At 67.3% G+C, this 441,964-nt stretch carries 422 protein-coding genes, 2 other RNA genes, 6 pseudogenes and 1 riboswitch; of the genes and pseudogenes, 199 read left to right on the forward strand and 231 right to left on the reverse strand.

Annotated elements, in window-relative coordinates; all coding sequences use genetic code 11:
- Window positions 1-7: 7 nt before the first annotated feature.
- From recN to ACO07Z_RS15795, 5 genes are all read left to right on the forward strand, one after another.
- Window positions 8-1,681, forward strand: a complete 1,674-nt coding sequence (gene recN / locus ACO07Z_RS15775; protein ID WP_421699573.1) for a DNA repair protein RecN — start codon at window positions 8-10, stop codon at window positions 1,679-1,681.
- A 104-nt stretch (window positions 1,682-1,785) separates the two neighbouring features.
- Window positions 1,786-2,946: a glycosyltransferase gene (locus ACO07Z_RS15780; protein WP_421699574.1), complete on the forward strand. Its 1,161-nt coding sequence runs from the start codon at window positions 1,786-1,788 to the stop codon at window positions 2,944-2,946.
- Complete coding sequence (locus tag ACO07Z_RS15785; protein WP_421699575.1) at window positions 2,943-4,469, forward strand: glycosyltransferase family 39 protein; 1,527 nt, start codon at window positions 2,943-2,945, stop codon at window positions 4,467-4,469. Before ACO07Z_RS15780 ends, ACO07Z_RS15785 begins: the two co-directional genes overlap by 4 nt.
- Before the next feature lie 82 nt (window positions 4,470-4,551).
- Window positions 4,552-6,759 (forward strand): NAD-dependent DNA ligase LigA, encoded by a 2,208-nt coding sequence (gene ligA / locus ACO07Z_RS15790; RefSeq protein ID WP_421699576.1) that lies wholly within the window; start codon window positions 4,552-4,554, stop codon window positions 6,757-6,759.
- A gap of 57 nt (window positions 6,760-6,816) precedes the next feature.
- Window positions 6,817-7,374: a cysteine hydrolase family protein gene (locus ACO07Z_RS15795; RefSeq protein WP_421699577.1), complete on the forward strand. Its 558-nt coding sequence runs from the start codon at window positions 6,817-6,819 to the stop codon at window positions 7,372-7,374.
- 91 nt (window positions 7,375-7,465) lie between these two features.
- Here the strand turns inward: ACO07Z_RS15795 and ACO07Z_RS15800 are convergent, their stop codons facing one another.
- The 3 genes from ACO07Z_RS15800 to ACO07Z_RS15810 form a co-directional block, all read right to left on the reverse strand.
- Window positions 7,466-7,618, reverse strand: coding sequence for a DUF3309 domain-containing protein (locus ACO07Z_RS15800; RefSeq protein WP_244450564.1), 153 nt, complete (start codon window positions 7,616-7,618; stop codon window positions 7,466-7,468).
- Window positions 7,619-7,744: 126 nt separating this feature from the next.
- Window positions 7,745-9,577 (reverse strand): aminopeptidase P family protein, encoded by a 1,833-nt coding sequence (locus tag ACO07Z_RS15805; protein WP_421699578.1) that lies wholly within the window; start codon window positions 9,575-9,577, stop codon window positions 7,745-7,747.
- Between the two features lie 120 nt (window positions 9,578-9,697).
- Window positions 9,698-11,002 (reverse strand): aspartate aminotransferase family protein, encoded by a 1,305-nt coding sequence (locus ACO07Z_RS15810; RefSeq protein WP_421699579.1) that lies wholly within the window; start codon window positions 11,000-11,002, stop codon window positions 9,698-9,700.
- Between the two features lie 99 nt (window positions 11,003-11,101).
- On the opposite strand from ACO07Z_RS15810, the gene ACO07Z_RS15815 reads away from it, so the two are divergent.
- The 3 genes from ACO07Z_RS15815 (at window position 11,102) to ACO07Z_RS15825 (ending at window position 15,556) form a co-directional block, all read left to right on the forward strand.
- Complete coding sequence (locus tag ACO07Z_RS15815) at window positions 11,102-11,974, forward strand: LysR substrate-binding domain-containing protein (protein WP_421699580.1); 873 nt, start codon at window positions 11,102-11,104, stop codon at window positions 11,972-11,974.
- A 93-nt stretch (window positions 11,975-12,067) separates the two neighbouring features.
- Complete coding sequence (locus ACO07Z_RS15820; protein WP_421699581.1) at window positions 12,068-14,530, forward strand: ATP-dependent helicase; 2,463 nt, start codon at window positions 12,068-12,070, stop codon at window positions 14,528-14,530.
- A gap of 87 nt (window positions 14,531-14,617) precedes the next feature.
- The gene (locus tag ACO07Z_RS15825) at window positions 14,618-15,556 is read left to right on the forward strand and encodes a 50S ribosomal protein L11 methyltransferase (protein WP_421699582.1); all 939 of its coding nucleotides are present in this window, start codon (window positions 14,618-14,620) and stop codon (window positions 15,554-15,556) included.
- Between the two features lie 34 nt (window positions 15,557-15,590).
- Here the strand turns inward: ACO07Z_RS15825 and ACO07Z_RS15830 are convergent, their stop codons facing one another.
- Complete coding sequence (locus tag ACO07Z_RS15830) at window positions 15,591-16,103, reverse strand: thioesterase family protein (protein ID WP_421699583.1); 513 nt, start codon at window positions 16,101-16,103, stop codon at window positions 15,591-15,593.
- Between the two features lie 257 nt (window positions 16,104-16,360).
- Between ACO07Z_RS15830 and ACO07Z_RS15835 the strand changes: the two genes are divergently transcribed.
- Both ACO07Z_RS15835 and ACO07Z_RS15840 read left to right on the forward strand, forming a co-directional pair.
- Complete coding sequence (locus ACO07Z_RS15835) at window positions 16,361-17,776, forward strand: FAD-binding oxidoreductase (protein ID WP_421699584.1); 1,416 nt, start codon at window positions 16,361-16,363, stop codon at window positions 17,774-17,776.
- Window positions 17,777-17,938: 162 nt separating this feature from the next.
- On the forward strand, window positions 17,939-21,547 hold the full coding sequence (locus ACO07Z_RS15840) for an AsmA family protein (RefSeq protein WP_421699585.1): 3,609 nt from the start codon (window positions 17,939-17,941) through the stop codon (window positions 21,545-21,547).
- 6 nt (window positions 21,548-21,553) lie between these two features.
- On the opposite strand, the gene serB is transcribed toward ACO07Z_RS15840, so the two are convergent.
- Window positions 21,554-22,447, reverse strand: coding sequence for a phosphoserine phosphatase SerB (gene serB, locus ACO07Z_RS15845; protein WP_421699586.1), 894 nt, complete (start codon window positions 22,445-22,447; stop codon window positions 21,554-21,556).
- 50 nt (window positions 22,448-22,497) lie between these two features.
- Between serB and miaA the strand changes: the two genes are divergently transcribed.
- Window positions 22,498-23,448 carry a tRNA (adenosine(37)-N6)-dimethylallyltransferase MiaA gene (miaA, locus tag ACO07Z_RS15850; protein WP_421699587.1) on the forward strand — a complete coding sequence of 317 codons (951 nt, stop codon included), beginning with the start codon at window positions 22,498-22,500 and terminating at the stop codon, window positions 23,446-23,448.
- Between the two features lie 4 nt (window positions 23,449-23,452).
- Here miaA and ACO07Z_RS15855 read toward each other — a convergent pair whose 3' ends face one another.
- The 3 genes from ACO07Z_RS15855 to purE form a co-directional block, all read right to left on the reverse strand.
- Window positions 23,453-24,394, reverse strand: coding sequence for a sulfite oxidase heme-binding subunit YedZ (locus ACO07Z_RS15855; protein ID WP_421699588.1), 942 nt, complete (start codon window positions 24,392-24,394; stop codon window positions 23,453-23,455).
- Window positions 24,395-24,547: 153 nt separating this feature from the next.
- Entirely contained in the window at window positions 24,548-25,642 is a 1,095-nt protein-coding gene (locus ACO07Z_RS15860) for a 5-(carboxyamino)imidazole ribonucleotide synthase (protein ID WP_421699589.1), read from the reverse strand.
- Complete coding sequence (gene purE, locus ACO07Z_RS15865) at window positions 25,639-26,148, reverse strand: 5-(carboxyamino)imidazole ribonucleotide mutase (RefSeq protein WP_421699590.1); 510 nt, start codon at window positions 26,146-26,148, stop codon at window positions 25,639-25,641. Before purE ends, ACO07Z_RS15860 begins: the two co-directional genes overlap by 4 nt.
- A 321-nt stretch (window positions 26,149-26,469) precedes the next feature.
- Between purE and ACO07Z_RS15870 the strand changes: the two genes are divergently transcribed.
- Window positions 26,470-28,539, forward strand: coding sequence for a L,D-transpeptidase family protein (locus ACO07Z_RS15870; RefSeq protein WP_421699591.1), 2,070 nt, complete (start codon window positions 26,470-26,472; stop codon window positions 28,537-28,539).
- A gap of 257 nt (window positions 28,540-28,796) precedes the next feature.
- Window positions 28,797-30,455 (forward strand): DUF882 domain-containing protein, encoded by a 1,659-nt coding sequence (locus ACO07Z_RS15875; RefSeq protein ID WP_421699592.1) that lies wholly within the window; start codon window positions 28,797-28,799, stop codon window positions 30,453-30,455.
- A 62-nt stretch (window positions 30,456-30,517) separates the two neighbouring features.
- Here ACO07Z_RS15875 and ACO07Z_RS15880 read toward each other — a convergent pair whose 3' ends face one another.
- From ACO07Z_RS15880 to ACO07Z_RS15890, 3 genes are all read right to left on the reverse strand, one after another.
- Window positions 30,518-30,802 (reverse strand): DUF2312 domain-containing protein, encoded by a 285-nt coding sequence (locus ACO07Z_RS15880; protein WP_018387757.1) that lies wholly within the window; start codon window positions 30,800-30,802, stop codon window positions 30,518-30,520.
- A 170-nt stretch (window positions 30,803-30,972) separates the two neighbouring features.
- The gene (locus ACO07Z_RS15885) at window positions 30,973-31,275 is read right to left on the reverse strand and encodes a DUF1244 domain-containing protein (protein WP_421699593.1); all 303 of its coding nucleotides are present in this window, start codon (window positions 31,273-31,275) and stop codon (window positions 30,973-30,975) included.
- 27 nt (window positions 31,276-31,302) lie between these two features.
- A complete protein-coding gene (locus tag ACO07Z_RS15890) occupies window positions 31,303-32,151 on the reverse strand; it encodes an N-formylglutamate amidohydrolase (RefSeq protein WP_421699594.1) in 849 nt (282 codons plus the stop codon).
- A 173-nt stretch (window positions 32,152-32,324) separates the two neighbouring features.
- On the opposite strand from ACO07Z_RS15890, the gene ACO07Z_RS15895 reads away from it, so the two are divergent.
- Complete coding sequence (locus tag ACO07Z_RS15895) at window positions 32,325-33,617, forward strand: glycerate kinase type-2 family protein (protein WP_421699595.1); 1,293 nt, start codon at window positions 32,325-32,327, stop codon at window positions 33,615-33,617.
- 82 nt (window positions 33,618-33,699) lie between these two features.
- On the forward strand, window positions 33,700-34,155 hold the full coding sequence (locus ACO07Z_RS15900) for a DUF1036 domain-containing protein (protein ID WP_421699596.1): 456 nt from the start codon (window positions 33,700-33,702) through the stop codon (window positions 34,153-34,155).
- A gap of 108 nt (window positions 34,156-34,263) precedes the next feature.
- Here ACO07Z_RS15900 and ACO07Z_RS15905 read toward each other — a convergent pair whose 3' ends face one another.
- From ACO07Z_RS15905 to ACO07Z_RS15930, 6 genes are all read right to left on the reverse strand, one after another.
- The gene (locus ACO07Z_RS15905) at window positions 34,264-35,814 is read right to left on the reverse strand and encodes a DegQ family serine endoprotease (protein WP_421699597.1); all 1,551 of its coding nucleotides are present in this window, start codon (window positions 35,812-35,814) and stop codon (window positions 34,264-34,266) included.
- A gap of 134 nt (window positions 35,815-35,948) precedes the next feature.
- Window positions 35,949-36,134, reverse strand: coding sequence for a DUF2065 domain-containing protein (locus ACO07Z_RS15910; RefSeq protein WP_244450584.1), 186 nt, complete (start codon window positions 36,132-36,134; stop codon window positions 35,949-35,951).
- A 12-nt stretch (window positions 36,135-36,146) separates the two neighbouring features.
- Entirely contained in the window at window positions 36,147-37,094 is a 948-nt protein-coding gene (gene hflC, locus ACO07Z_RS15915) for a protease modulator HflC (protein WP_421699598.1), read from the reverse strand.
- Window positions 37,091-38,233: an FtsH protease activity modulator HflK gene (gene hflK, locus ACO07Z_RS15920; protein ID WP_421699599.1), complete on the reverse strand. Its 1,143-nt coding sequence runs from the start codon at window positions 38,231-38,233 to the stop codon at window positions 37,091-37,093. The genes hflC and hflK overlap by 4 nt, the downstream gene beginning before the upstream one ends.
- A 181-nt stretch (window positions 38,234-38,414) precedes the next feature.
- Window positions 38,415-38,693, reverse strand: a complete 279-nt coding sequence (locus ACO07Z_RS15925; protein ID WP_421699600.1) for a ribbon-helix-helix domain-containing protein — start codon at window positions 38,691-38,693, stop codon at window positions 38,415-38,417.
- Window positions 38,690-38,878, reverse strand: coding sequence for a DUF4169 family protein (locus ACO07Z_RS15930; protein WP_244450588.1), 189 nt, complete (start codon window positions 38,876-38,878; stop codon window positions 38,690-38,692). Before ACO07Z_RS15930 ends, ACO07Z_RS15925 begins: the two co-directional genes overlap by 4 nt.
- Before the next feature lie 397 nt (window positions 38,879-39,275).
- Between ACO07Z_RS15930 and fumC the strand changes: the two genes are divergently transcribed.
- Both fumC and ACO07Z_RS15940 read left to right on the forward strand, forming a co-directional pair.
- On the forward strand, window positions 39,276-40,667 hold the full coding sequence (fumC, locus tag ACO07Z_RS15935) for a class II fumarate hydratase (protein WP_421699601.1): 1,392 nt from the start codon (window positions 39,276-39,278) through the stop codon (window positions 40,665-40,667).
- A gap of 133 nt (window positions 40,668-40,800) precedes the next feature.
- Complete coding sequence (locus ACO07Z_RS15940; protein ID WP_421699602.1) at window positions 40,801-41,430, forward strand: Spy/CpxP family protein refolding chaperone; 630 nt, start codon at window positions 40,801-40,803, stop codon at window positions 41,428-41,430.
- 73 nt (window positions 41,431-41,503) lie between these two features.
- On the opposite strand, the gene ACO07Z_RS15945 is transcribed toward ACO07Z_RS15940, so the two are convergent.
- On the reverse strand, window positions 41,504-41,983 hold the full coding sequence (locus ACO07Z_RS15945) for a GNAT family N-acetyltransferase (protein ID WP_421699603.1): 480 nt from the start codon (window positions 41,981-41,983) through the stop codon (window positions 41,504-41,506).
- Window positions 41,984-41,987: 4 nt separating this feature from the next.
- Window positions 41,988-42,782, reverse strand: a complete 795-nt coding sequence (locus tag ACO07Z_RS15950) for a thymidylate synthase (RefSeq protein WP_421699604.1) — start codon at window positions 42,780-42,782, stop codon at window positions 41,988-41,990.
- Between the two features lie 179 nt (window positions 42,783-42,961).
- On the opposite strand from ACO07Z_RS15950, the gene ACO07Z_RS15955 reads away from it, so the two are divergent.
- The 5 genes from ACO07Z_RS15955 (at window position 42,962) to ACO07Z_RS15975 (ending at window position 46,368) form a co-directional block, all read left to right on the forward strand.
- Entirely contained in the window at window positions 42,962-43,279 is a 318-nt protein-coding gene (locus ACO07Z_RS15955) for a hypothetical protein (RefSeq protein WP_421699605.1), read from the forward strand.
- A gap of 38 nt (window positions 43,280-43,317) precedes the next feature.
- Window positions 43,318-43,671: a transfer-messenger RNA gene (gene ssrA, locus ACO07Z_RS15960) on the forward strand.
- A 52-nt stretch (window positions 43,672-43,723) separates the two neighbouring features.
- Window positions 43,724-44,503 carry a ClpXP protease specificity-enhancing factor SspB gene (locus ACO07Z_RS15965; protein WP_421699606.1) on the forward strand — a complete coding sequence of 260 codons (780 nt, stop codon included), beginning with the start codon at window positions 43,724-43,726 and terminating at the stop codon, window positions 44,501-44,503.
- Window positions 44,504-44,563: 60 nt separating this feature from the next.
- Complete coding sequence (locus ACO07Z_RS15970) at window positions 44,564-45,862, forward strand: flavin monoamine oxidase family protein (RefSeq protein ID WP_421699607.1); 1,299 nt, start codon at window positions 44,564-44,566, stop codon at window positions 45,860-45,862.
- Window positions 45,859-46,368, forward strand: a complete 510-nt coding sequence (locus tag ACO07Z_RS15975; RefSeq protein WP_421699608.1) for a dihydrofolate reductase — start codon at window positions 45,859-45,861, stop codon at window positions 46,366-46,368. Before ACO07Z_RS15970 ends, ACO07Z_RS15975 begins: the two co-directional genes overlap by 4 nt.
- A 15-nt stretch (window positions 46,369-46,383) precedes the next feature.
- Here the strand turns inward: ACO07Z_RS15975 and ACO07Z_RS15980 are convergent, their stop codons facing one another.
- The 7 genes from ACO07Z_RS15980 to ACO07Z_RS16010 form a co-directional block, all read right to left on the reverse strand.
- Window positions 46,384-47,010: a hypothetical protein gene (locus ACO07Z_RS15980; protein WP_421699609.1), complete on the reverse strand. Its 627-nt coding sequence runs from the start codon at window positions 47,008-47,010 to the stop codon at window positions 46,384-46,386.
- A gap of 97 nt (window positions 47,011-47,107) precedes the next feature.
- Window positions 47,108-47,233: a type B 50S ribosomal protein L36 gene (ykgO, locus tag ACO07Z_RS15985; protein ID WP_013167868.1), complete on the reverse strand. Its 126-nt coding sequence runs from the start codon at window positions 47,231-47,233 to the stop codon at window positions 47,108-47,110.
- A 147-nt stretch (window positions 47,234-47,380) separates the two neighbouring features.
- Window positions 47,381-47,779, reverse strand: a complete 399-nt coding sequence (locus ACO07Z_RS15990) for a DUF4260 domain-containing protein (protein ID WP_421699610.1) — start codon at window positions 47,777-47,779, stop codon at window positions 47,381-47,383.
- Between the two features lie 15 nt (window positions 47,780-47,794).
- Window positions 47,795-48,319, reverse strand: coding sequence for a ribonuclease HI (gene rnhA, locus ACO07Z_RS15995; protein WP_421699611.1), 525 nt, complete (start codon window positions 48,317-48,319; stop codon window positions 47,795-47,797).
- On the reverse strand, window positions 48,316-49,296 hold the full coding sequence (locus ACO07Z_RS16000; protein ID WP_421699612.1) for a homoserine kinase: 981 nt from the start codon (window positions 49,294-49,296) through the stop codon (window positions 48,316-48,318). Before ACO07Z_RS16000 ends, rnhA begins: the two co-directional genes overlap by 4 nt.
- 14 nt (window positions 49,297-49,310) lie before the next feature.
- Entirely contained in the window at window positions 49,311-50,279 is a 969-nt protein-coding gene (ispH, locus tag ACO07Z_RS16005; protein ID WP_421699613.1) for a 4-hydroxy-3-methylbut-2-enyl diphosphate reductase, read from the reverse strand.
- Between the two features lie 67 nt (window positions 50,280-50,346).
- Window positions 50,347-50,973, reverse strand: a complete 627-nt coding sequence (locus ACO07Z_RS16010) for a YceI family protein (protein ID WP_421699614.1) — start codon at window positions 50,971-50,973, stop codon at window positions 50,347-50,349.
- A gap of 262 nt (window positions 50,974-51,235) precedes the next feature.
- Between ACO07Z_RS16010 and ACO07Z_RS16015 the strand changes: the two genes are divergently transcribed.
- On the forward strand, window positions 51,236-51,943 hold the full coding sequence (locus ACO07Z_RS16015) for a DUF1013 domain-containing protein (RefSeq protein WP_421699615.1): 708 nt from the start codon (window positions 51,236-51,238) through the stop codon (window positions 51,941-51,943).
- Window positions 51,944-52,025: 82 nt separating this feature from the next.
- Here the strand turns inward: ACO07Z_RS16015 and ACO07Z_RS16020 are convergent, their stop codons facing one another.
- Together ACO07Z_RS16020 and ACO07Z_RS16025 are read right to left on the reverse strand one after the other, a co-directional pair.
- Window positions 52,026-53,954 carry a propionyl-CoA synthetase gene (locus ACO07Z_RS16020; RefSeq protein WP_421699616.1) on the reverse strand — a complete coding sequence of 643 codons (1,929 nt, stop codon included), beginning with the start codon at window positions 53,952-53,954 and terminating at the stop codon, window positions 52,026-52,028.
- Window positions 53,955-54,302: 348 nt separating this feature from the next.
- The gene (locus ACO07Z_RS16025; protein WP_244450604.1) at window positions 54,303-54,479 is read right to left on the reverse strand and encodes a YdcH family protein; all 177 of its coding nucleotides are present in this window, start codon (window positions 54,477-54,479) and stop codon (window positions 54,303-54,305) included.
- Between the two features lie 208 nt (window positions 54,480-54,687).
- Between ACO07Z_RS16025 and ACO07Z_RS16030 the strand changes: the two genes are divergently transcribed.
- Entirely contained in the window at window positions 54,688-54,894 is a 207-nt protein-coding gene (locus tag ACO07Z_RS16030; protein WP_244450605.1) for a YdcH family protein, read from the forward strand.
- A gap of 72 nt (window positions 54,895-54,966) precedes the next feature.
- On the opposite strand, the gene ACO07Z_RS16035 is transcribed toward ACO07Z_RS16030, so the two are convergent.
- Both ACO07Z_RS16035 and ACO07Z_RS16040 read right to left on the reverse strand, forming a co-directional pair.
- Window positions 54,967-55,452 carry a peroxiredoxin gene (locus tag ACO07Z_RS16035; protein ID WP_421699617.1) on the reverse strand — a complete coding sequence of 162 codons (486 nt, stop codon included), beginning with the start codon at window positions 55,450-55,452 and terminating at the stop codon, window positions 54,967-54,969.
- Between the two features lie 126 nt (window positions 55,453-55,578).
- Entirely contained in the window at window positions 55,579-56,418 is an 840-nt protein-coding gene (locus ACO07Z_RS16040) for a protein-disulfide reductase DsbD domain-containing protein (RefSeq protein WP_421699618.1), read from the reverse strand.
- 135 nt (window positions 56,419-56,553) lie between these two features.
- Here ACO07Z_RS16040 and ACO07Z_RS16045 point away from each other — a divergent pair, with 135 nt between their 5' ends.
- A complete protein-coding gene (locus ACO07Z_RS16045) occupies window positions 56,554-57,180 on the forward strand; it encodes a YqgE/AlgH family protein (protein WP_421699619.1) in 627 nt (208 codons plus the stop codon).
- Between the two features lie 44 nt (window positions 57,181-57,224).
- On the opposite strand, the gene ACO07Z_RS16050 is transcribed toward ACO07Z_RS16045, so the two are convergent.
- The 3 genes from ACO07Z_RS16050 to ACO07Z_RS16060 all read right to left on the reverse strand — a co-directional run bounded on the left by ACO07Z_RS16050 (window position 57,225) and on the right by ACO07Z_RS16060 (window position 62,257).
- Window positions 57,225-60,383 (reverse strand): EAL domain-containing protein, encoded by a 3,159-nt coding sequence (locus ACO07Z_RS16050; RefSeq protein ID WP_421699620.1) that lies wholly within the window; start codon window positions 60,381-60,383, stop codon window positions 57,225-57,227.
- Window positions 60,384-60,554: 171 nt separating this feature from the next.
- On the reverse strand, window positions 60,555-61,556 hold the full coding sequence (locus ACO07Z_RS16055) for a tetratricopeptide repeat protein (RefSeq protein WP_421699621.1): 1,002 nt from the start codon (window positions 61,554-61,556) through the stop codon (window positions 60,555-60,557).
- A gap of 44 nt (window positions 61,557-61,600) precedes the next feature.
- A complete protein-coding gene (locus ACO07Z_RS16060) occupies window positions 61,601-62,257 on the reverse strand; it encodes a thiamine phosphate synthase (protein WP_421699622.1) in 657 nt (218 codons plus the stop codon).
- A 292-nt stretch (window positions 62,258-62,549) separates the two neighbouring features.
- Here ACO07Z_RS16060 and ACO07Z_RS16065 point away from each other — a divergent pair, with 292 nt between their 5' ends.
- Complete coding sequence (locus ACO07Z_RS16065; RefSeq protein WP_421699623.1) at window positions 62,550-65,084, forward strand: carbohydrate-binding family V/XII; 2,535 nt, start codon at window positions 62,550-62,552, stop codon at window positions 65,082-65,084.
- 162 nt (window positions 65,085-65,246) lie between these two features.
- Here ACO07Z_RS16065 and ACO07Z_RS16070 read toward each other — a convergent pair whose 3' ends face one another.
- From ACO07Z_RS16070 to tkt, 4 genes are all read right to left on the reverse strand, one after another.
- Window positions 65,247-66,269, reverse strand: coding sequence for a class I fructose-bisphosphate aldolase (locus ACO07Z_RS16070; RefSeq protein WP_421699624.1), 1,023 nt, complete (start codon window positions 66,267-66,269; stop codon window positions 65,247-65,249).
- Between the two features lie 126 nt (window positions 66,270-66,395).
- On the reverse strand, window positions 66,396-67,595 hold the full coding sequence (locus tag ACO07Z_RS16075) for a phosphoglycerate kinase (protein ID WP_421699625.1): 1,200 nt from the start codon (window positions 67,593-67,595) through the stop codon (window positions 66,396-66,398).
- Between the two features lie 79 nt (window positions 67,596-67,674).
- Entirely contained in the window at window positions 67,675-68,682 is a 1,008-nt protein-coding gene (gene gap / locus ACO07Z_RS16080; protein ID WP_421699626.1) for a type I glyceraldehyde-3-phosphate dehydrogenase, read from the reverse strand.
- A 155-nt stretch (window positions 68,683-68,837) separates the two neighbouring features.
- A complete protein-coding gene (gene tkt, locus ACO07Z_RS16085; RefSeq protein WP_421699627.1) occupies window positions 68,838-70,829 on the reverse strand; it encodes a transketolase in 1,992 nt (663 codons plus the stop codon).
- 398 nt (window positions 70,830-71,227) lie between these two features.
- On the opposite strand from tkt, the gene ACO07Z_RS16090 reads away from it, so the two are divergent.
- The 6 genes from ACO07Z_RS16090 to ACO07Z_RS16115 all read left to right on the forward strand — a co-directional run bounded on the left by ACO07Z_RS16090 (window position 71,228) and on the right by ACO07Z_RS16115 (window position 75,596).
- Window positions 71,228-71,527 (forward strand): DUF4164 domain-containing protein, encoded by a 300-nt coding sequence (locus ACO07Z_RS16090; RefSeq protein WP_244450615.1) that lies wholly within the window; start codon window positions 71,228-71,230, stop codon window positions 71,525-71,527.
- Between the two features lie 9 nt (window positions 71,528-71,536).
- A complete protein-coding gene (locus ACO07Z_RS16095) occupies window positions 71,537-71,920 on the forward strand; it encodes a cell division protein ZapA (RefSeq protein ID WP_421699628.1) in 384 nt (127 codons plus the stop codon).
- Between the two features lie 157 nt (window positions 71,921-72,077).
- Entirely contained in the window at window positions 72,078-72,866 is a 789-nt protein-coding gene (locus ACO07Z_RS16100) for an inositol monophosphatase family protein (protein WP_244450617.1), read from the forward strand.
- Window positions 72,867-73,004: 138 nt separating this feature from the next.
- Window positions 73,005-74,072 carry a flagellar motor protein MotA gene (locus tag ACO07Z_RS16105; RefSeq protein ID WP_421699629.1) on the forward strand — a complete coding sequence of 356 codons (1,068 nt, stop codon included), beginning with the start codon at window positions 73,005-73,007 and terminating at the stop codon, window positions 74,070-74,072.
- Window positions 74,072-75,106 carry a peptidoglycan -binding protein gene (locus ACO07Z_RS16110; RefSeq protein WP_421699630.1) on the forward strand — a complete coding sequence of 345 codons (1,035 nt, stop codon included), beginning with the start codon at window positions 74,072-74,074 and terminating at the stop codon, window positions 75,104-75,106. Before ACO07Z_RS16105 ends, ACO07Z_RS16110 begins: the two co-directional genes overlap by 1 nt.
- A 10-nt stretch (window positions 75,107-75,116) precedes the next feature.
- A complete protein-coding gene (locus ACO07Z_RS16115; RefSeq protein ID WP_421699631.1) occupies window positions 75,117-75,596 on the forward strand; it encodes a GNAT family N-acetyltransferase in 480 nt (159 codons plus the stop codon).
- Between the two features lie 29 nt (window positions 75,597-75,625).
- Here ACO07Z_RS16115 and ACO07Z_RS16120 read toward each other — a convergent pair whose 3' ends face one another.
- The 3 genes from ACO07Z_RS16120 to ACO07Z_RS16130 form a co-directional block, all read right to left on the reverse strand.
- A complete protein-coding gene (locus ACO07Z_RS16120) occupies window positions 75,626-76,978 on the reverse strand; it encodes a PQQ-dependent sugar dehydrogenase (RefSeq protein ID WP_421699632.1) in 1,353 nt (450 codons plus the stop codon).
- On the reverse strand, window positions 76,975-77,424 hold the full coding sequence (locus ACO07Z_RS16125) for a DUF2231 domain-containing protein (RefSeq protein WP_421699633.1): 450 nt from the start codon (window positions 77,422-77,424) through the stop codon (window positions 76,975-76,977). Before ACO07Z_RS16125 ends, ACO07Z_RS16120 begins: the two co-directional genes overlap by 4 nt.
- Before the next feature lie 184 nt (window positions 77,425-77,608).
- Entirely contained in the window at window positions 77,609-79,453 is a 1,845-nt protein-coding gene (locus ACO07Z_RS16130; RefSeq protein WP_421699634.1) for an ABC transporter transmembrane domain-containing protein, read from the reverse strand.
- Between the two features lie 101 nt (window positions 79,454-79,554).
- Here ACO07Z_RS16130 and rpmE point away from each other — a divergent pair, with 101 nt between their 5' ends.
- Window positions 79,555-79,779: a 50S ribosomal protein L31 gene (rpmE, locus tag ACO07Z_RS16135; protein WP_244450624.1), complete on the forward strand. Its 225-nt coding sequence runs from the start codon at window positions 79,555-79,557 to the stop codon at window positions 79,777-79,779.
- 132 nt (window positions 79,780-79,911) lie between these two features.
- Here the strand turns inward: rpmE and ACO07Z_RS16140 are convergent, their stop codons facing one another.
- Window positions 79,912-80,484: a DUF1465 family protein gene (locus ACO07Z_RS16140; protein WP_421699635.1), complete on the reverse strand. Its 573-nt coding sequence runs from the start codon at window positions 80,482-80,484 to the stop codon at window positions 79,912-79,914.
- A gap of 263 nt (window positions 80,485-80,747) precedes the next feature.
- Window positions 80,748-80,954 (reverse strand): DUF1192 domain-containing protein, encoded by a 207-nt coding sequence (locus ACO07Z_RS16145; RefSeq protein WP_421699636.1) that lies wholly within the window; start codon window positions 80,952-80,954, stop codon window positions 80,748-80,750.
- A 122-nt stretch (window positions 80,955-81,076) separates the two neighbouring features.
- Here ACO07Z_RS16145 and ACO07Z_RS16150 point away from each other — a divergent pair, with 122 nt between their 5' ends.
- The 6 genes from ACO07Z_RS16150 (at window position 81,077) to ACO07Z_RS16175 (ending at window position 85,584) form a co-directional block, all read left to right on the forward strand.
- On the forward strand, window positions 81,077-82,078 hold the full coding sequence (locus ACO07Z_RS16150) for an NAD(P)H-quinone oxidoreductase (protein WP_421699637.1): 1,002 nt from the start codon (window positions 81,077-81,079) through the stop codon (window positions 82,076-82,078).
- Between the two features lie 177 nt (window positions 82,079-82,255).
- Window positions 82,256-82,411, forward strand: a non-coding RNA gene (gene ssrS / locus ACO07Z_RS16155) — 6S RNA.
- Window positions 82,412-82,422: 11 nt separating this feature from the next.
- Window positions 82,423-83,028 carry a 5-formyltetrahydrofolate cyclo-ligase gene (locus tag ACO07Z_RS16160; protein WP_421699638.1) on the forward strand — a complete coding sequence of 202 codons (606 nt, stop codon included), beginning with the start codon at window positions 82,423-82,425 and terminating at the stop codon, window positions 83,026-83,028.
- Window positions 83,029-83,031: 3 nt separating this feature from the next.
- A complete protein-coding gene (locus tag ACO07Z_RS16165; RefSeq protein ID WP_421699639.1) occupies window positions 83,032-83,847 on the forward strand; it encodes a TIGR00282 family metallophosphoesterase in 816 nt (271 codons plus the stop codon).
- Between the two features lie 55 nt (window positions 83,848-83,902).
- Window positions 83,903-84,718: an FkbM family methyltransferase gene (locus tag ACO07Z_RS16170; protein WP_421699640.1), complete on the forward strand. Its 816-nt coding sequence runs from the start codon at window positions 83,903-83,905 to the stop codon at window positions 84,716-84,718.
- A 119-nt stretch (window positions 84,719-84,837) separates the two neighbouring features.
- Window positions 84,838-85,584, forward strand: coding sequence for a YebC/PmpR family DNA-binding transcriptional regulator (locus tag ACO07Z_RS16175; RefSeq protein ID WP_421699641.1), 747 nt, complete (start codon window positions 84,838-84,840; stop codon window positions 85,582-85,584).
- A 15-nt stretch (window positions 85,585-85,599) separates the two neighbouring features.
- On the opposite strand, the gene ACO07Z_RS16180 is transcribed toward ACO07Z_RS16175, so the two are convergent.
- Window positions 85,600-86,346 (reverse strand): TSUP family transporter, encoded by a 747-nt coding sequence (locus ACO07Z_RS16180; RefSeq protein WP_421699642.1) that lies wholly within the window; start codon window positions 86,344-86,346, stop codon window positions 85,600-85,602.
- Window positions 86,347-86,582: 236 nt separating this feature from the next.
- Between ACO07Z_RS16180 and ACO07Z_RS16185 the strand changes: the two genes are divergently transcribed.
- The 6 genes from ACO07Z_RS16185 (at window position 86,583) to ACO07Z_RS16210 (ending at window position 90,947) form a co-directional block, all read left to right on the forward strand.
- Window positions 86,583-87,512: a DMT family transporter gene (locus tag ACO07Z_RS16185; protein ID WP_421699643.1), complete on the forward strand. Its 930-nt coding sequence runs from the start codon at window positions 86,583-86,585 to the stop codon at window positions 87,510-87,512.
- Window positions 87,513-87,603: 91 nt separating this feature from the next.
- Window positions 87,604-88,155, forward strand: coding sequence for a crossover junction endodeoxyribonuclease RuvC (gene ruvC, locus ACO07Z_RS16190; protein ID WP_421699644.1), 552 nt, complete (start codon window positions 87,604-87,606; stop codon window positions 88,153-88,155).
- Entirely contained in the window at window positions 88,152-88,769 is a 618-nt protein-coding gene (gene ruvA / locus ACO07Z_RS16195; RefSeq protein WP_244450634.1) for a Holliday junction branch migration protein RuvA, read from the forward strand. Before ruvC ends, ruvA begins: the two co-directional genes overlap by 4 nt.
- On the forward strand, window positions 88,766-89,206 hold the full coding sequence (locus ACO07Z_RS16200) for a hypothetical protein (RefSeq protein WP_421699645.1): 441 nt from the start codon (window positions 88,766-88,768) through the stop codon (window positions 89,204-89,206). The genes ruvA and ACO07Z_RS16200 overlap by 4 nt, the downstream gene beginning before the upstream one ends.
- The gene (gene ruvB / locus ACO07Z_RS16205; protein ID WP_421699646.1) at window positions 89,203-90,240 is read left to right on the forward strand and encodes a Holliday junction branch migration DNA helicase RuvB; all 1,038 of its coding nucleotides are present in this window, start codon (window positions 89,203-89,205) and stop codon (window positions 90,238-90,240) included. Before ACO07Z_RS16200 ends, ruvB begins: the two co-directional genes overlap by 4 nt.
- Before the next feature lie 74 nt (window positions 90,241-90,314).
- Window positions 90,315-90,947, forward strand: coding sequence for a TetR/AcrR family transcriptional regulator (locus ACO07Z_RS16210; protein WP_421699647.1), 633 nt, complete (start codon window positions 90,315-90,317; stop codon window positions 90,945-90,947).
- Between the two features lie 26 nt (window positions 90,948-90,973).
- On the opposite strand, the gene ACO07Z_RS16215 is transcribed toward ACO07Z_RS16210, so the two are convergent.
- Window positions 90,974-91,279, reverse strand: coding sequence for an immunity 53 family protein (locus tag ACO07Z_RS16215; protein ID WP_421699648.1), 306 nt, complete (start codon window positions 91,277-91,279; stop codon window positions 90,974-90,976).
- A gap of 90 nt (window positions 91,280-91,369) precedes the next feature.
- Window positions 91,370-91,849: a hypothetical protein gene (locus ACO07Z_RS16220; RefSeq protein WP_421699649.1), complete on the reverse strand. Its 480-nt coding sequence runs from the start codon at window positions 91,847-91,849 to the stop codon at window positions 91,370-91,372.
- Between the two features lie 141 nt (window positions 91,850-91,990).
- Between ACO07Z_RS16220 and ACO07Z_RS16225 the strand changes: the two genes are divergently transcribed.
- The 11 genes from ACO07Z_RS16225 (at window position 91,991) to glmM (ending at window position 103,395) form a co-directional block, all read left to right on the forward strand.
- On the forward strand, window positions 91,991-92,407 hold the full coding sequence (locus tag ACO07Z_RS16225) for a DUF2852 domain-containing protein (protein WP_421699650.1): 417 nt from the start codon (window positions 91,991-91,993) through the stop codon (window positions 92,405-92,407).
- An 83-nt stretch (window positions 92,408-92,490) separates the two neighbouring features.
- Window positions 92,491-93,000: a tol-pal system-associated acyl-CoA thioesterase gene (gene ybgC / locus ACO07Z_RS16230; RefSeq protein ID WP_421699651.1), complete on the forward strand. Its 510-nt coding sequence runs from the start codon at window positions 92,491-92,493 to the stop codon at window positions 92,998-93,000.
- Between the two features lie 395 nt (window positions 93,001-93,395).
- Window positions 93,396-94,097: a protein TolQ gene (tolQ, locus tag ACO07Z_RS16235; RefSeq protein ID WP_244450837.1), complete on the forward strand. Its 702-nt coding sequence runs from the start codon at window positions 93,396-93,398 to the stop codon at window positions 94,095-94,097.
- 4 nt (window positions 94,098-94,101) lie between these two features.
- Entirely contained in the window at window positions 94,102-94,557 is a 456-nt protein-coding gene (gene tolR / locus ACO07Z_RS16240; RefSeq protein WP_244450641.1) for a protein TolR, read from the forward strand.
- A gap of 3 nt (window positions 94,558-94,560) precedes the next feature.
- A complete protein-coding gene (locus ACO07Z_RS16245; RefSeq protein ID WP_421699652.1) occupies window positions 94,561-95,544 on the forward strand; it encodes a cell envelope biogenesis protein TolA in 984 nt (327 codons plus the stop codon).
- 89 nt (window positions 95,545-95,633) lie between these two features.
- Window positions 95,634-96,956, forward strand: a complete 1,323-nt coding sequence (gene tolB, locus ACO07Z_RS16250; RefSeq protein ID WP_421700831.1) for a Tol-Pal system beta propeller repeat protein TolB — start codon at window positions 95,634-95,636, stop codon at window positions 96,954-96,956.
- Window positions 96,957-97,111: 155 nt separating this feature from the next.
- Window positions 97,112-97,606 carry a peptidoglycan-associated lipoprotein Pal gene (gene pal, locus ACO07Z_RS16255; RefSeq protein ID WP_244450643.1) on the forward strand — a complete coding sequence of 165 codons (495 nt, stop codon included), beginning with the start codon at window positions 97,112-97,114 and terminating at the stop codon, window positions 97,604-97,606.
- A gap of 179 nt (window positions 97,607-97,785) precedes the next feature.
- Complete coding sequence (gene ybgF / locus ACO07Z_RS16260) at window positions 97,786-98,670, forward strand: tol-pal system protein YbgF (protein ID WP_421699653.1); 885 nt, start codon at window positions 97,786-97,788, stop codon at window positions 98,668-98,670.
- Complete coding sequence (tilS, locus tag ACO07Z_RS16265; protein WP_421699654.1) at window positions 98,645-99,697, forward strand: tRNA lysidine(34) synthetase TilS; 1,053 nt, start codon at window positions 98,645-98,647, stop codon at window positions 99,695-99,697. Before ybgF ends, tilS begins: the two co-directional genes overlap by 26 nt.
- 148 nt (window positions 99,698-99,845) lie before the next feature.
- Window positions 99,846-101,768 (forward strand): ATP-dependent zinc metalloprotease FtsH, encoded by a 1,923-nt coding sequence (gene ftsH / locus ACO07Z_RS16270; protein WP_421700832.1) that lies wholly within the window; start codon window positions 99,846-99,848, stop codon window positions 101,766-101,768.
- Window positions 101,769-102,051: 283 nt separating this feature from the next.
- Window positions 102,052-103,395 (forward strand): phosphoglucosamine mutase, encoded by a 1,344-nt coding sequence (gene glmM / locus ACO07Z_RS16275; protein WP_421699655.1) that lies wholly within the window; start codon window positions 102,052-102,054, stop codon window positions 103,393-103,395.
- 85 nt (window positions 103,396-103,480) lie between these two features.
- On the opposite strand, the gene choV is transcribed toward glmM, so the two are convergent.
- From choV to ACO07Z_RS16290, 3 genes are all read right to left on the reverse strand, one after another.
- The gene (choV, locus tag ACO07Z_RS16280) at window positions 103,481-104,677 is read right to left on the reverse strand and encodes a choline ABC transporter ATP-binding protein (protein WP_244450647.1); all 1,197 of its coding nucleotides are present in this window, start codon (window positions 104,675-104,677) and stop codon (window positions 103,481-103,483) included.
- A gap of 3 nt (window positions 104,678-104,680) precedes the next feature.
- Window positions 104,681-105,532 (reverse strand): choline ABC transporter permease subunit, encoded by an 852-nt coding sequence (gene choW, locus ACO07Z_RS16285; protein WP_244450648.1) that lies wholly within the window; start codon window positions 105,530-105,532, stop codon window positions 104,681-104,683.
- A gap of 171 nt (window positions 105,533-105,703) precedes the next feature.
- Window positions 105,704-106,657: a choline ABC transporter substrate-binding protein gene (locus ACO07Z_RS16290; protein WP_421700833.1), complete on the reverse strand. Its 954-nt coding sequence runs from the start codon at window positions 106,655-106,657 to the stop codon at window positions 105,704-105,706.
- A 400-nt stretch (window positions 106,658-107,057) separates the two neighbouring features.
- Here ACO07Z_RS16290 and betB point away from each other — a divergent pair, with 400 nt between their 5' ends.
- A complete protein-coding gene (gene betB / locus ACO07Z_RS16295) occupies window positions 107,058-109,256 on the forward strand; it encodes a betaine-aldehyde dehydrogenase (RefSeq protein ID WP_421699656.1) in 2,199 nt (732 codons plus the stop codon).
- Window positions 109,256-110,926 (forward strand): choline dehydrogenase, encoded by a 1,671-nt coding sequence (gene betA, locus ACO07Z_RS16300; RefSeq protein WP_421699657.1) that lies wholly within the window; start codon window positions 109,256-109,258, stop codon window positions 110,924-110,926. The genes betB and betA overlap by 1 nt, the downstream gene beginning before the upstream one ends.
- 6 nt (window positions 110,927-110,932) lie before the next feature.
- On the opposite strand, the gene ACO07Z_RS16305 is transcribed toward betA, so the two are convergent.
- From ACO07Z_RS16305 to ACO07Z_RS16335, 7 genes are all read right to left on the reverse strand, one after another.
- Window positions 110,933-111,871: a phosphatase PAP2 family protein gene (locus ACO07Z_RS16305; RefSeq protein WP_421699658.1), complete on the reverse strand. Its 939-nt coding sequence runs from the start codon at window positions 111,869-111,871 to the stop codon at window positions 110,933-110,935.
- Between the two features lie 295 nt (window positions 111,872-112,166).
- The gene (locus ACO07Z_RS16310; protein ID WP_421699659.1) at window positions 112,167-112,943 is read right to left on the reverse strand and encodes an electron transfer flavoprotein subunit beta; all 777 of its coding nucleotides are present in this window, start codon (window positions 112,941-112,943) and stop codon (window positions 112,167-112,169) included.
- Complete coding sequence (locus ACO07Z_RS16315; protein ID WP_421699660.1) at window positions 112,940-114,133, reverse strand: electron transfer flavoprotein subunit alpha/FixB family protein; 1,194 nt, start codon at window positions 114,131-114,133, stop codon at window positions 112,940-112,942. The genes ACO07Z_RS16310 and ACO07Z_RS16315 overlap by 4 nt, the downstream gene beginning before the upstream one ends.
- Entirely contained in the window at window positions 114,130-116,076 is a 1,947-nt protein-coding gene (locus ACO07Z_RS16320; protein WP_421699661.1) for a DUF3483 domain-containing protein, read from the reverse strand. The genes ACO07Z_RS16315 and ACO07Z_RS16320 overlap by 4 nt, the downstream gene beginning before the upstream one ends.
- 435 nt (window positions 116,077-116,511) lie before the next feature.
- Window positions 116,512-118,551 (reverse strand): FAD-dependent oxidoreductase, encoded by a 2,040-nt coding sequence (locus ACO07Z_RS16325; protein ID WP_421699662.1) that lies wholly within the window; start codon window positions 118,549-118,551, stop codon window positions 116,512-116,514.
- Window positions 118,552-118,672: 121 nt separating this feature from the next.
- Complete coding sequence (locus tag ACO07Z_RS16330; protein WP_421699663.1) at window positions 118,673-119,455, reverse strand: YoaK family protein; 783 nt, start codon at window positions 119,453-119,455, stop codon at window positions 118,673-118,675.
- Window positions 119,456-119,563: 108 nt separating this feature from the next.
- Window positions 119,564-120,535, reverse strand: a complete 972-nt coding sequence (locus tag ACO07Z_RS16335; protein WP_421699664.1) for a GlxA family transcriptional regulator — start codon at window positions 120,533-120,535, stop codon at window positions 119,564-119,566.
- A gap of 160 nt (window positions 120,536-120,695) precedes the next feature.
- Here ACO07Z_RS16335 and ACO07Z_RS16340 point away from each other — a divergent pair, with 160 nt between their 5' ends.
- On the forward strand, window positions 120,696-121,448 hold the full coding sequence (locus ACO07Z_RS16340) for a hypothetical protein (RefSeq protein WP_421699665.1): 753 nt from the start codon (window positions 120,696-120,698) through the stop codon (window positions 121,446-121,448).
- Window positions 121,449-121,602: 154 nt separating this feature from the next.
- On the opposite strand, the gene ACO07Z_RS16345 is transcribed toward ACO07Z_RS16340, so the two are convergent.
- The 3 genes from ACO07Z_RS16345 to ACO07Z_RS16355 all read right to left on the reverse strand — a co-directional run bounded on the left by ACO07Z_RS16345 (window position 121,603) and on the right by ACO07Z_RS16355 (window position 125,189).
- Window positions 121,603-122,769 (reverse strand): FAD-binding oxidoreductase, encoded by a 1,167-nt coding sequence (locus ACO07Z_RS16345; RefSeq protein WP_421699666.1) that lies wholly within the window; start codon window positions 122,767-122,769, stop codon window positions 121,603-121,605.
- Window positions 122,770-122,954: 185 nt separating this feature from the next.
- The gene (locus ACO07Z_RS16350; RefSeq protein WP_421699667.1) at window positions 122,955-124,214 is read right to left on the reverse strand and encodes an aromatic ring-hydroxylating oxygenase subunit alpha; all 1,260 of its coding nucleotides are present in this window, start codon (window positions 124,212-124,214) and stop codon (window positions 122,955-122,957) included.
- Between the two features lie 186 nt (window positions 124,215-124,400).
- Complete coding sequence (locus tag ACO07Z_RS16355; RefSeq protein WP_421699668.1) at window positions 124,401-125,189, reverse strand: DUF4394 domain-containing protein; 789 nt, start codon at window positions 125,187-125,189, stop codon at window positions 124,401-124,403.
- Window positions 125,190-125,355: 166 nt separating this feature from the next.
- Between ACO07Z_RS16355 and ACO07Z_RS16360 the strand changes: the two genes are divergently transcribed.
- Both ACO07Z_RS16360 and ACO07Z_RS16365 read left to right on the forward strand, forming a co-directional pair.
- Complete coding sequence (locus ACO07Z_RS16360) at window positions 125,356-125,925, forward strand: sigma-70 family RNA polymerase sigma factor (RefSeq protein ID WP_421699669.1); 570 nt, start codon at window positions 125,356-125,358, stop codon at window positions 125,923-125,925.
- Window positions 125,922-126,647 (forward strand): anti-sigma factor, encoded by a 726-nt coding sequence (locus ACO07Z_RS16365; RefSeq protein WP_421699670.1) that lies wholly within the window; start codon window positions 125,922-125,924, stop codon window positions 126,645-126,647. Before ACO07Z_RS16360 ends, ACO07Z_RS16365 begins: the two co-directional genes overlap by 4 nt.
- A gap of 134 nt (window positions 126,648-126,781) precedes the next feature.
- Here ACO07Z_RS16365 and ACO07Z_RS16370 read toward each other — a convergent pair whose 3' ends face one another.
- Window positions 126,782-127,858 (reverse strand): helix-turn-helix domain-containing protein, encoded by a 1,077-nt coding sequence (locus tag ACO07Z_RS16370; protein WP_421699671.1) that lies wholly within the window; start codon window positions 127,856-127,858, stop codon window positions 126,782-126,784.
- A gap of 146 nt (window positions 127,859-128,004) precedes the next feature.
- Here ACO07Z_RS16370 and ACO07Z_RS16375 point away from each other — a divergent pair, with 146 nt between their 5' ends.
- The gene (locus ACO07Z_RS16375; protein ID WP_421699672.1) at window positions 128,005-128,697 is read left to right on the forward strand and encodes a hypothetical protein; all 693 of its coding nucleotides are present in this window, start codon (window positions 128,005-128,007) and stop codon (window positions 128,695-128,697) included.
- Between the two features lie 8 nt (window positions 128,698-128,705).
- On the opposite strand, the gene ACO07Z_RS16380 is transcribed toward ACO07Z_RS16375, so the two are convergent.
- The 6 genes from ACO07Z_RS16380 to ACO07Z_RS16405 all read right to left on the reverse strand — a co-directional run bounded on the left by ACO07Z_RS16380 (window position 128,706) and on the right by ACO07Z_RS16405 (window position 136,676).
- A complete protein-coding gene (locus ACO07Z_RS16380) occupies window positions 128,706-129,758 on the reverse strand; it encodes a GlxA family transcriptional regulator (protein WP_421699673.1) in 1,053 nt (350 codons plus the stop codon).
- Window positions 129,759-129,852: 94 nt separating this feature from the next.
- Complete coding sequence (locus tag ACO07Z_RS16385) at window positions 129,853-131,217, reverse strand: L-serine ammonia-lyase (protein WP_421699674.1); 1,365 nt, start codon at window positions 131,215-131,217, stop codon at window positions 129,853-129,855.
- A 147-nt stretch (window positions 131,218-131,364) separates the two neighbouring features.
- Window positions 131,365-131,931, reverse strand: coding sequence for a sarcosine oxidase subunit gamma (locus ACO07Z_RS16390; RefSeq protein ID WP_421699675.1), 567 nt, complete (start codon window positions 131,929-131,931; stop codon window positions 131,365-131,367).
- A gap of 10 nt (window positions 131,932-131,941) precedes the next feature.
- Window positions 131,942-134,977, reverse strand: coding sequence for a sarcosine oxidase subunit alpha (locus ACO07Z_RS16395; protein WP_421699676.1), 3,036 nt, complete (start codon window positions 134,975-134,977; stop codon window positions 131,942-131,944).
- A gap of 145 nt (window positions 134,978-135,122) precedes the next feature.
- Window positions 135,123-135,413 carry a sarcosine oxidase subunit delta gene (locus ACO07Z_RS16400; protein ID WP_421699677.1) on the reverse strand — a complete coding sequence of 97 codons (291 nt, stop codon included), beginning with the start codon at window positions 135,411-135,413 and terminating at the stop codon, window positions 135,123-135,125.
- A gap of 12 nt (window positions 135,414-135,425) precedes the next feature.
- The gene (locus tag ACO07Z_RS16405) at window positions 135,426-136,676 is read right to left on the reverse strand and encodes a sarcosine oxidase subunit beta family protein (RefSeq protein WP_244450668.1); all 1,251 of its coding nucleotides are present in this window, start codon (window positions 136,674-136,676) and stop codon (window positions 135,426-135,428) included.
- Window positions 136,677-136,939: 263 nt separating this feature from the next.
- Here ACO07Z_RS16405 and ACO07Z_RS16410 point away from each other — a divergent pair, with 263 nt between their 5' ends.
- The 3 genes from ACO07Z_RS16410 to ACO07Z_RS16420 all read left to right on the forward strand — a co-directional run bounded on the left by ACO07Z_RS16410 (window position 136,940) and on the right by ACO07Z_RS16420 (window position 139,528).
- Complete coding sequence (locus tag ACO07Z_RS16410; RefSeq protein ID WP_421699678.1) at window positions 136,940-137,614, forward strand: YoaK family protein; 675 nt, start codon at window positions 136,940-136,942, stop codon at window positions 137,612-137,614.
- Window positions 137,615-137,703: 89 nt separating this feature from the next.
- Window positions 137,704-138,546: a tellurite resistance TerB family protein gene (locus ACO07Z_RS16415; protein WP_421699679.1), complete on the forward strand. Its 843-nt coding sequence runs from the start codon at window positions 137,704-137,706 to the stop codon at window positions 138,544-138,546.
- A gap of 313 nt (window positions 138,547-138,859) precedes the next feature.
- Window positions 138,860-139,528: an outer membrane protein gene (locus ACO07Z_RS16420; RefSeq protein ID WP_421699680.1), complete on the forward strand. Its 669-nt coding sequence runs from the start codon at window positions 138,860-138,862 to the stop codon at window positions 139,526-139,528.
- A gap of 50 nt (window positions 139,529-139,578) precedes the next feature.
- Here ACO07Z_RS16420 and ACO07Z_RS16425 read toward each other — a convergent pair whose 3' ends face one another.
- Entirely contained in the window at window positions 139,579-140,082 is a 504-nt protein-coding gene (locus ACO07Z_RS16425; protein WP_421699681.1) for an invasion associated locus B family protein, read from the reverse strand.
- Window positions 140,083-140,763: 681 nt separating this feature from the next.
- On the opposite strand from ACO07Z_RS16425, the gene ACO07Z_RS16430 reads away from it, so the two are divergent.
- On the forward strand, window positions 140,764-141,939 hold the full coding sequence (locus ACO07Z_RS16430) for a phosphoserine transaminase (protein ID WP_421699682.1): 1,176 nt from the start codon (window positions 140,764-140,766) through the stop codon (window positions 141,937-141,939).
- A 221-nt stretch (window positions 141,940-142,160) separates the two neighbouring features.
- The gene (gene serA, locus ACO07Z_RS16435; RefSeq protein ID WP_421699683.1) at window positions 142,161-143,747 is read left to right on the forward strand and encodes a phosphoglycerate dehydrogenase; all 1,587 of its coding nucleotides are present in this window, start codon (window positions 142,161-142,163) and stop codon (window positions 143,745-143,747) included.
- Window positions 143,748-143,810: 63 nt separating this feature from the next.
- Here the strand turns inward: serA and eda are convergent, their stop codons facing one another.
- A complete protein-coding gene (gene eda / locus ACO07Z_RS16440; RefSeq protein WP_244450731.1) occupies window positions 143,811-144,458 on the reverse strand; it encodes a bifunctional 4-hydroxy-2-oxoglutarate aldolase/2-dehydro-3-deoxy-phosphogluconate aldolase in 648 nt (215 codons plus the stop codon).
- 177 nt (window positions 144,459-144,635) lie between these two features.
- On the opposite strand from eda, the gene puuE reads away from it, so the two are divergent.
- Window positions 144,636-145,565 (forward strand): allantoinase PuuE, encoded by a 930-nt coding sequence (puuE, locus tag ACO07Z_RS16445; RefSeq protein ID WP_421699684.1) that lies wholly within the window; start codon window positions 144,636-144,638, stop codon window positions 145,563-145,565.
- Window positions 145,566-145,570: 5 nt separating this feature from the next.
- Window positions 145,571-145,933 carry an MliC family protein gene (locus tag ACO07Z_RS16450; protein ID WP_421699685.1) on the forward strand — a complete coding sequence of 121 codons (363 nt, stop codon included), beginning with the start codon at window positions 145,571-145,573 and terminating at the stop codon, window positions 145,931-145,933.
- On the opposite strand, the gene ACO07Z_RS16455 is transcribed toward ACO07Z_RS16450, so the two are convergent.
- Window positions 145,873-146,394, reverse strand: a complete 522-nt coding sequence (locus ACO07Z_RS16455; RefSeq protein WP_421699686.1) for a two pore domain potassium channel family protein — start codon at window positions 146,392-146,394, stop codon at window positions 145,873-145,875. The genes ACO07Z_RS16450 and ACO07Z_RS16455 overlap by 61 nt on opposite strands.
- 30 nt (window positions 146,395-146,424) lie before the next feature.
- On the opposite strand from ACO07Z_RS16455, the gene ACO07Z_RS16460 reads away from it, so the two are divergent.
- Window positions 146,425-147,264 (forward strand): GNAT family N-acetyltransferase, encoded by an 840-nt coding sequence (locus tag ACO07Z_RS16460; RefSeq protein WP_421699687.1) that lies wholly within the window; start codon window positions 146,425-146,427, stop codon window positions 147,262-147,264.
- Here ACO07Z_RS16460 and ACO07Z_RS16465 read toward each other — a convergent pair.
- Together ACO07Z_RS16465 and ACO07Z_RS16470 are read right to left on the reverse strand one after the other, a co-directional pair.
- Complete coding sequence (locus tag ACO07Z_RS16465) at window positions 147,205-148,173, reverse strand: DMT family transporter (RefSeq protein WP_421699688.1); 969 nt, start codon at window positions 148,171-148,173, stop codon at window positions 147,205-147,207. The two genes, ACO07Z_RS16460 and ACO07Z_RS16465, sit on opposite strands and share 60 nt — an antisense overlap.
- A gap of 142 nt (window positions 148,174-148,315) precedes the next feature.
- Window positions 148,316-149,212: a VOC family protein gene (locus ACO07Z_RS16470; protein ID WP_421699689.1), complete on the reverse strand. Its 897-nt coding sequence runs from the start codon at window positions 149,210-149,212 to the stop codon at window positions 148,316-148,318.
- Window positions 149,213-149,499: 287 nt separating this feature from the next.
- On the opposite strand from ACO07Z_RS16470, the gene ACO07Z_RS16475 reads away from it, so the two are divergent.
- From ACO07Z_RS16475 to ACO07Z_RS16485, 3 genes are all read left to right on the forward strand, one after another.
- On the forward strand, window positions 149,500-150,792 hold the full coding sequence (locus tag ACO07Z_RS16475) for an adenylosuccinate synthase (RefSeq protein WP_244450738.1): 1,293 nt from the start codon (window positions 149,500-149,502) through the stop codon (window positions 150,790-150,792).
- A 28-nt stretch (window positions 150,793-150,820) separates the two neighbouring features.
- On the forward strand, window positions 150,821-152,371 hold the full coding sequence (locus ACO07Z_RS16480) for a hypothetical protein (protein WP_421699690.1): 1,551 nt from the start codon (window positions 150,821-150,823) through the stop codon (window positions 152,369-152,371).
- 321 nt (window positions 152,372-152,692) lie between these two features.
- Window positions 152,693-152,821, forward strand: coding sequence for a hypothetical protein (locus ACO07Z_RS16485; protein WP_421699691.1), 129 nt, complete (start codon window positions 152,693-152,695; stop codon window positions 152,819-152,821).
- Between the two features lie 63 nt (window positions 152,822-152,884).
- Here the strand turns inward: ACO07Z_RS16485 and sucD are convergent, their stop codons facing one another.
- From sucD to gcl, 7 genes are all read right to left on the reverse strand, one after another.
- Window positions 152,885-153,781, reverse strand: a complete 897-nt coding sequence (sucD, locus tag ACO07Z_RS16490; RefSeq protein ID WP_244450740.1) for a succinate--CoA ligase subunit alpha — start codon at window positions 153,779-153,781, stop codon at window positions 152,885-152,887.
- Window positions 153,781-154,980 carry an ADP-forming succinate--CoA ligase subunit beta gene (gene sucC / locus ACO07Z_RS16495; protein ID WP_244450741.1) on the reverse strand — a complete coding sequence of 400 codons (1,200 nt, stop codon included), beginning with the start codon at window positions 154,978-154,980 and terminating at the stop codon, window positions 153,781-153,783. Before sucC ends, sucD begins: the two co-directional genes overlap by 1 nt.
- A 132-nt stretch (window positions 154,981-155,112) precedes the next feature.
- Complete coding sequence (locus ACO07Z_RS16500; protein WP_421699692.1) at window positions 155,113-155,886, reverse strand: fumarylacetoacetate hydrolase family protein; 774 nt, start codon at window positions 155,884-155,886, stop codon at window positions 155,113-155,115.
- 13 nt (window positions 155,887-155,899) lie between these two features.
- Window positions 155,900-156,877 (reverse strand): 2-dehydropantoate 2-reductase, encoded by a 978-nt coding sequence (locus ACO07Z_RS16505; RefSeq protein WP_244450743.1) that lies wholly within the window; start codon window positions 156,875-156,877, stop codon window positions 155,900-155,902.
- Between the two features lie 367 nt (window positions 156,878-157,244).
- The gene (glxR, locus tag ACO07Z_RS16510) at window positions 157,245-158,135 is read right to left on the reverse strand and encodes a 2-hydroxy-3-oxopropionate reductase (protein ID WP_244450744.1); all 891 of its coding nucleotides are present in this window, start codon (window positions 158,133-158,135) and stop codon (window positions 157,245-157,247) included.
- 49 nt (window positions 158,136-158,184) lie between these two features.
- Window positions 158,185-158,970 (reverse strand): 2-oxo-tetronate isomerase, encoded by a 786-nt coding sequence (otnI, locus tag ACO07Z_RS16515; protein WP_421699693.1) that lies wholly within the window; start codon window positions 158,968-158,970, stop codon window positions 158,185-158,187.
- Window positions 158,971-159,153: 183 nt separating this feature from the next.
- Window positions 159,154-160,917, reverse strand: coding sequence for a glyoxylate carboligase (gene gcl / locus ACO07Z_RS16520; protein ID WP_421699694.1), 1,764 nt, complete (start codon window positions 160,915-160,917; stop codon window positions 159,154-159,156).
- A 385-nt stretch (window positions 160,918-161,302) separates the two neighbouring features.
- On the opposite strand from gcl, the gene ACO07Z_RS16525 reads away from it, so the two are divergent.
- Entirely contained in the window at window positions 161,303-162,121 is an 819-nt protein-coding gene (locus ACO07Z_RS16525) for an IclR family transcriptional regulator (protein WP_371347518.1), read from the forward strand.
- A 472-nt stretch (window positions 162,122-162,593) separates the two neighbouring features.
- On the opposite strand, the gene frc (ACO07Z_RS16530) is transcribed toward ACO07Z_RS16525, so the two are convergent.
- The 6 genes from frc (ACO07Z_RS16530) to ACO07Z_RS16555 form a co-directional block, all read right to left on the reverse strand.
- Window positions 162,594-163,844, reverse strand: coding sequence for a formyl-CoA transferase (gene frc / locus ACO07Z_RS16530; RefSeq protein ID WP_244450748.1), 1,251 nt, complete (start codon window positions 163,842-163,844; stop codon window positions 162,594-162,596).
- A 328-nt stretch (window positions 163,845-164,172) separates the two neighbouring features.
- The gene (frc, locus tag ACO07Z_RS16535) at window positions 164,173-165,450 is read right to left on the reverse strand and encodes a formyl-CoA transferase (protein ID WP_307020865.1); all 1,278 of its coding nucleotides are present in this window, start codon (window positions 165,448-165,450) and stop codon (window positions 164,173-164,175) included.
- Window positions 165,451-165,553: 103 nt separating this feature from the next.
- A complete protein-coding gene (oxc, locus tag ACO07Z_RS16540; protein ID WP_421699695.1) occupies window positions 165,554-167,293 on the reverse strand; it encodes an oxalyl-CoA decarboxylase in 1,740 nt (579 codons plus the stop codon).
- 43 nt (window positions 167,294-167,336) lie between these two features.
- Entirely contained in the window at window positions 167,337-168,062 is a 726-nt protein-coding gene (locus tag ACO07Z_RS16545) for a GntR family transcriptional regulator (RefSeq protein WP_244450751.1), read from the reverse strand.
- Between the two features lie 433 nt (window positions 168,063-168,495).
- Window positions 168,496-169,176, reverse strand: a complete 681-nt coding sequence (locus ACO07Z_RS16550; RefSeq protein WP_421700834.1) for a GntR family transcriptional regulator — start codon at window positions 169,174-169,176, stop codon at window positions 168,496-168,498.
- 35 nt (window positions 169,177-169,211) lie between these two features.
- Window positions 169,212-169,367, reverse strand: coding sequence for a hypothetical protein (locus ACO07Z_RS16555; RefSeq protein WP_421699696.1), 156 nt, complete (start codon window positions 169,365-169,367; stop codon window positions 169,212-169,214).
- Window positions 169,368-169,725: 358 nt separating this feature from the next.
- Here ACO07Z_RS16555 and oxlT (ACO07Z_RS16560) point away from each other — a divergent pair, with 358 nt between their 5' ends.
- Together oxlT (ACO07Z_RS16560) and oxlT (ACO07Z_RS16565) are read left to right on the forward strand one after the other, a co-directional pair.
- A complete protein-coding gene (gene oxlT, locus ACO07Z_RS16560; RefSeq protein WP_421699697.1) occupies window positions 169,726-171,030 on the forward strand; it encodes an oxalate/formate MFS antiporter in 1,305 nt (434 codons plus the stop codon).
- Window positions 171,031-171,780: 750 nt separating this feature from the next.
- The gene (gene oxlT, locus ACO07Z_RS16565; protein ID WP_421700835.1) at window positions 171,781-173,013 is read left to right on the forward strand and encodes an oxalate/formate MFS antiporter; all 1,233 of its coding nucleotides are present in this window, start codon (window positions 171,781-171,783) and stop codon (window positions 173,011-173,013) included.
- A gap of 95 nt (window positions 173,014-173,108) precedes the next feature.
- On the opposite strand, the gene ACO07Z_RS16570 is transcribed toward oxlT (ACO07Z_RS16565), so the two are convergent.
- A complete protein-coding gene (locus ACO07Z_RS16570; protein ID WP_421699698.1) occupies window positions 173,109-173,546 on the reverse strand; it encodes an NUDIX hydrolase in 438 nt (145 codons plus the stop codon).
- 56 nt (window positions 173,547-173,602) lie between these two features.
- Window positions 173,603-175,423, reverse strand: coding sequence for a phosphomethylpyrimidine synthase ThiC (gene thiC / locus ACO07Z_RS16575; protein ID WP_421699699.1), 1,821 nt, complete (start codon window positions 175,421-175,423; stop codon window positions 173,603-173,605).
- 94 nt (window positions 175,424-175,517) lie between these two features.
- A riboswitch (TPP riboswitch) is annotated at window positions 175,518-175,645 on the reverse strand.
- 119 nt (window positions 175,646-175,764) lie between these two features.
- Here thiC and ACO07Z_RS16580 point away from each other — a divergent pair.
- Entirely contained in the window at window positions 175,765-177,000 is a 1,236-nt protein-coding gene (locus tag ACO07Z_RS16580; protein ID WP_421699700.1) for a lytic murein transglycosylase, read from the forward strand.
- Between the two features lie 124 nt (window positions 177,001-177,124).
- Here the strand turns inward: ACO07Z_RS16580 and ACO07Z_RS16585 are convergent, their stop codons facing one another.
- The 5 genes from ACO07Z_RS16585 to ACO07Z_RS16605 form a co-directional block, all read right to left on the reverse strand.
- Complete coding sequence (locus ACO07Z_RS16585; protein WP_421699701.1) at window positions 177,125-178,012, reverse strand: cation diffusion facilitator family transporter; 888 nt, start codon at window positions 178,010-178,012, stop codon at window positions 177,125-177,127.
- 131 nt (window positions 178,013-178,143) lie between these two features.
- Window positions 178,144-179,052 (reverse strand): sugar kinase, encoded by a 909-nt coding sequence (locus tag ACO07Z_RS16590; RefSeq protein WP_421699702.1) that lies wholly within the window; start codon window positions 179,050-179,052, stop codon window positions 178,144-178,146.
- Between the two features lie 109 nt (window positions 179,053-179,161).
- On the reverse strand, window positions 179,162-179,923 hold the full coding sequence (locus tag ACO07Z_RS16595; RefSeq protein WP_421699703.1) for an SDR family NAD(P)-dependent oxidoreductase: 762 nt from the start codon (window positions 179,921-179,923) through the stop codon (window positions 179,162-179,164).
- A gap of 110 nt (window positions 179,924-180,033) precedes the next feature.
- Window positions 180,034-180,612 carry a lysozyme inhibitor LprI family protein gene (locus tag ACO07Z_RS16600; protein ID WP_421699704.1) on the reverse strand — a complete coding sequence of 193 codons (579 nt, stop codon included), beginning with the start codon at window positions 180,610-180,612 and terminating at the stop codon, window positions 180,034-180,036.
- 29 nt (window positions 180,613-180,641) lie between these two features.
- Window positions 180,642-181,850, reverse strand: coding sequence for a pyridoxal phosphate-dependent aminotransferase (locus tag ACO07Z_RS16605; RefSeq protein ID WP_421699705.1), 1,209 nt, complete (start codon window positions 181,848-181,850; stop codon window positions 180,642-180,644).
- Between the two features lie 137 nt (window positions 181,851-181,987).
- Between ACO07Z_RS16605 and ACO07Z_RS16610 the strand changes: the two genes are divergently transcribed.
- The 4 genes from ACO07Z_RS16610 (at window position 181,988) to ACO07Z_RS16625 (ending at window position 186,185) form a co-directional block, all read left to right on the forward strand.
- Window positions 181,988-183,169, forward strand: a complete 1,182-nt coding sequence (locus ACO07Z_RS16610) for a GNAT family N-acetyltransferase (protein ID WP_421699706.1) — start codon at window positions 181,988-181,990, stop codon at window positions 183,167-183,169.
- A gap of 107 nt (window positions 183,170-183,276) precedes the next feature.
- Window positions 183,277-184,104 carry a type I methionyl aminopeptidase gene (map, locus tag ACO07Z_RS16615; protein WP_244375058.1) on the forward strand — a complete coding sequence of 276 codons (828 nt, stop codon included), beginning with the start codon at window positions 183,277-183,279 and terminating at the stop codon, window positions 184,102-184,104.
- Window positions 184,105-184,121: 17 nt separating this feature from the next.
- Window positions 184,122-184,757 (forward strand): JAB domain-containing protein, encoded by a 636-nt coding sequence (locus ACO07Z_RS16620; protein WP_421699707.1) that lies wholly within the window; start codon window positions 184,122-184,124, stop codon window positions 184,755-184,757.
- Between the two features lie 186 nt (window positions 184,758-184,943).
- A complete protein-coding gene (locus tag ACO07Z_RS16625) occupies window positions 184,944-186,185 on the forward strand; it encodes a tyrosine-type recombinase/integrase (RefSeq protein ID WP_421699708.1) in 1,242 nt (413 codons plus the stop codon).
- A gap of 253 nt (window positions 186,186-186,438) precedes the next feature.
- On the opposite strand, the gene ACO07Z_RS16630 is transcribed toward ACO07Z_RS16625, so the two are convergent.
- The 3 genes from ACO07Z_RS16630 to ACO07Z_RS16640 form a co-directional block, all read right to left on the reverse strand.
- The gene (locus ACO07Z_RS16630) at window positions 186,439-186,624 is read right to left on the reverse strand and encodes a hypothetical protein (protein ID WP_421699709.1); all 186 of its coding nucleotides are present in this window, start codon (window positions 186,622-186,624) and stop codon (window positions 186,439-186,441) included.
- Window positions 186,618-186,851 carry a hypothetical protein gene (locus ACO07Z_RS16635; protein WP_421699710.1) on the reverse strand — a complete coding sequence of 78 codons (234 nt, stop codon included), beginning with the start codon at window positions 186,849-186,851 and terminating at the stop codon, window positions 186,618-186,620. The genes ACO07Z_RS16630 and ACO07Z_RS16635 overlap by 7 nt, the downstream gene beginning before the upstream one ends.
- A gap of 479 nt (window positions 186,852-187,330) precedes the next feature.
- Window positions 187,331-188,497, reverse strand: a complete 1,167-nt coding sequence (locus tag ACO07Z_RS16640; protein WP_421699711.1) for a PAS domain S-box protein — start codon at window positions 188,495-188,497, stop codon at window positions 187,331-187,333.
- On the opposite strand from ACO07Z_RS16640, the gene ACO07Z_RS16645 reads away from it, so the two are divergent.
- Entirely contained in the window at window positions 188,486-189,082 is a 597-nt protein-coding gene (locus tag ACO07Z_RS16645; protein ID WP_421699712.1) for a hypothetical protein, read from the forward strand. The two genes, ACO07Z_RS16640 and ACO07Z_RS16645, sit on opposite strands and share 12 nt — an antisense overlap.
- A 57-nt stretch (window positions 189,083-189,139) precedes the next feature.
- On the opposite strand, the gene ACO07Z_RS16650 is transcribed toward ACO07Z_RS16645, so the two are convergent.
- From ACO07Z_RS16650 to ACO07Z_RS16660, 3 genes are all read right to left on the reverse strand, one after another.
- Window positions 189,140-189,532 (reverse strand): hypothetical protein, encoded by a 393-nt coding sequence (locus ACO07Z_RS16650; protein WP_421699713.1) that lies wholly within the window; start codon window positions 189,530-189,532, stop codon window positions 189,140-189,142.
- A gap of 74 nt (window positions 189,533-189,606) precedes the next feature.
- Window positions 189,607-191,232, reverse strand: coding sequence for a chaperonin GroEL (gene groL / locus ACO07Z_RS16655; protein WP_421699714.1), 1,626 nt, complete (start codon window positions 191,230-191,232; stop codon window positions 189,607-189,609).
- 50 nt (window positions 191,233-191,282) lie between these two features.
- A complete protein-coding gene (locus ACO07Z_RS16660; RefSeq protein ID WP_421699715.1) occupies window positions 191,283-191,600 on the reverse strand; it encodes a co-chaperone GroES in 318 nt (105 codons plus the stop codon).
- A gap of 596 nt (window positions 191,601-192,196) precedes the next feature.
- On the opposite strand from ACO07Z_RS16660, the gene ACO07Z_RS16665 reads away from it, so the two are divergent.
- The 6 genes and pseudogenes from ACO07Z_RS16665 (at window position 192,197) to ACO07Z_RS16690 (ending at window position 194,737) form a co-directional block, all read left to right on the forward strand.
- Complete coding sequence (locus tag ACO07Z_RS16665) at window positions 192,197-192,499, forward strand: hypothetical protein (RefSeq protein ID WP_421699716.1); 303 nt, start codon at window positions 192,197-192,199, stop codon at window positions 192,497-192,499.
- A gap of 24 nt (window positions 192,500-192,523) precedes the next feature.
- Window positions 192,524-192,769, forward strand: coding sequence for a hypothetical protein (locus tag ACO07Z_RS16670; protein WP_421699717.1), 246 nt, complete (start codon window positions 192,524-192,526; stop codon window positions 192,767-192,769).
- 58 nt (window positions 192,770-192,827) lie between these two features.
- Window positions 192,828-193,103, forward strand: coding sequence for a DUF1488 family protein (locus tag ACO07Z_RS16675; RefSeq protein ID WP_421699718.1), 276 nt, complete (start codon window positions 192,828-192,830; stop codon window positions 193,101-193,103).
- 27 nt (window positions 193,104-193,130) lie between these two features.
- Window positions 193,131-193,943, forward strand: coding sequence for a transglutaminase-like domain-containing protein (locus ACO07Z_RS16680; protein ID WP_421699719.1), 813 nt, complete (start codon window positions 193,131-193,133; stop codon window positions 193,941-193,943).
- Window positions 193,944-193,993: 50 nt separating this feature from the next.
- Window positions 193,994-194,585, forward strand: a pseudogene (locus ACO07Z_RS16685) (Na+/H+ antiporter NhaA); the annotation flags it as partial.
- A gap of 11 nt (window positions 194,586-194,596) precedes the next feature.
- On the forward strand, window positions 194,597-194,737 hold the full coding sequence (locus tag ACO07Z_RS16690; protein ID WP_421699720.1) for a Na+/H+ antiporter NhaA: 141 nt from the start codon (window positions 194,597-194,599) through the stop codon (window positions 194,735-194,737).
- 43 nt (window positions 194,738-194,780) lie between these two features.
- Here ACO07Z_RS16690 and ACO07Z_RS16695 read toward each other — a convergent pair whose 3' ends face one another.
- Window positions 194,781-195,644, reverse strand: a complete 864-nt coding sequence (locus ACO07Z_RS16695) for a transglutaminase family protein (RefSeq protein WP_421699721.1) — start codon at window positions 195,642-195,644, stop codon at window positions 194,781-194,783.
- Between the two features lie 356 nt (window positions 195,645-196,000).
- Here ACO07Z_RS16695 and ACO07Z_RS16700 point away from each other — a divergent pair, with 356 nt between their 5' ends.
- From ACO07Z_RS16700 to ACO07Z_RS16725, 6 genes are all read left to right on the forward strand, one after another.
- Window positions 196,001-197,032, forward strand: coding sequence for a fatty acid desaturase (locus ACO07Z_RS16700; protein ID WP_421699722.1), 1,032 nt, complete (start codon window positions 196,001-196,003; stop codon window positions 197,030-197,032).
- A 214-nt stretch (window positions 197,033-197,246) separates the two neighbouring features.
- On the forward strand, window positions 197,247-197,459 hold the full coding sequence (locus tag ACO07Z_RS16705; RefSeq protein WP_421699723.1) for a cold-shock protein: 213 nt from the start codon (window positions 197,247-197,249) through the stop codon (window positions 197,457-197,459).
- A 200-nt stretch (window positions 197,460-197,659) separates the two neighbouring features.
- Complete coding sequence (locus ACO07Z_RS16710; protein ID WP_421699724.1) at window positions 197,660-197,788, forward strand: hypothetical protein; 129 nt, start codon at window positions 197,660-197,662, stop codon at window positions 197,786-197,788.
- Window positions 197,789-197,797: 9 nt separating this feature from the next.
- Window positions 197,798-198,055: a hypothetical protein gene (locus ACO07Z_RS16715; RefSeq protein ID WP_421699725.1), complete on the forward strand. Its 258-nt coding sequence runs from the start codon at window positions 197,798-197,800 to the stop codon at window positions 198,053-198,055.
- Between the two features lie 31 nt (window positions 198,056-198,086).
- Entirely contained in the window at window positions 198,087-198,422 is a 336-nt protein-coding gene (locus ACO07Z_RS16720; RefSeq protein WP_421699726.1) for a hypothetical protein, read from the forward strand.
- Window positions 198,423-198,509: 87 nt separating this feature from the next.
- Window positions 198,510-207,041 carry a GH36-type glycosyl hydrolase domain-containing protein gene (locus tag ACO07Z_RS16725; RefSeq protein WP_421699727.1) on the forward strand — a complete coding sequence of 2,844 codons (8,532 nt, stop codon included), beginning with the start codon at window positions 198,510-198,512 and terminating at the stop codon, window positions 207,039-207,041.
- Between the two features lie 614 nt (window positions 207,042-207,655).
- Here the strand turns inward: ACO07Z_RS16725 and ACO07Z_RS16730 are convergent.
- The 3 genes from ACO07Z_RS16730 to ACO07Z_RS16740 form a co-directional block, all read right to left on the reverse strand.
- A complete protein-coding gene (locus tag ACO07Z_RS16730; RefSeq protein WP_421699728.1) occupies window positions 207,656-208,471 on the reverse strand; it encodes an oxidoreductase in 816 nt (271 codons plus the stop codon).
- A 114-nt stretch (window positions 208,472-208,585) separates the two neighbouring features.
- Window positions 208,586-209,587, reverse strand: a complete 1,002-nt coding sequence (locus tag ACO07Z_RS16735; protein WP_421699729.1) for an NADP-dependent oxidoreductase — start codon at window positions 209,585-209,587, stop codon at window positions 208,586-208,588.
- A 33-nt stretch (window positions 209,588-209,620) separates the two neighbouring features.
- Complete coding sequence (locus tag ACO07Z_RS16740) at window positions 209,621-210,409, reverse strand: SDR family NAD(P)-dependent oxidoreductase (protein WP_421699730.1); 789 nt, start codon at window positions 210,407-210,409, stop codon at window positions 209,621-209,623.
- 110 nt (window positions 210,410-210,519) lie between these two features.
- Between ACO07Z_RS16740 and ACO07Z_RS16745 the strand changes: the two genes are divergently transcribed.
- A complete protein-coding gene (locus ACO07Z_RS16745; protein WP_421699731.1) occupies window positions 210,520-211,083 on the forward strand; it encodes a TetR/AcrR family transcriptional regulator in 564 nt (187 codons plus the stop codon).
- A 261-nt stretch (window positions 211,084-211,344) separates the two neighbouring features.
- Here ACO07Z_RS16745 and ACO07Z_RS16750 read toward each other — a convergent pair whose 3' ends face one another.
- Complete coding sequence (locus tag ACO07Z_RS16750) at window positions 211,345-212,208, reverse strand: LysR family transcriptional regulator (RefSeq protein WP_421699732.1); 864 nt, start codon at window positions 212,206-212,208, stop codon at window positions 211,345-211,347.
- Between the two features lie 160 nt (window positions 212,209-212,368).
- Here ACO07Z_RS16750 and ACO07Z_RS16755 point away from each other — a divergent pair, with 160 nt between their 5' ends.
- From ACO07Z_RS16755 to ACO07Z_RS16765, 3 genes and pseudogenes are all read left to right on the forward strand, one after another.
- Window positions 212,369-213,229, forward strand: a complete 861-nt coding sequence (locus tag ACO07Z_RS16755; protein ID WP_421700836.1) for an oxidoreductase — start codon at window positions 212,369-212,371, stop codon at window positions 213,227-213,229.
- A 145-nt stretch (window positions 213,230-213,374) separates the two neighbouring features.
- Window positions 213,375-214,769 (forward strand): MFS transporter, encoded by a 1,395-nt coding sequence (locus ACO07Z_RS16760; RefSeq protein WP_421699733.1) that lies wholly within the window; start codon window positions 213,375-213,377, stop codon window positions 214,767-214,769.
- A gap of 93 nt (window positions 214,770-214,862) precedes the next feature.
- Window positions 214,863-215,378, forward strand: a pseudogene (locus ACO07Z_RS16765) (hypothetical protein).
- A gap of 101 nt (window positions 215,379-215,479) precedes the next feature.
- On the opposite strand, the gene ACO07Z_RS16770 reads toward ACO07Z_RS16765, so the two are convergent.
- A complete protein-coding gene (locus ACO07Z_RS16770) occupies window positions 215,480-216,076 on the reverse strand; it encodes a TetR/AcrR family transcriptional regulator (protein ID WP_421699734.1) in 597 nt (198 codons plus the stop codon).
- 48 nt (window positions 216,077-216,124) lie between these two features.
- On the opposite strand from ACO07Z_RS16770, the gene ACO07Z_RS16775 reads away from it, so the two are divergent.
- Complete coding sequence (locus ACO07Z_RS16775) at window positions 216,125-216,964, forward strand: oxidoreductase (protein ID WP_421699735.1); 840 nt, start codon at window positions 216,125-216,127, stop codon at window positions 216,962-216,964.
- A 168-nt stretch (window positions 216,965-217,132) separates the two neighbouring features.
- Here the strand turns inward: ACO07Z_RS16775 and ACO07Z_RS16780 are convergent, their stop codons facing one another.
- The 11 genes from ACO07Z_RS16780 to ACO07Z_RS16830 form a co-directional block, all read right to left on the reverse strand.
- The gene (locus ACO07Z_RS16780) at window positions 217,133-218,098 is read right to left on the reverse strand and encodes an oxidoreductase (protein ID WP_421699736.1); all 966 of its coding nucleotides are present in this window, start codon (window positions 218,096-218,098) and stop codon (window positions 217,133-217,135) included.
- A gap of 96 nt (window positions 218,099-218,194) precedes the next feature.
- On the reverse strand, window positions 218,195-219,088 hold the full coding sequence (locus ACO07Z_RS16785; RefSeq protein ID WP_421699737.1) for a sigma-70 family RNA polymerase sigma factor: 894 nt from the start codon (window positions 219,086-219,088) through the stop codon (window positions 218,195-218,197).
- A gap of 80 nt (window positions 219,089-219,168) precedes the next feature.
- Window positions 219,169-219,531: a cupin domain-containing protein gene (locus ACO07Z_RS16790; protein WP_421699738.1), complete on the reverse strand. Its 363-nt coding sequence runs from the start codon at window positions 219,529-219,531 to the stop codon at window positions 219,169-219,171.
- A 94-nt stretch (window positions 219,532-219,625) separates the two neighbouring features.
- Window positions 219,626-220,375 (reverse strand): SDR family oxidoreductase, encoded by a 750-nt coding sequence (locus ACO07Z_RS16795; RefSeq protein ID WP_421699739.1) that lies wholly within the window; start codon window positions 220,373-220,375, stop codon window positions 219,626-219,628.
- A 209-nt stretch (window positions 220,376-220,584) separates the two neighbouring features.
- On the reverse strand, window positions 220,585-221,040 hold the full coding sequence (locus ACO07Z_RS16800; RefSeq protein WP_421699740.1) for a carboxymuconolactone decarboxylase family protein: 456 nt from the start codon (window positions 221,038-221,040) through the stop codon (window positions 220,585-220,587).
- A gap of 561 nt (window positions 221,041-221,601) precedes the next feature.
- Complete coding sequence (locus ACO07Z_RS16805; protein WP_421699741.1) at window positions 221,602-222,855, reverse strand: endonuclease/exonuclease/phosphatase family protein; 1,254 nt, start codon at window positions 222,853-222,855, stop codon at window positions 221,602-221,604.
- 157 nt (window positions 222,856-223,012) lie between these two features.
- Entirely contained in the window at window positions 223,013-224,344 is a 1,332-nt protein-coding gene (locus ACO07Z_RS16810) for a hypothetical protein (RefSeq protein ID WP_421699742.1), read from the reverse strand.
- 1 nt (window position 224,345) lies between these two features.
- Window positions 224,346-224,954 (reverse strand): TfuA-like protein, encoded by a 609-nt coding sequence (locus ACO07Z_RS16815; RefSeq protein ID WP_421699743.1) that lies wholly within the window; start codon window positions 224,952-224,954, stop codon window positions 224,346-224,348.
- 92 nt (window positions 224,955-225,046) lie between these two features.
- Window positions 225,047-226,285: a YcaO-like family protein gene (locus ACO07Z_RS16820; protein WP_421699744.1), complete on the reverse strand. Its 1,239-nt coding sequence runs from the start codon at window positions 226,283-226,285 to the stop codon at window positions 225,047-225,049.
- A 3-nt stretch (window positions 226,286-226,288) separates the two neighbouring features.
- Window positions 226,289-226,870 (reverse strand): hypothetical protein, encoded by a 582-nt coding sequence (locus ACO07Z_RS16825; protein WP_421699745.1) that lies wholly within the window; start codon window positions 226,868-226,870, stop codon window positions 226,289-226,291.
- Between the two features lie 22 nt (window positions 226,871-226,892).
- Entirely contained in the window at window positions 226,893-228,830 is a 1,938-nt protein-coding gene (locus tag ACO07Z_RS16830) for a BTAD domain-containing putative transcriptional regulator (RefSeq protein ID WP_421699746.1), read from the reverse strand.
- A gap of 176 nt (window positions 228,831-229,006) precedes the next feature.
- Here ACO07Z_RS16830 and ACO07Z_RS16835 point away from each other — a divergent pair, with 176 nt between their 5' ends.
- From ACO07Z_RS16835 to ACO07Z_RS16845, 3 genes are all read left to right on the forward strand, one after another.
- Window positions 229,007-230,581 (forward strand): S8 family serine peptidase, encoded by a 1,575-nt coding sequence (locus ACO07Z_RS16835; protein WP_421699747.1) that lies wholly within the window; start codon window positions 229,007-229,009, stop codon window positions 230,579-230,581.
- Window positions 230,582-230,658: 77 nt separating this feature from the next.
- Window positions 230,659-230,892 (forward strand): hypothetical protein, encoded by a 234-nt coding sequence (locus tag ACO07Z_RS16840; RefSeq protein WP_421699748.1) that lies wholly within the window; start codon window positions 230,659-230,661, stop codon window positions 230,890-230,892.
- Between the two features lie 109 nt (window positions 230,893-231,001).
- A complete protein-coding gene (locus ACO07Z_RS16845) occupies window positions 231,002-231,445 on the forward strand; it encodes a helix-turn-helix domain-containing protein (protein WP_421699749.1) in 444 nt (147 codons plus the stop codon).
- A gap of 185 nt (window positions 231,446-231,630) precedes the next feature.
- Here the strand turns inward: ACO07Z_RS16845 and ACO07Z_RS16850 are convergent, their stop codons facing one another.
- From ACO07Z_RS16850 to trbB, 11 genes are read right to left on the reverse strand one after another with little or no spacing between them, the layout of a single operon-like run.
- Window positions 231,631-231,909 (reverse strand): DUF2274 domain-containing protein, encoded by a 279-nt coding sequence (locus ACO07Z_RS16850; RefSeq protein WP_421699750.1) that lies wholly within the window; start codon window positions 231,907-231,909, stop codon window positions 231,631-231,633.
- Between the two features lie 2 nt (window positions 231,910-231,911).
- Complete coding sequence (locus ACO07Z_RS16855; protein ID WP_421699751.1) at window positions 231,912-233,093, reverse strand: TrbI/VirB10 family protein; 1,182 nt, start codon at window positions 233,091-233,093, stop codon at window positions 231,912-231,914.
- Complete coding sequence (trbG, locus tag ACO07Z_RS16860; RefSeq protein WP_421699752.1) at window positions 233,090-234,073, reverse strand: P-type conjugative transfer protein TrbG; 984 nt, start codon at window positions 234,071-234,073, stop codon at window positions 233,090-233,092. The genes ACO07Z_RS16855 and trbG overlap by 4 nt, the downstream gene beginning before the upstream one ends.
- Entirely contained in the window at window positions 234,070-234,759 is a 690-nt protein-coding gene (trbF, locus tag ACO07Z_RS16865; protein ID WP_421699753.1) for a conjugal transfer protein TrbF, read from the reverse strand. The genes trbG and trbF overlap by 4 nt, the downstream gene beginning before the upstream one ends.
- Complete coding sequence (gene trbL, locus ACO07Z_RS16870; protein ID WP_421699754.1) at window positions 234,759-235,985, reverse strand: P-type conjugative transfer protein TrbL; 1,227 nt, start codon at window positions 235,983-235,985, stop codon at window positions 234,759-234,761. Before trbL ends, trbF begins: the two co-directional genes overlap by 1 nt.
- A gap of 1 nt (window position 235,986) precedes the next feature.
- Complete coding sequence (gene trbK-alt, locus ACO07Z_RS16875; protein WP_421699755.1) at window positions 235,987-236,256, reverse strand: putative entry exclusion protein TrbK-alt; 270 nt, start codon at window positions 236,254-236,256, stop codon at window positions 235,987-235,989.
- A 12-nt stretch (window positions 236,257-236,268) separates the two neighbouring features.
- Window positions 236,269-237,027, reverse strand: a complete 759-nt coding sequence (trbJ, locus tag ACO07Z_RS16880; RefSeq protein WP_421699756.1) for a P-type conjugative transfer protein TrbJ — start codon at window positions 237,025-237,027, stop codon at window positions 236,269-236,271.
- Complete coding sequence (gene trbE, locus ACO07Z_RS16885; protein WP_421699757.1) at window positions 237,024-239,480, reverse strand: conjugal transfer protein TrbE; 2,457 nt, start codon at window positions 239,478-239,480, stop codon at window positions 237,024-237,026. Before trbE ends, trbJ begins: the two co-directional genes overlap by 4 nt.
- A gap of 13 nt (window positions 239,481-239,493) precedes the next feature.
- Window positions 239,494-239,763 (reverse strand): VirB3 family type IV secretion system protein, encoded by a 270-nt coding sequence (locus ACO07Z_RS16890; RefSeq protein ID WP_421699758.1) that lies wholly within the window; start codon window positions 239,761-239,763, stop codon window positions 239,494-239,496.
- Window positions 239,763-240,095, reverse strand: coding sequence for a TrbC/VirB2 family protein (locus ACO07Z_RS16895; RefSeq protein WP_421699759.1), 333 nt, complete (start codon window positions 240,093-240,095; stop codon window positions 239,763-239,765). The genes ACO07Z_RS16890 and ACO07Z_RS16895 overlap by 1 nt, the downstream gene beginning before the upstream one ends.
- Window positions 240,092-241,063 carry a P-type conjugative transfer ATPase TrbB gene (gene trbB, locus ACO07Z_RS16900; RefSeq protein WP_421699760.1) on the reverse strand — a complete coding sequence of 324 codons (972 nt, stop codon included), beginning with the start codon at window positions 241,061-241,063 and terminating at the stop codon, window positions 240,092-240,094. The genes ACO07Z_RS16895 and trbB overlap by 4 nt, the downstream gene beginning before the upstream one ends.
- A gap of 390 nt (window positions 241,064-241,453) precedes the next feature.
- On the opposite strand from trbB, the gene ACO07Z_RS16905 reads away from it, so the two are divergent.
- Window positions 241,454-241,681: a hypothetical protein gene (locus ACO07Z_RS16905; RefSeq protein ID WP_421699761.1), complete on the forward strand. Its 228-nt coding sequence runs from the start codon at window positions 241,454-241,456 to the stop codon at window positions 241,679-241,681.
- 306 nt (window positions 241,682-241,987) lie between these two features.
- Here the strand turns inward: ACO07Z_RS16905 and ACO07Z_RS16910 are convergent, their stop codons facing one another.
- The 6 genes from ACO07Z_RS16910 to ACO07Z_RS16935 all read right to left on the reverse strand — a co-directional run bounded on the left by ACO07Z_RS16910 (window position 241,988) and on the right by ACO07Z_RS16935 (window position 246,252).
- Window positions 241,988-242,593: a MarR family winged helix-turn-helix transcriptional regulator gene (locus ACO07Z_RS16910; RefSeq protein ID WP_421699762.1), complete on the reverse strand. Its 606-nt coding sequence runs from the start codon at window positions 242,591-242,593 to the stop codon at window positions 241,988-241,990.
- Window positions 242,594-242,869: 276 nt separating this feature from the next.
- A complete protein-coding gene (locus ACO07Z_RS16915; RefSeq protein ID WP_421699763.1) occupies window positions 242,870-243,232 on the reverse strand; it encodes a RidA family protein in 363 nt (120 codons plus the stop codon).
- Window positions 243,233-243,300: 68 nt separating this feature from the next.
- Window positions 243,301-244,116, reverse strand: a complete 816-nt coding sequence (locus ACO07Z_RS16920) for an ABC transporter ATP-binding protein (RefSeq protein WP_307058403.1) — start codon at window positions 244,114-244,116, stop codon at window positions 243,301-243,303.
- 198 nt (window positions 244,117-244,314) lie between these two features.
- Entirely contained in the window at window positions 244,315-245,553 is a 1,239-nt protein-coding gene (locus ACO07Z_RS16925; RefSeq protein ID WP_307058401.1) for an amidohydrolase family protein, read from the reverse strand.
- Complete coding sequence (locus ACO07Z_RS16930) at window positions 245,550-245,900, reverse strand: hypothetical protein (protein ID WP_421699764.1); 351 nt, start codon at window positions 245,898-245,900, stop codon at window positions 245,550-245,552. Before ACO07Z_RS16930 ends, ACO07Z_RS16925 begins: the two co-directional genes overlap by 4 nt.
- A complete protein-coding gene (locus ACO07Z_RS16935) occupies window positions 245,887-246,252 on the reverse strand; it encodes a Rieske (2Fe-2S) protein (RefSeq protein WP_421699765.1) in 366 nt (121 codons plus the stop codon). Before ACO07Z_RS16935 ends, ACO07Z_RS16930 begins: the two co-directional genes overlap by 14 nt.
- A 110-nt stretch (window positions 246,253-246,362) precedes the next feature.
- Here ACO07Z_RS16935 and ACO07Z_RS16940 point away from each other — a divergent pair, with 110 nt between their 5' ends.
- On the forward strand, window positions 246,363-246,854 hold the full coding sequence (locus ACO07Z_RS16940) for a MarR family winged helix-turn-helix transcriptional regulator (protein WP_421699766.1): 492 nt from the start codon (window positions 246,363-246,365) through the stop codon (window positions 246,852-246,854).
- A 58-nt stretch (window positions 246,855-246,912) separates the two neighbouring features.
- On the opposite strand, the gene ACO07Z_RS16945 is transcribed toward ACO07Z_RS16940, so the two are convergent.
- Genes ACO07Z_RS16945 through ACO07Z_RS16955 form a run of 3 tightly spaced genes read right to left on the reverse strand, consistent with a single transcriptional unit; the run spans window position 246,913 to window position 250,442 of the window.
- Window positions 246,913-248,370 (reverse strand): aldehyde dehydrogenase family protein, encoded by a 1,458-nt coding sequence (locus ACO07Z_RS16945; RefSeq protein ID WP_421699767.1) that lies wholly within the window; start codon window positions 248,368-248,370, stop codon window positions 246,913-246,915.
- Window positions 248,371-248,421: 51 nt separating this feature from the next.
- Window positions 248,422-250,206, reverse strand: coding sequence for a thiamine pyrophosphate-binding protein (locus tag ACO07Z_RS16950; protein WP_421699768.1), 1,785 nt, complete (start codon window positions 250,204-250,206; stop codon window positions 248,422-248,424).
- The gene (locus ACO07Z_RS16955) at window positions 250,206-250,442 is read right to left on the reverse strand and encodes a hypothetical protein (protein WP_421699769.1); all 237 of its coding nucleotides are present in this window, start codon (window positions 250,440-250,442) and stop codon (window positions 250,206-250,208) included. The genes ACO07Z_RS16950 and ACO07Z_RS16955 overlap by 1 nt, the downstream gene beginning before the upstream one ends.
- A gap of 171 nt (window positions 250,443-250,613) precedes the next feature.
- Here ACO07Z_RS16955 and ACO07Z_RS16960 point away from each other — a divergent pair, with 171 nt between their 5' ends.
- The 4 genes from ACO07Z_RS16960 (at window position 250,614) to ACO07Z_RS16975 (ending at window position 254,176) form a co-directional block, all read left to right on the forward strand.
- Window positions 250,614-251,573, forward strand: coding sequence for an ABC transporter substrate-binding protein (locus tag ACO07Z_RS16960; protein ID WP_421699770.1), 960 nt, complete (start codon window positions 250,614-250,616; stop codon window positions 251,571-251,573).
- Window positions 251,574-251,655: 82 nt separating this feature from the next.
- Window positions 251,656-252,156 (forward strand): (2Fe-2S)-binding protein, encoded by a 501-nt coding sequence (locus ACO07Z_RS16965; RefSeq protein WP_421699771.1) that lies wholly within the window; start codon window positions 251,656-251,658, stop codon window positions 252,154-252,156.
- A gap of 17 nt (window positions 252,157-252,173) precedes the next feature.
- The gene (locus ACO07Z_RS16970) at window positions 252,174-252,977 is read left to right on the forward strand and encodes an FAD binding domain-containing protein (RefSeq protein WP_421699772.1); all 804 of its coding nucleotides are present in this window, start codon (window positions 252,174-252,176) and stop codon (window positions 252,975-252,977) included.
- Window positions 252,978-252,985: 8 nt separating this feature from the next.
- The gene (locus tag ACO07Z_RS16975) at window positions 252,986-254,176 is read left to right on the forward strand and encodes an alpha-hydroxy acid oxidase (RefSeq protein ID WP_421699773.1); all 1,191 of its coding nucleotides are present in this window, start codon (window positions 252,986-252,988) and stop codon (window positions 254,174-254,176) included.
- Here the strand turns inward: ACO07Z_RS16975 and ACO07Z_RS16980 are convergent.
- Both ACO07Z_RS16980 and ACO07Z_RS16985 read right to left on the reverse strand, forming a co-directional pair.
- Window positions 254,164-254,727, reverse strand: a complete 564-nt coding sequence (locus ACO07Z_RS16980) for a flavin reductase family protein (protein WP_421699774.1) — start codon at window positions 254,725-254,727, stop codon at window positions 254,164-254,166. The two genes, ACO07Z_RS16975 and ACO07Z_RS16980, sit on opposite strands and share 13 nt — an antisense overlap.
- Before the next feature lie 52 nt (window positions 254,728-254,779).
- Window positions 254,780-256,309 (reverse strand): 4-hydroxyphenylacetate 3-hydroxylase family protein, encoded by a 1,530-nt coding sequence (locus ACO07Z_RS16985; protein WP_421699775.1) that lies wholly within the window; start codon window positions 256,307-256,309, stop codon window positions 254,780-254,782.
- Window positions 256,310-256,609: 300 nt separating this feature from the next.
- Here ACO07Z_RS16985 and ACO07Z_RS16990 point away from each other — a divergent pair, with 300 nt between their 5' ends.
- Genes ACO07Z_RS16990 through ACO07Z_RS17000 form a run of 3 tightly spaced genes read left to right on the forward strand, consistent with a single transcriptional unit; the run spans window position 256,610 to window position 259,205 of the window.
- Window positions 256,610-258,037 carry a UbiD family decarboxylase gene (locus ACO07Z_RS16990; RefSeq protein WP_421699776.1) on the forward strand — a complete coding sequence of 476 codons (1,428 nt, stop codon included), beginning with the start codon at window positions 256,610-256,612 and terminating at the stop codon, window positions 258,035-258,037.
- An 8-nt stretch (window positions 258,038-258,045) separates the two neighbouring features.
- A complete protein-coding gene (locus tag ACO07Z_RS16995) occupies window positions 258,046-258,627 on the forward strand; it encodes a UbiX family flavin prenyltransferase (protein WP_421699777.1) in 582 nt (193 codons plus the stop codon).
- Window positions 258,627-259,205: a TIGR02444 family protein gene (locus tag ACO07Z_RS17000; RefSeq protein ID WP_421699778.1), complete on the forward strand. Its 579-nt coding sequence runs from the start codon at window positions 258,627-258,629 to the stop codon at window positions 259,203-259,205. Before ACO07Z_RS16995 ends, ACO07Z_RS17000 begins: the two co-directional genes overlap by 1 nt.
- Before the next feature lie 20 nt (window positions 259,206-259,225).
- On the opposite strand, the gene ACO07Z_RS17005 is transcribed toward ACO07Z_RS17000, so the two are convergent.
- Entirely contained in the window at window positions 259,226-260,569 is a 1,344-nt protein-coding gene (locus tag ACO07Z_RS17005; protein WP_421699779.1) for an LLM class flavin-dependent oxidoreductase, read from the reverse strand.
- Between the two features lie 314 nt (window positions 260,570-260,883).
- Here ACO07Z_RS17005 and ACO07Z_RS17010 point away from each other — a divergent pair, with 314 nt between their 5' ends.
- From ACO07Z_RS17010 to ACO07Z_RS17075, 14 genes are all read left to right on the forward strand, one after another.
- Window positions 260,884-261,963: a zinc-dependent alcohol dehydrogenase gene (locus tag ACO07Z_RS17010; protein ID WP_421699780.1), complete on the forward strand. Its 1,080-nt coding sequence runs from the start codon at window positions 260,884-260,886 to the stop codon at window positions 261,961-261,963.
- 67 nt (window positions 261,964-262,030) lie between these two features.
- Entirely contained in the window at window positions 262,031-263,431 is a 1,401-nt protein-coding gene (locus tag ACO07Z_RS17015; RefSeq protein WP_421699781.1) for an aspartate aminotransferase family protein, read from the forward strand.
- A 52-nt stretch (window positions 263,432-263,483) separates the two neighbouring features.
- Complete coding sequence (locus tag ACO07Z_RS17020) at window positions 263,484-264,554, forward strand: alpha-hydroxy acid oxidase (protein WP_421699782.1); 1,071 nt, start codon at window positions 263,484-263,486, stop codon at window positions 264,552-264,554.
- An 11-nt stretch (window positions 264,555-264,565) separates the two neighbouring features.
- Window positions 264,566-265,999 (forward strand): NAD-dependent succinate-semialdehyde dehydrogenase, encoded by a 1,434-nt coding sequence (locus ACO07Z_RS17025; RefSeq protein WP_421699783.1) that lies wholly within the window; start codon window positions 264,566-264,568, stop codon window positions 265,997-265,999.
- A 59-nt stretch (window positions 266,000-266,058) separates the two neighbouring features.
- Window positions 266,059-267,795: a thiamine pyrophosphate-binding protein gene (locus tag ACO07Z_RS17030; protein ID WP_421699784.1), complete on the forward strand. Its 1,737-nt coding sequence runs from the start codon at window positions 266,059-266,061 to the stop codon at window positions 267,793-267,795.
- Between the two features lie 30 nt (window positions 267,796-267,825).
- On the forward strand, window positions 267,826-268,689 hold the full coding sequence (locus tag ACO07Z_RS17035; RefSeq protein WP_421699785.1) for an ABC transporter permease: 864 nt from the start codon (window positions 267,826-267,828) through the stop codon (window positions 268,687-268,689).
- Between the two features lie 4 nt (window positions 268,690-268,693).
- The gene (locus ACO07Z_RS17040; RefSeq protein WP_421699786.1) at window positions 268,694-269,491 is read left to right on the forward strand and encodes an ABC transporter permease; all 798 of its coding nucleotides are present in this window, start codon (window positions 268,694-268,696) and stop codon (window positions 269,489-269,491) included.
- 103 nt (window positions 269,492-269,594) lie between these two features.
- Window positions 269,595-271,964, forward strand: coding sequence for a xanthine dehydrogenase family protein molybdopterin-binding subunit (locus tag ACO07Z_RS17045; protein WP_421699787.1), 2,370 nt, complete (start codon window positions 269,595-269,597; stop codon window positions 271,962-271,964).
- Window positions 271,965-271,997: 33 nt separating this feature from the next.
- Complete coding sequence (locus tag ACO07Z_RS17050; protein ID WP_421699788.1) at window positions 271,998-273,014, forward strand: C-terminal binding protein; 1,017 nt, start codon at window positions 271,998-272,000, stop codon at window positions 273,012-273,014.
- A 1-nt stretch (window position 273,015) separates the two neighbouring features.
- On the forward strand, window positions 273,016-274,248 hold the full coding sequence (locus tag ACO07Z_RS17055) for an alpha-hydroxy acid oxidase (protein ID WP_421699789.1): 1,233 nt from the start codon (window positions 273,016-273,018) through the stop codon (window positions 274,246-274,248).
- A gap of 82 nt (window positions 274,249-274,330) precedes the next feature.
- Window positions 274,331-274,780 carry a CoxG family protein gene (locus ACO07Z_RS17060; protein ID WP_307058350.1) on the forward strand — a complete coding sequence of 150 codons (450 nt, stop codon included), beginning with the start codon at window positions 274,331-274,333 and terminating at the stop codon, window positions 274,778-274,780.
- Window positions 274,781-275,084: 304 nt separating this feature from the next.
- Window positions 275,085-275,672 (forward strand): amino acid synthesis family protein, encoded by a 588-nt coding sequence (locus ACO07Z_RS17065; protein ID WP_421699790.1) that lies wholly within the window; start codon window positions 275,085-275,087, stop codon window positions 275,670-275,672.
- Window positions 275,669-276,865, forward strand: a complete 1,197-nt coding sequence (locus tag ACO07Z_RS17070) for an amidohydrolase family protein (RefSeq protein WP_421699791.1) — start codon at window positions 275,669-275,671, stop codon at window positions 276,863-276,865. Before ACO07Z_RS17065 ends, ACO07Z_RS17070 begins: the two co-directional genes overlap by 4 nt.
- Window positions 276,866-276,897: 32 nt before the next feature.
- The gene (locus ACO07Z_RS17075; protein ID WP_421699792.1) at window positions 276,898-277,572 is read left to right on the forward strand and encodes a hypothetical protein; all 675 of its coding nucleotides are present in this window, start codon (window positions 276,898-276,900) and stop codon (window positions 277,570-277,572) included.
- 28 nt (window positions 277,573-277,600) lie between these two features.
- Here the strand turns inward: ACO07Z_RS17075 and ACO07Z_RS17080 are convergent, their stop codons facing one another.
- The 7 genes from ACO07Z_RS17080 to ACO07Z_RS17110 all read right to left on the reverse strand — a co-directional run bounded on the left by ACO07Z_RS17080 (window position 277,601) and on the right by ACO07Z_RS17110 (window position 284,079).
- A complete protein-coding gene (locus tag ACO07Z_RS17080) occupies window positions 277,601-278,302 on the reverse strand; it encodes an ABC transporter ATP-binding protein (protein ID WP_421699793.1) in 702 nt (233 codons plus the stop codon).
- On the reverse strand, window positions 278,295-279,059 hold the full coding sequence (locus tag ACO07Z_RS17085; protein ID WP_421699794.1) for an ABC transporter ATP-binding protein: 765 nt from the start codon (window positions 279,057-279,059) through the stop codon (window positions 278,295-278,297). The genes ACO07Z_RS17080 and ACO07Z_RS17085 overlap by 8 nt, the downstream gene beginning before the upstream one ends.
- Window positions 279,060-279,072: 13 nt before the next feature.
- Complete coding sequence (locus ACO07Z_RS17090; protein WP_421699795.1) at window positions 279,073-280,068, reverse strand: branched-chain amino acid ABC transporter permease; 996 nt, start codon at window positions 280,066-280,068, stop codon at window positions 279,073-279,075.
- Window positions 280,069-280,071: 3 nt separating this feature from the next.
- Window positions 280,072-280,965 (reverse strand): branched-chain amino acid ABC transporter permease, encoded by an 894-nt coding sequence (locus ACO07Z_RS17095; protein ID WP_307058337.1) that lies wholly within the window; start codon window positions 280,963-280,965, stop codon window positions 280,072-280,074.
- Between the two features lie 114 nt (window positions 280,966-281,079).
- The gene (locus ACO07Z_RS17100; protein ID WP_421699796.1) at window positions 281,080-282,267 is read right to left on the reverse strand and encodes an ABC transporter substrate-binding protein; all 1,188 of its coding nucleotides are present in this window, start codon (window positions 282,265-282,267) and stop codon (window positions 281,080-281,082) included.
- Window positions 282,268-282,505: 238 nt separating this feature from the next.
- Window positions 282,506-283,330, reverse strand: a complete 825-nt coding sequence (locus ACO07Z_RS17105) for an alpha/beta fold hydrolase (protein ID WP_421699797.1) — start codon at window positions 283,328-283,330, stop codon at window positions 282,506-282,508.
- Complete coding sequence (locus ACO07Z_RS17110) at window positions 283,330-284,079, reverse strand: SDR family NAD(P)-dependent oxidoreductase (RefSeq protein WP_421699798.1); 750 nt, start codon at window positions 284,077-284,079, stop codon at window positions 283,330-283,332. The genes ACO07Z_RS17105 and ACO07Z_RS17110 overlap by 1 nt, the downstream gene beginning before the upstream one ends.
- Window positions 284,080-284,363: 284 nt before the next feature.
- Here ACO07Z_RS17110 and ACO07Z_RS17115 point away from each other — a divergent pair, with 284 nt between their 5' ends.
- The 5 genes from ACO07Z_RS17115 (at window position 284,364) to ACO07Z_RS17135 (ending at window position 289,040) form a co-directional block, all read left to right on the forward strand.
- The gene (locus ACO07Z_RS17115; RefSeq protein WP_421699799.1) at window positions 284,364-285,158 is read left to right on the forward strand and encodes an isochorismatase family protein; all 795 of its coding nucleotides are present in this window, start codon (window positions 284,364-284,366) and stop codon (window positions 285,156-285,158) included.
- Between the two features lie 146 nt (window positions 285,159-285,304).
- Window positions 285,305-286,342 carry a leucyl aminopeptidase gene (locus tag ACO07Z_RS17120; RefSeq protein ID WP_421699800.1) on the forward strand — a complete coding sequence of 346 codons (1,038 nt, stop codon included), beginning with the start codon at window positions 285,305-285,307 and terminating at the stop codon, window positions 286,340-286,342.
- 70 nt (window positions 286,343-286,412) lie between these two features.
- On the forward strand, window positions 286,413-286,646 hold the full coding sequence (locus ACO07Z_RS17125; protein WP_307058323.1) for a tautomerase family protein: 234 nt from the start codon (window positions 286,413-286,415) through the stop codon (window positions 286,644-286,646).
- A gap of 95 nt (window positions 286,647-286,741) precedes the next feature.
- Window positions 286,742-288,019 (forward strand): cytochrome P450, encoded by a 1,278-nt coding sequence (locus ACO07Z_RS17130; protein ID WP_421699801.1) that lies wholly within the window; start codon window positions 286,742-286,744, stop codon window positions 288,017-288,019.
- A 13-nt stretch (window positions 288,020-288,032) separates the two neighbouring features.
- A complete protein-coding gene (locus tag ACO07Z_RS17135; protein WP_421699802.1) occupies window positions 288,033-289,040 on the forward strand; it encodes a PDR/VanB family oxidoreductase in 1,008 nt (335 codons plus the stop codon).
- Between the two features lie 336 nt (window positions 289,041-289,376).
- Here the strand turns inward: ACO07Z_RS17135 and ACO07Z_RS17140 are convergent, their stop codons facing one another.
- Window positions 289,377-289,532, reverse strand: coding sequence for a helix-turn-helix domain-containing protein (locus ACO07Z_RS17140; RefSeq protein ID WP_421699803.1), 156 nt, complete (start codon window positions 289,530-289,532; stop codon window positions 289,377-289,379).
- 50 nt (window positions 289,533-289,582) lie between these two features.
- Window positions 289,583-290,134 (reverse strand): annotated as a pseudogene (locus ACO07Z_RS17145) (ATPase, T2SS/T4P/T4SS family); the annotation flags it as partial.
- 206 nt (window positions 290,135-290,340) lie between these two features.
- Here ACO07Z_RS17145 and ACO07Z_RS17150 point away from each other — a divergent pair.
- Entirely contained in the window at window positions 290,341-291,147 is an 807-nt protein-coding gene (locus tag ACO07Z_RS17150) for an ATPase, T2SS/T4P/T4SS family (RefSeq protein ID WP_421699804.1), read from the forward strand.
- A 19-nt stretch (window positions 291,148-291,166) separates the two neighbouring features.
- Here ACO07Z_RS17150 and ACO07Z_RS17155 read toward each other — a convergent pair whose 3' ends face one another.
- Entirely contained in the window at window positions 291,167-291,655 is a 489-nt protein-coding gene (locus tag ACO07Z_RS17155; RefSeq protein WP_421699805.1) for an Lrp/AsnC family transcriptional regulator, read from the reverse strand.
- A 335-nt stretch (window positions 291,656-291,990) separates the two neighbouring features.
- On the opposite strand from ACO07Z_RS17155, the gene ACO07Z_RS17160 reads away from it, so the two are divergent.
- Complete coding sequence (locus tag ACO07Z_RS17160) at window positions 291,991-292,575, forward strand: P-loop ATPase, Sll1717 family (protein WP_421699806.1); 585 nt, start codon at window positions 291,991-291,993, stop codon at window positions 292,573-292,575.
- 252 nt (window positions 292,576-292,827) lie between these two features.
- Here ACO07Z_RS17160 and hxsA read toward each other — a convergent pair whose 3' ends face one another.
- The 4 genes from hxsA to ACO07Z_RS17180 are packed head-to-tail and all read right to left on the reverse strand — an operon-like array spanning window position 292,828 to window position 296,220.
- The gene (hxsA, locus tag ACO07Z_RS17165) at window positions 292,828-293,481 is read right to left on the reverse strand and encodes a His-Xaa-Ser repeat protein HxsA (protein WP_421699807.1); all 654 of its coding nucleotides are present in this window, start codon (window positions 293,479-293,481) and stop codon (window positions 292,828-292,830) included.
- Window positions 293,478-294,581, reverse strand: coding sequence for a His-Xaa-Ser system radical SAM maturase HxsC (hxsC, locus tag ACO07Z_RS17170; RefSeq protein ID WP_421699808.1), 1,104 nt, complete (start codon window positions 294,579-294,581; stop codon window positions 293,478-293,480). Before hxsC ends, hxsA begins: the two co-directional genes overlap by 4 nt.
- Window positions 294,578-295,987 (reverse strand): His-Xaa-Ser system radical SAM maturase HxsB, encoded by a 1,410-nt coding sequence (gene hxsB, locus ACO07Z_RS17175; RefSeq protein ID WP_421699809.1) that lies wholly within the window; start codon window positions 295,985-295,987, stop codon window positions 294,578-294,580. The genes hxsC and hxsB overlap by 4 nt, the downstream gene beginning before the upstream one ends.
- On the reverse strand, window positions 295,984-296,220 hold the full coding sequence (locus tag ACO07Z_RS17180) for a hypothetical protein (RefSeq protein WP_421699810.1): 237 nt from the start codon (window positions 296,218-296,220) through the stop codon (window positions 295,984-295,986). The genes hxsB and ACO07Z_RS17180 overlap by 4 nt, the downstream gene beginning before the upstream one ends.
- 512 nt (window positions 296,221-296,732) lie before the next feature.
- Here ACO07Z_RS17180 and ACO07Z_RS17185 point away from each other — a divergent pair.
- Together ACO07Z_RS17185 and ACO07Z_RS17190 are read left to right on the forward strand one after the other, a co-directional pair.
- Window positions 296,733-297,803: a hypothetical protein gene (locus tag ACO07Z_RS17185; protein WP_421699811.1), complete on the forward strand. Its 1,071-nt coding sequence runs from the start codon at window positions 296,733-296,735 to the stop codon at window positions 297,801-297,803.
- 181 nt (window positions 297,804-297,984) lie between these two features.
- On the forward strand, window positions 297,985-299,454 hold the full coding sequence (locus ACO07Z_RS17190) for a hypothetical protein (RefSeq protein ID WP_421699812.1): 1,470 nt from the start codon (window positions 297,985-297,987) through the stop codon (window positions 299,452-299,454).
- Between the two features lie 476 nt (window positions 299,455-299,930).
- Here ACO07Z_RS17190 and ACO07Z_RS17195 read toward each other — a convergent pair whose 3' ends face one another.
- From ACO07Z_RS17195 to ACO07Z_RS17255, 13 genes are all read right to left on the reverse strand, one after another.
- Window positions 299,931-300,377: a CopG family transcriptional regulator gene (locus tag ACO07Z_RS17195; RefSeq protein ID WP_421699813.1), complete on the reverse strand. Its 447-nt coding sequence runs from the start codon at window positions 300,375-300,377 to the stop codon at window positions 299,931-299,933.
- A 5-nt stretch (window positions 300,378-300,382) separates the two neighbouring features.
- Window positions 300,383-302,374 carry a conjugal transfer protein TraG gene (locus tag ACO07Z_RS17200; RefSeq protein ID WP_421699814.1) on the reverse strand — a complete coding sequence of 664 codons (1,992 nt, stop codon included), beginning with the start codon at window positions 302,372-302,374 and terminating at the stop codon, window positions 300,383-300,385.
- Between the two features lie 21 nt (window positions 302,375-302,395).
- Window positions 302,396-304,135, reverse strand: a complete 1,740-nt coding sequence (locus ACO07Z_RS17205) for a relaxase/mobilization nuclease domain-containing protein (RefSeq protein WP_421699815.1) — start codon at window positions 304,133-304,135, stop codon at window positions 302,396-302,398.
- A 243-nt stretch (window positions 304,136-304,378) separates the two neighbouring features.
- Entirely contained in the window at window positions 304,379-305,041 is a 663-nt protein-coding gene (locus ACO07Z_RS17210; RefSeq protein ID WP_421699816.1) for a lytic transglycosylase domain-containing protein, read from the reverse strand.
- 1 nt (window position 305,042) lies between these two features.
- A complete protein-coding gene (locus tag ACO07Z_RS17215) occupies window positions 305,043-305,588 on the reverse strand; it encodes a S26 family signal peptidase (protein ID WP_421699817.1) in 546 nt (181 codons plus the stop codon).
- Window positions 305,585-306,106: a DUF2840 domain-containing protein gene (locus tag ACO07Z_RS17220; RefSeq protein ID WP_421699818.1), complete on the reverse strand. Its 522-nt coding sequence runs from the start codon at window positions 306,104-306,106 to the stop codon at window positions 305,585-305,587. Before ACO07Z_RS17220 ends, ACO07Z_RS17215 begins: the two co-directional genes overlap by 4 nt.
- A complete protein-coding gene (locus ACO07Z_RS17225; protein WP_421699819.1) occupies window positions 306,103-306,354 on the reverse strand; it encodes a hypothetical protein in 252 nt (83 codons plus the stop codon). The genes ACO07Z_RS17220 and ACO07Z_RS17225 overlap by 4 nt, the downstream gene beginning before the upstream one ends.
- Entirely contained in the window at window positions 306,351-307,004 is a 654-nt protein-coding gene (parA, locus tag ACO07Z_RS17230) for a ParA family partition ATPase (protein WP_421699820.1), read from the reverse strand. Before parA ends, ACO07Z_RS17225 begins: the two co-directional genes overlap by 4 nt.
- On the reverse strand, window positions 307,001-308,110 hold the full coding sequence (locus ACO07Z_RS17235; protein ID WP_421699821.1) for a replication initiator protein A: 1,110 nt from the start codon (window positions 308,108-308,110) through the stop codon (window positions 307,001-307,003). The genes parA and ACO07Z_RS17235 overlap by 4 nt, the downstream gene beginning before the upstream one ends.
- A gap of 11 nt (window positions 308,111-308,121) precedes the next feature.
- The gene (locus ACO07Z_RS17240) at window positions 308,122-308,403 is read right to left on the reverse strand and encodes a helix-turn-helix transcriptional regulator (RefSeq protein WP_421699822.1); all 282 of its coding nucleotides are present in this window, start codon (window positions 308,401-308,403) and stop codon (window positions 308,122-308,124) included.
- A gap of 119 nt (window positions 308,404-308,522) precedes the next feature.
- Window positions 308,523-308,906 (reverse strand): DUF2285 domain-containing protein, encoded by a 384-nt coding sequence (locus tag ACO07Z_RS17245; RefSeq protein WP_421699823.1) that lies wholly within the window; start codon window positions 308,904-308,906, stop codon window positions 308,523-308,525.
- Window positions 308,907-309,087: 181 nt separating this feature from the next.
- Window positions 309,088-309,303 (reverse strand): transcriptional regulator domain-containing protein, encoded by a 216-nt coding sequence (locus ACO07Z_RS17250; RefSeq protein ID WP_421699824.1) that lies wholly within the window; start codon window positions 309,301-309,303, stop codon window positions 309,088-309,090.
- Between the two features lie 107 nt (window positions 309,304-309,410).
- Window positions 309,411-309,671 (reverse strand): DNA -binding domain-containing protein, encoded by a 261-nt coding sequence (locus tag ACO07Z_RS17255; RefSeq protein ID WP_421699825.1) that lies wholly within the window; start codon window positions 309,669-309,671, stop codon window positions 309,411-309,413.
- Window positions 309,672-309,933: 262 nt separating this feature from the next.
- Here ACO07Z_RS17255 and ACO07Z_RS17260 point away from each other — a divergent pair, with 262 nt between their 5' ends.
- From ACO07Z_RS17260 to ACO07Z_RS17270, 3 genes are all read left to right on the forward strand, one after another.
- Window positions 309,934-310,314, forward strand: coding sequence for an antitoxin Xre-like helix-turn-helix domain-containing protein (locus tag ACO07Z_RS17260; protein ID WP_421699826.1), 381 nt, complete (start codon window positions 309,934-309,936; stop codon window positions 310,312-310,314).
- Window positions 310,274-311,041: an RES family NAD+ phosphorylase gene (locus ACO07Z_RS17265; protein ID WP_421699827.1), complete on the forward strand. Its 768-nt coding sequence runs from the start codon at window positions 310,274-310,276 to the stop codon at window positions 311,039-311,041. The genes ACO07Z_RS17260 and ACO07Z_RS17265 overlap by 41 nt, the downstream gene beginning before the upstream one ends.
- A gap of 336 nt (window positions 311,042-311,377) precedes the next feature.
- Window positions 311,378-311,596, forward strand: a complete 219-nt coding sequence (locus ACO07Z_RS17270) for a helix-turn-helix domain-containing protein (RefSeq protein ID WP_013167646.1) — start codon at window positions 311,378-311,380, stop codon at window positions 311,594-311,596.
- A 55-nt stretch (window positions 311,597-311,651) separates the two neighbouring features.
- On the opposite strand, the gene ACO07Z_RS17275 is transcribed toward ACO07Z_RS17270, so the two are convergent.
- The 9 genes and pseudogenes from ACO07Z_RS17275 to ACO07Z_RS17315 all read right to left on the reverse strand — a co-directional run bounded on the left by ACO07Z_RS17275 (window position 311,652) and on the right by ACO07Z_RS17315 (window position 320,210).
- A complete protein-coding gene (locus ACO07Z_RS17275) occupies window positions 311,652-311,978 on the reverse strand; it encodes a DUF736 domain-containing protein (RefSeq protein ID WP_421699828.1) in 327 nt (108 codons plus the stop codon).
- Window positions 311,979-312,610: 632 nt separating this feature from the next.
- Window positions 312,611-313,052, reverse strand: a pseudogene (locus ACO07Z_RS17280) (hypothetical protein).
- Between the two features lie 123 nt (window positions 313,053-313,175).
- Window positions 313,176-313,343, reverse strand: coding sequence for a hypothetical protein (locus tag ACO07Z_RS17285; RefSeq protein WP_165933656.1), 168 nt, complete (start codon window positions 313,341-313,343; stop codon window positions 313,176-313,178).
- Between the two features lie 282 nt (window positions 313,344-313,625).
- Window positions 313,626-314,048, reverse strand: coding sequence for a type II toxin-antitoxin system VapC family toxin (locus ACO07Z_RS17290; protein ID WP_421699829.1), 423 nt, complete (start codon window positions 314,046-314,048; stop codon window positions 313,626-313,628).
- The gene (locus ACO07Z_RS17295) at window positions 314,045-314,299 is read right to left on the reverse strand and encodes a FitA-like ribbon-helix-helix domain-containing protein (RefSeq protein ID WP_421699830.1); all 255 of its coding nucleotides are present in this window, start codon (window positions 314,297-314,299) and stop codon (window positions 314,045-314,047) included. Before ACO07Z_RS17295 ends, ACO07Z_RS17290 begins: the two co-directional genes overlap by 4 nt.
- 85 nt (window positions 314,300-314,384) lie before the next feature.
- Window positions 314,385-315,311, reverse strand: a complete 927-nt coding sequence (locus ACO07Z_RS17300; protein WP_421699831.1) for a DUF2493 domain-containing protein — start codon at window positions 315,309-315,311, stop codon at window positions 314,385-314,387.
- A gap of 370 nt (window positions 315,312-315,681) precedes the next feature.
- A complete protein-coding gene (locus ACO07Z_RS17305) occupies window positions 315,682-316,716 on the reverse strand; it encodes a DUF7146 domain-containing protein (protein ID WP_421699832.1) in 1,035 nt (344 codons plus the stop codon).
- Between the two features lie 68 nt (window positions 316,717-316,784).
- Window positions 316,785-318,848 (reverse strand): ParB/RepB/Spo0J family partition protein, encoded by a 2,064-nt coding sequence (locus tag ACO07Z_RS17310; RefSeq protein WP_421699833.1) that lies wholly within the window; start codon window positions 318,846-318,848, stop codon window positions 316,785-316,787.
- A gap of 168 nt (window positions 318,849-319,016) precedes the next feature.
- Window positions 319,017-320,210, reverse strand: a complete 1,194-nt coding sequence (locus tag ACO07Z_RS17315; RefSeq protein ID WP_421699834.1) for a DUF932 domain-containing protein — start codon at window positions 320,208-320,210, stop codon at window positions 319,017-319,019.
- A 278-nt stretch (window positions 320,211-320,488) separates the two neighbouring features.
- On the opposite strand from ACO07Z_RS17315, the pseudogene ACO07Z_RS17320 reads away from it, so the two are divergent.
- Window positions 320,489-320,653: pseudogene (locus ACO07Z_RS17320) on the forward strand (JAB domain-containing protein); the annotation flags it as partial.
- Window positions 320,654-320,661: 8 nt separating this feature from the next.
- Here ACO07Z_RS17320 and ACO07Z_RS17325 read toward each other — a convergent pair.
- The 10 genes from ACO07Z_RS17325 to ACO07Z_RS17370 all read right to left on the reverse strand — a co-directional run bounded on the left by ACO07Z_RS17325 (window position 320,662) and on the right by ACO07Z_RS17370 (window position 330,648).
- The gene (locus ACO07Z_RS17325; RefSeq protein WP_421699835.1) at window positions 320,662-322,137 is read right to left on the reverse strand and encodes a flavin monoamine oxidase family protein; all 1,476 of its coding nucleotides are present in this window, start codon (window positions 322,135-322,137) and stop codon (window positions 320,662-320,664) included.
- A gap of 74 nt (window positions 322,138-322,211) precedes the next feature.
- The gene (locus tag ACO07Z_RS17330; protein WP_421699836.1) at window positions 322,212-322,967 is read right to left on the reverse strand and encodes an AprI/Inh family metalloprotease inhibitor; all 756 of its coding nucleotides are present in this window, start codon (window positions 322,965-322,967) and stop codon (window positions 322,212-322,214) included.
- Between the two features lie 11 nt (window positions 322,968-322,978).
- Window positions 322,979-323,962 (reverse strand): 2-hydroxyacid dehydrogenase, encoded by a 984-nt coding sequence (locus ACO07Z_RS17335; RefSeq protein WP_421699837.1) that lies wholly within the window; start codon window positions 323,960-323,962, stop codon window positions 322,979-322,981.
- Window positions 323,963-324,050: 88 nt separating this feature from the next.
- A complete protein-coding gene (locus ACO07Z_RS17340) occupies window positions 324,051-324,545 on the reverse strand; it encodes a MarR family winged helix-turn-helix transcriptional regulator (protein ID WP_421699838.1) in 495 nt (164 codons plus the stop codon).
- A gap of 119 nt (window positions 324,546-324,664) precedes the next feature.
- Complete coding sequence (locus ACO07Z_RS17345) at window positions 324,665-325,252, reverse strand: NAD(P)H-dependent oxidoreductase (RefSeq protein WP_421699839.1); 588 nt, start codon at window positions 325,250-325,252, stop codon at window positions 324,665-324,667.
- Complete coding sequence (locus ACO07Z_RS17350; RefSeq protein WP_421699840.1) at window positions 325,252-326,673, reverse strand: FAD-binding oxidoreductase; 1,422 nt, start codon at window positions 326,671-326,673, stop codon at window positions 325,252-325,254. Before ACO07Z_RS17350 ends, ACO07Z_RS17345 begins: the two co-directional genes overlap by 1 nt.
- Window positions 326,663-327,979, reverse strand: coding sequence for a cytosine deaminase (locus ACO07Z_RS17355; RefSeq protein WP_421699841.1), 1,317 nt, complete (start codon window positions 327,977-327,979; stop codon window positions 326,663-326,665). Before ACO07Z_RS17355 ends, ACO07Z_RS17350 begins: the two co-directional genes overlap by 11 nt.
- The gene (locus ACO07Z_RS17360) at window positions 327,976-328,758 is read right to left on the reverse strand and encodes an ABC transporter permease (protein ID WP_421699842.1); all 783 of its coding nucleotides are present in this window, start codon (window positions 328,756-328,758) and stop codon (window positions 327,976-327,978) included. The genes ACO07Z_RS17355 and ACO07Z_RS17360 overlap by 4 nt, the downstream gene beginning before the upstream one ends.
- 11 nt (window positions 328,759-328,769) lie before the next feature.
- A complete protein-coding gene (locus tag ACO07Z_RS17365; protein WP_421699843.1) occupies window positions 328,770-329,585 on the reverse strand; it encodes an ABC transporter ATP-binding protein in 816 nt (271 codons plus the stop codon).
- Between the two features lie 37 nt (window positions 329,586-329,622).
- Window positions 329,623-330,648 carry an ABC transporter substrate-binding protein gene (locus ACO07Z_RS17370; RefSeq protein WP_421699844.1) on the reverse strand — a complete coding sequence of 342 codons (1,026 nt, stop codon included), beginning with the start codon at window positions 330,646-330,648 and terminating at the stop codon, window positions 329,623-329,625.
- 153 nt (window positions 330,649-330,801) lie between these two features.
- Here ACO07Z_RS17370 and ACO07Z_RS17375 point away from each other — a divergent pair, with 153 nt between their 5' ends.
- Genes ACO07Z_RS17375 through ACO07Z_RS17385 form a run of 3 tightly spaced genes read left to right on the forward strand, consistent with a single transcriptional unit; the run spans window position 330,802 to window position 333,107 of the window.
- Window positions 330,802-331,191, forward strand: coding sequence for a RidA family protein (locus tag ACO07Z_RS17375; protein ID WP_421699845.1), 390 nt, complete (start codon window positions 330,802-330,804; stop codon window positions 331,189-331,191).
- A gap of 36 nt (window positions 331,192-331,227) precedes the next feature.
- Complete coding sequence (locus ACO07Z_RS17380) at window positions 331,228-332,046, forward strand: creatininase family protein (protein ID WP_421699846.1); 819 nt, start codon at window positions 331,228-331,230, stop codon at window positions 332,044-332,046.
- Entirely contained in the window at window positions 332,046-333,107 is a 1,062-nt protein-coding gene (locus tag ACO07Z_RS17385) for an Ldh family oxidoreductase (RefSeq protein ID WP_421699847.1), read from the forward strand. The genes ACO07Z_RS17380 and ACO07Z_RS17385 overlap by 1 nt, the downstream gene beginning before the upstream one ends.
- Window positions 333,108-333,169: 62 nt before the next feature.
- On the opposite strand, the gene ppa is transcribed toward ACO07Z_RS17385, so the two are convergent.
- On the reverse strand, window positions 333,170-333,694 hold the full coding sequence (ppa, locus tag ACO07Z_RS17390) for an inorganic diphosphatase (protein ID WP_421699848.1): 525 nt from the start codon (window positions 333,692-333,694) through the stop codon (window positions 333,170-333,172).
- A 237-nt stretch (window positions 333,695-333,931) separates the two neighbouring features.
- On the opposite strand from ppa, the gene ACO07Z_RS17395 reads away from it, so the two are divergent.
- From ACO07Z_RS17395 to ACO07Z_RS17425, 7 genes are all read left to right on the forward strand, one after another.
- A complete protein-coding gene (locus ACO07Z_RS17395) occupies window positions 333,932-334,273 on the forward strand; it encodes a hypothetical protein (RefSeq protein ID WP_421699849.1) in 342 nt (113 codons plus the stop codon).
- Window positions 334,273-335,037, forward strand: a complete 765-nt coding sequence (aztA, locus tag ACO07Z_RS17400; protein ID WP_421699850.1) for a zinc ABC transporter ATP-binding protein AztA — start codon at window positions 334,273-334,275, stop codon at window positions 335,035-335,037. The genes ACO07Z_RS17395 and aztA overlap by 1 nt, the downstream gene beginning before the upstream one ends.
- A complete protein-coding gene (locus ACO07Z_RS17405) occupies window positions 335,034-335,903 on the forward strand; it encodes a metal ABC transporter permease (RefSeq protein ID WP_421699851.1) in 870 nt (289 codons plus the stop codon). Before aztA ends, ACO07Z_RS17405 begins: the two co-directional genes overlap by 4 nt.
- Window positions 335,904-335,914: 11 nt before the next feature.
- Window positions 335,915-336,892 carry a metal ABC transporter substrate-binding protein gene (locus ACO07Z_RS17410; RefSeq protein WP_421699852.1) on the forward strand — a complete coding sequence of 326 codons (978 nt, stop codon included), beginning with the start codon at window positions 335,915-335,917 and terminating at the stop codon, window positions 336,890-336,892.
- 134 nt (window positions 336,893-337,026) lie between these two features.
- Entirely contained in the window at window positions 337,027-338,001 is a 975-nt protein-coding gene (locus tag ACO07Z_RS17415; RefSeq protein WP_421699853.1) for a CobW family GTP-binding protein, read from the forward strand.
- Between the two features lie 144 nt (window positions 338,002-338,145).
- A complete protein-coding gene (locus tag ACO07Z_RS17420) occupies window positions 338,146-339,141 on the forward strand; it encodes a WD40 repeat domain-containing protein (RefSeq protein ID WP_421699854.1) in 996 nt (331 codons plus the stop codon).
- 123 nt (window positions 339,142-339,264) lie between these two features.
- The gene (locus ACO07Z_RS17425; RefSeq protein WP_421699855.1) at window positions 339,265-340,005 is read left to right on the forward strand and encodes an acetoacetate decarboxylase; all 741 of its coding nucleotides are present in this window, start codon (window positions 339,265-339,267) and stop codon (window positions 340,003-340,005) included.
- A gap of 4 nt (window positions 340,006-340,009) precedes the next feature.
- On the opposite strand, the gene ACO07Z_RS17430 is transcribed toward ACO07Z_RS17425, so the two are convergent.
- The 7 genes from ACO07Z_RS17430 to ACO07Z_RS17460 all read right to left on the reverse strand — a co-directional run bounded on the left by ACO07Z_RS17430 (window position 340,010) and on the right by ACO07Z_RS17460 (window position 345,691).
- Window positions 340,010-340,969 (reverse strand): nickel/cobalt transporter, encoded by a 960-nt coding sequence (locus ACO07Z_RS17430; protein ID WP_421699856.1) that lies wholly within the window; start codon window positions 340,967-340,969, stop codon window positions 340,010-340,012.
- Complete coding sequence (locus ACO07Z_RS17435) at window positions 340,966-341,604, reverse strand: DUF1007 family protein (RefSeq protein ID WP_421699857.1); 639 nt, start codon at window positions 341,602-341,604, stop codon at window positions 340,966-340,968. The genes ACO07Z_RS17430 and ACO07Z_RS17435 overlap by 4 nt, the downstream gene beginning before the upstream one ends.
- Window positions 341,605-341,750: 146 nt before the next feature.
- On the reverse strand, window positions 341,751-342,788 hold the full coding sequence (locus ACO07Z_RS17440) for an aspartate-semialdehyde dehydrogenase (RefSeq protein WP_421699858.1): 1,038 nt from the start codon (window positions 342,786-342,788) through the stop codon (window positions 341,751-341,753).
- A gap of 27 nt (window positions 342,789-342,815) precedes the next feature.
- Entirely contained in the window at window positions 342,816-343,193 is a 378-nt protein-coding gene (locus tag ACO07Z_RS17445) for a GIY-YIG nuclease family protein (RefSeq protein WP_421699859.1), read from the reverse strand.
- Window positions 343,194-343,364: 171 nt separating this feature from the next.
- Window positions 343,365-343,760: a rhodanese-like domain-containing protein gene (locus ACO07Z_RS17450; protein WP_421699860.1), complete on the reverse strand. Its 396-nt coding sequence runs from the start codon at window positions 343,758-343,760 to the stop codon at window positions 343,365-343,367.
- Window positions 343,761-343,764: 4 nt separating this feature from the next.
- Window positions 343,765-345,081, reverse strand: coding sequence for a flavodoxin-dependent (E)-4-hydroxy-3-methylbut-2-enyl-diphosphate synthase (gene ispG / locus ACO07Z_RS17455; RefSeq protein ID WP_421699861.1), 1,317 nt, complete (start codon window positions 345,079-345,081; stop codon window positions 343,765-343,767).
- A gap of 64 nt (window positions 345,082-345,145) precedes the next feature.
- The gene (locus tag ACO07Z_RS17460) at window positions 345,146-345,691 is read right to left on the reverse strand and encodes a Fur family transcriptional regulator (protein WP_421699862.1); all 546 of its coding nucleotides are present in this window, start codon (window positions 345,689-345,691) and stop codon (window positions 345,146-345,148) included.
- A 194-nt stretch (window positions 345,692-345,885) separates the two neighbouring features.
- Between ACO07Z_RS17460 and ACO07Z_RS17465 the strand changes: the two genes are divergently transcribed.
- The 4 genes from ACO07Z_RS17465 (at window position 345,886) to ACO07Z_RS17480 (ending at window position 348,552) form a co-directional block, all read left to right on the forward strand.
- Window positions 345,886-346,344: a hypothetical protein gene (locus ACO07Z_RS17465; protein ID WP_421699863.1), complete on the forward strand. Its 459-nt coding sequence runs from the start codon at window positions 345,886-345,888 to the stop codon at window positions 346,342-346,344.
- 110 nt (window positions 346,345-346,454) lie between these two features.
- Window positions 346,455-347,237, forward strand: a complete 783-nt coding sequence (locus tag ACO07Z_RS17470) for a 3-hydroxybutyrate dehydrogenase (protein ID WP_421699864.1) — start codon at window positions 346,455-346,457, stop codon at window positions 347,235-347,237.
- A 41-nt stretch (window positions 347,238-347,278) separates the two neighbouring features.
- Window positions 347,279-348,040 (forward strand): RluA family pseudouridine synthase, encoded by a 762-nt coding sequence (locus tag ACO07Z_RS17475; protein WP_421699865.1) that lies wholly within the window; start codon window positions 347,279-347,281, stop codon window positions 348,038-348,040.
- A gap of 92 nt (window positions 348,041-348,132) precedes the next feature.
- Window positions 348,133-348,552 carry a hypothetical protein gene (locus ACO07Z_RS17480; RefSeq protein WP_421699866.1) on the forward strand — a complete coding sequence of 140 codons (420 nt, stop codon included), beginning with the start codon at window positions 348,133-348,135 and terminating at the stop codon, window positions 348,550-348,552.
- Between the two features lie 76 nt (window positions 348,553-348,628).
- Here the strand turns inward: ACO07Z_RS17480 and ACO07Z_RS17485 are convergent, their stop codons facing one another.
- Window positions 348,629-349,600, reverse strand: coding sequence for a glucokinase (locus tag ACO07Z_RS17485; protein WP_421699867.1), 972 nt, complete (start codon window positions 349,598-349,600; stop codon window positions 348,629-348,631).
- A gap of 162 nt (window positions 349,601-349,762) precedes the next feature.
- On the opposite strand from ACO07Z_RS17485, the gene rsmB reads away from it, so the two are divergent.
- The 3 genes from rsmB to purH all read left to right on the forward strand — a co-directional run bounded on the left by rsmB (window position 349,763) and on the right by purH (window position 354,779).
- Entirely contained in the window at window positions 349,763-351,115 is a 1,353-nt protein-coding gene (gene rsmB / locus ACO07Z_RS17490; RefSeq protein WP_421699868.1) for a 16S rRNA (cytosine(967)-C(5))-methyltransferase RsmB, read from the forward strand.
- A 123-nt stretch (window positions 351,116-351,238) separates the two neighbouring features.
- Entirely contained in the window at window positions 351,239-352,957 is a 1,719-nt protein-coding gene (locus ACO07Z_RS17495) for a heparinase II/III family protein (protein WP_421699869.1), read from the forward strand.
- 208 nt (window positions 352,958-353,165) lie between these two features.
- Window positions 353,166-354,779, forward strand: coding sequence for a bifunctional phosphoribosylaminoimidazolecarboxamide formyltransferase/IMP cyclohydrolase (purH, locus tag ACO07Z_RS17500; RefSeq protein ID WP_421699870.1), 1,614 nt, complete (start codon window positions 353,166-353,168; stop codon window positions 354,777-354,779).
- A gap of 67 nt (window positions 354,780-354,846) precedes the next feature.
- On the opposite strand, the gene ACO07Z_RS17505 is transcribed toward purH, so the two are convergent.
- Window positions 354,847-355,554: an OmpW/AlkL family protein gene (locus tag ACO07Z_RS17505; protein WP_421699871.1), complete on the reverse strand. Its 708-nt coding sequence runs from the start codon at window positions 355,552-355,554 to the stop codon at window positions 354,847-354,849.
- Between the two features lie 251 nt (window positions 355,555-355,805).
- Between ACO07Z_RS17505 and ACO07Z_RS17510 the strand changes: the two are divergent.
- Window positions 355,806-360,654: pseudogene (locus tag ACO07Z_RS17510) on the forward strand (NAD-glutamate dehydrogenase).
- A 212-nt stretch (window positions 360,655-360,866) separates the two neighbouring features.
- Here the strand turns inward: ACO07Z_RS17510 and acs are convergent.
- From acs to tsaD, 5 genes are all read right to left on the reverse strand, one after another.
- Window positions 360,867-362,825: an acetate--CoA ligase gene (gene acs, locus ACO07Z_RS17515; RefSeq protein ID WP_421699872.1), complete on the reverse strand. Its 1,959-nt coding sequence runs from the start codon at window positions 362,823-362,825 to the stop codon at window positions 360,867-360,869.
- A gap of 141 nt (window positions 362,826-362,966) precedes the next feature.
- Window positions 362,967-363,665 (reverse strand): class I SAM-dependent methyltransferase, encoded by a 699-nt coding sequence (locus ACO07Z_RS17520; protein WP_421699873.1) that lies wholly within the window; start codon window positions 363,663-363,665, stop codon window positions 362,967-362,969.
- A complete protein-coding gene (locus ACO07Z_RS17525; RefSeq protein WP_421699874.1) occupies window positions 363,626-364,045 on the reverse strand; it encodes an EVE domain-containing protein in 420 nt (139 codons plus the stop codon). Before ACO07Z_RS17525 ends, ACO07Z_RS17520 begins: the two co-directional genes overlap by 40 nt.
- A gap of 88 nt (window positions 364,046-364,133) precedes the next feature.
- Window positions 364,134-365,123 (reverse strand): NAD(P)H-dependent glycerol-3-phosphate dehydrogenase, encoded by a 990-nt coding sequence (locus ACO07Z_RS17530; protein WP_421699875.1) that lies wholly within the window; start codon window positions 365,121-365,123, stop codon window positions 364,134-364,136.
- Complete coding sequence (gene tsaD, locus ACO07Z_RS17535) at window positions 365,123-366,274, reverse strand: tRNA (adenosine(37)-N6)-threonylcarbamoyltransferase complex transferase subunit TsaD (RefSeq protein ID WP_421699876.1); 1,152 nt, start codon at window positions 366,272-366,274, stop codon at window positions 365,123-365,125. The genes ACO07Z_RS17530 and tsaD overlap by 1 nt, the downstream gene beginning before the upstream one ends.
- 61 nt (window positions 366,275-366,335) lie before the next feature.
- Here tsaD and hemC point away from each other — a divergent pair, with 61 nt between their 5' ends.
- From hemC to ACO07Z_RS17555, 4 genes are all read left to right on the forward strand, one after another.
- A complete protein-coding gene (gene hemC, locus ACO07Z_RS17540; protein ID WP_421699877.1) occupies window positions 366,336-367,265 on the forward strand; it encodes a hydroxymethylbilane synthase in 930 nt (309 codons plus the stop codon).
- Window positions 367,266-367,276: 11 nt separating this feature from the next.
- Window positions 367,277-367,969 carry a uroporphyrinogen-III synthase gene (locus ACO07Z_RS17545; protein ID WP_421699878.1) on the forward strand — a complete coding sequence of 231 codons (693 nt, stop codon included), beginning with the start codon at window positions 367,277-367,279 and terminating at the stop codon, window positions 367,967-367,969.
- Window positions 367,970-368,064: 95 nt separating this feature from the next.
- Window positions 368,065-369,444 (forward strand): COG4223 family protein, encoded by a 1,380-nt coding sequence (locus ACO07Z_RS17550; protein WP_421699879.1) that lies wholly within the window; start codon window positions 368,065-368,067, stop codon window positions 369,442-369,444.
- Window positions 369,441-371,054 carry a heme biosynthesis protein HemY gene (locus ACO07Z_RS17555; RefSeq protein ID WP_421699880.1) on the forward strand — a complete coding sequence of 538 codons (1,614 nt, stop codon included), beginning with the start codon at window positions 369,441-369,443 and terminating at the stop codon, window positions 371,052-371,054. Before ACO07Z_RS17550 ends, ACO07Z_RS17555 begins: the two co-directional genes overlap by 4 nt.
- A 413-nt stretch (window positions 371,055-371,467) precedes the next feature.
- Here the strand turns inward: ACO07Z_RS17555 and cobT are convergent, their stop codons facing one another.
- From cobT to ACO07Z_RS17570, 3 genes are all read right to left on the reverse strand, one after another.
- Window positions 371,468-373,459 carry a cobaltochelatase subunit CobT gene (cobT, locus tag ACO07Z_RS17560; protein ID WP_421699881.1) on the reverse strand — a complete coding sequence of 664 codons (1,992 nt, stop codon included), beginning with the start codon at window positions 373,457-373,459 and terminating at the stop codon, window positions 371,468-371,470.
- A 99-nt stretch (window positions 373,460-373,558) separates the two neighbouring features.
- On the reverse strand, window positions 373,559-374,545 hold the full coding sequence (cobS, locus tag ACO07Z_RS17565) for a cobaltochelatase subunit CobS (protein WP_244375109.1): 987 nt from the start codon (window positions 374,543-374,545) through the stop codon (window positions 373,559-373,561).
- 50 nt (window positions 374,546-374,595) lie between these two features.
- Entirely contained in the window at window positions 374,596-375,216 is a 621-nt protein-coding gene (locus ACO07Z_RS17570; protein WP_421699882.1) for a J domain-containing protein, read from the reverse strand.
- A 236-nt stretch (window positions 375,217-375,452) separates the two neighbouring features.
- Between ACO07Z_RS17570 and ACO07Z_RS17575 the strand changes: the two genes are divergently transcribed.
- Both ACO07Z_RS17575 and ACO07Z_RS17580 read left to right on the forward strand, forming a co-directional pair.
- A complete protein-coding gene (locus ACO07Z_RS17575; protein WP_421699883.1) occupies window positions 375,453-375,758 on the forward strand; it encodes a BolA family protein in 306 nt (101 codons plus the stop codon).
- A gap of 127 nt (window positions 375,759-375,885) precedes the next feature.
- Window positions 375,886-376,572, forward strand: coding sequence for a hypothetical protein (locus tag ACO07Z_RS17580; protein WP_421699884.1), 687 nt, complete (start codon window positions 375,886-375,888; stop codon window positions 376,570-376,572).
- Window positions 376,573-376,600: 28 nt separating this feature from the next.
- Here the strand turns inward: ACO07Z_RS17580 and ACO07Z_RS17585 are convergent, their stop codons facing one another.
- The 3 genes from ACO07Z_RS17585 to ACO07Z_RS17595 are packed head-to-tail and all read right to left on the reverse strand — an operon-like array spanning window position 376,601 to window position 379,614.
- The gene (locus tag ACO07Z_RS17585) at window positions 376,601-377,878 is read right to left on the reverse strand and encodes an HlyC/CorC family transporter (protein ID WP_421699885.1); all 1,278 of its coding nucleotides are present in this window, start codon (window positions 377,876-377,878) and stop codon (window positions 376,601-376,603) included.
- Between the two features lie 9 nt (window positions 377,879-377,887).
- The gene (gene aroB / locus ACO07Z_RS17590) at window positions 377,888-379,027 is read right to left on the reverse strand and encodes a 3-dehydroquinate synthase (RefSeq protein ID WP_421699886.1); all 1,140 of its coding nucleotides are present in this window, start codon (window positions 379,025-379,027) and stop codon (window positions 377,888-377,890) included.
- On the reverse strand, window positions 379,024-379,614 hold the full coding sequence (locus ACO07Z_RS17595) for a shikimate kinase (protein ID WP_421699887.1): 591 nt from the start codon (window positions 379,612-379,614) through the stop codon (window positions 379,024-379,026). Before ACO07Z_RS17595 ends, aroB begins: the two co-directional genes overlap by 4 nt.
- A 210-nt stretch (window positions 379,615-379,824) precedes the next feature.
- Here ACO07Z_RS17595 and ACO07Z_RS17600 point away from each other — a divergent pair, with 210 nt between their 5' ends.
- The 4 genes from ACO07Z_RS17600 to ACO07Z_RS17615 all read left to right on the forward strand — a co-directional run bounded on the left by ACO07Z_RS17600 (window position 379,825) and on the right by ACO07Z_RS17615 (window position 383,833).
- Window positions 379,825-379,968 (forward strand): hypothetical protein, encoded by a 144-nt coding sequence (locus ACO07Z_RS17600; protein WP_421699888.1) that lies wholly within the window; start codon window positions 379,825-379,827, stop codon window positions 379,966-379,968.
- A complete protein-coding gene (locus ACO07Z_RS17605; protein ID WP_421699889.1) occupies window positions 379,965-380,933 on the forward strand; it encodes a site-specific tyrosine recombinase XerD in 969 nt (322 codons plus the stop codon). Before ACO07Z_RS17600 ends, ACO07Z_RS17605 begins: the two co-directional genes overlap by 4 nt.
- A 116-nt stretch (window positions 380,934-381,049) precedes the next feature.
- Window positions 381,050-382,003: an acetyl-CoA carboxylase carboxyltransferase subunit alpha gene (locus ACO07Z_RS17610; RefSeq protein WP_421699890.1), complete on the forward strand. Its 954-nt coding sequence runs from the start codon at window positions 381,050-381,052 to the stop codon at window positions 382,001-382,003.
- A gap of 156 nt (window positions 382,004-382,159) precedes the next feature.
- The gene (locus tag ACO07Z_RS17615) at window positions 382,160-383,833 is read left to right on the forward strand and encodes a L,D-transpeptidase family protein (RefSeq protein WP_421699891.1); all 1,674 of its coding nucleotides are present in this window, start codon (window positions 382,160-382,162) and stop codon (window positions 383,831-383,833) included.
- Window positions 383,834-383,845: 12 nt separating this feature from the next.
- Here ACO07Z_RS17615 and ACO07Z_RS17620 read toward each other — a convergent pair whose 3' ends face one another.
- Together ACO07Z_RS17620 and secA are read right to left on the reverse strand one after the other, a co-directional pair.
- Window positions 383,846-384,244 (reverse strand): nuclear transport factor 2 family protein, encoded by a 399-nt coding sequence (locus ACO07Z_RS17620; protein WP_421699892.1) that lies wholly within the window; start codon window positions 384,242-384,244, stop codon window positions 383,846-383,848.
- A gap of 9 nt (window positions 384,245-384,253) precedes the next feature.
- A complete protein-coding gene (gene secA, locus ACO07Z_RS17625) occupies window positions 384,254-387,049 on the reverse strand; it encodes a preprotein translocase subunit SecA (protein ID WP_421699893.1) in 2,796 nt (931 codons plus the stop codon).
- A 423-nt stretch (window positions 387,050-387,472) separates the two neighbouring features.
- Here secA and ACO07Z_RS17630 point away from each other — a divergent pair, with 423 nt between their 5' ends.
- Window positions 387,473-388,501: a peptidylprolyl isomerase gene (locus ACO07Z_RS17630; protein WP_421699894.1), complete on the forward strand. Its 1,029-nt coding sequence runs from the start codon at window positions 387,473-387,475 to the stop codon at window positions 388,499-388,501.
- 121 nt (window positions 388,502-388,622) lie between these two features.
- Here ACO07Z_RS17630 and ACO07Z_RS17635 read toward each other — a convergent pair whose 3' ends face one another.
- The 5 genes from ACO07Z_RS17635 to ACO07Z_RS17655 all read right to left on the reverse strand — a co-directional run bounded on the left by ACO07Z_RS17635 (window position 388,623) and on the right by ACO07Z_RS17655 (window position 397,359).
- Entirely contained in the window at window positions 388,623-392,297 is a 3,675-nt protein-coding gene (locus ACO07Z_RS17635) for a glycosyltransferase (RefSeq protein WP_421699895.1), read from the reverse strand.
- Window positions 392,298-392,312: 15 nt separating this feature from the next.
- Entirely contained in the window at window positions 392,313-393,473 is a 1,161-nt protein-coding gene (locus tag ACO07Z_RS17640) for an FkbM family methyltransferase (RefSeq protein WP_421700837.1), read from the reverse strand.
- A 169-nt stretch (window positions 393,474-393,642) separates the two neighbouring features.
- Complete coding sequence (gene gmd, locus ACO07Z_RS17645) at window positions 393,643-394,692, reverse strand: GDP-mannose 4,6-dehydratase (protein ID WP_421700838.1); 1,050 nt, start codon at window positions 394,690-394,692, stop codon at window positions 393,643-393,645.
- Between the two features lie 139 nt (window positions 394,693-394,831).
- Entirely contained in the window at window positions 394,832-396,007 is a 1,176-nt protein-coding gene (locus ACO07Z_RS17650; protein WP_421699896.1) for a glycosyltransferase family 4 protein, read from the reverse strand.
- A 719-nt stretch (window positions 396,008-396,726) separates the two neighbouring features.
- A complete protein-coding gene (locus tag ACO07Z_RS17655) occupies window positions 396,727-397,359 on the reverse strand; it encodes a TetR/AcrR family transcriptional regulator (RefSeq protein WP_421699897.1) in 633 nt (210 codons plus the stop codon).
- A 729-nt stretch (window positions 397,360-398,088) separates the two neighbouring features.
- Here ACO07Z_RS17655 and argJ point away from each other — a divergent pair.
- Entirely contained in the window at window positions 398,089-399,327 is a 1,239-nt protein-coding gene (argJ, locus tag ACO07Z_RS17660) for a bifunctional glutamate N-acetyltransferase/amino-acid acetyltransferase ArgJ (RefSeq protein ID WP_421699898.1), read from the forward strand.
- A 19-nt stretch (window positions 399,328-399,346) separates the two neighbouring features.
- Window positions 399,347-399,757: an 8-oxo-dGTP diphosphatase MutT gene (gene mutT, locus ACO07Z_RS17665; RefSeq protein WP_421699899.1), complete on the forward strand. Its 411-nt coding sequence runs from the start codon at window positions 399,347-399,349 to the stop codon at window positions 399,755-399,757.
- A gap of 18 nt (window positions 399,758-399,775) precedes the next feature.
- On the opposite strand, the gene ACO07Z_RS17670 is transcribed toward mutT, so the two are convergent.
- A complete protein-coding gene (locus ACO07Z_RS17670; RefSeq protein WP_421699900.1) occupies window positions 399,776-400,675 on the reverse strand; it encodes a methyltransferase domain-containing protein in 900 nt (299 codons plus the stop codon).
- 117 nt (window positions 400,676-400,792) lie between these two features.
- Between ACO07Z_RS17670 and ACO07Z_RS17675 the strand changes: the two genes are divergently transcribed.
- Genes ACO07Z_RS17675 through ACO07Z_RS17690 form a run of 4 tightly spaced genes read left to right on the forward strand, consistent with a single transcriptional unit; the run spans window position 400,793 to window position 403,343 of the window.
- A complete protein-coding gene (locus ACO07Z_RS17675; RefSeq protein ID WP_421699901.1) occupies window positions 400,793-401,623 on the forward strand; it encodes a ComF family protein in 831 nt (276 codons plus the stop codon).
- A gap of 48 nt (window positions 401,624-401,671) precedes the next feature.
- Window positions 401,672-401,929, forward strand: coding sequence for a glutaredoxin 3 (grxC, locus tag ACO07Z_RS17680; protein WP_421699902.1), 258 nt, complete (start codon window positions 401,672-401,674; stop codon window positions 401,927-401,929).
- A 14-nt stretch (window positions 401,930-401,943) separates the two neighbouring features.
- Window positions 401,944-402,858 (forward strand): carbon-nitrogen hydrolase family protein, encoded by a 915-nt coding sequence (locus ACO07Z_RS17685; protein ID WP_421699903.1) that lies wholly within the window; start codon window positions 401,944-401,946, stop codon window positions 402,856-402,858.
- Window positions 402,855-403,343 (forward strand): DUF1178 family protein, encoded by a 489-nt coding sequence (locus ACO07Z_RS17690; protein WP_421699904.1) that lies wholly within the window; start codon window positions 402,855-402,857, stop codon window positions 403,341-403,343. The genes ACO07Z_RS17685 and ACO07Z_RS17690 overlap by 4 nt, the downstream gene beginning before the upstream one ends.
- 30 nt (window positions 403,344-403,373) lie before the next feature.
- Here the strand turns inward: ACO07Z_RS17690 and ACO07Z_RS17695 are convergent, their stop codons facing one another.
- From ACO07Z_RS17695 to ACO07Z_RS17705, 3 genes are read right to left on the reverse strand one after another with little or no spacing between them, the layout of a single operon-like run.
- Entirely contained in the window at window positions 403,374-403,979 is a 606-nt protein-coding gene (locus ACO07Z_RS17695) for a DsbE family thiol:disulfide interchange protein (protein WP_421699905.1), read from the reverse strand.
- Window positions 403,976-404,146: a heme exporter protein CcmD gene (gene ccmD, locus ACO07Z_RS17700; protein ID WP_421699906.1), complete on the reverse strand. Its 171-nt coding sequence runs from the start codon at window positions 404,144-404,146 to the stop codon at window positions 403,976-403,978. The genes ACO07Z_RS17695 and ccmD overlap by 4 nt, the downstream gene beginning before the upstream one ends.
- Window positions 404,147-404,156: 10 nt before the next feature.
- Window positions 404,157-404,891 (reverse strand): heme ABC transporter permease, encoded by a 735-nt coding sequence (locus ACO07Z_RS17705; RefSeq protein WP_421699907.1) that lies wholly within the window; start codon window positions 404,889-404,891, stop codon window positions 404,157-404,159.
- A 135-nt stretch (window positions 404,892-405,026) separates the two neighbouring features.
- Here ACO07Z_RS17705 and ACO07Z_RS17710 point away from each other — a divergent pair, with 135 nt between their 5' ends.
- Window positions 405,027-405,437, forward strand: coding sequence for a DUF930 domain-containing protein (locus ACO07Z_RS17710; protein WP_244375140.1), 411 nt, complete (start codon window positions 405,027-405,029; stop codon window positions 405,435-405,437).
- Between the two features lie 23 nt (window positions 405,438-405,460).
- On the opposite strand, the gene ACO07Z_RS17715 is transcribed toward ACO07Z_RS17710, so the two are convergent.
- The gene (locus ACO07Z_RS17715) at window positions 405,461-406,978 is read right to left on the reverse strand and encodes a pyruvate kinase (protein WP_421699908.1); all 1,518 of its coding nucleotides are present in this window, start codon (window positions 406,976-406,978) and stop codon (window positions 405,461-405,463) included.
- Between the two features lie 259 nt (window positions 406,979-407,237).
- Here ACO07Z_RS17715 and ffh point away from each other — a divergent pair, with 259 nt between their 5' ends.
- The 5 genes from ffh to rplS all read left to right on the forward strand — a co-directional run bounded on the left by ffh (window position 407,238) and on the right by rplS (window position 411,202).
- Window positions 407,238-408,779, forward strand: coding sequence for a signal recognition particle protein (gene ffh, locus ACO07Z_RS17720; protein ID WP_421699909.1), 1,542 nt, complete (start codon window positions 407,238-407,240; stop codon window positions 408,777-408,779).
- Between the two features lie 176 nt (window positions 408,780-408,955).
- Window positions 408,956-409,324, forward strand: a complete 369-nt coding sequence (gene rpsP, locus ACO07Z_RS17725) for a 30S ribosomal protein S16 (protein WP_244375143.1) — start codon at window positions 408,956-408,958, stop codon at window positions 409,322-409,324.
- Between the two features lie 84 nt (window positions 409,325-409,408).
- Window positions 409,409-409,951, forward strand: coding sequence for a ribosome maturation factor RimM (gene rimM / locus ACO07Z_RS17730; protein ID WP_421699910.1), 543 nt, complete (start codon window positions 409,409-409,411; stop codon window positions 409,949-409,951).
- A 10-nt stretch (window positions 409,952-409,961) separates the two neighbouring features.
- Complete coding sequence (gene trmD / locus ACO07Z_RS17735) at window positions 409,962-410,681, forward strand: tRNA (guanosine(37)-N1)-methyltransferase TrmD (RefSeq protein ID WP_421699911.1); 720 nt, start codon at window positions 409,962-409,964, stop codon at window positions 410,679-410,681.
- Between the two features lie 110 nt (window positions 410,682-410,791).
- Entirely contained in the window at window positions 410,792-411,202 is a 411-nt protein-coding gene (rplS, locus tag ACO07Z_RS17740) for a 50S ribosomal protein L19 (RefSeq protein ID WP_244375146.1), read from the forward strand.
- An 85-nt stretch (window positions 411,203-411,287) separates the two neighbouring features.
- On the opposite strand, the gene ACO07Z_RS17745 is transcribed toward rplS, so the two are convergent.
- Both ACO07Z_RS17745 and ACO07Z_RS17750 read right to left on the reverse strand, forming a co-directional pair.
- Window positions 411,288-412,043, reverse strand: coding sequence for a M15 family metallopeptidase (locus ACO07Z_RS17745; RefSeq protein ID WP_421699912.1), 756 nt, complete (start codon window positions 412,041-412,043; stop codon window positions 411,288-411,290).
- A gap of 97 nt (window positions 412,044-412,140) precedes the next feature.
- Complete coding sequence (locus ACO07Z_RS17750) at window positions 412,141-412,386, reverse strand: hypothetical protein (protein ID WP_421699913.1); 246 nt, start codon at window positions 412,384-412,386, stop codon at window positions 412,141-412,143.
- A 228-nt stretch (window positions 412,387-412,614) separates the two neighbouring features.
- Here ACO07Z_RS17750 and ACO07Z_RS17755 point away from each other — a divergent pair, with 228 nt between their 5' ends.
- The 12 genes from ACO07Z_RS17755 to leuB all read left to right on the forward strand — a co-directional run bounded on the left by ACO07Z_RS17755 (window position 412,615) and on the right by leuB (window position 421,231).
- Complete coding sequence (locus ACO07Z_RS17755) at window positions 412,615-412,806, forward strand: hypothetical protein (RefSeq protein ID WP_421699914.1); 192 nt, start codon at window positions 412,615-412,617, stop codon at window positions 412,804-412,806.
- Window positions 412,807-412,892: 86 nt separating this feature from the next.
- Window positions 412,893-414,314 (forward strand): 3-isopropylmalate dehydratase large subunit, encoded by a 1,422-nt coding sequence (gene leuC / locus ACO07Z_RS17760; RefSeq protein WP_421699915.1) that lies wholly within the window; start codon window positions 412,893-412,895, stop codon window positions 414,312-414,314.
- A 22-nt stretch (window positions 414,315-414,336) separates the two neighbouring features.
- Complete coding sequence (locus tag ACO07Z_RS17765) at window positions 414,337-414,471, forward strand: hypothetical protein (RefSeq protein WP_421699916.1); 135 nt, start codon at window positions 414,337-414,339, stop codon at window positions 414,469-414,471.
- Between the two features lie 4 nt (window positions 414,472-414,475).
- Window positions 414,476-414,886, forward strand: a complete 411-nt coding sequence (locus ACO07Z_RS17770) for a metallopeptidase family protein (protein WP_421699917.1) — start codon at window positions 414,476-414,478, stop codon at window positions 414,884-414,886.
- 69 nt (window positions 414,887-414,955) lie between these two features.
- Window positions 414,956-415,516, forward strand: a complete 561-nt coding sequence (locus tag ACO07Z_RS17775; protein WP_421699918.1) for a cytochrome b — start codon at window positions 414,956-414,958, stop codon at window positions 415,514-415,516.
- A gap of 126 nt (window positions 415,517-415,642) precedes the next feature.
- Window positions 415,643-416,248: a 3-isopropylmalate dehydratase small subunit gene (gene leuD, locus ACO07Z_RS17780; protein WP_421699919.1), complete on the forward strand. Its 606-nt coding sequence runs from the start codon at window positions 415,643-415,645 to the stop codon at window positions 416,246-416,248.
- Between the two features lie 54 nt (window positions 416,249-416,302).
- A complete protein-coding gene (locus ACO07Z_RS17785; protein WP_307021055.1) occupies window positions 416,303-416,689 on the forward strand; it encodes a RidA family protein in 387 nt (128 codons plus the stop codon).
- Window positions 416,690-416,774: 85 nt separating this feature from the next.
- Complete coding sequence (locus tag ACO07Z_RS17790) at window positions 416,775-417,116, forward strand: ribbon-helix-helix domain-containing protein (protein ID WP_421699920.1); 342 nt, start codon at window positions 416,775-416,777, stop codon at window positions 417,114-417,116.
- Between the two features lie 136 nt (window positions 417,117-417,252).
- Window positions 417,253-417,648, forward strand: coding sequence for a VOC family protein (locus tag ACO07Z_RS17795; protein WP_244375156.1), 396 nt, complete (start codon window positions 417,253-417,255; stop codon window positions 417,646-417,648).
- A gap of 70 nt (window positions 417,649-417,718) precedes the next feature.
- Window positions 417,719-418,255, forward strand: coding sequence for a twin-arginine translocation signal domain-containing protein (locus ACO07Z_RS17800; protein ID WP_421699921.1), 537 nt, complete (start codon window positions 417,719-417,721; stop codon window positions 418,253-418,255).
- A 15-nt stretch (window positions 418,256-418,270) separates the two neighbouring features.
- Window positions 418,271-419,842, forward strand: a complete 1,572-nt coding sequence (locus ACO07Z_RS17805; RefSeq protein WP_421699922.1) for a GMC family oxidoreductase — start codon at window positions 418,271-418,273, stop codon at window positions 419,840-419,842.
- Between the two features lie 279 nt (window positions 419,843-420,121).
- Window positions 420,122-421,231 (forward strand): 3-isopropylmalate dehydrogenase, encoded by a 1,110-nt coding sequence (gene leuB / locus ACO07Z_RS17810; RefSeq protein ID WP_421699923.1) that lies wholly within the window; start codon window positions 420,122-420,124, stop codon window positions 421,229-421,231.
- Between the two features lie 151 nt (window positions 421,232-421,382).
- Here leuB and ACO07Z_RS17815 read toward each other — a convergent pair whose 3' ends face one another.
- Together ACO07Z_RS17815 and ACO07Z_RS17820 are read right to left on the reverse strand one after the other, a co-directional pair.
- Window positions 421,383-421,658, reverse strand: a complete 276-nt coding sequence (locus tag ACO07Z_RS17815) for a hypothetical protein (protein WP_421699924.1) — start codon at window positions 421,656-421,658, stop codon at window positions 421,383-421,385.
- 97 nt (window positions 421,659-421,755) lie between these two features.
- Entirely contained in the window at window positions 421,756-422,694 is a 939-nt protein-coding gene (locus ACO07Z_RS17820) for a polyprenyl synthetase family protein (RefSeq protein ID WP_421699925.1), read from the reverse strand.
- 140 nt (window positions 422,695-422,834) lie between these two features.
- Here ACO07Z_RS17820 and ACO07Z_RS17825 point away from each other — a divergent pair, with 140 nt between their 5' ends.
- The 3 genes from ACO07Z_RS17825 to ACO07Z_RS17835 all read left to right on the forward strand — a co-directional run bounded on the left by ACO07Z_RS17825 (window position 422,835) and on the right by ACO07Z_RS17835 (window position 425,257).
- The gene (locus tag ACO07Z_RS17825; RefSeq protein ID WP_421699926.1) at window positions 422,835-423,503 is read left to right on the forward strand and encodes a biosynthetic peptidoglycan transglycosylase; all 669 of its coding nucleotides are present in this window, start codon (window positions 422,835-422,837) and stop codon (window positions 423,501-423,503) included.
- A gap of 147 nt (window positions 423,504-423,650) precedes the next feature.
- Window positions 423,651-423,836 carry a 50S ribosomal protein L32 gene (gene rpmF / locus ACO07Z_RS17830; protein ID WP_018387408.1) on the forward strand — a complete coding sequence of 62 codons (186 nt, stop codon included), beginning with the start codon at window positions 423,651-423,653 and terminating at the stop codon, window positions 423,834-423,836.
- A 194-nt stretch (window positions 423,837-424,030) separates the two neighbouring features.
- Window positions 424,031-425,257 carry an alpha/beta hydrolase gene (locus ACO07Z_RS17835; RefSeq protein WP_421699927.1) on the forward strand — a complete coding sequence of 409 codons (1,227 nt, stop codon included), beginning with the start codon at window positions 424,031-424,033 and terminating at the stop codon, window positions 425,255-425,257.
- Window positions 425,258-425,378: 121 nt separating this feature from the next.
- Here the strand turns inward: ACO07Z_RS17835 and phaR are convergent, their stop codons facing one another.
- Window positions 425,379-425,975, reverse strand: coding sequence for a polyhydroxyalkanoate synthesis repressor PhaR (gene phaR, locus ACO07Z_RS17840; protein WP_421700839.1), 597 nt, complete (start codon window positions 425,973-425,975; stop codon window positions 425,379-425,381).
- A 258-nt stretch (window positions 425,976-426,233) separates the two neighbouring features.
- On the opposite strand from phaR, the gene ACO07Z_RS17845 reads away from it, so the two are divergent.
- Entirely contained in the window at window positions 426,234-427,412 is a 1,179-nt protein-coding gene (locus ACO07Z_RS17845) for an acetyl-CoA C-acetyltransferase (protein ID WP_421699928.1), read from the forward strand.
- A 137-nt stretch (window positions 427,413-427,549) separates the two neighbouring features.
- The gene (gene phbB, locus ACO07Z_RS17850) at window positions 427,550-428,275 is read left to right on the forward strand and encodes an acetoacetyl-CoA reductase (RefSeq protein WP_421699929.1); all 726 of its coding nucleotides are present in this window, start codon (window positions 427,550-427,552) and stop codon (window positions 428,273-428,275) included.
- 42 nt (window positions 428,276-428,317) lie between these two features.
- Here phbB and ACO07Z_RS17855 read toward each other — a convergent pair whose 3' ends face one another.
- Window positions 428,318-428,578: a PepSY domain-containing protein gene (locus ACO07Z_RS17855; RefSeq protein ID WP_421699930.1), complete on the reverse strand. Its 261-nt coding sequence runs from the start codon at window positions 428,576-428,578 to the stop codon at window positions 428,318-428,320.
- 157 nt (window positions 428,579-428,735) lie between these two features.
- Here ACO07Z_RS17855 and ACO07Z_RS17860 point away from each other — a divergent pair, with 157 nt between their 5' ends.
- Window positions 428,736-429,638 (forward strand): DMT family transporter, encoded by a 903-nt coding sequence (locus tag ACO07Z_RS17860; protein WP_421699931.1) that lies wholly within the window; start codon window positions 428,736-428,738, stop codon window positions 429,636-429,638.
- A gap of 7 nt (window positions 429,639-429,645) precedes the next feature.
- Here ACO07Z_RS17860 and ACO07Z_RS17865 read toward each other — a convergent pair whose 3' ends face one another.
- From ACO07Z_RS17865 to thpR, 5 genes are all read right to left on the reverse strand, one after another.
- A complete protein-coding gene (locus ACO07Z_RS17865) occupies window positions 429,646-430,086 on the reverse strand; it encodes a cupin domain-containing protein (protein ID WP_421699932.1) in 441 nt (146 codons plus the stop codon).
- Between the two features lie 3 nt (window positions 430,087-430,089).
- Complete coding sequence (gene gloB / locus ACO07Z_RS17870; protein WP_421699933.1) at window positions 430,090-430,863, reverse strand: hydroxyacylglutathione hydrolase; 774 nt, start codon at window positions 430,861-430,863, stop codon at window positions 430,090-430,092.
- Between the two features lie 79 nt (window positions 430,864-430,942).
- Entirely contained in the window at window positions 430,943-431,461 is a 519-nt protein-coding gene (locus ACO07Z_RS17875) for an invasion associated locus B family protein (protein WP_421699934.1), read from the reverse strand.
- Between the two features lie 198 nt (window positions 431,462-431,659).
- On the reverse strand, window positions 431,660-432,073 hold the full coding sequence (locus ACO07Z_RS17880) for a YkvA family protein (RefSeq protein ID WP_421699935.1): 414 nt from the start codon (window positions 432,071-432,073) through the stop codon (window positions 431,660-431,662).
- A gap of 79 nt (window positions 432,074-432,152) precedes the next feature.
- A complete protein-coding gene (thpR, locus tag ACO07Z_RS17885; protein WP_421699936.1) occupies window positions 432,153-432,686 on the reverse strand; it encodes an RNA 2',3'-cyclic phosphodiesterase in 534 nt (177 codons plus the stop codon).
- A gap of 152 nt (window positions 432,687-432,838) precedes the next feature.
- Here thpR and ACO07Z_RS17890 point away from each other — a divergent pair, with 152 nt between their 5' ends.
- Window positions 432,839-433,672, forward strand: a complete 834-nt coding sequence (locus ACO07Z_RS17890) for an MOSC domain-containing protein (RefSeq protein ID WP_421699937.1) — start codon at window positions 432,839-432,841, stop codon at window positions 433,670-433,672.
- A gap of 73 nt (window positions 433,673-433,745) precedes the next feature.
- Here ACO07Z_RS17890 and ACO07Z_RS17895 read toward each other — a convergent pair whose 3' ends face one another.
- The 5 genes from ACO07Z_RS17895 to ACO07Z_RS17915 all read right to left on the reverse strand — a co-directional run bounded on the left by ACO07Z_RS17895 (window position 433,746) and on the right by ACO07Z_RS17915 (window position 441,011).
- Window positions 433,746-434,867, reverse strand: a complete 1,122-nt coding sequence (locus ACO07Z_RS17895; RefSeq protein ID WP_421699938.1) for a DUF4167 domain-containing protein — start codon at window positions 434,865-434,867, stop codon at window positions 433,746-433,748.
- Window positions 434,868-435,455: 588 nt separating this feature from the next.
- Window positions 435,456-436,307 (reverse strand): peptide chain release factor N(5)-glutamine methyltransferase, encoded by an 852-nt coding sequence (gene prmC, locus ACO07Z_RS17900; protein ID WP_421699939.1) that lies wholly within the window; start codon window positions 436,305-436,307, stop codon window positions 435,456-435,458.
- Window positions 436,304-437,401, reverse strand: a complete 1,098-nt coding sequence (gene prfA / locus ACO07Z_RS17905; RefSeq protein ID WP_421699940.1) for a peptide chain release factor 1 — start codon at window positions 437,399-437,401, stop codon at window positions 436,304-436,306. Before prfA ends, prmC begins: the two co-directional genes overlap by 4 nt.
- A 10-nt stretch (window positions 437,402-437,411) precedes the next feature.
- Window positions 437,412-439,679, reverse strand: coding sequence for a phosphoenolpyruvate--protein phosphotransferase (gene ptsP / locus ACO07Z_RS17910; protein ID WP_421699941.1), 2,268 nt, complete (start codon window positions 439,677-439,679; stop codon window positions 437,412-437,414).
- A gap of 81 nt (window positions 439,680-439,760) precedes the next feature.
- Entirely contained in the window at window positions 439,761-441,011 is a 1,251-nt protein-coding gene (locus ACO07Z_RS17915) for an aspartate kinase (protein WP_421699942.1), read from the reverse strand.
- Window positions 441,012-441,170: 159 nt separating this feature from the next.
- Here ACO07Z_RS17915 and ubiG point away from each other — a divergent pair, with 159 nt between their 5' ends.
- Window positions 441,171-441,920: a bifunctional 2-polyprenyl-6-hydroxyphenol methylase/3-demethylubiquinol 3-O-methyltransferase UbiG gene (ubiG, locus tag ACO07Z_RS17920; protein WP_421699943.1), complete on the forward strand. Its 750-nt coding sequence runs from the start codon at window positions 441,171-441,173 to the stop codon at window positions 441,918-441,920.
- Window positions 441,921-441,964 lie beyond the last annotated feature (44 nt).

The raw sequence follows: 441,964 nt of genomic DNA on the forward strand, positions 1-441,964 counted from the left end.
GTTACCCATGCTGATCGCCCTGTCGATCAGGGATATCGTGCTCATCGAGCGGCTCGACCTCTCTTTCCAATCCGGCCTCACAGTCCTCACCGGCGAAACCGGCGCGGGCAAATCCATTCTGCTCGACGCCTTCACCCTTGCGCTTGGCGGCCGGGGCGACGGCTCGCTGGTACGTCAGGGCACCACTCAGGGGCAGGTGACCGCCGAATTCGATCTCGCTGCCGATCACCCTGTGCGCGCATTGCTGGCGGAAGCCGGGATCGACGATGATGGCGCGCTGGTGCTGCGGCGGGTGCAGCATGCGGATGGTCGCACCCGCGCCTTCGTCAACGATCAGTCGGTCAGCGCGCAGATGCTGCGCACGCTCGGCCGTCGACTGGTGGAAATTCACGGCCAGCACGATGATCGTGCACTGGTCGATCCTGCGTCGCACCGCGCGCTGCTCGACGCCTATGGCGGTCTGGTCGGGCTCGCTGAGGAGGTCAGCGCCCGGGCTAGAGGCTGGCGGGCCGCCCGCACGGAGGCCGCCCAGGAAAAGGCGCGGCTCGATGAGGCGGCGAAGGAAGCCGATTTCATCCGTCACGCGGTGGAGGAACTGACCGCCCTTGCCGCCGAGCCGGGTGAAGAGGAACGTCTCGCGGCGCGCCGTACCGAGATGATGCGTTTCGAGAAGATCGCGACCGATCTCGCCGATGCGCAGGACGCCGTCGGCGGCAACAATTCCCCCATACCCGGCCTCGCCGCCGCCGTGCGCCGGCTGGAACGGCGGGCCGGCGAGGTCGAATCGCTGGTGCGCCCGGCGGTGGAGGCGATCGACGCGGCGCTGAACGCGCTGGATCTCGCCCGCTCCCATCTCGACGCGGCGCTGCGCGAGGCCGATTTCGACCCGCATGAACTGGAACGGATCGAGGAACGGCTGTTCACCCTGCGCGCGGCCGGCCGAAAATACGCCTGCACGGTGGACTACCTACCAACCGTGGCCGCCCGCTTTGCCGACCAACTCGACGCGCTCGACCATGGGGCGGAGACGCTGAAGGGGCTGGAGGCCCGCGCCGATGCGATGGAAGCGGCCTATCGCCAGTCGGCGCGCGATCTCTCGCACAAGCGCCGCGCGGCGGCCGAGGCGCTGGATGCGGCGGTGAACGCCGAACTGCCGCCGCTGAAGCTGGAACGCGCCCGCTTCCTCACCGATTGCCAGGTGGACGAGGCCGCGCATGTCGACGGCTATGACCGCATCGAGTTCTGGGTGCAGACCAATCCCGGCACGCGGCCCGGCCCGATGATGAAGGTCGCCTCCGGCGGCGAACTGGCGCGCTTCCTGCTGGCGCTGAAGGTGGTGCTGGCCGACAAGGGTTCGGCGCCGACGCTGGTGTTTGACGAAATCGACACGGGGGTCGGTGGCGCGGTGGCCGACGCGATCGGCGCGCGCCTCGCCCGGCTTTCGGGCCGCGTGCAGGTGGTGGCGGTGACGCATGCCCCGCAGGTGGCCGCGCGCGCCGGCAATCATTTCCGCATCGCCAAGGAAGCCATGGCCGATCTCGACCGCGTGGCGACGCGGGTGGCGCCGCTGGCGCCCGATCACCGGCGCGAGGAAATCGCCCGCATGCTGTCCGGCGCCGAGGTGACGTCGGAGGCACGGGCGGCGGCCGACAGGCTGCTGAAAGGGGCTGTCGCCGATTGATACCCCGCCGGTGTATGCCTGCGCCCTCGGAGGGCGTCGACTTCCGCGCCGGCCTGTCCTATTCGACGTGCGAACGCCCCTGTCCCTCGCTCCGCCGGCTTCCCATGACGTCCTCGCCGTCCCTCGCGCCCACCCACGCCGGCACCGACAGTGCCGCGCCCGTCGTCCTCGCCGCACCGGCCGTGCCGCCTGATCTGACGGTGGTCATTCCCACCTTCAACGAGCGCGGCAATCTGGAGCCGCTGGTCGCGCGGCTCGCGCGCGTGCTCGACGGTCTCGCCTGGGAAGCTATCTTCGTCGACGACAATTCACCCGACGGTACCGCCGACGCGCTGCGCGGCATCGGCCGGCGCGACCCGCGCGTCCGCTGTATCCGCCGCGTCGGCCGGCGCGGCCTCGCCGGCGCGTGCATCGAGGGCATGCTCGCGGCGCAGGCGCCGGTCGTCGCCGTCATGGACGCCGATCTCCAGCATGATGAGAGCCTGCTGCCGCGCATGTTCGAAGCGATGGGCGCCGGTGCCGATGTGGTCGTGGCGACGCGTTACGCCCCTGGCGGCGACGCGGAAGGCTTCAGCGCCTGGCGCGGCCGCGGCAGCCGGCTGGCCACGCTCCTCGCCCAGCGCGTGCTGCATGTGACCTCTTCCGACCCGATGAGCGGTTTCTTCATGCTGCGGCGGGAGACGGTGGAGGAACTGGCGCCGAAACTGTCGACCCAAGGCTTCAAGATCCTGCTCGACATTCTCGCCACCGCCAAGGGGCGGCTGAAGGTGACGGAGCTGACCTACAGCTTCGGCGTGCGGCAGAGCGGCGACAGCAAGCTCGACAACAAGGTGTTGATGGATTTCCTCGGCCTGATCGTCGCCAAGGCGACGGGTGGCCTTGTCTCGCTGCGCTTCCTGTCCTTCGCCACCGTGGGCGCGGCGGGGCTCGTCGTCCATCTCGCGGCGCTGCGCATCGGCCTCGGTCTGGCCCTGAGCTTCCTGGTGGCGCAGGCCATCGCCACGATGACGGCGATGACCTTCAACTATCTGCTCAACAATCTGCTCACCTATCGCGATCGCCGCCTGACCGGCTTCGCCTTCCTGCGCGGGTTGCTGGCCTTCTATGCCATTTGCGGCCTCGGCGCGGCGGCGAATGTCGGTGCGGCAGATTGGGCCTTTTACCAGACCAACCAATGGTGGCTCGCGGGCATCGCCGGGGCGTTCATCGGCGCGGTGTGGAACTACGCGATGAGCCGGGCGCTGGTGTGGAAGGACGCGGCGTGACCGCGCCATCCGCCGCCTCGTCGCCGGTTGCCTCCCTGTCGCAGGAGGCCGCGGCGCGGGGCGCGTTGGTGCTGATCGGCCTCATGCTGGCGTGGCGCCTGCTGCTCGCCGCCTTTGTGCCGCTCGTGCCCGACGAGGCCTATTACGCGCTGTGGGCGCAGGGGCTTTCCGCCGGCTATGTCGATCATCCCCCGATGATCGCGCTGTTCATCCGCGCCGGGCAGGAACTGGTGGGCGACACGCCGCTCGGCATCCGGCTATTCAGCGTGCTGGCCGCTTTGCCGGCGAGCTGGTTCGTCTGGGGCGCGGCGGAGGAACTGCTGGAGGACAAGCGGGCCGGCGCCCTGGCGGCGGTTCTGTTCAACGCCACCATCTTCGGCTTTCTCGGGCTGACGTTGGCGACGCCGGATGCGCCGCTCGCCCTGTTCTGCGCGGCCATGGTGTGGGGCGCGGCGCGGTTGCTGCGCGCACCCAGCCCGTGGTTGTGGCTCGCCATGGGGCTGGCGACGGGGCTGGCGGCGCAGTCGAAATATTCCGGCATCATGCTGGCGGGTGGCTTCGCGCTGGCGGTCCTGGTGCTGCCGCCGCTCCGTCGGCAGTTGCTCACGCCGTGGCCATGGCTGGCGGGTGCGCTCGCGCTGCTCGTGTTCCTGCCCAATATCGCCTGGAACGCCACGCATGAGTGGGCGACGCTGACCAAGCAGGGCGGCCGGGTGACGGCGCAGGCACCGTTTCGCCCCGGCTTCCTGCCGGAGTTCGTCGGCTCGCAGATCGCGCTGGCGACCCCGCTCATCTTCCTGTTCGCCGTTTTCGGACTGCTGCCGGGGCGGGCGGCGGCGACGTTCCGCCCCGGCGCCGGCCGGGCGCTGGTGCTCTTTTTGCTGTTCGTGCCGCTGGCCTATTTCCTGGTGCATGCGCTGCGCGCGCGCGTCGAAGGCAACTGGGTCGGCTTTCTTTACCCGCTGGTCGCCATCGCCGCGGCGGCCGGCATGCTGGCGCCAGCCGGCAGTGGGTGGCTTGCGCGAAGCCTGCCGGGCCTGGCGCGGGCCACGCTGCCTCTGGCCTTCGGTCTCATTCTGGCGTTGGGCCTTCACGCGCTGTTCGTGCCCACCACGCTCGCCGGCAACAAGGACGCCATTGTGCGCATGACGCGCGGCTGGCCGGAGTTCGCCGCCGCCATCGATGCGCGGCGGCGGGAGATCGGCGCGACGGCGATCCTCGCCAATGATTACCAAATGACCGCCATGCTGAAGCGCCAACTGCCTGGCGTGACCGTGCGGCAATTCGACGAGCGCCAGCGTTATGCCTTCATGCATGAGTCCGAGCCGCTCGCGCTGCCGGGGCCGCTGCTGCTGGTGCTCTCCACCTACCGCTCCTTCAATGAGATTGCCGCTGTCTATGGACGAACGGATCTCGGGGAGGTGTCGCGGCGTTTTCGCGACGTGACCATGCCGCCGGTGCGGCTGTTCCGGCTCGATCCGGTGGGGCCGACCCCGCCGAGCCCCGTGCCTTCCGCGCCGTGATCGCGAGGCTTGAGCCGGCGGGCGATTTCTGGAAAGGGAGAGGGCCCCCGGCGGTGCCCCGCCCAAGCCTGCGGTGAGTGTGATGTCGCGATCCCCAACGTCTTCTTCCGCCACGCCGGCCGATGAACTGGCGAACGTGGCCGCTGCCGAGGATGTCGCGGCAATGACCGCCGACGAGGCGGCCGTCGCGCACGCAACGCTGGGCGAGGAGATCGCCGGCCATGACCGGCGCTATTACCAAGACGACGCACCAACCGTCTCCGATGCGGCGTATGACGCGCTGCGCCGGCGCTATGAGGCAATCGAGGCGCAGTTTCCCGAATTGCGCGGCATGGGCAGCCTTTCGGAGAAGGTTGGTGCCGCACCCTCCGCCAAATTCGCCAAGGTGCGCCATGCGGTGCCGATGCTCTCGCTCGGCAACGCCTTCGCCGACCAGGAGGTGGAGGAGTTCGTCGCCCGCGTTCGCCGCTTCCTCGGCCTTGCCACAGACGCCGAGGTGACCTTCACCGCCGAGCCGAAGATTGACGGGCTGTCCTGCTCGCTGCGCTACGAGAATGGCGTGTTCGTGCAGGCGGCGACGCGCGGCGACGGCTTCGAGGGCGAGGACGTGACCGCCAATGTCCGCACCATTGGCGAGATTCCCCAGCGGCTGAATGGCGCGGATGTGCCGGCCGTGTTCGAGGTGCGCGGCGAGGTCTATATGGGCCACGACGCCTTCGCCGCCATAAATGAGCGCCAGCAGGAGGCCGGCAAGCCGCTTTTCGCCAATCCGCGCAACGCGGCGGCGGGCAGCCTGCGTCAGCTCGACCCGAAGATCACCGCCAGCCGGCCGCTGCGCTTCTTCGCCTATGCCTGGGGCGAAGTGAGTGAGGCCGGGCTTCCGGCCGATACGCAGTTCGGCGTCATCGAGGCGTTCAAGCGCTGGGGGCTGCCGACCAACCCGCTCACCGTGCGCTGCCATACGGCGGCGGAATTGCTGGCGCATTACCGCCTGATCGGCGAGCAGCGGGCCATGCTCGGCTATGACATTGATGGTGTCGTCTACAAGGTCGACAGCCTCGCGCTGCAGGGCCGGCTCGGCTTTGTCTCGCGCTCGCCGCGCTGGGCGCTGGCGCATAAATTCCCGGCGCAGCGGGCGGTCACAAGGCTGGAGCGGATCGAAATCCAGGTCGGGCGAACCGGGGCGCTGACACCGGTGGCCAAGCTCGCGCCGGTGACGGTGGGCGGCGTCGTTGTCTCCAACGCCTCGTTGCACAATGAGGACTATATCAGGGGCATTGGCGGCAATGGCGAGCCGATCCGCGGTGGGGTCGACATTCGCGAGGGCGACTGGGTGGTGATCCAGCGCGCCGGCGACGTGATCCCGCAAGTGGTGGCGGTCGAGACCGAGCGCCGTCCCGCCGATGCCAGGGCCTATATCTTCCCCACGCTGTGCCCCGCCTGCGGCTCCCATGCCGTGCGCGAGGAGGGCGAGGCGGTGCGTCGCTGCACGGGCGGGCTCATCTGTCCGGCCCAGGCGGTGGAGCGCATCCGCCATTTCGTCTCGCGCGACGCCTTCGACATCGAAGGGCTGGGTGAGAAGCAGGTGCAGGCCTTCTATGAGGCCGGGCTGGTTAAGCAGCCAGCGGATATCTTCACGCTGGAGGCGCGCGACTCCGCGCCCGGCGCGCTCACCCGCCTGAAAAATCGCGAGGGCTGGGGCGAGACCTCGGCGAAGAATCTGTTTGCCGCCATCGCCTCGCGCCGGCAGGTGCCGGTCAACCGTTTCCTCTACGCGCTCGGCATCCGCCATGTCGGCGAGACCAATGCCAAGCGCCTGCTGCGCCATTTTCCGACCATCGAGGCGCTACGCGAGACGGCGCTGGCAGCGATACCCCCTGGCGAGGCGCACCCCAAAGGCAACGAGGCCTGGCAGGAGATCATCGGCATCGAGGGCATCGGCGCGGTGGTGGCAGAGGCGGTGGTCGATTTCTTCGGCGAGCCGAACAACCAGGCGGCGGTCGAGGCGCTGCTGAGCCAAGTGACGCCGCAGCCGATGGAGGCGGTGGCCAGCGCCGGTGCGGTCAGCGGCAAGACGGTGGTGTTCACCGGCGCGCTGGAAAAGATGACCCGCGACGAAGCCAAGGCCATGGCCGAGCGGCTGGGCGCCAAGGTGGCGGGCTCGGTATCGAAGAAGACCGACTATGTCGTTGCCGGCGCCGATGCGGGCTCCAAGCTCGCCAAGGCACGGGAACTGGGGGTGGCGGTGCTCTCGGAGGATGAATGGCTGGCGCTGGTCGGCGCCAGTTGACAGGGAAGCGGCGCGGGGCCGACCTTGGCGCTCCCTTCATGACCACTGGAGCCCGCCGTGTCCGACACCGCGCTTCTCATCATTGATCTGCAGAACGATTATTTCCCCGGCGGCCGCTTCCCACTGGAAGGCACCGACGCCGCCGCTGCCAAGGCGGGCGACCTGCTCGCGATTGCGCGTGAGACGGGCGCGCGCGTGGTGCATGTGCGCCATGAAATGGCGGGCGAGGACTCGCCGTTCTTCACCCGCGGCACGCCGGGCGCGGAGATTCACGCCAGTCTGGCGCCGCAAGAGGGCGAGCCGGTGGTGGTGAAGGAAGAGGTGAACGCCTTCCTGCGCACCGATCTCGACAGCCTGTTGCGCGGGCAGGGGGTCAACCGCTTGGTGATCGTCGGCGCGATGAGCCATATGTGCGTGGACGCGGCGAGCCGGGCAGCGCTCGATCTCGGCTATGAGGTGACACTCGCGCATGACGCGACGGCAACGCTGCCGCTGGCCTTCGACGGCACGGAAGTTCCCGCGCCCGCCGTGCAGGCGGCGATGATGGCGGCACTGGAGTTTGCCGGCGCGAAGGTGGTGCCGGCGGCGGAGGCCGCAGCGGTGCTACGCGGCTAAACGTTCACCCCACCGCCACGCTCGTTTCGCAGACACGAAAAAGCCGCCGCGGGGGGAGACGCGGCGGCTTTTCCACTCCGGAGCGCGACGGTCAGAGGCGCCCGGTCAGCATCATCACGATCAGGATCACCAGCAGGATGGTGACCAGACCGCTGGGGCCATAGCCCCAATTGCGGCTGTAGCCCCAGCTCGGCAGGGCGCCAATAAGGATCAGGATAAGAATAACGATAAGAATGGTGGTCATCGTCGAGTCTCCAGCCGTCCCGTTACATCGGTCGCGGGGATAATGCCGGTCATCGACGATGGTTCCATTGAACCATTACCTATTTCTCGGCCGCTTGCGGCCGGTGGTGGGGCGGAGGCGACGCCATCAGTTGGTAAGCGGCGCGGTAGCGGCCTCCAGCCAGAGCCGGGTCGGAGCGTCGACCAGCGGGCCAATCTGTGCCCGCACCCGGGCATGATAGGCGTCGAGCCAGGCGACCTCGTCGGCTGCAAGCAAAGCGGGCTCGATTCCGCGCCGGTCGAACGGGGCCAGCGTCAACGTCTCGAAACCGAGCAGCGTGCGCTCCGCCCCCTCGATCACCGGCCCGTCGACCACGATCTCGAGATTTTCCAGCCGGATGCCATAGGCGCCGGTCTTGTAGTAGCCGGGCTCGTTGGACAGCACCATCCCGCGCGCCAGCGGCACCGTGCCGACCTTTGAAAGGCGGGCCGGCCCTTCATGCACCGAGAGATAGGCACCGACGCCATGGCCGGTGCCGTGGTCGAAATCGAGCCCCGCTGCCCAGAGGTGCTGGCGGGCGAAGCTATCGAGCTGCGCGCCCGAGGTGCCGAGCGGGAACACGGCGCGGGCAATGGCGATGTGCCCCTTCAGCACCCGTGTGAAGCGGTCGCGCATTTCCGCGCTCGCCGTGCCGACGACGAGGGTGCGGGTCACATCGGTGGTGCCGTCCTCATATTGCGCGCCGGAATCGATGAGGAACAACTCATCCGGGCGGATGGACCGGTTGGTCGCCTCGCTGACGCGGTAATGCACGATGGCGCCGTTCGGCCCAGCGCCGGAAATGCTGGGGAAGGAAATGTCCTTGAGCGCGCCCGTCTCGCGCCGGAAGCTCTCCAGCGCACAGACCGCGTCGATCTCGGTCAGCCCGCCTTTCGGGGCTTCCGCGTCGAACCAGGCGAGGAAGCGGGCGAGCGCCGCGCCGTCGCGCCGGTGCGCGGCCCGCATGCCGTCAAGCTCGGCGGCATTCTTTGCTGCCTGCATCAGCGCGACCGGGCTCACCGCGTTAGAGACCTTGCCGCCGGCGGCCTCGATCCGTGCCGCCAGCAGAGCCGGAGCGGTTGCCTGATCGAGCCGGACAGTGGCGCCGCCAGCGGCGGCCATCTCTACGGCACGTTCCAGCAGCACCGGCTCGGCGATCTCGGCGATGGGCGCGAGGGCATCGCGTACCGCGTTGGAGAGTTTGCGGGCGTCGATGAACAGTGTCGGTCGTCCGCTGCGTGGAATCAGCGCCCAAGACAGCGGCAGCGGCGTAAAATTCACGTCGCCGCCGCGAATGTTGAAGGTCCAGGCGACGGAATGCGGGTCGGAGATGACCAGGGCATCGAGCTTCTGCTCGCCGAGCGCCTTCTGCACCCGGGCGATCTTGTCGGCGGCGCTTTCGCCGGCCAGCGCCGGATCGCGTAGCGTCACGGGGGCGAGCGGGGGCGCCGGACGGTCCCGCCACACCGCGTCCACCGGGTTGCCGTCCACTGCCACCAGCACCCCGCCGGCAGCGGCGGTGGCGGGGCGCAGCTTCTGCTCGCTGTCCACGGTGGTCAGCCAGGGGTCGTATCCGAAATGAGCGCCGGCCGGCAGGTGCGTCTCCAGCCAGCGCTCGGGCGTGGTTTCCGCCAGCGGCACCACCGTGAAGGAGCCGGTGTCGACCTGCGCGGCGGCCTGCAGCGTGTAGCGGCCATCGACCACAATCGCGGCCTCCTCACGCAACACCAGCGCGACGCCGGCCGAGCCGGTGAAGCCGGTCAGCCAGGCGAGGCGTTCGTCGCAGGGCGGGACATATTCGTTCTGGTGCGCGTCGGCGCGGGGAATAAGGAAGCCGTCGAGCCCGCGTCGTTCCAGTTCCTCGCGCAGCAGCTTCAGGCGGGCGGTGCCGAGCGCGGGAGCGGCGGAATCGGCGAAGGTCTGGAACTTGGCGTCGAACATGATGGGCCTTGGTGCTGCACGGGCGGAATCTGATCGATCAGACCATGCCCGGTCCGCCGATGCCAGCGCCTCGTGCCGCCCGGATCGCTGCGCAGCGGTTCGGGCGGCGCGGCAGGCGTCTCAGCCTCTGGCGGCTGTGATCGAGTCGGAGATGATCTCCAGCCCCAGGTCGATCTCCGCCTCGCTCACCGTCAGCGCCGGGGCGATGCGGAACACGCCGCCCATGCCGGGCAGTTTGACGATGTTCATGCTCAGCCCGCGCGTCATCGCCTCTTCCATGACGCGCGCGCCGAGCTCGAAGCCCGGCTCCTTGGTGCCGCGGTCGAGCACGATTTCCAGCCCCAGCAGCAGGCCGCGACCGCGCACATCGCCGACGCAGTCATGGCGCTGCTGCAATGCGAGCAATCCGTCCTTCAGCCGCTGACCGCGCGCGATCGCCTGTTGCACCAGCCCGTCGCGCTCGACCACGTCGAGCACGGTGACGCCGACAGCGGCCGGCAGCGGATCGGAGACATGGGTGGTGTAGAACAGATAGCCCTTCTCATGCGCCTTCTGCTCGATCTCGGCCGTGGTCATGACGGCGGCAAGCGGCAGGCCGGCGCCGAGCGTCTTCGACAGCGTCATGATGTCGGGCGTCACGCCGTCGCGCTGGAAGGCGAACATGTGGCCGGTGCGGGCGATGCCGGTCTGTGCCTCATCGAGGATCAGCAGCATGCCCCGCTCCTCGCATTTCTGCTTCAGCGCCCGGAGATAGCCGGGCGGCAGTTCGAGAATGCCGCCGCTGGACAGGATCGGCTCGGCGATGAAGGCGGCGAGCGCCCCGGTGGACTGGCGGTCGATCAGGGCGAAGGCGTCGTCGAGTTCAGTCTGCCAATCATTCGTGCCGTCGGCATGGGCGAAGCGCGGGCGGTAGGAATTGGGCGCGGGAATGACGAAGGAGCCCGGCGTCACCGGCCCGTAACCCCGCCGCCCGGCGCTGTAGGTGGCGGCCGCCGCCGCGCCGGTCATGCCGTGCCAGCTCTGCGCGAAGGCGACGACCTCGTGCCCGCCGGTGACGAGCTTGGCCATGCGCAGCGCGGCCTCGTTCGATTCCGCGCCGGTGGAGAGCAACTGCACGCGCTCCAATCCCGGCGCCAGCGCGGCGAGGCGGGAGGCAAGCTCCACCACGGGCCGGGACAGCATGCCGGAAAACAGATGCGCGACCCGGCCCATCTGCCGCTCGACGGTGGCGACGATGGCGGGATGGGTATGGCCCAACACCGCGCTCATTTGGCCGGACGTGAAGTCGAGAATGCCGCGCCCGTCGGCGTCGTAGACGAAGCTGCCCTCCGCCCGCTCGACAATGATGGATTCGAAGCTGGGCCCGTAGCGGGTGAGATGCGTGTTGGCGGCGGCCCAGAAGGCGGGATCGGCATTCAGCGACATGGCTCATCCCCGTATGGCGGTGGATAAGAGCTATCGGTGGTGCCGCTCTCAAGCAAACTGATATTGTTTCATTCCGATATTGATGAAACTGATGGCGGCATGGCCGCTATTCCCGATCTCGACCTCGCTCTGCTGCGCAGCTTCACCGTGGTGGCGCGCGCCGGCTCGATCAGCGGCGCCTGCCTGCAGATCGGCCGCACCCAGTCGGCGCTCAGCATGCAGATGCACCGGCTGGAGAGCGCGCTCGGTCAGCCGCTGCTGCACCGCAGCGGCTCCGGCGTGCGTCTCACCACGGCAGGCGAGAAACTGCTGGTGCATGCCGACGCCCTGCTTGCACGCCACGACGAAGTCCTTGCCGACATGGTCGGCACCGGTCTGCGCGGCTCGGTCAGCTTCGGCTGCCCGGAGGACTATTCCGCCGCCTTCCTGCCGGAGCTTCTGCGCGGCTTCTGCGCGCTCTATCCCGATGTCGAACTGCGCATGGTCTGTGCGCCGACGCTGGAACTGCGTCCGCTGCTGCACCGGCGGCAGATCGAGCTTGCGCTCGTTTCGGTGCCTGACCCCGCCGGCGGCGAGGTGATCCGGCCGGAGGAGTTCGTCTGGGTGGCCCATGATCCCGTGCCCGCCGTGCTCGCGCAGGCCACCCTGCCGCTGGCGCTCTCCGCGCCGCTTACGCTCGACTACCGCGCCGCGTGCACGGCGATGGAACAGGTGGGACGGCGCTACCGGGTGGCGTTCGCCAGCAACAGCCTTGCCGGCCTCATCGCCATCGCCCGCTCCGGCCATGCGATTGCGGTGCTTACCCGCATGGCGGTGCCGCCGGACCTGCATATCGTTACGGAGGGCATGCCGGCGCTTCCCAGCATCGGCATCGCGCTGGAATATGCTGATCCGCGTCCTTCGCTGGCGGCGCGGGCGCTGGGGGCCCATATCGGTGCCGAACTGCCCGCGCTGGGCTATCGCGCCAGCTGAAAACCTCGTCAATGTGCGCCGCCCTCGCCAAACGGGCATGCCGGTGCCATTTTGTTCCGCCAAGAATCATTCATCATGACTGTGAGCAGGCCGTTGGCCGACCCCCGAAACATCCCGGACGGTGACCCCTCCGATTTCCCATTCGACCTGCCGGCGGCCTCCCCGCGGCCCGGCGGCATCGCCGCGCGCGCGGCGGCGCTCGCGCGGCCTGACGGGGGCGGGCACGCGCGCGGCGTCTATCTCGACGGCCTGAACCCCGAGCAGCGGGCGGCGGTGGAGGCGACCGACGGCCCCGTGCTGGTGCTCGCCGGCGCCGGCACCGGCAAGACACGGGTGCTCACCACCCGCATCGCCCACATCCTCTCGCTCGGCCTTGCCTGGCCTTCGCAGATTCTGGCCGTGACCTTCACCAACAAGGCGGCGCGGGAGATGAAGGAGCGCATCGGCGCGATGGTCGGGGAGGAGGTGGAGGGCATGCCCTGGCTCGGCACCTTCCACTCCATCGGTGTGCGGATGCTGCGCCGGCATTCGGAGCTGGTGGGGCTGAAGTCCGGCTTCACAATTCTCGATACGGACGACCAGATACGGCTGCTGAAGCAGCTGCTGCAGGCCGAAGGCGTCGACGAGAAGCGCTGGCCGGCCCGGCTGCTGGCCAACATCATCGACGGCTGGAAGAATCGTGGCCTCGGCCCGCAGCAGGTGCCGGCGGGCGAGGGCTCTGCTTTCGCCAATGGGCGCGGCGGGGCCTTCTACGCCGCCTATCAGGCGCGGCTGAAAGCGCTCAACGCCGTCGATTTCGGCGACCTGCTGCTGGAGAGCATCCGCCTGCTGCGCGAGAATCCGGACGTACTGGCGGAGTATCACCGCCGCTTTCGCTACATTCTCGTCGACGAATATCAGGACACCAACGTCGCGCAGTATCTCTGGCTGCGCCTGCTGGCGGCCGGTTCCCGCAATGTCTGCTGCGTCGGCGACGACGACCAGTCGATCTATGGCTGGCGCGGGGCGGAGGTGGACAACATCCTGCGCTTCGAGGCTGATTTCCCCGGCGCCACCGTGGTGCGGCTGGAGCGCAACTACCGCTCTACCGGCCATATCCTCGGCGCGGCGGCCCACCTCATCGCCCATAATGCCGGGCGGCTTGGCAAGACGCTGTTCTCGGAAGGCGAGAGCGGCGAGAAGGTCACGGTGACCGGCGCCTGGGACAGCCAGGAAGAAGCCCGCGCCATAGGCGAGGAGATCGAACAGCTTCAGCGCCAGGGCCATGCACTGACCCAGATCGCCATTCTGGTGCGGGCCTCGTTCCAGATGCGCGAGTTTGAAGAGCGTTTCGTCACGCTGGGGCTGAACTACCGTGTCATCGGCGGCCCACGCTTCTATGAGCGGGCGGAAATCCGCGACGCGCTGGCCTATCTGCGCGTCATCGCCTCGCCGTCCGACGACCTCGCCTTCGAGCGCATCGTCAATGTGCCGAAGCGTGGTCTGGGCGACGCGGCGCTGCGGCAGATCCACGATCACGCCCGCGCCGCGCAGATGCCGCTGATCGAGGCCGCCCGCGAACTGGTGGCGAGCGAGGAGCTGAAGCCGAAGGTGCGGCTCACCTTGCGCGACCTCGTCGCTTCCTTCGATCGCTGGCGGGGCCAGATGACCAACCTGCCGCAGAACCAGCTGGCCGAGATCGTGCTGGACGAATCCGGCTACACCGAGATGTGGCAGAAGGACCGCTCCGCCGACGCGCAGGGCAGGCTCGACAACCTGAAGGAACTCGTGCGCTCGATGGAGCAGTTCGAGAACCTCATCGGCTTTCTTGAGCACATTTCGCTCGTGATGGATGTCGAAGGCGCCGCTGGCGGCGATGCCGTCAACATCATGACGCTGCATTCGGCCAAGGGCCTGGAATTCGACACGGTGTTTCTTCCCGGATGGGAGGAGGGCGTGTTCCCCAACCAGCGCGCGCTGGATGAGCAGGGCCGCGCGGGGCTGGAGGAAGAGCGCCGCCTCGCCTATGTCGGGCTCACCCGCGCGCGGCGCCGCGCCAAGGTATTCTTCGCCTCCAACCGGCGCATTCACGGCATGTGGCAGTCGGCGGTGCCGAGCCGCTTCCTCGACGAATTGTCGGAGAAGGACGTGGAGGTGACGGAGTCGCGCGGCGGGCAGGGCTGGGGCGGCGGCCAGTCGGGTCGCTATGGTTATGGCCCCAGTCGCTTCGACGAGGCGCAGACCTTCGGCTCCTCCTATTCGACGCCCGGCTGGCAGCGGGCGCAGAACGCCGCGCGTAGCAATAGCGGCGGCGGTGGCTTCTCCGGTGGCAGCTTCAGCGACAACCGGCCCTCCCGCTTCGCGGCCAGCGAGAAGGCGCGCGGCGGCCGGGTGATCGAGGGCGAACTCATCGCCAAATCGACCGGCCCGGCCTCCCGCTTCGCCATTGGCGACCGGGTGTTCCACCAGAAGTTCGGCTATGGCGAGGTCGCCTCGGTGGAAGGCAACAAGCTCACCGTGCAGTTCGACAAGGCCGGCGAAAAGAAGGTGGTGGACAGCTTCGTCGACGCCGCGTGAGCGGCGGAGGCGCTCGCGCGCTGGCGTTCGGGCGCGTCCTCGCTTACAGACGCGCACCATGGATGCGCTCGCGAGGTGAGGACCGACATGCTCGAAGGATTGCCGCCCAATGGCGCCTCGCACGTGATGCGGGTGGACGCGCCCGAGCATGAGGCGCGGGCCATTGCTGAATATCTCGGCGAGAGCTTCGACCCCACCGAGGTGGCTGCCGCTGCCTTCGAGGTGGAAGACCGCGCCGAGGGCTCGGGCTGGGCGGTCGAAGTGTATTTCGGCGATCCGCCGGACGAGGAGATGGTGCGCGATCTCATCGCGCTTGTCTCGCCTGAAGCCGCCGCCGCTGCGACCTTCTCGCTGCTCGACAAGAAGGACTGGGTGGCCGCCTCGCTTGAAGGTCTCGCCCCCGTGGCCATTGGGCGCTTTGTCGTGCACGGCTCGCATGATCGCGGGCGGCTGACGGGCAACCGGATCGGCATCGAGATCGAGGCGGCGCTCGCCTTCGGTACCGGCCATCACGGCACCACCAAGGGCTGCCTGGCCGCCATCGATTCCTTCGGCAAGCAGCGCCGGCCGGCACGCACGCTCGATGTCGGCACCGGCACCGGGGTGCTGGCCATGGCGGCGGCGCGGCTGTTCCACGCCCCCGTGCTGGCCAGCGACATCGACAAGGTGGCGGTGACCACGGCGCGGGCCAATGCGGTGGCGAACCGGGCCGCGCCGCATATCCAGTTTGTACATGCGCCGGGACTGGGGGCGGGAGAATTTCGCCGCCACGGCCTTTATGACCTGATCCTCGCCAACATTCTGCTGGCGCCGCTCAAGGGGATCGCCCGGCCGCTGAGCCGGTTGCTGGCGCCGGGCGGCACGGTGGTGCTGTCAGGCCTGCTCCCTTCGCACGCCAATGCGGCGTTGGCGGCCTATCGCGCCCAAGGCCTTCGGCTCAAGCGCCGCCGCACCATCGAGGGCTGGACGACGCTGGAATTGACCGCCGACCGCGGGCGCAACACCACGCCCGCCTTCCGGGGGTGATACCCCCGAAAGGCGTGTGGGTTCTGCGCGCCGCTCAGCTCAGCCGGATCGGCATGTTGACCGGCCGGCCGAGCCCTTCCGGCATGGGCAGCGCCCCATGGGCCGCCTTCATCAGCGCCAAGCGCTCCAGCACCTCGTCGGGGAAGGGCACCACACGGCGTGTGCCCGCCTCGACATGCTGGGCGATCTGCTCATAGGTCGCGGCGATCCAGCCCTCGCGGGCATGGTGCAACTCCTGGAACAGATGCATGCGCTTGTCGTCGTAATTGATGAGGCGGAGCGTCGCCCGCACGTCCTGCCCGGCGCGAAGCTCGCGCTGGAAGCGCTGATGCGCCTCCATTGTGACGAAGGACGCCCGCCGGCTTTCCACCATGTGCGGCCCAAGCCCCACGAGAAACACCGCTTCATCGACCGCGCGGTCGAAAAGCAGGCTGTAGAACGCTGCGTGTAAATGCCCGTTGTGATCGGCCCAACCGGCGTCAACCGTCATGACGGACGACACGAAGGGCGCGAAGAACACGGGTTCGAAATCGATCCCGTCCAGCATGACACCATCCCGACCGTTATGAGCGCGAGGTAGCGCGCTGCCTTATTGACAAGCATTGTGCCGACTTTCCATGCAGTCGTCACCTGCTGTGATGGCGTTTGAATGACCGAATTCTTGCGATGGCGGGGTTTCGTCGTGCTTTTTGCGCGGCAGCTTGTCCCGGCCGGGAGTCGCGGGGGGGCGGCATAAGGTATATGCCCTTGAGGCGGCCGGCTGCGGCCGTGTGCAGGGGCCGAGACGAGCGTCGGGAGGGTGGCATGGAAACCAGTGTCGAGGAGCGTCCCGCGGCGCCTGCGAGTGGTGCGGCGGTAGAGCAGGTGATCGCCGCTCTGTCCGCCCATTTCGGCGAGCGGCTCGCCACCGGTCGGGCCATCCGCGAGCAGCACGCCAACACCGTCACGTGGCTCGCCAATGAGGCGCCGGATGCGGTGGTGTTCGTCGAAAGTACCGAGGAAGTGCAGCGGGTCGTGCGCGCTTGCGCGCAGCACCGTGTGCCGGTGATCGCCTTCGGCACCGGCTCCTCGCTGGAAGGGCAGATCAACGCGCCGCGGGGCGGTATCTCCATCGACCTGTCGCGGATGAACCGGGTTCTGTCCGTGCACACGGAAGATCTCGACTGCGTGGTCGAGCCGGGAGTGACGCGCAAGCAGCTGAACGAGCATCTGCGCGATGCCGGCCTGTTCTTCCCCATCGATCCCGGCGCCGATGCCTCGCTGGGCGGCATGGCGTCCACCCGCGCTTCCGGCACCAATGCCGTGCGCTATGGCACGATGAAGGACAATGTCATCGCGCTTACCGCCGTGCTGGCCAATGGTGAGGTGATCACCACCGCGCGGCGGGCGAAGAAGTCATCGGCCGGCTACGATCTCACGCGTCTGTTCGTCGGCGCCGAAGGCACGCTCGGCATCATCACCAGCCTGACGCTGCGGCTCGCCGGCCTCCCCGAGGCGATCTCCGGCGGGGTTTGTGCCTTTCCCAGCGTCCGCGCCGCCTGCGATGCGGTCATCCTCACCATCCAGACGGGTCTTCCCGTCGCTCGCATCGAACTGCTCGACGAAGTGCAGGTCCGGGCCTGCAATGCCTATTCCAAGCTCGATCTTGCCGAGCAGCCCACCCTGTTCGTCGAGTTCCACGGCACGGAGGCAAGTGTTCACGAGCAAAGCCAGAGGTTTAGCGAGATCGCGGCGGAGTATGGCGGGGGTGGTTTCCGCTGGGCGACGCGGCCGGAGGAGCGCACGCGCCTGTGGCAGGCGCGGCATGACGCCTATTGGGCCTGTCTGCCCCTGAAGCCGGGTGCCAAGGCTCTCGCCACCGATGTCTGCGTCCCCCTCTCCCGCCTTGCCGATTGCGTTGACGAGACAAAGCGCGACATCGAGGAAATGGGGATGCTGGCGCCGATCGTCGGCCATGTCGGGGACGGCAACTTCCACACCGTAACCCTGGTGGACATGAGCGACCCGCAGGATGTCGCCAAGGCGAAGGATTTCATTTCCCGCATGATCAAGCGCTCGCTGGCCATGGGCGGCACAGCCACTGGCGAGCACGGCGTCGGGCAGGGCAAGCGCGCCTATATGGAGGCCGAGCATGGCGCCGCCACATTGGGGGCGATGCGGGCGATCAAGCAGGCGCTGGATCCGGACGACATCATGAATCCGGGCAAGATCCTGCCCTGAGCCGGGACGCGCGGGCCGTGCCGCGGTCCGCTCGCGGCTGTCTGCCTCAATTCGCGCCTTGCACATACCGCTAAGAACGCGAAAATTATCAACCATCTAGCGTAGAGTGGTCGGGCATCCGCCAGCGGGCGGGACGCCGGGGCCGAAGGGCCGGAGGAACGCGTGCAGAACCTGCTGTTGACGATTGCGGGCGCGATCATACTGGCCGTCGCGGCGGCCTTCGCAGCGCCGTTCGTCGTCGACTGGTCGCAGTGGCGGTCGGTGTTCGAGGCGCAGGCGGCCCGGACGATGGGTGCGCCGGTCATCATCCGCGGCCCGATCGACGCGCAGATTCTCCCCACGCCGCGCGTCGTTTTGCGCGACGTTTCCATAGGTCTTGATGGCGGCGGAACCTCGCTGTCGGCGGCGGAACTTTCCGGCCGGCTTAATCTTGGGGCGTTGATGCGCGGCGACGTGGTGGCCGAGCAGGTCACACTGCTGCGGCCGCGCGCTCGCTTAGTTATTGATAATGCAGGAAAAATCTCGCTTCCGACCGGCGCCGCCCGCCCGGCGGGGTTCAGCGTCGCCCAGCTCTCCGTCCTGGACGGCAGCTTCGAACTGCTGGACCGCGCCAATCAGCGCGCGTTCAAGCTCGACGACGTGGACCTTACCGGCGAAGTCGGCGGTTCGATGGGACCGATAAAACTGGATGGTGAGGCCGATGCGGCCGGTCTGCGCCGGCGGGTGCGGCTGAATGTGTCGGCCTTCGCCGCCGACGGCACCGCCAAGCTACGGCTCAGCGCACAGAATGTCGGCTCGCCGCTCAGCGTCGACGCGGACGGGGTGCTGAACCTTGCCGGTGGCGCGCCGAGCTTTCGCGGCCGGGCGGCGCTGGTGCGCACTGCCGCCCCCGCTGCCAGTCCCACGGGCGGCGACCCGCTCAAGGCCTGGAGTCTCGCCGCCAAGGTGGATGCAACACCGCAGACCGTCGCCGCCACCGATCTCAGCCTGACGCTCGACGCCGCCGAGCGCCCCGTGGCGCTGTCGGGCTCCGCCCGCCTGATCGCGGCCGGCCCCGGTGTCCCGGAATCGCGGCTCGATCTCACCCTTGCCGCCCGCCAGCTTGATCTTGCCGCGCTGACCGGCGGCGCGACGCCGCTGGCGGCGACCGATGCGCTGGCGCGGCTGCTGGCGCCGCTCGCCGATCTCGCCATGGTCGGCTCGCTCGATCTCTCCAGCGACACGGTGCTGCTCGCCGGGGCGGCGGCGCGCGAGGTGAAGGCCGGGCTCGACTGGTCGCCCGGCGGCTGGCGCGCCCGCACGCTGGAGGCGCGGCTGCCCGGTGGGGCGCGGATCGCGCTTTCCGGCACCCTGCCGCGCGTGGCCGGCACCGGTGACCCCAATGCGGCGCTGTTCGGTGGCACGGGCGTGCTGGAGGCGCAGGATCTGCCGGGCTTCGTCGCCTGGGCGGTGCCGCAGGCCAGCGGGCTGGTGGCGAGCCTGCCGGCCGGGGCGGCGCGGCTTGCCGGCGACCTCAGCGTCAGTGCCGGCGGTTTCGCGCTCGACAAGCTGGAGCTTGCCGCCGGCGAGAGCCGTTTTGCCGGGACCGCCGCCTACACACTGCCGGTGGCGCCGGGGCGCGGGCGCATCGATGCGGTGCTGACCACTTCGGATGTCGATGTCGACGCGCTGCTGCCGCCGATGCAGAAGCTGGTGGCGCTCGGGCTCGGGACGACCGATCTCAATCTCAGCGTCGGCGGCCGGCAGGTGCGGCTTGCTGGCGGCAGCGCCCGCAGTCTCGATCTCATCCTCAAGGGCACGTCGGAGGGGCTCGGCATCGAGCGCCTGGCGCTGGAGGATTTCGCCGGGCTCGATCTCACCGGTAGCGGACGGCTCGCTGCCCTCGGCGACGATCGCGCCGGCACGGCGCGCTTCTCCGCCAAGCTCACCGGCCGGCGGGCCGAGGGCCTGCCGGGCCTTGCCGGGGCGTTCGGCCTCACCCGCATCGAACCCTTCCTTTCCGCCGCGCAGGCGAGCCTCGCGCCCGTCGACCTCACCCTCACTCTGGTGTCGCAGGACGGGCGCACCACGGTGGATGCCGGCGGCCGGCTTGGCGGTCTTTCCGGCACCGGGAAGCTCGGCTTTGCCGCCGATGGCAGCCTGAGCGGACAGGTCGCGCTCGATGCCAGCGACGGCAGCGCGGTGCTCACCAGCGCTGGCGTGCCGGGGCTGCGGCCCACTCTCGGCCCGGCGCGGCTTACCCTCGATCTCGACCAGCGGGTCGTGGCGACGCTCGAATTTGCCGGCGCGCGGCTGCGCGCGGAAGGCAAGGCGGCGCTCGATGCCGCCGGGCGGCTTGAACCCGACCTCGCCCTGACGCTGGACGCCGCCGACCTCACCGCCCTGCTGCCGCAGCGGGCCAACGCCGCTGCCGGCGCCGTGCCGGCCCGCGTCACCGGCACGCTGACCCGCGCGGGTGAGGAATGGCGCATTGGCAGATTGGCCGGGACGCTGGGCGCGCAGCGTCTCGACGGCACGCTCGCCTATACGCCGGGTCAACCGCTGCGGGCGGCACTCAACCTGCCGCAATGGAGCCTCGCGCCGGCGCTCGCGCTTGCCGTCGGCGCTTCCGATGGCGGCGCGGCGGAAGGATGGTCACGGGCGGGCTTCGGGCCGGCCGCCGGGGCCTTCGCTGCCGATGTGACGCTGAATGTCGGGCGCTTCGATCTTCCCGGCGGGCTGATGCTGGGCGAGGCGAAAGTGGCGGCGCGGCTGAGCGAGGGGCGCCTCGCGGTGGAGAGCGCGAATGGCGCGCTCGCCGGCGGGAATTTCGCCGGCAAGTTCAACCTCGCCCGCACCGGCCAGACGATGCAGTTCGACGGACGGCTTGCCCTGACCAATGCCGACAGCGCCGCGCTGTTCGCCGCCCTCGGCGTGACGCAGCCGAAGCTTCGCGGCCGCGTGAGCACCACGCTCGACCTCACCGGACGCGGCACTTCGCCCTTCGCGCTGGCCAGCCAGTTGCAGGGGCAGGGCAGCGTGGCGGTCGAGGGGCTGGAAATCGACCAGAGCGACCCGAAGGCGCTGCAATATGTGATGCTGGCGACCGAACGCGGGCCGCCGCCGGACCAGCAGCGCCTGGCTCAGCTGCTCAGCGACGGGCTGGCGCGGGCGCCGCTGAAGCTGGCGCGGGCGGAGAGCGCGGTCAGCGTGGTGGATGGCATCGCCCGCACCAGCGCCGCCCGGCTCGCGGTGGGTGAGCAGCGCTTCGGCCTGAGCGGGGCGCTGGACATTCCCGCCCTGACCTTCGAGGCGACGCTGGAAATGCAGGATGTCGCCAATGCCGGCCTGCCCGCCGCGCCGGCGGCGGCGGTGCAATGGCGTGGCCCGCTGACGGCGCCGGAGCGCCGTTTCGACCTCACCGCGCTCACCACCGCCATCAATATGCGGGCGCTGGAGCGGGAGACGCGGCGGCTGGAAGCGGAATATGGCCGCACGCCGCTGACCGATGGCGGGCAGCCAACCGACGCGCCGCCGGTGCGCCGCCCCACGCCGCAGGCCGCGCCGCGTGCCGGTGGCGCCGCCGTGGCCCCGCGGGCAACGCCGCAGCCGGCCGCGCCCCGCGCGCCTGCTAGTGCCGCCCGGCCGGCGGCGCCGCAATCCTATTACGGCCAATACACCGCGCCCGGGCAGAGCGCGCCGGGAAGCGCCGCCCCGCCGCTGGCCCCGCCGGTGGACATTCCCAACGACCCGCTGCGCAACCCGATCATCCTGCCGCCGCTGGCGCCATGACGCGGCTTAGGCGGCGATGAATTCCTCGGCCGCATAGCCCTGGAGATAGAGCAGGGCGGTGAGGTCGCCATGGTCGATCCGCACCTGGGCCGCCGCAGCGACGGCGGGCTTGGCGTGGTAGGCGACGCCGAGGCCGGCTTCGCCGATCATGGCGAGATCGTTTGCCCCGTCGCCCACGGCCAGCGTGTCGCCATGGCCAAGGCCGAGGGATGTGCGCAGCTCCACCAGCGCGGCGAGCTTGGCCTCGCGGCCGAGGATCGGCTCTTCGACCAGCCCGGCGAAGGCCTCGCCGTCGGCCACCAGCACATTGGCGCGGTGGGCGTCGAAGCCGATCAATTCCGCCACGCGCTCGGTAAAGAGGGTGAAGCCGCCGGACACCAGCAGCGTGTGGGTGCCCTGCGCCTTCATGGTGCGGACCAGCGCGGTGCCGCCCGGGGTGAGGCGGATGCGCGCGGCGATGACCTCGTCGACGACGGCGAGCGGCAGGCCCTTGAGCAGCGCCACGCGCTCGCGCAGCGCCGGCTCGAAGGCGATCTCGCCGCGCATGGCGCGCTCGGTGATGGCGGAGACATGCGCCTTCATCCCAGCATAGTCGGCGAGCTCGTCGATGCATTCCTGGCCGATCATGGTCGAATCCATGTCGGCGAGGAACAGCTTCTTGCGCCGTCCTTCCGCCGGCAGCAGCGCCACGTCTACCGGGGCGTCGCCCAGCGCCGCGCGCAGGGTCGCGAGATCCGCGCCGTCGGCGCAGGCGATTTCCGCCGCGACGCCAGGGTTGAGCCAGCGCGCCGGGCCGGGCGAGGGGAGGGCGGCGCGGGCGCGGGCGAGCAGCGCCTCATCCACCGCCGGGGCGGCGGGAGAGGAGATGAAAACGGCGACAAGCGGCAGGGAGTGCGACATGGCAGCGACTGGGACCTTGCCGCCGGGCCGGCGTCGGGCAAAAAGGCAGGATGGAAACCCGGAAGAGCGAGGCGGGCGTGACTGAGAATGCTGCGCGCCCGCGCGCCGTGCTTATTGCAGGACCGACGGCGAGCGGCAAGTCGGCGCTGGCGCTCGCTTTGGCGGAGCGGGTGGGCGGCGTTGTCATCAATGCCGATTCCATGCAGGTCTATCGCGACCTCAGGGTGCTCTCGGCGCGTCCGACCCCGCAGGAGGAGGCGCGGGCGCCGCACCGTCTCTATGGCCATGTCGATGGCGGTGACGAGTATTCCGTGGCGCGGTGGCTGGAAGACGCGGCGGCGGTGCTGGCCGAGGCGGAGCGCGCAGGGTGGCTGCCGATCGTGACCGGCGGCACCGGGCTTTACTTCAAGGCGCTCACCCAGGGGCTCTCGCCGATTCCGTCGATTCCGGAGGCTGTCCGCGCCCGCGTGCGCGGCCTCGACCTCGATGCGTCGGGGCTGCACGCGCGGCTGGCGGCGGTGGACCCGGAGACGGCGGCGCGGCTGCGTCCTTCCGACACGCAGCGGCTGATGCGGGCGATGGAGGTGTTCGAGGCGACGGGACGGCCGCTGGCGCAGTGGCAGCAGGCGCCCGCCGAGGCGCCGGTGCTGGCGGCGGAAAGCACGGTGCGGCTGTTCCTTTCCACCGACCGGACGGTCCTGCGCGCCCGCATCGCCGAGCGCTTCCACGCCATGATGGCGGAGGGGGCACTGGAGGAGGCTCGGGCGCTGCTGGCGCGCGGCCTGCCGGCGGACCGACCGCTGCTCAAGGCGCATGGCATGCCGTGGTTCGCGCGCCATCTCTCCGGGGAGATCACGCGGGAAGCCGCGATAGAGGGGGCGATCCTCGACACGCGCCACTACGCCAAGCGGCAGGATACCTGGTTCCGCCACCAGCTGGAGGGCTGGACCGCCCTGCCGAAGGAAGAGGCCGGCGCGTGGCTGGCGCGCGCGGTCGGCTGACCCTTTACGCCCGTGCGGTGCGGCGGACGGGAAGGGGCCGCAGCCGCAGGGCGATGTCGCTCAGCACCGCGACGCCGAGGCCGGCGCCGGCGACCCACCAGCTGGGGCTGATGGCATAGGCGAAGGAGAGGTTCGCCTGCAGCACCCGCAGAGGGTCGATGCCGGTGGCGGCGGCGTACCAGCCGGCCTCGATCAGCGCGGTGAGCAGGCCTGAGGCGGCGGCCAGCGCCAAGAGGTTGAGAAAGCCGGTGCCGCGCCCGTAAGCCTGCAGCACCCGCCAGCCCATCAGCCAGACGAACAGGCCGGTCATCAGCACCGGCTGGGTCACGTCGAGCTTCTGCTGCATGAAGAAGTGCAGCAAAGCGAGCGCGGTGGCGGGGTAGACCAACTGGTGCAGCCGGTTCCAGCGCGCCGCGCCGAGCCGGCGGATCGCCCCATCCCACGAGGTCGCCGACAGCGCGGCAAAGGCCAGCATGGCGATGAAGCCGATGGTGAGATAAATGCGCAGCACGATCTCGCTCGCCGCCGTGGCGAGGCTGCCGACATCGACGAGATAGACGGCGAGATGCGCGCCGATGAGCGCGGCGGCGCCGAGGCCGAGGGTGCGGCGGGTCAGCAGAAGTTTCGGCGCGTTGAACAGGCGCCGCGCCGGCGTGACCGCGAGCGAGAGCAGCAGCAGCCGGATCGCCCAGTCGCCGACGAAATGAATGACCTGGATCAGCGGACGCGCGCCCAGCGCCGCCTCGCCGCCCAGCCCGCCCCCGGCCGCCGGCCCGCCGAGCCCGCTGCCGCCCAAACCGGCACCCCCCAGTCCGGGTGGCTCGGAGGCAGCGAAGCCGCCGCTGAGGATCTGTGCCAGCAGCAGGCCGAAGGGCAGCAGCACGACCGCCAGCGCGCCGATTTTCTCGGGGCTGAGCTTGCCGGAATTCTCGCGCAGGAAGGGCATGGACGGGTCCGCTCGGGTCGGTGACGGTCCTGCCTATACGCCCCTGGCGACGGCGGAATTTCAACGGCGCCGCGCACGAAGGCGTGAGCGGCTGTGCCCCGCCGTGCGAAGCGGCAAAAGGCGCGGGGCGGAGGGGCGCTCCGCCCGCGCGGCCTAGTCTTCCTCGAAGATGCGCGTCACATGGCCCATCTTGCGGCCGGGGCGGGCTTCCGCCTTGCCATAGAGGTGCAGATGCGCGCCGGGCTCATCCAGCAGATCGCGCCAGCTGTCGGCCTCGTCGCCGATGAGATTGGTCATCTCGACACGGCCGAGCCGCTCCACCGCGCCGAGCGGCCAGCCGGCGATGGCGCGCACATGCTGCTCGAACTGGCTGGTGAGCGCCCCGTTCAGCGTCCAGTGGCCGGAATTGTGCACGCGCGGGGCGATCTCGTTGACGATGACGCCCTGCGCGCCGTCCACCACCACGAGGAACATCTCCACCGCGAACACGCCGACATAGCCGAGCGATTCGCCGATGCGCCGGGCGATCTCGCGGGCGACCGCGTCCACTGCCGGGGTCACATCGGCCGGGACCGTGGAGCGGAACAGGATGTGATGGCGGTGCTCGTTCTCCGTCACTTCATAGGCCTTGAAGCGGCCATCCTCGGTGCGGGCGGCGACCACGGAGACTTCGCGTTCGAACGGCACGAAGCCTTCGAGGATCGAGGGATGGCGGCCCACCGCCTTGAACGCGGCCGCGGCATCATCGCCCTCGCGGATGATCACCTGGCCCTTGCCGTCATAGCCGAAGCGGCGGGTCTTCAGCACCGCCGGGCGGCCGATCTCGGCGAGCGCCGCTTCCAGCTCCGCCTCGTCCTGCACGGCGGCGAAGGGTGCGGTCTCGATGCCGAGGCGGGAGACGAAGGTCTTCTCTTCCAGCCGATCCTGGGTAATGCCCAGCGCCCGCGCGCCCGGATGCACCGGCACATGGCGGGAGAGAAACTCGGCGGTGTAGACCGGCACGTTCTCGAATTCATAGGTGACGACATCGACCGACTTGGCGAAGCGCTCCAGCGCGGCGAAGTCGTCATAGGCGGCGCGGGTGTGGGTGCCGGCCACGTCGAAGGCGGGGCTGCCCTCTTCCGGCGCGTAGATATGCGCCTTCAGGCCGAGCGGGGCGGCGGCGAGGGCGATCATGCGGGCGAGCTGGCCGCCGCCGAGAATGCCGATCGTGTCGCCGGGCGCGAGAATCTTCGGTTCCGTGCTCATTCCGGGCGCTCCGTCACGGCGGCGGTGCGGGCGGCGCGCCATTCCGCCAGCCGGGTCGCCAGCGCGTCGTCGGTGAGGGCGAGCACGGCGGCGGCGAGCAGCGCGGCATTGGTGGCGCCGGCCTTGCCGATGGCGAGCGTACCGACCGGAATGCCCGCCGGCATCTGCACGATGGAATAGAGGCTGTCGACACCCGAAAGCGCCTTGGATTCGACCGGCACGCCGAACACCGGCAGCGTGGTGAGCGAGGCGACCATGCCCGGCAGATGCGCCGCGCCGCCGGCACCGGCGATGATCACCTTTGTCCCCGCCGCCTTCGCGGCTTTGGCGAAGGTGAACATGCGTTCGGGCGTGCGGTGGGCCGAGACGATGCGGCAGTCATGGCCGACACCGAGCGCGTCCAGCGTCTCGGCGGCGTGGCGCATCGTGTCCCAGTCCGACTGGCTGCCCATGATGATGGCGACGGGTCGATGGTCGGCGGCCGTTCCGGCCGTCAGGTCGCTCATTCTGCTTTCCGCCCCTTTCAGGAAAGGCGCGGATTATAGGAATCGCGGGCGCGGGAGCAAGGGAAGATGACGGCACACCGCATCGTCTTAAGCGGCCTTACCGAGGGGCTGGCCGAGCCGCTGCGCGAAGCGTCGCAACGTGCCATGCTTAACACCGCCTTTACCATACCGGGGCAGAGTGCCGGGCGAGAGATTCCCCGGGGATCCGCCTGCCGTGTTCGTGAGTTGAACCCCGTGTGGGCTATGGTCTGATCGTCGCCGATTCCCAGCGGGAGCGGCACGGCCAGGCGACCCCGGTGGGTAACAGGCGGAGAGAAGTCAATGTCCGGTCGCGGCGCTGTTGATACGGTCGAAAACAAAGGCGCCACGGCACGCGGGACAACCGCGCGGCGCGTTCTGGCGGCTTCGGCCGGCCTGCTGCTGGCCACGGTGAGCAGCGCGGGGCTGAGCGTCCAGGCGCAGCAGGCGCCCGGCAGTATCGTCGCCGTCGACCGCGCCGGCCAAGGAACCGGCGAGGCCCCCGCTGGGGCCACCACCTCCTCCGAGAACGTGTCCCCTGCCGCCGCGACCGCGAGCCTCGTGCGCCCCGGCGAGCCGGCGGCGCCGCTGCCATCCATCGCGACGGAGGCGCCGCATTTCGATGCCGCCGATCCCGCCCGCCCCAGCCCGGCGCGCAGCGCCGCGCTGGCGGCGCCGAGCCCGGCCGAGCCGCTTCCCGCCGTGCCGGTCGATGCCAGCCCTGCGGCCGCCTTGCCGGCCGCGCCCAGCGTTGGCAATGGCGCGCCGGGCGTTGGCGAAGGCACGTCCGGCGGCCCCGCGCCCGCCGCGCCGACTGAGACCGCCGAATCGGCGTTCTCCCGCCAGCTCGCCGCGCTGATCGGCAATTCGCTGCCGCGCTTTTCCACCCGCCCGGCGGACCGTGAGGCGCTGGCCACCTTCTACACCGCGCGTGGCTTCCAGCCGGTGTTCACGCAGGAGGGCGGCGTTTCCCCGCTCGGTCAGGCGGCCATCGACACGTTCGCCGCTGCCGCCAGCGAAGGGCTCGACCCGACCGACTATGCCCTGCCGCCGCTGCCGGCGACGGCCGATGCGGGCCAACGCGCCGAAGCCGAAATGCGGCTAGCCGCCACCGCGCTGCTTTATGCCCGGCACGCGCAGAGCGGCCGGTTCGACCCGAAGAAGCTCTCCAAGGATGTCGACCCGAACCCGACCGTGCCCGATTCGGCCGATGTGCTGGCCCGGCTCGCCGGCGCGCCGGATGCGGCGGCGGCGCGCGCCGTGCTGGCGAGCTTCGCTCCGCAATACCCGCAATATCTGCTGCTGAAAGAACAGCTGGCGCGGCATATGGCCCGGGAACAGGCCGTTTCCCACGCGCCGATCCCGCCCGGCCCCTCGGTGCGCCCCGGTGAGAGCGACCCGCGCGTGCCGCTGCTGCGGGCGCGGCTGGGTGTCGAGCCGCGCGGGGACGGCGAGGTCTATGACACGGCGCTGGTGCGCGCCGTGGAGGATTTCCAGCGCCAGGCTGGCCTTGCTGCCGACGGCATTGTCGGGCGCGGCACGGTGGCGGCGCTAAACGACACGGGCGGCGACCCGGTGCCGGACATCATCGCAAATATGGAGCGCTGGCGCTGGGTGCCGCACGAGGTGGCGCCGACCTATGTGATCGTCAACATTCCCGAATTCATGGTGCGCATCATCGTCGATGGCGGCACGGTGCATGAAACGAGGGTGGTGGTCGGCAAGCCCGAGAGCCCGACGCCGATCCTCGACGAGACGATGCAGTATGTGGTGTTCAACCCCTCCTGGCATGTGCCGCCCAGCATCATGCGCAACGAGATGCTGCCCAAGCTGCAGGCCGACCCCTATGCGCTGCAGCGCCAGGGAATCGACGTGGTGCGCAATGGCCGGGTGGTCGACCCCGGCATGGTGGACTGGCGCCGGGGCACGCAGGGCTATTCGTTCCGCCAAGAGCCGGGCGAGCGTAACGCGCTGGGGCGGATGAAATTCATGTTCCCCAACAAGCACTCGGTCTATCTGCACGACACGCCGAGCCGGGCTCTGTTCGCCCGCGATCGCCGCGCCTTCAGCCATGGCTGCGTGCGGGTGCACGAGCCGATGGCCTTCGCCGAGGCGCTGTTCGCCCTTGGCCTGCCCAAGGAGGGATGGACCGAGCAGCGCCTGTCGCGCCTGCTCGGCGGCAATGAGCGCTCGCTCACGCTGAAGAACAAATTCCCGATCCACCTCGTCTATTTCACCAGCTTCGTCGATTCTGCCGGGCAATTGGTGACGCGCGAGGACCTCTACGGCATCAACGCCGCCACCAAAGCGCAGCTCGGGCTTGACGGGGCGCGTCGCTTCGCCGAGCAGGGGAAGCCGGCGCTGCGGCGCTGACGGCAGCCCCGCACCAGCCCCTGTGGCTAGGAAGAGACGGTCGAGCGCAAAGAGGCGTGGCGGGAGGTAATCGCACGCGAATTTGACGCGCTGGCACTCTTTTGCCACAGTCACTTTTTAGTGCGAGAGACAACAGGCGTGGGGGCTGGGGTCGTAAGGACCTCTTAACCAAACCCGAGAAGACTGTGTTCACCATGCGCGGTACGGGCGCTTCCGCCCGCACCGTCCCAGGAAACGTTGAGTTCGGGTTCAAGCTGTTGCGATTTTCCGCCCTCCGCTCGTCCAAGCTGGCCAAGGCCGCTCTTCTCGCGGCGCTTGCCACGCTGTGTGGCGCCGATCTGCTGCAGGATGCGGTGGCCAATGGCGACACCCGCACGCTCAGCCTCCACCATGTCCATTCCGGCGAGAGCGCCACCATCACCTTCAAGCGCAATGGCCGCTACGACCCGGCGGCGCTGAAGCAGCTCAACGTGCTGTTGCAGGATTGGCGGCGCAAAGAGCCGACCAACATGGACCCGCGCCTGTTCGACATCGTCTGGGAGGTCTATCGCGAGACCGGCGCCACCCAGCCGATCCAGGTGATCGGCGGCTACCGTTCCCCGGCGACCAACGCCATGCTGCGCTCGCGCTCGCGCGGCGTTGCCCAGACCAGCCTGCACATGCAGGGGCGGGCGATGGATTTCTACATTCCCGGCGTGCCGCTGGCGAAGATTCGCGAGGCCGGGCTGCGGCTGCAGCGCGGCGGCGTCGGCTTCTACCCCACCTCCGGCTCGCCCTTCGTCCATCTCGACACTGGCGGCATCCGCCACTGGCCGCGCATGAGCCGGCCGGAACTCGCCCGCGTCTTCCCGGATGGGCGCACCGTGCATGTGCCGGCGGACGGCAAGCCGATGCCGGGCTATGCGCAGGCGCTGGCGGCGGTGGAAGCGCGCGGCAGCGAGCCCGGCGGCGCCGGCGCGGCCTTCGCCGGTCTGTCCGGCGGCAATGATCCCAAGCGCAAGGGCGCGCCGGTCAAGAACATTTTCGCCGGCCTGTTCGGCAAGGATGGCGACGACGAGGAGGAGGCCGCCCCGGCCGTCGCCTCGGCCCCCGCCGAGGAGGCGCCGGCCCAGGTCGCCGCCGCTCCCATACCTGCCGCGCCGGCCCAGCTCGCGCTGGCCGCGCCCGTGCCCACACCGACGCCGCGCCCGTCGCTGCCGGCTGCTGCGGCGCCCATGGCGCCGTTTGAAGTGGCCTCGCTCGATTCCGTGCCGCTGCCGCAGCCCAATCCGCTGCCGCGTGGGACGATGGCCGCGGCGCCCGCGCCCCGTCCCGCTCCCGCGCCGGTCGCCGGCAAGGCGGACCTCGCCGCCCTCGCCGCCGCGATCCCGATGCCGGGCACGCCGGAGGCGAGCAATAGCCGGCAGATCGCCAGCGCCATCAGCGGCACGCCGCTTGCCGCCACCCGCCCGAGCGAGGTCGGTGGCCTACCGGAAGTGATCGTGCGCGGCACGCAGGGCGAAGGTCCGGCGCTGGCCTATGCCGACGCCGCCGGCAGCGTGTTCACCGCTCCACGCCTCCAGCCCGGCCGCGCGCCGGAGCCGGCCCCGGCGACCGTCGCCCGCACAGCGCCTCCCGCACCGGCAACCGCCGCCGCTGCCCCCGGGCGCAAGCCGCAGGCGCATTCGCAGGCGATGATCGCCGAGATCCGCCGCCTGTTCAGCGGCCCCAGCGTTGCCGGCGAGGTGTCCATGCATCTGCCGGAGCTGCGCCGCTTCAGCGCTTTCGTGCTGCCGCCGCGCCGCATCGTCGCCGCGCAGTTCAGTCGCGAGGGGGTGAAGGGGCTCTCCACCACGCGATTCTCCGGCGAGGCGGTGGTCGCCGTGCCGGTGGTTGCCATGATGACCGGCCCCGCCCCGCTCAAGAAGCCGCTTTAAACGGAACGGGCGGCCACTGGCCGCCCGGTCGGTTCGACAATGTCTGATGCGGCATGCCGGGCTCAGCTTTCGCCGAGCATCCCCAGCGCCTGCATATAGAGGTCGACGATCGCCTCGTGCTCGGCGCGCTGGTCGGCGTCCTGCTTGCGGATCTTCAGGATTTCCCGCAGTGCCTTGGTGTCGAAGCCGGTACCCTTGGCTTCGGCGAAGACATCCTTGATGTCGTCGGCAATGGTCTTCTTCTCTTCCTCAAGCCTCTCGATGCGCTCGATGAAGGATTTCAGCTGTTCCTTGGCGAAACCGGCGGCGGCATCGGACAAGGGCTGGTCGTTCGGAATATCGGACATGGTGTCTCCGGGGCAGCGGGCAGGGCCCGGCGTCTAGACGGCAATTCGGGCGGCGATAGGGAGCGCAAGCCGGGCGGGCCGTCAAGGCAATGGCGCATCTGCGCGCCTTTGCGCGGCAAGCTAGCCCCGCTATCCACCGCGAATCCGGGGAAAAGCTCCTCCTTGCCGGCTCAGTGCGGGCCGGGGCCGGGGAAAGCCGCCTTTTGCTCCGGCGTCGCCTCGCTCTGGTGGCGGGCCTTCCACTCCTCATAGGGCATGCCATAGACAGCCTCGCGGCTCTCGTCCTTGGTCATAACCACGTCCCGTTCCCTGGCCGCGTCGAGCAGCCAGTTGGACAGGCAGTTGCGGCAGAAGCCGGCCAGGTTCATCAGCGCGATGTTCTGCACATCGGTGCGCGCCTGCAGATGCGCGACGAGGCGGCGGAAGGCCGCGGCTTCCAGTTCGGTGCGGGTGGCGTCGTCGAGGTCGGTCATGGAAGTCTCCCGGGAGGTGTCGTCCCGTCAGATGGGGGGCACGGGGCCGGTGCGCGAGCCATAGCTGCGCACTTCGTGCAGTTCAGGCCGGGCAAGGAGGGCCGGCAGCAGCCCGGCGAGCCGGTCGGCCCAGGCGCGCTGGCCGTCGACCTCAGTGATCAGGTCCTGACGGATTTCGAGCAGCGTGTTGGCGAGGCCGCGCAGCGTGGCGTGGCGAAAAAGGCAGTCGCCGCGCAGCGCACCATCATAGGGCTCGTTGTCGCCGACGATGAGATCACCGGGGGCTTCCAGCGCGTCGATGAGCTCGCGGGTGAAGCGGGGATCGCTGTCCCACAGCACAGCGGCGTGCCAGGGCCGGGCCACGCCGCGCCAGACCGGAGTGAAGCTGTGAATCGACAGCAGCACCGGCACGATGCCCGCCGCCAGCGCGACCTCGATCTCGGCGGTGATGGCGTCGTGATAGGGGCGGTGGAACAGCGCCAGCCGGCGCTCGATCTCCGCCGCGTCGGCATGCCGGTTGCCGGGAACGACCGCGCCGTCGGAGAGCCGCATCACCAGCGTGGGATCGTCCTCGCCGCGATTGGGGTCGATGAGAAGCCGCGAGAAGCGCGAGAGAATGGCGGGGCAGCCGAGACGATGCGCCAGCATGCGGGTGACGCCGGCCGCGCCGATGTCGTAGCCGATATGCCGCTGCAACTCTGACTTCGGCAGGCCGAGCGAGCCATAGGCCGGCGGCAGGGCGTTGGAGGCGTGGTCGCACAGCAGGATAAGCCCGGCCTCCAGCGTTCCCGGAAGGCGCTCAAAGGCGGGGAACGGGTCCAAAGCGGGGGAGGCGCTGGCGGGCGCGGCGGAATCGTCCGTGGAGAGGCGGCGCATAATTGCCCGTGTGCTGCGGGGAAGTGTGCAGGAGGATATCGACGTGAGGCGTGGCGTGCCATAGGAATACGCCCGTTTCGCGTCGCGCGGCCGGGGATTCGCGCCCGCGCGCAATAAGCAATGGCCGGGCAAGAGACCGGCAGGAAGGCCTCCTTTGGGGCGGGGTGGGTGTGATGACGGACGTTTCGGCGCGTGATTTTCTCGATCGCCTGTTCACCGCTGCGGTTGCGGCCGCGCATCCTTCCACCTGTCTGCCGCCGGCGCTGCCGCCGCCTCCCGCCAATGGCCGCCTGATCCTGCTCGCCGCCGGCAAGGCCGCGGGCTCGATGCTGGAAGTCGCCGAGCGGCATTATCTCGACGAGATGGGCGTCGACCCCTCGCGGCTTCTCGGCATCGGCGTCGCCCGCCACGGCTATGGCCGGCCCACGCGCCAGCTGGAAATGGTCGAGGCCGGCCATCCCGTGCCGGATGCGGCGGGCCTCGCCGGGGCGCAGAAGGCGATCGACCTCGCCGCCTCCGCTACCGCCGACGATCTCGTGCTGGTGCTTCTCTCCGGCGGCGCTTCGGCCAACTGGATCGCGCCCGCTTTCGGCGTCGAGCTGGACGACAAGCGCGCGCTGACCCGCGCCCTGCTGCGCTCCGGCGCCAACATCACCGAGATCAATACGGTGCGGAAGCATCTCTCGCGCATCAAGGGCGGGCGCCTCGCGGCGCTGGCCCAGCCGGCGCGAGTGGTGACGCTTTCCGTCTCCGACGTGCCGGGCGACGACCCGGCGGTGATCGGCTCCGGCCCGACCGTGCCGGACCCGACCACGCTGGCGGAGGCGCGCGACGTGCTGGCCCGCTACCGCATCGATCCGCCGCCCTCCGTGGCGGTGGCGCTGCGCGACCCTGCCAACGAATCGCCCAAGCCCGGCGATGCGGCCTTCGCCGGTTCCGAGTACGTCCTCATCTCCCGCCCGGCTGATTCCTTCGTGGCGGCGGAGAAAATCGCCCGCGAGGCTGGCATCGAGCCGGTTCTCCTCGGCGACAATCTTGAAGGCGAGGCGCGCGAGGTCGCGGCCGCGCAGGCTGCCAAGGCGAAGGAGCTGAAGGCGGCCGGTCGCAAGGCGGTGCTGCTCTCCGGTGGCGAACTCACCGTCACCATGCGCGGCCAGGGCCGTGGGGGCCCGAACCAGGAATATGCGCTGGCGCTCGCCGTGGCGCTCGACGGCGCGGCGGGCATCTACGCCGTGGCCGGCGACACGGACGGCACCGATGGCGGCGGCGGCGACGCCTCCGATCCGGCCGGCGCCTATGTGATGCCGGACACGCTGGCGCGGGCGAAGGCGCAGGGTCTCGATCCTGCCGCCTTTCTCGCCAATAACGACTCCACCAGCTTCTTCGAGGCCCTCGGAGATCTGCTCACGCCGGGGCCGACCTGCACGAACGTCAATGATTTCCGAGCCGTTCTCGTCGACAAGTGACCCTGTTGCCGCTGCCGCCGCCCTCCCTCGGGGCGGCCGGCTGCGGGTGCCGCGTGGCGTGCTGACGCGGGCAGTGGGGGCGATGCTTCTTGCCATCCCGCTTCTCGCCGTGCTGATGCCGGCGCCGGCGGCGGCGGATTTCCGCCTGTGCAACCGCTCCAGCAGCCGCGTCGGCATCGCGCTCGGCTATAAGGACGGCAATAGCTGGGCGACCGAGGGCTGGTGGAACATCGGCGCCAATAGCTGCGAGACGCTGCTGCGCGGCGATCTGGTGGCGCGCTTCTATTATGTCTACGCCATCGACTACGATCTCGGCGGGGAATGGTCCGGCAAGGCCTTCATGTGTACCCGCGAGAAGGAATTCACCATTCGTGGCATCCAGGACTGCCTGGCGCGCGGCTTCGACCGCACCGGCTTCTTCGAAGTGGACACCCACGAGCAGAAGAGCTGGACGGTGCAGCTGACCGAGCGCAAGCCGGGCACCGCGGAGGCCGGCTCCGGCCTGCCCCCGCCGCCCATGCCGCAGGCGCGGCCCTGAGCACGTCGCATTCGCCCACATTGATCCGTCCTGACGAAAACACCCCGGAGCGGGCTCCGGGGCGCCGTCTCGTGCATGGATCGGCTGACGCGGCCTCGGCCGCGTGTGTCACTCGATCGGCAAGGCGGTGAAGCGAATCTGGCCTTCGGGATCGGCCACCATCAGCAGCGCGGAACGCCGGCCCTCCTTCTTCAGCGCGGCGAGGCGCTTCTCGACATCGCCAGGGGCGAGCATCGCTTCTTGATTGACCTCGACGATGAGGTTGCCCGGCGCGATGCCGCGCTCGGCCGCCACCGAGCCGGGCTCCACCGCCATGACCACGACGCCCTTGAGATCGTCCTTGATCTTGAAGCGGGTGCGCAGTTCCGGCGTCATCTCGGCCATCTCGACGCCCATCAGCTTGAGCGTGGTGACCGGCGGCGGCGCCTCGGGCTTCTTCTCCGGGGCGACGGCGGCGCTGGGAGAGGGCGTGCCCTCGTCGAGCCGGCCGACGGTGAGCTTGACCGTCTCCTGCTGGCCCTTGCGGATGACGATGACATCCACCTGCTTGTCCACCGGCGTGTCGGCGACGATGATCGGCAGTGCGCGCATGTCCTTCACCTCCTTGCCGTCGAAGGTGATCACCACGTCGCCGGCCTTGAGCCCGCCCTTGGCGGCGGGTCCATCCTCGGTCACCGAGCCGATGAGCGCGCCGCGCACGCGGTCGAGCGAGAGGCTCTCGGCGATTTCGGGCGTCACTTGCTGGATGCGCACCCCGATCCAGCCGCGCCGGGTTTCGCCGAACTCCTTGAGCTGGGCGATGATCGGGATGGCGGTGTTGGACGGAACGGCGAAGCCGATGCCGATGGAGCCGCCCGACGGCGAGATGATGGCGGTGTTGATGCCGATCACATCGCCTTCCATGTTGAACAGCGGGCCGCCGGAATTGCCGCGGTTGATGGCGGCGTCGGTCTGCAGGAAATTGTCGTAGGGGCCGGAATTGATGTCGCGGTTGCGGGCGGAGATGACGCCCACGGTGAGCGTGCCGCCCAGGCCGAACGGGTTGCCGACCGCCATCACCCAGTCGCCGACACGCAGAATGTCGGAATTGCCGAACTTCACCGCCTTCAGCGTCTTGCCGGCCTCCGGCGTCACCTTCAGAAGTGCGAGGTCGATCTTGGTGTCACGGCCGACGATCTCGGCCTTCAGCTTCGAACCGTCGGCGAAATTGGCGTAGACTTCGTCGGCATCGGCAATGACGTGGTTGTTGGTGACGATGTAGCCGCTGGCGTCGATGACGAAGCCGGAGCCGAGCGAGGAGACGCGACGGGGCCCCTGGCCCTCGCCCTGCTGCTGCCGGCGCTTGAAGAACTCCTCGAAGGGCGAGCCCGGCGGCAGCTCCGGCGTTGGCACGCTGCGCGAGGGGGCGACGGTCTGCGAGGTGGAGATGTTTACCACCGCGTCCATGATCTGGGCGGCGGTGTCGGCCACCGTGTCGGGGCCCTTGGTCGCCGCCGCACGGCCCGGCTGCGGCAACAGCGTCACCGAGAGGACAATTGCAAAGGCGAGAAGCGCGGCGCCGAGCCGCCGTGCCGGCGAGGCCTGTTCGGCGCTGCGGCCTGAGGCGAAGAGAGCGGGGGCGGAACGCGCAAGGCCGAGGCCCTCAAGGCATTTTGTCATGAAGCCTCCTTGACGCCGCCACGCGGAGCCGGGCGGCACGGCCCCTCATCCATTGGCCGTGCGCCCGAAGCTACAAGCGGCAAGGCGCGATGCAAGCCAAAAGAGCGCGAGGCGGGGTACGGAACCCCGCCTCGTCAGCCTCGGATAATCCACACAAGGGCAAGACCCAGAACGGCCCCGATGAGGCCGGCCACGCGCAAGGGCGAGTCGGACAATTGCGCGATGGCTTCGGCGGAGCGGCGCACCGCCGCCGGAGCGACGGCAAGCGCCAAACCTTCGATTACCAGCACAAGGCCGAGCGCGACGATGAAATCATACATCGTCGCGTCGCGTCAGTTCGCCGGCGCCAACGGCGCCGCCGGAGCGGGTTGAGCCGCTGCCGGCGCGGCCGGCGTGCCGAGAACCGAGTCGGCGCGGGCGGTGGGATTGCTGAAGAAGCGGAAGAATTCCGAATCCGGCGCCAGCAGCATCCGCGTGTCCGAGCCCTTCAGCGAGGCCTCGTAGGCCTGCATCGACCGGTAGAAGTCGAAGAAGGACCGGTCCTGGTTGTAGGCCTGCGCGAAGATCTCGTTGCGCTCGGCCTCGCCCTCGCCGCGCAACTGGTCGGCGGTGGCGTTGGCCTCGGCGACGATGATCGTCGAGTCGCGGTCGGCGCGGGAGCGGATGGTCTGCGCGGCTTCGCCGCCCTGCGCGCGGATTTCCGCCGCTTCGCGCTGACGCTCGGTCTGCATGCGCTGGAACACGGCCTGGCTGTTGGCTTCCGGCAGGTCGGCGCGACGGATGCGGACATCGATGACATCGATGCCGAAGCCGGCGGCCTCGCGGTTCACCTGGTTGCGAATGCGCGCCATCAGATCCTCGCGCTGGTCGCGCACCACCTGGGTGAAGGTGGATTCGCCGAGCACGCGGCGCAGCGACGAGTTGAGGATGGTGGCAAGGCGGGAGTTGGCCGCCTCGACACTGCCGACCGACTGGTAGAAGCGCAGCGGATTGACGATGCGGTAGCGGGCGAAGGCATCCACCACCAGACGCTTCTGGTCGGCCGCGATCACTTCCTGCGAGGGATTTTCCAGGTCGAGGATGCGCTTGTCGATGAAGATCACGCTGTCGATCATCGGGATCTTCGCGTGCAGGCCCGGCTCCTCGATGACCCGGATGGGTTCACCGAGGCGCAGAACCAGCGCCTGCTGGGTCTGGTAGACGCTGAACAGGGCCGAGAACAGGCCGATGAGCACGGCGGCGACGGCGATCGCCAGAATGAGACCGAGGCTGTTCCTCATTTCGCGGCTCCCTGAGCGGGGGTGCTGCCGGTGAGCGGCGCGAGAGGCAAATAGGGCACGACGCCGGACGAGCCGCCGGCCGCAGGATCAATGATCACCTTGTCCATTCCGCCGAATACGCGTTCCATGGTTTCGAGATAGAGGCGCTGGCGTGTGACCTCGGGCGCCTTCTGGTATTCGCCGAGCACGCTCAGGAAGCGCGCCGCCTGGCCGCGCGCCTCGATGATGGCCCGCTCCTTGTAGCCTTCGGCTCCCTGGGTGATGCGCGCAGCGTCACCTCGGGCTTCGGGGACGACGCGGTTGGCGTAGGCCTGAGCCTCGTTCTGCAGACGCTCCGCATCGGCGCGGGCGGCCTGCACATCACGGAAGGCGTCGATGACCTGCGAGGGCGGATCGACCTTCTGCAGCTGCACCTGGGTGACGAGCACGCCGGCGCGGTAGCCGTCCAGCGTGCGCTGCATCAGCTCTTGCACCGCCGTCTCGATGTTCTGGCGGGCACCGGTGAGGATGGGCTGGATGTTGGTACGGCCGACCACTTCGCGCATGGCGCTTTCCGCCACAGCCTTGATCGTGCCTTCCGGATTCTGGACGTTGAACAGGAAGTTCGCTGCGCCGACATCCTCGGTGGAACCGGGCGCGGCGGGCTTCACCATCCAGAACACGGCGAAATCGACATCGACGATGTTTTCGTCGCCGGTGAGCATCAGGCTCTCTTCCGACACGTCGCGCTGCACGGAACCGCGACGCGGGTCGTCCCCGGTACGGATGCCGATATCGATGCGGTTGACGCGCGTGACCTGGGGGGTCAGCACCGTCTCGATGGGGTAGGGGAGGTGGTAGTTGAGGCCGGGATTGGTGGTGCCGACGAATTTGCCGAAGCGCAGCACTACGCCCTGCTCGTCCGGCTCGACGCGGTAAAAGCCGGACAGCAGCCAGGCGACGATGGCGAGCGCCACCAGAACCACGATGCCCTTGCCGGTGCCGAAGCCGCCGGGAATGGCGGTCCGCAGCTTTTCCTGTCCGCGACGGATCAGATCTTCAAGATCGGGAGAACTCGGCCCCGGCGATTGCGGACCAGTGCCCCAAGGGCCGCGCGGACCATTGCCCCATGGCCCGCCGCTCTGGTTCTTCCATGACATTCCGCGCCCACTCCGTTTGCGCGCCCGGCTTGTCCGGGCTCGCAAGCGCAGAACCGGCAGACGCCACCGTGCAAGAAAACCCGCGCCTCGCCGCCATGACGGCGTGACGAGGCGGTTATAGGTGACGAGGCATCAGGTTACAACGCGCCCGCCACCTGCCGATATGGGAACGGCTTCGGGTTTACGCAACGGTAGAGCGCAAGGAACCGTTTCGCTCCGACGCTTCGGTCGGTTCGCGGCTGGAGGAGGGGCTGCGGTAATGCGCCAGCACGTAGAGGCGGATCGCCGACGACAGGTTGCCCTGATTGCGGCCCGAATCGATCGAGGCCACGATCTCCGACAAGGTGCTGCGCCGGTTGGCCGCGATCTCCTTGAGGGCGTCCCAGAACTGATCTTCCAGACTGACGCTGGTCTTGTGCCCGGCAATCACGATGGACTGCTTAACCACGGGACTCTTCATGTCTCGTCCTCTCGAATGCGCCTATGCCCTTCAAGCATTTTTTCCTGCTTTCGTTCTTCGGCCGCTTCCAACTCGCGCTGGTACTTTGGGCGGCCGAACTCCAAACGCCGGGCAGCGGCGGTTTGTTCCGCAGTCATCCGCGCCATCCGCTTGCGGTGGCGGTTGAGATTCACAAGGTCGCCCACGGGCGCCGGCCTCCGTTCAAAAGGCGCGCAGAATCTACGCAACAAGCTGCATTAGTCCTCTCATAATATCGGCGAAAATGGCGTTTTCCAAGAATTTGCGGCGCTCCGGTACCCGGCGGCAGGCGCCGCGACGGCAGCCAGAAACCGTTGCAGGTAGCCGGCTGACGACTCACCACTCGACTGCTTGGCGGTAAAATGATGATGTCGAGGGGTGTTCCATAGGGGCCGCCGAAGGGGTAGTTATCACGTATTTGTGATCATACTCGGCGGAACCTTGCGCGGGCCTGTCATCGAGCCTGCGGCTGATTTCGCCGCCGCGCGACGCATGCTAAACCGGCGCCGAGCCGCGACGCCCGCGTGGACGGGCCCTGAGACGCACCCGGAAAGGCTTTGACCGATGAGCAATACCCGCATCGAAACCGACACGTTTGGGCCCATCGAGGTGGAGGCCGACAAATACTGGGGCGCGCAGGCGCAGCGCTCGTTCGGCAATTTCAAGATCGGCTGGGAAAAGCAGCCGCTGCCGGTGATCCGCGCCCTCGGCATCGTCAAGCGGGCGGCGGCAGAAACCAATATGGCGCTCGGCCGTCTCGACCCGACGCTGGGCGCCGCGATTATCGCCGCCGCGCAGGAGGTGATCGACGGCAAGCTGGACGCTCATTTCCCGCTGGTGGTTTGGCAGACCGGGTCGGGCACCCAGTCCAACATGAATGCCAATGAGGTGATTTCGAACCGGGCCATCGAGATGATGGGTGGGGAGAAGGGTTCCAAGAAGCCCGTCCACCCCAATGACCACGTCAATATGAGCCAGTCGTCCAACGACACCTACCCGACCGCCATGCATGTGGCCTGCGCTGAGGAGATTTCGCGCCGGCTGCTGCCGGCCCTGCGTACGCTGCACGCGGCGCTGGCCGAGAAGGCGGCGCAGTGGCAGCACATCATCAAGATCGGCCGCACCCACACGCAGGACGCGACGCCGCTGACACTCGGCCAGGAATTCTCCGGCTACGCCCATCAGGTGGAGAACGGCATCGCCCGCATCGAATCGACGCTGCCGGCGCTGATGCAGCTGGCCCAGGGTGGCACGGCGGTCGGCACCGGGCTGAACGCGCCGGTGGGCTTCGCCGAGAAGGTGGCCGAGCATATCGCCGCCATCACCGGCCTGCCCTTCACCACGGCGCCGAACAAGTTCGAGGCGCTGGCGGCACATGACGCCATGGTGTTCTCGCACGGGGCGATCAACACGGTGGCGGTGTCGCTGTTCAAGATCGCCAACGACATCCGCTTCCTTGGTTCCGGTCCGCGCTCGGGCCTCGGCGAACTGGCGCTGCCGGAGAATGAGCCGGGCTCGTCGATCATGCCCGGCAAGGTGAACCCCACTCAGTGCGAGGCGCTCACCCAGGTCTGCGTGCAGATTTTCGGCAACAATGCCGCGCTGAGCTTCGCCGGCAGCCAGGGCCATTTCGAGCTGAACGTCTACAATCCGGTCATGGCCTATAATTTCCTGCAGTCGGTGCGCCTCATGTCCGACGCGGCGCTAAGCTTCACCGAGCATTGCGTCGTCGGCATCGTGCCGCGCGAGGACAATATCAAGGCGGCGCTGGAGCGCTCGCTGATGCTGGTCACCGCGCTGGCGCCGAAGATTGGCTACGACAACGCCGCCAAGATCGCCAAGACCGCGCATAAGAACGGCACCACGCTGCGCGAGGAAGCGGTGGGTGGCGGCTATGTCACCAATGAAGAATTCGACGCTGTCGTGCGTCCGGAGAAGATGATTTCGCCGGGTTAATGACTATTCATGAACCTGAACGTTCATTCAGCTTCGTTTCCGAATGTAATATTGGGTTCATTACCGAAGTTTCATTTGAAACGCTCGGTCTCATCAGACAGCATCGGCCTCACCTTCACAGGAGATGAGGCCGATGAAACGCACGATCATTGCCGCTACCGCCGCCGCCCTTCTCGCGGGTGTCACCTTTGGCGTGGCAGCGCCGAAGCCGGGCATGGGTGAGCACGCGCGCCCGAGTCCGGAGCAGATGGCCGAATTCGCCGGCGCCATGAGCGATGCACGTATCGCCGCGCTCAAGGCCGGGCTGCGGCTCAACGCCGAGCAGGAGAAACTCTGGCCGGCACTGGAGACCGCGTTGCAGGACGCCGCCAAGGAGCGCGCCGCGCACTGGGCCGAACGCCGCGCGGCGCGGGAGGCGATGCCTAGGGGTGAGCGTCCCGATGTCATCGAGCGGCTGCGCGCGCAGGCCGACGGGATGATCGGCCGGGGCGAGACCATGAAGAAGGTTGCCGATGCCGCCGCGCCGCTCTATGACGCGCTCGACGGTTCCCAGCAGCGCCGTTTTGCCATTCTGTTCAAGCAGATCGAACATCCGCGCACGGCCGATGGCCGCCACGGGCCGGGTCATGAACGCGGCCCCGGGCCGCATCGCTTCGGTCCCGGCGGCGAGGGCCCGGATGGCCCGATGCCGCACCGCCTGCCGCCCGGCCCGATGGAGCACGGACCGGACGGGCCCGACGGCCCCGATGGCGAGCCGCTCTGACGCGCGCTTCCTCTTCAGGTAAGAGTCAGCCGCCGGCCTCGTGCCGGCGGCATTTTCGCGGGGGGGGGGGCGCTCAGCCCTGCGCCAGCCGTTCCAACGCCTCGCCGGTGACGCGCTGCATGGTCCAGGCATCCAGCGGCACGGCGCCCACCGAACGGTAGAAGCGGATCGCGGGCTCGTTCCAGTCGAGAACGTTCCACTCGAAACGCCCGAGCCCTTCGTCGAGGCAGCGCCGGGCGAGCCGGCGCATCAGCGCCCGCGCGATGCCGCGCCCGCGAAAGCCCGGGCGGACATAGATGTCCTCAAGGAAGATCCCCTGCCGCCCGCGAAACGTTGAGAAGGTATAATAGAACAGCGCGAACCCCGCCGGCGCCCCCTCCCATTCCGCGATGTCGCAGAAGACGCGCGGCTGCGGGCCGAAGAGCTCGCGGGCGAAATCCGCTTCCGTTGCCTCCACTTCGTGCCGCAGCTTCTCATAGTCGGCGAGTTCGCAGACGAAGGCGTGGATCAGCGCGGCATCGTCGGGCTGCGCGGGCCGCAGGGTGAGGGTCATGTGCCTACACCGCCACCGGTGCCTTGATCGCGGGATGGGGGTCGTAGCCTTCGATGGCTATGTCCTCGAAGCGGAAGGCGAAGAGGTCGGTCACGTCAGGATTCAGCTTCAGCCGCGGCAGCGGGCGCGGCGCGCGCGAGAGCTGTTCGTGCACCTGGTCGAGATGGTTGAGATAGATGTGGGCGTCGCCGAAGGTGTGGACGAAATCGCCCGGCTGCAACCCCGTCACCTGCGCCACCATATGGGTGAGCAGCGCATAGGAGGCGATGTTGAACGGCACGCCAAGGAAGATATCCGCCGAGCGCTGGTAGAGCTGGCAGGAGAGCTTGCCCTCCAGCACATAGAACTGGAACAGGCAGTGGCAGGGCGGCAGCGCCATGGCCGGCACGTCCGCCGGGTTCCAGGCCGAGACGATGAGCCGGCGCGAATCGGGATTGCGGCGGATATCTGCCACCACCTGCGCGATCTGGTCGATCACACCGCCGCGCCCATCCGGCCAGGAGCGCCATTGATGGCCATAGACAGGGCCCAGATCGCCCCTGTCATCGGCCCACTCATCCCAGATCGAAACGCCGTTCGCCTTGAGATAGGCGATGTTGGTGTCGCCGGCCAGAAACCACAGCAATTCGTGGATGATGGAACGCAGATGCAGCTTCTTGGTGGTGACGAGCGGAAAGCCCTCGGCGAGATCGAAGCGCATCTGGTGGCCGAAGAGGGAAAGCGTGCCCGTGCCGGTGCGGTCGTCCTTGCGCACGCCCTCGCGCAGCACGCGTTCCAGAAGCTCGTGATAATTCCGCATGGCTGTTCGTCCCGGAACTTTCCTGCCCACTCCATATAATATGAGCCCGCCGAGGCCCATCCGCGAGACCTCATTCGCCCTCGTCATCCCCAGGGGGCACCCGGCGGCGGGAGGCGGTAACGGGGAACATTCCGGCGGGGCTCGACTTGTCCCCTGCGGCCATGCTGAGGGAGGAAACCATGACCAAGAGCACCGACACGCTCAACACCGAACTGCACCGCCTGCGCATGCATCTCAACCTGCTGGAGAAGGATGCCACGCATCCGCTCGACTTCACGGTTGAGCACTCGCACACGGCCCCGGCTCTGGTGCTGCGCGAAGGGCAGGCACTGCGCAGCGCCCATTCCGAACTGCGGCTGGACTATGAGATGCTGCGCCAGGTCCTGATCGAAGCGCTGCGCACCGAGATTGCCGCACGCGAGGAAAAGTTGCTGGGCAGCAATGGCGGCAATCGCCCGATCGAGCATTTGCAGTTCGGCGACCAGACCGAGGCGTGAGGCGCCGGCCGGGGACGGGGCCGGGGAGATTCGCCTGCCCCCTTCCAACCGGCGGGACGAACGCCTATATTCGGATTGCCGGCGCAAGCCGGCTATGGCGATAAACGGACACCGTAATAAACTCTTCGGACCCGGGGGCAGTACCCGGCGCCTCCACCGGAGCCCATCGGCAAGTGGGCTGCGGCGGGGGCGAAACAGGATCGACGAGAGCGTAAAGGGTCTTCTTTCGCCCGGCATGGTACCGCCGTCATCGGACCAAACATATAGTTGCCAACGACAACTATGCTCCGGTTGCTCAGGCCGCGTGAGCGGTTTGATCTACGGAAAATAAGTCCAAACGGGTAGCACCGTGAGGCGGGGTTCGCAGGCACCTGGCAACAGAAGCCTGCACTTCCTTCTCACGTCCTACTGGCAGTCAGGACTGGAATCGGGTTCATTGCGAGCATGAGCGTCGATCTGATCCGATATGACCTGCTGGTGCAGGATGCGTTGCGCGGCGTCGTTGGCCGCGTCCTTACCGATGTCGCCCGCGACGGCTTGCCCGGCGAGCACCATCTTTATCTTTCCTTCGACACGCGCGCAGCCGGGGTACGAATCTCGCCGCGGCTGAAGGAGCGTTATCCCGAAGAGATGACGATCGTTCTCCAGCATCAGTTCTGGGACCTGATCGTCACCGACCAATTCTTCGAGGTTGGCCTGTCCTTCAACGGCATTCCCGAGCGCCTGCATGTGCCTTACGCGGCGCTGAAGGGCTTTTTCGACCCTTCGGTCAAGTTCGGGCTGCAGTTCGAAACGGCGGAGGAAGACGGCGCGGGCGAGACACCGGCCGAGCCGACGGTCGTGACGCCGACACCGATCGGCGAGGGCCGTCCCACCTCTGTTCCCTCCACCCGCGCCCCCGCCCGCGTCGCCGAGCCGGTGGTGAAGCTGGAAACGGCCGGAGCGCCGCAAGCCGCGCCGGCGCCCGTCGTCTCTGCCGAGAGCAAGGCCGCGCCGAAGCCGGCCACTGTTGCTCCAGCGGCTGCCCGGCCGACCGAGGCGAAGCCTGCCGGAGGCGAGTCTTCCGACGCCAAATCGGGGGACAGCAAGCCTTTGGACAGCAAGCCTGCCGATGCCAGGCCGGCCGACGACAAGGGCGCTGCTCCCGCCGACGGCGAGGATCCCAAGGATGGGGGCTCGGGCGGCGCGCAGGTCGTGCGGCTCGATGCGTTCCGCAAGAAGTGATGAGGTCGCCGGCCCGTCGGCGGTCTCACGTTCTCTCATTCCCCGATATCGGACCTGACCGTGACCGCTCAGCATGAGGTGATCGTCATCGGCGCGGGCGCGGCCGGCCTGGCTGCTGGCGCGCGGCTGGCGCAGGCGGGGGCGGATGTGCTGGTGCTGGAAGCGGCCGCGCGCACCGGCGGGCGGGCCTTCACCGATACCACGACCTTCGGCGTCGCCTGGGATCGTGGCTGCCACTGGCTGCATTCCGCTTCGGTGAATCCATTGCGGGCGGCGGCGGACGAACTCGGCCTCTCCTATTTCGTGCGCGGCAACCGCAAGGCGCGCGCCACCCATCTCGGCGACCATTGGGCCGATGAGGTGGAGTGTGAGACCATCTGGGACGCCATTCAGGCCAGCTACGCCGCCATCCACAGGGCGGGCGAGGAGGGGCGGGATGTCGCCGCCAGTGCGGTCTTGGCCGGGCTGGCACTGCCACCGGAGGGGGCACGGCTCGCCCGGCACTGGCTGACCCTGCTCTCGGCCGCCGAGCCGGAGCGGCTCTCCACGCTCGACTATGCCGCCTACTCCGACACGGGCGAAAACTATCCGGTCGAAAAGGGCTATGGCGCCCTGGTGCAGGCGCTCGCCGCCCGGGAGGCGCCGGACCTCCCCATCGTTACCGGCTGCGCGGTTTCCACCGTCGATTGGTCGGGACAGGGCGTGAGCCTTGCCACTTCGCGCGGAACGGTCACGGCCCGGCTCGCCATCGTCGCGGTGCCGACCTCGGTGATCGCGCGCGGCGGGCTCGGCTTCGCGCCGCTGCTGCCGCCCGATCTCGCGGAGGCGTTCGAGGCGCTGCCGCTGGGCGCGGCGGAAAAGGTGGCCTTCCTGTTCGACCGCGACGTGTTCGGAGCCGAGCCGACCAGCTATATCGACACGCTGGATCGGCGCGACCCGGCGCGCAAGCCGGTCAATTTCACCCTCAATCCGTTCGGCCACCCCATGGCCATCGCCCAGCTCGGCGGGGCGAATGCGGCGGCGCTGGTGACGGCCGGGCCGGCGGCGATGCGCGACTTCGCCCTGGCCGCACTCAAGGACGCATTCGGCGCCGACATCGAAAAACATGTCGCCGGCGTCGCTACCACAGGCTGGGTGGCCGATCCCCTGATCGGCGGCGGCTATAGCTGCGCCCTCCCGGGTTTCGCCCCTGTTCGGGCGCGGCTGACGCAGACGCTGGAGCACCCGCTGGGGGATCGGCTTCTGTTCGCCGGCGAGGCCTCCTCGCCCCACGCTTATTCCACCGCCCATGGCGCGCACCAGACCGGCCTTGCGGCGGCGGACACGGCCCTGGCGCTGCTGCGCGGGAGGGGAGCATGACCGTTCTCACACTGGTTGCCGCCGTGGCGGAGAACGGCGTGATCGGGCGCGGCGAGGCGCTGCCCTGGCACATATCCGGCGATCTCAAGCGCTTTCGGGCGATCACCTGGGGCAAGCCGATCCTGATGGGGCGGCGGACTTTCGAATCCATCGGCAAGCCGCTGCCGGGGCGCACCAGCCTCGTCATCACCCGCGACACCGGCTTCCGCCCGCCGGAGGGCGTGCTGGTGGTCTCTTCGCTCGGTGCCGCGCTGGAACGTGGGGCGCAGGAGGCTTTGCGGCTCGGGGTCGACGAGATGGCGGTGGTCGGCGGCGCGCAGATTTATGCGCAGGCCTTTCCCCATGCCACGCGGCTGCGCCTGACCGAGGTGCATGGCAAGCCCGAGGGCGACGTGCATTTCCCCGCCTTCGCGCGCGAGGAATGGCGCGAGACCGGCCGCGAAGGGCCGATCCAGGGCGAGAAGGACGAATTCGCCTTCAGCTTCGTGGATTACGAGCGAGCCTGAGCTGGCCGTCCGGCTTCAGATCGGCCGGCCCTCGACCTTGATCGCCAGTTCCTTCTCCATATCCACCATCGCGTCGAGATGCGGGTAAATGGCGATTGCCCGGCGGGCGGCCTCCAGCGCACGCTTCTCGTCGCCGATTTCCTTGCAGATGATGGCGATGCCCGCCCAGGCGCCGTAATGGCGCGGCTCGCGGGCGACGACCTGGCGCAGATCGACCAGCGCGTCGGAATAGTCCTCGCGCAGGAAGAAGATGGTGGCGCGCTTGTTCCAGGCTTCGAGATAATCCGGCTCGATGCGCAGCAGGCCGTCGAGCAGTTCCACCGCGAGGTCGAACTGCTTGGCCTGTGTCGCCTGCGAGGCGCGGGCCATCAGCAGATCGGCGGTGTCGCTGCCGGAAGGGGTGAGCGCCACGTCGATGCGGGCGGCGATTTCCTTGGCCGATTCGTCGTCCGGCGCCACCTTCAGCGCGGCGAACAGCGCGTCGAGCCGCTTGGCGCGGTCGGGTTCCGCCGGCTTGGCCGCAGGCGCGTCAGCCTCGGGCCGCTCCGCCTTGGGCGGGGTCGGAGTCTGGGCTAAGGCGCCGGGCGCGAAGGCACCCAGCGGGGCGGCGGCAAGGATGAGGGCAGCAAAAAGGGCGCGCATGTCTCCATGTTAGGAGTCACGGCGCCCTTGAGCAATATTGTCCGCTAAAGGCCGCGAAATCGTGAACGCGGCCGACCGAAAGCCAAGCGGCCATCGCTCAGCCCTGGCGGGCCTTGAAGCGCTTCTGGGTCTTGTTGATGATGTAGACGCGGCCCTTGCGGCGCACCAGACGGTTGTCGCGGTGACGGCCGAGCAGCGACTTGAGCGAGTTACGGATCTTCATGACACTAACCTTCGGATCGACAGCGCCTGCGCATGAGACGGCGCCCTATGGCCGCGCCCCGATCCGCCAGCAGAAATTGAGGCCCGGCTGATAGCGGAGCGGAGGGGGCCTTGTCAATCCAACTGGCCGTCTCCGCCTGAACCTTCCTCAGTTTCGGCCGAGGCGGCCGAGATGTGTATGGCCGAAACCGGCACTGTATTTGAGCCCATAGCCGAGCAGCCGGTCGAGCCCGATATGGGCGGTCCAGATCAGGGCGAGGGCGCCGGCGAGCGGGGCGCTGAACCCATAGGCGAGGGCGCCGAGCAGCGCCGGGCCGACATAGGTGTGGCCGGCATTGTAGGCGAAAGCCCCCGCGCGCGGCCCGGCGAGATAGCCCAGCATCGAGAGGTCCGGCGCCAGAATCAGCGCCGCGAAGAGCCACCAGCTGGCGCCGAGCGCGGCATAGGCCACCAGCGCGGCGGCGAAGACGGCGAGGCCCTCGGCACGCAGCAGCGCGGCAGGGGCGCCCGTCACCGCGCCGGTAGGCACCTCAAGGCGTGTGGTCATGATGTCGGTCCCGACCTAGTAAGCGCCCCGCGCGGCCTTGTAGGGCGCCATGCCGGCGCGGGCGAGTTCGTCCGCGCGCTCGTTCATCTCGTCGCCGGCATGGCCCTTGACCCAGTGCCAGCGAATGTCGTGCCGGGCGATGGCGGCTTCAAGGCGCTCCCACAGATCGACATTCTTCACCGGCTTCTTGTCGGCGGTGCGCCAGCCATTGCGCTTCCAGCCGGCGATCCACTTGGTGATGCCGTTGCGCATATATTCGCTGTCGGTGTGCAGATCGACCGTGCAGGGGCGCTTCAGCGCCTCCAAAGCGGAGATCGCCGCCATCAGCTCCATGCGGTTATTGGTGGTGGGGGATTCGCCTCCCGAAAGTTCCTTCTCCGAACCGGCATAGCGCAGAATCGCGCCCCAGCCGCCGGGGCCGGGATTGCCGGAGCAGGCGCCGTCGGTCCAGATGGCGACGATACCCTTCGGGGCGTCCTTGGGAGCGTCCTTTGCCGCGTCGTCGGCGAAGATGCGGGCGGTGCCGGGAGCGGTCTTCACGCGGCGTCGCCTTCCAGCACGCCATAGTCGCGCGGGCTGGTCACCGAGCGGTGGAAGCGCAGCTTGCGCAGATATTCCAGCGGATCATGCGGGCGCACCAGCGCGCCGGGCGGCACATTCAGCCAGTCGACCAGGCGGGTGAGCAGGAAGCGCAGCGCGGCGCCGCGCGCCAGCAGCGGCAGGGCGGCGATCTCGTCAGACCCGAGAGGCCGCTCGGCCTGATAGGCGGCGAGCAAGGCGCGGCCCTTGGTCTGGTTGAAGGCGCCGTCCGGCTCGAAGCACCAGGCGTTCAGGCAGATGGCGACATCATAGGCGAGAAGGTCGTTGCAGCCGAAATAGAAGTCGATCAGCCCCGACAGCCGCCCATCGGTGAAGAACACATTGTCTGGGAACAGATCGGCATGGATGACGCCGGCCGGCAGGCCGGTCGGCCAGCGCGCTTCCAGCACGGCGAGTTCATCGGCGATGAGGGCGGAGAGCCCCGGCGCCACGGTGTCCGCCCGCTCGTCCGCCTGCTCGAAGAGCGGCCGCCAGCCGGCGACCGAGAGCGCATTGGCCCGGTGAAAGGCGGTGAAGTCGGCGCCGGCCTTGTGCAGCCCGGCCAAAGCGGCGCCGAGCGCGGCGCAATGGGCAACGCCGGGGCGGCGCACCGAGGTGCCGACGAGGAAGGTGGCGATCAGCGCCGGCCGTCCCGCCAGCCGGCCGAGCGCCACGCCGTCGCGGTTGCGCACCGGCTGCGGGCAGTCGATGCCGCGCGTCGCCAGATGCTCCATCAACCCGACGAAGAAGGGCAGGTCGGCCGGGTTAACGCGCTTCTCGTACAGCGTCAGGATGAAGCTGCCCGCCTCGGTCTGCAGCAGGTAGTTGGAATTCTCCACCCCCTCGGCGATGCCCTTGAAGGCCCGCAGGCGGCCGATGTCATAGGTGGCGAGGAAGGCTTCGAGCTCTTCCGGGGAAACGTCGGTGTAAACGGCCATGGGACGGGTCGAGCCTATTCGGCAGCATCGGAGCGGAGCTGCCGGGGCAGCGGGAAGAACACGTCCTCATGGGCGTTGTGCACCGTCTCCACCGCCAGCGTGTAGCGGGCGGCGAAGGCGTCGAGGATTTCCTCCACCAGCACTTCCGGGGCGGAGGCGCCGGCGCTGACGCCGAGCGAGGTGATGGCGCCGAAGCACTCCCAGTCGATTTCGCTGGCCCGCTGCACCAGTGCCGCGTGGCGGCAGCCGGCACGCTCGGCCGCCTCGCGCAGGCGCTGGGAGTTCGAGGAGTTGGGGGCGCCGACGACGATCATCGCGTCCACCTCGGGCGCGACGCGCTTGACCGCTTCCTGCCGGTTGGTGGTGGCGTAGCAGATGTCTTCCTTGTGCGGCGCCACCATGGCGGGGAAGCGTTCGCGCAGGATGGCGACGATCTCGGCGGTGTCGTCGATAGAGAGCGTGGTCTGGGTGGTGAAGGCGAGATTGCCGGGGTCACGGGGCTGGAAGCGGCGCGCCTGCTCGGCGGTCTCCACCAGCGACACCGCGCCCTCGGGCAGCTGGCCCATGGTGCCGATCACCTCGGGGTGGCCGGCATGGCCGATGAGCACGACCTCGCGGCCGCGCTTGTAATGGACGGTCGCCTCGCGGTGCACCTTGGTCACCAGCGGGCAGGTCGCGTCGATGGCGAAGAAGTTGCGCCGGGCGGCGTCCTCGGGAACCGAGCGGGCGACGCCATGGGCGGAGAAAATGACCGGGGCCGCGGTGCCCGCGGGCACTTCGTCGAGTTCCTCGACAAAGACCGCGCCCTTCGCTTTCAGCCCTTCCACCACATATTTGTTGTGCACGATCTCGTGGCGCACATAGACCGGCGGGCCGTACATCTCCAGCGCCCGCTCCACCGCGTCGATGGCGCGCACGACCCCGGCGCAGAAGCCGCGCGGGGCACAGAGTAGGACGCGGAGAACAGGTTTTTCGGCGGTCATCGCAGGGTCCAGCGGGGCCTCGCCACCGTCATGGGTGCCGAGGCCCGCGCTGTCAAGCGCGGCCCGGTCAGGGCTGCTTGATGAAGGCGGCGACGATATCGAGCGCCACCTCGTCGGAGATGGCGGGCACGCCATAGCCGAGGCCGAAATCGCTGCGCTTGATCTCGGTGGTGCCGGTGAAGCCGATATTCTCCACCTTGGTCATCGGGTTGATGCCGGCGCCGAAGAAGCTCACATCCATGGTGACCGGCTTGGTCACGCCATGCAGCGTCAGCTCGCCCTCGATGGTGGCGTCGCTGCCCTCCACCGTGATCTTCGAGGATTTGAAGGTCGCGGTGGGGAATTTCGCCGTGTCGAGGAGATCCGGGCTGGCGAGATGGGTGGCGAACTCTTCCGAGGTGACGCGCAGCCCCGCCATCGGGATGGTGACTTCCAGCTTCGCGTCGTCCGGCTTGCTGGGGTCGAGCACCAGCGTGCCGGCGGAGGCGCCGAACATGCCGGCGAGCGGGGTGATGCCCATGTGGTCGACCGTCCAGACGATCTGGGTATGGTCGGGGTCGACGGTGTAGGTGCCGCCGCTGATGCGGGACAGCTCGCCCGTGCCCGGCATTTCGCGCGCGGCCTCCTGCGCGAAGGCGCCGGTGACAGCGGTGAAGAAGAGGGTGGCGGCGGTGAGAACTCGAACAGGCTTCATCGCGTCATCCTTATTTGTGGGGGGGCGCGGACGCTAGCAGCGGGGGAATGCAACCGCTACCCCATGGGCTGCGTCTTTGGATTTGCAGGACGGCGCGCGCGGGCTTATATTCACGCCATCCCGGTCATCGCGAGACGGTCCGAGGCTCCGCCCCTCCGGGTGGTGGGCGCGGGGAGACTTTTGCGCGGCCGAAGACCCGAAATCTGCACGCCGGCTCGGTTTCACCGCCCGCCCGGCGCCCCACTCGATGGAGCTGCGTCCCATGGCGAACGCCCCCCTGATGCCGAAGGCCACCGCCGTGTGGCTGGTCGAGAATACCGCCCTGACCTTCGACCAGATCGCGGACTTTTGTAAGCTGCACGTGCTGGAAGTGAAGGGTATCGCCGATGGCGAGGTGGCGCAGGGAATCAAGGGCAGCGATCCGATCACCACGGGCCAGCTCGCCCGCGAGGAAATCGAGCGCGCGGAGAAGAACCCCCATCACCGGCTGAAGCTGCTCGAGTCCAAGGTGCGCCTGCCGGAGCCCAAGCGCCGCCGTGGCCCGCGCTACACCCCGGTGTCGAAGCGCCAGGATCGCCCCAACGCCATTCTCTGGCTGCTGCGCAACCACCCGGAGCTGAAGGACAGCCAGATCATGCGTCTGGTGGGCACGACCAAGACGACCATCGAGTCGATCAAGGAGCGCACCCACTGGAACGCGGCGCATCTGACGCCGATGGACCCGGTGACGCTGGGCCTGTGCTCGCAGATCGACCTCGATATCGAGGTGCAGCGCTCCTCCAAGGACCGCCCCGCCTCGGTAGCCCCGGTCGGCGACGAGACGACGCTGCTGCCGGTCGACCTGTCGGTCGGCGACGGGCCGGAGCCCTTCGTGCCCAGCCGCAAGCCGCGCGAGGAAGCGATCGACCTCGAAACCGTGTTCGCCAAGCTCGGCGGCTCGCGCAAGAGCGAGGCCGACGACGAGGAATGAGCCGCCTTTTGCCGGCTGCCGCCTGAATGAAAGAAGCCCGGAGCGCCATCGCCCCGGGCTTTTTCATGTGCCGGCGCGCGCCTTAAGCGGCCGTCACCTTGGCGAGGCCGCGCGCGCCGAGCGCGGCGGCGATCTCGTCCAGCGCGGCGGGATCGTCGATGGTGGCGGGCATGTTCCACGGCTCGGCGTCGGCGATCTTCTTCATCGTGCCGCGCAGAATCTTGCCCGAGCGCGTCTTCGGCAGCCGGTTGACGGTGATGGCGAGCCGGAACGCCGCCACCGGGCCGATGCGCTCGCGCACCAGCGCGACGATTTCCTGTTCGATATCGGCGGGTGAGCGCGCCACGCCCGCCTTCAGCACCACGAAGCCGCAGGGCACCTCGCCCTTCAGCTCGTCATGAATGCCGATGACCGCGCATTCCGCGACATCGGCATGGGCCGCCAGCACTTCCTCCATGCCGCCGGTGGAGAGGCGGTGGCCCGCGACATTGATGATGTCGTCGGTGCGGCCCATGATGAAGAGTTGGCCATTGGCATCGGTGAAGCCGGCATCCGCCGTCTTGTAATAGCCGGGGAAGTCGATGAGGTAGCTCTCGCGGAAGCGCTCGTCCTGCCGCCAGAGCGTCGGCAGGCAGCCGGGCGGCAGCGGCAGCTTGATGGCGATGGAGCCCATGCGGTCGGGTCCGACCGGGTGGCCGCCTTCATCGAGAATGTCGACCTGATAGCCCGGCATCGGCACGCCGGTGGAGCCGACGCGGATCGGCAGGGCACCGAGGCCGACGGGATTGCCGGCGATCGCCCAGCCCGTCTCCGTCTGCCACCAGTGATCGACCACGGGCACGCCGAGCCGGGCCTTGGCCCATTCCACCGTATCGGGGTCCGCGCGTTCGCCCGCGAGGAACAGGGTGCGCAGGCTGGAGCGGTCATAGTCGCCCATCAGCCGGCCTTCCGGGTCTTCCTTCTTGATCGCGCGTAGGGCGGTGGGCGCGGTGAACAGCGCCACCACCTTGTACTGCTCGATCACCCGCCAGAAGGCGCCGGCATCCGGGGTGCCGACCGGCTTGCCCTCATAAAGCACGGTGGTGCAGCCGGTAAGCAGCGGCGCATAGATGATGTAGGAATGGCCGACCACCCAGCCAATATCCGAGGCCGACCAATAGACCTCGCCCGGGCGCACATCATAGAGCCCTTCCATGGACCAGCGCAGCGCCACCATGTAGCCGCCGCTGTCGCGCACCACGCCCTTCGGCTTGCCGGTCGTGCCCGAGGTATAGAGGATGTAGAGCGGGTCGGTGGCCTCGACCGGCACGCAGTCGGCCCGTGTGCCGGCGGCGCGCGCCTGCGCGCAGCGCGTGGCCCAGTCATGATCGCGGCCGGCGACCAGCTTGGCCTCGACCTGCGGCCGCTGGAAGATGAGGCAGGCTTCCGGCCGGTGCTTCGCCATGCTGAGGGCGAGGTCGAGCAGCGGCTTGTACTGCACCAGCCGTGAGGGTTCGATGCCGCAGGAGGCAGACAGCACGACCTTGGGCTGCGCGTCTTCGATCCGGCTGGCCAGTTCGGCGGCGGCAAAACCGCCGAACACCACGGAATGCACCGCGCCGATGCGGGCGCAGGCCAGCATGGCGAACACCGCTTCCGGGATCATCGGCATGTAGATGACGACGCGGTCGCCCTTGCCGACACCGAGTTCGCGCAGCACGCCGGCGAGCAGGCTCACCTCGTCCTTCAGCTCGGCATAGGTCACGCTGCGCTGCGCGCCGGCCACCGGGCTGTCATAGAAAATCGCCGGCTGGGCGCCGCGCCCGCCATCCGCATAGCGGTCGACCGCATTGTGACAGACATTGGTGGTCCAGCCGGGAAACCAGCGGCCGTAAATGCCGAGCGCGGGATCGAAGACGCGCGCGCCCTCGCTCACCCAGTCGATGGCACGGGCGGCCTCGCGCCAGAAGCCCTCGGGATCGGCGATGGAACGGGCATGGAGGGACGGATAGCGGCTGGCGGCAGCGGACATGCGGGCGTCTCCCAGAGCAGATTTCCTGTCGAGCAGGTTTTTGTTGCTGCGAGATTTCGCCTTTCGCGCGCGTCTGGCAAGACGCTGAAATGCTTACGCCCTTCGTCGAGGACATGACGCGCGTGTGCCCGCGCGGCTCGCGTCCGCGCGGGCACATAAGCAGGTCGCCGACGGTAAAGCCGGCGACCGCGTGGTCATGTCAATGAAAGGGTTGCGCCGGGACGGCACCCCGGCGCCGAGGCGACATGGCAGGCATGGACGCACGTGCAGCGAGCGCCGTTCTCAGACACGCGGCCTGGAACGGCGGTCGTCCGTGCTCTTCTGTGTCACGCGGGTGGGGTGAGGGCCTTAATGTACCGTGCCGCTCTTGCAGCGGGCGATTTCGTCCTTGAGGAGCAGCTTGCGCCGCTTGAGATCGGCGATGCGGGTAGCGTCGGTCGCGGGGCGGGTCGTCTCTTCCCGCAATTGCTTTTCGAGTGCCTGATGGCGACGTTCCAACTCGGCAACATGCGACTGCATGGTCATGGACAGTATCTCCTGTCTTCCGATGCGAACGTCATCAGTCTGTCACGAGAGTGCGGGGCTGTCGACGAAAGGATGTGCTGCACCGCAGCGCGGTCGCTCACAGTGTCGGGAGCCCGGCGGTTGCGGCCGGCCGCAGGGGCGGCGATACTCGTGCCCGACCTCGGCCGTGCCGGGGATGAGTCGGGTTCGGGTCGGGCGTTTGACACAAATGACGGCGGAAGAGGAACGCGAGCTCCTGGCTGTTCTGGAGCGCTTGCGGCAGGAACACCGTGATCTGGATGTCGCGATCCAGGCGCTGCAGGATATGCCGGGCAGCGACCAGCTCCAGCTGGCGCGGTTCAAGAAGCGCAAGCTGCAGCTGCGCGACCGCATCGGTTATATCGAGGACCAGATCTGCCCCGACATCATCGCCTGAGCGGCGGTGGTCTCACCCCTCGCGGGAAATTCCGGCACGGGCACGCCCGGCCGGAATCCCGTCTTGAACGGCTCAGAACTGGGTGAGCAGCACGTCGGCGTTGGTCTTGTCGGCCTTGCTCGGCACGTCCTCGACATTGAGGACCAGCACCTCGCCGTCATCGACCAGCATGGAATAGCGCTTGGAGCGCACGCCGAGGCCCGCCGCCGCCGCGTCGAAATCGAGGCCGATGGCCTTGGCGAATTCGGCATTGCCATCCGACAAGAACACGATCTTGCCGCCGGCATTGGAGGCCTTCTCCCACGCCGCCATGACGAAGGGATCGTTCACCGCGGTGACGGCGATGGTGCTGACGCCCTTGGCGAGAATCTCTTCCGCGCGGGCGATGAAGCTCGGCAGGTGGTTCTTGTGGCAGGTGGGCGTGAAGGCGCCGGGAACGGCGAATAGCACGACCTTCTTGTTCTTGAAGATTTCATCGGTGCTCTTCGGCACCGGGCCGTCCTCGGTGGCCACCCGGAAGGTAACGCTGGGGAGCTGATCGCCAACCTTGATCGTCATGGAAACGTCCTTTCATAGGGCGGTAAGGGGTGGGAACGGACCCGCCGAAGCGCCGCGCCGAGCCGGCTGCCGCAGGGTCCGGTTCGGTCGGTACCATAGCGATTTCCCGCGAGGCGGGAAGCGGGTTCAGTGCGCGGAAAGCGGCGCGTCCACCTGGATCGCCCGGTCGCCATCAACAAGCGTGAAGCGAAGCGTGGCGGTGGCGACATCCGCGCCCTTGGGCACGCCATCGACCGGGAGCGTGAAGACGGTGCGCCCGTCCGGGCCGGTCTCGCGCACGGGCAGCGGCAGCGCCCAGTCCTCGTTCGGCCCTTCGACGAAGAGATCGGAGGTGGCGGCGTTGTCGACATCGGCGACGATCCGGATGGCCGGCGTTTCCGCGCTGCGCTCCAGCTTGGCGGCGGCGATGCCGGGCTCGCCCTTTCCGCCGAGGGGAGCCGGGCGCGGCACGCGGGCGAGGGCCTGGGCCAGCGCCGCGGAAGGAGTGCCGGCACCGCCGGGCGGCAAAGCGAGATCGAGCGCGGCATTGGCCGGCTGGCAGATCTTGCCGCACACGGCGAAATCGAGATTGAGCTTCAGTTCGACCGGCTGAGCGCGGTCCTTCGGCGTGATCCGCAGCGGCAGCACCACGTCATGCTTGTAGCCGATGGAGTAGGAGCCGCCATCGTCGAACCGCGCCGGGGCCGGCCAGAGCACCTCGACCGCCTCGACATTCTGCGAGCCCGTCCAGTCGAAATGCGGCGGCACGCCGCTGTCGCCGGGATAGCGCCAATAGGTTTTGAGACCAGGCGGCAGGCGGATTTCGACGCCGCCCAGCAGCGCGTCACCCTGCGTTCCGCCGGCGATGAGCCGCGCCGCCGTGCCCTCGGGCGCCGACCAGGAGGACATGTCGCCGGCATGCGCCGGCACCGCGACGGGCACGAGCGCGAGCGAGCACACAGCGAAGGGATACAGACGAGACAGCATGGTGTTGGCGATAGCCTCTCCGCTCCCCGTGGGGAAGTCGTGCAAGGCGCACTTTCGTGTGAGGCCGCCTTCGCCGCCGCCAGGCAGTTAACGGGCGGGCTTGAAAATGCCCCGGCGGGGATTAGGCTTCCCTTTATGTGGATCGGACGCGAGCGCCCCCGGAAGCCTGACGCCCTCGATGGCGGGACCTTCCTCGACGGACAGATGCTGGTCGCCATGCCGGGCATGCGCGACGAGCGTTTCGCGCGGTCGGTGATCTATCTGTGCGCCCATTCCCCGGAAGGGGCGATGGGCATCGTCGTCAACCAGCCGGCGGCCCATGTGAACTTCCCCGATCTGCTGGTGCAGCTCGATGTCATTCCGAAGGATGAGCGCATTCACCTGCCGCAAAGCGCCGGCGGGGTGAAGGTGCTGCGCGGCGGGCCGGTGGAAACCGGGCGCGGCTTCGTGCTGCACAGCGCCGATTTCTTCATCCAGGATTCCACCCTGCCGATTGACGACGGCTTCTGCCTGACGGCCACGCTCGACATTTTGCGGGCGATGGCGGCGGGCAGCGGGCCGGCCTTCGCCATGCTGGCGCTCGGCTATGCCGGATGGGCGCCGGGGCAGCTGGAGAACGAGATCCAGCAGAATGGCTGGCTGCATTGCCCGGCCGACCCGGCGCTGGTGTTCGAGGCCGAGGCCGGCGCGAAATATGATCTTGCTTTGCGCAAGATCGGCATCGATCCCGGCATGCTGTCCGCCGAGGCAGGCCACGCCTGAGGCGGCGCGCCCCTCGCGCCACGCGTTTTTCAGAAGGATCGGCGTCAGGAATTCGGTGTCTGTGTGGGCGCCACAGCTGCCGTTGTGGCGGCGGGGCGCGCGGCCACGGGGGCCGGCGCGGCACCGGCGGGCGCCGCTGCGGGCGTCGCCGTCGAGGCGGCCGGCCGGGCCGCACGCTGCGCGGCTTCGGCAGCGCTGGCGGGGCGGGTAGCGGCCGAGGGAACCGGCGGTGGGGTGGTGGCCGCGCGCGCACCGCGGGAGAGCTGGCGGCCGCGCTCCAGCAGCGAGGTCGGCGGCTGTTCCGGCTGTAGGCGCTTGCGCGCCTCGTCGGCGGTCAGCGCCTCGCCGAAGAACCGGCCCTGGCCATAGCGGCAGCCGAGCTTGCCGAGCGCCGCGGCGACCTGCTCGGTCTCGACGCCCTGGGCGATGATGTCCATGCCGAGATCATGCGCCATGTTGACGATGGTGCGCAGGATGATGGGGCGCTGCGCCTTGTTGCCGCTGCGGCCGAGCGCCTTGGTGAAGGTGCGGTCGACCTTGATGCTGTCGAAGGGGAAACGCTGGAGATAGGCCAGTGCCGAGTAGCCGGAGCCGAAATCCTCCAGCGTGAGGCCGGCGTCGAGGTCGCGCATCCGCGTGAGGATCTGCGAGGTGTATTCCGGGTTCTCCATCGCCAGCGATTCCGACAGCTCCAGCTTCAGCGTGCCGGGCGCGACGACATTGCGGGCAAGCACCGCCTTCAAATCCTGCAGCAAATCGTGCCGCAGCATCTGCCGGGAGGAGATGTTGACGCAGATGAAGATCGGCTCGCCGCGCAGCGAACGCTGCCACACGCCCAGCTGGCGCGCGGCGGTGTCGAGCACGAACAGGCCGAGATCGACGATGAGCCCCGAATCCTCGGCGAGGCCGAGGAAATCGTCGGGGGTCAACGTGCCCAGCGTCGGGTGCTGCCAGCGCATCATCGATTCGAAGCCGGCAATGCGCCGCGTCGTGAGATCGACGATGGGCTGGTAGAGCACGCTGATCTCGGCGCGTTGCAGGGCCTGGCGCAGGTCCTGCTCCATGGTCAGCCGGTCGAGCTTCTGCGTCCGCATGTTGGGACGGAACACCTCGATGCGGTCGCCGCCGACGCGCTTGGCGAAATACATCGCCAGTTCCGCGTCCTTGAGCGTCTCCACCGGGGTGCGCTTCTGGCCGTCGGCCAGCAACAGGCCGATGGAGGCGGTGATGAAGATTTCGCGGTCGCCGAAGGTGATGGGCGCGCGCAGCGTGCGGCGCAGCGTGTCGGCGAAGGCGGTGATGCGTTCGGGATCGCGTTCGGACAGCAGGATCAGCGCGAAATGATCGCTGCCGAGGCGAGCCAGCGTGTCCTGCTGCTTGACGAGCCGCATCAGGCGGCGGGCAACGGTGAGCAGGATGGAATCGCCGGCCGGCATGCCGAGGGTGGCGTTGACCTGCTTGAAGCGGTCGAGGTCGATCAGCAGGACCGTCGGGCGGATCTGGTCGTCGCTGCGCGCCAGGCCGTTGGCGGCGGCGATGCGGTCGAGGAAAAGCTCGCGATTGGGCAGGCCGGTCAGGTTGTCATGCACCGCATCATGCAGCATCCGCTCCTCGGCGGTGCGGCTGTCGGTGACATCGGAAAGCGTGCCGATGCAGCGCACCACCTCGCCATCGGTGCCGACCACCGGGCGGGCGCGCAGGTTGAACCAGAGATAGTGGCCGTCATGCGCGCGCAGGCGGAAATCCTGGTCGATGCGCCCGCGCCGCTGGTCGAGCAGCCCGTCCAGCGTGGCGCGGAAGCGGTCGCGGTCGCCGGGATGGATGATGTCGAGCCAGCCGGCGGCCTCGGTTTCCAGCGTGCCCTGCTTGAGACCCAGCATATGCTCGGCCTCCGGGCTGACATGGATGCGGTCGGTATCGACATCCCAGTCCCAGACGATGTCGCCCGAGCCCGCCACGGCGAGCGCCCGGCGCTCCAGTTCCTGCGCGCTGCCGGCCACCGAGCCGATGCCGGCAAAGGCGTGTTGCATCACGGTGAAGCCGATCAGCATCACGATCAGCACCAGACCGCCGAGCAGCGCCGGGGCGACGAGATCATTGCCGATGCGCCCGGACACCGCCATGCCGGCGGTGATCACCCACACGACGAGCAGAAGCAGGGTGGGGATGATGAGCACGGCGCGGTCGTAGCGGTGCAGCGCCAGCCACACCACCACGCCGAAGCCCATGAAGGAGACGACGAGCAGCGAGGGCCGGGCAATGCCGGCCGCGGCGGAGGGGTCGAGCAGGGCGAGGCCGACAATGGCGGCGAGGAACACCAGCCAGCCGGCGGTGACATGGGCGTAGCGCACATGCCAGCGATTGAGGTTGAGATAGGCGAACAGGAACACCACCAGCGTCGCGGCGAGGATCGCCTCGCCGGCCGCGCGCCAGAATTGCTGCGCCAGCGGCGAGATGCCGAACACTTTCGACCAGAAGCCGAAATCGAGGCCGATATAGCCCAGCACCGCCCAGGCCAGCGCCGCCGCCGCCGGGAACATGGCGCTTCCCTTCACCACGAACAGGATGGTGAGAAACAGGGCGAGCAGGCCGGCAATGCCGATGACGATGCCATTATAGAGGGTGAAGCTGTTGACCTTGTCCTTGTAGGCCTCCGGCTCCCAGAGATAGAGCTGCGGCAGCCCGCCATCGCCGAGCTCGGCCACCAGCGTCACCGTGGTGCCGGGGTCGAGTGTCAGGAAGAACACGTCGGCATCCGGCGCGTTCTGCAGTTCCGGCCGGAAACCCTGGCTGGTGGTGACGTTGAGGATGCGGCGATTGCCGAGATCCGGCCACAGCACGCCGGAGCCGACCATGCGGTAATGCGGGGCGACGATCAGCCGGTCGACCTGCTCGTCGGTGTTGTTGGCGAGGGCGAAGACCGCCCATTTGTTGCCATGCGGCCCCGGCACCACCGAGCGGACCTCGATGCGGCGGACGATGCCGTCGGCGCCGGGCACGGTGGACACCTGCAGCCGGTCATTGTCGCTGGTGCGCCGCTCGATGGCGGGGGCGAGGTCGATCACCGGGGCATCGAGCCGGATCGCCACCGCCTCCAGCGCGCGGGCAGGCGCCGCCCCTAGCGTGAGCATCGCCGCCAGCACTGCCGCCACCACCGCGAACGCCCGGACGAGATCCGGCCGGCGGGAATGAGCAGGCGGCATGGCCCGCGAGGGCACTGGACGAGCGATGAGCAAACGAAATCCCCAGAAGCTGTCTTCGACGCCGCGCCACCGGCTCCCAACGGCGAAGCGTCCCGATGAGTAACGGTGCCCGGCGGCATGAGCAAGGCGGGAACGTGCCGCCGGGCTTTGCCGGTAGGACGGGCGGTTACTCTAATAGGCCGGCGGTGGCGTCCAAGGCTTGATCCGCGCCTGCGCCTGCGCGCGCTGCTCGGGCGTGAGGCTCGCCACCAGCTTGTCGAGCATGGGATCGTCAAGTTTCTGCGCCTTGGCGACGAGGTGCCAGCCGGCGGCGGCGATCACATCCTTGGGAACGCCGCGCCCGGCGGAGAGGATGCGCGCATAGCGGTTCTGGGCGATGGCGTTGCCCTGGAGCGCCGCCTTGCGGAACAGGGCGGCGGCGCGCTCCTCGTCCTTCGGCACCCCGACGCCGTTGAACACGGCGATGGCGAGCTCGGTGGTGGCGACATCATTGCCGATCTCGCTGGCGCGCTGCAGCAGGCGGGCGGATTCGATGGGGTCGCGCGGCACGCCATTGCCGTCGCGGTAAAGCGTCGCCAGCGCATAGAGCGCGTCCGGCTGGTCGCGCTCGGCACCGCGCTTGAACCATTCGGCGGCGATGGCCGGTTCCTTCGGCGCCACCTCGCCCTGGAGATAGACGAGCCCGAGATTATAGGCGGCGCGGGCGCTGCCATTCTCGGCGGCCTGGCGGAAGAACTCCACCGCCTGGTCCTTGGTGGTGACGGTGGGCGAGGCCATGAGCACGGCGCCGAGGGTGAAGAGGGCGTCGGCATTGCCCTTGGCGGCGGCGGCCTCGTACCATTTGCGCGCGGCCGTGGGATCCTGGCGCACGCCATAGCCTTGGGACAGCAATTCGCCGGCCAGCACCATCGCCGCCGCGTCGCCCTGTGCATTGGCTTGGCTGACGGCGAGATCCAGTGCCGTGCGGTAGCGCCCGCGCTGATAGGCGGTGAAGGCGGGATCGCGGTCGGTGCCGAGCGGCGCTGCCGTGCTGGGGGTGCCGAGGGGCGAGCCAAGCGGGTTGGAGAGCGGGTTGGGCGTGCCGGGTTTCGGCGCTGCCGGCTTGGGGGCTGCCGGCGATTGCGCCAATGCCGCGCCGGCGCCCGACAGGTGGGCGAGGAGCAGTCCGACCAAGACCGCCGCGCCCCGCGCCCGCTCGCTGCCGCACGCCCTCCGCATCAGGACGCCTCTGCGGGAAGGACGAGGCGCGCCGCCAGCGCCCGGGCGCCCTCAATGGGCGCCTCGAAGACCAGCGTGTCGACGGCGATGAAATCGGCCCCGGCGGCGACGAGCGCCTCGACCTCTTCCAGCGTGCGCGCATAGCCGACGCAGGGCGGCTCGAACAGCTGCGCCCACCATTCGGTGCGCTCCAGCGTCGCCTCGAAGGGCGGGCGGCGGCCTTCCGCGTCGGGCTCGCCGAACATCACATAATCCGCGCCACTCTCGGCCGCCGTCATGGCGTCGTGCTTGCTGCGCAGCCCACCGGCACCGACGATGCCGTCCGGCCGCAGCGCGGCGACGGCGGCCTTCAGCGCCGGGACCGCGTCGACATGCGCGCCATCGGCCCCGAGCGTGGCGACGAGGGTGGCGGCACCATCGACAAGGCCCGCAGCACCGATCGCCTGGCAGGCATCTAGCAGCGGCGCGAGCGTCGTCGCGGCCGCGCCGGCGGCGGGCCGCAGCAGCACGGCGGCGATGTCGACCTCAGCGGCCGCCTGGCGCAGCGCCTCGGCCTGCGCGGCGATGCCGGCGGCGTCGGCGGCCGGGGCAAGCACATAGAGGCGGGGCGCCGGGCGCGGCGGTTCGGAGGCAGGGCGGGTGGAGGAGCGAGCCATTGAAACAGTCTTGTGACGAGCCATTGGGGGAAGCCATCGGCGAGGATGGCGGCGAAAGCACGGCACGCGGCGCTTTCTGTAGCGCGGCGGGCCCTTCGCGGTCCAGTACGCCGCCCTGGTCGCGGCAAAGCGGTGCCTTCGCCTTATTGCGGTAACATTTTAACGGCGATCTCTTCGTCGTCGCTTTCGTGTTCGGACGGCGTCTTATCGTTACGAATCAGCGGTGCTAATGCTCTACCGCAGCAAGCCGACCGGCCCGTCGCCGGATCGCCGCCGCCCGTTTGGGGGAAACATGCGCCTTCATTCCCAGTCTCTCGCCTTCATCGCCGCGGCGTTCGCGGCGAGCCTTTCGCCCGCCCTGGCGCAGCAGCCGGCGCCCCCGGCGGCCCAGGCCGGCACCGCCGCCGCGCCGTCGGCGCTTCCGGCCGCGCTGGCCTGGCCGCGCAGCTTCGACCTCGGCGACAAGCTGATGCAGGTCTATCAGCCGCTCATCGAGCAATGGAACGGCGACCAGATTTCCGGCCGCGCCGCCGTCGCCATCGGGCCGAAGCCCGACGCGAACGCCGCCAGCGCTGCGGGCTCTTCTGCCGCACCCGCCGCCGGCCCGACCTACGGCCTCGCCCGCTTCACCGCGCGTGTGGCGATCGACAAGCCGTCCAAGCTCGCCCAGCTGAGCAATATCCGCATCACCTCGGTCGATGTGCCGACCGACGCCTCGCAGAACGCGGTGCTGCTGAACGCGCTGCAGTCGCGCATCTCGCCGCAGGGCCTGACCTTCGCCCTCGATCAGCTGATGACCAGCTATGCCGCGACCAAGCAGCTGGACAAGGAGCTGACGCAGCCGGTGCAGAACACCCCGCCGCGCATCATCTTCGCCGACAAGCCGACCCTGCTCGTGCTCGTCGCGGGGCAGCCGGTGCCGCGGCCGGTCAACGGCGTGCCGGGCTTCCAGCGCATCGTCAACACCCAGCCGCTGATGCTGGTCGACAGCGCCGGGCTTTATCACCTGCAGGCGTCGGGCACATGGTATCAGGCGCCGTCGGTCGAAGGGCCGTGGACGGTGACCGCGCAGCCCGACCCCGCGCTGGAAGCCGCCGGCAGCACGGCCACCTATGAGGAGCCGGCGCAGACCATGCTGCCGGCCAATGGCCAGAAGCCGGCGACCCCGCCCGCCATCATCGTTTCCACCACGCCCACCGAACTCGTCATCACCGCCGGCGCGCCGCAGATGACGCCGGTGGGTGGCACCTCGCTGCTGCGCGTGGGCAATGCCGACCACGCGCTCATCCTCGATCCCGACAGCAACCAGTATTACGTGCTGATCTCCGGCCGCTGGTTCCGCGCCGCCGGCTTCAACGGGCCGTGGAGCTTCGTGCCCGGCACCAGCCTGCCGGCCAGCTTCGCCAAGATTTCCACCACCGATCCGGCGGCGAATGCGCTGGTCTCGGTGCCCGGAACGCCGCAGGCCAAGGAAGCGGCGATCGCCGCCACCGTGCCGCAGACCGCCTCGATCAAGCGCGATACCCAGCTCACCATCCAGTATGATGGCGGGACGCCGAAGTTCGAGCCGATCAAGGGCACCATCCTCGCCTCGGCGGTCAACACCCGCACGCCGGTGATCCAGCTCGATCCCGGCCGCTATTACGCGCTGTTCCAGGGCGCATGGTTCGTCTCGGCGACGCCGACCGGCCCGTGGATGGTGGCAGATGTGGTGCCGGACGCGATCTACACCATCCCGGTGTCCTCGCCGCTGCACTACGTCACCTATGTCCGCGTCTACGCCTCGACCGCCGACGTGGTCACGGTGGGCTACACGCCCGGCTATATGGGCGTGGTGATCGAGCCTGGCGGCACGGTGGTCTATGGCACCGGATATAACTGCGTCGGCTATATCGGCACGTACTGGTATGGCTGCCCGGCGACCTATGGCTATGACGCCGCCTTTGCCTGGACCACCGGCTTCGGCTTCGGCTACGACGCCGCCTTCGGCTGGGGTGCGATGTATCCCTGGTGGGGCCCCTATTGGCGGCCCGGCCCCTGGTACGGCCCCTGGGCCGGCGTCGACATCGCCCGCACCAACATCTATGGCGCCTGGGGCGGTGCGGCGACCTGGGACCATGCCTGGGGTGTCGGCCCCTATGGCACCGCCTGGGGCGCCAACGCCGTGCACGGCGTGACCGGCTGGGGCACCGACTTCGCCGGCCGCTCCGCCGCCGCCTTCAATCCCTGGACCGGCAATTACGCCGCCGGGCGCTCGGCCGCCTTCTTCAACCCCTATACCGGCGCCCATGGCGAAGCGCGTGCCGGCGTGGCGGGCAATGCCTATACCGGCAATGCGGTCGCCGGGCGTGAATCTGCGGGCTACAACCCGACGACCGGCATCGGCCATGCCTCGGAGACCGGCGTGGTCGACAATAACGGCCATGTCAGTGTCGACAGCCGCGGCGTCGCCGGCAACGCCAAGACTGGCAATGCGGTGGCGTGGAACAATGGCAATGTCTACACCGACCATGACGGCTCGATTCACCAGTACGACGCCAATAATGGCTGGCAGCGCCAGACCGGCAGCGGCTGGGCGAACGACACCGATGCCGCGCAGATGGACCGCCTTAACCAGCAGCGGCAGTACCAGTCCTATGGCGACCAGCGCGCCGACAGCTTCGCCCGCGCCGGCGGCTATGACGGTTTCGGCGGTGGCTATGGCGGGGGCGACCATTTCGGTGGCTATGGTGGCGGCTTCGGCGGCGGCTATGGCGGCGGATTCCATAGCGGCTTCGGCGGCGGTTTCGGCGGCGGGTTTGGCGGGGGCTTCGGCGGTCGCCGCTGAGCGCGGACCTCCCTCCGGCTTATGAAGGCGCCGCCCTCCGGGGCGGCGTTTTCTTTTGCAGCGGCTGTCCGGCCATGGAAGCGGCACCCCACCCCCTTCGCGGAAACGAAAACGCCGCCCCGAAGGGCGGCGTTTCACATTCATGCCTGCGAGGAAAAGGGCTCAGGCCGCCTTCTTCTCTTCGCTTTCCGGCGTCCACTGGCCGAGAGCGGCGAGATAGTTCATCCGGGCGCGGTGGGTGAACGCGGCCTGACCGGCGGCGACGTTTTCCGGCTTGCCGGACCACGCCTTCTGCGGCGCGGCCTGAAGGGCGCGGCCATAGGAGAAGGTGAGGTTCCACGGCAGCCCGCCCTGACGGATCATCGCGTCGAGATGGGCGGTGGCCTCTTCGTCGGACTGGCCGCCGGAGAGGAAGGCGACACTCGGGATCGCCGAGGGCACGCAGTTCTTGAGGCAGCGGATGGTCTTTTCCGCCACTTCCTCGACCGAGGCCTGCTTGGGCGACTTCTTGCCGGCGATGACCATGTTCGGCTTGAGCACCGCGCCTTCCAGCTTCACGCGGCCATAGAAGAGCTGCTGGAACACTTCCTTCAGCACCCACTCGGTCACGTCGTAGCAGCGGTCGATGTCGTGGTCGCCGTCCATCAGTACTTCCGGCTCGACGATCGGCACGATGCCGGCGGCCTGGGCCAGCGCCGCATAGCGTGCCAGCGCCTGGGCATTGGCGAGGATCGAGGTGTAGCTCGGAATGTGCTGGCCGATATCGATCACCGCGCGCCACTTCGCGAAGCGGGCGCCAAGGTCGTAGTATTCCTTGAAGCGGCCGGCGAGGCCGTCGAGACCCTCGGTGATGGTCTCGCCCGGGCAGCCCGGCTGCGGATGGGCGCCGAGATCGACCTTGATGCCGGGAATGGAGCCCGCATCCTCGATCAGCTTCACCAGCGGCGTGCCGTCCTTCGCCTTCTGGCGGATGGTCTCGTCGAACAGGATGACGCCCGAAATATACTGGGTCATCGCCTCGGAGCGGAACAGCATCTCGCGGTAATCGCGCCGGTTCTCCTCCGTCGATTCCACGCCGATGGCGTCGAACCGCTTCTTGATGGTGCTGGCGCTTTCATCCGCCGCCAGCAGGCCCTTGCCGCCCGCTGCCAGCTTATACGCGACCTCTTCGAGGCTTGCAGTCATTGTCTCTCTCCCGCGCGAAACTGACCGGCCGGCACCGCCGCCGGAGCGAACGCGGGCCGGACCGGTCGGATACTAGCACCGGGCGGAGCGATTCCGAATGACGGGACCGCGCCGCCCAGGCGTCCTTCAACGTCTCAGGGCTTCGACGCCCGGCAGGGGCTTGCCCTCAAGCCATTCCAGGAAGGCGCCGCCGGCCGTCGACACATAGGTGAAGCGGTCGGCCACCCCGGCATGGTTGAGCGCAGCCACCGTGTCGCCGCCGCCCGCCACGGACAGAAGTCCGCCGGCGTCGGTGAGTTCCGCCGCCGCGCGCGCCACCGCCACCGTCGCCGTGTCGAAGGGCGGCAGCTCAAAAGCGCCGAACGGGCCGTTCCAGACGATGGTCCTGGCGTCCTTCAGCCGGGCCACGACGTTTTCCACCGAGGCCGGGCCGGCATCGAGCATCATCTCGTCCGGCCGGATATCGTCGACCGAGGCGACGCGGTGCGGCGCATGCGCCTTGAACTCGGTGGCGGCGAGGGCGTCGACCGGCAGCACGATGTCGCAGCCGGCGGCCTTGGCCTTGTCGAGGATTTCCAGCGCCGTGCCGGTGAGGTCATGCTCGCACAGCGACTTGCCGACATCCTTGCCCTGGGCGGCGAGGAAGGTGTTGGCCATGCCGCCGCCGATCACCAGAATGTCGACCTTGGCGACGAGATTGCCGAGCAGGTCGAGTTTCGACGAGACCTTGGCGCCGCCGACCACGGCAAGCACCGGGCGTTCCGGCTTCTCCAGCGCCTTGGCCAGGGCCTCGATCTCTTCCTGCATGCAGCGCCCGGCGAAGGCCGGCAGCTTGTGCGCGAGCCCTTCGGTGGAGGCGTGGGCGCGGTGGGCGGTGGCGAAGGCGTCGTTGACATAGACATCGCCGAGGCTGGCCAGCGCCGCCACGAAGTCGGGGTCGTTCTTTTCTTCCCGCTTGTCGAAGCGGGTGTTCTCCAGCAGCAGCACGTCGCCGTTCTGCAGCTTTGCGACCGCTTCCTCTGCCACCGGGCCGATAGTGGCGGGGGCGAAGGCGACGGGCTTGCCGAGCCGGCTCGCCACTTCCGCAGCGATGGGGGCCAGCGACAGCGCCGGGTCTTCGCCCTTGGGGCGGCCGAAATGGGCGAGCAGGATGACCTTGCCGCCCTTGTCGGAGATTTCGCGGATGGTGGGCAGCACGGCCTGGATGCGGGTGTCGTCGGTCACCCGTCCATTGTCGACCGGCACGTTCAGATCGACGCGCACGAGAACGCGCTTACCGGCGACGTCGGCGTCGTCGAGGATGCGAAAGGCGGAAGCCTCGCTCATGGTCTTCTCCCTGGGATTGTTGATCTTATCTGCGAAACGGCCGGACCTCCTTGGCGGGAGGCCCGGCCGGGCCGGCTGTTCAGATCAGCTTTCCGAGGGCGACCGCCGTGTCGGACATGCGGTTCGAGAAGCCCCATTCATTGTCGTACCAGGACAGAACCCGGACGAAATTGCCTTCCAGAACCTTGGTCTGGTCGAGATGGAAGATCGAGGAATGGGGGTCGTGGTTGAAGTCGGTCGAGACATTCGGCTGGTCGGTGGTGCCGAGGATGCCCTTGAGCGGGCCGCCGGCGGCGGCCTTGATCGCCTCGTTGATCTCTTCCTTCGTCACCTTCTTCTTGGCGACGAACTTGAAGTCGACCACCGAGACGTTCGGGGTCGGAACGCGGATCGAGGTGCCGTCGAGACGGCCGGCGAGTTCCGGCAGCACCAGGCCGACGGCCTTGGCGGCGCCGGTCGTGGTCGGGATCATCGACAGCGCCGCGGCGCGGGCGCGGTAGAGATCCTTGTGCATGGTGTCCAGCGTCGGCTGGTCGCCGGTGTAGGAGTGGATCGTCGTCATGAAGCCGTGGTCGATGCCGACGGCGTCGTTCAGCACCTTGGCCACCGGCGCGAGGCAGTTGGTGGTGCAGGAGGCGTTGGAGACGACCAGATGATCCTTGGTCAGCTTGTCGTGGTTGACGCCGTACACGACCGTGAGGTCGGCGCCTTCCGCCGGGGCGGAGACCAGCACGCGCTTGGCGCCGGCCGCGAGATGGGCGGCGGCCTTGTCACGGGCGGTGAAGATGCCGGTGCATTCGAGCGCGATATCCACGCCGAGCGCGGTGTGCGGCAGCTCGGCCGGGTTGCGGACGGCGGTCACCTTGATCGGGCCGCGACCGACATTGATCGTGTCGCCGTCGACCGTCACCGTGCCGTTGAAGCGGCCATGCACGCTGTCGAAGCGGAACAGATGCGCATTGGTCTCGACCGGGCCGAGATCATTGATGGCGACGACCTCGATATCGGTGCGGCCGGACTCGATGATGGCGCGCAACACGTTGCGGCCGATGCGTCCAAAGCCGTTGATGGCAACCTTGAGCGTCATGCGTTTTTTCCCCAGGTAAGCTGTCTCATCACGATCCGCGCGTGGGCCTCATAGCGCGACGATGGCCACGACACCAGCCGGTCTTTTGACGCTGCCAGTGGGACGCAGGGCTGGCGCATTTACCATGCGCCAGCTGCATAGCTTATTGGCTTGGCTCAGCGCTTGAGGCGGCTGAGCGCGGTCGCGACCACGGCTTCGACGGTGATGCCGAAATGGGCAAAGACCTGCGGGGCCGGGCCGGAGGCGCCGAAGCCGTGCATGCCGACAAAGGCCGCATCGGAGCCGACGATCTCGTCCCAGCCCTGACGGATCAGGGCCTCGACGGCGATCTTCACCGGCGCCTTGCCCACTACCTGGCGGCGGCTTTCCTCGGGCTGGTTCAGGAACAGCTCGAAGCAGGGCACGGAAACAACGCGGGTCGGGATACCCTGCGCTTCCAGCTGCTCGCGCGCCTTCATCACCAGCGACACTTCCGAACCGGAGGCGAAGAGGGTGACCTGCGCCTCGTCGGAAGCACTCGCCAGCTCATAGGCGCCGCGCGCCGTGAGGCAGCGCTCGGTGTCGTCGGTGCGCAGCAGCGGCAGGTTCTGGCGGGTCAGCGCCAGCACGCTCGGGCCGGTCTTGTGCTCCAGCGCCAGCTTCCAGGCTTCCGCCGTTTCGACCGTGTCGCAGGGGCGGAAGACGAGGAGGTTGGGAATCGCGCGCAGCGCGGCGATCTGCTCCACCGGCTGGTGGGTCGGGCCGTCCTCGCCCACGCCGATCGAATCATGCGTGAACACATAAACGACGCGCACGCCCATCAGCGCCGCGAGGCGGATGGAGGGGCGGCAATAGTCGGAGAACACCAGGAAGGTGCCGCCATAGGGGATGAAGCCGCCATGCAGGGCGATGCCGTTCATCGCCGCCGCCATGCCGTGCTCGCGGATGCCCCAGTTCACATAGCGGCCGTCATATTTCGGCGGCTCGACATAGACCGAGGTGGCCTTGGTCTTGGTGTTGTTGGAGTGGGTGAGGTCGGCCGAGCCGCCCACCATTTCCGGCAGCGCGGCGGTGAGCGCTTCCAGCACGATCTCCGACGATTTGCGGGTGGCGACTGCGCCGCCATCGGCGCGGGCCTTGGCGATCACGGCGGCAATGGTCTCGCCGAGCTTGGAGGGCAGGTCGCCGCGCACGCGGCGCTCGAACTCGCCGCGCAGCGCCGGGTCGGCGTCGTTGAAGCGCTGGCTCCAGCTCTTGTGCGCCTGGCGCGAGCGCAGGCCGGCGAGGCGCCACGCGTCGAGCACGTCGCTGGGAATGACGAAGGGCTCGTATTCCCAGTTGAGGAAGGCGCGGGCGGCGGCAATCTCGGCGGCACCGAGCGGGGCGCCGTGCACGGCATTGGTGCCGCCCTTGCTGGGCGCGCCATAGCCGATGGTGGTGCGGCAGGCGATCAGGGTCGGCTTATCGCTGGTCTTGGCGGCTTCCAGCGCGGCGAGGATCGCGTCCGGGTCATGGCCGTCGATGCGGGTGGTCGCCCAGCCCGAGGCGGCGAAGCGCTCCAGCTGGTCGGTCGCCACCGACAGCGCGGTCGAGCCATCGATGGTGATGTGGTTGTCGTCCCACAGCACGGTGAGCTTGTTCAGCTTCTGGCGGCCGGCGATCTCGATCGCCTCCTCCGAGATGCCTTCCATGAGGCAGCCATCGCCGGCGATGACATAGGTGTGGTGGTCGACGAGGTCGCCGCCGAACTGCGCGGCCATCATGCGCTCGGCGAGCGCGAAGCCGACCGAATTGGCGAGGCCCTGGCCCAGCGGGCCGGTCGTTGTCTCGACGCCGACGGTGTGGCCATATTCCGGATGACCCGGGGTGCGCGAGCCGAGCTGGCGGAAATTCTTGATGTCGTCGAGCGTCATGCCCTCATAGCCCGTGAGGTAGAGCAGGGCGTAGAGCAGCATCGAGCCATGGCCGGCGGAGAGGATGAAACGGTCGCGGTCCGGCCAGCGCGGGTCGGTCGGATCGAATTTCAGCACCTTGCCGAACAGGACGGTGGCGACATCCGCCATCCCCATGGGCATGCCGGGATGGCCGGAATTGGCGGCTTCGACGGCATCCATGGCCAGGGCCCGAATGGCATTGGCCATGCGGTCGTGCTTCTCGCGGTTCGACATGAGGACGGATCTCTCCGAGGCAGATGGGTTGCTGTGTCAGGGCGCGACGTTTCGGTGCCGCAGGCCGGGCGGCGTGCTCCCGGGCGGGCCAGCTCAGCATGCGGGCGGGGCTGGCGAGTGATAGCACCACCGGGCGCGGTGTCAAAGACAGCGCTGTGACACCCCCTTGCGGCAACGTCATTCGCTGGCGCCGCAAGGGGGACGAGTCGCCGGCGGCCTGTTGAAAGTCGTCGGTTGCGGGGCTGCCGGCGGCGAAGTTGACGCTGCCGCCCGCCGCAGGCTCAATATTGCCGGATTCGTTCCGCGATGAATGCGTTACGTACGGGTGGAACGAAGCGTCGCCATGGGCCGTTTCGCCCGCGCTTCCCGCCCGTGACGGGCGAAACAAGGGAGAGGTCATGAACGCGCCTGAGGCGGGCGAGACGACAGGCGTCGTGGACGCCGCCCTGCGGCGCTTCGACAGCGCGGTCGAGGCCCTTGAGAGCGCCATCGAGCGCCGGCTGGAGGTGGAGCGGCAGGAGGCCGCGCTCGCCCAGCAGCTGCATGTGCTTGGTGCCGACCGTTCCCGCCTCGCCGATGCGCTCGACGGGGCGCAGGCGCGTGCCGAGCGGCTCGACAGTGCCAATGAGGAGGTTGCGCGCCGGCTGGGCAGCGCCATGGAAACCATTCGCGCGGTGCTCGCCGCGCAGGAGCGCTGAGGGAACGCAATGGCCTATGTGACCATCAGCATTGGCGGGCGCGCCTACCGCATGGCCTGCGACGACGGCCAGGAAGATCATCTCAGCGGCCTCGGCGAGGAAGTGGACGCCCGCATCGAGCAGCTGCGCGTCGCCTTTGGCGAGATCGGCGACCAGCGCCTCAGCATCATGGCCGCCATCACCCTCGCGGACGAACTGAGCGAGGCGCGCCGGCGCATCCAGGCGCTGGAGAAGGAGGCGAGCGCCGAGCGCGCCGCCCGCAGCGCCGCGACGCGGCGCCTCGACGAGACGGAGGTCCGCGTGGCGCGCGGCATCACCGGCGCCGCCGAGCGGCTGGAGCGGCTGACCCGCGAACTCGGCACCAGTCCCTCCGGCGGCGTCGGCATGGGCTGACCGCGCGTCGGAAACCCCGGCACCCCGGGGCCGCTCTGGCCGTCCCCGCCCATTGGCCGGCCCGGCGGGGGGCCGTGCGCACTTGACGCGCTCCGCCGCGCGGCGCACAGGAGCACACGTTCTGCGGCGGCTGATCGCGCTTTATCTGGAATTTGACATGATCCGTACTCCCCTGATGACCGTCATGGTCCAGGCCGTCCGCAAGGCCGGCCGCTCCCTGATCCGCGATTTCGGGGAGGTGGAAAACCTGCAGGTGTCGCTCAAGGGCCCGGCGAATTTCGTCTCCAACGCCGACCGCAAAGCCGAGCGTATCCTGCACGACGAGCTCTCCAAGGCGCGGCCGAATTTCGGCTTCATCATGGAGGAAAGCGGCGAGATCGACGGGGCCGACGAGAGCCACCGCTGGATCATCGATCCGCTCGACGGCACCACCAACTTCCTGCACGGCATCCCGCTGTTCTGCGTCTCGTTGGGCCTGGCGCGCGACGGCGTGCCGGTGGCGGGCGTGATCTACAACCCTGTCACCGACGAGCTTTTCGTCGCCGAGAAGGGCGCCGGCGCGTTCATGAACGACCGCCGCATCCGCGTTGCCGCCCGGCGCAACCTCGCCGATGCCGTGGTCTGTTGCGGCCTGCCGCATATGGGCCGGGGCGACTTCGCCCAGTTCGGGCGCGAATACGGCGCCATCGCCCCCAAGGTTGCCGGCCTGCGCCGCACCGGCTCGGCGGCGCTCGACCTCGCCTGGGTTGCCGCCGGGCGCTTCGACGCGTTCTGGGAGCGTGGGCTCAGCCCGTGGGACATGGCGGCCGGCATCGTGCTGGTGCGCGAGGCGGGCGGCTATGTCTCCGACCTCGACGGCGGCGACAAGATGCTGGCCAAGGGCGACATCATCGTCGGCAATGACACGGTGCGGCGCGACCTTCTGGCGCTCGTCAACAAGGCGTAGAGAAAGCCGTAACGGTAGAGACATAAGGGCTTTTCTTGAGGTCTCTGCCGCGTTCCTTTTCCCTGCGTCTGTGGCATAGTCCGGCCCGAGGGGCGGTCTTTCGGGCCATCGCCGTCCTTCACAGGGACGGCCGACGGCATGAGCGCTACCGATTCATTTCATAAATTGTCATCGCCCCGCATCTTTCTGGTGCGGATGTTCGTGTTCATCCTGCTGTGCGTGGCGCTGGCCTCCATTCTGCACGAGCCGATCTGGCGCGCCTTCCTCAACAATCCCGGCCTGAACGGCGTCATCTTCGGTGTTCTGTTCATCGGCATCATCTTCGCCTTCCGCCAGGTGCTGCGCCTGCTGCCGGAAGTCGAATGGGTAAACAGCTTCCGCATCGCCGATCCCGGCCTCGAAGTGCGGCAGGCGCCGGTGCTGCTGGCGCCGATGGCGGCGCTGCTCGGCGATCGTGTCGGGCGCATGTCGATCTCGCAAGCGACGATGCGCGGTATTCTCGAATCCATCGGCACCCGCCTCGATGAGGCGCGCGACCTGCTGCGCTATCTCACCGGCCTGCTGGTCTTTCTCGGCCTGCTCGGCACCTTCTGGGGCCTCCTGGAAACGGTGAGCTCTATCGCCCGGGTGATCGGCGCGCTGGATGTGGGACCGGAATCCGGCTCCGTGCTGGACACGCTGAAGACCGGCCTTGCCGCGCCGCTCGGCGGCATGGGCATCGCCTTCTCCTCCTCGCTGTTCGGTCTTGCCGGCTCGCTGGTGCTCGGCTTCCTCGACCTGCAGGCCGGGCAGGCGCAGAACCGTTTCTACATCGACCTCGAAGACTGGCTGTCCACCACGGTGGAGGATCTCGGCACCGAGGCGGCGCGCGCCCGTGGCCCGGTGCCCGCGCCGATCTCCGCCACGCCGATCGGTCCGCTGCCGCTGCCGCCCCCGCCAGCGCCCACCTTCGCCCAGGCGCCGGATTTCAGCGACCTCTCCGCCGCCATCGCCCGGCTTGAGCGCACCATGACCGAGGCGGGCTCGCAGCGCGTCACCTCCGCCATGGCGCATCTCGCCGAGAGCCTGCAGGGCCTTGTGCAGCACATGCGGAGCGAGCAGCAGATGGTGCGCGACTGGGTGGAGGCGCAGGCCGAGCAGCAGCGCGACATCAAGCGCTTGCTGGAGCGGATCGCCGAGTCCAAGTCGGACCGCGAGAGCGTCTGATGGCCCTGGGTCGTTCCCGCCGTGGCGAGCGCCACATCGATTACTGGCCCGGCTTCGTCGACGCGCTGTCGACGCTGCTGCTGGTCTTCGTGTTCCTGCTCTCCGTTTTCGTGCTCGCGCAATTCGTGCTCACCCAGGAGATTGGCTCCAAGGACGATGCCATGGCGCGGCTGCAGGCGCAGATCCGCGAACTGACGGAATTGCTGGCGCTGGAGCGGGCGAACGACGCCGAGGCCGAGAGCCAGGTGGGCGCGCTGCGCGCCAGCCTGCTGCGGCTGGAACAGGAGCGCGATGTGCTGCGCGACGCCGCTGCGGCGGTCGCCAGCCCGGAAGAGATCGCCTCCGCGCAGAGCCGCACCGCCGAACTCGCCCGCCAGCTTGGCGAGGAGAAGGACGCGGCGGCGTCGGCGGCGGCGCAGATCGCCATTCTCAACCAGCAGATCGCTGCGCTGCGCCGGCAGATTGCGGCGCTGGAAGAGGCGCTGAACATTTCCGACCAGAAGGACAAGGAAAGCCAGTCGCGCCTTGCCGATCTGGGCCGGCGGCTGAATGTCGCGCTGGCGCAGCGGGTGCAGGAACTGACCCGCTACCGCTCCGAATTCTTCGGCCGGCTGCGTGCCATTCTCGGCGACCGGCCGGATGTGCGCGTGGTGGGCGACCGCTTCGTCTTCCAGTCGGAAATCTTGTTCGACCCCGCCGCCGCGCAGCTGCGGCCCGACGCGCTGCCGGCGCTGGACAAGCTCGCGAGCGCGCTGATCGAGCTGGAAAAGCAGATACCGGACGACCTTCCCTGGGTGCTGCGTGTCGACGGGCATACCGATAATCGCCCCATCGCGACGCCGCTCTATCCCTCTAACTGGGAGCTTTCGGCGGCGCGTGCCATCGCGGTGGTGCAGTATCTGGCGCAGCGCGGGGTCTCACCGCAGCACCTCGTCGCCGCCGGCTTCGGCGAGTACCAGCCGCTCGATGCCGGCAGTGATGACGAGGCGCGCGCGCGCAACCGCCGTATCGAACTCAAGCTCACCGAGCGATGAGCCCTTTGCGATGAGCGAGCCCCCCGCGCCCCTGCTGATCGGCTTCGACTGGAGCCATATGCCCGAGATGACGCATCTGTGGGTCGAGGCGTGGCAGGAGGCGCTGCCGGAGATCGATTTCGAGGCCCGGCGCGGCTGGCTTTGCCACCGCATCGGCACGCTGATCGAGGAGGGGGCGGAAATCGACCTCGCCCAAGCCGAAGGGCAGGGCGGCGCGCCGGGAGCGCTGCTTGGATTCGTGTCCGTCAATCCCCGTACCGGCTATGTCGACCAGTTGGTGGTGCATCCCAACCATTGGGGAGCGGGGGTGGCCAGCCGGCTGATCGCCGCCGCCGCCGCCCGCTCGCCGCGTCATCTCGTGCTCGACGTGAACGAGCAGAACGAGCGAGCTGTGCGCTTCTACGAAAAGGCAGGGTTCGTCGTGACCGGACACGGGGTCAACCCCACCTCGGGCCGCCCGACCCTGCGCATGGAGCGCCGGGGCGCCTGACGCACGCCGGCGCCCCTCCACAAGCCGCATCAGCGCGCCGCGTTCACCGGTGCCGTGGCGGTGACGCGCCAGACGGTGTTTCCGGCGTCGTCGGCGATCAGCAGGGCGCCGGTCGAATCCACCGCCACGCCCACCGGCCGGCCGCGCGCCTGGCCTTCCGCGTTCAGGAAGCCGGTGACGAAATCTTCCGCCGGGCCGCTGGGACGGCCCTCGGCGAAGGGAACGAAGATCACCTTGTAGCCGCTGAACTCATCCCGGTTCCAGCTGCCGCGCAGGCCGATGAACGCCCCGCCCTGATAGCGTGAGGGGAAGGCGGTGGCGGTGTAGAAATCGAGCCCCAGCGCCGCGACATGCGAGCCGAGCGCATAATCGGGCACGATGGCGCGCTCGACCAGATCCGGCCGTTCCGGCTTCACTCGCGGATCGACATGTTGGCCGTAATAGCTGTAGGGCCAACCATAGAAACCACCATCCTGCACCGAGGTGAGGTAATCCGGCACGAGATTGGGGCCAAGTTCGTCGCGCTCATTGACCACGGTCCATAGCGCCCCCGTCGTCGGGTTGAAGGTCAGGCCGTTGGGATTGCGCAGGCCGCTGGCATAGAGCCGCTGGCGGCCGGTGGCGCGGTCCACCTCGTGAATGGCGGCGCGGTTCTTCTCCGCTTCCATGCCGCGCTCGCTCGCATTGCTGTTGGAGCCAACGCCAACATAGAGCAGGCTCCCATCCGGGCTGGCGACGAGGCTCTTGGTCCAGTGGTGATTGATCGGCCCGCCGGGCAGGGGCGCCAGCAACTCGCCCGGCGCGGTGATCTGCGTGTCGCCCTCATTATAGGGGTAGCGCATGATCGCATCGGCATGGGCGACATAGAGATCATTGCCGACCAGCGCGACGCCGAAGGGCGAATGCAGATTTTCGAGGAACACGGTGCGCTGCTCGGGCGTGCCGTCGCCATTGCTGTCGCGCAGCAGGGTGATGCGGTTGCCATCGCCGCCGCCACCACCCCCGCCGACCATTTTCTCCACGACGCCGCGCACCAGGTCCTTGGGATGGCGGATTGGCTTGCCCTTCGGCGCCCGCGCCTCGACAACGAGAACGTCGCCATTGGGCAGCACATAGAGTTCGCGGGGGTTTTCGAGCCCGGTGGCGAGCGCCTTGATCTCGTAGCCCTGCGGCACGCTGGGCGTTTCGCCCTCCTTCCAGCCGACGACCTCCGAGAGTTTCATGGTCGGGAAGAGCCCAAGCTGCGGTTCCGGCAGGATCGGATTGGGACCCGTCTGCTGCTCCACGGTGATGCCGTCCTGCGCCAGCGTGGGCAGGGTGAAGGCGAGCAGGCCGAAGGCGGCGGCGAGGCAGGGAGCGAGCGGGGTTGTCCAGCGGGTCATCGGGCGGGACCTCCGGTGCGGGGACGGGCGACAAGCGCATAGGCCGCGGCAGCGGCGGCGAGGAAGGCGAGCACGGTCAGTGCCGAGAGGGTGAGCCCCCAAGGCACCACGGAGGACCAGGCGTCGCGCGTGTGTACCAGCATGTTGAAGGTCGCCAGCACCATGGCGGTGAGATAGGCGAGCACATAAACCGTCATGCCCGCGCTGGCGCGCAGCAGGGGCCGCATCAGCAGTTCGATGAGGCCGGCGATCGCCACCAGCCACGCCAGGATGGCGCCGGCGCTGACCAGCCAGGCCGAGAAATCCGCCCACATGGTGTTGACGGTGGCCCAATAGGCCAGATCGGTCAGCAGCCCCGTGGTGAGGCACGTTGCCGGAATGAGCATGAGGAAGGGGTGGAGCGGCGGCGCGACGATGCGCGTCGCCGGCGCCTCTGTAATGGCCATGTGCGGTCTCCCGTGCCGAGGACAGTGCGCCGTGGCGGTGGGCGGTGCCAATGCGGCACGCCTGATGCCGCCCTGCCACGGGCTGCGTGTCCGAGGTCAATGCAGGAGCCGCGCGATGGTTCAGGCGGGAGACCGGAAACCCGAGGGGAAGGGGCCGAGGGGGAGCGCCTCGGACCCGGCAGTCTCAGCCGCCAGCCGTCGCCTCGCCGAATTGCAGCGCTGCGAGGCGGGCGTAGAGCCCGCCGCGCCCGACGAGGCTGGCATGGGTGCCTTCCTCGACGATGCGGCCGCCGTCCATGACGAGGATGCGGTCGGCGGAGAGCACGGTCGCCAGTCGGTGGGCGATGACGAGGGTGGTGCGACCCTGCATCGAGAGGTCCAGCGCCTGCTGCACCAGCGTCTCGCTTTCGGCGTCGAGTGCCGAGGTGGCCTCGTCCAGCAGCAGGATCGGCGCCTGCCGCAATATGGCGCGGGCGATGGCGAGGCGCTGGCGCTGGCCGCCGGAGAGCGTGACGCCGCGCTCGCCCACCGGAGTCTCCCAGCCTTCGGGCAGGCGGGCGACGAATTCGTCGGCCCGGGCCAGCCGGCCGGCCTCCTCCACTTCCGCGTCGGTGGCATCGGGCCGGCCGAGGCGGATGTTCTCGCGGATCGAGGTGGCGAAGATGGCGACATCCTGCGGCACCAATGCGATGCGCGCGCGCACCGCCTCCGGGTCGGCCTCGGCGATGTCGACGCCATCGACCAGCACCCGGCCGGCGACGGGATCGTAGAAGCGCAGCAGCAGCTGGAACAGCGTGCTCTTGCCCGCCCCGGAGGGGCCGACCACCGCCACCCGCTCGCCGGGCTTCACCGCGAAGCTCACGCCGGAGAGCGCCGGCAGGTCCGGCCGCGCGGGGTAGGCGAAGGCGACATTCTCGAAGGCGACGGCGCCGCGCGCCGGCTCAGGCAGGGCGAGGGGCGCGGCGGGGGGCGCCACTTTCGGCTTTTCCGCCAGCAGTTCGGCGATGCGCTCGGTGGCGCCGGCGGCCTGAGAAATCTCGCCCCACACCTCGCCCAGCTGGCCGAGCCCGCTCGCCGCCAACACGGCGTAGAGCACGAACTGGCCAAGCGTGCCGGCACTCATCTGGCCGGCGAGGACGGCATTGGCGCCGGCCCACAAGATGCCGACCACGCTGGCGAAAACGAGGAAGATGCCGATGCCGGTGAGAAAGGCGCGCGCCCGCACAGCGTTGCGGGCGGCGTCGAAGGCGTGCTCGACCTCGCCGCTGAACAGCCGCGCGGCGGCGCCCTCGGCGGTGTTGGCCTGCAGGCTGCGCACCGAGCCGATGGCTTCGGCGGCATAGGCGGAGGCTTCCGCGAGCGTGTCCTGCGCCCCGCGCGAGCGCTTGCGCACGCCGCGCCCGGCGCCGATCAGCAGCGCGACGATGACCGGAATCGCCACCAGCAGCGTCGCCGCCAACCAGGGGCTGGTGATGACCATCATGATGGTGGCGCCGATGAACAGCAAAATGTTGCGCAGCGCGATGGAGGCCGAGGCGCCGACGGTCGATTTGATCTGCGTGGTGTCGGCGGTGAGGCGCGAGATCAACTCGCCCGACTTGGCGCTGTCATAGAACGCGCCGTCCAGAGTGAGGAGATGCGCAAAGACCTGCGAGCGCAGGTCGGCGACGATCCGCTCGCCAAGCGTCATGACAAGATAATAGCGTGCCGCCGAGGCCAGCGAGAGCACCGCCACCACGCCGATCATGACCGCGAAATAGCGGTCGATGAAGCCGGCATGGCTTTCGTCGAAGCCGAAATCGATCATCCGCCGCACGGCAATGGGCACCACCAGAGTCGCGATGGCGGCGACCAGCAGAGCGGTAAGTGCCGCCACAGCCCGGCCGCGATAGCGCATGAGATGCGGCCACAGCGCCATCAGCGGTTTCAGGCGCGGGCGGCGCGTGGCGGGCTTTTCCGGCAGGGCCGGCGCGGAGGCTTCGGTGGACGCGGCATTTGAAGGCTTGGAGGCGGCTTGTGTCACAGGCATGTCTCGGTTATAGAGCCGCTCGGATTTCCGGCAGGATCGTTTTGTAGATCGCCGCATGGCTCCCGCGAGGGGCCGGCCTGCGGCGGCTGAGGATGCTACCCATGAAGAGCGACATCCATCCCGACTACCACTTCGTCAAGGTGGTGATGACGGACGGCACCGAGTACACGACCCGGACGACTTGGGGCAAGGAGGGCGATGTCCTCCAGCTCGATATCGACCCGACCTCGCACCCGGCCTGGACCGGCGGCTCCGGCCAGCTGCTCGACCGCGCCGGCCGCGTGTCCAAGTTCCAGAAGAAGTTCGCGGGCTTCCTCAAGGCCTGATCGGCCGGGGAGTGGCGTCCTTCCGGACGCCGCGCGACGCAATGACATCAACCCTCGCGCCGGGCACGGCCTGGCGCGAGGGTTTTCGTTTGCCTTGGTGCTGACGGAGACACCCGCGCGTCGCACGCGATGTCAGCGGCGCTCGAAGGCGCGCCGCAGCCGGCCGATCTGCCCGGCGACGACATTCGGTCGCAGGCCGGCCATATCCGCTGCCGATGGCGCGGCGAGCGCGGCGTCGAGCTGCGCGATCCGCCGCTGAAGCTCGAAGCTGCGGGTGATGAGATCGGTCAGCGGCTCCGGCAGCAGGGCTTCCGCGTCCATGTCCCGCACGGGACCCGTAATGTCGATCTTGGCGGCTTCGCGACGGGCGGTCGCCTCCGCCATCTCGCCTTCCGCCACGGCGCGGCGCAGCAGCAGCCAGGAAGCGAGCTGCATCAGCCGCGTGGACAGGCGCATGCTCTGCTGCACATAGGCGGCAAGGCGCCCGCGCGAGAGCGCGGCACTGGCCGTGCGGCCCTCTCCGTCGAGATAGGCGGCGGTTTCCTCGACCAGCGCCATGCCTTCCTGGAACAGGACGAAAAAGGCGGGGGAGGCGAGGCGGCGCTCGGCAAAGCGGATCATCTCCGCCGACACCACCGTGCCCGGCGCGGCGCGGTCCGCCTCCGGGGTGCCGTCCCTGTCCGAATCTTCGCGGAAGCTGCCCATCGCGGCGAAACCCTCAACGACGCCCGGCGGCGCCTGACACCGCTGTCTGTCGCGCAGCCGTGCCGCGCTGTCCAGCCGGGGACGGCGGAATCGCGTTCGGTCTGATACCGGCGTGGGATAGCGGGGAGAAAAAAGAGCCGCCCAGGGGGCGGCTCGTAAAGTGGTAGACAGGGATGCGTCAAACAGAGTGGACAGAGGCCACTCGCGGTCAAAAAGGACCGGCGCCAGTAATAGGTCGGAAACCTTAATCGGGGGTTAAGGCCTCAGCGCTTGAACACGTTCTCGGCGGCGAGGCGGGAGGCGCGCTTGGCCTCCAGCGCCCGTTTCAGCCGCTCGATCTCGCCGGCGAGCTGGTCGATGCGCTCCTCGATCTCGGTCTCGGAGAGCGCGGAAATATCGGTGCCGACCATGTGGGTCGCGGGCTTCGCCGCCAGTGCTGCCGAGGGGAAAAGGTCATCGTCGATCGCCATCGCTCTGCTCCTGTTCGTCGTCCGGCACATGCAACGAACTTAGCCGTCCCCGTGCGCGGTTGCCAGCACTGGCGGCTTGACCTAGGACGGACGGGACATTCGAACAGGATGAGGACGACGCTGTGACCGAGCTGCCCGCCACCATGACCGCCATCGGCCTGCCCACGCCGGGCGGACCGGAAGCCCTGGTTCCCGTGGAGCGCCCGGTGCCGGTGCCCGGCGCGGGCGAAATCCTGGTGAAGGTGGCGGCCGCCGGCGTCAATCGCCCGGATGTGATGCAGCGCAAGGGGCTGTACCCGCCGCCGCCCGGCGCGCCGGACATTCCCGGCCTCGAAATCGCCGGCGAGGTGGTGGCGCTCGGCGCGGGCGTGACGCGCTGGAGGCTCGGCGACAAGGTGTGCGCGCTGGTCTCCGGCGGCGGCTATGCCCAGTATTGTCTGGCGGATGAGGGCTCTGCCCTGCCGGTGCCTGCGGGCCTTTCCATGGTCGAGGCGGCGGCGCTGCCGGAGACCTTCTTTACCGTCTGGACCAATGTGTTCGACCTCGCCGGGCTGAAGGCGGGCGAGCGCTTCCTCGTGCATGGCGGCACCTCCGGCATCGGCACGACGGCGATTCAGCTCGCCAAGGCCTTTGGGGCCACGGTGTTCACCACTGCGGGCAGCGCCGAGAAGTGCGAGGTCTGCCGCCAGCTCGGCGCTGATGTCGCCATCGACTACAAGACGGAAGACTTCGTCGCCGTGGTGAAGGAGACGAGTGGCGGCAAGGGGGTCAACGTCATTCTCGACATGGTGGGCGGCTCCTATATCGCCCGCAATTACGAGGCCGCCGCGCCGCAGGCCCGGCTGGTGCAGATCGCCTTCATGGAAGGCTCCAAGGTGCAGATCGACTTCATGCGGCTGATGCTCAAGCGCCTGTCGCACATGGGCTCGACCCTGCGCTCGCGACCCAAGGCGGAGAAGGCGGCGATCGCCGCGTCGCTGGTCGAGAAGGTGTGGCCGTTGATCGAGGCCGGCAAGGTCAAGCCTGTCATGGACCAGAGCTTCCCGCTGGAAAAGGCCAGCGAGGCTCATGCCCGGATGGAGAGCAGCGCCCATATCGGCAAGATCATGCTCGCCGTGGCGTGAGGCTTCAGCCGGCATCCCGAGCCATCGCAAGGCGAGCGGGGATCGGTTGCGGCATTTCGAGCGATCCCGACCCGACGTGTCGCGTTGGCCGGGGTGACGCGGTCCGATCACCGAAAGCTGTTCAGCCCCCGTCATCCCCCTCTGGCAATTTGCCCTGCGGCGTCCTAGATTTGTCACGCGGGGCTGCGGGGTTCGTCAGGAGCATATATTTCCGGGGCCTTATCGATCTCAAAGGGAGCTGTCCCTGACCTTGCCCCTGGGCTTGGACACACGGCGCCCACCTACGTTGTAGGTTCCCGGGATCGAGCCTCCAACGGCCATCGTGGCTCCGCACTCATTGCATCATGCCTCTTGTGACAGACGCCCAATTCGACAAGGCCAGCCTCCGCACCGTGGCCCTCGCCCGGCGGGCGGCGCTCGAACCGGCCGCGCGCGCGGCGGCGGCCGAGGCGGCGGCCGCCCATGCGATGGAATGGCTCGGCGCGGTGCAGGGCGAAGTCGTTTCCGTTTTCGCGTCTATTGGCGGCGAGATCGATACCGATCCGCTGGTGCGTCGGCTGCGAGAGGCCGGCGCCTGCATCGCCCTGCCGATCGTGCTGGAAATCGGCAAGCCGCTGCTGTTCCGGCTGTGGGAGGCGGGGGTCGATCTCGTCCCGTCCGCGGGTCCCGGCCGCATGGCCATTCCCGCCCCGCCCGAAGGCGCTCCCGCCGTCTCGCCCGATGTGCTCGTGGTGCCGCTCGCCGGCTTCGATGCACGCGGCAACCGGCTCGGCTATGGCGCCGGCTTCTATGATCGCACGCTGAGCCTGCTGCGCCACGCCAAGCGCGTCGAGGCGCTGGGCTATGCCTTCGCGGTGCAGGAATTGCCCGTCGTACCGGCGGAGGCGCATGATGAGCGTCTCGACGCCATCGCCACCGATGCTGGCGTGGTCCGCCCGGCCGAGGAGTGACGTATGCGCCTTCTTTTCCTCGGTGATGTCGTCGGGCGTCCCGGCCGCCAGGTCGTGCTGGAGCACCTGCCACGCCTGCGCCGCCAATGGGCGCTCGATTTCGTGGTCGTGAACGGCGAGAACGCGGCCGGTGGCTTCGGCATCACCGAGGCGATCTACGAGGAGTTCCTAGAGGCCGGCGCCGATGCGGTCACGCTCGGCAACCACGCCTTCGACCAGCGTGAGGCGTTGGTGTTCATCGCGCGCGCGCCGCGCCTCGTACGCCCCGCCAATTATCCCGTCGGCACGCCCGGACGCGGGGCGGCACTGATCGAGGCGAATAATGGCGCGCAGGTGCTGGTGGTCAACATGATGGGCCGCGCCTTCATGGAACCGCTCGACGACCCCTTCGCCGCCATCGACCGCGAACTCGACGCCGCCCCGCTGGGGCTGGTGGCGGACGCGACCATCGTCGATTTCCACGCCGAAACCACCAGCGAGAAGCAGGCCTTCGGCCATTGGTGCGACGGGCGGGCGAGCCTGGTCATCGGCACCCACACCCACGTGCCGACCGCCGACCACCGCATCCTGTCCGGAGGCACCGCCTACATGACCGATGTCGGCATGTGCGGCTGCTATGACGGGGTGATCGGCATGGACAAGGAGGAGCCGCTGCGCCGCTTCACCCGCAAGATCGGCTCGTCGCGTTTCGAGCCGGCGGCCGGGCCGGGCACGCTGTCGGGGCTCGCGGTGGAGATCGATACCGCCGGGCGGGCCACCGCCGTGGCGCCGGTGCGCATTGGTGGTAACCTGTGCGGGGCCATGCCGGACTTCTGGTAGGGTGCTGGAGAAGCGGTCGAGCCGCTTTCACCCCTCTCCTTTGTCGGAGGCATCCATGGGTATGTGGGAGGTGCTCAGAACGCAGGGGTGGTTGTCTTTCGTTGCCAAGACGCCGCGAAGGGTCAGGCGAGTCGTCGTTCGCAAGATAAATAAACTATTCAACCGTAAAATTGTTCGATCGTTCTACGGTGTGTTCTTGACTGAAAATTCGAACGACGTGACTTTTCGGTTCTGTGTTGACGGAGCCTATGGAAAATTTTACTCGAATTATCTGCAGAAAATCGATTGTCCGTTCATTTTCATCGATATCGGGGCAAATCAGGGGCTTTATTTCCTCATCGCTGCTCAGAATCCCTACTGCGAACGAGCGATTAGTCTTGAGCCGGTGAACGAGACGTTCGGTTTTCTCACCGCCAACATCCGTGCCAATGGATTGGCGGGCATGATCGTCGCCTTGAATTGTGGCCTGTCGTCCGAGAAGGCGCGCGTGAACATCCGCTTGAAGCCGGGCCATAGCGGCGCGGCTTCTCTTCACAACACATTCGCTGGCACGGAGGCCGTCGAGGAAATCCAGATCTCTACCGCCGCCGTCCTCGAGCCTTATCTTGTCCCGGGCCTGCCATTGGTCGTGAAGATCGACACCGAGGGCCATGAGCATGTGGTGATCGCGGAGTTGGCGCGAAGCCGTTTTGCCGACCGGGTGATGTCGGTGTTCTACGAAGTCGATGTCGCATGGGCGGACCCGGAAAATCTCGAGGCGGGTCTGCGCGCCATGGGGTTCGACCACTTCCACCCGACCCGCGGCGGCACGCATTACGATGTGATGGCGACACGGCAGGCGGCGGGGCCCGCTGAGGGCCGGGCAGCGTAAGGTGACGCGCTCGGCGCTTTACGCGCGCCCGCCCTCTCGCCTATAAGCCGCGCACCTTTTCTTTCAGGCATTCGACACGGCCGGGCCACGGGCCCGCCCGGTGTGACGTGGAGGCGGCCATGGCCGGGCATTCGCAATTCAAGAATATCATGCACCGCAAGGGCAAGCAGGACGCGGTGCGTTCCAAGCTGTTCTCCAAGCTGGCGCGTGAAGTCACGGTCGCCGCCAAGCTCGGCATGCCCGACCCGGCGATGAACCCGCGCCTGCGCGCCGCCGTGCTGGCGGCCCGCGCGGAAAACATGCCCAAGGATAATATCGACCGCGCGATCAAGAAGGCGCTCGGCGGCGACTCCGAGAATTATGACGAGATCCGCTATGAGGGCTATGGCCCCGGCGGCGTCGCTGTCATCGTCGAGGCGCTGACCGACAACCGCAACCGCACCGCCTCGGAAGTGCGCTCCTATTTCACCAAGTCCGGCGGGGCGCTGGCGGAAACCGGCGCCGTCTCCTTCATGTTCGACCGCATCGGCACGGTGGAGTTCGACGCGGCCAAGGCCTCGGCCGACGACATGCTGGAAGCCGCCATCGAGGCGGGCGCGGACGATGTGAGTTCCGACGAGCACGGCCATGAGGTCGTCTGCTCGGTCGAGAATCTGCACGAAGTCGCCCGGGCGCTGGAAGCCAAGTTCGGCGAGCCGCGCAAGTCCGGCCTGGTCTGGCGGCCGCAGAACACGGTGGCGGTGGACGACGAAGTGGCGGAAAAGCTGATCCGCCTCGTCGACAACCTCAACGACAATGACGACGTGCAGAACGTCTATGCCAATTTCGAGCTGTCCGACGCCTTCATGGCGAAGATGGGCGGCTGATCCGCGGCGCGCCGCTCACCGCCCGATCAGACTGTCGAACAGCGGCAGGCTGATGAGGGCGGCGGCGGCGATGACCCAATAGGCGGCGACGCGGTAGTGCCGGTCGGAGGCCCCGCGAAAAGCGCGCGCGCCCGCATAGAGCCCGAGCGCATAGGCCGGCCCGAGAAACAGGGTCAGCCTCCCGACCTCGGTGGTGAACATGCCGCTGAGCGCGTAGGAGGAACCGGTCGCCAGCGTCACCAGCGCGAAGAAGCCGAACAGGTTCGCCCGCACCAGCGCGGAGGGCTGGCCGGTGCCAAGCCAGTAGACCACCACGGCGGGCCCGGACATCTGTGCCGCGCCGCCGCAGAAGCCGGCAATCGCGCCGATGCTCAGCGTCACCGGCAGCGTGTGCTGGCCGGTGTGGCGCCAGCCCGAGGCCAGCAGCGCCAGCAGTCCCAGCCCGAGAAAGGCAAGTGCCCAGCGCACCACCAGCGGGTCCGTATGCTGCAGCACCCACACGCCGGCCGGAACCGCCACCACGGCGCCCACCGCCAGCGGAGCGACCTGCCGCCAGACGCAGGCGCGCAGCGCGGGAACGACGAAGGGCAGCGTCATCAGCGTGTCGATGACCAGAAGCAAGGGCACGGCGACGCGCGGGCCGTAGGCGGCGCTCACCAGCGGCACGAAGATGAGGGCTCCGCCGAAGCCCGAGAAGCCGCGCGTGACGCCGGCAATGAGCGCGGTGAGGAAGGCCCAGGCCAGGGCGGGATCGAAGACCATGAACGAACCGGGGAGCGCGCACGCCGCCAGGGCCTGCGCGGGTAGAGCTAGTCTTCTGCCCGAGTCGCGTCAACACGATCGGCGATCGAACGGCCCCATCCATCAGTTTTCGCGAACGTGCCTATTCGCAAAACGCGTTTGCGAAGACGGGTCGCGCGCGCCACATTTCGGCTAACGCTCGTCCCGGCCGCGCCGGGCACCCCTTCTTTGCGCCGCTAGGCGGCGGGATTTTGCTCATGAATACGTCTGTCTCCATGGCCGCGCCGGGCGGCGCGGCGGTGCCGTCGTCTTCCGACCGCTTGATCGGCGCCGGCTGCGCGCTTCTTGCCATCGCCATCTGGGGCGGCTGGATCGTCTCCACCCGCCACGCCGTGCACGGGCATCTGCCCCCTGCGACCATTGGCTGGCTGCGCTTCATCGTGCCGGCGGTGGTGCTCGCCCCCGCCTGGTGGCGCATCGGCCTGTGGCCGAAGCGGGGCCTGCGTCCCTTCCTGCTTTGCTTCCTTGGCGCCGGCGCCTTCTTCTTTCTCGACGTGGCGACGGCGATGCGTTTCGTCCCGGCGGCCGATGTAGGGCCGCTCTTGCCCGGCACCATGCCGCTGATCGTTGCCGCCATCTCGGTGCTGGTGTTCCGCGAGAAGCTGGGCACCGCGCGGGCGATCGGCTTTGCCGCCATCGCGCTCGGCGTGCTCACACTTGGCGGGCGCGGCCTGTTGTATCCGCAGGACGGCGCCTGGCGTGGCCATGCCCTGTTGCTGGCCGGCGCGACGATGTGGGCAGGCTACACGTTGGCCTTCCGCCGTACCGGGCTGAAGGCGACGGAAACAGTGGGGTTGGTCGGGCTGTGGTCGACGGTCATTCTCACGCCTTACGGCCTCCCCGGTGTGGTCGACGCGGTCTCCAGCGGCTATGGCCGCGAAATCCTCATCCAACTGCTCATCCAGGGGCTGCTGTCCGGCGTCGTTGCGCTGGTGGCGTTCGGCATCGCCATCGAGCGTCTGGGCTCCTCCCGCGCCGCCGCCTTTACCGGATTGGTGCCGGCGCTGGCGGCGGTGATCGCGGTGCCGGTGCTGGGCGAATACCCCGACACGGCGGCAATCATCGGTGTGGTGGCTACGGGGGTGGGGGTGACGCTGGCGAGCGGCGCAATTACCAGCGGGCGCTGAGGCCGCGCGCGTTAACAGCGCGTTCACCCTGAGCGACGATGCGCGGCGTCTCCCCTAGGCGTTCGTCCTTTGTTCGGCTACGCCCTAGGACATGGTGCCGTCGCCGATTCGCATTCTCGGGCTCGATCCGGGCCTCCGCCGCACCGGCTGGGGGGTGATCGAGGCTGCCGGCACGCGGCTGAGCTTCGTCGCCTGCGGCACGGTGATGCCGCCGGAAGAGGGGGGGCTCGCCGAGCGGCTGGCCTGTCTCCATACCGAGCTGATGCAGGTTCTGCGCGCCTATGCCCCCGATGAGGCGGCGGTGGAAGAAACCTTCGTCAATGTGAACCCGGCCTCGACGCTCAAGCTCGGCCAGGCGCGCGGCGTGGTGATGCTGACCCCGGCGCTCGCGGGAGTGCCAGTGTCGGAATATGCGGCGCTGCTGGTGAAGAAGACCGTGGTCGGCGCCGGCCGGGCGGAGAAGGCGCAGATTCGGCTGATGATGAAGATCTTGTTGCCGCAGGCGGATTTCACCACCGATGACGCGGCGGATGCGCTTGCGGTGGCGGTGACGCATGCGCAGCATCGGGGCATGGCGGCGATGAAGGCGCAGATGGCGGCAAAGGTGCCGCCGAAGCTCACGGCAAAGGCGGCGGCACGATGATCGGCAAGCTTAAGGGCCTCGTCGACAGCTATGGCGACGACCATGTGATCCTCGACGTACAGGGCGTGGGCTATCTCGTCCACTGCTCCGGGCGCACGCTGCAGGCGCTGCCCAAGGCCGGCGAGGCGGCGGTCCTGTTCATCGAAACCTTCGTGCGCGAGGACATGATCCGGCTCTACGGCTTCGCCACGCCGGCGGAGAAAAGCTGGTTCCTGCTGCTGCAGAATGTGCAGGGTGTCGGCTCCAAGGTGGCGCTCAACGTGCTTTCCACCCTCTCACCCGCCGAACTCGCCAATGCGGTGGCGCTCGGTGACAAGGTGATGGTGGCGCGCGCCAATGGCGTCGGCCCCAAGGTCGCCGCCCGGATCGTCGCCGAATTGAAGGACAAGGCGCCGGGCTTCGCCAGCGTCGATCCGGCAGTGGCGGGCCTCGCGGCACAGATCGAGGAGCGGCAGGCGCCCGGCCCGGTGGCGGATGCCGTTTCGGCGCTGGTCAATCTCGGCTATGCGCAGCTTCAGGCGAGCGCGGCCATCGCCGCCGCCCTGCGCGAGGCCGGCGAGGGCGCCGATGCCGCCAAGCTGATCCGGCTCGGCCTGAAGGAACTGGCGCGATGATGCTGCGCTTCATCACCGCGCGCGAGCCGGGGAAGCGCCAGCCCTGGCCGTGGTCGGCCCGCATTCCGGCGATGATCTTCGCCTATGGCGGGGCGATCCTCGCCGTGCTCACCATCGAGCGGCTGATGCACAGCGCGGCCTCCGCGAACTATGCCGCGATCGCGGTGGTACCGGGCGGCGTGGTGGCAGGGATCTGTGCCTTTGCCCTTTCCTTCCGGTCGCGGCACCCGCTCTTCGTGCTTGCCGCGGTAGTGGTGGTGGCATTGCTACCGCTCGGCGTTATCGCGGTGTCCTATGATTTTGGCGCGTTTCGCGAACTGTTCGAGCAGCGGGCGGTGCGGCTGGCCCCCATTCTCGCGGCGACGGTGGCACTCGTCACCGGCGTGCTGATGGCCGGCGGCGTCTTTCCCGCGCGTGACCGGGGGAGGGCGGAATGAACGCCAAACGTCTCGTCGCCCCCGACAAGCGCGAGGAGGACCTCGCGGAGGCCTCGCTGCGGCCGCAGAACCTCGCGGAGTTCGTCGGGCAGGAGCAGGCGCGGGCCAATCTCGACATCTTCATCAAGGCAGCCAAGGCGCGCGGCGAGGCGCTCGACCATGTGCTGTTCGTCGGCCCGCCGGGGCTGGGCAAGACCACGCTGGCGCAGATCGTGGCGCGCGAACTCGGCGTCGGTTTCCGTTCCACCTCCGGCCCCGTCATCGCCAAGGCCGGCGACCTCGCGGCGCTGCTGACCAATCTCGAAGAACGCGACGTCTTGTTCATCGACGAGATTCACCGGCTCAACCCGGCGGTGGAGGAAATCCTCTATCCCGCCATGGAGGATTACGAGCTCGACCTGATCATCGGCGAGGGTCCGGCGGCGCGGTCGGTGAAGATCTCGCTGTCGAAGTTCACCCTGGTCGGCGCGACCACGCGCTCGGGACTTCTGACCACGCCGCTGCGCGACCGTTTCGGCATCCCGATCCGGCTGAACTTCTACACCGTCGAAGAACTGGAACTGGTGGTGACGCGCGGCGCGCGGGTGATGGGCATCCCCATCGCCCGGGACGGCGCGCGCGAGATCGCCCGCCGCGCGCGCGGCACGCCGCGCATCGCCGGCCGGCTGCTGCGCCGGGTGCGCGACTTCACCCTGGTGGCGGGCAAGGAGATCATCGACCGCGCCGCCGCCGACCACGCGCTGCGGGCGCTGGAGGTGGACGGGCTCGGCCTCGACCAGATGGACCGGCGCTATCTCACCGTGGTGGCGATGAATTATGGCGGCGGGCCGGTGGGGGTGGATACCATCGCGGCTGCGCTGTCCGAGCCGCGCGACGCCATCGAGGAAATCATCGAGCCCTATCTGGTGCAGCAGGGCTTTCTCCAGCGCACCCCGCGCGGGCGGGTGCTGACCGCGCATGCCTTCAAGCATCTCGGCCTTGCCGCACCGGCCAGCGTCAACCAGATGCCGCTGTTCGACGAGGGCGGTGATTAAGGCGCGGGCGCCATTGGCGCGGCCATCGACGCAGCCATCGACGCGGCCCCTGGCGTGATGTAAGTCCCCTTCACATGAGCTGGTCCCGGAACGGCGGAGAATCGCGCGGTTACCATCACGGCAACCTTCGGGAAGCCCTGATGAAGGCGGCGCTTGAGCTGATCGGCGAAAAGGGCACCGCTGGCGCCACTTTCGCCGAGGCGGCGCGCCGCGCCGGCGTTTCTCCGGCCGCGCCCTACCGCCATTTCCGCGACCGCGACGACCTGCTTGCGGCGGTGGCAGCCGACGGTTTCGAGCGCTTCACCAAGGCGCTGGAAGCGGGCTGGAACGAGGGGCGGCCGACCCCGGCGGAGGCCTTTGAACGGCTCGGCCGCGCCTATCTCGCCTTTGCCCGCGAGCATCCGGCGGACTATGTCGCCATGTTCGAATCCGGCCTGCGCAACGAGGCTTATCCGGCGCTCGATCAGGCTGGCCAACGGGCCTTCGGCGTGCTGCGCGAGGCGGCGGACACGCTGGTCGCTTCCATGTCGGCCGGGGATCGACCGCCCGCGCTGATGGTGGCGTTGCACACTTGGGCGCTGGCGCATGGCGTCGCCTCGCTGTTCGGCCGCGCCGACGGCGCCCGCCGCAAGCTGCCCATGGCGCCGGACGATCTCTTGGAAGCCGCTTTCCTCGTCTATCTCAAGGGGCTCGGCGCGGGCAGCTAGGCGCGCGATGGGCCGGCCCGCTGCATTTATCTCGCCAGAGGGCCGTTCGTCGCCCAGCCTCGAAACGTCTCTATAAGCGATTGCAGGTGGAGAGGGCCGCTGAAGCCGTGGAACACGTTGTTCTCAACCGAACAGACCCACCAGTCGGTCTCATGCCCATAGTTGTGCTCGATCTTATCGAGTGTTCGGCCGTCGCAGTCCGTTCCGGCAAGCTCGATCTTTAGCCACCAGCCAGGGTTGTCGATGTTCGTGATAGAGACGCCGTATCCGTGCTCCCAATTCCCATCGCATTGAGCTTTGTACCAACGCGAAAGCCAAGTTAGGGCGTCCATGAGACCAACCTAACGTAAGAGCAGAAGCGGCGAAGCTAAAATCGCTTTGCGGTTGCGGTCAACACGAGACGGCGACACTCGGCGGAGCGCTTAGTCTTCCGCCGTCAGGTTGACCTCGATGGCGGCGCCGGCGCCGCGGCAGAACAGCAGGATATCGTCGGGCTTGTTTTCCGGTGTCAGGATCACCGGGCGCTGCGCGCGTTCAGCCAGCCACAGCATGAACCCGCCGAGCGCCTGCCAGTCCTCCGGCTCGCAGACATCGGCGGGGTCGATGTCGAACTCAATGTCGTCGCTGCGGAAGAAGTGAAGGTTGACCACGACATTGCCGGAATTCCACCGGAGGCTGGGACTTGCGCGCTTCCAGACGGCAAACACATCTTCGATGCGAGCGGGCATAAGGGCCGGCTCGCCATCGGTTTCGAAAATGGCCGGCGGGTCGAGCGTGCGCAGCCCGTCGATCACGGCCTGCCAGCCCTCGGGGCCGGCGTCGAGCACATAGAGGTCGCGCAGTCGGCCATCGGGCTCGAAGAGCGGGGCGACCTCGGTCCAGTCGGGAATCAAAGCGGTCATCGAAGCAGTCCTTTGCTTTTCAATCCCGCGGACCGCGCCCGTTGACAAGCGGGGGGCGGATTTCTATCTATGTAAATGTGATTAACATTAACCCGAGCGGGCATGGTGCCCGCGGCGGGTCTACCCAGGAGCGGTACGCCCATGGAGCTCGCACAGAAGCTCGACAGTTACGGCAAGCCGGCCTGGATCGCGCTCACGGTACTGGGCTTCATGGCCTGGTGGCCTCTGGGTCTTGCGGTCCTGGCCTTCACGATAGGGAGTGGACGGATGTTTTGTAGTGGCAAGCGCGGCTTCGGCCGCTGGCAGGAAGAAGGCGCGGAAGCGGTGCGTAACTTCGGCAGCCGGTTCGGCGGCGGTTTCCCCTCCAGCGGCAACCGCGCCTTCGACGAATACCGCCAGGAGACGCTGCGCCGGCTGGAAGAGGAACAGAAGGACTTCCGGTCCTTCCTCGACCGCCTGCGTCAGGCCAAGGACAAGGCCGAGTTCGACCAGTTCATGGCCGACCGTCGCAACCGCCCGGCCGCGCCTTCCGCGCCGACGGATGATGTCCAGCGCTGATCGGCTCGACCATCTGCGACCGCGCCCTTTATCCGAAGGGCGCGGTTCTTTTTTTGCAGGCACTTCTCGTCTATGAGGGCGGCATGAACGAGCGCGCCGCACCCTTCTCCCCGGAAACCCTCAAGGCCGACCCTTTCCTGCATCTGGCCGGCCGGCTGGTGCCGGGCGGGCATGTGCTTCCCGTGCGGGTCTATTACGAGGACACGGATTTCTCCGGCATCGTCTATCACGCCAACTACCTCAAATTCATGGAGCGCGCCCGTTCCGACCATCTGCGCCTCATCGGCGTGGTGCAGGGCGAATTGTTCGGCGAGGCGCTGGCCGAGGCGCCGGGTTTCGCCTTCGTTGTGCGCTCCATGGAACTGCAGTTCGTCCGCCCCGCGCGTATCGACGACGTGCTGGAAGTCCACACAAGCCCGGTGGAGGTCGCCGGCGCCTCCATTACGCTCGCCCAGAAGGTGAAGCGGGGAGAGGAACTGCTGGTCGAGGGCAAGGTAAAAGTGGCCTTCGTCGCGCAAGGCCGCGCCCGTCGTATCCCCGATGCGTTGCGCGCCGCGATGAAGCTGGCGCTGGAACAGGCCCCGCAGGACTGACGCGCGCCCGGTAGCAAAGCACCTTTTCGCTGCTGCGATGCGGCAACGCTAACGCGGTATTAACCCTAATGCGGTGTTGTACCGCGCGGCTGTAGACGCGCCTCGGCCCTGATCGCCCAAGTTTGGACAGACTCGGTCGGTTGATGGCGGGCGCGTTCCCTTAAAGCAGCCATGCAGGGCATTCGCTGCTGTCGGCAGCGGATGCACAGCGGCGGTGCGACCTTTAACGAGCGGGCAGGATTGGCTTGATGACGCTGAAGAAGCTCTTAATCGCGGTTATGCTGGTTCTTACGGCGCCCGCGTCCCTAGCCATTGCCCAGAACGCGCCCGCTCCGGTCACCGCCGCGCCGACGGCGCAGGTCGACGGTCAGGCCGTCGCCGCCCCTCCCGGTGCGATGAGCGCGCCCGCTGGCGCCGGCATGGGCAGCGCCGACCTGTCGCTGATCGGCCTTTTCCTCCAGGCACACTTCATTGTGAAGCTGGTGATGGCGGGTCTCGTCCTCGCCTCGATCTGGGTCTGGGCGATCATCATCGACAAGACCATCCTCTACGGCCGCATGAAGCGGCAGATGGACCGTTTCGAGACCACCTTCTGGTCCGGCCAGAGCCTGGAAGAGTTGTATCGCTCGCTCTCCTCCCGCCCCAACCACGCCATGGCGGCGATCTTCGTCGCGGCGATGCGGGAGTGGAAGCGCTCCTATGAAGGCGGTGCGCGCTCGCTTTCCGGCCTCACCCAGCGGCTCGACAAGGTGATGAATGTCACCATCGCCCGCGAGGTGGAACGGCTGGAGAGCCGGCTGCTGGTGCTGGCCACCGTCGGCTCGGCCGGCCCGTTCATCGGCCTGTTCGGCACGGTGTGGGGCATCATGACCAGCTTCCAGTCGATCGCCGCATCGAAGAACACCAGCCTCGCCGTGGTGGCGCCGGGCATCGCCGAAGCCCTGTTCGCGACGGCAATCGGCCTCATCGCCGCCATTCCCGCGACGATTTTCTATAACAAGTTCGTTTCGCAGGTGAACCGGCAGGCGGCGCGGCTGGAGGGCTTCGCCGACGAGTTCTCCGCCATCCTGTCGCGCCAGATCGACGAACGGGGCTGATCGAATGGGCATGTCCGCAGGAGGAGCGGGAGGCGGCTGGCACTCGCGGCGTTCGCGCCGGCGCGGGGGCGGTGCCGTCATGTCCGAAATCAACGTCACGCCGATGGTCGACGTGATGCTGGTTCTGCTCATCATCTTCATGGTCGCCGCGCCCATGCTCACCACGGGCGTGCCGCTTGACCTTCCGCAGACCGAAGCCAAGGCGGTGCCGCAGGAAAGCGCGCCGCTGATCGTTAACATCACCAAGGACGGCAAGATCTTCCTGCAGGACACCGAAATCCCGGTCGATGAACTCGTGCCCAAGCTGCAGGCCATCGGCAAGGCCGGCTATGAGGAGCGCATCTTCGTGCGCGCCGACAAGAGCCTCGACTATGGCTCGGTCATGCGCGTGATGGGTCGGCTCTCCGGTGCCGGTTTCAAGCGCGTGGCGCTGGTCTCTGAAGTCGATCAGGGGGGCTGACGCATGAAGGCGGGCTTCCTCTCCTCGACGGTTCTTCACGTCGGCATCATCGGCTTCATGGCGGTCTCCTTCGCGTCACCCTCGCCCTATGAGGTGACGCCGGCCGAATCCATGCCGATCGACATCATCTCCGATTCCGAGATGTCGAAGATGATGGCCGGCAAGAAGGACGCGCCGAAGGAGAACCCGAAGCCCGTCGTCGAGAAGAAGGCCGACACGCCCAAGCAGGCGGAGAACCTTGACGCCAAGGTGTCGGAGAAGCCCGAGGTGAAGGCTGCCAATGAGCCTTCGGCACCTCCGCCTCCGCCACCTCCGCCGCCCCAGGCAAAGCCCGCCGAGCCCAAGCCCCCGGCCGCTCAGGCCGAATCCAAGCCCGCGCCGCCCCCGCCGCAGGATGCGGAGGCGCTCGCCGCCAAGCCGCCGGAGCCGCCCAAGGACCAGCCGAAGCCGCAGGAACAGGCGCAGGCCACCCCGCCGCCGCCCGCGCCGCCGAAGAAGCCGAAGAACATTCCGCCCAAGGTGACGCAGGACCCGGCGCCCGAGCGCGACTTCAACCCGAACCAGATCGCCGCCCTGCTGAACAAGCAGGACCCGCGGCGCATGGCGGCGCTTGGCGACACGATCAACAATACCGCCTCGCTCGGCGCGTCGCAGGGGACGGCGACATCGCTGTCACAGACCGAGATCGACGCGCTGCGCGCCTATATCGCCCGGTTCTGGAAGCTGCCGGCCGGCGCGGTCGATGCCGCGCAGGTGACGGTGGTGTTCAAGATCGTGCTGAGCCCGGACCGCCGGCTGGTGGGGGCGCCGCAGCTGGTCGAGGTGCAGGGCGCCGGCAATGCCTATGCGCCGATCGTGCGGGAAACCGCGCAGCGGGCGCTGTACGAGATCGCCAATCAACAGAACCCGTTCCCGATGCTGCGTGCCGACCGTTACGACACGTGGAAGGAACTGGAGCTGGGGTTCAACCCGGCCATGCTTCATTGATGCCCGTTTTTTTCGAGGTACCCAGAATGTCGCGGCGTTTTTCCCTTGAAGCCAACGGTCTTGTCGGCCGCCGGTCGGTCCTTGTCGGCATGGCGGCGCTCGGCGGTGCCGGGATAGGCGCCGCTGGACTTGGCGGGGCAATGCTGGGTTCGACGCCGGCCAATGCGGCGGTGCGCCTCGACATCACCTCGGGCACGGTGCAGCCACTGCCCATCGCCATTACCGATTTCGTCGGCGGCGGCAGCCCGCAGGACATCGAGGCCGGCAAGGGTGTGTCGCAGATCATCTCCGCCGATCTGCGCCGTTCCGGCCTGTTCGCGCCCATCGACCCCGCCGCCTTCGTCGAGAAGATCACCAATCCGGACGCCTCGCCGCGCTTCCAGGACTGGCGCGTCATCAACGCTCAGGCGCTTGTCACCGGCCGCATCACCCGCCAGCCGGACGGCCGTGTGAAGGCGGAATTCCGCCTGTGGGACGTGTTCGCCGGCCAGCAGCTGATCGGCCAGCAATATTTCACCCAGCCGGAGAACTGGCGCCGCGTCGCCCATATCATCGCTGACGCGATCTATGAGCGGCTGACCGGCGAGAAGGGCTATTTCGACACCCGCATCGTCTTCGTCGATGAAAGCGGGCCGAAGGAGAAGCGTATCAAGCGCCTCGCCATCATGGACCAGGACGGCGCCAACGTGACCTACCTCACGCGCGGCGACGACTTGGTGCTCACGCCCCGCTTCTCGCCGACAAGCCAGGAAATCACCTATATGAGCTATGGCCGCGGCGAGCCGCGCGTCTATCTGCTCAACATCGAAAACGGCCAGCGCGAAGTCGTCGGCAATTTCCCCAATATGAGCTTTTCGCCGCGCTTCGCCCCCGACGGGCAGCGAGTGATCCTGAGCCTGCAGCAGGGCGCGGATTCCAACATCTTCGTGATGGACCTGCGCTCCAAGGCCACCACGCGGCTGACCGACACGGCCGCCATCGACACCGCGCCGTGCTATTCGCCGGACGGCACGCAGATCTGCTTCGAGAGCGACCGTGGCGGCGGCTCGCAGATCTACATCATGAATCCCGATGGCTCGAACCAGCGCCGCATCTCCTTCGGCGACGGGCGTTATTCGACGCCGGTGTGGTCGCCGCGCGGCGATGTGATCGCCTTCACCAAGCAGGCGCAAGGCCGCTTCGCCATCGGCCTGATGCGGCCGGACGGTTCGGGCGAGCGCATTCTGACCGAGGGCTACCACAATGAAGGCCCGACCTTCGCGCCGAACGGCCGGGTGATCATGTTCTTCCGCGACGCGGGGGGCGGAGGCGGGCCGCAGCTCTATACGGTCGACATCACCGGCTATAACGAGCAGCGCGTGCCGACGCCCAGCTATGCGTCCGATCCCGCCTGGTCGCCCTTGCGCTCCTGAGCGGGTTCTGTCAGGGAACGATTAACCATAAGCGGCGGTTTAAGGCATGGCCGCGAAATGGACGCAATTCAGCAAGGTTCTGTAAAGCACGACAGAACATTGATTGACGCCAGCAGCCAGTCGGCAGTTCAGTCGGGAATTCAGGAGTCAGCGGAATGATCCGTATGTTGCGCCATCTGGGCGGCGCGCGCGTCGCCTTCATCGTCGGTTTCGCGATGCTCGCGGCCGCCTGTGCCAAGAACCCGATGGACGGCGCCGGTCAGGCGCTCGGCTCGGCCCCTCCCGGCAGCCCGCAGGAATTCATCGTCTCCGTCGGCGACCGCGTGTTCTTCGAGAGCGACCAGACCAGCCTCACCCCGCAGGCGCAGGCCACGCTGGATAAGCAGGCGCAGTGGCTGAACCACTATGCCAAGTACACCTTCACCATTGAAGGCCATGCCGACGAGCGCGGCACGCGCGAATACAACATCGCCCTCGGCGCTCGCCGCGCCCAGAGCGTGCGCGATTACCTCGTCCAGCGCGGTGTCGCAGCGAACCGCATGCGGACCATCTCCTACGGCAAGGAGCGCCCGGTCGCGGTGTGCAACGACATCTCCTGCTGGTCGCAGAACCGCCGCGCGGTCACGGTGCTGAACGCCGCCGGCAGCTGATCGCCGCCTCCGAACCTGTCTTGACCCGGCTCGCCCTGCGGGCCGGGTTTGGCATTTGAAGGGCTGGTGATCGACCAAGCGGTGCCCCTGGGTCAAACTTTGGACGTGATCCGCCCCGTATGCTCCAATGGAAAGCGCGCGGCCTTCCGCTGCCGCTCCTCCCGTCCCAGTGCATGGCCATGATGACCGTCCGCTCGCTCCGCCCCGCCGCCCTCCTTCTCGTCGCCGCCTTCGCCGCTACGTCGTTTCCCCATGAGGCGGCGCAGGCACAGGCGGACAACAATTTCTTCGGCAATCTCTTCAAGCCGCCGGGGCAGGTGCGCGGCGGCAACCAGCCCGCCGAGACGGTGGAGGAGGCCGATAGCCTCGTCACGCGGATCGACCGGCTGGAGAATCAGCTGCGGCAGATGACCGGGCAGATCGAGCAGCTGCAGTTCCGTAACCAGCAGCTTGAGCAGCAGCTACGGGCGTTGCAAGGCGGCACGGGCGCTCCCGTCGGGGCGGCGCCGGCCACCGACCCGGCCCGTCGCGCCGATGTGTTCGACCCGTCGTCGCAGGCGAGCGCGCCGGGTGCGCCGCGTCCCCTCGGCACGACCGCGCCCTCCGGCCCTTCGGGCGCGCCCATGGACCTCGGCACGCTGTCTGGCGCGGCTGCCGGCGCGGGAACGCCGGCCGCGGGCGGCACCCCGCGCGAGCTGTTCGATGCCGGCTTCGGCGCGCTCCAGCGCCAGGATTATGCGGGGGCGGGCCAGACCTTCGAGCAGTTCGTCCGCCTCTACCCCACGGACCGCGCCACGCCGGACGCCTATTACTGGCTGGGTGAGAGCCAGTATCTGCGCAAGTCCTATAAGGAAGCGGCGCAGAATTTCCTCAAAGTCTCGACCGACTTCCCGAATGCGGTGAAGGCGCCGGACGCGCTGCTGCGGCTCGGGCAGTCGCTCGCCGCGATCGGCGAGAAGGACGCCGCCTGCGCGACGCTGAATGCCGTCGGCAACAAATATCCCCGCGCCTCGGCGACGGTGAAGCAGGGGGTGGAGCGTGAGCAGAAGCGCGCCGGCTGCTGACGCCGCGCCCGCCGATCTCGCGCTCGGCCCGCGTGCGGCCGAACTCGCCACGCTCTTTGCCGCCTTCGGCGTCCACGACCGTGTGCTGCTCGCCGTTTCCGGCGGGCCGGATTCGACCGCGCTGATGCTGCTGGCCAAGCGTTGGCAGGTAGAGTGCCGGCCGTCGACGCAGCTTCACATCGCCACCGTCGATCACGGATTGAGGGCCGAGTCGCGCTCCGAGGCCGGCGCCGTGGCCGCGCTGGCGGCGCAGTTGGGCCTCCCCCACAGCCTGCTCGACCTCGCCGTGCCGCTCCCCGCGACGCGGTTGCAGGAGGCGGCGCGCCATGCGCGCTACGAGGCCCTGACCGCCCACGCCCACGCCATTGGCGCCACCGCCCTCGCCACCGCCCATACGCTGGACGATCAAGCCGAAACCGTCCTGTTCCGGTTGCTGCGCGGGTCCGGTGTCAGCGGGCTCGCCGGCATTCCAGTCCTGCGGCCGCTGGGCGGACTCACTCTGCTGCGCCCGCTGCTTGGCTGGCCGAAGGCGGAACTGGTCGCGCTTTGCCGAGCGGCCGACATCGCGTTCGCCGAGGACCCCTCGAATGTGAACACGCGCTTTGCCCGCGTGCGGCTGCGGGCGCTGCTGCCGTCTCTCGCGGCGGAAGGGGGCGATGCGGCGACGCTCGGGCGTCTTGCCCACCGCATGGCCCGCGCCGATGCGGCGCTGGAAGCCGCGACGGATGCCGCCGCCGCCGCGCTTGGGGCCGTGCCAGGGGAGGAGGGCGCGCTCGCCTTTCCGCGCGTCGGCCTCGCCGCCCTTCCCGAGGAGATCGCCCTTCGCCTTCTCGGCCGGGTGATCGGGGCCGTCGGTACAGGGTCGGTGGAACTCGGCAAGCTGGAGGCGCTGATGGGCTGGATCGCCGGTCTCGGCGACCAGCAGACGGGCGCGCGCACGCTGGCTGGCGCGGTGGTGAGGGTGAGCCGGCACAGGGTTGCCGTGGCGCGGGCGCCGGAGCGTCGGCCGCTCGGTTCCCGGAGGTGACGCCGATTTGCGCGGATGGTCGCAGCTGGCCGCTGCCCAGCATCTTGGCAATCCCCCCTCCGCCACCTAAATTACGGAGCGACAAGGGAGGGCCGCCAGCGCCGGCGGTGCCCGTGCGTCGGTCACATCCGACGCCGAAAGGGACATGATGAACGCCAATATCAGGAATTTCGCCCTCTGGGTGATCATCGTTCTTCTTCTTCTGGCGTTGTTTTCGCTGTTCCAGAATCCGGCGCAGCGTCAGGCGACGAACGATGTCAGCTTCTCGCAGCTGCTCAACGATGTTGATCAGGGGCGCGTGCGCGACGTAGTGATCCAGGGTCCGGAGATCACCGGCACCTTCACCGATGGGCGCACCTTCCAGACCTACGCCCCCAATGATCCCTCGCTGGTGCAGCGTCTCTACGGCAAGGGCGTGTCGATCACCGCCAAGCCGCTGACCGACAATGTGCCGTGGTTCGTCAGCCTGCTGATCTCTTGGCTCCCCTTCATCGCGCTGATCGGCGTCTGGATTTTCCTGTCGCGGCAGATGCAGGGCGGGGCAGGCGGCAAGGCGATGGGCTTCGGCAAGAGCCGCGCCAAGCTGCTGACCGAGGCCCATGGCCGCGTCACCTTCGAGGATGTCGCGGGCATCGACGAAGCCAAGAGCGATCTCACCGAGATCGTCGACTTCCTGCGCGACCCGCAGAAGTTCCAGCGCCTGGGCGGCCGCATTCCGCGCGGCGTGCTGCTGGTCGGCCCTCCGGGCACCGGCAAGACGCTGCTCGCCCGCGCCATCGCCGGCGAAGCCAATGTGCCGTTCTTCACCATTTCCGGCTCGGACTTCGTTGAGATGTTCGTCGGCGTCGGCGCCAGCCGCGTGCGCGACATGTTCGAGCAGGCGAAGAAGAACGCCCCCTGCATCATCTTCATCGACGAAATCGACGCGGTCGGCCGTCATCGCGGCGCCGGCCTCGGCGGCGGCAATGACGAGCGCGAACAGACGCTGAACCAGCTGCTGGTCGAGATGGATGGTTTCGAGGCCAATGAGGGCATCATCCTCATCGCCGCCACCAACCGCCCCGACGTGCTCGATCCGGCTCTGCTGCGTCCCGGCCGCTTCGACCGTCAGGTCGTGGTCCCCAACCCGGACGTGGTCGGCCGCGAGCAGATTCTGAAGGTTCATGCCCGCAAGGTGCCGGTGGCGCCGGATGTGAACCTCAAGGTGATCGCCCGCGGCACGCCCGGCTTTTCCGGTGCGGACCTCGCCAATCTCTGCAACGAAGCCGCCCTCATGGCCGCGCGCCGCAACAAGCGCATGGTGACGATGAGCGATTTCGAAGACGCCAAGGACAAGGTGATGATGGGCGCGGAACGCCGCTCGCTCGTCATGACCGAGGACGAGAAGCTGCTCACCGCCTATCACGAGGGCGGCCATGCCATCGTCGCGCTGAAGGTTCCGGCGACGGATCCGGTGCACAAGGCGACGATCATCCCGCGCGGACGTGCGCTGGGCATGGTCATGCAGCTGCCGGAGCGTGACAAGCTCTCCATGTCCTATGAGCAGATGACGTCGCGCCTCGCCATCATGATGGGCGGCCGTGTCGCCGAGGAGCTGATCTTCGGCCATGACAAGGTGACGTCCGGCGCCGCCTCCGACATCGAGCAGGCTACTCGCCTCGCCCGTATGATGGTGACCCGCTGGGGCTTCTCGGAGAAGCTCGGCCAGGTTGCCTATGGCGAGAACAATGACGAGGTGTTCCTCGGCATGTCGATGCAACGCCAGCAGAACGTCTCGGAAGCGACGGCGCAGACCATCGACAGCGAAGTGCGGCGGCTGGTGGATGAGGGCTATGCCGAGGCCAAGCGCATCCTGACCGAGAGCAAGGACCAGCTGGAGACGCTGGCGCGTGGCCTGCTGGAATATGAGACGCTGTCCGGCGATGAGATCATCGGGCTGCTCGACGGCAATGCGCCGGTGCGCGACACCACTATCGAGCCCGCCAATGCGCGCGGTTCCGTGGTGCCGAGTGCCGGCAAGAACCGTCCGCCGCGCCCGGATGCCGGCATGGAGCCGCAGCCGCAGGCGTGAGCCCCCGGCTAGAGGTTAATTGAGGGGAAGGTCTGCGCAAGCAGACCTTCCTTTTTATTTGTCGGCGACTTCGCGGTGCGGCAGGCTGGCGAAGTATCCCGCGAGATAAGATCGTGTGATCCTGATCGCGTCGGCCTCAAGCGTCTCTTTGACTGCCGGGTCGGCGCCGCAATGAATGCTTACACTTTGTGAAACCCTTGCCTTTAGGCTCAATGATAGACAAGAGTAAAACGCGACGCGCCAATGGCGCGCCTGGACGGCGTCGATCCGCATGAGGCAAGGCATGGCACGCAAGTTCTTCGGCACGGACGGCATTCGCGGCCGCGCCAATGCGACGATCACACCGGAACTCGCGCTGAAGGTCGGCATGGCGGCCGGTCTGGTGTTCCAGCGGGGCGAGCATCGCCACCGCGTCGTCATCGGCAAGGACACGCGTCTGTCCGGCTACATGATCGAGAACGCGCTGGTCGCGGGCTTCACCGCCGTCGGCATGGATGTGCTTCTGCTCGGCCCGATGCCGACCCCGGCTGTGGCCATGCTCACCCATTCCATGCGCGCCGATCTCGGCGTCATGATCTCGGCTTCCCACAACCCCTTTGACGATAACGGCATCAAACTGTTCGGGCCGGACGGCTACAAGCTCTCTGATGAGCTGGAGCTGCGGATCGAGGAGCTGATCAACGGCGAGATGGGGGGCATGCTGGCCCAACCCGCCCATATGGGTCGCGCCAAGCGCATCGAGAGTGTGCACGCGCGCTATATCGAATTCGCCAAGCGCACCCTGCCGCGCAACCAGTCCTTTGACGGGCTGCGGGTCGTGGTCGACTGCGCCAATGGCGCGGCCTATCGCGTCGCTCCGGAGGCGCTGTGGGAACTCGGCTGCGAGGTCATCACCATTGGCGACGAGCCCGACGGTTTCAACATCAACCGTGATGTCGGCTCGACCGCGCCCGAGGCGCTGGCAGCCAAGGTGCGGGAAGTGCGCGCCGATATCGGCATCGCGCTTGATGGCGACGCCGACCGCGTGCTGATCGTCGATGAAAAGGGCCGGCTGGTTGACGGCGACCAGCTCATGGCCGTGGTGGCGGAGAGCTTCCAGGAGGACGGCCGGCTGTCGCGCGACGGTATCGTCGCCACGGTCATGTCCAATCTCGGGCTGGAGCGCCATCTCGCCGATCGCGGTCTCACTCTCGCCCGCACCCCCGTGGGCGACCGTCATGTGCTGGAGCATATGCGCAGCCATGGCTTTAATGTCGGAGGCGAGCAGTCCGGCCACATCATCCTGTCCGATTATTCCACCACCGGCGACGGGCTGGTGGCGGCGCTGCAGGTGCTCGCCGTGGTGCAGCGCCGTGAGCGTCCGGTGTCGGAAGTGTGCCACCGCTTCGACCCGCTGCCGCAGATCTTGCGCAATGTGCGCTATAAGAGCGGCCGGCCGCTGGAGAATGACGGCGTGCTGAAGGCGATCGCTGCCGCCGAGTTGAAACTCAACAGCCATGGGCGGCTGCTGATCCGTCCCTCCGGCACCGAGCCGGTGATCCGGGTGATGGGCGAGGGTGATGATCGCGACCTCGTCGAGGCGGTGGTGAGCGACATCGTGGAAGCTGTGGGTCTGGCGGCAGCCTGAACCGCGCCGCGGCTGCGCTTCGTTGCAGTCTGTGAAACGCCGTCAGGCGGCCTGACGGCGTCTTTCTACGTTGGACGGGGACGCGTCAGCCGTCCAGCCGCCGCAGCAGGCCGCGATAGATTTCGTCGTCGTCGCACAGGCCGGCGAGGCGGCCGAGGCTGTCGACCAGAAGGATCGGCAGATCGGTGTGGCGCTTGAGTTCGATGGCTGCCTTCAGCTTGAGATCGACCGGGGCGACGATGCAGTCGGCATCGTGCGCCAGCTTGTCGTCGATCAGCCCGGCCTCGCCATCGGCGGTCGCGAGAACGCCGGTGCGGCCGTCGAGATCGAGCGCCACCGGGCGCCCGTCGGCATCGACCTTCACCTTCACATGGCCGTCGCGGTCGAGCACCACGGCGTCGCCGTCACGGGCGAGGCTCGCGGCCGGGCGCATCACCGCCGTGCCGCGCAGCACGTTGAGCGGATTCATGTGCTTGACGAATTCCGCGACATAGGCATTGGCCGGACGCAGCAGGATGTCCTCGGCAGTGCCGGCCTGCACGATGCGCCCGCCCTCCATGATGGCGATCTTGTTGCCGAGTTTGAGCGCCTCGTCGAGGTCATGGCTGACGAAGACGATGGTCTTCTGGATGCGCCGCTGCAGGTCCAGCAACTCGTCCTGCAGCTTGTCGCGGATCAGCGGGTCGAGCGCGGAGAATGGCTCGTCCATCAGCAGGATATCGGCATCGGTGGCGAAGGCGCGGGCGAGGCCGACGCGCTGCTGCATGCCGCCGGAGAGTTCGTTGGTGTACTTCCCGGCCCAGTTGGTCAGGCCGACCATGGCCAGCTTTTCATCGACGATGCGGTTGCGCTCGGCAGCGCTCATGTCGCCGCGCAGCTCCAGCCCGAAACCGACATTGTCGCGCACCGTGCGCCAGGGCAGCAGGCCGAATTGCTGGAACACCATGGAGACGGTGTGCATGCGGATGTCGCGCAGCGTGTTCTCGTCGCAGCGCGCGACATCGATGGCGGCGCCCTTGTGCTCGACGAGAACCTCGCCGCGCGCCACCTCGTTCAGCCGGTTGATGGCGCGCAGGATGGTGGATTTCCCGGAGCCGGACAGGCCCATGAGCACGCAGATCTCGCCGCGCTCGATGGCAAGGCTGACGCCGGCCGCGCCGAGCACGGCACCGGTGGCGGCGAGGATCTCGTCGCGCGAGCGACCCTCGTCGATCAGTCTCAGGGCGCTCTTCTGGTCGGCGCCGAAGACGATGTCGATGTTGCGGAATTCGACGGCGGCCATGGTTCAGCCCTTTCGCGCGCGGCGCTCGGGCCGCTTGCACACACGGTCCAGCACGATGGCGAGGACGACAATGGCGAGACCGGCCTCGAAGCCCATGGCGATGTTGACGGAGTTCAGTGCCCGCACCACCGGCTTGCCCAACCCGTCGGCGCCGACGAGGGCGGCGATGACCACCATCGACAGGCTCAGCATGATGCACTGGGTGATGCCGGCCATGATGGTGGGCAACGCATAGGGCAGCTCCACCTTGAACAAAAGCTGCGTCTTGGTGGCGCCGAACGCCTTGCCGGCCTCATAGAGCGCGGGCGGTACCGAGGAGATGCCGAGATGGGTGAGGCGGATGGGGGCGGGGATGGAGAAGATGACGGTGGAGATCAGCCCCGGCACCGCGCCGAGCCCGAAGAGCACAAGGGTTGGAATGAGATAGACGAAGGTCGGGATGGTCTGCATCAGGTCCAGCACCGGCCGGATCGCGGTGTAGAGCCAGGGCCGATGCGCGGCGGCGATGCCGATGGGAACGCCGACGACGACGCAGACCAGTGTGGCGCAGATGACCAGCGAAAGCGTCTCCATCGTCGCCGACCAGTAGCCGAGATTGGTCACCAGCAGCAGCGAGCCGACGATGAACACCACCAGTCCGATGGAGCGGTGGACGAGCCAGGCGGCGAGGCCGAACAGGGCGATGAGAAGCAGCGGGGGCACCCAGAGCAGCGCCGCGGTGAAGCCGCCGATGAGCGCGCCCAGCACCAGCGACACGAAGTCGAAGAAGCCCTGACCATGCGTGGTGAGCAGGTCGACGAAGTCGCGGAGCCAGATTCCCAGCGGGATCTTGTGCTCGGTCAGCCAGTCATACATGGGCGCTCCTCGGCGGGGTGAGTGAGGGCGGGCGCCGCCTGCCGGCAGGGGCGCTTGCGGTCAGCATCCGTCAAGGCCCGGCCGCGAGGCGGCTCGGCGTGACGGTCATCGCTTATGATCGTAAGGGGCGGCCCCTCATGGCAAGGGGCCGCCAGGCCGGATGCGCCGCGCTCAGAGCTTCAGCGCGGCCTTCACCGCCGGGACGGCGGGCTTGCCGTCGATGGTGGTGACGCCGGTGAGCCAGGGCTCCCACACGGTCGGGTTGGCCTTCAGCCACTTGTCCGCCGCCTTGGCGGGTTCCATGCCGTCGAGCAGGATGTAGCCCATGACGACGTTTTCGGTGTCGAGCGAGAATTTCAGGTTCTTGATCAGCGTGCCGACATTCGGGCATTCGCTGGTATAGCCGGCGCGGGTGTTGGTATAGATGGTGGCGCCGCCATAATTCGGGCCGAACACGTCGTCACCGCCCGAGAGATAGCTCATCTTGTACTTGGCGTTCATGGGGTGCGGTTCCCAGCCGAGGAAGACGATGGCTTCCTTGCGGCGGGAGGCACGCTCCACCTGAGCCAGCATGCCCTGCTCGCTGGATTCGACGAGATCGAAGCCCTTCAGACCGTATTTGTCGTCCTTGATCATGTCGAGGATCAGGCGGTTGCCGTCATTGCCCGGCTCGATACCGTAAATCTTGCCGCCGAGCTTGTCCTTGAACTTGGCGATGTCGGTGAATGACTTCAGCCCTTCGTCATAGAGATAGGTCGGCACCGCCAGCGTGTACTTGGCGCCTTCCAGATTGACACCGATCACCTCAACCGTCTTATCGTCGCGATAGGGCTTCAGATCGGCTTCCATCGTCGGCATCCAGTTGCCGAGGAACACGTCGATATCCTTGGTCTGCATCGACTTATACGTCACCGGCACCGAGAGAACCTGTGTCTTCGGAGTGTAGCCGAGCGCTTCCAGGATGGAGGAGGCGAGCGCGGTGGTGGCGGTGATGTCAGTCCAGCCGACATCGGCGAAACGCACCGTCTTGCAGGCTGCTGGCTCCGCGGCCTGGGCGGCGTCGCGGGGCTGGGGAGCGAGGCCGATCGCCAATCCTAGGGCGGCGGCGGCCATGAAATTGAGCATGCGCATCTTTGTTGTTCCCGTTGGCATCCTGGCAGGATCATGGAACCGGCGTGGCCTGACGCCAAGCCCGGTACGGCCGGAATCGACAAGTCGGGGACGGCGGGGTGTCTCGGTACCCATTGGGGCCCGGCCCGCTCCGCCCGGATGCGGCCTCTGGAGGCTTCTTTTGAACAGATATTCAAAACGCGATCGGACCATTTGTCACGCGTAATTTTTGCCCAGAAACGACGAATTTACGGCGCTTTTCGCGGCGTTTGACGAATTGCGCCACGGCAACAGAAGCGTTGCGACGTGATTATCTGCGGTACTCCATGCCGGGCGCGCCGGGGATTGCCGGCGCGGGCGATCCATGTATTGTACAGCCATTCAATAGCTCCCTTCCGTCGATCAGGAGGTGCCGGTGGCCCGGGCGAATGCGCAGGCGCAGAAGCCTCCCGCGCGGTTCGATGAGGTGGACGATGAGTCCGATCCGGCCGGCCGGACCGGTCCGACCGGTCCCGCGCGTGGGGAGGAAGAGACCCGCCGCCGCGCGCCGGAGGATGTGCGCCGCCGCCAGCTGATCGACGCCACCATCGATTCACTCGCCGAGATCGGCTTCAACGCCTCGACCCTGGCGCAGATCGCGCGGCGGGCCGGCGTCTCGCCCGGTCTCGTCGCGCATTATTTCGGCGACAAGGACGGGCTCCTGGAGGCGACGCTGCGTCACCTCTCGCTGCGGCTCTACCGCGCCACCGCGCAGCGCCTCGCCGCCGCCGATACGCCGCGCGGCCGGGTGCAGGCGCTGATCGACGCCAATCTGGCGCCGGAGGAGTTCGACCAGCGCACGTCCAGCGTCTGGCTCGCCTTCTGGGGGCAGGTGCTGCATTCCGAGCGGCTGCGCCGGGTGCAGCGCATCTATCAGGCGCGCATGCTGGCCAATCTGCGCCACGATTTGCGGGCGCTGGTGGCGCCGCAGGATGTGCGCCGCCTCGCCATCACCATCGCCGCCGTCATCGACGGGCTGTGGCTGCGCTCCTCCCTTTCCGCCGCCGGCGAGACCGACTCGGTCAGCGCCCGGCAGGTTGCCTCGCTTTTCGTCGATGCCCAGATCGCCGCCGCCGCGCCGGCGCTCCCTACCAACGGACCCGCGACCATGACCAGCCGTCCCAAGCTGCACGCCAACCATATTGGCGGCCAGTACCGCCCGCATGGCGGCGCCACCTTCACCACCGCCAACCCCGCCACCGGCGAGGTGCTGGCGGAGATCGAGATTGCCGGCGAGGCCGAGGTCGAGGCGGCGGTGGCGGCCGCGCGCACGGGGCAGAAGCGCTGGGCGGCGATGACCGGGGCCGAGCGCGGGCGCATTCTCATGCGGGCGGTCGCCCTGCTGCGCGCCCGCAATGACGAACTGGCACGGCTGGAGACGCTCGACACCGGCAAGCCGATCCAGGAAACCAGCGTGGTCGACGTGCTCTCGGGCGCCGACTGCCTGGAATATTATGCCGGCCTCGCCGCTGGCCTCTCGGGCGAGCATGTCGATCTCGGCCCCAGCGCCTTCGGTTACACCCGCCGCGAGCCGCTCGGCATCGTCGCTGGCATCGGCGCCTGGAACTATCCGCTGCAGATCGCCTGCTGGAAATCCGCTCCCGCGCTCGCCTGCGGTAATGCGATGATCTTCAAGCCGGCGGAACTCACCCCGCTCACCGCGCTCAAGCTCGCCGAAATCTATGCCGAGGCCGGCGTGCCGGAGGGCGTGTTCAGCGTGGTGCAGGGCTTTGCCGATACCGGCCGGCTGCTCACCCGCCACCCCGCCATCGCCAAGGTCTCGCTCACCGGCGAGGTCGGCACCGGCAAGAAGGTGATGGTGGATGCCGCCGGCACGCTGAAATATGTGACGCTGGAACTCGGCGGGAAATCGCCGCTCATCGTGTTCGACGACGCCGATCTCGACGATGCGGTGTCCGGCGCGCTGCTGGCGAATTTCTATTCCGCCGGCGAGGTGTGCTCCAACGGCACCCGCGTCTTCGTGCAGGAAAAGGTGCGCCCCGCCTTCCTCGAAAAGCTGAAGGAGCGGGTGGCGAAGATGGTGGTCGGCGATCCGCTCGACCCGGCGACGCAGGTCGGCGCGCTGATCTCGCCCGAGCACATGGAAAAGGTGCTGGGCTATATCGAGAAGGGCAAGGCCGAGGGCGCGAGCCTGCTGGCGGGCGGCCACCGCGTCACCACGGGCGCGCTGGGCAAGGGCTGCTTCATCGCCCCCACTGTGTTCGATGGCTGCACTGAGGCGATGAGCATCGTGCGCGAGGAGATTTTCGGCCCGGTCATGGCCGTTCTCTCCTTCAAAGACGAGGACGAGGTGATCGCCCGCGCCAACGACACCGATTTCGGTCTCGCGGCCGGCGTGTTCACCAAGGACCTCGCGCGCGGCCACCGGGTGATCGCGCAGTTGCAGGCCGGCACTTGCTGGATCAACGCCTATAACATCACGCCGATCGAGCTGCCCTTTGGCGGCGCCAAGCAATCCGGCCTCGGGCGCGAAAACGGCAAGGCGGCGATCGAGCACTACACCCAGCTCAAGAGCGTCTACGTCAATCTCGGCCGCGTCGAGGCGCCCTACTGATGTCCGCCGCCGCGCATGAACTGTTCGATTATGTGATCATCGGCGCCGGCTCGGCCGGCTGCGTGCTGGCCGACCGGCTGAGCGCGGAGGGGAGCAACCGCGTTCTCGTGCTGGAATATGGCGGCTCCGACCGTTCCGTGTTCATCCAGATGCCGAGCGCGCTCTCCATCCCGATGAACATGAAGAAATACAACTGGATGTATGAGACCGAGCCGGAGCCGGGGCTGGACGGGCGGCGGCTGCACTGCCCGCGCGGCAAGGTGCTGGGCGGCTCCTCCTCCATCAACGGGCTCGTCTATATGCGCGGCGCGCCGGCCGATTTCGACCGCTGGCAGGAGGAAGGCGCGCGCGGCTGGTCCTATGCCGATGTGCTGCCCTATTTCCGCCGGGCGGAAAGCCGGCGCGAAGGCGGGGATGAATATCGCGGCAGCGACGGCCCGCTCGCCACCCGCTACGGCACGCTGGAAAACCCGCTGTACCGCGCCTTCATCGAGGCGGCGCAGCAGGCGGGCTACCCCGCCAGCGACGACGTGAACGGCTACCAACAGGAAGGCTTCGGCCGCATGGACATGACCGTCAAGGACGGCGTGCGCTGGTCGGCGGCCAATGCCTACCTCAAACCCGCGATGAAGCGGGCGAACCTGAAGGTCGAGACCCATGCGCGGGTGGAGCGCATCTTGTTCGAGGGGCGGCGGGCCATCGGCGTGCGCTGGTGGCGCGGCGGGCAGAGCCATGAGGTGCGGGCGGCGCGCGAGGTGATCCTCTCCGGCGGCTCGATCAATTCGCCGCAGCTTCTCAAGCTTTCCGGCATCGGCAGCGCCGACGAATTGCTCCCCCTCGGCATCGAGATGGTGGCGCACCGGCCGGGCGTGGGGGAAAATCTGCAGGACCATCTGGAAATCTATTTCCAGCAGGCCTCCACCCAGCCCATCACCCTCTATTCCAAGATGGGGCTGATCCCGCGCGGGCTGATCGGCGCCCGCTGGCTGCTGAAGAAGGACGGGCTCGGCGCCACCAACCATTTCGAGGCCTGCGGCTTCATCCGCTCACGCCCCGGTGTCGCGTCGCCGGACATCCAGTATCATTTCCTGCCCCTCGCCGTGACCTATGACGGGCAGGGGCTGGCGAGCGAACATGGCTATCAGGCCCATGTCGGGCCGATGCGCTCCAAAAGCCGGGGCTGGGTGCGGCTCGCCTCGCCCGACCCGTTCTCGGCGCCGCGCATCCGCTTCAACTACCTCACCCATCCCGATGACAGGGTGGAGTTCCGCGCAGCCGTGCGGCTGACGCGGGAAATCTTCGCGCAGCCGGCCTTCGCCCCCTATCGCGGGCGGGAAATCCAGCCGGGGGCTGATGTGACGAGCGACGAAGCCATCGACGCCTTCGTGCGCGAGAAGGTGGAGAGCGCCTATCACCCTTCCTGCACCTGCCGCATGGGATCGCCCTCCGATCCGCTGGCCGTGCTCGACCCGCAGATGCGGGTGATCGGGGTCGAGGGGCTGCGGGTGGTGGATTCCTCCGCCATGCCCTCGATCACCAATGCGAACCTGAACGCGCCGACCATCATGATGGCGGAGAAGGCGGCGGACCATATTCTCGGCAAGTCGCTGCTCGCGCCCTCCAACGCGCCGGTCTATGCCGCGCCGAACTGGCAGAGCGCGCAGCGTTAAAGGCGCTCAGGGCGGGGTGGTGCCGGTGGGCGCGCCGACACTGCCGGTCGGCCCGTCCATGGCGGCAGCGCGCGCGGCGGCGCCGGGATGGAGCGCCCGCTCGGCCCGGCGCAGATTGCGGGCGCTGCGATAGGAGGTCGCGAGCGTGCGGCGCACCCAGTGGCGCAGCGCGGCGCGCTGCGCGGCCATGCGAAAGCCGAGCGCGGTCAGCCGCGTCTCCAGCGCCGCGTCGGACAGGCTGTCGCGGTAGCGCACGAAGATGAGGTGATGAAGCACTGCGGCCAGGATCACCATCAGCCCGATAGAGATCACCACATCGGAGAGATAATGCCCGCCAAAGGCGACGCGGCTGAGCCCGACCGCGGCGACGAAAATCCCGAGCAGCGTGCCGACCTGCCAGCGCCATTCGCGCGGGACGAACAGGACCAGCGGCAGCAGGCAGGCGATGAACGCCCCCTCGCCGGAGGAGAAGGAGTGGTTGCCGAGGCCCGAGGGCCCCATCACCCACGGGCCCTGAAACGGCCAGGGGCCGCCGAAATGATCCGTGTTCATCGGCCGGGGACGGCCCCAATAGGGCTTCAGGATGCCGTTCACCAGAAGGGCGGGGCCGAGCAGATAGAGAGAGACGAAGAACAGCGCCATACGCGGCGGCACCAGGCTCGTCTTCGCCGGGAAGGACAGTTTCAGCACCACGCCGATGAGCAGCAGCAGCGGCAGCGCCAGCGAGATGTTGGAGCCGAAGGTGCGGAAATCCTGCAGCAGTGGCATCTGGGCGGCGGGGAAGCTCTTGCCCGGCTCATGGAACAGCCCGGCGACGGTCAGGTCGATCTGCGGGAACAGATAGAACAGGACCGAAAGCGCCGCGGTGGCGAGGATGGCCGTGGTCAGCGGCGCGCGCGCGAAGAAGGAGGCCCTGGCGCGCGAAGGTTCGTTCGGATCGGACATGGTTGGTCTGTCTGTGTCAGCGAGAAATCACGGGAAGACGCGGGCGGCCCGGCAATGGCCGCTCAGCCGGCGCGGCGCGCCGTGCGGCCTACTGCCGTTACGGCAGGTGCGGGGCGTGTGCCGGCGGTCTCGCGTGTTTCTGGCATGATCGGTTCCCTCTCGCGCGTGCGTCGCCGGGCCCCCGGGAAGCGGTAGGTTGTTAGCGTCTCTTCGTGGCAAATGCATGGGAAAAGGCGCGGCACTGCCCGGCAAAATAGGCCGGTTGCGGCTGACAGGCCGCTGACAGAGGCCGGCTTTAGCGCCCGGCGATGAGGCCGAGCGCGCGCAGATGCGCGAGAATCTCCCGCGCCGCGTCCTCCGGCGCCGGGTCGACCAGCAGCTTGCCGCCACCGCTCGCCGCCACCGTCGCCGCCTTCAGCCGTTCGGCGGCGGAAGCGCCCGCCGCCGCCTTGGCGATAAGTTTCGGACGCGGGCGATAGGGCCGCTCGTCCACCGCGCGCGGGGCGGAAGCGGGGGCGGCGATTTCCTGCGTCTCGACATGGCCGCGTCGCACGCCGGTGAAGGCGAAGGGCAGCGGCCCGGGCGCGGCCGGGTGGACGGTGACCAGCGCCGGCAGCCGCACCACGAGCCGCCGCCGTGCGCCGCGCCCCAGCGCCTGCTCGACGCTGAGCGTGCCAGCCTCGGCTCCCGGGGTCAGCGCGGCGGCATCGGCGAGGATGGGGCGATGAAGCGCGCGCGCCAGCGTGTAGGGCAGCAGCCCGGAATCCTCGCCCCCTTGGCCGCTGCGGCCGGCGAGGATGAGATCGTAGCCGCCGGCCTCCAGCGCCGCGATGAGCGCGGCCGTGAGATCGGCCTCGGCATGTGTGCGCAGATGCACGAGATGGCCGAGCCCATGGCCGAGCGCATCGGTGAGCGGGCCGAGCTCCGGCCCGGCATGCAGGCCCGTGACGGTGCCGCCATTCGCGCCGGCGAGTTCCACCGCCAGCCGCAGCGCCTGAAGTTCCACCGGCACCGGGGCCGGGCGGCCGGAGACCTTGTGCCGGCCGGCGGAAAGCAGCAGCGCGATCTTCATGGCGCGCCCTCCGCGTGGAGCAGCGCCAGCAGCGCCGGCATCACCTTCTGCGCGTCCGCGACGATGGCGAGGCCGGCGCGTTCGATCATCGCGGCGTGGAGATCGGTGTTGACGGCGATCACATGCTCGCAGCGCGCGACGCCCTGCAGATGCTGCGGCGCGCCGGCAATGCCGAGGGCGAAATATCCGCGTGCCTCCAGCACCGTGCCGGAGGCGCCGACCTGCGCGGCGCGCGGCATCAGCCCGGCATCGCACAGCATGCGGCTGGCGCCGGGCGTGCCGCCAAGCGCCGCCACCAGCGCGCGGAAGGTGGCGAGATCGCTCACGCCATTGCCCGCCGAGACGACGAAATCGGCTTCCGCCAGCGACACCTTGGCCGGGTCGGCGGGAATGAACTCAGCGGACAAGAGGGCGCCGCCCGTCGTCGTCGGGAAGGCGAATTCCAGCGGCAGTGCCTCGTGCAGGCTGCCCGCATGCGGGGCGAGCGCATCGGCGGCCAGCGTCATCAGCCGCGTCGGCGCACTGCGCTGTTCCACCCGCCGCCCGCGCGCGGCACGGGTGACGGCCTTGGGGCTGAGGCTTTCCGCCCCGGCGAAGAAGGCCTCGCCCGAAAGCGCGGCCAGCCGGCGGGCGAGGTCGCCGCCCTCCGCGCTTTCCGCGAACAGCACATGGCGCAGATCGAGCGCGGCGAGCGCGGCGTTGAGCGCCGCCGCCTTCGCCTCCGGGTCGTAGCCGGAAACCGGCAGCGCCAGCACGCGGTCGGCACCGGCGGCGCCGAGTTCCTCGCTAAGCGCGTCGACCAGCGCCAGCACCGCCCCGCCGCCGGCATCGGCCAGCAGGCGGGCGGCGCCGAAAAGCTGCCGGTCATGGGCGGAAAGCCGCCCGCCCGGCGCATCCGGCACCACGGCGACGAGAAAAGCGGGCTCGGCGATGACCACACGGCGCGGCGCGGCCTCCATCTCCACCGGGGCGGCGGCGACTGTGAGGCCGGGAACCGGCGCGCGCTGGCTGCGGTCGAGCCGCCGGCGCAGCGTGCCGGGCACGAGGGCGAGCCGTTCCTCCGCGCGCGGGTCGCGGCGTGGGCGGCCGGAGGCGGCTGGCGTCGCCGCGAGATCGAAGCGCGGGCGGGTGCCGCCGGGCACGCGGTGGGCGGCGCGCTCCCCGCGCGGGTCCTTGCGCGCGCGGCTCATGCCGGCACCTGTGCGATGTGGGTCGGCGCGGCGCGGGCCGGGGCGGTGGCGGCCTTTTCCACCGCCATCAGCACCAGCTCGGCGATGTCATGCACCGCCGGGCGCTCGCCGGTGACGCCTTCCAGCATGGCGGAGCATTGCGGGCAGGCTACGGCGACGATGCCGGCGCCGGTGGCGGCCGCCTGGCCCATGCGGATATCTGGGATGCGGCGTTCGCCCTCGATGTCGGCCACCGGGGCGCCGCCGCCACCGCCGCAGCACATGGAGCGCTTGCCGGAACGCTCCATCTCCCGCCGCTCGATGCCCAGCCGGTCGAGCAGGCGGCGCGGGGCGTCCACCTCGCCATTGTAGCGGCCGAGATAGCAGGGGTCGTGATAGGTGACGCGCGCCTGATCCAGCGCGCCGAGGTCGAGCCGGCCGGTGGCGGCCAGTTCGTCGAGGAACTGGGTGTGGTGGACCACCTCATAGGTGCCACCAAAGGCGCGGTATTCGTTGCGCAGCGCGTGCAGCGCGTGCGGATCGGCGGTGAGAATGCGGCGGAAGCGGTAGCGCGTCAGCGTCTCGATATTCGCGCCGGCGAGGCGCTGGAAGCCGGCCTCGTCGCCCAGCCGGCGGGCGAGGTCGCCGCAATCGCGCTCCTCCTCGCCGAGCACGGCGAAATCGACGCCGGCCTTTTGCAGCAGGGTCACCAGCGCCCGCAGCGTGCGGCCATAGCGCAGATCATAGGCGCCTTCGCCGAGCCAGAGCAGGATTTCCGCCTCGCCCTTTTGCGCCATCAGCGGCAGGGTGAGGCCGGCGGCGAAATCGGTGCGGCCGTTGAGCGGGCGCCCGCCGGGCTCGTCGGCATAGCGCAGCTCCATCAGCGGCGCGGCGGCCTTGGCCGGCAGCGCGCCACGTTCCAGCGTCTGGAAGCGGCGCAGGTCGACGATGGCATCGACATGCTCGATCATCATCGGGCATTCCTCGACGCAGGCGCGGCAGGTGGTGCAGGACCACAGCGTGTCCGGGTGGATCATCGCCGCTTCGCCGACGATCGGCAGGCCGGGGCCACCGATGCCGGCGACGGGGCGGGCGTTCGGATAGGGGCTGCCGGCGTAAGCGGCGTTGGTGCCGCCGGGCTGCAGGCTGGCGGCGAGGTCCTGGATGAGGCGCTTGGGGTTCAGCGGCTGGCCGGCGGCGAAGGCCGGGCAGGCCACTTCGCAGCGGCCGCACTGGATGCAGGCGTCAAAACCGATCAGCCGGTTGAAGGCAAAATCCTCCGGCATCGCCACGCCGAGGCGCGGGGCGTCAAGGTCGAGCGGGGCCAGCGCAGTGGCGCGCTCGCCCGTGAAGCGGCCGGGGCGGGGATGGGCGACGAGATGGGCGGCGCCGGCAAAGGCGTGGCGCATCGGGCCGCGGTCGATCTGAAGCGCGAGACCGATGCCGCCGATGGCCGCGAAGGCGAGGCCGAGCAGGCCGAGCGGGCGCAGCGCCCCGCCGAGCGAGGCGTCGAGCGCGACGAGGAAGCCGCCGCCGCTATAGGCGGCGAGCAGGAAGGGCAGAACCTGGAACCGTCCGCCGGAAAGCCGCGCCGGCTTTGTCGGGTAGCGCCGCCGCCCGACCATCGCCCCGCCGGTGAAGGCGGCGGCGAAGGCAAGCGCGGTGAGCCACCAGAACAGCCTGTTGTCGCCGAGCGCCGGGAGGAGGCCGATGAGCGCGAGGCCTGAGCCGGCCAGCAGCCCGCCGGCGGCCAGCGCGTGCATGCGCGCGGCATAGGGATCGCGCCCCACCACATGGTGGACATCGACGAGGTAGCGTTTCGGCAGGGCGAGGAGGCCCGCCACCCAGTCCACCCGCGCCGCCCGGCCGATGCGCCACGCCCGCGCGCGGCGGGCGGCGAGGGCGCCGGCGATCACCACCATGGCGAGGACGGTGAGTGAGAGGAGAAGCGCGACGTCCGTCATGGCCGGGCCTCGCGGGGGCGGCACGGCCCCTCACCCGGCCCTGCGGGCCGACCTCTCCCCGACGGGGAGAGGTGAAGAGCAGCCACCAACGGATGAGGCGCGGAAAAGCAGCGGCGGCGTGCAAGCCCTCTCCCCACGGGGGAGAAGGTTGGGTGAGGGGGAAGGGGCAAGCCCTCTCCCCATGGGGGAGAGGGTTGGGTGAGGGGGCCGGGGCGTAAGCCCTCTCCCCGTGGGGGAGAGGGTGGGGTGAGGGGGCCGGCCATGACGGCATGCGAGCCGGAATGGCGTTGGAGGTCCGCCGCCTCCGTCATCCCGGCCGAAGCCCGCAGGGGGGAGAGCCGGGACCGCGTGCCAGTTCTGCGCACGATTCCGGATTGGCCAGATGGCCGTCCGGGATGACGTTCCTTGGGCGTTTCCCTCGCGGCGATCATCGCCTCACAGATCCTTGCAGAGCCGGAGCGAATCATAGAGCGCGGCGTGGATATTGCGCCCGGTCCAGGCATCGCCGACGCGGTAGAGCGCAAAGCCCGGCTGGCCGGTCCAGCGCGGGGCGCGGCCGGAAATGAGCGCGTCGAGGTCGGTCTCGCCATCATTGATGGACGCGCCGCGCAGCGCCTCGAACAGGCCGTCAACGGGCAGCGTGCCGTAATCGACCACGACGCGGTCGACCACGCGCTCCTCTTCCGCATCGGTCATGGTGTTGCGCAAAGCGGCGATGAGGCGGTTGCCTTCGGGGTAGATCTCGATCAGCTCGGTATTCGGGGTCATGACCACGCCGAGCTTGTAGAGTTCGCGCAGATGCACGGGCTTGTTGGTGGTGCCGATCTCCTGCGCGATCTGCACGTCATGCGTCACCATCTCAACGAGGCAGCCCTTCTTCGCCAGCACCTCGGCGGTGGAGGCGGCGTTGTGGCCGCCGATCTCGTCGAACAGCAGCACCGAGCCGGTGGGCTCGATGCGGCCGGTGAGAATGTCCCAGGTGGAGACGGCGTGCTCGTGCCCCTTGGCATGGCCGAGATTGGGCACGCCGCCGGTGGCCATGATCACCGCATCCGGCGCCTCGGCGGCGATGTCTTCCGGCGTGGCGGCGCGGCCGAGGCGGATGTCGACGCCCTTCTTCTGCACCTGCGCATAGAGCCAGCGCGGAATGCCCGACAGCGCCTCGCGCCAGGTGGCTTTCGCGGCGATGTTGATCTGGCCGCCGACCACCGGCTCCTTCTCGAACAGCACCACGCTGTGGCCGCGCTCGGCGCAGACGCGGGCGGCCTCCAGCCCGGCCGGGCCGGCACCGACCACCACCACCTTGCGCGTCACCTCCGCCTTCGGGATGACGTGCGGCATGGTCGCCTCGCGCCCCGTCGCCGCGTTCTGCAGGCACAGCGCGTCGCCGCCGACATAGATGCGGTCGATGCAATAGCCGGCGCCGACGCATTGGCGGATGTCGTCGTCGCGGCCTTCCATCAGCTTCTTGACGAGATGCGGGTCGGCGATGTGGGCGCGGGTCATGGCGATCATGTCAACATGACCCTCGGCGACGGCGCGGGCGCCGGTGGCCAGATCCGTCACGCGCTGGGCGTGGAAGATCGGCACCTCCACCTCGCGCTTGATGGCGCTCGGCAGGTAGAGGAAGGGCGCGACGGGGAAGGACATGTTGGGCAGCGAGACGGCGTGGGACATCTCGTCCCGTGCCTGGCCGCCGACGATGTTGAGGAAGTCGACAAGGCCGAGGCGGGCATATTCCGCCGCGATGGCGACGCAGTCCTCATGGCTGAGGCCGTCGGCGATCATCTCGTCGCCGGACATGCGCATGCCGATGACATAGTCGTCGCCGGTGGCCTCGCGCATGGCGGTGAGCACTTCTTTGCCGAAGCGCATGCGGTTTTCCAGGCTGCCGCCATACTCATCCGTGCGCTGGTTGACCGAGGGGCTCCAGAACTGGTCGACGAGATGGCCATGGGCGGCGGAGATCTCGCAGCCGTCCAGCCCGCCCTCCTTGCAGCGGCGGGCGGCGTCGGCAAAGGCCTTCACCACGCGGCGTATGTCGTGTTTGTCCATGGCGCGCGGCACGGTGCGCGAGGCCGGCTCGCGCCGCACCGAGGCGGAAATGGTCGGCAGCCAGTTCTCCGTGTCCCACTTGGTGCGCCGGCCCATATGGGTAAGCTGGATCATCAGCTTGGCGCCGTGAGCGTGCACGCGCTCGGCGAATTGCTGGAAATAGGGGATGACGCTGTCGTCGGTGACGGAAATCTGGTTCCACGGCGCGGCGGGGCTGTCGATGGCGACCGACGAGGAGCCGCCGAACATGGTCAGCCCGATGCCGCCCTTGGCCTTTTCCATGTGGTAGAGCTGATAGCGCTCCTGCGGCTTGCCGTCCTTGCCGTAGCCCGGCGCGTGCGAGGTCGACATCACCCGGTTGCGGATGGTGAGGCCCTTGATGGTCAAGGGTTTGAGAAGTGCCTCGGCATTGGCGATCATGATGGTGGGCGCGCTCCTTCGCCGACGCATTCTAAACCCGACGCTGGCACGATAGGTCGCATGCGCCTATGCCGGACAGAAGATTTGCGCCATCGCGCCGGTAGCGTTGCGACCGAGCCGTTCAGCGCAGCAGGATGCGCAGCGCCGAGGGGCCGGCGAGCGCCAGAACCAGCAGCGCCAGCGGCACGGCGAAGACGAAGCCGACCTGGTTGAAGCCCACCGCGCCGACCACGCCGCCGACGAAGAAGGCGGTGAGGAAATAGCTGAGCAGCTTCAGCTTTTCCCGGTCCGCCAGCACCAGCGGCAGGCCGGTGCCGCGCCGGCGCCGGTTGGAATAGAACAGTTTGCCGAGTTCGATGCCGATATCGGTGACGATGCCGGTCATGTGGGTGGTGCGGATCTTGGCGCCCGACATCTTGGTGACGGTGGCGTTCTGCAACCCCATGATGAAGCACAGCACTGCCACGGCGAGGCCGAGCATGAGGGCGTGCTGGCGGGTGAACGGGCCGATGAGGGCGAAGGCCAGCAGCAGCAGCGCCTCCAGCGTCAGCGGCAGCGCGTATTCGCGGCCGGCGACATGCAGCCGGCCCCAATTGACCAGCACCGCCGAGGTGGCCGCGCCGAGCACGAAGGCGATGAGCGCGCCCATGCCGCCCAGCACGAGGTCCATCGCGCCGAGCACCGCATGGTCGGCGGCGGAGGAGATGATGCCCGACATGTGCGAGGTGTATTGCCCCACCGCCAGCAGCCCGCCGGCATTGGTGGCGCCGGCGACGAAGGTCATGGGCAGGCCGAGCCAGGCATCGGCAAGCGGCGTGCGCTCGGGCGCCAGCATGCCGGAGGTCAGGTCGCTGTAGCGGGCGGCCAGCCTGCGATAGCCGTTCGGGTTCACGGGCGCATTCATCGGCGCAGTCTCGGGGCGCGGCGCGTTTGAGGCGCCGCTGAAAAGGCAGTCACCCTGCACAATTAATACCACGCGCCGTGCCGCGCCAGTGCGGACGACGCCGGATCCTCACGCCCGGGCCGGCGCGGGGGCGGCGCCGCGCCGCTCGCGGCTGGGTGGGCGGCCGAAATGCCGGGCATAGGCGGTGGAGAAATGCGCCGCCGACTGGAAGCCGCAGGCGAGCCCGACATCAGTGACCGGCAGCGGCGAGAGGCGCAGCAATTCGCGCGCCCGCTCCAGCCGCAGCCGCAGCTGATAGGCCGCCGGGGTGACGCCGAGATGGCGCTGGAACAGCCGTTCCAGCTGGCGGGCGGAGACGCCGAGCCGGTTGGCGATGCCGGAAACGCCGAGCGGTTGCTCGATGGCGGCCTCCATCAACCGCACCGCGCGGGCGAGCGTCGGGTCGGGCAGCAGCGGGCGCGGGCGGGCCACCACCTTCTCCGCCCGGCGCGGGGCGCGGTCGACGATGAACTGTTCCGACACCTTGTCGGCCAGCGTCCGGCCGGCCTTGGCCTCGATCAGGGTGAGCATCATTTCCAAGGGGGCGATGCCGCCGGTGCAGGTCAGCCGGTCGCGGTCGATGACGAAGGCTTCCTCGACGAAATCGATCTGCGGGAATTCCTCGCGAATGGCCGGCAGGTTCTCCCAATGCACGGCACAGCGATAGAAATCGAGCAGCCCCGCCTCCGCGAGCACGAAGCTGCCGGTGCACAGCGCGCCGAGCGCCACCCCGCGCCGGCCGAGCCGGCGCAGCATGTCGGCCACCGCTGGGGTGGCGGCGTGGCGCACATCGATGCCGCCGCACACCAGCAAAAGATCGAGCGGGCCGGCTTCCGCCAGCGCCACCGTTGGGGAGAGGGTGAGGCCGTTGCTGGCGGTGGCGGGCGTGCCGTCCGGTGTGACGATGCGCCAGGAATAAAGCTCCCCCTCCGCGACATAATTGGCCATGCGCAGCGCTTCCAGCGCGTTGGCGCAGGCGATCATCGAATGGTTCGGCAAAGTGAGGAAGCCGATGCGGGTCAGCGAGGCGGGATCGAGCACGTGAGGGCACCCGGAAAGTTTGCCGAAGGTTGCGCGGCGATCATGTTGGGAAATGGGCGCGCAGGATTACCCCCGCTTCGTCACCGACTGGCACCAATCATGCCGCAAAATGGTCGCCAACGCAGGCGGAAATGCGCCGAGATAAAAGGGGATTCCGTCCATGCGCTCTTTCCTGCGCTCGCGCTCCAGCTTCCAGTCTTCGCTGACCGGCCGCCTCATGCTGCCGGTGGGCTTCGCGCTCGCGGTTGCCGCCGGCACCTATGTGGTCGCCGAAGGCAGCGGCTATGCGCGTGGCAAAGCGGAACAGGCCGGCGCGCAGCAGGCGCAGGAGAGCGTGAAGACGCTGGCCCGGCTGGTGGCGGTGCCGCTCGACATGAGCGAGGAGCCGACCGAGAAGGGCGACCAGCTCGACATTCCCACCATGATCCGCGCCATCGAGCCCGGCGCGGTCTACAAGCCGCCGCAGAAGACCGCCAAGCCTGCTGCGACGTCTGCCGCGACGCGCACGACCCATGCCGGCGCCGCGCCGCTTTCCAGCGACATCACCGTCGCCGACCTGCCGGCGGGCGTGGAGCGTTTCGACCAGTGCGGCGCGCGCTGCGACAGCCGCGACCCGATGGTGCGAAACGCGCCCGCGCCCGCCCCGGTGGCTGGCAGCGCCGCTCCGGCCGCTCCGGCCCCTTCCGCCGCACCCGCCTCGGTCGGTCGGCCGCTCGATCTCGCCGCCGCCGAACCGGGCGTGCTGCCGCCGGCCCCGGTGGTCGCCCGCGAGAGCGAGAAGAAGGAAGGCTTCCTCGGCCTGCCGCCCATTCCCACCGCCACCGAGATCGTCGACCGCACGGTGGAGGGCACCAGCCGCGCCTATGACGGCATGAAGCAGGCGGTGAACGGCGCGCTCGATCTCTGGCGCTGAAACGCCGGTTGAGCCGCTTCCTCAATAAGCGTCATCCCGGTCGGTGCCGAAGGCGGTGAGCCGGGATTGTTCCCCCTAGCTGCATGGCGATCCCGGACAGGGCCTGCGGCCCTTCCGGGATGACGCTTTACTGTCCGGTGCGGGCGGCAACCGCTCAGCGGTCCACCACCAGATTGCTGGTCGGCTTGGAACAGCACAGCAGCGCCATGCCCGCATCGATTTCGCGCTGGCGAATGCCGCCGCCATGCTTCATCTCGACCGTGCCCTCGATGAGCTTCGACTTGCAGGTGCCGCACAGCCCCTTCGAGCAGGAGGAGGGGAGGCGCACCCCGGCGCGGCGGGCGGCGTCCAGCACGAACATGTCCGAGCGGCACTCGATGCTGCGCTTCTGCTTGGCGAACTCCACCGTATAGGTGACGACAGGCGCTTCCAGCGCCTCCGGCACCGCCTGCAGCAGTTCGGCCGAAACCACCTCCGCCGCCACCTCGGGTTCGGCCCTGGCGAGTTCGGCGAAGTCGAAGCTCTCCTCATGGTGGCGGGCCATGTCGAAGCCCGCGCTCTTCAGCATCTCCCGCACTGCCTTCATGAACGGCGCCGGGCCGCAGACGAAGACTTCGCGCTCGCGAAAATCGGGCGCGACATGTTCGAGCACGCCAAGGCTCACCCGGCCGCGCAGGCCGTGCCACGGGGCGCGCGGGCTGTCGGCCTCGCAGACCGGGGCGAAGCGGAACACGCCGGGCTGGTTGCGCGCCATCAGTTCCAGCTCGTCGCGGAAGATGATGTCGGCGGGCGAGCGGGCGGCGTGGACGAAGACGATGTCGCGCGGCTCGGCGAGGTCGTGGAAGGTGCGGGCCATCGACATGAGCGGGGTGATGCCGCTGCCGCCCGACAAGAACAGATATTTCGGCGCCGGCGCGGCCTTGCCCTCGATGAAGCAGGAAAACTCGCCCATCGGCCCGACCGCGCGCAGCGTGGAGCCGACGCGGACATGGTCGTGCAGCCAGTTCGACACCGGCCCGCCGGGCACGCGCTTCACCGTGATGGCGAGCGTGTGCGGGCGGGTGGGGGCGGAGGCGATGGTGTAGCAGCGATTGATGGTCTCGCCGCCGATCTCCAGCTCCAGCGTGAGGAACTGGCCGGGCTGGTAGTGGAACTGGCACGGCTCCTTCGGCGCCAGCACGAAGGTCTTCACATCCGCCGTCTCGTCGCGGATGGCGAGGACGGTGAGCGCGTCATCCGCCTCCGGGTTCCACGCCTTGAGGGCGCCGGCGAGGCGCGGGGCGGCGGGTTCGGGCGAGACGGTGGGGGTGGGCGCGTGCATGGGGGCGGGTTCCGATTATGAGCGACTGTCCCGGTGGATCAGCCATGCGCCCTCTCCCCGACGGGGAGAGGGGTGGGGTGAGAGGGCTGTGCTTGGGCCGTCGCGCAACCCCTCACCGGCCCGCTTCGCGGGCCACCTCTCCCCAATGGGGAGAGGATGAGAGGACGTTCAGGCGTCTGGCCGCCTCACCGTCCCAGATGTTCGCTCATCCGGTTGACGTACCAGTTGCAGAACTTGTCCACGAGCATCTCGGTGTGCGGCGAATAGGGGCCGGGCTCATAGGCCGGGCTGCGCGCGCCGGTCTGGCAATAGCCGACCAGTTCCGAATCCTGGTCGTTGGTGGCGTCCCACACGCCGGTGAGGTTCTCGATCGTGTAGTCGACACCCTCGACCGCGTCCTTGTGCACCAGCCATTTGGTGCGCAGTAGCGAGCGCTCGGCGTCGAGCGGCAGCACCGAGAACACCACGGCGTGGTCGGACATGAAGTGGTGCCAGCTGTTGGGCTGGGTCCAGAAATGCAGCGCCCCGTGCTTGGGGTCGTTGATCTTGCCGAGCAGCTTCTTGCACGCGGCTTCGGTGCTGTGGGTGTGGCTCTCGCCGGCGCCGGCGAGCGGCAGGCGCTCGGTGCGGAAGCCGGTGGCCATGTCGTCGAGATGCTCCATCAGCGTGGAAGGGAAGCCGCAGCTTTCCCATTCCTTGTGGCTGTCCTTGAGCAGCTTGTCGTAATCCTCGGCTTCCTTGCGCTCATGCTCGTCGAGCTCTTCCGGCGCGAAGCCGAAGCCATAGGCGAAGAGCGGCACGGTCAGCTCGGGATGGTTGCCCGCGCAGTGATAGCACTCGCGGTTGTTCTCCATGGTGAGCTTCCAGTTGCCGGGCTCGATGATGTCCTTCTCGAAGGCGACCTTGGCGTTCTTCAGGTCGTGCGGGGCGAGATAGGGCGCCATCTTCGCCGCCATCACCTCGAAATCCGCCGGCGGTTCGTCGGCGAGGCAGACGAAGAGCAGCCCTTCCAGCGAGCGCACATGCACCGGCTTCAGCCCATGGCAGGAGGCGTCGAAGCCCTCGCCCATATGCGAGGCGGCGAGCAGCTTGCCGTCGAGGCCATAAGTCCAGGAATGGTAGCGGCAGACGAGATTGCCCACCGTGGTCTTGTAGTCGTGGACGATCGGCGCGCCGCGGTGGCGGCAGACATTGTGGAAGGCGCGCACCTCGCCATCATCGTCGCGCACCAGCACGATGCTGGTCTGGCCGATGTTCAGAGTCATGGCGTCGCCCGGCTCGGGAATGTCGGGGTCGACGCCGACGAAGAGCCAGTGATGGCCGAAGATGATGTCGAGGTCCGCCGCGAAGATCTCGGGGCTGGTGTAGAACGGCGCTTCCAGGCTGTAGCCCGGCTTGCGGCGGCGCAGCAGCGCTTTGAGCGGGGTGGCGGTGGAATCGAGCATCGTCTGTTCTCCCTCGCGCGGGTGCGGCCCGCTTGTCGTCTGGAATTGTTCGACACAAGTGCGCCGCCGACTTTCACCGACGCGACAGACAATTTGCTGGACGCGACATTCCACCGCGCCGCCACGCAGAAAGGGCGGCGCGTCGCCGCGCCGCCCTCTCCGTGGCGTGACAGGAGCGTGGAAGGCTCACATCGCCGGCAGGATGGCGATGTCGTGCACCTTGCCCGCGACGCCGGCGATCTTGCCCACCGCGGTGGCCTTGCCGGTAGCAAGATCGACCGCATAGAGCGTGTCGCCCGCCATCAGCCAGCCCTCATTGGCGCCGGCCGCCGTCGTGACGATGTCGAAGGCGTAGCTGTCGCCGGTGACGCCGAGCTTGCCGACGGAATTGAGCACGCCGTCATTGGGCGGGGCCTGCTTGACCAGCGTGCCGGCGGTGGCGTCGATGTCGTAGAGCGCGGTCTCCTTCGCGCCCTTCACCGAATTGGTATAGGCGCCGGCGACAACCTTCGCGGCCTTGCCCTTGTGCATGTCGCCCTCGGCGTATTTCAGCACGCCGTCCGTCGTCACCTTGCCGTCGTCGACATTGGCGCGAAGATTGGTGCCGTCGCTGCCGATGACCCGCAGCCGGTCGGCCACCGGGTTGAAGTCGACCGTGGCCATGGTGCCGGCCGGGAGCATGGTGGAAAGCGTGGACTTCTTCATCGCCTTGCCGCTGGCGGGATCGATGGTGACCACCGTGCCGTCGGCGAACAGGCCGTAAAGCATGCCGTCGGCCGGGCGCACATCAATGCCGACGAGCTTGCCGTCGCCGGTGACTTTCACCGGCGTGCCCGCCTTGGCGGCCTTCACGTCCACGATAGCGATCATGTTGCCGTCCAGCAGGGCGGCGACGGATTGCGCCTGCGCGCCGGTGGTGGCAAGGGCGAGGCCGGTGACGGCGCTGAAGGTGAGGGCGATCATCGAGCTTTTCATGGTGGCGAACTCCGTTTCGCGCCGAACCTGTGTCGGCTGGGACGGAGCGGCTACACGCGGGAATCGCCGGCGGATGCAGCGACCTGTGAAAAAATCTCTTCTCGCTGCATCCGAAACCGAGGACGGGGCGTAAGAGTATCAGGCCTTACCTTGCGGGAGCCGCCCGATGACGACCCTGCTGCCCATGCTTGAGGCCGCCGCCGAAGACGACCTTGCCGAGGCGTTGCGCGCCTGCGCGCGCGGCGAGCGTGCCGGACTGAATCGTCTCTATGACCGGCTGGCGCCAAAGATGACCGGCGTCGCGCTGCGCATGCTGCGCCGGCGTGATCTCGCCGACGAGGTGGTGCACGACACCTTTCTGCGCATCTGGGACAAGGCCGACAGCTTTGATCCCGCTCGGGGCAAGGCGACCTCCTGGGCCTTCGCTATCCTGCGCAACACCGCGCTGAACGCGCTGCGCGGTGAGGGACGGATGGAATCGGTCGGCGATTTCGAGGCGATCGAGCCGGCCAGCGAGGCGGCCGACGCCGAGGCGCTTGTCATGGCGCTCTCCGAGGCCAGCGCGCTGCGGCGCTGCCTCGACCGGCTGGAGCCGCTGCGGCGCCGGGCGATCCTGCTCGCCTATATGCGCGGGCTGACCCATGGCGAGCTGGCGGGAAGGCTCGGCGTGCCGCTCGGCACCGCCAAGGCCTGGATCCGCCGCAGCCTGCTCACCCTGCGGGAGTGCATGACATGAGCGCCGACGAGCGCGACCGTCTGGCAAGCGAATATGTGCTCGGCCTGCTCGACGCGGAGGAAATGCGCCGCTGCGAGGAAAGGCTGGCGCGCGATGCCGCGCTGGCGCTGCAGGTGGAAGTGTGGCGGGCGCGCCTCGCCGAACTCGACGCCACCGCCGCGCCGGTGACGCCCGATCCGGCGCTGTGGCCGCGCATCGAGGCGGCGCTGGCGGTGCCGACACCGAAGGCGGCGCGCCCGGCGCCCGCCCGCCCCGCGCGGCTGGCGGCGTGGTGGGAGAGTCTCAGCCTGTGGCGCGGCTACGGGCTGGCGGCCTCGGCCGCGCTTGTGCTGCTCGCGCTCGGTGTCGCCCATCTGGCGCGGCAGGCGGCGCAGACGCCGGTACTGGTGGCGGTGCTGCTCTCCGACCAGAGCCAGCCGGCGGCGGTGGTCAACGCCTTCCGCGACGGGCGCACCGAGCTGCTGGCGCTGAGCGCGCTGAAGGCGCCGGAGGGCAAGTCGCTGCAGGTATGGACGCTGTGGGACCGCGAGCGCGGCCCGGTGTCGGTCGGCCTCTTGGAGGCGCTGCGCAATGTCGAGCTGAATGTCGCGGGCCTGCCGGCCCCGGCGGCGGAACAGCTCTATGAGGTGACGCTGGAACCCGAAGGCGGTTCGCCCACCGGGCGGCCGACCGGGCCGATCCTGATGAAGGGCAATGCCAGCCGGACCGAGACGGGGATTTAATTCGTTGATTTAGCGCGTTTTCTTCACGCGAACCGGTGCCCACTTCCCTCGAAAACACTCTGTGCGCCTGCAGTCTCTCAGCCGGTGGTCGGCGACGCTCTGCCCCGCTACTGGCGCGCGGGTGACCCCGCGCCTTAGGACGGCGCGCGTTCGCGCCGCCACGCCGTCGGGCTGGTGCCGGTGACGCGGCGGAATTCGCGGTTGAAGTTGGACTTGGTGAGGAAGCCGGCGTCCAGCATCACCCGCGTCACCGGCAGATCGGTGCCGGCGAGAAGGCGCTGCGCCTCCGCCACGCGCAGGTCGTTCACATAGTGCGAGACGCTGATGCCGTGGGTGCGGTTGATCGCCTGCGACAGCCGCCGCGCGGGAAGGGCGAGCCGGCGGGCGAGGCGGCCGAGATCGAGGTCGATCTCGGTGTAGAGCCGGCGTTCGGCCATCAGCGTGCCGAGGGCGGCGAGGATGGCGGCGTCTTGCGCCGATTCGTCGGACGGGGTGCCCTCCGGCGCGGTCCGCTTCTGGTCCGGGTTTGCCGCCGCTTCGTCCGGTGCGGCGAGGGGTGCGGGCGGCGCCTCGCGGTCGGGGGCGGCGGAATCGGCGGCGGCGGCGGCGGCGCCCAGCACCAGCAGCGCCAGCATGTTGAAGCTGGCGATCATCGCCGGCGTGTAGCGTCCGCCGCTCACGTCGAGGTCCAGCGAGATCAGCATATCCGTCAGCGCCGAGCCGATGAGCGCGGCGGCCGTGAGCACCAGCGCGCGATAGGAACGCAGCGTGCCGTCGAGACGGGCGCCGATCAGCCCGTCCGGGCCTCTTCGGGCGAGCCAGCCCAGCGCGCCGCCATAGGCGAGAAACAGCGTGACGATCACCGGGCCGATGGGTGCGGGCTGCCAGAGAAACAGCGCCGCCACGGTGAGCGGCGGCAGCAGGAGGTGCGGCCACAGGCGTGCCGGACGCTGCGCGTCATCCTCGGCAAGGCTGCGGAAGGCGGCATAGGCCAGCGGCGCGATGAAGCTGGCCAGCAGCGCCTGGAAGGGCTGCACGGCGCGGATGTCATAGCCCCAGCGCAGGCCGACCAGCACCGACTGGACGGCATAGGCGAGGATGAGGGCGAGAAACAGCGCGTGCGGGCGCCCGCCCTCCGCGCCGCGCACGAGGCGGAGCGCCAGCAGGAGGAGGATCAGCGCGACGACGAAGGGCAGCGGAACGAAGATCATGGAGGCGACGGGGGTGGAGCGGCGGCGACAACCGCACGGTTCTGACCCGGATCGCGCATCAGGTCGACCTGAAACGCGATCCGGGTCGCGAGCAACACGGGAACGGGCGAGGACGGTGGCTCACCAACCAAACGGATGTGCCCGCCATGAAAACGCTGTTCCTCATCCTCGCCGTGCTGCTGGCCGGCGGGGTGCTCGCGCACGCCGACGACAGGCGGCTCGACCTTTCCGGCATTGAGAGGGTGGAGATCGCGGGCGACGCCGCCATGGTGCGGCTGACCGCCCGGCCCGGTGAGGGGGCGCAGGCGCGGCTCACCGAACGCCGCACCGGCTGGTTCGCCCGCTGGTATTCGAGCTGGTTCTTCAACGACTGCCGCACAGGCAGCCGCCTATGGGTGGAGGGCACGGTGCTGCATGTCGAGGCGCACAGCCCGTCCCTGCTCGAATCCTCCGACTGCGCCGTCGAACTCACCGCCAGCCTGCCGCCTGACGTGTCGGTGGCGATCACGCTCGCCGCCGTGGACGCGCGGCTCGAGGGCCGCTTCGCCGCGCTCGACACCCAGACGCGCGCCGGTGACCTGACGCTCACCGGGGCGGTGGAGCGCATCGACCTGCGCGGGGCGGCGCTGCGCGCGCGTCTCGACCTCAGCGATGCGCCGCGCAGGGTGAACCTCGCCGTCGGCTCGCTCGACGCCGAGATCACGCTGCCGGCGCAGGCTTCGGTTGGCTGGCAGGTGGATGCCAAGGCGGCACTGGTCGACACGGCACGCGCCAATGACCGCGACGGCGCCACCCAGCTGCGTGTCGCCGCCGATTATCTGCGGCTGGCGATCCGATAAGCCTGCGCTCAGTCGAACAGCCGCTGGCCGGCGACGCTCTGCACCGCGACGGGCGCGCGGGCGCGGGCATCAGACGGGGTGAAGCCGTGCTGCGCCTTGAACTGGCGGGAGAAATGCGCGCAGTCGGAAAAGCCGGCTTCCAGCGCGATATCGGTGACCGAGCGGCCGGTGGTGTCCAGCAGGAAGCGGGCATAGCGCAGCCGCAGCCGGCGGTAGAACTCCGCCGGGCGCTGGCCCATCACCGTCTGGAACAGGCGTTCGAGCTGGCGGGTGGAGAGCTGCAGCCGGCGGGCGATGTCGGCGATGGGCAGCGGGTCGGCGAGGTGCTGCTCCATCATCAGCAGCGCCCGGCGCACGCGGTCATCCGCCACCAGATCGGCAATGGGCGGGTGCGGCTGGGATTCGGTGCCGGGGCGCTGGCGGTCCAGCAGCAGCACGTGCCGGCTCTTCTGGGCGATGGAGCGGCCGAGGAACTTCTCCACCAGCGCGGTGGCGAGATCGGCCGCGCCGCCACCGCCGGCGCAGGTGATGCGGTCGCCATCGATGACATAGAGCCGGTCCGCCACCGGGGTGTGGTGGGGGAATTCCTCCATGAAGTCCTGATAGTGATACCAGGACACGCAGCAGCGCCGGCCGGTCATCAGCCCGGCGCGGGCGAGCACGAAGGAGCCGGTGCAGACGCCGACCAGCGGCACGCCGGCACGGGCGGCGCGCTTCAGATAGGCGATGCTCTCCTCGTCCAGCTGCTGGCCGCCATGCAGCAGGCCGCCGACGACGATGATGTAGTGGAAGTTCGTGGGGTCGGCGAGCGGGCCGGAGGGCGCCACCGTGATGCCGCAGCTGGCGCGGATCGGCTCCTGGCGCGAGGACATCACCTGCCAGCGCGCGAGGATGGGGCGCGAGCGGTCGCCATCATCGGCGGCGAGGCGCAACTGGTCGACCATCAGCGAGAAGGCCGAGAGGGTGAAATTATCGGCCAGGATGAAGCCGACATTCAGCACCGGCGCCGCCGTGCTGGACGCGCTCGTCATGGCCAGAGAGGGGGGACGCTGCTGGTTCATGGCCTGCTCCTCGCCCCAGCATAGCAAATTTGCGGCGTCAGGTCGCACCAGCTGTGCGGTGGGTTGAGGCTTCCTCGGCGGCGGCATGGGCGGCTCAGCATTCCGGCAGGTTCACGGCGAGGCCACCCAGCGAGGTTTCCTTGTATTTCGACGCCATGTCGCGGCCGGTCTCGCGCATGGTGACGATCACCTTGTCGAGCGAGACGATATGCGTGCCGTCGCCATGCAGCGCCAGCGAGGCGGCGTTGACCGCGCTGATGGCACCAAAGGCGTTGCGCTCGATGCAGGGCACCTGCACCAGCCCGCCAATGGGGTCGCAGGTCATGCCGAGATGGTGCTCCATGCCGATTTCGGCGGCGTTTTCCACCTGCGCCGGGGTGCCGCCCAGCGCGGCGGCGAGCCCGCCCGCCGCCATGGAACAGGCGACGCCGACCTCGCCCTGGCAGCCGACCTCGGCGCCGGAGATGGAGGCGTTGATCTTGAACAGCGCGCCGATGGCGGTGGCGGTGAGCAGGAAGATGTGCAGCCCCTCGCGGTTCGCCCCGGGGCAATGGTCGCGGTAATAGCGCAGCGTCGCCGGCACCACGCCGGCCGCGCCATTGGTCGGGGCGGTGACGACGCGCCCGCCGGCAGCGTTTTCCTCATTCACCGCAATGGCGTAGAGGCTGACCCAGTCCATGATCTCATGCGGGGTCGGGGCGTTGCGGGCGAGCAGGCTGTCGCGGATCGCCTTGGCCCGGCGCTTCACCTGCAGCCCGCCGGGCAGCTCGCCCGAGGTGGAAAGGCCGCGGTCGATGCAGGCCATCATCGCCTCGACCACGCCGTCGAGCCGCGCCTCCACCTCGGCCGGCGCGCGGCGGACGCGCTCATTGGCGAGCACCAGCTCGGCGATGGAGAGGTTCTCGCGCGCCGCATAGGCCAGCAGCTCGCGGGCATTGCGGAACGGGTAGGGCAGGGCGGCCTCATCCGCGGCCGGCGGCTGGCCGACCTCCGCCTCCGGCACCACGAAGCCGCCGCCGATGGAGCACCAGCGCGCCTCGGACAGCGGCGCGCCATCCGCCGCGAAGGCGCGGAAGGCGAGCGTGTTCGGGTGCTGCGGGGTGGGCGAGACGCCATCGAACACGATGTCGCGCGCAGGTTCGAAGCGGATGCTGTGGCTGCCGCCGAGCGGCAGGCGACCGTCTTCCGCCACGCCGGCGACGAGCAGGTCGGCGCGGTCGGGATCGACATTGCGCGGGTGCAGGCCGGCAAGGCCGAGGATCACGGCCTTGTCAGTGCCATGGCCCTTGCCGGTCCAGGCGAGCGAACCGTAGAGCACCACCTCCACGCGGGCGGTGCGCGCCAGCACTCCCTCGGCCGCGAGGCCCTCAGTGAAGCGCAGCGCGGCCAGCATCGGCCCCACCGTGTGCGAGGAGGAGGGGCCGATGCCGATCTTGAAGAGCTCGAAGGCACTGATCATGGACGCTTAACCCGGTTCGTCATCCCGGCCGGAGCGGAGCGGAGAGCCGGGACCGCTCTCCGCCCGGCAACGATCCCGGATCGGCCTGCGGCCGTCCGGGATGACGTTGACCATGTGGTGTCGACTTCAGGCTTCGATCGGCAAAACTCACGCCAGTTCGCGGCGGGCGTCTTCCAGCAGTTCCCAGACATAGGGCGCGAAGGAGCGCCAGACATCGATGTGGAACACGTCGGGAGCGTGGCGCACCAGCACGATTTCCGCCTTGTGGAACACGGTGCGGGTGCACATGCCGACCGGGAAGGCGTCGAGCGACAGGTCCAGCGGGTTGCCCTGGTTCAGCACGAAGGCGGCCTTGTCGCCCGCGATCTCGATGCCGACGCTGCGCGCGGAGACATCGACCAGCGCATGCGGCACGCCCGCCGTCGCGGCCTCGATGGCGGCGAAGAGCGGCGCGGCCTCTGCGCCGGGGGCGAGCAGCAGCCACTCATCCGGGCCGAGCCAGAAGGCGAAGCGGCCATTCGCGGCATTGAAGCGGCAGGCCTCGCGCGGCAGGGCGACGCCGAAGGCCTCGCCGGCCGGGCCGATCGCCGCCTCGCGGCCACGGAAGACCAGGCGGGCGGCGTCCCCCAGCGCGCTGAGCCGCGCGGCGGGAAGGACGCGGGAGGCGGCGGCCAGCGCGCCGAGCGGGCGGGCGGGTGCGAGGGACGCGGTCACGGCAGCGCTCTCAACCATTGAGGCGTTCTCCCTTGGGATCGTAGAACACCGGCTCGACCACCTCGACCTCGATCGCGTGGGTCGGCATCGGCACCATCAGCTTCGTGCCGATGCGCGCGCGCCCGCCCTTCACCATGGCCAGCGCGATGGAACGGCCGAGAACGGCGCTGTGATAGGAGGAGGTGACGAAGCCGAGCATCGGCACCGGAACGGGGGCGGAGGGGTCGGCGACGATCTGCGCGCCTTCTTCCAGCACCACCTTGGGGTCGGTGGTCTTGAGGCCCACCAGCTGGCGGCGGTCCGGCGCGGACATCGACTCGCGGATGAGCGAGCGCTTGCCGACGAAGTCCTTCTTCGCCTTGCCCACCGCCCAGCCGAGATTGACATCGTCCGGCGTCGCCGTGCCGTCCGTTTCCTGGCCGACGATGATGTAGCCCTTCTCGGCGCGCAGCACATGCATGGTCTCGGTGCCATAGGGCGTGATGCCGAAGCGCTCGCCGGCGGCATAGACCGCTTCCCACACCGCCCGTCCATAGGTGGAGGGCACGTTGATCTCGAAGCCGAGCTCGCCGGTGAAGGAGACGCTGAACAGCCGCGTCGGCACGCCGAGAATGGTGCCCTCGCGCACGCTCATATGCGGGAAGGCCTCCTTGGAGAGGTCGATGCCCTCGATCAGCGGGGCGATGACCTCGCGCGCCTTCGGGCCCTGCACGGCGATGACCGACCATTGCTCGGTCGTGGAGGTGAGCCACACGTCGAGGTCGGGCCATTCGGTCTGGAGATAGTCCTCCATATGCGCCAGCACGCGCGGGGCGCCGCCCGTGGTGGTGGTGACATGGAAGCGATCCGCCGCCATGCGGCCGACGACGCCGTCATCCATGACGAAGCCGTCTTCGCGCAGCATGACGCCGTAGCGCAGCCGGCCGGGCTCCAGCTTGGCCCAGGCGTTGGTGTACATGCGGTTCATGAACTCGGCCGCGTCGGGGCCGACGATCTCGATCTTGCCGAGGGTGGAGGCGTCGAACATGCCGACGCTGGCGCGCACCGCCTTGCATTCGCGCGCGACGGCGGCGTGCATGTCTTCCCCCGCGCGGGGGAAGTAATGCGCGCGCTTCCAGTTGCCGACATCCTCGAAGGCGGCGCCGTGTTCGGCGGCCCAGTCATGGATGGCGGTCTTGCGCAGCGGATCGAACACATCGCCGCGCGCCGCCCCGGCGAACAGGCCGAAAGTGGTGGGGGTGAAGGGCGGGCGGAAGGTGGTGAGCCCGATCTTCGGCACCGGCGTGTCGAGCGCCTCGGAGACGATGCCGAGGGCGTTCATGTTCGAGGTCTTGCCCTGGTCGGTCGCCATGCCCGTGGTGGTGTAGCGCTTCACATGCTCGATGGAGCGCATGCCCTCGCGGGTGGCGAGCTTCAGGTCCTTGGAGGTGACATCGTTCTGCCAGTCGACGAACGCCTTGGTGAAGGCCAGGTTGCGCCCGTGCGGGGTGGCGCCGATGAAGCCGCTGGTGCCGAGATCCTCGGCGCTGGCGGGGATGCTCCGCGACGGCGCGGCCGGCACCGGCGTGGCGCCACGCGCGGGGGAGGTGTAGGTGCGGGCGGCAAGCGCCGCCGCCTCGCCCTGGGCGTAGCCGTCCTCCAGCACGCGCTGCAGTCCATTCACGCCACGGCAGGCGCCGGCGGAACGCTCGCGCTCCACCGAGGTGCCGGGCAGATAGGCGCCGGCGGCGCCGTCCCACACCAGCTTGCCGCGCGACTGCGAGAACAGATGCACGCTCGGCGTGAAGCCGCCGGACATCAGCACCGTGTCGCACGCAATGGTTTCCGCCGGGCCGACCGTGCCCTTCGTCACCTTGGCGAGCTGGGCAGAGGCGACGCGCAGCCGGCCTTTGGTGCCGACCAGCACGGTGGAGGGGCGCACATCGATGCCCGCAGTGAGGGCGCGGGAAGGCAGCTCGCCGGAGACTTCCGCGCGCAGATCGGCGATGGCGGCGATGCTGACGCCGGCGGCCTTGAGATCGAGCGCGGTGCGGTAGCCGGCATCGCAGGCGGTGAAGATCACCGCGCGCTCGCCGACCTTGGTGCCGTAGCGATTGGCGTAGGTGCGGGCGGAATCCGCCAGCAGCACGCCCGGCCGGTCATTGTCGGGGAACACCAGCGGGCGTTCCAGCGCGCCGGCGGCGATGACCACCTCTTTCGCCCGCACTTCCCACAGCCGCTCGCGCGGCAGATCGGGGCCGGGGGCGGCGAGGTGCTCGGTGACGCGCTCGGCCAGCGCGATGTGGTTGTGCGGGAAATAGCCGAAGGCGGTGGTGCGCGGCATCAGCGTGACATTGTCGCGCGCCTTGAGGTTCGCGAGCGTCGCCGCCAGCCAGTCGGTCGCCTTCTGACCCTCGATGGTGGCGGTGGTCTCCGAGAGCAGCGAGCCGCCGAGTTCCGCCTGTTCGTCGCAAAGGATCACCTTCGCCCCGCTCTCGGCGGCAGCGAGCGCGGCGGCAAGGCCGGCCGGGCCGGCGCCGACGACGAGCACGTCGCAATGGGCGTGGTTCTGGGTGTAGCGGTCCGGGTCCGGCAGATCGGGGGCGACGCCGAGGCCGGCCATGGCACGGATCTTCGGCTCGTAGAAGCGCTTCCACGCCCCCGCCGGCCACATGAAGGTCTTGTAGTAGAAGCCCGAGGGCAGGAAGGGGGCGGCGAGATCGTTGATCGCGCCGGCATCGAAGGAGAGCGAGGGCCAGCGGTTCTGGCTCTGCGCCTTCAGGCCCTCGTAGAGTTCCACCTGCGTGGCGCGCAGGTTCGGCGCAGCGCGGGCGGCGTCGCGGGCGACATTGACCAGCGCGTTGGGCTCGTCCGAACCGGCGGAGAGGAAGCCGCGCGGGCGGTGATATTTGAACGAGCGGCCGACGAGGTGGACGCCATTGGCGATGAGCGCCGAGGCCAGCGTGTCGCCGGCAAAGCCGGAATAGGTCTGCCCGTCGAAGCGGAAGGACAGCGGCGCGGCGCGGTCGATGCGCCCGCCCGAGGCGGTGCGGAAGCGGTTGGTCATGTCGAGGACCCTCGGGCGGTGTCCACCTCTCCCCGGCGGGGAGAGGTCGCCGCGCAGCGGCGGGTGAGGGGGAAGGCGGCGGCAGCGAAGGGAAGGCCCCTCACCCCAACCCTCTCCCCGGCGGGGAGAGGGAGAAGAGGTCGGCTCATGGCGCGCTCCCTTCGACATCCGGGCGCGGCTCGCCGGCCTTGTAGGTGGTGACGAAGAAGTCGCTCACCGTGTCGCGCAGCGCGTTGAAATAGCGCCCGCAGCCATGGATGTGGCGCCAGCGCTCGGCGTGCAAGCCCTTGGGATTGGTGCGGTTGTAGAGGAAATCGGCCCATTCCGCGTCGGTGAGGGCGGAAGGGTCGGCGGGGCGGGCAATGTGCGCCTCGCCGCCATAGCGGAACTCGACTTCCGGCCGGGCGCCGCACCAGGGGCAGGTGATGATGAGCATGTCCTGCCCTCCTCAGTGCGCGACGGCGGCGGCGGCCGCTTCGTCGATCAGGAAACCGTCGCGGAAGCGCTCCAGCGTGAACGGCGCGTTGATGGCGTGCGGGGCGTCTTTCGCGATGGTGTGGGCGAAGACATGGCCGGAGCCCGGCGTCGCCTTGAAGCCGCCGGTGCCCCAGCCGCAATTCACATAGAGGCCCGGCACCGGGGTCTTGGCGATGATCGGCGAGCGGTCGGGCGTCACATCGACGATGCCGCCCCAGTTGCGCAGCATGCGCAGGCGCCGGAACTGCGGCACCAGTTCGCAGATGGCGTCCAGCGTGTGGGCGGTGATGTGCAGCGCGCCGCGCTGGGAATAGGAGGTGTAGGCATCCGTGCCGGCGCCGATGACCATCTCGCCCTTGTCGGACTGCGAGATATAGGCGTGGATGGTGTTGCTCATGACCACGGTGGGGAAGGCGGGCTTGACCGGCTCCGACACCAGCGCCTGCAGCGGGAAGCTTTCCAGCGGCATGCGCAGCCCGGCCATGGCCATGACCACGCTGGTGTGGCCGGCGGCGGAGACGCCGACCTTCTTCGCCCGGATGAAGCCGCGCGAGGTTTCCACGCCCTCCACCGCGCCCGACGGGCCGCGACGGATGCCGGTGACCTCGCAGTTCTGGATGATGTCGACGCCGCGCGAATCCGCGGCACGGGCAAAGCCCCAGGCCACCGCGTCGTGCCGCGCCGTGCCGCCGCGCCGCTGCAGCGCGCCGCCGATGATGGGGTAGCGCATGCTCTTGATGTTGAGCGGCGGGCAGAATTCCTTCACCTGCTCGGCGGTCAGCCACTCATTGTCGACGCCGTTCAGCCGGTTGGCATGGACATGGCGCTTGAAGCTGATCTCGTCATGGTGGTTGTGCGCCAGCATAAGCACGCCGCGCGCCGAATACATGACGTTGTAGTTGATGTCCTGCGACAGGCCTTCCCACAGCTTCACCGCGTGCTCGTAAAGCGCGGCGCTTTCGTCGAACAGATAGTTCGAGCGCACGATGGTGGTGTTGCGGCCGGTATTGCCGCCGCCGAGCCAGCCGCGCTCGATGACCGCGACATTGGTGATGCCGTGTTCCTTGGCGAGGTAATAGGCGGCCGCCAGGCCATGCCCGCCGGCGCCGACGATGACGACATCGTATTCGGCCTTCGGCTCGGGATTGCGCCATTGCGGCTGCCAGCTCTTATGGCCGCCGAGCGCGCGGCGAAACAGCTCGAAGCCGGAGAATTTCTGCACATTCGCCTCCGCGGCAAAGAGTGAGACGCAGGCGGCCAAACCGAGGGGGCGGGGCCGCTTTCGTCGTCTGTCCGCATGCTCGCGCGCCGTCCGCAAAACGGCGAGCATTGTTTCGGCGCTGGCGTTGAACGTATGCGACATGAGATGCGACATGCCTTGCGACGTGAGCCGCGCGCCCCAGCCGCAATCCGTGTTTGAACCGGGCCTGCCGCGGCCCGGAGCCAATTGGGCTAGGCTGGGGAAGATTGGCCCGGAGATTCGCGATGAAGCCTTCTCTTCCCGCCGTGCTGACCCTGAATGCCGGCTATGTCGACGCCGCCGGCTTCCTTGCTCTGCAGGGACTTTTCAGCGCCCATGTAACCGGCAATTTCGTCACGTTGGCCGCTTCGCTCGTTCACGGCAGCACCGGTGCGCTCAGCAAGCTGCTGGCGCTGCCGGTGTTCTGCCTGGCTGTGATCGCGACGCGCTTCATCGGTGTCGCCCTCGCGGCCCGCTCGCTGCCGCGTCTGCGGCCGCTTCTGGCGCTGAAGATCGCGTTGCTGGCGCTGGCCTGCGTCTTCGCGGTCCGGCTCGGCCCGTTCGCCGACGCCGACAGCCCGGCCGCCATTCTGACAGGCATGATGCTGGTGGCGGCGATGGGCGTGCAGAACGCGGTCGGGCGGATGCATCTCGCCAGTTACCCGCCCACCACGGTGATGACGCTGACCACGACGCAGGTGATGCTGGACCTCGCCGACGTGATGCGCGGCGTCGCCGGCGCCGAGGCCGAAACCCTGAAGCCGCGCTTCCGTCGCATGGCGGTCAGCGTCGTCGGTTTTGCCCTGGGCTGCGGGCTCGCGGCGGCGTTCTACTATTTCGCGGGTATGTGGTGCTTCGCCATCCCGCCCTTGATCGCGTGTGCCGGGCTCGCGCTGGGCGAGGCGAACGGCACCAATTGACGAGATCCTGAAGGGCGAAAGGACAGCTTACCTAGCGTCCGCCACATTCCATCCTTACCTGCCCTGTTGCCACAGGAGCGGGACATCCCATGATCGACCTCAAGAACTTCGACGCCAAGCGGCTCCTCGACCAGTTCCTCACGCCGCAGGCGGGGACGCAGGGACAGGTGCCCGCGCAGACGAGCCCGCTGGGCGGGCTGCTCGGCGGCCTCGCGGGCAGCCTCGGCGGCGGCGTCACCGGCAGCGCCAACGCGCAGCCGCCCGGCGCGGGCACGGCCTCGTCCGGCGCCGGTGACCTGATGGGCCGGGCAAAGGACTATCTCGGCAATAATGGCGGTTCGCTCGCCTCCGGCGCGGCGGCCGGCGCGCTCGTGTCGCTGGTGCTCGGCAGCAAGGGCGGGCGCAAGATGGCCGGCAATGCGGTGAAGCTCGGCGGCCTCGCTTTGGTCGGTACGCTCGCCTACAAGGCCTATCAGAACTACCAGCAGGGCCAGAAGCCGCAGCAGACGGCGGCCGAGCCGGTGCCGAGCCAGCTGCCGCCCGCGCAGTCGCCGTTTCACCCCGCGCAGGCCGAGCGCAGCCATTTCGACGTGACGCTGCTGCGCACCATGATCGCCGCCTCGCTGGCCGACGGCCATGTGGACGAGGCGGAACGCGCGGCGATTTCCGCCAAGCTCGGCGGCGCCCAGCTGGATGAAGCCGAGCGCTTCCTCACCCAGGAACTCGGCACGCCGGCCTCGCCCGAGGCGCTGGCCGCCGAGGCGACCTCGCCCGAGCAGGCGGCGGAGGTCTATATGACCGCGCTGCTCGCCATCGACGCCGACACCACCTCCGAGCGCGTGTTCCTCGCCCGGCTGGCGACGGCGCTGAAGCTCGACCCGGCGCTGGTGCCGCATCTGGAAGCCAGCGCCCGCGCCGCGCGAGTGGGGTGAGGCCCCCGCCGGCCCGTCGCCCGAAAGGCCGTCATCCCGGCCGCGCCGCAGGGGACGAGCCGGGATCGCGCGCCGGATTGCCGGAACGATCCCGGACAGGGCCTGCGGCCCTTCCGGGATGACGTTAGCTTGGGCGGCAGAACCTTCGGTTCGCCCGAGGCAAAGCCGTTCCGGCTTGCCGGAGGCAGAACCTTCGGTTCGCCTGGAGGTAATCAAGGTTAAGCGTTAAGGTTAAGCCGCTCTTAATCACTCGCGGGCACAGTGCAGCCGTCGAAGAACGCCGGGACTCTCCCGGCTCGTCTGGGATGGTTGCATGCGTAAGTCGGGTGAGACGGTTGGGGCAGGGGTGCGCGGGAGCGTGCTCGCGACGGTATGTGTCGTTCTGCTCGCGGGTGGCGCGGCGCGGGCGGCGGATGCGCTCGACGCTCTCGACGCCGACGATCTGCTGGCCCGGGCGCCTCAGGTCGAGGAGGCGCGCAGCTTCTATCTGCGCGGCGATATCGGCTTCGTCTTCAACGAATCGGCCGATCTCGGCGCCGCCGGCCATGCGCCGGTGGATAGTGCCGGCGTGTTCGGCGTCGGCGCCGGCCTGCGGCTGAACGACCTCGTGCGCCTCGACCTCACCGCCGATTATCGCAGCGCGGCGGATGTCTCCTTTCGCGGCTTCAGCGGCGAAGCGAGCGCCACCACGCTGCTCGCCAATGCCTATCTCGACCTCGGCACCTGGTACGGGGTGACGCCCTATGTCGGCGCCGGCCTCGGCGGGGCGCATGTGTCGCTGTCCGGGCTTGGGGCGGGCGAGGGTTGGGGCTTCGCCTGGGCGGCGATGGCGGGCGGCACGGTGACGCTGGCGCCGAACTGGCAGCTCGATCTCGGCTACCGCTATGTCCGCATCGAGAACGCCGCTCTCGGCGGCGGGCTGTCGGATTTCAGCCAGGCGGCGCATGAAGTGCGGCTCGGCCTGCGCTACCTCTTCGACTGAGGTGCGCGGCGGGCCGGGCGCCGGGCCCAACCCGCCGGCGGGGCGGCCTTTCAGCGGCAGCCGGACAGGATGCGGTTGGTGGCGGCGGTCACGCCGTTGAGCGAGAACACATAGCTCGTGTCATTGCCGCGCGCGGAAGTGGCGCTGATGCTCATCTGGCTGCCGCCGCGCAGCGCTTCCAGAAAGGCCGGCTCGCGCTCGGCCCGGCGCAGCCAGGCGCTGCTGCCCTCGGTCATCATCACGAATTTGTCGTCGCCAATGCTGGCGACCACCTGCGAGCCGGCGGCGAAGCTATAGCCGGTCTGGAAACTCACCTCGGTGCGCTGCGTGGTGTTGGGCAGGGCGGTGACAAAGAACGTCACATCGCCATGGGTCAGGCTCTCCGGTTTCTTCGCGATGGGCGTGCTGATGGTATAGCATTGCGGCTTGCCATCGACGTTGAAGCGCCAGGTGCTCCAGTCCTTGTACTCACCCATTGCTGTCGGCTTGGCGGCCATGGCAGCCGTGCTGGCAAGGAACATCACACTCAGTGCGATGGCGGTCCGTCCAATCATGGGGGGAAGCCTCCTCTCGTCTGTGGTTCAGCGCAGAAGACTTGTCGCCCCGCGTTAAGACGGCGTTAAGGCACGGGGCGCGATCGCGATCACAATGTGGACAGGGAGGCCGGTTTTGGGAGGGGCGGCCTCATTTCCGGCCGATCCCTTCAGGTCGCGCCGCTTCGCCGGGGGCGCGGCGCTGGGGCCTAGATGGGGCGCGCAACATCAGAGCGCATAGTGGAGTAGATACATCGCTCCCATGATAAAAAGAGCGATAGAGAACGTGTAGTCCAGCATGATATCGAACATCGTCTAGGCACTTCTGTCTTGAGGCACGTGAATGCAGATGGTTAGGGATTTTCTATCTGGCGCCGATGCGGCGACATCGGCCAAATGCTGTACAGTCCTCCTGGTTCGTGTCCATGAACATCGCCGTCCCGTCCAGAGTGTGACGGGCAGGTAACAGCGAACCCTCTGCCGGAGTTCCATACCCTTCAGCGGTAATTTGAGGTTGGAAGTGGCCTAGGAGAGAGGGGGCTCCGGCGCGACCCAGACCGCACGAAGCCGCCGATCCGCGCCTCCGATGACACGGACACGCCGAGGACTCTTTGCCCCTTGCGTTTCGCGCCCGCCGGGAGTAGACCCCTTCTCGGGCTACCCCTCCCCACCGAGGGGCACCCATCTGGAAGGATGGCTATCATGACGATTACCGCGCAGCCGGCTGTGAAGCCGGCCAATCCCAATTTTTCGTCCGGCCCCTGTGCCAAGCGTCCCGGCTGGACGCTTGAGGCTTTGAGCGACGCTCCGCTCGGCCGCTCGCACCGTGCCAAGGTCGGCAAGGCGAAGCTGAAGCTCGCCATAGACCTCACCCGCGAAGTCCTCGAAATCCCCGCCGATTACCGCATCGGCATCGTTCCCGCGTCCGATACCGGCGCGGTCGAGATGGCGCTGTGGTCGCTGCTCGGCGCCCGCCCGGTCGATCTTCTGGCCTGGGAAAGCTTCGGCGAAGGCTGGGTGACGGATGTCGTCAAGCAGCTGAAGCTCAAGGACGCCCGTGTCCTGAAGGCGCCGTATGGCGAACTGCCCGATCTCGCGCAGGTAAATTTCGACCATGACGTGGTCTTCACCTGGAACGGCACGACCTCGGGCGTGCGGGTGCCGAATGGCGACTTCATCCCCGCCGACCGGCAGGGCCTGACCATTTGCGACGCCACCTCGGCCGCCTTCGCGCAGAATCTCGACTGGGCCAAGCTCGATGTCGTGACCTATAGCTGGCAGAAGGTGCTGGGCGGCGAAGCCGCGCACGGCATGCTGATCCTCTCGCCCCGCGCGGTTGAGCGGCTGGAAAGCTATGTCCCGGCCTGGCCGCTGCCGAAGATCTTCCGCCTCACCAAGGGCGGCAAGCTGATCGAAGGCACCTTCGAGGGCGAGACCATCAACACCCCGTCCATGCTCTGCGTCGAGGATTATATCGACGCGCTGAACTGGGCGAAGGCGGTGGGCGGGCTCAAGGGCCTGCAGGCGCGCTCGGATGCCAATTTCAAGGTGCTGGCCGACTATGTCGCCAAGACGCCCTGGATCGACTTCCTCGCCACGGTGCCGGAAACCCGCTCCAACACCAGCGTGTGCCTCGTCGTCGCCGACCCGGACGTGAAGGCGCTGGCGCCGGACGCGCAGGCGGCTTTCGCCAAGGCGCTGGCGGCCGCGCTGGAAAAGGCCGGCGTCGCCTATGACATCGGCGCCTATCGTGACGCGCCGGCCGGCCTGCGCATCTGGGCGGGCGCCACGGTCGAGGCGTCCGATCTCGACGCGCTGCTGCCCTGGCTCGACTGGGCCTTCGCCACCGCCAAGGCCGGCCTCAAGCAGGCGGCCTGAGCCCCTTTCGCGACGGTCCCCGCCGCTGACGCAAGGGGACGGCGAAGGGGCCGTGCAGGCGGCGAAGGCGCAGGGCTTTCTCTCCCGGCCGCGTCTCGCCTTCGACGCCTTGCATGTGCGCCCGACGAACGCTTCGTCGTCCCCTCCCGCCAGCGGCGGGAGCCTTCCTCTCTCCCGCTCCGCGCGGGTCGATGTTCCCATTTCCGAACAGGATGAAGCCCATGGCTCCCCGCGTTCTCATTTCCGATGCGCTTTCCCCCGCCGCCGTGCAGATCTTCAAAGACCGCGGCATCGAGGTCGATTTCCAGCCGGCGCTGGGCAAGGACAAGGACAAGCTGGCCGAGATCATCGGCAATTATGATGGCCTCGCCATCCGCTCCGCCACCAAGGTGACGCCGAAGATCCTCGCCAACGCCACCCGCCTGAAGGTGGTCGGCCGCGCCGGCATCGGCGTCGACAATGTCGACATCCCGGCCGCGACCGCCAAGGGCGTGATTGTGATGAACACGCCGTTCGGCAATTCCATCACCACCGCCGAGCACGCCATCGCCATGATGTTCGCGCTGGCCCGCGAGATCCCCGCCGCCGACGCCTCCACCCAGGCCGGCAAGTGGGAGAAGAACCGCTTCATGGGCGTGGAGCTGACCGCCAAGACGCTCGGCATCATCGGCTGCGGCAATATCGGCTCCATCGTCGCCGACCGCGCCATCGGGCTGAAGATGAAGGTCGTCGCCTTCGACCCCTTCCTCTCGCCGGAGCGCGCCAAGGATATCGGCGTCGAGAAGGTGGAGCTGGACGACCTGCTCGCCCGCGCCGATGTCATCACCCTGCACACGCCGCTGACCGACAAGACCCGCAACGTGCTCTCGGCCGAGGCGATCGCCAAGACGAAGAAGGGCGTGCGCATCGTCAACTGCGCGCGCGGCGGGCTGGTCGACGAGGCGGCGCTGGCGGAAGCGCTGAAGAGTGGCCATGTCGCGGGCGCGGCCTTCGATGTGTTCATCACCGAGCCGGCGACCGAGAACCCGCTTTTCGGCCTGCCGAACGTCATCTGCACCCCGCATCTCGGCGCCTCCACCACCGAGGCGCAGGAGAATGTCGCCCTGCAGGTGGCCGAGCAGATGAGCGACTATCTGCTGCGCGGCGCCATCTCCAACGCGGTGAACTTCCCCTCGATCACGGCGGAAGAAGCGCCCAAGCTGAAGCCCTTCATCGAACTCGCGGAAAAGCTCGGCTCCTTCGCCGGCCAGCTCACCGACACCGACATCCAGACCGTGCGCATCACCTATGACGGCGCGGTGGCCAGCCTGAAGATCAAGGCGCTGACCTCGGCGGCGGTGGCCGGCCTGCTGCGCCCGGCGCTGGCGGACATCAATGTCGTCTCGGCGCCGAGCATCGCCAAGGAGCGCGGCATCGTGGTGGAAGAGACCACCCGCGAGATCGCCGGCGATTATGAGAGCCTGATCACGCTCACCGTCATTACCGACAAGATGGAGCGTTCCATCTCCGGCACGGTGTTCGCGGATGGGCGCCCGCGCATCGTCGACATCAAGGGCATCAAGGTGGACGCCGAGTTCGCCCCCTCCATGCTCTACGTCACCAATGAGGACAAGCCGGGCTTTGTCGGCCGCTTCGCCGGCCTCCTGGGCGATGCCGGCATCAACATCGCCACCTTCGCGCTCGGCCGCGACCGGCAGGGCGGCGACGCCATCGCGCTTGTGGAAGTGGACGGCACGGTGCCGGCCGAGCTGCTGGCCAAGGTGCAGCAGCTCCCCTCGGTGAAGCAGGCCAAGCCGCTGGCGTTCTGAGCCGCGCCCCTCAACAAAGAGGCCCCCGGAGCGATCCGGGGGCCTTTTTCATGAACGCATCGCTCACATCGGAAAGGCCGCCCGGTGCAGCTTGGCGGCGGCCTTGGCGAGGGCGACGATCTGCTCCCAGTCGCCCATCGTCACCGCCTCGTTCGGCGCCACCCACGAGCCACCGACGGCGAGAATGTTGGGCTGGGCGAGATAGGCGCCGACATTGGCCGGGCTGATGCCGCCCGTCGGGCAGAAGCGCAGGTCCGGCAGCGGGCCGGCCAGCGACTTGATGAGGTTGACGCCGCCCACCGCTTCCGCCGGGAACAGCTTGAGCACGGGAAAACCCAGCGCGTGCAGCGTCATCGCTTCGGTGGCGGTGGCGCAGCCGGGCATGACCGGCACCGGCGCTTCGGCCAGCGCCTCGGCCAGCGCGGTGGGGCAGCCGGGGCTGACGAGGAAGCGCGCGCCGGCGTCGATGGATTTCTGGATGAGATCCGGCCGCGTCACCGTGCCGGCGCCGACAATGGCGTCCGGCACCTCGGCGGCGATGGCGGCGATGGCTTCCAGCGCCGCCGGGGTGCGCAGCGTGACCTCGATCAGCGGCAGCCCGCCCTCGGCCAGCGCCCGCGCGAGCTTCACGCCCGCGGCGACGCTCGGCACGGTGACGACGGGAACGACGGGAGCGCGGGCGAGCAGCAGGCTGGGGTCGGGAAGCGACATCGGAAACCTTGCGCAAGAGTTGCGGGGAATGCGTTGCGACATGAAGACCGCCGGGCGCCGGCTTGTCGAGAGGCACGGCCAAGAATTGTGCGCTGCGGCGTGGACAGTGCCGGTTCCGCCCTGGCTTTGAACCGGCTAGCCTGAGCGCCGCCCTTCGCCGCCCTCGGACGCGCCCGCATGTTCAACATCGATTCCGCCTATCCCCGCGACCTCATCGGCTATGGCCGCACCCCGCCGGATCCGAAATGGCCGGGCGGGGCGCGGATCGCGGTGCAGTTCGTCATCAATTACGAGGAGGGCGGGGAGAACTGCATCCTGCATGGCGACGCCGCTTCCGAGGCGTTCCTGTCCGAAATCGTCGGCGCCCAGCCCTGGCCGGGGCAGCGGCACATGAACATGGAGTCGATCTACGAATATGGCGCGCGCGCCGGCTTCTGGCGGCTGTGGCGGCTGTTCACGTCGCGCGGCCTGCCGGTCACGGTCTATGGCGTCACCACGGCGCTGGCGCGCAATCCGGAAGCGGTCGCGGCGATGAAGGAGGCGGAATGGGAGATCGCCAGCCACGGGCTGAAATGGATCGACTACCGCAACCATTCCTACGCGGCGGAGAAGGCCGATTTCGACACCGCGCTGCGCCTGCACACGGAAATCACCGGCGAGCGCCCGCTCGGCTGGTACACCGGCCGCACGTCCGAGCATACGCGCCGCATCGTCATGGAGGAGGGCGGCTTTCTCTATGATTCCGATATCTATTCCGACGAACTGCCGTTCTGGGTGGAGGGGCCGCGCGGGCCGCACCTCTCCATTCCCTATACGCTCGACGCCAATGACATGCGCTTTGCCATTCCCGCCGGCTTCGACCATGGCGAGCCGTTCTTCGCCTATCTGCGCGACAGTTTCGACGTGCTCTATGCGGAAGGGGCGGAGGCGCCGAAGATGATGAGCATAGGGCTACACTGCCGGCTCGCCGGAAGGCCGGGGCGGTTCCTGGCGCTGCAGCGCTTTCTCGACCACATCGCCCGACATGACCGCGTGTGGGTGCCGCGCCGGATCGACATCGCCCGGCACTGGCACGCCCATCACAAGCCGTCCCCGCTCTCGGAGTAAAGCCTATGACCCGCCCTGCCGTTCGGCTCGCCCTTCCCATCCTTGCCGTGCTCGGCGGCCCGGCGCTGGCGGACCAGATCGTCCTCCCCCTGCCGAAGGGAGTGAAAGCGGAGACGCTCCACGTCGCTTATGACTGCGGCGCCTTCGGCCGTGTGTCGGCGCAGTATGTCAACGCCCCGCCGGTGGCGCTGGCCAGCCTCTCCTTCAAGGGCGAATTCGTGGTGGCAGCCAATGTGATCGCCGCCTCCGGCGCGCGCTATGCCGGCGGCAAATATATCTGGTGGACCAAGGGCAACAGCGCCGACCTCTATGATGTGACCTTGGGCGAGGGGGCGGCGCCGGTCGCTTCCTGTGTCTCGGGCACATGAGCCTCCTCGTCATGATGCGGCGGCCGCCGGCGTGGCGGACGACGCACCTCCTGCAGATGCTGCTGGATGACGAGGAACAGCAGGGCGGTGCTCCAGCCGAACATCATGATGCCGCTGCCCGCCGTCATCGGGTCGATCAGCCGGGTCGCCGCGTCCTGCGTGGACTCACCGAAGCCCAGCGCGGTGTAATTGACGAAGGCCGAGTAATAGGCGTCGTTGTGATCCTCGACGATGCCCTGCGCGGCATAGACCACGGCCCACAGGCCGACCTCGATGAGATGGGCGACGAGCAGCACGATATTGGCGACGGTGAGCGCCGCGAGCAGCCGCAGCCGGGGATGACGCTTGAACATGTTGTCATAGGCGTCCGCCCAGTCGAGCAGGACATAGGTCGCCATCAGATGAACCAGCATGACAAGCATCATCACCGTGATGCCGATGCCGATTTCCTTGATGATCATTGTCGTCTCCCGGGGGCGGAGGAGGAGTGAATGCCGGCGGAACCTAGCATTCGCGCGCTTAACAGGGCGGAAATCGGGCTGGCGGTGGAATGGGCGGCGGCGGAAGGCTGGAATCCCGGTCTCAGCGACGCCGGCTGCTTCGCTACGGTCGATCCCGCCGGCTTTCTCGTCGCCGAACTGGACGGCGTCCCGGCGGCGGTGATCTCGGTGGTGAATTACGATACGCACTTCGCCTTTCTCGGCTTCTACATCGTGCGGCCGGACCTGCGCGGGCGGGGCATAGGCTTGCGCCTCTGGCAGGCGGGCCTCGCCCATGCCGGGGGGCGCACCATCGGCCTCGACGGGGTGGTGGCGCAGCAGGCCAACTACGCCAGCCAAGGTTTCGCCCTTGCCCATCGCAACATCCGCTTCACGGGTGCGCCGGAGGCGGGTGAGGCGGGAGAGACGGTGGATCTGGCGCAGGTGCCGTTCGCGGCGATCGAGGCCAGCGATGCCCAGGTCTTTCCCGCGCCCCGTGCCGCTTTTCTCAAGGCGTGGATCACCGCACCGGGCCATGTCGGCCGGGCGGTGCTGCGCGAGGGGCGCCTTGCCGGCTGGGGCGTGGTGCGTCCGGCGCGGACGGGGTGGAAGATCGGGCCGCTGGTCGCGGAGGATCCCGAGGTGGCGGACAGCCTGTTCCGCGCGCTGCGGGCGGCGGCGGGGAGCGATTCCATCGTGCTCGACGTGCCGGAGCCGAACGCGCCGGCGCTGGCGCTGGCCCGCCGGCACGGGCTCAGCCCCGTATTCGAGACGGCGCGGATGTACCGGGGCTCACTCCGGCCGGCGACGCTGGAGCCGGTTTATGGCGTCACCAGCTTCGAGCTCGGCTGAGGCGGCCGGGCGGCCGGTTTTCGGCGCCCATCGGGTGGCGATGACGACGCCGGACAGCACCAGCGCATAGCCGGCGGCATGGTAGAGATGCGGCCGCTCGCCGAGAAAGACGATGGCCAGCGCCGAGCCGAACACCGGCATGAGGTGGAAGAACGGCGCGGCGCGGTTCGGCCCCACCAGCTGCACCGCGCGGTTGAAGAACAGATAGGCCAGCAGCGAGGGAAACAGCGCGACATAGACAATAGCGGTCAGCGCCTTGGCGTCGAAGGTCAGCGGCGGGCCCATGATCCGCTCCGCCAGGAAAAGCGGCGTGAGCATGAGGAGGCCGAGGCTGAGGCTGATGCCGAGAAAGCCCAGCGCGGAAAAGGCCGGCCGGCGCGCCAGCAGCGAGGAATAGAGCCCATAAAGCACCATTGCCGCGATCAGCCAAAGATCGCCCCGGTTGAAGGCGATGTCCATCAGCACATGCGGATCGCCCCGGCAGATGATGGTAAGCACGCCCATCAGCGACAGGAAGATGCCCGCTGCCTGCCCGCGCGACAGCCGCTCGCCATTGAGCAGCAAAGACCAGAAGGCGATGAGCAGCGGCCCGGTCGATTGCAGCAGCAAGGCGTTCAGCGCCGGGGTGAATTCCAGCGCGTGGTACTGCATGGTGTTGAACAGGGTGATGCCGGTAAGCGCGAGCAGGCCGACCAGCTTCCAGTGCCGGCGCAGCAGCGGCCAGTCCGCCCGCATCGAGCGCCAGGCGAAGGGCAGCAGAATCAGCACCGCCAGCGCCCAGCGCAGCCAGGCGAGGCTCGCCGGCGGCACATGGCCGGCGACATGCCGCCCCATCACGATATTGCCCGCCCAGAACAGCGGGACGAGCGTGAGCAGCAGATAGGGCGCGTCGAACAGGCGGCGGAACATCAGCGGGCCCGGGTGGGAGCGGGTGGCCCGCCGAGGCTTTAGCGCATTTCCCCCGTGCTGGCGCCGCCGGGCGGGAGGCGCCAGCATGAAATCTTCTGATCCATCGCCGCGCGTCGGTGATGTGTCGCGCGGCGGGCCGGGCTCAGCCGGCGGGGCGGATCACGGCCCGCGTGCCCCAGGGGTCGGTGACGGCAAAGCCGTGCGGGCGCGCCGTCACCGTCTCGCCCGCCGCCGTCAGGCGTGCGCGCACGGCGTCCACGGCGGCGGCGTCGGGCAGCACGACCTCATACTCGACGAGGCCGACGCTGTTGGCGGGGGCCGCCCCGCCATTGCGGCTGTGCCAGATGTTCAGGCCGAGATGGTGGTGATAGCCGCCGGCGCTGACGAACAGCGCGCCGGGATAGCGCTCCGTCGTGATGGCGAAGCCCAGCCCATCGACATAGAAATGCCGGGCGCGCGCCAGCTCGCCGACCTGAAGATGCACATGGCCGACACGTGTGCCCGCCGGCATGGGAGCGTCGAGCGGCACGCCTTCGGGCACATCGGCGAGCAGGTTGCGCAGGTCGAGCGGGTGCGTCGCCATCTCCACCGTCGCCTTGTCCCAGCGCCAGTCGCTCTCCGGCCGGTCGCGATAGATTTCGATGCCGTTGCCGTCGGGGTCGTCGAGATAGAGCGCCTCGCTCACCAGATGGTCGGAGGCGCCGAGCCGCACGCCCTGCGCCACCAGCCGGCGCAGCACCACGGCGAGGGCGGGACGGTCCGGCACGAGCAGGGCGACATGGAACAGGCCGGTGGTGCCGGCCGGGCGCGCATGCGCGTCGGGCGCGCCGACCAGCTCGATCAGCGTCTCATGGCCGACGCCGAGGCGCAGGCTGCCATCCTCGCCCTTGCCGAGCAGCGCGAGCCCTACCGTGCCGGTGTAGAAGGCGGCCGAGCGCGCCGCGTCACGCACGCGCAGGCGCACCGCGCCAAGGCGCAGGGCGGCGGGCAGGACGGAAGCGGCGGCAGGCGACGGGGCGGCGGGGGCATGCGTGGTCATGGCGGGTCCTCGGGGGCATTCATCTCTTGCCACTAAGGTCGTGCAATACCAGACTTGCCGCAATGGCGGTTTGATTGCACCCTCGCAACACTGACTTGTTGTCACCGCCCGGTTCGGCGCGGCTGCGCGCGCTTGTGCATCGCGTTAACGACATGGCCCGCGTTCTTGCCTCTCCCGGTGTCATCCCTTAAGACGAAGCAGCCCCGGTCGGACGTTCGCCGGGGCTTTGTCTGTGCGCGGGCACGGCACGCCGCCGCACCCCGCCTCGCAATGCAGGAGCGTGGCTCGTGGCGAATGTGGTCGTCGTCGGTTCCCAGTGGGGCGACGAGGGTAAGGGCAAGATTGTCGATTGGCTGAGCGAGCAGGCGGACGTGGTCGTCCGCTTCCAGGGCGGCCACAATGCCGGGCACACGCTCGTCGTTGGCGACAAGACCTACAAATTGTCGCTGCTGCCGTCCGGTCTGGTGCGTGGCGCCCGGCTGTCGATCATCGGCAATGGCGTTGTGCTCGACCCGTGGGCGCTGGTGGACGAAATCACCCGCATCACTGGCCAGGGCGTCGAAGTGACCCCCGAGCGCCTGCGCGTTGCGGAGAATGTCGCACTGATCCTGCCGCTGCACCGCGAGCTGGACGCGATTCGCGAAAACGCCTCCGCCGGCACCAAGATCGGCACCACCAAGCGCGGCATCGGCCCGGCCTATGAGGACAAGGTGGGCCGGCGCGCCATCCGCCTGATCGACCTCGCCTCGCCGGAGACGCTGGCCGGCAAGATCGACCGGCTGCTGGCGCACCACAACGCGCTGCGGCGCGGCCTCGGCATCGAGGAAGTGGACGCCGCCCGTCTTGCCGCCGAACTCGCCGAGATCGCCCCCAAGGTGCTGCCCTATATGGACCGCGCCTGGGCGTTGCTGGACGATGAGCGCCGGCGCGGCGCCAAGATCCTGTTCGAGGGCGCGCAGGGCGCGCTGCTCGATGTCGACCACGGCACCTATCCGTTTGTCACCTCCTCCAACACGGTGGCGGCGCAGGCGGCGACGGGCTCCGGCCTCGGACCGGGCGCCATCGGCTATGTGCTCGGCATCACCAAGGCCTACACCACCCGCGTCGGCGAAGGCCCGTTCCCGACCGAACTGCACGACGACACCGGCCGCCGTATCGGCGAGCGCGGCCATGAATTCGGCACCGTCACCGGCCGTCCGCGCCGCTGCGGCTGGTTCGACGCCGCGCTGGTGCGCCAGACCGTGCGCACCTCGGGCATTAACGGCATCGCGCTGACCAAGCTCGACGTGCTCGACGGCTTCGACGAGCTGAAGATCTGCACGCGCTACCGCCTCGACGGGCAGGAGATCGACTATTTCCCCGCCGGGCAGGACGCCCAGGCGCGGGTCGAGCCGGTCTATGTCACCATCGAGGGCTGGAGCGAATCGACCGCGGGCGCCCGTTCCTGGGCCGACCTGCCGGCCGAGGCGGTGAAGTATGTGCGCCTCATCGAGGAACTGATCGGCTGCCCGGTGGCTTTGCTGTCCACCAGCCCCGAGCGCGATGATACGATCCTGGTGCAGAACCCGTTTGAATCCTAGACCTTTCCTCCGGACCTGATCCTCCCCCATGGCCGACTACTACCCGCTCATCGCCCGCGCCGTTGGCGGCCTCCCCGACAAGACGGTGGAGGCGCGCAAGGCTGTCTATGAGCGGGCGCGGCGGGCGCTTCTCGCCCAGCTCACGGCCGTCGATCCGCCGCTTTCTCCGGCCGATGTCGCCCGCGAGCAGCAGGCGCTGGAGACGGCGATCGACCGGGCGGAGGCCGATTTCGGCGGAGCGGCTCCGGCCGCTCCGCCACGGGCACCGAACCCGCCCCCGGCGCCGCCACCCGCGCCGGTGAACCCGCCGGCCGTGGCGCCGGCCCCGCCTCCGCCTCCGCCTGTGACGCGGGCGCCGCTCACGGCCGCCAACCCGCCCGCACCTCCGGCGCCGCCCCCGTCGGTGTCGCCTGCCGCCTTCCCCGAAGCGGCCCCGCCGCCGCGCTGGAGCGGGCGCAGCCCGGAGCGGCCGGTGGAGCGGATGCCGGAGGTCGGCACGGGCTTTCACCCCAGCGAAGCGGAAGCCGTGGCCGCCGGGCTGGAGCCGCCGCGCAGCGCTGGCCGCCCGTCCGACTGGCGCAGCGAGGCCGCCCGGCTGGTGCGCGAACGCGAGGCCGGCGAGGCCGCCCAGGAGAGCGCCCGCGAGGGGGCACGGGCCAGCGGCGAAGCGCTGCCTGACGCGGCGGATGCCGGCGAGGAGCCGCCTGCCGCCGAGGCGCCCGTCGCCAAGAGCGGGCGCAGCCGGCTCATCGCCATCGGTCTTTTCGTGCTGCTGCTGATCGCCGGCGGCGTCGTCGGCTATACCCAGCGCGCGACCATCGTCGCGCTTCTGCATGGCGGCAGCGCCGGCACCTCCGCGCCCTCCACGCAGGCGCCGGCCACCCCGACCCGCGCCGATGCGCCGAAGTCCACGGATCGCATTACCCAGGCGAGCGGCGAGCCTGTCTCCGCGCCGGCCAGCGCGCCGCAGGCGCCGGGCCGCGCCGATGCGGGGCAGAGCAGCGACCAGCGCGCCGTGCTGTTCGAGGAAAGCCCTGGCGGCGGCGAGCAGGGGCTGCAGCAATATGTCGGCACGGTGGAGTGGAGCACCGAGCAGGCCAGCGCCAGCGCCGGCCAGCCCGCCGATCTCGGCGTGCGGGCGGAGATTTCCATCCCGGCGCGCAATTTCAGCGCCACGCTGACCTTCCGCCGCAACCAAGACCCGTCGATCCCGGCCTCGCATATCGTCGAGGTGCAGTTCAAGCTGCCGCCCGGCTTCGATCTCGGCAATATTTCCAGCGTGCCGGGCGTGCGCGCCAAGGCCTCGGAAGGGGCGCAGGGGGCGCCGCTGGTCGGCCTCGCCGTGCGGGTGGCGCCGAACTACTTCCTGATCGGCCTGTCCTCGCTGCCGGCGGATGTGCAGCGCAATCTCGGCTTTATCATCACCCGCAACTGGCTCGACCTGCCGCTGGTGTTCGAGAACGGCCGCCGCGCCATTCTCGTGCTCGACAAGGGCGGGGCCGGACAGGCGGCGTTCCGCGACGCCTATACGGCGTGGGGGCTCGCCCCGCCGCCGCCGGCGCAGCAGAACCAGAACTAGATATTTCACGTTTCACGGAAACCGTGAAATGATCTAAATCTTTGTTCTGTCGCGTTTTCTTCACGCGAATCGGTGTCCACTTCGCTTGAAAACGCTCTAGAACCGACGCCCCGCTTTCGGCGGCTGAACGACCAGGGGAAGCCGGGGGAAACCTCGCGCTTCCCTTTTTCGTTGCGTTTCCCTCTCGGCGCCGCCGGAAGCCGTTTCCGGTGGGTCAATGTCATGCGTCTGGCGCAAGGGCGGTATCTGGTATGTGGTATGCCACGAACCGATGGTCTCCGGTATTGTGCGTCGCAACACAGACGCGATCGGAGTCGGCGCATGTTCCAGTCGATCTACCCCCTCCTGCCGCTGCTCATTCTCGGCCATGCGTGGATGACGATCATGATCGTCGAACTGCTCGGCGAGGAGGAGACGGCGGGAATGGCGCCGGAATGCTACCCGGCGTGACATGAAAAAACCCCGCGGCGGCGCCGCGGGGTTTGTCTTTTTCAGGTGCGGGCTCCGTGCCGATCAGGCGGCGACGCGGCCCTTGAGCACCTCGACCAGCGTCTTGCCGAGCCGCGCGGGGGAGGGGGAGACCACGATGCCGGCCTCTTCCATCGCCGCGATCTTGTCCTCGGCGCCGCCCTTGCCGCCGGAGATGATGGCGCCGGCATGGCCCATGCGGCGACCGGGAGGGGCGGTGCGACCGGCGATGAAGCCGACCATCGGCTTCTTGCGGCCGCGCTTGGCCTCGTCCTTGAGGAACTGCGCCGCTTCTTCTTCCGCCGAGCCGCCGATCTCGCCGATCATGACGATAGATTCGGTGGCGTCGTCGGCCAGGAACAGCTCCAGCACGTCGATGAACTCGGTGCCCTTCACCGGGTCGCCGCCAATGCCGACGGCGGTGGTCTGGCCGAGGCCTTCCTGCGAGGTCTGGAACACCGCCTCATAGGTCAGCGTGCCGGAGCGCGAGACGACGCCGACCGAGCCCTTCTTGAAGATGTTGGCCGGCATGATGCCGATCTTGCACTCGCCGGCGGTGACGATGCCGGGGCAGTTGGGGCCGACGAGGCGGGACTTGGAACCGTCCAGCGCGCGGCGCACCTTCACCATGTCGAGCACCGGAATGCCTTCGGTGATGCAGACGATGAGCGGGATTTCCGCCGCGATCGCCTCGCAGATAGCGTCGGCCGCGCCCGGAGGCGGCACATAGATGACCGAGGCGTCGGCACCGGTCTTCTCGCGCGCCTCGGCGACGGTGTCGAACACCGGCAGGCCGAGATGGGTGGAGCCGCCCTTGCCCGGCGAGGTGCCGCCGACCACCTGCGAGCCATAGGCCAGCGCCTGCTCGGAGTGGAAGGTGCCGTTCTTGCCGGTGAAGCCCTGGGTGATGATCTTGGTGTTCTTGTTGATGAGGACCGACATCACACAGTCTCCTTCACGGCCTTGACGATCTTCTGCGCGGCATCGTCGAGATCGTCGGCGGGGATGACGTTCAGGCCGCTGTCACGGATGATCTGCTTGCCTTCCTCGACATTGGTGCCTTCGAGGCGCACGACCAGCGGAACCTTGAGCCCGACCGCCTTCACGGCGGCGATGACGCCGCGCGCGATGACATCGCACTTCATGATGCCGCCGAAGATGTTGACGAGGATGCCCTTCACGCTCGGATCGGAGGTGATGATCTTGAACGCCGCCGTCACCTTCTCTTCCGTGGCGCCGCCGCCGACATCGAGGAAGTTGGCCGGGCTTTCGCCATAGAGCTTGATGATGTCGAGCGTCGCCATGGCGAGGCCCGCGCCGTTGACCATGCAGCCGATCGTGCCGTCGAGCGCGATATAGGCGAGGTCGTATTTCGAGGCCTCGATTTCCTTGGCGTCTTCCTCGGTCTCGTCGCGCAGCGCCACCACATCGGCGTGGCGGTAGAGCGAGTTGGAGTCGAAGGAGATCTTGGCGTCGAGGCACTTCAGCTTGCCGTCCTTGGTGACGACCAGCGGGTTGATCTCGAGCATCGCCATGTCCTTGCCGACGAAGGCGGCGTAGAGCTTGGCGACGAGGTCGCCGGCCTGCTTGGCGAGATCGCCGGTGAGGCCGAGCGCCTGCGCGACGGTGCGCCCGTGATGGGGCATCACGCCGGTGGCGGGGTCGACGGAGAAGGTGTGGATCTTCTCAGGGGTGGAGTGGGCGACTTCCTCGATGTCCATGCCGCCTTCGGTGGACACGACGAAGGCAATGCGCGAGGTGGCGCGGTCGACGAGGGCGGAGAGGTAGAACTCCTTGTCGATGTCGGAGCCTTCCTCGATATAGACGCGGTTGACCTGCTTGCCGGCCGGGCCGGTCTGGATCGTCACCAGCGTCTTGCCGAGAATCTGCTTGGCATTGGCGGCCGCTTCCTCGGCGGATTTGACGACGCGCACGCCGCCCTTCTCGCCCGCATCGGCTTCCTTGAACTTGCCCTTGCCGCGCCCGCCGGCGTGGATCTGGCTCTTTACCACCCAGACGGGGCCGGCGACCTTGGCCGCGGCGGCTTCCGCTTCAGCGGCGTCGAGAATGGCAACGCCATTCGGCACCGGGACCCCGTATTCGCGGAGCACCCCCTTGGCCTGATACTCATGGATGTTCATTAATTCCGCTCCTCCACAACCGGCGGGTCGGGAGAGCCGCCCCGGCCCTCCCGTCGATTGGCGTATCCTATTTCCCTATAGGCGCACACGCGCCAAGACGCTACTGCGCCGAAACGCAGACACCCTATGCCGCTACTGCACGAAGGTGTTGCTCAGCGTCCCGATGCCCTCGATCACGATTTCCACCGTGTTGCTCGGGGCCTTCATCACACCGACGCCGACCGACGTGCCACAGCAGATGACGTCGCCGGGGTTCAGTGTCATATCGTGCGAAATGCGGCTCACCAGCTGGCGGGCCGAGAATACCATGTCGCTGATCGGGTAGTTCTGGCGCTCGTCGCCATTGAGCACCGTGCGCACGACGAGGCTGGCGGGATCGACATCGGTCGCCACCACCGGCCCGAACGGGCCGAAGCCGTCGAAGCTCTTGGCCCGCACCCATTGGGCGAAGGTGGCGTCCTTGTTGATGATGTCGGCCGCGGTGATGTCGTTCACGCAGGTATAGCCGAAGATGTAGCCGTCGGCCTCCTCTTCGGACACGGCGGTGGCCTTCTTGCCGATGACGATGCCGAGCTCGCCCTCATAGACGACCTTGCCGTCATAGGAGGCCGGCCGGTGCACGGTGGCGCCGGGGCTGGTGAGGCAGGAACCGGCTTTGAGCAGGTAAAGCGGATCGGCCGGAACCGGCGAATTGATCTTGGCCGCGAGGGCGTGGAAATTGTTCCACAGCGCGATGACCTTGGTCGGCTCCGTCGGGGCGAGGAGGTCGACCTCGGAGAGCGCGATGCGCTCTCCGGTCGGCGTGGCGCCGGCGAACATGTCGCCGCTGTGAACCGCGATGGTGTCGCCCTCGAGCGTGCCGAAGCCGGCCGCGCCCGAGCGCTGGTAACGAACCCAGTGTGCCATTGTCTCGCCGAACTCAGTTGTAGCAGCCGGCGATCTGCGCGCGCTGGCGGACCAGCGAGAGCACAACGTCGATGGTCGGGGTCGGGATGCCGGCGAGGCGGCCCATTTCCTGGACGACGGTGACGAGCGCGTCGATTTCCATGGCGCGGGAGCGTTCGAGATCCTGCAGCATGGAGGTCTTGTGCGCGCCGACGGCACCGGCGCCGTCAATGCGCCGCTCGACGCCGACGCGGAAATTGACGCCCGACTGAACGGCGATTTCCTGCGCTTCCAGCATCATCGCCTTGGCGACGGCGCGGGTGCCGGGATCGGAGGCGATCACGTCCAGCGTCGCATGGGTGAGGGCGCTGATCGGGTTGAAGCAGAGATTGCCCCACAGCTTCAGCCACAGCTCGTCGCGGATGTTGGGCAGGACCGGCGCGCGCATGCCGCCGGCGGCGAAGGCTTCCGAGAGCTTGGTGGCGCGGTCGGTGATCTCGCCGGAGGGCTCGCCGAGCGGGAACTTGTCGCCATAGACGTGCTTGATGACGCCCGGCTCGACCACTTCGGTCGCGGGATAGACGATGCAGCCAATGGCGCGCTCGGGGCGCAGGCCGTTCCACTGCTTGCCGCCGGGATCGACGCTTTCCAGCGTCTTACCTTCGAGCTGGTCGCCATGCTTGTAGTAGTACCAGTAGGGCACGCCGTTGACGGCGGTGACCACGGCGGTGTCGTTGCCGAGCAGCGGCTGCATGGCGTCAACGACGCCCGGCACCGAATGGGCCTTGAGCGCGACGATGACATAGTCCTGCGGGCCGAGTTCGGCCGGGTTGTCGGAGCAGGGAATGTGCTCGACACGCTCTTCGCCGTCGATGAGCAGCTTGAGGCCGTTCTTCTTCATGGCCTCGAGATGGGCGCCACGGGCAACGAGGCTGACATCGACGCCCGCCCGCTTGAGCTGGACGCCAACATAACCGCCGATCGCGCCGGCACCATAGATGCAGACCTTCATGGGACTCCCTCCTATGTCCAGGCTGCCCCCGCGGCGCCCGGACTTGTTTGGTATTTTGTATGCCATGATTAGGTGCAATGAGCCCCTAGTCAAGAGCGAAGGCACGGGCGTGATAAAACGTCGCGCATGTTTAGCCGCTTCGCTTATCCTGGCGGGGCGTGTTTGCGACGTGTCGCTTAAGTTACTTCGCGAAGGACCGGCTTGTCCACGGTGTATAGGCCAGAACAATTGTCTGAATGAATACGCAAAAGACGTCGCGGGGCGTCGGATTTCACTAGCGGGACAGCAATGCTTACTTTTCTCGTCAGAAACAGTTCGGGGGCGCCAAGCGCCCCCGAAGGTCGTTTTGAATTATGAATGCAGATGCTCAGGCGTCCGGCGCGACCGTGTGGTTCGCCATCAGTTCCAGCGCCTTGACGAGGGCCGAGTGGTCCCACGCCGAGCCGCCATTGGCGGCGCAGGTGCTGAACAGCTGCTGCGCCAGCGCGGTGGAGGGCAGGGCCATCTGCATCTGACGCGCGCCGTTGAGGGCGAGGTTCAGGTCCTTCTGGTGCAGCTCGATGCGGAAGCCCGGATTGAAGGTGCGCTTGATCATGCGCTCGCCATGGACTTCCAGAATGCGCGAATTGGCGAAGCCGCCCATCAGCGCCTGGCGCACCTTGGCCGGGTCCGCACCCGCCTTGGAGGCGAAGAGCAGCGCCTCGCCGACGGCGAGGATGTTCAGCGCGACGATGATCTGGTTGGCCACCTTGGTGGTCTGGCCGTCGCCATTGCCGCCGACGAGGGTGATGTTCTTGCCCATCTTCTCGAAGAGCGGCTTCACCGTCTCGAACGCCTTCTCCGGGCCACCGACCATGATGGTGAGCGACGCCGCCTTGGCGCCCACTTCGCCGCCCGAGACCGGGGCGTCGAGATAGTCGCAGCCGAGCTCGTTGATCTTCTTGGCGAACTCCTTGGTCTCGACCGGGGCGATCGAGGACATGTCGACCACGATCTTGCCCGGGGTGAGGCCGGCGGCGATGCCGTTCTCGCCGAACAGGGCGGCGTTCACATGCGGGGTGTCCGGCACCATGGTGATGATGATGTCGGCGTTCTTGGCGACTTCGGTGCCGCTGGCGCAGGCCACGCCGCCCTTGCCGGTCAGCTCGGCCGGAACCGGCTTGACGTCGTAGAGATAGAGCGTGTGGCCGGCGTCGATGAGATGACCGGCCATGGGCGCGCCCATGATGCCGAGACCGACAAATCCAACATTCGCCATCGTCTTATCCTCGTTTTCCCAGACGTTTCGTTTCTTGATCGACGCAGCCTCACGCCGCGCCGGTGAGTTCCTTCAGCCAGCCGAGGCCAGCGGCCGTTTCGCCCTTCGGCTTGTATTCGCAGCCGACCCAGCCCTCGTAGCCGATGGCGTCGAGATGGCGGAACAGGAAGGGGTAGTTGATCTCGCCGGTGCCGGGCTCGTTGCGGCCGGGATTGTCGGCAAGCTGGATATGCGCGATCTGGGACAGGTTCGCCTCGATGGTGCGGGCGAGATCCCCTTCCATGATCTGCATGTGGTAGATGTCGTACTGGATGAAGAGGTTGTCGGAGCCGACCTCTTCGATGATCGCCTTCGCCTGCTTGGTGTAGTTCAGGAAGAAGCCGGGAATGTCGCGGGTGTTGATCGGCTCGATCAGCAGCTTGAGACCGGCTTCCTTGATCTTGGGCGCGGCGAACTTCAGATTGTTGACGAAGGTGTTGTGCAGCAGCTCGCGGTCGGCGCCCGCCGGGGCGATGCCGGCGAGGATGTTGACCTGCGGGCAGCCGAGCGCCGTGGCGTAGGAGATCGCCTTGTCGACGCCGGCGCGGAACTCGTCCACGCGCTCGGGCAGGATGGCGATGCCGCGCTCACCCGCGCCCCAATTGCCGGCGGGGAGATTGTGCAGCACCTGCTTCAGATTGTTGGCCTTCAGCTTGGCGACCAGTTCCTCGACCGCGAAGTCATAGGGGAACAGGTATTCGACGCCGGTGAAGCCGGCGGCGGCGGCCTTCTCGAAACGATCGAGGAAGGGCACCTCGTTGAACAGCATGGTGAGATTGGCGGCAAAACGGGGCATGGACCGCTCCTAGGGCATTTCGAAGATGGACGGGCTCCCTCTCCCCGGCGGGGAGAGGGGTGGGGTGAGGGGGCTAGCGCTGGAGGAGGCTTATCCCCTCACCCGCCGCTGCGCGGCGACCTCTCCCCAACGGGGAGAGGAAAGTAAAGGCTAATCGGCTCGCGTATCAGCGCGAAAACACCTTCACGCCTTGGCCGCGTCTTCCAGCGGCAGGTCGAGCACTTCCTCGAACTCGTTCACCGCGTCGATCTCGGTGCCCATGGCGATGTTGGTGACGCGCTCGAGGATGAACTCCATCACGACCGGCACCTGGTGCTCCTTCATCAGCGCCTTGGCCTTGACGAAGGCGTCCTTGAACTCGTTCGGCGAGGAGACGCGCACCGCCTTGCAGCCGAGGCCTTCGGCGACCGCCACGTGATCGACGCCATAGCCGGCATTCTCGTCGGCATTGATGTTGTCGAAGGCGAGCGAGACCTCGAAGTCCATGTTGAAGCCGCGCTGCGCCTGACGGATCAGCCCGAGATAGGAGTTGTTCACCACCACATGGATGTAGGGCAGCTTGTGCTGGGCGCCCACCGCCAGTTCCTCGATGAGGAACTGGAAGTCATAGTCGCCGGAGAGCGCGACGATCTCCGCATCCGGGTCCGCCGCGCGCACGCCGAGCGCCGCCGGCAGGGTCCAGCCGAGCGGGCCGGCCTGGCCGCAATTGATCCAGTTGCGCGGCTTGTAGACGTGCAGCATCTGCGCGCCGGCGATCTGGCTGAGGCCGATGGTGGAGACGTAGCGCGTGTCGCGGCCGAACGCCTCGTTCATCTCTTCATAGACGCGCTGCGGCTTCAGCGGCACGTTGTCGAAATGCGTCTTGCGCAGCATGGTCTTCTTGCGGTCGAGGCATTCCTTGGCCCAGCCGGAGCGGTCCTTCAGCTTGCCGGCGGCCTTGTATTCCTTCGCCACCTCGATGAAGAGATCGAGCGCCGCGCCGGCATCGGAGACGATGCCGAGATCCGGGCCGAACACGCGGCCGATCTGGGTCGGCTCGATGTCGACGTGAATGAACTTGCGGCCCTTGGTGTAGACATCGACCGAGCCGGTGTGGCGGTTCGCCCAGCGATTGCCGATGCCGAACACGAAGTCCGAGGCCAGCATGTTGGCATTGCCGTAGCGGTGCGAGGTCTGCAGGCCGCACATGCCGGCCATCAGGTCGTGATCGTCGGGGATGGTGCCCCAGCCCATCAAGGTCGGGATCACGGGCACGCCGGTCAGCTCGGCGAACTCGACCAGCTTGTCGGAAGCGTCCGCATTGATGATGCCGCCGCCGGAGACGATGAGCGGGCGCTCGGCCTCGTTCAGCATGGCGATGGCCTTCTCGGCCTGCTTGCGCGTCGCCTTGGGCTTGTAGACCTCGAGCGGGGCGTAGGTCTCCTCGTCGAACTCGATCTCGGCCAGCTGCACGTCGATCGGCAGGTCGATCAGCACCGGGCCGGGACGGCCGGAGCGCATGACGTGGAAGGCTTGCTGGAACACCATCGGCACCAGCGCCGGCTCGCGCACCATGACCGCCCACTTGGCGACCGGCTTGGCGATGGATTCGATGTCCACCGCCTGGAAGTCTTCCTTGTAGAGGCGGGCGCGCGGGGCCTGGCCGGTGATGCACAGGATCGGGATCGAATCGGCGGAGGCCGAATAGAGGCCGGTGATCATGTCGGTGCCGGCCGGGCCGGACGTGCCGATACACACGCCGATATTGCCGGCCTTGGCGCGGGTATAGCCTTCGGCCATGTGCGAGGCGGCCTCGACATGGCGGGCGAGCACGTGGCGCGTCTGGCCATAGGCGCGCATCGCGGAATAGAGCGGATTGATCGCGGCACCGGGAACGCCGAAGGCGGTGGTGACGCCTTCCATTGCGAGAATCCGGATCGCCGCATCGACGGCACGCATCTTGGCCATGGCACTTCCTCCTCGCGTCGCAGGTCCGGCGGGGGCTCGCCCCTTTCAAGGGGCTGGCGGCGCCCGGCACCGGCCTGGTCGACCTGTTCAAAACACTTGTCCGGCACCGCACGGCGCCGCCGTGCGCGGGGGTCGCGGAACCCGGGCGCATGCTGCGGGGCGGTATCATTCTTTCCGCACTGCGGAATGAATTTCCGAAATCGCGGAAAACATGCCACGCCGGCGCTATTTCCGCAATACGGGATATATTTCTGGTTTGCGAAAAATGTGAGGATGCGCCTTTATGCGGGGAGGCGGCCCCGCCGGCCGATGGCATAGGCTGTGCGGCGTAGGCGGCGGGGCCGGGCGGTGCGATGGTGTGCTCCCTTTCGGAGGTGATCTGCGGATGAATCAGGATGTTCCGACCGTGCGCCGCCGCGGCCGCCCTTCCTCCGCGACCGGAACCGAGGGCGGCGGCGAGGTGCAGTCGCTCGACCGCGCCATCGCGCTCTTGGAAGTGCTGGCGCTGTCCGACGGCCTGACGCTGAGCGAGGTGGCGCGGGCCGCCGAACTGCCGACCTCCACCGTGCACCGCCTGCTCACCACGCTGGAACGGCGCGGCCTTGTCGGCCATGACGCGGCGACCGGGCTGTGGATGGTCGGCATCGGCCTGTTCCGCGTCGGCTCGGCCTATCTGCGCATCCGCAAGCTGCCGGAGATCGCCCGCGCGCTGCTGCGCGAGCTCTCGCACGGGGTGAACGAGACGGTGAACCTGTCGCTGATCGAGGGGCCGCATCTCGTCTGCGTCGCGCAGGTGGAAAGCCATGCCGCGGTGCGCGCCTTCTTCCGCATTGGCGGCGATCTGCCGATTCACGCCTCCGGCGGCGGCAAGGCCATTCTCTCCGCCATGAACCCGGAGGCACGGCGCGCCTGGCTCGGCGGCGACCAGCTGCAGCGCTTCACCGAGCACACCCATATCAGCCGGCGCGCTTTGCAGGCGGACCTTGCCGAGATCGCCGAGCGCGGCTTTTCCATCGACGATGAGGAGCATACGCCCGGCATGCGCTGCGTGGCGGCGGCGGTGCTGGACGAATGGCGCGAGCCGGTGGGGGCGATCTCGATCTCCGCGCCGACCGTGCGGATGCCGCCCGAGCGCATCGCCGATCTCGGCGCCCGCGTGCGCGAGGCGGCGCGGCGGCTGACGACGCAGTATTCGGGGCGATAGGGTCCCGTCGCTCCGCGTCATCTCGGACGCAGGCGCAGCCTACGAGCCGGGATCGTGCGCAACGCGAGCCCTCCTTTTGCAGGCTGTCGGATTGAGCTTGACGGTCCTTCCGGGATGACGACCTGAGGCCCATCCTGCAACGGCCCTCATGGCCGGGCTTGACCCGGCCATCCCGCTACAGGCGAGCGCCTTCGGCGGGAGGCGGGATCCCCGGGTCAAGCCCGGGGATGAGGTTCTATCAGGCGGTCCCCGCCGCTATCCCATCCGCCAAAAAAAAGCCGGCGCTCATCGCGCCGGCGTTAGTCGCCTAGGAGGAACCGAACGTTGGGTGAACCCTTCGTCCTGCTCCGGGAGGCTCGTGGGCTAATCCCTCACCGCCACATCTGCCGCGCGGCGTGAGAGGGAAGGCCGATAGGTCCCGCGCAAGGCGGGAGAGGAGCGGCGCGGGCGCCGCTCCACAGGCCAGAGGCGATCAGACCGCCTTGGCGTCGTGCATCGCGGCGATTTCTTCCTGCGAATAGCCGAGCTGGGCGAGCACTTCGTTGGTGTGCTGGCCGAGCAGCGGCGAGGCGGTGACCTCGACTTCCACGTCCGAGAACTTGATCGGCGAGCCGACGGTCAGGTACTTGCCAAGCTTGGGGTGATCGACCTCGACCACGGTGCCGCTCTTGCGCAGCGACGGGTCGTTGGCGATTTCCTTCATCGACAGCACCGGGGCGCAGGGGATGTCGAACTTGCGCAGGATGTCGATGGCCTCGAACTTCGTCTTGTCGGCGAGCCAGGACTCGATGAAGGCGAAGATGTCGAAGATCTTGTCCTGACGGGCTTCGGCGGTGTTGTAGGCCGGATCGTCAATCCACTCCGGCTTGCCCAGCGCCTTGCAGATCGGCGCCCAGGCATGGCCCTGAATGGTGAAGTAGATATAGGCGTTCGGGTCGGTCTCCCAGCCCTTGCACTTCAGCACCCAGCCCGGCTGGCCGCCGCCGCCGGCATTGCCGCCGCGCGGAACGACATCCGAGAACTCGCCATGCGGGTACTGCGGATACTCTTCGAGATAGCCCAGCGCGTCGAGGCGCTGCTGGTCGCGCAGCTTGACGCGGCAGAGGTTGAGCACCGAATCCTGCATCGACACGGCGACCTTCTGGCCCTTGCCGGTCTTCACCTTCTGGTGCAGCGCGGTCAGGATGCCGATGGCGAGGTGCATGCCGGTGTTGGAGTCGCCGAGAGCGGCGGCCGACACGGTCGGGGGGCCATCCCAGAAGCCGGTGGTGGAGGCGGCACCGCCCGCGCACTGCGCGACGTTCTCGTAGACCTTCAGGTCCTCATAGGCGTGGCCTTCCGAGAAGCCCTTCACCGAGGCGAGGATCATGCCCGGGTTGAGCGACTGGATGTGCTCCCAGGTGAAACCCATGCGGTCGAGCGCGCCGGGGCCGAAATTCTCGACCATCACGTCCGACTCCTTGATCAGCTTGGTCAGGACTTCCTTGCCCTGCGCCGTCTTGGTGTCGAGAGTGAGCGAACGCTTGTTGGAGTTCAGCATGGTGAAGTACAGCGCGTCGGCGTCCTTGACATGACGCAGCTGCGAGCGCGTGACATCGCCCGCGCCGGGGCGCTCGACCTTGATCACGTCGGCGCCGAACCAGGCAAGAAGCTGCGTGCAGGCCGGACCGGCCTGAACGTGCGTGAAATCGATGATCTTAATACCTTCGAGGGGCTTAGACATTGTAGTCGACTTCCCTTTTCGCGTTAACAGTCCGGACGGAGGCTCACCCTGCCGCCGGATTGAGGCCTCCATCCCGCGGATGGAAGGCTTTCGTCTCCCCATGCTCCCCGGCGCTGTTCAGCGCCGGCGGGCATCTCCCAGGGGGTGATCGACTTCGGAACGATTCACGACTTCTTTTCGTCCACCCTGGCCTCACATCCCGCCGGGCCGCGCCTTGGGCGCACGTCCGGCGGAACGTCTCGTTGCGGACATGCCGCGGTCGCCCGCGCCATGCCCGTATCGTCACGCGACGCCTCCCGCCGCCGGGAGGCGCGTCAGGCGCGCAAGATCACTCCGCCGCCAGCGCCACGGGGGCGCCGACCGCGCCGGAAGCCTTGATGCGCTCGATCTCGTCGCCGCCGAGGCCGAGAACCTCGGCGAGGATTTCCTCGGTGTGCTCGCCCAGCAGCGGCGAACGCTCGACCGCGACATCATTGTCCGACAGCTTGATCGGGTTGCCGACGGTCAGGTACTTGCCGCGCGTGGGATGGTCGATCTCCACCAGCGTGCCGGTCGCGTAGAGCGACTCGTCCTCGGCGATCTCCTTCATCGAGAGCACCGGGCCGCAGGGGATATCGACCTTGTTGAGGATTTCCATCGCCTCGAACTTGGTGTGGGCCATGGTCCACGATTCGATGCGGTGGAAAATCTCGTTGAGATGCGGAAGGCGGGCCGCCGGCGTGGCGTAGTTCGGGTCGGTCTTCCACTCCGGCTCGCCGATGACGTCGCAGATCTTCCCCCAGACCGGGGCCTGGGTGATGAAATAGATGTAGGCGTTGGGATCGGTCTCCCAGCCCTTGCACTTCAGGATGCGGCCCGGCTGGCCGCCGCCGGAATCATTGCCGGCGCGGGGCACGGTGTCGCCGAAGGGGAAGCCCTCGCCGAACTGGCTGTATTCGCGCAGCGGGCCGCGATCGAGGCGCTGCTGGTCGCGCATCTTCACGCGGCAGAAATTCAGCACCGCGTCCTGCATGGCGCAGAGCACCTTCTGGCCACGGCCGGTCAGCGTGCGCTGGTAGAGCGCGGTGACGATGCCGAGGGCGAGGTGCAGGCCGGTACCGGAATCGCCGATCTGCGCGGCGGTGACGAGCGGCAGCCCGTCGCGGAAACCCGTGGTCGAAGCGGAACCGCCGGTGCACTGGGCGACGTTCTCATAGACCTTGCAGTCCTCGAACGGGCCGGGGCCGAAGCCCTTCACCGAGGCGAGGATGATGCGGGGGTTCAGCTCCTGGATGCGTTCCCAGCTGAAGCCCATGCGGTCGAGCGCGCCCGGGGCGAAATTCTCGACCATCACGTCGCAGATCTTCACCAGCTCCTCGAGGACCTTCTTGCCCTCGGGATTCTTGGTGTCGAGCGTGATGGAGCGCTTGTTGGAGTTCAGCATCGTGAAGTAGAGGCTGTCCGCATTGGGGACATCGCGCAGCTGGGCGCGGGTGACATCCCCTTCGCCCGGGCGCTCTACCTTGATCACATCGGCCCCGAACCACGCGAGAAGCTGCGTGCAGGTGGGGCCGGACTGAACATGGGTGAAATCGAGGACGCGAACGCCGTCCAATGCCTTGCCCATGGGGTTCCTCTCAAGATGACCCGGCTTTTCGCCGTTGTGTCTTTGTTACGTAGGGAATGGGACGGGTGGGGATATTGCCGCTCCCCACCCGTCCCGGTTTGACTTACTTCTTCTTCACGACGCTCTGCGGGTTCAGGCTGCCGATGTTGCCGCTTTCGCTGCCGGCCGCCGGGTCGATCACGGCGTTGATGAGGGTCGGCTTGCCGCTGTCCATCGCCTCGTCCACGGCGCGCTTGAGCTCGTCCGGGGTGGTGACGTGGACGCCGACGCCGCCGAAGGCTTCCATCATCTTGTCATAGCGCGAGTCGGCGACGAAGACGGTGGTGCCGGGATCACGGCCGGTCGGGTCGGTGTCGGTGCCGCGATAGATGCCGTTATTGTTGAAGATAACGACGCAGACCGGCAGGTTGTAGCGGCAGATCGTCTCCACCTCCATGCCGGAGAAGCCGAAGGCCGAGTCGCCCTCGACCGCCAGAACCGGCTTGCCGGTTTCCACGGCGGCGCCGATGGCGAAGCCCATGCCGATGCCCATCACGCCCCAGGTGCCGACGTCCAGGCGCTTGCGCGGCTCGTACATGTCGATGACGCCGCGGGCGAGGTCGAGCGTGTTGGCGCCTTCATTGACCAGGATCGCGTCGGGACGCTCCTTGATCACCTGCTTGAGCGCACCGAGCGCCGAGTGGAAGTCCATCGGGGTCGAGTTCTTCAGCAGGCGCTGAGACATCTTGCCGATGTTGACTTCCTTGCGGGCGTTGATCGCGCCGATCCACTCCTGCGAGGGGGCGGTCCAGCCGGACTTGATGCCCTCGTTCAGGGCCTCGATCACCGAGCCGATGTCGCCGACGAGCGGCGCCGCGATCTCGACGTTCGAATCCATTTCCTTGGGCTCGATGTCGATCTGGATGAACTTCTTCGGGGCATCGCCCCAGGTCTTGCCCTTGCCGTGCGAGAGCAGCCAGTTGAGGCGGGCGCCGACGAGGACGACCACGTCGGAATCCTTCAGCACCGTCGAACGGGCGGCGCCGGCCGAGAGCGGATGGGTGTCGGGCAGCAGGCCCTTGGCCATCGACATCGGCAGGAAGGGGATGCCGGAGGTTTCGATGAAGGAGCGGATCGCCTCGTCGGCCTGCGCGTAAGCCGCGCCCTTGCCGAGGATGACGAGCGGCTTCTTCGCCGACTTCAGCACGTCGAGCGCGCGGGTGACCGCGGCCGGGGAGGGGAGCTGCGCCGGGGCGGCGTCGATCACCTTGACCAGCGACTTGGCGCCGGCGTCGGCGTCCATCACCTGCGAGAACAGCTTGGCGGGCAGGTCGAGATACACGCCGCCGGGACGGCCGGAAACCGCCGCGCGGATGGCGCGGGCGACGCCGATGCCGATATCGGCCGCATGCAGCACGCGGAACGCGGCCTTGCAGAGCGGCTTGGCGATGGCGAGCTGGTCCATTTCCTCATAGTCGCCCTGCTGCAGGTCGACGATCTCGCGCTCTGAGGAGCCGGAGATGAGGATCATGGGGAAGCAGTTGGTGGTGGCGTTCGCCAGGGCGGTGAGGCCGTTGAGGAAGCCCGGCGCCGAGACGGTGAGGCACACGCCCGGCTTCTTGGTCAGAAAGCCGGCGATGGCGGCGGCGTTACCGGCGTTCTGCTCATGGCGGAACGAGATCACGCGGATGCCTTCGGCCTGTGCCATGCGGCCGAGGTCCGTGATCGGAATCCCGGGCACGCCGTAGATGGTGTCGATATCGTTCAGTTTGAGCGCATCGATGACCAGGTGGAAGCCGTCGGTGAGCTCCTGTTCGGTCTCGGTGGCGGCATTCACGTCAATAACCTGTGCGACTGCGGACATCCCGTATTCCCTCCCAAACGTCCTTCGGCGGGTTCATGCCGCCCTAATCTAGGTCTACGTGGTTCTCGACATGCTCAGCGAGCCGGAGCGTGTGGTCGCGCACCAAACGCTCGGCGCGGTCCGCGTCCCGCGCCTCGAGAGCAAGAATGATCTCCAGATGGTCGGAGGCCGAACGCTGCGCCCGGTCCATCTCAAAGATCGTGCGGTGGCGGATGGCCCGTACATGGAAGAACAGGTTTTCCGTCATCGCCACGAGCAGCGAAGAGCCGCTCAGCCGGATCAGCGCCTGGTGAAACGCGATATTCGCACTCGAATATTCGTCGCACCGGTCGCGCTCGATCCGCGCCAGATCGAACTTCTTGAACAACGTCCTCAGCTCGGCGATCGCCTCGTCGCTTGCGCGCTGCGTGGCAAGGCGGGCCGCCATGCTTTCCAATGCCGCCCAGGCCTCGATCATCTGGATGATCTCGGCCTTGGAGCGGCGAACCACCATAATTCCCCGCCGGGGCACGGCGCGGAGCAGGCCTTCCTGCTCCAGCATCGCGACCGCCTCGCGGATGGGCGTCCGGCTTGCGCCGAGACGCTCGGAAATGTCCCGCTCGTCGAGCAGCATCGGCTCGCTCGAGCCGTAAATATTCATGTGCGTGATAGCTTCCTTGAGAGCGGCGTAGGCCTTGCTCTTGAAGCTCTCCTTGGCCGGCAGGCGTTCGATGGTCAGACCATTCTCACCGCTTTGCCAGGGCTTGCTCTCAACGGCTTTGCTGCTCACGGAAGCGTCCTCTGCGGAAAACCCACAGTGGATTTCCGAAAAAGTGGCATACCAAATACCAACATGTCAATTCGCTTGTCCCCGCTGCGGGAACCCCTCCGGCTCCTTTTCCTCACCCGTGCCGCGCGCTTTCTCAGGTCGACCTGCCCCAGGGGAAGAATGCCGGAGCGCGCTTGCGTATGCAATATACCACGGGTGGATGCGGCTGGCGAGAGTGTCTGAACACTTTGCTGCGCTGCGCAGTCAAAAGTTCGTCGGCGGTGTTTGGGTAGGGTTATACTGCGGCTACGGTGAGGGCGGGCTAGCGCGGCGGGCGGTGCGGAAGCCCTTTCACGATCAGCGCTTTATGAGTGCGTGGCGCGCCCGCACGCCACGGCGGCGCGCCGGCCGCTCCTGCAGCGGCCAGTACCTGTGCGCCGCACCATGCCCGCTGTCAGGAGGGGAAGCGGCCGTGCTTCTCCACATGGGCGGCGAGGCCCAGCGTGTGCTCGCGCACGAGTCGTTCGGCAAGGTCGGCATCGCGGGCGACCAGCGCGGCGATGATGGCGCGGTGCTCCTGCAGCGAGCGCTCCGAGCGGTTTTCCTGCCGCACCGAGACGGCGCGGATGCCGCGAATATGGATGAACAGGTTTTCCGTCACCTCGCCGATCATGGCGCAGCCGCCGAGGCGGATGATGGTCTGGTGGAAGCGGATATTGGCGTTCGAGTACTCGTTCATGTGCTCGGCCGGCGCCTCGGCGTCGAAATCGTGGAACATGTCGCGCAGTTCCGCGAGGTCGCGATCGGTGGCGCGGGTCGCCGCCAGCCGGGCGGCCATGCTCTCCAGTGCGGCCCAGACGATGATCATGTCGATGATCTCGCGCTTGGACTTGCGCACCACGAAGATGCCGCGCCGTGGCACGGAGCGGACGAAGCCTTCCTGTTCGAGGACGGTCAGCGCCTCGCGGATGGGCGTGCGGCTGACACCGAGATCGTGCGAGAGCTGCCGCTCATCGAGCCGGATCTCGCTCTCCTGGCCATACATGTCCATCTCGGTGATGGCCTTCTTGATGGCGTCATAGGCCAGCGTGCGCAGGCTCGTATTGGCGGCGAGAGGCGCGATGTTCAGCCTCATCTGGGTGTCGGCGCTTTCCACGGGCGGTTTCCTCGTCAGTTAATCGGTATCTTGTTCTTGTTGTTGTCCGTCGCCGCGTGGCGGCGGCGCGGCCGGCTTTGGCGGCCTTCACGCGACCCTGTCCTGTCATTGGCGATTCTGTGGCGGATCAAGGCATCGTGAGCATCGTATAACACATACAGAATGTCCATGCGGGAGGCCCCTTACCGGGGCGATAGGCTGCCCGCGCCGACGGTTTCCCCGCGTTTCCGGCCAGAGCCTTCCGCAGCCGTGCCTGCCGGCGCGCGAGCGTTCTGCGCATCCAAGGCACGAGATGACGCTACGTAATAATGGGCAAGTATTCCCTATGGGAAGATGCCGCAACGTCACTCTGCGTTCTGCACATGGATTGTGTTCGTGGTATGCAAAATTTTGCATTACCCAAATTTCATAGTATGGTCGTTTCAATGGCTGATTGATGACCCGCCCGGATGGGCGTGCGTAGCGGGCATTCAATAAGAAAACAGAAAATAGTCGGTCGGTTTACGTTGGGAAACGTTCGAGGACAACATGACATCTGACGCAACGGCATCCATCAATAAAAAGCGCTGGCTGCAGCTGGTGTTCGGCGTGATCTGCATGTGCATGATCGCCAACATGCAGTATGGCTGGACCTTCTTCGTCAATCCGATGCAGGAAGCCCATGGCTGGGATCGCGCGGCGATCCAGGTGGCGTTCTCCATCTTCATCGTCACCGAAACCTGGCTCGTGCCGGTCGAGGGCTGGTTCGTCGACAAGTACGGCCCGCGCGTCGTGGTGCTGTTCGGCGGCGTGCTGTGCGGCCTTGCCTGGGTGATCAACTCCTATGCCGACACGCTGACCCTGCTCTATGTCGGCGCGGCTCTCGGCGGTATCGGCGCTGGTGCGGTGTACGGCACCTGCGTGGGCAACTCGCTGAAGTGGTTCCCGGATCGTCGCGGCCTTGCCGCCGGCATCACCGCCGCCGGCTTCGGCGCGGGCTCGGCGCTGACCGTGATTCCGATCCAGAACATGATCAAGAATCAGGGGTATGAGGCCGCCTTCTTCTATTTCGGCGTCGGCCAGGGCGTGGTGATCACGCTGCTCGCCCTCTTCCTCGCCGCGCCGAAGAAGGAGCAGATCGCCGCCTTCGCCGCCAAGGCCGTGGCTAAGCTCTCCCAGTCGGCCCGCGATTTCGCGCCGAAGGAAATGCTCTCCACCCCGCTGTTCTGGGTGATGTATGCGATGTTCGTCATGATGGCCGCCGGCGGCCTGATGGCGACCGCTCAGCTCGGCCCGATCGCCAAGGATTTCGGCATCGCCGACATCCCGGTGAGCCTGATCGGCATCACCCTGCCGGCGCTGACCTTCGCCGCCGCCATCGACCGCGTGCTCAACGGCCTGACCCGTCCGTTCTTCGGCTGGGTGTCGGATCAGATCGGCCGCGAGAACACCATGTTCGTGGCCTTCGCCATCGAGGGCGTCGGCATCTATGCGCTGAGCGTGCTCGGCCATAACCCGGTGCTGTTCGTCATCCTCACCGGCCTCGTCTTCTTCGCTTGGGGCGAGATCTACTCGCTGTTCCCGGCCATGTGCGGCGATGCCTTCGGCTCGAAGTTCGCCACCACCAATGCCGGCCTGCTCTACACCGCCAAGGGCACGGCGGCGCTGATCGTGCCGTTCACCTCCATCATCACCACCATGACCGGCAGCTGGCATGCGGTGTTCATCACCGCCGCGGCGCTCAACATCATCGCCGCCGTGATGGCGCTGGTAGTGCTGAAGCCGCTCGCCTCCGCCCATGGTCGCCGTGCGGCGGCGCAGGCGGCCGCGTCGAAGGTGGTGGCGGCCGAGTAAGCCGCCCTCTCTTTCCGTCGCCTTCATTCAGGGCCCGTCCTCGGACGGGCCCTTTTTCTTTTTCGGGGCGCCGGAAGCGGCGGCGGGCCTTCCCGTGTCGACGGCGAGATTGACAGCATTCCAATTGTAAACTGGCGGCGCGACTGGGGTGCGACGCAGGCGCTTTCGTGTCGTCGTCCGGGCATCCGTGTGGCTCCACGTGACAACGCCAAGTCACCCTTACGAAACGTTCCTGATATTCAACTTTTATCTGAATTTGAACTAACGCAGCGACGTTGCACGACAACGATGTGACATCTATTAATATCCGCCATCCAGCTAAGTGAAAGTTGTTCGGTTTCTTTAGCCTTACGGAGCGGTTGGCGAGTCATAAAAGCCAATTGGCATACATAATATTGTCGATTATGATCCTTACTCAGCGGGTCGGTTCCGCAACCCTGCGGCAGGGCGTCTCCGAGGTGTCGGAACGCGGCGTCAGGGGCGGATACCGCGCAACCTTTGAGAACGAGATGCCGCACGAGCGGCCGTCGCGGGGGCGACGCAGAAAGCGCCCCCGGGACCAACGACAAGCCGGCGCCCGGGCCCCACAGGCAACGGAGCGACCGCAACAAAAAAGCCGATCCGCGGCATTTATCGATTTGGGAGAGGAGATCGCCCTTGAATACGTCCAAGACTCTGGCGGCTGTCGGGCCGGGCCAGGATTTCTCTGAGAGCCGCCGCTGGATGCAGCTGGTCGTCGGCGTGGTCTGCATGATCGCGACCGCCAACATCCAGTACGCCTGGACCCTGTTCGTCCCCGAGATTCAGCAGACCTTCGGCTGGGAGCGCGCCTCGATCCAGGTGGCGTTCACCATCTTCGTGCTGGTGCAGACCTGGCTGGCGCCGATCGAAGGCTACTTCATCGACAAGTTCGGCCCCCGCCTGATGGTCGCGTTCGGCGCGCTCTTCATCGGCACCGCCTGGGTCATCAATTCGCAGGCCACCAGCCTGATGGGCTTCTATGTCGGCGCGGCCATTGGCGGCATCGGCGTCGGCTCCATCTACGCCACCTGCATCAACAACGCGCTGAAGTGGTTCCCGGATCGCCGCGGCCTCGCCGTCGGCCTCACCGCCGGTGGCTATGGCGCCGGCTCGGCCGCCACCATCCTGCCGATCGCGGCGATGATCGAATCCTCCGGCTTCCAGGAGACCTTCTTCTTCTTCGGCCTGCTGCAGGGCGGTCTCGCCTTCATCGCGGCGTGGTTCCTGCGTTCGCCGAAGGCGGGCGAGGTCAAGGCCTCCACCAAGCTGAACCAGAGCAGCCGCGACTACACCCTCAAGGAAGCCCTCAGCACCAAGCTGTTCTGGCTGATGCTGCTCATGTTCACCTGCGTCGTCACCGGCGGCATGATGGCCGTGGCGCAGCTCGGCGTGATCGCGCAGGACCTCGGCGTGAAGGAGTTCAAGGTCAACCTGTACTTCTTCACCATGGCCGCCCTGCCGCTCGCCCTGATGCTCGACCGCGTCATGAACGGCATTTCGCGTCCGCTGTTCGGCTGGATCTCCGACCATATCGGCCGTGAGAAGACCATGGTCATCGCCTTCTCGCTCGAAGGCATCGGCATCATCGCGCTCGGCTATTTCGGCCACAATCCGTGGGCGTTCCTCATCCTCTCCGGCGTCGTGTTCCTCGCCTGGGGTGAAGTCTACTCCCTGTTCTCGGCGCTGGCCGGCGACGCCTTCGGCACCAAGCACATCGCGAAGATCTACGGCGTGCTCTATTGCGCCAAGGGCATCGGCGCGCTGTTCGTGCCGATCGGCAACCTGCTGATGGAAGCGACCGGCACCTGGTCGACCGTGCTCTACACCGTCGCTGCCATGGACCTGTTCGCCGCCTTCCTGGCGATCACCCTGCTGCCGCGCACGCTGAAGGCGCATGTGGCGCAGTCCGCCGCGATGGGCCCTTCGGTCGACAAGACCCGCACCGTTTCGGCGCACGCCTGATCCGCTTGCGTCCCGGCCGGCCACGCCGCCCGGGACGCAACGGCACGACCTTGGATCAGGGGCCCCTCGCGGGCCCCTTTTTCGTTGCCGGGTTCTTAGTCGGCGCTCGCCGCAGCGAGGGCGAGGTCGGCGAGATATTCCACCTTCAGGCTGGCGGCGGGGCCGAGACGGGCGAGTTCGGCCCGGTCGAACCAGCGCGCTTCCAGCGCGTCGTCCGCGGCGACGGCCTCGCCCGCCTGCCAGCGGCACAGCACGGCGATCATTGCGAAATGATGGGCGAGGGCGCCGGACGCCTCATGCTCGATGAAGTCGAGCACGGCGACGAGGCGAGGGGCTTCGGCGATGAGGCCGGTTTCCTCCTGAAGCTCGCGCAGCGCCGCGTCGAGATAGGTCTCGCCCGGCTCCACCCGTCCACCGGGAAAACCCCACAGCCCCTGGTCGGGCGGGTTGGCGCGGCGCACCAGCAAAACCTCACCCGCGCGCTCGACGAGGGCGAGAACGGCGACGGTGGGGCGGACAGGGGACGGCGTCATGCAGAGAGGGCTCCCGGTTGAGAACGCGGCCGGGAAAGTCCCGGCCGCGCCAGAAATTACTCTGCCGCTGTGACATCGCGATAGAGCTGGCCGCCCCCGTCGCGGAAGCGGGCGGCCATGTCCTCCATGCCCTGCGCAGCCTCTTCGGCCTGCCGGGCGGTGTCACGGATTTCGTGACTGATCTTCATCGAGCAGAATTTCGGCCCGCACATGGAGCAGAAATGCGCCAGCTTGTGCGCCTCCTTCGGCAGGGTCTCGTCATGGAAGGCGAGAGCGGTGTCGGGATCGAGGGCGAGGTTGAACTGGTCCTGCCAGCGGAACTCGAAGCGTGCCCGCGACAGCGCATCGTCCCAGGCCCGCGCCAGCGGGTGCCCCTTGGCGAGGTCGGCGGCGTGGGCGGCGATCTTGTAGGTGATGACGCCGGTCTTCACGTCGTCGCGGTTGGGCAAGCCCAGATGCTCCTTCGGCGTGACGTAGCAGAGCATGGCGGTGCCGAACCAGCCGATCATCGCCGCGCCGATGGCCGAGGTGATGTGGTCATAGCCCGGCGCGATGTCGGTGGTCAGCGGCCCGAGCGTGTAGAAGGGCGCCTCGCCGCAGGTGGCGAGCTGCTTGTCCATATTGGCCTTGATCTTGTGCATGGGCACATGGCCGGGGCCCTCGATCATCACCTGGCAGTCCCGCGCCCAGGCGATCTGCGTCAGCTCGCCCAGCGTCTCCAGCTCGGCGAACTGCGCCGCGTCATTGGCATCGGCAATGGAGCCGGGCCGCAGCCCGTCGCCGAGCGAGAAGGTGACATCATAGGCGCGCATGATCTCGCAGATCTCGGCGAATCGCTCATAGAGAAAGCTCTCGCGGTGATGGGCGAGGCACCATTTCGCCATGATGGAGCCGCCCCGCGAGACGATGCCGGTGACGCGGTTGGCGGTGAGCGGCACATGAGCAAGGCGCACGCCGGCATGGATGGTGAAATAGTCCACGCCCTGCTCGGCCTGCTCGATCAGCGTATCGCGAAACACTTCCCAGGTGAGGTCTTCGGCGATGCCGCCGACCTTCTCCAGCGCCTGGTAGATCGGCACGGTGCCGATCGGCACGGGCGCGTTCCGCACGATCCAGTCGCGAATGTTGTGGATATTCCGCCCGGTGGAAAGGTCCATCACCGTGTCGGCGCCCCAGCGTATCGCCCACACCATCTTGTCCACCTCGTCGGCGACCGAGGAGGTGACGGCGGAATTGCCGATATTGGCGTTGATCTTGACCAGGAAATTGCGGCCGATGGCCATCGGCTCCAATTCGCCATGGTTGATATTGGCGGGAATGACGGCACGCCCGCGCGCCACCTCGTCGCGCACGAATTCCGGTGTCACGACATCGGGGATGGCGGCGCCGAAATCCTCGCCGTCGCGGATGATGTCGCGCATCCGGTCGCGCAGGCCGTTCTCGCGCAAGGCGACATATTCCATCTCCGCCGTGACGATGCCGGCGCGGGCATAGGCCATCTGCGTCACCGCGCCGGACCGGGCGCGCAGCGGGCGGTGGGAGAGCGGGAAGGGGGTGACGAGTCGGTCGGCGGGGACATGGCCGTTATCCTCCGGCTTCACCGCGCGCCCGTCATAGGCCTCCACATCGCCGCGCGCCTGCACCCAGGCCGCGCGCGGGCAGGGGAGGCCGGCGGCGATGTCGATGCGGGCGTCCGGGTCGGTATAGGGGCCGGAGGCATCATAGACCGCGAGATTGGGCTCGCCGGCCGAGGGGTGCAGCAGGATTTCGCGGAACGGCACGCGGAACCCGCGCGCGGGGCATTCGGCATAGATGCGACGCGAGCCGGGAATCGACCCGGTGGCGACGCTGAGGTTGTCGGGATGTTTGGTCGACATGCTGGATCTCCTGAACCATGGGTTGGGGAGATCCGGGCGTATGACGTTGGGGAAGGATGGCGGCGCGGGACTCATTGCGAGCCTGCGCGTGGCGACGCCATTCGGTTCCGATCCCTTCGCCGGCATGACCCGGATCAGGTTCGAAGGGTCATCGCGTTGCGGTACCTTGCGGCACAGCCGGCGCTCTCTCAGCCCCCTAGCGGGGCTCCCCTTGGAACGGGCCGATCTTGGGTGAAACGGGAGCCGGGGTCAATCGGCCTGAACCGTCACCCTGCCGCTGCCGTATTCCTGTAGAATGGCTGACGGCGAGACGATTGCAGAACGACAGGTCGGGGAGTGCCATGCGCCGCTGGAAGAATTCGATCGGCCGGATGGCCGCACTGGTGGCGCTGGCCGCGCCGTTTGCCTTCGCTGTTCTGGCCTCCGCGCAGGAGAATTGCGGGCGCAGCGGCGCCGGTTTCGATAGCTGGCTTGCCGGCTTCAAGCAGCAGGCGGTGGCAGAAGGCGTGTCGCCGCGTACGGTGGCGGCGGCGCTCAACGGCATGACCTATGCCCCGGACATTGTCGGCACCGATCGCGGGCAGAAGGTGTTCGGCCAGAGCTTCTTCCAGTTTTCCGACCGCATGGTGGCGAATTATCGCATCCAGCAGGGCCGGCAGAAGATTCAGGCCAATCCCGATCTGTTCAGCCGCATCGAACAGCGATTCGGCGTGCCGGGCGCGGTGCTGGTGGCGTTCTGGGGGCTGGAAACCGATTTCGGCGCGGTCATGGGCGACAAGCCGACCATCCGCTCCGTCGCCACGCTGGCCTGGGACTGCCGGCGCTCGGACATGTTCCGCACCCAGTTGATGGCGGCGCTGAAGATCATCGATCGCGGCGACCTCACCGTGCAGACCATGCGCGGGCCCTGGGCGGGAGAACTCGGGCAGTTCCAGTTCCTGCCCGACCATTATCTCAATTACGGCGTCGATTTCGACGGCGACGGGCGGGTCGATCTCATCCGTTCGGCGCCGGACGCGCTCGCCTCGGCGGCCAATTACATCAAGGCGCTGGGCTGGAAGGCCGGCCAGCCCTGGCTGGAAGAGGTGCGCGTGCCGCCGAACCTGCCCTGGGACCAGGCGGACCTGTCAATCAAGATTCCCCGCGCTCAATGGGCGCGCATGGGCGTGGTGCGGGCCGGGGGCGGCCAGCTTCCCGCCGACCAGCTTCCCGCCTCGCTGCTGCTGCCGATGGGGCGCAACGGCCCGGCTTTCCTCGTCTATCCCAATTTCGATGTGTTCACCGAGTGGAACAACTCGCTGACCTACGCCACATCCGCCGCCTATCTCGCCTCGCGCGTCGCTGGCGCCGGGCCGTTCAACCGGGGGCAGGGCGACAAGATCCCGGTGCTCTCCATGGCCGAGGTGAAGGACCTGCAGACGCTGCTGAACGCGCGCGGCCACCATGTCGGGCGGGTCGACGGCATTGTCGGCGCGGCGACGCGGCAGGCGATCAAGGTCGAGCAGATGCGGCTCGGCCTGCCGGCGGATTCCTACCCGACGCCGGAACTGGTGGCGGCGCTGCGCGCGGGCAAGTGAGGGGACCTGGGAGGGGCGTTCGTCATCCCGGACGGCCGACAGGCCGATCCGGGATCGCATGCCGTCAGTGGACGACCCTCCTGGCTCTCGCGTCGCTTCGCCGGGATGACGGGGTGTCGCAACGTCACAGCACCGGCACGCCCTGCTGCTTGGCCTTCACTTCCGGCTCGACATGGATGTTGACCAGGATGTCGGTAACCTCCGCTTCGAGCGCGTCCTCGATGCGGTCGCAAATGGCGTGGGCCTGGCTCACCGGCATGTCGCCGGGCACGACGAGGTGGAAGTCGACGAAGGTCATGCGGCCGGCCTGGCGGGTGCGCAGGTCGTGCGCCTCGATGGCGCCGGTAGCCTCGGCGGCGATGCGCTTGCGGATGCGCTCCAGCGTCTCCGCCGGCACCGCCTGATCCATCAGCCCGCCGACGCTCTCCTTCAGCACCGACCAGCCCGACCAGAGGATGTTGATCGCGACGAGGCCGGCGAGGACGAGATCGAGCTTCTCCCACCCGGACAGCACCGCCAGCACCACGCCGACCAGCACGCCGGCCGAGGACAGCACATCGGTTAACAGATGCCGCCCGTCCGCCGCCAGCGCGGGGGAGCGCGCGCGCCTTCCTTCGCGGATCAGCACCGCGCACCAGATGCCGTTGATGACCGTCGCGGCGGCGTTGATCGCCAGACCCTGCGGCGAGGCGTCGAAGCTGTGCGGTTCCAGCCAGCCGAGATAGACCTCGCGCAGGATCGAGATCGCCGCCACCACGATCAGCACGCCGACGATGACGGCGGAGAAATACTCGGCCTTGGCATAGCCATAGGGATGGGCAGCATCGGCCGGCTTGGCGCTGACCCGCAGCGCCAGCACCGCCGTGATGGCGGTCGCCACATTGACGATGCTCTCCAGCGCGTCCGAATACAGCGCCACACTGCCGGTGAGCAGGAAGGCGAGGTATTTCAGCCCCAGCACCAGCAGGCTGATGCCGACATTGATCAAGGCGATCCGCGAGGAGAAAGTCATCGGCGCAAACCCGTTCCGGCGCCGCGCGCCCGCTGCCGCAGCGCTTAGTCCGTCAGCGGGCGGAAATCAAGCAAGCGCAAGGGTTTGCAAGTCGTTCGCAGAAGCAGGTGCAGCGCCGCGATGTGCGGTGCTCAGGCGTTGGCGTGGCGCGGCAGCAGCGCCCCGCGATGGCGAATGACGCGGCCCGCGAGCTGGTGCCCGGCCTCTGCCGCCGCCGCCGGGGCTTCGCCGGCAAGGCGCGCGGCAAGATAGGCGGCATTGAAGCTGTCGCCCGCGGCGGTGGTGTCCACCGGCACCACGGGCTGGGGAATGGCGACCAGCTGCGCCTGGCCGCCGCTCACGACAAGCGCCCCCTCGGCGCCGTTCTTCACCACAATTTCCTGCACGCCGAAGGTGGCGAGCCGCTCGGCGGTGGCGGTGGGGGACCCGTCGCCCCACAGCGTCGCCTCATCCTCGAAGGTCGGCAGGGCGATGGAGGAGCGCTTGAGCGCCTCGGCATAGACGGCGCGGGCGCGGGCCACGTCGCCGCGCCAGTTGCGCGGGCGGAAATTGCCGTCGAACACGATTCGCGTGCCGCGCTCGCGGGCGAATTCGATCGTCGCGAGCAGGCGCCCGAGCCCGGCATTGGAGTAGAGCGAGAGGGTTATGCCGGAGAGATAGATGAGCTTCGCCTCGATCAGCGCCTCGCACATCACCTCCCAGCCGGGCAGTTCGAACAGCTCGCGGGCGGGGGCGCTGTCGCGCCAATAGGTGAAGTTGCGCTCGCCCGCCGCGTCGATGTCGATGAGATAGAGCCCGGCGGTGCGGCCGGGCACGCGCGCCATCAGGCTGATGTCGAGCCCCTCGGCCTGGGCGGAGGCGCGGATGGCGTCGGAATAGGGGTCGTCGCCCAGCGCGGTGGCATAAGCGGTGTCGACGCCGGCGCGGGCGAGATAGACGGCGGTGTTGAAGGTGTCGCCGCCAACGCCCTGGCTGAAACGGCCATCGGCGCCGCGGGCCAGTTCGACCATCACTTCGCCGATGGAGATTACCTGGGCCATGCGTCCCTCCCTGTCGCGTCGATTCGCGCGGGAGCCTCGCCCTATTCGCCGGGGGAGGCAAGGCCGGTGCGCCTCCCCGCCCCGCGCGGGCGGGACGGGGAGGGTGGTCTCAGAGCTGGACGCCGCGGGTCAGCGCGCCGTCGACCACGAGATTGGTGCCGTAGATGAAGCTCGCCGCCGGGCTGGCCAGGAAGACGGCGGCATTGGCAATTTCCTGCGGCGTCGCCATGCGGCCGGTGGGGTTCAGCGCCAGTGCCTCGGCGAACAAAGCGGGGTTGCCGTCCTTGATCTGGTTCCAGATGCCGCCATCGAAATAGGTGTTGCCCGGCGAGACGGTGTTGGCGCGGATCTTCTTCGGCGCCAGCTGGAAGGCGAGGCCCTGCGTGTAGTGAATGAGCGCCGCCTTGAACACGCCATAGGGACCGCAGGCGAAATCGATCTCGCGGCCCGACACCGAAGAGATGGTGACGATGGAGGCGGCGGCACTCTTTTCCAGATAGGGCAGGGCGGCGTTGACGAGGCGCACCGTGCCCATCAGGTCGGTCTCGAAGCCCTTCTTCCAGTGCTCCTCATCATGGCCGACCGCCAGCGCGCTGACATTGGCGACGACGATGTCGAGCCCGCCAAACGCTTCCGCCGCCTTGTCCACCAGGCTGGCGAGGGCGGCGCCGTCGGACACATCCGCCGCCGCGCCCAGCGTCTTCACGCCGCTTTCCGCCAGCCGCGCGGCGGTGGCTTCCGCCTCCGCGCCGTTGCGGCTGCACAGGGCGACATCGCAGCCCTCGGCGGCCAGGGTCTCGGCGATGGCGAGGCCGATACCCTTGGTGCCGCCGGTGACGACAGCGCGCAGTCCCTTGAGTCCGAGATCCATGGTCGGGGGTCCTTCATGAGCGGGGGGAAGAGGGCGGCATGATCCCAACACCGCCGCCCCCGCACAAGACGCTTCGTCGGCTTATCCCGATGCCGTGTTCAGCTGGGCGCTCACGGCGCGATCAGGATGACGCGCGGCGCGCCGGTGGGTGGTGGCACGGGCGCGGCGGCGGCCTCGGCGGACGGCGCTGAGGGAGCGGGCGGGGCCGCCGGGGCCGGTGGCCAGCCGCCGGGCGGGGCGTAGCGGGTTTCGAGGTCGCGGGCGCGCTGCCCGTTGAGGCCGATCAGGCAGATCAGCCGCTGTTCCATGACGCCCGACCCGCCGAGCCGCCCGCCAATGCTCTGCTTCGGGCCCTCACCCTCGAACGGGGCGATGCTCTGGCACTCGAAATTGCGCCAGTGGACGAACCGGCCCTGCGATTCCTCGAACAGTGAACTCCAGCGGCGGCGCTGCGCCGGCTGCAGATCGGCCCGCGCCTCGATGGCGGCGAGCACGCCGGTGACGCTGCGTTCCAGCGCGCTTTCGCCCGCCGCTTGCAGCGCGGCGAGGCAATCGAGATAGGCGCGCGGCTCGGCGTGTTCGCGCCGGCAAGCCGCCGGGTCTGTCGCGGCCGCGACGGCGATGCCGCCGAGCCCGAGCAGAAACGGCGCGGCAAGAAGGCGAAGGCCGAGGCGGCGACGGTTTGTCATCGGTTTCGGCCTCCGTTCGGCCGCCGCACTCAGGCGGCGGGCGTCTTGCGCAGGAAGGCGTCCATGCGCTCCAGCGCGCGGGAGATGTTCTCGGCCGAGTTGGCGTAGGACAGGCGGATATAGCCCTCGCCGAACACGCCGAAATCCGGCCCGCCTATGGTGGCGACTCCCGCCTCGTCCAGCAAGGCGGTGGCGAGCTTCTTGGCCGAGGTCCAGCCGGTGCCCGTGATGTTGGGGAAGGCGTAGAAGGCGCCCTTCGGCACGGCGCAGCGCACGCCCGGCAGGGCGTTGAGCCCGTCCACCACCAGGTGCCGGCGGCGGTCGAACTCCGCCACCATTTCCGCCACGCAGTCCTGCGGCCCGGTGAGCGCGGCGAGCGCCCCGAACTGCGCCGGGGCGTTGACGCAGGACCAGGCATTGACCGCGAGCTTGCGCGCGGCGTCGAACAGCCCTTCCGGCCACAGCGCCCAGCCGAGCCGCCAGCCGGTCATCGCGTAGGTCTTCGACCAGCCATTGAGCAGGATCAGCCGGTCACGGATCTCGGGATAGGCGAGCAGGGTGGTGTGTGCCTCGCCATCGAACAGGAACTGGTCGTAGATCTCGTCGGAGAGGATGGCGACCTGCGGATGCGCGGCCAGCCCGGCAATGAAGGCGTCGATCTCGGCCTTGGGGGTGACGCCGCCGGTCGGATTGGCCGGCGAGTTGAGGATGACGAGGCGGGTGCGCTCGGTGATGAGCGAGAGCGCCTCGGCGGCGGAGAAGCCGAAGCCATTCTCCTCGCGCACCGGCACCGGCACGGGGGTGGCGCCGGTGAACTCGATCATCGAGCGGTAGATGGGAAAGCCGGGGTCGGGATAGAGGATTTCCGCGCCGGGTTCGCCGAGCATGAGGATGGCGGAGAACATCGTCACCTTGCCGCCGGGCACGATCATCACCCGGCCGGGGTCGATGCCGAGGCCGAAGCGGCGCTCGATGTCGCCCGCCACCGCCTCGCGCAGCGGCTGGATGCCGACGGAAGGGGTGTAGCCGTGCTGGCCGTCGCGCAGCGCCTTTATCGCGGCGTCCACAATGTGGCCCGGCGTTGAGAAATCGGGCTGGCCGATGCCGAGATTGATGATGTCGCGCCCCTGCGCCGACAGGGCGGCCGCGCGCGCCAGCACGGCGAAGGCGTTCTCCTCGCCGATCCGGTCGAAGGCGGCGACGGGGTGGAGCGGCAGGCGGGCGGCTGGCGTCATCATGTCCTCGTTCGGGTTCCGTTGGCGTTTCGGTTGACGCGGCGCATCAAAGCTCTTGCAGTCTTTCGCAGTCGTGTCACACGGGAACGGGGCCGGGTTCAAGTGCGACGCCGGCCATGCGGGAGTGGGGTGAGACGCCGATGACTGGGCCGCAGAGTGAGCTTTCCGCGCCGCCGGCGCTGCCGATCGGGCCCTTGGTCGATACCGCGCCGGCGCAGCGGCCTACGCGCAAGTTACTTGCCGGCCGCTTCGTCGAGCTCGTGCCGTTCGATCTCGACGCCCATGGGCCGGCGCTGTACGCCGCCAGCCACGGGCCGGAGAGCGAGGCCATCTTCGCCTATCTCCCCAACGGCCCCTATGCGGATTATGCCGCCTTCGCCGCCTATTACGGCCCGGCGGCGGAGCGCGACGATCCGCTGCTGTTCGCGATCATCGACAAGGCGACCGGCGTCGCGGTGGGCCATGCGACCTATCTGCGGATCGACCCGCCGAACCGGACCATCGAGGTTGGCCATATCCTCTACACGCCGGCGCTGATGCGCACGCCGGGCGGCACCGAGGCCATGTATCTGATGGCCCGCCACGTGTTCGAGACGCTGGGCTATCGCCGCTATGAGTGGAAGTGCAACGCGCTCAACGCCCCCTCGCGCCGGGCGGCGGAACGCTATGGCTTCCGCTTCGAGGGGCTGTTTCGCCACCACATGATCATCAAGGGCCGCAACCGCGACACGGCGTGGTTCTCGATTCTGTCCGAGGAATGGCCGCAGATCGCGGTGGCGATGGAGGCATGGCTCGCGCCGGGGAATTTCGACGCGGCCGGCCGGCAATGGGTGTCGCTGTCCGCGCTCAATGCCCGCACGCTTGAGGTGGAAGGCCGCACGCTGCGCCGCGCCGACCTTGCCGATCTTCCCGCGGTCGAGACGCTGCAGCGCGCCGCCTATGCCCGCAACCGCATCCTGCTCGGCGTCGAGCCGGTGCCGCTGCTGTGGGACTATGCCCGCGTGTTCCGCGAGCGGGAGGTGTGGGTGCTGGAGGGCGCCGACGGCATCGCCGCCGTCGCCATCCTACAGCCACGCGGCGACGATCTGCTCGCCGACAGCCTCGCCGCCTGCCCGCGGGCGCAGGGCTTCGGCCATGGCAATCTGCTGCTGGCGGCGGCCGAGGCGCGGGCCCGCGCCCTCGGACGGGACACGGTGCGGCTCTATACCGGCGAGCCGCTGGAGGCCAACATCAACTGGTACCGCCGCAAGGGCTACGCCATCGAGCGGGTGGAACAACTGCCCGACCGGCGGCTGGTGCATATGGCCAAAACGCTGGGGTGAGGGCGAGGCGCGGGGCGTTCTGCGCGTGCTTTCCTTGCGCCAGCGCGCGGATGGCTTACATTCGAGGCGCACCTTCGCCCTGACCCCGTGCAGTTGGACGTTCGACGATGAGCTATGTGGAGGCGGCCGGCGCGCCGCTGCGCAAGACCGGCCATATCAAGCTGCATGGCCCCGAGGGCTTTGCCGGCATGCGCAAGGCCGGGCAGCTGACGGCGCAGGCGCTCGACCTCGTGCATGAGCTGGTGGCGCCGGGCGTGACCACCGACGCCATCGACCGGCTGGTGTTCGAGTTCGCGATGGACCATGGCGCGCTACCGGCGACGCTGATGTATCGCGGCTACCGCAAATCCACCTGCACCTCGATCAACCATGTCGTCTGCCACGGCATTCCCAACGACAAGCCGCTGCGTGAGGGCGACATCGTCAATGTCGACGTGACGCTGATCGTCGATGGCTGGTATGGCGATTCGAGCCGCATGTACCCGGTGGGCGAAATTCCCCGCCGCGCCGAGCGGCTGCTGGACGTGACCTATGAATCGCTGATGCGGGGCATCGCCGAGGTGAAGCCCGGCAAGCATGTCGGCGATATCGGCGCGGCGATCCAGGATTTCGTCGAGCCGCTGCATATGAGCGTGGTGCGCGATTTCTGCGGCCATGGCGTCGGCCAGGTGTTCCACGACGAGCCGAACATCGTGCATGTCGGCCGGCGCGGCGACGGGCCGGAGCTGATGCCCGGCATGATCTTCACCATCGAACCGATGATCAATCTCGGCCGCCCGCATGTGAAGGTGCTGTCCGACGGCTGGACGGCGGTGACGCGCGACCGTTCGCTCTCCGCCCAGTTCGAGCACACGGTGGGCGTGACGGAGACGGGCTGCGAGATCTTCACCCTCTCGCCCAAAGGCTATCACAAGCCGATCTTCAGCAACGACTAAGCGGGGCCGGGGCCGGCATGGCGCGCAACGGAGCAGGGCGCAGCGGCGGCCGCGAGGCCGCGCCGGGGTCCGCCGGGCGCGAGCCGGCCGCGCCTTCCGGCTTCGACGAGGCGGAGCCGCATTTTCTCGGCCACCGCGAGCGGCTGCGCGAGCGCTTCCGCAGCGGGGGCGGGGAGGCGCTGCCGGATTACGAACTGCTGGAACTCGTGCTGTTCCGCGCCGTGCCGCGCGCCGATGTGAAGCCGCTCGCCAAGGCGCTGATCGACCGCTTCGGCTCCTTCGCCGAGGCGATCAGCGCCCCGCCCGGACGGCTGCGCGAGGTGAAGGGGGTGGGCGAAGCCATCATCACCGAGCTGAAGCTGATCGGCGCGGCGGTGGAGCGGGTAACGCGCGGACAGGTGCGCGCCCGTCCGGTGCTGTCCTCTTGGAGCGCGGTGATCGCCCATTGCCGGGCCAGCATGGCCTTTGTCGAGCAGGAGCAGTTCCGCATCCTGTTCCTCGACAAGCGCAACCAACTCATCCTCGACGAGGTGCAGCAGCGCGGCACGGTGGACCACACGCCGGTCTATCCGCGCGAGGTGGTGAAGCGAGCGCTGGAAGTGGCGGCGAGCGCGATCATCCTCGTCCATAACCACCCGACAGTCGCGCTGTAGGGTGCTGCGTCGAACCGTGGTGTATCATAGCGTAAGTGCTGTGCGGGCTAGATTTTAGCGCTTGGCGTGTTCCCGGAGGCTGTGGGATAGTGGGAGCGGCAAAAGGGATAGAGGACCGCTTTCCGATCCCAGTCGGCGATCCCGCTTCTCCTCGACCGATCCCAGTGCCCACGTGGGAGATGCGCCATGCCGAGCCTGACCGATGCCGCCATCCGCCACGCCGTGAAGCGGGTGGAGACTAGCGGTAAGCAGGAGAACCTGCCGGACGGGGAGGGGCGGGGGACAGGTCGCTTGGTGCTGGTCCTGAAGCCCATGCCGAAGAGGGTGACTGCCGATTGGATGGCGCAACAGTGGCGGGACGGTAAGCGGACGAAGAAGAAGCTTGGTGCCTACCCGTCGATGTCATTGGCGCAGGCGAGGGAGGTGTTCAAGCGCGACTACGCCGACTTGATCCAGAAGGGTCGGAGCATCAAGATCGCGACCGATACCCGGCCGGGTACGGTTGCGGATCTGTTCGAGGGCTATGTTGTATCGCTAAAGGCGGCGAACAAGCCGTCGTGGAAAGAGACGGAGAAGGGTCTCAACAAGATTGCCGGGACATTAGGGCGGAACCGCCTGGCACGGGACATCGAGCCGGAGGAGATCGTCGAGTTGATCCGACCGATCTATGAGCGTGGCGCCCGGTCCATGGCCGACCATGTCCGGGGCTACATCCATGCCGCCTATGGCTGGGGCATGAAGTCAGACAATGATTACCGTCACGCTTCACCAAGACGCTTCCGGATTCCGTTCAATCCAGCCTCGGGCATCCCGACCGAGCCGAAAGTGCAGGGGACCCGGTGGCTGAGTGAGGATGAGTTCGTCCGGCTCTATCGGTGGCTGGAATGCCCGGACACCCCGATCCACCCATCTTATGCCCGGGCGGTTCAACTGATCATGCTGACCGGGCAGCGGGTGGAGGAGATCGCTCGTCTTCATGTTGATCAGTGGGACGCCAAGGAGCGGATCATCGACTGGTCGACGACGAAGAACCTTCAGCCGCACGCGGTCCCTGTTCCCTCGCTCGCAGCCGAACTCATCGAGTCAATCACACCGAACGCATTCGGCTGGTTCTTCCCTTCAGCCAAGGATCCGACCCGTCCGGTCAGCCACGGCACCCTCTATGCCTTCGTCTGGCGTCAGCGCGATCGCGGCGTCATCCCGCATGCGACCAACCGTGATCTGCGCCGGACCTTCAAGACGCTTGCCGGCAAAGCGGGCGTCACCAAGGAAATCCGCGACCGGCTTCAGAACCATGCGCTACAGGATGTCAGTTCCCGCCACTATGACCGCTGGAACTACATGGTTGAGAAGCGCGCCGGTATGGACAAGTGGGACAAGTTCGTCCGCACCATGCTCGCGAAAAAGCGCGGTAAAGTCGCCGCTTGAGTGGCGACGGCCGGGTTTGCTCTCTACCCGCCCGTCGACTGCCCTCTTCAACGACGTCCGCTTTGCGCCGCCATTTCGGCCATAGAGGTTGGATGAGCGATTTCCTGAAAGCGGACGTTGCGCTTACCGCCCCGGAGGTCGTGGTTGCGCCAGGAACGGACTTTGGTTCACTGCTGAGGACCGGACATTGCCGCGGCAACGATTGTCGGCGGCTGCAACCTCGGTCGCGCTCAGAGCAGCCGCCCCTGCGGGTTCACGCAACTTCGGTGCAGACGAACCTGCTGAAGGAGCCAAGCGGGTGAGCAACGGCGAAGGCCGCCTCGATGAGCGCCGCGGGCGCCGCCGGCGCATCCACCATGGCCATCCCCCGCCCGGCCGCCCGAGAGAAGGGGAGCCGCCCCTCGGCCATGGCCTCGCCCGCCGCCTGAGACATCACCACCACGCAATCCGGTTGCCATTCTCGTCCGCGTCCAGCCGGGGCGGCGACGGGCTGGCCGAGGTGCCGAAGCCGCGCAGTGTGGGGGTGAAATACCCCCACGTCCTGCTCTCGATCATCAGCACGAAAAAGTTGGGCAGCTCCAGCAATGTGGAAGGGGACAGCACCAGCTCCAGGCGCTGCTGCAAGGCTCCCAGAAGCGCGATCGCCCGGTGGCGCGACCGTGCCATGTCCATCTGTTGGGCAGCGCCCCCGCCCAGGCGGCAACGTCATTGGCGAGCTCGATGGGAGCGTCCTTGTCTTCGCCGGTTCGCCGGAAACGATAGGTCGCCATGGCTATTTGCTCGCGGTTATGCGCGCCTGCAAATGAGCTCCAAGGGCTGTGGCGAGCAGCCGGGGCTTTCTCACGTGTCGTGGCTCGTCCGAAGCAAGACCCGTCTCTCGTTCGGGAGACGGCCTGTAGATCCTGCCGTTGCGAGCGGCCGGTGCCAATTGACTGAAAGAGCGAAAGTGGAGGGGCCGAGAAAGCTCGGTTGCGAAACCAACGGCATTGTCCATCCGTGACCCTTACCACGGGTGCCGGCCTAATCGGCGCACGTCGGCGTGATGGCGACGATATCCGCCCTCAGGACCGGGCTGGTGACATTCTCGGCCTGGTCGGATATCTATGGACATTCGGGAACGGCGGTGCCTGAGAGGAGCGGCAGTGCTAGCCGGCGAACCGGTCCGTCGCGACCACCAGCCGGATGAAAAGACCCTCCGGCTTCCATTCGCGCTCAATCTCGCCCCCTAGCTGGCCGCGCACGGTGGAGCGCGCGAGGAGGCTGCCGAACCCGTCACCGTCGGGAGCGCGAGCGATCCGCGGGCCACCACGCTCTCTCCAGGTCAGGACGAAGGTAGCTCCTTGATCCTCACAGCGGATGTCCATCCCTCCGCCCGGCACCGATAGAGCGCCGTATTTGGCGGCGTTCGTCGCGAATTCGTGGAACAACAGGGCGAAACCGTTCCCTGCGCCGCTGGCTACATCGATATCCGGCCCTTCGATCGTGACACGGGATCCAAGCTTCCCGTCGCATTCGTCATATGGCGACAGGATGGAGCGCATGAGCCTGTGCAGTGTCGTCCCCTGCTGCAATCGTGTGCTGGCCGTCGAGGTGTGCGGCACCGTCAGGGCATGTGCCTGCGACAGGGCATTCAGCCGCGACATGACAGCGGAGGCGAGATCGTCCATGCTCGTCGCCGACCTCCGGCTGAGTGAGACGATGCTGCTCGCCAGCGAGAACAGGTTCTTCACCCGGTGATCCATCTCCCGGATGAGAAGATGCTGCTGCTCCTCGGCGCGCCGCCGCTCGCTGATGTCCCGTGCGATCGTCGAGGCGCCCATGATCCGTCCGGAATGGTCCGCTATCGGCGAGACCGACAGCGAGATGTCAACCAGGGTGCCGTCCTTCCGGCGCCTCGTCGTCTCATAGTGCTCGATACGCTCGCCGGCGCCGATGCGTGTCAGGATGTTCGGCTCTTCGTCGGGGCGATCGGGCAGCACGAGCATTGAAACCGATTTGCCGATGATCTCTTCAGCGGCGTAGCCGAACAGCCGCTGGGTTCCGCCATTCCAGCTGGTGATGATGCTATCGAGATCCTTGGTGAGGATCGCATCGGCCGACGTCTCGATGATAGCTGCCAGGCGCTGAGCGGCTTCGTAGGCGACGGCGCGATCCGACACGTCTTCCAGCAGGTTGACGATGCCCGTCATGGTCCCGCCGTCATCGAACAGCCCGGTCGGAACGCCAGGACGGTCGCGCGCGATATCATCGCCGGCCTCCCCTATGGCCGCGCCACCACGATTCCCGAGGCGTTCAGCTGCATGCACGGCCATGGCCCGGCTTCCGATGACGAGCTCTGGCAGTTGCTGCGCGAAGCGTCCGGCCATTCCGGTCCGTGGCCGAGAGTGAGCATCTGGCAGGGTTCGGCCGATCCTACGGTCGCCCCCTCCAACGCCGAGGACATCGCCGCGCAGTGGCGCAGCGTGCACAGGCTCGAGGCGGTTGCGACGCGAACCGATGGTCGGGGTACACATTGGCGGCGGGTCTGGTGTAACACAGCGGGCGAGGCGGTGATCGAGCTCAACACGGTCGCTGCGGTGGGCCATGGCACGCCGCTGGGCGACGAGTTGGGCAGGCCGGAGCCCTATATGCTGGACGTCGGCATTTCCTCCACGCAGGAAATCGCCCAATTCTGGGGCATCGTCGAAGGCCACGATAGTCTACCGCCAGACTTCGTTCCGGATATATCCGAAGCTTCCCGTGCCGCTTTCCCGCCACCGGGGCCACGCCATTCCGACACGGATGGCGCGCGGGCGGGCGATGCTCCCGCACGTCCAGCGATCCATGGCTCGGCTCGCGAGACTTCCGTAGGCAAGATCATCGAGGACGCACTGCGCAGTGCGGGCCTGATGCGCTGAGTCCGGGGACACCGCATCGGCCGAGGCATGAAGACACCTGCTTCGGCCCGGAACCGATCAGGTGGCGAGGGCCGTCACGCAGCCTTCCACACCGAGGCGGTCAGGCGAGGTCTGGCCGGGCATAATCGCCCAGCCGCCTTCCTCGACGAACTGGCGCTTCTTGTAATTGTCGGGGATCGCCTTGAACTCGGCGAGTTTCGCGGGCGCATCCGGCGCGGCGTTGAATCGCTCGACGCAGATGGCGGAAGCGAGTTCTCCGCGCGCCACATCGCCTGCGGTTGCAGCCTCCGCGCGTGACGTGCCGCCGGTCACCCAGCCGCCCCAGTTGAACCCTATGATCATCGTGGCCGCGGCGGTGGCGACGCAGGTCCATATGAGGATCATCTTGGACGGCCGATAGTCGTCAATTCGCTGGCTAAGCGATGTCCTGCTGCTGCCCTGCATGGTCATTGGAAGTCTCCTGCCGATTGGAGGTTGGATTCCGCCGTCCGGCCATGCCTGGCCGGACGATTCAGGCACTGTGCTCAGTAGTCCATGCCGCCATTGCCGACCGGTGCAGCGCCTTCCTTGGCGGGAATGTCGGCGATCATCGCCTCGGCGGTGATCAGGAGCGCCGCGATCGAGCCTGCGTCCTGCAAGGCGGTCCGCACCACCTTGGCGGGATCAACGATGCCGGCCTTGATCATGTCGACATAGGTCTCGCTCTGCGCATCGAAGCCCTGATTGTGATCCTTGCTGTCGGTGAGCTTGCCCACCACCAGCGAGCCTTCCACCCCCGCGTTCTCGGCGATCTGCCGGATCGGCGCCTCCAGTGCCCGCAGCACGATCAGGATGCCGGCGGTCACATCGGCATTGCTGCCCGCCAGCGAGCGCAGGGCGGATCGTGCGCGCAGCAGCGCGACGCCACCGCCGGGCACGATGCCTTCCTCGACGGCGGCGCGCGTGGCGTTCAGCGCATCATCGATGCGGTCCTTCTTTTCCTTGACCTCGGTCTCGGTAGCACCGCCGACGCGGATCACCGCGACGCCGCCGGCAAGCTTGGCCAGGCGCTCCTGCAGCTTCTCGCGGTCATAGTCCGAGGTGGTTTCCTCGATCTGCGTCTTGAGCTGGGCGATGCGCGCCTCGATGTGCTTCTTCTTGCCGGCGCCGTCGATGATCGTCGTCGTTTCCTTCTCGATCAGCACGCGCTTGGCCCGGCCCAGCATCTCGATGGTCACGTTCTCGAGCTTGATGCCGAGGTCGTCGGAAATCATCTGGCCGGCGGTGAGGACCGCAATATCCTCCAGCATGGCCTTGCGGCGGTCGCCGAAGCCCGGGGCTTTTACCGCCGCGACCTTCAGGCCGCCGCGCAGCTTGTTGACCACCAGCGTGGCCAGCGCTTCGCCCTCGACATCCTCGGAGATGATCAGCAGCGGCCTGCCGGTCTGCACCACGGCCTCGAGGATCGGCAGCAGCCCCTGCAGATTGCCGAGCTTCTTCTCGTGGATGAGGACATAGGGGTCCTCCAGCTCCGCGCGCATCTTCTCGGTGTTGGTGATGAAGTAGGGAGAAAGATAGCCGCGGTCGAACTGCATGCCCTCGACGACATCGAGCTCGGTCTCGGCCGTGCGCGCCTCCTCGACGGTGATGACGCCCTCATTGCCGACCTTGTCCATCGCCCTGGCGATCATTTCGCCGATGGTGGTGTCGCCATTGGCAGCAATGGTGCCGACCTGGGCGATCTCGGCCGAGGATTCGACCTTCCGGGCGCGGGCCCGGATTTCCTTGATGACCTCGGCCACCCCAAGATCGATGCCGCGCTTGAGGTCCATCGGGTTCATCCCGGCGGCGACCAGCTTGGCGCCTTCGCGCAGGATGGAGGCGGCGAGCACGGTGGCGGTGGTGGTGCCGTCGCCGGCGAGGTCGTTGGTCTTCGAGGCCACTTCGCGCACCATCTGCGCGCCCATGTTCTCGAACTTGTCGGCGAGCTCGATCTCCTTGGCGACCGTCACGCCGTCCTTGGTGATGCGAGGGGCGCCATATGCCTTCTCTATGATGACGTTGCGCCCCTTCGGGCCCAGCGTCACCTTGACGGCATTGTTGAGCAGCTCGACGCCGCGCAACATGCGGTCGCGGGCGTCGGTGGCAAAGCGGATTTCCTTGGCGGACATAGGATCAGGTCCAGTTCGGTCTTGAGAGGCGGGACTCGGAGATCGGCCGGTCAGGCGGCTTGCCTGCCGGTCGCCGCGGTCGTCTCGACGATGCCCAGTAGGTCGACCTCCCTCAGGATCAGGAGTTCCTCGCCGTCGATCTTCACCTCGGTGCCGGACCATTTGCCGAACAGGACGAGGTCGCCAGCCTTAACGTCGAGCGGAACCAGCTTGCCGCTTTCGTCGCGCAGGCCAGGGCCGGCGGCAACGACTTCGCCCTGCGCCGGCTTTTCCTTCGCGGTGTCGGGAATGATGATCCCGCCCTTGGATATGAGATCGCCTTCCGAGCGCCGGATGACGACGCGGTCGTGGAGTGGCCGGAATTTCATCGGATTCTTTCTGCGGTCAGCGTACAGGGCGACCGCAGCGTTAACATAGCGCCTCTGGCACTCGGATGATAGGAGTGCCAGAGTTATAATTTTGCCGGCACGAAAATATTGAAAGAGCGGCTCGAAATATCGGTTTCAAAAACCGAGGGGCCGATGAGAAAAAACGGCATCTCCCGATGTGCTCGCCCCCGCTTTTATTTTTCCGATTCAGCCGATGAGCGGACAAAATATTTACATTATAGCGATGCGGCCTTGTCTGGAACGAAATTGAGGCGTACCCCATAAATCTGTTGATTTGGCCCATTTGGCTTTCGCTGTCTCAGCGACGGCGACGCGCCATCACCACCAAGTTCTCAAAACGGATGCGTGGCGCCGATCCGACGTGTACGGCGCCTATTCGGATCTGGAACGCTTCTGCCGAACACGGATGTATTGGCGGCACGGGTCTCGGTTCGGAGAGGAGCGGTCTTCCCACATCGGCTCGAGCGGGCGTGCGCCATTGTCTGATTGGCTGCCGATCACCGCCCGACAGCCCACGCAGCAAGTCGCCGATCATTTCGGCGAACCGCCCTATCTCAGAAGGACCACAAACCATCATGACCATTCGAAGCATTCCACAACACAGCGCCCCTGCCATCGACAGCGAGCCGACGACGCATCTCTTCGCAATCGGGCAGACCGTCCGGCTCAGGGGCGGATACACCGTCTTCACCTCGCGGTTCGGCGATATCTACCGTGTTACCAGCAAGCTGCCGCCGAGCGGGAACTCGCTGCAGTACCGCATCCGCAACGAGCGCGAGCAGCACGAGCGGGTGGCGACGGAGGACAGCCTGGAAATCGTCCGCGCGGATGAGCCGCGCGAGAACACGGCGCTCGTCGACAGGACGTTTCGTCGCTGACCGCCGGCCTCTCCGGAACCGGATATGATGAAGTTCGTGATCGAGTTCTATCGCACCCGCGAACGGGACGACGCTCATGCGGTCGTCGGCCGCGAAACCGTGGACGCAGTCGATCTCGATAATGCGATCGGGATGGCGCGGTCGCTGGCTCAGTCGCTCGACATGCCGCAGCGACCTGATGCCTTGGCGATCGTCGACGAGAACGGCCGCAAGCTTCATTACTGCGCCTTCGACGCTGCGCTGGGGCAAGAGAAAAGGCCGTCGCCATGAACCAATTCGGGGAACCGCTCGTGCGGAGCGACGCATCTGCAACCATGGCAGGGCCACTATGACACTGGCTTTCCCCAACCCAAGCCGCAGCCTCGACAAGGCGCGGAACGCCGTCCGGTTCTCCGGCTATGACGGCATGTTCGAGGTTGCGTTCCTGGTCGATGTCGGCGCGCTGGTAAATCCAGCAACCCAATTGTTCGTGTCGGAGGCATCGGAAACGGCCTGCCTTTCCGCTTTCGACGCTCGGCGAAGCTCAATCTATGCAGCCGCGTCCAAGGCCTATTCGAACGGACACCGCGCCCCTTACATTCTCACTGCCGCCGATATCCGTTAGACGGATCGAGGCTCCCAGGAATCCTTCATGCTGATCCGCTACGGCTATGAGATAACGCTGACCTGCCAGCAGCCGACCGCGCTCGTCTGCCTGCTGTCCGTCCATGAGGACCGCGCCGACGATATCCGTGCGGCGGAGACATTTTTCACCACGCCCGATGTCCCGACATCGACCTACCGCGATCTGTTCGGCAACCGATGCCGGCGGCTCGTCGCGCCGGCCGGCGACCTGATGATCTGGGGCGATGCCACGATCGAAGATGACGGCAGGCCGGACCCAGTGCTGCCGGCCGCCCGGGAGATGCCGGTGCCGGAACTGCCGGACGATACCCTCGTCTATCTGCTGGGCAGCCGCTATTGCGAGACCGACCGCCTTAGCCAGACGGCATGGGACATGTTCGGTACGCTGCCACCCGGATGGGGCCGTGTGCAGGCGATCTGCGACTTCGTGCACAACCACATCCGCTTCGATTACATGCAGGCCCGCTCCACGCGGTCGGCTTTCGAGACCTTCCACGAGCGGGTCGGCGTGTGCCGCGACTTCGCCCATCTCGCCGTCGCCTTCTGTCGCTGTCTCAACATTCCGGCGCGCTATGTGAACGGGCATCTGGGAGATATCGGCGTGCCGGTCGTCGACCCGATGGATTTCAGCGCTTGGATCGAGGTATTTCTCGACGGCGCTTGGCACACTTTCGACCCCCGCAATAACGTGCCGCGCATCGGCCGGATCGTGGTCGCCCGCGGTCGCGATGCCGCCGACATACCGCTGATCAATTCCTTCGGCCCTCATATTCTGAAGTCCTTCCGGGTGTGGACCTACGAGGTGCCGGGGCCGGCATAGATGTAAAGGGACCTGGCCCGGAAGCTGTCAGAAGCTAGGGGGCTTGTCGAATGAAAGAGAGCCTTGCACGGCTTCCCAGAGAACCGGCAGACCGGCTCACGCGGCCTTTCACGCGCTTCCTGCGCTTCGAGGCGATGGCGGGCGTGGCTCTGCTGCTGAGCACGCTCCTCGCACTACTTCTCGCCAATACGGTATTGTCGGCCTCGTTCCTCACCTTGTGGGATATGCTGGCGGGAGTCCGGCTCGGCGAGGTCGAACTCTCCCGTTCGCTGAAACACTGGATTAACGACGGGCTGATGACGCTCTTTTTCTTCGTCATTGCGCTCGAGCTGAAACGCGAACTGGTCCTGGGGGAACTACGCAACCCGCGCGTCGCTGCCCTGCCTGTGGCGGCTGCCTGCGGCGGGATGCTGGTGCCCGCCGGGGTGTTTCTGCTCGTGGTTGGCAGCGGTCCGGGCGCAAGCGGCTGGGGCACCGTCATGTCCACCGACACGGCCTTCGTCATCGGATGCCTGGCGATTCTCGGCGCGCGTATTCCAGAAAGCTGACGGCTATTTCCTGGTCGTGGCGATTGGCTATGGCGCCCCGCTGAACTGGGCTGCACTTGGCGCCGCCGGGATCGGTCCTGCCGTAGTGGCTGGATCGGGCTCACCATGGCGCTTCTCATCGCCGAACTGGCCTTCGAGCCCACGCTTCTGGACTCGGTCAAGCTCGGCATTCTCGGCGCCTCCATCATCTCGGCAGCAGCGGGATTCCTGGCGTTGAGCTGGCTGACGTCTTGCAGAACGCCATAGCGCCCTACGCGCGGCCGCTGACCAGCGTGGTGCTCCATTGCGTTTACGCCTGGACGGAAACCTCCACCGACATCGCGTCGAACGCATCGTTCATCCCGAAGAATTCACCGGTCACGGGCATCACCTGTCGAATATCGCGGCCAACGGCAACCGGAATGAGGTTGGCGCCGCCCACACTGCGGTTCGTCGGATCGAAAGTGATCCAGCCCGCTCCGGGAACATAGACCTCCGCCCAGGCGTGAGTTGATCCCGAGCCCATCGTTCCCGCAAGCTCCCGGAAGGGATTATGCAGATAGCCGGAGACGATCCGCGCGCCGAAGCCCAGGGTCCGCACGGCCTCGACGAAGAGCACGGCCATGTCGCGGCACGATCCCCAGCCGCGCTCCAGCGTGTGGACCGGTGACTGCGTGCCCTCGTCGTCGCGGCTCTGATAGGAAATCCATGCCGCCACGCCGGCATTAATGTCCTTCAGCAGCGCAAGCGTGTCTGTAGGCACGCTGCGGACGAAAGCCCGGCTCCATGTTCGCAGCCGTTCTGTGAGATCGGAATATTGAGGCGTTGTCAGGGCACCAAGGTCCGTCCATTCGTCCGCGCTGTATTGGAAGGGATAGAAGATCGCCGATGCGGCGACGTCGAATACCGGCCATGCGACCGCATCGAGCTCGATCTCGGCCCTGCTTTCGATGACGAGATTGTCTGTCATCTCGTGGAAGGTCGCCGTTGCCACGATATTGCCGGCGACGTCATGGGCCCACGTCACCACCGCACTGGGGGTGATCGTCAGGTCGATCGAACGCAGACGAAGCTCCCGGCTCTCGCGGGGGCGCAGCATCATCTGATGCGGCCGCAAGCTCACGGGCCTGTTGTAGCGATAGGTCGTGCTGTGATGAATCTTCAGGACGCTCACTGCATCTCCATTGAGTCAGCGGGACCTCTGCAGAACCGCTTGATGACATGTGCGCCGAGGCCGCTTCCCAGCCTCGAATAGAGGGCAGATCGGGCCAGTATCCACCGCATGTGGCGCCCTGACGCTCGATTGCCAGGGATGGCTACACCGGAGCGGGGCGAATAATGCGCCTGGTCGGCAAAACTACCGAAATCACCACAGGCAGGTGACTGTTTTGTCGCCGAATAAGTTTACACAGCGAATATTGGGCGCCTAATTCGAACAATTTTCGATGTCATAATAATGTTTCATCCACTCTTAGACCTCGCGAACATCAATGGCCCATGCCGAGAGACGCGAGTGGACGCGGAGACACGATGCCGACGGCTGACCAATGCGGCGCAGCGAAATCTAATGCGAAGAGCTGGATGGCCCGGCTGAGCGGCTATCGGCAATCCGATCCACGACGCAGCGTCTGGGAGCTGCTCATCACGGCCATTCCCTTCGCGCTCGCCTGGAGCGCCATGCTGACGGCGTTGAAGCTGGAGCAGTTCTGGCTCTACGCGCTACTCATCGTTCCCGCGGCCGGGCTTCTCGTCCGCCTGTTCATGATCCAGCACGATTGCGGCCACGGCTCCTTCTTCCGTAACCGGAGCGGCAATGACTGGACCGGCCGGGTGATCGGCGTGCTGACCATGACGCCCTATGATTACTGGAAGCGCAGCCATGCCAGCCATCACGCCAGCTCCGGCAATCTCGACCGGCGCGGCATCGGCGACGTCGATACCCTGACGGTGGAGGAATATCGGGCGCGCTCGCGCTGGGGGCGGCTGCGCTACCGGCTCTACCGCAACCCGCTGGTGATGTTCGGCGTGGGCCCGATCTACGTCTTCCTGCTGCAGAGCCGCCTGCCGCTCGGGGTTGTCGGCGAGGGCTGGGAGCCGTGGATCAGCACCATGACGACCAATCTGGGCATCGCCGTCGCCGCCGGCCTGCTGATGTGGGCCTTCGGCATCGGGCCGTTCCTGTTGGTCCACCTGCCGATCGTCATCCTGGGGGCGGCCGCCGGCGTCTGGCTGTTCTACGTGCAGCATCAGTTCGAAGGCACGCACTGGGCCGCCAACGAGAACTGGAAATTCCACGAGGCGGCGCTGCATGGCAGCTCGCATTACGACCTGCCCGGCGTGCTGCGCTGGTTCACCGCGAATATCGGCATGCACCATGTACATCATCTGTGCAGCCGCATTCCCTATTACCGCTTGCCGGAAGTGCTGCGCGACCACCCGGACTTGCGCGACATCGGCCGCCTGACGCTGTGGGAGAGCTTCGGCTGCGTGCGGCTGACGCTGTGGGACCAGCGCCAGGGACGGCTCATTTCCTTCCGTGAAATGAACGAAATCTACGGATGAGCCGCCGTCAAAGGCTGAGCGTCGGCATTTAAAAATCCGTTTACCCTTGTAATATTCTCGTCGGCGCGCATATTGGTTTAGTCGATACACGGCGAGAAGAACGCTCTCCGCGCGGAAAATTCTTCCGCGCCACAGGTTCTATTTTCCTGAAAATGCGATTTCGACAGCTCGAATTCGTTCGGGCAAGCCAAAATACAATCATGAAAGGGTTTCCATGGCCACGGGAACCGTAAAATGGTTCAATGCCCAGAAGGGCTTTGGATTCATTGCGCCGGACGATGGCGGCAGCGACGCCTTCGTTCACATCAGTGCCGTTGAGCGTGCCGGCATGAGCGATCTGCGTGAAGGTCAGAAGGTGGGCTTCGAGCTTGTCGCTGATCAGCGCAGCGGAAAGATGTCCGCAGATAAGCTCCACTCACTTAGCTGATCGCCGACTGTCCGAAGCCTGACTTCGGACGTCGCCGGTAGCGCGTCGCCTTCCCGGCCAACCACGGAAGTACTGGCGGCCGGCTGAGCGATGCCGCAGCGACTGGAGGCGCTCCGCGCTCTTCGGCCCCGCGCCTTCCCAAGGTTGCGGGGCCTTCGTTCTATGAAGACACATGTCAAGGCGTTAGGGAGAAAGAGCTCATGGCTAAGGGTCAGGTACGCAGCAATCGAGAAGCCAAGAAGCCGAAGAAGATCAAGGAGCCCGTGGCAGCGCCCGCCCTCTCCAAGGGAACGCTGGCCTCTCTGGGGCTGCCGAAGAAGAAGGGCTGAGGCCGTGCCATGCACAGCCGGACACGAGAGACCACGGTCACCTTCAGGCATCCGTTCAAGCTCAGCGCGCTCGAAAGCGGGCAGCCTGCGGGGACCTACCGGTTGGTGATCGACGAGGAAGAGATCCCCGACCTCACTTTTCTGGCCTATCGGCGCTCAGCGACGATGCTGCACATACCCCCCATCGCCGCTTCCGGCTCTATCCAGGTCTTCACGATCAATTCCGAGGAACTGGCCAAGGCACTGGAAGCCGACCTGAAAGCGTGATCGCCGGTCAAATTCCAGGGAGACATCGGCCATGGACTATCTCGGCGGACTACGCGGCACGGGCCGTCTCCTTTGCGGGAACACCTCGGTTGCTTCGACGCGGTATGATTTCGACGGCTATCTCTCCAGCGGCGGACAGGTGACAAGCTGCGGCGAGATCCGCCTGCCCACCTCCGTGCTCCGGGAAGTATTTGGCCGCGCGGACCTGCGGCTGCGCACCGTCGACGGCCGACTTTTGCAGCTCCGTTTCTCCGAAAAGCGCCTTCCCTCGTGCTGCGACGGCGCCGCACATGTCGATGTCACCGGCGACCTCCCCGCCGCCGGCGAATGGTGCGCCGACCGGGACGCCGTCCACCTTACGCCCTAGCGCGGGCTCCGGACCCGCACCCCGCGAAGATCCGCCCCCCGGCCATCGGCCCATGCCTCTCGCGCCACCCCGCATCGGTAGCCATTGATGAATCCGATCGCTGATCTTCGCCGCTACGCCCTGCAACTGCGCAGCCGCACCTGGCAGGGGTCCGTCTGGAACGATCCTGCGCCGATACGTGAGGAGTTGTTCGGCGCCGAACGGCTGGAGCAGCACGCACGAAGCCTCGCCGCTGCGCAGCCGATCACCTTGCGGCCGCCTTCCGTCCCCTCCCTGCATGCCCGCCTGAAAGACAATGCCGGCGTCCTGCTGGCCGCCTATCGCGGCACGGCCGCCGATGCGGAGGGGGGACGCGCCGTGGTGCCGGCCGCCGAATGGCTGCTGGACAATTACCACCTCGTCGAGGAGCAGGCTCGCGAAATCCGCGACGACCTGCCGCCCGGCTATTACCGGCAGCTCCCGAAGCTCGCCGAAGGGCCGTTCGCCGGCTATCCCCGCGTGCTTGGCCTCGCCTGGGCCTATGTCGCCCATACCGACAGCCATTTCGATCCGCAAATGCTGCGCCGCTTTATAGCCGCCTATCAGCAGATCGAGCCGCTCACCATCGGCGAGCTGTGGGCGGTGGCGATCACGCTGCGCATCGTGCTCATCGAGAACCTGCGCCGGCTTGCCGACCAGATCACCGCCGGGCAGCAGCTGCGCCGCGAGGCCGATGTTCTGGCTGACCGGCTTCTCATGGCGGGCGAATCCCGTACCGCGCTCGACGCGGACGTCCTGGCTCGGTCGCCGGGACCGCTGGACGAGGTCTTCGCTGCGCAGTTGGTCAAGCGGCTGAGGGACCAGGATCCGCGGATCACGCCAGCGCTGGGGTGGCTGGAGGCGCGATTGGGGCGCCAGGACGCGACGGTCGAGAGCGTCGTCCAGCACGCTCAGCAGCGCCTCGGCGCTTCCAATGTCAGCGTGCGCAACGTCATCACCAGCATGCGGCTGATCTCAGACATCGACTGGGCTGAGATGTTCGAGAGCGTCAGCCTGGTCGACGAGCGGCTCCGGGCGGGCAGCGCCTTTGCGGCGATGGACTTCCCTACCCGCAATCTCTACCGCAGCGCCATCGAACAGCTCGCCCGCGGCTCCGCAGCGTCCGAGCTCGATATCACCGGGCATGCACTACAGGCCGTGGCGACGGCGACGACCGCAACGCAGGATGCGTCGGCCGACGCCACCGGCGATCCCGGCTATTATCTCATCGGTAATGGGCGGGACACCTTCGAACGGAGCCTCGATTTCCGTCCGCCGCCCCGGCTCCATCTGAGCCGCCTCGGCATCCGCTTCGGCATTAGCGGCTATGTGGGCACGATCCTTTTCGTCGCCTGCGTCCTCCTCGCGCTGGCGCTGTGGGCGCTGTCCGCTGCCGGCCTGTCCGGGGCGTGGCTCACCGTGCTCGCGCTGCTCGGCTTCATCCCGGCGAGCGACGTGGCGACCGCTCTGGTGAACCGGGCGGTGGCCTGGCTGTTCGGTGCCACCAGCCTGCCCGGCCTGGAACTCGCTGGCGGTGTCCCGACGTCGCTGCGCACCCTCGTCGCCGTGCCGACGTTGCTCACCAACGAGGCGGATCTCCTGGAGCAGGTCGAGCGGTTGGAGGTGCATTTCCTCTCCGGCTCCGCCGGCGATCTCACCTTCGCCCTGCTCTCCGACGGCATCGATGCCGACAGCGAGGTGCTGCCCAACGATGCCGCGTTGCTGGAGCGGGCGGCGAAAGAGATCCAGCAGCTGAACCTGCGTTACGGCCCAGGCCCGGCCGGAGACCGCTTCCTCCTGCTGCACCGCCATCGCCGGTTCAATCCGGGCGAAGGCAAATGGATGGGATGGGAGCGCAAGCGCGGCAAGCTGCACGAGCTCAACCGCCTGCTCCGCGGGGCGGACGACACCTCCTTCATCGCCATTGCCGGGCGTGCCCCGCAGGTCCCGGCGGATGTGCGCTACGTTATCACCCTCGACGCCGATACCCGCCTGCCGCGCGACGCGGCGCAGCGGTTGGTCGGCAAGATGGCGCATCCACTCAACCGGCCAAAATTCGACAGCGTCGAGCAGCGCGTGGTCGGCGGCTACGGCATCCTCCAGCCGCGGGTGACGCCCTCGCTGCCGATCGGCCGCGAGGGCTCGTTCTACCAGCGGGTGATCTCCGGCGGCGGCGGCATGGACCCTTATGCGGCGGCGGTGTCCGACGTCTATCAGGACCTGTTCGGCGAAGGCTCCTACACTGGCAAGGGCATCTATGAGATCGATGCCTTCGAGGCTTCGCTCGCCGGGCGCATCCCCGACAACACGATGCTCAGCCACGATCTCTTCGAGGGCGTGTTCGCCCGCGCCGGCCTTGCCTCGGATGTCGAGGTCGTTGAGGAATTCCCTTCGCGCTACGACGTTGTCGCCAAGCGCCAGCATCGCTGGATGCGCGGCGACTGGCAGCTCGTTCCGTGGATCTTCGGTCACGGGGCGGGACGGCGCGGCGTGACCCCGGTCGGGCGGGGCAAGATGCTCGACAATCTGCGGCGCTCCGTTCTAGCCCCCCTCACCTTGCTGACGCTGTGCCTGTGCTGGCTGCTTCCCATGCCGGCGGCGCTGATCGGCACGCTGCTGGTGATTGCTAGCGTCGCGGTCCCCGCTTTCCTGCCGATCCTCTTCACCCTGCTTCCGGGCCGTCCCGGCATAAGCCTGCGCAGCCACCTCGCCCACCTGCGGGCCGACATCTGGCTGGCAACCGCCCAGACCCTGCTGTCACTCACCTTTTTGCCCGACCATGCCAGGCGGGCCGCCGATGCGGCGATCCGCACTTTGCTTCGGCTGATGGTGACGCATCGCCATTTGCTGGAATGGACGACGGCGGCGAAGTCCTCGGCGGCACCGCGGCTGGGACTTGCCGGCTTCTACCAGCAGATGACCGGCAGCACGGCGCTCGCTTTCCTGCTGGCGACCAGCGCGCTCCTCATCATGCCGTCCTCCTGGCCGCTCATCCTGCCTTTCGCCTTGCTCTGGCTCGGCGCGCCCGCGATAGCGCAATGGGCGAGCCGTTCGCCGAAAGTGCCGCTGCGCCTCGCCGTCGGTGAACGGGAAGCACGCGACCTTCGGCTGATTGCCCGGCGCACCTGGCGCTTCTTCGAGACCTTCGTCACCCTGGCCGACAACATGCTGCCGCCGGACAATTTCCAGGAAGTGCCGAAACCGGTTGTCGCGCGCCGGACCTCGCCGACCAACATCGGCCTCTATCTGCTCTCGGCCGTCGCCGCCCGCGACTTCGGCTGGGCCGGCACGATCGAGACCATCACGCGGCTGGAAGCAACGTTCGCGACCCTGAAAAAGCTGCCCCGCTTCCGCGGGCACTTCTTCAACTGGTACGGGACGCAGGACCTCGCCTCATTGCCACCCGACTATGTCTCGTCCGTCGACAGCGGTAATCTCGCCGGCCATCTCATCGCGCTGGCCAATGCCTGCGAGGAGTGGACGGATGCCCCTGTCGGCGTGAGCACGCGCGCGGGCATTGCGGATGCTCTGGCGCTGGCGCGCGAGGCGATGACGGCCCTGCCCAGCGCGGGCAGTCCGCAGGGACAGGCGCTGGCGACGACGCTGGACGAGATCGACGCCCAGCTTTCCGGCATACAGACCCTGGAGGCGACAGCACCGGCGCTGAAGCGGCTCGCCGACAGGGCCGGCAGGATCGCGCAGGAGATCGTCCCGGCGACCGGCGCCGACGGCTCCACGGACATCGCCTACTGGATAAACGCGCTCGGCAGGGCGGTGAGCGAACATGAGCGCGACCGCGTCGAGCTCCTGGCGGCGCCCGCCGCCATACGGGATCGCCTGACCGCGCTGGCGGATATGGCACGGGCCATGGCGTTGGAGATGGACTTCGCCTTCCTGCTCGATCCCGAGCGGAAACTGCTCTCCATCGGCTATTCACTCGCCGAGAACGGCCTCGACCCGAGCTGCTACGACCTTCTGGCGTCCGAAGCGCGCCTCGCCAGCCTTTTCGCCATCGCCAAGGGCGATGCCCCGACCCGCCACTGGTTCCGGCTCGGCCGGCTCGCGACGCCGCTCCGCAGCGGCTCGGCGCTGATCTCCTGGTCGGGATCGATGTTCGAATACCTGATGCCGTCGCTGGTGATGCGGGCGCCGGCCGGCAGTGTGCTCGAACAGACCAACCGCCTCGTGGTCGAGCGGCAGCAATCCTACGCGCGGTCTCTGGGCGTTCCGTGGGGCATGTCCGAGTCCGCTTACAATGCGCGCGACATGGAGTTCACCTACCAATACGCCAATTTCGGTGTGCCCGGCCTCGGCCTGAAGCGCGGTCTCTCGGAGAGCGTGGTCGTGGCGCCCTATGCGACCGGCCTCGCTAGCATGGTGAACCCCGAGCGCGCGCGGCAGAACTATGCCCGTCTCGCCGAGCTGGGTGCGCAGGGCCGCTACGGCTTCTACGAAGCGCTCGACTTCACCCGTTCGCGGCTCCCGGAAGACGAGGACGTGGCCATCGTTCGCAGCTTCATGGCTCATCACCAGGGCATGACCATCGTCGCCATCGCCAACACGCTGCGGGGCGGCGAGATGCGTGCCCGATTCCATCGCGAGCCGATGATCCAGGCGAGCGAGCTGCTGCTGCAGGAACGCTCGCCGCGCGACGTCGTCGTGGCCCGCCCCCGCGCCGAGGAGGTTCGCGCCGCCGCCGTCGATGCTCGCAGCGAGGGGGCGATGGTACGTCGCCTGACCGCTCCCGCTCCGGGGGCGCCGACTACGCACCTGCTCTCCAATGGTAGCTACGCCGTCATGATGACCGCGGCCGGCAGCGGCTACAGCCGCTGGGGCGACATCGCGGTCACGCGCTGGCGCGAGGACGCCACGCGCGACGACTGGGGCTCCTTCATCTTCCTGCACGACGTGCGGAGCGGCAGCGTCTGGTCCGCCACCACGCACCCGATGGCGGACGCTGCGGGTGAAAGCGACGTGGTGTTCGGCGAGGACCACGCCGAATTCATCCGTCACGATGCCGGCCTGACGACGACGATGGATGTCATCGTCTCCGGCGAGCACAATGGCGAGGTCCGGCGCGTCTCGCTGACCAATAGCGGCCGGCGGACCCGCGAGATCGAGCTGACCTCCTATGCCGAGCTGGTCCTGACCACGCCGGCCGCCGACAATGCCCACCCGGCCTTCGCCAAGATGTTCGTCGAGACCGAGCACCTGCCGGAATTCGGCGCCCTTCTGGCCACGCGGCGGCTTCGGGCGCCGGGCGAACCGCAGATCTGGGCGGCGCATTTCGCGGTAGTGGAAGGCGAGGTCGCCGCCAACCCGCGATACGAGACCGACCGCGCCCGCTTCATCGGCCGCGGGCGCAGCGTCGGCACGGCCCAGGCCATGTCTGGCGGTCAGCCGCTCTCGAACACCGTGGGCACGGTGCTGGACCCGGTCTTCTCGCTGCGCCAGAGCGTGCGCATCGCGCCGGGCAAGATTGCGCGCGTCGCCTTCTGGACCGTCGTCGCGTCCTCGCGGGCGGAACTGCTCAATTTGATCGATACCCATCATGATCGCAACGCGTTCGACCGGGCCAAGACCCTGGCGTGGACGCAGGCACAGGTTCAGCTTCGACATCTCGATGTGGATGTGGAGGAGGCCGCCGACTTCCAGCGGCTCGCCGCGCCGCTGCTCTATGCCGACCGGCGCTTCAGGTCGCCCTCCGAGGCGATCATGCGCGGTGCCGGCCCGCAGTCCGGCCTCTGGCAGCATTCCATCTCCGGCGACCTGCCGATCGTGCTGCTGCGGATCGACGACGTCGAGGACATGGCGCAGGTGCGCCAATTGCTGCGCGCCCATGAATATTGGCGCATGAAGCGCCTCGCCGTCGACCTCGTCATCGTCAACGAGCGCGCCTCCTCCTATGTGCAGGACCTGCAGATCGCCATCGAGGCAGCGGTGCGGACCAACGCGTCGCGCCCGCTGCTCGGCACGGAACCGGCGCAGGGTTCCGTCTATGTGCTGCGTGCCGATCTCATGAGCGTCGAGTCACGTGCCCTTCTGCGCTCGGTCGCCCGCATCGTCCTTGCGGCACGTCGCGGCACCATCGCCGACCATCTCGCCCGTCTTCTGCCCCGGCCGTCGAATCCTCCGTCCGTCCAGCGCCGGGCGCGGGCCTTGACCTCGATGCACGTTCCCGTGTCGCCGCGCGAGCCGCCCACGCTCGAATTCTTCAACGGCCTGGGCGGCTTCGACAAGGACGGGCGCGAATATGTGACTATCCTCGCGCAGGATCGGACGACGCCGGCACCCTGGATCAATGTCGTCGCCAATGCCGGCTTCGGCTTCCAGATATCCGCCGACGGCAGCGGCTATAGCTGGGCGCAGAACAGCCGCGAGAATCAGCTTACCCAATGGTCGAACGACGCCGTCGTCGATCCTGCGGGCGAGGCGATCTATGTCCGGGACGAGGAGAGCGGCGATCTGTGGAGTCCGACCGCGCAGCCGATCCGAGGCGACGGCACCTATGTTGCGCGGCACGGCTTCGGCTACAGCCGCTTCGAGCATGAGGCGAACGGCATAGCCCTCGACCTGCTCCACTACGTGCCGCTCGACGATCCGATCAAGATCTCGCGGCTGAAACTCGCCAATTTTTCCGGTCGGCCGCGCCGGCTCTCCGTCACCGTCTATGCGGAATGGGTGCTTGGCACCTCGCGGGGAGCCTCCTCTCCGTTCATCACCACGGAAATCGACGAGCAGAGCGGTGCGATGCTGGCACGCAATCGCTGGAGTTCCACATTCGGCTCCCGCGTCGCCTTCGCCGACCTCGCCGGGCGGCAGACCGCCTGGACCGCGGACCGCACCGAATTCATCGGCCGCGATAGCGGGCCCTCGTCGCCTCTCGGCCTTGCAAGCAGGGCGCCTCTGTCCGGCGCGACCGGCGCTGGCCTCGATCCGTGCGCCGCCCTGCAGACGGTGGTCGAACTCGGCGTCGGCGAGACGATCGAGGTCGTCTCGTTCATCGGCCAGTGCGGGTCGGTGGAGGAAGCGCGGGCACTGCTCGCGCGCTATCGCCAGGCTGACCTCGACGCCGTACTCGCCGCGGTGACAGCCCATTGGGACGGGGTGCTCGGCACCGTCCAGGTGAAGACGCCGGACCGGGCGATGGACATCATGCTGAACGGCTGGCTGCTCTACCAGACGCTCGCCTGCCGCATCACCGCGCGCTCTGCCTTCTATCAGGCCAGCGGCGCCTATGGCTTCCGCGATCAGTTGCAGGACGGCATGGCGCTGACGCTCGCGCTGCCGGAGGAGACGCGCGGCCACATATTGCGCGCCGCCGGGCGACAATTCCTCGAGGGCGACGTCCAGCATTGGTGGCTGCCGCAATCGGGCCAGGGCGTGCGCACTCGCATCTCCGACGACCATGTGTGGCTCGCCTTCGCCACTGCCACCTATATCGGCAACTCCGGCGACGCGGCGATCCTCGACGAGCCCGTGCCCTATCTCGACGGCCCGCTGCTGCACCCCGATGAGCACGACAATTTCTTCCAGCCGATGCCGGCGGACACGTTGGGGCCGCTGTTCGAGCATTGCGCGCGCGGCCTCGACCATGCGGTGACGCTCACCGGCGAGCTCGGCCTGCCTTTGATGGGCACCGGTGACTGGAACGACGGCATGAACCGCGTCGGCGAGGGCGGCAAGGGCGAGAGCGTCTGGCTCGGCTGGCTGCTCATCCGCACCATCGACCTCTTCGCGCCGCTGGCAGAGGCGCGCGACCCCGAACAAGCCCGCCGCTGGCGTGCCCACGCGGCGTCAGTGCGCCGGGCGCTCGAGCGCTCGGCCTGGGATGGCGAGTGGTACCGCCGCGCGACCTTCGACGACGGCACCTGGATCGGCTCGAAGGACAGCGGTGAGTGCCGCATCGATTCCATCGCGCAATCCTGGGCGGTGCTGTCGGGCGCCGCCGACAGCCTGCGCGCGGCCACCGCCATGGCCTCGCTCGAGCGCTACCTGATCCGGTCGGACGGCAAACTCGCGCTACTGTTCACCCCTCCCTTCGACAAGACGCCGCTCGATCCAGGCTACATCAAGGGCTACCCGCCCGGGCTGCGCGAGAATGGCGGGCAGTACAGCCATGCTGCGATGTGGGCGATCCTCGCTTTCGCCAGGCAGCGGGCGGGCGACAAGGCGCACGATCTCTTCACCCTGCTCAACCCGATCAACCATGCCCGCACGCCCGATGAGGCGGAGCGCTACAAGGTCGAGCCCTATGTCGTCGCCGCCGACATCTATTCCGTAGCGCCGCATGTCGGGCGCGGCGGTTGGACCTGGTACACCGGCTCGGCGGGCTGGATGCACCGCGCCGGCGTCGAAGGCATTCTCGGCATACGCCGGGAGGGTGATTTCCTCGTCGTCGCCCCCTGCATCCCCTCGGCATGGCCCGGATTTGAGGCGACCGTGACGCTTGGCGGGGCAGCCTGCAGGATCGAGGTTCGCGCCATCGGCGAGGGTGAGGAATTATATTCGGTGCTCGACGGTGTTCGCACCCCATCACCGGACAGATCGACTCGTATTCCGCTCAACGGCGAGAATCATAATCTGCTGATGTCCATCTGACGAGAGTACATCAAGCCCGGTCTCATCGAGCCCAACTGCCGTGGTGAAGAGCGGCGACTTCGAGAGATTCGGCCCCCTTCTGCCGTAGAATAGACCTGCCACAACCCGACCGCTGCAACACTGAGCACGAATTAGAACATCTACCTCACACCGCGGAACTCATGCGGCAGGAGCCGACCAACGGCGGACGCACAGAAAGTGGACGCTCACTTTAGAGGTGACAGAATCGAACCTGCGGGATGCGCGCACAGCCGAGGTCGCGCATGCATCTTGCGGCGCTATGAGGCTCGCCGCTGCCCCCCACCGACGGCCAGCGGGAGATGCTCTTGATGCGCTCGGATCCGTTGCCGACAAGCAGACCTTCCCAAGGTCAGAGAAGTGGTCAGCTCAGGACGCCACGTCGGTTGACCACGACGGCCGCTCTTAACTGGTCTGACGCCAAAAGCCGCCATTCCGGATACGGCCCCGATGCCGCCTGTCAGCAAAGCGCCGCGTTCTCGGCCATTGATCGAGCAACGGCCTCGGCCCAAAAGCGGACATTAGCGAGGCTCCGCGCCCGGTCTTGGTCTTTCACAATATGACCAGCACAAAGCAGGCGCGAAGCTTCAGCTGCCTCAGCGTGGCAGGCCGAATTGCTGGCGCAGCGCCTTGTCGAACAGCCGCGCGGGCATGAGGCGACGCAGCAGGCTGACCTTTTTCGCCACTTTGCCGACGGGGTAGCGCAGCCTGTAGCGCGGCGCCGTGGCAGCTCGAAGCACCGCATCCGCCACATCTTCGGGTGTGACCGCCGTCGGCAATGCCTTCTCGATGAATCCACGCACCCAGGCGCGGCCACCATCATACTCCGGCTTCTTGGCGTCGGGCTCCAGCGCGCTCTGGTCGAAATTGCCGGTCACCGTGCCGGGCTCAATCAAGCTCACGCGGACATTGAAGGCGCGGACCTCGTGATCGAGCGACTCGGAATAACCCTCAACGGCGAACTTGCTTCCGGCATAATGGGCCGAGTACGGCGCGGGGATGAACCCGAGCGCGCTGCTCAGATTGATGATGCGGCCCTGCCCGCGCGCCCGCATCGACGGCAGGACCGCGTTGATGACCCGGACAACGCCGAACAGATTGACGTCGTAAAGGCGCTGAACTTGTGCGACTGACGATTCCTCGGCGCCCCCGAACATGCCGACGCCGGCATTGTTGACGAGAACGTCGATGCGCCCCGTGCGTGCGAGCACCTGCGATATGAGGGCGGCGACGGAGGCGTCATCCGTTACGTCGCAGGCCAGCATCGTGACCTGGCTCGGGGCGGTTCCGCCCGGTTTGCGGCTGGTGCCGAAGACGGTGAAGCCCGCCCGCGCCAGGGCTTCGGCGCTCGCCCGGCCGATGCCGGACGACGCCCCCGTTACAAGAGCGGTTTTCGGAGAGTGTGAGGACATGGCTGCTGTTCCGGTTTGCGGGACGAGGGAACGGGTCCGCCATCGCGGCCCAAAGAGTCACCGCTGGCCGGCGCCGCAGGGCCGGCCATGCGTCAGGTTGGGGCTCCGCCCCCGTCAGTTCAGCCGGACGACGACCTTGCCTCTGGACCGTCCGGTGTCGAGATAGGCCAAGGCCTCATTGGTCGCGGCGAACGGGAAGACCCGGTCCATGATCGGACGAATGGCCCCGGCCTCGATCAGCGCCGTGATCTGGCTCAACTGCCCGCCATCCGCCCGCATGAACAGGAAGGAATAGGCGAGCCCTCGGCCTTTTGCCTTCCGGCGAATGCCGAAGCTCAGAAGGCGCATGAGCTGCCGCAGGCCCCAGTTCAGCCCCTTCTGCCGGGCGAAATCGGGGTCCGGCGGGCCGGAGATGGAAATCAGCTTGCCGCCGGGCTTCAGCACGCTCAGGGACTTCTGGAGCGTGTCGCCGCCGAGGCTGTTCAGGACGACATCGTAACCCGACAGGACTTTCTCGAAGTCCTGCGTCTTGTAGTCGATCACGACATCGGCGCCGAGGCTTCGGACCAGATCGACATTGGCGGTGCTGGTGGTCGTCGCGACCGTCGCGCCGCGATGCTTGGCCAGTTGAATGGCGAATGTCCCGACGCCGCCCGAGCCCGCGTGGATGAGGATCTTCTGCCCCGTGCGCAAGCCGGCGCGGTCGACAAGAGCCTGCCAGGCGGTCAGCGCGACCAGAGGAACCGCAGCCGCCTCCTCCATGGTCAGGTTCCTCGGCTTCAGCGCGAGATCGCCCTCGTGAACGGCAATCCGCTCCGCGAGGGTTCCGACCCGGCCATCGCGCGGGCGGGCATACACTTCGTCCCCCGCCTTGAAACGGCGGACCTTCGCGCCTACCCGCACGACCCGTCCCGCCATGTCGTGTCCCAGAATGAAAGGCGGGCGATAGGGAAGGAGGGGCTTGAAGGCGCCGGCGCGGATCTTGGAATCCAGAGGGTTCAGCCCGGCGGCATGAATGTCCACCAGGACATCCTCATCCCCCAGTTCCGGCTCCGGCCTATCGCCGAAGCGCAGGGCGCCGCTCTTCTTGTATTTGTCGAGGATGAAGGCCTTCATGATGGTGTGCTCTCTGGGTTCCCGCGCCAAGGCTCAGGCAGCCGTGCGGTAACGCGCCGCGGCGTGTTCCTGGCGGGTGTTCGGCAGCATGGCCTGACGCGCGGCCTGATAGGCGTTCCACTGCTCCACATCGGGCAGCGGCGGGATGGTGACGGCCTCGCGGCGGTCGAAGCCGACCAGCGCCGCGTCGACGAGTTCTTCGACATCCATCACCCCGGCCATGGCGTCGACATCGGCGCCGACGTGCCCCCAGATCTCGGTGCGCGTGGCGGCGGGGAGCACCGCCTGGACATAGACGCCCTTCGGACCGAGCTCGAGGCTGAGTCCCTGCGACAGGAACAGCGCGAAAGCCTTCGTCGCCCCATAGACGGTCATGCCGAATTCCGGCGCGATCCCGACCACCGAGCCGATATTGACGATCGCGCCCGTGCCGGCCTGTGCAAGACGCGGCGCGATGGCACTGGCCAGCCGCAGGACGGCGGTGGTGTTGAGGGCGAGCAACTGCGCGACGGCGTCGGTGCTCTGCTCGATGAAGCTGCCGCCAATGGCCGTTCCGGCATTGTTGATGAGGATGCCGACGCGGGCGTCGTCGCGCAGGCGAGCCTCAACGACCGCGAGGTCGGCGGGCTGTGTGAGGTCGGCCGTGACGATGTCGATCGTCACGCCAGTCTCTTCACGCAGGCGCGCCGCCAGCGCCTCCATGCGCTCCGTGTTGCGGGCAACCAGCACCAGATCATGCCCACGGCGGGCGAAACGCTCGGCATAAGCCGCGCCGATGCCGGTGGAGGCGCCGGTGATAAGAACGGAGGGGTGTGCGGCCATGGGTTGCTCTCTCTTCAATTCGTGGTCATATACATGATGAACATCATGATTGAATCTAAATATGACGATCATCATGTAACTGTCAATGACAGGTGTCGGAGGAATCTGAAATGAAGGTGAGCCGCGAGCAGATGGTGGAGAACCGCCGCCGCATCCTCGACGCTGCCAGCTCGCTCTTTCGCGACAGGGGATTCGACGCCGTCAGCGTGGCCGAGGTGATGAAGGCCGCCGGGCTCACCCATGGGGGCTTCTATGGGCATTTCAGTTCAAAGGACGATCTGGTCGCGCAGACGCTGGCCCATGTCCTCGCGGCGGATGTCGGCGGGAAAACCGATATCCGCGCCTATCTCGAGGCCTATCTGTCGCCGCGCCATCGCGACAACCCGGCCGCGGGTTGCCCGACGGCGGGACTTGCCGCCGCCATCCGCCACCAGACCCCGGCGGCACGCGCGGCGATGACGGAAGGGTTGCGCTCGCAGATCGGACGCATCGCGACGTCGCTCCCGTTGGCGGATCCGGCCGGCCGGCGTCAGGCAGCGATTGGAAGCTGGGCGGCGATGGTCGGGGCGGTCATCCTTGCCCGCGCCATCGATGACCCTGCTCTTTCCGACGAGATCCTGGAGCAGACTCGCGCCTGGATCGAAGCGGGGATCACGGATGGGGCAGCCTTGTAATTCCAAGGCCTGCAACGAAGTTAGATTGCATCCTCGGCTAGCAGTAGACGACCACCAACTTGATGTGGACTTCGAAGCGGAAGTTTCGAAGGTAGCCTTTTGGTCAGCTTAGCCCTCGGCAATTCACCGGCGCGATATGTCGGCTTCTTGCTTGAAGTCCCGATAGCGGCCAGTCCGCTCGGCCCCGAACCGGCGTTTCCTCCTCGCGGCACCGAGCTTCCATTTCTGGCCTTACAACTAAGTTGCCAAGCGTGCAGGGAACTATTGGGGCGATAGCTTGGCAGCATGATCGGTCACGACGGATATGAAGGCCCGCAGCCGCCGAAGGCGCCGGATGTCGCGGTGATAGCCCATCCAGATATCCCGTGAGGGTGGCTTCACCGGCAGATCGAGCTTGCGGAGACCCACGATCTGACTTCCGACCACCTGCGGTAGAACGGCGATGCCGATGCCTTGGTGGGCCATCCGCCCCTGAACGTTCCGATTGTTCGACCGCAGGAGCCGCCTGGCGTTTGGAAAGCTTTCGGCGAGCCAGGCGATGTCCGGGAACTGCCCGGTCGAGGTGTCGTGGGTGATGAGCCGGAAGCCGGCGCCATCTCCGTAGACCGGCTCGGGCGAGCCTGCCGCGACGTAGACGCCATAGGGAAGCTGGACCAAGCGTCGCTGCACGACATCAGGATTGTCGAACGGGACGATCCGGAAAGCGATGTCAGCCTCCCGCTGCGCGAGGCTGAATAGGCGGGTGCCGGTGAGGACTTCCAGATCGACCTGCGGACAGGCCTTCGCATAATCGTCGATGATCGGAGGCAGCACATAGGCGCCAAACCAGTCCGCAGACGATATGCGCAAGGTGCCCTGAAGGGCCTGCTCCTGGCCGGCGAGCCGCCGCTCGATGGCGAGGGCACCTTCCTCCATCTGCTCCGCCAGCGCGATGACCGCGTTGCCTTCTTCCGTCGGAATGAAGCCGTCGGCGGTTCTCTGAAACAGCGTCTGGCCGGTGGCCTGTTCGAGCGCCCTAAGGCGGCGTCCTACCGTGGGATGGCTCAGATGAAGTGCGCGAGCGGCAGCGCCCAGCGTACCGGTACGGGCTATGGCGAGAAAAATTCTAACGTCGCTCCACTCCATTGCCTCACCCACAGAAATGAACGAACGACGTACGATACTGTCAGTTATCGAACAAATCCATTCACCTACATTTGCCTCATCCCGCTGGGTCCGGCAGCGCGCCGGCCGTTTACGGCGGCGCCTCATCACGGCGCTCGTCCCAACGCTAAAGGAGGACAGGATGAAAACCTGGCTGATCACAGGATGCTCGTCGGGCCTGGGCCGGGAGCTTGCCGAGGCCGTCGCCGCGCGCGGCGATCGCCTCGTCGCCACCGCCCGTTCGACGGAGAGCTTGCAGACGCTGAGCGAGCGCTATCCCGAGACGGTGCGCAGCATTTCGCTCGACGTCACCCGTGCCGGCGACGCCGCAAGGGCGGTGGCCTTGGCGGAAAGTACGTTTGGCGGGCTCGACGTGCTCGTCAACAACGCCGGCTTCGGCTTTATCGGCGCGATCGAAGAGGGTGAGCCCGACGAATATCGACCGCTGTTCGAGGTGAACGTTTTCGGGCTGATCGAGACGACGCGAGCGGCGCTGCCGGCGCTCCGCAGGCAGCCGGGAGCCCGCATCGTCAATCTCTCCTCTGGAGCCGGGATCTCCGGCTCGGCGGGCTTCGGCTTCTACAACGCGACCAAGTTCGCGGTGGAGGGCTTGTCCGAGGCGCTCGCCGGAGAACTTCGCCCGCTCGGTGTGACCGTCATAATCGCCGAGCCCGGCCCGTTCCGAACCGCGTTTCTCGGGCGCTCCATGATGGCAGCAGTGCGCGAGATCCCCGCTTATGCCGGGACCACGCAGGCGCGGCGGCATTACCGCGAGACCAATGATGGACGGCAGGCGGGCGATCCCGCAAAGGCTGTGGCCGTGATGCTGCAGGCCGTCGATGCCGAGAGCCCGCCGCTGCACCTGCCCATCGGCCCCCGCGCTCACGCCATAGCGGAGCAGAAGCTGGGCGCCTTCCGCGCCGACATCGCGGCTTGGCGCGAGCTTTCCATCGCGACTGATTTCGATGCCGACGACCGGGATTCAGCGGCCGGTGCCGCTTAGCACGGCCTCAAGTCATCGGCAGCAACGAAGCCTGGGGTTCAAGACCGGAAACACTCCCATGACCACGACAACATGCGGAAGGGCGTCCCTTGGGGCCTCTATGGTGAGGGACGGCAACGGTCTGCTCGAGCCACGGCGCTGGACAATGTTCGTCGTCCTACTGGTCGGCACGTTCCTGCCCCCGCTCGACTTCTTCATCGTCAATGTGGCGCTTCCCTCGATCCGGGGGGAGCTGGGCGCCTCCTCCTCCACCGAGCAGCTCGTCATTTCCTCCTATGCCGCGCTCTATGCGGTGACGCTGACAACCGGTGGGCGGCTCGGCGACCTGTTCGGTCGCGGCCGCATGTTCTTTCTCGGCCTGATCGGCTTTGCCGCCGCCTCGACGGTGTGCGGCTTCGCCTGGTCTCCGTGGGTTCTGGTCGCCGGGCGCGCCTTGCAGGGCGTAACGGCCGCCGTGATGGCGCCGCAGGCACTCGCGTCAGTGCAGGCGATTTTCCCGGAGAGGGAGAAGCCACTCGCCCTCAGCATCTATGGTGCGGTCTTCGGCCTGGCCGCGGTAATCGGGCAGGCGCTTGGTGGCCTCCTGATCTCGCTCAACATCATGGGGCTGGGGTGGCGGACGATCTTCCTGATCAACCTGCCGGTGGCAACGCTCGTCCTGCTATTCGGTATTCCGCTGCTCAAAGAGACGCGCGCGCACGAAGCACGCAGGCTCGATCTCGGCGGGATGTCGCTCTCGATGCTAACACTCGGCGCGCTGATCGAGGGGCGTGAAGCTGGATGGCCGCTCTGGTCCCGGCTGTCGCTCGTCGCGGTGCCGTTGCTGGCAGGGCTCTTCTGGCGTTATGAGACCCGGCTGGCACGCGCCGGCGGCGCGCCCTTGCTCGACCCGGTCGCTGTGCGGGCGCCGGGACTCGGTTGCGCGCTGTTGATCGCGCTGTTGTTCTATTCGATCGGCAGCTTCTTCCTGCTGTTCTCTGTCTATCTGCAGGAAGCTCTGCAGGCGACAGCTCTGCAGGCGGGCCTCGTCTTCCTGCCATTCGGTGCCGGTTTCCTGTTCGGGCCGCTGTCGACGCCCTTTCTCCGGCGGTTCTGCGGCGCCTATGTCAATCCGATCGGCATGGGGCTGGAAGTCGCCGGGCTCCTGGCTCTCGCCGGGCTCATCGCGGCGACACGCACCGGTGTGCATCCCGCGCCGATGCCGCTTGCCCCGATCCTGTTCGTGATCGGCTTCGGACAGGGGCTGGCGCTGCCGACCCTGATGGCGATGGTGACGGGCCGCGTCGCGCCGGTCCTTTCCGGCATGATTGCCGGCGTCGCCAGCTCGACCCTGCAAGTCAGCACCGCGCTCAGCGTCGCCGTCATCGGCGGGATCTTCTACGAGGTGCTGGGCGAGCGGACCGATCCGGCCGCCATCAGTCAGGCCCTCATCGTCGCCGTGCTTTGCATCGCCGCCTGTCTCGCCGGTGGCGTGGCTCTGAGCGTCACCCTGGTCCGGCGGTTGCCTCCTGCGCAAGGCGAGGCAGAGCGGCAGGTTTGAGAACCTCTCCCTGATGCATGCCCGGAGGCGGGTATCGCCCCCCGAGGCGACTCCATCAGAGCAGAGCCCCCCATCACAAGACAGGACAACCCCATGTTTGGAATCTCGCCTCTCGGTTGGGTGCATACGCTTGGCAGCCTGCCTGCCATTCCCCTCGCCATCTACATGTTTGCCCGCCACGGCAGGATCGTGCCGCGATCCGTGCCCGGCGCCCTCTATTTCGTTTCGATGCTGATCGGCGGGACAACGGTGTTTCTGGTGGCCCATGAGCAAATAAGCTAGGGCATCGGCGCGGCGACGCTCCTGCTGCTGCTGGCCGGATATGGCATCGGCCACGCCCCGCAATTTGGCCGCGCCGGCACCTATTTCGAGACAATTTTCCTCACCCTGACGACGTTTCTCTTGATGGTGCCGAGCGTAAGCGAAACGCTTCGTCGCGTACCGGATGGCCACCCGCTGGTCACCGATCCGAAGTCGCCGCTCCTCCTGGGCGCCCTAGCTACCCTCGTCGTCATGCTCGTCGTCGGACTGACCGCTCAGGTCATCTATTTGCGCAGGCAGGGCTGGGGCGTGGCTGGGTACGTACCGAGCAGGAGAGCCGCCGACTGAATGGGCAAACGGACGCCGCTCGACGCGCAGGGCATGTTGCTTGCCGATCGGCCTTGGCGGCCCGGCGGCAGCTAACGTGGTGAAATGGCAGACTGCGGCCGTTAAGTGAATCCGAGCAGCAATGTCTTCGCCATGTCGCGCGCCTGCGCGGCAAGCTGCTCATCCCGTAGTTCGCCGGCGGTCCAGAACGAGAGAACCCCGCGAAAGGCGAAGGCGAGCTGTTCCGGCAGACAGCGCAGCGCGCGCTCCCTGTCCGCCCCGGCCAAGCCTTCCCCGGCGCCCAGCGCTAATGACCATAGGGTCGTCGAGTGGGCTAGGACCTGTCCGGGGGATGGCCCGGCCGTGCCGATCCAACTCATCACGACGCGGTTTATCTCCGGCTCCTCCAACATCACCTCGACCGCCGTGTCGATCGCCAGCAGCACCCTGCCGGCGGCATCGGCCGGCGGCGACATATCGGCAAAGCGCGTGGCCATTGTGTCGATCCGCCGGCCCGACAGGGCAAGCATGATCGCCGCCTTGCTGCCGAACTGGTTGAACGGTGTCGCGAAACTCACCCCGGCCTCGGTGGCAAGGTCGCGCATCGAGAAATCGGCCTTCCCTCGGCGAAGCAACCGTTCCGCCGCGTCCAATACGCGCTGACGAACCGGCTCGCCGCGCGCGGCGGTCGGTGCTGCCTGGGTCTTGTTTCCTGTCATAGCTTATCTATATCATGATATAGATTTGTTCATCTCCGGAGTTGTATCATGGCTTCCTCCCCCAAGACATTTCTCATCACAGGCGTCAGTTCCGGCCTGGGACAAGCCTTTGCCCTCGGAGCGCTTGAAGCGGGCCACCATGTGATCGGCACCGTGCGGCGGCAGGGTGACGCCGAGGTCTTCGCCGCGCTCGCGCCCGGTCGTGCTCACCCGGTCACGCTGGATGTGACGGATTTCGACGCGATCCCGGCGGCGGTCTCTGAGGCCGAACGGCAGGCTGGTCCGATCGGCGTGCTGGTGAACAATGCGGGCTATGGCCATGAGGGCGTGCTGGAGGAATCGTCCTTGGACGATCTTCAGCGCCAATTCGCCGCCAACGTCTTCGGGCCTGTCGCGATGATGAAGGCGGTGCTGCCGGGCATGCGCGCGCGGCGTCGTGGCCATATCATTAACGTCACCTCCATGGGCGGCTTCATCACCATGCCCGGGATCAGCTTCTATTGCGGCAGCAAGTTCGCGCTCGAAGGGCTCTCCGAGGCGCTCGGCAAGGAAGTGGCGAGCTTCGGAATTCGGGTGACGGCGCTCGCGCCCGGCCAATTCCGCACCGATTGGGCCGGCCGCTCGATGGAACGCACGCCGCGCAGCATTGCCGACTATGACACGGTGATGAACCCGATCCGCGCTGCGCGACAAGCCAAGAGCGGCAATCAGCCCGGCGATCCGGCTAAGGCCGCGCAGGCATTGCTCGCCCTTGTCGATGCCGAGAACCCGCCGGTGCGGCTGTTCCTCGGCGACGATGCCTTGGGGCTAGTCGAACAGAAACTCGGCCGCATGCGCGACGAAATCAGCGCATGGGAGGCGCTGTCGCGATCCACCAACTTCGTCTGATGAGTTGTCGGATTTGCCGCAGCCTATGAAGGCGCTCTGCGCGACTTCATAGGCTGCCACGGAGTGAGAAGTGGACTGCAGGCTTGCGCTCGACACAGGCGGGAAGGCGGTCGTCCCGTATCCGAGGGGCAAAGGACATGCAGGTCCTCCTTTGCGACCAAACAGGACTTAAACAATGTCCAACCCTGTCCACGCGATGGACAATCGCCACAGGCGCTCAGCCGATTCCGGATCGCACGCCCAGGGGCTGACGCCTTTTCTTCCCGTCCTCGCAGAGTTGACGACGGCGATGTCGCAGTCCTCGCAGTAGACGCCGCCCAAGCCGTCGACCCGCTGGTTCGTGGCGCACCAGACGCTTGTGGCGGCCCCTTGCTCGACCGTCTTCATGCCGCGCGCGGGATCGATGATTGGGCGCCCTGCCTCGTCCAGAGCGTCGAACGAGGCGATCTCCTCGGCGCTGAGATGCCGGGCGAGATCGGTCAGGATCTGGCCGGGATGAAGCGAGAAGGCCCTGATGGCATGGCTCCGTCCCCGGCGGTCAAGCGCCATTGCGAACAGAGCGTTGGCCGTCTTCGACTGACCATAGGCGACCCATTTGTCGTAGGGACGAACCCGGAAGTCGATGTCCTCGAAGTCGATCCCGGATATCTGGTGGCCGCGCGAGGAGACGCTGACGACGCGGGCGCCTCCGGCCGCGACAAGAGCGGGCCAGAGCCCGAGCGTGAGACGGAAGTGGCCGAGATGGTTCGTCGCGAACTGCGCCTCGTGCCCATCGGCGTCCCGAGTCTCCGGCGTCGCCATGATGCCGGCGCTGTTGACGAGGATCGACACGGGCTGGCCGGCGGACACGACATGTGCCGCGAAGGCAGCCACGGACTGCGGATCGGCAAGGTCCATGGCGTCGACGGTGGCGCCGGCAAGTCCGCCTAAGGCTTTCCTTGCCCGCTCAGGGCTTCGCGCGGGCACGATGACCTCGGCCCCGGCATGGAGGAGAGCGCGCGTCGTCTCGAGCCCGAGGCCCGAGGCCCCTCCGGTCACAATGGCGAGCTTCCTCGAGAGATCGATCCCGGAGACGACCTCCATGGCCGTGCTGGCGGCGCCGAAGCCGGAGCCAATGGGTGTCTGCTGCGTCATGTTGTTGTCCTGCGTGAGCTGGCGCGCCGTGCGAGAACAACAGTGCGTTGAGAGGTTGAATGTGGGGCGAGGCGACATGCGCCGCCCGCGGTCTGATCACTGTGTCCGGGAGGTCGGGTCCGGCCCCGCAGCGAGAGCCTGCGCGATATGGCGGAGTTTGTCGGGATTGCGGGCGGTGATCCGGCCGTCTTCAATAGCGAGCGCTGTCGTCTGGAGGACGTCGCCGCGCTCGCGGCTGACATAGCCTGGCAGCCCGTCGATCCAGGCGGGTTCAAGCATCTGCGCCCAGCCCTCTCCCCATTTTCGGCGCACCCCCTCGTACAGCCGCAGGAGGCGGTCCAATCCCGCAATGGGGTTGATGAAGGCAAGGACCTTGCCGCCGCCGTCCGAACGCAGAACCACGTTCTCGGCAAGAAGCGTCCGCAGCGTTGCGGTGTCACCGCTGGTCGAGGCCGCGAAGAAGGCGCGCGCGATCCGCTCGCCCTCTTCGCGTTCGACCGGGAAGCGCGGACGTGCGGCCTGAATATTTCGGCGCGCCCGGACGGCGAGTTGGCGCACGGCCGCTGCTTCGCGATCGAGCGTGTCCGCCACCTCGCCGAGCGGCACGCCGAAGACGTCGTGGAGCAGGAATGCCGCCCTTTCCAACGGTGACAAGCGCTCGAGTGCCATCATTAGCGTCAGCGTGAGGTCGTCCTCCTCCAGGCCACCTTCTTCGGTTTCGACCAACGGTTCGGGCAGCCAGGCGCCGACATAGGTCTCGCGGCGGGCGCGTGCCGACTTCATCTCGTCAAGGCAAAGCCGGGTGACGACGCGTGCAAGGAACGGATACGGGGCTGCGACACCCCTACGGTCCGTGGCGACCCAGCGCAACCATGCGTTCTGCACGACGTCCTCAGCTTCGCTGCGCGAGCCCAGCATGCGGTAGGCGATGCGCAGGAGCCGCGCCCGATGGGTCTCGAAGATGTCTGTGGCGTCATCTACCTGCCGCATTGCGTTCCTCGACAGTGGCTTTCGCTTGCCCCCGTAATGATGGCCGCGGACGAACTCCCCCACCCAGCGTACACCGGTTCTTACGGCCGGTCCGGCGTCGTGAGTTTGGTGTCGTCCGTATCCACGACGAACACGGCAAGGAGCTTGGAGGGCTCGACATCGCTCGCGTTGGCGCTGACGCCGTGATGGTCGCCCGGCATCTCGACGAAGCTTTCGCCGACGCGAAATACCTTCTCCGGGCCGTCGTTGATCCGGCTGCGCACCGCGCCCTCGATCACAGTCGCCGTGATGAAGGCGGATGTCGCGTGGGTGTGGGACGGCGAGGAGCCGCCCGGACCGTACTCGACAAGGACGCCGCGTAGGCTCTTGCCCGGAACGGAAGGTATCGGATGGTCGAAGATCGTCGTTACGCGCGCTTCGCCCCTTGCGACATCTGTCGCCATGGCGGGAACGGCAGTGACGGATAGCAGGGCTCCAAGCAGGAATGTTCTGAACACGGCATGGGTCTTTCTGTGTGGGTGGGAGAACGCATCGGGCTCAGGCGGCGACGAGCCAGCTCTCGAAACGCGTTGGTCCGAGACGCGCCGCTCCCACATGTTCGGGAACCAGCGAACCTTTTTCGAGCGCGGCGCCGAAGTAACGCGCGGCCCTGTCGGCCTGAACCTCCCGAACGTCGCCGTCCGCGGCGATGCGACGGGCGACGAAGTCGCGGAAGGGCAGGCGGTTGGGTCCGGCGATCTCGATCGTCGCGTTGCGCGGCGGAGCGAGCGCGACATCGGCGAGCGCTGCGGCGACATCGGCGGCGGCGATGGGCTGGAAGTCGGCATCGGGTACGACCAGGCGGTCGCCGTCGATCGATGCTTCGGCGATGGTGGCGACGAACTCGAAGAACTGGGTTGCGCGCACGATGGTGAAGGGGACGCCAGAGACCTTGATCAGCCGTTCCTGCGCAACCTTCGCCCGGAAGTAGCCGTTCCCCTCGAGGCGATCCGTGCCAACGATGGACAGGGCGACGTGATGCCTTACGCCCCCCGCGCGCTCGGCAGCCAGAAGGTTGCGGCCCGAGCGCTCGAAAAAGTCGAGCACCGCTGCATCCTCGAAGGAAGGCGAGTTCGACACGTCCACGACAACATCGGCGCCCGCAAGGACCTCGGCCAGGCCTTCACCCGTCAGCGCGTTCACGCCGGTACTCGGCGAAGCCGCGACAGCATCAACCCCTTGTCGCGAGAGGTCGGCCGTCAGTTGACGCCCGATCAGTCCGCTTCCACCAATCACCACGATCTTCATAGTATCCATCTCCCAGTTTAGGAACGGACCAAGCGGCATGTGCCGCTCTCAGGCGTCCGTTGAAGACAAGGACGAGGCGTATTGGGCCGGATGTGACATGCCCCCCGGAAAAATCGGCGACGCAAACGCGAGGACGCGGGAACCGATCGATCAACCGCGGCGCAAACGGGACGGCTGTAGCGCCGGCCCTGAGCGTGCGACTGGGCCGACTAAGCCTTCGCCTGAACCGGCAGTCGAAAGGGCGCCCCCAGCCTATTAAAGGCGTTCATCGCCGCGATGGTGATCGTGAGATCCACAAGGTCCTTCGGTGCGAAGGCGGCGCTGGCTGCGGCGTAGGCTTCATCGGAGGCATGCGTCTCGCTGACCAACGTGACCTCCTCAGCCCAGGCGAGAGCGGCGCGGTACTGTTCAGAAAATAGATGGGGCACTTCATCCCAGACCGGAACCAGGACGACCTTTTCGAGAGGCATGGTCTTGAGCAGGTCGCGCGTATGCAGGTCGATGCAGTGCGCGCAACCATTGATTTGCGACACCCGTAGGAAGACGAGGTGGATCAGCTCATGGGGGAGATCGGTGCCCGTGGTGATGTAGTGATGGACGCCGTAGAGCGCTTTGGCCCCCTGCGGGGCCACCTCGTTCCAGGCCAGCCTTTTGTTCTCGCTCATATCTCGTCCTTGTGCTCGGAGCGCCGGAGATCGACGTTCGAGGTCATGACGAGCCGAGCGATCCGGATGTGACATGCCCATGCCGCACTTCGACTCGAAGCAGCTCCTGTTACGGCGAGCGCTTCTTCGTCAGGGTGCGAGCGGTCTCGACGGATTAATTGAGGTCTGACATCGGCCTGCGGCTGCAGAACGGCGGTAATCTGCACAGCGGCAGCCAAAACCGGCCGGTCCGCTCCCGGCCCCAAACGCGCCACTCGTCGTCGCAGCGAACTTCTGCTTCTGGCGCATCCGGTAGGTTCTATTCCTTCCAGCCAGGGATTTTGGCGCGGAAAATTCCAGCTTTAAACGGTCCAGTTTTCGGGGATCAGATCACAATGTAGAGCTTCAGCAGCACGGCGGGATGGTTAGCAAGCCGCCTCGTGCTCGCGGGCATCGCCCGCCGAAGCTTGAACTCGGCAGGCCCAGCGCATCGACGAAGGCCTCGACCACATGAATCGGGTTGTTCTCGTCTGCCCATTCGCGGGGAGGTTCCATCCGACTCTCTTGTTGCACAGCCAGAAGTCAGTAGCCAATTTTAGCAACCAATGGGCAGTGATCGGATAGAGCCAGAATCGGATTGGGATGGGTCGCGTTTGCCGACAGTGTGCGCCCAAGACGCTGGAGCGGCACTTTGACTGCTTCTTTGGCTGACAGGCCTGGCCCCACTAGGATGTGGTCGAGTCCCACGGGGTTGCGACATCCCAAGACATCTGTGGCAGCGAGCGTCTTTGTGGCGGCGCGCCAGGCGGCCTTGTCCGGAGGCGCTTCAGCGACCGCGCACGCGATCTCGGCCGCCGAACTGACCGGGCAATGCTCTACAAGGGCGGACAGATCGCTCGAGGCTGGCGCACCGTCGTCAATCTCCTCGATCAGGCTGTTCACCTTAGCGCTATTACCCAGTGGGCTGGCCGGATCTGAGCCGTCCGTGCGGACCGGTCCGGTAAGATGCAGCTCGTGCCAGATGGCGCGGTTGAAATCGCCGAGGACAATGAGCCTATCGCTGCTTTCGCTCGCGCCTTCAATCCAGGCCTCCAAGGGCACAATCTGCTGCTGCAGGATCTGGCAATGTGGGTTGTCCCCCGCGAGCGCCCCGCGAGGACTTCCCGGTTCGGCCTCGACCGGCGTTACGCATGAGGATTTCAAGTGCACGTTCAGCACGCGAAACCGCTTGCCGCCAATCGTAAGGGCGAGAGAATATCCCGGCCTCACTTGGAGCTCGGTGGCAAGGTGAGGCAGGCTGATTGATGTCTCGTAGGCGCACTCGCCAGCGCCGAGTTCTTTCCTCCAAGCAAAGCCGAGGCGCTGGACCTTGAAGTTTTCGAACGCGCAGACCTCGTAGTCCTTGCCATTCTCGGGAAGCACATCCCGAATGGCTTGTTCGCCACTTACTTCCTGAAAGCCGATGATGTCTGCCTGGAGCCGGTCCGCAATAACAGCGGCAATCTGTTTGGTCCGCTTGAGATAGGCCGCCTCGGTCACCGGGACGATTTCGAAATTGGCCTGATACACGTCACAGGGCGCCCAGCGGGCGATGTCCCAGGCGATTGGCGCGTCACGCCCCCATTCCAGCTCCCAGCCGGGCTTTCCGGCCGTTGCCGGTTCCCACTGACCGGTCTGCGGGTTTTTGGCGAAAGGCCCACTGCATTTCTTGATCCACGTGGCAGCCTCCGTGCGTGACATATGCCAACCGAGGTTCCAGGTGGCGACTTTCAGCGTTTCGGCGTGGGCCGTGCCCACCGCCAACAGCAAAGCAAGTCCGAAAATCACCTGTTTCATCTCTATTCCCCTAAGGAAAATTCTGATGATGACTGCAATAAATGCAGCCATATGGTGTGGAGCGCTGCGTGTTTATTTGCTGGTTCAGCTGGATCATTGAACATCCGTTCAAGTTCGGTTGACAATGTCGTAGACCCGATGCAGCGGGAGAAAAATTCTAGTTTTTGCATGTCTTTTCCGGCAATCCGCTGCAATATGACCTGATACGTACCATGCTGGGAAAGAAACGGCTAAGGTCGTTTAAGCTTGTGTCGAAACAGCCATTGTCGTCCGGCCAGAACCGAGCGTGAGTACCCGGAAGATTTTGCCAGTGGTTGGGCGGCATCGTGGTATTGGCCGCGCGCTCGAGGATCGTCGTGCAGAAGTTATGTTGCTTGGTCACAGCCGGAATCTCGTGGCAGGCCATGCAGCCGGGGGAGCCTGGCACGGCAGGCATCGCTGGGTAGTTCGTCCAGCTTTCCCGAGCTGATTCCAGGCCAGTGAACCTGAAGCGGCCCGGGCCGGGATTCGGGGCATACATCGATCTCACGATCTTGCCCAAGGTTGTCGCGGGATTGACAAGGAAAGGGTTCTTGCCGAGGTGGCAGGAATTGCACCGATCCTCCCCGTCGAACGGATGAACGAAATCCCGCAGATCAGTGACCGGTATCTCTTCGCGCCGGATCCGCCTCGATTTATTGGCGTCGTCATAGACGAGACTGTCGAAGAAGCAGGTGTCGATCTCTTCGCGGTCGGTGCAGATCGCGCCAAAATAGACGGGTGCAGACGGCTTGTCGGGATTCTCGCGCAGCAGCGCGACGCAATAGCCGCCATCGTCGGCCCGGTAAGTCCAGGCCGTGGCAGCTCTCCAGTTCGAGCGGAACAGATAGGCTTGTGTTTCGTGATCAAGACGCGTCGGAGCCGACCATCTGCGGTCCGTTGCGAGCGGACCGGGAACCGGTACGCCGGCAGCCTCGCACTGCGCATGGTAGGCCGCGGCATCATTCCGGCCGGGACGGGCACCGCCGGCGCGCACGGCGACGGCCTGCGAGAGGGACTGGGTGGCGTGCTGCTTTTCGACAATATCGCCGACGTCGCGCCAGCCGTCGATCAGTCGGCGGGCAACCTGACGATTCTGGACTGCCGTTTCGCTTTGTGAGAGGGCAGCCGCCAGCTCAATGAGAACGAACATATGTTCGGCTTGCTCGTCACGCGTCGACCGGGGGGCGTCGACAGACTGAGCCAGCCGGCGATATCGGGCTAGGGCTGGCCCGTCGAGGGCGGCCTCCGTGCAGCTCAGCGCGCTCTGAAGAAGTGCCGCCCTGTTCTCGTCATCGACAACGACGACATGACCCGTCTTAGAGTCGACGACGGAACCATAGGCGGCGATGAACTCGCACCGGGAATCCTGCGGCTCCGAACCCGACTCGTTGTCGGCTCGCAGCGACGGCCAAGCCAACAACGAGAGCGACACGGCGCCGAGGGCGGCGATCAACGATGTGGAGCGCATGTCAGGCTCGCAGGCTAGAGAGGAGACGACTTGAGAATTGGGTATGCAGAAAGGCGCTCGGGACCCTCCCGGGACCGGTTCCCGGAAGGATGAGCTGATCGATCAATGCCTGCGCGTCTCGGCTCTTGGCCCCCGGGCCATCCCCTGCGAGCCAGGCCATGATCCGCGAGCGGACCCTGGCGTCGAAGCCCTCGAGTACGGCGTCCCAGCTTCTCAGCTTAAAGTGGAGCCGACGCGACGCGGCGTTTAGCGCGGCCGCCTCGGCCATATCGATGACGCCCGCCAGCCGGGCACGGGCGGCCACGTCGTCGACATCGACCAGGGGAACGCTGCAGGGGATATAGCCGAGTTCCGCCGGGCCATACACCAGGGCCACATCGGCATCGGCACTGCGGCGACCGGATCGGTAGTCCTCGAAGATCGTGCCGACGCCGATCATACCGTCTTGCCAGCACTCGGCGGCGCGCAACGCGCCCATGCTGGCGGCCCCGAGGACCCTGCAGCCGGCGGCAAGGGCAAACAGTATTTCCTTGTGCCAGACCGCCGGGCCGGATTCGAACGTGCCGTCGACCAGCCCGATCGTACGTCGTCCATCCAGGACGGCGCGCATGATGTCGCCGCATCCGGCCGGCGGTGCCAAATCGACCCCTAGGCTCGCTGATCGGAGGCCAGGCAGGCTTGGTCCTATGAATAAGATGGGTCTCATGATGAAGCCCATCGGCGCAGCAGGTTACCCGCAGCACGCCCGCGTCGGGCATATCCGACAGGTGCGTGGACGCTCACGAGATCATCGGCGAGGACACGGACGGCATCGAAGCCGAAACGGCGGCCGCCAAGAGGAAAGACATAGACGTCCCGCTCCGCGGCATCGAGCACGCCCGTTAGAACGTCCGACGGGTTGGGACGACTGGCATAGCCGTCGGCGCCGGTGACAAATCGGCAGGCTTGGAAGAGGCCCTGGGTGCCGGTTGGCAAGGTCGCGCGATAGTCATCGGCGTAGAGATCGTCGCGCGCGCCCGACACGAAGATGCCGCGGCATTGCACCGCCTCCAGCAATGCGCTGAGAGCCGCCGATTCAAGCTCGGTGTCGCAGGCGGAGCCGCAGAAATAATTGCGAGTCTCACCCTGATTGCCGAGGGACACTAGCGCCGCGAGGACGACCGGGAGCTTCAAGTCGGTGGGCGCCCGGGCAAACTGTGCCTCCAGACCATGTGCGGCGAGCCGCTCGACCAGAGCCTGGAGGCCGCGGCCGCGTTCGAGATCGAAGTCCAGCGGGGACGCGTGCACCTCACTGGGGAGAAGCGTGGCGAAGATCGCGTCGTCTTCCACCAATTCGGAAAGACCGTGGGTGATTGCACTCTCCAGGTCGGCCCCCGACGCTAGCCCCACGGATGAAACCCGGAACTGTTGCGTATTCCAAGGTGCCTCCGTGGCCATATCCATACCTACGAGTTCATACGGCGCGTAGACCCACTCGCCCGTTCTCCAGGACAGCCCCTTCACCCACGCCAACTCCCTGTCGAGCGGGAGCCAGCTGGCCGCGCAGCGCGATTGTCGCTCGAGAGGCACGCTGAGCAGGCCCTTGCGAGCCAGTTCCCGCGGGCTGCACACCACCGACACCAGCGCCGGGGCGTCCTCGGCCAGGGCCTGCTCGGCGCTCTCGAGGACCGCTGAGGTCCAGGCGACATCGTGTGAGATGCCTTTGCCAGCCGAAACGCACAAAGAGCGTGAGCCGGGGCGTATGGCCGACCAGACCGGAATGCCGAGAACGTCCAGATCCGTCAGGTCCGCCACGCGCGTAATGCCCAAATGTCCAACGAACGGCTCAAGTTGCGATCGTTCGAGCCTTCCGGAGCGCGGCCAGCCCTGGTCGGGCCCCCGTTCGCGCAACGCTAGAAGGCGTGCGTTCGCCTCGGCCAGCTCCGCAGCCGCAGAGAGCATTGCCTACTGTCCACTTCTGGGGTCGACCCAGGGCTCAAGCGGCCGGAGATTGTCGGTGAGCAGGTTGCTGATGACGAATGTCTGCGACTCGCCGGGTACTGTCCGGGAACCGTCCTCGCCGTAGGCCTTCAGATAGTCCCGGATTTCAACGGCTGGGCCGGTGCTGCGACCGCGCGCGACGATGCCGGCAGGATCAATGTCGAGCGCCACGCAGAAGTCGACGTCGCATACCGTGCCGTTGTTGCGGATGATGCGGGCGATAGATTCGGCGTTGTGAAGTTCGGCGAACATCCGCTCTTCCTCGGCCAGGCTGAAATTGCCGTGCTGGCCGCCCCGAACCTCATTCTGCCGCTGTTTCAGCGTGTCGAGGTCAACACCGCGCATGAAGGGCACGAGCTCCTGGACCACGCCGGCCATCACCGTCGAGGTATCGACGCCGACCATCTGATTGATGGCGGGGTTGGCAAGGTCGTCCTTGGAATAGTGGACGACCATCACAGGATCCGTGATGACGATGGTGAGGCCGTGATCCTTGTCACCGATGATGAACGCACGTGACGGCTTGCTGGACGTCGTCTCAATCATTGGAACCCCCATTTGTCGGTAATTACTTGATCCCTGCCACCCGCAATCCCTCGATGAATGGCTGCATGTCGGCCTTGGTCCGGTGCGGTTGCAGACGTGTCATGCTCTCCGCGGTTTCGGTCGGATAAGCTTCCCGAAGCCGGTCGCCGTATTCCCGCGCCTCGCTGATGTTGCCGAGTTGGCCATGGCTTGCGGCCAGGAGGCGAAGCACGGACTCCTCGCTGGCAAGCTTGCCGCACAGGGCGATGGCTTTGCCGTAGTCCGCCTGAGAGAAGGCGATGCTGGCGCCCGCCCACCAGTAGTGATCAGGGGGAGAGGGATTCAGGTCCAGCGCACGCTCGAACGTGCGCCATGCCATATTGGCGTCCCCGACAAATCCCATGGCATCGCTGTGATCCAAGAGGATGTCGGCCGAGTTCGGGTGCCGTTCCTCGGCCAGCTCGAAATAGCGCTGCGAGTCATCGAAATGTCGCTGGTATAAAGCCACCATAGCCCGGCGCCAGTAACCCGTCGAGTTTTCCGGATCCTGCTGGATCGCGAGGTCTGACAATTCCCGTGCTTGCGACAGCAGCCTGGGATCGTTGCCGCCAAGCAGAAGCCACTCCAGGTACAGCGAACAGGACGCCCCCGAATAGGCGTCGGCGAACCTGTCGTCCTGGGAAATTGCCTCGCTGAACAGACGGCGTGCCCGTCTCACCGAGCGAAGATCACAGGTTTTCAGCGCAAGCTGCGCCTTGAGAAAGCTGACATAGGCGGAAGCGTCCTCGCTGCGCCGCGCGGCGAACAGACGATCGTTCATAACCGCCTCGGTCAGCGCCGCGACGATCCGTGCCACCAGTATTCGGTTTGACGAAACAGCCAGTCTCTGGCCGAGCGGGTATTCACCCGCCCAGACAATGGCGCCCGAGGTGTTGTTGACCAGTCTGACCGAAAGCTCTCCTTCACCGGGGCGGACAAAGCTGCTCACGGCGTAATCCGCGCGCAGCTGCGAGTTGTCCTCGATCATGCCGCCGTCGCTGGTAGCACCAAAAGAGCTGTGCGCGGCCAGCGCAGTAACTGTTCGGTGTCGCGCCAGCTCATTGGCGGTGTCCTCGACAAAGGCCCGCAGGAAATTGCTGCTGGCGGCTCCGTTCACCCATCTCGGCGCAAGCAGCGCGACCCGCGGTATCTCAGGGCTGTACCTGCCGTCGTATCGCCGCGCGTTCGGACTTGGCTGCACCTCGATTGTTCGGATGGTCGCGCGCGTAAGAGAGGCGCGCGTGGCGAGTTCGGGGGTGCCGGAACCATCCTGCCGAAGGACGGCGGTCAGCTTGGCAAATACCCGCCTCGCCTCGTCGGCGCGGCCGATGGCGCCATAAGCGGCCACCAAGGCGCGATAAACTTCCTCCCTGCCGCTGTCGATGCCGAGCGCATGATGTTCGAGGTCGAGCAGCAGCGCCTGGTTGGCGTGCCCATAGTGGGTCAATCCCATGATGGCACTGTTAATGAAGCTGAAGTACCGCTCCCGCAGATAGGCTCGAGCGACCATGAGGGGCTCTGGCGAGGGCAAGCCATCCAGTTCGACATTTTGCAGCAAGTCGCCGCGATAAAGCGACATCAACTGGCGGGCAGCCACTTCGCTTACCAGCTCCTGCAATGAGAGAAAGCGGCATACGTCGATCGCCTCGGGCAAGGCAATGCGGATGATCTTGTCGTCAACCTGGAGGAGTGACGCGAACTCAGGCATAGCCCGCGACATCCGGAATAACAACTGGCGAAGATTGCCGAAATTCGTTGAGGTGTCACGGCTTTCCCACAAGTGCGCGGCAGCCTGCGCCCGGCCCATCGCTTGTCCCGGACTCGTCGCCAGTAGGGCGAGGAGGCCGAGTCCGCGCGTCGGAAAGGCGGGCGAATGCTTCGCCTCCGTAGCGACCTTCGGAGAGCCAAGCAATTGAATAAGCAGATTGGTCTTACCGCTCATCGCTCGATCTCAATGGAAGACCTGGGCCTACCAAGTTCTGGCAAGATCAAAGCCGGTCCGCGGGCACAATGTCAATGCGGTGCCATAGTGTGTGTAACGGAGGAGTAACGCCACCCGCGCCAAGCTTGGCAGATGGATTGCTGCCGCGCCGTCCCGGCAGAGCATGAGGGAAACCCATGTCGACGACACAGGTGCTCAAGTTTGCAGGCAGGGAAACGACGCTTATACGCAGTGACGACCTTGTCGCCCTATGCGCGTCGCCAGGACGCCAAGAAACGTTCGAAGATCAGCTTTCCTCCCGCGAGATCCGACGCCTGGCCACTCATTGCGGCATGATCGGAAACTTCGAACTTCTTGAGATATGCGCAGGATCTCACCGGCAGAACGAGGTGTGCGGGGAGATCGCACATATGCGGCCGGGCATCCGGCAAGCTCCGGTCTATTACACTTCGACTGATGGCGTGCCGTTTGTGCCGATCGGCACAATCTATCTGTCGTTTGTCCCGGGCGCCAGGGTGGCGGATATCAACGCCGTTCTTGTACGGCACGCTCTAGTAGCCCTCAGAGCCGAATCCGGAGGATATGTGACGGTCGGCACCCGGGCTGATCCCGTGCTCGTTTCCGCGCGCTTGCAGGACGAACACGTCGTCGCTGTGGCCGAACCGGATCTTGTGACTCTGCGGCAGCCTTTTCAGCTTTCCGACCGGCTGTTCGATCGCCATTGGCATCTCAATAATACCGGCAGCCACGCGGGACGAAGCTTCGGGTACAAGGCAGGCGCTGACGCGCGCGTCGTGGAGGCTTGGTATGCGCTCGGCAACCGGGGATCCGATGCCGCTATCATTGGCATTATTGACGACGGCTTCGATTTTCGGCATCCCGATTTACGTGGCAAGGAAGTATTGCCCTGGGATGCAACGCGCAGCTCTCCCGACCTCGCTGCACCGGATACGCTGGCCGAAATGTCCAATCGGCACGGCACGGCCTGCGCTGGCGTCGCCGCGGGGCGCGCCGAGGCTGGCGATATCGTCGGAGCAGCACCGAACGCGCGTATTATGCCGGTGCGCATTGGACCCGACCTTCGTACCGACGAGCTGGCGCGCGCCTTTGGCTATTTAAGTGCCAATGGCGCCTGGGTCGTCAGTTGCAGCTGGGGTCCGGCGGCGGCGCTCTATCCGATGAGCCAGCGTATCGCCAACGCGATCTCGGATTGTGCTCGACGGGGTCGTGGCGGCAAGGGCGCCGCCGTGTTGTTCGCGGCCGGCAATTCCAATGTCAGCATCAACGACGCGACGCACTACAACGGCTTCGCCGTCCATCCCGACGTCATCGCCATCTCCTCCTCCACCAGCCTTGATCAGCGTTCGGATATGTCGAATTTCGGCAGGGAGATCTCCGTTTGTGCGCCATCGGGCGGCGGCGGCGGTTGGGCCATCGTCACGGATGACGTGAGCGGGTCTCCGATCGTCTTTGGGGAGGCCCCGTCAGGCCGACATGACCCGGCGGACTACTACGCGCGGTTCGGCGGGACCTCCGGTTCATGTGCCCTGGTTGCCGGCATCTGCGCCCTCATCCTCTCGGCGGCGCCTCATCTGAGCCCGGGCGAATTGCGATCGATACTGGAGCGGACAGCCCGGCGGATCGGTGATCCGGAGAACTACGACGCTTCCGGCCATTCTCAATATTTCGGCTATGGCTGCATCAATGCTGCCGCCGCCGTCGCGGCCGCGCGCGTCGGGTTTACCGGCTAGCCCGGCCTTCCGCCAGCGGGCGAATCCCGCTGATTCCAACGACAATCGTTCAGATCACACCTGCCAGGAGAGTTCGAATGAAGCGTATCAAGGTGAATACCCAAACCAGCACAGCCTGCGAGCCGGTGCGCGAGCAGTTCCTCGCTCTCATGCGCATGGTGGCTTTCGCCCGCAATGACGCAGCTGCACTCGGGGCTGACTTCCCGGCCTATTGTCTCGACGTGGCGGTCTCCGCCCTGTTATCCGAGCTGAGGACGCGGGAGACGTCCACGCGGAGTGAAGGTGCGATGGAGGTGCGCTGCGATGGTTAGCGCGCCTGTTCTGTGCGGGAGGCTTTCTTGAGGCTTGTGATAAAATAGAATAAAGAATCCTTCGACGAGCGGGCCTAATCTTCAGATGCCCGCCATGACTGGATTAGTCATGCAGAGCGTAAGCAAGAAGCGTGCGAATGTAAAGACAGCGCGCCGTATTCACGAGGTTGATCACCTCATTGCGCTGCGATTGCGGCTGGCTCGTGTCGAGGCGGGTTTGTCGCAGTCCGAGTTGGGTAGTGCGGTTGGCGTTACATTTCAGCAAGTCCAGAAGTATGAGAGAGCTCTCAATCGCGTGACGGCCAGTTCGTTGCTGCGAATGGCCCGCGTCTTGAATCGAGATATTGGATATTTCTTCACTGAGGTCGATGACCCTGCCGCACGCCTTATCGTTCAGGGGTGGGAGCAGAATGCGGACCGTGTCCGTCGGCTCGATGTCGATATTATGAGGCTTCTTCTGCGGGTGGACGATCTAAATCTGAAGTTGAGAATCGTCGATCTGTTGACGGAAAGAGCCAATTTGGGCAACAACTCGATCTCGCGGGCCAGATAATATGGGAATTAATCTTCTTGAGTGCTAGGCTTCGGCGCGATCGGAAAAGGAATCGTGCTCGTAATTCAGTCGAAACTCATCATTAACATGGCCGGTGTTGACGTGTCGCCCTTCAGCAGACGACTTCGTGTCGTTTCCGGTAGTCTATTCTCCCAACAAATATAACCCGGCCGTCCGAACGCCGCTCAGCGTCGCTCGCTCAATGATGCGAGCGAGGCGGCTGAAGACGTAGCAGTCTGATTGGCATTCGTGGCCCTTCGCGCCTTGGCGAACTCGCGATCGGTGGCGATGAAACGCTCCAGCATGGGCACGATGAGCTTTACTGGATCGGTGGCCGGCTCCCCGGTTTCCCGCGCGAGCACCTCGGCATAGGCAACAAGATCGCGGTGCAGTGCGCCGGGTAGTGACAGAACCACCCTCACCGGCTTGTCGCTCGTGATGGGTCCGAGTTTGAGCTTCGCCATAGTCAGTACCTGTAAGGTTCGAGCACGAGGTCACGGGTGACCATGACCCGCACCGGGAATCCCGGCCGGATGGTCAGGGTCGGGGCGACCTGCAGCTGCCGGCGGATGATCTCCTGGCCGGCATCGTTGATGGTGTCCTGCGCCCCGCTCTGCAGCGCCTGGATCAGTTCGTCCTCATCATCCATGGCGAGTTCGGCGCTTACGGAGAGCAGCGTCGAGAGCCCGACCGCCTTGGCGAGGTCCCACCAATGCATGTCGACGTCGTCCTCGAGGCCGGCATAGCCCTGCGCGTCCGTGCCGGGCTGGCGCTCCAGCACGATGGAGCGGCCATTGGGGAAGATCAGCCGGTTCCAGACCAGCAGGATCCGGCGCTGACCGAAGGCGACACCGTTGTCGTATTGGCCCAGCAGCCGCGTGCCCTGCGGGATGATCAGGATGCGACCGGTAGGGCTGTCATAGATGTTCTCGGTCACCTGGGCGGTGATCGGGCCGGGCAAATCGGAGCGGATGCCGGTGATCAGCGCGGCCGGGATGACGGCGCCCGCCTGCAGCACATAAGGCGATGCCGGCGCCATGACGCGATCGGATGCGACGACGCGCCGATCCACGGCGGCATTGAGGAAGGCAAGCTGGCGATCCTGGGCTGAAGGTGTACCGCCGGGCCCGACGGCGCCAAGGCCGCTGAAGCCGGACGCACTCGTCACTGACGACGCCGGCGCGCGGGCCTGCGCCGCCTGGAAGAATACGCGACTGGTCCGCGCGGCTTCCTGTTCCGCAAGACGCCGCTGCTGCTCGGGATCGACCTGTGGCGCTGTCATTGTCGGCGGCACGACGGGCTGGCCGCGGTTCTGTGCATCAAGGATCGGTCGGCCGAGATCGCCGGGTAGAGGCGGTCCAAGGATGGGGCCGGTGTAATCGCGCGGCAGGCCGGCAAGGCCATCGGCGGTGGAGCGGTTCCGGGTGGAATAGAGCTCCTCACCTCCGGTGCCCTTGTCGCGACCCTGCAGCGCATAGATCAGGGCGCCGCCTATGCCGAGGCTGAAAACCAGCCCGGCGCCAGCGAGGACCTTGCGCGAGAGACGCGTGACGCGCGGCGGCTCGGGACGCAGCCGCATGGCGCCAGCATGATCGGTGGTCGGAGCGGCAAGATCGGCCTCGAGGTCATGATTGTCGGGGCTGCTCATGATGCCGGCCTCCCGTCCGTGCGCTCGATCCGCACCTTATGTGGACGCTCACCGCCGCCGAGGCGAAGCTCGGCCGCACCGAACAGCCGGTCGACGATCAGGATGTTCTGGTGGATGCGGCTGTTGACGATCTGCGCTTCGCCATCCGCCCCAATGACGAAGAGCGGCGGCATCTCGCCCTGCAAGATGCCACGCGGGAACTCGACATAGACCTTACGTCCGTCATCATAGACGGCCATTGGCCGCCAGGGTGGCGTGTCGCCGGAGAGCGCGTAGCGGTAGTTGCGGGCTGCGAAGCTGGGGATGACCGGTGCCGCCGGTGCACCGGGGCGCTGCGCTCCCGCAACCTGCGGATAGGCCCAGGCAACCGCCGGCATGTAGGGCTTCTCGCCGGCGCGCAGCTCGATCATATAGCTGCGCCGGTCGGTGGTAATGACGAGGTTGGTGGAGATGTCCGCCCGCGTCGGTTTCACCAGCACATGCACGCGCCGGTTCACCCCTTCGCCGCTCTCGGTGTCGCCAATGATCCAGCGCGCGGTGTCGCCCGCCGCGATCGGCCCATTGCCGGTCAGGCTCTCGCCCGGCTCCAGTGCGATGTTGGTGATCTGGCCGGGCGCGGCATAGACCTGATAGAGCGCGCCCTCGCTCCAGGGATAGATCTGGATGGCGTTGTAATAGCCCTCGCGGCGCGGCTCCACGCGGGCTGCCGCATTGGCGTTCTCGACGCGGGCGATGGGCGTTTTGGCATCCGTGCCGCCCTTGGCCGGCGTCCAGGCAGGCGGCATGTGCAGCGTGCGCGGACGCTCGTCCGTGACGACGGCTGGCACGGCCGGCAGCGCCGGGACCTCACTGTCATAGGTGATCTGCGGCGGCTTCGGTGCCGAGGCGCAACCGCCCAGCATCGTCGCCGAGAGCAGGAGAACCGCAAAGGCGGAATGGCGGAAAGCCGGAGATGCGGGTTTACGGAAGGACGTTTTCACGGGCTCATCTCCCGCGACCAGCTGATGGCGTTGACATAGATGCCGAGGGGATTGGTGCGCAGCCGCTCGGCATCGCGCGGCGGCTGGCTCACCAGGGTCAGGATCGCGCTCCAGCGCTCGGTGGCGGCGAGCTGGCCGTTCTCATAGCGCCGTTCGACCCAGGCGAGGCGGAAGGAATCAGGAGAGGCCCGGATCACGCTGGAGACCTCGACGGCGATCTGCTGCTTGCCGACCCGCGTGAAGGGATCGTTGGCGCGGGCGTAGTCGTTGAGCGCGGCGGCGCCCCGATCGGTGGTGAATTCATAGGCCCGAAGCCAGTTCTGCCGCACAATGACCGGATCCACCGGCAGGCTGCGCACCTGCTCGATGAAGCGGGCAAGATGCCAGGCGATCTGCGGATCGGTCGGGCGATAGTCTCCAGTTGCGGCCCCCACGGCCTGCGTCTGACCAAGACGATCGACCTCGACCACCCAGGGCACGACGGTGCCCCGCGTCGACTGCCAGATCAGCGCCGAGGCAAAGCCAGCCGAGAGGAACAGGCTGCCAAAGGCCATTAGCCGCCAGTTCTTGGCCTGCACACGGGCCGAGCCGATGCGCTCGTCCCAGACCTGTGCTGCCTTCTGATAGGGCGTGACCGGCTCGGGCGAGGTGCCGTAATGGGTCGCGGGTCGCTTGAAGAGGTTCATTAGCGGTCGCTCTCACTGAGGGAGACGGAAGAGCCGCCGGCAGGACTGTCACCGGAGCGCACAGCATGGGCGGCGGCGGAGACGCCATGGCGAAGCGACTGACCGCGCTTCATGCGCTTCGCCCAGTCGGGTACATCGCCGGCGGAGGAGGCTGAGGCTGTACCGCTGACGGCGTTCGCGAGCGGTGAGACGGCGGCGGAGCCTGCGGCTCGCGCTACGCTACCGAGACCGGAGGCGACACCCGCCATGCCGGACTGCCCGGCGGAACCGAGGCTGTAGGCTGTCGCGCCTCCCCGCGCCGCAGCCGCCGTCGCCGAGAGCGCCGCCCCGCCGCCGCGGACGGCGAGGCTGGCACCGCTGCCGGCTGCCAGCATGGCGCCACCGGCGGCAAGGCCGGTGCCGACCGCGGCCCCGGCGCTCAGCTGCGGACCTCCGGAGACAAGGCCGGCGGCAATGCCGGGACCGAAGATGCCGAGACCGAGAAGGGAAAGGGCAGCCAGCACGATGGCCATGGCGTCATCGATCGACGGCGTCTGGCCACCGAAGCCTGCGGTGAACTGGCCGAACAGGGTCGAGCCGATGCCGATGATGACCGCGAGCACCATGACCTTGATGCCGGAGGACACGACATTGCCCAGCACCCGTTCGGCCATGAAGGCGGTCTTGCCGAACAGGCCGAAGGGGATCAGCACAAAACCGGCGAGCGTCGTCAGCTTGAACTCGATCAGGGTGACGAAGAGCTGGACGGCGAGGATGAAGAAGGAGAGCAGCACCAGCGCCCAGGCAAAGAGCAGGCAGGCGATCTGGATGAAGTTCTCGAAAAAGGCGACCCAGCCCATCAAATCGGAGATGGAGTCGAGCAGAGGGCGGCCGGCATCGAGCCCGGTCTGCGCCACTTTGCCGGGACGCATGAGATCATCAACCGAGAAGCCGGTGCCCGAACCCTTCAGCCCCAGCCCGGCAAAGCTCTCGAAGACGATGCGGGCGAGGGTGTTCCAGTTGCCGATGATGTAGGCGAAGACGCCGACAAACAGCGTCTTCTTGATCAGCCGCGCGATGACGTCGTCATCCGCGCCCCAGGACCAGAACAGCGCCGCCAGCGTCACGTCGATGACGATCAGCGTGGTCGCGATGAAGGCGACCTCGCCGCCAAGCAGGCCAAAGCCGCTGTCGATATAGGAGGTGAAGACTCCCAAGAAGTTGTCGATGACGCCGGTGCCGCCCATCTCAGCGACCTACAATCGATGCGGGACGCCCGAGGAACCGGTCTCGCGTCTGCGCCCAGACCTTCAGGCACGCGGCGTCCTGCGCGGCAGCCTCTCCCAACCGCTGGCAGCGGCGCTGTTCATCGCGCAGAGGATCGTGCGCGGCCTCGACCGTCCGAATGGGTGAAGGCTCCCGCGCCTTCTCCTCACGGCTCATCGCCAGAACCGCAGCCGTACTGGCGATGGCCACAAAGATCACCGCGCCGAGCCGTGCCAGCAGGACTCCGTCCATGTTCGCCTCCCGTCAGTTGCTGAACATGCGGGCATTGCCGGCCTGATAGCCGGTGCCCGGGGTGAGGAAGCGCCGGCGCTGCTCGCGTCCCTGCTCGGCGGCGGTCGCGCGTTCCGCCTCGGACAGCGCCGCGGCGCGCCCATTGGCGGACATCACCGCGATCAGGTCGGAGAGCTGCTGCGACTGCAAAGCGAGCAACTGGTTGCCGGCCTGCGTGGCCTGAAGCGCGCCCGTGGCACCCTGGCTCTGGCCGACAAGCGTAGCCATCTCGGCGCGGTTGGCGTCGACATTGCCGACGACTCCGGCCTGCACCCGCAGCGCATCCTGCAGGCCCCCGACGGTGGTCTGCCAGCGCGCGCGTGCACCGGCGACGAGATCGGCATCGGAGGCCGAGAGCGGGATAGTGCCATAGCGCTGCTGGAAGGCCTGGTCGATCCGGGCGACATCGAAAGCGATGTTCTGCGCCTGTACGAGCAACTGCTGGGTGCGCTGGACCGATTGATGGATCTGTTGAAGCGAGGAGTGCGGCAGGCTGGCGAGATTGCGCGCCTGGTTGATCAGCATCTGCGCTTCGTTCTGCAGCGAGGTGATCTGGTTATTGATCTGCTCCAGCGCCCGCGCCGCCTGGAGGACGTTCTGCCCATAGTTTGATGGGTCATAGACGATGTCCCACGCACTGACGGGCTGGGTGAGTGGTGGAACCACGGCAACAGGTGCCAAGACTATTGCGAGGGCAAGCCGTGCCACGCAGGAGACGGGGTAATAGGTCATGGACGGGCCTCCCATTCGTCGTCGGGCATCAAATTGGTAAGGTTCGGGACGAGATCAGCGGCCCAATCGAGGTCGCGATGGCGCAACCAGGCCTCAAGAAAGCCGTTCCGGCCATGCTCGGCGAAGATCTTGTCGATGGCCTGCTGGTCCGTCTTGGAGGACGCGGCGCACAGCGCCAACGCCACGTCGGACAGGCCAAGCTCGAATAGCCGGTTTCCGCGACGCGACTGGCAGTAATAGTCGCGCTTCGGGGTCGCCCGCGCGAGGATCTCGATCTGGCGATCGTTCAGGCCGAAGCGGCGATAGATGGCGGTGATCTGCGGCTCAATGGCCCGGTCATTGGGAAGCAGAAGACGTGTCGGGCAGCTCTCGATGATCGCCGGGGCAATGGCGCTGCCATCAATGTCGGAGAGCGACTGCGTGGCGAAGATCACGCTGGCGTTCTTCTTCCGCAGCGTCTTCAACCATTCCCGCAACTGGCCGGCGAATCCCTCATCGTCCAGCGCCAGCCAGCCTTCATCGATGATGATGAGGGTCGGTGATCCATCGAGTCGGTCTTCGATCCTGTGGAACAGATAGGCCAGCACGGCGGGCGCGGCCTCCGTCCCGATCAATCCCTCGGTCTCGAAGGCTTGGACCGTGGCCGATCCCAGATGCTCGCTCTCCGCATCCAGCAGCCGGCCCCAGGCGCCGCCGATGCAATAGGGACGCAGCGCTTGCTTCAAATCATTGGACTGCAGGAGGACGCAGAGACCTGTCAGGGTACGCTCTTCGACCGGCGCCGAGGCCAGCGAGGTTAGCGCCGCCCAGATGTGTTCCTTCACCTGCGGCGTGATGGGGACGCCTTCGCGGGTGAGGATGGCTGTGAGCCAGTCGGCGGCCCAGGCGCGTTCCGCAGCTTCATCGACGCGCGCCAGCGGCTGGAGCGAAACGGATTCCGCGCTCCCCTCGCTGAGCCCGCCACCGAGATCTTGCCAGTCACCGCCCATGGCGAGCGCCGCCGCCCGGATCGAGCCGCCGAAATCAAAGGTAAACACCTGCGCGCCCGCATAGCGGCGGAACTGTAGGGCCATCAGCGCCAGCAGCACGGACTTGCCCGCGCCGGTGGGTCCGACGACAAGGGTGTGGCCAACATCACCCACATGAAGGCAGAACCGGAATGGGGTCGAGCCCTCGGTCTTGCCGAACAGCAGCGGCGGTCCGTCGAAATGCGCGTCGCGGCTCTCGCCGGCCCACACCGCTGACAGCGGGATCATGTGGGCGAGATTGAGCGTCGAGATCGGCGGCTGGCGGACATTGGCATAGACGTGGCCGGGCAAGCTGCCGAGCCAGGCATCGACGGCATTGATGGTCTCGGTCATCACCGTGAAGTCGCGGCCCTGGATGACCTTCTCGACCCGACGCAGTTTCTCGTCGGAGATGCGCGGGTCGGCGTCCCACACCGTCACCGTCGCGGTGACATAGGCGATGCCGGCATGGTCCGCGCCGAGTTCCTGCAGCGCGAGATCGGCATCTTCGGCCTTGTTGGCGGCATCCGAGTCCACGAGGACGGAGGCCTCGTTGGTCATCACCTCCTTCAGGATGGCGGCGATGGATTTGCGCTTGGCGAACCACTGGCGGCGGATCCTGGTGAGCAGCCGGACCGCATCCGTCTTGTCGAGCAGGATTGCCCGTGTCGACCAGCGATAGGGAAAGGCCAGGCGATTCAGCTCATCGAGCAGGCCGGGGGTCGTCACCGCGGGAAAGCCGGTGATGGTCAGCACCCGCAGATGCTGGTCGCCAAGGCGCGGTTCCAGCCCGCCGGTGAGCGGCTGATCGGCCAGCAGGGCGTCGAGATAGATAGGCGTCTCCGGCACGCGGACACGATGCCGATGCGTCGAGACGCAGCTGTGCAGATAGGTCAGTGTCTCGACGTCATCGAGCCAGCGGCATTCCGGCATGAAGGCGTTGATGAGGTTAAGGAGCCGATCGGTTCGGTCGGCGAAGCCGCGCAACGTCTCATGGGGATCAAGGCCCGACTTGTCGCGCCCTTCATAAAGCCAGCCTTCGGTCCGTGCCGCATCCTCCGCCGGCGGCAGGAAGGTGAAAGTCAGAAAGTAGCTCGACTCGAAATGGCTGCCTGCGTGCTCGAAGTCGGCCAGCCGCTCGGCATCAACCAAAGCGGAAGCGGCATCCGGGAAAGTGCTCGCGGGATAGGTCCCTGCCGCATGGCGCTGGGCCTCCACGAAGATCGCCCATCCCGAGCCGAGGCGGCGGAAAGCATTATTGAGGCGCCCGGCGACCGCGACCAGCTCGGCGGGTACGGCACTGTCGAGGTCCGGCCCGCGGAAACGCACTGTCCGCTGAAACGAGCCGTCCTTGTTCAGCACGATGCCCGGCGCGACCAGCGCTGCCCAGGGCAGGAAATCGGCAAGGCGCCGGTTGTGGCGGCGATACTCGGCGAGGTTCATCATCGGCGCACCTCGCTCAGACGACGAGGTGCGCGGGGATGCGCAGATGCCGGCGCACCACCTCGACAAAAAGCGGATCGCGCTTCGCCGCCCACACCGCCGCAACATGCCCGATCATTCCGATGGCGAGGCCGACCAGCCAGAGGCGCAGGCCGAGACCGACGGCGCCGGCGAGCGTGCCATTGACGATGGCGGTGGCGCGTGGTGCGCCGCCGAGCAGGATCGGCTCGGTCAGCGCCCGGTGGACCGGAACGCTGAAGCCGGGGACCTCAACCGTCTCGGCCATCAGACGAGCGCTCCGCCGCCGAAGGAGAAGAAGGACAGAAAGAAGCTCGATGCGGCGAAGGCGATCGACAGGCCGAACACGATCTGGATCAGCCGGCGGAAGCCGCCCGACGTGTCGCCGAAGGCCAGCGCCAGCCCGGTCGAGATGATGACGATGACGGCAATGATCTTGGCGACCGGGCCTTCGATCGATTGGAGGATGGATTGCAGCGGCGCTTCCCACGGCATGGACGAGCCAGAGGCATGAGCGTTGGCCGTGGCCATCAGGCTCATGCAGGTGGCAGACACGGCCAGCTGGGCCGCGCTGACGGCGCGATGGAGCGATCGGATCATAGGTGGTCTCCGGTAAGGACAGGGGTGACGCAGTAGTCGCCATCGGGGCCGAGGCCCTCGACAGACCCGAGTTCGATGAGCCGGCGCGCCGCACCGCGACCTGCGAGGACGGCCACGAGATTGATGGTCTCGGCGATCAGCGCGCGTGGGACGGTGACGACGGCTTCCTGGATGAGTTGCTCCATGCGGCGCAGCGCGCCGAGCGCGCTGCCGGCATGGATGGTGCCGATGCCGCCGGGATGGCCGGTGCCCCACGCCTTGAGCAGGTCGAGCGCCTCTGTGCCGCGCACCTCGCCAATGGGGATGCGGTCAGGACGCAGCCGCAGCGCGGAACGAACAAGGTCCGAGAGCGAGGCGACGCCGTCCTTGGTGCGCAGAGCGACGAGGTTCGGCGCCGCGCATTCCAGCTCGCGTGTATCCTCGATGAGGACGACGCGATCTTCTGTCTTAGCGACCTCGGCGAGCAGCGCGTTGGTCAGCGTGGTCTTGCCCGTCGAGGTGCCGCCGGCTACCAGGATATTGGCGCGAGAGGCGACACCCTGGCGCAAAGCGCCGGCCTGTGCGGCGGACATGATCCCGGCGCGGACATAGTCCTCGAGCGTGAACACCGCGACGGCGGGCTTGCGGATGGCGAAGGTCGCGGCTGCGACGACCGGCGGTAGCAGGCCCTCGAACCGTTCTCCCGTCTCCGGCAGCTCGGCTGAAGCGCGCGGTGCTCCCGCATGCACCTCGGCGCCGACATGATGCGCGACGAGCCGCACGATGCGCTCGCCGTCAGCGGGCGACAGCTTCTCGCCTGTGTCGCCCAAACCTTCCGAGAGCCGGTCAATCCACAGCCGCCCGTCCGGGTTCAGCATCACCTCGATGACATCAGGGTCTTCCAGATGCCGGGCGATCGCCGGACCCAGCGCCGTGCGCAGCATCCGCGCGCCACGGGCAAAACCCAGATGATGATGTGCTGCCGTCATCCCAACCCCGACAATTCCGGGGTCATGACGATCTCATCCCGGGTGGGGATGATTAAAAGAGCCCGATATTGGGCCGGTTCAACAGGATTCGATCCGCGTCGCAGCGTGGCGTGCAATGACAGGCGAACGGCGGAACTGCTGAGTGATCGGAAGCGGCATAGGTAGCCTCCGCTTCCAGAATACCGGGCAGCCGATGCCGATCACGCTGGCCATACCATCGAGCAGCATCGCAGGGATATTGCGACCAGCTCGAGGTCCATCAGCGGACGCTCGATGTGACGGGCTGCATGACCTTTCGCCGAAACGATCATCGCGGCCCAGCAGACGACGCTCGGCCGCGTCGCCTTCCACACCGCCAAGGCGCGCTTTTACGATTGCTTCCGCGACAAGATGAACGAACGGCAGGAGAAGGCGATTGACCGTCTGTTCCGTGAGGGCCCCGGTGGCTTCACGGGAGGCCTGAGCGCGGAGAAGCACCTCGCGATCACCGGCACCTCACGCCCCACCGCAACGTGCGACCTGCACGATCTGGTCGAGAAAGGCGCCCTGAGGCGCTTCGGCGAATGCCGTTACACGCGATACCGCCTGAACTTGGGGAGAGGTGCTGTAATGACCTGAGATTGCAGAACGCGGCGCAACTGCTACCTTGCGGCTTAGCCGGTCCACCGTCATGAAGCAGACCGGCTATATGCTCTCAGGCCTTAACAGCTGCCGGCGACAGGCCGAGCGCCTCAAACGGCATCGCGAGCTTCAGGCCAGCAGGTGGCGGCACGGCCGAGTAGGCGGCCGAGGGCTTCTGTGTCCGCCATGATAGACCAGGCGCGTTCTCGCGCCAAAGGGGCAGGATTGTCAGTTGCCACTTGAGGCAAGGCCGGCAGCTGTGCCGGTACTCTCAGTCGCAGGCTGCACGTGCCCGAGCAGTACTTATGCTTCGTCGCGCTCGCGCTCATAGCGTCGCACTTCGGCCATGGCAAATTCGCTATTGAAGGATAGAGTAGTGAAGATTTCCCGCAACTTGGTGATCTGCTCACGCGATATGTCGTTGAAGAGCTGATCATTCACCCGGCGCAGGAAGGGGGCAACATGTTCGACGGCGGCTTCACCTTCGTGCGAGAGCTTGACGAGCACACTACGGCGGTCTTCCGCGTCGACATGCTTCACCAGCAGCCCGCGTCGTGAGAGTACCCCGACTTCGGTGGTGACATGGGTCGATGCCAGCTGCACATACTTCGCAAGCGCGTTAATCTTGACCCCCACTTCGCCCTGCTGGTACGCAACGCCGATCAACACCGCGAATTGCGAGCCGGTGAGCCCAAGCGCGCGCCCGAAGGCGGCGCGGCAGGCCTCCAGCCGGCTGAGCACCTGGACGATGAGGTAAATTGTCTGCCGGAACTCGTCGTCCCGCCCTTTCGAAAGAATACGGCGATGCGAGATCGTAAGGGGCGGAATGAATATCGATTTCGGGGCCGATTTTTTCTCAGGCCGTAATTTAGAAGAACTCGAATCCACGCGCGGTAACTTAGCCTTCATTGAATCCTCTTGCCGTGTCCCAACTCGCCGATTGCAGCCTCGAGGCACGGCAGTGCAGGGCACTCTGCCATAGTCCCGCGATAGCTTCAATCTTTAGCAAAAATTGAATGGCAAAGAGGTGTCGGTCGCGCGGCCTGTGGCGCATCCGGCACGTGTCGATTCTCCTTTGTCTAACTCTAGGTCAGGAGTGGGCCTCGTCATGGATGCCGAGCCCACCCCAAACCGGGGCGCCAAGCGCCGACGGGCGCGCGGGCGGGGCGTCAGGCGGGCGGGGCGTCAGGCGGGCGGGGTGGCGGCGATGGCGGCGATTTCCAGCAACCCCTTGCCGTGCAGCTTCGCCTGCACGCAGGAGCGCGCCGGCAGGTTGTCGCGATCGACCCAGCCCCGCCACACCGCATTGAAGCCTTCGAAATCGCGGTCGAGATCGGCGAGCCAGACCGTTGCCGAGATCAGCGCGGCCTTGGACGTGCCGGCATTGGCGAGCTGGGCCTCGATCTCGCGCAACACGTCGGCCGTCTGCTCGGCGATGGACGCGGTCTCGTCCGACGGCATGATGCCCGACAGATGCACGCAGCCATTCCAGGTCACGGAATCCCCGCGATGCGGCAGGTTGCGCGTGTTGATGCGCTTTATGGTCATGAAAGCCTCGCAGATTGGGAGGAGCGCGGCCCGGCCGCAGCCGCGGGCCGGGTTGCCGCAGGGGCCGGTTACTTCATCCCGCGATTGGACTCATCGCGCAGATCCGCCCAGATGGTGCCGACCAGCTGGCCGAAACGGTCCGTGGTGATGATGTCGGAGGTCCGCGGATGCGGGAGGTCGATGTCCACGATGCGCTTTATCCGCCCGGGACGGTAGGTCATGATCACCACGCGGTCGCTGAGCAGCACGGCTTCCGTCAGATTGTGCGTGATCAGCACGGTGGTCTGCTTCAGCTGCTGCTGGATTTGCAGCACCTTGTCGCCCAGCAGGATACGGGTCTGTTCGTCGAGCGCGGCGAAGGGCTCGTCCATCAGCAGGATCTGCGGCCGGACGACGAGGGTGCGGGCGATGGAGACGCGCTGGCGCATGCCGCCCGACATGGCGGCGGGATAATGGTTCTCGAAGCCTTCAAGCCCCACAAGCGCCAGCGTATCGCGGGCCCGCTCGATCCGCTCCGGCTTGGGGATCCCGAGCGCCTCCAGCGGAAACATCACATTCTCGATCGCAGTGCGCCAGGCGAAGGTCGATTCCTCCTGGAACACGCTGCCGATCGTGCGGCGGGCGCCGGGGTCGGATTTGCCGTGGACGACCACGTCGCCATCATAGCGGTTGAAGAAGCCGCCGATGATGTTGAACAGGGTCGACTTGCCGCAGCCGCTGGGGCCGATGATCGAGATGAACTCGCCATTGGCCACATCGAGCGAGAAGTCACGCACGGCCCAGATCGGCTCCGCGCCTGTTCCATAGGACTTGCCGACATTCTTCAGGCTCAGTGCCGGAACCGAGCCTGCCATTGCCGGGCTGACTGCCTGTGCGTGCATCATGCTAGATCGGGCCTCCTCCCGGAACGCCAGAGCCTGATCCGATCGGGTTGAAACAACCTGATCGGATCACGCTCCAAGTTATGGATAGAGAACGTTTTGCCGATCGGATTGCGGTGCAGTCCGATCGGAACGTACTCTAGCGCCTACTGCCTCCACGCTCCGCTCGCTCTGGCAAGCAACCGGCGCGTGCCCCTGCCTTCATCCACGCGCCGCCATAGCCCGCTGCTTCTGCCGCTCCAGCTTCCAGGGCGCGAAGTGCGGATCGAGCTTGAACAGATCCTGCGCGTTGCCGCCCAGTATGGCGCGCTTCTGGCCTTCCTGAAGAAAGGGAAGGTCGTAGATCGTGCTCGGCAGATCCATGTCCCAGTGGGGATAGTCCGACGAATAGAGCAGCTGGCTTTCCGCCTTCATCATCTTGAAGGTGAGTTCCAGCGCTTCCTTGTTCTCGACCATTTCCATGGGTTGCGAGGTGTAGAACATCTCGCGCATGTAGTCGCTGGGCTTGCGCTTGAGCAGCGGGGCGTCTGAGCTGCGCATCATGAATTCGTTATCGAGGCGCTGCATGAGGAAGGGCACCCATGCCAGGCCGCTTTCGATCCAGAGCGTCTTGAGGCGGGGGAAGCGCTCGGGCATGCCGTTCATGAGCCAGTTCGTCATGTGCACCATATTGTGCCAGACGAAACCGAGGGCATGGACCGAGATGAAGCGGTTCATCAGCGCCGTCGACTTGTCGCCCCACGTATAGGCGGCGTGGAAGCCGAGCGGCAGGCCGCGTTCCTGCAGGGCCGCATAGGTCTTCACGAAGGCGTTGTCCTGCACGCTCTTGTAATGCGTGGCCGTCACCATGAAGCCGATGACGCCCTTGCGGTCACCGAACTCCTCGACCATGCGGTAGCAGGATTCCGGGTCGTTGAACGGCAGATAGAGCATGGAGGTGAGGCGCGGCTCTTCTGACAGGATATTGTCGCACAGCCAGCGATTATAAGCCCGCGCCAGCGCCACCTCGACTTCCACGCGCGGGCAGGTGGCGATGTTCAGCATCGGGGTCGGGAACATGCAGGCCATGTCGACGCCCATGGCGTCCATCCAGCGCCGCATCAGTGTGATGTCGCGATGGATGGTCGGCGGGGTCGCCTCGTGGCGGCGCAGCGGGTAACGCGTCACCCGGCCGGTCATTTCCTGGTAGGAGCCGTCCACCGAGGTAACGCCGCCGCGCGCCATGCCCTGATACAGGGCTTCGTCGCGCAGGACCGGGTCCTCGATGTAGCGGGCGATCTCGCCGAACGCTTCCGTCTCGTAGTGGTGCGAATCCACGTCGACGATCAGGAAGTCCTCGTAATTGCGCTCCAGCGCCTGTTGATAAGCGTTGCCGAGATGCTCCTCGGTGTCAAAGGACTTGCGCAGGGGTTCTCTGAAGACTCCGGCAGTGGCGGTCATTGACCCGGCTCCGTAATAGGCAAGGGGCGTGCGAGCCGGCTGGAGCCGATGTTGGAGACGGCCTGCCAGGCGGCGAGTTCAAAGACGGCGAGTTCGACGCTCTCCAGCAGAGCGGTGCAGGCGATCACCGCATCGGTCGCCGAGAGCGTGTTGTTGCCGGAAAAGGTGCAGGGCGGCAGGCCCTGCTGCGCGCGCTCGGCCAGCAGGCGGATAGCGTGGGCAACCACCGTGCCCACATCGTCGCTGGCGACGCGCGCCACATCGCTCTCCGCCGCCGCGCTGAAGCGCCGGGTCAGCTCGGCCGCGAGCTCGGAAGTCGGGATCAGGCCCAGATCAGAACTGGACATAGATTCCGCCCTCCCGCACGACCGTGGCGTATTTGCGCAGCCGCACCGCCGAATTGCAGACGTGCTCGCCGGTCTTGATGTGAAATTCGTAGCCGTGCCACGGGCACACAATGTGCAGGTCGGTCTCATCATAGCGCTGGCCGACGAACAGCCCCGCCTCGTCGAGGACATCCTGGACCTGGGGGATGCGCATCCCCTCGCAGGCGGGGCCGCCCTGGTGCGGGCAGCGGTTGAGATAGGCGAGGTACTCTCCGTCATGCAGCATGACGCCGATCCGGTGGCCCGGCTCGCCGACGATACGGACCCCGCCATCGTCGAGTTCGCCGACCTTGCAAACAAACAGCTCGTTCATGAGGGCCTCATACAATAAGGTACATTATAATAAGTCGCCTTTTGATCTGAGTCAATTGACAAGGCGCCTTACGTTTTGGCTAGTGGGAGCCGTCAAACACAGGAGGCGGAATGTCGGAGGCGGATGAGAAGCAGGCCGAAATCGGGATAGGCTGGCACCTTCGGCGGGCCCACATGGCGTTCAGCCGGGCCTTTCGTCACGAGCTCGCCAAGGTCGACGTGTCCTTCGGCCAGTTCGTGCATCTTCAGAAGCTCTGGGAGAATGACGGCCCCACCCAGGCTGAACTCTCCCGTGCCGTCGGCATTGAGACGGCCTCGTCGACCACCATTCTCGACGAGCTGGAGCGGCTCGGCTTTGTACGGCGGGTCCGCAACCCGAAGGACCGCCGCAAGATCAACGTCTACCTCACCGAGGCGGGGCTCGCGCTCCAGCCGGTGCTGCTGGAGCGGGCCCGCGTGGTGAATCTGTGTGCGCGCAAGAACCTGAAGCGGAAGGATGTTGAGGCTCTGTTCGCGGTGCTCAACGACATCACCGACGCTCTGCTCGCGGAATATCCGCAAGCCGGCGGCCGGGCCGACGCCCGCGAACGCCTCGACGCCTGACCCCCGGAGGGAAGGGCGGCCGCGGCAACGCGGCCGCCGCTCCCGATCAGGGCCGGGCTCAGAGCGAGACGTTGATGTTCTTGAGCTGGGTGCATTCCAGCAGCTCTTCCAGCGATTCCTCGCGGCCGAGGCCGGACTGCTTGTAGCCGCCGAACGGCGCGCCCAGCGTGTGGGTGCTGCTGCCGTTGATCCAGATATAGCCGGCCTCCACCCGCGCCGCCGCCCGATGCGCCGTGGCGAGGTTCCGGGTCCAGATCGAGGCGGTGAGGCCGAGTTCGGAGCGGTTTACCGCCTCGATCATCGCGTCCTCGTCGCGCCAGCGCAGGATCGACATCACCGGCCCGAACACTTCCTCGCGGGCGATGGTCATGTCCGGCGTCACGTCGGTGAACACGGTGGGAGGATAGAAGAAACCACGGGAATAGACCGGGTCGCTGGGCCGGGCGCCGCCGGCGACGAGCCGCGCGCCTTCCTTCAGGGCGAGGGTGACATAATGCTCGGTCTTGCTCAGCTGCTGCGCGCTGATCATGCACCCCATCTGCGTCGCCTCGTCGGTGGGCAGGCCGAACCGGTAGGCCTCGACCGCCTTGAGGATGCCCTCCACCACCTCATCATGGATGTCGTCGTGCAGGAAGATTCGCGAGGTGGAGCCGCAGGACTGCCCGCACCAGGTGAAGTTCATGCCGTTGACGGCGCCGGCCGCCACCTTGGCCGGATCGCTGTCGGGATAGGCGATGAGCGCGTTCTTGCCGCCGAGTTCGAGCCCGACCTTCTTCAGCGTGCCGGCGGCGGCGCGGGCGATGGCCTTGCCGGTCGGCACCGAACCGATCAGCGCCACCTTGGCGACGAGCGGGTGCTCGACCAGTGCCTCGCCGCATTCGCGCCCGCCGGTCAGCACGTTGATGACGCCGGGCGGGAACAGCGGCCCGATCAGTTCGGCAAGGCGCAGGGTCGACAGCGGGGCCTGATCCGGCGGCTTGATAATGAGCGCATTGCCGGCCGCCAGGGGCGCTGCGGCACGCGAGGCCGCGAACAGGAAGGGGTGGTTATAGGCATTGATGCGCACCACCACGCCGAGCGGCTCGCGCATCGTGTAGTTCAGCGTGTCGTCGCCGACCGGAAGGGTCGAGCCCTTCATTTCCGTCACGAGGCCGGCGAAGAAGTCGAAAGCGGCGGCCCCGCCTTCCGAATCCCGGATCATCCGCCGGTAGGGCCCGCCGGAATCGGCGGAATCGATCAAGGCGATCTCCTCGGCATGGTCGCGGATCACCTGCGCCGCCTGCCGCAGGATGACGGCGCGATCCGCCGGCTTCACCGCGCGCCAGACGCGGAACCCTTCCTGCGCCTTGCGCACAGCGGCATCGACATCGCTCGCATCGGCCACCGCCCAGCTTCCCAGCGACTCGCCGGTCGCCGGGTTGATGGTGGTGTCGGTCTTTCCGCTCCCCGCCTTGAGCCACTGGCCGCCATAATAGAGATCGCGATGGTGGGGGAGCACGTCGGTATAGGTCGGCATGGTCATTTTCCCAAGGAAGGAGCGACGAGGCAGGCACGGGCCGTCGGGGCGTCAGCCGCCGCTTCCCGCATAGCCGGGGCCGATATGCACATCGAGCACGGCCACCTTACCGGCAAGGACCGCCTCGACTGCCGCTTTCATCGCCACCCGCAAGGCATCGGGATCGCGGATCGGACCAAGTCCCAGCGCGCCCTGGGCTTCCGCCATCTTGGCGATATCAGGCTCGGGATCGGCGATGCGCTGGCCGATCCAGCGATTCTCCACCGGCCGGCTGCGGCGGCGGGCAACGCGCTCCTGGTGCAGCTCGTCGTTGAAATAGGAGCGGTTATTGGCGGAAATGACGAGCATGGGAATCGTGTAGTGCACGGCGGTCCAGATGGCTGTGACGCCCATCAGCGTGTCGCCGTCGCCCAGCACCGCCACCGGCAGGCGCCCGCTGCCCAGAAGAGCCAGCGCCGAGCCGACCGCCATGCCCGGCCCCGACCCGACACCGCCGCCACCGGAATGGCCGAGCTGGTCGAGCGGGTGGTTGAAATCCATCAGCGCGCCGTCCCAGCCCAGCGGCAGGCGCGACAGGCAGACCGGCCGGCCCTCGGCCGCCTGGTCGAGCGCATAGGCGATATGGGCGAGACTCAACACGTCGCCGCGCGCGGGGGCGGCCGGACGGCGGGGCGTGACCGTGTAATGGCGCGCGGGCGCGGGCAGGCGCTCCAGCAGGGCGGCGGTGAACGCCTCCGGCGTGGTGGCGAAATGCAGGTCGACCGGTGGCAGCGCCATGTGATCGAAGCTGAAGCCGTTATGGACATGGTGGTCCACCGAGGCCAGCACGATCTTGGCGGGGCAGGGGCCGTCGGGCCACACGGTGCTGATGAAGCCGGCGAGGTCCACCCAGTCCAGCGACAGCACGACATCGGCCTCGGCTAGCCTGGCGATCGCCGCCTTGCTGAGCGACATGCCCGGCGCGGCGCAGTGCAGGGGGTGGGCGGTGGGGAAGGCCGCGCCGACCTTGAGGTCGGTGATCACCATCGCGCCGAGGCTCTCCGCCAGCCGCACGCGCCGGTCCCAATCCGCCGGGTCGCGGGTGGCGCGGCCCATCAAGATCGCCGGGCGCCGGGCGCCGGTGAGCAGGCGGGCCGCCTCTTCCAGCATCGTCGGATCCGGGGCGGGGGCGGGAACCGGGCGATAGCGCGCGAGATCCGGCATCGGGCGACCGGCGGCATAGGGAGCTTCCTGAACCTCGGCGTCGAGATTGATGTAGACCGGGCCCTGCGGTTCGGTGCGGGCGATCTGCATCGCCCGCAGCAGCGCCTCTTCCGTCGCCTCGACCGAGGCCGGCTGGTCGTCCCATTTGGTGTAGGAGCGCACCAGCGCGCCCTGATCGCGCATGGTGTGAATCCAGTCGATGAAGGGGCGACGCTTGGCGGCATCCACCGGGCCGGTGGCGCCGAGCACCAGCATCGGCAGGCGGTCGCACCAGGCGTTGAAGATCGACATGGTCGCGTGCATCAGGCCGACATTGGCGTGCAGCGCCACCGCGAGCGGCTTGCCGGCGGCCTTGGCATACCCATGGGCGATGGCCACCGCGTGTTCCTCATGCAGACAGACCAGCATCTGCGGCGAGGTGTTGCCGAGATAATTGACCACGCTGTCATGCAGGCCGCGAAAGCTCGATCCGGGATTGAGACAGAGATAGGGCATGTCAAGCTGGGACAGCAGGGCGGCGATGCGGTCGCTGCCCCAGGCCTGGGGCGCGGCGGCATCAATGCCGGTCGGCTGCTCCGGCTGGCTGGCGCTGGTCAGGGGCTGGCCCTCGGTCACGTTGTTGATCAGGTTCATCAAATCAAATCCCTGCCACGATCCGGCGCTTCGGTGCCCAGGCGATAAACATTCACTGGATAGATAAATAATGAAGCTTTTTTGGCGGAGGTCAAGAAGGCGAACAGCCCGCCGGCGCGCGGATTTCGAGGCATGCCTATTCTTGCATCGCTTTCGCGCGCCGAACGAGCTGTGCAGTCGCAGCGGACCGGCGCCGGAGCGACATGACAGGTGCGGGCGACGCCGTGGCGGCGCATGAGAGGAGGCCCTATGCTCAACCGTTCGGCATTAAAGCTCCTATTTTAAGCTTGATATTTACCTAGAATATGTACCTATTTATCCAGGATTTGTCCTTCGAGAGGGGCCGGACAGCGTCCACATTCACACTCCTTGGCGACGCATTGTGTTTAAAAAAGAGGGGAACTTCGATGCTAAAGCCTGTTGGTAAGAGCCTGGCCTTCTTCGCCGCCCTGGCGGCCTGCGGACTTCCGATGCCCGCTTCGGCGGCGGATACGGTGAAGGTGGCAGTCTCCTGGGTCGGCCTGTGGGACACCTCCCAGCCGACCTTCTGCAAAGATCGCGGCGAGTTTGAGAAAGCGGGGCTCGATGTCCGCATCACCCCGACGCGCGGGGGATCGGAAACGGTGCAGGCGGTGATCGCCGGCGGAATGGACATTGGCTATTCGCCCGGCACGTCCGCCGCCATCGCCGCCTTCGTGAAGGGCGCGCCGATCAAGATCGTCGGCTCCGAATTCGTTGGGCAGAACGACACCTTCTTCTATGTGCCGGTCAACAGCCCGATCAAGACGATCGAGGACATTGCCGGCAAGAAGGTCGCCTATCCCCGCCCGGGCGGGGCGACCGAGGCGGTGCTGCTGGGGCTCAAGGCCGAGCGCAAGCTCGACTTCACCCCGGTCTCGTCCGGCGGCATGGACGCGACGCGCACCATGACCATGAGCGGACAGGTCGATGTCGGCTATTCCGTTCCGCCGTCGGGCCTCGATGCCGTGGCCAAGGGCGAGATCCGCGTGCTGTTCAGCGGCGACGTGGTTGAAAGTCAGCGCGAGATCTCCGCCCGCGTGAATATTGCGAGCGATGATTTCCTGAAGAATCGCCGCCCGGCGGCGGAAAAATTCTTCAAGGTCCTGAACGAGTGCATCGACTGGGCCTATGCCAACCCCGACGAGTCCGCCAAGATGTTCGCGGCGCTCAACAAGATCGATCTCGCCACGGCAAAGGAAGCGCTCAAGTTCTACAACCGCAACAAGCTGCGCTTCGCGCCGGTGAAGGGCTTCGACGAGTCGATCAAATGGGCGGTGACCAACAAGTTCATTGAACAGTCGCTCACGCCCGAGCAGGCCAAGGCGATCATTGATCTCGTCCCGTGACCGCGTTGCCTGTAGAACCGACAGGGCCGGTGGCGCATGCCGCGCCGGCGGCCCTGCCGGCTCAGCCAATGGAGAGTTGGCGATGACCGCTCTATCGATAACCGTGAATGGCCGGCCCGTCGCCGCCGAAATCGACCCGCGGACACTCCTGGTGCAGTTCCTGCGGGATGAGCTGCGGCTCACCGGCAGCCATGTCGGCTGCGACACCAGCCAGTGCGGCGCCTGCACGGTCCATCTCGACGGGCGGGCGGTGAAATCCTGCACGGTTCTCGCCGTCCAGGCCGAAGGCGCGCAGGTGCTGACCGTGGAAGGCCTCGCCGCCGGCAACACACTGCATCCCATGCAGGAGGCGTTTCGCGAATATCACGGCCTGCAATGTGGCTTCTGCACTTCCGGCATGATCATGGCCGGCATCGAGATTGTGAACCGCCACGGCTTCGCGCTCGACGAGCACACCGTTCGCGAGGCGCTGGAAGGCAATCTGTGCCGCTGCACCGGCTATCACAACATCGTCCTCGCCATCATCGGCGGCGCCGAAGCCATGGCGCGGCAGCCGGGCGCCGCGCCCGCCGTGGCCGGGTGAGCCGGGGCAGATAGGCCATGTTCGCGTTCAACTACCATCGGCCGGAACGGATCGAAGAGGCGCTCATGCGGGCCCGCGACAGCGGCGACGCGAAGTTTCTCGCCGGCGGCCAGACATTGATTCCGACCCTCAAGCAGCGCCTGGCGGCACCCGGCGACCTGATCGACCTTGGCAGCCTCCCCGGGCTGGCGGGCATCGAGGTCACCCCGGAAGCGGTGACCATCGGCGCCATGACCCGCCATGCCGATGTCGCCGCCTCGCCGGAAATTCGTCGGGCGTTGCCGGCCCTCGCCGCGCTTGCCGGCCTCATTGGCGATCCCGCCGTGCGCAACCGCGGCACCCTTGGCGGTTCGATCGCCAATAATGATCCGTCCGCCGATTATCCCTCCGCCTGCCTCGCGCTGGGAGCCACCATCCGCACCGATCGTCGGAAGTTGCCGGCGGAGGCGTTCTTCCGCGGCCTGTTCGAGACGGCGCTGGAGGAGGACGAGATCGTCACCGCCGTCGGCTTTCCGGTTCCCGCAGCGGCGGCCTACCGCAAATTTGCCAATCCGGCCTCGCGCTATGCGATGGCGGGGGCCTTTGTGGCGCGCACAGTGGCGGGCGCGCGGGTGGCGATCACCGGCGCGGGCCAGGATGGCGTCTTCCGCTGGATCGAGGCCGAGGATGCCCTGACGGTGGCGTTCACCGCGGCCGCGCTCGACGGGCTTGCACTTTCCGCCGACGACATGATCGCCGACATGCATGGCGACGGCGCCTATCGGGCGCATCTGGCGGCGGTGATGACGCGGCGCGCTGTGGCCGCGCTGGCGACCGGCTGAGGGCGGCGATGCGCCGCCGTGCCACGCGCGAGGAACGCTACCCCACCGTGGCGGACCTGTGCGAGGGGGCGCGGGCACGGCTTCCCGCCTTCGTCATGGCGACGGTGGAGGGCGGATGCGGGGCCGATACCGTGGTCCGCCGAAACCGCGCGGCCTTTGACGACATCGCGCTGCTGCCGCGTCACGGCGTCGGCCTGCGCGAGCCATCGCTGTCCGTGTCGCTGTTCGGGCGGGACTATGCGGCACCCTTCGGCATCGCGCCGATGGGGCTGGGCGCGCTGGTGCGCCCGCAGCTGGAACAAGGCCTCGCCCGCGCCGCGCAGGCCGCCAACATTCCCTATGTGCTGTCGACGGTGGCCAGTGCGAGCCTCGAGACCATCGGCCGGCTCGCGCCGGATGTCCTGTGGTTCCAGCTCTTCGGCCTTCCGCGCGACGATCATCGCTGCACGTTCGATCTGATGCGCCGGGCGGCCAACCTCGGCGTCCAAACCCTGGTGCTGACCCTCGACACCCCCGTGCGGGCCCACCGCCCCCAGGATGTGCGCAACCGGCTCACCGTGCCCTTCCGTCCCGGGCCAGCCGCCCTGCTGCAGATGCTGCGCCGCCCGCGCTGGCTGGCGGACATGCTGAGGGCGGGGCCGCCGGGCTGCGAGTCGCTGCGTCCCTATGTGGAGGAGCCGGCGACGCCAGCCGACCTCGTGCGTTTCGCCGGCACCGCGATCGAGGGGGGCTTCAGCTGGGCGCTCGTCCGGCGTATCCGCGACCGATGGCCCGGCCGGCTTGTCGTCAAGGGCGTGCTGCATCCGGCAGACGCGCGCGAGGCGCGGGCCGCAGGCGCCGATGGGATCCTCGTGTCGAACCATGGCGGGCGCACCTTCGACGCCGCGCCGGCCAGCCTCGACATGCTGCCGCAGGTCCGCGCCGCCGGGGGCGATGGGGCGGTGATGGTGGATAGCGGGGTGCGCAGCGGGCTTGATGTGGTGCGGGCGCTCGCCTGCGGGGCCGACATGGCCTTTCTTGGCCGGCCCTTCCTCTATGCCGTGGCGACGCTGGGGGAGGAGGGGGGCGACTTCCTGATCAGGCTGCTGCGCGAGGATGTGCGCCGGACCCTGTGCCAGATTGGCGTGAGCACATGCGCCAATCTCGGCCAGGTGGAAGCACGTTCGCGGCGGGCCGGCGGGGCCGCTTACCAGCCATAGGTCCAGTAGGCGTCGTGCGGGGTCGGCTCGCTCCGCGCCTCAGGGTCGAGGCGGCGATAACTCCCGCCGAAGAACACGAGCGGGTCGGCCGAAGCCGAGGGGCGGCGCGCCATCGCGACAATCCGGCCGACGATGATTATGTGATCGCCGCCCTCATAGATGCGGTAGGTCTCACACTCGAACCAGGCCAGCGCGTCGGGGAACAGGCTCGCGCCGGTGGCCTCGCCGCGTAGGGTCTGCACCCCTTCCCATTTGTCGAGCTGCGCCCGACCGAAACGGGCGGAAAGTTCCTTCTGCGACTGGTCGAGGACGTTCACCGCGAAGTGGGTAACGCTGTTCCAGGCGGCGAAGACCTTGGAATGCCGGCCAATGCTGAACAAGAGCAGCGGCGGGTCCAGTGACAGCGACCCGAAGGAACTGACGGTCGCCGCGATCCGCTCCCCGCCGACGACGGCGGTGATGATGGTCACCCCGGTGGGGAACAGGCCGAAGGTCGCGCGAAGATCCTTGGGGGAAAAGGCGCGGGTCTCGGTGTCGGCCAGGGCTTCCATACGACCTCCCTCGGGCGCGGCGGCGCCCTTTTCCCGCGCCACCCGCCGCTCGTCAGCTATTGGCCAGCGGCGTGGTGCTCAGCGCCAGGGCGGAATCCACCAGCTTGCAGGCCCGGGCGAAATCATAGTTCCGGTACATGTTCTGCTTCACCAGGAAGGACGCGCCGCCGTAAAACTTCTCATATTGCTGGTGCCGGTTGCCAAATTCGGAACCGAAGAAGTCCCAGGCCAGGCGCATGAGCGCGATGCGATCGCGGGCGCTGCTAATGCCGGACGCCATGTAACGCTCGATGTCGGGGCCGGTGACGGCGCTGTCCAGATCCTTGAGCGAAGAGGGCATGGTGATCATGGCTGCGCCGGTCATTTCCCGGACCATGTCGACCATCTTCGGATTGATCTCGGACTGCAGCGCCATGACCGCGTAGAGAGCGGTCTTGGAAGGCCAGACGACACCTTTCTCGTCGATCGTCGCCTTGAGCTCCTGCGCTTCCAGCATCGTCTCGACGATGGAGGCGAGGGCGGCCAGCTCGCCCATCTGCACCATGACGGGCGGCACCGCCGCATTGCCGGTCGCCTCGTTCATGCGCATGGCGAGACCGAGCATGAAGCGCAGCTTGGCGGCGTAGCGGGCCTGGGCCTGGAGATTGCCGTAGGAATGGGACGGCGTCTTCCACCACTGATCCCGGCAGACTTCCAGGTTGCGATAGATGAACACGTGTTCCCAGGGGACGAACACGTCCTTCAGAACGACGAAGCAGTCGGATTCGTCGAACCGGCTGGTCAGCGGATGGTCGAATCCGTTCTCCGCCTGCACCGCGAAGGGGCGCCGCGGGTAGAGCCGCAGGCCGGGCGCGTTCATCGGGATGGCGACGCCGATGGCATAGTTCTCATCGCCCGGCTGCAGCGGATGGATGCAGGAGAGGTAGAGCACATCGGAGTAAAGCCCGGCGGTGGCCAGCTGCTGCGCGCCAGCGATGACGATGCCGCCATCGGTTTCCTTGACGACGCCGGCATAGAGCGTGGGATCGCTCTGCTTATGGGCGGGCTTCGACCGGTCCACCTGCGGGGGCACGATGGCATAGGTCGCCCAGAGATGGTTTTCGCGCAGATGCTCGTAATAGGAGACGACATTGTCGGCGAAAGGCGCGCCGCCAGCGGCGAAGACTTCGGGCACCGCCGCGTAACCGCAGAAGAAGCCGGCCACGTGATCGGGCGTCCGGCCCATCATGCCGAAGGTCGATTCTGACCAGGTTTCAGAGGCGAGGCGCTTGGCCTTCAGATCCGCATGGGTGCGGGGGATCTGATAAGCGCGCAGCACGCGATTGCCGGTGGTGGGCGAGACGAAGGTCATCCGCTCTTCCATCGCCGGGTCGCTGGCGATGTCGAACAGGCGGGCGGCCGAGCGCGCGGCTTCGCGCAGCGCAGGGTGGGTGGTGACGTTCTTCACCTGCTCACCGTCGATGAACACTGCCCGTCCATCGTCGAGGGAACGCAGATAGTCCGCACCCGTCCGCAGCGCTTTCGGCGCGGTGGCCCGGGGGCTCAGAAGTGGGGTCGCGTGGGCTTCAATGCTGGCCGACATCCGAGGTCTCCTCCGCACTCGCCCAAGCCTTGGCCAGGACAAATTAACTACGGTTTGTAGCTTCTTTATGTATCTTCATTTCGTGGGTGTCAAGTCGAAGGATGGGGCGCCGAAACCCCGTGTGCCGGACTAAATCAGCACGCCAAAATAGCATTGCGCCTTATCATATGCCGTCTTATAAATATCGGTAACGATGGGAAGTCCGACCTGCGCGCAAAGGGGTTCCGTTGGTCTATGGGGACCCGGAAACTCTTGTGATTTCAGACAGTTCGGCTCGGTTGCCCTGGCAGGGAGATCAGCGTGACAGCGGTGGATTACAACGACCTTCGCGACTTCATCGGCCTGGTCGAGGGCATGGGCGACCTGAAGCGCGTGGACGGGGCCTCGGCCGATTTCGAGCTGGGCGCCATCACAGAAGTGGCGGCAGGACTTCCGGCCTGCCCGGCGCTGCTGTTCGACCAGATTCCCGGCCTTCGCCCGGGCCATCGCGTCTTCACCAACGCGACCGTCAGCACCCGCCGGGCCGCGCTGGCGCTGGGCATTGATCCGACTCTGCCGCCGCTGGAGGTGCTGAAGGCCTGGAAGAGCCGCAGGGTCGAGCTGAAGCCGCTCGATCCGGTTCCGGTGAAGGATGCCGCCTTCCTCGAGAATTCGCAGCTCGGGGATCAGGTGGATCTTGGTGTGTTTCCCTGCCCCATTTGGCACAAGCGGGACGGCGGCCCGTATATCGGTTCCGGTAGCCTGGTGATCACCAAGGACCCCGATGAGGGCTGGGTGAATGCCGCCATTTACCGCGTGCAGGTGCACGGGCCGAACCGGGTGACCATCCAGTTCGACCACAAGGGCCGCCACGGAGCGATGATTTCGCGCAAATACTGGGACCGGGGGCAGCCCTGTCCGGTCGCGATCGTCAACGGCCAGGATCCCGCGCTTTTTATAGCCGGCTTTGAATATCTCCCCGAACGCCAGTCCGAATATGCCTTCGCCGGCGCGATCAAGCAGACGCCCATCGAAACCTTCGCACTGCCGGTCACGGGGCTGCCGGTGCCGGCGCGTGCGGAAATCATCCTTGAAGGGATGCTGCTTCCCTTCGATCAGGACAATCTGCCCGAAGGCCCGTTCGGGGAATTCACCGGCTATTACGCCGCCGACCGGCGTCCGGCGCCGGTGATGGACGTGCAGGCCGTGCATTACCGCTCGAACCCGATCCTGCTCGGCTCACCCCCGCTCAAGCCGCCGCGCTTCCATTTCGGCATACCCTTCCGGGCCGCCAGCATCTGGGCCAATCTCGAAGCCTGCGGCGTCGCGGATGTGGTCGGTGCCTGGCAGCATGTCTCGCAGCTGATGACGGTCATCGCCATCAAACAGCGCTATGCCGGCCACGCCAAGCGCGCGGGGCTGATCGCCGCGGCCAACAGCTATATGGGCCGGATCGTCGTCGTCGTGGACGAGGATGTCGATCCGTCCAACCTCGCGGATGTGATGTGGGCGGTGACCACCCGCGCCGAGCCGTCGGAGGATGTCGACATCGTCCGCAATGCCTGGAGCTCGTCGCTCGATCCGCGGCTGTCGATGGAGGACCGCAATGCGGGCCGCACCTCGAATTCCAAGATGATCATCGACGCGTGCATTCCGTTCGAGCTGCTCGGCAGCTATCCGCCCACGTCCGCCCTGTCGGTCGAGGAAGCGCAGGCCGTGCGCCGGCGCTGGCCCGACATTCTCGCCTAGGTCCGCCCGTGGCACGCGAGCGCTTCATCATCGGGATCTCCGGCGCCTCGGGCGCCATTTACGGCGTGCGGATGCTGGAGGCGGCACGGCGGCTGGGTCTGGAGACCCATCTGGTGATGACGCGCTCGGCCAAGGTGACGCTCGCCCATGAAACGACGCTGAAGGTGCGCGATGTCGAGGCACTCGCCGATGTCGTGCACGCGATCGACAATATTGGCGCGTGCATTTCCAGCGGCTCTTTCCGGACACGTGGCATGGTCGTGGCGCCATGCTCGATCCGCAGCCTGTCCGAAATCGCCTATGGCACCACCTCCAACCTGCTGACGCGCTCCGCCGATGTGGTGCTGAAGGAGCGGCGCCGGCTGGTGCTGATGGTGCGGGAGACGCCGCTGCATCTCGGCCATCTGCGCAGCATGGTGCAGGCGACGGAGGCCGGCGCCATCATCATGCCGCCGATGCCTGCCCACTACACCAAGCCCGCGACGGTGGACGACATCGTCAACCATTCCGTGGGGCGGGCGCTCGATCTGTTCGGCCTCGACACGGGCGACCTCGTGCGCTGGGGCGAGCCGGGCAGGGGGGACGCGTAATGTCCGACGCGGCGCCTGTCGTCCTGCCCGACTGCCTCGACGCCGGCGCGGACCTTGCCCTCGACAACCCGTTCTGGTCCTTCGCCTGTCTGATCTACGCGCAGGACGCCGTGGCGCCCGCCTGCCTCGAACTCCAGGACGATTTCGGCGTCCAGGTGAACGCCCTGTTGTTCATGCTGTGGCTCGGCACACGGGGACACAGCCCCGGCGAGGCCGGTTATCGCACGCTCCTCGACTTCCTCGCGCCGTGGACCGGTGGGGTGGTGCAGCCGCTGCGGCAGGCGCGCCGCAACTGGAAGCTTCTGGGCGGTCGCTCGCCCGCCGTGCAGGCGGGGCGGGAGGCGCTCAAGCGGAGCGAGCTTTTCGCCGAACAGATCGCCTGCGCCTATCTGTTCCGCCTCGCGGAACGCGGGCACGACGCAGCCCCTCACGCCACGCCGGAGCGGGCGGTCACGGCAAATCTCGACCTCGTGCTGCGCCTTGCCGGCCTCCCCGCCGCGCGGCGGCAGGAACTGGCGCCCCGCCTCGCCGGCGCGGCGCACGCTGTCGCCGCGAAATGTCCGGGGCCAGCGGCATGAACCGCAAGGCATCCCCACCGTCAGGCGCCCCGGTCGCGGGAAGCGCCGGCCGCCGGGGGTGCGAACCGGTTGGCGGGCCTGTCGAGGCCCAGATGGTCGCGCAGGGTGCGGCCGACATAGGCGGAGCGGAACAGCCGGCGCCGCTGCAGTTCCGGAACCACCCCTTCGACGAACCGGTCGAAGGTGCCGGGAAAGGTCGCCGGCACCACCATGAAGCCGTCGCAAGCGCCGGAGGTGAACCATTCCTCCATCAGATCGGCAATGGTGGCGGGCGAGCCGCAGGCGACGAGATAGGCCCGGGACACCGCGAAGATGTTATAGATGTCGCGCAGCGTGCATCCCGGCCGCCGGGCGAGCGTGCGCACCACTGCGGCATAGCTGTGAATATGCGCCGAGGGCGGCAGTTCGGGCATCGGCGCATCGAGGTCGTAGCCGGACATGTCGTGGCCGAGCCGCTCCGACAGCGTATTGAGCGCGCTGCGCGCGTCGACCATGTCGACGAAGCCGGCCAGCGTGGCGCGGGCTTCCTCGTCGGTGCGACCGATCACGGGGAAAAGCCCGGGCAGGATCTTGCACTGGTCGGGGGCGCGGCCCTGAGCGGCGACGTCCTGCTTGGTCTGGCGGTAGAACGCCCTTGCCTCCTCAATGTCCTGCTGCACGGTGAAGATCGCCTCCGCATAGCGGCTGGCGAAGGCGCGTCCGGCCGAGGAGGCGCCGGCCTGCACGATCACCGGGCGCCCCTGGCAGCTGCGCGAGCTGTTCAGCGGGCCTTTCACCGCGAAGAAGCGGCCCTTGTGGTCGAGCGCGTGGATCTTGGCGGGGTCGACATAGCGGCCGCTGTCGCGGTCGGCGAGCCGGGCGCCGTCTTCCCAGCTGTCCCAAAGACCCTGCACCACCTCGACGAACTCGGCCGCCATCTCATAACGCAGGTCATGCTCGGGCGGCGCTTCCGCGCCGAAGTTTGCCGCGGCCTGCACGGTGGAGGTGGTGACCACGTTCCAGCCGGCACGCCCGCCGCTCAGATGATCGAGCGAGGACACCAGCCGCGCGAGATTATAGGGCTCGGTATAGGTCGAGGAGGCCGTGCCAATCAGCCCTATCCGGTGCGTGCGCATGCTGAGCGCCGACATCAGCGTGAAGGGTTCGAACCGCGCGATCGTGCCGGGATGGTCGCCGACACTGGCGGAAAGACCGTCGGCGGCGAAGATGAAGTCGAGCTTGCCGGCCTCCGCAACTTTGGCGATGTGGGTGAGGGCAGCAATGTCCTCATTGCTCGTGAACGAGCCGGCAAGCCGCCAGCCGGCGACGTGATTGCCGGTGGCCATGCAGAAGACGCCGAGATGCATCGAGGAACCTTCGGTCATGGCATGCAGCTTTCCGCGAAAGGGGGCTTGCGCCACCGGCCGGGAGCGCGCCTGGACAGAAGCCGGGCGACGCGCCGCCCGCCTGCGGCGCGACCATGCTTCAACCGATCAGGAAGCTTGTCAAGTTACCTTTTTTATGTAGCTAAAAATTGATGCTGAACGCTCCATGCGGCCCTCCCCTAAGGGTAGGCGGCGGAAGACAAAGTCGGGCTCATAAGCATATTTTTTTAGCTTTGTTATTGATATAAATTTCGAGTGGGATAAGCTCACTGGCGCTCACAGAACGAGACCGGAGATCGAACGTGAAGGCATGGATGTCCTACGATTTTAACGACATGCGCCTCGAGGACATTCCGGAGCCCAAGGCAGAGCCGGGCTGGGTGGTGTGCCGCACGCGCGTGCTCGAATTGTCGGTGACGGAAGTGGCGGAGTTTCAGGGCGTCCCGATCTCCAGCCATGAAGCCCTGAAAGCGATGTTCGCCCAGAAGAAGCCGCTGCCGCTCTTCGGGCACGAATTCTGCGCCGAGGTTGTCGAGGTCGGGGCCGGCGTCACCAATGTGAAGCTCGGCGACCGCGTCTTCTATCATCGCGGCGTCCCGTGCGGGTCCTGCAAATATTGCCAGGCCGGCATGCAGCAATATTGCCGTTCGGTGCTGAATGTCGGCGAGGACACGCCCGGCTGCCTCGCCGAGTATTTTCCGGTGCCTGCCCGCATGATCGCGGCTGTGCCGAAGGAGGTCAGCGATTTCGAGGCGGCGGCGCTTCAGCCGCTGGTGTCCATCGTCGGCGCCGTCAACGGCGTCGGCATCGAGATGGGCGACACGGTGGCGGTCATCGGGCTGGGGCCGATGGGGCTCGATTCCCTGCAGGTGGCGCGCTGCGCCGGCGCCGGGCGCGTCATCGCCATCGCCCGCCGCGACCCGGTTCTGCAACTGGCCAAGTCTCTGGGCGCCGACGTTCTCGTCAACATCACCGAGCAGGACCCGGTGGAAGCCGTCATGGAAGCCTCCGGCGGCCTTGGCTGCGACGTGGTGTTCGACTGCGCCGGCGGCGCCACCGGGCAGGGGCATGCCGGCACCGACGCTTTCCATCAGGGCCTGCAGATGCTGCGGCCGGAAGGGCGCATCATCGAGATCGGCCATTTCCCGGGTGGCACACAGGTCACCTTCGCGCCGATCGAGAAGAAGGGCCTGCGCATCATCGGCCGCCGCCCTCCGACGCCGAAGATGATCCGCTACGCCATCGATCTCGTGGCCTCCAAGCGCGTCCAGATCGAGCCGACGATCAAGCATACGCTGCACGGTCTCGACCAGGTGCCGAAGGCGTTCGAGATGCTCGCGAACAAATCCGTCTACGGCGTGATCAACCCTCCGCAGGTTGTCGTCTGGCAGTGATGCCCGGCCCGGGCGAGGGCGTGGTGCCCTCGCTCAATCTCCGCGTTTCATTCCGAAGGGCCGTGCCATGATTGCCGAAGAGAAACTCGCCTCGCTTTCCTACCCCGTCATGCCGCAGATGGTGTCGAACGAGTTTCCGGGGCGACGGGCGCAGGAAGTCATTCAGCGCGCCCTTCAGTTCCAGTCTCCCACCCGGCCCTCGGTGAAAGGGCGCATCGTGGTGGAGAGCGGATATGGCGCCGGCATTCAGGATCCCGACGGCAACATCCTGATCGACCTCTCCGCCGGTGTCGCGGTGTCGAATGTCGGGCGCAACCATCCGCGCGTGGTGGCGGCGATCCGCGACCAGGCGGAACGGCTGATGCACTCCGCCGGCCTCGTCAATGAGACGACAGTGGCGCTGGCTGAGCGGCTCTCGGCCTGCATGCCCGAGGGCCTGCGCGGCGAGTGCTTCACCTGGTTCGGCATGAGCGGCTCGGCGGCGACCGAAACCGCGATCAAATTCGCCAAGGCCATCACGGGCCGCTCGCAGATCATCGCCTTTGAGGGCGCCTATCACGGCGTGTTCCACGGCTCGCTGGCGCTGACCACGCGTGAGAATTTCCGCGAGAAGTTCGGTCCCCTGATGCCGGGCGCGCTGCACATGCCCTACGCCTATTGCTACCGCTGCTTCGTGGATCTGAAATATCCCGATTGCGGCGTCAGCTGCGCCAAATATCTCGACTACAAGCTGTCGACGCCGAATACCGGGGCCGACGATGTCGCGGCCGTCATCGTCGAATCCATGCAGGCCGATGGCGGCTACATCGACCCGCCGGTCGAGTTTCTGCAGATGCTGCGCGAAATCTGCACCCGCCGCGGCATCCTGCTCATCATTGACGAGGTGCAGGCCGGTGCCGGACGTACCGGCAAGATGTGGGCCAGCGAGCATTTCGGCGTCGTGCCGGACATGATGACCTGGGCGAAGGGCATTGGCGGCGACCTTCCGCTTTCCGGCGTCACCGTCCACAAGCGCTACCAGGACAAGCTGCCGCTCGCCTCCCAGGTGATCACCGGCGCGGAAAACGCGCTGGCCAATGTGGTCGCCCTCGCCAATCTCGACATACTTCTCGACCCCCAGGACAACCTGATCGAGCGTGCCGCCCTGCTTGGCGCGGAGATCAAGGCGGAACTCGCGGCAATCGCGGCGGACAGCGCCCTTCTCGACGATGTGCGCGGGCGCGGCTTCTTCATCGGCGTCGAACTTGTCGCCGACAAGGCCGCACGCAAGCCGCTGGAGCCGAAGCGCGTCGGCGCCATTCTGCAGCGGTGCGAGCAGCTCGGCGTCCGCATCATGGCCTGCGGGCGCTACGGCTCGACCATCCGCATCATGCCGCCGCTGACCATCACCAAGGCGCATTTCCGCGAGGGCCTGCGGCGCTTCGCGCAGGCGGTGTCGGAGGTCGAACACGCCCAGACCCCCGCCTGATCGCCGCCCAAGAGCCAACCGACGACCCGGACGTTTATTCCACGAGGCATTGATGACCCAGTTCACGTGTAGCCAGGAGATTGTCACGCAGGCGCGCCGGGCGCTGAATCAGGAGGTCTGGGACTACCTGACCGGCGGGGCGGAGTCGGAAACGACGATGCGCCGCAACCGCCACGCGCTCGACAGCTATGTCTTCCTCCCGCGCGTGCTGCGCGATGTCTCGCACGTCGACCCGTCCGGCACCATGCTGGGCCATAAGGTGCGCATTCCTGTGTTTCTCGCGCCCATCGGCTCGCTTCAGGCGATCGAAAAGGGCGGCGGCGCCAGCTCGTGCCGGGCGGCCTCGACCTTCGGCACCATTCCGATGATCAGCTCCATCACGGAGCCCTCGCTGGAGGAATGCGCGGCCGCCACCACCGGCCCGAAGATGTTCCAGCTCTATGTGCGCGGCGATTTCGACTGGATCCGGAACATTCTCGGCCGGGTGAAGGCGGCCGGCTATGATGCCCTCGCCGTCACGGTCGATTCCTCGCATTACGGCATTCGTGAGCGCCAGCTGATGAACGGCTATTTGCCGCCGAGCGTGAAGGCGCAGAAGGACCGTCACCTGCAAGCGGCCATCACCTGGGACCTTGCCAGCCGCATCCGTGACGAGTGGGGCGGGGCGTTCATCCTCAAGGGAATCGCCCATGTCGAGGACGCCGCCATGGCGGTCGCGCGCGGCGTGGATGCCGTCTACATCTCCAACCATGGTGGCCGTCAGCTGGACCATTGCGCCGGCGCGCTCGACACGCTGGCGGAGATTGCGGCGGAGGTCGGCAAGAAGGTCGAGCTGATCGTTGATGGCGGCTTCCTGCGTGGCACGGACGTGATCAAGGCGATCGCCCTCGGCGCCTCGAGCGTCGGCATCGGCCGTCTGCAGGGATGGGCGCTGGCGGCGGGCGGCGAGGCGGCGCTCGTGCGGTCGCTTGAACTGCTGGAGCGCGAGATCATCAACGCGCTCGGCCTTCTGGGCCTCACCTCCTTCGCCGAACTTGGCCCGAACTATGTCCGCAAGGCGGAAGTGATCGGCCCGACGCACGAGTTCAGCACCTTCTACCATCTCAAAAGCCGTCCGGTCTGAAGGCGCGTCGCATGCAGCACGACCTCGCGCTTCTCATCAATGGCAGCTGGATCATCCCGTCGTCGGGGCGAAGCTCGCCGGTGATCAATCCGGCCACGGAGGCCGAGATCGGCCGCCTTCCCCATGCCGGCGTGGACGATCTCGACCGCGCCCTGGAGGCGGCGGCGGCCGGCTTCAAGCTCTGGCGCCAGGTGCTGCCGCAGGAGCGCGCCAAGGTGGTGCGCCGTTTCGCCGACCTGATGCGCGAGCATGTGGACCTGCTGGCGGCGGCGATCACCGCCGAACAGGGCAAGACCCTCGCCGAGGCGCGGGGGGAAGTGCAGGGGGCGGCCGAGCTCGCGGAATGGCTCGCCGAGGAAGGGCGCCGGATCTATGGCCGGATCGTGCCATCCCGCTTTGCGAACAGCCGGATCCGGGTGGAGCATGAGCCCGTCGGCCCGGTGGCGGCGTTTTCGCCCTGGAACTTTCCCTGCAGCATGGTGGCGCGCAAGATCGCCCATGCTCTGGCGGCGGGCTGCTCCATCGTCATCAAGCCGGCCGAGGAAACCCCCGGCGCGGCGATCATTCTCGGCCATCTCTGCCTCAAGGCCGGGGTGCCGCCGGGGGTGGTGAACATCGTGTTCGGCGCGCCGGCGCAGGTTTCCCAGCACCTGATCGCCAGCCCCATCATCCAGAAGATCTCGCTGACCGGCTCGGTCGGCGTCGGCAAGCACATCGCCATGCTGGCGGCGCGCGAGCTGAAGAAGGTCACGCTCGAACTGGGCGGCCATTCGCCGGCCGTCATCTGCGAGGATGCCGACATCGCTGCGGCGGCGCAGATGTGCGTGCAGTCGCGGTTCCGCAATGCGGGTCAGGTCTGCACGGCGGCGACGCGGTTCTACGTCCATGCCAGCGTCGCCGAGAGCTTCACCCGGCAGTTCGTCGAGCATGTCGCGGCGATCAAGGTGGGCGACGGCACGGCGCCCGGCGTGCAGATGGGCCCGCTGTCGAACCAGCGCCGGCTCGACGCGACGGATCGTTTCGTCGCCGATGCCGAGGCGCGTGGAGCGCGGCTCGCCGCCGGCGGCCAGCGGATCGGCAATCGCGGCTATTTCTTCGCCCCCACCGTGTTCACCGACATTCCCGCCGATGCCGAGGTGATGACGCAGGAGCCCTTCGGGCCGCTGGCGCCGATCTGCAGCTTCGACACGCTGGACGAGGTGATCGCATCCGCCAACAGCCTGCCCTTCGGCCTTGCCGCCTATGGGTTCACGCGCTCGCACCGGACGGCCGAGCGGCTGTCCTCAGGCCTTCGCGCCGGCGTCGTCGCCATTAACGGCGTTACCGTCACGGCGCCCGAGGCGCCGTTTGGCGGTGTCGGCGACAGCGGCGTCGGGCGCGAGTCCGGCAGCGAGGGGCTGCTCGAATACACCCATGTGAAGACCGTCACCGAGACGTTCAACTGAACGCGTGGTCAGGACCTGCCATGAAGCCCGATGTGCCTGCCAAGAGCCAGAATACAAGCATGGCGTGGGGCAGCGACGCTGCCGCCGAAATGCTGCGCCATCTCGGCATCGATTATGTGTGCGTCAATCCGGGATCGAGTTTTCGCGGCCTGCACGACAGCCTGGTGAACTATCTCGGCAATGAGCGCCCGCACATGCTGCTGGCGCTGCACGAGGAAAGCGTGGTCGCCATCGCCCATGGCTATGCCAAGGCCTCGGGCAAGCCCATGGCCGTGGTGCTGCACAGCAATGTCGGGCTGATGCATGGCATGATGGCCGTATTCAACGCCTGGTGCGACCGGGTGCCGATCCTGATGCTGGGCGCGACGGGCGCCGTCGACACGGCGGTGCGGCGCAACTGGATCGACTGGATGCACACGGCGCGCGACCAGGGCGGCATGGTCCGGCATTTCGTCAAATGGGACGACCAGCCCCATTCGCCGGAGGCGACGATCGAAGCGATGGGGCGGGCCTATAACAGGGCCTGCACCGCGCCCTGTGGCCCCTCCTATGTCATCCTCGACCGGCGTCTGCAGGAAGACGCCCTGCCGGCGCCGCTAACGCTGCCGCCCGCCGCGCGTTTCGCCCCGGCCCCGCGCCTCGTGCCGGCGGCCGAAACCGTCGCGCCCGCAGCCGAGCGGCTCGCCAAGGCGCAGCGGCCGGTGTTTCTCATCGGCCGCGTCTCCCGCAGTTCCGCCGACTGGGCGCTGCGCGTTCGCCTAGCGGAGCTGCTGGGCGCTCGCGTCATCACCGATCTGCGGACCGGCGCCTCCTTCCCGACCGAGCATCCCCTCCATGGTGCCCCACCGGACCTGTTCTTGACCGGGCCGAACCGCAAGATTCTCGCGGAGGCCGACGTCGTGCTCAGCCTCGACTGGACCGACATCGCCGATGTCATGCGCGCGGGGGAAGGCGAGGCGGCGGCGCCGCGCACGCTTATCCATGTGTCGGTCGACCACCATGTGCATAATGGCTGGAGCGGTGATCACCAGCGCTTCAGCAATGCCGACATCCACCTCGCGGTGGAACCGGATGCGGTTCTCGCGCCGCTTATCGCCGCCCTTGAGGCGCATGGGCGGGCTGTGGTGGCGCCCACTCCGGCGCCCACTCCGGCGCTTGCCACCGCCTCCGGTCCACCCCGCCTGCCCGAGCGGCTGCCGACGCTGGCCGATATCGGCGCGGCGCTGTGCGAGGTGAAGGGCGAGCGCGCTTTGTGCCTGGCCCGCGTGCCGCTGAACTGGCCGGCAGGCGCCTATCCGTTCCGCGACCCCCTGGACTATCTCGGCTATGATGGCGGCGGCGGCGTGGGTTCCGGGCCCGGCATGACCATCGGCGCCGCCCTTGCGCTGCGCAACAGCGGCCGCCTGACCATCGGTCTCATGGGCGACGGCGAGTTTCTGGGCGCGCCCTCGGCACTGTGGTCCGCCGCCCATTACAAGATTCCCGTGCTCTTCGTCATCGCCAACAACCGCAGCTACTACACCGATGAGGTGCAGCAGGAGGCGGTGGCGCATCATCGCGACCGGCCGGCCGAGAATAAATGGATCGGCCAGCGTATCGACGAGCCGGCAATCGACATTCCCGGCCTAGCCGCCGATTTCGGCATCGCCAGCGAGCCACAGATCACCGATCCGGCAGAGATCGCCGCAGCGTTGGAACGCGGCTTGCGTGCGGTCGAAGCGGGCGAGAGCTACCTGCTCGACATCCGTATCGATTCAACGCGGGGATCGAGCCTGGACTGGCTGAATCACCATTGATCTTCGAGCTCACGCGAGAATGGCGGTCTCATGGATGCGCGCGACATGACCACGGTGCCGGCCAACGAAGCAGTTTCCGCCCGCCCCGTGGTGGAGCCGGCTATTGACCGGACCGGAGGGCGGCTTCGGCCCCCTTCGGCGCGGCCTTTCACCAGCTGGATCGATCCGCCGGTGCTCTTCGGCGCGGGAACGGTGATCCTTGGCCTGCTGATCATTGAGGCGCTCGTCCGGCTGGGCGTCATTTCGAGCCTCATCATCGCGCCGCCGAGCGCTGCCATTGGCGGTCTCTTCCATGGGGAGAAGGCGTTCCAGCTGCTGGTCGCGACCAAGCTGACCTTCGGCATGGTCTTCGTCACCGTGCTGATCGAAATCATCGCCGCCGTGCCCATCGGCTACGCGCTCTTTCGCTACAAGCACTTCGGCAAGGCCTATGAAGGCTGGCTGGCGTCGCTCTTCGCCGCGCCAATCTTCCTGCTCTACCCCTTGTTCATGGTGATCCTTGGCCGCAACAACGTCACGCTAATCGTCATGGGCTCGGCCGCCGGCGTCATTCCCGTCATCGTCTATGTCCGGCTGGCGTTTCTCTCGGTGCCAAAGACCCTGATCAAGGTTGGCAAGAGCTTCAATCTCACGGAATCGCAGATCTTCTGGAAGATCATGGTGCCGAGCGGTGCGAAGACGATCTTCACCGGCATCCGGCTCGGGCTGATCTATGCCCTCATCAACATCATCGCGATTGAATATCTCGTCGATGCGGGCGGGCTGGGGCGGTTGGTGTCGGACAGCTATTTCCGCTTCGACATCACCGGCACCTATACGGCGATCATCGCCATCGCTGCGATCAGCATCACCTGCAACGCCATCATCGACAGAATCGAAAAGATGTTGAGGTAGCCCCATGGTCGCCGCCACCCACGCACACCTTCGGCTGTCGCTGCGCGATCCCGTCCTCTGGATAAGGGTCGGGACGGTCGTGCTTCTCCTGACCGTCTGGCAGCTCGTCGCGGTTTCGGGCCTGCTCTATGACGGGCTGGTGCCGCAGCCGGCGAGCGTCTTCGTGGCGCTCATCGGCCAGCTCGGCGATCCCTCGATGTATCGGGACCTCTGGACGACGGTCTACACCTCCGTCGGCGGCTTCGTGCTCGGCTCGGTGCTGGCCATTGTCATAGGACTGTGGCTCGGCTCGAACGAATTCATGCGCCGCGCCTTCGAGCCCTACATCGTCGCCCTCGCCGGCACGCCGAAGATCATCTTCCTGCCGATCATCTTCCTCGTGTTCGGGCTGGGCGTGGAATCGAAGATCGTGAAGTCGGCGATGTCGGCGTTCTTTCCGGTGATCTTTGGCACGATCAGCGGCTATCTGCAGATTCGGATGATCCTGCTGAAGGTGGGCGAGAGCTTCCACCTCTCAGTGCCGCAGAAGGTGCGCATGATCTACGTGCCGGCGATGCTGCCGGCACTGCTGGTTGGCGGCCGGCTCGGCATGGCGATGGCGATCATCGGCGTGCTCGCCGCCGAGGTCGCCTATTCGGATGCCGGCCTCGGCTACCGGCTCATGCAGTTCTCCGATCAGTTCCAGATCAGCGCCATGTACGCGACGATCATCATCATCTTTGCGCTTGCCTCGGTCATCAACGCGATCTTCGGCCGGATCCAGAGCCACAAGCTCCGCTATCTCGAGGCGGCGGGAGATTGAACGGCGTGGGAGCGATGCTCGGAACATCGGCACTGAACCGCGCCACGGGGCCGGCGCGGTGGATGAGCGCGAACGACGGACCCATGCAGGGGAGCGCGCCGACATGAATGCTGCGGGATTGGGACAGCCGGTCCGCCGGGTCGAGGATCTCCGCCTCATCCGGGGCCATGGCCGCTACACCGACGACATGGCGACTCTGGAGGGCGCGGCCTATCTCCATGTCGTGCGGTCGCCGCATGCGGCAGCTCGGATCGTCTCGATCGACGTGACCGAGGCGCGCGAGGCGGAAGGAGTCCTCGCCATCCTCACCCCGGACGACCTGCGGCAGGAAGCGTTCCAGCCCTTTCCCACACGGGTGAAGCGGGTGCGCGCCGACGGGACGCCGAACCTCGCGACCGATTATCACCCGCTCGCCCTTGGGGCGGTTCGCCATGTCGGCGAGGCCGTCGTCGCGGTCATCGCCGAGACGATGAACCAGGCGCGCGACGCCGCCGAACTGGTGCAGATCGAATATGACGCGACCGACGCCATTGTCGATACGGCCGGGGCGGTGCAGCCGGAGGCGCCCCGTGTCTGGGAGCACCATCCCGACAATGTCTGCTTCGAGCTCAGGGCCGGAGACCGGGCCCGCGCGGAGGCGCTCTTCGCCCGTGCGGCGCATGTGGTGACCCAGCGCTTCGTCATCTCGCGCGTCGGCACCAATTCGCTGGAGCCGCGCGCGGCGCTGGGTTCCTATGATCCGCGCACCGGCCGCTACACGCTCCATGCGGGCCTGCAGTCGCCGCACATGATCCGCCAGGAACTCGCCACGATCCTCGGCATTCCGGTGCATCAGCTCCGGGTGGTCGCGCCCGATGTCGGCGGGGCTTTCGGCATGAAGGGCAGCCTTCATCCCGAACTGGTGCTCGTCTTGTGGGCGGCGAAGCTCACCGGGCGGGCGGTGCGGCACACGGCGGATCGCTCCGAGGGGTTTCTCTCCGACCACCAGGCGCGCGACAACGTCTCCGATGTCGCGCTCGCCCTTGATGCGGAGGGGCGGTTCCTGGCCCTGCGCGTCGACACCATCGCCAATCTCGGCGCCTTCGTCGCCTCGAACGGACTGCACGCGCCGACCAACAATATTGGCGGCCTCGCCGGGGTTTACACTACAGAGGCGTTCGACGTGCGCGTGCGGGGGGTGTTTACCAACACCGTGCCGACCTGCCCGTTTCGCGGCGCCGGCCGTCCGGAAGCGTCCTATTGCATCGAGATGATCGTCAACAAGGCGGCGCGAGCGCTCGGCCTCGACGGCGCAGAACTGAGGCGGCGCAACATGATCGCGCCCTCGGCGATGCCCTACGCGACGCCGCTGGTATTCACCTATGACAGCGGTGAGTTCGAGGCCGTCATGGACAAATGCCTGCGTGCCGCCGACTGGGCCGGCTTCGAGGCGCGCCGCCGCGACGCGGCCACCCGCAACAGGCTGCGGGGCATCGGCATCGCCACGGTCATCGAGATCGCCGGCGGTCCGCCCGACCGGCCTTTCGAGGAATATGCGGAAATCCGCTTCGATGCCTCCGGCGGAATGACCATTCTCGCCGGCAGCCATTCGCAGGGACAGGGCCACGCCACGGCCTATCACCAGATGGCGGCGGAGCTTCTCGGGATGGGCGGCGACGAAGTGACCGTCGTGTTCGGCGATACGGATCTGGTCGCGCATGGGCGCGGCACGTTCGGTTCGCGCACCATGATGGCGGTCGGCACCTCCTTCGTACGCGCCAGCGAGAAGATCATCGCCAAGGGACGGCGTATCGCCGCGCATCTGATGGACGCGCCGGAGGAGGCGATCGGCTTCATCGACGGCAGTTTCGTCGTGAGCGGGACGAACCGGGGCATGTCGCTGCGCGAGGTCGCCAAAGCCGCCTTCGTGCCGCGCCTCATGCCTCCGGACATGGAGATTGGCCTGCAGGCGGCGGCCAATGTCGCGCTGGAGAAATCCACCTTTCCCAATGCGTGCCACATCTGCGAGGTCGAGATCGACATGGAGACCGGGGAGCGTGACCTGGTCGCCTATCACGTCGTCGACGATGTGGGCACGGTGGTCAATCCGCTGATGCTCAAGGGTCAGATCCATGGCGGCGTGGCGCAGGGCGCCGGCCAGATCCTAGACGAGCTGATCGTCTATGACGGGCAGGGGCAGGTGCTGACGGGCTCGTTCATGGACTACGGCATGCCGCGCGCCACGGATCTTCCCCCCATCCATGTGCTGAGCCATCCAGTGCCGACCACCACCAACCCGCTCGGCGTCAAGGGTGCCGGGGAGGCCGGCACGGTTGGCGCCCTGCCGGCGGTGATGAGTGCCTTCATGGACGCGCTCGCGCCGCTCGGCATCGAGGAACTCGACATGCCTGCCAGCCCTTTCAAGCTGTGGCAGGTGATTGAAAACGCACGGCGGGCGGCGGGCGCAGATGCCTGCGCCGTCGCGCCGGTCTGACGTGATGAGAAGGCCGGGTCTCCGGAAAAAGCCATGATGCCCCGTGTCGTCTACCCGGAGATTCTCGACTCCGACACCGCCCTTGAAGCGGACATACTGACCCCACACGCCCAGGTCTCGTTCAACGACGTGCCGCTGATCGCCGATCTCGACCCGGCGCTGTGCCGCGACGCCGACGGTCTGCTCGTGTTCCGGCATCATGTGACCCGGGCGGACTTCGACCGCTTTCCGAAGCTGTCGGTTCTGGTGCGGATCGGCGTCGGTTACGACCGCATCGACATGGCCACCGCCGCCGAGCGGGGCATTCTCGTGTGCAACGTGCCCGACTATGGCACCACCGAAATCGCCGATCACGCCATGGGCCTGATCCTCTCGCTGCGGCGCGGGCTGCTGTTGCATCATGATCTCCAGCGCGGCACCTCCCCCGCCCCCTGGCTTCTGGTCGAGACACCGCTGATCGACCGCCTCAATGTACAGACCCTCGGCATCATCGGCCTCGGGCGCATCGGCACGGCCCTCGCCATGCGCGCCAAGGCGTTCGGCCTTCGCGTCGTCTTCTACGATCCCTATGTGCCGAACGGAGTCGATCTCGCCCTTGGCATCGAGCGGGCCCGCGCGCTGCCCGATCTGCTGCGCGTCGCCAATGTGCTGTCGCTGAACTGCCTGTTGTCCGACGAGACGCGCGGGATGATCGGCGCGGCGGAACTGGCCCAGCTGCCGCGCGGCGCCATCATCGTCAACACGGCGCGCGGCGCGGTGATGGACATCGAGGCGCTGGAGGCGGCGATGCGGGCCGGCCATGTGGCCGGGGCCGGCCTCGACGTCATTCCCGTCGAGCCGCCCGTGGAGCCCCTGCCGGGCCTGCTGCGCGCCTATCGCGAATGCGAGGACTGGTTGACTGGCCGGCTCATCGTGACGCCGCATGTGGCCTATTACTCTGCGCCGGCCAATCGCGACATTCGCGTCAAGGCCGCTGAAACCATGGTGGCCGCGCTGCAGGGACGCCCGCAGAATGTCGTGCTGCCCGCACCGCGGCACGGGCGGGGCTGAAATGGCACATCTGCACGAAGCGGCGGTTCAGGAGCGGGCCGTCACGGCGCCGCGGGTCGAGGACGCGACGCCCCGGCATCTGGCCCCGTTCCTGTGCCTGGCCGATTTCGAGGCCGCCGCCCGCCGGCGGCTGCCGCGCCAGATCTATGGCTATTACGCGGGCGCGGCCGAGACCTGCCAGTCGTTTCAGGCTAACGCCGCCTCCTTCCGCAGCTATGAACTCGTGCCGCGCGTTCTGGCGGACGTCTCGGCCCGCTCGGCCCGCACCACCCTGTTCGGCACCACCTATGCCGCGCCGTTCGGCATTGCGCCGATGGGCCTGTCGGGCCTGGCGACCTTCGAGGGCGAACTGGTGCTGGCGCGCGCCGCGACGCAGGCCGGCATCCCCGCGATCGTCAGCGCGACGTCGCTGATGCCGCTGGAGCGCGTCGCGACCCAGGGCGGTGCCCGCTGGTTTCAGGCCTATCTGCCCGGCGAGGACGCGCGCATCGAGGCGATGGTCGACCGGGTTGAAGCCGCCGGCTACGACACCTTCGTGCTGACGGCCGATGTGCCGGTTCCGGCCAACCGCGAGAATAATGTCCGCACCGGCTTCAGCATTCCCCTGCAGCCGTCGCTGCGGCTGCTGTGGGATGGGCTTTCCCGGCCGCACTGGCTCGGCGCTACCTGGCTCGCCACCTTTCTGCGCAATGGGGTGCCGCATTTCGAGAACATGGACGCCTTCCGGGGCCCGCCCATTCTCTCGCGCCATGTCGTGCGCGCCATCGGGGCCCGCGACCAGCTGTCCTGGCGCCATCTTGCGCTCATCCGCCGGCGCTGGCCGGGCAGGCTGATCCTCAAAGGCGTGCTGTCGGCCGAGGACGCGGTGCAGGCCCGCGAGCACGGCGCCGATGGCGTGATCGTCTCCAATCATGGCGGACGCCAGCTTGATGGCGCACGGCCGGCCTTGGCGGCATTGCCGGCCATCGCCGAGGTCGCCGGGCCCATGCGGGTCATGGTCGATGGCGGCATTCGGCGCGGCTCGGACGTGCTGAAGGCGCTGGCGCTGGGCGCGCATTTCGTCTTCGTCGGCCGCCCTTTCCTGTTCGCCGCCGCCGCGCGCGGGGAAGACGGAGTGCGGCACGCGATCCGGCTGCTTTCGGCGGAGATCGAGCGCGACATGGCGCTTCTCGGCGTCACCCGCCTTGAGGCGCTGTCCCGCGCGCATGTCGAGCGCGCGTCGTGGGCGGCATGACCCCGCCTCGCGCAGGCACGGATTTGGTTTCACGCGACAACCGGCGATTCCGCGCCGTGTCCGCGCATCAGGGAGGCCCACCATGGCGATGACGATGACCGGGGAAGTGCAACTGCCGGCGAGCAAGGATGTCGTCTGGGCCAAGCTCAACGATCCCGAAGTGCTCAAGGCCTGCATTCCCGGCTGCGAGGCACTGAGCCAGGATGACGAGACCCACTTTTCCGCCGTGGCCAAGGTCAAGCTCGGCCCGGTGAAGGCCAGCTTCAAGGGCAAGGTGGAACTGCTCGATCTCGATCCCCCGAATGGCTACCGCATTCGCGGCGAAGGCGAAGGGGGCGTCGCGGGGTTCGCCAAGGGCGGGGCGATCGTCATCCTCACCGAGGCGGCGGAAGGCACGCTGCTCCGCTACGAGGTCGAGGCCCATGTCGGCGGAAAGCTGATGCAGCTGGGCTCGCGCCTGATCGATTCCGTGTCCAAGAAGCTGGCGGCGGAGTTCTTCGAGAGCTTCGAGAAGGCCGTGGCCGGATCCTGACGCCGCCCGGCCCACTCCTGCGGAAGGCGGCGGTGCCCGTCAGGTTGACACCATGATCTCGTGACTACAATATGTACCTAAATTATTGACTTGTTATTCGTTCGTGTCGTGGGGTGCGGCGGAAAGCGGTCGCGCTGGCGCGTGCTGCACGCCGCCGGAGAGCGGAAAGTCGGGAACCGTCGTCCCGGGGGGGCGGCGGAGGGGCGTTTGCCTGCCACGCGTGCCCCTCCGTTTCGCCGACGGGACATTCAAGGATCGCCCGCCGAGCCCTCCGGCTGAGGGCGGGCTCAGGGGAAACAGACAGATGGAACTGAACATTCGGCGGGTTTTGGTCCAGTGCGAGGACACCTTCGAGGAAGGGGCCGTCCGCGTGGAGACACCCCTGCGCAAGGCGGCGGTCATCTTCGTGGTCGAAAACCCCCTCGCCGGCACGGTGGGGGCGGACCTTTCTCCGCTGATCGAGGCGAGCGTCGATCTCGGCCGGAAGGTCGGCGCGAAGCTGGTCGAGGTGATGGCGGGGTTCGAGGTTCAGGGCTACGGCAAGGGAGCGCTGGTGGGGCTGGCGGGTGAACAGGAGCACGCCAATGCCCTGCTCACCACGGTTTTCGCCAATCCCGTGCGCGAGGCGATTGGCGGCGGCGAGGCGTGGATCTCGTCCTTCCAGAAGGTGGCCGCTCCCGGCACGGTGATCGACATTCCGATGAACCACAAGGATGAGGTCTATGTCCGCTCGCACTATGACGGCATCACCGTGATGGTGCCGGGCGGGCCGAAGGCGGACGAAGTGGCGGTGATCTTCTGCGCGTCCAGCGGCCGGCGGCTGAACTGGCGCGTCGGCGGTATGACGCATGAAGAGGTGCTGGCGCGCAAGGCGAAGGCGACGCAGGGATGAAGACGGCCATCGTCAATATTGGCGGCATTTTCTCCGGCGACATCGACGCGCCCTTTCGCGATGGCGACGCCCTTCTCATGGCCGATGGGCTGATCCAGTCCGTCGGCACGCTCAGCCCCGCCGAGGTCGAGGCGGCCGATGTGGTGATCGACGCCGCCGGCACCTTCGCCGCGCCCGGGCTGATCGACTCGCATGTGCACATCACCTTCGGCGACTACACGCCGCGCCAAAAGACGGTGGGTTTCCTCGAAAGCTATGTCCATGGCGGTGTTACCTCGTCGATCACCGCTTCCGAGGTTCACACGCCCGGCCGCCCGAAGGACCCTGTCGGCGTGAAGGCGCTGGCCGTGGCGGCGATGAAGTGCTTTGCCGACTATCGTCCGGGCGGCATGAAGGTCCATGCCGGCGCCCTCATTCTCGAACCCGGGCTGACGGACCAGGATCTGCGCGAAGTGGCCGACGCCGGGCTGCGTTTCGTCAAGGCGGGCTTCGGGGCTTTCCCATCGCCCTATGACTATGTGCCGCTGATCGAGAGCGCGCGGCGCCATGGGCTGATTTCGATGGTTCATACCGGGGGCGCGTCGATCCCCGGATCATCGGGCATCTGGGCCGAACATCTGGTGGCCATGCAGCCCGACATCTCCTTTCACGTGAATGGCGGGCCGATCGCCATTCCGGAAGCGGGGTTCGACCGGCTGATCCATGAGACGAAGGTGGCCATGCAGTTGTGCATGGCCGGGAATCTTCGCACCGCTCTGTTGATCGCACAGAAGATGACCGCGACCGGCACTCTCGACCGGCTGCTCATCGCGACCGATACGCCGACGGGATCGGGCATCATGCCGCTGGGCATGCTCTACACGATCTCGCATCTCGTCGCGCTTGGTGGCATGGCGCCGGAAATCGCCATCGCCGCAGCCACGGGCAACAATGCGCGCCATTTCCGGCTGAACGCCGGCGTGATCGCTCCCGGCCGCGACGCCGATGTCATCCTGCTCGACGCCGGGACCGGCGGCTCGCAGCCCGATGCCCTCGCAGCGATGCGCAATGGCGACGTGCCTTCGGTCGCGGCCGTGATGACGGCCGGCATCCCGCGTTTCGTCGGGGCCAGCCGGAACACGCCGCGCGGCATGCGCAATGTCCGCACTGCGCACTCGCGCATCGTCCAGACCTTTGACGGCGCGTCCCACTGACCCTCACGTCGCGGAATGCAGGAGAGATCAAATTGCGCGCTGGAGCCGTACTGTTTTCGGAAATGACGCCAGCCCCGGAGTGGGAAGACGACTTCAATCATTGGTACGACACCCACCACATTCCGATCCGCATGGCGGCCCCCGGCTTTCTCGGCGCGCAGCGCTACCGCAATGTGGAGGGCCCGGCCTATCTCGCCGTCTACGACATGCAGACCCCGGCGGCGCTGAAGACGCCGGACTATCAGCGGATCAAGCAGAACCCGTCCGAGCAAACGAGCTGGATGCTGGCCAATGTCGGGGATTTCACCCGCTACACCGGCGAGCTGATCAGCTGGCAGCAGCGGCCCGACGTCGAGGATGATCGCATGCTCGATTCCGCCTATCTCTATGCCGTGTTCTTCAGCGTGCCGGCCGAGCGTGAAGAAGCGTTCAATGCCTGGTATGTCGAGGACCACGTTCCCCTGCTGCTGGGCTGCGAGCACTGGCTTGGCTGCCGGCGCTACCGCATCGTCGACGGGCACCCCGCCGCTTTCACCCATATGGCGCTGCATCACCTTGCTGATCTCGCCGCGCTGCAGAGCCCGGCGCGCGAGGCGGCCCGTGCGACGCCCTGGCGGGCCAAGCTTGCCACCGAACCCTGGTTCAAGGGGCACTATGCCGTCTTCTCCCGCCACGGCGCGGCGTTTCGGGCGACGCCCGCCATTTGAGCGGGTGTCCGATCCCCCCCGGGCGACCTCAGCCGATATAGGAATGAAACAGTTCCTTCTCGTCGTGAAAGTCGCCCGTCGGCCCGTGGGTGATGATCGTGCCGGCGCGAATGACGTAGACGTAGCTCGCAACGCCCAGCGCCAGATGCATGTTCTGCTCGACGAGCAGCACCGAGGTGCCGGCCTCATTGAGCCGTTTGATGGTGCGACCAAGCTCGCGCACCACCAGCGGCGCCAGCCCCATGGACGGCTCGTCCAGCATCAGCAGCTTGGGCCGGGCGGTGAGCGCGCGAGCGATGGCCACCATCTGCTGCTGTCCGCCGGACAGGGTGCCGGCACGCCGGGCAAGATGCGCCCGGAGTTCCGGGAAATAGTCGAGGGCGCTCGCGACGCGGGCGTCAAGGTCCCCGCGTGAGGCGCAGGCGATGGCGCCGAGTTCCAGATGTTCCTGCACCGACATGTCGGTGAACAATTCCCGCCATTGCGGCACCAGCGAGAGGCCGTGGCGGAAGACGCGGTGCGCCGGCTGTCCCTGGATGCTGTTCCCCTCGAAGGCGATCTCCCCGCCCTGCGACGGGATCAGCCCCATGATCGCGCTCAGTGTGGTGGTCTTGCCCGCACCATTGCCCCCGAGCAGCGCCACGACCTGCCCCTTCCCCACCCGCATCGACAGGCCTTGCAGCACCTCATGGGCGCCGTAGCCGGCGCGAAGTCCTGTGATGTCAAGCATTGAGCCGCTCTCCGAGATAGGCTTCCTGTACGGCGGGATCGTTCTCGATCTGCTCCCCTGTTCCCTCCGCAATCACCCGCCCACGGTCGAGGACGGTAATGCGGTGGCACAGTTTCACCACCAGCGGGATGACGTGCTCGACGAGAACGATCGACACGTTCCAATCTGCCGGCAGTCTTGCGATCAGGTCGTCGAGCCGCGCGACCTGTGCCGGGGACAGGCCGGCCGTCGGCTCGTCCAGCATCAGTAGCCGGGGGGAGGCCACCAGCGCCTGACCGATCTCGACATAACGCTGCTCGGCGATAGACAGCGTGCTCACCAGATGATCGACGCGCGGGGCGAGGCCCAGATAGTCCAGCACCCGGGTGATCGTCGCCATTGGATCGGTCGCGCCGCGTGCATTGACGGCGTGGCCGACGAACAGGGCCGCGAGCGGGTTGTCGGCGCGGCTGTGAAGGCCAAGCAGCAGGTTTTCATAGACGGTCATGGTCTGGACGAGCTGCACCGTCTGGAAGGTGCGGCGGATGCCCCGTGCCGCCCTGTCCGGGGCGCCCAATGCGGTCACATCCGCACCGGCGAAGATCATTCGGCCGCTCCTTGTGGGGGCGAGGCCGGAAATGGCGTTGAACAGGGTGGTCTTTCCTGCCCCGTTCGGCCCGATCAGCCCTCGGATCTCGCCTTCGGCGATGGTGAGGCTGACCTTGTCGACCGCCACGAGGCCGCCGAACTGCACCGTCACGTTTTCGACTGTCAGCAAGGAGGACATCCGCCTAAACCTCCTGCGGCGCCGGGCGGGAACGGCCAGGCAAGGACGGCCGGCGGAGCGAGAACCGCTCACGGGGCAGGATGCCCTTGTCGATCAGGAAACCGGCAATGCCGCGCGGGGCGAAAATGACGAACAGAATGAGCATGAGGCCATAGCCGATTTCCTGCAGGGCCTGCGCGTTGCGCAGTACCTCCGGCAGCCAGGTCAGGATGATCGAGCCGATGATGGGTCCGGCGAGACTTGCGGCGCCGCCGACGATGACGATGCAGAAATGCAGCGTCGTCTGGTAGAAGCCGAAATTCTCGGGGGTGATGTAGCTCTGGGTAAGAGAGAACAGCGACCCGCCGATGCCGGCATAGAAGGCGCTGATGGCGAAGGCGAGGACCTTGGTCCGCGCCACCTTGATGCCGCTGCACTGGGCGGCGATCTCGCTGTCGCGGATGGCGACGAAAGCGCGGCCGAGCTTCGAGCGGATGATCGCCTGGGCGAGAAGGGTCATGGCCAGGGCGACGACCACGACGATGTAGAAGGTCGGGTAGTCGCCGTAGAAGCGGTGGCCGAACAGGACGGGCGCGGGGACGCTGACGCCGTCCGGCCCGCCGGTGACCGACTTCCAGTGTTTGATGACCCATTGCACGATCTCGGAAAAGCCGAGCGTCACCATTGCGAGATAGAGGCCGCTCACCCGGAGCGCGGGAAAGCCGATGAGGGCGCCGACGATCGCCGCGGCAACGCCCGCCGCCGGCATCGCGACAAGCAGCGACACGCCGAGCTTGGCGGTGAGCAGGGCGGACACATAGGCGCCGATGCCCATGAACGCCCCATGGGCGAAGGCGAACATGCCCGCAAAGCCGAGGATGAGATTGAGCCCCTGACCGATGACCACATAGACCAGCACGAGATTCACAAGGTACTGGGAATAGGCGTCGGTCGTGAATGAGAGGGCGACGGTTCCGGCGAAGAACAGCCAGACGAGATTGTTCTGCAGCAGGGTGCGCATGGCTCAGACCCTCGCGGCGCGGCGTGCGCCGAACAGGCCCTGTGGCCAGAACAGCAGGACGAGAATGATAATGATGGGCGCGAAGATATCCATCATCGAGGTCGCGATGTAGCGGCCGGCGAAAATCTCGACGACTCCCATCAGCACACCGCCGAGCAGCACGCCGGTGACGCTGCCGAAGCCGCCGAGGCAGGCGGCGGCGAAGCCCTTCAGCAGCATCCGCGTTCCCATGTCGGGATGAAGGAAGATGAGCGGCGCCGCGAGCACGCCGGCGATGGCGCCGCAGGCCGCCGCGAGTGCCCAGGTGGCCGAATAGATATTGCTGGTGTGGATGCCGATAAGCTTGGCGCCGGTGGGGTTCTGCGCGGTGGCACGCATTTTCTTGCCCAGCGGCGCGCGGGCAAAGAAGACGGAAATAGCGACGGTGAGCACGAGCGTCACCGCGACGATCAGCAGGCGCTGGGTGGCGATCGCGACGCCGCCGATGGTGACCGTCTGCGTGGTGAAGGCCGTGGGCAGGTTGCGCACGCTGTCGCCCCAGGGAATGCGGGCCAGGCCCTTCAGCACGATGGCAAGCCCCACGGTCGCGAGCACGATGGCGACTTCGCTCGAGGCCCGACCCAGCGAGCGGTGCAGGGAAATGGGCCGGATCGCCAGCCATTCCAGCAGCATGCCCATGAGGCCGATGCCGACGACGGCGATGAGGAAGGACAGAAAATAAGGCAGTCCCAGCAGGACAATGGCGGTGTAGGCCAGAAACGCCCCGGCCATGAACAATTCGCCATGGGCGAAGTTGGGAATGCCCTGGGAGCTGTAGACCAGAACGAGGCCCAGGCCCACGAGCCCGTAGAGGCAGCCATTGGAGAGCCCCACGGAGAGCAGTGTCGCGATTTCCATCTGAACCCCATCCGGTCCGGCAGGAAGGGCCCGGCGGAATGGCTCCGCCGGGACGCGGGAATGTCGGCCAGGAGTGGCCCGTTGGGACGGCTCGCGGCGGACGGACAGGACGGCTCAGTTCTTCCAGCGGTCGCCGATCACCACGATCTTGCCGGCGCGAACGCCCCACATCACGCCCGTCCGGCAGCCGTCATGATCGGCGGCGGAGAAGCTGAGCGAGCAGGCCATCGGGCCGCCATCGAGATTCTGGATCCCGTTCATCGCCTCGATGAATTTCGCGCGCGTGAGGTCCGGTCCGGCCTTCTTCAGCCCCTCGACCACGGCGAGGGCGCCGGACGTGCCGAGGAAGGCGGAAGCCTGCACCTTGTCGGAGGGATAGTACTTCTTCAGCATCTCCTGCCATGGCGTCATGGCCTCGCTGCCGAGCGGGCCCTTATAGACGGCGACGACATACATGTTCTTGAGCGCGTCCGTGCCGCCGATGCGGTCGGCAAGATCCTGAAGATCGACGACGGTGGCGCCGATCATGGGAACATCCAGCCCCAGGCGGTGGGCGTCCTTCAGAAAGACGGCCGAGGCGGCGGGCCGGCCGACGAGCACGACGGCATCGGGCTTGGCGTCCTTGATCTTCAGCACCTGCGCCGTCGCGTCGGTGAGCTCGGTCTCGATGGTCTCGAGGCCGAGCAGTTCGACGCCGTGCTTTTTCAGCCCTTCGGTCAGCGTGCCATAGCGCGCGCCGGCGTGTTCGTCGGCATGGCCCACGACCACGACGCGCTTGACGTTCGGCATGGTGGCGATGAAATCGGCGATGATCTTGCCGTCGAAACTGCCGGGCAGGAAGGCGCGGTAGATGTAATCGTTCGGCTTTTCCTGGACGATCTTGTCCATGGTCGCGACGAGGATCATCATCGGCACTTCATTGGCCAGCACCTCGTCGCGCGTGGCGAGGATGGACCCGCTGCAGCTGCCGCCATGCAGCATGAAGACCTTGTCGCGGTGGATCAGCTTCTTGGCCGCCGCCAGTGCCATCGGCGGGGCGCATTGCTCATCCTCCACCACCAGCTCGATCTTGCGTCCGTTGATGCCGCCCTGCGCATTCACCGCGTCATAGACCATGCGCGCGCCATTGATGGTGGGCCACCCCCACGCCGCCGCCGGGCCGGTGAGGGAGCCGATCATGCCGATCTTGATCGAGGTCGGGGTGATGCCCGGGTCGTCGGCGCGGGCATGGGGGGCCGCCATGGCGAAAGTCAGCGCCAAGGCGGCGGACGCGACGAGAGACAGGCGCACTGAAGTCTTCATCTCTGGGTCCCCTGAATTGTTGTTTCATGTCTCAGGAAGGGGCCGACTTGCGTGAGCCGGCTCTGTTCTTCACGGGCCACCCGTCGAGAGATCCAAAAATGCCATGCGGCGACACGGCCCGGGGCGACCCGCCCCAGGGCTGACGAGGAATGAATGGATATCGACGAATTGTAAGTACAGTCTTTATGTTAAAGATGTATCTGTCAAGCGAGCGACGGCGAGAAGATGCCGCACCGCGTCATCCCTGATCGAGGAAGGCGGTAATCGCGGTCAGGAAGTCGTCCAGATTGTCCCAGGGAATCATGTGCCCGGCATCGATGCCGATGGCGCGCCCGTTCGGCATCCGGCGGACCATCTCGCTGGCGGCATCGGCCGAGACGACCTTGGCCCGCAGCGCGAAGACCAGCAGGGTGGGCACGTCCAGAAGGGGGAGGTCGGGAAAGATGTCTTCCTCATGGAAGCCGGCGTGCGACCGCGTGATCGCCTCGACGCTGCAGGTCGGCAGCCATTCAAGGCGCAGGGCGATCTGCGCGTCGCTCCAGCCGGGCGTGAGCGGGCGAAAGGCCTCCACGGTCGCCCCGCGCGAGGCTGCCTCATGGGCGGCGAGGTAGGAGGAAAGCGGCGTCGGGTAGGGCGCCCTGCCGGGCCCGGAGAGCGGCGGATCGGCAAGGATCAGCCTGGAGACGACGCCGGGCGAGCGGGCCGCAAGCCGGATGGCGATCCGGGCACCCATGGAATGGCCGAGAATGACGGGCTGGCGAAGCCCGAGGCCGTCGACCAGCCCCAGTGCATCCTGCGCGTAATCCTCCAGCGCATAACCGAGCCCGGCCCGGCTTTCCGAAAGGCCGCGACCACGGAGGTCGGGCACGATCACGCGCCGCGTGGCGGCGAGAGGTTGGGCGACGAAGGCCCAGGTTGCGGCCGGGCTGGTGATGCCGGGCAGCAGCAGGATCGGCGCGCCGGCGGCGTCCGGATTGAAGTCGAGATAGTGCAGGCGGATGCCATTGGCGAGGCAATGCGCGCCACGGCAATGCGGGCCCGGAGCGAGGTGCGCGGCCCCCATCAGTTCAGGACCCCGCCGCCATCGACCTGGATCTGCTGCGCCGTGATGTAGCCGCTGTCGTCGCCGGCAAGGAAGGCGACGATTCCCTCCAGGTCCTGCGGAACGCCGACGCGGCGCATGAACTTGCCCTGCGCCTTGCTCTCCAGCTGTTCGCGGGAGAAGGCGCCGGTGTCGATCTGCCCGGGATTGACCATATTGACGGTGATCCCCTCCGGGCCGAGCTGCTTGGCGGCGCACCGCATCAGACCAATGAGTGCCGCCTTCGAGGCGGTGTAATGGGTGACATGGGCCAGCGCCTCGCCGATCGCGGCCGAGCCGATGAAGATGATCCGTCCGCCCTTCCGGCCGATCATGTGCGGAGCGATCGCCGCCGCGCAGTTGAAGGCGCCTTCCGTGTTGACGCTGAAGGCTCGCTGCCACTCGCTGTTTGGTATCTGCCAGAACGGGCCGGAGGTCAGCTGTTTCCAGATGCCGGCATTGCTGACGAGCACATCCACCTGTCCCAGCGTGGCCACGACCTGCGCGACCATCGCTTGCACGGAAGCGCGATCGGCGACATCGACGGTGACAGGCAGGCAGCGCGCGTCCGGCTGATCGCGTCGGATGGCCTCCGCAGCCTCCGTGACGCTCGCCGCGTCGAGATCGGCGAGGGCGACCTGCGCACCTTCCGCGGACAGGCGGGCGGCCAGGGTGAATCCGATGCCGCGGGCAGCACCGGTGACTAGGGCAACCTTGTTCGAGAGCTTCATGACCAGCTTTCTCTTGGCGTGCGAAGGCGCGCGAAAGGGCCGGTCGGCGTTGAGAATTCCCCTCGACGCACCGTCGACACGCGCTCGTTCATCCGCGCTTGACACGAGTAAATTTATATAAAGAATGTACGTAATAGCCGGAGGGTTGGCAACAGGGAAAGGGCGCTCTTCCGCCGGTTTGTGCCCCTGCCGATCGCCCCGACCACAGCGCGTTCCTGCGGTGCCGCCGGCGCCGCAGCCTGATGCCGAAGCCCTCGTTCCCCATCAGTCGAGAGAGAAACCAGATGCCCGAGAAGCCCTACATGCCCCCGATCTGGGACGCCTTTCTGACGCCCCGGGACAAGCAGGTCTTCGCCGCCTCGGGCTATGGCGCGCGTGGCGGCTTCGGCAAGCGGCCCGCACTGCTGATCATCGATGTCAATTACGGCTTCGTTGGCGACAAGCCCGAGCCGATCCTGGAATCGGTGAAGCGCTGGATGAATTCCTGTGGCGAGGATGGCTGGGAGGCCGTCGCCGCCATCAAGAAGCTGCTGGTCGCCGCGCGCGCCAAGGCCATTCCGGTCATCTACACCTCGGGGCTCCGCCGGGGCGACGCCTGGGACCAGGGTGCGTGGGCCTACAAGAACAGCCGGGTGAACAAGGACTATCTCGGCAAGTCCCCGGCGACGCTGCGCAGCAACATCATCGTCCCGGACATCGCGCCGGAACCGCAGGACCTGATCATCGGCAAGCAGAAGCCCAGCGCGTTTCATGGCACCCCGCTGCTCGACTATCTCGTGCATCTGGGCTGCGACAGCGTGCTGGTGACGGGCACCACGACATCGGGCTGCGTGCGCGCGACGGCGGTAGACGCCTTCAGCTACAATTACCGCGTCTCGGTGATTGCGGATGGCTGCGCCGATCGTTCGCAGGCCTCGCACGCGATCAATCTGTGCGACATGAACGCGAAATACGCCGATGTCGTCTACAGCCCCGAGGTGATCGACTACATCGCCACCCTTCCGGACGGGCTTTTCGATCTCCCGCAAGGCGATGCCAACGCAGCGCGCATTTTCGCCCGGGACAAGGCGGCGGAATAGACCGAGCCAGGCTGGCGGTCTCTCCCGAACGCCAGCTGCGGAGAACCGGCGGTGGGCGCGTCCGAGCCAACGCCCCCCGCCGGTGCCACGGCACGGATGCGCAGCCGAAAACGACCCCGAAGGCGACGTCAGGGAAAAGGGACATCATGTCGGTCGACAAAGATATGTTTGACCTGTTCCGCAAGGAACTGGAACTGTGCCAGGTCAAGGCCGGCGAGCGGATCGGCATTCTCTCCGAGGACTGCATCCGGCGCGACTACGCGCTCGCCTTCGCCGCCGCCGCCGAGGATCTCGGTGCCGACACGCTGCATGTGAATATCCGCAAGCGGCCGGGGAGCTTCTTCGGTCCGGGAAATTCGCTGCGCGGTCAGCAGGCAGCGATCGACGCGCTGAAGAACATGGACATGGTCATCGATCTTGTCGGCCTGCTGTGGTCGAAGGAACAGGACCAGATCACCGAGGCCGGCCCGCGCATGCTTCTGGTGCTCGAACCGATGGCCGTGCTGTCGCGCCTGCTCGCCTCGCCGGACTTGCGCCGGCGGGTGACTGCAGCGCACGAACTGATTTCGCAGGCCCGCGAATTGCGGGTCACCTCGCCGGGCGGGACGGATGTCACCTACAAGATCGGCACGCTGAAGACGGTCAGCCAGTATGGCTACACCGACGAACCCGGCCGATGGGACGCCTGGGCGGGCGCCTTTGTGTGGACCGGCGGCGACGAGGATGGCGTGGACGGTACGGTCGTGATCGATGCCGGCGATCTGCTGCTCGATCCGATCATGCGCTACGTCTCCGAGCCGATCGTCCTCACCATCCGCAAGGGCTACATCACCGACATCGCCGGCGGTGGCGCCGAAGGCGCGCTCATGCGCGACTTCATGAAAGGCTTCAACGACCCCAAGGCCTATGCGGTCTCGCATATCGGCTGGGGGCTGGACGCGAACGCCCAGTGGACCTTCCTCGCCACCCATCCGGCCGCCTCCGAGAGCCTCGGCGTGGACGGGCGCTGCTTCTACGGCAATGTGCTGTTCTCGACCGGGCCGAACACCGAACTCGGCGGCACCAATGACACGATGTGCCATCTCGATATCCCGCTGAAAAACTGTTCGCTGTTCCTCGACGGCCGCCAGATCCTGCGGGAGGGCGAAATCCTTCCCGAGGAAATGCGCGTGCCGGGGAGATAGCCGGCGGCGCTCTTTGTACACGCGCCGGCCGGCGGCGCGTGACCGCTGCCAATGTCAAGGGAGTTCGCGCATGCCGCTCGTCCAAGTGCAGCACCTCGCCGGGGCCTTCACCCGCGAGCAACAGACCGCGCTCATCGGCGACATCACCGAGGCCTTTGTGCGCGTCGCCGGCGAGGGCATCCGCGCCAATGTGCTGGTGACGGTGAGCGAGATAGCGAGTGGTCTTTGGGCCACCGGCGGTCAGCCGCTCACCATCGAGGAGGTGGAGCGGCGCCGCGCCGCGCGGGCCGCCGCTGCCCCTTAGCCGCCGCCCGGACCGGCCCGGGCGCCGAAATCGCCACCGAACCGGCGTGAGGCTCACGGCCACTGCCGCATGGAAGCTAAAAACGGGACACCGCCATGTCGACTGATGCCACTGCGTTTCCGGTGCTCGAAGGTTTCGACCCCTTCAGCCAGGAGTTCCTGAGCAACCCGGTGCCCACAATAAAGCGGGCGCAGCAGGAGTGCCCGGTCTTCTACTACCCGCCGCTGCGCATGTGGGTCGTCACCAAATATGACGACATCTGCCGCGCTGCGCGCGACTTCGAGACCTTCTCCTCGAAGGCGACGGCCTATGTGCCTCCCCCGGACGATCTGCGCGCCAAGATCCCCGAGGACTTCATCGCCAATCACTTCATTTCGCTCGACCCTCCCGAGCACACGACCGACCGCACGGCGGTGGCCCGGCAGTTCCTGCCGCGCGAGCTGCAGAAGCAGGAGCCGGTCATCCGGGCCATCGCCAATCGTCTCATCGACGGCTTCATCGCCAAGGGTTCCTGCGATTTCATGCAGGAATTCTGCTACCCTCTCTCGCTCAACGTCATCATCAACCTTCTGGGCGTGCCGCCCGACCGCGCCGACGACTACCGCATCTGGACGGAAGACCTGTTCTCGGTGCTGACGCCGAAGACCAAGGACGCCGTCACCAGGCCGATGAGCGAAGAGGAGCGGCGCGAGCGGTGGACGCGGCTCGCCGCCAGCCAGGCATTCTTCGAGGACTTCGTCGCCGAGCGCGCCCGCTGCCCGATGGGCGATCTGACCAGCCAGATCCTCGAGGTGAAGGACAAGGCGACGGGCGAGCAGGCAATGCCGACCCCGCGCATCGTGCGCAAGATTCACGAGTTGGTGGCGGCGGGCAACGACACCACCGCCAATCTGATGGGCCTCATGCTCATCTACCTGACCGCCCACGCCGCCGAGCGAGCGCAGGTGAGCGCCGACCCCGCGCTCCTGTCGAATGTCGTGGAGGAGACCCTGAGGCTGCGCGGCACCTCACCCGGCCTGTTCCGCATCACCACCCGCCCGGTCGAACTGGGCGGTACCCACATTCCCGAGGGAGCGCTGGTGTGGCTACTGTTCATCGGCGGCGGCGTCGATGAGAGCCATTTCCCTGATTCCGAGAAATGGGACATCCATCGTCCCAACCGCGACAAACATCTGGCCTTCGGCCATGGCCGCCACGCCTGCCTTGGCAATCCGCTGGCGCGGCTTGAGGCGCGCGTGGCCTTCGAGGAACTGCTGCGGCGCATTCCCGACATCCGCGTGACGCCGGGACAGACGGTGCAATACCTGCCGGTCATGACCGTCACGACCATCAACCATCTGCGGGCCGAGTGGACCGTCGCCGCAGCCGGCTGAAAGGACGCGCGACATGTCAAATCCGGCCGGTTCGAGCGAGATGCGATCCCCAGTCGCGGGTGACGCGACGCAGAGGTTGATTGTCGAGCGCGTCACCTATGCCGCGCCGGAGGTCGTGATTCTGGAACTGGTGGACGCGGCGGGTGCCAATCTGCCGCCCTGGCAACCCGGAGCTCATATCGACCTGAAGCTGCCCTCCGGCAAGGTGCGGCAATATTCGCTCTGCGGTGATCCGGAAGACCGTCGGAGCTACCGTGTCGCGGTGCTGCGCGAGGCGACCGGCCGCGGTGGATCGGAGGAGATCCATGCGGTGGCCGCTCCCGGCCTTGTGTTGCCAGCGCTGGGTCCGCGCAACCATTTCCCGCTGGTGGAGGCGCCGGACTTTCTCTTCCTCGCGGGCGGCATCGGGATCACCCCCTTGCTGCCTATGATCCGGCATGTCGGCCGGGCGGGTCACCCCTGGCGCCTCGTCTATGGCGGGCGCCGGCGGGAAGCCATGGCGTTCCTCGACGAGGTCGCGGCATGTGAAGGAGGTAAGGTGCAGGTGGTGGCGCAGGACGAAAGCGGCCATCCGGATATTGGCGGCCTGATCGCCGCGCTGGGGCCTGACACGGCCGTCTATGGTTGCGGCCCTGGCGCCATGCTAGCGGCGCTCGAGGCGGCCGCGGACCGGCAGGGCTGTACGTCGCGGCTCCATATCGAGCGCTTTTCTGCTGCAGGAGAGGTGGCCGCCCCGTCCACTGAGGCCGGTGATGTTGCATTCGAGGTGGAACTGCGCCAGTCCGGGCTGGTGCTGCAGGTGCCGGCCAACCGCACACTGGGCGGTGTTCTGGAAGAGGCGGGCGTGCCGGTACCGTTCTCCTGCCAGGAGGGGTATTGCGGCAGCTGTGAGACACGGGTTCTCGACGGTGTTCCCGATCATCGCGATACGATTCTGACCGATGACGAAAAGATGGCCGCGACAGCCATGTTCGTCTGTGTCGGGCGTGCCCGCACGGCGCGCCTGGTGCTTGATCTGTAGCCGTCCTAGGCCGGCCACACATTGGCCTGTGGTGACCGGTTAGGATTTAGAATGTGCAACCGCGGGGGCCACGCCCACGAAGCAACTGCCTTGAGTTGACCTGGATTCCCAAATGCGGAGATGAACGGCGTCTATCTTTGCCGGTTTCTGCAGCCGGGAATTCCGATCCTCGACTGGGCTCGACGCGCTCGGACCAGACCTATGACGTTTTCCACGTCACTAACGACTGCGTCTTCCAACTGGAACCCGAGCGCAAACTGAACGAGACCGGCTTCCCCGGGCCAAGCGTGCCTGAACGGGTGCTGCCGCCTTGCGAGAGGTGACGTGCTCCGCGCGTTACTGACGGGGGGACACCCCCAGGGACGTCCTGAATTTCCGAGAGAAATGGGCAGCGTCGGAAAAGCCACAATCAAAGGCGATTTCTGGGCTCCGGGACCGGAAGCGGACTAGCCGGTTTTGGCTACCGCTGAGCGGATAGCCGCCGGTCTGCATCCGGCCCCAGTTCTCCCTTTTGGGGCTATGAGATCATCTCAAAAGGGGCATCATACGGGTCGGTCGTTTGGAGCGCCCCGTGGTACCATCACCGCCCGGCGGTAAACCCCGAGTGTTGCCGCGAAGTCGCGGTAGGCGTGCAGCGGTCGGCCAAGCATGTTGGTCAGGCGCTCGCGGTCGCCTGCGCCCGGTGTCATGCCATCGCTGACGTAGCGCTCGGCCATGAGACGCATCTCGTAGGCCTGCCATTTTGGTATGAAGTTGGCCATGTTGGCCTCGAACGCGCTTGGATCATCGCCGCCGTAGACGACAGGCCGGCCGAGCACTTCGATCCAGATGCGGGCAATCTGCTCGCCCGTCAGCGTGTCGGGTCCGACGAGGTTGATATTCTCGATCGGCAGCGCGCTGCCGGCATGGATGGTGCCGATGCCGCCGGGATGGCCGGTGCCCCACGCCTTGAGCAGGTCGAGCGCCTCTGCGCCGCGCACCTCGCCAATGGGGATGCGGTCGGGACGCAGCCGCAGCGCGGAACGAACAAGGTCCGAGAGCGAGGCGACGCCGTCCTTGGTGCGCAGAGCGACGAGGTTCGGCGCCGCGCATTGGTGAGCCGGACCGGGGATTTCGGCAGGGGTGCCAAGCACCTTCGCCCGCTCGAAGCCCGCTTCGAGCGCAACTACGCCGTTCGCCTGTGATTGCACGCCACGCTGCGACGCGGGTGGAATCCTGTTGAACCGGCCGAATATCGGGCCCTTTTAATCATCCCCGACCGGGATGAAATCGTCAGGACCCCGGCATTCTCAGGGTTCGCATGGCGGCAGCACATCATCAGGGTTTTGCCCGGGGCGCGCGGATGCTGCGCACGGCGCTGGGTCCGGCGATCGCCCGGCATCTGGAAGACCCTGATGTCATCGAGGTGATGCTGAACCCGGACGGGCGGCTGTGGATTGACCGGCTCTCGGAAGGTTTGGGCGACACAGGCGAGAAGCTGTCGCCCGCTGACGGCGAGCGCATCGTGCGGCTCGTCGCGCATCATGTCGGCGCCGAGGTGCATGCGGGAGCACCGCGCGCTTCAGCCGAGCTGCCGGAGACGGGAGAACGGTTCGAGGGCCTGCTACCGCCGGTCGTCGCAGCCGCGACCTTCGCCATCCGCAAGCCCGCCGTCGCGGTGTTCACGCTCGAGGACTATGTCCGCGCCGGGATCATGTCCGCCGCACAGGCCGGCGCTTTGCGCCAGGGTGTCGCCTCTCGCGCCAATATCCTGGTAGCCGGCGGCACCTCGACGGGCAAGACCACGCTGACCAACGCGCTGCTCGCCGAGGTCGCTAAGACAGAAGATCGCGTCGTCCTTATCGAGGATACACGCGAGCTGCAAGCGCCGCTTTCGCGACATCACGCAACGCGATTCTCGCCGTCCGAGACCCGCGGGGCTACGCCGCTGGCCACAAGGCCGCTGGCGCAACAATCGACCATCTCGCGCAACCGCATTCAATCTATTGGCCGATCTCCGCGCCTAGCGTGGCGGGTGAACCGTCATTCGTTGACTGCTATCCGTGCCCCGGTGCGGTGGCAGCGCGCGCGGGAGGCCGGATGTGCAGCACATGTCTTCCATTATTAAGTCGCGACTTCGTCCACGCCTATCGCCCACCAATCGGCCGACTCGGCTGCGGCAAAGGTAGTTCGGTGTGGTATTTGACCCGCTTCAACGCGATGCTCGAACGAATGCTGGACATGTTCTCGATTCGAGAGAGGCGATTGACGATCAGTCGTTCAAGATCTCCGAGATCCTTTACGGCAACGCGGAGAAGATAATCGGAATTGCCGGTCATAAGATAACATTCCATTACTTCAGGAAACTGTAAAACGGCCTTCTCGAAGCGCTCAAGCGCCATTTCGATCTGACGATCAAGGCTGATCTGAATGAAAACATTGACCGTAAGGCCGATTTCCTCGGGATCGAGCAGCGTGACGTATCGATCGATGATGCCGGCGACTTCGGGCGCCCTTACCCGCGTCAGGCAGGGCGATGCCGACAGGTTCACGCGGCTTGCCAGTTCGGCATTGGTCAGCTTCGCGTTCTGCTGAAGTTCTGAAAGGATTCTGAGGTCGATGCTGTCCATCTGCATGCGCGCTTTCCTCTTATTGACGCTGCCGACAAAGAGGTCATCTGCCGTAGATTATGCTGAAAATGCCCCTAACGATCTTATTTTCGGAAGAAAATGCCGGATGGCATCGTTTAAAGTCAACGCATAAAAATAGGGGAGCGCCGCAATGAGCTTACATACGTGAGATATACATCGCGGAGATAACCTCGATTTGATGCCATTTATCGTGAATATCGAAGTATTTACGCAATCTGATCGTTTGCGTTGTTCATATCTGTTGCATAAACACTTCCGACAGTCATGCGTCTCTGGCGTCAGTGCGGACCGGATCGCCGCGGCATCGCAAGGCGGCCGAAGTGTCTTTCGAGCAGATCTGGCCTACGATCTGCACCTCTCACTATCATGGCGAGGAAAGTTCGACGTTCATCATCGACCGCTCCCTCATGAGGCCCCGCAACGTACTGAAGATCTTCAATCACGCCCGCGGCTTCGCCAGTAATTTCAATCGGGCGCGGATCAGTGAAGGCGACATCGAGAAGGGGATGCGGGCCTATTCTCAGGATCTGCTGATTGAACTCGACCGGGAGCTCGGCGACGTTTTACCCTCGGCCAAGGACTTACTCTACCACTTCATCGACGCGCCAAGCGTCCTTGACACTGCGGCCCTGCACAACATCGTACGCGAGGCTGGCATTGAGCAAGAGGTTGCTGAAGGCGTGGTCGACTTTCTTCTCTACTACGGCGTTCTCGGCGTGCGCACCGAGAACAGCGACTTCTTCATCTTTAACGTCGCCTATGACCTAAAGGCATTGAAGATTCCAGCCAAACGGGGAGGCGCCGACACGCTTTATCTGATCAATCCAGCGTTCGGTCCCGCACTAGGTCTGAAGGAGTTCAAACAGGAAGTTGTCGATCTCGACGAGCCGGCGCTACCGCTCTGATCTTCGAGGTGAATGACCGATTCAGCGATATCTGCCGAGACGAGCTCGTCAGGAACTTTCTCTTGGAGCTTCACCCCGGGGATGGGAGCGGATGGGCGAACGGTTGCTGCTGCTACCGATAGCCAACGACGCCACAACTAGCCGCTTCGAACGAAGCTCCAACGTCAGCTCTGCCGCCACCTTGATTTCAAACGTCCTAATAAAATCGGCATCTCTGTCGACGACTTAGCGCTGGCTTCCGGATAAGCCATACTATTGAGCAACAATCCTCAGCGCATTCAATGTCTCTGGTGTAATTGTTCCTGTCGGCTTCAATCCATAATCTGTCTGCAAGCGCGTTAGCGCGTCACGGGTCTGCGGACCGACCTTGCCGTCAACGGGACCGCTAAAATATCCGAAGGCAACCATCGCGGTCTGAACCTGGCGCACGATAGCCGCAAACTTGTCGGTGTTTCCAGGAAGCGGGACCGGTCCGGTGCGCGTTGGCGAAACAGGGTTTGGTCCAATCTCCACAGGCGCGGACAGAGCCGGTGCCGGCGTCGTCGCGTAGCTTCCTGTTGCTGGCGAACCGCTGATGGTGGGGGTCGGTACGGCCGGTCGTGTTGGTACAACTGGCGGCGGCGCATAGAGGGGCGTCGCGTAGGAGGGTGAGGGGCTATAGCTTGGACTGTAGTAGCTGCCGCCAGTCGAGGAGCGGTGGCTCGTGTGGCTGCTATGGCTTCGATGCGAGCTATGACTGCGATGTCCGGCCAACGTATAAATGTGGTCGAGTTTGAAGATGTCGAAGAGCGACTTGCTCTTCTGAGGGTCAAGGCCTGGCGGCGCGCTGAGCGGAAGGGTCAGGCCTTTTGACGGGAGAAGGCCAGCCGCGAGCAGCGAGGGAATGGCAAAAAGCCTGCGTTTCATATGCGAGCGAGCCTCTGGAAGCCTCGATCCTCTGGATACCACTCAAAGAACCCACCGCAAATGTCCCGCTCCTGGCAGCCGCTGCACTCCCCCAGATAGCGTCGCTTCCAGTCTGAGATCGTCGACGGCGCGCGATCACGATAAGGCTGTGGGACCGTGCAGCGAGGAAAGTTGAAGAGTACGGCTTCGACGTTTCGCGCTTTTGCAATATTCAGGGCATCCGCAATCGGCGTGAACTCGGTCGAATGGTCGAAGAAAAGCCGGTCCCAATTCTGTCGGCCGAAGCCGATGCTCTCCAGCTGCATTAGAGCCCAGCGGTTGATGAACGGCAAATGCACGATCACGAAGCTGGCGAGCCGCGCAAGTAAGGCAGCGTTCTCGCGCATGATAACCGTACGCAGTTCGATTGATGCACCAGCACGGGCGAAGATGGGAAGGGTCTCCATCAGCTGGAGGAAAGCACCCGTTTTGCCGACGATGCGATCGTGCGTGGCAGCGTCGGCCGCATAAAGCGGAATGCCCCACAGCACGCGGTCGCGCATGACGGCCAGAGGATCCAGATCGTCTTCGTCGATATGCTGGGCGTTGCTCAGTACGTGAAATCCGAGGTCCGGTCTGTGCGTGAGGACCCTCTGCATCATCGGCAGGAGTGCCGTCTTATAGAGCAGCGGCTCTCCCCCTGAGATGCCGATTGTCATGGCGGGGGGCGCGAGCAGCGCCGCCGCCTCGAAGAACGGCAACAAATCCGCGTGATTATGCTTCGGTGGCTGAGAGCACATCAAGCATAGCTGGTCGCAGCGCTCGGTGATCAAAAACGTGTTGTGGGGTGATGTTGCCCGGATCAGTCGCTGGGCAGCCCGTCCGCCAGGCAACGCCAGCACTACGTCGCCGTCAATCTCTTCGGCGGTCGCACCGTCGATGACGAGTGTGCCCCGGGGGCTCGCATAGGTCAGACGCTGACCCGCCACCTCAACCAGGTCTCCATCAAATTCCGTACGCAGGCCCGTTCTAGCGAGTTCGTATGCCCGCCCCTCGGCGTTAAGCCGCATGACGAAGGGTTCAGGCTGTGACGATCGAGCTGCAAACCGGAGCGGAATCATTGGTGCTCTCGCACGAGATGTTCGGGCCAGCTTTCCAGGTCCGCCCAGCGGCTCAGAGAGAAGCGCGTCGCCTCATCACGGCGATACAAGAGCTCGAAAACCTTATCGAACAGGCTTGTGTGGCGGCGGCAAAACCATGTCGCTTGCTTGGGGAGGTCAATGCGGCCGTATCGCGAAATGTCGTCGACCAGATCAGAGCCGCAGAACGGCTGATAGGGACAATGGATGCAGTCTGGGTCGAAATTGTTGCACGAGGCCGCGTTGAGCGTAGCGACCTTCTCGGTATCGATGCCACGGTGGACATGGCCGACTGACAGATCGATCCGACCGATGCGCGACTGCATGCGGGCCTCATCCGTTGGATACAGCACGCCATCGTGGTCAATGACGATGTAGTCCGACGCGAAGAAGTTGGGGTTGCGCAGATCGACATGCTCGTCGGCGCCAGCGCGCAGCACACGCTTGAGACACTGACTAAAATAATACTCCTCAATGATAGTGCCTGTACGGAAGTTCCGCTCGATCAGATGCTCGATGAAGGCCGCATGCCAGGCATTCCAGCGATCGAGACCCACATCAGGATCCCTGCCGCGACGGGCAAAGCCTTGATGATTAATCGGACGGAGATAAATTGAGCGCAAGTCGCGGTCCACGAAGCTGTTGATGAGTTCGTCAACCGCAGGCGGGCGCTCAATGTCGATGGTTGGCAGAGCCGAGATCTTCCTCGAACCGAACTGCTCGATGGCTCGGTCCAGGTTGCCAAAGAATGCATCAGTAAGCTCGGCTGACCGGGTACGTTGGCGCTGATGCGTCACCGCATCGCCGTCGAGCGAAGTGCTGATGAAAGTATCCGGTGCCGCCAAATAGTGCCACGCCTCCGCGCTCACCGCTTGCAAGTTCGTGCACACGACGAACTCGGCTTTGCCGAACCGTTGGCGGCAAAAGTCCCGCACGCGCTCAAGGAGATCGAGGCGAAGTAGCGGCTCACCTCCCTGGAATTCGATCTTGATTTCCGGGGCTGCCAGTCCCCCGATAAAGGCCAGCACGGCGCTGAGGGTGTCTTCGGTCCAGTCGAAGCCACGCGCACCTTCAGGCGCCCGCGACACTTGGCAATAGCTGCAGGTCAAATTGCAACGAAGCGTCGGGACGAGGATTACATATCCCAGTTGGCGGCGGGGTGCCTGGCGCGCGCACCAGCGATAGGCGAAACCGAGATAGGAGAGATCGAGTTCTCGCTGAAAGGTATGGCCGCCTTCGTGAAGGAACTCTTGGTCCTCGTCGGTCAGGGCATTAAGGGCATAGCGATCCAGAAAGTCTTCGGTTCCCTTGAAGAATCCCCCGGCGTCATCAGCGAAAAGGATCGAGCCGCGGCCGAGGTCGCGAAAGCGAAGTGGCCAGATGTTCACCTGAGCACCCGATTCAGCAATTCCTCGCGAAGGGGCAACGTTTCGGCATAGATTTTCTCGCGATAGACTGCGTGCAGCACGGCGGATCGAAGATGTTCCGGAGCTAGATTCCCCGCGTCCACCTGAATCCCAGCCGGCGTGCGTTCAAAGACGGTTTCCGGAAACTGACTCTGGAGTCTTATCAGCGTGGCATCAATGAAGCCGGCTAGCGACGATGGAATATCGATTTGCATGACCGTACGTGCACCAAGTGACTGATATCAGCCGTGTTCATATGAAGCGGCTTTCGACGGATCGCAGTTTACAATTCCTGCGATAATCGACCAGCCGTTATTTCGATTTTTGGAAGTGCACAGCGACGAAGCTGGCCCATTGATCGCCACTTTCTCACTTGTCGAATCCGCATGGGCGAGTTCATGCCATACTCCGACGAGGCGCGCTGTCCGACCTGTTATGGGGAAGCGAAAGGTATGGTTTCGGGCGGGCCGACAACGTCAGCTTCGCGCAAAGGTGCCTATATGCCGCGCCTCACTCATGTCCGCTTTTGGGCCTCGCCCGTTACCAGATCAATGACCGAGTTGGGGGCGCAACGCTGACCGTCAGCAATCGGGTAGCGAAAAGGCTGCATGTCGCACTTTGGTTGCGATGTCTGTATGTGGTAGTATTTGCGCCATTATGTAACGCCTAACCCACGACATATGGATTAGATAGGCGACCGTGACAGCCTTCGCGCGAGGGAGTTGTAATGGCTGAAGAGTTCGACATTCCTGACGAAGCGCGGGCAGTTAAGGCATGGTTTTCAGAGCATCCTCGCAAGGTAGTTCCCGAAATTCTCGCGTGGATAAAGGCCGGGAACTGGCCGCATCTTTGGCGAGGGCATACGCACACGCAGCCGCCCACCGATGCCTATCCTTTGTACGTTGGCGAATTCGACCTCGCGGATAAGCTACTGAGCAAACGACATTTTGCGCCCTGTCCGTGCTGCAGCCCGAACCATGCCAAATACGGGAGAGGCGGCAAGGTGGCGTGGTTTCCAGCAGAACAGGTCATTCGACTGATCGGGCCACGCTGCTTCGCCTCGCTGAATGCAGACGCGCATGCCCAGGCTGAAGCGACATTTCGCCGAGAGAAGCGGGCAGCCGAAGACACGGCCTATCTGTTGGCAAACCTCGATAAGATCGGCCCAACGGTCTACGTTTTCGAGGAGCTGGTTGGGCTTGCCGAGGCAATCGACCAGCTGCGGCTATGGCTGGTATCCGAGGGGCGAGCGGCGACGCAGTCTGTCTGGCAACACTCCCGCGGCGGATTGCTTCACACCGTTGTGTCGCGGGAGGAGGTTCGTCGGCTTCCTAACGGTGACCACCACACCGTCAAGGTGGAGGATTTGAAGCGCTACGCTGAAGTCGCCGGTATGAAGCTGTTCGACCCGAAGCCGAAGCCGCTAATGCCGCGGGTGTCGGGAGCGCTGAAACGACTCAAGGATCTCGAGGTCGTCTACGTCGCGGAGGCGCTCGAGGATATGGATGACGAGGACAAGAACAGCCTGGCGCGGCGGGTAGGTCGCGCCATGAGGGGTGCCGCGGACATTCGAGATGAACTGGCCGATATCAAACTTGGATACAGCACTCAGACACTCGCGACGCTGCGGACGTGGGGGCAACGTCCTGATGCGCCGACGCGCTTCTACGTCCGCCGAACCGACGGTCGTTTGTCGATCGGGCGTGACGAAGGAACAGCGGCGACATTCAACCTCCATTTTCGGATTGACGGCCGGGTAGGGGAGATTCCGCGGCTCTCTGCGGCAATTCCGGAATGATGGCGACATGCAGGTTGGGCGAGTATGGTTCGAAGACGGAAATCGAGCCGCACTCAACCGGCTTGTGACGCCAATGGCAATCGGCGTCGATGGTTTGAAAACGTTGACAATTGAGAACTGCCCCTCAGATGATAAGCCAAATAAAGCGTGAAATGAGAACGGATGGGGCAGGAGGCGTTAAGTGGGGCATTTTTTTAGTGATGTTTTCGGCGTTTCCGAGGATGATGTTGACGAATACGGGGCGTTCAACGTATCTCTGATCAACGATCTTCCCTTGTTCATTGATCCATTTTTGCTATTCAATAGCGAGAAGCCTGAATATCAGCAGTTACATCAAGATATATTGAATTATATCGTGTTCCTCCGCGACGAGGTCATCGCAGGGCGCGTATCCGCCGACCTGAGGGAAGCCTGGTTCATGTTTCCGGAGGTTAAGCAAAACTGGCTGGGATTCTCGCTCATCGGTAACGGTGGTTCGGGACTCGGTCGAAAGTTTGCTGAAGCGTTACGCGCGAACCTCGGAAGCCTCTTCGCTGATTTTGGCGACGAGCGCATATCTCATGGAAGTCATATCGAAAAGCTCTGCCTGGTCAGCGATGGCGTCGGTCGAGACAACATCAGCGACTTAACGCTGAACCTCATATTGGATTTTATCTGTAACTACTCACAGTCCTTCGCGCGGGATCATATCGACGCCGGTCTCCGTAAACGCGTATGGATCAATAAGGCAAAATTCAACTATGCCACCAAATCGTGGCAGAGAGCCCAGTATGAGCTGCCATACATCGATGGTGACTTCGTTCTTCTTACGCCGAAAGACATGCTAACGCGCGATGAGAACTGGATTAATCGTGGGGACATGATCCGCCAGTTTGAGGCGATTCCGACCGCGATGACAGATAGGGAGTTGCGCGGCCAGGTCTTCGCCTATTTCGAAAATGTTCTAGCGAAACCGCGGCACCGCGAACCCTCGGCTAAGGAGCGCGCTGAAGCCGCCATCAAAACCTATCTGCGCTTTCCGGATCTCGTCGATTGGTACATCCGGTATAAAGAAGATACCGGCGATGAGGCCGCCGATGCCAGTGCGGATAAGGTGGCGCTGACAAAGTTTCTGTTTGAAGAGCAAGTGAAGTCGATTCAGAAGCAGCTGGCAGCTGAGACTGATTTTTATAAAGTAGGAGCCTCAACGTATGACGAGACCCACAAACGGCTCTCGTTTTTCAAGGATGTGATTGAAAACAAAGGCGGCCACCGTATCTTCTGGCACAATGGCGAAGCCGTCCAGCGCGAAAGCGACCTGCAAATACTTTGCAAGTTCATCTGGTACGGGTCTCCCTCCGACGCCAGTGCAGAGGTCAATGATGGGCGCGGGCCGGTTGATTTCAAGATCAGCCGTGGAGGGCGGGACAAAACGCTTATTGAGATGAAGTTGGCCAAGAATACCAAACTCAGACAAAACCTTGAAAGCCAGCTCCCGGTTTACCTCGCAGCGAGCAGTGCAAAGCATGGTGTTAAGGTGATAATATACTTCAGTCTTTCGGAAAAGGCCAGGGTTGATGGCATTCTGAAAGATCTCAAGATCGCAGGTCACCGCGACATCGTTTTGATAGACGCTCGAAATGACAATAAGCCCTCGGGATCGAAGGCATGAACAGCGACTCGGCTGCTCTTAACTCCGGAAGGCGCTTTTTCCCGTCGAGATCAGGGCGAGTATGATCATGACGACCCCCGACGTCTGCCCGACAATCCGCGCTGCGCTCGGTGAACTGCCGAACACGGCTCGGGCGGAATGTCCCACCACGAGGTAGACAAGACCGCAGTTGACCGTGTGATAGCGCCGAGCACGGTCAGTTGCAGTGACAGTGGCCAGTCCGAGCTGGCTGACGTGAACTGCGGCAGGAGCGAGAAAGAACAGCAGAGCCTTGGGGTTAAGACCGCTGATATAGAACCCGCAAAGCATCCATCCCTCTGCGCCATTTAGGATCGAAATCAGCTTCGTGCCGGACGTCTGAGACGCGTAACCCATTAAATGACGGCTTTCGGGCGTGACCAACGGCTCGGCGAACGACCGGGTTGGAGGGCGCAAAGCGGACGTCGCTGAAAGGGCAGTCGAGGGGCAGGTATGGCTCAACTCCGGATGCCCCCGTCATTCTCCGATCCCGCAACATCCTCCACGATCTCCTGCCGCAGCTGCGGCCCCTTGGCGAGGCGATGGCCGAGCGCGCGGGTGAAGGCTGCGTAGCGATCGGAGAGCTTAGCCCGCGCGGCCTGGGCTGCGGGTTCGGGCAGCGCGGGGGTGGTGGCGAGCCAGAAGCGGATGAAGGTGGCGAAGGCCTCGGTCGAGATGCCGAGATCCCGCTCCAGCCGCGCGAGACGGCGATCGATCTGACCGAGGCGCCGGGCAAGAGCGGCCTCTTGACGCTCGGCGCTGTCGGGCGACAGGAAGGAGGCGATTGCGGCCTGAGCGATCAGGGACATGGACTGGTCGCGCTGGGCGGCGTATTGCGCCAACATGTCCATGAGGTCGGGCTCGAGGTAGACCGAGATCTGCGCTTTCTTCGTGCGACCTGCCATGGCGATCAAAGCTCCATACCGTCATTGGGATTGAGGCTGACCTGTCGGGCGACGCCTTGCATCAGTCCGGTCATGCGCCGGTTCCGGGTGGCGACGTCCTCCATCTCGTCGTCGCGATCCGTGTCAAACTCGAACTCATTCTCGATGGGTTGGCTTTTCTCGACCGGTTCCACGCGGCTGAGCTCCGGCTGAAGCCGGTGCTCGGAGCCGGTCGGGTCATCGTCTCGACCTTCGTCCGCGGTGCTCCCGGCCGTGCTCTCCTGTGGCCTTGGCAACGGCAGAGCGGTCCAGTCATCGTGTTGGGCAGCGAGGCCACGAGAGGGCGTTGGCGGCGGCAAGAGTCGATCCCGGAAGCGCACGTCCTCATAGTAGCGGGCCTTCTTTGCCCGGATCGGCGGGGTGCCAGCGATCATGACGATCTCGTCCGTGGGCGGCAGCTGCATGACCTCGCCGGGGGTGAGCAAAGGGCGGGCGGTCTCCGAGCGCGAGACCATGAGATGGCCGAGCCACGGCGAGAGCCGGTGGCCGGCATAATTCTTCATCGCCTTCATCTCGGTGGCGGTGCCGAGCGCATCGGAGACGCGCTTGGCGGTGCGCTCGTCGTTCGTGGCGAAGCTCACGCGGACATGGCAGTTGTCGAGGATCGAGTTGTTTGGCCCATAGGCCTTCTCGATCTGGTTCAGAGACTGGGCGATGAGGAAGGCTTTCAGGCCATAGCCGGCCATGAAGGCGAGCGCCGATTCAAAGAAGTCGAGCCGGCCGAGCGCGGGGAACTCGTCGAGCATGAGCAGCAGACGATGGCGCCCACCCTTCGCCTGCAGGTCTTCCGTGAGGCGCCGACCGATCTGGTTGAGGAGCAGGCGGATCAGCGGCTTGGTGCGGTTGATGTCAGAGGGCGGCACCACGAGATAGAGAGTCGATGGAGCCTTGCCGCCGACGATATCGGCGATGCGCCAGTCGCAGCGCCGCGTCACCTCGGCGATCACCGGATCGCGGTACAGGCCGAGGAAGGACATGGCGGTGGAGAGCACGCCCGAGCGCTCATTGTCGGATTTGTTCAGCAACTCACGGGCGGCGCTGGCGATGACGGGATGCGGGCCAGCCTCGCCGAGATGCCCGGTCTTCATCATGGCGTCGAGCGTCGTCTCGATCGGCCGCTTCGGATCGGAGAGGAAGGCGGCGACGCCGGCGAGCGTCTTGTCCGTCTCGGCATAGAGAACGTGGAGGATGGCACCGACAAGCAGCGCGTGGCTGGTCTTCTCCCAGTGGTTTCGCTTTTCCAGCGAGCCTTCGGGATCGACGAGAATGTCGGCGATGTTCTGGACGTCGCGGACTTCCCATTCGCCGCGGCGCACTTCCAGCAGCGGATTATAGGCGGCGGACTTGGCGTTGGTCGGATCGAACAGCAGCACGCGGCCATGCCGGGCGCGGAAGCCGGCAGTGAGCTGCCAGTTCTCGCCCTTGATGTCATGGACGATTGCCGATCCCGGCCAGGTCAGCAGCGAGGGCACCACCAGGCCGACGCCCTTGCCGGACCGGGTTGGCGCGAAGCACAGCACATGCTCGGGCCCGTCATGGCGCAGATAGGCACAGTCGAAGCGGCCTAGCACGACGCCATCCGTACCGAGCAGGCCGGCGGCCCGGACTTCCTCCCTTTCGGCCCAGCGCGCTGAACCATAGGTCTCGACTTTTGAGGCCTCGCGGGCCCGCCAGACCGACAGGGCAATGGCGACCGCGATGGAGAGGAAGCCGCCAGAGGCGGCGATCAACGCGCCCCGGAAGAACACGTCCGGTGCATAGGCGTCGAAAAAGTACCACCACCAGAAGAAGGCCGGCGGATAGTAGACGGGCAGCCCGAGAAGCGCGAACCACGGCGCGCCGAGCTGCGCCTGATAGCCGAGGCTCCAGGCCACATATTGTGTTGCGCCCCAGATGGCTGCCAGCACGATGAGCAGCACGGTGAGGATCTGCCCCCAGAGGATTTTCGTCGCCGACATGGTGATGATCCTTCTCTGCGGTCAGAGGCCGAGGCCGCGCTTGCGGCCGAAGCTCCAGTCGACGCCGCCATCCTCACGGGCGACGCCGGAGACATGCTTGCCGAGTTGGCGTTCTAAAGAGGGTGACCAGGGCACGAGCTGGAAGCCGAGCCCGTCGTCGAGCATGGCGAAGCGGCCGGAGGCGAGCACCAGGCGCTGGCGATACGTGCCGGCGGCATACTCGCCGGTGCCGGCCTTGTTGAACGGCAGGCCAGTCTCGGCGGCGAGCTTCTCCCCCACAGCATCCAGTTCGCGGCGGCGGAGCGTCTCGATGAGGTTGCGGGCAAAGACGACACGCCGTCCCTGCCGCTCGGCCAGCCCCTCGCGGATGAGATGCTCGGCGCGTCGGTCGAGTGCCTGGCTCACCTCCGCGCCGAAGCCTCCGTCCGAAAGAGCAACGGGGTCACGCGCAATGGCCTGCCGGTCGAGCCAGGTGGCGCCGGTAGCGGTCACCTGATGGGCGATATCCAGATCGGAGCGCACGGCGAGCGCGACACGCCGCTTGCCGTGGGCATCGTCGAACGTCCTAAGTTCGACGATGGAGCCGGCCGCGCCGTCACCGGCGGCATCGAGATCTGGCAGCCGGATGTGATGGGAGCGCCCGTCCACGCCATCGACGATGGCATAGGCAGAGCCGTGGAGCTCATCATCGAGGCCGCGCGCGACCAGCCGGCCGATCACCGGCACGTCGAGGCTATCGGCGGCAAGGACGTAGCTGGCCGTGCAGCGCTCAATACCGCGTTCGGTCAGGGCGCGGTGCATGCGCTTGATAATGTCGCCGCGCTCCCCCAGCCCGCGCAGAGTGGCTTCCGCTTCCGGCTCAATCACCCATTGCGCGTTGCCGATCTCAGTGGCGAGGCCGAGCGCTTCGAGCCTTCTCAGACGCCCGATCTTCAACGCATGGTGGTAGTCCGGCTGCCGGCCGAGAACCGGCGCCATGTCGATGATGCCGCTCTCGCGGGTCTCGCGGAGAAGCTGGCGGTCGAGCTCGGTCCAGCGTTCAGCCTCGATCTGGCGTTCCAAACTCCGGCGGATATCGAGCTCGGTGCGGGGGCCGAGTTCCTGGGTGATCAGGTCACGGGCGCGATCGCGCATGCCCTTCTTGATGTAGTCGCGGGAGATCACGAGATCCTGGCCATCGTCGCGGCGGCCGCGCACGATCAGATGCACATGGGGATGCTCGGTGTTCCAGTGATCGACGGCGACCCAGTCGAGCCCGGTGCCGTGGTCCTTCTCCATCTGCCGGGTGAGGTCACGGGTGAAGGCCTGCAGGTCCTCCATCTCCAGGGCGTCGTCAGGCGAGACGATGAAGCGGAAATGGTGCCGGTCCTCGCGGCAGCGCTCGGTGAAGGCGTCGACATCCACGCTGTAGCTCTCGGGACCGAATAGCCGCGCTTTCTTCCCGTCGCGAGTGACGCCCTCGCGGCGAAGATAGGTGAGGTGCTGACTGAGGGAGCCCGCGCGGGCCGTGTGTCGGACGACGCGGGCCTTCACCACGGCGCCGCGTGAGCGTGGCGTGATCCGGCGGCTGGCCTGAAGGCTGGCGACCTGTCCGCTTCCGAAACGCGAGCGGTTGCTGGAGGCGATCTTGCCGGAGCGAGAGACGCCGCCGCCGGCCTTGCGGGCCGCAACGAGCGCCTGGGCGATGAAGGGCCGCGCCTGCTGGGCGCGCGTCGAGCGGATGCGGCCGGGACGGACGCGGAACTTGCGTTCATCGCTCATGGCGAAACCTCGCAATGTGCGAAGAAGCCTTGATGCGCCGTCCTTTGCGGCACGCGCGCACCTTGTGCTTCGGCTCTATAAGGTGCCGAGGACGCGGAAAACATCTGCAAAAACAACAGCCCGACCGCCGCGCACTGTGCGCCCTTTTATCCTGCCCTCGCGCGGTCGTGGTCGCAGTCCTGCGCCTCCTTGCTCGCCACGGAACGCCAGAGCCCGACAGGATGCGAAAGTGGGTCAGCCTGCTCATGGCGCTCTCCGCGATGGCATAGGTGCAACGAACAGCGCGCCCGATCGCGGGGCGAGGAGAGCGGCATCGGCTGGATTGCTGCGCGCAGGCGGCGTGGCGAACAGAGGCGCCTCGCGCCAGCTTTGCGCCATTGGACGCACCGGTCCAGTGGCGCCGGCTGCAGACTCGTTGTCGATGATCGGCGCCAGAGCCGCGATGTAAATGCGCGTATCCGGCGGCAACGGCGTGCCGGAAAGCGACGCTTCGTAGCGCGCAGGCCCGGCATTGTAGGCCGCGACCATGGCGCGGATGCTGCCATAGCGGTCATGGAGCTGGCGCAGATAGGCCGCGCCGGCGAGGATGTTGTCACGCGGGTCGAACGGATCGGCGCCGAGACCATAGTGGACGCGAAGCTCGTCCCAGGTCGCGGGCATGATCTGCATCAGCCCCATGGCACCGGCGGGTGAGACTGCGCGGGGATCGGCGCTGCTCTCGGCCCGCAGCACCGCACGGATCCAGTTGGCCGGAAGCTCGAAGCGCTGCGCGGCTTCGTCGATAAAGGCGGCGTAGGACGTGACGGCGTGCGCCTCAGTCGGCGACATGGTCTGCGCGGTGACAGAGCAAGCCGACGCACCGCCGATCAGCAGTCCGGATGCGAGAAAGAGCACAGAGCGATGCATGTCAGCGCACCGCCGCGCGCCAGACGAAGTCACTGTTGCCGGCTTCATCCGTGAGGAGTGGCATCGCACGACCGATGACGGTGCCGTCTGAAATCGGCCCGAAATACCGTCCGTCGAGACTGTCGCCGACGTCCGGGTTCATTAGGAACAAATGACCGGGCTCGATACGCCGGCAGCCCTGCCAGACCGGCAGATCGCGCCCCATGCGGTCTCGCGGCAGCGCGTCGCCAAGCGGTACGCCATCGACGGTGATGGCGTTGCCGAGACGACAGACATCCTGTCCCGGAAGCCCCATCACGCGCTTCAGCAGAGGCGTGCCTTCGCCGATATAGCCGCGCCCGATGAGGAACGCGGCGAGCGGCGGTGGCGGCATCACCGCGACCAGATCGGTGATCTCGAGAGCATCCGCCGGCTCGACCGAGTAGAGCCCGACAGGAACGCTCGCCGAGACGTTCCAGATCAGCTTGAGCGGCGTCGGCAGCGAGGCGGCATAGGCCACACCGACGCTGGCGACCGTCGTCATGATCACATAGGGGGCGCGGCTCATTGTCCGCACTCCCGCCGCTTCAGCCACACCTGATGGCGCTCGATCGTGTAGGCGCGCGGCTCGAATCCGACGCTGGTGCGGTGGGCGACATGCGCCCAATGGTCAGGGGCGACGGTCCCCGCATCGATGCCGATCGCCTCGATGGCGTCGATGTGCTGAAGGATTTTCTCGACCTTCGGCCAGCCATCGACCCGCAGCAGGATCTCGCCACCGGGCCGCACGAAGGGCAGCGTCTGGTAGCTCTCGCCTGGCGCCACGCAGCGCACGATGTCGAGGCGGGAGGCCACGGTGCCGAAGTCGTTCGATGCCCATCGGACAAAGGCGAAGATGCAGCCGGGGGGGAAAGACAGTATGCGCCGGCGGCGATCCAATAGCTGCTCATGCGCGTGATGGCCAAAGCGGATCCAGTTCTCGATGCGCTTCTCGATATGGGTCAGCTCGACATGGGTCATGGCATCGGACGGGGGAACAGGTGCGAATGCCGTGCTTGCCGGACGGGGCGCAAACGCCGCGCTCATGGCTGGTCTCCAGATTGGGGAGGGAATTCACGGGCGAGGAGGTCGCGCAGCATCTCGGCGACGGTGACGCCACGCCGGAAGGCGGCAACCTTGATCCGCCCGCGCAGGTCGAGCGTCACATCGATGGTGAGGCGCGCGGTGAACGCGGCGCCGGGGCGGCGGTCGGTCGAGACATCGGCTGCCTTGATCCAGTGCTCGGGATCGGCAGGTCGAGAGGCGAAGTCCCGGCGGATCGGGCGTTCGCTCATGGCGCGAGCCTCCCGAGGTCGAGGCCATTGATCTCGGCGCAGAGCGCGGCAATCTCGCGCGTGGCTGGCCCGGCATCGTCACGCTCGAAGACGAGACGCCCGGATTGTGCGGCCGCCGCAAAGGCGATGCGCTGACCGATGGTGCTGGCGAGCACCGGGGGATCGTGATGGGCCAGCGTCCGCGCCGTCTCACGGGCGAGAACGGTGCGTGCGCCGCAGCGGTTCAGGACGAACCGGACCAATATCTGCGGGCGGTAGATCCGCGCCTCGCGGATCAGCGCCAGCATCTCGGCCGATGCCCAGCCATCAAATGGCGAAGGCTGCACCGGGATCAGCACCAGATCGGCGGCGAGCAGCGCCGAGCGCATCAGTCCGGCGACGCGGGGTGGTCCATCGATGACGGTATGATCGGCGTCACGCGCGAGCTCGGGCGCCTCCCGGTGCAGCGTGTCGCGGGCGAGGCCGACGACGCCGAACTGCCGCGGCAGGCCCTCGCGGCTGCGCTGCTGCGACCAGTCGAGGCTGGAGCCCTGCGGATCGGCGTCGATCAGCGAGATCCGCTGTCCCTGCCGGGCCCATTGCCCGGCGAGATGCAGCGCCAGGGTCGTCTTGCCGACCCCGCCTTTCTGGTTGAGGAGCGCGATGATCATCGATGCCCCCTCGAGCGAGGGGGCATCTGTAAGACGCTGTCAGGCGGCGTCTTTCCCGGCCACTTCGCCCCCAGTCGGGGCTGATCGACGGCGCTCGCAAAAGCGCTCGCGCGCGTCTTAAGGTTAGATTCTGGGTTAGACTCTAAGTTAAGGGCGCCATTTCCTGATGCAGGACAGGGAGTTAAGGCCTGTTTGGGTTCCTGATAGCACGAGGCGCCGGTTCCCGATGGCACGATAGTCCGGGTTCCCGATAGCACGAGGCTATCCACAGGCTGTCCACAGGGCGCGGCAGGCTCGAAGGCCAGCAGCAGCCGGCCGCTGACCTCGACCTCAACGGACAGCATGTAGCCGGGAAGTGGCTGGCGCCGGATCAAATCCCTGAGCTCAAAGGCGAAGCGCTTGAACGGCGACAGGCTGCCCGACTTCTGGTGCAGGTGCCGGAAATCGAAACGCCACCCATCCTGCTGTCGCCCGCCATGCTTGCGCACCAGCCGGTAGAGCCAGCGTTCCAGCCCGCCCGTCAGCCCGAAATAGGCGCGGTCGATGGTGAGCACGAGGGCGTCGTCGAGTACGGCACGGTAGAACCAGTCCGGCAGGATGAGGTCCACGCCATCGGGCCGGCCGTTGCGGTCGGTGCGCTCCTGCCATTCATTGATCCAGGAGAAGCGGTGCCGGCGTCCCTCTGCCGGCTGGCGGATGGTGGCCGAGACCGTCGTGGATTGGAGACGGTCGAGCGCGGCCTTGAGGCGCTGATAATCCCGCAGCGAGGTGCCGCGCCCGACAAAGGTGAGGATCTCATAAGGCGTCGCCGCCATCAGGCGCGAGGTGCGCAGCCCCGCGTCGCGCGCTTCAACGATCTGGCTCGCCGCCCAGATGAGAATGTCGGCATCCCAGATCGTCGCCATGCCGTGATCGGGCACGGCCTCGACCCGGATGGCGATGCTGCCGGTCCGGAAATCGATCGGCGCAACGCGCGGCGTCTTGGAGAGGGAAAAGAAGGGATAGGCCATGAGATCCTGCGCATCTCGTGGCGCGAAGTCCCCCGGCAGGGCGCGGAACAGATCAAGCTGTCCGCGCTCCGAGAGGCTGTGATGCCGCGCCGCCATGGGTAGTGCGTTCAGCGCGCGGCGCGGCCGGCGAACGAGCCGGCGGCAAGCGTATGGCGCTTGGCAGGCAGGACGGTGCCGCGCGGATCGGAGGTCGAGGTTACCGTGCCGCGGTCGGTCCAGGCCTGCAGATCGTCGATGGAATAGACGACGCGTCCGCCCAGCTTGCGATAGGCGGGACCGGTGCCATAGGTGCGGTGCTTCTCAAGCGTGCGGGCCGACAGGCTGAGGAACGTGGCGGCTTCCTTGGTGCGCAGGTAGCGCGGCGGGAGGGAAGCGAGATCGGGTCGCATGGAGCGGGCCTCCGAGGGTGTGGCGGGAGCCGCCGGAGTGCGGCGGCGGACGGTGACCACGGTGGCGGAGGAGGAATATCGGGAGGGATGGGGAAGATTGGGGGGCTAGAATCCCCACCCTAGCGGGGCGAAGTGCAGCGGCGGCGGCGATGCAACAGCTTGCGATAGTCGCTCTCGATCATCCGGCTCGCATCCTCGACGAGCGCGATGACCGTGTCGCGCAGGGACGACGTCTTCCAGGGCGCCGCCGCGACACGAACGGCACCGAACAGTACGGTGGCGATCTCACGATAGGTCGCGCCTGCGCGCCGAGCGTCCCCTGCCTGAAGCATGCAGCGCAGGCGTTGACGCTGCTGGAGCGTGATCCGCCGATCCGGCGGCATAGATCGAGTCCGCATATGGGCAGACAGCCGCATCAGAGCCTCGATCCGATCGGGGAGGTGTGCGTCCATCAGCACGAGAGCACAAAGGGATGGATCGAGGCGATGGCCTTCTGGCAGCATGACGGTGATCGCGTCGCGGCCCCCGCCGACGACCGCACAAATGGATGCATGCTGGTGATGTCCCGTGCATTGGGGTGTATTACCAGTGGTCGAGGGGGCACAGGCAATGTCGCACGGCGCGACAAGTGCGATCAGGCCGGGGTCTGTTTCCAGTTCCCAGATGACGGAAGCGCCTCGGGCATCATAGGCGGGGTCGATTGGGAAATCGCAGGCCCCAGCGGGCTCGGATGAGCGCCGCGAGGGTCTCTTTCTCAGAAGGAGCGGCTGCACCGAACGCGACGTAGTCCTGCCGATACGCCTCGTTGCGCCGTAGCCATTCCCAAGCGAGTTGTGGGGGCGAGAGAGTGTCCACGAAGGCGTAAGCTTCTGAGGACTGCCAGACCGATTCCAAGGCCATCTGGATCCCTTTCGAGAGGACCGCGATATGCCAGACGATCTCGTCTCAGGGGAACTTCGGGAAGAAACGCCGAAGACATGGCCTGATGCCCGATCGGCATCACCCGATCATTCGCAGTGTCGAGGCAGAAATTGCTGATATCCTTGTGTCGACATCCAGCGCGCCCGGGCCAGATGGGTCGCATAGACGTTTCGTGCGCGTTCCGGCGCGGTGAATGGATCCAGGCCGAATAGCCGCGCTACAATCTCCGTCCAGTCGGCCCCCGCCGCTTCGGCATCGAGCAGCCGCAGATACAGCACGGCATGGGCACGATCATAGTCGGTGATGGTCGATGCATCGGGCGGCGCATCGAGGAAGGCTCGGGTCATGGCGGGCGTCGCTCTTCATAGTACGGAGAGAGAGCCTAGAACGACGACTCGGTAAGGTGACAGGCCGTCGAGCGACATCATGTGATGAGGCCCAGGCATCAGGGAAGAGGCGGCACATGAGCGATGACGTCGGCCGTGTCATACCGCCTGACGAAGCGATTTCTACGGGGAAGCTGCGCAGCGGCGCCCTCGCACCTTTGAATTAGTCCTCCTTTCCAAAGAAAGAATTCGGCCCTATTTTATCCAGGGATAGGAGGTTCCAATGCAGGAAGTGGCTTATCGAGATACGCCGGCAGCGGAAGGGACGGTTGTCGCCAAGGCCGTGCTGCGCGCGGCCGATCAACTGGGCGTACCGGCGCGGGCGCTCGGCGGCGTCATCGGCCTGTCCGAACCGACCATCTCGCGGATGAAACGCGGCACCTTCTCGCTGGAGCGGGGTACCAAGCCGTTCGAACTCGCCTTGCTGTTCGTCCGCCTGTTCCGCTCGCTCGACGCCATTGTCGGCGGCGACGAAACCGTGGCGCGTGCCTGGCTGTGGCAGGAGAACAGCGCGCTCGGCGGGAGGCCGATCGACAACATCCAGACCGTGTCAGGGCTCACCCATGCCATCGCCTATCTGGACACACGACGCGCTGTCGTCTGAAGCGAAGCCTTATGAGGGGCGCTGCTGGCGGCTGGTGGAAGCCCAGCATCGGGTGTCGACCCTCCGGCTCGTCGACACGCTGGAAGAGCAGGCGCTTCTGGAAGAACTGCTCGAGGCCACCAAACCGGTCGTCCCGCCGGAGTGCGGGCATCTCGATTATCTCCTGGCGACGCCGTTCCGCTACGACGCACCCTATCCCCACGGATCGCGCTTTCGCCGTGCCGGGCGCACGGCCGGCGTCTATTACGCTGCGGAGGCACCGCGTACGGCGGTCGCGGAGATGGCATTTTACCGGCTGTTGTTCTTCGCGGAATCGCCGGGCACGCCCTGGCCTTCCAATGCCGCAGAGTATACGGCCTTTGCCGCCGAGGTCGCGACCGACCGCTCGATCGACCTGACCATCCCGCCGCTCAATAGCGACCGTGAAAAGTGGACCTGCCTCACTGAGTATGAGGCGACGCAGGCTCTCGCTGACACGGCGCGGGCGGCGTCGATCGATCTCGTCCGCTATTCTTCCGTCCGCGATAGCGCGGGCGGGATTAATGTGGCCATCCTGGCCTGCCGTGCCTTCGCACAAGCGAAGCCGGTGGAGCGCCAGACCTGGCGCATCCGGTTGAGTGCTTCAGGAGTGCAAGCCATTTGCGAGTTCCCGGACCTACGGATCGGTTTTTGCCGCGAGACTTTCGCGGCGGATCCACGCTTGCGAGCGTTCAACTGGGAACGCTGACAGAGGCACGGGAAGCGGTGTTCCCGGTGCCAGCCATCGAATGACGCCTGTGCAGTGCAGGATGGCTCGTACGGCAATTGCTTGGGGATTTCTTGATCTCGCTCGCGAGGCTTCAGTTCTCACGCAGACGATTGTGCGTTTCGAACGTGGCGAGCAGCTACGCTCTTCGACGATTGCTGCTCTGCAAAAGGCGCTGGAAGCGGCCGGCGTCGAATTCATTCCTGAGAATGGCGGCGGGGCCGGCGTTCGTTTCAGCATGCCAAGGCGTAAAGCAGATCAGTGTTTACATATTATAGTTGATAAACTTGGCGCAACGGAATTGCGATCCGTCTGCGCATGGATATGCGCAAGCTGGTCGGACGAAATTTCGCCCGCCTGCGTCAGGCCAAGGACCTGACGCAGGAACAGGTTGCCGAGCGCTCGGGTCTGAGCCAGCAATATCTGAGCGGTCTCGAGCGGGGCCGGCGCAATCCGACGATCATCACGCTCTACGAGCTGGCGCGTGCTCTCGACGTAAGCCATGTCGAGCTCGTCCTTCCGCCTGACGAGAAGTGACGTCCGCCCGGCTGACCCCGGCCGGTGAGGCCGGGGCCGTAATTCGGGCGAGGTCTTAGTCGCTCCGGCGTCCGTTGGGGCGCGACCAGATCAGCGAGAAGCCTTCGCCGTCCTCGTCGTCGAACAGGTTGGCGTAGATCGGAGCGTTGAAGCTCGGATCGTCAAGCTTGAGGCCCAGATAGTCGCGGCCCTCGGTGGAGCGCTTGGACCAGGCGGCCCCGATCTCGGCGCGGCCGACCAGGACCCGGTGGCTGGGGGCGTTCTCGCCGGTGGCGCGGGTGTCGGGGACGATGCGCACGCCCCGGGCCTGCACGCCGAGGGTCACGATGTCGCCGGTGAACTCATTGGTGCCGGTCTTCTTGAAGGTGCCGATGGTGGCCATGTTCCGTCTCCGTCCTGTCTTCTGAGCCCGCACCATTGCGGCCTCTATGGCGATCGGGAGGCCGAAGGCGAGCGACGCCACATCGCCTCGGGGTCCCCGTCGCGCTCGTGCGATGGGGTGAGGATTGCGACCGCAGCCCAGCGGAGGACGGCGCAGGCGCGACTTTGTTGCTTCGCGAGGAATGACGGCGATCCGGGGTCCCCGCGCAGCGCGCGGGGTGGGCGTCGGCAGGGGAAGAAAGTCGGGCCCAGCCGTTGTGGCATAGGCGCTCGAGGCACAGCCGTCCTTCGGCCAGATCAGGCCATTGAAGAGGCCGTTTGGAGCGAGCACGGGCGGATGGATGAGGGGGATGGTTCGGCCTCGCGCCGGATATCGAGAGCCGACCGGCCAGCATCGGCGGACGATGCCCTGAGCTTGGCCAATCTGCGCATTCCCCGTCCCGCCAACGTCGCGAATGCTCTGCCCCGAGGGGCCTTTCGACAGCGACGCGGCCGCCGTTCGCCGCGCGCGCCAACCCTGCCGTACAGCATGGCGAAACGGACGCTCTGGACTTCCGCTCCCTCCCGGCCCAGCCGGTTGACGCGGACGCTATGTCATTCGCTGTCTGGTGCCGCCGAGCGGATATCGCGGTGTCAGGGAGGAGAGCTGTGCCCGTCAGAAGGGCCGAACGCCTTCGTCTCGGTGATGCGCACGAAGGCTACAATGCCGACCACGCCGGCTCCGATGATCGAAAACACCATCTGCCACGTCTGCGAGGGCATGGTGTGCTTCACTATGCCATGGGTGGCGTGGAAGCCCTGCCGCCGCAGCCGGGACGACGAACACGGCAGCGATGAGCATACGTGCCCAGATCGAGCGGACGGTGGCGAACAGGAACTGGCCGAGGGCGTAAGTTAGGCCAGCAGCGGCAAGGCCGACCACAAGAACGCCGAGCCATCCGGCGCCTGTGCCATAGGCCCATGTGCCCGCCGTGATGCCCGCAAACAGCGGCAACGCGAATACCGCCAGCGTGAAGAGCAGCCAGCAGAGGAAAGCTATTGTCGCCATGCTGAGGAGAATGCCTATGAAGATCATGGGGGCGGCTCCATAAAATCAGATCGATGCGCCTCCACCACCACGATGCACCGGCAGGATTTGCGTTGGCGTCAGAGCAAGAGCGCACGCGGTCTCCGCCGTTCATGGCCGCCTGTTCGCCTCTCAAGAGGCGAAGGGGTCGATTTCGCGGACGATGGCGGCTTCTTCGCCGTCATATTCGGCAGCCGGGGTGACAGAGAGCGTGCCGTCTCCGGCGCGGAAGATGACGACGGTGGCCATCAGGGTGGTGGCGAGGCTGAAGGCGAAGGCGTGAGCGATCTGGGCGGACATCGACCTGGCTCCTGCGCGAGCGGAGGTCCATCCCCCGCTGACAGGCGCCCGAAAGGGCCGGCCGGTGGCCGCAATCACCGCGTGAGGCGCAGCCAGAGCGGCGGCACGCGTAGCGTAGTCCGACCCTTCGTGGGTTGATGGCGTCAGGCCATCGGCTGGACCCAAGGGTCAGCGTCGTGAAGCGGGGATGGTCGTCCGATCAGGAGACCGTAATGTTGGGCTGCTGCGCAGGTCGCTTCCGCCGGGTTATCAGGGCGAATACTTGCTGCCCGTGGCAGCTCGTCAGCTGTTGACGTTCCACGGATTGATGACCACCACACCCGCGGCATGGAAGGCGCTGGTATCGCGCGTGGCCACAGCGAAGCCCCGGGAGGCCGCGATCGCCGCGATATAGCCGTCGGGCGTTGGAAAGCCCTTCCCAGCCGCCCGCGCCTTGACCGCGAGGTCGGCATAGCGTCGTGCGGCAGCGATATCGAACGGCAGGACACGGTCAGCGAACAGCTCCATCACCCCGTCCAGGGCTTCGGTTGGCCGGTCTTTGCGCTTGCCCGCGGGCAGCGCACCGATGCCGTACAACAGCTCGGCAATCGTGACGCTGGAGAGATAGAGCGTCTCGGCCGCCTGCTCGTCGAGCCACGCCCGGACGGTGTCGTCGGGGGCGGGCTTCATGGCCTCCGATATGACATTGGTGTCGAGAAGGATCATTCGAAGCTCATGGGCTCGGCAGGCGTCCTGTCGCGCGCCGGGCTGAGGGCGTCGATGTCCTCATTGGTGAGGCCGAGGCGGCGGCTGCGCTCCGCGAGCGTCGTGCCGAGCCGAAGGCGCGTGTCAGGGCGAACAGCGGTCTCAAGGATGTCGCGCATCTCGGCTTCGGTGCTGCGGCCATGCTGCGCCGCGCGCACCTTCAAGGCGCGGTGCGTTGCCTCGGAGAGATTCCGGATCGTCACTGCGGGCATGATGGCGCCTCCAGTAATATTGATTGCATTGATAGCAAGATATAGGAATTGCCATCACATGCAAGATGCAGGGTTCCGGCGGCGCTTATGCGTCACCAGTTCCGAACCGATAGACCGGAATGCCCATCTTGCGGGCCTTGTCGGCGAGATTGTCCTGAATGCCGGTGCCGGGGAAGATCACGACGCCGATCGGCACCACATTCAGCATCTGGTCGTTGCGCTTGAAGGGAGCGGCCTTGGCGTGCTTCGTCCAGTCGGGCTTGAAGGCCACCTGCGGCACCTTGCGGCTGTCGGCCCAGAGGGACGCGATCTTTTCGGCCCCCTTGGGGGAGCCGCCATGCAGCAGCACCATGTCCGGGTGCTTGGCGTGGATCTGATCGAGCTTGGCCCAGATCTGCCTGTGATCGGTGGTGTCGCCACCCGAGAAGGCGATCTTCGGGCCGGCGGGCACGAGCACATCGGTATCGGCGCGCCTCCTGGCCGCTAGGAAATCCCGGCTGTCGATCAGCGATGCGGTGAGGTGGCGATGGTTGACCCGTGATCCGGCCCGTGGCGTCCAGGGCGAGCCGGCGGCGATACGGAAGCGGTCAGCGGCGGCCTCGCGGAAGCTTTCCAGGCCGTCGCGCCGGCCGATCAGGTTCATGCCGATGTCGATTAGGCGCTCGAGCTCGAGAGACTTCACCTCGGAGCCGTCCTGTTCACGCTGAAGCTGCTTCTGGGTCTGCTCGTTGTCGTCGAGCTTCTGCTCAATCCGGTCCACGGCGCGGTGGAACATGTTGACGGTCGACCAGAGGAGATCAGGGAGGTCGGCATCGAGGCTGGTGTCGGTGATCGTGGCGACCAGGGCGTCGAAGATGTCGGCAACGGCGCCTTCGATGAGGCGGTCTTCCGGTGGTGGGCGCTGGTCGCGCTCGTCCTCGGAAGGACGATGGCCGTGGAGCTGCAACTCCTGGATCAGGTGGTCGGTCGGGGATGAGACGTGGTGCGGCTCGTGGTCGTCGTGCGTGCTCATGGGATGCTCCGTCGGTTTGGACCGCTTGCCGTGGCGGCCTTCATGGCGACGAAGCCGTCGGGCGGGACGGACCTGCACCCGGAGCGCGGGCATGGTCCCCGAAAGTGGGAACCCGTTTCGGGATAAGACCATGCCGGAAAAGCGCACAGGGCCGCAGCGCCAGCGGAGGATGGCGAATCGCGGACGATTTTGCTTCGCGATGGAAAGCGGCCTGAAGGCCGCGCCGGAAAATCGTCGGTGGCAGCCATTGCCGATCCGGCCCGGCTGATGGCCGATCGCCCTCTCGAAGGCGCAAGGCGCGGTCCTCTTGCCGTTACTGACGCATCCTTGCAGGCATGGCGGCCACGCATCGCGGTTCAGCACGTTTCGGCTATGGGGCCAGGCTCATGAAGCGCACGACATCTTCCGGTGCGAGTTGCACCCGAACGCCCGTCCGCAGGGTATCGATACCGAGCTGCTGGAGATCCTCGTTGAAGTCCCCAAGTGCTGGCGACAATGGAATGGCCTCGATGCCCTCGGCGTTCGCCCGTTCCATCAGCATGTCCCGCGCGGCGTCACCGGCAGGATCGTTGTCGCGGACGATGTAGAGCCGCCGCAGCCTCAGTGGGAACAGGATGGCAGCCAGATGTGCTGCCGAGAGCGCCGGTGCTATCGCCATGTCGGGCAGGACCTGCCGGAGGGAAAGCATGGTCTCGATGCCTTCGCCCGCCGCCATCACGCTGTCGGGTACGCCGATGCGGACGGTAGACCCAAGCAGATCACCCATCGCCTTGCGCGGTGTAGTGACCGGAGCCTTATCTGAGCCGTCGGGCGCTAGCCAGGTGCGGTGTACGCCGGTGATCCTGCCGGTGAGGTCGGTGACGGCGGCGATCATGGCGGGCCAGGTCTCTGACGGGCCGTCGTCACGCTTGTAGTAGCAGCGCGGATGAAAACGCAGGTTTGCGGTTCCGTGCAAAAGCGTAATGCCGCGTCGGCGCAAATACGTCTCTGCGATGGTCCCGACGATGGGCCGCGACATGGCGAACAGACGCCTTGCCGCTTCGACGGATCCTGACGGGGCCTGCGCGATACCGCGACAAGGTGATGCCGGCTTCGGTTCGGGAGGCGGCAGGTTGAGAAAGGCGCGCGCTTCCCCGGCAACGTTAGGGAAGTCGGTGAGGCCCAGCGATCCGCGGATGACGTCGAGAAGATCGCCATGTTCGCCGGTGGCGGCATCGGTCCATTTGCCCGCCGGCCCCTTCGCGGATGCCTGGAGCCGCACAAAGAGCGAGCGGCCGGGCGTGTTTCTGATATCGCCAACAAGCCAGTAGCGGCCCTCCCGGCGTCCATTGGAGAGATAGTGGCGGCAGACGGCTTCGGCCCGATCGGCGAGCCGGCGCGACAGATCGTGAGCAATCCCGGACATAGCGAGCTTTTCAAAACAAAGGCCCGCCGACAGAGCCGGCGGGCCGAGGTTCAGGATCGTGTTGAGGGTTACTCCGCCGCCACGGCAGGGGGGATGTCCGTGGTGTCCTCAGTATCCTCAAGGCTTTCGTCTTCGCTCATGGCCGTTGTGCCGTCCTGCGCCGCCGTTTCATCGCCAACTGCGGGTTCAGAGCCGCGCAGCGGTTCGGGCAGCCAGCCGGTATCGGCCAGCAGTGCTTCGGCCTCGCGGGCCATGTCGCCCTTCTTCAGGTGCGCGATGCGGTCCGCAGCGCGCGCGCCCTTCGCCTCGCTCACCGCCTGCAGAATGCGGGCCTTGGTCACTCGGCCCAGGAAATTGTCCACGGTCGGCTTCCATCCGGCTGCCGCCATATCGAGGCCAACGGCACGGGCGAGCTGATCGGCATGATTGAGCGCGCGCGGGCGCCGGTTCCAGGCCTCGTGAACGGCGTTCACCGACAGGCTCACCACATGGGCGAACAGGCCGGAACGGCTGTCGCTGTCCCAGTCCTGCAGCGCCCGCCACAGATCGGCCGAGTCCTTCGGCAAGACCTTGGCCCAGCCTTCGTGCCGGGCGTGGATCGCCGCGGCCGAGGGGCTGTCGTTCAGCCCCGGCGCCTGTGCGCTGAACGCCACGCTCTTCAGGTCGAGCTCAAGGCAACTGTCCGAGCCGTAGCGGTAGAAGCTCTTCAGCGTCAGGGCATGCAGGGCCGCGAGGAAGGCGACATCGGGCCGCTCGCCCAACGCCTGGCGCAGGCCGAGCGTGCGATGCGAGGTCAGTTCGGTCATCAGCCGGTCCGAGAGCGCAGACAGCCCTTCATCCTCCTCGGGCTCGGGCATCGGCGCATCTGCCATAACGCCATCGCCGGTACGCATGGCCGCCACCGCGATGTGGTGCGGGCCCGCGTATTCCGCGGCAACTTCGGGCTCCACCGGCAGTTCGTCCTCCGGGAGCACATAGCCGCGCTCAATGCGCACCGTGCCATCATGGGCGATGCTGACGAAGGCACCGGCGCGCGCCATCTCCGCCGGATCGAAGGTGATTGGACGCGCCTCGAAGGCTTCGATCGCCGTCTCGATCTCGCCGAGCCGGGCGTCCACCTCCTCCGGCAGTTCATCCGCCTCGGCGTGTTCCGCGGACAGTCGGTCATATTCCGCCTGAAGAGCGTCGCGGCAGGTCTCCTCTTCGGCGGTGAGCAGGACGGTCTCGCCACGCAGCTGGCGCAGGCCGTAGGTGTGGCCATAAGCGAAGTCGGGGGCCGTCTCGACCCACTTCCACCCCTCGGTGGCGACAGTGTCCGCCTCGGCCTTGAGCTTCTCGGCCACCAGTCGGTCGACCAGCGCGACATCCTGCAGCCAGCCGCCATCATCACCCTGGAACAGGTCGCGCAGGATGATGCCGCCAGCTTCGACATAGGCCTCGAGGCCGATGAACTGGGCGCGCTTGTCACAGGCGCGGACAGCCCCTTCGGTCAACATGCGGCGGATGGCATATGGCTGCTTGTCATAGGAGGCCTTCAGCCGTTCGAAGACCTGTTCCTGGCGCGCATGGTCGCCGGAGACGGTGAAGGCCATGAGCTGGTCGAGCGTCATGCCGTCCTCGGCATAGACCTCCAGCAGCACCGGCGAGATCGAGGCGAGCTTGAGACGCTGCTTCACCACGCCGACGGAGACGAAAAAGGTAGCCGCGATCTCTTCTTCTGACTGGCCTTTCTCGCGCAGCGCCAGAAAGGCGCGGAACTGGTCGAGCGGGTGCAGCGGCGCGCGCTGGACATTCTCGGCGAGGGAATCCTCCTCGGCGATGCCGCCCTCCCGGATGACGCAGGGCACCGGTGCGGTCCTGGCGAGCCGCTTCTGCTTCACCAGCAGTTCCAGCGCCCGATAGCGCCGCCCGCCGGCCGGGATCTCAAACATGCCGGTCTCGACGCCGGTGTCGTCAACCACAGACCGGACGCTGAGGCCCTGCAACAGGCCCCGGCGGGCGATGTCCTCGGCCAGTTCCTCGATCGAGACCCCGGCCTTGATGCGCCGGACGTTCGACTGGCTGAGCAGGAGCTTGTTGAAGGGGATGTCACGCGAGGGCGAGAGCGTGATCTTCTGAACATTGGTCGCCATGGAAAGCACCTCCGCGACGGGCGGCCGAGAGCCTCTCTCTCGGCTTCCAACCCGTCACGCAGCGCAGCGCCGCCCTCTCACTCTGGAGGGCGACGCCGCAGAACCGCAGATCTGCAAAAAGGCGTAAAGCCGGAGACACGGATCTCCACATCTCCGGCTTTCCGGAAGTCAGGCGGCCCGATCAAGCAGCTTCTTAGCCCGACCCTCAAGGTCGAGCCGCGCATCCTGGTGGGGCTTGTCGCGTGCGACCGCCGTGATGCCCTGCACGAAGTCGAAGATGCTCTCGGGCTTGCGCCCTTCCTCGGCCAGCACCGTGTCGATGATCTTGGCGGTCTCGGCCTTGGAGAAGCCCCGGTTGCGCAGGAAGTCGCTGCGGTCCTCATCGGTGCGCGCGACGATCTTCTCCCGCGCGGCCTTGATGCCGTTGACGAAGGGCATGGGCGAGGAATTGGCGAAGCGGGTCAGGGCCGGCGCCGCCTCATGCGCAAAGCGCGAGGCGGCGTATTTGGAGTGGCGGATGGTGATCTCCTGGAAATCCTCGACGCCCCAGAGATTGCGGTTCTGGCACACGGCACGCAGATAGAAACTCGCCATGCCAAGCGTCTTGGCCCCCACCTCCGAGTTCCAGCAATAGAAGCCTCGAAAATAGAGGTCCGGCGCGCCGTCGGGCAGCCGCCCGGCCTCGATCGGGTTGAGATCGTCGACCAGGAACAGGAAGACGTCGCGGTCGGAGGCGTAGAGCGTCGTCGTATCCTTGGTGATGTCGACACGCGGATTATAGACGCCCGTCGACCAGTCGAGCACGCCCGGCACCTTCCAGCGGGTGTCGCCGGTGCCGTTGCCGGCGATGCGCTGCACGGCCTCGACCAGTTCGTGATCGTAGATCCGGCCATAGTCCGGGCCGGTGACAGCGCGCAGCTCGACGCAGCCATTGGCGGTCTCATAGGTCTTGATCTGCTCGGCGCGGTGCGCCGTCAGGCCATATTGCAGATTGATGCCGGCCAGCGCGGCGGGAAGCTGGCGCAGATAGGCGGCCGGTGCCCCGATCTGGGCCGCGAGCTGGCCGAAGGACCAATGGTTCGGTTCGACGGGCGCGTCAGCCCCGGGGAGCACCAACGCCAGCCGCTCGGCATTGGAGCGGCTGGCCTCCACATGGATGCGGGACGTCTCCACAAGGCGCGACCGGCTGTGATCGGCCCGGCCCCGCACCATCGCGGCCAGTTCGCCGAGCGATAGGAACCGCTCGTCATTCGGCCGTGAGAACCATTCCGACGACACGCGGCCGACCCGCTCGCCGCGTGTGACATCCACCTTGTAGCCGCCGCCGGCATCACGAACGGCACCCAGAACCTGGATATTCATGGGGATCAACCTCCATGACGGGCGCCGGAAGACTCTCTCCCAGCCATGGACCCGTCACGGAAATCCCATCCCGCCTCTCACTCCTGAACTCGACGGTCATCGCCTTCCGCTGCGAGCCACGCGAGTGTAGGACAGTACATGCAATGGGCGTGCTGGGTTGCCGTTTCAGGCTATGTGGGCAGATAGTGCAGAGCCATTCATATCCCAATAAAATATCCCAGTAAGAAAAATCATCTCATATTTGAGTTATAAATCAATGCATTGGTTGATCTCATGCTGTGATGCACAACCACCCGAGTGGCGATCCCACGCCGTCCAATGCCGACATCCAGATGACCAAGACCATCATCGACGTGGCCAAGCCGCTCGGCATCGAGGTGCATGACCACATCATCGTCGGCAAGGACGGCCACGCCAGCTTGCGCGGGCTGCGGCTGATCTGACGTCTCCGTCAGCGCGCGCCGGAAAGCGGGCGGGCCTCCGGGTCGATCTGCCGGGCGGCGCGCAGGCCGGATTCGATGGCGCCTTCGACCCAGCCGGTTTTCAGCGTGGTGAAATCGCCGGCGAAATGGATGCGCCCTTCCGGGGCGGTCCATTCCTTCACCATCCAGCCGCCGCCGACGGGCGTCGAGCCGAAGGAGCCGCGAATCCAGGGCTGTTCGCTCCAGGCGAAATCGCTGACGCTGACGACATCGCCGAGCAGGCCCGGCAGGTCCTGCTGGAAGATGTCCACCACCTGCTGCGCCCGCACCTCGCGCGGGGCGGCGAGCACGCGGTCGGCATTCTCGCCATTGAGGTAGAAGAAGCCGCTGCCATGGCCGCCGGGCTCATTGCCGGTGATGTCGATGAAGCGCTCCCACGGCCGGTCGCCGCCGGCCATCGGCCACCCGCGCACATTATGGGCGAGCCAAGTGGGTTCCTTCGTCTTGACGATGACCTTGACCGTCTTGTCCCACTCCATCTCGGCGAACATGCGTGCCTTGCCGGCGGACCAGGCGGGCGTGACCTCGACCTCGTCCATCACGCTGAAGGGGATGGTGGAGACGATGGCGTCGCCGGTGAATTCCTTGCCGTCCTTGGTGCCGACGCGAATGCGCGGGCCGGTCTGGTCGATGCGGACCACCTGCGCGTCGAGCACGATATTGGTGCGGCCGAGAGCATTGGCCATCGCCATCGGCAGGCGGTTATTGCCGCCCTGGATGCGGAACACGTTCTGGTCGCCGAAATGGTAGGCCAGATCGGGAATGATGCTGAGCGTCTGCGCGTAGGGGGTGAACAGCCCGGCATTGGCGGCGAGCAGCTTGAGGAAGGCGGGCGAGGCGCCCACCGGGCGCAGCAGGTCTTCCAGCGTGATGTCGTCGAGCCGGTCGAGCAGGTCCTGGTCTGGCCAGTCGGGGCTGAGCACGGTGTTGGTGTCGAGCCCGGCGCGGAACAGATAGCGGTTGAGATTGGCGGAGACGGTGACGTTGCGCTCTTCCGCCGTCAGGTCCCACGGCCAGTTGGTGATGTCGGCCGATTTCGCCGTCTTGCCGTCGACCATATAGACCGGCAGCCCGTCGTTGAGGCTGAGCAGCGGCAGATTGAAATGGCGCACATAGTTGAGCACCAGCGGCATGTCGGAGCGGAAATGGCCGCCGCCCGCCTCGGTGAACATGCCGTCGCCCAGCGGCAGCGACAGCAGCCGGCCGCCGATGCGTCCCTGCCGTTCGATCACCGTCACCTTGTGGCCGCGCCGCTGCAGGGCGAGCGCGGCGGTAAGGCCGGACATGCCGGCGCCGAGCACCAGAACCTCGATGGGGCGATCGGTGCGCGCCTGCGCCCGCGCCGGGGCCGCCAGCGGCGGGGCGGCGAGCGCTCCCAGCGTCGCGGCGGTGCCGGCCAGCAGCGCGCGGCGCGAGAAGCCACGGGGGGACGTTTCGGTTGTCATCGGTTGAAGCTCCGCCTTGCCTTTACGGCATGTAGCAGGAGATAGTTCAAAAGTCTCGCATCTACCGGTGCGGCTCAGGGACGGCTCAGCAGCAGCGGCGTTCCCTCGTCGGGCGGCACCTTCTCCCAGCCGCCATCTTCCTGCGCGGCGAAGCGCAGGCCCTCGCCGCGCGCGGTGAGCAGCACCAGGCTGCCGCCGTCGAGTCGCCAGCGATCCGGCGCCAGCGCCACCAGCCGGGCCGGGCAGCCGGCGGCGAGCCGGGCGCGATAGGTGCCGCCGCCGGCCTCCGCATTGGTGAGTTCAAGCCGGCACCGCGGCTTGCCCGCCTGCTCGGCCATATCCCACATGCCGACCAGATCGGCGGCGTGGAGGGTGGGGTCGGCGAGGCGCGGATTGACGAGGAAATACACCCCATCGCCCTCGCGCAATGCCTCCCAGGTGCCGCCGACGCCTTCAGTAAACTCCGCCACCAGCGCGCCGTCCGGTCCTTGCAGCCGGATGGCGTTGCCGGGGCCGGGCGACCAGGAAGCGATGTCGACGCTGAACAGGATGGTGCCGGCACAGGCCTGTCGGTCGAGGGCGACCTCGAAGCGTGCCGGGCTGCGGGCCCGGCCCTGTGGTTTCTCGGACAGGGTGAGAAGACAGACCCGGTCGCCATCCGCATTGGTCAGCCGATACTCGGCCGCGAGCGTGGCTGGCGCGGGAATGTCGCTCTCCTGCGCGCGCGCCGGGGCCGCGTGGGCAAGGGCAAGGGGAAGCGCGAGCACGCCGGCGGCGATCGCGGCGGCGATTTGTGGTCGGCAGCGGGCGGGGCGGCAGGGCGCCGGCATGCGCGTCTCCCTCAGCCGGCCGGCTTCACGGGCGTCTCCGGCACCGGCGTCAGCACCGGCTTGCCGGCCGCCCAGGCGAGGAGATTGTCGACCACGAGCTGGCCCATGGCGTTGCGCGTGACATGGGTGGCGGAAGCGACATGCGGCAGCAGCACGACATTTTCCCTGCCGATCAGCGCCTCCGGCACATGCGGCTCGTTGGCGAACACGTCGAGCCCGGCGGCGGCGATGGTGCCCTCTTCCAGCGCCTTCACCAGCGCCGGCTCGTCGACCACCGAGCCGCGCGCGACATTGATCAGCACGCCCTTCGGCCCGAGCGCGGCCAGCACCTCGGCGTTGATCATGCGGTCGGTTTCGGGTCCGCCCGGCACGATGACGATGAGCGCGTCGACATCCCGCGCCAGCGCGACGAGCTCGGGATAGTGGGTGTAGGGCACATCCGCGACCGGGCGGCGGCTGTGATAGGCGATGGGCCGGCCGAAGCCTTCCAGCCGGCGGGCGATGGCGCGGCCGATGCGGCCCATGCCGACAATGCCGAGCGTGCGGTCGCGCAGGGTGGCGGTGAGGGGGAAGCCGCCGGAGGGCCACTTGCCCTCGCGCAGATGACGCTCGGCCTGGGGAATCTGGCGGATGGTGGCGAGCAGCAGGCCGATGGTGAGGTCGGCCACTTCGTCGTCGAGCACGCCGGGGGTGTTGGTGACCACCACGCCGCGCCGGCCGGCGGCCTCGGCATCCACGGAATCATAGCCGACGCCGAAATTGGCGACGATTTCCAGCGCCGGCAAACGAGCCATCAGCGCCTCGGTCACCCGGCGGGCACCGCCACCGGTGGAGCCGACGCCAGTGGCGACCGCACGGATGCGCGGACCGACTTCCGCCAGCGTCGCCTCGGCGTCCGGCGCGTCGAGCCGGTGAACGGTGAAGTGCTCGTTCAGCTGCGCCTCGATCATGCCCATCATCGGGCCGGTCTGGAGAAGGTCGGGGCGGCCGGACATGGGGCACTCCTGCGCGGAAAGGGGCCGACATTCCTCACCAAAGCCGGGCCGGTTTCAAGCCCGATTCGGCGGAAGGCGCCTTTCGCGTTCAGGCGGTCTCTTCCTCGGCCGCGTCCTCGGCGTCCTCGTCCGCCTCGCTCGTCGTGGCGCCGAGCTGGGTGGAGAGGTTGCGGTCGATCTTGCGCAGCATCTTGCGGAAACGCTTGCGGTCCTTGCCGTCGAGGCCGGCGATCATCGTGTCTTCGATGGAGTCGGAAATGGCGTCGATCGCCTCGGCGCGGTGGCGGCCTTCCTCGGTGAGATGCACCCGCACCAGCCTTGCATCGCCCTCGGAGGCGCGGCGCACCAGCAGCCCTTGCGCGGAGAGGCGGCCGACCGTCTTCGACGCGGTCGGCGGGCGCACCTTCAGCGCGGCGGCGAGTTCGCTCATGGTGCGGCCGTCGCTTTCGCAGAGCAGCTTGAGCACCGTTTCCTGACCGGGAAACAGCCCGATATCCTGAAGACGCCGTGCCGCCAGCGCGCGCTGAAGCCGGGCCACATGATGCAGCCGCTGGCCAATCTTCTTGTCGAAGCCGTCTTTCATGGGCGTTCCTGCCATCTAATGCACGCCACGGTACCATTATCTAATGCGAAAATAACGCATTGCCGTGACACAAACACCGATGCCAGCGAAAGATCGCCCGGCAAAGCGGGCGCGCGGCGTCAGAGCCGGGCGAAACGGGCCTCGACCTTGGCGAGGAAGGCGGCGCGGCGCTCGGCACTGGCGGAATCCATGCTGTGCAGCGCCAGCCATAGCTTGCGCGCCCGCGGGTGGATGATGCCGCCAATGCCATCGAGCAGGATGCGCCGGCCGGGCTGGCCGATCCACAGCCACCAATACCAGGGCGAGCCGAGCGAACTCACCGCCGCCAGCACGCGGATATTGGTCAGCCGGCGTTCCAGCGAGCGAAAGGGCTTGGGCATGCCGAAGGTTTCGTGCGGCACCAGTACCCGTTCCAGCCAGCCCTTGAGCATGGCGGGCGGGCCGTACCACCAGGTGGGCGCGACGAAGATGAGGGCGTCCGCCTGCTTCACCCGTTCGAGATGACCGGCGATGCGCGCGGTGTTGAGGCCGGGTTCGTGATAGGCGAGCCGCTCGTCGCGGCCCATCACCGGATCGAAGCCCTCGCCATAGAGATCGAGCAGGTCGACCTCATGGCCGGCGGCCTTCAGGCCCCGGATCACCGCGTCGCGGACGCCGGCGGTGAAGCTCTCCGCAACCGGGTGGCAATAGACGACAAGCGCGCGCATCAGCTGGCCTCCCCCGTGGCTCGGCCTTCCAGCCCGGGAAACAGATAGGTGCGGCCGGTGGCAAAGTCGAAGTCGGGATTCTCCCAGGCGATCATCTTGCCGGGGTTGAGCAGGCCGCGCGGGTCCGCCTGGCGCTTGAAGGCGAGCTGCGCCGGGTCGGTCTGCTTCATGCCGCCTTCTTCCAGCGTGTAGCGGTGCGGGTTGAACACCGGGATGCCGAGCTCTTCATGCAGGGCGACGATTTCCTCAAGCCGCTCCTCGGAGGCAAAGCGTACCAGCGGCAGGCCGAAGCAGGTGACCTTGCCGTCGAAGCGCACGAATTCGAGATGCGCCGGCACTTCCTCGCCCAGAAGGGCATGCACCTTCGCCACCAGCGCCAGCTGGTCCGGAAAGGGATAGAGCGTCTGCAGATAGGTGATGGCGGGATCGACCCGCAGCGCGCGCAGCGTCGTGTGGTTCCAGGCGAGTTCGTAGAGCGGCGGCAGGCCCTTCCGCTCCTCCGGCGACAGCAGATCGGAACGGAACAGCATTTCCCCGCCCCATCGGGCGGTGAAGCTCTCGAACGCCGCGCGGCCCATCGGCGCCAGCATCACCAGCACGATGTGCCGGCCGTCCGGCAGGAAGGGGCGATGGCGAAGGAAGCTCATCTGCGGGATGGGCGCGGCGATGACGGAGACGAGCTTCTTCAGCAACGCGTCCTGTTCACCCAGCGCGTTGGCATAGGCAGCGGCCTCGTTGAAATCCGCAAAGCCGACAATTGCCTCGGTCCAGTCATAGGCGGGCGCGAGCGGCATCTCGATGTCGAGAATGATGCCGTTGGTGCCATAGGCGTGGGCGACCTTCTGCACCTCCTCGCCGGTCAGGGTGAGCAGGCGCGGGCTCGCCTCCATCGTGGCGAGGCGGAGCGAAAGGATGTTGCCGAGGTCGCGCAGCCCGCCCCAGCTGATGGAGCCGACCCCGCCGGAGCCGCCGGCGATGAAGCCGCCCAGCGAGGCGGTGCGGTAGGTGGAGGGGTGCAGGCGCAGTTCCTGCCCGCTCGCCGCGCATGCGGCGTCGATGTCCGCCAGCAGGGCGCCGGCCTGCGCCCGCACCCGGCCGGGGGCGATGTCGAGCACCTTGTCGAGGCCGGAGAGATCGAGCACCAGCCCGCCCGCCAGGGGCATGGCCTGGCCGTAATTGCCGGTGCCCGTGCCGCGCGGGGTGACGGGTATGCCGAGGTCGAAGCAGGCGGCGAGGACGCGCAGCACCTCCTCCTCGCTGACGGGGGCGGCGAGGATGTCGCCGACCACCCCGTCGAACTGGCGCTTCAGCGTTGGCGAGTACCAGTAGAAATCGCGGCTCTTCTGCCGCAGCACGGCTGGATTGTCCTCAAGCCGGATGCCCGCCAGCCGGGCCTTGAGGGCGGCGATGTCATAGGTCACGCGGGCGCTCCATCAGATCGTCCAGCTCGGCATAATCGGGTGGCGTGGTGTCGATGGCGCGGCCCGTCCTGAGCACGGTGCGCCCCGCCAGCGGGCGGGCGAGCCATTCATTGAGGCTGCGCGCGGGAAAGAGCGAGAGATCGGCGGGCGCTCCCTCGGCCAGCGTGCCGGCCGCCACGCCCATATGCGCCGCCGGGGCGCGGGTGATGAGCGCCGGCCCGTCGCCATGGGGATGGTCGAGATGGGCGATGCGGGCGGCCTCGCGGTACACCTCGACAAGATCGAGATCGCCATAGGCGTAGAAGGGATCGCGCGCATTGTCGCTCGCCACCATGACAGGAATGCCGCGCGCCCTCATTTCCTGCAGCAGGGTGACGCCGCGCCAGCGCGGGGTGCGGCCGGGCTGGCGGTCCTGCAAATAGAGATTGCACATGGGCAGCGAGACCACGGCAATGCCGGCCAGCGCGACGCGGTCGAGCGTGCGGTCGATCTCGTCCTCCCCCTTCACCGCCAGCGCGCAGCAATGGCCGGCGAGGATCGGCCCCTCGAAGCGGCGCTCCAGCGTCATGCGCGCCAGAAGGTCCAGCCCGCGCCCCTCGCGGTCGCGTTCGTCGACATGGAGGTCGAGCCCGAGGCCGAAGCGCTCGGCCGCGTCGAACAGCCGGGCAAGGCCGGATTCGAGGTTGGGGGTGAGATAGGTGTAGGCGCCGAGCCGGCCGCCATGGGCGCGGACCAGATCCAGCAACGGCATGAAGGCCGAATCGTCGAGCACGCGGTCGATGGCGATGAGGCCGACCGCCTGCAGCTCGATCCGCCCGCGCCAGGCCTCGCGCATCTGGGCGAAGACCCGCCAGGCGCCGGCGGCGCGCGGGCCGTCGGAATCGAGATGGGTGCGGATCGCCACCGTGCCATGGGCATAGGCGCAGCGCAGGCCGAAATCGAAGCGCCGGCCTATGTCCTCCTCGCTCCAATGCGCCGCGCGGTCGGTGTTCACCGCCTGCACCGCGCCGTCGAAACTGCCGTCGGGGTTGGGCGCCCGCTTCCAGATGAAGCCCTTGTCGAGATGGGTGTGGATGTCGACAAGGCCGGGCAGCACCAGCCCGCCCGAGAGGTCGAGCCGGGGCCCGGCCTCGACCAGCGCGCCGGCCGGGGCGAGGCGGGCGAGGCGGGCCCCTTCCACCGCGATGTCGAGCGCCACCAGCCCTTCCGCATCCGCCGGCCTGGCAAAAGCCGGGACGAGGCAGGCGGGCACCCGCGCGTGACCGAGCACGAAGGCGGCGGGTGGGGCTTTCAGGTCGAGCGTCACGTCCGGCCACCCAGTTCGCTCTCGTGCCAGCGCCGCAGCACCAGCCAGGACAGCAGGCTCAGCGCGGCATAGATGAGGATGCCGGTGAGCGAGATGAGCAGCAGCGCCGCGAACAGGCGCGGAATGTTGAGCCGGTAGGCGGATTCGACGATGCGGAAGGCGAGGCCCGACCCTTGCCCGGCCGAGCCGGCGGCGATTTCGCCGACCACCGCCCCGATGAGCGCCAGCCCGCCGGCAATGCGCAGCCCCCCGAGGAAATAGGGCAGGGCGGTGGGCAGTTTGAGCTGCGCCAAGGTCTGCCAGCGCGAGGCGCCGGAGAGGCGGAACAGGTCGCGCAGGTTCGGGTCGACCGAGTTCAGCCCCAGCGTGGTGTTGGACAGAACCGGGAAGAAGGCGACGATCCAGGCGCAGACCAGCACGGCCGCATCGGTGGAGAGATAGATCAGCATCAGCGGCGCCACGGCGATGACCGGCGTCACCTGCAGAATGACGGCGATGGGGAACAGCGAGAATTCGACGATGCGGGCGCTGGCGAACAATAGCGCCAAGGCGACGCCGCCGACCACGGCCAGTGCCAGCGCGACCAGGGTGGTTTGCAGCGTCACCAGCATGGAGGCGAACAGCACCGCGCGGTCCTTGACCAGCGTCGCCAGCACCGCGTCCGGGGCCGGCAGCACATAGGGCGGCAGGTTGTTGAGCTTCACCACCGCTTCCCAGCCGAGGATGAGCGCCGCCAGCACGCCGAGGGGGAGAAGCCAGCGCAGCGGCGAGGTGGCCATGCCCGCCCCCGCTAGCGCGCGTCCATCGCCCGGGCGAGGGCGAGGGAGGTTTCGCGGCACAGCGCCGCATATTCCGGCGAGGTGCGGAAGGCCTCGTCGCGCGGCTGGTCCGGGGCGATGGTCAGTTCCGCCGAGACGCGGCCGGGACGCGCCCGGAACACCAATATGCGCGAGGAGAGATAGACCGATTCGAACACGGAATGGGTGACGAAGACGATGGTGCAGTCGAGGCGCCGCCACACCTCCAGCAGATCATTGTTGAGCTTGAAGCGGGTGATCTCGTCCAGCGCGGCGAAGGGCTCGTCCATCAAGAGCAGGCGCGGCTTGGTGACGAGCGCGCGGGCGATGGAAACGCGCATCTTCATGCCGCCGGAAAGCTCGCGCGGATAGGCGTCGCGAAAGGCGGCGAGGCCGACCAGCTCCAGCGCCTCCATGATGGCGGGCTCGGCCTCGCGCCGGCCGACCCCGGCGAGTTTCAGCGGCAGATGCACATTGCCGAACACGCTGGCCCAGGGCATCAGCGTCGGTTCCTGAAACACGAAGCCAATGGCGTGGCGGTCCTGCGCGCGCCGGGCCTTTTCATCCGCGTCCCAGTCGAGCCGGCCCTCGCTCGGCTCGGCGAGGCCGGCGACGAGCCGCAGTGCGGTCGACTTGCCGCAGCCGGAGGGGCCGAGCAGCGAGACGAACTCGCCCGCGCGCACCTCCATATCCAGCCCCTCCAGCGCGGTGACGCCGTTGCCGAAGCGCTTGCCGACGCCGGACAGGCGCAGCAACGGCGCGCCATCAATGGCCGGGCGCGGCGCGAGCTCCGACAGGTGCGCGTTCATGCCCGGCCCGCCCGGCGCGTGAAGGGAAAACCACGCCTCATTTCGGCGCCAGCTCCTTGCCGACGCCCTTGTTGACGAATTGCAGCGTGTAGGACTTGGCGTAATCGATGCCCGGCGCCAGCACCTTGGCCTTTACCATCTTGTCGTAGAACGCCTTCATCCGCGCATCGCTCATCGCGCCGATGCCGAGCGTGGTGGTGTCGCCGGAATCGACGATGCCATATTCCTTCAGCTTGGCGATGGAGAAGGCGATCATGGCGTCGGTCATCTCCGGATTGTCCTGCTTGATCAGGGCATTGGCCTTGGCATTGTCGCCATAGAGATAATTGTACCAGCCGATGATCGAGGCATCGACGAAGCGCTGCACGAGGTCGGGATTCTGCTTCACCAGCTCGGTGCGGGTCTCGATGGTGGTGGCGTAGGTCTCGAAGCCGTAATCGGCGAGCAGGAACAGGCTCGGCTTGAAGCCGCCCTGCTGTTCCACCGCATAAGGCTCGGAGGTGATGTAGCCCTGCATGGCGCTGTTCTTGTCGACGAGGAACGGCGCGGCATTGAAGGTGTAGGGCTTCACCTGGCTCTCGCTGAAGCCGTAATCGGCGATCAGCCACTGGTAGTAGCTCGCCAGCCCTTCCTTGGAGATGAACAGCGTCCGGGTCTTCAGCTGCTCGAACTGGGTCACGTCGGGATGGGCGATGAGGACCTGCGGGTCCTTCTGGAACAGGGCGGCGACGACTTCGGTGGGGATGTTCTCCACCACCGAGGAGATCGCCTGCAGCATGTTGGCGCCCATGTAGAAATCGATCTTGCCCACCGGCAGCAGCAGCCGGTTATTGGCCTGCGGGCCGCCCGGCATGATGGTGACGTCGAGCCCGTATTTCGCGTAGGTGCCGTCGGCCACCGCCTGGTAGAAGCCGCCATGCTCGGCCTGGGCGACCCAATTGGTGCCGAAGGTCACCTTGTCCGCCGCGCGGGCCGGCGCGGCCGTGAGCAGAGTGGCCAGGGCCAGCGCACCCAGCGCGGCGAGAGCGAAGAGGGAACGCAAGCGCGGCAGACGCGGGCGCATCGAAATCTCCATCCGGGCTAAGAAGGGCGGTGCGTGACGGAACCCATGCCCTCATGATAGGCTAGCTTAATCGCCATGCACATATGCTGTCGCGAGAGAACTGTGCATGCGCAGCATTGCCCGCCTTCGGCCCGGCGGAACGGAGAACCCCCCATGCTTCGCCATCTCGTGCCGCCCGCCATCCGCGCCCCCTTCGCCCGCTACAGCCACGCGGTGGAAATCCCCGCCGGCGCCCGGCTGCTGCTGGTCTCCGGCCAGCTCGGCATCACCCCGGACGACGCCATTCCCGAGGGCGTGGAAGAACAGGCCGCGCTGTGCTTCGCCGCCATCGAGGCCTGCCTCACCGAGGCCGGCATGGGGCGCGCCGATATTGTGCGGCTCAACGCCTATGTCACCGACCGGGCGTATCTCGCCGGCTACATGGTGGCGCGCGACCGCTTCATCGCTTCCCCGCCGCCGGCTTCGACGCTGATGATCGTCTCCGGCTTCGCCCGGCCGGCGTTCAAGGTGGAAATCGAGGCGCTGGCGGCCCGGCAGGATTGAGCCTAGAACGCCGCCAGCAACGACCGGAGCCGTGCCATGCCCCCCAAACGCTTCTGGACCGAACTCAGCTGGACCGATTTCGCCCAGGGCGACACGGAGAACTGGATCGCCGTGCTGCCGGTGGCGGCGGTGGAACAGCACGGGCCGCATCTGCCGGTGGGCGTCGACGCCTTCATCGGCGAGGGCTATCTCAAGGAAGTGGCGCGGCTGCTGCCGGACGATATCCCCGCCCTGTTCCTGCCGATGCAGGCCATCGGCAAGTCGAACGAGCATCTCGATTTTCCCGGTACGCTGACGCTGTCGGCCGAGACGGTGATCCGCGCCTGGACCGAGATCGGCGAGAGCGTCCATCGCGCCGGGGTGCGCAAGCTGGTGATCGTCAACTCGCATGGGGGCAATGTGCCGATCCTCGACATCGTCGCGCGCGAGCTGCGGGCGCGGCTCGGCATGCTGGCGGTCATGGTCTCCTGGCATCGCTTCGGCTATCCCGAGGGCCTGTTCACCGCGCAGGAACGCCAGCACGGCATCCATGCCGGCGGGGTGGAGACCTCGCTGATGTTGGCCTTCCGGCCCGACACGGTGCGCGCGGACGAGGTGCGCGACTTTCCCCCTGTCACGCTCGCCATGGAGCAGGAATTCGCCTTTCTGCGCGCCGGCTCGCCGGCGGGCTTCGGCTGGATGGCGCAGGATATCCAGCCCACCGGCGCGATGGGCGATGCCACCGAGGCGAGCCTTGAGAAGGGCGAGGTCTGCGCGCTTTACGGTGCGCGCGCCTTTGTCGAACTGCTCGGCGATGTCCATCGTTTCGATCTGTCGCGGCTGCCGGCGGGGGCGCGCGGCGGGGTGGCCCGCTGATGGAAGGCTCGGTCGCACGGGCGGCGTTCCATTCCCGCCCCCTCTCGCTTGACGCTGCCCGCGCCTATGCGGCGCGGGTGCTGGAGCGCTTCGGCACCGCCCCCGGCAATGCCGAAGTGACCGCCGATGCGCTGGTGCGCGCGGAGGCGGACGGGCTCGCCACCCACGGCCTGACCCGGCTGCCGAGCTACAGCGCCATGGTGGCCGCCGGCAAGATCGACGGTCATGCGGTGCCGCGCATGCGGCCCGTCGCCCCGGCAGTGCTGGCGGTGGATGCCGGCAACGGCTTTGCCTATCCCGCCCTTGCCCATGCCCTGCCTGAACTGGCGGCGATGGCGCGGGCGAGCGGGGTGGCGCTGATGGCGGTGCGGCGTTCCAGCCATTTCGGCGTCGCCGGCCAGCCGGTGGAGACGCTGGCGAATGAGGGCCTGGTTGGCCTCGCCTTCTCCAACGCCTCCGCCTCCATCGCCCCCTGGGGCGGGAAGCGGCCGGTGTTCGGCACCAACCCCATCGCCTTCGCCACGCCGCTGAAGGGAAGGGCGCCGGCGGTGGTGGACCTCTCCGTCGCCAAGGTGGCGCGCGGCAATCTGCTCGCCGCCGTACAGCGCGGCGAGGACGCGATTCCCCCGGGCTGGGCCTTCGACAGGGAAGGCAACCCGACCACCAATGCCAAGGCGGGGCTTGCCGGCACCATGGTGCCGATGGGCGAGGCCAAGGGCACCGCGCTCGCTTTTGTCGTCGAGGTGATGGCGGCGGCGCTCACCGCTTCGACCTTCTCCTTCGATGCGCCGACGTTCTTTACCGGCGAGGGGCCGCCGGCCTCGGTCGGCCATGTGGTGATCGCCATCAATCCCGGCCTGCTGGCGGGCGACGCCTATCTCGACCATCTCGAACGCCTCGCGCTCGCCATCGAGAGCGAGCCGGGCGCGCGGCTGCCGGGCACGCGCCGGCTGGTGAACCGCGAACGCGCGGCCCGCGAGGGCGTGACGCTCACCGTCGGCGTGCAGCGGGCGCTGGCGCAGATGGGGTTCGTCGACGGTTCGGAAGCGGCGGGGGCCTGACAGCAAAAAGGCCCGGACAAAGCCGGGCCTTTCGTATTCTCATGCACCGGACGGCGCGTCGCTCACTTATAGGCGGCGATCGCCTTGAGGATCAGCTCGCGGGCGCGCTCGGGACCTTCCCAGCCGGCGACCGTGACCTTCTTGCCCTTCTCCAGATCCTTGTAATGGGTGAAGAAGTGGCCGATCTGCTCGATGACCAGCTCCGGCAGGTCGGCATAGGTCTTGATCTTTGAGTGGTACGGGTAGACCGAGTCCGCGGGCACGGCGAGGATCTTCTCGTCGCCGCCCTTCTCGTCGGTCATCATCAGCACGCCGACCGGGCGGCAGGCGATGACGCAGCCGGCCAGCAGCGGGATAGGCGAGAGCACGATCACGTCGATCGGGTCGCCGTCATCGCCGAGCGTGTTCGGCACGAAGCCGTAATTGCCGGGATAGAACATCGGCGTGTGCAGGAAGCGGTCGACGAACAGCGCGCCCGATTCCTTGTCGATCTCGTACTTCACCGGCGCGCCGCCGGCGGGGATTTCGATGATGGCGTGGACTTCGTCAGGCGGGTTGGGCCCGACCGAAATGCGCGAAATATCCATGAATGGGCTCCAACGGCTCCAGGTCGACAGGCCGGCAAGGCCGGCAGGCAGAAAGGCGCCCTCTCATAGGTCGCTGCGGGCGCGCCGTCGAGACGTGTCGACCCATCAATTCGACGGGCACGGCCGCCGGGGGACGATGCCGGCGCTGACGCACCGTCAACGATTTGATATAGTGTATCTTTCCGCTGGACGGGCGATGCCGATATACAGTATCAATTCCACGTCTGGAGTTTGAGCATGTCCGTCGCCCCCATCCGCCTGCACGACCACGCCCACACATCCGCCCCTCCGGAGGGACGTGGAAAGGCCGGCGCGGGCGGGCACGGGCACGCTCATTCTCCGGGCCACGCGCATGATCATGCTCACGATCACGGCCATGCGCATGCCCCTTCCGATGCGCCGGAGGGCGGCGCGCATCTGCACCGCCATCATTCCCATGCCGCGGGCGAGCGGCACCCGCCGGCCCGGCCGGGCTTCTCGCTGCTGCGGCTCTCCGCCCTGCAGCGCCTCGCCATCGCGCTGCCGCTGGCGGCCGTGCTGTGGGCCTTGGCGCTGGCGGTGATCGGGGTGGGCGCGTGATGGGAAGCGTGCTGGCGTTCCGCAATCTCACTCTCGGCTATGACCGCCACCCGGCGGTGCACCATCTCGACGGCGAGGTGGCGCAGGGCGACCTGCTCGCCATTTGCGGGCCGAACGGCGCGGGCAAGTCCACCCTGCTCAAGGGCATTGCCGGCGTGCTGTCGCCGCTCACCGGGCGCATCGAGGGCCATATTCCGGCGCGGGACATCGCCTATCTGCCGCAGGCGGCGGAGGTCGACCGCTCCTTCCCCATCGATGTCTACGACCTTGTCTCCATGGGACTGTGGCGGCGCGCCGGCCTGTTCGGCGGCATCAGCCGCGCCGACCGGGTGCGGATCGAGGAAGCGCTGGCCGCTGTCGGGCTGGAAGGCTTCGAGGCGCGTCCCATCGGCACGCTGTCGGGCGGGCAGATGCAGCGCGCGCTGTTCGCCCGCCTGCTGCTGCAGGATGCGCGGCTGCTGCTGCTCGATGAGCCCTTCACCGCGCTCGACGCCGGCACGATCACCGATCTTACCGCACTGGTGAAGCGCTGGAACGGCGAAGGCCGTACCGTCATCGCCGTGCTGCACGATTTCGAACTGGTGCGCGGGCATTTCCCCCGCACGCTGCTGCTCGCCCGCGAGGCGGTTGCCTGGGGCGCCACCAGCGAGGTGCTTACCTCCGCCAACCTCGCCGAGGCCCGACGCATGTGCGAGGCGTGGGACGAGGACGCGCCGGCCTGCGCCCCATCCCTCAAGGCGACGGCGGCGGGGAGGGCGGCGTGATCTACGATCTGCTCATCGCTCCCTTTGCCGAATTCGATTTCATGCGCCGCGCGCTGGTCGGCGTGCTCGCGCTCGGCATCGGTGCCGGCCCGATCGGCGTGCTGATGATGCTGCGTCGCATGAGTCTCGCCGGCGACGCCATGGCCCATGCCATCCTGCCCGGCGCGGCAGTCGGCTTTCTCGCTGCCGGGCTGAACCTGTTCGCCATGACCGTGGGCGGGCTGGTGGCGGGATTCGCGGTGGCGCTGGGCGCCGGCGCGGTGGCGCGGGCGACGCAGATGAAGGAGGACGCGGCGCTGGCCGCCTTCTACCTCATCTCGCTGGCGCTGGGCGTGCTTCTGGTGTCACTGCGCGGCTCGAATGTCGATTTGCTGCATGTGCTGTTCGGCACGGTGCTGGCGCTCGATGACGCGACGCTGCTGCTCATCGTCTCGATTTCTAGCTTCACATTGGTGGCGCTGGCGCTGGCCTGGCGTCCGCTGGTGCTGGAGAGCGTCGATCCCGGCTTCCTGCGCTCGGTGAGCCGGGCGGGGGCGCCGACCCATCTCATCTTCCTGGCGCTGGTGGTGATGAATCTCGTCGGCGGCTTCCACGCGCTCGGCACGCTGCTCGCGGTCGGGCTTATGATGCTGCCGGCCGCCGCCGGCCGGTTCTGGACCCGCGAACTGACGGCGCTGGTCGGTGTTTCGGTGCTGATCGCCTGCGGCTCCGGCGTGCTGGGGCTGCTGGTGTCCTATCATTCCGGCGTGCCCTCCGGGCCCGCCATCATCCTCGTCGCCGGTGGCGCCTATGCGCTGTCGGTGCTGTTCGGGCCGGTGGGCGGGCTTCTGCCCCGCTTCCTGCCGCAACGCCATCTCGAAGCCTGAAGGAGCCCCCCATGCTCACCCGCCGCCTTGCTGTTGCCGGCGCGCTCGCGCTCGGCCTTTCCCTCCCGCTCGCGCTCCCCGCTGCCGCGCAGGACGCCGCACCGAAGATCCCCGTCGTCGCCTCCTTCTCCATCCTCGGCGACCTGGTGAAGGAAGTGGGCGGCGACCGTGTCGCCGTCACCACCCTCGTCGGCCCCAATGGCGACGCTCATGTGTTCCAGCCGGCGCCGGCCGACGCCAAGAAGGTGGCGGCGGCGCAGATCGTCTTCGTCAATGGCCTCGGTTTCGAAGGCTGGATCGACCGGCTGGTGAAGGCCTCCGGCACCAAGGCGGAGATCGTCGTCGCCACCAAGGGCATCACCCCGCGCGAAATGGCGGATGAGGATGAGGACGACCACGCCGCGCCGGGCCACAAGGATCATGACCACGCCAAGAAGGGCGAGCATGACCACGACCATGGCGGCATCGACCCGCATGCCTGGCAGTCGGTGGCCAATGCGGAGATCTATGTGGCCAATATTCGCGACGCGCTGGTCGCCGCCGATCCCGCCGGCAAGGCGGCGTATGAGGCGAATGCGAGCGCCTACACCGCCAAGCTGGAGGCGCTGGACGCGGAAGTGAAGGCGGCGATGGCGGCGATCCCGGAAAGCCGGCGCCGCATCATCACCTCGCATGATGCGTTCGGCTATTTCGGCGCCGCCTATGGCATCGAGTTCATCGCGCCGCAGGGCGTCTCCACGGAGTCGGAGGCTTCCGCCAAGGACGTTGCCCGCATCATCCGCCAGATCAAGGCCGAGAACATTCCGGCTGTGTTCATGGAGAACATCTCCGATCCGCGCCTCGTGAAGCGCATCGCCAAGGAGACCCAGGCGAAGATCGGCGGCGAGCTGTTTTCCGATGCGCTCTCCGATGACAAGGGCCCGGCGAGCACCTACATCGACATGATGAAAAACAACATCACCCAGCTCTCCTCGGCCCTGTCGAGCTGACGCGGGGACCCCGCATCCCGGCCGGCCGCTGGCCGGACCGGGAGCGGCGGGACATCTGAACGGAACACGCGATCCCGGTTCGCCGCACTGCGGCGTCCGGGATGACGCATTTGAGACGACCACTGGAGTTCACCATGCCCGAAGCGGCTTCGTCCAAAATCCCTGTCACCGTGCTCACCGGCTATCTCGGCGCCGGCAAGACCACGCTGCTCAACCGCATTCTCTCCGAGCCGCACGGCAAGAAATTCGCCGTCGTCGTCAACGAATTCGGCGAGATCGGCATCGACAACGATCTCGTGGTCGGCGCCGATGAGGAAGTGTTCGAGATGAACAACGGCTGCATCTGCTGCACCGTGCGCGGCGACCTGATCCGCATCATCGACGGTCTGCTGCGCCGCAAGAACGACTTTGACGGCATCATCATCGAAACCACCGGCCTCGCCGACCCGGCCCCCGTCGCCCAGACCTTCTTCGTCGACGAGACGGTGGGGGCCAAGACGGCGCTCGACGCGGTGGTGACGGTGGCCGACGCCAAATGGCTGAAGGACCGGCTGAAGGACGCGCCCGAGGCCAAGAGCCAGATCGCCTTCGCCGACGTGATCCTGCTCAACAAGACCGATCTGGTAACGGAGACCGAGCTGAAGGACGTGGAGATGCGCATCCGCGCCATCAACCCCTTCGCCCGCATCCACCACACCCAGCGTTCCGAGATCGCCATCGACAAGGTGCTGGGGCAGGGGGCGTTCGACCTCGACCGCATCACCGCCATCGACCCGGACTTTCTGGAAGGCGGCCACCGCCACTTCCACGACGAGGACATGCGGTCCTATTCCTTCGCCACCGACAAACCGCTGGACCCGGACAAGTTCTTCCCGTGGATTCAGGAACTGACCCAGCGCGAGGGCATCAACATCCTGCGCTCGAAGGGCATTCTCGCCTTCAAGGACGACGCCGACCGCTTCGTGTTCCAGGGCGTGCACATGATCCTCGACGGCGACCACCAGCGCCCCTGGCGCGCGGACGAGGCGAAGGTGAGCCGCATCGTCTTTATCGGTCGGCAACTGGACGCCGCGGCGCTGGAAAAGGGCTTTCTCAGCTGCGTGGCGTAGAGCCGCGAGCCCTCTGCGTCCCGCCAACGATCCCGGATACGGCCTGACGGCCGTTCCGGGATGATGCGGGCGGGGGAGTTCCGTCGTGACGCCGGCCGCGAATTGGGCTAACCCGACATTCCCCGCCAAGAAGCCGTCGAGCCCATGACCTCCCAGTCCTCCACGCCCTCCTCGCTCACCTCCAAACTGCGCCCGCTCTCTCTCGGCGGCGCGGTCGTCGGCCTGCGCTTTCTCGGCACCACCGCTGGTTTCGTGCTGGGCGAGGGCGAGATCGTGCTGGTGGACGAGAAGGAGACGCGGGTAGAGGCGCATAAGGGCGCGGTTCTCTCGGTCGCCGGCGACGACAGGCGCCTCCTCACCGGTGGCGATGACGGGCGGGTGGTGGCGACCACCGCCGACGGCACGATGCAGCCGCTGTTCGAGCAGAAGGGCCGCTGGATCGACCAGGTCGCCGCCGGGGCCGACGGGGCCGTCGCTTTCTCGGCCGGCAAGACCGCGCATTTCCTGCCCGTGAAGGGCGAGCGCAAATCGCACGATTTCCCCTCCACCGTCGGCGGCCTCGCCTTCGCGCCGAAGGGCACGCGGCTGGCCGTCGCGCATTATGGCGGCGTCTCGCTCTGGTTCCCCAACGCCCAGGCCAAGCCCGAATTCCTGGAATGGAAGGGCTCGCATCGCGGCGTGCTGTGGAGCCCGGACATGCGGTTCGTGGTGACCACCATGCAGGAAGCGGCGCTGCATGGCTGGCGGCTCGCCGATGGCGGGCATATGCGCATGTCGGGCTATCCCTCGCGTGTCACGTCCATGGCGTTCACCGCCGGCGGCAAGTTTCTCGCGACGTCCGGTTCCAGCGAGGCGATCCTCTGGCCCTTCGCCAGCAAGGAAGGGCCGATGGGCAAGCAGCCTTCCATGCTCGCGCCGCGCGATGTGCGCGTCTCCACCGTCGCCGCCCATCCCCGCGACGAGGTGGTCGCCTGCGGCTATGAAGACGGGCTGGTGCTGATGGTGCGCATTTCCGATGGCGCCGAAATCCTGCTGCGCGCGCCCGATGGCGCGCCGGTGACCGCGCTGGCCTGGCGCGGGGATGGCGGCGCGCTCGGCATCGGCACCGAAAGCGGCGCGGCCGGCCTCATCGTCTTCTGAGCTTCGCGATGCTGTGGTCTGCGTGGGTTAGCCAGCCTTCGTTAGGGCCGAGGACCGCCTCGACCCTTCTCGCCCCTCGGGCGGCAAATCGGCTAGGCTCGGTCATCGCAGGAGTTGCCCCGCATGAAGATCGACGACGTTCGCCGCACCGCCTATTCCATGCCGCTCACCAGCCCGGCCTTTCCCAAGGGGCCGTACCAGTTCTTCAACCGTGAATTCTTCGTCATCACCTACCGCACCGATCCGGCGGCGCTGGAAAAGGTGGTGCCCGAGCCGCTGAAAGTGGTCGAACCGATCGTCAAATATGAGTTCATCCGCATGCCGGATTCGACCGGCTTCGGCGACTACACCGAGACCGGGCAGGTGATCCCGGTCGAGCTGAACGGCGTCAAGGGCGGCTATGTCCACTCCATGTATCTCGACGACGAGGCGCCGATCGCTGGCGGGCGCGAGCTGTGGGGCTTTCCCAAGAAGCTGGCCCGCCCGAGCCTGAAGGTGGAGAGCGACACGCTGGTCGGCACGCTCAACTATGGCAGCGTGCTCGTCGCTTCCGCCACCATGGGCTATAAATATCAGGCGCTGGACAAAGCGGCGCTGCACGCCTCGCTTCTGGGGCCGAACTGGGTGCTGAAGATCATCCCCCATGTCGACGGCACGACGCGGGTGTGCGAACTGGTCGAGTATTATCTCGAAGACATCACGGTCTATGAGGCGTGGACCGGCCCGGCGGCGCTTGGCCTGTTTCCGCATGCGCTGGCCGATGTCGCCAGGCTGCCGGTGTTGGAAGTGCTCTCGGCGGCGCATTTCCGCACCGACCTCACCCTCGGCCTCGGCAAGGTGGCGTTCGACTATCTGAAGGAGTGAGGCCCTATCCGAGCGTCAGCCGCTCCGTCGCCATAAAGCCGAAAAACAGGGCCAGCCCGAAGGCGACCAGCATCAGCGCGGCGAGCAGTTCCACGCCGCGTAAGGCCACCGTCGCCGCCGAGCCGGAACGGTTGGCGGCAAGGCGCACCGCCGCATGCTTGGCGAAGACCGCCAGCGCGGCGATGGCGCTGACGGTGAGCGCCGTGCCGATGCCCATGAGCAGGGCCGAGGCGGCGCCGACCCAGAAGATGCCCTGCGCCAGCGCGAAGACCAGCACGAGAATGGCACCCGAGCAGGGCCGCAGCCCAACCGACAGCACCGCGCCCCACCAGTCGCGCCAGCCGCTCCCGCGCGGCAAATCCTCAGGTGCGGGCATATGGGCGTGGCCGTCGCCGCAGCCGCAATCCGGCCCATGGACATGGGCGGGCGTACCGCGCCAGGCGGCCATGAGCGCGCGGCCCTTGATCCACGCGAGGCGCAGGCCGAGGAGGACGATGAGGCCATAGGCGGCGAGTTCGATGAAGCTTACCGTCCGGCTCATCGTCGCGGCGGTGGCGCCGAGGAGGGCGGCGAGCAGGCCGGCGACGGCGATGGCGGTGAGGGCCTGCGCCAGCGCGCTGGCAAAGGCGAGGCCGACGCCACGCTTCAGCGTCGCCTCATTAGCCAGCAGATAGGAGGAGATCACCGCCTTGCCATGGCCGGGGCCGGCGGCGTGGAACACGCCATAGGCGAAGGAAATGCCGCCGAGCAGCAGCACCGCATGGCCATCCTGCTTGGAGGCGCGCACGGCGGAGGTGAGCAACCGGTAGAATTCCGCCTGCTTGGCGAGGATGAAGCCGGCAAGGCCGCCGGCCTCCGGTGCCGCCGGCGCGCCGACGCCGAACGGGCTCTGGGCAAAAGCGGGGTGCAGCATCAGCGCGCAGGCACTGAGCGTCAGCGCCAGCAGGGCGAGCCGACGTTTCACGAGCACTTCACCGTCACGCGGTTGGCGAATTGCGAGCCGAACTGGCTGGCGGAGGTGAGGGCGTTGAAGAAGCCTTCCGACAGCGTGGTCGAGCTTCCCGTCGCCGCCGGGTCGGGGCGGTGCAGGGTGAGCGCGCAACTGCCGGCGTCGCCGGCGAGCTTCACCGGGTCATCATCGGCGAGCTGGAAGGCGACGAAATAGGTGGGATCATAGACATCGAGCGACATTTCGCCCTTCTTCGCCGGCGGATCGGCGAAGGGCAGGGTGAAGTGCAGGGTGAGCGCGGTGCCGTCATAGGTGAGGGAATAGTCCTTTGGCGGCAGGAACTTGATGTCCTGCTTGCCGCGCTTGGCATAGGTGAAGAAATCGAACTCGTGCAGGGAGTCGATGTTCACCTGCGCCAGTTCCTTCAGCGTCTTCTCGCTCGGCTTGCCATCGGGCGTGGTTTCCAGCCCTTGCAGCGCATAGGTCGAAAACGCCTCGTCGAACTTCCAGTGGTGGCGCACGCCGGTGAGCCGGCCATCGGGCGCGTAGTCGAGTTCCGACTGCACCTCGACCCAGACATGCGGGTGTGCAGTGGCGCCGCCAGTGAGTGCGGTGAGGACGACGAAGATCGCCAGAAGTCGCTGAATCACGTCGGGCCTCTCCGGAGCCGCTGGGGTGTGCGACTGGTGGCGGGGGAGTTCGGCGGAATGGTGACGCAGGGCACTACAAACGGCAACGGCCGCCCTAAGGCGGCCGTCGGATCGTTTCACAACCCCGTGCGGGCCGTGTGTGGACGTCAGGCCGCCTTCTGCGCCTTCGGCTGGATCAGCTTGCGGTTGACCAGCACTTCGGCGATCTGCACCGCGTTCAGCGCCGCGCCCTTGCGCAGATTGTCCGACACGCACCAGAAGGAGAGGCCGTTCTCCACCGTCGCGTCCTCGCGGATGCGTGAGACATAGGTGGCGTCCTCGCCGGCCGCTTCATACGGCGTGATGTAGCCACCCGGCTCGCGCTTGTCGACGACCAGCACGCCCGGCGCGTTGCGCAGGGTTTCGGTCGCTTCCTCGACGCTGATCGGATTCTCGAACTCGACGTTCACGGCTTCCGAATGGGAGATGAACACCGGCACGCGCACGGCGGTGCAGGTGAGCTTGATCTTCGGGTCGAGAATCTTCTTCGTCTCGGCCATCACCTTCCACTCTTCCTTCGTGTAGCCGTCTTCCATGAAGACGTCGATGTGAGGAATGACGTTGAAGGCGATGCGCTTGGGGAACTTCTTGGCTTCCACCGGATCGGAGACGAACACGGCGCGGGTCTGGGCGAACAGTTCGTCCATGGCGTCCTTGCCGGCGCCGGAGACGGACTGATAGGTCGCCACGACGACGCGCTTGATCGTCGCCTTGTCGTGCAGCGGCTTCAGCGCCACGACGAGCTGGGCGGTCGAGCAGTTCGGGTTGGCGATGATGTTCTTCTTGGTGAAGCCGGCGACGGCGTCGGCGTTCACTTCCGGCACGATCAGCGGCACGTCGCTATCGTAACGGAAGGCGGAGGAATTATCGATCACCACGCAGCCCTGACGGCCGATCTTGGGCGACCATTCCTTGGACACCTCGCCGCCGGCCGACATCAGGCAGATGTCGGTGTCGGAAAAATCGTAATTCTCCAGGGCTTTGCACTTAATGGTCTTGTCGCCGAACGAAACCTCGGTGCCGACGGAGCGGCGAGAGGCGAGCGCGACCACCTCGTCGGCGGGAAAGCCCCGCTCGGAGAGGATGTCGAGCATTTCGCGGCCCACATTACCCGTGGCACCGACGATGGCGACCTTGTAGCCCATGTGCTGATCTCCTGAAGGCCCTGCCATTCACAGGCTCGGGCGAGCGCGGGCTTTTACGCGATAAGGGGCAAGAGGGCAACGGGTGGGAGGGGCCGACAGTGACGACGACCATCCTTCCCGCACAGACGGCCCCCGCGCGGCGCCACGGATCGTGTCCCAATCGCCACGGACGAGGGCGTCCTTCTTGATCCGACTCCAGCCCTTGATCTGCCGTTCGGCCGAGATGGCATCCGTGATGCGCTCGAACGCTTCCGACCAGACCAGCGCGACGGGCCGGCGACGGAATGTATATCCGCGATAGCTCCCGTCCTGATGCTCGGCGAGCCGCTTTTCCAGCGGACCGCTGGTCGAGCCGATATAATTGGAGCCGTCGGCGCAGTGGAGCATGTAGACGAACGCCGCCATTCCCCGCTCCCGGACGAGCATCCTTCGAGGCCCGGCCGCGCCGGACACCTCAGGATGACGGTGTGTGGGTGGAACGCAAGACCCCGCTACGGCGGCCGCAAGAGCCACGTCATCCTGAGGTGCGAGCAAAGCGAGTCTCGAAGGTTGGTGATCCCGGCACGCCGCCGCCTCTCACCCCTTCGCCGCGACCGTCTCCACCGGTGCGCCCGCTGCCTTCCAGGCGGTGAAGCCGCCCGTGAGGTGGCACAGTTTTTCCAGCCCCATTTCCTGCGCCGTCCTGGTCGCCAGTGCCGAGCGCCAGCCCAGCGAGCAGTAGAACACGAAGCGCTTGTCCTGCTGGAAAATGTCCTTGGCGTAGGGGCTTTCCGGGTCGATCCAGAATTCGAGCAGGCCGCGCGGGCAGGAGAAGGCGCCTGGAATGGCGCCCTCGCGCTCGCGCTCGCGCGGGTCGCGCAGATCGACGAAGACCACGTCGTCGCGGCCGTGCAGGCCGGCGGCCTCGGTGACGTCGATCGCCGTGACGACGGCGTCCGCCTCGGCGAGCAGCTGCTTGTAGCCCTTTTTCATCGCCTCACTCCGCCGCGTCGATGCCGGTGTCGATTCCCTGCGCCGGGGCGGTGCCGGTGACGCCGAAGCGGCGTTCGACATAGTCCTCGACGATCCTCTTGAAATCCTCACGCAGGGAAGCCCCGCGCAGCGTCATCGCCTTCTTGCCGTCGAGATAGACCGGGGCGGTGGGGAACTCGCCGGTGCCGGGCAGCGAGATGCCGATATCGGCATGCTTGCTCTCGCCCGGTCCGTTGACGATGCAGCCCATGACCGCGACGTTCAGCGTCTCGACGCCGGGATAGCGCTTCTTCCATTCCGGCATGGAGGTGCGGATGAAATCCTGCACCTCGAAGGCCAGTTCCTGGAAGGTGGTGGACGTGGTGCGCCCGCAGCCGGGGCAGGCGGCGACCAGCGGCACGAAGGTGCGCAGGCCCATAGTCTGCAACATTTCCTGCGCCACCGTCACCTCGCGGGTGCGGTCGCCGCCGGGTTCGGGGGTGAGCGAGACGCGGATCGTGTCGCCGATGCCTTGCTGGAGCAGCACGCCCATGGCGGTGGACGAGGCGACGATGCCCTTGGAGCCCATGCCGGCCTCGGTGAGGCCGAGATGCAGCGCGTAATCGGCGCGGCGCGCCAGCTCGGCATAGACGGTGATGAGGTCCTGCACCGCCGAGACCTTGGCGGAAAGGATGATCTGGTCGCGCGGCAGGCCGATCTCCTCCGCCAGCGCCGCCGAGAGCAGGGCCGAGCGCACCAGCGCCTCGCGGGTGACGGCGCGCGCCTCCGCCGGGCGGGGGAGCTTCGCGTTCTCGTCCATCAGCGCGGTGAGAAGGTCACCGTCGAGCGAGCCCCAATTGGCGCCGATGCGCACCGCCTTGCGGTAACGGATCGCCTGCTCCACGATGGTGGTGAAGTGGCGGTCGCGCTTCTCGCCAAAGCCGACATTGCCGGGATTGATACGGTATTTGTCCAGCGCCTCGGCGCAGGCTGGGTACTTCGTCAGCAGGAGATGGCCGTTGTAATGGAAGTCGCCGACGATAGGGGTGTCGAGCCCCATCTTGAGCAGGCGCTCCTTGATCTCCGGCACCGCCATCGCCGCTTCCTCGCGGTCCACGGTGATGCGCACGATTTCCGAGCCGGCGCGGGCGAGCGCGGCGATCTGCCTTGCGGTGCCTTCGGCGTCCGCCGTGTCGGTGTTGGTCATTGACTGCACGACGACGGGCGCGCCGCCGCCCACGGTGACGCCGCCGACCTTTACCGCCACGGTGCGGCGGCGGGGGGCAGGCCCAGCGGCTTCAAGCTCGGGGGCGACGACGGGGGCGGGGGAGAGGGCGTCCATGTTCATCGTCCGGGGACTGAAGCGTGCGGCGGGCGGCAGGGGGTAAGACGGGGCGGGCGGGGCGTCAACGGGCGGCCTCGGTGGCGGCGTCCGCTTGCGCCGTGGCGGCGCGGCACTTTGCGCAGGTGCCGGCGATCTCCACCACTGGCGTGCGCGGGGTGAAACCCTCGGCGCGTGTCGCCCAGGCGAGATCGCGGCCGATGGCGTGGGAGGCGACTTCCGCCGTCACGCCGCAGCCCTCGCAAATCAGGAACACGATCACGTCGTCGGGGCCGTGCTCGCGCCCGCAGACGAGATAGGCATTGCGGCTTTCGATGCGATGGGCCAGCCCCTCGCTCACCAGAAAGTCGAGCGCCCGGTAGACCGACATGGGCGGCGGCTTCTCGCCGGACGCGCCGAGCCGTTCGACGATGTCATAGGCGCCGAGCGGGGTGTGGCTGTCGGCCAGTTCCTCCAGAACGCGGCGGCGCAGCGAGGTCAGCCGCGCGCCGCTCTTGGCGCAGCGCGCCTCGAAGCGGGCTATGGCGCTGGCGACGCAGGCGGCGTGGTCATGGTCGTGGCCATGGTGGTCATGCCCGTGCGGGCCGGCGGGGAGAGGTAAAACCGACATGTGAATAGTATAGACCCTCCGGCGTCACGGCGCCATGACGGCCCCACTCACGTCCTGTTCACGCCGCCCTTACCCCGTTCGGGCAGAGGCGACGAAAGAGGGAGCGGCCGGCAGCGGCTTTGGCGCGCTTCGCCCTTGTGGGCGCCCGTGTGCCGGAGCAGGATACAGGTGCCGGTTCGTCAAGTGGGGATTCCATGAAGGCTTTCAAGTTCATTCTCGTGGCGGCGCTCGCGCTGCCTCTGGCGGCGTGTTTCGAGGGGCCGTCCGGCCCGGCGGGTCCGAAGGGCGAGGCCGGCGTGGCCGGCCCGGCCGGTCCGGCGGGCGCCGCCGGTCCCGCTGGCGCCACGGGTCCCGCCGGTCCTGCGGGTCCCGCTGGCCCGGCCGGTCCCACGGGTCCGCAGGGGCCGGCCGGCACGGCTGGCGCGGCGGGCGCGCCCGGTTCCTCGTCCCTCACCGTGCGCAGCGTGCCGTGCCCGGCGGCGGGCTGTACCAGCAGCTGCGAGAGCGGCGAGGTCATCGTCTCCGGCTATTGCGTCAACACCGAGCGCGGCTTCCAGCACATCGCCTCCTTCGCCGATGATGGCGGCAAGACGGTCGTCGCCTGCGAGCACCCGGTGAAGGAAGTGGTCGCGGTCTGCCTCAAACAGCCCTGATCCGCGTCCGAGCCTCTATCGAGGCGGGGCGGTGATGGGCACGTCACCGCTCCGCCCTAGATTCCAGCGGGCGGCCGCAGCCGCCCGTCCCGTCGCATGAGGAATTGACTATGTCCCTGAAGGGTAAGAACGCCGTCGTCACCGGCTCCACCAGCGGCATCGGCCTCGCCATCGCCCGCGCCTTCGCCGCCGAGGGGGTGAATGTCACGCTGAACGGCTTCGGCGATGCGGCCGAGATCGAGGCGCTGCGCGCCGGCATCGAACGCGAATTCGGCGTCCGCGCGCTTTATTCCGACGCCGACCTCACCAAGGCGGCGGCCTGCGCCGGGCTGGTAGCCTATGCGGAGAAGGAACTCGGCTCGGTCGACATTCTCGTGAATAATGCCGGCATGCAGCATGTCGCGCCGGTGGAGGAATTCCCGGACGACAAGTGGGACCTCATTCTGGCGCTCAACCTCTCCGCCGCCTTCCACGCCATCAAGGCCGCCGTGCCGGGCATGAAGGCGCGCGGATGGGGGCGTATCATCAACACCGCCTCCGCCCATGCGCTGGTGGCCTCGCCGTTCAAATCCGCCTATGTCGCCGCCAAGCACGGCATTGCCGGCCTGACCAAGACCGTGGCGCTGGAGACGGCGCCGTTCGGCATCACTGTCAACGCCATCTGCCCCGGCTATGTCTGGACGCCGCTGGTGGAAAAGCAGATTCCCGACACCATGAAGGCGCGCGGCATGACCGAGCAGCAGGTGAAGGACATGCTGCTGGCGGAGCAGCCGACCAAGCAGTTCGTCACGGTCGAGGAGGTGGCGGCGCTGGCGGTGTTCCTCGCCGACGACGCGGCGCGCTCGATCACCGGCGCGCTGCAGCAGATCGATGGCGGCTGGGTGGCGAAGTAGCGCCTCTCGACGCGGGGGCGGCTTTGTGGTGTGACGGCGCGATGAGCGACACCGTCCCGCCCGTCCCGCCCGCCTTCGACATCGCCGCCCGCGTGCTCCACCGCGACGGCATGATGCTGGTCATCGACAAGCCGGCGGGCCTTGCCGTGCATAAAGGCCCGAAGGGCGGCGAGACGCTGGCCGACCATCTCGACGCGCTGCGCTTCGGCCTGCCCAATGCGCCGGAACTGGCGCACCGGCTCGACAAGGACACCTCCGGCTGCCTCGTGCTCGGCCGCCACCGCAAGGCGCTGGCCGACCTCGGCAAGGCGTTCGCGGACGGCACGGTGGGCAAGACCTATATGGCCGTGGTGCGCGGCGTACCAGCACAGACGCGCGGGCGCATCGAGCTGAAACTCGCCAAGCGCTCGCCGACGCGCGGCTGGTGGATGGCGGTCGACCCCAAAGGCCAGGAAGCCATCACCGAGTGGGAGACGATCGCGCAAGGCGAGGGGCTGGCGGTGCTGGCGCTGTCCCCGCTCACCGGGCGCACGCACCAATTACGCGTGCATCTCGACGCCATCGGCCATCCGATTCTGGGCGATTCCATCTATGGCGGCGCCTCGCGCCTGCCGGGCGGGCCGATCCTGCACCTGCATTCCCGCCGGGCGGTGATTCCGCAGAAGAAGGGGCGCGACGCCGTGGATGTGCGGGCGCCCTTGCCCCAGCATATGCGGGCGACGCTGGCGCGCGCCGGCTTCGATCCCGCCGCGCTGGAAGCACAGGCGGACGCTGCCATCTTCACGCCCCGCGCGGGCCGCTAGTTCATCCGAGGTGGGCGCCCTCTTGCGTATCACGGGCCATACGACAAGATCATACCGTCGCTGGTCGGCGATATGTTTGTCGGGAGATGCCTGTGCGTCGAAGCGTGCTTCGTGTTCTTGCTGCCATGTGTTTCGCCGGTCCGGCGGTTGCGCAGGACGCGTGGCCGGATCTCATCGGCAAATGGGTGGGAAAAAGCCGGGCGATTATCACGAGCCCAGCGGGTCACTATGGCAGCGCCGGCGGTGGCAATGAGCCACGCTTCGCCTCCGCCGATCTCGTGATCGAATTCACGAAGCAGGACCAGGGCCGTTACATCGGCACGATCGTCTCTGCGGGCCATAAAGAAGAAAAACTGATGGTTTTGTCCGAAGACCGGAAAACGCTCCGCTCAGTGGATAATGACGGAAACTCCGTCGGCCACATCATCGATTCGAACAGCTTTGAATTGTGCTATGCGCAGATGGCGCCGACGGTTGCGTCCTGCGCTCTCTTCAAGCGTGAAAAACCATAAATCTGCCGGAGCCATCCCGCGTGAGCAGGTTGTGCCGATCTGATGGCGTCGCCATCAGATCGGAGAGTGCTCTCGTCTAGACGACCCGCAAACCGGGCTTGAGCGTGCGCGCCACCCGGCCGCCGAACTGGCCGCAGCCGATCAGCCCTGGCGTCGGGTGGGTGATGACATGCACCGGCATCTCGGCGAGGCGCCCCTCGAAGGGCGGGTGCTCCTCGAAGGCGGCGCGGAAGTCCGACGTTGCGAACAGCGAGGCGAGGCCGACCGAGACGCCGCCGGCGAGAAACACGCCGCCGCGCGCATTGGTGATCAGAGCGAGATCGCCGGCGATACGGCCGAACAGCCGCAGGAACACGTGGCAGCTGTGCCTAGCCGCGTCGTCGTCACGTTTCGCCGCCGCGATCACATCTTCCGGCGAGAGGGCAGTGCCGGAGAGGATGCGGTGGATGCGGGCGAGGCCGGAGCCGGAGAGCGCGTGCTCCACCACGACGGGGCCGAGCTCGCGCACCATATGGCCGAGCAGCAGCGCCTCTTCCGAATCGGCGGCGCCGAGCCGCACCCGTCCGCCCTCGCCGGTGAGCACCATGCGGTTGCGGCCGGTCTTCACCAGCATGGCGGTGCCGAAGCCGGTGCCGGGGCCGCAGACCAGGATCGGCGCGTCGCGCTCGGCATGGCCGCCGCCCACTGCAAGCAGATCGTCGGCGGTGAGCGCCGGCACGCCCAGCGCCAGCGCTTCGAAATCGTTCAGCACGTTGAATTTCTGCCAGCCGAAATAGCGGCGCATCTCGCGCTTGGAGAAGGCCCAGTCGCGGTTGGTGAGGCGGATCTCCTCCTCATCCGCCGGACCGGCCACCGCCAGCACCGCACCGCCGACCGTGGCCCGCGCCTCCTCGCCGCGCTGGGCGAGATCGGCCTCGATCATCCGCTCGAAGCCGGCGAAATCGTCATTGCGGTGAATCTGGATGTCGCGCGGCACGCCGTCCGGGCCGACAAGGGCGAGGCGGGAGGAGGTTCCGCCGATATCGGCGATGAGGATCTTGCTGGGCATGTTCCATTCGCTGCAGGACGAGGCCGGTGAGGACGGCATGGCAAGGATTAGGGCCCATTCGGACCCGGTTCGACAACCCCCATGCAGGCATTTGGATGCACCGCTTGCGGGAAGTTGCGGATAAGGTTGCCTTCCCGTCCGGCTCGGCCTAGTCCCATCGCGATGAAAGACACGCGCTCGTCATCCCGCCGCCCGGCTTCGGGCTCCCCCGCCGGTTCCCCGCCCGCCTCCGAGGCGCCGGGCCTCGCCGCCCGCCGCGCCGCCGCCGAGGCGGTGCTCGCGGTGCTGGAGACCGGCCACCCGCTCGAAGAGACGCTGGACCGGCTCACCCGTGGGCTGGAGGACCGCGACCGGGCGCTGGCGCGGATGATCGCGGCGACGACGTTGCGACGGCTGGGCAGCCTGCGGGCGCTGCTGAAGACGCTGCTGGAACGCGGCATTCCCGACAAGGCGCGGCGGGTGGAGGTGCTGATCCTCACCGGCGCGGCGCAGATCCTGTTCATGGACGTGCCTGACCATGCGGCGGTTGGCACCACGGTGACGCTGGTGGGCGAGCAGGCGGCGACCGCCGGCTTCAAGGGGCTCGCCAATGCCGTGCTGCGGCGGATCACCCGCGAGGGCCGCACGGTGCTTCCTGACGCCGCCGACCAGCCGGAATGGCTGGTGGAGGGTTGGACGGCGGCCTATGGCCCGGCGCAGGGCGAGGCGATCTCCCGCGCGCTGGCGCAGGAGGCGCCGCTTGATCTGACCGCCCGGGAGAACCCGGCGGCGCTGGCGGAAAAGCTCGGCGGGCGGCTGCTGCCGACAGGCTCGATCCGTCTTGTCGAGGCCGGTAATGTCACCGCGCTGCCCGGCTTCGCCGAGGGCGAATGGTGGGTGCAGGACGCGGCGGCGGCGCTGCCGGCGCGGCTGCTGCGCCCGGCGGCGGGCATGACCATCGCCGATCTCTGCGCCGCGCCGGGCGGCAAGACCGCCCAGCTCGCCGCCGCTGGCGCTCGGGTGGTGGCGGTGGACCGTTCCGGCCCGCGCCTGCGCCGGCTCAAGGCCAATCTGGCGCGGCTGAACCTTTCCGCCGATATCGTTGAGGCCGACGCCACCCGGCTCAATGCCGGGCCGTTCGACGGTGTGCTGATCGACGCGCCCTGTTCGGCCACCGGCACCATACGCCGCCACCCGGAAGTCGCCTGGACCAAGGCGCCGGGCGACATTGCCAGCCTCGCCGACCTGCAGACGCGCCTGCTCTCGCACGCTGCCGACATGGTCAAGCCGGGTGGGGTGCTGGTCTATTCCACCTGCTCGCTGGAACCGGAGGAAGGCGAGCGGCAGGTCGCGGCCTTTCTTGAGCGCCGGCCGGATTTCGTCCGCGACCCGGTGACGCCGGGCGAGGGCGGCATCCCGGCGGAATGGATCAATGCCGAGGGCGAGGTGCGCACCCTGCCCACCCATCTGCCGGACGAAGACCCGCGCTTTGCCGGGCTTGACGGCTTCTTCGCCGCGCGGCTGCGCCGGGGGTGAGCTTTTCCACCTGCGCCGCCTTCCGCCCTGCTGCCCGGTTGGAGGCCGGGACTCGCTCCGCTAAGCTCGCGCCCATGGCAAAGCTGGTGATTCCCGGCGTCTTCGAGAGGGGCTGAGGCGCTGATGGCCCGCGACATCCACGCGAAGCGCGCCCGCCTGGCGCTGTTCGCGATCGAGACCGGCTGGAACAGGCTGGTGGCGCGCACGCTGGTGCATCCCTGGTTTCCCTGGCGGGCGACGGCCGTGCCGGTGCCCTCGCGCCTGCTGTTCGCCCCGCATGAGCTGCGCACTGGCGACCCCGCCCGCGCCGCCGAATTTTATGCCGGACGCTACAGCTTCGCCGGCAAGCTGGTGCTCACCGACGGGGCGTCCCCCTTCGAGATGGAGCCGCCCTCGCCGGATTGGGCGCGCGAGCTCTATTCCTTCGCCTGGCTGCGGCATTTGCAGGCGGCGGCCTCGCCGGTCGCCCGCGCCCATGCCCGCGCGCTGGTCGGTGACTGGATCGCCATGCGCGGCCACCGCCTGCCGCTGGCCTCCGCCCCCGATGTGGCGGCGCGGCGGGTGACGAGCTGGCTCACCCAAGCGCCGCTGATCCTGCAGGATGCCGATCCGAGCTTCCACCGCCGCTTCATCCGCAGCCTCACCGCGCAGGTGCGCTACATCAAGAGCGTGGGTCCAAGTGCGCCGGACGGGCGGGCGCGGCTTTCCTGCGCCTTCGCGCTGGCGCTGGCCAGCCTGTGCATGGCCGACCAGACAAGGCTGATGCGCGCGGCGCAGAAGCGGCTGGTGGAGGAACTCGACCGGCAAATACTGGGCGATGGCGGCCATGTCAGCCGCAATCCCGGCCTGCTGATCGAGGTGCTGCTCGACCTGCTGCCGCTGCGCCAGAGCTATGAGGCCCGGCATGTGCCGCCGCCGCCGGCGCTGCTCAACGCGCTCGACCGGATGATGCCGATGCTGCGCTTCTTCCGCCATGTCGACGGCGCCTTCGCGCTGTTCAACGGCATGGGGCCGACGCCGGCGGACGTGCTCGCCACCGTGCTGGCCTATGACGATGCGCGCGGGCGGCCGGTGGCGAACGCGCCCTATTCCGGCTACCAGCGCATGGAAGCCGGCGCCACTGTGGTCATTGCCGACACCGGCGCCCCGCCGCCGCTGCCGGTGAGCCTGGAGGCGCATGCGGGCTGTCTGTCCTTCGAGCTTTCCGCCGGGCGGCACCGCATTGTCGTCAATTGCGGCCTCCCGGCTGCCGGGCGCGACGAATGGCGCGCGGTGGCGCGGCAGACGGCGGCGCATTCCACCGTCGTGGTGGAGGATGTCTCCTCCTGCCGCTTCCTCGCCGCCGGCCCGCTGACGCGCCTGTGCGGCGCGCCGGTGCTGAGCGGGCCTAGCGACCTGCATGTCGACCGCAGCGAGCGTGGCGGGGCGGATGTGCTGCGCGCCAGCCATGACGGCTATGCCGGCCGCTTCGGCGTGGTGCATCAGCGCTCTTGGCGGCTGTCGGCCGACGGCATGCGGCTCGACGGCGAGGACCTGTTCCGGGTGGCGCAGGGCGAGGAATTCTCCGCCGACCAGCCGGCCCGCTACGCGGTGCGCTTTCATCTGCACCCTTCGGTCGAACCTTCGCGCACCTCGGACGGGCAGACGGTGATCCTGCGCCTGCCGGATGGCGATGACTGGGCCTTCACCGCGCCGGGCAGCAGCGTGGCGATCGAGGAGAGCATCTTCCTCGGCAGCGGCGCCGGCCCGCGCCGCACGGCGCAGCTGGTCATCACCGGCACGGCGCGGCAGACGCCGCGGGTGGAATGGACCTTCGTCCAGCTCAAGGCGCTGCGGGGCTGATCCCTCGCCTTGTCGCAATTCGTCATCCCGGATCGGCCTGCGGCCGTTCCGGGATGACGCCGTGCCGTCGGCGAGCGCCGTCATCCCAAGGGGCGAGCGCAGCGAGCCTCGAAGGATGCATAGCTGTCCGGGGGGCTCGAAGGTTCACCCGGAAGGCCAGACGTGGTACGGGCGGCGGCTTCCTCGTTCAAACGCACTGGCCGCTCCCATGTCTGGTTCAACGCCCGCCGATATCCGTCCCATCGCCCGCGCTCTGCTTTCGGTCTCCGACAAGACCGGCCTCGTGCCCTTCGCGCAGGCGCTGGCCGCCAAGGGCATCGCGCTGGTGTCCACAGGCGGCACGCGCAAGGCGCTGGCCGAGGCGGGGCTGATCGTGGCGGATGTGTCGGATCTCACCGGCTTTCCCGAAATGATGGACGGGCGGGTGAAAACACTGCACCCAGGCGTGCATGGCGGCATTCTCGCCATTCGCGACGATGCCGGCCACCGCGCCTCCATGGACGAGCACGGCATCCTGCCGATCGACCTCGTGGTGGTGAATCTCTACCCGTTCGAGGCCACGGTGGCGCGCGGCGCCGGCTATGATGACTGCGTGGAGAACATCGACATTGGCGGCCCGGCGATGATCCGCGCCGCCGCCAAGAACCATGCGGATGTGGCCGTGGTAGTCGATCCCGCGAGCTACGCCACCGTGCTGGCCGACCTTGAGGAGAAGGGCGGCACCAGCCTCGCCACCCGGCGCAAGCTGGCGCAGCTCGCCTATGCCCGCACCGCCACCTATGACGGCGCCATCGCCGCTTGGTTCGCCGAGGTCGAGGCGAAGGAGAACGCGGAAGCGGCAGCAGAAAGCCGGGTGTTCGGCGGGCGCCTCGCGGAGGCGCTGCGCTATGGCGAGAACCCGCACCAGAGCGCGGCCTTCTATGTCGGCGGCCCGGCGCGGCCGGGGGTCGCCACCGCCCGCCAGCTGCAGGGCAAGGCGCTGTCCTACAACAACCTCAACGACACCGACGCGGCCTTCGAGGCGGTGGCGGAATTCGACCCCGCCCGCGCTCCGGCGGTGGTGATCGTCAAGCACGCCAATCCCTGCGGCGTCGCCGAGGGCGAGACGCTGGTCGAGGCCTATCGCAAGGCGCTGGCCTGCGACCCCACCTCGGCCTTTGGCGGCATCGTGGCGCTGAACCGCACGCTGGACGCCGACGCCGCCCGCGCCATCGTCGATATCTTCACCGAGGTGATCGTCGCCCCCGACGCGACCGAGGAAGCCGCCGCCATTGTCGGCGCCAAGAAGAATCTGCGCCTGCTGGTGACCGGCGGCCTGCCGGACCCGCGCGGCGGCGGCCTGGCAGTGAAGTCGCTCGCCGGCGGCTATCTCGTGCAGTCGCGCGACAATGCCGTGGTGGACGACATGGCGCTGAAAGTGGTGACCAAGCGCGCGCCGACGGCGAAGGAGCTGGCGGACCTCGCCTTCGCCTTCCGCGTGGTGAAGCATGTGAAGTCGAACGCCATCGTCTATGCCAAGGACCTCGCGACCGTCGGCATCGGCGCCGGGCAGATGAGCCGGGTCGATTCGGCCCGTATCGCCGCCCACAAGGCGCGCGACGCGGCCGAGGCGGCGGGGCTGGCCGAGCCGCTGACGCGCGGCAGCGTGGTGGCCTCCGACGCCTTCTTCCCCTTCGCCGACGGGCTGATCACCGCCATCGAGGCCGGGGCCACCGCGGTGATCCAGCCCGGCGGTTCGATCCGCGACGCGGATGTGATCGCGGCGGCGGACGCGGCCGGCATCGCCATGGTGTTCACCGGCATTCGCCATTTCCGCCACTGAGCGGGACGGACAAGCCAACGAAAAAGGGCCGGCGCGAGCCGGCCCTTTGCGTGTGAGGCTCCTCGCCTCAGAAGCGGTAGGTGACACCGAGGCCGACGATCCACGGGTCGAGATCGGCCTTGCCGGAAAGCGCCTGGCCGGCGACGACCACGTCGAAATCGGGCTTGAGGAAGAGCTTCTTCACGTCGACGTTGAGGCCCCAATGCTCGTCGAACATGTAGTCGAAGCCGACCTGCAGCGCCCAGCCGAACGTGTCCTTCACGTCGATCGAATCGGCTGAATAGGCCTTCTGGTCGAAGAAGAAGGTGTAGTTGATGCCCGCGCCGACATAGGGCTTGAAGGCGCCGAAATCGGTGAAGTGATACTGCAGCGTCAGGGTCGGCGGCAGCAGCCAGACTTCGCCGATCTTGTTCAGGCTGGCAATCGTGCCGGTGCCGTTGATGTCGTGCGGCGTGACGCCGAGGATCAGTTCGGCGGCCCAGTTCTTGGTGAAGTAGTAGGTGATGTCGAGTTCCGGCACCACTGAATCCGAGATGTCGAGCCCGGAGCCGGGGACGCCGTGGACCGAACCATTATCCTCGGGGAACACGCCGAGCAGGCGCAGGCGAATCTGCCACGGGCTCTGTTCCTGCACCGGCGCGGGCGCCTTGTAGGCGAGCGGCGCGGCCTTGGTGATGTCGGCGGCCAGCGCCGGGCCTCCCATCAGAGCCGCGCCCGCGAGCGCGAGGACCGCCGGCGCGGCGGTGCGAGCAAAAAATGACCGGATGGACGACATGCCCCAAACCCCTTTATTCCCTTAAGCCCCGTGCAAGGGCGCGGGCCTATTGGTGAGGGCGCGGGCGAGTCGTGCGCTTGATCGAGATCAAGCGGGCGATAGTCTTGTCATTCTGTGACCAACAGGCAACAGCGGCCGAGAGAGGGCTCGCCCGCATTTAAGTGGGCGGAATAGACGTATAATAGAACAATCGGCTACAGCCGGCGGGCGGGCTCCCAGGCGGAGGTCGCGCCATCCGGCGGGGGGAAGTGATGGGCGTCGAAGGGTTCCTGGCCAGCGAGGACGAGCGCGTCGCGCGCCAGCTCGTCGAGCAGGCGGACCTTATCCTGCAGGCGACCGACGGCGACGTGCCGGCCCGGTTCGCGCAGGGGCTGTTCGGCCGCGCGGTGGCGGAGGATGTGCGGGTCTACACGCCGCACGAACTCGCTGCGCTGGCCCGGCTCGCCTATGGGCATCTCAAGGTCCGCCGCCGCGACAGTTTCGACATCCGCATCGAACAGCTCCCAGCCGCCGAGGGCGGCGATCGGCTCGCGCGGGTCTCGGTGATCGAGATCGTCAATGACGACATGCCGTTCCTGCTCGATTCGCTCATGGGCGCGCTCAACGCCCAGGGGCTGACGGCGAGCTTCGTCGTCCACCCGATCATGGGCGTCGACCGCGACACCAGCGGGCAGGTGACCAATCTCGTGCCCGGCGAGACCCCGGCCGGCGCCCGCATGCGGCGCGAAAGCCTGATCCAGATCCATGTGCCGCGCATCGAGGATGAGGGCCGCCAGGTCGCCCTGATCGAGGAACTCGGCGCGGTGCTCAACCAGGTGCGCGTGGTGGTCGCCGCCTGGCAGCCGATGATGGCGCAGGTGCGCGCGGCGGTGACCAATCTCACCCTCGCCCCCGCCATGGTGCCGCGCGAGGACCGGGAAGAGGCGATCGCCTTTCTGGAATGGCTGCTTGCCGGCCGCTTCACCTTTCTCGGCTGCCGCCACTATCAGTCCGCCGGCGCGCCCGGCGCGAAAGCGACGGTGTTCGAGCGGCGCATGGAGGATGCGCTGGGGATGATGGCGGACGAGGCCTTCCGCCTGTTCCGTCCCACCGGCGATCCGCGCTCGGTCAGCGCCGACATCGCCGAGGCGCTGGCCGATCCCAGCCCGCTGATCGTCACCAAGTCGCGCACCGTTTCCAGCGTCCACCGGCGGGCCTGGATCGATGTGGTGCTGGTCAAGCGCTACGACGCGCAGGGGCGCGTGGTCGGCGGGCTGTGCATCGCTGGCCTGTTCACCGCCACCGCCTATACGAGCTCGGTCCGCACCATCCCGGTGCTGCGGCGCAAGGCTGCCACCGTGCTGGCGCGCGCCGGCTTCGCACCGGAAAGCCATTCCGGCCGGGCGCTGGTGAAGGTGCTGGAGACCTATCCGCGCGACGACCTGTTCCAGATCGACATTGCCGCGCTCTACCAGTTCTCGCTCGCCATCCTGCAGCTGGACGAACACCCGCGCGTGCGGGTGCTGGCGCTCAATGAGCGGTTCGACCGTTTCGTCTCCATCCTCGTCTTCGTGCCGCGCGAACGCTATGGCAGCGAGGTCCGCGCCAAGATCGGCACGCTGCTGGCGTCGAGCTTTGGCGGGCAGGTGGTCGCCTTCCGCCCGCTGTTCCTCGAAGGCCCGCTGACGCGGGTGCATTTCATCATCGAGCGCGGCACCGGCGAGGTGCCGAGCGTCAATCGCGCGACGCTGGAAGAGGCGATCGGCGCCATCATCCGCACCTGGGGCGACGGCTTTGCCGAGGCGCTGGCGGCGACCGTGCCGGCCAGCAAGGCGAGCGAGCTGATGGAGCGCTACGCCGGCGCCTTCCCGGCCGGCTATCAGGCGGCGGCGACGCCGGCGGAGGCGATCGACGATCTGCGCCTCATCGAGGAACTGAGCGAGGCGAATCCGGTGGCGGCGGATTTCCGCCCTTCGGCGCTGCGCGAGCGCGGGCGTCTCGCGCTCAAAGTGTTCAGCTACAAGGTGCCGCGCCTGCTGTCCGAGCGGGTGCCGCTGCTCGAATCCATGGGCTTCGTGGTCATTGACGAGCGCACCTTCACCGTCCGTCCCGCCGGGGGCGCGCCGGTCTATGTGCATGACATGCTGCTGTCGCGGCGCGGCGGCGGCGATGTCGCGCTCGACAAGCTGGGGCCGCGGCTGCACGCGACGCTGATGTCGGTGCTGCGCGGCGGCGAAAGCGACGGGTTCAACGCGCTGGCACTGACTGCCCAGCTTGGCTGGCGCGACATCGCGCTGCTGCGGGCGCTGGGGCGCTATCTCCGGCAGGTCGGCATTCCGTTCAGCCAGGATTATCTCTGGCAGACGCTGAACGCCCACCCCGCCATCGCGCAGAAGCTGGTGGCGCTGTTCCATGCCCGCTTCGACCCCGAACAGGGCGAGCGCCGGGCCGAGCGTCAGGAGGAACTGCGCGCCGCCATCGAGGCCGCGCTGGCGGATGTGCCGAGCCTCGACGAGGACCGCATCCTGCGCCGCTTCGCCAATCTCATCGGCGCGGCGGTGCGGACCAATTTCTTCCAGCGCGGCCCGCAGGGGAGCCACCGCCCGACCATCGCCTTCAAATTCCTCAGCACCGCCGTCGAGGGACTGCCGCAGCCGCGCCCGCTGTTCGAGATTTTCGTGCAGTCGCCGCGCGTCGAAGGCATCCATCTGCGCTTCGGCCGGGTGGCGCGCGGTGGGCTGCGCTGGTCCGACCGGCCGCAGGATTTCCGCACCGAGGTGCTGAGCCTCGTCAAGGCGCAGCAGGTGAAGAACGCGGTCATCGTTCCGGTGGGCGCCAAGGGCGGCTTCGTGCCGCAGCAGCTTCCCACCGGGCCGCGCGAGGCGATCCAGGCCGAGGGCGTGGAAGCCTACAAGCTGTTCATCTCCAGCCTGCTCGACGTGACCGATAATATCGAGGACGGCCGCACGGTTCACCCCGCGCAGACGGTGCGGCACGACGAGGACGACCCCTATCTCGTCGTCGCCGCCGACAAGGGTACCGCCACTTTCTCCGACACCGCCAACGCGCTGTCGCTGGAGCGCGGCTTCTGGCTGGGCGACGCTTTCGCCTCCGGCGGCTCGGTCGGCTATGACCACAAGGCGATGGGCATCACCGCGCGCGGGGCGTGGGAGGCCGTGCGCCGGCATTTCCGCGAACTCGACATCGACATTCGCCGCACGCCCTTCACCGTGGCCGGCGTGGGCGACATGTCGGGCGACGTGTTCGGCAATGGCATGCTGCTGGAGAACACGATCCGCCTGGTCGCGGCTTTCGACCATCGCGACATCTTCCTCGATCCGAACCCCGACCCCGAACTCTCCTTCCGCGAGCGCCAGCGGCTGTTCGCGCTGCCGCGCTCCAGTTGGCAGGACTACGACAAATCGCTGATCTCGCCCGGTGGCGGGGTGTTTCCGCGCAGCGCCAAGAGCATTCCGCTGACCCTGGCGATGCGCGAGGTTCTGGGCTTCGAGGCCGCCTCCGCTTCGCCCGCCGAAGTGATCAGCGCCATTTTGCGCGCGCCGGTGGACCTGCTGTGGTTCGGCGGCATCGGCACCTATGTGCGCGCGACCAGCGAGACCGACGCCCAGGCCGGCGACCGCGCCAATGACGGCGTGCGCATCACCGGCAGCCAGATCCGGGCGCGGGTGATCGGCGAGGGCGCCAATCTCGGCGTCACCCAGCGCGGGCGCATCGAGGCGGCGCGGCGCGGCGTGCGGCTGAACACCGATGCCATCGACAATTCCGCTGGCGTCAACACCTCCGACATCGAGGTGAACATCAAGATCGCCATGGCGCCGGCCCTGCGCGAGGGGCGGCTCGACCCGCAGGCGCGGGCGCAGGTGCTGGCCAGCATGACCCCCGAGGTCGCCGCGCTGGCGCTGACCAACAACTATCTGCAGACGCTGGCGCTCTCCCTCGCGGAAATGCGCGGGCTCGACGATCTCGGCTTCCTGCAGCGGCTGATGCAGCGGCTGGAAGCGCGCGGCCTGCTCGACCGGGCGGTGGAGTATCTGCCCACCGACAGCGAGATCGCGGAGCGGCGCGGGCGCGGCGAGGCGCTGACCCGGCCGGAAATGGCGGTGCTGCTGGCCTATGCCAAGCTCTCCGTCCATGCCGACCTGCTCGACACCGACGTGCCGGACGACCCCTATCTCGCGCGCGAATTGGCCGCCTATTTCCCGCCCGAACTGCGCGAGCATTTCCCGGAAGGCGTGGAGCATCACCGGCTGCGGCGCGACATCATCGCCACCCGTCTGTCCAACGCCATGATCAACCATGGCGGGCCGGCCTTCGTCGCCCGGCTGATGGACGAGACCGGCGCGGGCATTGACGGCATCGCCAAGGCCTTCGCCGTGGTGCGCGACGGTTTCGGCCTCGCCGGGCTCAACCGCGAGATCGACGCGCTGGACGGGCTGGTGCCGGGCGCGGTGCAGCTCGACCTCTATGGCGTCGTGCAGGACATGCTGCTCGACCGCGCCATCTGGTTCCTGCGCAATGTCGACCTGCGGCGCAATCTCGACGACCTCGTCGGCCATTACGCCGCCGGCATTCCGCCGGTGGAGAAGGTGCTGGCCGGCCCGGTGCGCGAATTGCTGCCGGAAGAAGCGCGGGTGCTGCACGATGCCCGCATCAGCCAATGGACGCAGGCCGGCGTGCCGGAGGCGCTGGCGCGCCGCATCGCCCGGCTGCCGGCGGTGGAGAGCGCCACCGATATCGTGCTGATCGCCGACCGCACCCGCGCCCCGCTGGCGGATGCCGCCGTCACCTTCTTCGCCGTCGCCCTGCTGTTCCGGCTGGAGCGCATTCTCGGCCCGGCGCGGACCTTGACGGTGACGGATTATTACGACCGGCTGGCGCTGGAGCGGGCGCTGGCGGCGTTCGAGAGCGCCGTGCGCCGGCTCACCGCCGAGGTGATCGAGGAGCACGGCGCCGGCGTCGCCGGGGTGTCGAGCTGGGCGCGGGCGCGCGGCGAGGTGGTGGAGCGCGCGCAATGGCGTGCACGAGATCGCCGGCTCGGGGCTCAGCGTGTCGAAGCTGTCGGTGGCGGCGAGCCTGATCGGCGATCTGGTGCGGGGGTAGGGTGGCTGCCGCGCGGTCGTTCGCGCGAAACGCACGCTCACATCCCCGGCCGTCATCCCGGACGGCCGCAGGCCCATCCGGGATCGTCTGCGACATGGGAGGCGATCCCGGCTCTGCGCTACGCGCCGGCCGGGATGACGGATGGCGGGGCCGGGATCACCGATGCTGGGCCGGCCCGGATGATCACATCCGTGCCGGATCCCAAACCCGGCTCACACCGCCGCGTGCTTCTTGTTCTGGCGGTGGGAGATGAGATCGTCCACCACGGCCGGGTCGGCCAGCGTCGAGGTGTCGCCGAGACTGCCGAACTCGTCCTCGGCGATCTTGCGCAGGATGCGGCGCATGATCTTGCCGGAGCGGGTCTTGGGCAGGCCGGGGGCGAACTGGATGAGGTCCGGCGAGGCGATGGGGCCGATCTCCTGCCGCACCCAGACCACGAGTTCCTTGCGCAGCGCCTCGGTCGGCTCGACACCGGCCATCAGCGTCACATAGGCGTAGATGCCCTGACCCTTTATGTCGTGGGGATAGCCGACCACGGCGGCCTCCGACACCTTGGGATGCGCGACGAGGGCGCTTTCCACCTCGGCCGTGCCCATCCGGTGGCCGGAGACGTTGATCACGTCGTCGACGCGGCCGGTGATCCAGTAATAGCCGTCGGCGTCGCGGCGGCAGCCATCGCCGGTGAAATACTTGCCGGGATAGGTGGAGAAATAGGTCTGCATAAAGCGCTCATGGTCGCCATAGACCGTGCGCATCTGCCCCGGCCAGGAATCGGCGATGACAAGATTGCCCTCGCAGGCGCCGCTGAGCGGGTTGCCTTCCGCGTCCACCACTTCCGGGATCACGCCGAAGAACGGGCGCGTCGCCGAGCCGGGCTTCAGCTTGGTGGCGCCAGGGAGGGGGGTGATGAGGATGCCGCCGGTCTCGGTCTGCCACCAGGTATCGACGATGGGGCAGCGCTCCTCGCCGACCACGCGGTGATACCATTCCCACGCTTCCGGGTTGATCGGCTCGCCGACCGAACCGAGCAGGCGTAGCGAGGCGCGGCTGGTCTTGGTCACCGGCGCATCGCCGCCCTGCATCAGCGCGCGGATGGCGGTGGGGGCGGTGTAGAAGATGTTGACCTTGTGCTTGTCGATGACCTCCCAGAAGCGGGAATTGGTCGGGTAGTTCGGCACGCCCTCGAACATCAGCGTGGTGGCGCCGTTGGCGAGCGGGCCATAGACGATGTAGCTGTGGCCGGTGACCCAGCCGATATCGGCGGTGCACCAGTAGATGTCGCCGTCGTGATAGTCGAAGACATACTGGTGGGTCATCGAGGCATAGACGAGATAGCCGCCCGTCGTGTGCAGCACGCCCTTGGGCAGGCCGGTCGAGCCCGAGGTGTAGAGGATGAACAGCGGGTGCTCCGCGTTCACCGGCGTCGCCGGGCAATGGCGGGTCACCAGCTCCGCAGCCTCGTGGTACCAGACGTCGCGGCCGGGCTCCATGTTCACCGCCCCGCCGGTGCGGCGGACGACGACGACGTGGTCCACCTCGACATCGCCGAGCTTGGCGATGGCGGCGTCGACATTGGCCTTCAGCGGCACCTTGCGGCCGCCGCGCAGGCCCTCATCGGCGGTGATGACGACCTTGGAGCCGCAATCGCGGATGCGGCCGGCGAGGCTGTCCGGCGAGAAGCCGCCGAACACCACCGAATGCACCGCGCCGAGCCGCGCGCAGGCGAGCATCGCATAGGCCGCCTCGGGGATCATCGGCATGTAGATGGTGACGCGGTCGCCCTTCTCCACATTGCGGTTGCGCAGCACATTGGCGAAGCGGCAGACCTCGTCATGCAGCTCCTGATAGGTGATGTGGCGGTGCTCGGACGGGTCGTCGCCTTCCCAGATGATGGCGACCTGGTCGGCGCGGGTCGGCAGATGTCGGTCGATGCAGTTCCAGGCGACGTTGGTGACGCCGTCCTCGAACCATTTGATCGAGACATGGCCGGGGTCGAAGGAGGTGTTCTTCACCACCGTATAGGGCTCGAACCACTCGATGCGCTTGCCCTCGTCGGCCCAGAAGGCCTGCGGGTCGTTGAGCGAGGCCTCATACTTCGCCTGATAGGCGCGATCATCGAGGAAGGCCCGCTTCGCCCACTCCGCGGGCACGTCGTAAATCTTGTCGGACATGGCGTTCTCCCCATCAGGCGGCGCTGTGCGCCCTCTCTTGCTTCGGCGGGATTATGGTGACCCCGCCGGGGCGGGACAAGCGCGCGGGCGCGCAACTTTGGTCGGTAGGTAGTCGCGCGGAGGGGCACGCCGCGTCCGCTCTCAGCGCGGCTTCGGGCGCCAGACGCTGGTGGCCTTGATCTCCGCGTCTTCCAGCTCGCGCGAGACCGGAACGGCATAGTCCGCCATCTTTTCCAGCCGCTCGCGCGGCAGATAGGAGCGGCCGGGATCGCCGATCCACACCTCGACGCCGCCCGCCGCGAGGGCTTCCAGCCAGGCGAAGACCCGCGTCGCCAGGTCGCGCTCATAGGCGATGTCGCCGGCCAGCACCACGTCCCAGCCGCCCTCGGTGCCCACCACATCGGCGGTGAGCACGTCCACCGCCGTGCCGTTGAGCGCGGCATTCGCCGCGATGGCGGCATGGGCGAAGCGGTCGATGTCCGCGCAGGCGACATGGGCCGCGCCGGCCTTCATGGCGGCGATGCCGACCAGCCCCGAGCCGGCGGCGAAATCCAGCACGCGCTTGCCGCGCACCGTCTCAGGACGGTCAAGGATGTAGCGCGCCAGCGCCTGCCCACCGGCCCAGGCGAAGGCCCAGAACGGCGGCGGCAGGCCGATCTCGCCCAGCTCCTCCTCGGTGCGCTGCCAGATCGGCAGCGATTCCTCGGCAAGGTGCAGCGTGATCTCCGGCACCAGCGGCGGGGCGAGGCGCTGCGTCTCGGCGCGGATGAAGGCGTCGGGATCGGCGATGCCGCGCGGCGTCAAAATGTGCCGCCCGCCATCTCCAGCACGATGTCCCATTCGGCGTCGGTGACGGGTTGGACTGAGAGGCGCGAGAATTTCATCAGCGCCATCTCGGCGAGGCGCGGTTCCGCCTTCACCGCCGCGAGCGACACCGGGTTCTTCAGCGCCGCCACCGCCTTGAGGTCGACCATGACGAACTTGCCCGAGGGGTCGGAAGGGTCGGGATAGGCTTCCTTGATCACCTCGACGATGCCGACGATCTCCTTGCCCTCGTTCGAATGGTAGAAGAACCCCCGGTCGCCGAGCCGCATGGCGAGAAGCTGCTGCTTGGCGAGGTGATTGCGCACCCCATCCCAGTGGGTGCCCTTGTCGGCGGCGGCGACCTGCTGCTCCCAGGACCATTTGAAGGGTTCGGACTTGTAGAGCCAGTGCGCCATTTCCACTCCTGATGACCTCGCCGGAAGGCTCATTCACTTACCGCTTCGCCGCGCCTCCGTCATCTCGCAGGGTCCGGCGCGCCGCGTCTCACGCTTCCGCCTTTTGCGGGCGGGCCAGCAGCGAGCCGATCGCCTGCTCGATGCCATGGCGCCCGGCCAGCACGTCTTCCACCGCGCGGGCGATGGGCATGTCGACGCCGCGCGCCTGCGCCATCGCCACCAGCACGCTGGCGGTGAGCGCGCCTTCCGCCAGCTTGCCCGGCGGGTGCAGGCCCTCCTCCTGGCCGAGGCTGAGACCGAGCGCGTAGTTGCGCGATTGCGCGGTGGAGCAGGTGAGGATGAGATCGCCGAGGCCCGACAGGCCGGTGAGCGTTTCCGCCCGCGCGCCATAGGCCTTGCCGAAGCGCATGAGCTCGGCGAAGCCGCGCGCGATCAGCGCCGCCCCGGCGCTGGCACCGAGCTTGCGGCCACCGACAATGCCGGCGGCGATGGCGAGCACGTTCTTGGCCGCGCCGCCGATCTCGACCCCGCGCACATCCTCGCTGTGATAGAGCCGGAACGACCCGGAGCCGAGCGCGGTGGCCAGCGCCTCGGCCACCGCGCCGTCCCGCGCGGCCAGCGTCACGGCGGTGGGCAGGCCGGCCGCGACATCGGCGGCGAAGCTGGGGCCGGAAAGGATCGCCGGCACGGCGCGAGGGCAGGCTTCGCCCAGCACCTGCGTCATGAAAAGCGAGGTGCCGCGCTCAATGCCCTTGGCGCAGGTGACGACCGGCGTGCCCGGCGCGAGATGCGGGGCGAGGGCGGTGGCCACGGCGCGGCTGGCCTGTGCGGGCACAACGAGGAGCACCGCATCGGTGGCGGCGGCGGCGGCGAGATCGTCCGTCGGGCGCACCGAATCGGCCAGCGACACGCCGGGCAGATGCGCGGGATTGGCGCGCCGCTGTGCCAGCGTTTGCATCAGCGCCGCGTCGCGGCCCCACAGCACCACCTCGCGTCCGGCGCGGGCGGCGGCATTGGCCAGCGCCGTTCCCCAGGCGCCGGCCCCGACCACGCCGATGGAGGCGAAGCGTGCCGGCATCAGCCGCCGATCCCTTCGGACGGGGCGGACGGGGCGGCGGCGGGCGGCACGGCGGGAGTGTCGGCGGCGACCTCGGCAGCCTGCGCCGCGGCCCGGGCCGCGCCCACGCCCTCGATCTCGCCCAGCGGCCAGCGGGCGCGGGGGGAGGCGTCGAGCCCGTCGTGCAGACCGCGCGCCAGCCGCTCGGCGCCGGCCCAGGCGATCATCGCGCCATTGTCGGTGCACAGCTCCGGCGGCGGCACGGCGAGGCGGGTGCCGCCATCGGCCGCGACCTTGTGCAGCGCCCGGCGCACCGACTGGTTGGCGCCGACGCCGCCGGCCAGCACCAGCGCGGAGGGCTTCAGCCCCTGATGGCGCATCAGCCGCAGCGCGCAGCGTACGCGGTCGGCGAGAATGTCGACCACCGCCGCCTGGAACGAGGCGCACAGATCGTTCACATCCTGCTCGCTCAGCGGGGCGATCTTCAGCGCCTCGATGCGCACGGCGGTCTTGAGGCCGGACAGCGAGAAATCCGGCACCGGCTTGCCGTGCAACGGGCGCGGCAGGGCGAAGCGCTCGGGGTCTCCCTGCAACGCCGCGCGCTCCACTGCCGGGCCGCCGGGATAGGGCAGGCCGAGCATCTTGGCGGTCTTGTCGAAGGCCTCGCCGATGGCGTCGTCCATCGTGCCGCCGAGCTTCTCATATTCACCGATGCCGGTGACGGCGACGAGCTGGGTGTGGCCGCCGGAGACGAGCAGCAGCAGGAAGGGGAAGGGCACCTTGTCGGTGAGCCGCGCGGTGAGGGCGTGCGCTTCGAGGTGATTGACCGCGACCAGCGGCTTGTTTGCCGCCAGCGCCAGCGCCTTGGCGGTGGTGAGGCCGACGATGACACCGCCGATCAGCCCGGGGCCGGCGGCGGCGGCGATGCCGTCGATCTCGTCGAGCCGCAGCCCGGCGGCGCGCAGGGCGCGGGCGACCAGATGGTCGAGCACTTCGACATGGGCGCGGGCGGCGATCTCCGGCACCACGCCGCCATACTCCGCATGGTCCTCGGTCTGCGAATGCACGATGTTGGACAGGATCGCGCCGGTCCCGTCGGCACGCCGACGCACCACCGCGGCGGCGGTCTCGTCGCAGGTGGTCTCGATGCCGAGCAGGAGAAGATCACGCATTGACTTTACGGGGTTGGCCGGTGAACTGAACGCATACGAACCGCTAGCACCGCAGGACGGCATGACGCAATCGCTTCCCAAACTCCGGCTCGGCACCCGTGGCAGCCCGCTCGCCCTGTGGCAGGCGCATGCGGTACGCGACGCGCTCTTGAAGGCGCATCGCTGGCCGGACGAGGCGGTGGAAGTGCAGGTGATCCGCACCACGGGCGACGCCATCACCGACCGCGCGCTCTCCGAGGCCGGCGGCAAGGGGCTGTTCACCAAGGAGCTTGAGGAAGCGCTGCTCGACCGGCGCATCGACCTCGCCGTGCATTCGGCCAAGGACATGCCGACGCGGCTGCCGGACGGGCTGCACCTTGTCGGCTACCTCCCGCGTGCGGATGTGCGCGACGCGCTGATCCTGCGCGAGGGCGTGGCGCTGCGCGACCTCAAGCCCGGCGCGCGCGTCGGCACCGCCTCGCTGCGGCGCGAGGCGCAGCTGCGCCGGCTGCGGCCAGACCTCGACGTGTCGCTGCTGCGCGGCAATGTGCATACCCGCCTCGCCAAGGTGGAAAGCGGCGAATTCGACGGCACGCTGCTCGCCTATGCCGGGCTGAGCCGGCTCGGCCTCGCCGACAAGGTGAGTTCGGTGCTGGAGACCACGGATTTTCTCCCCGCTGTCGGCCAGGGTGCGGTGGCGATCGAGACCCGCTTCGGCGATATCGCGGTGGACGCGCTGGTGGTGCCTGTCGTGAGCCCCGCGACTGGCCTCGCTTTGCGGGTGGAGCGGGCCTATCTCGCCGAGCTCGACGGCTCCTGCCGCACGCCGATTGGCGGGCTGGCGCAGGTGGAAGGCGACGAGATCCGCTTCCGCGGCGTGGTGCTGGCGCCGGACGGCTCGCGCTTCTACGAGATCTTGCGGTACGGGCCGATCAACCGCGCGCTGGAACTCGGCATTGCGGCGGGCAAGGAAATGCGCGCCATGGTTCCGGCCGATCTGTTGCCGCACTGATGCGGGTGCTGGTGACACGGCCGCAGCCGGACGCGCAGGCGACCGCCGCGCGGCTGCGCGAGGCGGGGCATGGGGCGGTGGTGGATCCGATGCTGACGGTGGAACCGCTGCCGGAGGCGCTTCTGCCGGCCGGCGCTTTCGACGCAGTGACCCTGACCAGCGTCAATGGTGCCCGGCTGCTGGGCGCGCGCCCGGAACTGCCGGCGCTCGCCGGTCTGCCGCTCTATGCCGTCGGCCGGCGCACGGCGGCGGCCGCCCCGGCTGCTTTTACCGAGGTGCATGTGGCGGGCGGGGACGGGGCGGCGCTGGGCGTCTTGCTGCGTGAGCGCCTGCCGGCCGGAGCACGGCTGCTCTATATCGCCGGCGAGGAGCGGGCGGTGGACATCGGTGCGGTGCTGGCGGACGCCGGCATTTCCACCGAACTTTTCGTGATCTACCGCACCGTGCCGGCTGAGGCCCTGGCGCCGGCGACGGTGGAGGCGGTGCGGGCGGGGCGGATCGACGCGGCCTTCCATTTTTCGCCGCGCACGGCGGCGACGCTGGCGGGGCGGGCGGAAGCGGCGGGGCTGGCGACGCATTTCCGCCATGTCGAGCATCTGTGCTTCTCCGCCAATGTGGCGAAGCCGCTGGCGGCGATGGGCTGGCCGACCCGGATCGCGCGCGAGCCGACCGAGGACGGGCTGTTCGATCTCATCGGCCGGTAAACCATCGCAGTCTCCCGAGGTTGCGGCGCGGGGGCGGGCGGTCTATCCCGGAACCAGGGGCCAGCCCGGCGCTTTATCAAGGCGGAGGTAAGGACGTGGCGACAGACGATCCCAATAAGAGCGCGACCAACAAGCCGGAGGCGGGGGCCAAGCCCGCGCGCCGCAAGCCGCCGACGCTCGACCTTTCCGCCCGCGACGTGACGCCCGAGGGCGCGAAGGCTGCCGACGACGCGGCCACGGCGCCGGTGCCGGCGGATGAGGCCGCTTCCGCTGCAGCGCCGGACACGTCGACCCAGCCACCGACCGGTTCCGACGCGCCCGCCGCTGGCGAGGTGCCGGTGCTCGACGCCGCGGCGACGCCCACCGATGCCAAGGAACCGGCGACGACGGACGCGCCTGCTGACGCGCGACCGGACCCGCTGGAGCCGGTGCATCCCGTGCCGCCGCCGGCCGCCCCGGCGCCCAAGCGTCAGCTGGGCCTGTTCGGCACGCTCCTCATTGCACTGATTTCCGGCGTGATCGGCGCCGCTTTCGCCGTCGCCGTCGTTTCCGCCTTTTCCAGCGCCGAGCAGAATGTCGAGGCGATCACCGAGCTGGAAGCGCGCGCGCTCGATCTGCGCCAGCGGCTGGAAATGCTGGAAGCGCGCAATGGCGAGGCGCCGGCGCCGGGGCTCGCCGCCCCCGCTGAACTGGCCACCCGGCTCGATGCGCTGGAAAGCGGGCTCGGCGCGCTCGGCTCCAAGGTCGACGCCCTGCCGGCTCCGACGACCGCCGCGCCGGCAGCTTCGCCCGAGGATGTCGCGGCGGTGAAGGGCCAGGTCGAGGCGCTGGAACAGCGGGTGAATACGCTTCCGGCTCCGGCTCCGGCGGCCACCCCGGCCGCGCTCGACGCCACCAATGCCCGGGTTGCCGCGTTGGAGGAGAAGCTCGGCGCGGCCACCGCCGCTCAGCGCAGCAGCGGCCAGGGCGCGGCGCAGATCGTCGTGCTCGGCACGCTGCGCGAGGCGGTGATCGCCGGTCGTCCCTTCGCCACCGAACTGAAGGCGGCGCAGGCGCTGCTCGGCGATCAGGCCGCGCCGCTGGCGGCGCTGCAGCCTGCCGCTGCCACCGGCTATGCTACGGATGCGGCGCTGGCCGCGCAGCTGCGCGCCGCCACCGCGCCGAAGGCCGAGGCCGCGCCGGCCGCTGCCACGGAGGAGGGCGTCGTCGGCACGCTGCTGAAGGGGGCGCAGAAGCTCGTCACCATCCGCCGCTCCGATGAAGCCGCCGCCTCGGCCGATCTCGCCAAGGCGGAAGCCGCGCTGGCGCGGGGCGATGCCGAGGGTGCACGCACCGCCATCGCCACGCTGCCGGAAGCCGAGCGCAACGCGGCCCAGCCCATGCTTGCCGCGCTGGACGCCCGGCAGGCGGCGCTCGCCACCCTCGCCGACCTTCATCGGCGGGCGCTCGCCACTCTCGCGGGAGCAAGCCAGTGATCCGGCTCGTCGTCTATCTCCTCGTTCTCTCCGCCGTGGCGTTCGGCATTGCCTGGCTGGCGGACCGGCCCGGCGCGGTGGTGATCGACTGGCAGGGCTGGCAGGTTGAGACCAGCATTCTGGTCGCGGCCAGCGCCCTGCTGGCGCTGCTGGCGGCGGCGATCCTGCTGTGGACGCTGCTGCGGCTGATCGTCCGTTCGCCCGACAGCATCGCCCATTCCTGGCGCAGCCGGCGGCGCAATCGCGGCTGGTCGGCGGTGACGCGCGGTCTTGTCGCGGTGGGTTCGGGCGACGCGGTCGGTGCGCGCCGGGCGGCCAATGATGCGCAGCGCCTCCTGGGCGAGGAACCGCTCGCCAAGCTGCTGGCGGCGCAGGCGGCGCAGCTTTCCGGCGATGCCGCTGGCGCCGAGGCGGTGTTCCGCTCGATGACCGAGGCGCCCGGCACACGGCTGCTCGGCCTGCGCGGCCTGCATGTGGAAGCGCGCCGGCGCGGCGACCAGGGCGCGGCACTGCAGGCGGCGGAAGAAGCCGCCCGCCACGAGCCGGGCCTCGCCTGGGCGGCGGATGCGGTGATCGAGGCGTGCTGCCTCAATGGCGATTTCGCCGGGGCGCTGGCCATGCTGGAGCGCGAGGCGGCGCATGGCGCGCTCGACCGTGCCACCCATCGCCGCCGCCGTGCGGTGCTGCTCGCGGCGCAGGCGCAGGCGCTCGAACTCTCCGACCCCGCCAGCGCGCGGGAAAAGGCGCAGGAAGCCGCGCGCCTCGCCCCGACGCTGGTGCCGGCGGCCGAGATCGCCGGCCGTCTGCTCGGCGCCTCCGGCGATGTGCGCAAGGCGGCCAAGATCATCGAGGCGGCCTATGCCGCCACGCCGCATCCGGACCTCGCCGACGCCTATCTGCACCTGCGGCCCGGCGATGCCTCGCGCGAGCGGCTGAAGCGGGTGCGCACGCTCACCGCGTACCAGCCGGCGCATCCGGAAAGCGCCATGGCACTCGCCCGCGCCGCGCTCGACGCGCAGGACTATGAGGTCGCGCGCACCGCGCTGGCGCCGCTGCTGGTGGCGCCGACGCAGCGCACCTGCCTGCTGATGGCCGAGTTGGAAGCGGGTGAGCATGGCGATGTCGGCAAGGCGCGCGAATGGACCGCCCGCGCCGTCCGCGCCCAGCGCGACCCAGCCTGGGTGGCCGATGGCGTGGTGGCGGAAGCCTGGGGGCCGGTCTCGCCGGTTACCGGCCGGCTCGACGCCTATGAGTGGAAGCTGCCGCCGGGCCTCGCCACGACGCCGATGCTGGAGAATGAGGCGGAGCGGGTGAAGCTCGCCATCGCCGCCGCCATCGAGAGCCGCCCGCTGGCGGAGCCGACCGCGCCTGTGGTCGACCTCTCGGCCGACAGCGCCGCCGCCAGCCTGGCGCCGGAGGTGGAAGGTAAAGGGGATGTCGCGGCGTCCCCCGCGCCGGCGCCGGTCAAACCCGTCGCCGCCAAAGCGACCGGGGACAATGCGGTGAAGGTCTCGCCCGTGGTCGCCATGCCGCATCTGCCGGACGATCCCGGTCCCGGCGGGTCCTTTGCCGATGAGCAGAGCGGCGCCCGCCCGCCCTATCCCGTCTGAGGCGCAGCCGGCGCATCGCGCCGGCTCGCGGACCCCAACAAAAAAGCGCGCCTTGCGGGCGCGCTTCCTGTCTTCCTACGAAGAGAACCGGTCAGAGGCCGGCCGCTCGTCAAGCGGCCGGAGGGTGAAAGTGCGGTCGGAGTACATCCGTCCTGACCGCTCTCCATCCGGCGAGACACTGACGAGGTGCCAACATGCCGGAAGCCCTGTTCTGACCGGGATGATGCCTATATGGGGCACTCCCGGCGGCTTTCAAGGGTCCACTTCCCGATCGACGCGCTAAACGTCGTCCCGGACGGCCGAAGGCCGATCCGGGATCGTCCCCGGGATCTTCAAACGCGATCCCGTCTCTTCGCTTCGCTGCGGCCGGAATGACGGCAGCGGACAGACGGCCGCCGCCGCTTCCGCGCCGCTCAATGCACCCGGCGGGTGGAGAGCGGGGTCGCCGTCGGGCGGCCGGCCGGAGCGGCGGGCTTCGTGGCGGGCTTCGGCGCCTGCGCAAAGGCAGCGGCACTGCGGCCCTTGCTCTCCTTGGCGCCGCCGCGCGCGCCTTGCTCGCTGAACAGTTCCGCCAGCTTTTCGGTCATCGCGCCGCCCAACTCCTCGGCGTCGACGATGGTGACGGCGCGCTTGTAATAGCGCGTCACGTCATGGCCGATGCCGATGGCGATCAGTTCCACCGGGGACTTGTCCTCGATCTGCTGGATCATCCAGCGCAGATGCCGCTCCAGATAGTTGCCGGGGTTCACCGAAAGGGTGGAATCGTCCACCGGCGCGCCGTCGGAGATCATCATCAGGATGCGGCGCGATTCATTGCGCGCCAGCAGGCGGTTATGCGCCCATTCCAGCGCCTCGCCGTCGATGTTCTCTTTCAGCAGCCCCTCGCGCATCATCAGGCCGAGATTCCGCCGGGCGCGGCGCCAGGGGGCGTCGGCGGACTTGTAGATGATGTGGCGCAGGTCGTTCAGCCGGCCGGGCGCGCCGGGCTTCCCAGCCGAAAGCCACGCTTCGCGCGCCTGCCCGCCCTTCCACGCCTTGGTGGTGAAGCCCAGAATTTCCACCTTCACCCCGCAGCGCTCCAGCGTGCGGGCGAGAATATCGGCGCAGGCGGCGGCGACGGTGATCGGGCGCCCGCGCATCGACCCGGAATTGTCGAGCAGCAGGGTGACGACGGTGTCGCGGAAATCGGTGTCGCGCTCGCGCTTGAAAGAGAGCGGCTGCATCGGGTCGAGAATGATGCGGTGCAGGCGTGCCGGGTCCAGCATACCCTCTTCGAGGTCGAACTCCCAGCCGCGGCTCTGCTGCGCCATCAGCCGGCGCTGCAGCCGGTTGGCGAGGCGGGCGACGATGCCGGAGAGATGCACCAGCTGCTTGTCGAGATGGGCGCGCAGCCGGGTCAGCTCCTCCGCGTCGCACAACTCGTCGGCGTTCACCGTCTCGTCGAAGCGCGGGGTAAAGGGGTGGTATTCCGGCGGGCGCGGCTCGGCCGGCACCGCGTTCTCCGGCTTCCACGGTTCGGACGCATCGTCGGATTCGCCGAGTTCCGCGTCGTCGGACAGTTCGGAATTCGGCTGGTCCTGCTGCTCCTCGGACTCTTCCGGGTTCTGGTCGGAGGACAGATCGGTATCGACCTCGGTCTGGCCCTCGGCGTTCTCATCTTCCTCGCTGTCGCTACCCTTGCCGTTGTCGTCGTCGCGGCTGTCGTCGGTCTCGGTGGAGGGGTCGTTGTTCTCGTCGAAGGGGGCGATGTCCTCGCCCATGCCGAGCGAGGACAGCAGGTCGCGCATCGCCTCGGCGAAGCGGGCCTGGTTCTCGGCGGCGCCGGCCAGCTCATCGAGCGCGGCGGAACCGTGCTCCTCGATGAAGCCGCGCCAGAGATTGACCATTTCGCGCGCGGCGGCGGGCGGGGCCATGCCGGTCATGCGCTCGCGCAGAATGAGCGAGAGCGCGTGTTCCAGCGGCGCGTCCGAGCGGTCGGCGAGATTGGCGAAATTGGCCTTCTGGTATCGGTCTTCCAGCATGGCGGAGAGGTTCAGCGCCACGCCGTCCATGCGCAGGGCGCCGACGGATTCGCAGCGCGTCTGCTCGGCCGCCTCGAAGGCGGCGCGGGCCTGCTCGCCCATCGGCACCAGGCGCTGGTGGATCTTCGGGTCATGGCAGGCCATGCGCAGCGCCATGGAATCGGCATGGCCGCGCATGATGGCGGCGTCGTGCTTCGACATACGGCGCGCCGGCTCCGGCAGCCGGGCGCGGCCGTCGGCATAGCCGGGCTTTTCTGCGCCGAAGGTCACGTCGATCTCGCGATTGCCCGCAATGGCGCGCAGGCAGCCGGTCACGGCGCGCTTGAGCGGCTCGGTCGGGGCTTCCTTGGGCGGCGTGCGGGTGGTGCGGTTCGACGTGGACATGGGCTTGCCTTGGAGGTTGGCATCACGGCTCCCTTGCGGGAGGTCGCCCCGAACTCGGGGGCGGTGCCCTCTCCCCGGCGGGGAGAGGGCGCGTGTCGCTTAGGACAGGACGACGTTGACCGCGGATTCGGTCAGTTCCTTGCCGAAGCAGCGCTGGTAGAACTCCGCCACCAGCGGGCGCTCCAGCTCGTCGCACTTGTTGAGGAAGGTCACGCGGAAGGAGAAGGCGAGGTCCTGGAAGATCTCGGCATTCTCGCCCCAGGTGATGACGGTGCGTGGGCTCATCACCGTCGACAGGTCGCCATTGATGAAGGCCTGGCGGGTGAGGTCGGCGAGGCGGACCATGCGCGCGGCGGTGTCGCGGCCTTCCGGCGTCTGCAGGTTCTTGGCCTTGGAGACGACGATGTCGACTTCCTTGTCATGCGCAAGATAGTTCAGCGTGGTGACGATGGACCAGCGGTCCATCTGCGCCTGGTTGATCTGCTGCGTGCCGTGATAGAGGCCGGTGGTGTCGCCGAGGCCGATCGTGTTGGCGGTGGCGAACAGGCGGAACGCGCCGTGCGGGCGGATGACGCGGTTCTGGTCGAGCAGCGTCAGGCGGCCGGCGGATTCCAGCACGCGCTGGATGACGAACATCACGTCCGGGCGGCCGGCGTCATATTCGTCGAACACCAGCGCGACATTGTTCTGGTACGCCCAGGGCAGGATGCCGTCGCGGAACTCGGTGACCTGAAGGCCCTCCTTCACCACGATGGCGTCCTTGCCGATCAGGTCGATACGGCTGATATGGCTGTCGAGGTTCACGCGCACGCAGGGCCAGTTGAGTCGGGCGGCGACCTGCTCGATATGGCTCGACTTGCCGGTGCCGTGATAGCCGGTGACCATCACGCGGCGGTTATGGGCAAAGCCGGCGAGAATGGCGAGCGTGGTCGGGCGGTCGAACAGATAGTCCGGGTCGATCTCCGGGACATAGGCGTCCGGTTCGGCATAGGCCGGCACTTCGAGATCAACGTCGATGCCGAACACCTGACGAACAGAGACCTTCATGTCCGGCAGCGCGGGCGCTTGCGTGAGCGGGGCGGTCATTCTTCCTCCGTTGCCGCGCATGCGCGCGGGCTGGTCTGGCACGCGCTTCCCTAGCAGAAGCCCGCGTTCTTGAGATGATTATAGGACTGGATCACGTCGCGCAGACGGTCCTCGGTTGAAATATCGCCGCCATTGGCGTCGGGATGGTATTTTTTCACCAGCACCTTGAAGCGGGCCTTGATCTCCTCCGGCGTGGCGGAAATCTCCACGCCGAGGGATTCGAAGGCGCGGCGCTCGGCATTGCGGATCATCCGGCTTTCGCGCGGGGCCTCCGGCTCAGGTCGCGCCCGGCCGCCGACCTCGCCGAACATGCCGAAGGGATCGCCGATATTCTCCGTCGCATGGCGCTTGGCGTGCTCGGCTGCTCGTGCCGCGCCGCCCTTGGAACCCATCTTCCAGGTTGGGCGATGGCCGGTGGCCGCGTCCTTCTGATAGGCGGCGACGGCGTCGTCGCCCATGCCGGCGAAATAATTATACGACTGGTTGTAGGCGCGGGTGTGCTCGAAGCAGAAGCGCCAGAACTGCCCTTCCATCTGCCGGCCCTTGGGCGCCCGGTGAGTCGCGGCATTGCAGCAGCCCTCCCATTCGCAGGTAGGGCCTTCCGCCTTCAGGCGGCGATCACGGTCGGGCTTCACCCGGATGCGATCGAAGAGGGGGGAGTCGAGCTTCATGGTCCGACGATTATGCTGTTGCTGGAGCAGGTATACAAGAAACCGCGGGTTCGTCACCGCCCCCGCCGCATCATTCCGGGGCGGCAGAGGCCCCACGACGCGGCGGAAACGGTGCGGTCCCGCGCCTTATACGGTGCAGAACCGCCAAGTGTGCGCGGCGATTGCGGTGCAATCGGGTCGGCGGATGCCGCACCGGGCTGTTGACGCGGCTAGGCGGCGGGCGTACCGCATCGGGCATGAGCACGCCCGTTCCCCCGCTGTCGACCGATGATGCGATCTCCCAGAGGCTGGCCCGCGTGCGGGCGGCACTGGCCGAACTCTCGCCCAGCGTTCTCGAACTCGAGGATGAGAGTCATCGGCATGAAGGTCATGGCGGTCATCGTCCCGGTCAGCTCACGCATCTTCGCGTGCGGATTGTCGCGCAAGCCTTTGCCGGCCAAAACCGGCTGGCGCGGCATCGTCTGGTGAACGGCCTGCTGGCGGACGAACTGGCGCGTGGCCTGCACGCCCTCGCCATCGAAGCCAAGGCGCCGGGCGAGTAGCGGCCGGATCATCATCGCCGGAGAGGAAAGCTCCGCCGATATGGGGAGCCGGCGGCATTTTTCCAGAGCGGCGTAAAGCCTGTCTCCGATAGAGCTTCCCTAACGTTTTCGGCGGGGTATAGCGCCTATGAGTGCTGTCTCTGCGTTCATTTTCTTGATTTCCCATTCGTCTCTTCCATATGCCCAATGGAGCCATGGTCGTATCCATTTCCCGCACTGTAGAGCGGTCGGGCACGGCTTCCGGCTTCGCAAAATGTTTCGGTGTATGGAGGAGATATTCATGTCGATTGCGGGTCGTGCCGAGCGCAGCCTGATCAGCCGCGACGAATATGAGGTCGTTCGCCTTACTCATCATCCTGAAATCTATGACGTATCCGACGACGATCTCTCATCGACCCGCAAGCGTCTGCGCGACCTGCACGCAAAGGAGCGTACCCTTGCCTGGGAGAAGCGGCGCATCTCACGCGGCAAGGCGGAGCCGCGCGGCGGCAGCTTTCCCGGCACGCATGAACGGCCGAGCCGCCGCAAGCAGGTGTTCGCGGCGGCGGTAAAGCGTCTCAACCGCGAGATCGAGCGCCGGGCCGAGATCGCCGCCCGTCCGAGCCAGGCCGAGATCGCTGAAAAGGCGCTGGCGATGCGCCGGCAGAATTTCGTCAGCCCGCCTCCCGGCGCGGCGCGGGCGGATGAGGGCATGGAGGTGATCGCGAGCCGACGCCGGCGCACCTCGGTTCATCCCGGAAAGGTCGGCCGCGTGTCGCAGCGGACCAAAGCCGCGCAGGCGAAGAGAGACGCCAAGCGAGGCGCACAGGGCTGATCCGCGATCCCGCGCGGCGGCGGAGGGACTACCCCTGCGCCCGCCGCAGCGCGGAGACGCGCAGAAGGGTGATGCGGTTGCGCTGCTTGCGCATCACCTGAAAGCGGAAGCCGTGGAACATGAAGGCCTGCCCCGGCTCGGGGATGATGCGGGCCTCGTGGATGACGAGGCCGGCGATGGTGGTCGCTTCCTCGTCCGGCAGGTGCCAGCCCATGGCGCGGTTGAGATCGCGGATCGGCACCGAGCCCTCGACGCTGACCGAGCCATCCGGGTTGCGGCGGGCGCCGGTGAAGGCGCGGTCATGCTCGTCGGAGATGTCGCCGACGATCTCCTCCAGAATGTCCTCTAGGGTCACCAGACCCATCACCTCGCCATACTCGTCGACCACGAGCGCGAAATGCTGCTTGCGGCGGCGGAACGCCTTCAGCTGATCCGGCAGCGAGGTCACATCAGGCACGAACCACGGCGCGCGGGCGATCTTCTCGATGTCGAGCTTGGACGTGTCGTTGCCGAGCGCCATCAACTCGCGCAGTAGGTCCTTGGCGTGCAGCACGCCGATGATGTTGTCCGGCCGCTCGCGCCACAGCGGCAGGCGCGTATGCGGGGAGGCCAGTACCTCCTGCACGATGCGCTCCGGTGGCGTGTCGGCGTTGAGGCTCGCCATCTTGGTGCGGTGGACCATGATGTCGGAGACTTCCAGCTCGCCGAGATCGAGCAGGCCGCCGAGCATGTCGCGCTCGTCCTTCACCACGCTGCCCTCGCGGTGCAGCAGGTCGACCGCGCCGCGCAGTTCCTCCGAGGCGGAGAGCACGTTGGTGGTGGCGCCGAGCGGCACGCCTACGGCGCGCAGAAGCGCGCGCACCAGGGCTTCGATGGCCAGGGTGAGCGGGCCGAACAGGCCGACGATGAAGCGGATCGGCCCGGCCACCAGCAGCGACACACGGTCGGGATGGTTGATGGCGATGGTCTTGGGCAGCACCTCGGAGAAGATGACGACGACGACGGTCATGCCCACCGTGGCATAGGCGATGCCGGCCGAGCCGAACCACGCCAGTAGCAGTCCCGTGGTGAGCGAGGAGGCGCCGATATTGACCAGGTTGTTGCCGAGCAGGATGCCGCCGATGAGCCGCTCGCGCTGCGCCATCATCCGGTTGACCAGCGCGGCGCGGGCGTCGCCGTTCTTCTCAAGCGCGTGCATGCGCGCCTTGGAGGAGGCCGTCAGTGCGGTCTCGCTGCCGGAGAAGAAGAAGGACAGCAGGAGGCAGAGGACGACGGCGCCGAGGGCCATCCAGTCATAAAGGGTCATGCGCCCTTCTTAGCGGCCCCGGCGCTCCTCCTCAAGGAAGGCGCGCAATTGCGCGGGATCAACATCCCGCGCGATGTAGCTCTGGCCAATGCCGCGCGCGAGGATGAAGGTAAGCGCGCCGCGCGAGACCTTCTTGTCCTGCGCGATCAGGTCCATCAGCCCGTCCGTGTCGGGCAGGGCGCCGGGAATGTCCGCGATGCGCGTCGGCAGCCCGACCGTGCGCAGATGCGTCTCCACCCGCTCGGCATCCGCGGCCGCGCACAGGCCCTGCGCGGCGGAAAAGCGGAAGGCCTGCGCCATGCCCACCGCTACCGCCTCGCCGTGCAGCAGGCGTTGGGAAAAGCCGGCGCCCGCTTCCAGCGCATGGCCGAAAGTATGGCCGAGATTGAGCAAGGCGCGGTCGCCCGTCTCCTTCTCGTCGCGGCTGACCACGGCGGCCTTGGAGGCGCAGCTGGTGGCGATGGCCTCGATGCGCTCCGCCCCGCCGCGGAACACCGCTTCCCAGCGGCGCTCCAGCCAGCCGAAGAACGGGGCGTTGTCGATCAGCCCGTATTTGGCCACTTCGGCATAGCCAGAACGGAACTCCCGCAGCGGCAGCGTGTCGAGCACGCCCGTGTCGGCGAGCACGAGAATCGGCTGGTGGAAGGCACCGACCAGATTCTTGCCGTGGCGCGAATTGATGCCGGTCTTGCCGCCGACGGAGGAATCGACCTGCGCCAGCAGGCTGGTGGGCGCCTGGACGAAATCGACACCACGCCGCAGCGCCGCCGCCGCGAAGCCGGCGAGATCGCCAACCACGCCGCCGCCCAGCGCCAGCACGAGGTCGCGCCGCTCGATGCGGGCGGCGAGCAGCGCGTCCACCACCTGCTCGAACACGGCGAAGCATTTGGACTTCTCGCCGGGCTCGACGAGGATCGGTGTCGGGGTCAGGCCGGCCTCGCGCAGCGAGGTCTCGACCACGCTGAGATGGCGGTCGGCGACGTTGCGGTCGGTAACGATGCCGATGCGCGCGCCCGGCCGCAGCGCGGCGATGCGCGCGCCGGCTTCCGCCAGCAGGCCCGGGCCGATAACGATGTCATAGGAGCGATCGCCAAGCCCGACACTGAGCTGGGTGCGGTCGGCGGCCAAGGGGGTGGCTTGCTTGTTCACGTCTCGTCTCCCGATCCTGGCGCGGCGAGATGGCCGATCAAGGCCTCGATCACCGTGTCGACCATCACTTCCTGCGGCACGTCATGCGACACGACGGTGAGGTCCGCCCCCGCATAGACGGGGTAGCGCTGGTCGATCAGCCGGGCCAGCGTGCCTTCCGGGTCGTTCTTCAACAGCGGCCGGTCGTCACGCCGGCGCACGCGGCGCAGCAGCACGTCAAGTTCGGCCTTCAGCCAGACGCAGATGCCGTTGGCGGCGATGGCGGCGCGGGTGTCGGCATTCATATAGGCGCCGCCGCCGGTGGCGAGCACCATCGGCCCGGCTTCCAGCAGGCGGGCGATCACCTTTTTCTCGCCGTCGCGGAAGGCCGGCTCGCCGCGTAGGGCGAAAATCTCTGGAATGGTCATCCCCGCCGCCTGCTCGATCTCGGTATCGGCATCGGCGAAGGGCAAAGCGAGGCGGCGGGCGAGGCGCTTGCCGACCGAGGATTTGCCGGCGCCCATCATGCCGACGAGTACGACGGAGCGCGCACCCAAAAGCGTGCGCAGCCGTTCCGCCTTCTCGTCCTGTTCGGGTTCCGCTGTCATCGCCCTGCGCTCGCTCGCTCAAGCGCGGACTATCATCAGCGCGGGGGTGACGCAATGCGAGCGCGGCCCGTGCGTACGCGTGGCGGCGCTGTAACGCTCCGTTCAGACAGAGATGGCAGGGTGAGGAAGATACCGCCGGCTTCCACCGGTGCGCCGAACGGCCTTAGGATCGCCGGAACCCCTTTCGAATCGTGCAGGGCCTGCTCAACCATGCCGAGCCTCATTCGCCTTCTCGTCATTCTCGGCATCCTCGGCGGCCTCGGCTATGGCACGCTGTGGGCGTTCGCCACGCTGGTGAAGCCGCAGATGCGCGAGATGAGCATCGTGGTGCCGCCCGACCGGTTCGCCAAATGAGCCCGCGCGGGGCGCAACTCTTTCTCGACATGATGGCCGCCGAACGGGGCGCGGGAGCGAACACGCTCAGCGCCTATCAGCGCGACCTGGAGGACTATGAGGGGTTTCTGGCGACGCAGGGCCGCGATGTCGCCGGCGCCACCACCGCCGATCTGCGTGGCTGGCTTGCTGCGCTCTCGGTCCGCGGCCTCGCCAGCGCCAGCGTGGCGCGCAAGCTCTCCGCCGTACGCCAGTTCCACCGCTTTCTCTATGCCGAGGGCCATCGCGGCGACGATCCCGCCGCCGTGCTCGAAGGCCCTCGCCGCAGCCGGCCGTTGCCCAAGGTGCTGTCGCAGGAGGAGGTGAGCCGTCTCATCGCCACCGCCCATGCGCGGGCCGGCGAAGCGGTGGCGAGCTTTGCTGAAGCCGCGCGGCGGGCGCGCACCGCCTGTTTCGTCGAGCTTCTCTACGCCACGGGTCTGCGCGTGTCCGAACTCGCGGCGCTGCCGGCGTCGGCGGCGAACGCGCGCGGCGACGCCATCATCGTGCGCGGCAAGGGCAACAAGGAGCGGCTGGTCCCGCTCGGCCCGCCGGCGCACGCCGCCATGTCCGCCTATCGCGCGGCGCTGGACAGGGTCGCGGCGGAGCGGGCGGAACGGGCAGGGCGGAAAGTGCCGGCCGAACGCGGTCGCTGGCTTTTTCCTTCCGGCGCGGCGAGCGGGCACATCACCCGCCAGCAGGTGGCGCTCGACCTGAAAGACCTCGCCGTGGCCGCCGGGCTCGATCCGGCGCGGCTGTCGCCGCATGTGCTGCGCCACGCCTTCGCCAGCCATCTCCTGGCGCATGGGGCGGAGCTGCGCATCGTGCAGACGCTGCTCGGCCACAGCGACATTTCCACGACGCAGATCTATACGCATGTGCTGGACGAGCGGCTGAAAAGCCTGGTGCGCGACCTGCATCCGCTCAGTGAGGGCAGCGGCGATTGAGCGCAGATGCGCGCCTGCCTTGACGTCGCCACCCTCTCGGGGCAGCTTCCGCCCGATTTCGCGGGCTGTCCTTCCGGATGGCCCCCCTTTCCCGTGAGCCGGTTCAATCATTTCCAATGCGCAGCTACCTCGATTTTGAGAAGCCCGTGGCCGAACTCGAGGCCAAGCTGGAAGAATTGCGCGCCATGGCGGCGCAGGGCGACGCGGTCGCCATTGGCGACGATATCGCGCGGCTGGAAGGCAAGGCGCGCGACGCGCTGCTCCAGCTCTACGCGAATCTCTCTCCCTCGCAGAAGACGCAGGTGGCGCGCCATCCGCTGCGCCCGCACTTCTCCGATTACGCCTCGGCGCTGTTCGAGGAGTTCGACCCGCTGGCCGGAGACCGCAAATTCGGCGACGACCACGCCATTCTCGGCGGTCTCGCCCGCTTTCGCGGCCGCGCCGTCTGCCTGATCGGGCAGGAGAAGGGCTCCAGCACCGAAACCCGCATCAAGCACAATTTCGGCATGGCGCGCCCCGAGGGCTACCGCAAGGCGGTGCGGCTGATGGAACTCGCCGACCGCTTCTCGCTGCCGGTCATTTCGCTGGTCGATACCGCCGGCGCCTTTCCCGGCCTCGATGCCGAGGAGCGCGGCCAGGCCGAGGCCATCGCCCGCTCGACCGATGCCTGCCTGTCGCTCGGCGTGCCCAATGTCGCCGTCATCATCGGCGAGGGCGGCTCCGGTGGGGCCATCGCCATCGCCACCGCCAACCGCGTGCTGATGCTGGAGCATTCGATCTACAGCGTGATCTCGCCGGAAGGGGCGGCCTCGATCCTTTGGCGCGACACCGCCAAGGCGCAGGAAGCGGCGATGAACATGAAGATCACCGCGCAGGACCTGCTGCGCTTCCATGTCATCGATTCCGTGATTCCCGAGCCCCCCGGCGGCGCCCACCGCGACCCCGAGGCGGCGATGCGGGCGACGGGCGACGCTATCGAGGCCGCGCTCGGCGAATTGGACGGGATGGAGCCGGCGGCGCTGCGCAAGGCCCGTCGCGAGAAGTTCCTGGCTATCGGCCGCAACCTCTGAGCGGACGCGGGCGAACCGAAGCGATCGGCTCGCTGACGGCCGGCCTCGCCGGGCTGTGATCGACCGTCCTGCGCGGTGGGATTGCGCCGGCCCCGGACGCGGTATAACGCTTGGCGCGGGCGCCTTGTGCGCTGCGGTTTCGGGGAGATACCGGGGTTGAGGTTTCAGGCCATTTCGAGCCTCTCGCGTCAGGCGCGTGACCGGGGACTCGGTGCGCGCTGGCGCGCGGCCCTGTTGGCCGGCTGCACCGCGCTGGTGCTGGCCGGCTGCAATGGCGGCGACGGCTCCTCGCCCATGTCGAAGGCGAGCAAGAGCCTTTCCCCCCAGACGCTGGCGCTGATCGACCAGAAGGGCATGACCAAGTCGAGCCCGATCGTGGTGCGGATCTTCAAGGAAGAATCCGAGCTCGAGGTCTGGAAGGAAACCACCAGCGGCGAATATGCGCTGCTGAAGACCTACCCGATCTGCCGCTGGTCCGGCGAATTGGGGCCGAAGGTTAGGGAGGGGGACCGGCAGGCGCCGGAGGGCTTCTACGCCATCACCCCCGGCCAGATGAACCCCAATTCCAGCTATTATCTCGCCTTCGACCTCGGCTTTCCCAATGCCTATGACCGCGCCTGGGGCCGCTCCGGCAGCAATCTGATGGTGCATGGCGACTGCTCCTCGCGCGGCTGCTACGCCATGACCGACGAGCAGGTGCAGGAGATTTTTGCGCTCGGCCGCGAGAGCTTCTATGGCGGGCAGCGCTCCTTCCAGGTGCAGGCGTACCCGTTCCGCATGACGACGGACAATCTGGTCCGCCACCGCAACAACCCGAACCTCGCCTTCTGGAAGATGCTGAAGGAAGGCAGCGACGTGTTCGAGATCACCAAAGCGCCGCCGAAGGTGGATTATTGCGGCAAGCGCTACGTTTTCAATGCCACGCCGACCGACCCGAACCAGAAGCTGCAGGCGAGCCAGCCTTGCCCGGACTACACGATGCCGGAAGGGCTGGAGGAAGAAGTCGCCGCCCGGCAGAAGGACGTCAGCACCAAGATCGCCAGCGCCGGCGCGCTGCAGCCCGTCGCCCCGGTCAAGACCGGCAAGGATGGCGGCATGCACAAGGTGTTCCTCGCCAAGCTGGAAAACCCGGAGCTCTCCGCGCCGGGTTCGCTGCCGCCGGTGGTGAAGCCGCCGGGAAGCGACTACGGCGTCTCCACCACCGAGCCGGCGCCGGCAGAGAGCATCGCGCTCGCCACCGCCGACACGGTGACCGAGGCCGCCGCCGTGCCTCTCCCTGCGCCGCGTCCGGACGATGCACCGGGCGGGCCGCGCATCGCCGTCGCCGCTGCGCCAAGCACGGGCGGGTTCTTCGACAATCTGTTCGGTGGGCTGACCTCTGCACCGACGGCCTCCGCGCCCCCGGCGGTGGCTGCGGCGACGCCCGCTTCGGCGCCGACCCCGCCACAGGCCAGCGGCGCGCCGTCTGCCGACGCTCAAGCCCGGCCGGCTGAGCGGGCGCCGCTGCCGCAGCTGGCCGCGCTCGATGCCGGCAGCAATGGCGGTTTTCTCGACAGCCTGAAGAACCTGTTCGGTGGCAGCGCGCCCCCGGCGGAAGCGGGCCCGGCGGCCGAGCCGATTGCCGACGTGCCGGTTCCCCCGGTGCGCCCGCCCGTGCCGCGCCAGGCGACAGCGGCGCCCGCACCGCAGGGGGCAACGCGCGCGAGCCCGCCGGCGCCTGCCACTTCTTCGGTGGTGTCGTCCGGCTCTGCGACGACACCCGGCACGGTTCAGACCCTGCCGGGTGCTGCCGGCATTCTGGCGCCGGGTAGCTTCTCAGCGGTTCAGTAGGGACCGCGGGCTTCAGGCGAGCGGGGTGCTGTGGGCGCTGGCCACCCGCCAGCCCAAAGCCTCACGCCGCCACACGCGGGTGAAGCGTAGCCTTGCCTCAAAGGGTGCCCCGCCCGCCGTGCCGGCCGCATCGGCGCGCAGCACCGCGAGCACCAGCCCGGGCGCGAGGTGGCTTAGCCGGTAGTCGGAAAAGGTCAGCCGCTCCAGCCGGAAGGCGCCGGTGCGGTGCAGGTCGAGATCGTCCTCTTTGCTCAGCACATGGCCGAACTGGTTGACGAACACCAAATCGTCGGCCAGCAGGGCGTCGAGCGCGGCGACATCACCCGCGAGAGCGGCGTCGCACAGGCGCTGCTCGGCGGCGGCGACGCGGTGCAGGTCGTCATTTGGATCGCCCTGCGCCCCGCCACCCATCGCCCCGCCTCAGACGAACTTGCCGTGGCAGTGCTTGTACTTCAGGCCCGAACCGCAGGGGCAGGCCTCGTTGCGGCCGACCCGACCCCAGCTGGAAGGATCGTTCGGATCGCGGTTCGGTGTCGCCGCGTCGAAAGCCGGGGCCAGCGTCGCCGCGGCGGCGATCTCGGCATCGGCGAGCGCGAACTCGTCCTCGCCGGTCGCCGCGTCGATATGGTGCGGCGCCATGGGCGGCATCTCGTCGGTCTGAGGCGCAGACATCACCTCGACGCGCATGAGCTGGGCCGTGACCGCCTCGCGCAGATTGGCAAGCATGGCCTCGAACAGCTGAAACGCTTCCGACTTGTACTCGTTCAGCGGGTCGCGCTGGGCATAGCCGCGCAGTCCGATGACCTGGCGCAGATGATCGAGCGTTACCAGATGCTCGCGCCAGAGGTGATCCAACGTCTGCAAGAGGATCGACTTCTCGACATAGCGCATGATGTCGGGGCCGTATTTCGCCGCCTTCAGCGCCATCGCCTCATCGGCCCGGCGCTGCACGCGCTCGCGCATCTCCTCGTCGGCGATGCCTTCCTCGGCCGCCCATTCCTTGACCGGGAGGTCGAGGCCGAGCACGCGCTGCAGCTGCTCGGCAAGACCGTCCGTGTCCCACTGCTCGGGATAGGCATTGGGCGGCACATGCTTGGTGACGATGTCCTCGATGACGCCGTGGCGCATTTCGGCGACCGTCTCGGCCACGTCCTCGTCCTGCATCAGCTCGACGCGCTGCTCGAACACCACCTTGCGCTGGTCGTTCATCACGTCGTCGTATTTCAGCAGGTTCTTGCGGATGTCGTAATTGCGCGCCTCGACCTTCTGCTGCGCCTTTTCCAGCGCGCGGTTGATCCAGGGATGGACGATGGCCTCGCCCTCCTTGAGGCCGAGCTTCTGCAACATGCCGTCGAGCCGGTCCGACCCGAATATGCGCATCAGGTCGTCTTCCAGCGACAGGAAGAAATGCGAGTGGCCGGGGTCGCCCTGGCGACCGGAGCGGCCGCGCAGCTGGTTGTCGATGCGCCGGCTCTCATGGCGTTCGGTGCCGATGACATAGAGCCCGCCGGCTTCCAGCGCCTTCGCCTTCAGCTTGGCGATCTCGTCGCGGATGCGGGCTTCGGCGGCGGCGCGTTCTTCGCCCTCCGGCATGTCGCCGAGTTCGTGGGTGATGCGCATCTCGGCATTGCCGCCGAGCTGGATGTCGGTGCCGCGGCCGGCCATGTTGGTGGCGATGGTGACGGCGCCGGGCACGCCGGCCTGGCTGACGATGTAGGATTCCTGCTCATGGTGGCGGGCGTTCAGCACCGCGAACACCTTGTCGTCCGCCGTGCCCTGATCGCCGTCATAGAGCGGGCGGAAGGCGTCGGGGTCGGAGAAGTCCTTCTGCTTGAAGCCGCGCTGCTTCAGCAGCTCGGCAAGAAGTTCCGACTTCTCGATCGAGGTGGTGCCCACCAGCACTGGCTGGCCGCGGGTTTTGCAATCGGTGATGAGGTCGATGATGGCGTTGTATTTCTCGCCCGCCGTCCGATACACCTCGTCATCGTCGTCGATGCGCTGCACCGGCAGGTTGGTCGGGATCTCGACCACTTCGAGGTTGTAGATATCCTGGAATTCCGCCGCTTCGGTATTGGCCGTGCCAGTCATGCCGGCCAGCTTCTCATACATGCGGAAATAGTTCTGGAAGGTGATGGAGGCCAGCGTCTGGTTCTCGGGCTGGACCTGCACCCGCTCCTTGGCTTCAAGCGCCTGATGGAGGCCTTCCGAATAGCGCCGGCCCGGCATCATGCGGCCGGTGAACTCGTCGATAATGACGACTTCGCCGTTGCGGACGATGTAGTCCTTGTCGCGCTGGAACAGGCTGTGGGCGCGCAGCGCCTGATTGACGTGGTGGACCACCGAGACGTTCTCGATGTCGTACAGGCTCTCGCCCTTGAGAATGCCGGCGTCGCGCAGCAGGGTCTCGATCTTCTCCATGCCGGCTTCGGTCATCGCGACGGAGCGCTGCTTCTCGTCGACCTCGTAGTCTTCCTTCGACAGCTTCGGGATGTAGGTGTCGATGGTGTTGTAGAAATCCGAGCGGTCGTCGAGCGGGCCGGAGATGATGAGCGGCGTGCGCGCCTCGTCGACCAGGATCGAGTCCACCTCGTCGACCACGGCGTAGAAGTGCGGGCGCTGCACCATCTGGTTCAGCTCGTACTTCATGTTGTCGCGCAGATAATCGAAGCCGAGCTCGTTATTCGTGGCGTAGGTGACATCGCACGCATAGGCCGCGCGGCGCTCATTGTCGTCCATGCCGTGATGGATGATGCCGACGGTGAGGCCGAGGAAGCGGTAGACCCGCCCCATCCATTCGGCGTCGCGCTTGGCAAGGTAGTCGTTGACGGTGACGACGTGCACGCCCTTGCCGGTCAGCGCGTTGAGATAGACCGGCGAGGTAGCCACCAGCGTCTTGCCTTCGCCGGTGCGCATCTCGGCGATGCCGCGCTCATGCAGCACCATGCCGCCGATCAGCTGCACGTCGAAATGCCGCTGCCCGAGCGCCCGGCGCGCGGCCTCGCGCACCGTGGCGAAGGCGGGGACCAGCAGGTCGTCCAGGCTCGCGCCCTTGGCCAGCTGCTCGCGGAAGGCAACGGTGCGGGCGCGCAGCGCCTCGTCGGAGAGCGCCTTGACCTCGGGTTCGAGCGCGTTGATGGCCGCGATCTTGGGCTGATAACCGCGCACGCGGCGGTCATTGGCCGATCCGAAGAGCTTTCGCGCGAGAGCGCCGAACATGAGACTTCCAATCCGAGTCCGCCAAGGGCAGGTGTCGGACGGGCGGTGACGGGCCGCCACATCCTCTTGAGCAAGCTGCGGGCGCGAACGCGCGGGCTGAAGCCTCATCGAGACGCCATTTGCGGCCGAAATGGGTCTTCAGGGCCGGGCCGCCGCGAACGGCTTGCGGGTTCTTGGCTCACATAAGCGCGAGTGCCGGCGAGAACCCGCACCGCGTGCCACACTTATGAACGGGTTTGGGGGTTGTCAATCGCAGGCCGGACGACAGTTTCGCCGATCAGCGGGCGGTCGCGCAGGTAGCCCATGCCACCGGCGCGCAAGCGGCGAAATATCCGGCGTTGGCCATCATACCGGCTTGCAACCTGTGCCGTGCTGGGCCAGCTTTCGCGGCCCACGCGGCCAAACCGAATTGAGGAACGTTCCATGACCCGTCATTTCCCGCTCGCCGCGCCCAAGGCGTCCGCTCGCGCCGTCGCCGGCCGGGTCTCCGCCGGCCCGCTGCGTGCCGGCCTACTGGCTGCGCTGATCGGCACCGCCCTGCTTCCCGCCCTGCCGGCGCTCGCCCAGGACGCCGCGCCGAAGACCGCGGCGCCGGCTGCTGCCGCGACCCAGGGCGACGATCCCGTGCTCGCCACCGTCAACGGCCAGCCGATCCGCCGCAGCGACGTGACGGCTGCCGCTGCTGAACTCGCGCCGAACCTGCCGCAGCAGATCCAGGGCGCCGCCCGCGACGAATATGTGCTCGGCTTCCTCATCGACCTCAACGCCATGGCGCAGGCCGCCGAGGCGCAGAAGCTCTACGAGACCGAGGAATTCAAGCGCGAGATGGATTTCATCCGCAAGCGCGTGCTGATGCAGGCCATCCTCACCAAGGCCACCAAGGACGCGCTGACCGACGCCGCCCTGAAGCAGACCTATGAAGAGGCGGTGAAGCAGCAGAAGCCGGAGAAGGAAGTGCGCGCCCGCCACATCCTGTTCCGCGCCGACCCCAACAACAAGGAAGCTCAGGCCGCCGCCGAGAAGAAGGCGCAGGATGTCGAAGCCCAGCTCAAGAAGGGCGCGGACTTCGCCAAGCTGGCGAGCGAACTGACCGAGGACCCCTCGGGCAAGGATGATGGCGGTGATCTCGGCTTCTTCACCAAGGAGCAGATGGTGCCGGAATTCGCCGAAGTCGCCTTCGAGCTGAAGCCGGGCGAAGTGTCGAAGCCGGTGAAGACGCAGTTTGGCTGGCACGTCATCAAGCTTGAGGAAGTGCGCGAGCGTCCGGTGCCGACCTTCGACGAGGTCAAGCCGCAGATCGAGCAGTTCCTGGCGCAGAAGGCCCAGGCCGATGCGGTGCAGAAGACCCGCGAGGCCGCGAAGGTGGAAAAGACCGAGGCCGCGCCGAAGCCGGGCGACCTGATCAACGCCCCCGCCGCGACGCCCGCGACCCCGGCGACCCCGGCCCCGTGATCGCCGCGGCCCCCGCGCGGTCCGCCGCGACGAGCCGCTGACCAGAAAGGCCCCGGACCGCACGGTTCCGGGGCCTTTTCATGTAAGAGGCCTCGCGCCTTTGGAGGTGGCCGCGCGGGGCTCAGTTCACGGGGAGGCGCCGCAAAAGCGCGTCGACGCTCTGGCGCCAGGTCAGCCAGGGCATCCCGCGCGACCCCACCACGCGCCCCGCGTGGAAGGCCGCAAGCCAGGCTTCAAGGGCCGCGTGCAGGGTTTCCGCTCCCGTGCCGTCGAAATAGTTGGCATGGTCGCCGGCCACTTCGCGAAAAACCGGAATGTCGCGCGCGAGGATGGGCAGTTCGTGCCGGGCTGCCTCGATCAACGGCAGGCCGAAACCTTCCCCCTCGCTGGCGGCGAGAAGGCAACTGCACGAACTGTAAAGCTGCCGCAGCTCCGCGTCGCTGGGGCGCTCGATCCAGATCAGCCTTGTGCCGCTTTCGGGATGCCTCTGCATCTTTTCCATGAGGTCATCGATCATCCAGCCCGGTGCTCCTGCGATCACCAGCGCCGCATCCCCGCCACGGGCCCACAGGTGCTCCATGGCCGCGAGCGCCAGCGCGTGGCCTTTGCGCGGTTCGACGGTCCCCACCATCAGGAAGCTCGGGCGTTCGGGTGTCTGCCGGACGGCGTCGCGCAGCTCCTCGCCCTGCGCCGCCTGTGCTGTGGCGGTCTCAAGGTCGGCGCCGAGGTGAAACCAGTCGATGGCGGGCATCCGCCCGTTGGCGGGAGGGTGGGTCGCCAGATAGCCGGCGACATCCGCGGCCACCGCGCGGGAGATACACAGCAACTGATCCGAACGCATGATCGTGTCCAGCCAGCGCGCGAAAAGCCCTTCGGGCAGAGGGAAGTAGTGGGGGAATTGGATCGGCAGCAGATCATAGATGACGGAGGCGACATACACGCCCGCCTGCGCCATCGTATCCAGCGCGGATTGCATTTCCGGGATCTGCGTGAAGCAGGCATCCGGGCAGAGCAGGACATCGCCGGGATAGATGTCGATCGGTTCGTCCCCGGGCCAGACACAGGGCAGACCCAGAAATCCGCAGGTGAAGCGGCGGGCATAGCGGTAGCGTCCGAGGACAGGATCGCCGAAAACCGGCTCCACCCGCCAGCCGGCCGGCGGCTCCCGCAACAAGGTTTTCAGCAGGGCGCGTACCACCCGCTGAATGCCGCTATTGGCATCCCCCTTCGCGATTTCGCCGACATCGACCAGCAACTGCCGCAGCCGTGCACCCGCCGGCAGGCTGTCGGCCGCGGCCTGTGCCAGCTCGGCGTCGAGGGCCGCATCGGTTTCCAGTCCCGCCAGTTCGCCGACAAGTCGGCGCCGGCTCTGGGCGCGGCGGTTGAAGCCTTCGATCGCGGCGTAATAGGCGCGGGCGCAATCGGCCGGCGCCTGTTCCGCCAAAATCCGCTCGCGCCCGGCCGTGCCCATGCGCTGCCGCAGGACAGGATCATTCACCAGAAGATCGATGGCGTGGGCCAGCTCGCGATCTTCGAAGGCGTCGGGAATATGCAGCACGCCGTCGGGCGGCAGATCGGCAAGGCTTCCATGGTCGTTCACGATCACGGGAAGGCCGCCCGTCAGGCAGTCAATGACGGAACCTGAACTTTCGCCGCGGGAATGCGTCCGGAGCTGGATGGCGAAATCGGCTGCCAGCAGATAGTCGCTGAACACTTCCTCGCTGGCCCAGCCGGTGATGTGAACCCTCTCGGCCCATTGTGTGTGTGCCACCAGGTCCATGATCGATGCGCCCAGGCTTTCCGCATCGCCGACAAAGACGAAGCGGACGCCGGGATTCATGGAGCAGGCCGCCGCGCACAGGCCTTCGATCAGGCGGAGGGGCAGTTTGGTGGGCGCGACATAGCCGAAATTGCAGATCAGCACCGCGTCCGGGCTGATGCCGAGCCGCGCGCGGGCCTTCGCGCGCCCCGCGTCGGCCCTGTCGCGGGGCAAAGCGAGATGGGGGATGACCGCCCAATCGGCGACGGTTCGCGGATCGTAGAACCGCCGCGCCAGCTGGCGGGCATGCTCGGAATGGACGATCACGCCATCCGCCGTGCGCACGGCGCGGGCATTGGTAGGCCAGGCGTGGATAGCCTCCGTCACGGGATCGCGGCCTTCGGCTGCCGCGTGGCAGGCGAGGAGGGCCGCATAGCCGTGGTTCTCTCCCAGAAGCCGCGAGAAACGCGTCAGACAGGTAGCGCGCTCGATGCCGGACAGGAAAAAATCATGCAGGACGACGACGCCGGGCACATCGTCGAGCAGATCGAACATATGCGCGTGAAACTGCGAATTGCCGAACTGGTAGAGCACGCGATCGAAGCTCGCGGCGTGTTGCCGGAGGAACGCGACATCCCTTATCCGGAACCGCTCCGCAAGGCTGGGCGCGACGGATTCCGGCTCCTGTGCGATGAGCTCCATGTCGTAATAATCCGCGAGCGCGGGCAGAAGATCGGCGCTGTAGAAGCTGACGCCGCTGCGTTCCGGCGGCAATGGCGCGACAAAGGCCAGGCGCGGCTTGGGGCGAGCGGTCTGAGCGGACGCCACTTGAGCCGTCTCGCGCACCCGTGTACGCAGCGCGTCGAGCGCGCGCGCGGCCGTCGCGTCCCAGCTGTAGCGCGCCGCCTGGGCCGGCGCGGATCCGCGCAGCGACTGGCGGAACGCTTCATCCGTCAGGAGCTTCGCCATTATCCGCGCCATGTCGTCGGTGGAGTGCGGATCGAACAGCGCGTCGTCCCGCCCGATGATCTCGGGCACGCTGGAGGTGTTCGCCCCCACGACCGCAGCGCCGCAGCGCAGCGCCTCCAGCACGGGAAGCCCGAAGCCCTCGTACCAGCTCGGGAAGATGAACGCGGCGCACAGATTATAGAGGGCGATGAGCGTGTCGTCGGACACATAGCCCGTGAGGATCACGGCCGTGTCCGGCAGGCCGGCGGCGCGGGCATGGGCGAGCAACTGCTCTTTCTCGTCCGCCGTGGCGTGGCAGACAATGGCGAGCTGGTGGGTTTCGATCAGCGACGGGGGGAGGGTGGCGAACGCGCTGATGAGGGCGGGTATGTTCTTTCGATGGTCGATGCCGCCCGTGTACATGAGAAAGGGGCGGGTGAGGCCCAACGCGGCGGTGTGCCGCTCGCGTTCGTCCTCGCTGATGGCGAGAGGGACGAAGCGGGTATCGACATCGGCGCCTATGGTGACGATCCGGTCCGCCGGTCGCCCCAGATGCAGGGCCGCGTCCCGCGCCGAGCAATCGGAGATCGCGAGCAGCAAATCGGCCTTTTGCAGCGCTTCGATCTTGCTCTGGTACCAGGCCGCGACATGAGGATCGGTGAGGTAGAGCGAAGGAAAAAGCTGCGGGATCAAGTCATAGAGCACCACGGCGGTCGGTGTGCCGCCGACGACGGTTACGCAGTCCTCCGACATGCCTTCGAACAGGCTGGTGACGAGAACGATATCGGCCGCGCAATCGGCGATCACCGCCTCGCGAATCGCCTCCGCGGCCTGCCGCCGCTCGCGCGGTGCGAGGAAGCTGGCGGGGCGTGCGGCGGTCCAGAGGCGCAGGGTGACATTGGGCCATGCAGCGAAGTCACGTCGCAAACCGGCATTGTCTTCGCCGATCATGCCGTTGAGGAGCAGAACGAACTCGTCCTCGGGCGCGTGGCGCAGAAGGCCTTCCAGCAGAGAGCGGGCATAACGGCCTATGCCACGCTGTCCGTTCGATCGTGATTGAAGCGCCTGCAGGTCGACAAGGATGCGCACGGTGTCTTTCTCTCGTCAGGCGGCTTGGCGGGCGCGCCGCGCCACGATGCGTCGCCATAGATGGGCCGCGGCGGGGCTGAGGGAGGGCTCGTCATGCGGCGGCGCCGGCACGTGCGGCGCGACGCCGGGAGCCGCGGCCACCGCCACCGCGCCACGCAGAGTCTGGTATTCCGCACTGTGGAGCCAGAGCCGAAACGGCCGGCGGGGCCGTCCGCTCGCGTGAACGACGAGGCGGCGGAACGCCTTGCGAGGCTTGCCGCTGGTATGGAACAACAGCCGGCGCAACATCTTCTTCGGTCGACCCGATGGGCGGAAGAACAGCGTCTCCCAGAGGCTCCGGTGAGTGGCGTATTCGAGGGCGATGGCGGCCGCCTGGGCCTGGCGCGCCAATTCCGTCGTCAGCGCCTCGATCGTCTGCTCCCGCTGCTGAACCTGTGCCGCGAGGTCGCCGTTTCGGGCGCGCTCGGCGGCGAGGAGGCGCTCTAAACCGTCCACCTGCTCCTGCAACCGCTTCGCGCGGGCGTTTTCGTCAGTCTTGACGAACTGATCGAACACATTGGGTGGCGCGGAGAAAGCCGGCGCGAGTTCCTCGTGCTCCGCAGCGAGGTAGAAGCGGTTCAGCCCATCCCAATAGATGCTGCGATAGCCGGCAGCCGTCAGCAGCGGCTCCCAGCTTCTGGCGGTCTCTTCCGGTGAGTTCGGGTGCGTGGCCTCGATCAGGATCACCCAGGGGCGATGGCGGGTGAGGTCCAGTCCCTGCACCACGGCCGTCTCATGGCCTTCGACATCGATCTTGAGAAAGTGGATGGGTTGGCCCGGCGCCAGATGCGCGTCGAGGAGGCCGGTCAGTGTGCGCTGGGGCACGTCGATCGCCGATACGGCCCATCCCTTGGTGCGGTGCCTCTCGGCGATGGTGGCATCGACGGTGGACAGTCCCGTATCGCCAACGATGTGCAGCCGGGCGGTGCCGTCGCGATCGCTCGCCACCACGCCGAGATTCACGTCCCGGTCGCGCCGCGCCGCAAGCTCCGCCAGCCTTCGGGGGACCGGTTCGATGTTCACGCCCCGCCAGCCGCGCGCGTAGAAGGCGTGGGTGACACTGTCGGCCTCGGGGGAGAAGGCGCCGACATCAACATAGAAGCCGGCGCCGACATGGCCGAGCGCCCGCCAGAGCATCACGTCTTCATAATTCTGCGCGAAGGAGACGAATGGCACTGGGAAACTCCGGGGCGTGGGATGCTGCCGCTGGCCCTAAGCTGCCGCGCGCTGCCCGGCGCGTCGCCGCGCCAGAAGGTTATCTTTCCGCCAAGGCGTAAGAGCGCCCGCCGCAGCGACGGCTGGCAGGTTAGCGCGACGGGGCGTCGGCTCTCCAGTCGTCGTAATCCGACCGGGCCATCATGTCCGCGAGTTCGCGGACGGTGACCTTGGGTTCCCAGCCTAGCCGCGTGCGCGCCTTCGTCGCGTCGCCGAGCAGCAGGTCGACTTCCGCTGGCCGGTAGAATTTCGGATTGACCTTGACCGCCACCTTGCCGCTGTGCCGGTCCACGGCCTGCTCGGCCTCGGCCGTGCCCGACCATTCCAGCGCGAGGCCGAGCGCCTCGGCCGCGAAGCTGACGAAGTCGCGGATGGGCGTCGTCACCCCGGTGGCAAGAACATAATCGTCCGCCTCGTCCTGCTGCAGCATGCGCCACATGCCGTCGACATAGTCGCCGGCGAAGCCCCAGTCGCGCCGCGCATCGAGATTGCCGAGTTCGACCGGGACATGTTCGCCATGGGCGAAACGCGCCAGCCCCAAGGTGACCTTGCGCGTTACCATTTCCGCACCGCGCACAGGGCTCTCATGATTGAACAGAATGCCGGACGATGCGTGAAGTCCGAACGACTCTCGGTAGTTCATAGTGACGTAGTGGCCATACACCTTGGCTGCACCATAGGGCGAGCGGGGGTGGAAGGGCGTTTCCTCGTTCTGCGGCACCGCCCGGGCGCGGCCAAACATTTCCGAGGTCGACGCCTGGTAGAAGCGGGTCTGGGGACAATAGGTGCGGATGGCATCGAGGAGGCGCGCCACGCCCATGCCGTTGACATCGGCGACATATAGCGGCTGGTCCCACGAGGAGCCGACAAAGCTCTGCGCCGCGAGATTGTACACCTCGTCAAAGGTGATCTGGCGGAGCACGCGGTTGATGCTGTTGATCTCGCTGAGGTCGAAGTCCACAAGCCGCACGTCGTCGGCAACGCCCAGCTTCCGCAGGCGGGTCAGCTTCGCCTGCGAATTGGCGCGGACGGTGCCCGTGACCTCATAGCCCTTCGCAAGCAGCAGACGCGCGAGATAGCTACCATCCTGCCCGGTGATACCCGTGATAAGCGCCTTTTTCACCTTGGACCCCACACGCATAAAGAACGTGACGGGGGCTACATACATACCGCTCCGACCGCTTGTCGAGCGGCGGACCGGTATTTTGATCCTCCAGCGTCAAGGCAGACCGCACCCACGTATTTCTACCTAGAGATGCGAGCGTGCCGCTGACGCAACGTCAGCCGAGAAGCTCTTTGATGCGGCGTCCCACGGCGGCAAAGGAGTTATGGCGCTCGAGGTGTGCGAGCCCCGCCTGTGCCTTTGCGGCGGTCTGTCCAGGGTCATCATAGATGGCCCGCATAATGCTGGCGGCGTGTGCGAGGCTCGGTTCCGCCCAATAGCTCCCCTCGGTGCCAAAGTAATCCTGCGGAGGCACGGCGGCCTGAGCGAACTGGACGGGATATCCGGTTTGCTCATTGATGAAGTCGCGTGTGCCGCCAAAATTGGTCGCGATAACCGCTTTGCCGCGTGCCAGCGCCTCCGCGCATCCAAGACCAAAGCCCTCCGAACGATGGAGGGACACGAACACGTTGCAATCCTCCATCAAGGCCGTCATTTCGGCTCTGGTGAGCGTGCCGTCGATGATCTCGATACGGGCGTCCTGGCTGGCAAGCGCCAGCAGGCTTGAGAGCCGGCCCGCATCCGAACCTCCGCCGCGTGCCTTGACGAGCAGCCGGGCGTCTTCCCGCCCGCTCGGAAAGGCGAGGCGGAACGCTTCTATCGTTCCCAGCGGGTTCTTTCGCGCGATGGAAGAATCGGCGTCAAAGAAGGTGTGGAACTTCAAAGGGCCCGTGAACAGCTGCTGCGGTGGCTCCGTCGGCAGATCGACGGGTTGCGGGACCACGGTGATCGGCCTCGAATGGACGCTCGCGAGCGCGTCCCGAATGAACGTCGTCGGCGCCCAATACGCGTCGAAGCGTTCGAACCAGCGCCTCCATGCGGTGGGAAAGCTGGGCAACTCCCAATAGGGATAGGCGATGTCGGTCTGGTCGCGGCAGGCGCGGCGAGCGAACATGCCGATTTCGGCGGCGCCGAAGATGGACAGCGCGGTGCGGTGCCGGGACGAGGCGGCCAGCCGGTCCGCCAATGCCGGTTCGGCCATTCTCCCCGGCAGGGGAACATTGACGAGGCCTGCGGGAATTCCGCCGGCATCAAGGGCAGCCACCATGAGCCGTGCCGCTTCGCCAAGCCCGATTTCCGATCGAAGAAAGCCGACGATATCGACCCCGGGCTCCGGGCTCTTGCCGGCGAGGCGGCGCAGCCAGCAGGGCATCGTCCGCGCCGGCGGGCAATTCGCATGCGTGCACAGCAGCGATCGCATGCCGGAGTTGAGCGCCTTCCCGCCAATTTTCATCGCGCGGCCGGTATCCTCATGGGGCGATCTCCGGACGAGCGTCAGCCCTTGCCGCCTCCGGCGGAGCGCCGGCTCTCGCCGCTACGTAAGGGAACAGGATGAACAGCTTTCCAGCCATGCGGCGGCCCACCTTTGATCCGCGCGTAGGGGGCCCACCCTACGAGGGTACGCGTCGTGCCTCAACACCTCGGCCGGCGTGGCTGGGCTGAGGTTCAGCTGTGGCACGTCTGTCGGTCCGCCCCTTGGCAGATCGCGACACCGGCGCCAACCCGCCGCTGATCCGACCACTGGCCAGCGGGCGCGCGCCGCAGCTGTGCCGTCATCGCCCTGCCGTTGGACACAAGCGCGTGTTCGATGCGGGCACGCAGGAGTGTAGGCGGAGCGTGGGCGTGGATCTTGCCAAGAGGCTCGCCGCCCGCGTGGGAGCAAGCTTGAGCGACTTGCAGCCGGGGACACTTGACGCGCGACGCAGTTCAGAAGCCCAGTTCTTCCGTTAAAGACGCTTGAGGCTCTCAGCAGGGCAGGCGTCCCCGGCGATCGGGCGGGCGATGCCTGCGAGGCGGCTTCAGCGGCAGCGCCTCTGCACGTGAGCGTAGCCTGCGGCAGTCACCCCACCGTGAGGAGGCTGGACGGAGCGTCCGCGTTTCCTCCGCAGGCGACATGGCGCGCATCGCGGCGTAGGACGTCTCAGTTGCAGCCCTTGGGCGGGCCGAGGGCTGTCACGAACGCAGCAGGCATCCCCGGGCGATCAGGCGGCCGGCGGCGGCGAGGCTGGTGGCTTCGTCATCAAGCCGGCGCGCCAGCAAACGCGCCCACACATAACCGTTGACGAGATCGAGGCCGGCCGCAGCGTCGAAATCCGCCACCAATTCTCCGCGTCGCGCAGCCCGGGCGAAAAGTTCGGCAACGGGAAAGCTGCGCTCAACCAGGAAGGCGCGCAGGGTTTCCAGCGCCGCCGGATCCTGCTGCGCCTCCACCAACAGCGCGGTGAGAGCTTCACCGGCGGGCGTATCGCGCCAGAAGGTGATGAGCTTCCGCAACGCCTCCGCCAGGTCGTGCTCCAGAGAGCCGGTGTTGGTCTCCGACATGTCGAAAGGCTGGCGGGCATAAATCTCGACCAGCAGCGCCGCCTTTCCGCTCCACCAGCGATAAATGGTCGGCTTGCCCGCTCCCGCCCGGCGCGCCACCTGCTCGATGGTGAAGCCGGCATATCCGGTTTCGGCGAGCACCGCCTCCGCAGCTTCCAGGATCGCCTCGGTGGCCGCCTTGCTCCGGCGCGGTCCGGCAGAGCCTCGTCGTGCCGGGCTCCCTTGGACGCCGCCCGTCCGTGGCTGTGCGGCTTTGTTAACCATCGCCGTTAACTTTCTTGCACCGCGCGCATCTTCGTCTCGGAGCCGTACTATGGCTTACGTTTGACGCAACGAGCGGCCCAAATGCACACGCCGATAAACGATACGAAACGTTTCGACGCATGAAACGCTACGTTTCGTATAAATACTAGTCTGTTCATTCGACTAGTCTTTTATTTAGGCGGCCACCGGCGGCGCGGCGCGTGCCGCGAGGCAGTGCGCCTCATCGGACGGGCGTGCAGGTTCCGAGAAACATGGACGAACGAGCACGAATCACTCCGCACCGACCCCCACAACTTGTCGCTCGGCAGATGCAAAAGGTAAAGATGCTGCGATGCGGTGTTAGGGCGTACCGAGTTCGCCTTTCACCTCGCGTGACGAACCCGGGACAAGACAAACGTGCCCCCGAGCCGAACGTGTCCGGCCGGTCCGGGAGCACTGCCTTCTGGACGACCAAAACAACCCGAGGGCCCGCTCGCCGTGGACTGCCGAGTGCTACACCCCAGGGCTGGCGCTCCACCCCCGCGCCGCCAGCGCGCGGATGATGTCGGGTGTCACAGAGTCTGAAGATGTCGTTGACCCAGACTCTCCGGCGCGCGGGATGCCGCCGACATGAGCGAGCCCCGCCATTCGGCATGACGGGTTCGAGCGTGACCGCCACCCATCGTCTTGCGGATGTTGCGCATCTCGGGCACACCCGTGCGGCCCTTTCCCGCGATCGAGTTCCCGCCGATGGCCCACGCTGCTTCCGTCTCTCCGCTCGCCCCCAAGACCACGCCTGAGCTCGGCCCGGTTGCCGGGGTGCGCTTCGCCACCGCCGAGGCGGGGATCCGCTATAAGGGCCGTACCGATGTGCTGCTGCTGACGCTCGACGAAGGCACTACGGTGGCCGGGGTGTTCACCCGTTCCAAATGCCCGTCGGCGCCGGTCGAGTGGTGCCGCGCCAATCTCCCGCACGGCACGGCGCGGGCGCTGGTGGTGAATTCCGGCAATGCCAATGCCTTCACCGGCGCCAAGGGCCGGGAATCGACCGCCCTCACCGCAAAGATCGCGGCCAAGGCGCTCGGCTGCCGCGAGGAGGAAATCTATCTCGCCTCCACCGGCGTCATCGGCGAGCCGTTGGACGCGACCAAGTTCGAGGGCGTGCTAGAGGAAACCGCCACGCGCCTCGCGCCGCTGCCCTGGATCGAGCCGGCCAAGGCGATCATGACCACCGACACCTTCCCCAAGCTGGCCACCGCCAAGGTGAAGATTGATGGCGTGGACGTCACTATCGCCGGCATCGCCAAGGGCGCCGGCATGATCGCGCCTGACATGGCGACCATGCTCTCCTTCGTCTTCACCGATGCCGCCATCGAGGCGCCGGCGCTGCAGGCCCTGCTCTCCAAAGGGGTGGTGGACAGCTTCAACGCCGTCACCATCGACGGCGACACCTCGACCTCGGACACGCTGATGCTGTTCGCCACCGGCGCCTCGGGGGCGCCGCGCATCGATGACGCCAAGGACCCGCGCCTCGCCCGCTTCCGCAAGGCGCTCACCGGCGTGCTGGCGGATCTCGCCGAGCAGGTGGCGCGCGATGGCGAAGGCGCGCGCAAGCTGGTGAAGATCCATGTCACCGGCGCGACCTCCAAGCGTTCCGCCCGGCGCATCGCCATGTCCATCGCCAATTCGCCGCTGGTGAAGACGGCGGTGGCCGGCGAAGACGCCAATTGGGGTCGCATCGTCATGGCGGTGGGCAAGGCTGGCGAGCCGGCGGAGCGCGACCGGCTCTCCATCTCCTTCGGCGCCATCCGCGTGGCGCATGAAGGCGCCCGCGACCCGGCCTATGACGAGGCCGAGGTCTCGGCGTATATGAAAAACGACGTGATCGACATCACCGTCGATCTCGGCCTCGGGCGCGGGTCGGACCGGGTGATGACCTGCGACCTCACCAAGGAATATGTCGCCATCAACGGCGATTACCGCTCGTGAGCGGAGAAGGACGAACGCCATGAAACTCGTCCTCGTCGCCGCCGCTGCACTCGTCGATGTCGATGGCCGCGTGCTGCTGACCGAGCGGCCGGCGGGCAAATCGCTCGCCGGGCTGTGGGAGTTTCCCGGCGGCAAGGTGGAGCCCGGCGAGCGGCCGGAGGAGTGCCTGATCCGGGAACTTGCCGAGGAACTGGGCATCACGGTCAAGGAGCCTTGCCTCGCGCCGCTCTCCTTCGCCAGCCACACTTATGAGACCTTCCAACTGCTGATGCCGCTGTGGATCTGCCGTCGCTGGGAAGGAGAGGCGCAGGGCCGCGAAGGCCAGCGCCTCGCCTGGGTGAAGCCGGGGGCGCTGCGCGACTATCCCATGCCGCCGGCCGACGAGCCGCTGATCCCGGTGCTGCTGGATCTGCTGGGGCCGGCGCGGTAGCGATCAGGCGGGCGCGCTCTATCCTTCGCCCGGCAGTCTTCCTTCGGGCACCTTGAGCGCATCCGCCAGCCGGGTCTTGGCGGAGCCGGGCCGCAGCGGCTTCTGCTGGCTCTCATGCGGCGCCCAGCCGGAAATCCACACGATCTCGAAGGTGGCGCGCAGGCGCCCATCCGGATCGGCGAAGCGCTCGGCATAGACCTCGAACAGCCGCACCAGCGTCTTTTTCAAAAGCGGCGCCCGACGCCGGTCGACGAGCGGGTTGGCCGCGCCCATGCGGCGCAGATCTTGCAGCAGGGCCAGCGGGTCGCCATAGCGCACCACCACGCGGTCCACATCGGTGACGGGCAAAGCGAGGCCAGCACGCTGCAGCAGCCCGCCGAGGTCGCGCAGATCAACGAAAGGCGCGACGCGTGGGGAAATGCCGCCCAGCGTGTCGCTCTCGGCGATGGTGAAGGCCTCGCGCAGCTCATTGAGCGTGCCGCCGCCGAGGAAACCGGCGAGCAGCAGACCGTCGGGCTTCAGCGCCCGGCGGATCTGCGCCAGCACCCCGGGCAGATCGTTGACGCTTTGCAGCGCGAGGGCGGAAACGACGAGATCGAGCGACGCCGGCGCGAAGGGCAGGATTTCCGGGTCGGTGATCACATCGACATCGGCCCGCTCGACAGGGCCGAACGCCTTATAAGTCTCGACCATGCCCGAGGCGGCCAGCGCGTCGCGAAGGGCGCGGGTGGGGGTGCCGAGATCGGCCACATTGCCGAAGCGCCGCTTCACCGCGCCCAGCCGGTCAAGGAGATCCTCCGCCACCCGGTCGAGCAGGAACGTCTCGGGGCCCAGCGCGAGGGCGCGTTGACGGCGTTGGGCCAGGGCGACGGGGTCGAACACGTTCATCGACGCGGCGGTGGTCGGGGCAGCGGGCATGCGGGGGCTCCTCGGATGAGAGCCATAGGGCGGTGGACTGGAGAGGTCAAAGGCAGGGCGCGGCCAAAAGCGGTGAGGCAACGGGCAAGGAAACCGAAGCCGTGCTAATCTACCACCATGACACCGCTTCCGGAGCCATGGTCCGCGCCTGACGGTGAGGCCGAGGCATTGCCGCCGGCCTTGGCCACGCGGCTGCGCGGCCTGGCGCGGCGGCTATGGGGCGGGCTGGTCGATGTCGCCCTGCCGCCGGGCTGCATGGCCTGCCGCGCGGCGGTGGACGCGCCGGGCTGCCTGTGCGGTGCGTGCTGGAGTCGGCTTGCCTTCATCGCGCCGCCGATCTGCGACCGTCTCGGTACGCCCCTGCCTTATGGCTGCGGGGAGGGGCGGCTGATCTCCGCCGCGGCCCGCGAGGCGCCGCCGGCCTATGGCAGGGCGCGGGCGGTGGCGGCGTTCGGCGAGGTGGCGCGAGACCTGATTCATGCGCTGAAATATGCCGACCGGCTGGATGTCGCTCCCCCGATGGGGCGGATGATGGCGCGCGCGGGCGCGGACATTCTGGCTGATGCACAGGCGCTGGTGCCCGTGCCGTTGCATCGGCTGCGGCTGTGGCGGCGGCGGTTCAACCAGTCGGCGGCACTGGCCGGGGTCATCGGCCGCGAGACGGGCCTGCCGGTGCGCGCGGGCTGGCTGGAGCGGCGCCGCGCGACGCTGCCGCAGGTGGGGCTCGACCGGGCGGCGCGGGCGCGCAATGTGCAGGGCGCCTTCGCCGTGCCCGACATGGCGAAGGGCGACTTGCGCGGCCGGCGGCTGGTTCTGGTCGATGACGTGCTCACGACCGGGGCGACCATCGACGCCTGCGTCAAGGCGCTGCAGCGCGCCGGGGCGGGACAGGTGGACGTTCTGGTGTTTGCCCGGGTTGCTGACGAGGCGGACGCGCCCATATCATGAGCGACCAGGATCACGGCCGCGCCGGCGGCTGACGGTTAGGACAGGCCGATGGCGAAGATCGAAATTTACACCACGTCGAGCTGCCCCTATTGCCATGCGGCCAAGTCGCCGCTGGGCCGCAAGGGCGTGGATTTCTCCGAACTCAATGTCACCGGGGATCCGGTGGCGCGCTCGGCCATGTCGACCCGCGCCAATGGGCGCACCAGCGTGCCGCAGATCTTCATCGACGGGCGGCATGTCGGCGGCTGCGACGACCTTTATGCGCTTGAGGAAGCAGGCGAACTGGACGCGCTGCTGGCAAGCTGAACGAGACCGCGATCATGACCTCTTCCGACCACGCCTCCATGCCCGGCACCCCGCCGCTGGGTGCCCCGTTTCGCGCGGCCCTCATCCAGATGCGGACGGAAAAGAGCGTTGCCGCCAATATCGCGGCGGCCTCGGCCTTGGTCCGCCAGGCCGCGGCGGAGGGGGCGACCTACATCCAGACGCCGGAAATGACCGGCACGATGGAGGAGAACCGCGAGGCGCTGTTCAAGGTGCTGCACACGGAAGAGGACGACCCGGCGCTGGCCGCCTTCCGCGCGCTGGCGGCTGAACTGAAGGTGCATCTGCATATCGGGTCGCTGGCGGTGCGGGCGAGCGAACACCGCGCGGCCAACCGTTCCTATCTCCTCGGCCCGGACGGCACGATCTCGGCCCGTTACGACAAGATCCACATGTTCGATGTCGACTTGCCCAATGGCGACGTATACCGCGAATCCGCCGCCTACCGGCCGGGCGAGCTTGCCATCGTCGCCGATCTGCCGCAGATCCGGCTCGGCCTCACCATCTGCTACGACCTGCGCTTTCCCGCGCTGTTCCGCGCGCTGGCGGAAGCGGGCGCGGGCATGATCGCCACGCCGGCGGCGTTCACCCAGTCCACCGGCGAGGCGCATTGGCACATTCTCCAGCGCGCGCGGGCGATCGAGACCGGCTGTTTCGTGCTCGCCGCCGCTCAGGGCGGCACGCATGAGAATGGCCGCAAGACCTTCGGCCACAGCCTCATCATCGACCCCTGGGGCACGATTCTCGCCGAGGGTGGCAGCGAACCCGGCATCATCGCCGCCGAGATCGACCCCGCTCAGGTGGCCGCGGTGCGCGGGCGCATTCCCTCGCTGTCGAATGGCCGGCGCTTCGAGCTGGTGATGCCGGCCGACCAGAGTCGGCTGCATCTCGTGCCGGGTGGCGCGGCATGATCCTCTACCGCCTGTGCTGCGCTGCGGACCATGACTTCGAGAGCTGGTTCCGCGACTCGGCCGCCTATGATGCGCAGCGGGCGAGGGGACTGGTCACCTGCCCGGTCTGTGGCTCCGCCGAGGTGGAGAAGGCGCTGATGGCGCCGGCACTCGGCCGCGGAACGCGCAAATCCATTGTCGAGCCGGCCGCCGAAGCGACCGCTGCCGAGCCGGCGGAGGTGGCGGTGCCCGCCCCGCAGCCGGTCGCGCTGGTGTCGGAGAAGGAGCAGCAGCTGCGCGCCATGCTGCGCGCGGTGCGTGCGCATGTGATCGCCAATTCGGTCGATGTCGGCGACGACTTCGCCACCCTTGCCCGCCGCATGCATGAGGGCGAGGAGGAGAAGCGGGCCATTCGCGGCGCGGCGACGCCGGACGAGGTGCGTGCGCTGATCGAGGACGAGATCGAGATCCTGCCGCTGCCGGTTTTGCCGGACGAGCGGAACTGAGCGTGCTCTATCAATAGTTTAGATCGGTCTCTAAGGCGCTTTCTGCGCCTTGGCGATTTCCGGCAGCAGCCGCGTCTTCAACCCGTCCGCGTCGAGCGGGCCGATGAACTTGTAGGCGATGCGCCCGTCCTTGCCGATGACGAAGGTTTCCGGCACGCCATAGACGCCCCAGTCGATGGCGGCGCGTCCATTGGCGTCGACGCCGACGGCGGCATAGGGATTGCCGAAGCGGCCGAGGAAGCGGCGGGCATTGCCGGCATCGTCCTTGTAGTTCAGCCCGACGAGACGGAAGCCGGGCATCTGCGACAGCTCGACCAGGAACGGGTGCTCGTCGCGGCAGGGCACGCACCAGGAGGCGAAGACGTTCAGCACCGTGACCTCGCCTTTGAGCCCGGCCGAGGCGAGGCCGGGCACCGGCTGGCCGTCGCGGGTCAGGCCCTCCAGCGGCGGCAGGTCCAGGGTGGGCGCGGGCCGGCCGATCAGCGCCGAGGGCACGCGCGAGGGATCGCCCGAGAACAGCCGCCCATAGAACAGCCCGGCCAGCGCCAGGAAGGCGACGAGGGGCAAAAGCACCAGCAGCCGGCGACCGGACCGTGCGGCCGGGGGCGCGTTCGGGGTGTCCGGGGGCGTGCTCATGCGTCGCTCCGTCCCGCCGAGCGGCGGCGTACCCCGCGCGCCTCCATCTCATCCAGCCGCCGGCGCACGGCGCGGCCGTCGAGGACGATCCACAGCGCCAGCCCGCCAAGGGCGAGGGCGCTCACGCCATAGCAGGCGAGGATGAAAAAGCCGTGCTCGCCGAACATTCAGGAGGCCTCACGCATGGGCGGCCTCGGCGGCGGCACGCGCTTCCAGCACGCGCAGGCGGCGGCGGTAGATCTCGTTGCGCATCGCCGCCATGTGCAGCGCCAGCATCAGCAGGGTGAAGCCGAGCGCGCAGATCAGCAGCGGCCAGAGCAGGCTGGAATGGATGGTCGGCCCGTCCATGCGGAACACCGAGGCCGGCTGGTGCAGCGTGTTCCACCAGTCGACCGAGAATTTGACGATCGGCACGTTGACGAAGCCGACCAGCGAGAGCACCGCCGCCGCTCGACCCGCCTGATTGGGGTCCTCGATCGCCGAGCGCAGCGCCAGGAGGCCTAGATACAGCAGCAGCAGCACCAGCATGGAGGTGAGGCGCGCGTCCCACACCCAATAGGTGCCCCACATCGGCCGGCCCCAGAGCGAGCCGGTGAACAGGCAGAGAAAGGCGAACACTGCGCCGATCGGCGCCATCGCCTTGTGCGCCACATCCGCCAGCGGGTGCCGCCAGACGAGGATGCCGAGCGCGGAGACTGCCAGCATGGAATAGCCGAACATGGCCAGCCACGCGAAAGGCACGTGGATGTACATGATCTTCACCGTCTCGCCCTGCTGGTAATCGGCCGGGGCGCGGAAGGCGAGCACGAAGCCGATCGCCAGCGTCGCGAGGGCGAGGCCGCTCAGCCATGGAAGCACGCGCCCGGAGAGGGCGAGGAAACGGGTGGGGTTGGCAAGGTCCATCAGCGCCATGGGGCGGTTCTAATCTCCCGCTTGGCGCTCGGCAACTCGCAGGCGCCCTGTCGAAATGCGGATAGAACGCCATAGCATCGCCAAATCTGCGCTATTGAAGGGGAGCATCGTCGACCGAACAGGATTCGAGCGCTTATGCCGCACATCGCCGCTGCCCCCGCTGCCCTTCTGCTCGCGCTTGTCGCGCTGCCGGTCGGCGCCCTCTCCAGTGCGCAGGCGCGCTCGACCCAGGACGAGATGATGCAGCTGGAGCCCTCGGAGCGGATCGAGCAGGTGTGCAACACGCGGGCGATGGGCGAGGTTCAGCGGGCGGGCAAGGGTCTGCGCCCGGACGAACTCGTCGCCTATGCCTATCGCGACCCTGTCGTGAAGGGGTGGAAGATCAAGGCACCGGGCGCGGCGGTGCGCTCGGGTGGCACCTGGTATCACATCGCCTATGAATGCGAGACCGCGCATGACGGTCTCGACGTGACCAGCTTCCACTACACGCTCGGCGCGGCGATCCCTACCTCGGAATGGGGCGCCCACTATCTCGTGGGACAATGAGCGCGGCAGCGGGAGTGGCGCGGTTACCAGGAACGCAGCGCCCGCAGGGTCGGGGTCTTCTTGTCGAGATGGTCGGCCATGCGGCCGAGCAGCCGGTCGAGCAGCTGGACCGCTTCCACCACCGCCGGGCCCTTGTTGAGCATCACACATTCGGCGCGGGCGGCCATGGCGGCATCCGTCATTTCGCCGCGCGAGGGAATGCCGTCGCGCACCAGATCCTCCAGCACCTGCGTCGCCCAGATCGACGGAACGGCCGCGGCCTCGCAGATCCACAGTAGTTCCTCCTGCATTTCGGCAAGCCGCTCGAAGCCGATTTCGGCGGCGAGGTCGCCGCGCGCGATCATCACGCTGAAATGGCCGAAGCGGGCGGCACGGGCGATCAGATCGGGCAGGTTGCGCACCGCCTCCGGGCGCTCGATCTTGGCCATCAGGCCGAGCGGGCGCTCGCGCCCCGTGCCATGGCGGGCGATGGCGGCGTCGAGCAGATCGAGATCTTCCGGCCGGCTGACGAAGGAATAGCCGATGAGATCGGCGCATTCGATGACGGTGGCGAGATCGGCGTCGTCCTTGTCGGTGAGAGGCGAGAGGCCGAGCGCGGTGTCGGGCAGGTTGATGCCCTTCTCGGGCTTGAGCTTGGTGCCGCCGGGGCGGGTATGGAGAATGCGCAGGATCGCCTCGTCCTCGCGCACGCTCTCGACCACCGCTTCCACCTTGCCGTCGTCGTAGCGCACGCGGTGGCCGACCGCGAGACGGGTGACGATCTCGGGCAACGAGACGGCGGCGCTGAACAGCGCGGCCTCGTCCACGCGCGGTTCACCCTCGGCGACCAGGCGCAGCGTGTCGCCCGGCAGAAGTCGGCCGGAAGGCTTGCCCTTGCGCATCGGCAGCACGGCGCCGGTCCGGATCTTCGGGCCGGCAATGTCCATCAGCACGGCGATGGGGCGTCCCACCGCCTCGCCTGCCACGCGCACATGTTCGGCCATGCGACGCCACGCCTCTGGCGCGTCATGAGCGCAGTTGATGCGGGCGACATCCATGCCGGCCCGCGCCAGCGCGAGGATGAACGCCGGATCGTCCGCCGCCTCACCGGGCAGGGTGACCATGATGCGGGTGTAGCGCCCCGCCCGCTCCGGGCCGAGGCTCGCCACGGCCGCGGCGTCGAGCCGGGCTTCGCCGGCGAAGAAGGCGGCTTCGTCCGGCGTGGCGAAGGGGGTGGCCCGGCCGGCCAGCGCCGCGAGCGCCGCCAGCACGGCGTCGAGCGTCGGCAGCACCCGGCTTTCCAGCCGTCCGAGCGAGGACAGGCCGCGCCGCATCAGCTGCCGCTGCAGCGGGCGAAGTTCATGACGGCGCAGGGCGAGATAATAGGCGAGGTTGTCCAGCGCGGCATCCTCGCGGCCGGCCTCGCGCCGGAATCGCTCGATGAGTGGGGCGGCTTCCTCGATCACCGCCGCGCGCAGTGAGAGCAGCGTCTCGAACAGGGCAGCGCAGTCATCGGCGGCGCTCTCGCTGATGGCGGGGAGGGGGGCGGTGTCGTGGGTCATGACCGGGTTCCTCGCGAGGATGGGCACGCTATAGGATGGCGCTGTTACGAGGCTGTGACCTCCGTACTCTCCCGCAAAGGGCCGTCAAAACTTGACTTGGCGGCGGGCGGCGCTTACCAAGCCGGCATCCTCGCAGAACCCGCGAGCCGATCCGCCGCCCGGTCCCCGAGACCGGAGGTCAACGCCCGACAGCGCTTTGCGCCCTCGGGCGCCGTTCGGCATTGCGCTGTGAGCTGTGGGAAAGCACCGGAGCGAACGCATGTTCGATTCATTGACCGACCGCCTTGGCGGCATACTCGACCGGCTGAAACGACGCGGCGCCCTCACCGAGGCCGACGTGAACGAGGCCATGCGCGAGGTGCGCCGGGCTCTGATCGAGGCCGACGTGGCGCTCGACGTGGTGCGCTCCTTCACCGACAAAGTGAGGACGCGCGCGGTCGGTGCCGAGGTGATTAAGTCGGTCACCCCCGGCCAGATGGTGGTGAAGATCGTCAATGACGAGCTCGTCGCCATGCTCGGTTCCGACGCCAAGGCGATCGACCTCGACGCCGCGCCGCCGGTGCCGGTGCTGATGGTCGGCCTGCAGGGCTCGGGCAAGACGACCTCGACCGCCAAGATCGCCAAGCGCCTGACCGAGCGCGGCAACCGCAAGGTGCTGATGGCCTCGCTCGACACCCGCCGCCCGGCGGCGATGGAGCAGCTGGCCACGCTCGGCACCCAGGTCGGCGTCGCTACCCTGCCGATCGTCGCCGGTCAGTCCGCCGTGCAGATCGCCCGCCGCGCCATGGAAGCCGCCCGCCTCGGCGGCTATGACGTGGTGATGCTCGACACCGCCGGCCGCGTCACCCTTGACGAGGCGCTGATGGCGGAAGTGGCCGAGGTGAAGGCCGCGACGAAGCCGCACGAAGTGCTGCTCGTCGCCGACAGCCTCACCGGCCAGGACGCGGTGAACACCGCCAAGGCGTTCGACGCCCGCGTCGGTCTTACCGGCATCGTGCTGACCCGCGCCGATGGCGACGGGCGCGGCGGTGCCGCCCTTTCCATGCGCGCCGTCACCGGCAAGCCGATCAAGCTGCTCGGCACCGGCGAAAAGATGGACGCGCTGGAGGATTTCGATCCCCGCCGCGTCGCCGGCCGCATCCTCGGCATGGGCGATGTGGTCTCGCTCGTTGAAAAGGCGGTCGAGAATCTCGACGCCGAGAAGGCGATGGCCGCCGCCGAGCGCATGCGCAAGGGGCAGTTCGACCTCAACGACCTGCGCATGCAGCTCGACCAGATGGAGAAGCTCGGTGGTCTTGGCGGGCTGATGGGCATGCTGCCCGGCGTCGGCAAGATGAAGAACCAGCTCGCCGCCTCCGGCATGAATGACGGCGTGCTGAAGCGGCAGAAGGCGATCATCGATTCGATGACCAAGAAGGAGCGGCGCAATCCCAAGCTGCTCGACGCCTCCCGCCGCAAGCGCATCGCCGCCGGCTCGGGCACCAAGGTCGAGGATGTCAACCGGCTGATGAAGATGCACCGCCAGATGGCGGACATGATGAAGGCGATGGGCGCCCCCGGCGCCAAGCGCGGCCCGATGGCCGGGCTCGCCTCCATGTTCGGCCTCGGCGGGGGCAGCGGCATGCCAAGCCCCGAGCAATTGAAGCAGATGGCCGAGAAGATGCCGGGCGGCCTGCCCGGTGGTGGTCTGCCACCGAATTTCCCCGGCAACATGCCCGGCCTGCCGGGCGGGCTGCCGGGGCTGGGAACCAAGCCGGGCGGGCTTCCGGGCCTGCCGGGCTTCCCGGGGAAGAAGAAGTGACGAACGACGTGCCTTGAATCCAGCCTGTCATCCCGGACGGCGCCGCAGGCGGCGATCCGGGATCGTTCTCCGCGTGGCGGTCAGCGATCCCGGATCTCCGTTCGCTCCGCCTTCATCATCCGGGATGCGGCCAACCAACCGACGAACCGAACAAACCTGCTGAAAGGAAGACCCGCATGTCCCTCAAGATCCGTCTCGCCCGTGGCGGCGCCAAGAAGCGTCCCTATTACCGCATCGTCGTCGCCGATTCGCGCTCCCCGCGCGATGGCCGCTTCATCGAGAAGATTGGCACCTTCGATCCGCTGAAGCCCAAGGATGCCGCCGACCGCTTCACCCTCGACACCGAGAAGGCCAAGGCCTGGCTCGCCAAGGGCGCCCAGCCGACCGACCGCGTCGCCCGCTTCCTCGACAGCCTCGAACTGGTGAAGCGCTCTCCGCGCAACAACCCGAACAAGGCCGTCCCCGGCAAGAAGGCGCAGGAGCGCGCCGCCGAGGCCGCCAAGGCTGCCGAAGCCGCCGCCGCTGCCGCCGCTTCGGCGGAGTGAGTTTGGGCGGGGCGGCCTTGCGCCGCCCCGCTTGAGCCTCTTTCGGGGCGAGCCTCGAACGACGGTCATTTCAGAGCGCACCCCATGCCCCAGGAACGCATTCTCCTCGCCCGTATCGGCGCGCCGCACGGTGTGCGCGGCGAGGTGCGGCTGTTCATCTTCGCCGAAGACCCGTCTTCGCTGCAGGATTATGCGCCGCTGACCGACGAGGCCGGCACCCGCGTGTTCCGCATCAAGACGCTGCGGCCGGCGAAGGAACATTTCGTCGCCCGGCTGGAGGGCGTCGACACCCGCGAGGCGGCGGAGGCGCTGACCAATCAAGGTGTGTTCGTCGCCCGCGACCTCCTTCCCGAGCCGGAGGAGGAAGACGATTTCTACCATGCCGACCTGATCGGCCTCGCCGCCGAGACACTAGAAGGCGCGCCCTTCGGCAAAGTATTGGCGGTGCATGATTTCGGCGCCGGCGACATTCTGGAAATCGCGCCGGAAGCGGGTGGCAAGACGCTGATGCTACCCTTCACCAAGGCCGTGGTGCCGAAGGTTGACCTCAAGGCCGGCCGGCTTGTCGTCGATCCCGGCGAATGGGTGCGCGAGGAAGCCCCGCCGCCTGAGGCGGACCAGGGTTAGGGGCCCGCTCATGTGGCGCGCCTCGGTTCTCACCATCTTCCCCGACATGTTTCCCGGCCCGCTCGGCCTGTCGCTGGCCGGCCGCGCTCTGGCGCAGGGCGGCTGGGCGCTGGAGACGGTCGATCCGCGTGACCACGCCACCGACCGCCACCGCTCGGTCGACGACACGCCGGCCGGCGGCGGGCCGGGCATGGTGATGCGGGTCGATGTGCTCGCCCGCGCGGTGGACGCCGCCGCGCCGGAGGGCGACACCCGTCCGCGCCTGCTGATGACGCCGCGCGGGACACCGCTGACGCAGAAGCGCGTGCGCGAGCTGAGCGCCGGCGAAGGAGTCGTCATCGTCTGCGGCCGCTTCGAGGGGGTCGACGACCGCCTCGTCGCCGCGCGCGGGCTGGAAGAAGTATCGGTCGGCGATGTCGTGCTTTCGGGCGGCGAGGTCGGCGCGCTGGTGCTGCTCGATGCCTGCGTGCGGCTGCTGCCGGGGGTGATGGGGCATCCCGAATCCGGCACGGAGGAGAGTTTTTCCGCCGGCCTGCTGGAATACCCGCAATATACCCGCCCGCAGAGCTTCGAGGGCATGGAGATCCCCGCCATTCTCACCGGTGGCGACCATGCCAAGGTCGCCCGCTGGCGGCGCGAGCAGGCAGAGGTGGCCACCCGCGCCCGCCGCCCGGACCTGTGGGCGGCGTATCGCGCCGCGCATGACGGTTCTGCGACGAAGGGGGAATGACAAACCCGCGCGTTTCGCGTATAGGGCGCGCCGTCACTACCAACTGACAACAGCAAGATGCGGGCGCCGGGCCTGACGTGCCACGGTCGATCCTGCCTGAGGTGATAGAAATGGTCGATATTATCCGCGAGCTCGACATCGAGCAGGCTGCCAAGCTGGCCGAAGTGCGCGCCATCCCCGATTTCCAGCCGGGCGATACCGTCATCGTCAATGTGAAGGTGAAGGAAGGCGAGCGCACCCGCGTGCAGGCCTATGAGGGCGTCGTGATCGCCCGCAATGGCGGCGGCATCAATGAGAGCTTCACCGTCCGCAAGATTTCCTACGGCGAAGGCGTCGAGCGCGTGTTCCCGCTCTACTCCCCGAACATCGACAGCCTGAAGGTTGTCCGTCGCGGCAAGGTGCGCCGCGCCAAGCTCTATTACCTGCGCGACCGTCGCGGCAAGTCGGCCCGTATTGCCGAGCGCCAGGACAAGAACGCCGGTAGCCGCAAGAAGGGCGCTGCCCCGGTCGCAGCCGAGTGAGGCGGGCTCCGGCTTCGGCCGGGCGCTGAAGGACGTTCAGGGCGGCTTCGGCCGCCCTTTTCATTTGGCCCGTGCCGGGTGCCGTTCAGCGCGCGGCCGTGACGGGAAAATCGAAATAAGTGTCGGGGAAAGGCTCGTCCGCCAGCGTGTAGTGCCACCATTCTTCGGCATAGGGCGTGAAGCCGTGCCGCTGCATCAGCGCCTTCAGCCTCTCGCGATTGGCGGTGGCCTCCGCCGTGATGCCGGCGGCGCCATGATGCGCTTTCACATCGAAACAATCATAGCCGGTGCCGAAATCGAGTGTCGCGTCAGCGTAGCGCTGGCCGGCGGGGAGGGCGCAATCGGCCAGCGGGTCGCCGGGCCTCCAAGCATTGGCGGGCGCCTGCTCTAGCCTCACCAGCGCGAGATCGACGGTGCTGCCCCGGCTGTGGCCGGACTGCTCAGCAATGTAGCCACGGGCGAAAAGCTCGCTCTTGGGCACGCGGGGATAGAATTCCGGCTTCATCGTCTCGTCGGACAGGTCCTTCGCCCAGGCAACAAAGGCGGCGACAGCCCGCGCCGGGCGGTAGCAATCATAGACCTTTAGGCCGAGGCCCACCGGCGCCAGTTCCCGCGCGGCGGCAGCCAGCGCCTCGGCCGCCGGGCGGGTCAGAACGCAGTCCGGCGCGTCGTAGCCGGAGATCGGGCGGCCGACGAAATTGTGGCTGCCGGCATAGCGCATCTCATGGCGGATGGTGGGGGCGAGGCTGTGCAGCCGCACGAAGCCCTCGGGGAGATCGCTGCTGCGGGCGGTCGCCGGCGCCGCCGCAAGCGCCAGCAGAAGCAGGAAAAGCCTGAGCATCGCATGGACCTCGTTCGCAACGAGGAACGAGATCTGCCACCGCCTCCCGACCCTGTCCAGAGGAGCATACCGTTACGGAAGAGTGTGCCGGCGCGCGTCAGCAGTCCTTGATATGGGCGACGCGGGTGTTGGTCTGCTGCTCGACCAGCAGTGTGCCGTCGCCGAGCATTGCGGCCTGCATGACAGTGGCGAAGTCGGGCTTGCGCAGCGGGCAGGTAATCAATTGCGGGTGCTGGATCTTTGCCACTTCCTGCGGCCGCATTTCCACGCGATTGCCGGCTTCCACAGCGGCGAAAGTGGCGAATGTCGCGGCGATCAAGGCGATATCGGACAGGCGCATCATCCCCTCCCTTCCCCGAATCAGCTTAACGCCATGCATGACGCTACGCCACCTCGAACATAATCGGCGAGAGATGACGCGGTTTCCGCACTAAATGCCGCAGTTTACTTTGGAATACATTATTCCAATATTTCGGCCAGCTGCTTGCCTTCACGCCCTCGTGCAGCGGCCTTCCGGGTGGGGAGGGTGGCAGCGATTGTTTGCCGCGCCGAGACTTGCTAGAAGGGTTCCATGATGGCGCACGGCTTCTCGATCACGGCTGCTTGCGGCGCGGCGACCTCGCCGGCGCCCGGTGCCGCGCGCCCGGAGGCCCGCCGCCGCCTGCCGACCACCATCGGTTTCGCCGCCGTGCCGGACCATGTCCGCCTCCCGGCGCGCTTTTTCGGACGCTTCACCGCCTGCGCGGTCGCCGGGCTTAGCTGAGCGCCGCCCGGAGCCGCCTTCCGGCTTCGTGCTCCCGGCCGCGCTGCTGCCCGCCCCTGTTTTCCTCTTCGCATGAGACGCCCAGCATGAGCACGTCCGCTCCCCGTACCCTGTACGACAAGATTTTCGACGACCACGTCATCGACCGCCAGGAGGACGGCACCTGCCTCCTCTATATCGACCGGCATCTGGTGCATGAGGTCACCAGCCCGCAGGCCTTCGAGGGGCTGCGCGTGGCCGGCCGCCGCGTGCACGCGCCGTCGAAGACACTGGCCGTGGTCGACCATAACGTCCCGACCACCGACCGCCGCTTCGGCATCGACGATCCCGAGAGTCGCACCCAGGTGGAGACGCTGGCCGCGAACGCCCGCGAATTCGGCGTCGAGTATTTCAACGAGCTCGACAAGCGCCAGGGCATCGTCCACGTCATCGGCCCGGAGCAGGGCTTCACCCTGCCCGGCACCACCATCGTCTGCGGCGACAGCCACACCTCGACGCACGGTGCATTCGGCGCGCTCGCCCATGGCATCGGCACGTCGGAGGTCGAGCATGTGCTCGCCACCCAGACGCTGATCCAGAAGAAGAGCAAGAACATGCGGGTGCTGGTGGATGGCCGGCTGCCCGAGGGCGTGACCGCCAAGGACGTGACGCTCGCCATCATCGGCGCCACCGGCACTGCCGGCGGCACCGGCTATGTCATCGAATATGCCGGCGAGGTCTTCCGCAACCTCACCATGGAAGGCCGCATGACGGTCTGCAACATGTCGATCGAGGGCGGGGCCCGCGCCGGCATGGTGGCGCCCGACGAGACCACCTATGCCTATGTGAAGGATCGCCCGCGCGCGCCGAAGGGCGCCGCCTGGGACGCGGCGCTGCGCTATTGGGACACGCTGCGCACCGATGACGGCGCCTTCTTCGACAAGGAGATCCGCCTCGACGGCGCTGCCCTGCCGCCCATCGTCTCCTGGGGCACCAGTCCGGAAGACGTGATCTCGGTGGAAGGCACCGTGCCCGATCCCGAACTGATCCACGACGCCGACAAGCGCGAGGCGAAGAAGCGCGCGCTGGCCTATATGGGCCTCACCGCCGGCACGAAGATCACCGATATCGCCATCGACAAGGTGTTCATCGGCTCCTGCACCAATGCCCGCATCGAGGATCTGCGTGCCGCCGCGTCCATCGTGCGCGGCCACAAGGTGCGCGAAGGTGTCTCCGGCATGATCGTGCCGGGTTCGGGGCTGGTGAAGCTGCAGGCCGAGGCCGAGGGGCTGGACGCCATCTTCAAGGCGGCGGGCTTCGACTGGCGCGAGCCGGGTTGCTCCATGTGCCTGGCCATGAACGCCGACAAGCTCGGCCCGGAGGAGCGCTGCGCCTCCACCTCGAACCGCAATTTCGAGGGCCGGCAGGGCTTCAAGGGCCGCACGCACCTCGTCTCTCCCGCCATGGCGGCGGCGGCGGCGATCGCCGGTCGTTTCGTCGACGTGCGCAGCTGGCCGCGGGCGGGCTGAACGCACGGGGGAGGGCGCCGCGATGAGGGGCGATCCGTTCTGGGAACCACCGCCCGACGACCCCACGGAAGTGTGGGGCCGTCGCATCGGGCGGGGCCTCGCCGTGGTCGTCGCCTTCGCGCTCGCCGTCTATCTTCTCGTGACCTATCTGCGGTGAGACCATGAGTGCGGACTGGCTGAAGCGCGGGGCGCCCTCGCTGGGGGAGATGGAGGCCATGGCCGAGGAGGCCTATGCCCGCCTGCCGGAGGAGTTCCGCGCCCTGTGCGGCAATCTCGTCATCCGCGTCGAGGATTTCCCCACCGACGAGGTGCTGAAGGAGATGGAGGCGGAAACGCCGTTCGATCTGCTCGGCCTGTTCCAGGGCATCGGTCTGGCGCAGGGCTACGAACTGGCGACCGGCGTGCTGCCCAACATGATCTTCCTCTACCGCCGCCCGATCCTCGACTATTGGGCGGAGAATGAGGAGACGCTGGGCGATATCGTCACCCATGTGCTTGTCCACGAGATCGGCCACCATTTCGGCCTGTCGGACGAGGACATGGAGCGGATCGAGGAGGAGGCGGATACGTAGCGGACCGCATGGGAACGGAGTAAGGCTCTGCTTAGAATCTCTCCAAATGTGAGAGACGAGGCACAGCCCATGTCAAACCCTTCATCCGTCCCCTCTGCCGAGCCTTGCTATAGCCTGCCGCTGCGGGCGCTTCACTGGCTGACGGTGCTGGCCATCGTCGTCACTTATGGCGTCACCTATCTCGAAGATTTCTTCGCGCGCGGCACGCCTGGGCGCGCCCTGATCTGGTGGACCCACATCTCCGTGGGTCTGACGATCCTCGGCTTCGTCATCCTGCGCCTTGTCGCGCGGCTTGTCGGGCCGGTGCCGCCGCCTTCGGCGGCCCTGTCGCGGCCGGTTCACCTGGCCTCGACGACGGTTCATGTGCTGCTTTATGTCCTGCTGGTCGCGACACCTCTGGTCGGCATCTATCTCGCCTTCCTGCGCGGCAATGAGGTGACGTTCTTCGGCCTGTTCACGATTCCCTCCCCGGTGGAGGTGGACCGGACGGCCGCCGGCCAGGTCATCGAGTGGCACGAACTGCTGGCGAACGCGCTGGTCGTGCTGGCCCTGCTGCACGCGGCGGCGGCTCTGGTGCACCACCACGTTCTCAAGGACGACGTGCTGCGCCGCATGCTGCCGCGCCGCTGATTCCCGCGCAGGTTCAGCTTGCGGAAGGCGTGCGGTCAGGGCACATCAGCTGCGCAGGCGGAAGGCGAAGGCGGAATATCTGACGGAGAGCGGCACGCGCCGCCTCCGGAATCTGAGGAGAGTGCCGTGGACAAGTTCACCACCCTGACCGGCGTCGCGGCGCCGCTGCATCTGGTCAATGTCGATACCGACATGATCATTCCGAAGCAGTATCTGAAGACGATCAAGCGCACCGGGCTCGGCACCGGGCTGTTCTCCGAACTGCGCTACAAGGAAGACGGCTCGGACAATCCTGATTTCGTGCTCAACAAGCCGGCCTATAAGGGCGCGCAGATCCTGATCGCCGGTGATAATTTCGGCTGCGGCTCTTCCCGCGAGCACGCGCCCTGGGCGCTGCTCGACTTCGGCATTCGCTGCGTGATCTCCACCTCCTTTGCCGACATCTTCTACAATAACTGTTTCAAGAACGGCATCCTGCCGATCCGGGTGACGCCGGAGCAACTGGCGGCGCTGTTTGACGACGCGGCGCGCGGCGCCAATGCCAAGATCACCGTCGATCTCGAAAGCCAGACCATCACCGGCCCGGACGGCGGCTCGATCTCGTTCGACATCGACCCGTTCCGCAAGCACTGCCTGCTCAACGGCCTCGACGATATCGGCCTCACCCAGGAGAAGGCGGACAAGATCGCGTCCTATGAGGAAAAGCTCGCCGAGGAGCGCCCGTGGGCCTGAGTGCCCTTGGGCGTGAGCATGACGCCGCCGCGTGGCGGTGCCCGGGAGGCTTGAATGACCGAGCGTCGCCGTATCTCCTCCGGCTCCGCCTTCGAGGCGGAGGCCGGTTATTCCCGCGCCGTGGTGGACGGGAACGACATCTTCGTCTCCGGCACCACCGGCTATGATTATGCCGCCATGGAGCTGCCGGAGGATCTGGTGGCGCAGACCCATGGCTGCTTCCGCAACATCGCCGCTGCGCTGGCTGAGGCGGGCGCCAGCCTCGATGATGTGGTGCGCGTGCGCTACATCGTGACCGAGGCGGACTATGCCGCGACCGTCTTTCCGATCTTCGGTCAGTATTTCGCCAAGGCCCGCCCCGCCGCCACGCTCATCGTCGCTGGGTTGCTGCAACCGCAGATGAAGATCGAGATCGAGGTAACGGCGCGCCGGCAAGGCTGAGCCGGGTCACACCGCCTTTTCGCTTTACAGCGCCCGCGTCTCGGGATGGAATCGTTCAAAACGAGAACACCCCGGGAGACGCTCCATGTGCCACATCTTCGCCGGCCAGGCGCCCGAAACCTATGAGAGCCAGACGCGCTCGGTGCGCATTGGCGGCCATTCCACCTCGATCCGCCTCGAAGCCGCCTTCTGGACCGTGCTGGAAGAGGTCGCCGCCCATCAGGGCATGAGCGTGGGCAAATTCGTCACCAAGCTGCATGACGAGGTGCTCGACCTGCATGGCGAGGTGCGCAACTTCGCCTCGCTGCTGCGCTGCTCTTGCCTGATCTACCTCGCCGAGCTGCGCCCCGCCGGCATCGCCCCCGCAGCCGCCCGCGAGCGCTACCTCTGCGAGAGCGCCCGGCTGCATCTCCACGCCGCCGAATAGGCGGCAGGCATGCCGCGCCGGCAATGCACATCGTGGTGATGTGTTAGCGGTCTACCACCTGCCGCTTCCTCCCGGGCCTAGCATCCTCGTCAAGGCGACCTGCGTCGCCGAATGAGGTTCAAGGTCGGAGGTACAGGTGGCGAAGGCCATTCATTCGATGATCCGCGTGCTCGACGAGGCGCGCTCGGTGGATTTCTACGCGCGGGCCTTCGGGCTCACGATCGCGCAGCGGCTTCCCTTTGACGGCTTCACGCTGGTCTATCTCCGCAATCCGGAAGCCGATTTCGAGGTCGAGCTGACCATCAACCACGACCGCACCGAGCCCTATGTGCTGGGCGACGGCTATGGGCACATCGCCTTCGTGGTGGACGATCTCGACGCTGAGCATGCGCGCTTCACAGAAGCTGGCCTTAATCCGCAGCCGGTCAAGGAGTTTTTCCACGAGGGCGCGCTGCTCGCCAAGTTCTTCTTCGTCACCGATCCCGACGGCTACAAGATCGAGGTGCTACAAAAACACGGCCGCTACCGCTGAACGACCGCGCCGATACGCCAAGCGGTGCGTGAATAGAAAAATAATACATAAAATTACCCGGGAGGTAACAATGCCAACACTGATCGACAGGCGCGGTCCGTCACGCCGCGCCGTGCTCGCCGGCCTCGGTGCCGCCGGCGCGCTGATGGTGAGCGGAGCGGCCGTGCTCAACCCGCGCGAGGCGTGGGGGCTGGAAGTCACCACGCTGAAGCCGGAGACCATGCGCACGCTCATCGTCATGGCGCGCGACGTCTACCCGCATGACCGCGTGCCCGACCGCTTCTACGCCATCGCCATGAAGCCCTATGAGGCGGACGCGGCGAAGGACCCGGCGCTCAAAGCGCTGGTCGAGGACGGCGTGATCACGCTCGACACGCTGTCCAAGGCCAAATACGGCGCGGCCTATGCCGATATCGGCTGGGAGGACCAGCGGGTGGCGGTGCTGCGCGAGATCGAGGACAGCGCCTTTTTCCAGAAGGTGCGCGGCGGTCTCGTGGTCGGCCTCTACAACCAGGAGGAGGTGTGGCCGATCTTCGGCTATGAGGGCTCCTCGGCCGACAAGGGCGGTTACATCGACCGCGGCTTCAACGACATCGCCTGGCTGTGAGGGGAGACGAAATCCATGTCCGCACCCTTCGATCTGAATGACGATTCCGTTGTGGTCATCGTCGGCTCCGGCGCCGGCGGCGGCACGCTCGGCACCGAGCTGGCGCTCAAGGGCATCAAGGTGGTGATCCTTGAAGCTGGTCAGCGCCACAACATGGAAGACTTCGTCAACAACGAGTGGGAGAGCTTCTCCCAGCTCGCCTGGAAAGACATGCGCACCACCTCCGGCTCGTGGCGGGTGCACAAGAACTTTCCCAACCTCCCCGCCTGGATCGTCAAGGCGGTGGGCGGCTCCTCCGTGCACTGGGCCGGCGCTTCGCTGCGCTTCCAGGAACACGAGTTCAAGACCCGCACCACCTATGGCGACATTGACGGCGCCAATCTGCTCGACTGGCCGATCACGCTGGCCGAGCTGGAACCCTGGTACGCCAAGGCCGAGGACCGGATGGGCGTGACCCGCACCAACGGCATTCCCGGCCTGCCCGGCAACAACAACTTCAAGGTGTTCGAGGCCGGGGCGAAGAAGATCGGCTACCAGGAGGTCTCGACCGGCCGGATGGCGATCAACAGCGAGCCGCGCGCAGATCGCGGCTCCTGCCAGCAGATCGGCTTCTGCTTCCAGGGCTGCAAGTCGGGCGCGAAATGGTCGACGCTGATCGCCGAGATTCCGCGCGGCGAGGCCACCGGTAATCTGGAAGTGCGCCCGCAGAGCATGGTGCAGAAGATCGAGCACGATGCCTCCGGCAAGGTCACCGGCGTCGTCTATGTCGACAAGGATGGCAAGACCCAGCGCCAGAAGGCACGCATCGTCGCCGTGGCCGGCAACTCCATCGAAAGCCCGCGCCTGCTGCTCAACTCCGCCAGCAGCCAGTTCCCGGACGGCCTCGCTAATTCCTCGGGGCAGGTGGGGCGCAACTACATGCGGCACATGACCGGCTCGGTCTACGGCATCTTCGAGAAGCCGGTGCACATGTATCGCGGCACCACCATGGCTGGCATCGTCCGCGATGAGGCCAGGAACGACACCAAGCGCGGCTTTGCCGGCGGCTACGAGATGGAGACGCTCTCGCTCGGCGTGCCGTTCATGGCCGCTTTCCTCGATCCCGGCGGCTGGGGCCGTTCCTTCACCTCCGCCATGGACGGCTACGTCAACATGGCCGGGCTGTGGATCGTCGGCGAGGACATGCCGCAGGAGACCAACCGCGTCACGCTGAACACCGACGTGAAGGACCAGTACGGCCTGCCGGTCGCCAATGTGCATTTCGACGATCACCCCAACGATGTCGCGATGCGCAATCACGCCTATGGCCGCGGCGCGGCGATCTATGATTCGGTGGGCGCGGTGCGCACCTTCCCGACGCCGCCTTACCCCTCGACGCATAATCTCGGCACCAACCGGATGAGCGAGAAGGCGCGCGACGGCGTGGTGAACAAGCACGGGCAAACGCACGACATCCCGAACCTGTTCATCTCCGACGGCAGCCAGTTCACCACCGGCGGCGCCGAGAACCCGACGCTGACCATCGTCGCCCTGGCGCTGCGCCAGGCGGATTTCATCGCGGGAGAAATGTCGCGCAAGACGATCTAACCGGGCAGAGGCTACGTAGAAGGGGTTGCCGGCATGCCCCCCGGCCACCCCTCGGGGTGTCGCCTAAACTCGTCCCACTCGAGCGCGATCCGCTCGTCTTGCTTTAATCGGATCCGGCTCCAGGCCGCTGGCGTTTGCGCGCCAGCGGCTTTTTTCTGCCGCGCGAGTAGGCCCTCGCCGGTGCCGGACCGGCCAATGTCTTGCCAGCGTCAGGCTTAGCGATTAGCAACGCTTCGCCTGAGACAGAGGCGAAGCCCCCAAGGCGAATGCGAGGAAACCATGGCGACCCACAAGCTCCTGCTCCTTCCCGGCGACGGTATCGGCGTCGAAGTGATGGCCGAGGTGAAGCGGGTCATTGACTGGCTCGACCGGCGCGGCGTCGCCTCCTTCGCCATCGAGGAAGACCTCGTCGGCGGGGCCGCCTATGATTCCTGTGGCCAGCCGATTTCCGAGGAGGCGATGGCCAAGGCCTTCGCGGCGGACGCGATCCTGCTCGGCGCCGTGGGCGGCACCAAATGGGCGAATGTGCCCTATGAGGACCGGCCGGAGGCGGGCCTGCTGCGGCTGCGCAAGGACCTGCAGCTTTTCGCCAATCTGCGCCCCGCCGTCTGCTATCCCGCGCTCGCCGACGCTTCCAGCCTCAAGCGCGAGCTGGTCGAGGGTCTCGACGTGCTGATCGTGCGCGAACTGACCGGCGGCGTCTATTTCGGCGAGCCCAAGACCATCACCGACCTCAGCGATGGCCAGAAGCGCGCCGTCGACACTCAGGTCTATGAATCCTATGAGATCGAGCGCATCGCCCGCGTCGCCTTCGAGCTCGCCCGCACCCGTCGCAACAAGGTGGTCTCCACCGAGAAGCACAATGTGATGAAGACCGGCCTGCTGTGGAAGCAGGTGGTGAGCGAGGTGCACGGCTCGGCTTACGAGGATGTGCAGCTGGAGCATCAGCTGGCGGATTCCTGCGGCATGCAGCTGGTGCGTGCGCCCAAGCAGTTCGACGTCATCGTCACCGACAATCTGTTCGGCGACATTCTCTCGGACGTGGCGGCGATGCTCACCGGCTCGCTCGGCATGCTGCCCTCCGCCTCGCTGGGCGGGGTCGAGGAGGTCTCCGGCCGTCGCCGCGCGCTTTATGAGCCCGTGCACGGTGCCGCGCCTGATATCGCCGGCAAGGGGCTTGCCAATCCGATCGCCATGATCGGCTCGCTGGCCATGGCGCTGCGCTATTCCTTCGGCGAGCTGCAAGCCGCCGACCGCATCGAAGCGGCGATCGCCGGCGTGCTGGCGGGCGGCGTGCGCACGGCGGATATCTATTCCGAGGGCAAAACCCGGGTCGGCACGTCAGGCATGGGCGATGCCATCCTCGCCGAGCTCGACAAGGCCAACTGAGTCGCCGGACCCGCTCCACCTGATGAAAAGCCCGGCTCGTGCCGGGCTTTTTGCTGTCCGACCTTTTGTGTCGCGGCTCGGTCCATGAAAAAGCCCGGCACGAGCCGGGCTTTGATGTCATCAGGCAAAGGCGCCGAAAAAACGGGGCGAATCAGTAGCCCGGCAGATCGAAGCGGCTCGGCAGCGGCCAGCGAATGCCGGTGATGCCACCATCATTGCCATACTGCGGATACACCGACTGGGCGACATAGATGTAGTTGAGGTCGCGTGCCGTGCCAGGCTTCACCACCGGGCCGGGATCGAGATAGGAGCGCGGCGGCAGCTTGCGGATGATGATGCGGTTGCTGTCCTGCGCCTGAGCAGGAGCCGTGGCGACGACGGCGGAGCCGGCGACAAGAGCGGCAATGGCGAACAGGGCGACACGCATCTCAACCTCCAGGAAACGGTCGCGTCGCGCGGCGCGGACGGTCTCGTTCGGTACAACATTGCCCGGAACTTATCGTTCCGTCGAGATGATGAAAGTCCTAATTGCGCCGATCGGCGATGAAAAATGCCGCTTCCACGAGAAGTGTGGCCGCGCTGCCAAAGTCGGCGAGGGCCGCTTCCGCCTCGCTGACTAACCGCGCCAGCTCTGCCCGCGCGCCGTCAATGCCCAGCTTTCCGACCAATGTGGCCTTGCCGGCGGCGGCATCCTTGCCCACGGCCTTGCCCACCAGCCCCGCCTCGCCCTCTACATCAAGCAGGTCGTCGGCGATCTGGAAGGCGCGGCCGACCGCGCGGGCGTAGCGGTCGAGGCTGGCGCGCTCACAGGGGCTGGCCCGCCCCAGCAGCGCCCCCGCTTCGCAGGCCTGGTGCAGCAGCGCGCCGGTCTTCATCGCCTGCAGTTCGATGATGGAATCAGCCGGCAGATCGAGCGGAACGCCGTGCGCCGCGCCTTCCGCGAACCGGCCTTCGGCGGCGAGGTCGAGCATCTGCCCGCCGATCATCCCTGCCACTCCCGCCGCGCGGGCCAGGCTGGAGACGAGGGCGAGACGCACCGCCGGATCAGGGTCGGTCGCTTCCTCCGCGAGGATCTCGAAGGCGAGGGTCAGCAACCCGTCGCCCGCCAGAATCGCAGTGGCCTCGTCATAGGCGCGGTGCACGGTGGGCCGGCCGCGCCGCATATCGTCATTGTCCATGGCCGGCAGGTCGTCATGCACCAGCGAGTAGCAGTGGATGCACTCCAGCGCCGCCGCAGCCGGCATCGCCGCATGCGAGGGGACACCGAACAGGGCTGCCGATTCGATCACCAGGAAGGGGCGCAGCCTTTTGCCGCCGGCGAGGGTCGCGTGCCGCATGGCCGCCGACAGACGCGCGCCGGGCGCTCCGCTGCGGGCGATGGCGCCGTCGATATAGGCCGCGACGGAATCGGCGGTGGCGGCGAGTGCAACGGCGAGGGGCGGGCGGTTTTCGACAGCGGGCATCGGACCGAGGGATCGTTCAAGAGGGGTAATGCGTTGCGTGCCCGAGGCGGGCGGTGGGGTCAAGCGAGGCGATTGCCGCATCCTGTCCCGGTCGACCGGCGGAAGCGGGGCAGCTACAGTGCCCGGGGCGGGGAGAACGCATGGGTCGGGTGTGGAGCTGGGTCTGGAAGATCGCACTCGTGGTGGTGGCGACCCCGCTCGTGCTTGGTCTTCTCTATAATGTGCTGCCCGCGCCCTCCACGCTGATGCTCGGCCGCTGGGCCACCGGCCAGTCTGTGGAACGGGTGTGGCTGCCTCTCGACGAGATTTCGCCGACGCTCATCCGTTCCGTGCTGGCCTCGGAGGATGCGCGCTTCTGCTCCCATTCCGGCATCGACATGGTGGAATTGCAGGGGGTGATCGACGAATCGGACGGGCTCAACGCGCCGCGCGGGGCCTCCACCATTACCATGCAGCTCGCCAAGAACCTGTTCCTGTGGAACGGCCGCAGCGTTATCCGCAAGGGGCTGGAGCTGCCACTGGCGCTCTATCTGAACGCGGTGATGACCAAGCATCGCCAATTGGAGATTTACCTCAACATCGCCGAATGGGGGCCGGATGGGGAGTTCGGCGTTGAGGCCGGGGCGCAGCGGGCCTTCGGTCGCTCCGCCCGCGATCTGACCGGACGGCAGGCGGCACTGCTCGCGGTCATGCTGCCCAACCCGCACAATCGCAACGCCGGCAAGCCGGGACGAGGGCTGAACCGGCTTGCGGGAAACCTGCAGGCGCGCATTCCGCGCGAGGGGCCGGAGCTGACCTCCTGCCTGTAAGACGCGCCGCGCGGGAAGCGTGCGACAGAATTGCGTCAGCCCCTTTCGCTCGCGCCCATGAGTCTGTATAAGCCGCCACTCGAATTACGCACCATCCGGCGCGGCCCTTCCGACTGGGCGTGAGCCAGGCCGGGACAGGAGAAGACCATGGCAGTTCCGAAGAAGAAAACCAGCCCGTCGCGTCGCGGCATGCGCCGTTCCGCCGACGCCCTCGCCAAGCCGACCTATATCGAGGACAAGGATTCGGGCGAGCTGCGCCGTCCGCACCACCTCGACCTGAAGACCGGCATGTACAAGGGCCGTCAGGTTCTGAAGGTCAAGGCCGAGGCCTGATCGCCCCGGACCCGTGCCGATCTGTCTGAAGCCGGCCCTCGGGCCGGCTTTCGCGTGTTCAGCCGGCATTTTCCCCGCGTGGCGGTAACGATCCAGAAGCGTTGGTGCCGTATCCTTGTAGGGTCGCCACTGCTATCGTGCCGGCCGCCCCTGTGAAGGGGTGATCATCGGGCGCGTCGAACGGAGAGCCTGTCGTGTCGCGTAAGTCTAGTCGTGGATCGCGCAGCGGCTTCGTTTGGATTGTGGCGCTGGCGCTGATCGCGCCTGTGCTGGCCGGATGTGCCGGGCGCCCGGGGCCGGACGCGCTCTCCGTCATTACCGACGAGGATGTCAGCATCAGCACCCACACGCTGCTGGTGGCCTCGGCCCGTGCGCGCGACCCGCGGCCCGGCGTGTTCTACAATGGCGAGCGCACCCCGGAACTGAGCTTCGCCAAGGTTCAGGTCAGCGTTCCGCCTACTCACAAATCCGGCATGGTGGAGGCGCCGACCAAGTCGCCGCCCAATCCCGCCACCGACATGGTGGTGCGCGAGGCGGTCTATCGCGAGACGCCGAAGGAATTCACCGCCGATCTCAAGAGCGAGCTGGCGAAATACCCGGCCGGCAAGCGGCAGGCGGTGATTTTCGTTCACGGCTACAACACGCTGTTCTCCGAGGCGCTCTATCGCCTCACCCAGATGGCCGAGGATTCCAAGGCCACGGGCGTCGCGGTTCTGTTCACCTGGGCGTCGCGCGGCGAAGTCGCCGACTATGTCTACGACAATAACAGCGCCACGGCGGCCCGCGACCGGCTGGAAGAGACGATCCGCCTCGTCTTCGATAGCGGCGCCGACCAGGTGAGCATCGTCGCGCATTCCATGGGCAATTGGGTGACGGTGGAGGCGCTGCGGCAGATCCAGATCTCCGGCAAGCGCCTGCCGGTGGAGAAGATCGGCAACATTGTGCTGGCCGCGCCGGACATCGATGTCGACGTGTTCAAGAGCCAGCTCAAGCGCTTCGGCAAGCCGCCCAAGCCCTTCATCGTCATCGTGTCGAGCGACGACAAGGCGCTGGCCTTCTCCAACTTCATCGCTGGCGACAAGCCCCGTCTCGGTGCTTACACCCAGGATGCCGAACTGGTCGAGCTGGGCGCCGTCGTCGTCGATATGTCGAAAGTGAAGTCGGTCGACGGCTATAACCACGCCAAATTTGCCCAGCTGGCGGAGATGGCGCCGGAACTGCGCGGCCTGATCGCGCGCGCCGCGCAAGGCCAGGCCGCGCCGCCATCCAATGTCGAGGTGGCCGGCATCCGCTTTGTCGGGCTGGACCGTGTCCGCGCGGCGCAGGTGACCTCGGGGCTGCCCGTGGTTCAGGTGCCGGCGAGTGGGGCCGCCACGGGCGATGCCACAGTCGTCACCGCCAATTCCGTGGCGCAGCCCTGACCCACAGGCGCCGGCGCCGCATCCCGGCTTGCCACGGTCGGTGGTGAGGGAGACCTCGCGCGTGACGTGAGGCGGCGCCGCCGGGCCGGCCGAGAGCCGGCGCGGCCGTTTCCCCACCGGATCAGTCCTTCTTGCCGGCGTCGCCGAGCTTGTCGAGCCGCTTCTGCATATCCGCCACCTGGCGGCGCAACTCGTCGAAATCACCCGCCTGCGGAGCGGCCGGCGCTGCAGGCGCGGTGGGCGCCTCGTCGCGCCCGTTCGGCAAGAACATCTTGAAGGTGCGGTCGAACATTTCCATGTTGCGCCGCACCTGTTCTTCCAGCATGCCGAACCCGCCTATACCTCCCATGCCGCCAATGCCGAGCGTCTTGGTGAAGTGTTCCCGCAGGTTGTTCTGTTCCTTGCTGAAATTTTCGATCGACATGTCGAGATAGCGCGGCACCAGCATCTGCATGCTGTCGCCATAGAAGCGGATGATCTGGCGAAGGAAATTGATCGGAAGCAGGTTCTGGCCTTTGCCTTCCTGCTCGAAGATGATCTGGGTCAGCACGGAATGGGTGATATCGTCGGAAGTCTTGGCGTCGTAGACGACGAAGTCTTCGCCGTTCTTGACCATCTGCGCGAGGTCTTCGAGCGTTACATAGGTGCTCGTGCCGGTATTGTAGAGGCGGCGGTTCGCGTATTTCTTGATGGTGACGGGTTCGGTGGATTTTGCCATTGTGATCCAGTCGCCTTGATCGTTTCCCATTGAAAACTCTAGGACGTTTCCCGCCGCCCGGCTACAGGAATTGTGGCGCCCTGTGGCGCGCGCGAAGGCAGGGTGCAGCGCACGCCTGACCTCACGTCAAGAATATCCGCCTGCCATTGACATGGATCACAGGTGGCCACCACGATGCTGTCACACCTAAATAACAAGGTGAGGCGCCGGCCGGGAGGCCGAGCCCGCATCCAGGAACGGTACCGGAGGACGTCATTCATGAAAGACGGCATCGTCATTGTCGGCGCCGCGCGCACGGCGGTCGGCGCGTTCAACGGCGCGCTCTCGTCGCTGCCCGCCCATGAGCTGGGCAAGATCGCCATCGCGGCCGCGCTGGAGCGCGCGGGCGTCGCGCCGGGCGAGGTGAGCGAGACCATCATGGGCCAGATCCTCACGGCCGGCGCGGGCCAGAACCCGGCGCGCCAGGCCTCGGTGGCGGCCGGCATCCCGGTGGAAAGCCCGGCCTGGGGCGTCAACCAGCTCTGCGGCTCGGGCCTGCGTGCCGTTGCCCTCGGCTATCAGGCGATCCTCAATGGCGACAGCGACATCGTCGTCGCCGGCGGCCAGGAATCGATGAGCCAGGCGCCGCACTGCGCGCATCTGCGCAACGGCACCAAGATGGGCAGCCTTGAGATGGTCGACACCATGATCAAGGACGGCCTGTGGGACGCCTTCAACGGCTATCACATGGGCACCACCGCGGAGAACGTCGCCCGCCAGTGGCAGATCACTCGCGACGAGCAGGACAGCTTCGCCGTCCGTTCGCAGAACAAGGCTGAGGCGGCGCAGAAGGCCGGCCGCTTCAAGGACGAAATCGTCCCGGTGACCATTGCCTCGCGCAAGGGCGATATCGTGGTCGCCGATGACGAATACCCGCGCCATGGCGCTACCATCGAGGCGATGACCAAGCTGCGCCCCGCCTTCTCCAAGGACGGCACGGTCACCGCCGGCAATGCCTCCGGCATCAATGACGGCGCCGCCGCCGTGGTGCTCATGTCCGCCGCCCGGGCCGCGAGCGCGGGCAAGAAGCCGCTGGCGCGCATCGTCTCCTGGGCGCAGGCCGGCGTCGATCCCGCCATCATGGGGTCTGGGCCGATTCCCGCCTCTCGCCGCGCGCTGGAAAAGGCCGGCTGGGGCGCCGCCGATCTCGACCTGATCGAGGCCAATGAGGCTTTCGCGGCGCAGGCCTGCGCGGTGAACAAGGACCTCGGCTGGGACACCGACAAGGTGAACGTCAATGGCGGCGCCATCGCCATCGGGCACCCGATCGGCGCCTCGGGCGCCCGCATCCTCACCACGCTGCTCTATGAGATGGAGAAGCGCGACGCCAAGAAGGCGCTCGCCACGCTGTGCATCGGCGGCGGCATGGGCATCGCCATGTGTCTTGAGCGCGACTGAGGCGGACGGTCGCGGCGGGCATCGGCCGTGGCTCCAACCGAACCCGGCGGCAGGGCGGGTGACGCCTTGCCGCCGTCACAAATCGACGTACAACCGTCGCGAGTTCCCTTGGGAAAGGGACGCCAGAGGGGGGAGACATGGCGCGAGTTGCATTGGTCACGGGCGGAACGCGCGGTATCGGCGCGGCCATCGGCAAGGCCCTCAAGGCGGCGGGCTATACGGTCGCTGCCAATTATGCCGGCAATGACGCAGCAGCGGCAGCGTTCACGGCGGAAACCGGCATTGCGACCTTCAAATGGGACGTGTCCGACTTCGAGGCCTGCAAGGCGGGCATTGCAGAGGTGACGGAGAAGCTGGGCCCGGTCGAGGTGCTGGTGAACAATGCCGGCATCACCCGCGACGGCATGCTGCACAAGATGTCGCCGGAGAACTGGCACGCGGTGCTCAACACCAATCTGACCTCGGTGTTCAACATGTGCCGCAACGTGATCGAGGACATGCGCGAGCGCGGTTTCGGCCGCATCGTCAACATCTCCTCCATCAACGGCCAGAAGGGCCAGATGGGCCAGACCAATTATTCCGCCGCCAAGGCCGGCGAGATCGGCTTCACCAAGGCGCTGGCGCAGGAAGTCGCGCGCAAGGGCATCACTGTAAACGCCATCTGCCCCGGCTATATCGCCACCGAGATGGTGCTGGCGGTGCCCAAGGACGTGCTGGAGAAGAGCATCCTGCCCCAGATTCCCGTCGGGCGGCTCGGCCAGGCGGAAGAAATCGCCCGCTGCGTGGTGTTCCTCGCCGCCGACGACGCCGGCTTCATCACCGGCTCGACCCTCTCCGCCAATGGCGGTCAGCTGCTCAGCTGAGCCGAACGCCGCCCGCCGCGGCGGCGGGCGGCTCGATGCCCGTTAGCGGGTGTCGGTCTTGAGCACCTTGCCCGTCGCGGGATCGATGTCGATCTCGATCTTGCGCTGGGCGGCGTTCATCCCTTCCACTTCCCACTTGGCATCATCCAGCTCGATCTTGGTGACGTGCGCCACGCCATTGTCGCGGGCGATACGCAGCGCGTCGTCGATGCCGGTGGCCGGAGCCTGCGTCTGGGCATACGCCGGCACGGCGAACAGCGCGGCAAGGGCGAGGGCCGGGGCGAGGGTACGAGCGACGATCATCAGGGGGAACTCCTCGGAACAGGGGTGACGTTTGGTAATCGGCCCCCGCGCCGGAGGTTCCCGTGCGCGGCGCGATTCCCGGTCGGCGGCAGGCCGAAAACGCCCCTTGGCGTGCGCGGCCGCGCCGGTCATAAGGAGCACCCGTACAGGTGTTCCCATGCCCTCTTCCGCGCCCTCCGCTCCCGCCCGCTCCCTGTCCCGCCAGATGGCCACACTGATTGGCTTCAGTGCCATTCTCTTGTGGTCGACGCTGGCGCTGACGACATCCTCCACCGGTGCGGTGCCGCCCTTCCTGCTCACCGCGCTCACTTTCGCCATTGGCGGGGCGGTCGGTCTGGTCACGGCGGTGGCGCGCGGCGTCGGGCTTGGCGTGCTGCGCCAGCCCTGGCCGGTGTGGCTGCACGGCGTGGGCGGGCTGTTCGGCTATCATTTCTTCTATTTCTCGGCGCTGAAGCTGGCGCCTCCCGCCGAGGCGGGGCTCATCGCCTATCTCTGGCCGCTGCTCATCGTGCTGATGTCCGCTTTCCTGCCAGGGGAGAGGCTGCGGCCGGCGCACATTATCGGCGCGCTCATGGGGCTGGCCGGCACCGTCGTGCTGCTCGGCGCCCGGGCGGGCGGCTTCGGCTTCGCGCCGGAATATGTGCCGGGCTATCTCGCTGCCGCGCTGTGCGCGGTGATCTGGTCGGTCTATTCGGTCGCCTCGCGCCGCTTCGCCAGCGTGCCGACCGAGGTGGTAGCCGGCTTCTGCCTCGCCACCGCCGCGCTCTCCGCGCTCTGCCATGCGCTGTTCGAGCCGTCCGTGTGGCCGGCGGGGGCAGGGGAGTGGCTGGCGGTGGTGGCGCTCGGCATCGGCCCGGTCGGCATCGCCTTCTACACCTGGGACATCGGCATGAAACGCGGCGACATGCGCCTGCTCGGCGTCATGTCCTATGCGGCGCCGGTGCTCTCGACCCTGCTGCTGGTGCTGGCGGGCTTCGCCGCGCTGAGCTGGTCGCTGGGGCTCGCCTGCGCGCTCATCGTCGGCGGCGCGGCGGTGGCGACGCTGCTGGTGCGGCGCTGATCCCGGCTCAGCCCGGCGACCAGCCGGGCGCGGCCAGTTCGAAGCCGGCAAATTGGAAGCCGGGCGCCACGGTGCAGCCAACCAGCGTCCAGTCGCCGAGGCTGCGCGCGGATTGCCAGGCGGCGCGTGGGACGATGCGCTGCGGCTCCTCGCCCGCGTCAATGCCCGGTCCGAGCCGATGCGGCACGACCGGCCCGGCATCGCCCGGCGCGATGGAGAGTTCCAGCGCCGCGCCGGCGTGCCAGTGCCATATCTCCACCGCATCCACCCGGTGCCAGTGCGACACTTCACCGGCCGCCAGCAGGAAATAGATGGCGGTTGAGGCCGAACGCCCGTCCGGCGTCAGCTGGGGATCGCGGAAGGTCTCGCGGTAATGCCCGCCCTCCGGGTGGGGGACAAGGCCGAGGTGGGCGACGATGTCGGCGGCGGAAAACCCGTTCAGCCGCATCGCTCAGCCCCGGAAGCTGTTCTTCAGGCTACGCAGCTCGGTGAACACCGCTCCCGGCTCGGCGCCGGGAAGGCCGATGCGGGCGGCGAGTTCGGGATCATCGGCGCGCATGAAGGGATTGGTCGCCTTTTCCGCGCCGATGCTGGTCGGCAAGGTCGGCGTGCCGGCGGCGCGCTGCGCCTCGATTTCCCTAAGGCGCGCGGCGATGGCGGCGTTGTCGGGGTCGACGCTGAGCGCGAAGCGGGCATTGGAAAGGGTGTATTCGTGCCCGCAATAGACCGCGATGTCGTCCGGCAGGGTGCGCAGCCGGGCGAGCGATTCCCACAACACCGGCGGGTCGCATTCGAAGGGGCGGCCACAGCCCATGACGAACAGCGTGTCGCCGGAGAACAGCAGGCGCTCCTCCTCGAACAGGAAGACGATGTGCCCCTTGGTGTGGCCCGGCGTCTCCATCACCCGCCCGACCAGCCCGCCGACGGCGACGGGATCGCCATCGACCACGGCGAAGTCGAGGCCGGGAATGGTGTCGCGCTCTTTGCGCGGGCCGATCACCGTCGCGCCGAAACGCTCTTTCAGCGCCTCGACGCCGGCGATGTGATCGGTGTGGTGATGGGTGACGAGAATATGGGTGAGCGTCCAGTCCTCGCGTTCCAGCGCAGCCAGAACGGGAGCCACCTCCGGCACGTCGATGACGGCGGTGGCCTCGGTCACGGGGTCGCGCAGCAGCACCGCGTAATTGTCGGCGAGGCAGGGGATGAGCCGCAGTTCGGCAGGCATGATCACCTCGAAGATTGGCGCTCGGGGAATGGCGGGGCGCGAAGCCGCCGCCGGCAGTCTAGCAGGCGCAGATGGCGCGTCAGCGGCATTCCTGGGCGGCGCGGTCGATGGCCGCCGAGATGCCGCTGAGCGAATAGGTGTCGGTGGTGACGTTGCCGCGCACCGATGTGCTCTTTACCACCACGTCCTTGCCCTTGCGCAGCGCATCCACCAGCCGCGCCTCTTCCGCGACGTTGCGCACCCAAGCGCCAGTGCCGCGCGTATAAAGGTCGAAATTGTTGGTGCCGATGGTCAGTGTGGCGTCGGTGCCTTCCTTCAGCGCGAAGCCCATGACCACGCTGACCTCGCCCTTCACATTCTCGGCGGTGCGGGTGGAGATGAAGAAATAGGCGGGATCGCGCTTCAGCCCCGCCGGCATGCGGGTCTTGGGCTGGGAGAGTGCGTAGCAGATTTTGCCGCTGCCGCTGGTGTCGAGATAGACGCCCCAATCCCCGGACTGGGTGACGAGCTTTGGCGCACCCTGGGCACTGGCGCCGCCGATGCCGATCAATGCCATTGCCAGGCCGGCGAGTGCGGCGCGCACGGTGCGTCGTGCCATGGTCTGCATCCTCCGTATCCTAAAGGGCCGCCAGCGGCGGCTCCGCGTGATTCTCCGTCTCAGCGGCTCAGGGATATCCGCGCTGTTGGCGGCTGTGAACCCTTGGAGCCCCGATCGGACGGCTTTGCTGATCAATTGGCGAAAGGGCAGCGGCGAATTGATGGCAGGAGCGGCGCCTGCGGCAAAGATAGCTGCCAGTCAACGGGCGCGCAGCCGTGCCAGAGCGCCCTTGGCCGCCGCACGGTGGTCGGCGCCTATATGGCTGGCGAGCAGATTGAGCGCCGTCGCCAGCACCGCCGCGTCGTCGGTGAAACCGAGGCCGACAAACACATCCGGCACCGCATCGGTCGGGAGCAGGAAATAGGCGAGCGCGCCGAACAGCAGCGCCCGCACCCGCGTTGGCGTCTGAGTGTCCAAGGCGCAATAATAGGCGGCGGCCGCGTCCTCGGCGAAAGGGATGCGCGAGAGCGCGCCGGCCAGCTTCGGCCAGAAGCCAGCGCGCACCCGGGCCTCGTCCGCCGCGCTGGCGCCGGAAAGCCCCTCGCGTTCGGTGCCTAGCGGATCGGCATCGAGAAGGTCGGCATCAAGGGCAGGGTCGGCTCTTTGGCTCATCTCGGTCTCCGGACGACCCATGGCTGGGCCAGCAACCAAGACATGGTTGCCGGCTTCGCCTTTCGCAACGGGCGCGCCGTCACATCAGCGGATAGGCGGCCTCGACCCGATAGGGTCCGCCGCCGATGGAATCGCGCGAGGAATAGAGCACGAAGCGCGAGACCTCGAAGGTGCTGCTGCGGAAATAGCCGCGCAGGGCGAGATAATCCGCCACCTGCCGGGGCGCGGCATCGCGTAGCCGGGCGAGGGTGACATGCGGGCGGAAATTGCGCCCTTCCGGCGGCAGGCCGATGCGCTTCATCGCCCGCTCGTGCTCGGCCTGAAGCTCGGTCAGCGCCGGGTTGGCCTGCACGCCGGCGAAGATCGAGTGGGGCTTGTGATTGCCGAACTGGTCGACGCCCGACAAAGTGAGATCGAAGCCGAAGCGTTCGATCTCGTCCAGCGCGGCAGCGGCATCGCGGGCGACCACATGGTCGACATCGCCGATGAAGCGCAACGTGACGTGGTAATATTCCGGGCTGATCCAGCGGGCGCCGGGAAGCCCGCCGCGCAGCATCGACAGGTGTTCGGCGATGTCGGCCGGAATTTCGAGGGCGGTGAAGAGCCGCGGCATGACCCCCTCCTGGTGGTTTCGGCAGGGAACCCGCCATCCATTGAGACGGATTCGTAACCCGAGGAAAAGCTAAAATTGCGACAGGCAAAACACGGGCCGCCGGAGTCGCCCGCTGCGGCTGACGTGGGCGCCCGGAGCCGATATGGTGAGGCATGATGAGCGAATCGACCGACGACGCCGACCTTTTCACCGCGGCTGACGAGGCGCCGAAGTCTCTCAGCTTCGCCAGCATCCAGTCGATCTACCGTTACCCCGTGAAGGGGCTGACGCCGGAGCGGCTCGACCTGGTCGAGCTTGAGGCGGGCGGGTACTTTCCCGGCGACCGGCTCTACGCCATCGAGAACGGCCCTTCCGGCTTCATCCCGGAGGCACCAGCCTTTCAGCCCAAGATCAAGTTCCTGATGCTCATGCGCAATGAGCGGCTCGCGGCGCTTGAGGCCCGCTACGACGACGCGGCGGCGGAGCTGGTCATCCGCCTCGACGGCGACGAGGTGGCGCGCGGCCGGCTTGACACGGCGGAGGGGCGGGAGGCGATCGAGGCGTTCTTCCAGCGCTATTCGCGCTATGAGCTGCGCGGCGCGCCGCGCGTGCTGGCGGCGCCGCCGGCCTTCCGCTTCGTCGACACCACCGAGGGCTATGTCTCGCTGATCAATCTGGCGAGCTGCCGGGCGCTGGGCGAGATCATCGACCGGCCCGTGGACCCGCTCCGCTTCCGCGGCAACCTCTATCTCGACGGCATGGAGCCGTGGGAGGAGTTCGACCTGGTCGGCCACACCATCGAAGTCGGCAGCCAAGTTCGACTCAAGATCACCCAGCGGATTTTCCGCTGCGCCGCCACCAATGTCGACCCGGCGACGGCCAAGCGCGACATGGACGTGCCGGGAACGCTGATGCGGACCTTTGGCCATACGGATTGCGGCGTCTTCGCCGAGATCGAGCAGGGTGGGCTCATCGCCGAGGGCGATTCGCTCCGCATCACTGTCTGAACCTTCCGGCGCCACACGCGCTCCCGCAACGAAAAAGGCCCGGCATGCGCCGGGCCTTTTCATTTGGGTCAACTCACTCCGCGACTTCCGCCGGGGCGGTGTCGGCGCCTTCGCCTTCACCTTCCGCATCGGCGCGGCGGTAGCGGCGGCGGCGGGTGCGGGGCGCACGGGCCTCGCCATCCTCGGCCGGGGCTTCCTCCGGCGCCGGCACGGGGGCCGCCTTGGCGGCACGGCTGCGGCCGGGCGCCTTCGGAGCGGGGGCTGCCGGGGCAGCCGCCTCTGCAGGCGCGGGCTCCGCCGCCGGCTGAGAAGCGGGCACGGCGGCCGGGATCGGGGCTTCGGTGGCCTTGGCCTCCGTTGCTTCCGCCGGCGCCTCGTTCCGGCGCGGTGCCGCTGGGGTCACCGGGGCGGCGCCGCCGCTCTGGGTGATGAAGGCCGGCAGGCCGATCTCGGCTTCCACATCCGGCCCTAGGCGCGGCTGCGGCTGCTGGGCGGGGTCGCGATAGCCGCCCTCGCCACCCTCGCGGGGCGCCCGGTTGTCGCGGTAGGGGCGGTTGTCGCGCGACCAGCGGCCCTCGCGGCCCTCATTGCGCTCGGGGCGGTCGCCCCGGTCACGATCCTGCCCGCGCTCGGCGTGGCGGTCCTGGTTCCGGTCTTGGTTCCGATCCTGACCGCGGTCCTGATTGCGATCCTGGTTCCGGTCCTGATAGCGGTCGGAACCGCGCTCGCGATTGTCGCGCCGATTGTCGCGGTCACGCGGGAAATCGCGCTGGCCCTCACGCGGGCCGCCTTCACGGTGCCCATTCTCGCGGTAGCCGTTCTCGCGCGGCGCCTGCGGCTCGCGAACCTGATAGGCCTGCGGCGGCTCCGCGCCGCCCTCGTCCATCTCGTCGTCGAAATCGTCGTCGTCGTTGCGCTGGTAGGGCTGGCCCTGCACCCCGAACTGCGCCTGGGCGGCGGCGATGATGCGGTAATAGTGCTCGGCGTGCTGCAGATAGTTCTCGGCGGCCACGTGATCGCCGGAGGCCTGCGCGTCGCGGGCGAGCTGCTGGTACTTCTCGACGACATGCTGGGCCGTGCCGCGCACCTTCACGTCCGGGCCGTTCGACTCATAAACGCGGGTAAGCGGATTCTGGCTGCGCCGATTGCCGTTGTTGCGGCCGCGCGTACGCTTCTGCTGATTGTTATTTCGCATCGAGCTGGTCTCTGGTGCCCCACAAAGCCGGACGGCAGTGCCGTTCGGTGCCACACGGGCGGGTCAATCACACGGTGTCCGCTGTGCCGTTGCTTCGGCTTCAACCATCGTCACGGCACGGCGGCAAATCTCGCCGTCAGCCGGGGAAAAGCTGCCGCAGGCCGGAACCCCAGCGGGGCTCCAGTCATGCCGCAGGTCGACCTCGACCATCGGGCTTCTTCCATGGGAGCGCATCTCGACGATGCATCGTCGCCGGCCATGCCGACGACGCTCCGTCCGAACCGCATTTCTCCGGCCCAGACCCGGCGCGCGCACGGATGCGCTGCGGCCGACCCCATGTTTCATCGCGCAACCGAAGCCACGCCGATAAACTCTTGGAGCGTTCGCCCCTTAATGAAACAGGTCGCATCCAGGCTCTTCGCAAAGCGCTGAACGCCACTGCCAGCGACGAGCACAGCTACCCGAACAAATGAGCGGCCGGCGTTCCAGTCACCAAGAGGCAGTTGATGTCTCAGGACGATTCCTGCGAAAGACACTAATCGGTTCGGTATCGTGTTCCAAGCCCTTTTTTGTGGCGCTTCCTCGCGATCAAGCCTTTCGGGCGATCATCGCGCGGGCGATTCCGGCGAGATCGGCGCGTGCCGGGCCCTCGACGCTGAGGCCGGCGGCGGCGAGCAGTCCTGACACTTGGCGCTCCTGCCCGATGCCCAGTTCCAGCACCGCGTAGCCGCCCGCCACCAGGAGGCCGGGCAGCGCCACCGCGAGGGCGCGGTAGGCATCGAGCCCCTGCGGCCCGCCATCGAGCGCGAGGAGCGGGTCGTGCGTCCGAACCTCCCGTTGCAGCGTCGGGATATCGGTGCTTGGAATGTATGGCGGATTGGAGACCACGAGATCGAAGCCGCCAGTGAGCGCCTCCCCCCAGTGCCCCACCAGCACCGCCGCGCGCGTGGCAAATCCAAGCGTCGCAAGGTTTGCGCGCGCCTGCCGGGCGGCGCCCGGCGCGAGGTCTACCCCTACGCCGAAAGCGGCGGGATACTCGCTCAACAGCGCGGCGAGCAGGGCGCCGGTGCCGGTGCCGAGATCAAGAAGGCGCAGCGGGGCGGACCGGTCGGGGAACAGCGACAGCGCCGCCTCCACCAGCGTTTCCGTCTCCGGGCGCGGTACCAGCGTTTCAGGGCTGAGGGCGAGATCGAGGCTCCAGAACTCACGCCGTCCGGTCAGCCGGGCCAGCGGTTCGCCAAGGGCACGGCGTTCCGCGAGGGCGCGAAGGCGGGTCGCATCCTCGTCCGCGACGTCCTGTTCGCCTCGTGTCACGAGGTCGAGATCGGTGAGGCCGAGGCCGCCACGCAGCAGGGCGCGGGCCTCGCGCTCGGGCTCGTCCATGCCGCTTTCGGCGAAGGCTGCGGCAAAGGCGCGCAGAAGGGCGGTGCGGGTGGTCACCGCTCGCCCCAGCCGGCGCTTTCGGCTTCCGCCAGCAGTGCGGCCTGATATTCGGTCGTCAGCGCGTCGACGAGTTCGCCCAACGCGTCGCCGGCGAGAATTTCCGGCAGCTTGTGCAGGGTGAGGCCGATGCGGTGATCGGTGACGCGCCCCTGCGGGAAATTATAGGTGCGGATACGCTCGGAGCGGTCGCCGGAGCCGACCTGCACCTTGCGCTCGCTGGCGCGGGCGCTGTCGCGCTTCTCGCGCTCGGCCTCATAGATCCTCGCCCGCAGCATGCCCATGGCGCGCGCCTTGTTCTTGTGCTGCGAGCGCTCGTCCTGCACCGCGACGACGGTGCCGGTGGGAATGTGGGTGATGCGCACCGCGCTTTCGGTCTTGTTGACGTGCTGGCCGCCGGCACCGGAGGCGCGGAATACGTCGATGCGCAGGTCGGATTCGTTGATCTCGATATCGACATCCTCCACTTCCGGCAGCACCGCGACGGTAGCGGCGGAGGTGTGGATGCGCCCGGAGGCCTCGGTGTCCGGCACGCGCTGCACACGATGGACGCCCGATTCGAATTTCAGCTTGGCGTAGGCGCCGGAGCCGTGCAGGCCGGCGACGATTTCCTTGAAACCGCCCGCCGTGCCCTCGGTCATCGACAGCACCTCGACCGACCAGCCATTAAGGCCGGCGAAGCGCTCATACATGCGGAAGAGGTCGCCGGCGAACAGCGCCGCCTCGTCGCCACCCGTGCCGGCGCGCACTTCGAGGATGACACCGCGCTCGTCCATCGCGTCCTTGGGCAGCAGGGCGAGCCGCACCGCGTGGGAGAGGGTCTCGACCTCCTCCTCCAGCGTCTCCGCCTCTTCCTGCGCCATCGCCGCCATCTCGCGGTCGCCCGCCGCGTCGACGGCGAGGCCGCGCGCCTCGATGAGCTGACGCTCGGCGCGGCGCAGCGCCTTCACGCTCTCGACCAGCGGCGAGAGGTCGGCGAATTCGCGCGAGAGGCGCACATAGGTTTCCGCCTCCGGGCTGGCGGAGAGGGCGTGCTCGATCTCGGCATGGCGCGCGAGGAGCTGGTCGAGGCGGGCATCGGGCAGGGCGGTCACGCGGCGGCACTCACAGCGGCAGGCCGGCCTTCTCGGCGAAGGCGGCGAGCTGCGGGCGCAGCGACGCCACCTCGCCGCGCGTGCCGAGCAGCGGTTCGACAAAGGCGGAAGCGGCGGTCAGGTCGAGTTCGAGCAGCATCGCCTTGACCGGGCCATAGGACGCCGGGGAAACTGACAGTTTGCGGTAGCCGATGGCGGCGAGCGCCAGCGCTTCCAGCGGGCGCGAGGCCAATTCGCCGCACAGCGTGACCGGCTTGCCGTATTCCGCCGCCTTGTCGATGATCAGCTTGAGCGCCCGCAATGCCGAGGGGGCGAGCGGGTCGAAGCGGTCGGCGACGCGGGCATTGCCGCGATCGGCGGCATAGAGGAACTGCACGAGGTCGTTGGAGCCCACCGAAGCGAAGTCCACCCGGCTGAACAACTGGTCGAGCTGGAACAGCAGCGCCGGCACTTCCAGCATCACCCCCACCAGCACCCGCTCGGGCAGTCCGTGGCCGTGCCGGCGCAGATGGGTGAGTTCGCGCTCGACGATGTGGTGGGCGCGATCATATTCCTCCACCGCCGACACCATGGGGAAGATGAGGCGCAGCTCGCGTCCGGTGGCGGCGCGCAAGAGCGCGCGGATCTGGCTGCGGAGCAGGCCGGGCCGGTCGAGGCCGAGGCGGATCGCCCGCCAGCCCAGCGCCGGGTTCTCTTCCTCGATCGCCCGCATATAGGGCAGCACCTTGTCGCCGCCGATGTCGAGGGTGCGGAACACCACGGGCCGTTCTCCCGCCGCGTCCAGCACCGAGCGGTAGAGCTTCAGCTGCTCATTGGTGCGGGGGAAGGCGGAGGCGATCATGAACTGCAGTTCCGTGCGGAACAGGCCGATGCCGGTGGCGCCGGTCTCGGCGATATGCGGCAGGTCGACCAGCAGGCCGGCATTGAGGTGCAGTTCGATCGGGGTGCCATCCTTGGTGACGGTCGGCACGTCGCGCAGGGCGGCGTAGCGCTCCAGCCGCTTGGCCCGGAACCGCACCTTGTCGACATAGGCGTTCTCGACATCGGCGGGCGGGCGGATATGCACCTCGCCCGAGACGCCGTCGACGATCACCGCGTCGCCGGCATCGACCTGGCCGACGACGTTCTCCATATGGCCGACGGCGGCGATGCCGAGCGCCCGCGCCACGATGGTGAGGTGGCTGGTCGCCGCGCCTTCTTCCAGCACCAGGCCGCGAATGCGCGTGCGGTCATAGTCGAGCAGCGCCGCCGGGCTCATATTGCGGGCGACGATGACGGCATTGTCCGGCAGCTTGATGTGCTCGGAACCCGCCGCGCGGCCGGTGAGCTGGCGCAGCAGCCGATTGGCGAGATCGTCGAGATCGTGCATCCGCTCGCGCAGATAGGGGTCCGTCATGCGCAGCATGCGGGCACGGGTGTCGGACTGCACGCGCTCCACCGCGCCCTCGGCGGTGAGGCCGGTCATGACCGCCTCGCGCATGCGGCCGATCCAGCCGCGATCGTGCGCGAACATGCGGTAGGCTTCGAGAATTTCCCGATGCTCGCCGACGCGGGCGACGCCCTCATCCTCCAGCATGGTGTCGATGGAGGCGCGCAGTGTCTCGACCGCCCCGTCGAGCCGCTTCAATTCGCCGGGAAGGTCGTCGGCGATGACCTTGGTGACCTCGATGCGCGGCTCGTGCAGCACCACATGGCCGAGGCCGATGCCTTCCGACAGGGCGAGGCCCTTGAGGTGCAGCGGTCGGCGCGCCGCCGGCTCGGCGCCGGGCAGCGCCATGGCGGTGAGCTCGCCCGAGGCGATGATCTCGGCCAGCACCATGGCCGTGGTCTGCAGCGCCTCGATCTCCTCCTCGGTATAGGAGCGGTGGGCACGGTTCTGCACCACCAGTACGCCGAGCGTGTTGCCGGCGCGCAAGATCGGCACGCCAAGGAAGGAGTGGTAGATTTCTTCGCCCGTTTCCGGCCGGTAGGAGAAGGCCGGGTGGGCCTGGGCGTTGGACAGGCTGATCGGCTCGGCCTCGCGCGCCACCGTGCCGACGAGGCCCTCGTCGATCCGCATTACCGTGAGATGCACGGCGGTGCGGTTGAGGCCTTCGGTGGCGTAGAGTTCGAGCGTGCCGTCGACGCGCAGCACATAGACCGAGCACACCTCGGCCACCATGTTGGCCGCGATCAGTACCACGATCTTGTCGAGGCGGTCCTGCGCGCTCACCGGCTCCGCCATGACCTCGCGGAGACGCCTCAAAAGCACGCGCGGGCCGCCGAGCGCGCCACGCATGGGCCGTCCTCGGTTTCCGGGAGCCGCTATCCCGGAGCGTCACTTAAGACGGCGCGACTCGCGCCGCGCCGTTGCCTGACTTCAGGCGTCTAGCCCGTATACCGAATGCAGCGTTCGCACGGCAAGCTCGGTATAGGCGGCGTCGATCAGCACCGAGATCTTGATCTCGGAGGTGGAGATGGCGCGGATGTTGATTCCGCGCTCGGAAAGCGCCTTGAAGGCCCGTGCCGCGACACCCGCATGGCTGCGCATGCCGATACCGATGATCGAGACCTTCACCACGTCGGTGGCGCCCTCGATGCTCTGGAAGCCGATCTGGTCGCGCACGACGGCAAGGGCCGCCTTGGCGCGTTCAAAGTCGGTGCTAGGCACGGTGAAGGTGATGTCGGTGAAGCCCTCGGCCGAGATGTTCTGGACGATCATGTCGACATTGATGTTCGCGTCCGCGAGCGGCACGAACACATTGGCCGCGATGCCGGGCTGGTCCGGCACATGGCGAATGCTGACCTGGGCTTCGTCCCGGGCGAAGGCGATGCCGGTGACGACTTCACTCTCCACGATTTCCTCCTCGTCGCAAATCAGGGTGCCGGGCGGGTCGCCGGCGGTCTTGAGTTCCGGGGCGTCCGGATCGGTGAAGCTGGAGCGCACGAAAGTGCGCACCTTGTGTACCATGGCGAGCTCGACCGAGCGCACCTGAAGCACCTTGGCCCCGAGCGACGCCATTTCCAGCATTTCCTCGAAGGCCACCTTCTCCAGCCGCCGCGCCTTCGGCACGATGCGCGGATCGGTGGTGTAGACGCCGTCGACATCCGTGTAGATGTCGCAGCGGTCGGCCTTGATGCCGGCAGCGACCGCCACGGCGCTGGTGTCCGAGCCGCCGCGCCCGAGCGTGGTCAGGCGCCCGCTCGGCAGGTGGATGCCCTGGAAGCCGGCGATAACGGCCACCTCACCTAGGGCGAAGCGATTGATGATCTCCTCGCCGTTCACGTCGAGGATGCGGGCGGCGCCATGGGCGTCATCGGTCGAGATGGGCAGTTGCCAGCCGAGCCAGGAGCGGGCCGGAATGCCCATGTCCTGCAGCACGATGGCCAGCAGGCCGGAGGTGACCTGTTCGCCCGAGGCGACGATGGCGTCATATTCGCGCGCGTCGTGTAGCACGGCAGCTTCGCGGCACCAGGCGACCAGCTCATTGGTCTTGCCGGACATGGCCGAGACGACGACGGCGACCTGATGGCCGGCCTCCACTTCCCGTTTGACGTGCCGCGCAACGATGCGAATGCGCTCAATGTTGGCGACTGAGGTGCCGCCGAACTTCATCACCAGACGTGCCATTGCGGGAAACCGTACCGTGTTCTTCTGTGGGGCCGGGCGGGAGGAGGTGGGCTCCCGGCCCAAAAGGCGCGTATACATATCCACCTCGCGCCGCGCCCGCAACGGCAGCGCGCGAGCTTGGAATCCCTCTCGGCACGGCCGGGCGAAGATGAGGCGCCGATGACCGCAACCGCCACCACCGTCGATCCCCGTGAAGTCGAGCGCTTCGCCGCGCTGGCCGCCGAATGGTGGAATCCGCGCGGCAAGATGCGGGTGTTGCACAAGTTCAATCCCGTCCGGCTCGCCTATCTGCGCGAGACGATCACCGCGCATTTCGGCCGCGATCCCCGCGCCATCCGCCCGCTGGAAGGGCTGCGCCTGCTCGATATCGGCTGCGGTGGCGGGCTGCTGAGCGAGCCGCTGGCGCGCATGGGCGCCGATCTCACCGGCATCGATCCCGCCGAGCGGAATGTCCGCATCGCCGCGCTGCATGCGGAGGAAAGCGGCGTTCCCGTCGATTACCGCGCCACCACGGCAGAGGCGCTGGCCGATGCCGGCGAGCGATTCGACGTGGTGATGGCGATGGAGGTGGTGGAGCATGTCGCCGATGTCGACCTGTTCCTCGCCCGCGCCGCCGAAATGGTGAAGCCGGGTGGGCTCATGGTGGCGGCGACGCTGAACCGCACCAAGCGCGCCTTCGCCCTCGCCATTGTCGGCGCCGAGTATGTGCTGGGCTGGCTTCCCAAGGGCACCCATGACTGGCAGCGCTTCGTCACGCCGGAGGAATTGCAGGCGGCGCTGGAAGCGGGCGGCCTGCGGGTGATCGAGCGCGAGGGCGTCGTGTTCAACCCGCTGGCGGATGAATGGCGGCGGTCCGGCGATCTTTCCGTCAACTACATGATGCTGGCGGAGCGCCCCGCCGCGTCCTAGTCTCGCTGACCGGCAAAGATCGCGTCGCGCTAGCGGAACCGTTC

Origin of the sequence: Ancylobacter sp., from assembly GCF_965229075.1 — a bacterium.
Lineage (GTDB): Bacteria > Pseudomonadota > Alphaproteobacteria > Rhizobiales > Xanthobacteraceae > Ancylobacter.

What these genes read in the sequence shown, in the direction of transcription:
- recN (WP_421699573.1), top strand. Translation starts at nt 8, where the DNA reads ATGCTGATCGCCCTGTCGATCAGGGATATCGTGCTCATCGAGCGGCTC.
- ACO07Z_RS15780 (WP_421699574.1), top strand. Translation starts at nt 1,786, where the DNA reads ATGACGTCCTCGCCGTCCCTCGCGCCCACCCACGCCGGCACCGACAGT.
- ligA (WP_421699576.1), top strand. Translation starts at nt 4,552, where the DNA reads ATGTCGCGATCCCCAACGTCTTCTTCCGCCACGCCGGCCGATGAACTG.
- ACO07Z_RS15800 (WP_244450564.1), bottom strand. Translation starts at nt 7,618, where the DNA reads ATGACCACCATTCTTATCGTTATTCTTATCCTGATCCTTATTGGCGCC.
- ACO07Z_RS15805 (WP_421699578.1), bottom strand. Translation starts at nt 9,577, where the DNA reads ATGTTCGACGCCAAGTTCCAGACCTTCGCCGATTCCGCCGCTCCCGCG.
- ACO07Z_RS15810 (WP_421699579.1), bottom strand. Translation starts at nt 11,002, where the DNA reads ATGTCGCTGAATGCCGATCCCGCCTTCTGGGCCGCCGCCAACACGCAT.
- ACO07Z_RS15815 (WP_421699580.1), top strand. Translation starts at nt 11,102, where the DNA reads ATGGCCGCTATTCCCGATCTCGACCTCGCTCTGCTGCGCAGCTTCACC.
- ACO07Z_RS15825 (WP_421699582.1), top strand. Translation starts at nt 14,618, where the DNA reads ATGCTCGAAGGATTGCCGCCCAATGGCGCCTCGCACGTGATGCGGGTG.
- ACO07Z_RS15830 (WP_421699583.1), bottom strand. Translation starts at nt 16,103, where the DNA reads ATGCTGGACGGGATCGATTTCGAACCCGTGTTCTTCGCGCCCTTCGTG.
- ACO07Z_RS15835 (WP_421699584.1), top strand. Translation starts at nt 16,361, where the DNA reads ATGGAAACCAGTGTCGAGGAGCGTCCCGCGGCGCCTGCGAGTGGTGCG.
- serB (WP_421699586.1), bottom strand. Translation starts at nt 22,447, where the DNA reads ATGTCGCACTCCCTGCCGCTTGTCGCCGTTTTCATCTCCTCTCCCGCC.
- miaA (WP_421699587.1), top strand. Translation starts at nt 22,498, where the DNA reads ATGGAAACCCGGAAGAGCGAGGCGGGCGTGACTGAGAATGCTGCGCGC.
- ACO07Z_RS15855 (WP_421699588.1), bottom strand. Translation starts at nt 24,394, where the DNA reads ATGCCCTTCCTGCGCGAGAATTCCGGCAAGCTCAGCCCCGAGAAAATC.
- ACO07Z_RS15860 (WP_421699589.1), bottom strand. Translation starts at nt 25,642, where the DNA reads ATGAGCACGGAACCGAAGATTCTCGCGCCCGGCGACACGATCGGCATT.
- purE (WP_421699590.1), bottom strand. Translation starts at nt 26,148, where the DNA reads ATGAGCGACCTGACGGCCGGAACGGCCGCCGACCATCGACCCGTCGCC.
- ACO07Z_RS15870 (WP_421699591.1), top strand. Translation starts at nt 26,470, where the DNA reads ATGTCCGGTCGCGGCGCTGTTGATACGGTCGAAAACAAAGGCGCCACG.
- ACO07Z_RS15880 (WP_018387757.1), bottom strand. Translation starts at nt 30,802, where the DNA reads ATGTCCGATATTCCGAACGACCAGCCCTTGTCCGATGCCGCCGCCGGT.
- ACO07Z_RS15885 (WP_421699593.1), bottom strand. Translation starts at nt 31,275, where the DNA reads ATGACCGACCTCGACGACGCCACCCGCACCGAACTGGAAGCCGCGGCC.
- ACO07Z_RS15890 (WP_421699594.1), bottom strand. Translation starts at nt 32,151, where the DNA reads ATGCGCCGCCTCTCCACGGACGATTCCGCCGCGCCCGCCAGCGCCTCC.
- ACO07Z_RS15895 (WP_421699595.1), top strand. Translation starts at nt 32,325, where the DNA reads ATGACGGACGTTTCGGCGCGTGATTTTCTCGATCGCCTGTTCACCGCT.
- ACO07Z_RS15900 (WP_421699596.1), top strand. Translation starts at nt 33,700, where the DNA reads ATGCTTCTTGCCATCCCGCTTCTCGCCGTGCTGATGCCGGCGCCGGCG.
- ACO07Z_RS15905 (WP_421699597.1), bottom strand. Translation starts at nt 35,814, where the DNA reads ATGACAAAATGCCTTGAGGGCCTCGGCCTTGCGCGTTCCGCCCCCGCT.
- ACO07Z_RS15910 (WP_244450584.1), bottom strand. Translation starts at nt 36,134, where the DNA reads ATGTATGATTTCATCGTCGCGCTCGGCCTTGTGCTGGTAATCGAAGGT.
- hflC (WP_421699598.1), bottom strand. Translation starts at nt 37,094, where the DNA reads ATGAGGAACAGCCTCGGTCTCATTCTGGCGATCGCCGTCGCCGCCGTG.
- hflK (WP_421699599.1), bottom strand. Translation starts at nt 38,233, where the DNA reads ATGTCATGGAAGAACCAGAGCGGCGGGCCATGGGGCAATGGTCCGCGC.
- ACO07Z_RS15925 (WP_421699600.1), bottom strand. Translation starts at nt 38,693, where the DNA reads ATGAAGAGTCCCGTGGTTAAGCAGTCCATCGTGATTGCCGGGCACAAG.
- fumC (WP_421699601.1), top strand. Translation starts at nt 39,276, where the DNA reads ATGAGCAATACCCGCATCGAAACCGACACGTTTGGGCCCATCGAGGTG.
- ACO07Z_RS15940 (WP_421699602.1), top strand. Translation starts at nt 40,801, where the DNA reads ATGAAACGCACGATCATTGCCGCTACCGCCGCCGCCCTTCTCGCGGGT.
- ACO07Z_RS15945 (WP_421699603.1), bottom strand. Translation starts at nt 41,983, where the DNA reads ATGACCCTCACCCTGCGGCCCGCGCAGCCCGACGATGCCGCGCTGATC.
- ACO07Z_RS15950 (WP_421699604.1), bottom strand. Translation starts at nt 42,782, where the DNA reads ATGCGGAATTATCACGAGCTTCTGGAACGCGTGCTGCGCGAGGGCGTG.
- ACO07Z_RS15955 (WP_421699605.1), top strand. Translation starts at nt 42,962, where the DNA reads ATGACCAAGAGCACCGACACGCTCAACACCGAACTGCACCGCCTGCGC.
- ACO07Z_RS15965 (WP_421699606.1), top strand. Translation starts at nt 43,724, where the DNA reads ATGAGCGTCGATCTGATCCGATATGACCTGCTGGTGCAGGATGCGTTG.
- ACO07Z_RS15975 (WP_421699608.1), top strand. Translation starts at nt 45,859, where the DNA reads ATGACCGTTCTCACACTGGTTGCCGCCGTGGCGGAGAACGGCGTGATC.
- ACO07Z_RS15980 (WP_421699609.1), bottom strand. Translation starts at nt 47,010, where the DNA reads ATGCGCGCCCTTTTTGCTGCCCTCATCCTTGCCGCCGCCCCGCTGGGT.
- ykgO (WP_013167868.1), bottom strand. Translation starts at nt 47,233, where the DNA reads ATGAAGATCCGTAACTCGCTCAAGTCGCTGCTCGGCCGTCACCGCGAC.
- ACO07Z_RS15990 (WP_421699610.1), bottom strand. Translation starts at nt 47,779, where the DNA reads ATGACCACACGCCTTGAGGTGCCTACCGGCGCGGTGACGGGCGCCCCT.
- ACO07Z_RS16000 (WP_421699612.1), bottom strand. Translation starts at nt 49,296, where the DNA reads ATGGCCGTTTACACCGACGTTTCCCCGGAAGAGCTCGAAGCCTTCCTC.
- ispH (WP_421699613.1), bottom strand. Translation starts at nt 50,279, where the DNA reads ATGACCGCCGAAAAACCTGTTCTCCGCGTCCTACTCTGTGCCCCGCGC.
- ACO07Z_RS16010 (WP_421699614.1), bottom strand. Translation starts at nt 50,973, where the DNA reads ATGAAGCCTGTTCGAGTTCTCACCGCCGCCACCCTCTTCTTCACCGCT.
- ACO07Z_RS16015 (WP_421699615.1), top strand. Translation starts at nt 51,236, where the DNA reads ATGGCGAACGCCCCCCTGATGCCGAAGGCCACCGCCGTGTGGCTGGTC.
- ACO07Z_RS16020 (WP_421699616.1), bottom strand. Translation starts at nt 53,954, where the DNA reads ATGTCCGCTGCCGCCAGCCGCTATCCGTCCCTCCATGCCCGTTCCATC.
- ACO07Z_RS16025 (WP_244450604.1), bottom strand. Translation starts at nt 54,479, where the DNA reads ATGACCATGCAGTCGCATGTTGCCGAGTTGGAACGTCGCCATCAGGCA.
- ACO07Z_RS16030 (WP_244450605.1), top strand. Translation starts at nt 54,688, where the DNA reads ATGACGGCGGAAGAGGAACGCGAGCTCCTGGCTGTTCTGGAGCGCTTG.
- ACO07Z_RS16035 (WP_421699617.1), bottom strand. Translation starts at nt 55,452, where the DNA reads ATGACGATCAAGGTTGGCGATCAGCTCCCCAGCGTTACCTTCCGGGTG.
- ACO07Z_RS16040 (WP_421699618.1), bottom strand. Translation starts at nt 56,418, where the DNA reads ATGCTGTCTCGTCTGTATCCCTTCGCTGTGTGCTCGCTCGCGCTCGTG.
- ACO07Z_RS16045 (WP_421699619.1), top strand. Translation starts at nt 56,554, where the DNA reads ATGTGGATCGGACGCGAGCGCCCCCGGAAGCCTGACGCCCTCGATGGC.
- ACO07Z_RS16050 (WP_421699620.1), bottom strand. Translation starts at nt 60,383, where the DNA reads ATGCCGCCTGCTCATTCCCGCCGGCCGGATCTCGTCCGGGCGTTCGCG.
- ACO07Z_RS16060 (WP_421699622.1), bottom strand. Translation starts at nt 62,257, where the DNA reads ATGGCTCGCTCCTCCACCCGCCCTGCCTCCGAACCGCCGCGCCCGGCG.
- ACO07Z_RS16065 (WP_421699623.1), top strand. Translation starts at nt 62,550, where the DNA reads ATGCGCCTTCATTCCCAGTCTCTCGCCTTCATCGCCGCGGCGTTCGCG.
- ACO07Z_RS16070 (WP_421699624.1), bottom strand. Translation starts at nt 66,269, where the DNA reads ATGACTGCAAGCCTCGAAGAGGTCGCGTATAAGCTGGCAGCGGGCGGC.
- ACO07Z_RS16075 (WP_421699625.1), bottom strand. Translation starts at nt 67,595, where the DNA reads ATGAGCGAGGCTTCCGCCTTTCGCATCCTCGACGACGCCGACGTCGCC.
- gap (WP_421699626.1), bottom strand. Translation starts at nt 68,682, where the DNA reads ATGACGCTCAAGGTTGCCATCAACGGCTTTGGACGCATCGGCCGCAAC.
- tkt (WP_421699627.1), bottom strand. Translation starts at nt 70,829, where the DNA reads ATGTCGAACCGCGAGAAGCACGACCGCATGGCCAATGCCATTCGGGCC.
- ACO07Z_RS16090 (WP_244450615.1), top strand. Translation starts at nt 71,228, where the DNA reads ATGAACGCGCCTGAGGCGGGCGAGACGACAGGCGTCGTGGACGCCGCC.
- ACO07Z_RS16095 (WP_421699628.1), top strand. Translation starts at nt 71,537, where the DNA reads ATGGCCTATGTGACCATCAGCATTGGCGGGCGCGCCTACCGCATGGCC.
- ACO07Z_RS16100 (WP_244450617.1), top strand. Translation starts at nt 72,078, where the DNA reads ATGATCCGTACTCCCCTGATGACCGTCATGGTCCAGGCCGTCCGCAAG.
- ACO07Z_RS16105 (WP_421699629.1), top strand. Translation starts at nt 73,005, where the DNA reads ATGAGCGCTACCGATTCATTTCATAAATTGTCATCGCCCCGCATCTTT.
- ACO07Z_RS16110 (WP_421699630.1), top strand. Translation starts at nt 74,072, where the DNA reads ATGGCCCTGGGTCGTTCCCGCCGTGGCGAGCGCCACATCGATTACTGG.
- ACO07Z_RS16115 (WP_421699631.1), top strand. Translation starts at nt 75,117, where the DNA reads ATGAGCGAGCCCCCCGCGCCCCTGCTGATCGGCTTCGACTGGAGCCAT.
- ACO07Z_RS16120 (WP_421699632.1), bottom strand. Translation starts at nt 76,978, where the DNA reads ATGACCCGCTGGACAACCCCGCTCGCTCCCTGCCTCGCCGCCGCCTTC.
- ACO07Z_RS16125 (WP_421699633.1), bottom strand. Translation starts at nt 77,424, where the DNA reads ATGGCCATTACAGAGGCGCCGGCGACGCGCATCGTCGCGCCGCCGCTC.
- ACO07Z_RS16130 (WP_421699634.1), bottom strand. Translation starts at nt 79,453, where the DNA reads ATGCCTGTGACACAAGCCGCCTCCAAGCCTTCAAATGCCGCGTCCACC.
- rpmE (WP_244450624.1), top strand. Translation starts at nt 79,555, where the DNA reads ATGAAGAGCGACATCCATCCCGACTACCACTTCGTCAAGGTGGTGATG.
- ACO07Z_RS16140 (WP_421699635.1), bottom strand. Translation starts at nt 80,484, where the DNA reads ATGGGCAGCTTCCGCGAAGATTCGGACAGGGACGGCACCCCGGAGGCG.
- ACO07Z_RS16145 (WP_421699636.1), bottom strand. Translation starts at nt 80,954, where the DNA reads ATGGCGATCGACGATGACCTTTTCCCCTCGGCAGCACTGGCGGCGAAG.
- ACO07Z_RS16160 (WP_421699638.1), top strand. Translation starts at nt 82,423, where the DNA reads ATGCCTCTTGTGACAGACGCCCAATTCGACAAGGCCAGCCTCCGCACC.
- ACO07Z_RS16165 (WP_421699639.1), top strand. Translation starts at nt 83,032, where the DNA reads ATGCGCCTTCTTTTCCTCGGTGATGTCGTCGGGCGTCCCGGCCGCCAG.
- ACO07Z_RS16170 (WP_421699640.1), top strand. Translation starts at nt 83,903, where the DNA reads ATGGGTATGTGGGAGGTGCTCAGAACGCAGGGGTGGTTGTCTTTCGTT.
- ACO07Z_RS16175 (WP_421699641.1), top strand. Translation starts at nt 84,838, where the DNA reads ATGGCCGGGCATTCGCAATTCAAGAATATCATGCACCGCAAGGGCAAG.
- ACO07Z_RS16180 (WP_421699642.1), bottom strand. Translation starts at nt 86,346, where the DNA reads ATGGTCTTCGATCCCGCCCTGGCCTGGGCCTTCCTCACCGCGCTCATT.
- ACO07Z_RS16185 (WP_421699643.1), top strand. Translation starts at nt 86,583, where the DNA reads ATGAATACGTCTGTCTCCATGGCCGCGCCGGGCGGCGCGGCGGTGCCG.
- ruvC (WP_421699644.1), top strand. Translation starts at nt 87,604, where the DNA reads ATGGTGCCGTCGCCGATTCGCATTCTCGGGCTCGATCCGGGCCTCCGC.
- ruvA (WP_244450634.1), top strand. Translation starts at nt 88,152, where the DNA reads ATGATCGGCAAGCTTAAGGGCCTCGTCGACAGCTATGGCGACGACCAT.
- ACO07Z_RS16200 (WP_421699645.1), top strand. Translation starts at nt 88,766, where the DNA reads ATGATGCTGCGCTTCATCACCGCGCGCGAGCCGGGGAAGCGCCAGCCC.
- ruvB (WP_421699646.1), top strand. Translation starts at nt 89,203, where the DNA reads ATGAACGCCAAACGTCTCGTCGCCCCCGACAAGCGCGAGGAGGACCTC.
- ACO07Z_RS16210 (WP_421699647.1), top strand. Translation starts at nt 90,315, where the DNA reads ATGAGCTGGTCCCGGAACGGCGGAGAATCGCGCGGTTACCATCACGGC.
- ACO07Z_RS16215 (WP_421699648.1), bottom strand. Translation starts at nt 91,279, where the DNA reads ATGGACGCCCTAACTTGGCTTTCGCGTTGGTACAAAGCTCAATGCGAT.
- ACO07Z_RS16220 (WP_421699649.1), bottom strand. Translation starts at nt 91,849, where the DNA reads ATGACCGCTTTGATTCCCGACTGGACCGAGGTCGCCCCGCTCTTCGAG.
- ACO07Z_RS16225 (WP_421699650.1), top strand. Translation starts at nt 91,991, where the DNA reads ATGGAGCTCGCACAGAAGCTCGACAGTTACGGCAAGCCGGCCTGGATC.
- ybgC (WP_421699651.1), top strand. Translation starts at nt 92,491, where the DNA reads ATGAACGAGCGCGCCGCACCCTTCTCCCCGGAAACCCTCAAGGCCGAC.
- tolQ (WP_244450837.1), top strand. Translation starts at nt 93,396, where the DNA reads ATGAGCGCGCCCGCTGGCGCCGGCATGGGCAGCGCCGACCTGTCGCTG.
- tolR (WP_244450641.1), top strand. Translation starts at nt 94,102, where the DNA reads ATGGGCATGTCCGCAGGAGGAGCGGGAGGCGGCTGGCACTCGCGGCGT.
- ACO07Z_RS16245 (WP_421699652.1), top strand. Translation starts at nt 94,561, where the DNA reads ATGAAGGCGGGCTTCCTCTCCTCGACGGTTCTTCACGTCGGCATCATC.
- tolB (WP_421700831.1), top strand. Translation starts at nt 95,634, where the DNA reads ATGGCGGCGCTCGGCGGTGCCGGGATAGGCGCCGCTGGACTTGGCGGG.
- pal (WP_244450643.1), top strand. Translation starts at nt 97,112, where the DNA reads ATGATCCGTATGTTGCGCCATCTGGGCGGCGCGCGCGTCGCCTTCATC.
- ybgF (WP_421699653.1), top strand. Translation starts at nt 97,786, where the DNA reads ATGATGACCGTCCGCTCGCTCCGCCCCGCCGCCCTCCTTCTCGTCGCC.
- ftsH (WP_421700832.1), top strand. Translation starts at nt 99,846, where the DNA reads ATGAACGCCAATATCAGGAATTTCGCCCTCTGGGTGATCATCGTTCTT.
- glmM (WP_421699655.1), top strand. Translation starts at nt 102,052, where the DNA reads ATGGCACGCAAGTTCTTCGGCACGGACGGCATTCGCGGCCGCGCCAAT.
- choV (WP_244450647.1), bottom strand. Translation starts at nt 104,677, where the DNA reads ATGGCCGCCGTCGAATTCCGCAACATCGACATCGTCTTCGGCGCCGAC.
- choW (WP_244450648.1), bottom strand. Translation starts at nt 105,532, where the DNA reads ATGTATGACTGGCTGACCGAGCACAAGATCCCGCTGGGAATCTGGCTC.
- ACO07Z_RS16290 (WP_421700833.1), bottom strand. Translation starts at nt 106,657, where the DNA reads ATGCTCAATTTCATGGCCGCCGCCGCCCTAGGATTGGCGATCGGCCTC.
- betA (WP_421699657.1), top strand. Translation starts at nt 109,256, where the DNA reads ATGTCCGCCGCCGCGCATGAACTGTTCGATTATGTGATCATCGGCGCC.
- ACO07Z_RS16305 (WP_421699658.1), bottom strand. Translation starts at nt 111,871, where the DNA reads ATGTCCGATCCGAACGAACCTTCGCGCGCCAGGGCCTCCTTCTTCGCG.
- ACO07Z_RS16310 (WP_421699659.1), bottom strand. Translation starts at nt 112,943, where the DNA reads ATGAAGATCGCGCTGCTGCTTTCCGCCGGCCGGCACAAGGTCTCCGGC.
- ACO07Z_RS16315 (WP_421699660.1), bottom strand. Translation starts at nt 114,133, where the DNA reads ATGAGCCGCGCGCGCAAGGACCCGCGCGGGGAGCGCGCCGCCCACCGC.
- ACO07Z_RS16320 (WP_421699661.1), bottom strand. Translation starts at nt 116,076, where the DNA reads ATGACGGACGTCGCGCTTCTCCTCTCACTCACCGTCCTCGCCATGGTG.
- ACO07Z_RS16325 (WP_421699662.1), bottom strand. Translation starts at nt 118,551, where the DNA reads ATGATCGCCAATGCCGAGGCACTTCTCAAACCCTTGACCATCAAGGGC.
- ACO07Z_RS16330 (WP_421699663.1), bottom strand. Translation starts at nt 119,455, where the DNA reads ATGAATGCGCCCGTGAACCCGAACGGCTATCGCAGGCTGGCCGCCCGC.
- ACO07Z_RS16340 (WP_421699665.1), top strand. Translation starts at nt 120,696, where the DNA reads ATGCGCTCTTTCCTGCGCTCGCGCTCCAGCTTCCAGTCTTCGCTGACC.
- ACO07Z_RS16345 (WP_421699666.1), bottom strand. Translation starts at nt 122,769, where the DNA reads ATGCACGCGCCCACCCCCACCGTCTCGCCCGAACCCGCCGCCCCGCGC.
- ACO07Z_RS16350 (WP_421699667.1), bottom strand. Translation starts at nt 124,214, where the DNA reads ATGCTCGATTCCACCGCCACCCCGCTCAAAGCGCTGCTGCGCCGCCGC.
- ACO07Z_RS16355 (WP_421699668.1), bottom strand. Translation starts at nt 125,189, where the DNA reads ATGAAAAGCTCGATGATCGCCCTCACCTTCAGCGCCGTCACCGGCCTC.
- ACO07Z_RS16360 (WP_421699669.1), top strand. Translation starts at nt 125,356, where the DNA reads ATGACGACCCTGCTGCCCATGCTTGAGGCCGCCGCCGAAGACGACCTT.
- ACO07Z_RS16365 (WP_421699670.1), top strand. Translation starts at nt 125,922, where the DNA reads ATGAGCGCCGACGAGCGCGACCGTCTGGCAAGCGAATATGTGCTCGGC.
- ACO07Z_RS16370 (WP_421699671.1), bottom strand. Translation starts at nt 127,858, where the DNA reads ATGATCTTCGTTCCGCTGCCCTTCGTCGTCGCGCTGATCCTCCTCCTG.
- ACO07Z_RS16375 (WP_421699672.1), top strand. Translation starts at nt 128,005, where the DNA reads ATGAAAACGCTGTTCCTCATCCTCGCCGTGCTGCTGGCCGGCGGGGTG.
- ACO07Z_RS16380 (WP_421699673.1), bottom strand. Translation starts at nt 129,758, where the DNA reads ATGAACCAGCAGCGTCCCCCCTCTCTGGCCATGACGAGCGCGTCCAGC.
- ACO07Z_RS16385 (WP_421699674.1), bottom strand. Translation starts at nt 131,217, where the DNA reads ATGATCAGTGCCTTCGAGCTCTTCAAGATCGGCATCGGCCCCTCCTCC.
- ACO07Z_RS16395 (WP_421699676.1), bottom strand. Translation starts at nt 134,977, where the DNA reads ATGACCAACCGCTTCCGCACCGCCTCGGGCGGGCGCATCGACCGCGCC.
- ACO07Z_RS16400 (WP_421699677.1), bottom strand. Translation starts at nt 135,413, where the DNA reads ATGCTCATCATCACCTGCCCCTGGTGCGGCGCCCGGCCGGAAGTCGAG.
- ACO07Z_RS16410 (WP_421699678.1), top strand. Translation starts at nt 136,940, where the DNA reads ATGAAGCCTTCTCTTCCCGCCGTGCTGACCCTGAATGCCGGCTATGTC.
- ACO07Z_RS16415 (WP_421699679.1), top strand. Translation starts at nt 137,704, where the DNA reads ATGATCGACCTCAAGAACTTCGACGCCAAGCGGCTCCTCGACCAGTTC.
- ACO07Z_RS16420 (WP_421699680.1), top strand. Translation starts at nt 138,860, where the DNA reads ATGCGTAAGTCGGGTGAGACGGTTGGGGCAGGGGTGCGCGGGAGCGTG.
- ACO07Z_RS16425 (WP_421699681.1), bottom strand. Translation starts at nt 140,082, where the DNA reads ATGATTGGACGGACCGCCATCGCACTGAGTGTGATGTTCCTTGCCAGC.
- ACO07Z_RS16430 (WP_421699682.1), top strand. Translation starts at nt 140,764, where the DNA reads ATGACGATTACCGCGCAGCCGGCTGTGAAGCCGGCCAATCCCAATTTT.
- serA (WP_421699683.1), top strand. Translation starts at nt 142,161, where the DNA reads ATGGCTCCCCGCGTTCTCATTTCCGATGCGCTTTCCCCCGCCGCCGTG.
- eda (WP_244450731.1), bottom strand. Translation starts at nt 144,458, where the DNA reads ATGTCGCTTCCCGACCCCAGCCTGCTGCTCGCCCGCGCTCCCGTCGTT.
- puuE (WP_421699684.1), top strand. Translation starts at nt 144,636, where the DNA reads ATGTTCAACATCGATTCCGCCTATCCCCGCGACCTCATCGGCTATGGC.
- ACO07Z_RS16450 (WP_421699685.1), top strand. Translation starts at nt 145,571, where the DNA reads ATGACCCGCCCTGCCGTTCGGCTCGCCCTTCCCATCCTTGCCGTGCTC.
- ACO07Z_RS16455 (WP_421699686.1), bottom strand. Translation starts at nt 146,394, where the DNA reads ATGATCATCAAGGAAATCGGCATCGGCATCACGGTGATGATGCTTGTC.
- ACO07Z_RS16460 (WP_421699687.1), top strand. Translation starts at nt 146,425, where the DNA reads ATGCCGGCGGAACCTAGCATTCGCGCGCTTAACAGGGCGGAAATCGGG.
- ACO07Z_RS16465 (WP_421699688.1), bottom strand. Translation starts at nt 148,173, where the DNA reads ATGTTCCGCCGCCTGTTCGACGCGCCCTATCTGCTGCTCACGCTCGTC.
- ACO07Z_RS16470 (WP_421699689.1), bottom strand. Translation starts at nt 149,212, where the DNA reads ATGACCACGCATGCCCCCGCCGCCCCGTCGCCTGCCGCCGCTTCCGTC.
- ACO07Z_RS16480 (WP_421699690.1), top strand. Translation starts at nt 150,821, where the DNA reads ATGGCCGACTACTACCCGCTCATCGCCCGCGCCGTTGGCGGCCTCCCC.
- ACO07Z_RS16485 (WP_421699691.1), top strand. Translation starts at nt 152,693, where the DNA reads ATGTTCCAGTCGATCTACCCCCTCCTGCCGCTGCTCATTCTCGGCCAT.
- sucD (WP_244450740.1), bottom strand. Translation starts at nt 153,781, where the DNA reads ATGTCGGTCCTCATCAACAAGAACACCAAGATCATCACCCAGGGCTTC.
- sucC (WP_244450741.1), bottom strand. Translation starts at nt 154,980, where the DNA reads ATGAACATCCATGAGTATCAGGCCAAGGGGGTGCTCCGCGAATACGGG.
- ACO07Z_RS16500 (WP_421699692.1), bottom strand. Translation starts at nt 155,886, where the DNA reads ATGGCACACTGGGTTCGTTACCAGCGCTCGGGCGCGGCCGGCTTCGGC.
- ACO07Z_RS16505 (WP_244450743.1), bottom strand. Translation starts at nt 156,877, where the DNA reads ATGAAGGTCTGCATCTATGGTGCCGGCGCGATCGGCGGTTATGTTGGC.
- glxR (WP_244450744.1), bottom strand. Translation starts at nt 158,135, where the DNA reads ATGGCGAATGTTGGATTTGTCGGTCTCGGCATCATGGGCGCGCCCATG.
- otnI (WP_421699693.1), bottom strand. Translation starts at nt 158,970, where the DNA reads ATGCCCCGTTTTGCCGCCAATCTCACCATGCTGTTCAACGAGGTGCCC.
- gcl (WP_421699694.1), bottom strand. Translation starts at nt 160,917, where the DNA reads ATGGCCAAGATGCGTGCCGTCGATGCGGCGATCCGGATTCTCGCAATG.
- ACO07Z_RS16525 (WP_371347518.1), top strand. Translation starts at nt 161,303, where the DNA reads ATGAATCAGGATGTTCCGACCGTGCGCCGCCGCGGCCGCCCTTCCTCC.
- frc (WP_244450748.1), bottom strand. Translation starts at nt 163,844, where the DNA reads ATGTCTAAGCCCCTCGAAGGTATTAAGATCATCGATTTCACGCACGTT.
- frc (WP_307020865.1), bottom strand. Translation starts at nt 165,450, where the DNA reads ATGGGCAAGGCATTGGACGGCGTTCGCGTCCTCGATTTCACCCATGTT.
- oxc (WP_421699695.1), bottom strand. Translation starts at nt 167,293, where the DNA reads ATGTCCGCAGTCGCACAGGTTATTGACGTGAATGCCGCCACCGAGACC.
- ACO07Z_RS16550 (WP_421700834.1), bottom strand. Translation starts at nt 169,176, where the DNA reads ATGAGGCTGAACATCGCGCCTCTCGCCGCCAATACGAGCCTGCGCACG.
- ACO07Z_RS16555 (WP_421699696.1), bottom strand. Translation starts at nt 169,367, where the DNA reads ATGGACATTCTGTATGTGTTATACGATGCTCACGATGCCTTGATCCGC.
- oxlT (WP_421699697.1), top strand. Translation starts at nt 169,726, where the DNA reads ATGACATCTGACGCAACGGCATCCATCAATAAAAAGCGCTGGCTGCAG.
- oxlT (WP_421700835.1), top strand. Translation starts at nt 171,781, where the DNA reads ATGATCGCGACCGCCAACATCCAGTACGCCTGGACCCTGTTCGTCCCC.
- ACO07Z_RS16570 (WP_421699698.1), bottom strand. Translation starts at nt 173,546, where the DNA reads ATGACGCCGTCCCCTGTCCGCCCCACCGTCGCCGTTCTCGCCCTCGTC.
- thiC (WP_421699699.1), bottom strand. Translation starts at nt 175,423, where the DNA reads ATGTCGACCAAACATCCCGACAACCTCAGCGTCGCCACCGGGTCGATT.
- ACO07Z_RS16580 (WP_421699700.1), top strand. Translation starts at nt 175,765, where the DNA reads ATGCGCCGCTGGAAGAATTCGATCGGCCGGATGGCCGCACTGGTGGCG.
- ACO07Z_RS16585 (WP_421699701.1), bottom strand. Translation starts at nt 178,012, where the DNA reads ATGACTTTCTCCTCGCGGATCGCCTTGATCAATGTCGGCATCAGCCTG.
- ACO07Z_RS16590 (WP_421699702.1), bottom strand. Translation starts at nt 179,052, where the DNA reads ATGGCCCAGGTAATCTCCATCGGCGAAGTGATGGTCGAACTGGCCCGC.
- ACO07Z_RS16595 (WP_421699703.1), bottom strand. Translation starts at nt 179,923, where the DNA reads ATGGATCTCGGACTCAAGGGACTGCGCGCTGTCGTCACCGGCGGCACC.
- ACO07Z_RS16600 (WP_421699704.1), bottom strand. Translation starts at nt 180,612, where the DNA reads ATGACAAACCGTCGCCGCCTCGGCCTTCGCCTTCTTGCCGCGCCGTTT.
- ACO07Z_RS16605 (WP_421699705.1), bottom strand. Translation starts at nt 181,850, where the DNA reads ATGATGACGCCAGCCGCCCGCCTGCCGCTCCACCCCGTCGCCGCCTTC.
- ACO07Z_RS16610 (WP_421699706.1), top strand. Translation starts at nt 181,988, where the DNA reads ATGACTGGGCCGCAGAGTGAGCTTTCCGCGCCGCCGGCGCTGCCGATC.
- map (WP_244375058.1), top strand. Translation starts at nt 183,277, where the DNA reads ATGAGCTATGTGGAGGCGGCCGGCGCGCCGCTGCGCAAGACCGGCCAT.
- ACO07Z_RS16620 (WP_421699707.1), top strand. Translation starts at nt 184,122, where the DNA reads ATGGCGCGCAACGGAGCAGGGCGCAGCGGCGGCCGCGAGGCCGCGCCG.
- ACO07Z_RS16625 (WP_421699708.1), top strand. Translation starts at nt 184,944, where the DNA reads ATGCCGAGCCTGACCGATGCCGCCATCCGCCACGCCGTGAAGCGGGTG.
- ACO07Z_RS16635 (WP_421699710.1), bottom strand. Translation starts at nt 186,851, where the DNA reads ATGGCACGGTCGCGCCACCGGGCGATCGCGCTTCTGGGAGCCTTGCAG.
- ACO07Z_RS16645 (WP_421699712.1), top strand. Translation starts at nt 188,486, where the DNA reads ATGCACGGCCATGGCCCGGCTTCCGATGACGAGCTCTGGCAGTTGCTG.
- ACO07Z_RS16640 (WP_421699711.1), bottom strand. Translation starts at nt 188,497, where the DNA reads ATGGCCGTGCATGCAGCTGAACGCCTCGGGAATCGTGGTGGCGCGGCC.
- ACO07Z_RS16650 (WP_421699713.1), bottom strand. Translation starts at nt 189,532, where the DNA reads ATGACCATGCAGGGCAGCAGCAGGACATCGCTTAGCCAGCGAATTGAC.
- groL (WP_421699714.1), bottom strand. Translation starts at nt 191,232, where the DNA reads ATGTCCGCCAAGGAAATCCGCTTTGCCACCGACGCCCGCGACCGCATG.
- ACO07Z_RS16660 (WP_421699715.1), bottom strand. Translation starts at nt 191,600, where the DNA reads ATGAAATTCCGGCCACTCCACGACCGCGTCGTCATCCGGCGCTCGGAA.
- ACO07Z_RS16665 (WP_421699716.1), top strand. Translation starts at nt 192,197, where the DNA reads ATGACCATTCGAAGCATTCCACAACACAGCGCCCCTGCCATCGACAGC.
- ACO07Z_RS16670 (WP_421699717.1), top strand. Translation starts at nt 192,524, where the DNA reads ATGATGAAGTTCGTGATCGAGTTCTATCGCACCCGCGAACGGGACGAC.
- ACO07Z_RS16675 (WP_421699718.1), top strand. Translation starts at nt 192,828, where the DNA reads ATGACACTGGCTTTCCCCAACCCAAGCCGCAGCCTCGACAAGGCGCGG.
- ACO07Z_RS16680 (WP_421699719.1), top strand. Translation starts at nt 193,131, where the DNA reads ATGCTGATCCGCTACGGCTATGAGATAACGCTGACCTGCCAGCAGCCG.
- ACO07Z_RS16690 (WP_421699720.1), top strand. Translation starts at nt 194,597, where the DNA reads ATGGCGCTTCTCATCGCCGAACTGGCCTTCGAGCCCACGCTTCTGGAC.
- ACO07Z_RS16700 (WP_421699722.1), top strand. Translation starts at nt 196,001, where the DNA reads ATGCCGACGGCTGACCAATGCGGCGCAGCGAAATCTAATGCGAAGAGC.
- ACO07Z_RS16705 (WP_421699723.1), top strand. Translation starts at nt 197,247, where the DNA reads ATGGCCACGGGAACCGTAAAATGGTTCAATGCCCAGAAGGGCTTTGGA.
- ACO07Z_RS16710 (WP_421699724.1), top strand. Translation starts at nt 197,660, where the DNA reads ATGGCTAAGGGTCAGGTACGCAGCAATCGAGAAGCCAAGAAGCCGAAG.
- ACO07Z_RS16715 (WP_421699725.1), top strand. Translation starts at nt 197,798, where the DNA reads ATGCACAGCCGGACACGAGAGACCACGGTCACCTTCAGGCATCCGTTC.
- ACO07Z_RS16720 (WP_421699726.1), top strand. Translation starts at nt 198,087, where the DNA reads ATGGACTATCTCGGCGGACTACGCGGCACGGGCCGTCTCCTTTGCGGG.
- ACO07Z_RS16725 (WP_421699727.1), top strand. Translation starts at nt 198,510, where the DNA reads ATGAATCCGATCGCTGATCTTCGCCGCTACGCCCTGCAACTGCGCAGC.
- ACO07Z_RS16730 (WP_421699728.1), bottom strand. Translation starts at nt 208,471, where the DNA reads ATGTCCTCACACTCTCCGAAAACCGCTCTTGTAACGGGGGCGTCGTCC.
- ACO07Z_RS16735 (WP_421699729.1), bottom strand. Translation starts at nt 209,587, where the DNA reads ATGAAGGCCTTCATCCTCGACAAATACAAGAAGAGCGGCGCCCTGCGC.
- ACO07Z_RS16740 (WP_421699730.1), bottom strand. Translation starts at nt 210,409, where the DNA reads ATGGCCGCACACCCCTCCGTTCTTATCACCGGCGCCTCCACCGGCATC.
- ACO07Z_RS16745 (WP_421699731.1), top strand. Translation starts at nt 210,520, where the DNA reads ATGAAGGTGAGCCGCGAGCAGATGGTGGAGAACCGCCGCCGCATCCTC.
- ACO07Z_RS16750 (WP_421699732.1), bottom strand. Translation starts at nt 212,208, where the DNA reads ATGGAGTGGAGCGACGTTAGAATTTTTCTCGCCATAGCCCGTACCGGT.
- ACO07Z_RS16755 (WP_421700836.1), top strand. Translation starts at nt 212,369, where the DNA reads ATGAAAACCTGGCTGATCACAGGATGCTCGTCGGGCCTGGGCCGGGAG.
- ACO07Z_RS16760 (WP_421699733.1), top strand. Translation starts at nt 213,375, where the DNA reads ATGTTCGTCGTCCTACTGGTCGGCACGTTCCTGCCCCCGCTCGACTTC.
- ACO07Z_RS16770 (WP_421699734.1), bottom strand. Translation starts at nt 216,076, where the DNA reads ATGACAGGAAACAAGACCCAGGCAGCACCGACCGCCGCGCGCGGCGAG.
- ACO07Z_RS16775 (WP_421699735.1), top strand. Translation starts at nt 216,125, where the DNA reads ATGGCTTCCTCCCCCAAGACATTTCTCATCACAGGCGTCAGTTCCGGC.
- ACO07Z_RS16780 (WP_421699736.1), bottom strand. Translation starts at nt 218,098, where the DNA reads ATGACGCAGCAGACACCCATTGGCTCCGGCTTCGGCGCCGCCAGCACG.
- ACO07Z_RS16785 (WP_421699737.1), bottom strand. Translation starts at nt 219,088, where the DNA reads ATGCGGCAGGTAGATGACGCCACAGACATCTTCGAGACCCATCGGGCG.
- ACO07Z_RS16790 (WP_421699738.1), bottom strand. Translation starts at nt 219,531, where the DNA reads ATGGCGACAGATGTCGCAAGGGGCGAAGCGCGCGTAACGACGATCTTC.
- ACO07Z_RS16795 (WP_421699739.1), bottom strand. Translation starts at nt 220,375, where the DNA reads ATGAAGATCGTGGTGATTGGTGGAAGCGGACTGATCGGGCGTCAACTG.
- ACO07Z_RS16800 (WP_421699740.1), bottom strand. Translation starts at nt 221,040, where the DNA reads ATGAGCGAGAACAAAAGGCTGGCCTGGAACGAGGTGGCCCCGCAGGGG.
- ACO07Z_RS16805 (WP_421699741.1), bottom strand. Translation starts at nt 222,855, where the DNA reads ATGAAACAGGTGATTTTCGGACTTGCTTTGCTGTTGGCGGTGGGCACG.
- ACO07Z_RS16810 (WP_421699742.1), bottom strand. Translation starts at nt 224,344, where the DNA reads ATGCGCTCCACATCGTTGATCGCCGCCCTCGGCGCCGTGTCGCTCTCG.
- ACO07Z_RS16815 (WP_421699743.1), bottom strand. Translation starts at nt 224,954, where the DNA reads ATGCGCGCCGTCCTGGATGGACGACGTACGATCGGGCTGGTCGACGGC.
- ACO07Z_RS16820 (WP_421699744.1), bottom strand. Translation starts at nt 226,285, where the DNA reads ATGCTCTCTGCGGCTGCGGAGCTGGCCGAGGCGAACGCACGCCTTCTA.
- ACO07Z_RS16825 (WP_421699745.1), bottom strand. Translation starts at nt 226,870, where the DNA reads ATGATTGAGACGACGTCCAGCAAGCCGTCACGTGCGTTCATCATCGGT.
- ACO07Z_RS16830 (WP_421699746.1), bottom strand. Translation starts at nt 228,830, where the DNA reads ATGAGCGGTAAGACCAATCTGCTTATTCAATTGCTTGGCTCTCCGAAG.
- ACO07Z_RS16835 (WP_421699747.1), top strand. Translation starts at nt 229,007, where the DNA reads ATGTCGACGACACAGGTGCTCAAGTTTGCAGGCAGGGAAACGACGCTT.
- ACO07Z_RS16840 (WP_421699748.1), top strand. Translation starts at nt 230,659, where the DNA reads ATGAAGCGTATCAAGGTGAATACCCAAACCAGCACAGCCTGCGAGCCG.
- ACO07Z_RS16845 (WP_421699749.1), top strand. Translation starts at nt 231,002, where the DNA reads ATGCAGAGCGTAAGCAAGAAGCGTGCGAATGTAAAGACAGCGCGCCGT.
- ACO07Z_RS16850 (WP_421699750.1), bottom strand. Translation starts at nt 231,909, where the DNA reads ATGGCGAAGCTCAAACTCGGACCCATCACGAGCGACAAGCCGGTGAGG.
- ACO07Z_RS16855 (WP_421699751.1), bottom strand. Translation starts at nt 233,093, where the DNA reads ATGAGCAGCCCCGACAATCATGACCTCGAGGCCGATCTTGCCGCTCCG.
- trbF (WP_421699753.1), bottom strand. Translation starts at nt 234,759, where the DNA reads ATGAACCTCTTCAAGCGACCCGCGACCCATTACGGCACCTCGCCCGAG.
- trbL (WP_421699754.1), bottom strand. Translation starts at nt 235,985, where the DNA reads ATGGGCGGCACCGGCGTCATCGACAACTTCTTGGGAGTCTTCACCTCC.
- trbK-alt (WP_421699755.1), bottom strand. Translation starts at nt 236,256, where the DNA reads ATGGACGGAGTCCTGCTGGCACGGCTCGGCGCGGTGATCTTTGTGGCC.
- trbJ (WP_421699756.1), bottom strand. Translation starts at nt 237,027, where the DNA reads ATGACCTATTACCCCGTCTCCTGCGTGGCACGGCTTGCCCTCGCAATA.
- trbE (WP_421699757.1), bottom strand. Translation starts at nt 239,480, where the DNA reads ATGATGAACCTCGCCGAGTATCGCCGCCACAACCGGCGCCTTGCCGAT.
- ACO07Z_RS16890 (WP_421699758.1), bottom strand. Translation starts at nt 239,763, where the DNA reads ATGGCCGAGACGGTTGAGGTCCCCGGCTTCAGCGTTCCGGTCCACCGG.
- ACO07Z_RS16895 (WP_421699759.1), bottom strand. Translation starts at nt 240,095, where the DNA reads ATGATCCGATCGCTCCATCGCGCCGTCAGCGCGGCCCAGCTGGCCGTG.
- trbB (WP_421699760.1), bottom strand. Translation starts at nt 241,063, where the DNA reads ATGACGGCAGCACATCATCATCTGGGTTTTGCCCGTGGCGCGCGGATG.
- ACO07Z_RS16905 (WP_421699761.1), top strand. Translation starts at nt 241,454, where the DNA reads ATGAACGAACGGCAGGAGAAGGCGATTGACCGTCTGTTCCGTGAGGGC.
- ACO07Z_RS16910 (WP_421699762.1), bottom strand. Translation starts at nt 242,593, where the DNA reads ATGAAGGCTAAGTTACCGCGCGTGGATTCGAGTTCTTCTAAATTACGG.
- ACO07Z_RS16915 (WP_421699763.1), bottom strand. Translation starts at nt 243,232, where the DNA reads ATGACCATAAAGCGCATCAACACGCGCAACCTGCCGCATCGCGGGGAT.
- ACO07Z_RS16920 (WP_307058403.1), bottom strand. Translation starts at nt 244,116, where the DNA reads ATGATGCACGCACAGGCAGTCAGCCCGGCAATGGCAGGCTCGGTTCCG.
- ACO07Z_RS16925 (WP_307058401.1), bottom strand. Translation starts at nt 245,553, where the DNA reads ATGACCGCCACTGCCGGAGTCTTCAGAGAACCCCTGCGCAAGTCCTTT.
- ACO07Z_RS16930 (WP_421699764.1), bottom strand. Translation starts at nt 245,900, where the DNA reads ATGTCCAGTTCTGATCTGGGCCTGATCCCGACTTCCGAGCTCGCGGCC.
- ACO07Z_RS16935 (WP_421699765.1), bottom strand. Translation starts at nt 246,252, where the DNA reads ATGAACGAGCTGTTTGTTTGCAAGGTCGGCGAACTCGACGATGGCGGG.
- ACO07Z_RS16940 (WP_421699766.1), top strand. Translation starts at nt 246,363, where the DNA reads ATGTCGGAGGCGGATGAGAAGCAGGCCGAAATCGGGATAGGCTGGCAC.
- ACO07Z_RS16945 (WP_421699767.1), bottom strand. Translation starts at nt 248,370, where the DNA reads ATGCCGACCTATACCGACGTGCTCCCCCACCATCGCGATCTCTATTAT.
- ACO07Z_RS16950 (WP_421699768.1), bottom strand. Translation starts at nt 250,206, where the DNA reads ATGAACCTGATCAACAACGTGACCGAGGGCCAGCCCCTGACCAGCGCC.
- ACO07Z_RS16955 (WP_421699769.1), bottom strand. Translation starts at nt 250,442, where the DNA reads ATGCGCCGCCACGGCGTCGCCCGCACCTGTCATGTCGCTCCGGCGCCG.
- ACO07Z_RS16960 (WP_421699770.1), top strand. Translation starts at nt 250,614, where the DNA reads ATGCTAAAGCCTGTTGGTAAGAGCCTGGCCTTCTTCGCCGCCCTGGCG.
- ACO07Z_RS16965 (WP_421699771.1), top strand. Translation starts at nt 251,656, where the DNA reads ATGACCGCTCTATCGATAACCGTGAATGGCCGGCCCGTCGCCGCCGAA.
- ACO07Z_RS16970 (WP_421699772.1), top strand. Translation starts at nt 252,174, where the DNA reads ATGTTCGCGTTCAACTACCATCGGCCGGAACGGATCGAAGAGGCGCTC.
- ACO07Z_RS16975 (WP_421699773.1), top strand. Translation starts at nt 252,986, where the DNA reads ATGCGCCGCCGTGCCACGCGCGAGGAACGCTACCCCACCGTGGCGGAC.
- ACO07Z_RS16980 (WP_421699774.1), bottom strand. Translation starts at nt 254,727, where the DNA reads ATGGAAGCCCTGGCCGACACCGAGACCCGCGCCTTTTCCCCCAAGGAT.
- ACO07Z_RS16985 (WP_421699775.1), bottom strand. Translation starts at nt 256,309, where the DNA reads ATGTCGGCCAGCATTGAAGCCCACGCGACCCCACTTCTGAGCCCCCGG.
- ACO07Z_RS17000 (WP_421699778.1), top strand. Translation starts at nt 258,627, where the DNA reads ATGTCCGACGCGGCGCCTGTCGTCCTGCCCGACTGCCTCGACGCCGGC.
- ACO07Z_RS17005 (WP_421699779.1), bottom strand. Translation starts at nt 260,569, where the DNA reads ATGACCGAAGGTTCCTCGATGCATCTCGGCGTCTTCTGCATGGCCACC.
- ACO07Z_RS17010 (WP_421699780.1), top strand. Translation starts at nt 260,884, where the DNA reads ATGTCCTACGATTTTAACGACATGCGCCTCGAGGACATTCCGGAGCCC.
- ACO07Z_RS17015 (WP_421699781.1), top strand. Translation starts at nt 262,031, where the DNA reads ATGATTGCCGAAGAGAAACTCGCCTCGCTTTCCTACCCCGTCATGCCG.
- ACO07Z_RS17020 (WP_421699782.1), top strand. Translation starts at nt 263,484, where the DNA reads ATGACCCAGTTCACGTGTAGCCAGGAGATTGTCACGCAGGCGCGCCGG.
- ACO07Z_RS17025 (WP_421699783.1), top strand. Translation starts at nt 264,566, where the DNA reads ATGCAGCACGACCTCGCGCTTCTCATCAATGGCAGCTGGATCATCCCG.
- ACO07Z_RS17030 (WP_421699784.1), top strand. Translation starts at nt 266,059, where the DNA reads ATGGCGTGGGGCAGCGACGCTGCCGCCGAAATGCTGCGCCATCTCGGC.
- ACO07Z_RS17035 (WP_421699785.1), top strand. Translation starts at nt 267,826, where the DNA reads ATGGATGCGCGCGACATGACCACGGTGCCGGCCAACGAAGCAGTTTCC.
- ACO07Z_RS17040 (WP_421699786.1), top strand. Translation starts at nt 268,694, where the DNA reads ATGGTCGCCGCCACCCACGCACACCTTCGGCTGTCGCTGCGCGATCCC.
- ACO07Z_RS17045 (WP_421699787.1), top strand. Translation starts at nt 269,595, where the DNA reads ATGAATGCTGCGGGATTGGGACAGCCGGTCCGCCGGGTCGAGGATCTC.
- ACO07Z_RS17050 (WP_421699788.1), top strand. Translation starts at nt 271,998, where the DNA reads ATGATGCCCCGTGTCGTCTACCCGGAGATTCTCGACTCCGACACCGCC.
- ACO07Z_RS17055 (WP_421699789.1), top strand. Translation starts at nt 273,016, where the DNA reads ATGGCACATCTGCACGAAGCGGCGGTTCAGGAGCGGGCCGTCACGGCG.
- ACO07Z_RS17060 (WP_307058350.1), top strand. Translation starts at nt 274,331, where the DNA reads ATGGCGATGACGATGACCGGGGAAGTGCAACTGCCGGCGAGCAAGGAT.
- ACO07Z_RS17065 (WP_421699790.1), top strand. Translation starts at nt 275,085, where the DNA reads ATGGAACTGAACATTCGGCGGGTTTTGGTCCAGTGCGAGGACACCTTC.
- ACO07Z_RS17070 (WP_421699791.1), top strand. Translation starts at nt 275,669, where the DNA reads ATGAAGACGGCCATCGTCAATATTGGCGGCATTTTCTCCGGCGACATC.
- ACO07Z_RS17080 (WP_421699793.1), bottom strand. Translation starts at nt 278,302, where the DNA reads ATGCTTGACATCACAGGACTTCGCGCCGGCTACGGCGCCCATGAGGTG.
- ACO07Z_RS17090 (WP_421699795.1), bottom strand. Translation starts at nt 280,068, where the DNA reads ATGCGCACCCTGCTGCAGAACAATCTCGTCTGGCTGTTCTTCGCCGGA.
- ACO07Z_RS17095 (WP_307058337.1), bottom strand. Translation starts at nt 280,965, where the DNA reads ATGGAAATCGCGACACTGCTCTCCGTGGGGCTCTCCAATGGCTGCCTC.
- ACO07Z_RS17100 (WP_421699796.1), bottom strand. Translation starts at nt 282,267, where the DNA reads ATGAAGACTTCAGTGCGCCTGTCTCTCGTCGCGTCCGCCGCCTTGGCG.
- ACO07Z_RS17105 (WP_421699797.1), bottom strand. Translation starts at nt 283,330, where the DNA reads ATGGGGGCCGCGCACCTCGCTCCGGGCCCGCATTGCCGTGGCGCGCAT.
- ACO07Z_RS17110 (WP_421699798.1), bottom strand. Translation starts at nt 284,079, where the DNA reads ATGAAGCTCTCGAACAAGGTTGCCCTAGTCACCGGTGCTGCCCGCGGC.
- ACO07Z_RS17115 (WP_421699799.1), top strand. Translation starts at nt 284,364, where the DNA reads ATGCCCGAGAAGCCCTACATGCCCCCGATCTGGGACGCCTTTCTGACG.
- ACO07Z_RS17120 (WP_421699800.1), top strand. Translation starts at nt 285,305, where the DNA reads ATGTCGGTCGACAAAGATATGTTTGACCTGTTCCGCAAGGAACTGGAA.
- ACO07Z_RS17125 (WP_307058323.1), top strand. Translation starts at nt 286,413, where the DNA reads ATGCCGCTCGTCCAAGTGCAGCACCTCGCCGGGGCCTTCACCCGCGAG.
- ACO07Z_RS17130 (WP_421699801.1), top strand. Translation starts at nt 286,742, where the DNA reads ATGTCGACTGATGCCACTGCGTTTCCGGTGCTCGAAGGTTTCGACCCC.
- ACO07Z_RS17135 (WP_421699802.1), top strand. Translation starts at nt 288,033, where the DNA reads ATGTCAAATCCGGCCGGTTCGAGCGAGATGCGATCCCCAGTCGCGGGT.
- ACO07Z_RS17140 (WP_421699803.1), bottom strand. Translation starts at nt 289,532, where the DNA reads ATGCAGACCGGCGGCTATCCGCTCAGCGGTAGCCAAAACCGGCTAGTC.
- ACO07Z_RS17150 (WP_421699804.1), top strand. Translation starts at nt 290,341, where the DNA reads ATGGCGGCAGCACATCATCAGGGTTTTGCCCGGGGCGCGCGGATGCTG.
- ACO07Z_RS17155 (WP_421699805.1), bottom strand. Translation starts at nt 291,655, where the DNA reads ATGCAGATGGACAGCATCGACCTCAGAATCCTTTCAGAACTTCAGCAG.
- hxsA (WP_421699807.1), bottom strand. Translation starts at nt 293,481, where the DNA reads ATGAAACGCAGGCTTTTTGCCATTCCCTCGCTGCTCGCGGCTGGCCTT.
- hxsC (WP_421699808.1), bottom strand. Translation starts at nt 294,581, where the DNA reads ATGATTCCGCTCCGGTTTGCAGCTCGATCGTCACAGCCTGAACCCTTC.
- ACO07Z_RS17180 (WP_421699810.1), bottom strand. Translation starts at nt 296,220, where the DNA reads ATGCAAATCGATATTCCATCGTCGCTAGCCGGCTTCATTGATGCCACG.
- ACO07Z_RS17185 (WP_421699811.1), top strand. Translation starts at nt 296,733, where the DNA reads ATGGCTGAAGAGTTCGACATTCCTGACGAAGCGCGGGCAGTTAAGGCA.
- ACO07Z_RS17195 (WP_421699813.1), bottom strand. Translation starts at nt 300,377, where the DNA reads ATGGCAGGTCGCACGAAGAAAGCGCAGATCTCGGTCTACCTCGAGCCC.
- ACO07Z_RS17200 (WP_421699814.1), bottom strand. Translation starts at nt 302,374, where the DNA reads ATGTCGGCGACGAAAATCCTCTGGGGGCAGATCCTCACCGTGCTGCTC.
- ACO07Z_RS17205 (WP_421699815.1), bottom strand. Translation starts at nt 304,135, where the DNA reads ATGAGCGATGAACGCAAGTTCCGCGTCCGTCCCGGCCGCATCCGCTCG.
- ACO07Z_RS17210 (WP_421699816.1), bottom strand. Translation starts at nt 305,041, where the DNA reads ATGCATCGCTCTGTGCTCTTTCTCGCATCCGGACTGCTGATCGGCGGT.
- ACO07Z_RS17215 (WP_421699817.1), bottom strand. Translation starts at nt 305,588, where the DNA reads ATGAGCCGCGCCCCCTATGTGATCATGACGACGGTCGCCAGCGTCGGT.
- ACO07Z_RS17220 (WP_421699818.1), bottom strand. Translation starts at nt 306,106, where the DNA reads ATGAGCGCGGCGTTTGCGCCCCGTCCGGCAAGCACGGCATTCGCACCT.
- ACO07Z_RS17225 (WP_421699819.1), bottom strand. Translation starts at nt 306,354, where the DNA reads ATGAGCGAACGCCCGATCCGCCGGGACTTCGCCTCTCGACCTGCCGAT.
- parA (WP_421699820.1), bottom strand. Translation starts at nt 307,004, where the DNA reads ATGATCATCGCGCTCCTCAACCAGAAAGGCGGGGTCGGCAAGACGACC.
- ACO07Z_RS17235 (WP_421699821.1), bottom strand. Translation starts at nt 308,110, where the DNA reads ATGGCGGCGCGGCATCACAGCCTCTCGGAGCGCGGACAGCTTGATCTG.
- ACO07Z_RS17240 (WP_421699822.1), bottom strand. Translation starts at nt 308,403, where the DNA reads ATGCGACCCGATCTCGCTTCCCTCCCGCCGCGCTACCTGCGCACCAAG.
- ACO07Z_RS17245 (WP_421699823.1), bottom strand. Translation starts at nt 308,906, where the DNA reads ATGCTGCCAGAAGGCCATCGCCTCGATCCATCCCTTTGTGCTCTCGTG.
- ACO07Z_RS17250 (WP_421699824.1), bottom strand. Translation starts at nt 309,303, where the DNA reads ATGGCCTTGGAATCGGTCTGGCAGTCCTCAGAAGCTTACGCCTTCGTG.
- ACO07Z_RS17255 (WP_421699825.1), bottom strand. Translation starts at nt 309,671, where the DNA reads ATGACCCGAGCCTTCCTCGATGCGCCGCCCGATGCATCGACCATCACC.
- ACO07Z_RS17260 (WP_421699826.1), top strand. Translation starts at nt 309,934, where the DNA reads ATGCAGGAAGTGGCTTATCGAGATACGCCGGCAGCGGAAGGGACGGTT.
- ACO07Z_RS17265 (WP_421699827.1), top strand. Translation starts at nt 310,274, where the DNA reads ATGCCATCGCCTATCTGGACACACGACGCGCTGTCGTCTGAAGCGAAG.
- ACO07Z_RS17270 (WP_013167646.1), top strand. Translation starts at nt 311,378, where the DNA reads ATGGATATGCGCAAGCTGGTCGGACGAAATTTCGCCCGCCTGCGTCAG.
- ACO07Z_RS17275 (WP_421699828.1), bottom strand. Translation starts at nt 311,978, where the DNA reads ATGGCCACCATCGGCACCTTCAAGAAGACCGGCACCAATGAGTTCACC.
- ACO07Z_RS17285 (WP_165933656.1), bottom strand. Translation starts at nt 313,343, where the DNA reads ATGTCCGCCCAGATCGCTCACGCCTTCGCCTTCAGCCTCGCCACCACC.
- ACO07Z_RS17290 (WP_421699829.1), bottom strand. Translation starts at nt 314,048, where the DNA reads ATGATCCTTCTCGACACCAATGTCATATCGGAGGCCATGAAGCCCGCC.
- ACO07Z_RS17295 (WP_421699830.1), bottom strand. Translation starts at nt 314,299, where the DNA reads ATGCCCGCAGTGACGATCCGGAATCTCTCCGAGGCAACGCACCGCGCC.
- ACO07Z_RS17300 (WP_421699831.1), bottom strand. Translation starts at nt 315,311, where the DNA reads ATGAGCACGCACGACGACCACGAGCCGCACCACGTCTCATCCCCGACC.
- ACO07Z_RS17305 (WP_421699832.1), bottom strand. Translation starts at nt 316,716, where the DNA reads ATGTCCGGGATTGCTCACGATCTGTCGCGCCGGCTCGCCGATCGGGCC.
- ACO07Z_RS17310 (WP_421699833.1), bottom strand. Translation starts at nt 318,848, where the DNA reads ATGGCGACCAATGTTCAGAAGATCACGCTCTCGCCCTCGCGTGACATC.
- ACO07Z_RS17315 (WP_421699834.1), bottom strand. Translation starts at nt 320,210, where the DNA reads ATGAATATCCAGGTTCTGGGTGCCGTTCGTGATGCCGGCGGCGGCTAC.
- ACO07Z_RS17325 (WP_421699835.1), bottom strand. Translation starts at nt 322,137, where the DNA reads ATGACAACCGAAACGTCCCCCCGTGGCTTCTCGCGCCGCGCGCTGCTG.
- ACO07Z_RS17330 (WP_421699836.1), bottom strand. Translation starts at nt 322,967, where the DNA reads ATGCCGGCGCCCTGCCGCCCCGCCCGCTGCCGACCACAAATCGCCGCC.
- ACO07Z_RS17335 (WP_421699837.1), bottom strand. Translation starts at nt 323,962, where the DNA reads ATGTCCGGCCGCCCCGACCTTCTCCAGACCGGCCCGATGATGGGCATG.
- ACO07Z_RS17340 (WP_421699838.1), bottom strand. Translation starts at nt 324,545, where the DNA reads ATGAAAGACGGCTTCGACAAGAAGATTGGCCAGCGGCTGCATCATGTG.
- ACO07Z_RS17345 (WP_421699839.1), bottom strand. Translation starts at nt 325,252, where the DNA reads ATGCGCGCGCTTGTCGTCTATTGCCACCCGGTTGCGGAGAGCTTCACC.
- ACO07Z_RS17360 (WP_421699842.1), bottom strand. Translation starts at nt 328,758, where the DNA reads ATGGCCACCTCGCCGCTGCGCTGGCTTCTCCCCCTCGGCGTGCTGGCG.
- ACO07Z_RS17365 (WP_421699843.1), bottom strand. Translation starts at nt 329,585, where the DNA reads ATGAACGCGCACCTGTCGGAGCTCGCGCCGCGCCCGGCCATTGATGGC.
- ACO07Z_RS17370 (WP_421699844.1), bottom strand. Translation starts at nt 330,648, where the DNA reads ATGCGCCCGCGTCTGCCGCGCTTGCGTTCCCTCTTCGCTCTCGCCGCG.
- ACO07Z_RS17375 (WP_421699845.1), top strand. Translation starts at nt 330,802, where the DNA reads ATGCTTCGCCATCTCGTGCCGCCCGCCATCCGCGCCCCCTTCGCCCGC.
- ACO07Z_RS17380 (WP_421699846.1), top strand. Translation starts at nt 331,228, where the DNA reads ATGCCCCCCAAACGCTTCTGGACCGAACTCAGCTGGACCGATTTCGCC.
- ACO07Z_RS17385 (WP_421699847.1), top strand. Translation starts at nt 332,046, where the DNA reads ATGGAAGGCTCGGTCGCACGGGCGGCGTTCCATTCCCGCCCCCTCTCG.
- ppa (WP_421699848.1), bottom strand. Translation starts at nt 333,694, where the DNA reads ATGGATATTTCGCGCATTTCGGTCGGGCCCAACCCGCCTGACGAAGTC.
- ACO07Z_RS17395 (WP_421699849.1), top strand. Translation starts at nt 333,932, where the DNA reads ATGTCCGTCGCCCCCATCCGCCTGCACGACCACGCCCACACATCCGCC.
- aztA (WP_421699850.1), top strand. Translation starts at nt 334,273, where the DNA reads ATGGGAAGCGTGCTGGCGTTCCGCAATCTCACTCTCGGCTATGACCGC.
- ACO07Z_RS17410 (WP_421699852.1), top strand. Translation starts at nt 335,915, where the DNA reads ATGCTCACCCGCCGCCTTGCTGTTGCCGGCGCGCTCGCGCTCGGCCTT.
- ACO07Z_RS17415 (WP_421699853.1), top strand. Translation starts at nt 337,027, where the DNA reads ATGCCCGAAGCGGCTTCGTCCAAAATCCCTGTCACCGTGCTCACCGGC.
- ACO07Z_RS17420 (WP_421699854.1), top strand. Translation starts at nt 338,146, where the DNA reads ATGACCTCCCAGTCCTCCACGCCCTCCTCGCTCACCTCCAAACTGCGC.
- ACO07Z_RS17425 (WP_421699855.1), top strand. Translation starts at nt 339,265, where the DNA reads ATGAAGATCGACGACGTTCGCCGCACCGCCTATTCCATGCCGCTCACC.
- ACO07Z_RS17440 (WP_421699858.1), bottom strand. Translation starts at nt 342,788, where the DNA reads ATGGGCTACAAGGTCGCCATCGTCGGTGCCACGGGTAATGTGGGCCGC.
- ACO07Z_RS17445 (WP_421699859.1), bottom strand. Translation starts at nt 343,193, where the DNA reads ATGGCGGCGTTCGTCTACATGCTCCACTGCGCCGACGGCTCCAATTAT.
- ACO07Z_RS17450 (WP_421699860.1), bottom strand. Translation starts at nt 343,760, where the DNA reads ATGAAAAAGGGCTACAAGCAGCTGCTCGCCGAGGCGGACGCCGTCGTC.
- ispG (WP_421699861.1), bottom strand. Translation starts at nt 345,081, where the DNA reads ATGGACGCCCTCTCCCCCGCCCCCGTCGTCGCCCCCGAGCTTGAAGCC.
- ACO07Z_RS17460 (WP_421699862.1), bottom strand. Translation starts at nt 345,691, where the DNA reads ATGTCGGTTTTACCTCTCCCCGCCGGCCCGCACGGGCATGACCACCAT.
- ACO07Z_RS17465 (WP_421699863.1), top strand. Translation starts at nt 345,886, where the DNA reads ATGAAGGCTTTCAAGTTCATTCTCGTGGCGGCGCTCGCGCTGCCTCTG.
- ACO07Z_RS17470 (WP_421699864.1), top strand. Translation starts at nt 346,455, where the DNA reads ATGTCCCTGAAGGGTAAGAACGCCGTCGTCACCGGCTCCACCAGCGGC.
- ACO07Z_RS17475 (WP_421699865.1), top strand. Translation starts at nt 347,279, where the DNA reads ATGAGCGACACCGTCCCGCCCGTCCCGCCCGCCTTCGACATCGCCGCC.
- ACO07Z_RS17485 (WP_421699867.1), bottom strand. Translation starts at nt 349,600, where the DNA reads ATGCCCAGCAAGATCCTCATCGCCGATATCGGCGGAACCTCCTCCCGC.
- rsmB (WP_421699868.1), top strand. Translation starts at nt 349,763, where the DNA reads ATGAAAGACACGCGCTCGTCATCCCGCCGCCCGGCTTCGGGCTCCCCC.
- ACO07Z_RS17495 (WP_421699869.1), top strand. Translation starts at nt 351,239, where the DNA reads ATGGCCCGCGACATCCACGCGAAGCGCGCCCGCCTGGCGCTGTTCGCG.
- purH (WP_421699870.1), top strand. Translation starts at nt 353,166, where the DNA reads ATGTCTGGTTCAACGCCCGCCGATATCCGTCCCATCGCCCGCGCTCTG.
- ACO07Z_RS17505 (WP_421699871.1), bottom strand. Translation starts at nt 355,554, where the DNA reads ATGTCGTCCATCCGGTCATTTTTTGCTCGCACCGCCGCGCCGGCGGTC.
- acs (WP_421699872.1), bottom strand. Translation starts at nt 362,825, where the DNA reads ATGTCCGACAAGATTTACGACGTGCCCGCGGAGTGGGCGAAGCGGGCC.
- ACO07Z_RS17520 (WP_421699873.1), bottom strand. Translation starts at nt 363,665, where the DNA reads ATGGGACATCGTGCTGGAGATGGCGGGCGGCACATTTTGACGCCGCGC.
- ACO07Z_RS17525 (WP_421699874.1), bottom strand. Translation starts at nt 364,045, where the DNA reads ATGGCGCACTGGCTCTACAAGTCCGAACCCTTCAAATGGTCCTGGGAG.
- ACO07Z_RS17530 (WP_421699875.1), bottom strand. Translation starts at nt 365,123, where the DNA reads ATGCCGGCACGCTTCGCCTCCATCGGCGTGGTCGGGGCCGGCGCCTGG.
- tsaD (WP_421699876.1), bottom strand. Translation starts at nt 366,274, where the DNA reads ATGCGTGATCTTCTCCTGCTCGGCATCGAGACCACCTGCGACGAGACC.
- hemC (WP_421699877.1), top strand. Translation starts at nt 366,336, where the DNA reads ATGACGCAATCGCTTCCCAAACTCCGGCTCGGCACCCGTGGCAGCCCG.
- cobT (WP_421699881.1), bottom strand. Translation starts at nt 373,459, where the DNA reads ATGTCCACGTCGAACCGCACCACCCGCACGCCGCCCAAGGAAGCCCCG.
- cobS (WP_244375109.1), bottom strand. Translation starts at nt 374,545, where the DNA reads ATGACCGCCCCGCTCACGCAAGCGCCCGCGCTGCCGGACATGAAGGTC.
- ACO07Z_RS17570 (WP_421699882.1), bottom strand. Translation starts at nt 375,216, where the DNA reads ATGAAGCTCGACTCCCCCCTCTTCGATCGCATCCGGGTGAAGCCCGAC.
- ACO07Z_RS17575 (WP_421699883.1), top strand. Translation starts at nt 375,453, where the DNA reads ATGAGCACGCCCGTTCCCCCGCTGTCGACCGATGATGCGATCTCCCAG.
- ACO07Z_RS17580 (WP_421699884.1), top strand. Translation starts at nt 375,886, where the DNA reads ATGAGTGCTGTCTCTGCGTTCATTTTCTTGATTTCCCATTCGTCTCTT.
- ACO07Z_RS17585 (WP_421699885.1), bottom strand. Translation starts at nt 377,878, where the DNA reads ATGACCCTTTATGACTGGATGGCCCTCGGCGCCGTCGTCCTCTGCCTC.
- ACO07Z_RS17595 (WP_421699887.1), bottom strand. Translation starts at nt 379,614, where the DNA reads ATGACAGCGGAACCCGAACAGGACGAGAAGGCGGAACGGCTGCGCACG.
- ACO07Z_RS17600 (WP_421699888.1), top strand. Translation starts at nt 379,825, where the DNA reads ATGCCGAGCCTCATTCGCCTTCTCGTCATTCTCGGCATCCTCGGCGGC.
- ACO07Z_RS17605 (WP_421699889.1), top strand. Translation starts at nt 379,965, where the DNA reads ATGAGCCCGCGCGGGGCGCAACTCTTTCTCGACATGATGGCCGCCGAA.
- ACO07Z_RS17610 (WP_421699890.1), top strand. Translation starts at nt 381,050, where the DNA reads ATGCGCAGCTACCTCGATTTTGAGAAGCCCGTGGCCGAACTCGAGGCC.
- ACO07Z_RS17620 (WP_421699892.1), bottom strand. Translation starts at nt 384,244, where the DNA reads ATGGGTGGCGGGGCGCAGGGCGATCCAAATGACGACCTGCACCGCGTC.
- secA (WP_421699893.1), bottom strand. Translation starts at nt 387,049, where the DNA reads ATGTTCGGCGCTCTCGCGCGAAAGCTCTTCGGATCGGCCAATGACCGC.
- ACO07Z_RS17630 (WP_421699894.1), top strand. Translation starts at nt 387,473, where the DNA reads ATGACCCGTCATTTCCCGCTCGCCGCGCCCAAGGCGTCCGCTCGCGCC.
- ACO07Z_RS17640 (WP_421700837.1), bottom strand. Translation starts at nt 393,473, where the DNA reads ATGCTCTGGCGGGCGCTCGGCCATGTCGGCGCCGGCTTCTATGTTGAT.
- gmd (WP_421700838.1), bottom strand. Translation starts at nt 394,692, where the DNA reads ATGCGTGTGGGGTCCAAGGTGAAAAAGGCGCTTATCACGGGTATCACC.
- ACO07Z_RS17650 (WP_421699896.1), bottom strand. Translation starts at nt 396,007, where the DNA reads ATGAAAATTGGCGGGAAGGCGCTCAACTCCGGCATGCGATCGCTGCTG.
- ACO07Z_RS17655 (WP_421699897.1), bottom strand. Translation starts at nt 397,359, where the DNA reads ATGGTTAACAAAGCCGCACAGCCACGGACGGGCGGCGTCCAAGGGAGC.
- argJ (WP_421699898.1), top strand. Translation starts at nt 398,089, where the DNA reads ATGGCCCACGCTGCTTCCGTCTCTCCGCTCGCCCCCAAGACCACGCCT.
- mutT (WP_421699899.1), top strand. Translation starts at nt 399,347, where the DNA reads ATGAAACTCGTCCTCGTCGCCGCCGCTGCACTCGTCGATGTCGATGGC.
- ACO07Z_RS17670 (WP_421699900.1), bottom strand. Translation starts at nt 400,675, where the DNA reads ATGCCCGCTGCCCCGACCACCGCCGCGTCGATGAACGTGTTCGACCCC.
- ACO07Z_RS17675 (WP_421699901.1), top strand. Translation starts at nt 400,793, where the DNA reads ATGACACCGCTTCCGGAGCCATGGTCCGCGCCTGACGGTGAGGCCGAG.
- grxC (WP_421699902.1), top strand. Translation starts at nt 401,672, where the DNA reads ATGGCGAAGATCGAAATTTACACCACGTCGAGCTGCCCCTATTGCCAT.
- ACO07Z_RS17685 (WP_421699903.1), top strand. Translation starts at nt 401,944, where the DNA reads ATGACCTCTTCCGACCACGCCTCCATGCCCGGCACCCCGCCGCTGGGT.
- ACO07Z_RS17690 (WP_421699904.1), top strand. Translation starts at nt 402,855, where the DNA reads ATGATCCTCTACCGCCTGTGCTGCGCTGCGGACCATGACTTCGAGAGC.
- ACO07Z_RS17695 (WP_421699905.1), bottom strand. Translation starts at nt 403,979, where the DNA reads ATGAGCACGCCCCCGGACACCCCGAACGCGCCCCCGGCCGCACGGTCC.
- ccmD (WP_421699906.1), bottom strand. Translation starts at nt 404,146, where the DNA reads ATGTTCGGCGAGCACGGCTTTTTCATCCTCGCCTGCTATGGCGTGAGC.
- ACO07Z_RS17705 (WP_421699907.1), bottom strand. Translation starts at nt 404,891, where the DNA reads ATGGCGCTGATGGACCTTGCCAACCCCACCCGTTTCCTCGCCCTCTCC.
- ACO07Z_RS17710 (WP_244375140.1), top strand. Translation starts at nt 405,027, where the DNA reads ATGCCGCACATCGCCGCTGCCCCCGCTGCCCTTCTGCTCGCGCTTGTC.
- ACO07Z_RS17715 (WP_421699908.1), bottom strand. Translation starts at nt 406,978, where the DNA reads ATGACCCACGACACCGCCCCCCTCCCCGCCATCAGCGAGAGCGCCGCC.
- ffh (WP_421699909.1), top strand. Translation starts at nt 407,238, where the DNA reads ATGTTCGATTCATTGACCGACCGCCTTGGCGGCATACTCGACCGGCTG.
- rpsP (WP_244375143.1), top strand. Translation starts at nt 408,956, where the DNA reads ATGTCCCTCAAGATCCGTCTCGCCCGTGGCGGCGCCAAGAAGCGTCCC.
- rimM (WP_421699910.1), top strand. Translation starts at nt 409,409, where the DNA reads ATGCCCCAGGAACGCATTCTCCTCGCCCGTATCGGCGCGCCGCACGGT.
- trmD (WP_421699911.1), top strand. Translation starts at nt 409,962, where the DNA reads ATGTGGCGCGCCTCGGTTCTCACCATCTTCCCCGACATGTTTCCCGGC.
- rplS (WP_244375146.1), top strand. Translation starts at nt 410,792, where the DNA reads ATGGTCGATATTATCCGCGAGCTCGACATCGAGCAGGCTGCCAAGCTG.
- ACO07Z_RS17745 (WP_421699912.1), bottom strand. Translation starts at nt 412,043, where the DNA reads ATGCTCAGGCTTTTCCTGCTTCTGCTGGCGCTTGCGGCGGCGCCGGCG.
- ACO07Z_RS17750 (WP_421699913.1), bottom strand. Translation starts at nt 412,386, where the DNA reads ATGATGCGCCTGTCCGATATCGCCTTGATCGCCGCGACATTCGCCACT.
- ACO07Z_RS17755 (WP_421699914.1), top strand. Translation starts at nt 412,615, where the DNA reads ATGATGGCGCACGGCTTCTCGATCACGGCTGCTTGCGGCGCGGCGACC.
- leuC (WP_421699915.1), top strand. Translation starts at nt 412,893, where the DNA reads ATGAGCACGTCCGCTCCCCGTACCCTGTACGACAAGATTTTCGACGAC.
- ACO07Z_RS17765 (WP_421699916.1), top strand. Translation starts at nt 414,337, where the DNA reads ATGAGGGGCGATCCGTTCTGGGAACCACCGCCCGACGACCCCACGGAA.
- ACO07Z_RS17770 (WP_421699917.1), top strand. Translation starts at nt 414,476, where the DNA reads ATGAGTGCGGACTGGCTGAAGCGCGGGGCGCCCTCGCTGGGGGAGATG.
- ACO07Z_RS17775 (WP_421699918.1), top strand. Translation starts at nt 414,956, where the DNA reads ATGTCAAACCCTTCATCCGTCCCCTCTGCCGAGCCTTGCTATAGCCTG.
- ACO07Z_RS17785 (WP_307021055.1), top strand. Translation starts at nt 416,303, where the DNA reads ATGACCGAGCGTCGCCGTATCTCCTCCGGCTCCGCCTTCGAGGCGGAG.
- ACO07Z_RS17790 (WP_421699920.1), top strand. Translation starts at nt 416,775, where the DNA reads ATGTGCCACATCTTCGCCGGCCAGGCGCCCGAAACCTATGAGAGCCAG.
- ACO07Z_RS17800 (WP_421699921.1), top strand. Translation starts at nt 417,719, where the DNA reads ATGCCAACACTGATCGACAGGCGCGGTCCGTCACGCCGCGCCGTGCTC.
- ACO07Z_RS17805 (WP_421699922.1), top strand. Translation starts at nt 418,271, where the DNA reads ATGTCCGCACCCTTCGATCTGAATGACGATTCCGTTGTGGTCATCGTC.
- leuB (WP_421699923.1), top strand. Translation starts at nt 420,122, where the DNA reads ATGGCGACCCACAAGCTCCTGCTCCTTCCCGGCGACGGTATCGGCGTC.
- ACO07Z_RS17815 (WP_421699924.1), bottom strand. Translation starts at nt 421,658, where the DNA reads ATGCGTGTCGCCCTGTTCGCCATTGCCGCTCTTGTCGCCGGCTCCGCC.
- ACO07Z_RS17820 (WP_421699925.1), bottom strand. Translation starts at nt 422,694, where the DNA reads ATGCCCGCTGTCGAAAACCGCCCGCCCCTCGCCGTTGCACTCGCCGCC.
- ACO07Z_RS17825 (WP_421699926.1), top strand. Translation starts at nt 422,835, where the DNA reads ATGGGTCGGGTGTGGAGCTGGGTCTGGAAGATCGCACTCGTGGTGGTG.
- rpmF (WP_018387408.1), top strand. Translation starts at nt 423,651, where the DNA reads ATGGCAGTTCCGAAGAAGAAAACCAGCCCGTCGCGTCGCGGCATGCGC.
- phaR (WP_421700839.1), bottom strand. Translation starts at nt 425,975, where the DNA reads ATGGCAAAATCCACCGAACCCGTCACCATCAAGAAATACGCGAACCGC.
- ACO07Z_RS17845 (WP_421699928.1), top strand. Translation starts at nt 426,234, where the DNA reads ATGAAAGACGGCATCGTCATTGTCGGCGCCGCGCGCACGGCGGTCGGC.
- phbB (WP_421699929.1), top strand. Translation starts at nt 427,550, where the DNA reads ATGGCGCGAGTTGCATTGGTCACGGGCGGAACGCGCGGTATCGGCGCG.
- ACO07Z_RS17855 (WP_421699930.1), bottom strand. Translation starts at nt 428,578, where the DNA reads ATGATCGTCGCTCGTACCCTCGCCCCGGCCCTCGCCCTTGCCGCGCTG.
- ACO07Z_RS17860 (WP_421699931.1), top strand. Translation starts at nt 428,736, where the DNA reads ATGCCCTCTTCCGCGCCCTCCGCTCCCGCCCGCTCCCTGTCCCGCCAG.
- ACO07Z_RS17865 (WP_421699932.1), bottom strand. Translation starts at nt 430,086, where the DNA reads ATGCGGCTGAACGGGTTTTCCGCCGCCGACATCGTCGCCCACCTCGGC.
- gloB (WP_421699933.1), bottom strand. Translation starts at nt 430,863, where the DNA reads ATGCCTGCCGAACTGCGGCTCATCCCCTGCCTCGCCGACAATTACGCG.
- ACO07Z_RS17875 (WP_421699934.1), bottom strand. Translation starts at nt 431,461, where the DNA reads ATGGCACGACGCACCGTGCGCGCCGCACTCGCCGGCCTGGCAATGGCA.
- ACO07Z_RS17880 (WP_421699935.1), bottom strand. Translation starts at nt 432,073, where the DNA reads ATGAGCCAAAGAGCCGACCCTGCCCTTGATGCCGACCTTCTCGATGCC.
- thpR (WP_421699936.1), bottom strand. Translation starts at nt 432,686, where the DNA reads ATGCCGCGGCTCTTCACCGCCCTCGAAATTCCGGCCGACATCGCCGAA.
- ACO07Z_RS17890 (WP_421699937.1), top strand. Translation starts at nt 432,839, where the DNA reads ATGATGAGCGAATCGACCGACGACGCCGACCTTTTCACCGCGGCTGAC.
- ACO07Z_RS17895 (WP_421699938.1), bottom strand. Translation starts at nt 434,867, where the DNA reads ATGCGAAATAACAATCAGCAGAAGCGTACGCGCGGCCGCAACAACGGC.
- ptsP (WP_421699941.1), bottom strand. Translation starts at nt 439,679, where the DNA reads ATGCGTGGCGCGCTCGGCGGCCCGCGCGTGCTTTTGAGGCGTCTCCGC.
- ACO07Z_RS17915 (WP_421699942.1), bottom strand. Translation starts at nt 441,011, where the DNA reads ATGGCACGTCTGGTGATGAAGTTCGGCGGCACCTCAGTCGCCAACATT.
- ubiG (WP_421699943.1), top strand. Translation starts at nt 441,171, where the DNA reads ATGACCGCAACCGCCACCACCGTCGATCCCCGTGAAGTCGAGCGCTTC.